Below are 452,458 nucleotides of genomic sequence, written 5' to 3' on the forward strand. Positions count from 1 at the left end.
GTCACCGGCGCATTGGCGACGATGTTGATCGGCACGGCCGAGCCGAGCGGCAGCTGTTTGGCCCACGGCCACGAGATCAGGGCAGCCCCGATCACCCCTGCATGGAGCAGGGCGGAGGCGAGCATCGCGCCGGAGAATTCAGACCTTTCCCGAGCCATCAGCGCCTCAGCGCGGCTCGCCGCCCGAAGACGGTCCGCCGGTGTCGGTTATGAGGTTGATGGTGGTGAAGCCCGAGGTCGAGAGCGCGGCCATCACCTGGGCCACGCTGGCATAGGACGAGCGGCCGTCGGCGCGGACATAGATCGGACGCGCCGTGTCGTCGCCGGCCATGGCGCGCAGGCGCGGGGCGAGGCTGGCGAAGGGCACGGCCTCCTCGCCGATGAACAGGGCGCCGTCCTGGCCGATGGAGACGGTCAGAGGCTCGTTCTGGTCCTCCATGGCGCCGGCTTCGGTCTTGGGCAGCTCGATCTCCACGCCGCTGGTCAGCAGCGGGGCCGAGACCATGAAGATGATCAGCAGCACCAGCATCACGTCGACCAGCGGGGTGACGTTGATCTCGGACAGCGCGCCGCGCGAGCGGCGGCCGCGCCGACGGCGCGAGCCGCCGGGGGCGGAGAAGGCGTCGTGGGAGGAGAGCGCCATGACCCTTAGCCCCGCTCGGCCAGGCGGCGCTGGATGGCGGTGGACAGGTCGTCGGCGAAGCCCTCAAGCCGGCCGGCGTACTTGCCGGCGTCGGTCGAGAACTTGTTGTAGGCGATGTAGGCGGGGATCGCGGCGATCAGGCCGATGGCGGTGGCGAACAGCGCCTCGGCGATCGACGGAGCAACGACCGCCAGGTTGGTCGACTTTTCCACGGCGATGGCCTGGAAGGCCTTCATGATCCCCCAGACGGTGCCGAACAGGCCGACGAACGGCGAGGCGGTGGCGACGATGGCCAGCGAGCCCAGGCCGTTCTCCACGCGGGCGCTTTCGCGGGCGATGGTGGTGTCGAGGGCGCGGTCGATGCGCTGGATCAGGAAGGCGGTCTGGCTCTCGGAGACCAGGCCGCGGGCGCGGGCGTCGCGCCATTCCTTGAGCGCGCCCTGCAGCATGCGGGGCAGGGCCTGGGTCGGACGCTCGCCGGCCTCGGCGGCGATGTCCTCCAGCGAGCGGCCCGAGGAGACCTGGTCCTCGAAATCGCTGGCCTGCTTGTTGAGCTTGGTGAGGCGGAAGGCCTTGTCGAGGATCACCGTCCAGGACCAGAGCGAGGCCAGGATCAGGCCGATCATCACGGCCTTTACGACCCAGTCGGCGCGGATGAACAGATTGATGAAGCTAAAGCTGTCGGCGGTGATCGCAGCGGGGTCCATGCGCTCGTAGGGCTCCGTAGAAATGTCAGGCGCACGACTTCAAGCCGCCCGCGGTGGCGAACTTAAGGCCATGCCTTCTGGTTAACCGACCTCTAACGCCGAAATGGTGAAGGCGGTTTTACGAATTCCTTACGCGAAGAACGGGCGCAGGGTTTCCAGCATGCCGGCGGGCGGCTTGCGCGGGCGGCCGGCCAGATCGATGCAGGCGGCCTCGACCTTGGCGGCGCAGATCAGCTCCTCGCCGCGCGTAATCCTCTGGCTGATAAAGAGCCGCGGGCCCCTGGCGGAGTCGTAGGTGGTGCGCACGGCCAGGGCGTCGTCGATGCGGGCGGCGCGCTTGAAGTCCAGTTCCATGCGCACGATGGCGAAGGCGGCCGGATCGTCCCGGTCGAGCAATTCGGCGTGATGAACGCCGGCGACCCGGAGGAAGTCGGACCGGCCGCGCTCGAAATAGCGGACGTAGTTGGCGTGATAGACCACCCCGGTGAAGTCGGTGTCCTCGTAGTAGACGCGGACCGGCAGGACATGCTCGCGGCCGTCGATGACGCCTGCAGTCGGGATCGGGGCTGTGGGGATCGGGGTCTGCATGGGCCCTAGGTTTAGGGACGCGGCGCCGTCTTGAACAGCGCCGCGCCGGGATAGGCTACTCGACCTGGCTGACGTCGCGGACCGCGCCGCGGGCGGCGTTGGTGGTCATGGCCGCGTAGGCGCGCAGGGCCGGGGAGACGACGCGCTTGCGCTCGGCGGGCTTCCAGGCGGCGGCGCCCTTGGCCTGCATCGCCGCGCGGCGCTCGGCCAGAACGGCGTCGGAGACGTCGAGCTGGATGGTCCGGCCCGGAATGTCGATGACGATGCGGTCGCCGTCCTCGACCAGGCCGATGAGCCCGCCCTCGGCGGCCTCGGGCGAGACGTGGCCGATCGACAGACCCGAGGTGCCGCCGGAGAAGCGGCCGTCGGTGATCAGGGCGCAGGCTTTGCCCAGGCCCTTCGATTTCAGGTAGCTGGTCGGGTAGAGCATCTCCTGCATGCCCGGGCCGCCCTTGGGGCCTTCGTAGCGGATGACGACCACGTCGCCGGCGACGATCTTGCCGGTCAGGATGGCGCTGACCGACTCGTCCTGGCTTTCGAAGACGCGGGCCGTGCCGGTGAACTTCAGGATCCCCTCGTCGACCCCGGCGGTCTTCACGATGCAGCCGTCCTCGGCGAGGTTGCCGGACAGAACGGCCAGGCCGCCGTCCTGGGAGAAGGCGTGCTTGGCTTCGCGGATGACGCCGCCCTGGCGGTCGAGGTCGAGTTCCTTCCAGCGGCGGTCCTGGCTGAACGCGGTCTGGGTGGGAACACCGCCGGGGGCGGCGCGGAAGAAGGTCTGCACGGCCTCGCTGTTGGTGCGGCTGATGTCCCAATGGTCCAGCGCCTCGGCCATGGACTTGGAATGGACCGTGGGCAGGTCGGTGTGCAGCAGGCCGGCGCGGTCGAGCTGGCCCAGGATGGCCATGATGCCGCCGGCGCGGTGGACGTCCTCCATGTGCACGTCGGCCTTGGCCGGCGCGACCTTGGAGAGGCAAGGCACCTTGCGCGACAGGCGGTCGATGTCGGACATGGTGAAATCGACCTGCGCCTCGTGGGCGGCGGCCAGCAGGTGGAGCACGGTGTTGGTCGAACCGCCCATGGCGATGTCGAGGCTCATGGCGTTTTCGAACGCCTTGAACGAGGCGACCGAGCGCGGCAGCACCGAGGCGTCGTCCTGCTCGTAGTAGCGGCGGGTGATGTCGACGATCAGGTGGCCCGCTTCCAGGAACAGGCGCTCGCGGTCGGCGTGGGTGGCCAGGACCGAGCCGTTGCCGGGCAGCGACAGGCCCAGCGCCTCGGTCAGGCAGTTCATGGAGTTGGCGGTGAACATCCCCGAACAGGAGCCGCAGGTCGGGCAGGCCGAGCGCTCGATGGCGGCGACTTCCTCGTCGGAGACATTGTCGTCGGCGGCGGCGACCATGGCGTCGACCAGGTCGAGGGCGACTTCCTTGCCCTTGATGATGACCTTGCCGGCTTCCATCGGCCCGCCGGAGACGAACACCGTCGGGATGTTGATGCGCAGCGAGGCCATCAGCATGCCCGGCGTGATCTTGTCGCAATTGGAGATGCAGACCATGGCGTCGGCGCAGTGGGCGTTGACCATGTATTCGACGCTGTCGGCGATCAGCTCGCGCGAGGGCAGGCTGTAGAGCATGCCGTCGTGGCCCATGGCGATGCCGTCGTCGACCGCGATGGTGTTGAACTCCTTGGCGACGCCGCCGGCGCGCTCGATCTCGCGCGCGACCAGCTGGCCGAGGTCCTTCAGGTGCACGTGGCCGGGCACGAACTGGGTGAACGAGTTGACCACGGCGATGATCGGCTTGCCGAAGTCGGAGTCCTTCATGCCGGTGGCGCGCCAGAGGCCGCGCGCGCCGGCCATGTTGCGGCCGTGGGTGGTGGTGCGTGAGCGATAGGTCGGCATCGGGTCGGTCCTGACGAGTTTGCGCGCCTCACCCGTAGCCAATCGCGTGATGTTCGTGAAATATATTACGCGAGGCGAATTAGGTCGCCTGAGATATCAGACATGGACACGCGCCAGCTTCGGCATTTCAGGGCGGTAGCCGAGACGCTGCATTTCGGCCGCGCGGCTGAGCAGCTCGGCATGACCCAGCCGCCGCTCAGCCAATCGATCATCGCCTTGGAGCGCGAGCTCGGCGCGCCGCTCTTCGTGCGCACCAAGCGGCAGGTGGCGCTGACTCCGTTCGGCGAGCAGTGGCTGGAGCATGTGAGGGCGGCGCTGGAGGGGCTGGAGGAACTGCCGGAAACGGCGCGCCAGCTGCGCGACGGCGAGACCGGGCGCCTCGAGTTGTCGTTCGTCAGCACCGCCGACTACAGCATCCTGCCGACCCTGGTGCGGCGCTATTCGGCCCTACATCCCGAGGTCGAGATAGCGCTCAGCGAGGCGACCAGCGACCTGCAGATCGCCGCCCTGCTGGAGGGTCACGGTCACGCGGGGATCGTCATCCCGCCGCCGGGCGGATTGCCGGGCCAGTTGAGCTATCGGCGGCTGCTGGTCGAGCCGCTGGTGGCCGCCGTGCCGCAGAGCTGGGTCGACGAGGGGCGGCTGGCGCACGAGGGCGGGCGGCTGGCGGCCGACGCGCTGGTCGGGGCGGCGGGCGTGATCTTTCCGCGGCGCGTGGCGCCGGCCTTCTATGACCTGGCCATCGAGACGCTGAAGTCGCTGACCGGCGGCGCCCGCATCGTGCAGGAGGCGATCCAGATGCAGACCATCATCAGCCTGGTCTCGGCGGGGATCGGCGTGGCGCTGGTCCCGGCCTCGCTGCGCCATCTGGCGCGGACGGGCGTGCGCTATATGAGCCTGCCGGGCGAGGGGCCCTATCTGGAGAGCGGCCTGGTCTGGCGCAGCGACGACGCGACCCCGACCTTGCGGCGGTTCCTGGACGTGGCGCTGCAGCCGTTGGCTTAGTCGTCGAACAGGGTCGCCTGGCCGGCGCCGGGCGGTTGCGGCGGCGGGGTCAGGCCCAGGTGGGCGTAGGCCTTGGCGCAGGCGACGCGGCCGCGCGACGTGCGCTGGATGAAGCCCTGCTGCAGCAGGAACGGCTCGATGACGTCCTCGACGGCGTCCCGGGCCTCGGCGATGGCGTAGGCGATGGTCTCCACCCCGACTGGCCCGCCGCCGTAGTTGTCGATCATCGCCTGAAGGTAGCGGCGGTCGAGGGCGTCGAGCCCGGCCTGGTCGACGTCGAGCCGCGCCAGGGCGCGGGCGGCGGCCTTGCCGTCGATCACCTCGACCCCGTCGGCGGAGGCGAAGTCGCGGACCCGGCGCAGCAGGCGGCCGGCGACGCGAGGCGTGCCGCGCGAGCGGGCGGCGATCTCGCCGGCCCCGTCGGGACTGAGCGACAGGCCCATCTTGGCGGCGGCGCCGGCGAGCACCTTGGAGAGCTCGGCGTGGGTGTAGAACTCCAGCCGCAGCGGAATGCCGAAACGGTCGCGCAGCGGCGTGGCCAACAGGCCCGCGCGGGTGGTGGCCGCGACCAGGGTGAACGGGGCCAGGTCGATGCGGATCGAGCGGGCGGACGGCCCCTCGCCGATCACCAAGTCGAGGACGTGGTCCTCCATGGCCGGATAGAGGATCTCCTCGACGTTGGCGGCGAGGCGATGGATCTCGTCGATGAAGAGGACGTCGCGCGGTTCGAGGTTGGTCAGGATCGCGGCGAGGTCGCCGGCCTTGGCCAGCACCGGGCCGGAGGTGGCGCGGAAGTTCACGCCGAGCTCGCGGGCGACGATCTGGGCCAGGGTGGTCTTGCCCAGGCCTGGCGGCCCGAACAGAAGCACGTGGTCGAGGGCCTCCTCGCGGGCCTTGGCGGCCTCGATGAAGACCTTGAGGTTGCCCTTGGCCTGCTCCTGGCCGACGAACTCGGCGAGCGTCTGCGGCCGCAGGGCCTTGTCGTGGACGACCCCGCCCTCGAAGGGCTGGGCGTCGGGCGAGACGATGCGGGTCAACGCCCCAGCTCCTGCAGGCCGGCCTTGATCAGGGCGGGGATCTCGGCGTCCTCGCCCAGGCGCAGGGCGGCCTGTTCGATCACGCGGCGGGCGTTGACCTCGGCGACGCCGAGGCCGAGCAGGGCGGCGACCGCCTCGCCGACCGCGCTGGGCGGCGGCGCGGCGGCGGGGTTCAACGCCTGGGCGTGGAAGGCGGCGACCGGGCTGTCGCTGAGCTGCTTGTCCTTGAGCTCGGTGATCAGGCGCAGGGCGAGCTTGGGGCCGACGCCGTTGGCGCGGCCGAGCGCGGCCTTGTCGTCGCGGGCGACGGCGGCGGCGAGGTCGGGCGGGGCGAGCACGTCGAGCACGGCGAGCGCGGCCTTGGGGCCGACGCCCTGGATGCTCAGCATGGTGACGAAGCAGCGGCGCTCGTCACGGCCGAGGAAGCCGTAGAGCTTCATGCCGTTCGATTCCGACCAGATGCTCTCGATGTGCAGCACGGTCTCCTCGCCCAGCGCCGGCAGGTGGCCGAGCGCGCGCGAACCGCAGCGCACGACATAGCCGACCCCGGCCACGTCGATCAGGGCTTCTTCCTCGCCGACCTCGGCGACCAGTCCGCGCAGACGGCCGATCATGCGGCGGCTCCGATGCGGCGAAGCTTGCGGTGGTGGGCGTGGGCGATGGCCACGGCCAGGGCGTCGGCGGCGTCGGCGGTGGTCTTGCCGGCGGTGGGCAACAGGCGCGCGATCATGAAGCCGACCTGGTCCTTCTCGGCCGCGCCGGTGCCGACCACGGATTTCTTGACCACGGTGGCGGCGTACTCGGCGACCGGCAGCCCGGCGCGGGCCGGGACGATCATCGCCATGGCGCGGGCGTGGCCGAGCTTGAGGGCGGAGGCGGCGTTGTTGTTCATGAAGGTCTCCTCGACCGCCGCCTCGTGCGGGGCGTGCGTCGCGACGACCTCGCTGATCGCCTCGAACAGCACCAGCAGGCGCTCGGCGAACGGCAGGCTGTCCTTGGGGGCGATCACCCCATGGGCGACGTGGGCCAGGCGCGAGCCGTCCACGGCGATCACCCCCCAGCCTGTGCGGCGCAGGCCGGGATCGAGGCCGAGAATGAGCAAGGGGGCGGGCATGGGAATCGGCGCGTTCGTCATCTGTTCCAACGAGGGATACAGGACGTCGCCAGGGTTAAGCAAACGTTGAGGCGGAGCTAGGGGAGACGCCCTAGGGGGCCCCAATCGACGGAACTGAGGGCTCGGGCGGCGGGTTGGCTTTTCCGTACAGGGAAGGACGCGCCATGGACTATCGGCTCTATGTGCTGAACTCCGCGGGCAAGTTCGCGGACGTCGAGGAATGGGAGTGCGCCTCCGATCAGGCGGCGCTCGACAAGGCGGCCCATCACCGCCACGCCTTCGGGGCTGAACTCTGGCAGGGCAAGCGCCACCTGAGCACCCTCGCCGGGCCGATCACGGCCGGGGCGGGGGACCGAGCTGCTTAGGACTGCCAGAACCGGAAGGCCTCCCAGCCGGCCTGGATCAGTTCGCGGGGCAGGCCGGCGATGTCCGTCAGCATCAGGGCGGGCGCGAAGATGATCGCCGAGGCGCCCGGCAGCAGGAAGATCAGCAGGAAGAGGCCGACCATGGCGAATCCCTCGACCTTGCGCAGCGGCGCGCGCACGGCGTCGGGCAGGAACGGGCGGATCACGCCGTAGCCGTCCAGGCCTGGGACCGGCAGCAGGTTGAGCACGAACGCCGTCGCCTGCAGGAAGGCCAGGAAGGCGAGCGCGTCGCAGAGCATGCGCGCGTTCGGGGTCGTCAGGGTGAGCGCCACGACCCAGATCAAGGCGATCAGCACGATCATCACCAGCAGGGTGCCGAGCGGGCCGGCCAGCGAGGCCAGCGAACGCCACCAGCGGCTGCGCATCAGATCCTCGCGCAGATAGACCGCACCGCCCGGAAAGCCGATGCCGCCGAGCACGACGGCCAGGATCGGAATGACGATGGAAACCCCGACGTCGACGTACTTCAGCGGATCGAGGGTCAGGTAGCCCTTGGCGCGGATGGTGTGGTCGCCGGCCTTGTGGGCGATGAAGGCGTGGCCGAACTCGTGGACCATGACCGCCAGGATCCAGCCGAGGATCACGAATACGAAGGTCGCCAGGCGGGCCGCGAACTCCGACGGCGCCACGGCCAGGAACGCCCCGGAGGCCAGCCAGGCGGCGACCAGGATGAGAGCGTTGGGGCTGATCGCGGGCCGCGCCGCGCCGGTGTCGAAGTCCTGGGTCATGGGCGGCTCACGGAGGCGATGGCGTGGTCGGCCGCCTTGGCGACGACGAGGTCGGCGCGGCTGCGGGCGTGGATGATGTGGTCGTGCAGGTTCTTCAGATTGACCTCGCGCCAGACCATGCGGGCTAGGCCGTCGGTCTGCTCGCGGTCCATGTGACGGAAGCGGGCGTAGAACGAGGCGGGGTCGTGCTCGGCCGCTTCCCAGAGCTCCAGAAAGCGCGCGACGTACCAGCGCTCAAGGTCGACCTCGTCGGCCTCGAGGTAGATCATCGCGTCGAGCAATGCGGCCGGACCGGTGTCGGGATGGCGCAGGGTCAGGCCCTCGATGACCAGCACGTCGGGCGGGGCCAGGCGGCGGGTCAGGGCCGGGTCGATGTCGTAGGTCACGTGCGAATAGGCCGGGAAGTCGGCCGGGCCGCTGCGGACGGCGGTGAGGGCCGCGCGCAGCGCGCCGTGGTCATAAGTCGCCGGGACGCCCTTCTGGCTGAGCAGGCCCTTGGCTTCCAGCACGGCGTTGGGATGCAGGAAGCCGTCGGTGCAGGCGATCTCCACCGCTGCGCCGTCAGACGCGAGATGGTCGCCCAGCGCCTGGGCGAAGGTGCTCTTGCCCACAGCCACCGAACCGGTGACGCCGACGATGAACGGGCCGGACGCCGGCCGCAGCGGACGGAGCAGGTCGGCGATGTGGGACAGGCTCACGGGCGGGCTCGCGGATACGGAGCGCGACTATAGGGGCAGGCCCGCGACCTTGGCGAGGTTGGGCTTGGGAATGGCGGACACGAAGGCGCCCTGGGCGTTGGCCTTGTCGCGGGCCAGTTCGGCCCAGGCGGCGGCGAAGCCGGTGGGGCTGGCCTTGCTGGGAGCGGCGATGGCGAAGGCGGGCTGGCGGCCGGCGAGGGCGGCGGTGAGCGCCGCCCAGAGGTCGAGGTTCTCGGCCGGGGCGTCCTCGCCCTGCGGCGGGCGGCCGGCGGCGATCAGGGCGGCGGTGCGGGCGACGACGGCGTTGTCGATCTGGATGGCCACCGCCCCCTTCGGCAGGTCCTTGAGCGCCGCCACCAGGGCGGCCAGGGCGATGCGTTCGGGCGTGGTGTAGCGCTCGCCGCCGGCATGGCCGGACGCGGCCTTGTCATGGCAGCGGACATAGGCCCAGCCGCCGCACTTGAAGGCCTCGTGATAGCTGGTCTGAATCCAGATGGCGCTGCTCATGCCGGCGCTCTAGCAGTTTGCGCGACGGCGTGCATGATCGCTCGACCAGAGAGAGCAAATCATGCCGGCCACCACCAACAACACCAGCGTCGAGAAACTGAACCAGGCCAACGAGGGCAAGCTGCCCGGGCACCTGGGACTGGTGATCACCGAGGTCAGCGACGGCAAGGTCGTCGGACGGTTGAAGGTGCGCCAGGACCTGGTGGCCCACACGGGCTACCTGCTGGCCGGGGCGGTGCTGTCGGTGGCCGATATCCTTTGCGCGTATGGCGTCTCGACCGCCTGGCCGGACGGGGCCAACGGGTTCACCACCGCCGAGGTTAAGGCCAACTTCGTCGGCACGCTGCGCGACGGCGAGGCGATCTGCACGGCCAGCCTGCTGCACGGCGGGCGCACCACCCAGGTCTGGGACGCCAAGGTCGAGGACGCGGCCACCGGCAAGCTGATGGCCGCCTTCCGCTGCACCCAGATCATCCTCTATCCGCGGGCCTAGCGATGCGTCGGTGCTGAGCGCCGTGAGCGGTGGCGAGGTCGCGCCCTAGCCCAAGGCGGCGATCGCCTTGAGGGCGAAGGCGACGTCGTCGGGCGTATTGCGGATGCTGGGCGTCAGCCGGGCGTGGGAGACGCCGTAGGGCGCGTCCGAGCCGATGATCCGCCACTGGCGCAGCCGCGAGACCACGCCGCGCGCCGACATGCCGGCGACGTCGAAGCTGACGATCCCGGCCGACATCTGCGGGCTGATCGGCGTGCGCACGCGCACATGAGGCATGGCCGCCAGGCCGGTCTTGAGCTGGCTGGCCAGGTCGTGGGTGCGCCTGGCGATGTGCTCCTTGCCGACGCCGAGGTGGAACTGGAAGGCGTCGGTCATCGCCCAGACATGCTCGAAGGCCTTGAAACCGCCTGGGGTCATTCGCGCCGCGGTGGTGGGGCCGGGATCGAAGCCGCCGATCCAGGCCGAGTAGGCGTTGGAGGCCAGGAAGCTGGGGATGATCGGGGCCAGCCTCTGGAGCGCCAGGGGCGAGAAGAACACCACGCCGGTGCCGCGCGGCCCGAACAGCCACTTGTGGCAGCCGGCGACCAGCACGTCGCAGCCAAGCTCCGGCAGGGTGGTGTTCTCGACCCCGAAGCCGTGGACGCCGTCGACGCAGAAGAGGACCTGATCGGCGGGCTGGCGGCCGGCGTTGATCGGTTTCAGGGCGTCGGCGATGGCTCGGATCGGCAGCTTCAGGCCAGTCGAGGAATGCACCCAGGTCAGGGCCAGGACGCGGGTCGCCGGCGTGATCGCGGCCACCACGCGGCGGACGATATCGACGGTGGAGGCGGTCTCGGCCCCGTCGTGCAGAGCGATCTTGCGGACCGTGAAGCCGTTGCGCTGGGCCGACAGCCGGAGCGATTCGTGAGTGACGTAGTAGTCGTGGACGCTGGTCAGCACCTCCTGCCCATAGCGCAGGGTCAGGCCGCCATAGAGCAGGCCGATCCCGGAGGTGGTGCTCTCGCACAGGGCGACATGGTCCGTCGGCACGCCGAAATAGGAGCCGGCGGCCGCCCGCGAGAGGTTCTGGCCGCGCTTGTTGTTCTGCTCCAGATAGGTGACCGGGTTGCGGTCGAGCGCCGTTCGATGGCGGGTGATCGCCTCGCGCACGGGCCGGGGGTTCGAGGCGAACAGCATCGCCGAGAGGTCGACTTCGCTCCAGTCGAGGTCCCATTGCGCGCGAAGCCGGCTCCAGTCGGGAGCGGGGCGCGAGCCCGGCGCCGGCAGCGGCTGCGACTCGGGAAGCGCCGGTTCTTCGTCGAACTCGGCCGAGGGGCCTTCGGGCGCTGGCGTGGCGGCGGCGGCGGGAGCCGGCGCCGGGGTCGGCGGCGTCTTGGGCTTTCGCATGGGCCAGGCGGCGGCCGCTTCGCCGGCCGCGGTCACGACGGGACCGGCCACGAGACCCATGGCCAGCAGGTGACGCCGATTCAGTTTCTGCGCGCCGTCGCCGAGTTTCGCCATGAAGCCCTCCAACTCACCTTGGAAGACAATGCGGAGCTTGTTGGTCGGGTTTCGGACATCGGGTGAAACCCGCGGTCGAGGCTCACTCGTGCCGGGGCGACAGCTCGAACGCCATGACGCGCGGGTCGGCGCAGAGGTCGGCGGCGATCGCCTCGCCCGGTACCGGGCCGCGCCTGCGGAAGGTGGCCGCGAACTCAACGCCGCCATGGTCCGCCAGCAGCCGGTGTGTGATCACGTCGGGCCTGAGGCCATATCGGGCAAGCCATGCGACCAACTCCGACTCGGTGGCGAAGTCGCTCGCCGAGTAACGGATGGTCAGGTCGATGTGGCGGTACTGCGGTAGGCGGATTTCAAGCAGACGGAAGCCGACCAGCACGAACAGGGTCACCAGCGTGCCGCCGATCGCCAGGCTGAAGAAGCTGATCCCGTAGAGCACGCCGAGGGCGGCGGTGGTCCAGAGCGAGGCGGCGCTGGTCAGGCCGCGGACCGAGAAGCCCTCCTTGAAGATCACGCCGCCGCAGAGGAAGCCGATCCCGGTCAGGACGCCGTGCGCCATCCGAACCGGATCGATGCGGATGATGTCGTCGGGGGTGCCGGCCATCCAGCGCACCTGATGCACCGCCGCCAGCATCAGCAGGGCCGAGGCCAGGCACAGCAGGATGTGGGTGCGTACGCCGGCGGGACGGCCGCGGTACTCGCGCTCGAAGCCGATCAGGCCGCCCGCGGCCACGGCGCCGGCGAGCGGCAGCAGATATTCGATCGCCCAGTTCATCACCCCAGAACGCGCGAATTCCGGTTAAGCTTCCCGGCGTCCGCAGGCGCGCCGCAAAGTAGCCAATTTCTTCTTATGGAAGAGGCGCATAGCCGCGCTTCGGCGCGATCGGCAGGGGGTGAGAAATCGTGCGGAAAATAGTTCTGGTTCTGACAGCGGCCGGCATGGCGCTGGGTCTGGCGGCCTGCGGGCACAATGTCGAGCAGAGGGCCGCGACCGGCGCGGCGGCCGGCCTGATCGTGGGCGGGCCGGTGGGCGCGGCCGTGGGGGCCGGCGTCGGGGTGGTGGTCAGTAAGACCACCGACCCCTAAAGGCGCAGGCGGAGAGGTTCGGCTTAGCCGAACTTCTCCATGTCCTCGTCGGAGATCTCGTAGTCGCCGTAGACGTTCTGGACGTCGTCGTCGTCGTCGAGGGCGTCGATCAGCTTCAGCAGCGTCGGGACGGCGTCGCCGGTGACGGCGACGAAGGTCTTGGGACGCCAGACGATCTTGCTGGTCTTGGCTTCGCCGAGCACGGCCTCCAAGGCGCTCGCCACTTCGGCGAAGTCCTCGAAGGCGGTGTAGACGACGTGGCTCTCTTCGTCGGACTCGACGTCCTGGGCGCCGGCCTCGATGGCCGCCTCCATGACCTTGTCTTCCGAGCCGACCTTGGCCGGGTAGGTCAGTTCGCCCAGGCGGTCGAACTGGAACGACACCGAGCCCGAGGCGCCGAGGTTGCCGCCGTTCTTCGAGAAGATCGTGCGGATGTTCGAGGCCGCGCGGTTGCGGTTGTCGGTCAGGCCTTCGACGATGATGTTGACGCCGCCGGGGCCGAAGCCTTCGTAGCGGACTTCCTCGTAGTTCTCCCCGTCGCCGCCCGCGCCCTTCTTGATGGCGCGCTCGATATTGTCCTTGGGCATGGACTCGGCGCGCGCATTGGTGACGGCGAGGCGAAGGCGGGGGTTCATCGCCGGGTCGGGCATGCCCGACTTGGCGGCGACGGTGATTTCACGTGACAGCTTGGAGAACAGCTTGGACCGCGCCGCGTCTGCGCGGCCCTTACGGTGCATGATGTTCTTGAACTTGGAATGTCCGGCCATGTGTCTCTCTAAAGGTCAGTGCGCGGCTTCTAACCTTAGAGGCGTTTGAACGCCAGCGGGGCCGGAACCTGCATCGTCCACAGGGGTTAGGCCTGCGCAGACACCGGAGCCCAGCCGATGAGCGACTACTACGACGACGTGCTTGACGAAGAACCGACCGGAACCGTTGTGCGCTGGATGGACCGTCCACCCCTGCACCTGGGGCCGGCGGCGCTGTCGGGCGCGGTGGCCGGAGCCTTCCTCCTGGGCGCGGTGGCCGCGCTGGGTCTGGTGGTGCTGAGCCGGCGGACTACGTTTGAGCCGCGACTTCGCAGTCGATTCTCTCGACTGCTCCACTAGCGAGCCGGAAAACGGCGTCCTGGGGCACGTCCTGCGCCCAGGTCTCCGCGCGCGACAGGCCCAGATAGGCGCCGCGCACCACGCGGCCCGAGCCGCCGTGGCTGACCACGATCACCTTGCGCTCGGGTTCGGGCGGCAGGCCTGCCAGCCACGCGCTGACGCGGGCCTCGACAGACTCGAAGCTCTCGCCGCCGGGCGCGGCGAACTGCCAGTCGCCGCGGCCGAAGGTCTCCGGATGCTCGGCGGCCAGTTCGTCGCGCAGGCGCCCGTCCCACTCGCCGAACGAAACCTCGATCACACGCGGGTCGGTTTCGATGGGCAGGCCCAGCGCCTGGCCGATGACGCCGGCGGTGTCCTGGGCGCGGCCCAAGGGGCTGGCGATCAGCCGCCAACCGTCAGGTTTTCCGATCAGATCCCGCAGCAACCTGCCGGCCGCGGCGGCCTGCGCGCGACCGAGCGCCGTCAGCGGGGAATCCATGTGGCCCTGCTGGCGGCGTTCGGCGTTGAAGTGCGTCTGTCCGTGACGGACGAGGTAGATCATGCGGCGACCGGAGCGCAGGCCAGGCGCTCGACGTTCCCGCCCCAGAGGCGGAAGAGCGCGTCCTGCGGCGTGTCCTGTTCCATGGTCGCCTGGCGCGAGAGGCCTTGATAGGCGCCGCGCATCAGCACGCCGGCGATGCCGTGGCTGACGGCGATCACCTTGCGCTCGGGCTCGGGCGGCAGGGTGGCGAGCCAGGGGCGGACGCGGGCGTCCACGTCCTCGAACCGCTCGCCGTCCGGGCTGCCGAAGACCCATTCGCGGCCGGCGAAGGTCTCCGGGTGTTCCTGACGCAGGTCCGCGTACATGCGGTTCTCCCACGAGCCGCAGCCGACCTCGATCAGTGCAGGGTCGATCTCCACCGGCAGGCGCAGGGTGCGCGCGACGATGGCCGCCGACTGGCGGGTGCGGCGCAGAGGGCTGGCGAGGATGCGCCAGCCCTCCACGTCGCCGATCTGCTCGGCCAGGACGTTGGCCATGGCCTGGACCTGGGCCATGCCCAGCGAGGTGAGCTGGGAGTCGGTCTGGCCCTGGAGACGGCCGTCGCGGTTGTAGTCGGTCTGGCCGTGACGCAGCAGGTAGATCATTTCTTGCGACGCACCACCGGATGCGAGGACGACAAGCCGCCGTCGACGACGATGGCCTGGCCGTTGACGTAGGAGCTTTCGTCCGAGGCCAGGAACAGGGCCGCATTGGCGATCTCGATGGGCACGCCGCCGCGGGTCATCGGGTTCAGCTGGCCGATCTTGTCCTCGTTGCCGCGGGCGCGGGCGCCGTCGAAGATCGCCTGGGTCATGCCGGTCTCGATCAGGCCCGGGCAGATGGCGTTGACGCGCACGCCGGTGCCGTAGAACTCGTTGGCCGAGGTCTGGGCGAGATTGATGACGCCCGCCTTCGACGCCGAGTACGGCGAGCCGCCGGCGCCCGAGCGGATGCCCGCGACCGAGGCGGTGCAGATGATCGAACCCTTTTCCTTGGGGATCATGACGCGCGAGGCGTGCTTCACCAGCAGGAAGGCCCCGATCAGGTTGACGCGCAGGATCTCCGCCCAGAAGGCGCCGTCCTGCTCGTCGAAGCCGGTCCAGCCGCCCGAAATGCCGGCGTTGGCCCAGGCCACGTCGAGGCCGCCGTAGTCAGCCACGGCCTTGGCCACCAGGCTCTCGACGAAGGCCTCGTCGCCGGCGTCGCCGGTCAGGGCGATGGCCTTGCCGCCGGCTTCGCTCACCAGGCGGGCGGTCTCGACGGCGCCGTCGGTCTTGTCGGCGATGACCAGGCTGGCGCCTTCGGCCGCGAACAGCAGAGAGGCGGCGCGGCCGATGCCGGAACCGGCGCCGGTGATGACGGCGGACTTGCCGGAGAGACGTCCCATGAGGTGTTCCTTACTTGCGAAATTCAGGCGCGCGCGACGGCGGCGGTGATGGCGTCGATGAAGAGGTCGTGCAGGGCGGGCGGCAGGTCGTGGCCCATGCCGGGCACGATGCGCAGCTCGGCGCCGGGGATCGCCGCGGCCGTGGCTTCGCCGCCAAACGGCTTGACCAGCGGGTCGGCGGCGCCGTGCAGGACGACGGCGGGAATGTTCAGGTTGGCGAGGCGTTGGGTGCGGTCGCCGTCGGCGCGGATGGCGCCCATCTGGCGGGCCGAGCCGGTCGGGTTGAAGGCGCGGGCGTACTCGGCCGCCGCGCGTTCGCGCAGGGCTCCGGGCGGCCAGGGATAGCCGGGACTGCCGATGGTCTCGCCGTTGCGGACCGCGAAGTCGAGGAAGGCCTCGAAGTCGGCCTGGGGGTTCGGCGGGGCGGTGTTGAGCACGGCGCCGGCCTCCGGCGTCGGATCGAGGGTGCCCGGGGCGCCGCTGGCCGACATGATCGAGGTGATCGAGAGGACGCGGCCTGGATGCTCGATGGCGACCAGTTGGGTGATCATGCCGCCCATGGAGACGCCGGCTACGTGGGCCTTGTCGACGCCGGCGGCGTCGAGCACGGCGACGGCGTCCGCGGCCATATCGGAGAGGGCGTAGCTCTCGCCCGGCTTGAACCAGGTGGAGAGACCGGCGTCACGATTGTCGAAACGGATGACGCGAAAGCCGCGGGCCGCGAGCTTGCCGCAGAAGTCGGCGGGCCAGCGGGTCATCTGCGAGCCTAGGCCGTTGATCAGCAGGATCGTCGGGGCGGCGTCCGAGCCGAAGGATTCGTACTCGAGTTCGACCAGGCCGTTTTTCGCGCGGGGCATGGGGCTCTCCGTGAGGGAACTAGAGTGTCATCCCGGACAAGCGCTCCGCGCCTTCCGGGATGACCCCTGTCTGGACTGGCTTAGGGAACCAGGACCACGCGGCCGACGGCGGCGCGGCTTTCGATGTAGGCGTGGGCGCCGGCGGCGTCCGACAGCGGGAAGACCTTGTCGATGACGACTTCCAGCTCGCCGCGAGCGGCTTCCTCCATCAGGCGCTGGATGTTGTCGTGCGCCCGGTCGGTCATGATCTCGGCGCCCAGGAAGACGCCGCGCAGCTGCCGGTTGCCGCCCATCATGGCGCCGACGTCGACGACCATCGGCTCGCGGCCGGCGGCGCCGACCATCGAGACGCGGCCGCGATAGGCCAGGGCGTTGATCGAGCCTTGAAGGGTGGGGCCGCCGACCGAGTCGACGATCACGTCCGCGCCCTTCTTGTCGGTGAGGCGCATGACCTCCTTCACCACGTCCTCGCGGGCGTAGTTGATGCCGTGGTCGAGGCCGAGCGGCTTGAGGCGTTCCAGGCGTTCGTCCGAGGACGCCGTGGCGAGCACGGTGGCGCCGGCGCGCTTGGCCAGCTGGATCGCGGCCACGCCCACGCCAGAGGCGCCGGCCTGGACCAGCACGGTTTCGCCGGCCTTGAGGTTGGCGGCGTCGAACAGGCAGTCGTCGGCGGTGCCGAAGGTGACCGGAATCGCGGCGGCCTTCTTGACGTCGAAGTCGTCGGGGATCGGCCAGCAGTTGCGGGCGGGCACGGAACGCAGCTCGGCGTGGCTGCCCCAGTTGTTCACGGTGGCGACCTTCTGGCCGACCTTGAGGTGCGTGACCTCGGCGCCCACGGCGATAATTTCGCCGGCGGCCTGGTAGCCGACCACATGCGGGTTGGTCATCAGCTTGCCGCCGAAGCGGCTGAGGACGTCGCCGCCTTCGATGGCGATGGCCTCGACCTTGATGATCACGCCCTTGGGGTGCAGCGCCGGATCGGGGAAGTCCTCGTACTTCAGGACTTCGGGACCGCCGTTCTCGTAATAGACCGCAGCCTTCATGTGTTTCCTCCAAATGACTTAAACAATTGTTTGAGGACGCTAGCCAAGACCAGGGGGCCGACGCAAGGGAAAGCGTCGCCTCCGAAGCGAGCCCGGCGCGCCACGATCCAGGCTGACACGAGCACGTGACAGGCGATGGGCGGCGCGGCGCTTGCAGAGCTCCAGGCTCTACCGTTCCTATGTGCCAGATCGGCACGTCTTCCCATGGACCGCGGCGTTAATCCTAATGACCCTGCTCGGCAGTCAGGAACTCGCGCACTCCGCTTCGCCGCCGGACCACGCGCGGCTTGTCATCGAGACCATGTACCAGGTCGCGGCCAATCCCGAGGCCTGGGAGCGGCTGATCGACGTCCTGGACGAGGATGGTCTGGGCCGCGAGCCAGGGCCTGACCTGCTGCGGGGGCTGGCGCTGAGCGAGGAAATCGCCCGGCTGGCGAGCCGCCCCGACGAGGGCCCGCCGCCGGCGGGACGGGTGGACATGGGCTGGCTGCTGCTGACCCCGCGCGGCAGGGTGCTGGCGCACAACGCCGCGGCGACCGCGGCCCTTGGCGCAGCGGTCGGCGGGCTGGAGATCGGCCAGCCGGTCGCGTTCGCCAATCCCGACAACGCCGAGGCGCTGGCCGCGGCGATGACCCGGGCGCGCGGCCAGCGCGGCCAGGTGATCGTCAAGCTGGAGCGCAGCCAGGAGGACGGCCCCAGCTTCGCCTATGTGGCGCCGGCGCGCGCGTTGCCCGGCCTGGCCGACCTGCCGGCGTTGAAGCAGGAGGGGGAGGCCTATGCCCTGGTGTTCCCGGCCGCCAGCGAGGCCGGCCGGCTGTGGGCGTCGCTGTCGGACAGTTTCGGCCTGACGCCGGCGGAGGTGCGGCTGGCGCGCAAGCTGCGGGACGGGCGTTCGCTGCAGGAGGCGTCGGACGAGCTGTCGGTGAGCGTCAACACCGTGCGCAACCAGCTGCGCGCGATCTTCGACAAGATGGGCCTGAAGCGCCAGAGCGACCTGATCCGGGCGTTGACTGAGCTGTCGGCCCTGGCCGGACTGATCGACGCCAGCGATCCGATCCGCGCCCAGGAGGAGGCTATCGCCCAGGCGCCGCCTGTGCTGGCCGTGACCTTGAGCGACGGCCGGCGGCTGGCCTATCGCGAGTATGGCGATCTGGCCGGGCGTGCGGTGCTGACCTTCCACGAGGGGTTGGGATCGAGCCTGCTGCCTCCCGGCACCGACGCGGCGGCGCGGCGGCTGGGCCTGCGGATCGTCTGCGCGGAGCGGCCCGGCTTCGGGCGATCGGACCCGCGGCCCGACTACAGCTTCGACGGGGTCGCCCGCGACATGGTCGAGCTTTGCGACCAGATCGGCCTGGCGCGGCTGCAGATCGCCGCGGTGCTGTCGGGCGCGCCCTCGGCGCTGCAGACCGCCATCGCGCTGGGCGAGCGGGTCGAGCGCGTGCACCTCTATTCCGGCCGTCCGCCACGGCTGCACGTCGATCGCGTGCGCAATCCGCTGACCCTGATCCGAAGCCGGATTGAGGCCAATCCGTGGATGGTGGAGACCTTCCTGGCGGTCCTGCGCCTGCGGTTGTCGCCGGCCATGCTGCTGCGGGTGATGCAGACCTCGAGCGGCCAGGCGCCTGGGGATGCGGCCTATGTCACCGCCCATCCTGAGATCGCGAACTATGTGGCCGCGTACATGGGCGAGGCGCTGGCGCATTCCAGCCGCGGACCGGCCGACGAACTGCGGGCGTTCCGCAGAGGCCGCAACATGAGCATCGACGGCCTGAAGGCGCGGCTGACCGTCTGGCACGGCGAGCAGGATCGGCTCGCGCCGCTGCAGCCGTTGCTGGACTTCCTGGGCGACCGCGTCGCCGAGGTGCACGTCATGCCCGGCGTCGGCCACTACCTGGCCCTGAAGCACTGGGACGACATCCTGCGCGAGTTCGCGGCCTAGCCCGAAGCCTAGTCCATTTGCGTCATGCGACTCGGGGCTCGCCCTGGCCATCTGGCGCAAAGCCGGGCTGGAGCCTTGCGGCGCGCGGTGCGTCCGCCTTGCCCGCACATCCACGAACCGACCGCGGCGAGCAGGCCGCGGGCGAGTCCGCGGGCCCGGCGTCGCAGCTCCACCCAGCGGCGCCGCCGGGTTCGAAGTTTCGCCAGGGAAATCGTCCCCTCTCCCTTGGCGAGCCACGGCGCAAAGCCGTGGACGGGAGCGAGGCGTGCGACCAGCTTCGGGGGAGGCGGGTCGGGCCCTCCAGGAGGCGGATGCGGTCTCGGCCGCGTCCGCCGTCCCCCACGCCTCAGGCGTTGCGCTTCACGAAGGCGCGGATCGCGGCGATGACGCGGTCCTGATCGTCCTGCGTCAGATAAGGGTGCATCGGCAGGCTCATCACCACCTTGGCCTTGGCGTCGGTGACCGGCAGGCCGCCGGGCGCCGGATAGACCGAATAGACGTCCTGGCGGTGGATCGGGATCGGATAGTAGACGGCGCTTGGCACGTCCTGGCTCTTCAGGTGGGCGACCAGGCCGTCGCGGTCATCGGTCTCGATCGTGTACTGCGCCCAGACGCTGACGCCGCCGTCGATGACCTTGGGCGTGGCGACGACGTCGGAGAGGCCGGCGGCGTAACGGTCGGCGACGCGGTTCCGGGCCTCGATCTCGTCGGCGAAGATGGTCAGCTTCTGCAGCAGCACCGCGGCCTGGATGGTGTCCATCCGGCTGTTCATGCCGACGCGCAGGTTCAGGTATTTGGGGTCGTGGTCGAAGGTCTTGCCTTCGAGGTCGGACTTCACCGCCTGGCCATGGACGCGCAGCGAGACCAGCAGGTCGTGCAGGCGCTCGTCCTTGCACAGCACCGCTCCGCCGTCGCCGTAGCAGCCCAGCGGCTTGGCGGGGAAGAAGCTGGTGGTCGTGACGTCGGCCCAGTGGATCGGGTGCTGGCCGTTCAGAGTGCAGCCGAAGCCCTGGGCGCTGTCCGCGATCAGTTTCAGGCCATGCTTGCGGGCGACCGCGGCGATGGCCGGATAGTCGGCCGGCTGGCCGAACAGGTCGACGGCGATGACCGCCTTGGGGGTCAGCTTGCCGTCCGCCTTCACCGCTTCGATGGCGGCGTCGAGGGCGTCGGGATCGAGGTTGTAGGTGCCCGGCAGAATGTCGACGAACACCGGCGAGGCGCCGACCAGGGGCATCACTTCGGCCGTCGCGGCGAAGGTGAAGGAGGGGCAGAACACCGCGTCGCCAGGGCCGACGCCCCAGGCCATCAGCGGCAGTTGCAGCGCCTCGGTGCCCGAGCCGCAGGAGAGCACGTAGGGGGCCTGGCCGAAGGCGCCGAGCTCCTTCTCAAACTGCGCGATCTCCGGCCCCATGATGTAGGCCCCCGAGCGCACGACCTTGAGGATCGCATCCTCGAGCGGCTGGCCCAGGCGGGCGCGTTGGGATTGCAGGTCGATGAAGGGGATCGGCATGGGCGAGATCTCGCGTAACGAAGCGGCGCGCTAAATGGCACGCGTCGGGAGTCTAGGCCAAACACGCTTGTTTTCGGAACGTTTCGCCTGAAACGAAATGGTCCCGGGGCGCCCCCCGACGCCTCCGGGACCGGGCCCCAGGCGCCCGGCGCTCGCGCCAGGGCGGGCTCGGGACCCAACTCGTCATGAATGACGGCGTCGTTTCGGTTAACGGTGGAATAACGCCAAAATGTAGATTGAGCTCAAAGGGGGACTTATTTTGCAGAAATTCTGCAATTTCCGAAGTATCGATATTATATACCGGCGTAATCTGAGTAACGGTCGTCGCTATTGGTAATGGTGGTCGCGAGCCGATACGCGGCGTGTCGATCTGGGCGGCCTGGCGACGCTCGGCTAGATCTCAAGCCCGAGTTCGCGGCGCAGGTGCGCGCGCGTGGCGGCTTCGAACGCCTCGGGCCAGGCGCCCCCGAGGCGCTGGGTCAGCGGGCGGGCGTTGGCAAGGAACAGCCGTGCGATCTCACCCTGGGCCGTCAGCAGGGCCGCACGCCCCGCGGCGGGGACGGGCAGGGCCTCGAGCGCGGCGCGCTGGTCGAGCGTCAGGAAGCCGTTCAGCCGCTTGGCGCCGCGGGCCGAGCGAGGCATGTCGTTCGCCTCCAGCATCAGTTCGACCAGCATGCCGCGCAGCAGTTCGACGCCCTGCTGGCCCACCAGCCACTCCTCGCGGCCGACGCAGACAGTCGAGAGGCCGAGCACGCGCAGGAACTCGTGGACGAGGCGGGAGATGCGGCCGGCCGCGCCGGGGTCGCGGTCGGCCGGGCGCGCCGGAGGGGCGTCGATCTCACCGGATAAGTGGACCAAGCCTGAACCGTCCTGGGTTGCGAACTCGGCCGGGGTCACGAACGCCAGGTCGAAGCGGCTCCAGGCCGGCGTGATTCCGGAGAAGATGCGCCCGTGCACGAGATGCGAAAAGACGGTGACCGGGAGGGCGATAGCGCCGTCGGCGCAGCCGCGCAGGCAGGCCGCGAGATCGTCGGGGGCGACGACGACGGTCAGGTCGATGTCGCTCCAGGCGTCGCTTTCGCCTTTGCCGAAGCTGCCCGAGAGCCAGGCCGAGCGAATGCGCGGGTCGGCGGCGAGCGCGGCTTTAAGTTGGTCGAGCAGGGCCTGCTGATCGTCGGTCATCGGAGGGCAGGCTGCAGGGGCGGATAGGCGGCGGCAAACGATTTTACCGCCGCCCGTCCGTGAGCTTTGGGCTCAGATCTGGCGCGTGCGGCCTTCCCAATAGGGGGCGCGGACCTTGTTGCGCTGGATCTTGCCGGCTTCGGAGCGCGGCAGCTGGGTCACGAAGTCGAGGCTGCGCGGGACCTTGAAGGCCGGCAGGGCCTTGCGGCCGAAGTCCAGGATTTCCTGGGCCAGTTCCTCGGAGGGTTCGAAGCCCGGGTTCAGCAGGATCACCGCCTTGACCTGCTCGCCCCACTCGTCGTGCGGCACGCCGACCGTGGCGCTGTCGGCGACGGCGTCATGCTTGATGAGCTCGTTGTCGACTTCCTGCGGGTAGATGTTCACGCCGCCGGAGATGATCGTCTCGGCGTTGCGGCCGGTGAGGAACAGGTAGTCGTCCTCGTCGAAATAGCCGACGTCGCCCATGGTGAAGAAGTCGCCGACGCGGTTGGCGTTGGTCTTCGCCTGGTCCTTGAAATAGGTGAAGCCGCCGCCGGGGGGCAGCTGATGATAGATGCCGCCGGGCACGCCGGGGGGGCACTCATTGCCTTCTTCGTCGAGGATGCGGACCTGGAGCAGGGCCGGGCGCTTGCCGACGCTGCCGGGCTTCTTGAGCCACTCCTCGGACGAGATCGTAAAGCCCGCGCCGCCTTCGGAGCCGGCGTAGTACTCCGAGAGCACCGGGCCGAACCACTCGATCATCGCCTGCTTGACCTCGGGCGGGCAGGGCGCCGCGCCGTGGACGATGTATTTCACATGGTCGATCGGGTAGCGGGCGCGGACCTCTTCGGGCAGCGCCAGCAGGCGCTGGAACATGATCGGCACGAGGTGCAGGTGGGTGACCTTCTTCTCCGAGATGGTCCGCAGGACCAGTTCGGAATCCCACTTGTCGATGAAGTAGAGCGGCGCGCCCGCGCCCATCGCGGCGCGCACGTCGAAGGCCAGCGGGGCGGCGTGATAGGCCGGGCCGGCGCAGAGCTGGATCGAATCGTCGTCATAGCCGCGCAGGCCGTACATCGCCTGTGGCGTGATGGTCGGGGCCTCGCGGAACACGCCCTTCGGGCGGCCGGTGGTGCCCGAGGTGTACATCATCTGGTTGCCGAGCACCGGATCGTCGATGTCCGAGCCGTCCAGCGGCGCGATGGCGTCGTCATAGCTCTGGAAGCCGGGGATATCGCCGCCGACGGCCAGCTTGAGGACCACGTTGGGGCACTGCTCTGCGGCGGGTGCGACGGAGGCGACGCGCGCCTCGCCGACCAGCACCTTCGCTTCGCAGTCGTTGATGATGTAGGCGATCTCGTCGGTGGTCAGGTGCCAGTTGACCGGGGTGATGCGCAGGCCCGAGCGCAGGGTCGCGGCCTGGACCTCGATGAACTCGGCGCGGTTGGAGCAGACGATGGCCAGGGAGTCGCCGGCCTTCAGGCCGTGCTGACGGAAGAGCCGGGTCAGCTTGTTGGCCGCCGCGTTCACCTGGGCGAAGGTCCGCGCGGTTCCGTCAGGATTGATCACCGCGGGCTTGTCGGGCTGGAGCTTGGCCCAGACGGCGGTGGTCATGCCGGTCGCCGCCGCTGCGTTCAGGACGTCTTCCAGGTTGGTGCGCTCTTTCAAATCTTCCATCAAATCCTCCCGACGCCGGCGGCCGGACGCGGTCCGCGCAGCGCTCTTTTCTATGATCCGCGACGGTGTTTCCCCGGCGGCCGCAAAGCGAAATATGCGATGCGGAATGGGCCGCTTCCGTTTCGGAAACCTACCATCACATGGCTCGACGCCGCCGACAACGGCGCGCGAAATCCGAACATGGATCGGATCAGTCGCGCGCGGCCACGAAGCGCCAGGCGACATAGCCTGCGGAGGCGGCGCAGGCGGTGAGGAACGTACCCCAGGCGATGTCCGCCAAGGTGATCTTCAGGGACCAGACCTTGAGCGTCGCCTGGTTGGTGAGGTCGTAGGTCGCATAGGCGACGAAGCCGAGCATCGCGCCGTTCAGCGCCGCCTTGGAGAGGCCGGCGCCCTCGCGCGCCGCCGGCAGCACGGCCAGGGCGATGATCCCGGCGATGTAGATCAGATAGAAGGCGACCGCGGCGGGCAGGTTGAAGCGGTCGGCCAGCACGGCGTCGAGGGCGGGGCGATAGAGCCGCGGCCCGATTTGGGTCAGCCAGATCGCGTCGATGATCGCGAAGGCGAGGCCGGCGGCGAGGCCGGCGGCGAGGTAGGCGGCGGCGAGGCGGATCATCGCGCGGGCGCCATCAGATAGTGGCTGACGCCCCACTCGCTGCCGCCGCGATGGCCGAACAGGCCGGCGGTCGCCAGGAAGAACAGCCGCCAGCGTCGTCCCCAGAGGATCGCGTCGTCGCCATAGGTCTGGGCCAGGATCGGCCGGATGGCCGCGCCGTTGCGGTCGTAGTTGGCCAGCCAGTCGCGGGCCGTGCGGGCGTAGTGCGCGCCGCTCCAGCGCCAGTCTGCCTCGACCTGGAAGAGATCCGGAAACTGGCCCGCCAGGTCGTGGCTGGGCATCACCCCGCCGGTGAAGAAATGCTGCGCGATCCAGTCGGCCTCGTCGTTCACATCGAACCGGTAGGGCGTGGCGCGGTGGGTGAAGACGTGCAGGAAGAGCTTGCCGTCGTCCTTCAGCCAGGTCCTGGCCCGCGAAAACAGGGCGCGCCAGTTGGCCATGTGCTCGAACATCTCGACCGAGACGATGCGGTCGAAGTCCGAATGCGGGGGTGCGAAGTCATTCATGTCGGCCGTTACGACCGTCAGATTTGTGAGGCCGCGCTCCTGGGCCCTGGCGCGGATGAAGTCGCCCTGACTGGCTGAGTTGGACACCGAGACGATGCGGGCGTTCGGCAGGGCGCGCGCCATCCAGAGCGAGAGCGATCCCCAGCCGCAGCCCAGCTCCAGGATGGCTTGGCCATCGTGCAGGTCGGCATGTGCCGCGGTCTCCGAGAGGGCGGCTTCCTCGGCTGCGGCCAGGGTGTTCACGCCCGCCGGATAGTAGGCGGATGAATATTTGAGCTGCGGTCCGAGCACCGCCTGGAAGAAGGCGGCGGGCAGTTCGTAGTGCTGGGCGTTGGCGGCCTCCACATGCTCGGCGATGGGCCGGGCGTCCATCTCCCGCGCGAACTGGGCCGCGGCCTGGGCCGGCGCGCTCTCCAGATTGCGGCGTGCGCCGCTGACCAGCAGGCCGATGGCTGCGCGGCGCACCGCGTCGGGCAGCGGCGCGCCTTCGAAGGCGTGGAGAGTGGAGGCGAGCAGGCTCATCGGCGTTTCCCTGGCGTCGGCGTCGGAGGAGATACGGCTGGGCGCGCGGTTTGGATGCGCCTTTGCATCCGCGGGCACGGCGGACCCGTAACTGCATCCACGAGTTCTAAGCACAGCGTGGAGCACCCCTTGACCTCACATCCGCCATTGAAGGTCGCCGTGATCGGCGGGGGCGTCGCAGGGCTTTCGGCGGCCTGGCTGCTTAGCCAGCACCATGAGGTCACGCTGTTCGAAGACGAGGAGCGGCTGGGCGGCCACGCCAACACCATCGCGGTGCAGGCGGGCGGGCGGCCGGTGGCCGTGGACACCGGCTTCATCGTCTACAACGAGCCGAACTATCCGAATTTCACCGCTTTGCTGGAGCACCTCGGCGTCGAGAGCCGGCCGGCGGACATGGCGCTGAGCGTGTCGTTGGACGACGGGGAGTTCGAATATTCGTCCGGCGCGCTGTTCGCGCAGGCCAGCAACCTGTTCAGCCTGCGCTATTGGGCCATGCTGAGGGACGTGACGCGGTTCTATCGGGAAGGCCCCAAGGACCTGGCGCAGCTCGAGGCGCCGCTCACCTCGCTGGAGGACTATCTGGAGCAGCGCGGTTACTGTCAGGCGTTTCGCGACGATCACCTGTTGCCGCAGGCCGCGGCGATCTGGTCGACGCCCTTGCGGACGATCCGCGAGTACCCGGCCGCCGCGCTGATCCGATTTTTCCAGAACCACGGGATGATGAGCGTGTTCGGGCGCGGGACCTGGCGCACGGTCAGCGGCGGCAGCCAGGCCTATGTCGGCAAGCTGGCGGCGGCGTTCCGCGGGACGCTGCGTCTCTCAAGCCCGGTGGCGATGGTGCGCCGCGACGCCGATGGCGTGGAGATCCGCGGCGCTGACGGGCGCGCCGAGCGGTTCGACCAGGTGGTGATCGCGACTCATGGCGATACGGCGCTGGGGCTGCTGGCCGACCCTGACGCCGAGGAGCGGCGCCTGCTCTCGGCCTTCCGCTACAGCCAGAACTTGGCGGTGCTGCATACCGACGCCAGTCTGATGCCGGTGCGGCGGGCGGCGTGGACGAGCTGGAACCACATCGGGCGGCGGGATGACCCGACGCAGGGCTGCGTCACCTACTGGATGAACCGGCTGCAGTCGCTGCGCTGCCCGCAGGACCTGTTCGTGACGCTCAATCCGACGCGGGAAATCGCACTGGAGTCGATCCTCTGGGCCGATTCCTACAGCCATCCGCAGTTTGACGCCGGGGCGATTGCCGCGCAGCGCGAACTTTGGTCGTTGCAGGGGCGGCGGCGGACCTGGTTCTGCGGATCGTACTTCGGCCACGGCTTCCACGAGGACGCTCTGCAGTCGGGCCTGGCGGTCGCCGAGGCGCTGGGCGGAGCGCAGCGGCCCTGGAGCGTCGAGGACGAGTCCGGGCGCATTCACCTGAACGAGCAGCCCCAACGGCGGGCGGGATGAGCGGCCCGGCGTCCGGTCTCTATGCGGGCGTCGTCACCCATGCGCGCCGCCGGCCGCGGCGCCATCGACTGCGCTACCGCATCTTCATGCTGCTGCTGGACCTGGAAGAGATGGACGGCCTGGCGGCGCGCTTGAAGCTGTTCGCCCTTCGCCGCCTGGCGCTGACGAGCTTCCATCCCGGCGACCACCTGAGCAAGGGCGCGGGGCCGCTGAAGGCGCAGGTCGAGGAGATGCTGTCCCGGGCGGGCCTGCCACATGGCGGACCGATCCGCCTGCTGTGCATGCCGCGAATTCTTGGCGGGGCGTTCAACCCGCTGAGCGTGTATTTCTGCCACGACGCGGACGGGGCGCTGAGCGCGGTGCTGTACGAAGTGAACAACACTTTCGGCGAGCGCCACGCTTATCTGATCGCCGCGGCCGGCGACGGCGGACTGGTCCGCCAGCAGTGCGACAAGCAGTTCTACGTCTCGCCGTTCATGGACATGGAGCTGACCTACCGGTTCAAGGTCGCGCCGCCTGGTGATTCGGTCGGGGTGGCCATCGAGGTGGACGATGCGGAAGGCACGATCCTGTCCGCCGGCTTCCATGCGCGCCGGCGCGAGTTGACCGACGCGAACCTGCTGGGCGCCTGGATCGCCCATCCGATGATGACGCTGGGCGTGATGTGGGCGATCCACTGGGAAGCCTTGTGGATATGGGCGAAGGGCGAGCGGCTGCGTCCGCGGCCATCGCCGCCGCTGCGCTTCGTGACCCTGGGCGCACCGACCGGCCACTAGAAGTCCGCGCGCAACACAACCTGGAAAATCTGCCGGTACGTCAAAACAAGTCTGGCGCGCAGTCCGCACGCGGGTCAAAATGATCCGCATACTTCAAGATGGAAACTTGCGATGAGCGAGTCACACCCCTCCCAGCGGGGTGCGCGCAGCTCTGACTCCACCGCTGCGCGCGTGGACGTCAGTAAAATGCCGCGCGTGCTGCAGAGAATTACGGCGCTGTCGCTGCGCTATCCGGGGCGAATGGCCATCGCGGTCGCCTGCTCTCTCGGGGCGGCGGTGGCCAGCCTCACCCTTCCCAAGCTGTTCGGCCAGGGGGTCGACCAGGCCGGCGCATTGCTGACCACCGGCGCTGCGCACGCGGCCGAGGCGCAGGCCGCGCTATGGACCACGGCGCTGCTCGTGATCGCGGCCACGGTGATCCGCGGCGTGCTGACCATGATGACCGGATACCAGTCGGAATACGTCAGCCAGCGGGTCGGCTACGACCTGCGCCTGAAATACTTCCAGCAGTTGCAGCGGCTGAGCTTCGGCTTCCACGACCGCATCCACTCCGGCGACCTGGTCACCCGGGGGATGCTGGATCTGGAGGGGGCGCGGGTCTTCATCCAGAGCGGCGTGATGCAGCTGGTCTCGCTGGTCCTGCTGCTCGGCTTCGCCTCGTACATGATGCTGACCACGGACCTGGTCATGGGCCTGATCGGCCTGGCCTTCGTGCCGATCGCCGGGTTCGCGCTGGGACGGATGGGTTTCCTGCTGCGGGTCACCTGGCTGCGGGTGCAGGAACTGATGGCGGTGCTGACCCTGACCATGGAGGAGAACCTCCAGGGCATCCGCGTGGTGCGGGCCTTCGCCGGCAAGCGCTTCGAGATGGGCAAGTTCGACGCCGCCTCCAAGGACGCGCTCGACTTCTCCTACAAGCGGATCACGCTGCGGTTTCGGGCCGTGGCGGTGATGACCGTGTCGTTCTACGGCTCGATGGGGCTGCTGCTCTGGTACGGCGGCCACAAGGTCGCGGGCGGCGCGATGACGGTGGGCAAGCTCACCGAGTTCCTGACCTACATGACGCTGCTGCAGACGCCGATCCGGCAGATCGCGATGATCTTCAACGCCGCCGCGCGGGCGACCTCCTCGGGGGCTCGCCTGTTCGAGGTGCTGGACCTGGAGCCGGACATCGCCGACGCGCCAGGGGCCAAGGCGCTGGCGCCCAGCGCCGGCACGCTGCGCTTCGAGAACGTCGACTTCGCCTACGATCCTGACGGCAAGCAGATCCTGCGCGGCGTCAGCTTCGAGGTGCGCGCCGGCCAGACCCTCGGCGTCGTCGGTCCGCCGGGCAGCGGCAAGTCGACCATAGCCAACCTGATCCCGCGCTTCTACGACGTGACCGGCGGGACGATCACCATCGACGGCCAGGACATCCGCGACGTGACGCTGGCGTCGCTGCGCGAGTATGTCGGGCTGGTGCAGCAGGAGTCGTTCCTGTTCGACGCTTCGATCGGCCACAACGTGGCCTATGCCGACCCCTGGGCCGACGACGAGCGGATCGAGGGCGCGGCGCGCACCGCCCAGATCCACGACCACATCGCCGGCCTGCCCGACACCTATGAGACGCGGGTGGGCGAGCGCGGCGTGGCGCTGTCGGGCGGCCAGCGCCAGCGGCTGTCCATCGCGCGCGGCGTGGTGCCAGGTCCCGGGGTGATGATCTTCGACGACTCGACCGCGGCCATCGATGCGGTGACCGAGCGGCGGGTGCGCGACGCCTTGGCCGCGGCCACTGCGACCAAGGCCACCATCATCATCGCCCACCGGCTGTCGTCGCTCATGCACGCCGACCACATCGTCGTGCTGGACGACGGCGTGGTCGCCGAGCGCGGGACCCACGCCGAACTGATCAAGGCCGGCGGCGTCTACGCCGATCTCTACGAGCTGCAGACGCGGTCGGACGCCGAGGCCGTGCTGGACGAGGACGCGGCATGACGCAGGAACAGGTCAAGAAACCTCGCGCCTCGCTCGGATCGTCCGAGGGCGAGGACATCTTCGGAACCTTCGACACGGGGGTGGCCAAGCGCTTCCTGGCGATCATGCGCCCCTATCGCCGCGCCTTCCTGGGGGCGGTCGTCGCGGTGCTGATCTCGGCCGCCTCGGTGGTGGCGATCCCGGCCCTGATCGGGCGGGCGGTCAACGCGGCGGTGGCCCGCGACGGGGCGCTGCTGGACCAGACCCTGATCGCCTTCGCCGGACTGGTGGCGATCTATTCGACGGCGTTCTTCATCGAGCAGTGGCTGTCGGCGCGGCTGGCCCAGCGGGTGATCTTCGACATCCGCCGCAAGATGTTCGACCACTTCCAGGACGTCTCGCTGTCGTTCATGGACAAGACCCACGTCGGGCGGATCATGTCGCGGCTGCAGGGCGACGTGAACGCGCTGCAGGAGTTCCTGGAGAGCTCGACCGGCGCGGTCGGCGACTTCGCCATGCTGATCGGCATCGCCGCGGTCCTGATCAGCATGGACTGGCAGCTGGGATTGCTGACCCTGACCGTGCTGCCGATCCTGATCGCGGTGCGGGCGGTGTGGCTGCCGTTCTCCAAGAGCAGCTTCCGGGAGGCGCGCGACGCCTCCTCGACCGCCAACTCAGCGCTGGCCGAGAACATCAACGGCGTGCGCACCATCCAGGAGACCCGCCGCGAGGCGGTGAACTTCGACCTCTACAAGGACAAGGCCTACGACAACTTCGAGGCCCAGGCGCGGGCGTCCTGGATGACCCAGATCATGGTGCCGACGGTCGACGTGCTGACCGGCCTGGCCATGGCCATCGTCATCGTGGTCGGCGGCAACGCGGTGCTGGGCGGGCGGCTGGAGGTGGGCGTGATGGTCGCCTTCATCTTCTATGTGCAGCGGTTCTTCGACCCGGTCCGCATGCTGTCGATGCAGTACACGATCATGCAGCGGGCGATGGCGGCGGCGCACCGCATCTTCGAGGTGCTGGACGTGAAGGTCGCCATCCAGGACGCGCCCGACGCCCAGCCGCTCAGCGACGCGCCGGCGACGGTGGAGTTCAAGAACGTCACCTTCGGCTACGATCCGGCGCGGCCGGTGCTGCACGACATCAGCCTGAAGGTGAACCCGCGCGAGGTGGTGGCCCTGGTCGGGCCGACGGGCTCGGGCAAGACGTCGATCATCGCCCTGACGCACCGGTTCTATGAGGTCGATCAGGGCCAGGTGCTGGTCGGCGGCCAGGACGTGCGCGACGTGACGCTCGACAGCCTCGGCAAGACCATCGGCATGGTGCTGCAGGAGCCGTTCCTGTTCACCGGCACCATCGAGGACAACATCCGCTACAACACGGCGGGCGCAAGCTTCGAGGACGTGGTCGCGGCGGCCAAGGCGGTGGCGGCGCACGACTTCATCATGAAGCTGCCGGACGGCTATCAGACCAAGCTGGGCCAGCGCGGGCGCAACATCTCGATGGGCCAACGGCAGCTGATCTCGTTCGCCCGCGCGCTGGTCGCCGATCCGCAGATCCTGATCCTCGACGAGGCCACGGCCAACATCGACAGCTTCACCGAGCAGGCGATCCAGAAGGCTCTGAAGGTGCTGTTCGCTGGCCGGACCTGCATCGTCATCGCCCACCGGCTGGCGACCATCCGCGACGCCGACCGGATCGTGGTGCTGCAGCAGGGCCGCATCCTGGAGCAGGGGAACCACGACGAGCTGATGGCGACCGGCGGGCTTTATTCGCACCTCTACACCTCGGCGCACGCCTCGTTCGACGACCAGGTGGTGGCGACAACGGGCGACGCGGAGTTCGCGACGCGGACCTGACCGCCAGGAACTCCTCTCCCCGCTTGAGGGGAGAGGAGCCTTTATGGGTAGGCCGCTTTGGCGGCGGGAGCAGCCTGCTGTAGGTTCGGGCGCTCAAGTTCCAGGAGTCCCCATGATCCGCACCGCCGCGCTTTCGCTCGCCCTGTCGCTGCTCGCCACGAGCGCGTTGGCCCAGGAGCCGATCGATCCGGCGCGGCTGTCGTCGATCACCAAGGTGCTGGCCTCCGACGAGTTCCAGGGCCGCTCGCCCGGGACGCCGGGCGAGGCGAAGACCATCGAGTACCTGGTGAAGGAATTCAAAGCCCTGGGCCTGGAGCCGGCCGGAGACGCCGGCGCCTACACCCAGGAAGTGCCGCTGCTGCACACCGCGCTGAAGGACGGGACGGAGAGCTTCGCGCTCGACCTGAACGGCAAGCGCCGGGTCCTGGTCCGCAACGCCGATGTCACGGCCACGACCCTGCGGCCTGTGGACAAGGTGGCCATCGAGAAGGCGCCGCTGGTCTTCGTCGGCTATGGCGTCACTGCCCCCGAGCGCGGCTGGGACGACTTCAAGGGCGTCGACCTGACCGGCAAGGTCGCGGTCTTCCTGATTAATGATCCGGATTTCGAGGCGCAGACCGGCGAGCCGGTCGCCGGCAAGTTCGGCGGTCAGGCGGCCACCTACTATGCGCGCTGGACCTACAAGTTCGAGGAAGCCGCGCGGCGCGGGGCGATCGGGGCGCTGATCATCCATGAGGCGCCGGGCGCCGGCTATGGCTGGTCGACGGTGCAGGCCTCGAACGGCGAGGGCTTTGACATTGTGCGCGCCGACCCGGCCAAGGAGAAGGTGCTGCTGCAGGGCTGGCTGAGCGGCGAGGCGGGGCGCGAGCTGCTGGCCGCCGCCGGCCAGGATTTCGACGCGCTGAAGATCAAGGCGCGGCGCGCGGACTTCCGGCCCGTGCCGCTGGCCGGGGCCAGCTTCTCCGCGAGCTACGGCCTGACGCACGACCAGATCGTCAGCCGCAACGTCATCGGCAAGATCACCGGCGCCAAGCTGCCCAATGAGAGCGTGATGTTCGCCGCGCACTGGGACGCCTATGGCGTGGGCGCGCCGGACGCCCAGGGCCGCACGGTCCGCCCCGGGGCCCTTGACGACGCCATCGGCGTGGCCGGGACCATGGAGATCGCGCGGGCCTTCAAGGCCGGTCCGGCGCCGGCCCGCACCCTGGTGTTCGCCGCCTGGACGGCCGAGGAGCGCGGGCTGCTGGGCTCTGAGTACTACGGCGTCAACCCGACCGTGCCGCTGGAAACCATGGCGGCGAACCTGACCATGGACGTGCTGCAGCCGAACGGCCTGGCCAAGGACGTGGTGCTGATCGGAGCCGGGCAGAACGCGCTGGAGGACATGCTGGCCAAGGCCGCCGCCGCCCAGGGGCGGACGGTGACGCCGGACGCCCATCCCGAACGGGCGCTGTTCTATCGCGCCGACCACTTCTCACTGGCCCGCAAGGGCGTGCCGGTGCTGCTGCTGATGGGGCTGGGCGGCGGCGCCGACCTGGTGAACGGGGGCCGTGAGGCCGGCGACCGCTGGGTGACCGAATACACGGCCAAGGCCTATCACACGACCGGGGACGCCTGGTCCGCCGATTGGGACCTGCGCGGCGCGGCCCAGGACGTGGCGCTGTTCTACGAGATCGGCAAGGAACTGGCCGCCGGCGGCGCCTGGCCCAACTGGAAGGACGGCTCGGAGTTCAAGCCGGTCCGTGACGCCAGCGCAGCCAAGCGGCGCTGAGCCCCCTCAGTCGGCGTCGTCGGCGGGTTCGTCCTTTAATAGGTCGGCGCGGCGGATGGCGGAGATCACCATCTGCAGATCACGCCGATTGCTGTGCAGGGCGCGCTGGACATCGGGGCGCCGGTAGACGTCGCCGGGAATGATCACCCGCCGGCCTCGCACGCGCTGGCAGTAGCCGAGGTCGACGAGCCGGCTGACATAGCGCCGGGCCGTCTCGCGCGGGATGTTCAGGGACGCGGAGATCGATAGCGCGCTTACCGCCCGCCGCAGGTCGTCGGGGGCAATGCCCTGGGCGTCGAACTCGCCCAGATGCCGCTCCACCGACAGGTGGCTGACGGTCGCCTGGCCGATGGCGATGAACACGACGCCGAGCATCATGTCGCCTTCGAACACCTCGCTGAGATTGGCGAGAGTCCGAAGGACGAAGCTGCCCCCCAGCCGCGCCAGGAACATGTTGTTGGCTTCCTGCACTGGAGTCAGGCGTCGGGAATCGGCCGCAGGCGGACTTCGAGCCCGCTGTTGGCGAGTTCAGTGCGGAACGGCTTGCTGAAGGCCCAGGCCTCGGTGCGGCCCAGAAGCACGCGGCGGAACGGGGCGTGGGCGAACGGCTCGGCCGGGGCTGGTTCGGCGTATTCGCGCAGCAGGGCGTCTATCCCCGCCTTCAGCCGGACGCTGTCCATGCCGGTGATGCGGCCGCGGGTGAACTCGACCAGCTCGTCGGCGGTTGCCGGTTCGCCGAGCGACCGGATGCCGGTGACCAGCGCGATAAGAATTCGGGCCTTCTCGGCGGCCGTATGCTGCGAGCGAAGGCTATGCGTGGGAAAATTGATGATTGTCATTCAAAACGCCCCGGACGGCGAATTGTAACGCCATGTAAAATCCAGATCATGCAGCGTCGGGAATACGACGTTGGCATCGCGTCTTCGGCGATAAGATCGCCGGTTATCTTGAATTCGATCATTACTCGCCTGAGAAGCTAAGCTGAACAACTAGGGTCGATACCCGCGCTGGGATAGCTAACAACTTCTGAACGGCGGTCGTCGAGTTCCCCAAATTGGGGAGGCTGGGCAGTCAAAACGACGCCAGCCGCACCCTGGGGTGCGGCTGGCCATGTGGATACATCCTGAGGGCGCGCCCTGCGTCAGCCGTCCCAGCGCTTGAAGATCACGCTGGCGTTCACGCCGCCGAAGCCGAAGCCGTTGGAGAGCGCGTAGTCGAAGCTGGCCGGGCGGGACTTCAGGGCCACGAGGTCGAGGCCGGCGGCGTCCTCGTCCGGATTCTCGAGATTGAGCGTCGGCGGGACGATCTGGTCGCGCAGGGCCAGGACGGTGAAGATCGCCTCCAGGCCGCCGGCGGCGCCCAGCAGGTGGCCCGTCGCCGACTTGGTGGAGCTGATGGCCGGGCCGTGGCCGGTTCCGAACACCGCCTTGATCGCCGCCAGTTCGCCCTTGTCTCCGACCGGGGTCGAGGTGGCGTGGGCGTTGAGGTGGCCGATGGCCGACGGCTCCAGGCCGGCCTGGGCCAGGGCCATGCGCATCGAGCGGGCCGCGCCGTCGCCGTCCTCGGGGCCGGCGGTCAGGTGATAGGCGTCGGCGCTGGTGCCGTAGCCGACCAGTTCGGCGATCGGCTTGGCGCCGCGGGCCAGGGCGTGGTCGAGCGACTCGATCACCAGGATCCCGGCGCCTTCGCCCATGATGAAGCCGTCGCGGGCGGAGTCGAACGGGCGCGAGGCCTTGGTCGGCTCGTCGTTGAAGGCCGAACCGAGCGCGCGGGCGGCGGCGAAGGCGCCCAGGCTGACCCGGTCGATCGTGGCCTCGGCCCCGCCGCAGATGGCGATGTCGGCCTCGCCGGCGCGGATCATCCGGGCGGCGTCGCCGATGGCCTGGACGCCGGCGGCGCAGGCGGTGACCGGCGCGCCGAGCGCACCCTTGTAGCCATATCGGATCGACACCCAGCCGGCCGCCAGGTTGGCGAGGAAGGAGGGGACGGTGAACGGCGAGAGGCGGCGAACGCCGCGGTCGTCGGTGATGCGTACGGCCTCGGCGATGGCGGGAAAGCCGCCGATGCCGGTGGCGATGATGGTCGCGGTGCGGTGCTTTTCCGCCTCGCTCTGCGGCGTCCAGCCGGCCTGGGCGATCGCCTCGTCGGAGGCGGCCAGGGCGAACTGGATGAACCGGTCCATCTTCTTCTGGTCCTTGCCGGGAACCGCCGCGTCGAGGTCGAAGCCGGCCTCGGCGTCGTCCGCCTTGGACTGGACGTTTCCGGCCACCTGGGCCGGGACGTCGGGCGCGAGCTCGGCGGGCAGCCGGCGCAGGCCCGACTGTCCTGCGGTCAGCCGCGACCAGGCGCTTTCGGTTCCGGTTCCCAGGGGCGAAACCACGCCCAGACCCGTGACGACAATTCTACGCATCTCACTCACCTTTCAGCTCTCTCAAGGGCCAGGGCCGCACGTTCCAAGCGCACCAGGGCCTGACGGGTTTCGTCCGCGTCGCCTTCCAGCAACTCGGCGAGGTCGGCTTGCGCCTGTCGCCACGCCGGTATGGTCGTCATGATCAGGTCCGCCCCGGCGGACGTGATCGCAAGTTGTCGTCCGCCGCGCCCGCGCCCGCCTTCGCCGGCGACCAGGCCGCGGGCTTCCAGGAGCTTGAGGTTGCGGACCAGGGCGGAGGGTTCGACCCCGACCTCCTCGGCCATCGCCGCGATGGTGCGGTGCTCGCCGCGCGCGATCACGCCCAGCAGCACGTACTGGCTGATATTCAGGCCGAAGGTCTTGAGGCGGAGGTTGAACGCCCGCGTCACCGCCCGCGCCGCCTTGCGGCTGCGGTGTCCGAAGCAGAACCAGAGCATGTCGTCGGGCGCCGGCATTATCCGGTATATACAGGATTATATCTGCGACCCCAAGGGCGCGCGGCAGGTCTGGCGCGGCTGGCCGACCTCGGAGATAACGGCTGCAAAGCCGGGCGAGCCGGTGCGAAGGGGAAGCGACGCCATGGAACTGATCCTCATCCGTCACGGACTGCCGGTGCGCCGCGACGACAGCGCCGATCCCGACCTGTCGGCGGAAGGCCACGACCAGTCGCGCAAGGTCGCCGCCTGGCTGGCGCACGAGGGCGCGGACGCGGTGTGGTCGAGCCCGATGCGCCGGGCGGTCCAGACCGCCCAGCCGTTCGCCGACCACCTGGGCCATCAGATCAGCCAGCATGAGGGCGTGGCCGAGTTCGACCGCGACTCCGGCGCCTATGTGCCGATGGAGGTGCTGAAGCGCGAGAACTACGAGGCCTGGCTGGCCCTGGCCCGCGGCGAGCACGCGATGGACATCGAGGCGTTCAGCGCCGCCGTGGTCGGCGCGCTGGAAGAGGTGATCGCCGCCCATCCCGGCCAGCGGGTGGCGGTGTTCTGCCATGGCGGCGTCATCAATGTCTGGACGGCGCACATCCTGGGCATGGCGCCGCGGCTGTTCTTCGAGCCGGGCTACACCAGCGTGCACCGCTACATGTGCGCCCGCGGCGGCCAGCGGAACGTGCTGGCCCTGAACGAGCGCGCGCACCTGCGGGAGATGGCGGGGGCTTGAGTGATTTATGAAGCGGCGCTGGATAGGTCCTTCGCACCCTTGATCGCGCTCAATGCGTTGCCTTTGCCTGGGACCTAAGTCTCGCCGCAGAGGAGCTGGGCATGCTGGACATCAAGATCGACGAGGCCGCGGGCTATATCGAGCTGACGGTCGATGGCGCAGTCGACAGCGCCGGCTATGAGGCCGCGGTCGCGGCCATCGAGGCGCTGTTGAAGACTCACGACAAGATCAATGCGGTCGAGGTGGTGCGCAGCTTCGCGGGCATGGAGCCCAGTCTGTGGTGGCGCGACCTCAACTACAGCTTCGCTCGGCTGGATTCCTTCGGACGCTGCGCGGTGGTCACCGACAATGGCTGGATGGGGCCGATGGCGCGGTTCTTCGCGGCCTTTCTGTCGGTCGAGGTGCGGACCTTCGACCTGAAGGATCTGGAGGCGGCGCGCGCCTGGGCCAAGGACGGCGTCTAGCCGGCCCGCAGGCGCGCCAGGGCGTCGGGGAAGCGGCGTGACAAGGGCGCCTCGATATCGCCGAGGCGGACGGCGTAGTCGCCGGACTTCTCGGGCCGCAGTTCGGTGACGCGGGCGGCGTTCACCAGCCACGACCTGTGGGTGCGTACGAAGCCCAGCGGCGCGAGTTCGGCCTCGAGTGCGGTCAGCGAGGAGCGCATCAACGGCTTGCGGCCGTCGGCCAGCATGAACTCGACATAGTTGCCGGCCGAGGACGCGGCGAGGATGTCGGCGGCGGGGACGCGCATCACGCGCGCGCCGTCGCGGATGTCGAAGGTGGCGGGCGTGGCGCTCGGCGGCGAGGCCTCTTGGGCCGGCGTCCCGTAGAGCCGGGCCAGGCCCCAGAAGGCGGCGACGCCGATGAAGTAGCCGATGGCGTCCTTGCGCAGCTCGTAGACGAAGCGCTGGGCGAGGTCGAATTCGAAGGGCATGTCGAGCCAGCCGAAGATCAGGCCGCGCAGGAGATAGAAGCCGACGATGTGCGCGGTCGCGAAGGCGAGCAGACCCACGATCTGGATCGCCAGCATCCGCCAGCGCGGCCGGCTGTCGGGCGGGGCGATGCGAAAGGCGGCCCAGCCGATCCACATGAAGGCGATGGCGCAGACGGCGCTGGTGTACTGCTCCACCGCCGGGCAGATCCACGGCGTCTGCGGGCGATCCTGAAGGGCGGTGAACATGTTGACCGTGTTCAGCGCCAGGATGGTGACGGCGAACAGCGGGACCGCGCGCCAGAAGACGCCGTTCAGCTCGGGGCCGGATCGCTGGCCGTTCGTCACGCGTGGGTTCCCGTCTGTTGCGCGCGGACTTTCACTGCTTCGCGAGCTCAGGCCAAGCCTTGCGAACGCCGCATCGGCGAACGCGTCTCAGTAATCGCGCGGAGATTGCGCAGCCGCGCGCCTCAGGCCAATGATGTTCGCGCCAAGCTCGGACTTGGCGGCCTTGGGAGCACTCTCACGTGACCAATATTCGCCAACGTTTCGTGCGCGCAGCCCTGATCGTGCTGGCGCCCATGCTGATCGCCGGCTGCGGGGTGAACACCATCCCCACCAAGGACGAGAAGGCCAAGGCCGCCTGGGCCGAAGTCCAGAACCAGTACCAGCGACGGGCCGATCTGATCCCCAACCTGGTGGAGACCGTGAAGGGCTATGCGACCCAGGAGCGCGAGGTGCTGACCCAGGTCACCGAAGCCCGCGCCTCGGCCACCCAGGTCAAGGTCGACGCCTCGACCATCACCGACCCGGCGCAGTTCCAGAAATTCGCCCAGGCCCAGGACCAGCTGTCGGGCGTGCTGGGCCGGCTGATGATGATCCAGGAGCGCTATCCTGACCTGAAGTCGAACCAGAACTTCCTGGCGCTGCAGAGCCAGCTGGAGGGCACCGAGAACCGCATCGCCATCGCGCGGCGCGACTACAACGCGGCGGTCCAGGACTTCAACACCGAGATCCGCACCTTCCCGGGCGCGCTCTGGGCCGGCACGGTCCATCGCTGGGCCAAGCCGATGCAGACCTTCGCGGCCAGCGCCGCGGCGCAGACCGCGCCTAGCGTGAACTTCGGCGGAACCGCGCCGGCCGCGCCGCCGGTGAACATGGCGCCGGCGACGACGGCTCCGGCGGCCCCGGTTCCGGCCCCCGCCCAATGACGATGCGCACGGGGCCGTGGGGCGCGGTGCGCCTCGCGGTCCTGGTCATGTTTGCGTGGGTCGGGGCGGCGGTCGCCGCGCCGACCTTCCCGCCCCTGACCGGGCGGGTGGTCGACAACGCCAACGTCCTCTCTCCGGAGACTGAGGCTGAGCTGACGCAGGAGTTGGCGACGCTGGAGACCCAGACCGGCCGCCAGCTGGTCGTGGCGACCCTGCCTGACCTGCAGGGCTACGAGATCGAAGACTACGGCTATCAGCTGCTGCGCACGTGGGGCATCGGCAGCAAGGAGCGCAACGACGGCGCGATCCTGATCGTCGCGCCGACCGAGCGGAAGGTGCGCATCGAGGTCGGCTATGGCCTGGAGCCGGTGCTGACCGACGCGCTTTCCAGCCTGATCATCAACCAACGGATCCTCCCGGCCTTCAAGGAGGGCCGGCTGGAGGAGGGCGTTGTCGACGGGACGCGCGCGATCATCCAGCAGCTGGCCCTGCCGGAAGACGAGGCCCGAGCTGCGGTCGCCCAGGCCGAGGAGCGTCCGCAGAGCGAAGGCGGGGTCGGGTTCGGCACGATCATCGTCATCTTCATCATCTTCTGGCTGCTGAGCGGCGTGTTCGGCGGACGCCGGCGGCGCGGCGGCCTGTGGTGGCTGCCGTTGATCCTCGGCAGCGGCGGCGGCGGCGGAGGCCGTGGCGGCTGGGGCGGCGGCGGTGGCGGCGGCTTTGGAGGCGGCGGTTTCAGCGGCGGCGGCGGGTCTGGCGGCGGCGGCGGCGCCTCGGGGAGTTGGTAGGGATGCTGAGCGAAACGGACCGCGCCCGCATCGAGGCGGCCGTCAAGGCGGCCGAAGCCGGGACGACGGGCGAGATCTACTGCGTCGTGGCGCCGGAATCCTCGGAGTATCTGGAGGTGCCGATCGCCTGGGGGGCCATCGCCGCGCTGGCCGCGCCGGCGGCCCTGCTGGCGGCGGGCATCCATGTCTCGGCGCCCGACGACTTCGGCGGCGGCTGGTCGGCGGCGCAGATGAGCTCGGCGGCGGAAGCGGCGGCGCGGGCGGCCTTGAGCGGCGCGATCCTGCTACAGGGCGCGCTGTTCGTGGTGGTCGCGATGCTGGTCGCCATCCCGGTGGTGCGCCAGTTCATGACGCCGCGCGCCCTGAAGCGCGAGCGGGTGCGCCGGCGCGCGCACGAACAGTTCCTGGCCAAGAATCTGCAGGCGACCCGCGAGCGGACCGGGGTGCTGATCTATGTCTCGGCGCGCGAGCACATGGCCGAACTGATCGCCGACGACGGCATCGCCGCCAAGGTGCAGGACGGGGCCTGGGAAGGCGCCATGCAACGGCTGATCGAGGGCTTGAAGTCCGGTCGGCCCGCCGATGGGTTCGAGGACGCTATCGGCCTGTGCGGGGCGATCCTGGCCGAGCACTTCCCGCCGCGCGAAGGCGACAATCCCAATGAGCTGTCGGACTCGGTCGTGGTGCTGGCTTAGGGGGCGTAGCGCGCTTCCAGAAGGTCGATCTCGCGCACCAGCTTGCGGGCGGATTCGTCGTTCAGGCGGCGGGCGCGGGCCAGGCGATAGATGGCGTCGCGCTCGGCGCGCAGGCCGGCCAGGCGAAGCTGGCGCTCGATCAGATCCTGCCTGCGGTTGAGTTCAAGAATCTCGGGCTCCTGCCGGCGGCTGTCGATCCGCTGGCGATAGAGCTCCATGATCCGCGCCGAGGCGTCCGTGTAGAGGTCGGCGTCGGCGCGGCCCTCGGCCATGTCGTGCTGCGCCTGCTCGATGGCGGTGATCGCGGCCTGGGCCGCCTCGACGCGGGCGTTGTCGATGTCGTTCTGGTGCGAGGGCTCGGGCGGCAGCTCCAGGTCCTTCAGCAGCCTGGGCAGGACGATGCTGGCCGCGACCAGCGACACGATGATCACCCCGGCGGCCAGGAAGATCGCGAGGTTGCGGGCCGGGAACGGCGTGCCGTCGGCCAGCGCGAAGGGCAGGGTCAGCACGCCGGCCAGGGTGATGGCGCCGCGCACCCCGGCGACCGACGTCGCGGCGATCAGCCGCCAGCTGACCGGTGGCGCCGGTTCGCCGCGGCGGATGGCGCGGGCGATGTTCCACTTCAGCGACACCCACGCCCAGACGAACCGAAGTGCGGCGAGGGCGGCGGTGATAGCCAGGACATAGACCGCCAGCCACCAGGGCTCGTGATGGCCGGTGATGCGCACGGTCTCGGCGGCGCGGGCCATGATGCTGGGCATCTGCTCGCCCAGCAGCACGAAGATGACGCCGTTGAGCGCGAACTGGATGGTGTCCCAGACCGCCGCGCGGCGCACGCGCGTGACCGCCAGGACCTGGCCGCTCTGCTCGGTGAAGCTCATCGTCACCCCGGCGGCGACGGCGGCCAGGATGCCCGAGCAATGGAAGTGCTCGGCCAGCAGGTAGGCGCCGAACGGGATCAGCAGGCTGATGAGGATCTGGACGCTGGTGTCTTCGCCAAGCTTGGCGCTGATCCAGGTCTTGAGCTTGGTGACGCTCCAGGTGACGCCCGTGCCGATGGCCAGGCCGCCAAGGGCGACCCACAGGAACGAGCCGACCGCCTCCTGCAGCGAGAAGGCCCCGGTTACCGCCGCGGCGACGGCGAAGCGCATGCAGACCAGGCCCGAGGCGTCGTTCAGCAACGACTCGCCTTCGAGGATGTGCATCAGCCGCTTGGGGATCGGGGCGCGCGAGGCGATGGCCGAGACCGCGATCGGGTCCGTCGGCGACAGGACCGCGGCGAGCGCGAAGGCGACCGCCAGCGGCATGGCCGGTATCAACCAGTGGATCAGGAAGCCGACCCCGATGACGGTGAACACCACCAGGCCCAGGGCCAGCTCCAGGATCACCGCCCCGTCGCGGAACAGGTCGTCTTTTGGAATGCGCCAGCCGTCCAGGAACAGCAGTGGGGGCAGGAACAGCAGGAAGAAGATCGACGGCTTCAGGTCGACCGTCGGGATGAAGGACAGGGCGATGATCGCGCCGAGCCCGATCTGCACGAGCGGCAAGGGCAGCCGCACCAGCCGCGCCAATGGCGCGCTGACCACGACGGCCAGCAGCAGGAAGAGGATGGTCGAAATCGAGGACAAAGGCCGCCCTAGCCCTTGAAGCTGTCCTTGGCGGCCCGGACCGCGGCGAACGCTTCATGGTCCGGGGCACCCGAGAGGCCCATGCGCCCGGCGAGTTGCGGGGCGCGCAGGAAGGGGTTGGTGGCCTTCTCCAGGCCGATGGTCGTCGGCACCGTCCACTCGCCGCGCTCGCGGGCCGCGAAGATGTCGTCGGCGCGGGCCTTCAAGGCCGGGTCGTCGTCGACCGACAGCGCGAAGCGGGCGTTGGAGGCGGTGTACTCGTGCGCGCAATAGACCTTGGTGTCGTCGGGCAAGGCGGTCAGGCGCTGGAGGCTGTCCCACATCTGCTGCGGCGTGCCTTCGAACAGGCGGCCGCAACCGAGGGCGAACAGGGTGTCGCCGACGAAGGCGGTGTGATCGGCGGCGTCGAAATAGGCGATGTGGCCCAGGGTGTGGCCGCCGCTCTCGATCACGTCGAAGCGAGTCTCGCCGAGCATCACGTCATCGCCGCCGGCGACGACGCGGTCGGGCGCCTGGCCGATGCGCTCGACTTCCTGCGGTCCGACCACGATCGCGCCGGTGGCGGCCTTGATCTCGGCGTTGCCGCCGGCGTGGTCGGGGTGCCAGTGGGTGTTGAGGATCAGGTCCAGCGTCCAGCCGAGGGTCGCCAGCTCGCGCAGGATCGCCGCTGCGTCGGGCGTGTCGATGCAGGCGGCCAGTCCGGTGGCGTCGTCGCGCACCAGGAAGCCGTAGTTGTCCGACAGGCAGGGGAATTGATGGACGGTGATCGACACGTGTCTCTCCAAGCCTTCTTGTCCGGATCCTTGCGATTTAGGGTCGGCAGCGGGCCAAGTCGAGCCTAAGTCTTGCACAGCATGCGTCGCGACGTCCTCGAACTCCGTCAGTTCTACGCCACCCGGCTGGGCCGTGCGGCGCGGGAAATGGTCTCGCGCAAGGTGCTGGAGACCTGGGGCGACGCCCGCGACCTGGACATGCTGGGCCTCGGCTACGCCACGCCGTTCCTGGGATCGTTCCCGCCGGCCGCGCGCCGGGTGGTCGCCGCCATGCCCGCCCAGCAGGGCGTCGAGCTGTGGCCGTCCGAAGGCGCGAACCTCGCCTGCCTGTCGCTTGAGGACGCCCTGCCGTTCCAGAACGCGTTCTTCGACCGGATCCTGGCGGTCCACGCCCTGGAGGAAAGTCCCGACCCGATCGCGTTGCTGCGCGAGGTCTGGCGCGTGCTCTCGCCGACCGGCCGCGTAGTGGTGGTGACCGCCGCGCGCAACGGGCTGTGGGCCAACGCCGAGCGGACCCCGTTCGGGCACGGGCGTCCCTACACCCGCAGCCAGCTGGCCGATCTGCTGCGCGAGGCGGACCTGGAGCCCACCGGCTGGACCCGCGCGCTCTATGTGCCGCCGGTCGGGTGGATGGCGGGCTGGGCCGAGGGCTTCGAGCAGGCCGGTTCGCGGCTGTGGCCGGGCTTCGCCGGCCTGGTGCTGACCGAGGCGGTCAAGGAGACCTTCGCCGTGAAGGCCAAGGCCGCCCGCGTGCGCGCGCCTGTTGTTCGACCAGGCCTTGCACCCGTTCCGGCCAATCGGGCGCCTGTTTCGCGGGCGCAGGAACCTCAGAGCTAGAGAAGCGCTTGGACACGGTGTCGCTTGGGCCTAGCTTGGGCCGTCAGCCAACGGCATCTGTTTGGGAGTAGCGCCATGAAAATGATCGTCGCGGTCATCAAGCCGAGCCGCCTGGACGCCGTTCTGGAAGCGGTCACCGAGGCCGGCGCGTCAGGCCTGACGGTCACCGAGGTGCGCGGCTACGGCCGCCAGCGGGGCAAGACCGAGGTCTATCGCGGCGCCGAGTACGAGGTGAAGCTTCTGCCCAAGGTTAAGCTCGAGATCGCGGTGCCTTCCGACATCGCCGATGCGGTGATCGAAGCGGTGGCGCGCACCGCCAACACCGGCAAGATCGGCGACGGCAAGGTGTTCGTGCTGGACCTGGAGCAGGCGCTGCGCATCCGCACGGGCGACCGCGACGCGTCAGCGATCGCCGGCTGAAGTCTAGAGGAAGCTGCCGTCGTCCGACGGGTGGTGCGGAACGCTGTAGATCGCGGTCCCGATCGACACCGGCTCGCCGTGCGGTTCGCGCGGGTCGATCTCAGGGGCCGCGCCCGCCGGGCTGTGCCGGCCGTGGCCGACCAGCAAGTAGCCGTCTTCCCTGCCGTCGCCGTCCAGGTCGACGCCGACCCGTTCGCCCGGCGTCGGCGGGCCGGTGAAGAAGTTCTGACTGTTGGCCAGGCCTTCCATCACGTCGGGCTTTTCCGTGCGCGAGATGACGGCGACGTTCTTGCCCTGGAACGAGAAGCGGTCGCCCTCGTGGGCCGCGAAGTCGAACACCACACCGTAGAGTCCGTCCGGCGCGGGCCGGGCGGCCAGCACGAAGTTGTCAGCGCCGGCGCCGCCGATGGCGATCGTGGCCGACGAGAGGTGGATCTGGTCGTCGCCGGCTCCGCCGTCGAGAATGTCGAACTGGCCCTCCGGCGCCGTGCCGCCGTCCAGGGTGTCGTCACCCTCGCCGCCATAGAGCTGGTCCGCGCCCGCGCCGCCCATCAGGCTGTCGTCGCCAGCGCCGCCCGACAGGGTGTCGTCGCCGTCGCCGCCGGTCAGCGTGTCGTCGCCCGCGCCGCCGTCGATAACCTGGCCCGCATGGTTTTCGGCCGCGATGGCGGCTGGCGCGTCGTCGAGGTCGGTCGGCTGAGTTTCCAGGGCCGAGACGACGGCCGGCGCCGCTTCGGGCGTGGTCGCAGTCGCCTGGGGCGCCTGCTCGTCGGTGGAAGGTTCGGAGGTCGCGCCGGCCGAGGGAGCATCCTCGCTCGGGCCGTGGTTCTGCGGCGCCAACATGTCCTGGCGCTGCACGTCCTCTGAGCTGGCCTGCGCCGTCCCGGCGGCCGCTATGGCGGCTGCGGCCTCGACAGGCTCGGCGTGCTGGGCGGGCGCTGGAGTCGCGGCCTCGGCGTCGTCGACTTCGTGGATGAAGGTCGCGGCGACCACCAGGGCGATGAAGGTCTGCACCTGGCGGGCGCTGAGCGAGACGACCACGTCGTCGCGGGCCTCGCGCCAGTCGCCGCCAAGCAGGCGGTCGCAGGCGGCCCACAGGGTCTCGCCCTCCTGGATCGCATCGGCCGAGGCGTCATGGATGACGAACTGGCCGTTGATCCGGGCGACATGGATCAGCACTTCTTCCTGGTCGTCCTTGATGACGCACCAGGGATCGCCCTCGTCGGTGACGCCGTAGACGACCTCGACCTTGGCGCCGTCGGCGGCGAGGCGGTCGGCCATCTCCGACAACCGCGCGCGCTCGGCGGCGGTCCATCCGCCGCCGGCGCTGGGCCGCGGCGCGAACGGGACGACGTTGTCCATTACGACGGTAGTTCCCTAGCCCCTGCCTGCCAGGCGCGCGACCGGCGCATCCTGAGCGGCGTCCCCGAACAACAGCCGGAAGAGCTCCGGCTCGTAGTAGCGCAGCAAGGTACGGGCGAATTCGGCAGGATCGAGGCCAATCGCCTGGGCCCAGGCGCCTTGCGTCTCGATCGGCACGCGGCCAAGGCCGCTCTCCACCTGCGAGACGAAGGTGTAGTAGCGCAAGCCAACGCGTTCCGCCAGTTCAGCCTGGGTCAGGCCCGCGGCTTCACGGCCAGCTTTCAGCCAGCGTCCCGCCTCTTGGCGCAGACTCTTGGTGACCGCCGCCCGCGCAGGATCGACCGCGCTTCTTGGCATCTCTCTACTCCTTCAGCTCGCGGCGAAGACGGCCGCCCGCGCATTTTGCGCATTGACCCGCCGATGTACAGTACTTACGAAACGCATTCATACGAGACGCGTAACGCCTCGTCACCGTCATAACATGGATCTGTGGCCGCAAGCCACGTCGTGAGATCCGACTGGAGTGATCATGCGCCTTCGCCACGTCCTGTTCGCCGCTGCATCGCCGTTTTGCCTCCTGGCTGGCGCGGCCCAGGCCGAGACCACCATCTCGACGACCGTCGCCACCCCCGTCGCCACGGCGACCGCCGCCAGCGGCGCGCGCGACGACATCAAGATCACCAGCGCCGGGACGGTCCAGCCGACGTCCGCCGGCGCGGCTGTCACCTTGAACAGCAACAACACGGTGACCAACGAGGGAACGATCAAGTTCCAGAACGTCAACGACGCGACGGGCATCCTGGCGCTCGGCGGCATGACGGGCGGCGTCCGGCACGCCGGCACGATCACCATCGACGAGAGCACTGAGATCAAGGACGCCGACGGCGACGGAGACATGGACGGTCCGTTCGCGACCGGCGCGCGCCGCTACGGGATCCGCGTCACCGGCCCCGGAAACTTCCACGGCGACGTGGTGCAGTCGGGCGGCTCGATCACCATCGAGGGCAACGACTCGGCCGGCATTTCGGTGGAGACGGCGATCGACGGCTCGGTCCGCACCGCCGGCGCCATCGCCGTCACCGGCGCCAATACCTACGGCGTCCACACCACGAGCACCGTTGGCGGCGACGTCGCGATCCTCTCGGCCACGTCGGTCCAGGGGCAGGGCGCGGTGGCGGTCGCCACCGACGACAACATCGGCGGCAAGCTGGTGCTGGGCAACGCCATCACCGCGACGGGCTTCCGCTACACCACCCGCGGCGCTGACGCGGCGGTGGCCAAGCTCGACGCCGACGACCTGCTGATCGGCGGCCCGGCGGTTCGGGTGCGCGGCGACGTGTTCGGCGGCGTGGTGGTGGATGCGCCCCCCGCCAACCTCGATCCGAACAACGCCGACGAGGACGGCGACGGCGTCGCCGACGCCAGCGAGACGACCGGCGCGATCACCTCGATCGGTTCGGCTCCGGCCATCCTGATCGGCTCGGAGAGCCGCGGCGTGCGCCTGGGCTTCACCGGGACCGGCGCCAACGCCTACGGCCTCAACATCAAGGGCTCGGCCCAGGCGCTCGGCATCTATGACGGTGTCTCGGCGACCGCGGTCCAACTCGGCGGCCTGGGCGGCAATGTCACCGTCGACGGCGGCGTCCGCGTCTCCGGCGCGGTCAGCGCGACCGCGGTCAAGGCCGGCGCCGTCGGGCTGCATCTGGGCTCGGGCGTCAGCACGCCGAAGATCCTGGTCGACGGCGGTTCCATCAAGGCCGCGGCGACGGTGAGCGACGCGGTCGACGTGCGCGCCGTTCGGATCGACGCGGGCGCGGGCGTTTCCTATCTCGGCAACTCCGGCGACATCAGCGCGGTGATCACCGGGACCAAGGGCTCGGCGACCGCGATCCTCGACTCCTCGGGCTCTCTTGGCCTGATCGAGAATGTGAAGACCATCCTCGCGGGCTTCTCGAGCTCGGAAACCAGCCCGACGATCACCGGCAAGGCGATCGCGCTCGACCTGCGCGCCAACACCGCCGGCGTCACCGTGCGCCAGGGCGCCAACGCCTCGACCTCGGTCACGCCAGCCATCGTCGGCGATGTCATGTTCGGCTCGGGCGCGGCGCGGCTGGAGTTGCTGGCCGGCACGCTGGACGGCGCGGTGGCGTTCGGTTCGGGCGCCGACGCCCTGGTGATCGACGGCGGCGCCAAGATGACCGGCGCTCTGACCGACGCCGGCGGCGGCCTGACGGTGAACATCGCCAAGGGCAGGCTGACCGCGACCAACGCCGACACCATCAACCTGACCTCGCTGACCCTGGGTTCGACGGGGGAGCTGGTCCTGACCGCCGATCCGGCCGCCGGCAAGGCCACCACCCTGAACGTCGCCGGCTCGGCTAATCTGGCCACGGGTTCGAAGGTCGGCCTCCGCTTCGCCTCGAAGCTGAGCGAGCCGACGACCATCACGCTGATCAAGGCAGGAGCCTTGACCGCCGGGACCCTGGACCAGAGCCTGCTGGGCTCGACGCCCTGGCTCTACAAATCCGAGCTGCGCGTCGATCAGGCCAACAACTCCCTGCTGGCCGACGTTCGCCGCCGCACCGCTTCGGAAGCGGGCCTGAACGCCGCCGAGGCCGCAGCCTACGACGCCGTGTTCGCGAACTTCGACCGCGACGCGACGGTCCGCGATGCGCTGCTGGGCAAGACTGACGAGACCGGCTTCGCGGGCCTCTACGACCAGTTCCTGCCTGACTTCACCGGCAGCCTGTTCCACACCCTGGCGGCGGCTTCGGACGCCACCAACCGTGCGATCGACGAAGGCGACGGCCAGCTGAACGGCGATGGCCTGCGCGTCTGGACCCAGGAGATCGCCTTCCTGGTGAAGCGCGACGTGGACCGGACCACCAACTATGACGCCGACGGCTTCGGCCTCGCCGGCGGCATCGAGGCTCCGTACACCGGCATCGGCACGCTGGGCCTGATGACCAGCTTCGTGAACGTCAATGTCGACGACGCCTTCGCCTCGGCGGCGGAGTCGCTGGGCGGGCAGGTGTACTCGGCCGGGGTCTACTGGCGCGACACCGCCGGCGGTCTGACCGCCAACCTCGGGCTGAACGGCGGCTATGCGACGCTGAAGAGCACGCGGGTCGTGTCCGATCCGACCGCGGGTCTCAACAAGGAGACCAAGTCGGACTGGAGCGGCCTGACCTTCGCCGCCCATGCCGGCCTGTCCTACCTGCTCGACCTTGGCCGCATCTACCTCAAGCCCCAGGCGACCGCCGACTACTTCATGCTGAAGGAGGACGGCCGGACCGAGTCCGGCGGCGGCGGCGCCATCGACCTTTCGATCGACGAGCGTTCGAGCAACCAGCTCAGTGCGTTCGCCGGCCTCACCCTCGGAGCCCGCTTCGGCGAGGAGAGCGCCTTTGTCTGGATTCCCGAGCTGACCGCCGGCTGGCGTCAGGCAACCGGCGACGGAGTGGACGTCACGACCGCCCGCTTCGTCGCCGGAGGTCCTGCCTTCAGCCTCGCCGCCCCCGACCTGTCGGGCGGTGGGCCGGTGGTGCGCCTGGCCCTGCGCGGGCAGGGCCAGTACTTCGACTTCGCCCTCGAGGGCGGCGGCGAGTACCGCGAGGACTACGAGGCCTATGACGGCCGGGTGGTGGTCCGCTTCCTGTTCTAGCGGCGTGGAGTTGTAGCCCCGATGACGCTCTTGCTTGGAGGCCTGCTGGCGGTCGCCGCCGGCCTGGTCGGCGTCGCCCGCCGCACCTACGGCCGCCCCCCACTGTGGCGGTCGTGGGCGGCCCTGGCCGGAGCGGTGGTCTGTCTTGGATCTGGCATTGCGCTCGTGATCGTCGAGCCCAGCGCCATTGTGGAGACGCCGGTCCTGTTCGTGGCCGGCTTCTGCCTCTTCGAGGGGAGCCTGGCGCTCCTCAGCCTGATGGCTGCGGCGGGACGCCCGCAGCCGAAGTGGCTCTCCTAGCGGCGCTTAGGGCGGAAGGTCCCCCCGCCGCCCGCCGCTATTCGAAGAGGCTGCCTGGGGGCGGGGTCGGTATGCCTGGAGGCGCCGGCTCCGCCTTTCGGCTCAGCAGGAAGAGCGCGTTCTCGGCGCGCCAGTTCTCGATCGGCGCCATGGGGTCGATCTGCCGGGCCGGCTTGCCCGGAACCAGCGACGCACAGGCGTCGATCCGCAGTTCAAGCGCGTCGCACAGCTCGGTGAAGTCGCGCAGGGTGCAGAGGTGGATGTTCGGCGTCGACCACCAGGGTTCGGGCAGGGACTTGGTCTCCGGCATTCGGCCCTTGGTCAACAGATCCATGCGTACGCGCCAGTGTCCGAAGTTCGGCAGCGAGACCACCGCGCGGTCGGCGATGCGCAGGAGTTCCGACAGCACGTGCTTGGGGTCGCGCACCTGCTGCAACGTCTTGGACAGCACCGCGTAGTCGAAGGCCTTGGTCGGGAAGTTGTCGAGGTCGTGGTCGGCGTCGCCCTGAACCACGGCCAGGCCTCGGGCCAGGCAGGCGGCGACGCCCTCGCGCGACAGCTCCAGGCCCTGGCCGTCGATCTCCTTCTCCGACGTCAGCAGTTCCAGCAACTCGCCTTCGCCGCAGCCGACGTCCAGCACCCGCGCATGCGGGCGCACCATCCGGAGGATTTCCTTGAAGTCGTCGCGGATGACGGTCACGCAAGGCCCCGCTTGTCGGCCGCCGAGGCCAGGAAGCCGCGCAGCGCCGAGTCCAGCACCGGTTCGTCGAGGAAGAAGGCGTCGTGGCCCTTGTCGGTCTCGATCTCGGCGAAAGAGGCGCGGCAGCCGGCGGCGTTGAGCGCGCGGACGATGTCGCGGCTTTCGGCCGTCGAGTAGAGCCAGTCCGACGAGAACGACAGCACGCAGAAGCGCACATGGCGAGCCTTGCGGAAGCACTCGGCCAGCACCCCGCCGCACCGCGCGCCGAGGTCGAAATAGTCCAGCGCCCGGGTGATGTAGAGGTACGAGTTGGCGTCGAAGCGGTCGACGAAGCTGGCGCCCTGGTGGCGCAGGTAGCTCTCGACCTGGAAGTCGGCGTCGAAGCCCCACGACAGGCCGTCGCGCTGCAGCTCGCGGCCGAACTTCCGCTGCAGGGCCGGTTCGGACAGATAGGTGATGTGCGCCGCCATGCGGGCGACGGCCAGGCCCTTCTCGGGGCGCACGCCGGCCAGCTGGTACGCCCCGGCGCGCCAGTCGGGGTCGGCCATGATCGCCTGGCGCCCGACCTCGTGGAAGGCGATGTTCTGGGCCGAGTGGCGCGCCGCCGCCGCGATGCAGATCGCCGAGAACAGCTTCTCCGGATAGTCGGCGGCCCACTGCAGGACCTGCATGCCGCCCATCGAGCCGCCGACCACGGCGAACAGGGTCTCGATGCCCAGCGCCTCGATCAGCATCGCCTGGGCGCGGACCATGTCGGCGATGGTGATGACCGGGAAGGAGAGGGCGTAGGGCTCGCCCGTCGCCGGGTTCAGCGAGGCCGGGCCCGTCGAGCCCATGCAGCCGCCGATGACGTTGGTGGCGATGATGAAATAGCGCTCGGGATCGAGCGGCAGGCCAGGCCCGATGACCCGATCCCACCAGCCGGGCTTGCCGGTCACCGGGTGGGGCGAGGCCGCGTGCTGATCGCCGGTCAGGGCGTGGCAGACGAGCACGGCGTTGGACTTGTCGGCGTTCAGGGTCCCGTAGGTCTTGTAGGCGATTTCCAGCGGGCTGAGCAGCGCGCCGGAGTCGAGGCGCAGCGGCCGGTCGGCGGGAAAGCTATGCAGGCCGCCGCCGGTTTCGACCTTCGGGATCGCAATCGCGCTCATGCGCCGCTTGGACCGCCAAGCTCTTTCTCTGTCAACAGCTTCGCGTATCGGCTTTGGCCAGCTATGACACCTCTGAAGCAGCGCTCGGGGGCGCGTCAGACAGCAAGGAGCGCGGCGGAGCGTTCATGGATCGGCTTATTCTCTTGCGCCACGGTAAGGCGGAGCGTGACTCCAAGAGCGGCGAGGACCTCGACCGCAAGCTCACCGACCGGGGGCTGCGGGAAACGGCGGCCATGGCGGCGAACCTCGCGGACCTCGGCCTCATCCCCGACATCGTGCTGGTCTCACCGGCTCAGCGCACCCGCGAGACCTGGACCTCGGCGCAGCCCGCGTTCCCGGCCAGCGCCTGGCGTATCGAACAATTGCTGTACCTGGCCGAAGAGCGCGTGGTGCGCGAACTGGCCGAAGCTGCGGGCGAGACCTCCCGGACGGTGATGGTCGTCGGACACAATCCCGGCCTGCAGGAACTGACCATCAGACTGCTGTCGGAGGGCGGCTCGCCCGCTCCGCTGATCGCCCGCGCACATGCCGCGTTCCCGACCGCCGCGGCCTCGGTGTTCCTGTTCGACGCCGCCGGACGCCCGTCCTACGACGGTCTGTTCTTCCCGAGGGGTTGAGCGTGGGGCGCATCTACAAGATCCTCTCCCGTGCGGAGTGGACCAAGGCCCAGGCGGAGGGCGTGTTCAACGGCTCGGCGGTCGATCTCGCCGACGGATTCATCCATTTCTCGACCGCGGCCCAGGCCGCCGAGACCGCGCGGCGTCATTTCGCGGGCCAGGCCGATCTCGTCGTGCTGGAGATCGAGGCCGACGACCTGGGAGCGGCCCTGGTGTGGGAGCCCTCGCGCGGCGGCGACCTCTTCCCGCACCTCTACGGCGCGCTGGCCGTGGACGCGGTGCTGACTGTGACAGAAGCGCCGCTGGCCTCCGACGGGGTTCCGCAGCTAGGGAGCCTTGCATGAGCCTGCACGACATCGCCGCCCGCGCCATGCACGTCCTCGACCCCGAGGACGCGCACCGGCTGACCATCCGCCTGTTGGCCATGGGCCTGGGCCCGCGCGCCAGCGGCGATGATCCGATCCTGGCGACGGAGGTCGCGGGCTTGAAGGTGCCGAACTGCGTGGGCTTGGCGCCTGGTTTCGACAAGAACGCCGAGGTGTTCGCGCCGATGCTCGCCTCGGGCTTCGGCTTCGTGGAGTGTGGGACGGTCACGCCGCTGGCGCAGGCCGGCAATCCGCGGCCGCGCCTGTTCCGGCTGAGCGAGGACCAGGCGGTGATCAACCGCATGGGTTTCAACAACGAGGGCCTGGAAGCCTTCGCCGCTCGGCTGACGCGCCGCGGCCCTGGCGTGGTCGGGGCCAACATCGGCGCCAACAAGGACGCCGAGGACCGTGTGGCCGACTACGTGACCGGCCTGACCCGGTTGTGGGGCCTGGCCTCGTATTTCACGATCAACATCTCCTCGCCGAATACGCCGGGTCTGCGCGCCCTGCAGACCAAGGCCGCGCTGGAGGAACTGCTCGGCCGGCTGGCCCAGGCCCGCGACTCGCTGCCGGCGTCCGGCAAGGTCCCGATGTTCCTGAAGGTCGCGCCAGACCTGGAAGACGGCGAGGTCGAGGCCATCGTCGAAACGGTGATCGCCAACGGCCTCGAAGGGATCATCGTCTCCAACACCACCATCAGCCGCCCGCAGCTGAACTCCAAGTTCGCTGGCGAGACCGGCGGTCTGTCGGGCGCGCCGCTGACCGCGCTGTCGACTCAGATGCTGGGCGCCTTCGCCCAGGCCGCGGCCGGGCGGGTGGCGCTGATCGGCGCGGGCGGCATCGCCTCAGGCCAGGACGCCTACGCCAAGATCCGCGCCGGGGCGTCCGCGGTGCAGCTCTATTCGGCCATGGTGTTCGGCGGGCCGGGCCTCGTCACCCGAATCAAGCGCGACCTGGCCGCCTACCTGCGTCGCGACGGCTTCGCGTCCGTGAAGGCGGCGGTAGGCGCAAAGTGAGGCTAATGCGCGGGCTTTCCTTTGGAATTAGCCACGCTTCGGGACGGCCCTGCGTTGCCGAACCGTTCCGGGTGCAGTAACGGGGGAGTCGTCATGGCGGACGCCCCCTCTCCTTCGGCGCCCAAAAAGCCGCCCACGCGCCGCTTTTTCTGGCCGGGCGGCCTGTCCGCACGTCTGCTGATTCTGACGATTCTGTTCGTGGCCGGCGCCAGCGCCATCGCCTTGCCGGCGGCTCTTGCGTCGTTCGAAGAGCAGTGGCTGCTGGACCGGGTGCGGGCGGCGGAACTGGCCTCGATGGCGACCGAAGTCGCCCCTGACCAGGTCCTGAGCGAGAATCTCGCCTCCCAGCTGCGCGAAGTCGCCGGCGTGCAGACGGTCGCCGTGCTCGACAACGACGGCAATCGCTTCCTCAAGGTCCCGGGGCCGCGGCTGGAAGAGCCGCCCTACCTCGTCGACTTGCGCGACCAGGCGCCGGCGTCCTGGCTGTCGGCCCCGTTCCAGACCCTGTTCGGCGGCGCCGACGGGCGGATGGTGCGCGTGATCGCCGAGCCGCGCTTCTACAAGGCCCAGTTCATCGAGGTGGTGGCGCCGGACGCCGAGCTGAAGGCCGAGCTGACCGTCTATCTCTGGCGCCTGCTGGCGATCATGGGTTTCGTCTCGTTTCTGGCAGGCGGGCTGGTTTACCTGTCGCTCAACTACTTCCTGGTCCGGCCGATGCAGCGGATCACCCGGTCGATGGAGCGCTTCGCGGCCGACCCCGAAGACGCCATGGCGCACATCGCCCCCTCCGGACGCCGCGACGAGATCGGACGCGCCGAGGTGCAGCTCGAGCGCATGCAGGAGGAGCTGCGCGCCGCGCTCAGCTCGCGGGCGCGCCTGGCCGCCCTGGGCGAGGCGGTGGCCAAGATCAATCACGACCTGCGCAACATGCTGACCAGCGCCCAGATCGCCTCGGAGCGGCTGGCGGCGCTGAAGGATCCGCAGGTGACCCAGGCCATGCCGCGCCTGGAACGGGCCTTGGACCGGGCGGTGAAACTCGCCAGCGACGTGCTGGCCTACGGCAAGACCGAGGAGGCCGCCCCCGACGCGCGCCCGATGCTGCTGTCGCAGGCGCTGGAGGGCGCCGAGGAAGAGGCGCGGCTCGCGCCTGATGGCGTGAAGCTGATTTCGCTGGTGGATCCGGCCGACCAGGTGATGGCCGATCCTGACCAGTTGCACCGGATCCTGGTGAACCTGATGCGCAACGCCCGCCAGGCGATCGAGCAACAGACCGACCGTCAGTCGCCGGGCGCGGTCCAGGTGTCGCTCTTCGACGAGGACGGCGTCAGCGTCATCCGCCTGGCCGACAACGGCCCCGGCGTGTCGGAGCGGGCCCGTGAGCGGCTGTTCCAGCCCTTCGCCGGATCGACGCGGCCGGGCGGGGCGGGGCTGGGTCTCGCAATCGCCCACGAACTCGCCCAGGGCCATGGCGGCGACCTGACCCTGGCCGAGACCGGGCCGCAGGGGTCGGTGTTCGAACTGCGCCTGCCGGGCGCACCGACCCGGGCGCCGACGCCGAAGCGCCGGCGCGCCAGGAACGTCGAAGGCTAGAAGCCCTTCGCGACGCCCTCGCGGCGTTCGTCGGCGCCGCCCTGCAGGCCCTGCGGGGTCATCATGACGCCGTGCAGGCCCGAGCCTTCGCCGCCGCTGCCCTTGAAGGCCACACCCTTGGCCGCCAGGGCGTCGACGACGCCGGGGGCATAGCGGGCCGGCTCGGAGGCGATGTTGTCCCCACGCGCGATCAGGTTGGGCAGGTTGAAGGCGTCCTGAACGCTCAGCTCCCAATCCAGGATGCCGACCAGGGCCTTGAGATTGTAGGCCAGGATCGAGTTGCCCCCCGGCGAGCCGATGGCCGCCACGAAGCGCCCTTCGCGGTCCAGCACGATGGTCGGGGCCATGGACGAGCGCGGACGCTTGCCCGGGGCCACGGCATTGGCCGCCTTGGTCCCGTCGGCGTTGGCCGGCGCCCACGAGAAGTCGGTGAGCTGGTTGTTCAGGAAGAAGCCGCCGACCATGCGGCCGGTGCCGAAGATGCTTTCCACGGTGGTGGTCATCGAGACGACGTTGCCATCAGCGTCGACCACGACGAAGTGCGAGGTGCCGCCCGGCTCCTTGGTGGCGTCGGGTGCCAGGGCGCCGGCGCCGCGCGGCGTGCCGGGACCCGGGGCCGGGCCGGCGACGTCTCCGATGAGGGTCGCGCGCTTGGCGACGTAGCTGTCTTCCAGCAGGCCCTCGAGCGGGACGGGCGTGAAGTCCGGATCGCCGAAGTAGCGGTCGCGGTCGGCGTACATCAGGCGGCTGGCCTGGGCGAACAGGAACCATGCCTGCGGGTCGGTCGGGCCGCGGTCGGCGATGTCGGTGTGCGAGAGGATGCCCAGCGCCTGCAGAAGGGCCGCGCCGCTGGACGGCGGGTTCGGTACGCAGACGACGTAGACGCGGTAGGGGCGGCAGACGGCGTCGTCGACCTTGGGCTTGTAGGACTTGAGATCCGACAGGGTGATCGTGCCGGGCAGCGGGCCTTCATGCACCTTGGCGACGATGGCCTCGGCGATCGAGCCTTCGAGCAGGGCCTTGGGACCCTCGGCGGCGATCTTGCGCACGGTCTGCGCGTAGGCGGGGTTCTTCAGGACGTCGCCGGCCTGATAGCGCTGGCCGTCGGGTTTGGTGAAATAGGCCTTGGCGTCGGGAGTCCCCGTCTGCGGGAACGGACCGGCGATCATGCCGGCCAGGCGGGGGCTGACCACGAAGCCGTCGGCGGCCAGGCGCTCGGCGTCGCTGAACAGGTCCTTCCAGGGCAGCTTTCCGTGCTGGGCCTGCGCCATGGCCAGCATGGCCACCGCGCCGGGCACGCCGGTCGCCTTGCCGCTGGTCACGGCCACTGGGTACGGCAGCGGCTTGCCCGAGGCGTCCAGGAACATCGTCTCGGTGGCGCCGGCCGGCGCGGTTTCGCGGCCGTTGTAGGCGACCACCTTCTTCGTCCTGGCGTCGTAGTAGGTCATGAAGGCGCCGCCGCCGACGCCTGAGCTCTGCGGCTCGACCAGGCTCAGCACCGCCTGCACGGCCACCGCCGCATCCACGGCCGAGCCGCCTTCGCGCAGCACCTTGACGCCGGCCTCGACCGCCAGCGGGTTGGCGGCGGACACCATCGCCTTGAAGCCGGGCGCGCTGGCGACGGGAGCCGCCGACGCGGGCGCGGAGGGCGGAGCCTCCTTTGTCGCGGTGGCGCAGGCGGCGAGGGCCAAGGCAATGGGAAGGGCGGCGAAACGCTGGAGCTGAAGCACGTAGAACCCGTCGGAGGCGGAGGGGAGGAGAGCGCCACCATAGCCATCCACGCGTGGACAACAAATGCGCGGGCGTGCTTTCGATGCCGATTATGAACCAGAACCTTCTCGCGGCGCCCGGAGCCCGCAATCTGATCACCGACGTCCCCGGTCTGAGGGTCGGCCAGGCGAGCGACCCGACCGCGCGCACCGGGGTCAGCGTCATCCTGCCCGACGATCGCGCGGTGGCTGGCTGTGACGTGCGCGGCGGTGGTCCCGGCACGCGCGAGACCGACGCGCTGGCGCCTGAAAACCTGGTCGATGCGGTGGACGCGATCGTGCTGTCGGGCGGCTCGGTCTACGGGCTGGCCGCCGCCGACGGCGTGGTCGCCTGGCTGGGGGCGCAGGGGCGCGGCTACGGGCTGGTCAGCGCCGGCGGCGTGCCCCGTTCGCCCGTCGTGCCCTCGGCGATCCTCTATGACCTCGCCAATGGGGGCGACAAGGCCTGGGGCGAGGATCCGCCCTATCGCCGGCTGGGCCGCGAGGCGGTTGTCGCCGCCGGCCTCGGCTTCGAACTCGGGACCGCCGGCGCTGGCCACGGCGCCATGGCGGGCGGACTGAAGGGCGGGACCGGCTCGGCCTCGATCGTCAGCGCCGATGGGATCACCGTCGGGGCCCTGGTCTGCGTCAACTCGTTCGGCTCGGTGGTCGCGCCTGGCGGGCGGACCTTCTGGGCGGCGCCCTACGAACTGGACGGCGAGTTCGGCGGGCTGGGCTCGGCCGGCCTGCGCGCCGGCCCGGACGAGTGGGGCCTGGCCAAGTCCGACCCCAAGGCGCGGATGAACACCACCATCGCCTGCGTCGCCACCGACATCGCCCTGACCCCGGCCCAGGCCAAGCGGGTGGCGATCATGGCGCAGGACGGGCTGGCGCGAGCGATCCGCCCGGTTCATGCGCCGTTCGACGGGGACGTGGTCTTCGCGCTCTCCACCGCGCGCCAGGCGATGCCGGCGCCGGCCGACTATACGGTGGCCCGGATCGGGGCGTTGGCGGCTGACGTGCTGGCCCGCGCGACCGCTCGCGGCGTGCATGCCGCCGCCCCCTGGAACGGCGTGCGCGGCTGGCGCGATCTGCCCGGCTGACGCCTTGGTCGGTTTCGTCGCGAGTTTGGGACCGTTCGGCGATTTGGAGAACGCTGCAGCTGCGCATACAGTTTAGAGACCCGCGTTCTTAGAGTTCTGAATGGAGACAGGCCCATGCAGTGGGTGAGAACGACGGCCCTGGTGGCCGGCGCAGGTCTTTTGGCCGGCGGCGCGGAAGCGCAGACCAAGCAACAGGTGACCGGTCCGGTCGCCACCTACTGGATGAGCGCGCAGACACAGACCGGTTTCGGCGCCATGGGCGGCGGAGGCGGCGGACCGTCCATGGGCGCCATGATGGGCGCGATGATGGGCGGGGGCGGATCGAACGTCTCCAAGACGCTGAACCTGCAACTTGGGACCTCGCGCACGCCCACCGGCGAGCCGACCGCCGAACACCTGCCGCCGGCAGCGCTGCGCGCCGGCCAGAGCCTGCCCCTGGTGACGCCCCGCCGCACGCCGGAGAAGCCGGAAGCCTATCACCTGCCTGAGAACTACAAGCCCAAGGGCAAGATGCTGATCTATTGGGGCTGCGGCGAGCACGCCAAGGCCGGGCAGCCGATCGTGATCGACTTCGCCAAGGTCGCCGCCGGCCAGATGCCTCCCGGACTGGCGGCGCTGTCGGCGCAGTTCGGCACGTCGATGAAGCCGCCCTCGCCCTCGCGAAACACGACCTATGGCGAGTGGCCGAACGAGAAGACCCGCACTTCGGTCCCTGGCGCGGGCTCCCTGGTCGGCGATCACCTGATCCGCGGCACCTATACCCCGGAGATCAAGTTCGCCCTGGCCGCGCAGCAGGACTTCCTGGGGCCGCTGAACCTCACCAAGAACCTGGTCAACGCCAGCGGCTCGGGCCAGATCGCCTGGAATGCGGTCAGCAACGCCGAGGGCTATCTGGCCACCGCCGTCGGCGCCAGCAGCGACGAAACCGTGGTCATGTGGTCTTCCAGCGAGGTGCAGGCCTCCGGCTTCGCGATGCCGGACTATCTCAACTCGGCGGATATCCAGCGGCTGGTGGCGTCCAAGGCGCTGATGGCCCCGACCACCACCACCTGCACCATCCCGGTCGAGTTCACCAAGGCCGCGCCGCAGGCGATGGTCCAGCTGGCGGCCTATGGCGGCGAAACCAACATCTCCTATCCGCCGAGGCCGTCGGATCCGAAGGTCGCCTGGAACATCGATTGGACCTTGAAGGTCCGGTACAAGTCGCTGACCGGCGGGATGCTGGGCATGGAGATGCCGGGCATGGGCGGCGATGACGATGGCGACGCACGACGCGGCGACGCGCAAGGCGGCCAGCAGGGCAAGTCTCCCTTCGGCGTGCCGGGCGTTGGCGGGGCGATTCTGAAAGGGCTTGGCGGCCGTCTGCCAGGGCTCTGAAAAGAAAATCGGCCGGGGCGAAATTTTCACCTCGCCCCGGCTTGCCAACCGGAGCCTCCCCGACTAGGTTCCGCGCCTTCGCCGAAAGGCACTGCGCGCCCGTAGCTCAGCTGGATAGAGCATCAGACTACGAATCTGAGGGTCGGACGTTCGAATCGTTCCGGGCGCGCCATTTCTTCCCCTTGAATACATTGGGGTTTCAGCCTTTTTGGTTGGTGCTGAACCGTGCGCTTTGAGCGCCGGTTTGCAGCTGGTTTGCAAATTCTGTTGCCTTGGCGTTCTCGAACTGGGCGATCGCCTGGTTCGCGAGGTGGCGAGTCGGCGACAGGTAGACCTCCAGGATCCGGGTCGCCGTCGCCAACGAGTGCTGAGTGATCGCCACGATCTGAGCGACGCTGCAGCCCGCTTCCGCGAGCATGGTCACCGCGGTGCCCCGCAGATCGTGAAAGTGGAGCGGCGAGCCCTCAAGACCAGCGAGCGTCATGGCGCTGTCCCACTGATGACCGAAATAGCGGGCTGTGAAGGGCCTTCCCTCCTTTGTGGTCAAGATGACCGCGGACTGCCGCTCAATGCCGTCCAGCATCGTGCGGAGGGCCTTCGTGCAGGGAATGGTGACCAGCGGAGCCTTCTGGCCGCCGCGTTGGTTCTTGCCGATGCGCAGGGTGAGGTTGGCGCCGTCATAGTTGCTCCAGCAGAGCTTTCGGATGTCGCCCTGCCGTAGGCCGGTGTGCAGGGCCAGGATCAGCGCGCGCTGCATCGCCAGCGGCGCTGCGCTCATGAACGCCTCGATGTCCGCCGGCAGCCAGATGATGTCCGATCTGTTCGATCGATAGAGGCGCTTGAAGCCCTTCAGGTGATTGGTGTCGATCCGCCCATTGTCCACCGCCCAACTGAGCATGGCGGAGATAACCGACAGCCTGTAGTCGGCCTCACGCGCGCCCGACGCCGTGGCCACGGCGGCTCGCCAAGCCAGCAGCGGCGCCTTCACCTTCGGATTGTTCAGCGCCGTGATCGGCAGGTCGCCGAACTCGGCCTCGGCGAAGGTCAACTTGCGCAGGTACTCCTTGCGGGTGCTATCGGCGAGCTGGGTCTTGAACTCGGGCGACATGGTGTAGTCGCGGATCAGGCTGGCGAACACGCCGGTGGAGTGGCGCTCTCGGACCAACTGCTCGGCGCGAGCATAGGACGCGACGAACTCAGCCGAGCCAGGTTCACCCTCCAGGCGCGCGCCGGTTTCGCGGTGATAGTAGTAGCGAGCGATGCGGCCGTCGCTGAGCCGCTTCTTGACAGTGTTGATACCCCTAAGCGCGACGCGCATTGCGCTTTCTCTCCCATGTACTCAATGGGTCTGCGACCTCGGCCTTAGTTAGAATGCCGCTTAGCCGGTCCATGGCCTGTTCAAGAAGAACTCGATCAATCCGTCCCCCGGGTAAGGTCGGATTTGGATAATCGCCTCGCGCTCTGGCGGTGGCGAAGGTGCCTTCGCTCAAGCCCGCGAGGGCGGCGGCCTGGGAAATGGTTAGGCCCCGGGGTGCCAAAGTGGCAGGCAGTTGTGCCCGTGTTCCTCTCATGCGGGCTTAAATTGCGCAAGCAGGAAACGATTGAGGAGACTACGTCTTCTTGAATAAGAATAGAGGATCTCTTTCCACTTCCCTTCTTTGGCGCAGGATTCGTCTGTGATGTGAAGTAAAGCTCTATGATGCGCCAGAAACTAAATCGGACGAATAGTGTGGAGCGCCAAGTATTTTGTTCTCGGACCACTTCGATTTCGATTCCGCGGGGCAGAAAATTTTCAGGCTCTTCCGAGCGGAATATACCCCCCGGTGGTCGGACATTGGGGCGAGGTCTATCCGCATCAGGTTCTAGTCGGTAGCGGTCCAGCAAGGTTGTCAGGCAAGCACTTAAGTCGTCGCCTGCGCCAATGCCCATAATGCCGCGGAGTTCGTCGGTGTGAGGATAGCCTACCGGCTGTACGATCCGGGCCTGAGGCTCAAGCATAAGCTTGGCGACCTCTTGCACCGATTGAGCGGCCTTCGTGTTCTCGCCCGGTGAAGCAACTCCAAGAAGCAGGCTTGCGGCGTCGGCGCTGGTCATGTGCGCGGCGCTGCGGCCTCTACCTCCAGTCTTAATTAAATTTCGCTCCCGAAGCGCGCGGGCAATCACTGCCACGCTAGCTTCCGAATCTCCGCCCGAGATTGAGAGCACGCGAACTAGATCTGACAGCTTAGCCATTTTCCATCTGTATTTAGCTCAGATGGGTGGCGTCAACCCATTTGCGTAAAACTCCGTTGGAGCCTAAGGCAACGATTGCGCCGCGCGTCGGGGTCCGAAGGCGAATCATCTGGCTTCAAGGTTGCGCGATCTGGCTTGTGCGTGAGATGCCGCGACGACACCAGGCTGCGCTAGCGTGCTAGATGCCCTCTCCACACTAACGCTCGAAATGGCCTGAAAGACCGGGCGCGGCGGTGTAGAGGCGACATCGTCGACCTGCGCTGGCTAGCTAGCCGCCAATCCAACTTGAAGCGGGTCCGCTCTCGAGTAACAAAGATTGCGCCCGCCGCTGAGCGTCAAGCGAGGACTCATGCGCCGTATGCAATAAGCCGCTGACTGCCGGCCGCTTCTTTGCAACGATCCAAGTTACAATCTGGAGACTATCGCCAAAGCGCGGTCGTGTTTAACGCCTGCGCGGCGCGTAGCTCGGCCCATCTGCCGTCGAGCTCAAAGTCATCGGCTGCATCGCTCAAGCGAATGCGCAAATTCCTAGTCGGAGGGGAGAGCGGGAGAGCGCTTTCGTACTGCTCGTCGTTCCTCATCCCGCCGAGCCAGCTCCACGAGCCCATAATACAAGGCGATTGGAACTAACGCGGCGCTCGACACGAGGGCGAAGTTCTTTGCAAGCTCAATCATGGTCATTGGGGTGCTTTCAGGCGATACCTCTTTGTAGGCAATCTAGCGCTTTGTGCACGGCCGCAGTCAGCGAAATGGCGACGAGAAGCGGATGGTTGCGCGGCCTGAGGCTCGTCCAGCGCCAGACGGTGGGGTGATGCGTTGCCCGAGTAAGGCAACGCTGCCTGTCATCTGCGGAGCTTAGTGCAGTGTCGGACCGATAACCGATCTGCGGCGGATGCCGTTGTGTGCCTCGTAGGGCAGGACCGGTATCGAACCCTTGGGGGGAGTACGTCCGGGTATTGTGGGACAACAGTGCGCAGCGATGTTGGCCAACACTACATATCTTGCCTCGTACCCCAAGAAAATGAGTGCGTATGCGGGCGGCAGGCCAATCGACATCGACCAAAATCACTCGTTCGCACTTAAAATCACTTATGCGCACTTAAAATCACTTGTGCGCCTTCGCCTGGCGGCGATGAACGGGCTTAAAGCCGAAGCTGGGGACGTCCGCTTCGGGCGACTAGGCCGGCGTCGCCGGCGATGGCCGCGTCGGGCTCATTGCTGCCGTTCGGAAGGTCGGCTCTAGGGCGCGCACTGGAACCTAAACCCGGTGCGCCATGAGCTGACTCTTAGCTGACCCTGAGAAGGTCTGCAGACGGAGTGGGAGTGTTCTGTGAGGCAATGCGACTAGGCGACATGCTCCGTCCCGCCGCGTGCCGCGGCTCCTAAGGGTCCGTCCTTGAAGGGCACCTTCTGGCTCCGCCGGCTGCTCGGCGGCGCATCCGCCTGGCCTGTCCCCAGGCTCCTTGCGGCCTTCTGTTCTGGGCGGTCACGCCCCTTCGCAAATCGCGCTCACTTCTGCGTTAGCTGTGCAGTGGATTGCGTTGCGCCGGTGGATCAGTAGCTTACAACCTCTGGGTTGGGGGAGTTGGTTTGGCAGAAGCATCATCGACAGCTGCGTGGGTGCGATTTCTGCGCAACTACGGGCCAATTCCAACCAATGACAATATGTACGATGAGTCGATTCAGCGCGCGCTGAGACGACTTAAAATCAAACCTATCATCCTGCCCGCGCAATTTCTTCACGATCTCCTCGCGAATTTTCGCGGACCAGACCCCATCTCGCAGATCATCACCGGCACTGCCGGAGATGGAAAGACGTACCATTGCCGTGAGGTTTGGACGGCGTTGGGCGGTGACGAGGCGACCTGGAACAAGGGGGCCAAGCTCCACACCATCTCCGTTGGCAACCGCACGCTTGTGATCGTCAAGGATCTTAGCGAACTCCGCGATGAGGAGAGCTCGGACTTGATCGCATCGGTGGCGCGGGATGTTGCCCAGCCCGGTGCGACCACGATGTATCTGCTGGCGGCCAACCATGGGCAGCTGCTTGAGAAGCTTAAGACTGCCCCGGACACTCCTGAGGTGCGGCGTCTGGCGGGCGTCATCGAGGATCTTCTGGTCACTGCCGCGACGACCGACAAAGACGTTCGGCTGAACCTCAGCGACCTCAGTCGCGCTCCGGCGGCGAAGATGACCTCCGACATCATCGACGAGATCGGCGGCCACGAGGGTTGGAAGGGGTGTGAGAGCTGCGCTGCCGAGCTTTCTTGTCCAATCCTTGAAAACAGGCGGCGCCTGATTGGAGAGGACGGTCATGGGCAATTTCGCCGACGCCTCACCGATCTGGTTGAACTGAGCGAGCGCAATGGCGGGCACTTCCCGGTGCGCCAACTCCTCTCCCTGGTTGCTAATATCCTCCTTGGGCATCCCGACGGCCGGGATGGTCTGATGTCGTGTGCGGATGTGCCCGAGATTGTGGCCGGGGGACGAGCGGATCTCGCGAGCGTGTACCGCAATGTCTTTGGCGAAAATCTTAAGGCGAGCCGAGCCGAGAAAACTGAGCCTTTCAAAAAGTTAAACCTGTTTGGCATCGGGGCCGAGACCAGCAACCGCGTCGATAACTTATTGGTCTACGGCGCCGACGATCCAGCGTACGCGGAGGCTTACGAAGCCCTTGTCCGTCGTGATCCGACCTATGGAGCGACCGCGAATTACGCACAGGGACAGAGGGCATATCTCGAAGGCGGGGAGGGGGCAGACCGACCGGCGTTCCTTCATCTTCTGAAGGCACAGCGCCAACGGCTATTCTTCACCATGCCCGACAACCTAGCTGCCACCTATGACCTCTGGGACCTGACGGTTTTCCGCTACGCTGGTCTTTATCTTGAGGTGGCTGAAAAACTGAAAGCGAAGCAGGCGCTGCCGCGGACGGCGCTCACCCAGGTCGTTCGTGGGCTCAATCGGGTCTTCACGGGCATGCTGGTGCAAAACCAGGATGAGCTCGTTCTTGCGACTTCGGGAAGCTACTCTCAGTCGAAGCGAAGCCCACTGCTCGACGAGTTAATCTCCGTGCCGCGTCAGGCGGGCGAGGAAGTTAGCCTCCTTCTCAACCCGCAAGGCGGTTTCGATGTCTCAGTGCGCCTGCTGCGCGGCGAATCTAACCCCCCTGTGCGGCTAGAGCTTTCGCCAACGCGCTTTGAGTTTCTCGGGCGTGTCGCGGAGGGCGCGCTCCCCAGCAGCTTCTCTCTCGAATGTCACGAGGACATCCTCGCCTTCAAAGCCAGGTTGCTCCGCGAAACGGAAACGCGGCGTCGGCTGGACGGGGACGACGTCGGCGGCGACGGCGAACTGGTGCTCCGGTTCATTGAGCTCAACAGCGACGGCCGGGCCACGCCGCGCCGCGTCATAGTGCGGGCGTAACGATGGAGGTTCTTGCAAGGCCGACGCATTTCGAAGAACGGTCCGGCCCCGAAATCTGGGTCGACGAGGCGATCTGGGGCCACCGACTCCATGATGAGCAGTCGCCTTGGCTCACCTTCCTAGAATTCTTGAATGTGCTGTTGGCGGAGAAGGTGGCCGGCCGGGCGCTGCGGGAAGTGGAGTTGAACAGCCTGAGCTATCGGCCGCAGACGCAACTGCGGCTCCGAAACCTCGTGTTCAACAACCCCCACATTATGACGGTCCTCGCTGAGGACCGCCCCGATGAGCTGGCCTGGTCATCCTGGCTGGAGAAGATGGCGCAGAGCGCCGGCGGACTCGAAAATCCCGACTTCGCCTATCTACGGGAGCGGTTTGAAACCTTCCGTGACTTCTCCGCGGTGATCAAATTCCTCCAGGGCTCCGCGATCGAAGGCGATAGCAACAAGCGCTGGAGTTCGAAGTTCGTCTTTCCGTTCGGCCCGAGCGGCCTCTACGAAGACGTAAATGTGAAAGCCAACGGCGGGGTGACAACCGACCGCCGCTTCTTTGCCCGGACGGGCGAGATCCTCTACCTCATGCTCTGCCGTAGCCAGCGGGTCGATCAGCTCCGCGAGCTTCTTGTCGGCCAGTTTCTTGAGAATCCCGCTCCCTACGACGGCATGGTCCAGGCCCTGCAAGGCGAGGCACAGCATGCAAAGGCGGAACGCGGCGGCGCCTTCCTGCCGGTGTCATCGCATCCGAGCTTCGACCGTCTGGCCGACGACTGGTTGGCGATCCTCTCGTTGCCGATCCCCGCGTACGACGCGATCCCTCACCTGGTCGCGGTGACGGGGCTAAACCTAATTCTGTACCAGCTTGAAAGAGCGAGCGAAGTCTTGGGTCGCGCGCGAGCTACCATGGTGTGCGAGATCGTCTCGCCAAAGAAATCCGTGGTCCGAGACCTCTCGGCCGACTCCTATCAGACCAACAACGCCCTGCCTCAGCAGGCCATGGAACGCTTCATCCGCGCCACAACGGAGACGGCTGAGTGGCATGCGGCCGTGGGTTCGGACGACGCGGGCATCGAGGTCACCGAGCTCCTGAAGCGCAAATTCGACTGGCCAGATCCAGATGACGAAGACGAACGCGCTATCCCGCCGGACCAATTGATCAACAAGCTCGTCGAGAGAGCCGCGACTCGTCACAAACAGCACGTCGGCAAGGTCCATATGACCTGGTCGCGGGCGATAGGGCTGTCGTCTCGACGCTCAAGCCGCCGCGTTCGCTACGCCCCAACGGACCGGCTGCTCAAGACCTTGGTCGTCGCTTGCGTCCCCAAGCGCATGGAGTTCAAAGACTTCCTCGCCGCGCTCGCCGAACGCTATGGGCTGATTATCGGCGACCACCAGGCGAAAGGCTTCGTGGATAATGGCGACGCCGACCAAGAGGACTTCTCGGATAACGCCCGCCGGCTCGAGGAGCGCTTGGCAAGCCTAGGGCTTCTCAAGCGCCTTTCAGACTCCTGCGCATACGTCGAAAATCCCTTCCAGCGCGGGAACGTTGCATGAAACCCGCTGATCTCATCGGAGCTGCCGGCGCGACGTCGATTCAGCAACGACTTGCAGCCTTGACGTCCGACGACGGCGTCGCGCGCTATCTGCTCGACCGCCTTACCGGCGAACAGGTCGCAGCGATCACTGAGGCCCTGCTGAAGGCACCGGGGATCAGCGCGCAGTTGAAGATCGCAATCCCTCGCGACCTCGTCGACGGACGCGGTTTGCCTGAAGACGTCGTGACGGATGACCGAACTGTCGCCATCCGCAACGCCGAATGCGACAAGCCGGCGCTCCTCCTCGCCAACACGGACGACGATCAAGGTGCGTCGCTGCAGGACGTCACCCTCATCGGGGCGAAGCAGCTCACGGAAGATGTTGCGCCCTGGGTGGAGGCCGCCAGTGCGGGTCTAGGTCTTCCCGATGGTCAGCTGGAAGCCTGGCGGGCTGCGTTGGCTGGCCTCCATGCGGCCGATGACTGGACGTTGCACCAGATCTCAAACTTCGTCGCCCTGGTGCGCGAGCGCATCGCTGACGAATCGAAGCCCGTCCAGGAAGCTTTGGGCTGGGCCCTTCCAGCGCTCCATCTGCCCCGTGACAGCGGCTACTTCATCGGCATCAAGGACAGGGACCTCGAGCAGCCCCGGCGGTGGAAGAAGCTCTTCGACAAGCTGATCTCGGACCGCAAGCCGCTGATGTCGAAGATGCGGCCGAATCGCCAGGTCATCGAGCCCGATGAGCTGCAGGCTCAGTTCGAGCAGTCGCGCGAAGATATCGTCCCCGGAGCGCATGACGCCATTGAGGAGTTCATCGGCACTCCACCGGGCTGGAGTGCAGCGGCTGAGGCCGTGGCGCAGTTTGAATGGGAGGCGGACAATGTCCTCCTCCTCTTCTCCGGGTTGAAGCTGAAGAAGACGACCCTCGCCGAAGACACAATCAACTTCTTCGAATTCGAGCTGCCAGGGCGCTTGAGCGACTCCGACGAAGACTATCTCAAGGCCTTGAAGAGCCGCTCGCTGAAAGAAACCCGGGACGACGATCGGGAATTCTTCGAAACCCACAGAGATGATCTCGCCCAGGATAAGCCCCTGCGCGCTAAGTGGGAGCGCTTCATATTCGGCCGGCCGATTGAATGCACGGACTTCCTCACCGGGCTCCTTTTGGTCGTTGAACGCCTATTTGGTCAGGTGAACGCCGCTGGCGGACCACGGACGCTCACGATCAGATCGGCGCGCCGTTCTCGCAGCCAATGGCTCGACATGAACGCGGATATCGGATTGGCTTTTGGGCTCCGGTATCGAGGCCTGCCAGCGCTCATGGGCGACGCAGTGAAGTGGGATGCGCCCTACATTTTCGAGTACGAGGCACTCCTCGAGCGCGCGAAGAAGCGAAAAAAATATCGGCGGAACGAGTCCGTTTCACGCGCGAGCTTGCAGATTAAATTCGATGTCGAGCTCGTCGTCGGTCTTGGCGCGGCCGCTGAACGCGCCGTCGTCCAGTTGGTCTGGGCCGGCCAGCCCAATGCGATCGGCGCTGAGCTTTCCAAAGACGCACGTCGTCTTCTTGAGCGTCCCCTGCGAAGAACAAGCGTTGCTCGCCTGCCGGTGAGCCGCAAGGGAGCGTTGCAGTCGGTATCGCTGACCGATGTTGGCACGCTGCAGCCAGCATTTGGCCAAGACGCAGGCTCACTGGTTCCCAGAACCAATGTCGGCGACGATGTTGCGAAGCTTTTTCCGCGCAAGCTGAAGGAGGCGAGGGCATCTAGCCGGCTCGACCAGAACGCCGCCGACGAACTCTCTAACGCTTGGCAGGCGTTCACCGAGACCTATGCGCAGGGCGTTCAGGCATGGTCTGGCACGGGCTACGCCGACGCGATCCTGCTTAAACAAGCGGAGGCATATGGCGGCATCCTTCGCGCACTGGCGACCCATGCGCCAGGCGACATAAATCGCCAGGAACTCTGGGAGCCGGTCCTTGGCCTTGGAACCGTGCAGATCACGGGAGCCGGACCATCGGCGATCGTCGCGCCATGGCATCCGATGCGCCTGGCGGCGACCGCCATCAAGATGCGGTCGGTCGCGGGTTTGGTCGATTATTTATTGTCGGACAACGACGTCAATTTCGGCGACTCGCGGCTCTTCTTCTCTGATCTCCGCGACGAGCTTAGTCACCCGCTCTACCCGGAAATCGCGGTCGGGTACGACGGGTCGGAACCTGTGCTGCTTGCGGAAACCGGCACGGTCAACGACTACTCTCTCTTCGAGCGCCCTGTGCGCGATCCGGCTGAGGCCGGGACGGACGTCGACCCTCAAGAGGCCGCGCGGCAAATCCGAGGGTTGCTTGAGCGCTACCTCGACCTTCAGCCCCACGAAGGCGCCAACCTTAGTATCATGCTTTACAACTGCGACGCCGCCGGGTTGCCGCTCGCCGCGGTCAATGTGCTCAGTACGGTCCAGGACGAAGACGAGATGCACTGCAACGTCCTCGTGAGGCATCGCGATCGCAACCGCCTGGCCCAGGTCTATTCGGAGTTGTTGGAAAAATCGGAGGGCGATCCGGACGCCATCGTGGTCAGCGAGACGTCCCGCAACTTCATGTCCAAGCTGCGCATCGGCGTGATGCTGGACGGCAGCGCCGGACCGAAAGACCCTAACGGTCGCCAGATCGACGTTGCCTTCCTGCACGATGTCGTATCACGGCAGGCGAAGGAACATTGGTTCCCCGTGCCGGCAGCCGACAAGAACCCGGCGTTGCTGGAGCACGTACCTTCACGATGGTCTTATCGGCGGGTGACAGCCGAAGATGAGTTGAAGGCGACAAGCTACCTCACCTGTCCACGTCAACCTGATGCCGGGTGGGCGTATGTGGACGCCGTTGCCGGCGTCATCCGCCGACAATCCCATGGCGATCAGGAGCACTATCTGCCCGCGCGCCAGATCTCGTTCCAGGACCACGGCTTGAAGTCGATGTTCGACGAGGTGCACTTGATGGCGGAGTGGGTGGCGACTTACGATGACCTGCTCGACAAGCGTCAACTCGCGGCGCAGGGCATCAACGTCATTCGTTACCGCCGCCAGCGGACGCACGGCCGCAATATGGTGGTGTCCTCAACTTCCGAGCTTCGGCTGCTGCACGTCCTCGTCCGCCGTAGGCTGGCCGAACTGAATTTGGGCCTGTCTGACGAACGGCTGTCGGACTTGGCTCGCCGCATGATTGGCGATGCCAACGCAATTTCCGGTGACATAGTCCTACGCGCGGCTAAGCGCGGCGTATCAGCCGGCGAACTGATCGGGCTGGTGCTCAGCCGCGCGCTCGTTGCCGAGGAGCTCGGCTCTGGCGCCGCGGTGGCTTGGTTCCTCCTCGACGACTACGCGGAGTGGCTGGGGCAGCGTGAAGAAGGGCTGGCCGACATCTTGGCGCTCAGCGTTGGCGTGGATGCCTTGGGCACCGAACATCTGCGCGCCGTCGTCACGGAAGCGAAATACGTTGACGCTTCAGGTTTGGCCGAAGCGAGCCGGAAGTCGCGCCAGCAGCTGCGCCAGACTGTGACGCGAATGGACGACGCGCTGTTCGGAGACCCTGGCCGGCTGGACCGGGACCTGTGGCTCTCTCGCATTGCCGACCTTTTGCTCGATGGCACTGCTGCTCTTGGCCACTCGACCCTTCTAGAGCGCGTCCGCGACGGAATCCGTCACGGAAGCGTGCCGATTGATCTTCGCGGTTATTCCCACATCTTCATCTCAGGCCCTGCCAGCGACGCCAGCAGCGCGGGTGAGCAGGAGCCCATCGCGGATATCTCAGGGGCGTTGCAGGAGACCTTCACCCGCGAAGGACTAAGGGCCCTGATCAAGGCCTATGAGAGTAACAGTGCGCTCAGCCCGCAGAGGGAAGCTCTCGGCGGCGAACACCCCTGGCAATCGAACACTTTCAAAAGCCCCGCGCCCCGCGTCGACTGGACCAAAGCCATCGACCTGGAGCCCAAAGCGCCTTTGCCCAAAGCGGTTGCCGTTCAGATTTATGAGGAGGATGACGACGATGGCGGTGACGAGGATGGCGAGACCGTGCAACCTCTTCCATCGCCGGGGCCCCAAAGCGGTTCTTCAGGCGCCGTTGCGACAGCCTCCCTGCCGGAAGCCGATCCTCTGGCGCTAGACTCCTCTGCGAACATTTCGCCGGCCGCGCCGCCCCCAGAGGAGCCTGCCGCCAAGGCTGCGGGCGTCGCCTCGTCAACACACTCTCTGGCCGCCCTCGTTCAAGACAGAGCTGAACGGGCTAGAGAGGACACAGCCGACGACCAGGCATGGCTCAACGCAACTGCTCAGAAGCTGCGAAGCGCGCTGCTCGGCTATTCCCTGCAGGCCAAGATCGTTGGAAGTCGTTTGACGCCCAACGCTGCTCTCGTGAGATTCCAGGGTAGCGACCGGCTGCGCGTAGAAGACATCGAGGCGAGGCAGTCAGCCTTGCTGACGACTCACGGACTGCGTCTCATATCGATTTCACCCCTGCCAGGTGAGATCGTTGTGGGGGTCGCCCGACCTCATCGGCAAACGGTCTCCATGTGGGATGTATGGTCCCGGCGCGAGTTCAATCGTAACGCCGTGGGCGTCAACACCTCCTTCGTACTGGGCCTGAAGGAACTAGACGGGGACATCCTTTACCTAAACCTGGGCGGGCCCTTCGCCGGCGGAACGCAGCACGAGCCGCACACCCTGATTGCCGGCGCGACCGGGAGCGGGAAGTCCGTCCTGATTCAGGCGTTGCTACTGGATATCGCCGCCACCAATGCTAGTCGCCTGACCCACATTCATCTCATCGATCCAAAGATGGGCGTGGACTACGCTGCCGTTGAGCGTCTGCCTCATCTGCAGGGCGGGGTCATTGTCGATCAAGTTCGCGCGGTCGAGGTGATGGAAGGTGTCGTTGCGGAAATGGAGCGTCGCTACGACCTCTTCAGGCAACGCGGCGCTCGCGACATTCGCACGTACAATGAGAAGGTCGACAAGGCCGACCAGCTGCCTTGGACCTTCTTGGTGCACGATGAGTTCGCTGAGTGGATGCTCACTGAGGACTACAAGGCGGCGGTGACGGCAAACGTATCAAGGCTCGGAGTTAAGGCGCGAGCCGCGGGCATCCATCTCATCTTTGCGGCCCAGAGGCCCGACGCCAACGTCATGCCGATGCAGCTGCGCGATAACCTGGGTAATCGACTGATCCTCAAGGTCGCGAGCGTGGGTACATCTGAGATCGCGCTTGGGGTCAAAGGCGCAGAGCAGCTCTTGGGGCTCGGCCATTTGGCAGCTCGCCTGAGCGGAGAGCCGACCGTCATTTATGCTCAGGCGCCTTTTCTGTCCGACGATGACATCGATCGCGCAGTGGATGCGATTATCGCAGGGGACACCGGGGCTGCCTGAGCGGTTGGTCTACTTATGGCAGATGACACAGCCGCCCGAGGCCTCGTCGATGCCGTACACATCGTCGATGGTCTCGGCGGAACGGGCGGATAGCGGGTTCAGCCGCCGGCTTCGCTTTAGCCGCTCGCGGCGCTTGTCGTAATCCGCCTTAATCTGATCGACCCGCGCTGGGCTTGCCAGTTCGACCAGGCTTTCGCCCTGGCTCCAGGTGAACGGGGACCCGTCCTTAAGCGCCGTCTTCTCGTAGTTCACGGCTTCGGCGTACCGGTCGGGGTGGTTCTCGGCGAGCCGCACCCACTCGATCTTCTGCTGGAAGAAACAGAAGGTGCATCCCGACCGCGAGCGCCAGCTGTAGTATTCTGGCTCTCCGACGTCCGCCTGCTGGAGAATCTCAATCACCCCGGCACGGTCAATGCCGGCCGTGCGCAGGGGCAGGTGCACCTGCATGTTCGGATGTGTCGCCTGATATCCTTCGCGGGTGGGTTCATCAGCGCGGATCGCGACGTACGAGTGGATGGTGACGCCAGCGTCTAGGTCGGCCTTTAGCCAGTGCTCCAAGGGGCGCAGCTTGAGCTGCCTTGTGCACCAGCGTGTCCGAGGCGAAGGTAGAAAGTTCCTGTATTCCGCAAGCCAAAAATCGAAATCGCGGTCAGGGTTCAGCCGCTCGATCGGGCGGCCGAGGAAGCCCTCCAGCTTGTCGAGGAACTGGTAGACCTCCGGCAACTCCTTGCCGGTGTCGGTGAAAAAATACTCGATAGGCAAATGCGGATAATGCTGCCGCATGTAGACCGCCAAGGCGGCGCTATCGCGGCCGCCCGATACACCTAGAATATGTCGCTCGGTCATGCCGCCTCCACGTCAGTGTCGGCCGCCAGGCTCGCAACAGCGCGCGCCAGCGCAGCCAGCCGCAGACGCCCACCCTCGGGCTCTTCGCCTAGTACCTTTAGGACCTGTTGCGCGAGGCCTGCGGCGGCCTCCTTTTCAACGTCCGAGAGCACGAAGCTGCGGAGTAGAGGTGGGGTGGATGGATCGAGGCCTACCACCAACGCCAAGGTCTCGGTGTACGAGCGGCGATCGCGCACCACAGCTAGGGCCTCGAGTTCGCGGAATCGCCGGCCGTAACGCGCAACCTCCGTCAGGGCGTGTGCACGGTCGCGGTCAGACCAGCTATGAGCTGGCTTGTGGAGCAGCATGCTGAGGATGCCTTCAACGTCGCCACCGGTTTCCAAGGCAGCGGCACGATCAGCGAAGGCTTCGAAGGTGTAGTCATTGGTCAAGTCCTTCAAGGTCGCCGCACGGTCGCGAAGGCCGCTGAAACTCGTCACCTCGACGCCTAACGCGCGGGCAAGCGCCGCCCGCAAGTCGGCCAAGAGCTGCGGGTAGCATCCTTCGCACTCTGTCAGGGCAGCCACGACCAGCTCGGGTGAAAGCCGATCGCCCAATGCAGCTGGAAGGTCGTCAAAGAGTAGGGCCTCTGGATCGCTCGCCTTGAGAATTGTCGACCTAATTAGTTGGGCGTCCTCGCTGACACTCTTGGTGCGGGCCGCGTAGGTTGGCAGTGCTTCGAACCGTTGGAAGAGAGCCTGGGCGACCGGAAGCGAGGCCTCCCCCGACGCGAGGCCAAGTAAGCCAGCGAGCCCATTGAGGAATGTGGTCTCACGAATGGACCGGTCAATCTTCCGCAAGCGGAAGTCGCCGGACCTCTGAAGTAGCTTGTCCACCAAGACATCATCGATGGCCGTCTGAAAGACACCATCGACATAGACTGCGACCTTGTCCCGATTGGCCATCAGGTAGGCCATGACGAGCACCGGCATAACGCCGGCCTTGAGACCAAATGGAGCGGACGCCCACTTCGCGAAGACAGCGCCCAGGCCTAAGGGCCCTTCGCTGTCCAGCACCTCCCAAGCGGGCCACAGCGACCGGCCCTGCGGGCTGTCGTCTGGATCACAGAAATCCCAACCGCCGCCTTCCAGCTCGCGATGCAAACCGAACGGACGCAAGACTGTCAGATAGAGGCCGAGCTCCGCAGGATAGCCTTGCATCCCGAGATCTTGGTGTTGGGGACGGCCGACCATCGCGTGGCAGAGCTCGCGGACGGCCGCCATGGAGTTCGACGACGGTCTATCTCGCTGCAGAAGCTCGCTCTTAAGGATGGGCGACTTCGGATATCCAGCGTCGGCCAGGGCGCTCGCGATTACCGCCAGGGGCTCACGCCAAGCTCGGCTCGGCTCCGGCGCAAGCCACCATTTTGCACTCTCCAGGCAGGCTTCGATCGTCCGGTGGAGGAGGTCGATGCACTGTGAATGCCGCGCGGCCAGCTCACGACGGGCGATCCGATCGCCCTCTAGCTGCGGGTGCGCACGGAAAACGCGCTCGACCGCCATCAACTCCGCGGCGCTTGAGCGAAGCGCGTAACCCTCCGTGGCGGCGCCGACCGCCACTACGCAGCCGTTTTTCTGCAGAAGCTTGGCTGCACCCTTGCATGTCGCTTCCACGTCGGCCTGCTCAACCGAGCCATCACCGATGGCCAGGGCAATAAGGCCACTCCCCTTGTTTGGCCGGCTCGCGAGACGCTCAGCGAGCGTCGCGGCAGTGTCCTCGGGGCTGACGACCTGCATCGCAATCTCGAACGTTCGCAGGGCGCCGGTAAGGAAATAGTGCCGCTTGGCCGTGGCAAAGCCGAAGCCAACCCTTTGCGCCAAGCCGTCTAGCTGCCCCATGTCTATTTGGGCGACCTCGCGGCTGATGGCATCCTCAAGATCGAAATCACTGCCGGCGAAGAGTGCATAACCTCCCAGTCGCGGCTGCCGAATGAGAACCGCCCAATCCAACAGATCGGATATGGCGGTAGCGCGCTCCTGGTCGTCGGCGAAGGGAACCGCCTGTGCCAGGAAGTCCTCAGCGAGCGCCAAGCCAGAGCCGTTGCGGAAAAATTCGATCACAGCGGCCGACTTCGTCAGTGCGACGTGCAGGGCGTTGCCCTTGGCCGAGGCCCGCTCTATGGCCTCGAAAGCGAGACTAAATCGCCCGCTGTCATGGCCGCTGGCCAGCGCCATGCCGAAGTTCGAAGCTAGATAGTCCCATAGCTGTGCTGGGTCGTAGGTCTGATCGCCCGCGTCGGTTGCTTGCAGGAATCGCTGGAAGCCCCATGGCTCAGCCGAGCCGAGAAAGCCGAAAACGCTGCGCTCATTCTGGGCGAACCGCGCGCGTGAGACCGGACCCAACAAGAGCGCCGTCACCGGATTCAACGGCCAGGTTGCCGTCAGGGCCTCGGCCAGGACCGAGACCTCCGTCGGCCGTCGCTTAGCGACGGCTTCGGCTACAATCTGGGCGCGGGTCGCCGCTGCGGGTGGCGTCGCTTTGCTGGTGATCGCGCGTCCCAGAAGCGCGATGGTCTCATCGGCGCCGCTTAGGAAGGCGAGATCCTGAAAGCGACCCTGGACCTTCGCCCATTCCTGGCGAGCGTCGCGCGCCGCTCTGGCGGCATATTGCTCGAAGGATTGGTGCAGAATTCCGATGACGACCAGGCGGCCTTTACTCCGCGACGCGTGCTCGGCCAAATCCTGCAGAAGATGGACGTCGCCCCCCTCGAGGGCTTCGTGCTCAAGCAGCTTGCCAAGCTCATCAAGGATTATGAGCGTCCCGCTGCTTCGCGATGCGCCAGCGCGCTTTATGGCGCTGATGAGCGCCATGTCAGAGCCCCCAGCAAGCGCCTGCTGTGCGGTTGTCCAGCGGTACGTGGCGGCAGCGGCCGTGGCGACGGCATCGCGCAGCCTGACGCGACTTCCTGTGACAGCGACAACATTCCAGCGGCCGTGATCTTCAGGAAACGCGCGCTGATAGAGGCCGGCCAGACCCGATCCCACGATTTCCTGCGCGATCTTGCGATTCTTGGACGAGCCAGCGACTAGGTTGGCCACCAAGAGGGCGGCGCTAGACTTGCCGCCGCCGTACGGGCCAGTCCAAGTGAAAGCCCCTTGCTGATGGTCAACCTGCGATTCAGCCATGGCCGCCAGCGCCTTGGCGACGCTGGCTTGAAGAACGTAGCCCACTAGAGGCGGCGTGCCGTTCAGGTCGGCGTCGATGCGTGCTGACCGCGCAAACCGCCGATCAATCTCAGTCGTCTCAGCGAGCTTAGTCATGGCGCACGTTCACCGGCGGGGTGGCGCCATAGGCTGTTTGGATCAGGTCCATCGGGACAACATCGTCCCGCCGCTGGATCTGCCGCAGGCCTGCGGTGTCAGTCCAACGCCACGCACCGTCCGTGACGTCATCTAGCCGCATCAGACGAGTGACGACGCTGTCCTCATCAAGCTTGAACACGCGTCCCGGCGAGCCTGGGGCATAACAAACCTGCTCAGCCGATAGTGCGCTGGAGCCTCCGAGCCGCTCCCAGAACTCCGCCAAGGCATAAGCGAATACACCATCGTGCAGGGTGGGCTTGGGGCCGCGCACGAACTCATACCAGCCGCCCAGCCGAGCCTCTCGAACCAGGCCGAGTTCGGCCAATAAAGGCTCAGCCGCGTCTTCGTTCAAGGCATCGCCCCGCCGGACGTAACTGCGGAGGAAAACTTCCACATCACGCTTGAGCGTCCCACGGGTGGCGCGCCAACCCCGTGCGCTGGTTAACTTGAGCAACTCTTCGACTAAACTTGCTGGGTCGAACTCGATCGCCGTCATGACATTGAAGGCATAGTAGGCCGTGGTGGTCATTTCCGGCGTACCGGCGATGTGCCAGTGACAAAGCCAGATCGTCGCGGCGCGCTCGAGGTAGGGATCGGCCCCGTTGTCTGACAGGATAAGCGAGCCCAAAGCGCTGGGCTGAATGCGACGTTCGCTCTCTTCGAAGAAGCGCGAGGCCAAAGCCCAATACCGCATGGACGCCGCCATGTTGCGGCCGACGCCAAAACGCGCGATAGCATTTTGTTCCTGGAATGTTCCAGACGGCGCGCCGCCGTCGACAGCGTCGAAAGCCTTCTTCAGCCACAGAAGGCGCAGTGGAAAGGTCTCGTGGCCCGCAAATTGCGCCTTCGAATCTGTGTTGAATGCGTCCTGCCTCATGGCGGGCAGCCTACTGGCGAACCTCTCCAGTAGCAAGCCGGGAGCGGCCCGCTGCAAGGACGATGAGATCTACTGCACGCTCGATCTCATGATATTCTAGGTAACGGTGACAGAATAAGCGAACGACGCTCCTAGCGTCGATGTCAGCTAATCCCATTGCCCGAAGTACGTGGGACGAATTTAACTGTCCCGACGTACAAGCCGAGCCTGTAGACATTGACACGAACTTGGCCACCGCCGAGCATAGTGCGTCCGCATCTACATTCTGGAGCGAGAGGGCCAAACTTCCGGGGACAACAGGGTGGCCGTGGGTGATTATCCGCGATCTGAGCTGCCGCTGACTTAGGCCCGTGTGGAGGGCCGTCGCCATAGCTCTGCCGTAGCTCTCGCTTGACGCCAAGTGGCTTTCGGCAAGTCGAGCAGCCGCACCAAAACCTGCGATCAGCGCCACAGGCTCCGTTCCAGGCCGTAGGCCAGCTTGTTGGCCGCCGCCGAAAATGAGTGGCGCGGGAAGGGGCGCGCCGGCCGAGATGTAAAGCGCCCCCACCCCCATGGGTCCATATAGCTTGTGGGCGGAGAGACTGAGGTAATCGACATCCAGGTCGGCAACGTCCACGGGGATTTTGCCGGCCGCCTGCGCGGCGTCGCAGTGGAAGAGCACGTCCGCTGCATGAGCCAGAGCGGCCGCTTCGCGAACCGGCTGAATGCCGCCGGTCTCATTATTCACCAACATCACCGAAGCGAGGAGGACAGAGCCGTCCATGAGGTTGCCGAAGGCGACCAGATCTAGTCGCCCCGCTTCATCGACAGGCGAGAGCACGACTTCGAAACCTGCTCGCTGGAGGGAGGCAGCGGACTCCAGAACCGACTTATGTTCGATTGCAGAGATAACAATCCGCCGACGGTTCGGCTGCGCGTCATGGAGAGCCCGCGCAACGCCGATGAGCGCCAGGTTGTTCGCCTCAGTAGCCCCGGAAGTGAAAACGACCTCAGACGGCGCCGCGCCGATCAGAGCGGCGACGGCGGTGCGCCCTGCAGCGACCGTGGCGGCCGCGGTCTCGCCCGCCAGGTTCGCTGACCCCGCGTTCCCTGGCGTCGACCAGGCGGCGAGCATGGCGTCACGTGCTTCGGGAGCTAGAGGCAGAGTCGCGAAGCCGTCCAAGTAGATCGGGGCGGCCGTCATAACTCATCCTCCGTGAGCGGGGCGGGCGGGTCTGCGACGACGAGGCCTCGTTGGACGGCGTCCTGGCGACGCGGAGCGTCTTCGTCCGCCTTGTCCTTCACGTGGATCAATAAGCCCGCCTTGCGGTTGGCACCTGCCAAGACGGCTTCGACGTCAGGCAGGTTCCAACCCACCACGGCCATGAGGCCGAGGCCTTCAGCCACGGAGAGGATCGGGGCCCACTTGGGGCCCACGTTGTCCAAGTTCAGGCCCTTGGCAATCTTCTGAGCAAGCTCGTTTTCAGATCGGATGTGGTCAAAGGCAGCCTTGGCTGCCGGAAGGATCGTGGCGGGATCGACTCCGCCAAGCGCCTCTTCAACGCCGTCCCAAGCGCCCTCGCTCATCACAAGCCGGATCGCAGGCTTGGCCTTGTCGTCCCGCCCGACGAAACACACCGCGCCTTCGTCCAATGCAGCGACCACAAGGCGTTGCGGCTTGGTGTCGACGCCCGCCGTGAAAACCTCAAGGTCGACGGAAAACGACGCGGGCATGGGCGCCAGCAGTCCCACGCGGCCTAACCCCGACAACAACTTCTGCTGCAATTCGAGGGCGTGCGCCTCACGCAGTCGCGCTGCGATACGCAGAAGACCGTTGTCGAAAGCCTGCTGCAGCTGGTCCCAGGAGACCGTGTCGATGTGTTTCGTCCGCCACTTGATCCAGCGCCGCTCGCCATCGATGTCGATGACGGGAGTTCGCGCGTCAGACCCGTAAGCCCAGTCTTTCAGTCCGAAGGGGCGCACGTCTCCGACCATGAATAGTATGCGGGGGGCGCCGCCACGCTGCAGGTCGCAGGTGGGCGTCATGACGACAAGAACCTGGTCTGCGGCCAAGTCGACCAGCAAGCTTTCCTTCAAGGCGGCTAGGGACTCGGGGGCACCTGGACACAGGATATCGCCGAAGGTGACCAGACCTTCGGTTGATCCAGGCAGATCGAGCCGCTCAGCGTTTTGAGTCAAGGTGCGAACGACTAGGTCCTGCAGGTCTGGCGAACCGGCCACATGGGGCGGCGGGTACGACGACGCGGAGAAGGTGTTCAGGGCTTTCGCTGCCTCAATGATCCCCCCGTCTCCCTCCAGCTCGTGGGCAAACACACGATCAAAGACGTCGACAAGATAACTGCCGGTGGGCTCCCCTTCAGTATCAAGCAGCAGCCTTTGCAGCTGGCCTAAGTCGGAAAGGCGCAAACGGCGGAAGTGGGTGAGCGTTCGGCGTGCGGCGCTGTCTAAGCCAGCCGCCAACGCATCGACGAACCCCGCTAGCTTCTGGGTGTCTTCGAGGTGCTCGGCGAGCCGCTCGATCTGACGTTCGAGCAGTGCGCCCGTATCCAGCTCGGGCTTGGCGATAATCCGAAAGCCAGAGTCCAAGAGGCCGACCTCGTCTCGAAATTCATCCCGCTTCATGGCCAGGCGGGGGCTTCGCGACATCAGGATAACCAGAGGCGCTGGCGCACCGCGGGACTCAAGCGCGTCGCGCAACAGCGTTTTTGACGCTTCAAGATCAGCATCGCCCTGGCCATGGCCTAAGAACAAATCGATCAGGATCAGATCGACGTCCTGAGCCGCGGCGGTGAACTCGCGCCCAGCCGTGACGACCTCGAGGCCCAAGACCTCCAGCTTGGCTTTCGCTACTTCGACATAGCGTACGTCAGCGGCGCGCCCGCCCTGATAGGCTTCAAAAAGCGGTCCAAGGAGGTCGGGGAATTGTGTCTTAAGCGCCCACAAGGCTGCGACGAAGAGATCGTCACCCACCAGGTCGTCAAGGCGCCGATCCTTGGCGTCAGCGTAGAGTGCCGCAATCTCGGTGCGCAGCGCATCAGTCCAGTCGTCCCCGAAGACAGTCCATTGCTCGTTGGCCTCGCCCACGTCCTGCGCGCGCGGAATTTCGTCGAATGCGTCATCAACGATCAGGACGCGACGAACGCCGCGCTCTTGTAACAGATCGGCCAGGCTCACTGCTGCGCGCCCTGCGGGAGCTCAAGGACGAAACGGTGCAATCGTCCTGTGGCGGGATCCTTGAGGTCCTCCAACTCCAGACGCCCCCCATGGTGTGCGGCCGCTTCACGGGCGATGAAAAGGCCAAGCCCGCGCCTGCGTTTGGTGTCGCGCAGTGAAAAGAACAATTTGAAGATAGTTTCGCGGTTCTCAGGCGCGACCCCTTTTCCGTTATCCTCAAAGACCAGGGTCGGCGGGTCCGACCTCACCGCTATGCGAATTTCTGGAGCGAAGCTCTCGCGCTCGCCGCGAATGTCCAGCCAGTAGACCGAGTTCGAGATCAAGTTCTCGACGATCTGGACGATCATGCCTTTCACCGCCCGAACCCTTACCGGGCGATCGGGTAGGGAAATGATCGGCTTGATTTGGTGGCGTGCAAACTGAGTCTGGTGAGCCTCGACGGCGTCCTTGACCAGCTCGTCGAGCGTGAACAGTTCCGTGCGCTGCCGGCCGGACACGCTCATCGGGTCAAGGACTCGGACGCGCTTATTCACGCTCTTCATCTCGGCGTGCAGAGTGGCGAACTGTGCGCGCAGCCGATCTGGCACGTCCTTCCCCTTAAGCCCGTCGAGAGCGCGCAAGGCGTTTTCCGTCGCGCGCGCTAGCTCGTGTGCGACGACTTCGACCATCAGCCCGACACCGGCCATCTCGACCATCTGGCGGGATTCCTGCTCGACTTGCTCGATCCGCGCGCGTGCTCGGGCAGCGAAATCTGAAAACTCGGCCAGGGTCTGCTGCAGGTCCTCGACGTCGTCGAGCGCGGCTCCCGACGACAGTCGGCGAAGGCGCGCGATTGCGGCCTTAGCGCGATCTTCCAAACTCTGCACGCGGGTCTTGGCATCGGAGAGGTCGATCTTCTGACCTTTGTACTGGCGCTCAACATCCCGCAGGAACCCGCCGAGGCGGTCCTGAACGGCGTATCGAAGTACTTTCAGCATCACCTGCTGCTCAGGCGTCACGCGCAAACCTTCTCGGTTCGTCTGATCGAGGAGGGCAGGGTTACCGACCCGCGAAATGTTCACGCGGCCGATGAACTGGGTCTTGTTGAGTGTGTACCCCGACCGGCGAAGCGCTGAACGGTCGAGGTCCAACCAGTCGTCATCATCGTCGCCGTAAGGGAATACGCGGAACTGATCTCGGAAGAGCAGGATGCCGGACCAGCGCGCTTGCTCGTCTCGGATCGCCATGGATTGGCCAGTGGTATCCGTTCGCAGCAGCCGGCGGCGATTGAACCAATGCGCTTCGAAAGTGAACGAGCCGACGCTCTCCAGCGCGTCGTCGTCGATGTCCCCGTCTTTTCCGATCACCAACCCTTCGAGGTCGGCGCGCGACAGAGTGATGACTTCCTTCTCAAGAGGATGTTCAAAGTCCAGGTCAATGGCCTCGCTGGTGATCACCAGCTGCGGCTCTCCCTCGACGACCTGATAGACCCCGCTGACGCGAGCGTGCGCGGCGTCCAACAGCGCCTTTGGCATGGCCGCGATTGCGATGCGGTTGTCGTTATTCCAGAACACGGCCACGCGGGGTCGGGCGCCTGCATCCGCGAACGGGTCGGTCAGCCTCGCGAAGTCCTTCCCCGCCATCTCCCGGACCCTGGCTTCGGTCCAGTTCTCCATCAGGTCGGCGATGATGATGGTCGTGCCTGACCAAGCGGCTGTGGGCTTCGGTCCGCCGACGGTCGGCGCGACTGGAATCTCGTCCAGCATCGCGTCGACATTGTTGAAATCCTTCCAGTTGATCGTGAGGAGGTTAAGCGCAGGATCCTCAGCGCGCGCTGTCTCGACCCTTAGATGGTCCCCAAGCCGCATTGCGGATAACCGCCCGATTCCCTTCTCGCCCAGGAAAGGGCTCCGCGATGCGCCGCCGGCGATCGCGGCCTCGACAGCTTTCTTGCGCGAACCCGTACCGATGACGAGGAAGGTCTTCGTCAGGTCTTCCGCGGACATCCCCGAGCCGGTGTCGCTGACGCGGATGGTGTTGAAGCGCCGCTGACCGCGCCGAAGAGCCGTCTTCAGTTCATCGAGGTCCGTCGCCTTATCGATGAGCGCGCGGAATCCGGCCTTTGCTACATCAGTGGCGCTCTCAAGAATTTCTTCCTCGACTGCTGCCTTGTGATCCTCAAGTTTCCCGCCCCGAGTTATCGCGCGGATCAGTGTCGACACTGAATGTTTGGGAATGACGATGTCGAACCGGACCTCGACCCCGTTCTTGGTACGGGCATCGAAGCCGTTCTTAATCAGTTCATAGAACGCGATGATATCCGAGCTGATGAGCTCGGATCCCAGTTCAAGGACAGTTCTGGCTGTGATTCTAAACAACTTAACACGCGCTCCCGACAACCTTCACGCTAGATGGGAGCGAGCGCCGCGCCAAGGGGGACGGTGTTCGCTCAAGGACCTGACGCCCCTGCGCGCAACGCCTTTTGGCACTGCGTTATGCTGCAGTGAAGGACCGCTTTTCGGCCGTGTCTCAATGTCCGCTGTTGGCGGCGCCAAGCGGCCGTTTCGACATCGACTTAGTCGACCGTCACCTTCAAGCAGCGAACAACTCCGAGAGGGCGCGATCGTCAGATGAAACTGCTCTGCTGAGGTTCTGCAGCTAGACCGGGGGCGGCGGCCAACGGGTGGTTGTTAGGAACAACCCGCGCGCCGCCTGCCGATCGACCAAAGCCGCGCTATGCTGTGACCGTAAGTGGTCCAGCCAGCGGGCCCATTCGGGGCGTTCAGGAGTGATGACAAAGCGACCGCCGTCGGTGTTCGGCGCGCCGGCGAATTCTGCAAACAGCCGCTGCCGCAGGTAGGGAAGCATCAGCTTAGGCTCGCGAGTATGTCCGCGCCCCGCTCGGTAGACTCCGGCGAATTGCACCGCCGTTTTCTGATCGTCCGCAGCGAGGCGAGCAAACAGCTTTGCAGCTAGATCCCGCTGTCGCGGACGTTCGCGCTCGGGCCAATCGCCCCAAAATGCCAAAAAAGCCGCGCTTCCGTCGGTAGCTCGCTCATCAGTGCGGCGTCGGCCGTTCGGGGGAGTGGGGGGGATTTCAGTAGTTTGTATATTTCTATTTTTAGTAAGATGCCGCTTTCCGGGATCCCGAATTTGGGGACGCGGTGACGCCACCGTTTCCCGGTTTTCGGGACGCGGTGCGTTCGGACCGGGCTTGCTCTGCGCTGCCGCGGCTTCGCAAGCTGGGCGCTCGCCCCTGAGTTCCGCTTTGAAGGCGGCCGGGTCTACGAGCGGCTCGTCGAACACATAGTATGTCAGGCGGTGAAACCGCCCGTGGCAGAGTTCTTCAACGGCGATGACGTAGGAAGACGCTTTGAGCTCTTTGATCACCGCGTAGCATTTGTTTCTGCCGCACGGCCGATCGCCCGTTCCCAGCAGCCGACGAATATCATTGATCTGGAGCTGCCAATCGTCGGGTTTTGACAGCAGATATATCAAGGCAATCCGAGCGTCAGGGCTCAGCGTTCGGTGATCGATTATGTCATTGGAAATCGCCGTGTAGCGCGCATTTCGACGGCCGCGGCGGACGAGCGGCAGCTTGTCATCCATGGCGCGAAATCAGCCAATGATAGTTTGCAGCCGTGTGCGAATGGCGAGTGAATTCAACGAGGCCGTACAGGCCGGGTTTGCGGAAAAGTCGAAACCTTCCAAAGGCTTGCGGCAGCCTACGAATCTGAGGGTCGGACGTTCGAATCGTTCCGGGCGCGCCATTTCTTCTTTAGAAGATCAGTCGGTTATGTCTGCCCGCCGCCCTAAGGGGCTGATGATGGCGCGGCCGCACGACTGTAAGAGTCAGCCAGTTCGTTGATCTGCCGGACATTTCTGGCGCAGGCAATCTGAGGCTCGTCTAGCCGGCCGAGGACTGCGCACGATTGTGAGAAGCTGCAGGGGCGTCGATCAGTGCGCCGCGCCACCCGCGTTGAGCGGATAAAGCCTGCGCCAAGAAGCTCGCGAATCTGAAGTCTGCCTATCGTAGCGGCTCAGCCGCTGCGCGCCTGATGCCGCACGTCTGCGCGGCACTCTAAAACCAGCGATTGGAGAGAGGTCTTGGCCGGAACTGGCTCGTACGCTCGGGGCGATCAACCCCGCAGCGTTCCCGATACACACGCGTATCCCTACGCGAGGTTGGTCACGCAACAGCGCGTATACAACGCACATCAAGCAGCGAAACTGGAACGCCGCCGCAGCGGCGCCGGTGCGGTCGCGCCGAAGCCCGCCTCCGGGCAACATGCCGCTGTCGTTCCGCTACCGGACCGGATGTACTGGGGTTCGGACGCCGACATCGCCGAACTCCGTCGGCAGCAAGCCGAATTCAAGAAGACTAAGCGCGCCATCAGCCGGGAGAACGCTTGGATGGCGGTTCCCGCTTTAGCGCCTGTAGCGGCTGTCATGGGCTTGGAGGGCGCAGCTTACATCGCGGGGCGTCTCGCGCCGGCCGTGGCCCAACGGGCGCCGCTCGTGCTTCAGCGGGCCGACCCTAATCTGCGGGTGGGCGACAACTAGGCGACGCGCGCCGGGCGGCGCGCACACGCAGCGCTGCGGGAGCGCGTGGCGCAGAAGCCGGCGTGGGAGCCTGAACTGACTATACCGTTGAAAGGCGGTAGGATTTTGAGGCCTGATGTGCGCACGCCGCCTCGGGTTCGACGTTCGGGAATGAACCAGAGCCATTCCAGATGGAACTCAAGCCGAACACGCCGTCGGGGCGCGCAGCCGCTGCGCGGGCCGTCAAGAAGTACGAACCCACAGGCGTGAAGACCCGCCCCATCTTCTATAATCCGAAGCCGTTCATATGACCCGCCCATCCTACACGACGGCGCTTGATCGGGCGCTGCAGCCGCTGGGGTTTGCACGCGAAGGGAGGGATTGGCGTCGGCTCCGAGGAGAAATCCAGGACTGGGTGAATCTCCAAAAGAGCTGGATAGACGGGAGCATGACCGTCAACCTGTTTGCAAAGAACCTCGAAACCGAACGGATTATGAGGTCGATCGCGTGCGACGAGGAACTGGGCGTCAGGCAGTCTGGCCAGCGGATTGGCGCATTGATCGACGGTCGGGATCGTTGGTGGAAGAATAATCCCAACGGTCCGGCCGAGGTAGCTAAAGCTGTGCAGGTCTACGGCATCCCGTGGTTCGAGCGAGTTCAATCCCTCGAGGACGAGGCTTCGAAGTGGTATGGTCGGGGCACGACGGGATCGTGGAGCAAGCCGAATCTCACGGTGCTGGCCGTAACGCTTTTTCGACTCGGGGCCCTGGAAGAAGCGCTTGCTCTCTTCGATGAATCCGTGCCGAAGACCGCAAACCCGATGTTGGTTACCGAAGGCAGATGCGTACAGCGTTGGCTTCATGGCCAACGCAGCTGAGGGGCGGCGGCCGACTGATTTTCGACGGTAGCGTGAACCGCGTACTGCTTTTGCAGAGCGGCCAGATGCTCGAGCCCCGCCCAGAGCCTTAGCGTTGCTTCGGCAGTATGTTTGACGCGCACGCGTTCACGCTGAAACGCGACGGCTGCCCCTGAGTGAGTTAGGGGGCTCTGGTACGCCGCGAGTGTTGTAACCAACTGACCTAGAAGAGAATTACGCGAGACTACGAACCTGTGGGTCGGACGTTCGCGTCGTTCCGGGCGCGCCGCCGCGGCGGGCTTTGCTTTCTCGCGCGACGCGCGTGTCTTGAATGTCCTCGCGAAAGGCATAGCTGCGGTGCGCCGAGGGGAAAGCGCCGTTGCTTGATGACTTGAGATTGCAGGTGGCCAGGGACGGGTTCGCGCGGGTGCGGGGGCCGCAGATGCGCCGTCTGATCGGCGAAGCCGCCTTGGCCGACTGGGCGACCTATGCGCAGAGCTGGGACGATCTGGCGGTCGACCAGTACATGGCCGACGGCGGACGCTATCGGCGGCGCCGCTACGCCACGCTGGAGGCCGCCTCCGGCGCCGTCAGCCGACAGGTCCACCAGCCGCACTTCCAGAGCCTCGACTACAACAGCCTGAACGGCGGCGTGGAGCGCTGGTTCGAACCGATCACCGCAGCGGTCAGCGACATGCCGCTGACCCGCCGGATCATTGATCTGTCGCTGGACGTGTTCGGCGACGTGGCCGGGCCGGCGCCTGGCTTTCCCTGGCGCACGGAGATGCACCAATTCCGAATCGAGGCGAGGGCTGGCGAGTCGGGCCGCCCAACGCCGGAGGGCGCACACCGCGACGGCGTCGACTGGGTGCTGGTCATGCTGGTCGCGCGCGAAAACGTCGCGGCCGGGGTCACCGACATCTTCGACCCGGCTGGCAGGTCCCTGGGCAGCTTTACGCTGCTGGAGCCGCTGGACGCCGTGTTCATCGACGACCGGCGGGTGTTCCACGGGGTCACGGCGATTGAGCCCGTCGACCCTGCGCGGCCAGCCTATCGCGACGTGCTGGTGACCACCTTCCGAAGCAGGCCGTCCTAGTCAGCTTGGCTCGGGCCGGCGGCTGTGCGAGACCACCGGTGAGGGGTTCGGCCGCGGTAGAGACGGCGACTTCGAACTGGGGAACGTCGCCTTGGCACGCAGCATCGCGCTCTATCATCCGTCCGCCGGCGTGCGGCCGAAGAACAATCCGTTCGGCAAGGACGTCGCCAACGTCGAGCTGTTCAAGGCGGTGCTGCGCTATGCCGACGTCGATCGCGTCGACTTCCTGACTGGTGCGCAGGTCGCTCCAGCGGACCTGGTCATGGGGCTGACCCCGGGTGAGGTCGCGCGGCCGCAGGTGACCACGACTCACCTGCTGGACATGGGGCCGGCCAAGGACGCCGGGGCCATGGTGCGCGGCGTGCCGGAACTGACCGACATGGCCTGGCTGCGCCGTCAGGTAGGCCTGGAGAACACCTACAGCCTCGTGGGCATGGTCCACACCCTGGCGCCGCCCGCCATGCGCGAAATGATCGCCAAGTCCGCGGTGGCGCCGATGCAGCCCTGGGACGCGTTGATCTGCACCTCGCCGGTCGTGCAGGCGTCGCTGACCGAGATGTTCGACGAGTGGACCGGCTATCTCGCCGATCGTTATGGCGGGACCAAGCAGATCCGTCCGCACCTGCCGCTGCTGCCGCTGGGCGTAGAGGGCTCAGCCTTCGCGGCGCTGGCCGATCGACCCGACGTGCGCGCGGCGACCCGCGAGGAGCTCGGCGTTGGGCCCGACGACATCGTGGTGATGTGGGTCGGGCGGCTGTCGTTCTTCGAGAAGGCCTTCCCGCAGCCGATGTTCCGGGCGGCCGAGGAGGCGGCGCGGGCGACGGGCGTGAAGGTGCACTTCGCGCTGGTCGGCTGGTTTCCGGACCCTGTCGGCCATCGGGCGATGTACGAGGAGGCCGTGCGGGCCTATGCGCCTTCGGTCAGCGTCCACTACCTGAACGGCAACGACAGCGATCTGGTCGGCAGGATGTGGGCGGCGGGCGACATATTCCTGTCGCTAGTGGACAACATCCAGGAAACCTTCGGGATAACGCCGCTGGAGGCGATGGCGGCTGGGATGCCGGTCGTGGCCAGCGACTGGGACGGCTATCGCTTCACGGTCCGCGACGGGATCGACGGGTTCCTGGTTCGCTCGCTGGGCGGGCCGGTAGGGGCTGGCCAGGGCATGCTCAACCGCCATCTGCACATGGGGATGACCTATCAGTCCTATGTCGGCTCGATCGCGCAGCATACGGCGATCAATGTCGGCGACGCGGCGGCGCGGATCGCCGAGCTGATCGCCTCGCCGGACCTGCGGGCCAGGATGCGCGAGGCCGGCCGCCGGCGCATCCGCGAGACCTTCGACTGGAAGGTGGTCGTCGCCGGCCTGCAGGAACTCCTGCGAGAGCTGGACGCGATCCGCATCGCGGCCGCGCCGGAGGAGCTGAAGTACCGGCGCAACCCGACCAAGACCGAGCCGTTCGGCGCGTTCGCGAGGTTCGCGACGACCGTGATGTCGCCCAACACCCGCGTCTGGGCGCGGCCGGGCGTCACCCTGGAAGACCTTGAACGCACCAGGTCGGTCCGCCTCGACGACTTCGCGGGCAACTGGCGCGCGTCTCAAGCCGACAGCGCCGCAATGCTGGCCCGGCTGATCGCCGAGGGCGAGCTGAGCATGCGCGAGCTGATCGCGCCGTTCCCGAATGCCCATCAGCAACTGCTGGGCATGTCCGTCGTCTGGATGTGCAAGCTCGGCCTGTTGGACTGGCGCTAGGCTACTCGGCGGCCGCCTTCACCCCAGCCGGCAGGCGCGAGCGGTGATAGGGGCGGTCGCCCAGCACCGTCGCCCGGTTCATGATGCGGCGATGGGGCAGGTAGTCGTTCACCGCATAGTGCTGGGTGACACGGTTGTCCCAGAAGGCGATGGCGTTCGGGCTCCAGCGCCAGCGGACCAGGAACTCCGGCTTCTGGATGTGCTCGAACAGCATGTTCAGGATCGCGTCGCTCTCTTTGCGGCGCAGGCCTTTGATCCGGTCGGTGAAGCCGTAATTGACGAACAATCCGTCCTCGCCGGTCTCCGGATGGGTGCGGATGACGGGGTGCAGGACCGGCGGGTTTTCGGCCACCGCCTTGGCGTGCTTCTCTGCGCCAGCGCCCGCCGCCACGATCCCACGTTGGGGAAAGCCGCGGGAGAAGTCGTGCACCGCGTCCAGGCCTGACAGGAACTCGCGGAAGGCCGGCGAGAGCGCCTCGTAGGCAGCCCTCATGCTGGACCAAATGGTGTCTCCGCCCGAGGGGGGCAGCAGCTTGGCGTAGAGGATCGAGGCCATCGGCGGCGTCTCGATGAAGGTGACGTCGGTGTGCCAGCTGTCGTTGTCGGTCGGGTTGTCCTTGTGGTTGTCGAGGATGAACAACTCGGGCGCCTCGGGCACTCCCGGATAGAGCGGATGGGTGTGCAGCGCCCCGAACCGCGCAGCGAAGTCGCGGTGCTGGACCGGGGTGATGTGCTGGTCCTCGAAGAACACCACCTGGTGCTTCAGGAACGCTTGGCGGATCTCGTGCAGCAGATCGTTGCTGACCGGCTGGGCGAGGTCGACGCCTTCGATCAGCGCCCCGATGGTCGGGGTCAAAGGGGTCACCTTGAACTGGGCCATGTCGAGTTCTCCGCGTGGTCGCCGCATCTAAGCGCGCGAAAGAGAACGGCGCTACTAGAGACCGAAGGCGCGGCTCGCAGAAAAGATCGCCAGTCCCACCAGCCCGCCTACAAGCGTGCCGTTCACTCGGATGTACTGCAGGTCCTTGCCGACCTGCAGTTCCAGCTTGTCGACCACGCCCTTGGTGTCCCAGCTGGCCACCACCTGGGCGACGAAGCCGCCGATCTCGTGACGGCGCGGGGCGATGACCTGACGCGCCAGGATCCGGGCCCATTCGTTGAGCCGGGCCTGGGCGGTCTCCTCGGTATGCAGCCACTCGCCGAGCGCCAGCAGCATCTGCTCGAGTCGCTCGGTCAGGCCTGCGCCGTCGCCGTCGACCAGGCGCTGTTCGATCTCGCGCCAGACGCCGGCCGCCTGTTCGCGCAGGGCGGGATCGGCCAGCAGCTTGGCCTTCAGGTCCTCGCCCTTGGCGATCAGGTCCGGATCGTGGGCCAGCCGCTCGATGAAGCTCTCGATCCAGGCCTTCAGCTCCTGGCGCCAGGGGTGCTCGGGCTCGCGCATCTCGATCAGCAGTTCGCCAAGGCCGGTGGTGACCTTCTGGGCGATCATCTTGTCGATGAACTTGGGCATCCACTTCCAGGACTTGGCCTCGACCTTGTCCTGGATGGTCTGCTCGTTGTCCTCGAGATAGGCCGCGAGCTTGTCGAGGCCCCAGTCGAAGGCGGCCTGGGACCGGCCCTCGTTCCAGAAGGCGGCCAGCAGCTTCGACGCCGTTGGCGCAGCCGGCACGGCCCGGAGCGCGGCGAGCGCGGCCGAGCCAGCGGTCTCGCGCAGCATGTCGCGCGGCAGCACCTTGAGGATGGTCGGGACCAGCCCCGAGAGCCGCTTGGCCAGCCGTCGCGCATGGCGCGGCTGGCGCAGCCATTCGCCGCCCCAGCGGGCGACTTCGATCTGCTTGAGGCGGCTGTCCAGGACGTCGACGGTCAGGAAGTTGTCGGCGATGAAGCCGCCCAAAGCCTCCCCGATCCGGTCCTTGTTGCGCGGGATGATGCCGGTGTGCGGGATCGGCAGGCCCAGCGGCCGGCGGAAGATGGCGGTGACCGCGAACCAGTCGGCGCAGGCCCCGACCATCGCCGCCTCGGCGAAGGCGCGGACATAGGCGAGCCAGGGCCAGTGGTCGTCGGCTCGGCTGGCGGCCACGAACACGACCGCCATCGCCACGAGAAGCCCGGTGGCGATGGCCTGCATGCGCTTGAGCTCACGCAGCTTGACGTCGTCACGCGACGCCGCGGTCGCAACAACCCCAGCGGCCATGCCGGTCTAGATCGCCGCGTCCGCGGGGCTGGCGTCGTCTTTGCGGGCCTCGGCCTCCTTGCGGCGAGCCATCGCGGCCGAAATGTTCTCGGCGGTCTTGCGGATGGTCTCGGTCACCTTGGCGTCGATGTCGTTGACGCTGCGGTTGAAGGCGGAATCGGGACCCAGGCTGTCGGTGATCTTGCGGCCGAGCACCGACCACTCGTCCTGAAGCTTGCGGGCGATAGCGTCGAAGTCCGCGCCGGTTCCCGCCCCGATCTTCTCGCCGAGCGCAGTGCGAGCGGCCGAGGCGATGAAGCCTGAGCGGCTCATGCCGCGGGTTTCGGCGGCCTGGTCGATGCGCTTGAGCAGCCGCTCGCCGATGGAGATGTTCACGCGCACAGGCGTGTCGTCCACCGCCACGTCGACAAGGAACGGCACGACGCCCGGCTCGGCGGCGATGGCCTCGATGCCGGCGGGTTTGGGCCAGTCTAGGCCTTCGTCGGTCAGCCGCTGCAGTTCCTTCTGCACGGCCTCGCGCGCGGCGACGACCAGGGCGGCGATGTCGGCGCCGTCGACGGTCAGGCCCGGAAGGTCGGGAAACTGAGCGGTGTAGCCGCCGGCCGGGGCGCTGCGGGTCAGGGCGACGAAAACGAGAGTGGTCATGGGGAGAATCCTCCGCGAATAAGCGAAGGATAGACGTTGTGTAGTTTTGCGCAAATTCAAGCCATCGTGTGCGTCTTGGCCGCAGGCGGCGGAATCATGCAATCAGACACCCCATGCCTAGCCCGCCCGGATTGCCTGAGTTCGACCTGCCGATGATCTTCGGCGACAGCATGGCTGGATTGGGCTTCCAGTCCGGCGTCGCGAGGCTCGCTTTCGCCGCCAATATCGCGGACGAAGCCGGCGACGAGCACAAGGTGAAGTCGGGCTATCTGATCCTGACGCCGAACTGCATGCTGGAGCTGCGCAGCCAGATCGATCAGATCCTGACCGAGCTCGAGCGCCAGGGCATCATCAGCTTCACGCCCGACCGGCTGGACGGCTAGGGCCGAACGGCGCGCTCATAGAAGCCGTCGCCCAGCCGAACCTGCCCCTGCGCGGTCAGGTGGACGCCGTCCGAAGGCTGTCGGTCAAACGGATCGGTGTCGGTCAGCGTCGTCTTGCGGTCGGCCGCGGTGATGGCGGCCTGGGCCGTGCGCACGGTCTCCCATCCAGCTCTCGCGCGCTCGGGGCGGTCGATCTGGCCGATGTGCACGACGGTTTCGCCGTCGCCCCAGCGGCTGCGCACTCGCGTGATGAAAGCAGCGAGGTTGGTCTTGTAGGCCCTGGCCTTAGCCGGCGTCTGGGCGTCGGTTTCACCCTGCATCCATAGGACCGCCAGGACCGGCGCGCGTACGCCAGCCTGCGTAAGGGCGGCCTTGGCGGCGTCGATTTCGGCCGTGGCGGCGTCCCACAGATCGCCCTGCGACTGCGGCGACCAGTCTCGCGCGGCAAGGTCGGCGGCAAGGCCGGTCTCGCCGCGGGCGTACTTGACCACGTAGAGCGGCGCGCAGGCGTGGCCCTGTCGCCAGCGGTAGGCGAATTGCGCCTCAGGTCCCCAGGTCTGCGGATTGTTCGGCGAGCCGGTGTTGGCGCCCGGCCGCATGGCGACGAAGGCCTGGTCCTGAGGGCTCCAGATCTTCACGGGCCCCGGCGGCCCGGTCAGATGCGGCGGCAGATCGGCGGCCCCAAGCGTGTAGCCCAGCGCGTTGGACTGGCCGGCCACGATCACCATGGCCGGATTGCAGTCGGCCGGGTCGGCGGCGGGAGTGTCCAAGGGCTGTCTGCTTTACTGACCGAACGCGATTACGAATTGTATAGTGGAGCCGCGCGACCTGTTCGACCAGATCCAGAGCGCTACGGGGGAGGGACTTGGCATGGCGGGCGCAAGACAGGCGAGTCCTGGACTTATCATCGCGATCTGTTTCGGCATCGCCGCGCTGGAAGGCTACGACATCCAGGCCTTCGGAGTGGCGGCGCCGCACATGGCGCCGGACCTGAAGCTTGGCCCCGCTGAGCTCGGCTGGGCGGGCAGCGCGGCGATGATCGGCCTCGTGATCGGGGCGCTATTCGGCGGGTGGGCGGCCGATCGCCATGGCCGGCGCCCGGTGCTGCTGGGCTCGGTGGCGCTGTTCGGGGTGTTTTCGCTGGCCACGGCGCTGGCGATCAATTTCGAGACGCTGACCCTGGCGCGGCTTGCCACCGGCCTCGGTTTCGGCGGGGCGATGCCCAACCTGATCGCCATCGCCACCGAGATCAGTCCCCCGCACCGCCGTGCGCTGACCACCACGAGCATGTTCTGCGGTCTGCCCGTGGGCGGCGCGCTGGTGGCGTTGGCCGCGCAGGTCGGCGAGCAGGTCGACTGGCGGATGCTGTTCATGATCGGCGGCGCGCTGCCGCTGATGCTGGTGCCGGTGGTCTACTTCCTGTTGCCGGAGACGCGCCCTGCGCGGTCGGACGCCCGTCCGCCGCCGCAGATGCTGAGCGGCCTGTTCGCCGACGGCCGGGCCTTTGCGACGATCATGATCTGGACGGTGTTCGCCCTCGACCTGCTGGTCACCTACCTGCTGCTGAACTGGCTGCCGCTGCTGGTGGTGGCCAAGGGCTTCACTGCGACGCAGGGCGCGTCGGCGGCCTTTGCAATGAACATCATGGCGGTGGTCGGCTCGCTGGTCCTGGGCTGGGGCGCGGACAAGATCGGATACCGCTGGCTGCTGATCGCGGTGTTCGGGGGCCTCGCCGCGGCGCTCTACGCGCTGGCGGCGGCGGACGGGATGCCGATAATCCTGGCGGCGTCCGGCGCGGCCGGATTCACCGTGATCGGCGGGCTCTATGTGCTCTACGCATTGGCGCCGATCTACTACCCGCCGCAGTTCAGGGCGGCCGGCGCGGGCGCGTCGGTGGCCGCCGGGCGGCTGGGATCGATCGTCGGGCCGCTGATCGCCGGCCAACTGCGCGCGGTGGGCTACGGCCCTGGCGAGGTGCTGAGCGCCCTGGCGCCGGTGGCGGTGGTGACGATGGCCGCGGTGTTCATGCTGACCACCTACGGCAAGCCCTACCGCGAGGACTGAGCCCTGCGGGCCGCGCCGGCGGCGGCGAGCGCGGCGCGCTGCACGCCGTCAGGAAGGGTGGAGAACCAGGCCTGCGGCGACAGGCGTTCGGCCACCCGGCGCTTTCCGGCCTCGGACAGCCGCTGGGCCAGGGCTGGGTCAGCGCGCAGGCGGCGGAGCGCCTCGGCCGCGGCGGCGACGTCCGGATCGGCCCAGGTCTGGCCGCGATAGATGCCCTGGGGATCGTCCACGGCGATCGGCTGCGAGGGGACGATCAGTGCGCAGGTCTCGTCCATGAAGTCGACATTGCCCGACCAGCCGGTCCCGATCACCGGCGTGCCGAGCGCCATGGCCTCGGCCATGGTCAGGCCGAATCCTTCGGCCCGGTGCAGAGAGATCAGCACGTCGGCCGACGCGATCAGGCTTTTGACCTGGGCGTAGGGCCAGACGACATCCAACACTTCGACGTTGGCCGGGGCCTGAGCGCGCAGGCGGGCCAGCAGGTCGGGGAAGGCCTGGCCGTTCTGGGTCTTGATGATCAGCCGCGCGGTCGGGTCGTCAGGGAAGGCCTGGGCGAAGGCCGCGATCATCGCCTGAGGATTCTTGCGGGCGGCCGAGGACTTGAAGTCGAACAGGGTGACGGCCGTGAACCGCGCATCGCGCGGCGCGGGGGCGATGTCGCGATAGTCCTCGATGAACAACGGGTGCGGCACCACGCGGACCGGGGCGGCGGCGCCGGACAGGGCCTGGCCGGTGAAGGCGCTGGGGACCCAGACTTCCTCCAGGAATGCGGCGTCCTTCAGCCAGGCCTTGGGCGCGCGGGGCAGTTCCCAGGCCCAGTAGCCATAGCGCGGGCCGCGGACGTTCTTGGGGCCGAGGAAGGCCAGGGCGGCCAACAGCTCAGGCGCGTTGACGTGGAAGATCCAGGGGCCCGGCGTGCGGGCGGCTTCCGAGGCGCCGATCCAGTCCAGCCTGGCCCCGGCGATGTCGACCTGCTCCACCGGCGCGCCCAGCGCCTCGAAGGCGCGCACGGCGAGCTTGGCCGAGGCGGCGATGCCGTAGGAGCCGCCGAAGTCGCCGACGACGCGGATCGGGCCGGCGGTCTGGTCGGCCGCGTGCGGCGCGCGGGCCTGATGGCGGACATAGGCCTCCAGGGCCGGGCCGAGGATCGGCTGGGCCAGGCGGCGGACCGGCTCAGGGGTCAGGGCGCGCCAGGCGCCGCGGGCGGTGGAGAGCAGGCTCATGCGCTGGCCGACTCCCAAGACACGCCCTGCGCCAGCAGCGCGACGGCGTCGGCGGGGATCAGGCCGGGCGCGGTGCGGAACACCAGCTTGCCGACCCGGGCCGGCGGATCGGCGGGCGCCCCCTGCGGCGTCCGGAAGCGGCCTGCGCCGGCGTCGAACACCAGCGCGTCGCCGCCGGCGGCGTCCGGCGTCCAGCGCTCGACGGCCAGCAGGGTGTTGATGATCCCGGCGGCCGGGGCGCGGCCCGCCTCGGCCGGCTCGCGGCGCACCGACAGCCGCGCGAGCTCGAAGACCGGATGGCTGTCGACCAGCGGCGGCAGGGCGGCGACGTCGACGCCGTACTCGGCCAGGCCCCCGCCGATCAGCCAGCGCAGGAAGGCGAAGCGGCCCTTGAAGCTGGTCAGCGGGAAGAGCCGCTGCAGGTCGCCGCGGCTCTCCCAGATCGACAGGAACAGGCGCGGGAAGGGCATGCCGCGGGCCAGGTCGCGGACCGGGGCGTTGAACCCCGAGCGCAGGGCGGTTCCCACCCATTGCGGCCAGGCGGCGCGATGGGCGAGGCCGTAGGCGGCGAAGCGGAGCTTGGCCTCCGACAGGTCGCCGGCCACCTGGCGCGCCGCGCGCAGCGGAAGCTCGGGGGCGGCGAAGGCCTCGGGCGGCGCCAGGCGCGCGGAGAACCGTCCCTCGATCGATTCCGGGCCGAGCAGCCAGGCCTTGAGGCCGGACTCGTCGGCGGCGAAGCGGTCGCGCAGGTCGCGCCGGGCGTGGGTGAGGGCGCCGACGGCCGGCGCCTCGGCAGCGCTGGTCAGCCAGCTGGTCAGTTCGGCCGAGCCGGAGAGCCAGGGACCGTCCAGTATCGGACCGAGCGGTTCGCGGATGACCTCGCCGGGGCGAACGGCGGCCCAGGCCTCGGCTGCGAGCGTCAGGCCGCCGCCGAAGTCCTCGCCGGCGCGGGCCGCGGCCAGCATCCGGCGGCGGGTCTCGCGCGGGACCAGCTCGCCCGACGGGAAGGCGCGGTGGGCGTAGGGAATGGCCGAGGCCTCGACATGGCCGTTGCGCAGCAGGGCGCCGGCGTAGTCGGCCAGCAGGGCGGCCAGATCCGAGCGCGGCGTGACCTTGACCCGGTCCTGGTGCTTGGAGAGCAGGTCAGGCCGCGCCGGGTCGAAACCAGAGAAGTGGAAGAAGGCCAGCGGCTCGCCGTCGACGGTCCAGCCGTCCTTGCCGCGGGCGACCTGGCGGCCCTCGAGGTTCCAGTAGGCTAGGTTGAGGGTCGGGGTGCGCAGGATGGCGATGTCGCTGACCAGGCCGGGCGCCAGGTCCATCCACTTCTGGTCGGTGAACAGGCCGGCGGCGAAGTCGACGCGGCAGTCGAAGCGCAGCTTCTCGGCCCACCAGTCCAGGAGGTCGAAGATCTGAGGCTCGGCCCGCATGGCGGCGAAGCCGAGGTTGTAGGAGCCCGACTGCAGGATCACGTGGTCGTTGGGACTGGCCTCGCCGCGCAGCGGGCGAGTGATGTGCGGCGTCAGCGCCAGCGGCGCGCGGGCCAGGCCTTCGCGCACGGCGTCGAGCGGTCGGTAGACCCAGATGTCGGGGTCGAAATAGGCGCCGGAGGTGACGCCCTCCTCGGCCAGCAGCGCCTTGAAGCATAGCGGCTTGACGGCGGTGTTGAGCTCCAGCGCGTCGTAGTAGGCGCACATGGCGGCGAACTCGGGCACGACGCTGGCGGCGTCGAGCGTGCGGATGCCGGGGTCCTTGAAGGCGATCGGGCCGTCGGTGGTCACCACGACGCGCCGGATGCCGGGCTCGATGGCGCCCAGGCTCTCCATCAGGCTGGCGGCCTGGGCGGCGTAATTGCGCGAAACGATCGTGAAGATGAAGTCCAAGGTCGCTCCCCGGGGCGTCAGGCGGCGGCCAGCAGTTCGTCCAGCTTCTTGACGTCCATGACCTTGGAGGCGACCCCGCTCTCGATGCGCATCACCTTGTTGCAGTAGAGGCGGATCAGTTCGAGATCGTGCGAGGCCAGCACCAGGATGCCGGCGCGCTCCATCAGCTCCAGGATCCGCTTGTGGGCGATCTTCTGGAAGTCGGCGTCGCCGACGGCGATCCATTCGTCCATCAGGATGACGTCGGCGTGGACGGCGGTGGCCACGGCGAAGGCCAGGCGCGCCTGCATGCCGGCGGAATAGGTCTTCAGCGGCATGGCCAGGAACGGGCCAAGGCCGGTGAACTCGGCGATCTCCTGCATGCGCTCCTCGATCTCCTTGGCGGAGAGGCCGGCGATGCGGCCGCGCAGGCGGATGTTGTCGAGGCCGGTGGCCGAGGGGTCGATGCCGAGGTTGAGGTCCAGCATGGCCGCGATCTGGCCGTGGACGTCGATGGTGCCCTCGTCGGGCTCATAGGCGCCGGCCAGGGCCCGCAGCAGGGTGGTCTTGCCCGAACCGTTGTGGCCGATGAGGCCCAGGCGGTCGCCCGACTTCAGCTGGAGATTGATGTTCGACAGCGCCGTGACCTCGGTCGCGCCCATGCCTGTGCGGCCGAGCTTGCCGCCGACGGTGATCGCCGCCAGGTGCTTCTTCAGCGACTTGGCGTCCACCCCGTAGACGGGGAAGCGCAGGGTCAGGTCGGTGACCCGGATGGAGATCTCGGGACCCTTCATAGGTAGTGCACAATCCGTCGGCGAGTGAGGGCGAAGGTGGTGAAGGCGCCGGCCCAGCCGACAACGGCCAGGATCACCATGAAGATGTAGGTGCGCACGTCGACCGGATTGCCGAGCAGCGGCGCGCGGACGACCTCGAGCAGGTGATAGAACGGGTTCAGCAGCAGCACCGCGTGGTCGAGCAGCCGCCCGCCGGGCAGCCAGAACACCGGGGTCATGAACATCGCGAACTGCACCACCGAGCCGACGATCTGCGGGATGTCGCGGAAGCGGGCCGAGGCGATGCCGGCGGCCAGGCTGATCCAGGAGATGTTGAGCAGCAGCAGCAGCAGGCCGAGGAGGCCCATCAGCACGTCCGTCTGGCGCCAGTGGTCGTAGTAGACCAGCACGCCGACGATGATCACCAGGTGGTGCATCAGGTTGATCACGTTGCGCATGACGGTCCGCCACACGAAGGTGAACATCGGCAGCGAGCTCTGGCTGAGGATGCCGGCGGCCTGCACGAAGGTTCCGCAGCCCTCGATGATCACATTGGCGATCATGCCCCAGACCACGATCCCCAGCGCGACGTAGGGGATGAACTCGTTGACCGGCACCTTGAACAGGTTGGCGTAAAGGAACCCGATCCCGGCCACCATCAGGCCCATGGACAGGGTGATCCAGAACGGGCCGAGGATCGATCCGCGGTAGCGTGACACGATGTCGTGCTTGGCCAGCGACCAGGCCAGACCGATCCGGTCCAACGAGGCGCGCAGGTCGGCGAACGCCATGCTGAACTCGTGCATGGGCCCGCGCCGACCGGTGCGAACCATGTGCTGTACGGATTGCATTCAGTCTCCCGACCAAGAGCGCGCCGGCGCACCCGCCGCACGTAGCCCGCGCCGGTGGGTAACAGGTCGCATTTTACGGCGCAAGCATGGCGCCGGACACGGAATCCAAAGGAAAATCCGCTCCGGCGCAGGTTGCAAGCGGCTACAGCGGGCTTTCGTCCTCAAACGGCGGAGCGCTGGTCTTCATGTGGGCGTGGTCGGCCCGGTACTGGTTGAAGTGGCGGCGGTCGGCGGGGGAGGGCTGGGCGGTCTCACGCACCAGTCCGCCGGCCTCGAGTTCCACGGCCGATCGCTTGCGGATCACGAACTCGATGCCGCACTCGCCGATCGGGGTCAGGGTCTGGTCGAAGCGCGGCAGGTCGTAGCGGAACGTCGAGTTCAGCAGGGCGACCTTCTCGACGTCCGCGGCCGCGCCGAGGTCCGACAGGATATCCAGCACGTTGATCGAACGGTCCGACCAGGACTTCGCCTTCAGCATCGTGAAGGTCCACTTGTGGTCGCGGTTGTGCGTCGAGGGGAAGAGGCCCTGCTCGTAGAGGTCCTCGTCCGGCACGGTGACGATCAGGAAGCCGCCCGGCTTGATGGCCCCGAACCAGGCCTTCAGGCCCTGGCGCGGATCGACCAGGTGCTCCAGGCAATGGCTGGAGTGGACGAAGTCGAGGCTCTCGGGCGCCAGGCCTTCCAGGTACTGGGCGTCGCCGTCCTCCCAATCCCAGACCCGGACGGACTTCAGGCCAGGGAAGAACGGCACGTACAGCGACAGCGGATCGGGCTTGCCGCCGATGTCCAGCCCCTCGCCGACGAACCAGCGACGGGTGAAGTTCGGGTCGGCCATCCGGCGGACGATGGATTTCGAAAGTTCTTTCAAGGCCTTGATCCTATCGTACGTCCCAGGATTCCGCACCGGTCGAGGTGAAGCGGGCGGCCTGGGCCACGCCGCCGAAGGTTCCGAGCAGCCGCTTGAGGCCCTCGCGCCGGGTCGGGTCGACCAGGAACATCATGAACCCGCCGCCGCCCGCGCCCGAAACCTTGCCGCCGAACACGCCGAAGCTCTTGGCCGCCTCGTAGACGGAGTCGATCATCGGCGAGGACATGTTGTGAGCGGTCTGCTTCTTCAGGCTCCAGCCGGAATCGAGCAGCGCGCCGAACCGCGGCAGGTCGCCGGCGACCAGGGCGTCGCGCATCTCGAAGGCGCTGGCCTTGATGGCGTGCAGGCTCTCGATCGACTTGGGGGCGTGACTGCGCATGTTGGCGGTCTGCTCTTCGATGATCGCGGCGGATTCACGGCTGACGCCGGTGAAATAGAGCACCAGGCTCGCTTCGAGCTCCTTCATCACCCGATCAGGTGCAGCCACGCTCTCGACCTCGACCCGCGCGGAATCGAAGAAGCGCATGAGGTTGAGACCGCCATAGGCGGCCGCATACTGGTCCTGAGCGCCGCCGGCCAGGCCCAGTTCGCGCCGCTCGATGTCGAAGGCCAGTCGGGCCACGGCATGGGCGTCCATCGACAGGCCCATGAATCTGCGCATCGCCTCCACCATCGCCACGACGAGCGCCGACGATGAGCCCAGACCCGAGCCAGGCGGACAGTCGGCGTAGGAGACCAGGGTGAGCGGCAAGGCGCGGCCCCCGGCATAGTCGGCCATGAAGCGGTTATAGACCCCCTTGAGCAGGCGGAGCGGCTCGTCCGTCGGCAGCGGCGCGGCGGCCGGCGCCTGCCAGGTCTGGTCGCGGTCGGCGGCGACCAGCCGCACCTGACCGTCGTCGCGCGCCTGCACCGTGACATGGGCGAAGAGGTCGATGGCCGCGTTCAGCACCACGCCGCCGTGCTCGTCGCAATAGGGCGAGACGTCCGTGCTGCCGCCGCCGAAGCCGAGACGAAGGGGGGCGCGAGCGCGCACCAGTTCATGACTCATGATGGGCGTTCGGGTCCCGACCTGACTGACTGCGATGTCTGGCGGGGTAGTCGCCGCGGGCCAGCTTGGCAACCGTCATCGGCGCCACAGAACCGCCCATCGACTCACCGCAATATCTTCACCGTGGCTCTGGCGGGAGCGAGGATGGCTATCTATCTGGGCTTTGGGCCGCTCAAACCTCCCCCCGGGGCGCTCGGAAGTCTCGCATGAAATCCATCCTGAACATTGCGGGTGCGGCGGCCATTGCGCTCACCCTGGCAGCCTGCGATCAGCCCGCCCCCTGGGCGCGCGCCGCGACTGCTCCCGAACCGGCCAAGGTGGCGCAGAACCTGCGGCTGCAGGCTGTGTCCTGGAACGACGAGGCGCAACGCTTCGAGATCAACGGCGCGCCGCTGAAGTCCGGCCGCCTCTGGACGTTCGATGGCTCGACCGAGGGCTTCGTCGCGACCGGCGGCGAGGTGCTGCCCGCCAGCCCGCTGGGGATGGACCTGCGCAACGCCGCCGGCGACTCGATGCTGCGCTCGCCCAAGGGCCTGGCGCTGGACGGCAGCCGCTATTCTCTGGTGCTGGTGCGCATGACGCGGACCCGCGCCGGGGCCGCGTGGGACGGCTCGATCTTCTACTCGACCGCAAATCACGGCGAGGCCGGCGATTACCAGGCCAAGCCGCGCGACGGCGCCGACCCGGCGGTCAACGAAACCGTCGTGCTGGTCTACGACATGGCCAATCTCAGGGCGGGCGGCGACGATTGGACGAGTTCGCTGATCGACCAGATTCGTCTGGATACGGACGATGAAGCTGGCGGCGGCTTCGTGGTCCACCAGATCGCGGTCACCGAAAACCCCGGCGCGACGGCCCTGGCGATGGCGCCGGTCGGGCCCACGACCATCGCCCAGCGTTAAGCCGCGGTCGCGGCCAGCTCTTCCATCCGTGAGACGTAGCGCAGGCCGATGGCCCGGGCGCTGAAGTTCGTGCGGATATGGCGGCGGGCACGTTCGCCCAGGGCGCGGGTCTCGGCCGGATCGTCGAGCAGCCGCCCGATCAGTTCCACCGCATGGTCTACCGACGGATCGGCCCAGACCTGGCCCTCGCCGAACAGATAGGCGTCCGGGGCGACAGGGATCAGCTTGCAGTCGACCAGCAGGCTGGTCTCCGGGGTCATGAAGTCGAGATTGCCCGAATAGTTGGTGGCGACCGCCGCGCGGCCCATGACCATCGCCTCGGCCGGCCCGCGTCCGAAGCCCTCGGACCGGTGCAGGGACACGAAGGCGTCGCAGCAACGGACCAGGTTCTTGATCTCGTTGTCCGACAGCTGGCGGGTGATCGCCTGGATCTGGCCGCCCATGGCCCGGATCCGCCGCTCCAGCTCCTTGCGAGCCGGATTGCCGTCGTCGCCGCCCTTGTACTTGACCACCGCATGCAGCGGCGCGTGCGGACGCTGGGCGACCAGCTTCTCGAACGCCTCCAGCATGGCGAAGGGGTTCTTGCGCTCGGCGTAGGAAGAGAAATCGAAGAAGAACAGGCAGACGAAGGCGTTCTCCGGGATGCCGAAGTGCCGGCGCCCAAGGAACGACGACATGGTCAGCTCCACTGACAGCGGCATATGGGTCACCGGCCGCTTGGTCGCCGCGGTCACCGCGTCCTGGATGAACTGCGACGGCGCCCAGACCTCGTCGAAGCGGTCGAGCACCTTGGCCCAGGGCTCGGGGTACTTCGCCAGCTCCCAGGCCGGATAGATGATGTTGTAGGCGCTCTTGAACGCCGGGCCCGACCCGAGGTGCTCCAGGACGCCCATCGCCTGCTCCACCTCGTCGGCGTTGATGCAGAAGAGGTTTGCCTCGGGGCTGAGCTTCGGAACGATGTGGCCGGCGAACTCCCGTTCGAAATCGGGGTCCTTGCCACGATCGACGCCGTAGATGTCGATGACGCCGGGCGTGGCGCCGGCGGCGCGGAAGGCGCGGAAGGCCGAGCGCACGTGCTCGGCCATGCCGATGGCCGAGAACGGGTGGCCGACGAGGACGAGATCGTCAGGGGTCATGACTTGTCCAGCAGGTCGGCGTCCGCGGCGTTCTTCACCGCTTCCAGCCAGGCGTGGCCGAAGCGCTGGTCAGGCTCGAGGTGAGCGCCTTCGCCCCACTCGTTCCAGGCGTTGATGAAGACGATGCGCTCGTCGCCGAAGTTCTGGCGGCGGGTCTCCTCGAACATCGCCTCGGTCCAGGCCTGGAAGGCGCCGGGCGTGGCGTGCTGGTAGACCCAGCCGCTGTCCTGGCGGCGGGCGGTGTTGTCCCAGGACGGCATCACGCCGCGGAAGCGGGTGTGGCCCAAGGGCTCGGCGGACAGATAGTTGCGGACCATCTGGCGATAGTCGTTCACGCGGCCCTCGAAGCGGGCGTTGAACAGCGGGCCGGGCGGGTGGATCAGCGCGCCGTTGCCGGCGGGCGGGAACTCGACCGACGCATCAAAGCCGATGCTGGCCGGGTCGGTCTTGCCGCCCGCCTTCTCGAAGCTCTCGACGAAGGCCAGGAAGATTTCGCCGATTCCTGCCTCGCGGCAGTGCTTGCGCCAGGCGTCGGCCCAGGCCTTGGCGTCCGGCAGCAAGCCGGGGCGATAGATCAGCACCAGCGGCTTGCCGTGCACGCGGATGTAGTTCGGCCGCTGCAGGAACGGCTCCATCTCGGCGATGGACGCCTCGGCGTCGCCCGGCTCGTAGGTCTGGGCCAGCAGTACGTCGCGCTCCTGCCCGTCCCAGGTGCGGGTCCAGTTCTCATTGGCCCAGCAGAGGCAGAACGGGAAGTCGTCCGCGCCGCCGTCCAGCAGCGGCCGCAACGGCGTCTCCAGGATCCGGCGGCCGCCGGTGAACCAATAGAAGTAGTGACAGAAGCCGCCGATGCCGTAGCGCTGCGCGAGGTCCGCCTGGCGGCGCATCGCGTCGGGATTGGAGAGGTCGTAGAAGCCCAGGTCGGCCGGCACGTGCGGCTGGTAGTGGCCGCGATAATTCGGCAGCGCACGGCTGACATTGGTCCACTCGGTGAAGCCTGGGCCCCACCAGCGGTCGTTTTCGGCCACCGTGTGGAACTGCGGCAGGTGGAACGCGATCGTCCGCACGCGGTTGAGGGCTTCCAGCCGGGCGCCCCAGCGTTCGACGAACTTCTGCTGATTGCGCACCGCCAGGCGGTGCTTGTAGCCGCTGTCGATCGAGTTCGCCGTCACGCTCAGGTGGTGGATGATCTGGGAGGTCGGCTCGTAGATGATCCGCAGACCGCGCTCGCGCAGGCGGAAGCAGAGGTCGGCGTCCTCGCAATAGGCCGGCGCGAAGGTCAGATCGAAGCCGCCCAGCTCGGCGAACACCTCGCGCCGGACCATCAGGCAGGCGCCCGAGGCGTAGTCGACCTCGCGCCTCACGTTCCAGCGCGGCAGCTCGGGATCCTCGAACAGTCCGATCATCTCGGACGCGCCGTCGACGCCGATCCGGGCGCCGGCCTCCTGCAGGCGACCATCCGGGAACAGCATCTTGGGCGCGCTGGCGCCGACGGCCGGCTCTTCGGCGAACGGACGCAGCAGCGCGGCCAGCCAGCCCTCGCGCACCTGGACGTCGTTGTTCAGGAAGATCAGGAACTCCCCGGTCGCTTCCTGGGCCGCGCGGTTGCAGGTGCGGATGAAGCCCAGGTTCTCGGCGTTCGAGATCAGCTTCAGGCCCGCGATCTTGCCGAGCACCTTGGCGGTGTCGTCGCTGGAGGCGTCGTCGATGACGATCACCTCGGCCTGGCCCAGGTCGCCGCCGGCCTGCAGCGCGGCCAGGCATTCCAGCGTGAAGGTCAGGTTGTTGTAGGCTGGGATGACGATCGAGACCGTGGGTGACGCAGGCGGCGCGAAGGCCAGCGCGGCGGCGGCCTTCTCGATGTCGCGCGCCTCGACCTTGATCAGGTCGAACGGCTTGACCCGCACGTCTGCGATGGCCCGCTCGCGAATGCGTTTGCGGGCGGCCCGCATGTCCCGATAGGCCTGATTGTCGTAGGCCCCGGCGTCGCGCGCGCGGCCGGCGGCGCGGAGCTGTTCGAACAGGCCCGCCTCGCCCTGCGGCCGGGCCACGGTGGCGCCGGGCTCGGGCTTGGGGGTGCGGCTGAGCGCCCAGTGCTCCAGCGCCGAGATCGGCGTCTCGGCCGCCTGGGGGTTCTCCAGCAGATAGGCGATCTCGTTGAAGTCCGCCGCCGGCGAGACCCCGTCGAACGCGCCCTCGGTCAGGTAGTGGATGATCGGATGGGCGTCGGCCGGCAGGTCAGCCTGCTGGTCGAGATAATAGGCGGTGTCGAAGTGGATGCTGGGGTCGCGCCGCTCCTCGAACCCGTAGGCCAGGAAGTGGGCCAGCGCGCTCGATCCCATCGGGGCGGCGTCGCGATAGCGGTCCATGTACCAGCCCGGATCGAACAGCGGGTGCGGGCTGCGGCCCTCGCTGGCGCCGCTGGTCGCGTAGTGCAGCAGCGGGGCGGCGTCGACCTCGGCCACGTCCGGGTTCGTGGCCAGGTACCAGGCGCCGCTGAACAGGGGGTGCGGCTCGTAGCCCTTGCGCCAACCCTCGCGCAGGTAATGGACCAGCGGGTTCTCGCCGCTGTCGGCGACTTCCTCGGCCTGGCCCACATAGAAGCGGACGTCGAACAGCGGGTGCGGGTCGTAGCCCTCGGTGACGCCCTTGTGCAGGAAGTGCTGCAGGGCGGTCAGCCCGGAGGCCGCGACCTTCACCGCGTGGCGGCCGCGATAGTCCTTCAGGTCAAAGAGCGGGTGGGGCGCGCGCCCCTCCTTGTCGCCGGCGACGAGATAGTGGGCCAGCGGCGCCCAGCGCGAACCGCGCAGATCGTCATTGCCTTCGAGATACCAGGCCTGGTCGAACAGAGCCTTGGGATTGGCGCCGCCGTCGGGGCCGGCCCGGACATAGCCGATCAGGTCGCGGACCTTGCCGCCGTCGCGGCCAAGGCCGGCGTTGAGCTTGAAGTCCCAGACGCCCGATCGCGCGATCAGGGCGGCGCGGCCTGGCCACTTGGCGCGGGCCAGCATCAGGTCGATGCGCTGCTCGGTCGGTCCCTTGTCAGCCAGGCCGACCCGGCGGGCGGCGGCCTTGCGGAAGCGATTCCAGCGGTCCTCGGCCACCACGCGGCGGGCGCGGTGCAGGTCGCGCCGCTTGGCCAGCAGGCTCTCGGCCGCTTGATCGGGAACAGGTTTTTGGGTGTCGTTGGCCAAGGTCTGAAGTCTCGGGCGCGGTGATTAGCGGCCGGCCAAGGCTGTGTCGACCACAGCCTCGATCCGCGCGCGCTCCTGCCGCAGCTCGGCGAGCTGCCGCTCGAGCGACTGGATCTGCTGGTCCTGCACCTCGCTCAGCTGGCGTTGGTAGAGAAGTTCGGCACGGGTCGAATCAAGGGTGCTGGTCACGGGCGAGACCAATACGCCCATCTGCGACTTCATTTGGGCGATCTGGGCGGCGGCCTGCTCCAGGGGCGTGCGGTCGGGCGCTTCGCCGGTCGCGGCGGCCGTGAACCAGTCGAGGACCGCCTGCGCCATCGGGCCGACCATCGGCACTTGGGACAGTTCGCCCATGCCGTCGTTATGACGCAGGTCCTTGCTCAGGAAACCGTCGATCTCCTTGGCCGCGTGCTCGGTCAGGCGCGGCAGCGGTCCGCCCAGCGCCCTCTCCATCCGAGCGACCTCAGGCCGCCAGTCGGCCAGCAGCCCGTCATAGGAGACGAAGGCGCGCGGCAGGTCGCGGCTGCCGGCCTCGGCGGCCAGCATGTACAGCACCCAGACCAGCACCGACTTCTCGGCGGGGAAGGCGTCGCGGCGAGCCAGCGATCCGGCCACGGCGAGCGGGTGGCGCACCGGGATCACCACGCGCGCGCCGACGCCGGCGGCGTCCAGGACACGGCGCCACATGGGCAGCAGCACCGAGACGCGCGGGTCCTTCAGCAGCGGGTGGATCGACTCTCCGAACTCGGCCTTGAAGAGCTCGACCGCTCGGGCCGTCCAGTCGGCCTCGGCGTCCGGCGCCAGCGGCGCATAGGGAAGGTTGAAGGGGTCGTCCCAGGCGCTGCCCGCGGCGCGCAGGCGCTGGTCGTTGAAGACCGAGATCTTCCAGGGCTCGAAGTAGCCCTTGGCGTTATGCTGGTCGCCCGGCATCACGTTGTCGGGCAGTTCGGCCCCAGCCAGCGCCAGCAGTTGCGCCGTCGCCGAGGTGCCGGAGCGGTGCATGCCGAGGACCAGATAGGCGGTCCGCTCGAAGGTCTGCTGCATGGTCGCCTTGTCTCGCTTCGGGCGTCGTCGCCGATTGTGGAAACCGGCGTAGGCGGCGCGGTTTCGAACCGGGACCACCGGCCCTAACGCTCCGCTGTATGGCCGCTTGCGCCGCGCTGCAAGGCCGACGCGGTTGATCGGCCGGCCCATCTGATGCAAACCCAGGCTTGGCGTCGCACGGAAAGATCGCACATGGCCGCCGCGGCCTCACCAGATCGCGCCCATCGTCTGCTGGTGGTGGCGATGGACTTCGACTTCTACCGTCAGGCTCATCCTGACCTGACCTATGCGGACGTCGATCCCGCCGGTCACTACGGCGCGGCCGGCTGGCGCGAGGGGCGCGACCCCGCCCCGTGGTTCTCCACCGACGCCTATCTCGAACAGAACCCCGACGTCGCCGAGAGCGGGGTCAACCCGTTCGTGCACTACCTCGTCTCGGGCTGGCGCGAGGGGCGCGAGATCGCCGCCTCGGTGCGGGCGAGCGGCTATCAGGCGATGATCGAGGGGGGGACGCGGATCAGCGCCGCCGAGCATGCCGCCGCCGCCGAGTTCTTCGATCCGAAGTTCTATCTCGCCATGAACCCCGACGTGGCCGAGGCGGGCGGCGATCCGCTCGACCACTTCCTGCGCCTTGGCTGGCGCGAGGGGCGCGATCCCAGCTACGACTTCTCGGTCGCCGACTATCTGGAGCTCAATCCCGATGTCGCGGCCAGCGGGCGCCATCCGTTCCTCCATTATGTGAAGCAAGGGCGCCATGAGCGGCGGGCGACGAAGGCCGACAACGGCTTTCGACAGCAGGTGCTGGCCAGCCTCAAGCCGTTCTCCGCGCGTCTGGCCGACTCTCGCCGCTGGGCGCGACCCATCGACATCTCGCCTGCGGGGAAGCTGGCCGCGGCGCTGCAGGCCTGCGACCGCCAGGGCCTGCACATCACCTTCAGCCAGGACGACTACAGCCGCTCGGTGGGCGGTTCGCAGCTTTGCGTCCAGCGCGAGTCGGCCGAGTTCGCGCGGCTCGGCCGCAACCATCTGCACATCCATCCCGCCAACGGCTGGCCGACGGTGCGGACCGGGGCCACCGAGACGCCGATGGGCGTGCTGCTGAACGGCGAGAGCGTCGGCGCCTTCACGCCGGCCGCCATCGCCGAGGCCGTGCGCGCGGCGACGCCCGCCGGACCAGCCAGCTTCGCGATCCACAACATGCTGGGCCACTCGAGCCGCGACGTGATCGATATCGTCCGTTCGGCGGGGCTGAACGCCGGTTACTTCTGGCTGCACGACATGGGCAGCCTGTGCGCGGGCATCCACCTGCTGCGCAACGACGTCGAGAGTTGCGGAGCGCCGCCCCAGGGCAGCGCCGCCTGCGGGGTCTGCATCTACGGGCCGGCCCGCGCCGCCCATGTGCGCGAGCATCAGCGGCTGTTCGAACGCCTGGACCTGACCCTCGCCGCGCCGTCGCAAGTGGCGCTGGACGCCTGGCGTGACGGCGGCGGGTTGCAGGCGATGGGCGAGGTGGTTCTGCCGCACGCCGCGCTGATCCCCGCGGCGGGGGAGACGCCGGGAGGCCAAGACGGCCCCTTCCGCTTCGCCTTTCCGGGCACGCCCTCGGTTCACAAGGGATGGCCGATTTTCCGTCACCTGGCGGCGCGGTTCGCAGACGATCCGCGCTATGAGTTCATCCACCTTGCCAGCAAGCCTGTCGCCGGCTCGCTGGCCCAGCACCATCCGGTGACGGTCACCGCCGCCGACCCGCTGGCCATGCGCCAGGCGATGATCGAGCTGCAGGTCGACGCGGCCATGGTCTGGTCGCTGTGCCTGGAGACCTTCTCGTTCGCCGCCTATGAGGCCACAGCCGCCGGCGCGGCGGTGGTGACCGGTCCCGACAGCGGCAACGTCGCGGCCTTTGCGCGCGAGCAGGGCCACGGCCTGGTGCTCGACGACGAGTACGTTCTGGAAGCCTTGTTCGAGAGCGGCGACATCCTGAAGCTGGCGCGCGGCGCTCGCGGCGCGAAGGTCTACGATCTCGCCTTCAGCAAGCTCACCGCAGAACTGGTGGAGGCGTCGTGAAGGTCACCTGCTTCTCCAGCTTCACCTTCGCCTACCTCGATCGGGCGCGGGTGCTGTTCGCCAGCCTGCGACGGTTCCACCCTGACTGGACCCTCGTGGCCCTGATCACCGACGAGCCGCCGCCGGGATTCAGGTTGCGGCTGAAGGACGAACCGTTCGACCAGGTCGTCTACGCCCAGGATCTGTCGATCCCGGACTTCAAGGCCTGGCTCTTCAAGCACGACGTGGTCGAGGTCTGCACTGCGGTGAAGGGGCCGTTCCTGCACCAGGCGTGCAGCTCCGGCGCCGATGCGGTGATCTATCTCGATCCCGACACCGCCTTGTTCGAGAGCCTCGATCCGTTAGTGGAGCGGCTGCAGGACAGCGACATCCTGCTGACCCCGCACCTGCTGGAACCCAACACCGAGCGGCAGGCGATCCTCGACAACGATCTCTCTGCGTCGCGGACCGGCATCTTCAACCTCGGCTTCGTCATGGTCCGGACGACCGGCGAGGGCGCACGCTTCGCCCAATGGTGGAACGATCGGCTGCTGGAGTTCTGCTACGACGACATCCCGTCTGGACTGTTCGTGGACCAGAAATGGTGTGACCACGTCCCGGCGCTGTTCGACCGGGTCGGGGTCGTGCGCGATCCCGGCTACAATGTCGCCAGCTGGAACATTAGCCAGCGGAAGGTCGCGATCGGCCGCGATGGGGCCATCACGGTCAACGGCTCGCCGCTGCGCTTTTGGCACTTCACTAAGCTGGGACCGACCGGCGACACGATGACCCGCCGCTATGCGGGCGACAATCACGCCGTCTACGAGATCTGGCGCTGGTACAAGGAGCAGGTCGACGCCGCTCGCGACGCCATGATCCCGGATCGCTACTGGGCTCACGGCCTCTACGGGGACGGCGCGCCGATCGAAAAGGCGCATCGTCTCGTCTGGCGCGACCGCGCCGACCTGCGCGCTCGGTTCCCCGATCCCTTCGATGTGACGGACGGCGGCTTCCTCGGCTGGCTGCGCGCCGAGGGCCTTGCGGCGCGGCCCGCCGCTTGACAGTCGGGCCTGTGAGCCCGACACGAAGCCGAGAATGAAGGAGGGCCGGGCCATCATGGCGGCCGACAACGGGGCCCCGGCGGCGCTCGAAGACATCCAGGCGACAGGCGCGCTGATCGACAAGGTCGAGGCGTTGGCCCGCCTCTGCTCAACCCTGCAGGGGGCGAGCCAGCGTGTATCCACCGAGAGTGGGCTGAACCGCAGCCGGCTTGGCGCGGCCCTCGCCGAGGCGCTTCTCGCCCGTCAGGCCTTGGAGGTCGAGGCGAGGGCGTTGGCCCTGGTTGGCTATCGGGCGGCGGCCCGTCCCCTCGCGCGGCCGCGTCGCTACAACCGCATAGCCCGGCGAGTGGACAACGTGTTGGATCGGCTCGGCTCGATCGGCCGGGCGCTGGTCATCGCGCGCTCGGGCCTGTGGCGGTCGTCGGATGGTCGCGTGGCCCGTCTGCGCGCCATGGCGGCCTACGCCCGGCGCGGCGGCGATCCGGCGCTTCAGCCCCCCGCGCTGTTCGATCAGGATTGGTATCTCCGCGCCCGCGCTGACCTGAGCGGCGGCCGGGCGAGCCCGCTGGCGCACTACCTGCTGCATGGCGCCGGCGAAGGCGTCGACCCGCATCCGCTGTTCGACACTGAATTCTATCGCCAGCAAAACGCCGCCCAACTGGGCGAGACCGGATTGACGCCGCTGGAGCACTTCGTCCGCGTCGGAGCAGGCGAGGGGCGCGATCCCCATCCGCTGTTCGATGTCGCCTACTATGTGCGCCAGGCGCCCGACCTGATCGCCAGCGGCGAGAACCCGATCCTGCATTATGTGCGCGAGGGCGCGACGCGGGGGCTGAGCCCGCATCCGCTGTTCGCCGCCGACTACTATGCCGATCAGGTGGCGCGGTCGGGCGAGGGCGGCGCGCCGTCGCTCATCCACTATCTGGCCGTGGGCTCGCGCGACGGGCTGAAGCCGCATCCGCTCTTTGATCCGGCCTGGTATCGCGGCCGATATCCCGACGCCGACGCGAGCGGACGCGAGCCCCTGGTCCACTTTCTCGTCGCGGGCGGTTTCGAAGGCCGCAGTCCGGGCCCTTGGTTCGACACGGCCAGGTACGTGGCGCAGCGGGTCGAGGGATTGCCGCCCGGCTGCAATCCGCTGGTGGACTATCTGCAAGGCGGCGCCTGGCGGATCAGCGAGCCCTGGCTCGGCTGTCCGGACGCCGGTTTCCTTGATCTGGCCGCGGAGTTCGCAGGCCGGCCGCTGACCCCGCTGGAACTGTGGGCGCGGCGGGGCGGAGATCAGACCCCCAGCGCCTGAAGTCGTTCCCAGATGTCGCGGTAGTAGGCCTCGACATAGTGGAAGGGGCTCAGTCCCCATCGATGGCGGCTGTCGGCAAGGTGCAGGGCGGGCGGCGCGGAGATGCGCACCGCATGCGGAACTGCGGCCGCGAAGGCCGTTTGGTGCCGAGCCAGAACGGTGTTGTAGTCGCCGATGGACGCCGGCTTGCCGGTGAAGATCTCGACATCCCCGAACGCCTGGGCCTCGCCGGTCTCGTCCAGATAGTGCGTCGCCCACTGGGCCTCGTGAAGGATCGGAACAGCGCTTGCGAGCGGCGTCATCCGCAGGAATGCGGCCATCTGGTCCAGGCCCTGCCGCCAGATGACGTCGGCCGCCGCGTGGGTGCGGGGGATGTCGCGTGAGCCCTCGAAAGCCGGCTGGCCCAGATAGCCGCTGACATCCAGTTCCCAGCTGTGGGTGACGATCGTGCCTTGGGCGGCGAGCAGGTCGAGCCGCTCGTCGATGAAGTCGAAGATAACGTGGGTCGGGCGATATTCGACCAGCGCGGCCAGCGCCGTCTTGTGTAGATCGGCGACCATCGAGCGGTGGGGAAAGGCCGCGAGTTCGGGCGGCAGGTCTTCGGAAAGACTCACATCACGCAGGGGGGCTGCGAACAGGCTAGCCAGGCTCGTGCGCGAAACATAGAGCAGGTCTTGCGGCGCCGCTTCGCCCACGATCGGCCACACATCGCGGGTAATGCAACTCCCGATTACGGCGACCCTGGGCAAACCCTACTCCTCGCGTCTCAGGCGACGGCGATTATAATTCTGACACGCATGGCGCGAATTCACGCAGCAGCGAGCGCCATTGACATCCTTAAGAGGCCCGCTCATGTGTCGCGCGTTTTTGGCGCAATCCGCCTTAGACTTCGAGCACCTATTTCGGCCATGGTCACCCCGGCCATCGGCGGCGACCATCCACGGAACGGCGCGGCGCGCATGAAGATTTTCAATCCGCTCGCGGATATGCCTGACAATCCGCTAACCCGCGCGATCAAGGAGGGCTACAAGCCGCTCGCCTACGCCGGGGGCTTCAGCTTGGTCTCGAACCTGCTGTACCTGGCGCTGCCGATCTTCACCTTCCAGATCTATGGCCGGGTGCTGTCGAGCTACAGCGTGCCGACGCTTCTGGTCCTCACCTTCATGGTGATGCTGGCCTTCCTGGTCTCCGGACTGATCGACGATTACCGCGCCAAGGTTCTGATCAACTACGGCGTCATCATGGACCAGCGGGTGTCTGGCCGGGTGTTTACGGCCCTGTTCGACTCCGTCATCCGGGGCAACCCGGCCGCCCGTTCGCAGGCCCTTCGCGATCTGGACAACTTCCGCCAGATGCTGACCGGTCCCGCCTTTGGCACGATGTTCGACCTGCCGTGGATGCCGGTGTTCATGATCGTTCTGCTGATCATCGACCCGATCATCGGGTTGGTCACGATCGGCGGCGCGATCCTGCTCTTCGTCATCACCCTGTTCCAGGATCGCGCGACGCGGCCGGCGCTCAAGGAAGCCAACGACGCCGCCCTGCGCAGCTACGCCTTCACCGATGCGGCGCTACGCAACGGCGAGGTCGTTCGGGCGATGGGCATGGTTGAGCCGCTGGGGTCGCGCTGGGCGACCTTCCGCTCCATCACCATGGAGCGCAGCGCCAGCGCCAGCGAGCGCGCCAGCGTCATCAGCAACATCAGCAAGTTCGTGCGCCAGGCGATCCAGGTGCTGATCATCGCGATCGGCGCCTACCTGGTCGTCAAGGGCAAGATCCATTCGGGCCTGTTGTTCGCCAACATGATCCTGGCGGCGCGCGCCCTGCAGCCGATCGAGCGGCTGGTGGGGTCGTGGGACGCCCTCACCAACGGCTATCGCTCCTATCAGCGCCTGAACTCCCTGTTCGCCGACTATCGTCCGACCAAGGCCACCACGACCCTGCCGAAGCCCCTGGGGCAGCTCTCCGTCGAGGGCGTGAACTTCGCCCCGCAGGGCGCCACGCGGTTCGTGCTGCAAGGCGTGAACTTCAAGATCGAGCCCGGCGAGATGCTCGGCATCATCGGCCCGTCGGGCGCCGGCAAGTCGTCGCTCGCCCGCCTGATGGTCGGCATCTGGCAGCCGAACAGCGGCAACGTCCGTCTCGACGGCGCCGATGTGTTCAGCTGGGATCGCTCTGACTTTGGCCGCCATGTCGGCTATCTGCCGCAGGACACGGAGCTGTTCTCGGGCAGTATCCGCGACAACATCGCCCGCTTCCGCGCCGATGTGGACGACGAGCAGGTCGTGCGCGCGGCCCAGGTGGCTGGCGTGCACCAGCTGATCCTGCGCTTGCCCAGCGGCTACGACACCGATCTGGGCGAGGCGGGCCATGTGCTCTCGGCCGGCCAGCGACAGCGTGTGGGCCTGGCTCGTGCGCTGCTGGGGACGCCGCGGCTGATCGTGCTCGATGAACCCAATGCGGCGCTCGACGCCGAAGGCGAGGAAGCCCTGGTCAATGCGCTCGATGCGCTGAAGGCTGGCGGCTCTACGATCGTGATCGTCTCGCACAAGCCGAGCGTGTTCCGCTCGGCGGACAAGATGCTGATGCTGCGTGACGGCCGGATGGAGATGTTCGGGCCTCGCGACCAGGTCATGTCGCGGGTCGTGCAGCCTGCAACTCCCCGCGCGATCGAGGCCGGCCGATGAAAATGGATTTCGACGCGCCGAAGCCTTACGTCACGCCGCAGTTCGACGATAAGGACCTCGTCCCGCTCGATCCGGCGCTGACCCAGCGCATGCGTCGGCCGATCCTCGCCGGTACAGCTGTGGTCGGGGTGTTCGTGGTCGGTCTGACCCTGTTCGCCTCGGTCGCCAGGATCGACAGCGCCGTGGTCGCCCCGGGCATGGTCAGGGTCGAGGACAACCGCAAGACCATCCGCCACCGCGAGGGCGGCACCGTGAAGGCGATCCTGGTCAAGGAAGGCCAGCACGTCCGCCAAAATCAGGTGCTGTTGACCTTCGACGAGGTCCAGCCCCGGGCCAGCACCGACGTGCTGCAGAATCAGCAAGACACGATGACCGCCCAGCTGGCGCGCTTCCAGGCCGAGGCCACGGATCAGAAGGCGCTGGTGATACCGCCGGAACTGACGGCCCGCGCCGCCAGCGACCCGCGGGTGGCCGGGATCATCCGCGATCAGGACTTCCTGTTCACCTCGCGGCTGCAGTTCTTCGAAACCCAGGGCGCCGTCCTGGCGCAGAAGCTCCAGCAGCTCGAGACCCAGATCGGCGGGGTGCAGGCCCAGGTCGACGCGGTGAACGAATCGGACCGCCTGACCCGCGAGGAGCTGGCGGGCTATCAGACCCTGTATGAGAAGGGCTACGCGCCCAAGACGCTGATCCTGCGCTATCAGCGCAGCCTCGCCGACCTGGCCGGACGCAAGGGCTCGCTGATTGCCGAGATCACCCGGCTGCGGGAGCAGATCGGCGAGACGCGCCTTCAGATCACGACGCTTAAGGAGCAGCGCATCACCCAGGCCGCCGAAGGCCTGCGCCAGATGCAGACGGGCCTGGCGGAGGTCACGCCCAAGCTGGCGGCCGCGCGCCAGATGCTGAACGCGGCGACGGTGCGCTCGCCGGCCGACGGCTATGTCCTCGACCTGACGCAGTTCACGATCGGCGGCATCGTCGCCCCGGGCGAGCGGCTGATGAGCGTCGTGCCGGCCAATGCGCCGCTGATCGTCACCGGGCGAATCAAGCCCCAGGATGTCGACGTCGTGAAGCCCGGCATGAAGGCCAAGGTTCGACTTTCGGCCTTTAATGCCCGCAAGACGCCGCCAGTCGACGCCACTGTGATGACCGTTTCTGCGGACCAACTGGTCGATGAGAAGACCGGCGAGGGCTACTTCCGGGTCGATCTCAAGATCCCGCCGCAGGAGCTCGTGAAGCTGCCGAAGGGCGACAAGCTAAGCCCCGGCATGCCTGCTGAAACCATGATTGTTACAGGTAATCGCTCGATCCTGTCCTACGTGGTCAGCCCGCTCACCGACACCATCCGTGACGCCCTGCGCGAGGATTGAGATGTTAACAATTGGTGTGTGGGAAACGCAGCCGCGATGGGGGTTTGCACCCGTTTTTGGTGTTGCGCATCAACCTAGGTTCCGATACGCATTCCTCGGGCTCGTTTAACCTTCGCCACGACCTTGTTGTGACGTAAGGAAAGGACCGCTGGGACCGCTCCATTGGAAAATGGTGGCCAGGCGTTTCGGGGGTCCATGTGACACAGACTGGAGAGAAGCATGGCTAACTACTTCTTTGAGACGATCACGGCGGCGCAAGCTCTTGCGTACTCCGCCGGCACAGATCAGCTCATTTTCAGCACCCCGACTGCGACCGCTTCGGCCGTGTCGGTGGTGATCAACGCGGCGACCGCGACCACGTCGGAAACCATCTCGCTGACCTTCGCCGGTCGCACCGTCGTCTTCGGCACGGGCTTCTACGGCGAAACCCCGGTTCTCCCGGACGGTTCGGTGTTCTTCCTGGGTGACGCCGCTTCGACCGTGGCTGACACGGTCGCCGGCAGCGCGCTCGGCGACGTGCTCTGGGGCGGCGACGGCACTGACAGCCTGACGGGCGCTGCTGGCAACGACTACCTGCAGGGCAATAAGGGCAACGACTCCATCGCTGGCGATGGCGGCAATGACACCCTGCTCGGCGGTCAAGGCGACGACGTCATCGGCGACACCGGCGGTTCGAACTACATCCATGGCAACATGGGTAACGACAGCATCACCGGCGGTTCCAGCGCTGACCTGATTTACGGCGGCCAAGGCGATGACACCATCGTCGCGGGCGCTGGCGCTGACGCGGTCTATGCTGACGCTGGCGTTGATAGCGTCAACGGCGGTGACGGCAACGACACCATCTACGGCCTAGCCGGCACCGACACCCTGGCGGGTGGTGCGGGCGACGACAGCATTGACGGTGGCGACGCTAACGACACCATCAACGGCGATGACGGCAACGACACTCTGTTTGGTGGTCAAGGCGTCGACAGCATTGCTGGTGGACTGGGCAACGACCTGATCAACGGCAACCAAGGCAACGACACCATCAACGGTGGCGACGGCAACAACACCATCTCGGGTGGTCAAGACAGCGACACCATCACCGTTGGGGACGGCAACCATTGGCTCCATGGCAACATGGGCGATGACAATGTCTCGGGCGGCACGGGCAACGACACCATCTACGGCGGTCAAGGCAACGACACCATCGTGGCTGGCGACGGCGCCAACCAAGTGTACGGCGACCTGGGCAACGATAACATCACTGCCGGTGCGGGCGCTGACACCATCTACGGCGGTGGCGGTGATGACACCATCAGCGGTGGCGCTGGCAATAACTGGGTCGACGCTGGCGACGGCACCGACACCATCACTGTCGGCAACGGCAACAACACCATCGCCGGCGGCGCGGGTGACGACACGATCACTGTCGGCACTGGCAAGAACACCGTTGACGGTGGCGACGGTAACGACACGATCACCGTGGGCGCTGGTGGCGGTGCTACCGCCAACAACACGCTGAACGGCGGCGCTGGAAACGACAACATCACCGGTGGTGACGCGGCTGACACCCTGTCGGGTGGCGACGGCAACGACATCCTGGTTGGCGGCGCTGGTAACGACGTCATCGGCGGCGGCACTGGCGACGACACCCTGACGGGTGGCGCTGGCAAGGACACCCTGACGGGTGGGGCTGGCAACGATACCTTCGTGTTCGGTGCTACCGACTCGAGCGCGGTCGCTGGTGAACTCGACCAGATCAACGGCTGGGAAGTGGGCGATAAGCTCGACCTGACTGTGGCCGTTACGGCGGGCACCTACACCGAGATCACCTCGGCCGACTACGCGACGGCTAAGGCGACTGCGGACGCGCTGCTGAACGGCGCCATCAACGTTGTGTCGGCTCAAGTCGGCAGCGACGTGGTGGTGTTCATCAGCACCGCCGCTGGTGGTGGTGCGGAATCGGCCATCGCTCTGGTCGGCGCCAACCTGAGCTCGATCAGCGAGACCAACTTCATCTAAGGTCTCAGACCTTAGAAGAATTGAGGGCCGTCCTTCGGGGCGGCCCTTTTTTCATGCCTGGTGTGCCTGCTCGGCATGCGCGGCCGCTACTGGCCGAATGTTGTGGGAGGCGCTCCGCGGTGTCGCACAAAAGAAATCGGGCGGCGAAGCTGGTGCTTCGCCGCCCGATCAATGCGACACAGCCATGGAGAGCAAGGCTGACATCGAACTGTAACGCACCACGACTCACGCGCAAAGAGGCCGTACGCGTTCCTCAAGGGGGCTAACGAATTTGTGAGCGGCGCCGTAGCGCGCGGTTCCGGGTCTAGTCGCCCAGGCGTACCGAGAACGTGCGGCTCACCGCCGTCTCGCTCCCCCGGCGAACCACATAGGTCGCGCGATACTCGCCCTTCGGCCACGCTGCGCCAGTTGCACGCTTGCCGACGAACGTCATGTACTGGGCCTTTGCCCGATCTAGCGGCGGCTGTCCGCCCGTTGCCACTGGCCGTCCGTCAGGCCCCACAATCGTCAGTTCCTGAACGTCGCCGCCATGCAGGTTGATTGCGCGTACATAGGCGACCAGCATCGGCGAGGCCGTGGTCGGCGCAGTGATTCCGCCAGCCTCGATCGCATCCATCGAAACAGGTGCGTCCGCGAAGCCCGCGTTGAGCACCGCCCCGGTCTTGTAGGCCATGGCATCTGCAGCCTGAGGCCTCCACATCCCCCGACCGCCTGTTCCGACGTCACAAGCGGCGGGGGCCAAAGCCGGCGCGAACGGGTCGACCATGGCGCTGTTGTGGCGGACGGTGATGTGGGCGTGCGGGTACTCGGTGTTGCCGGAGAGGCCGATGTTCGCCAGCGGCTGACCGGCGGCGACCTGTTCGCCCACCGCGATCTTCAGGCTGCCTTTGGCCAGATGGCAGTACTGGGTCTCCCAGCCGTCGCCGTGATCAACAACGACGCCGTTGCCGCACTCCGCCCCGCTCACCGCCGCCGCCCCTGTCGTCCGAACGGAGACGTCAGCCACGCCATCGCGAAGCCTCGCGACGCGCCCGGGGGCGGCCGCGAGCACCGCCACGCCCGCGCGCTGGGCCGCCATGTCGTGGATGCGGATGTCTATGCCCCCGTGGCCGTCATAGGTGTTTGTCCCGCAGCGGAAGTCCTTCGCCCCCGGGCCCGGGTCATGATCGACATAGTTCTGCACCTCGCAGGTTTGTCCGACGACGCACGCCACTGGGAACGTGAGCTGGGGGCCGGACGCGGGGGCCTCCGCCGACGTCGCGGGGTTCGGCGCCGCGGATGCTTGCACGGCGTCGGCACTGCTGGCCTTCTCGCTTGGCGAGCAGGCGGCGAGGATCCCGGCGAGGAACAATTGGGCGTGCTTCAAGGGCGTCTCCTTTCCCGCAACGTCGCCAGACGCCGGGGCCGGAATATGACCTCGCTAGAAGGAGACGCCTGTCAGCCGGGCCAACCGCGCCATGTCTTCGGCGTAGATCTCCCGCAGATGGGCTACGTCGCCGACCGACAGCGCGCCGCCGATATCCTCCCCGACATGTACATCGCGATGCTCGACAGGGCCTCGTGGCGGGGCTCCGAGAAACTGCCCGACCGTATTCAGGGCCGCGCCCGGATCGCGCCGAAGATCATTGGCTTTAAGCAGCAGAACCTGCTCGCGCGGGAAGAGGGCGAGCAGCCGCTCGATCTGCTCGCCGTAGAAACCGCGCTCGACGTACGAGAACTCCCGATGCGCGCCCCACGGCTCGGCGTCGAACAACCGTGCCCGTCCTTGCCGGATACACCACGAGAATGGCTGGGTTTCGACCCCGCGCGAGGTCTCCATTCGCCAGTGCGACCAAGCCCGCTCGACCGGATCGCGCAACATCACGATCAGCCGGACATCGCGATTGTAGGTGGCGATCCGCTCCAGGCACCGCGGCCAATAGAGATAGATCGGCGTCGCCTCACCACGGATCGCATCCCGCCGCCAGTCGAACTGCGCATGGTAGGGGGCGTAGTCCGGCGCCGCCCAATCCACGCTCTCGTCGTCGAAGAAGTGCACCTCCTTCGTCGCCGAAAGCGCATAGGCCGGATCGTCAGACAGGTAGTCGAACAACGCCGTGGTCCCCGCCTTCTGCACCCCGGCGATGATGAAGTTCACTCGCGACGCCACACCTGGCCCCCAATCCATGCCGCTAGCGGCGATCAGCCCTTGGATACGGCTTCATCGCGCAAACGACACGAGATAATAGAGGCATGATTTCGCTGTCGGGGCGGGCAGGCTATCTCCTGTTCCCGACGCATCCGCACAAAGGCCTGAAGAACTTGATCACCACCATCGACGAAGAGCGCGGCGAGGTCATCGTCAAGACCGGCGAGACCGAGGTTCGTCACAGCCTGGCGAGCGCCGAAGGCTTCGCGGCTGCGTCCAAGGCTTGGCTGCGCGCCACCTGGGACTCCAAGTACGTCTACTCCTTCGCCTGGATGGGCCGACCGATCATCCAGCTGCCTGAGGATATGATTCGCCTGCAGGAGGTGATCTACGCCCTCCAGCCCGACGTCCTGGTGGAAACCGGCGTCGCCCACGGCGGCTCGCTGATCTTCTATGCCTCGCTGTTCGAAGCGATGGGCAAGGGCCGCGTCGTCGGCATCGACATTGAGATCCGGCCGCACAACCGCGCCGCCATTGAAGCCCATCCGATGAAGAAGCGTATCGAGCTGATCGAGGGCTCCTCGACCGCTCCAGAAGTGCTCGATCAGGTCAAGGCCCAGATCAAGCCGGGCGAGAAGGTGCTGGTCGTCCTGGACTCCAACCACACCCACGCCCACGTGCTGGAAGAGCTCCGCCTCTACGGGGAACTGATCGAGGTCGGCTCCTACGTCGTGGCCACCGATGGCATCATGGCGCAGGTGAAGGGCGGCCCGCGCACCGCCGACGACTGGGACTGGAACAATCCGCAAAAGGCGGTCCACGACTTCGTCGCGCAGGACAAGCGCTTCATCGTCGAAGAGCCGGCCTTCCCGTTCAACGAAGGCGTGGTGACTGAACGCGTAACCTACTGGCCGGACGCCTTCGTGAAGCGGATCGCCTAACGATGAAGGTCGTACTTCTCGCCGGCGGTCTGGGCACGCGGATCTCCGAGGAAAGCCACCTCAAGCCCAAGCCCATGATCGAGGTGGGCGGACGGCCGATCCTTTGGCACATCATGAAGCTGTACTCGCACTACGGCTTCAACGACTTCATCGTGTGCCTGGGCTACAAGGGCTATGTGGTGAAGGAGTACTTCGCCAACTACGTCCTGCATAACGCCGACCTGACGGTCGATCTGTCCAAGGGCAGCGTCGAGTACCACGCCACCAATCACGAGCCCTGGCGCGTGACGCTGGTGGATACCGGTGCGGATACGATGACCGGCGGCCGGCTGAAGCGGGTCGCGCAGTATCTGGACCCGAACGAACCCTTCTGCCTGACCTATGGCGACGGCGTGAGCGATATCGACCTCGGCGCGCTGGTCGAGTTTCACAAGGGGCACGGCAAGCAGGCCACTGTCAGCGCCGTATCGCCGCCGGGACGCTTCGGCGCGCTGGAGATCGTCGATGGCGGCGTCAAGCGCTTCATCGAAAAGCCCCCTGGCGACAACGGCCTGATCAATGGCGGCTTCTTCGTCCTGGAACCGCAGGTGATCGAGCGAATCGCCGACGATTCGACCGTCTGGGAACTGGAGCCGCTGGAGAGCCTCGCCCGTGAGGGCCAGCTGATGGCCCGTCCGCATGACGGCTTCTGGGCAGCCATGGACACCCTGCGCGACAAGAACACGCTCGAGTCCCTGTGGGCGTCGGGCAAGGCGCCCTGGAAGCTCTGGGAATGACGCGACCGAGCCCCGCCTTCTGGTCGGGAAAGCGCGTCCTGCTGACGGGACACACCGGGTTCAAGGGTTCGTGGGCGGCGGTCTGGCTGGCGCAGATGGGCGCTCAGGTCACGGGCCTGTCGCTCGCCCCTGATCAGACGCCGGCGCTCTTCGACCAAGCTGGGGTCCGTGACCTTGTCGATTCTCATTTTGTCGACCTGCGCGACCAGGCCGCGGTCGAGGCGCTGATTGGGGCGCATGAGTTCGATCTGGTCCTGCACATGGCGGCCCAGCCGATCGTGCGTACCTCGATCGAGGATCCGGTCGCGACCTTCGCCGCCAACATCATGGGCGCCGTCCACCTGCTGCAGGCCCTGCGCGCGCAGTCGGCGCTGTCGGCCGCCCTGGTCGTCACTTCGGACAAGGTCTACGCCAACAACGAGCAGGGCAGGGCCTTCCAGGAGACCGACGCCCTTGGCGGCAAGGATCCGTACTCCGCCTCCAAGGCGGCGGCCGAGATCGTCACTCAATCCTTCGCCCGCAGCTTCTTCGAGAAGGCTGGCGTCCCGCTGGCCACGGCTCGTGGCGGCAACGTCATCGGCGGCGGCGACTTCTCCCGCGACCGACTGGTGGCCGACATTGTTCGCGCGGGCGCCAGCCAGGCCCAGACCGTCCTTCGCCATCCGGAAGCCACTCGCCCCTGGCAGCACGTTCTCGACTGTGTCGCCGGCTACCTTGTGTTCCTCGAGCGGCTGGCCGCCGACCCGGCGGCGCCGCGTGCGCTCAACTTCGGTCCGCGTCCTGGCGGTCCGGAAGTCACCGTCGGCGAACTCGCCACGCGGGCGACCGAGGCCCTGGGCGCCAAGCCGTGGCGCCACGAACCCGATCCCAATTCGCTGGAGGCCAAGTCCCTCGGCATCGACGCCAGCCTGGCCCGCCAGGTGCTCGGCTTCGAAAGCCGGCTGGACGCGCCCGCCGCCGTTGAATGGACCATGGACTGGTACCGCGCCCAGGCCGATGGCGGCGACGCCCTGGCCCTTATTCGCGACCAGATCTCGCGTTACGAAAGCCTTTGATGACTGCTCCGACCTGCCGCTTCTGCCGCGCGCCGCTGACCCAGACGTTTCTCGACCTGGGCGATCAGCCGTTGGCCAATTCCTACCTGACCAAGGCTCAACTGGAGTCTGGCAAGGAGGGGTTTTACCCGCTGCACACCCGCGTCTGCGGGACCTGTTTCCTGGTCCAGGCTGACGATCCGGTCGCGGCGGACGCCATCTTCGACGAGGGTTACGCCTACTTTTCCGCCTATTCCGAGAGCTGGGTGGCGCACGCCAAGCGCTATGCGGAAGCGATGGCAGCCCGCTTCGGACTCGGCCCGCAGTCGCTGGTCATCGAGGTCGCCTCCAACGACGGCTACCTGCTGCAGCACTTCAAGGCGATGGGCGTACCGGTGCTGGGGATCGAGCCGACCGCGAACACCGCCGAGGTGGCGATCAAGGAGCGCGGCGTTCCGACGGAAGTCACCTTCTTCAACGACGCCACCGGCCGGGACCTGAAGGCCCGCGGGATCTCCGCCGACCTGATGGCCGGCAACAACGTCCTGGCCCACGTGCCCGACATCGGCGACTTCGTCGCCGGCTTCCAGCACGTGCTGAAGCCGGAAGGCGTCCTGACCTTCGAGTTCCCGCACCTGCTGAACCTGATCGAGAAGGTCCAGTTCGACACCATCTATCACGAGCACTACTCCTACCTGTCGCTGCTGGCGGTGGAGAAGGTGCTGCACGCCAACGGCCTGCGCCCGTTCGACGTCGAGCTGCTGGCGACCCATGGCGGCTCTCTGCGGCTGTTCTGCGCCCACGAGGCCTCCGCCCATCAGGAAACCCAGGCGCTGAAGGACCTGCGGGCCCGCGAGCACGCCGCCCGTCTGGATCAGCCGGCCGGTTACGAGGGCTTCGCCGCGCGCGTGGAGGAGGTCCGTCGTGGCTTCCTCGAATTCCTCGCCAAGGCCAAGAGCGAGGGCAAGACCGTCGCCGCCTACGGGGCGGCCGCCAAGGGCAACACCTTCCTGAACTACGCCGGCGTCACGCCGGCCGACATCGTGGCGGTGTTCGACGCCAATCCTCATAAGCAGGACCGCTTCCTGCCGGGCACGCAAATTCCGATCCACGCTCCGGCGGCGATCGCGGACTTCAAGCCCGACTACGTAGTCATCCTGCCTTGGAACCTGAAGGACGAGATCATGGGCCAACTGGCCTATATCCGCGATTGGGGCGGGCAGTTCGTGACCGCCGCGCCGGACACCAAGGTCGTCGGCTGATGCAGTTCACGGCGACCGACATCGACGGCGTCGTTGTCGTCGATCTGGACCTGATGTGCGACGAACGCGGCGCGTTCGCGCGGCTGCATTGCCCGGACGAGTTCGCGGCCGCCGGCCATCCGTTCGTCCCACAGCAGACCAGCCTCTCGCGCAACGCCCGGGCGGGCACGCTGCGCGGCATGCACTACGAAGCCGCCCCCCATGAGGAAGCCAAGCTGGTCCGGGTCGTCCGCGGGCGGATCTTCGACGTCGCCGTCGACTTGCGCTCCTCCAGCCCGACCTACCGCCGTTGGACCGGGACCGAGCTCTCCGCACAGAGCGGCCGCGCCCTGCTGATCGGGAAGGGCATGGCCCACGGCTTCATCACACTGGAGGACGACACCGACGTCCTCTACCAGATCGACCGCATCTTCGAGCCGGGTCACGGCCGCGGCGTGCGCTGGAACGATCCGGCGTTTGGCATCGAGTGGCCTGCGACACCGCTCGTCATTTCGGAGCGGGATGCGGGCTATCGCGACCACGACGCCGCCTCTTAGACTGCGCGCATGCTCGACATCGACCCATCCGCCAAGATTTCGCCACTTGCCGACATCGAAGCCTCGGCCCGGGGCACGCTGATGCGCATCGGCGCGCGGACGATGGTCGACGCCTTCGTGAAGATCAAACCAGCCGGCGGCATGGGCGAGCTGGTCATCGGCGCTGACTGCGCCATCAATTCGGGCACGGTGATCTACACCGGAAACGGCGTGAAGCTGGGCGACGCAGTGTTGATCGCCGCCAACTGCACCCTTGCGCCGACCAACCACGCTTTCGGCGATCGCTCGCGCCGGATCCGTGAACAGGGATTCCTCCCGTCGAAGGGAGGAATTGTCATCGGCGATGATGTCTGGCTTGGCGCGAACGTCGTGGTGCTGGATGGCGCGGATATCGGGGCCGGATGCATCGTCGCCGCCGGGTCGGTCGTTCGCGGCGTCCTGGAGCCCTATTCGATCTACGCGGGCGTCCCGGCCAAGCGCGTCGGCGCGCGCGGCGAATGACGCGCTACACGATCATCGGCGCCCGCGGTTTCATCGGCTCGCGGCTGCTCGGCGCGCTGAACGCACGCGACGAAGACATCTACGCGCCCGAACGCGGGGATCGCGATCTGTTCAGACGCGACCTTGGCCGCGTGTTCTACTGCGCTGGCCTGACCGGCGACTTCATGGTCCGGCCCTTCGACACGGTCGAAGCTCATGTCGGCCTGCTCACTCAACTGCTTCGCGATGCGAGCTTCGAGCGGCTTATCTACCTCTCCTCGACGCGGGTCTATGACAGCCTGGGCCCCCGCGGCGGCAATGAGAGCGACACCCTGGAGTTCGACGTCGCCGCGCCGCGCAACGTCTATGATCTCTCCAAGGCGCTGGGCGAGAACCTCTGCCTCGCGCGCTCTGGCGGCCGTGCGGCGGTGGCGCGCCTGGCCAATGTCTTCGACTGGACCGACGACGCCGGCGGCTTCCTCTCGGACCTGCTCAAGCGGGCGCGGCGGGAAAAGGTGATGACGCTCGATAGCTCCCCGCAGGCCGGTCGCGACTACATCCATGCCGACGACGTCATCGCCGCCCTGCTGGCCATGGATGCGCAGGAAGCGCACGGGATCGTTAACGTGGCGCGTGGAGAGGCGATCTCCAATGGAGATGTCGCCGCCGTCTTCGCCGCCGCCGGATGGACCCTGAACCTGACCGGCCAGGGCGCCCCGCACGGACCGGTGTGCGACATCGGCCGGCTGCTGAGCCTTGGCGTCGCGCCGCGCGATGTGCGCACCGTGATCGCCGGCGCGCTCGCCGATCCGGGCTTCTTCCTGGGCTAGGCTGCGGCGGAGATCTTTCCGCTCGCCCGCGCCCGGTTGATGGCGCCTTCCAGCATCTCATAGAAGTCGGCGGCGAACTGCTTGGTCTGGCCGAGCGGGCTGGCCTTGAGCATCGCGCGCAGATCGGTGCGCAGCGCCGCGCGGCGATCGGGATCGCCAGCCAGCCGCAGCGCGATCTCGACGAACTCGTTCGGCGTGCGGGCGCACAGGTCGCCGAGGCCCGCATTGGTGAGGATCGAGTAGCTCAGCCGTTCGAACATCGCCTCGCCGACCAGGCTGATCGTGGGCACGCCCATCCATAACGCCTCGCAAGTCGTGGTGCCTCCCGTCTGCGGGAAGGTGTCCAGGGCGATGTCGATCTCATTGTAGAATGGCATGTGCGCGCCACGGATGTCCTCGAACCGCACGCGTTCCGGGCCCACGCCCTCCGCAGCGAAGAGCGCGAGAATGTTCTTGCGGAAGGTGGGCGTCCCGCCTTCGGGGCGCACGAACAGGAACTGGGCGTTTTCGACCGCTGCGGTCACCCGCGCCCAGGTCCGCACCATGTCGCGGCTGTACTTGTAGGGGTTGTTGGCGGTGCCGAAGGTCAGAAAACCCTTGCGCTGCTCAGGCGTGCCCTCGGTGATCGGACGCTCGGGAAATGCCTGCTCGCCCATGGCGATCCAGCTCTTGGGCATCAGCAGTGGTTCTTCGATCAGCAAGTCGCGGCTGGTCGGCGCGACATAGGGATCGAGGATCAGGTGGTCGATGGTCTCTAGGCCCGCTGAGTGCGGATAGCCCAGCCAGCTGGCCTGCAGCGGCGCGGGGTTGAAGGCCATGACGCCCAGCTTGTTCATGTGCGTGGATCCGCCCAGTTCGATCAGCATGTCGACCTGGTCGTTGGCGATCATCTGGGCCGCGTCGCGGTCGTTGATGTCCTTCTCCCAGCGGAACCCGTCGACCAGCTGCGTGATCCGCGTCTGGGTCTGATCGGCTTGGTCGCCCTGGTAGTAGGAGTAGCAGTAGAGCTCGAAGCGCGAGCGGTCGACGTGCTGGAACAGCGGCATGGCGAAGTACGCCACGGGATGATTGCGCAGGTCGGACGACATGAAACCGATGCGCAGCTTGCCGTTGTCGGCCCGCGGCGCGGCGCGCTCGATCGGCCAACGGTCGATGGTCTTGGCGACGGCGCGGCCCCAGACACGGTGCATTTCAAGCAGATCCAGCCGGTCTTCCTGGTTCGTGATCCGCCCTAGGTGCCCCAGAAGGGCGGTATGCTTGCCTGAACTCGCCCAGCTGTGGCCGACTTCGGAGAAGCTGCCCAGCATGTCGGCGGTGTCGTAGTCGCCGAGCCGGATCAGGATCTCCAGCGCCACCTTGAGGCCCGCCGGGTTCAGCTTGACCGTCGGGTCGACGGCTTCCTTCAGGATCTGGTAGGCGCGCTCGAGGTGCTGGGCCTCGTCGCCGTGGCGCGAGCGCGCGAGGCTTTCGGCCAGCGCGATCCGATAGTCAAAATTGTCAGGCGCAAGCTTGAGCGCGATCTCCATGTGCTCGTTGCCGCGCTTGCGGTCGTAGTCGCTGATCACGCCGCCGAGCTGGTGGTGGAGCCAGGCCTGGTCCTCGTAGCGGTCACGTAGCGAGATCAGATAGGCCTCAGCGTCGCGCAGCCGGCCGGAACGGCGCAGCGCGGTGCTTCGAGCCTCGCAGAGGCGCATGCCGTCCGGATTGGCGACGAGGGCCTGGTCGATGATCGCCACGGCTTCGGGATAGCTCTTGTGCTCGGCCGTGGTCGCCGCGAGATCGAGCCAGGCGTCGACATAGTCCGGCTTCAGCTTCACCGCCAGGTTCAGGCGCATGATCGCCTTGTCCAGCTCGCCGCCGTACCAGTAGCCGCGGCCCAGGTTCCGTTGCGCCTCTGCCGAGTTCGGCTGCAGGCGGACGATCTTCGTGAAGACCTCCACCGCCGCGGGGCCGTTGCGCATGTCGTTGTAGACGTTGCCGCGGTTGCTCAGCGCCGAGGTGTTCTTCGGATTGAGCTTCTCGGCCTGCCGAAACGCCTTGATCGCTTCGTCGAAGTTCTTGGCCCGGCGGTAGCTTACGCCGAGCACGTTCCAGAGGTCGTAGTCCTTCGGATACAGCTCGACACCGGCCTTGGCCCACCGCCCCATTGGCTCGAAGCGGCCGTGGCGGAAGAGGATGGCGGTGAAGTTGCGGTAGAGCCCGACGGGCGCCTTCGGGTCTCGCTCCAGTTCGGCCTCGATCAGGCGAACGCCCTCGTTGACGTCGCCGGCTTTCAGCGCGGCTTCGGCGGGAGCGAATCTATCAGTCGACATCAAGGCATCCTGTCGCGCCGGCCGGGGGCCGCGCGGGTAGCGGGTTTTGGCGAAGCGGTCAGGGATGACGCGCGAAGTGACCCGGCAACTTAATGACGGCGGCCCGCGGCGCCAACTATGGCGCGGTTATCCGTCGCGGAACCGCCACTTCAGCCCGAGGATGACGCCCGACAGCAGCAGGCACACGCTGTTGGCCCCGATGACCGGCCAACTGCCGGTCATCACGCCGTAGATCGTCCAGAGCGTGAATCCCGTCACCGTCACGACGTACATCCGCAGGCTGATCGACGAAGCGTCCTTCTCGCGCCAGATCTTCAGGATCTGCGGCGTGAAGCTGGCCATCGAGCAGAGCGCGGCGGCGGTTCCGACGATGTCGGGCAGGGACATGGCCATGGGCGCACAACGGGCCGCCGCGGCCAAGGTTGCGCGCATGAAGAAGGGCGCGGAGCCTGAGGCCCCGCGCCCTCTTCGCGGCGATCCCTGTGGGACGGATCAGCGGGGTTTGTAAATCTTGTCGAAGACGCCACCGTCGCCAAAGTGCAGGGCCTGGGCCTTCTTCCAGCCGCCGAAGGTGTCGTCGATGGTTACCAGCGGGATCTTCGGGAACTTCTTGGCCCACTTGGCCGCCGCCGCCGGGTCGCGCGGGCGGTAGTGGTTCTTGCCGATCAGATCCTGGGCCAGCGGGCTGTAGAGGAAGTTCAGATAGCCCTCGGCGATGGTGCGGGTCTTCTTGCGGTCGACGACCTTGTCGACCAGCGCCACCGGCGGTTCGGCCAGGATCGAGACTGACGGGTAGACGATGTCCACCTTGCCAGGGCCGAGTTCCTCAATGGCCAGGTAGGCTTCATTTTCCCATGACAGCAGCACGTCGCCGATGCCGCGCTGGACGAAGGTGGTGGTCGAGCCGCGCGCCCCGGTGTCGAGCACCGGTACATGCTTGAAGAGCTCGCCAACGAAGGCCTCGGCCTTGGCGGCGTTGCCGCCCGGCTGGCGCAGCGCCCAGGCCCAGGCCGCCAGATAGTTCCAGCGGGCCCCGCCCGAGGTCTTCGGGTTCGGCGTGATCACGTCGATGCCGGGTTTGATCAGGTCGCCCCAGTCCTTGATCTTCCAGGGGTTCCCCTTGCGGACCAGGAACACGATGGTCGAGGTGTAGGGCGTCGAGTTGTTGGGCAGGCGCGATTGCCAGTTCGCCGGCAGCAGCTTGGCCTTGGCGGCGATCTCGTCGATGTCGCTGGCCAGCGCCAGGGTGACGACGTCGGCCTGCAGGCCGTCGATCACCGAGCGGGCCTGCTTGCCTGAACCGCCGTGGCTCTGCTGGATCACCAGGTCCTGGCCGACCTTGTCCTTCCAGTACTTGGCGTAGGCGGCGTTGATGTCCTTGTAGAGCTCGCGGGTCGGGTCGTAGCTGACGTTCAGCAAGGTGACGGCCTTGCCCTGGGCGGCGGCGGGGCCGGCCATCAGGGCCGGCGCAGCAACGGCCGCTGCGCCGGCGGCGGTTCCCGCGGCGAGTACGCCGCGGCGGGACGGATCTTGTCGATTCTGGCTCATGGATCGAGGTCCTTGTTCTTCGGTCTCGTCGGCGGGCGGACGCGGCCGGCCGTAGCCGCGCCACCCGCCAGTGGGGTTAGAACGCGTACTGAGTGCGCAGCGAGTAGATGTTGAAGTCCTGGCCGACCTGGGCGCCGGCCGGCGGAGTCGCCGTTCCGGTCCCGAATGCCGTGCCGCCGGGGGACAGACGGTCCACCGAGACGTCCTGGAAGGCCGCCTGGAACCGCAAAACGCTGTTGACGTACCAGTTCAGGCCCAGGGTGAAGATCTCCTGTTCGCCGCCGCGGATCGCCGAGGCGACCGGAGCCGTGCCCGGCGCGCCCGCGAGATAGTTCAGGTCCAGTTTCGAGTAACGCAGCCCGAGCTCCCAGGCTCCCCAGGTACCCTCCTTCAGGTCGAAGGCCTTGGCCGGGCGCGGGGCGTCGAAGGTGCCGGCGGTATATCGGCGCGGCTCGCCGGTGATCGTCCAGCCGGCCTGGGCGTACCAGCCCGAGAAGTCCGGATCCGACAACGGGCCCTTACGGTCGACCTTGATGTCGAAATACTCGGTCTGGAGGTAGAGGTTCTTCCACTGGGCTCCGAACTCGCCCCCGATGGTGGTCAGTCCGTCGGCGTCGATGTTGCCGGTGTCGATCAGGCGGGCGCCGTCGACGCGGATTTCCGGGCGGTCGCGCAGGCGGATGTTGGTGGTCGCGGGCGCGCCGGCCACATCCGGTCCGCCAGCGGCGGGGTTGAACACGATCGAGGTGTTGACCCCGACGTGGATCAGGCTGTCGTCGCGCCGGAACGGCACATAGCTCAGGCGGCCGACAAAGGCGGTCTGCTCATCGAAGCTCGATGTACCGATGATGTTGCCGGTGATCGCCGCCGTGCCGGTCCAGTTGTCGCCGCCAGCCAGTAGGGCGACCCCGGTGCGGCCGTCGCCCGCGGCGATGCCGCGAACCACTTCCGCTGGCGACGCGCGCTCGACGAACAGCGAGCCGTTGGTGGAGACCGCTTCTTCAAGGCCCGACGGCGGCGAGAAGGCTCCGATCCGAAGCTTCAGACCCGCGACGGGGAAGCCGTACTGCACCCAGGCGGCGCTGATCTTGCCGGCTTCTTCAGTACCGGAGCCGCCGAAGTCGTAGAGGAAGTTGTAGTCGAAGGCGCCGAAGGCCTTGCCCTCGATGCCGATGCGCGCGCGGCGGAAGTTGGCGCCGTCCGACAGGTCGCGGGCGTGATCGTTCTCGCTGGCGTCGCCGTACGAGCCGCGGCGGAAGTCGGAGCCGAGCGGGCCAGCGGCCGCCTGGTCGTAATGGGCGGCGTCAAGTTGGAACACGCCGCGGAACGAGGCGGTGAAGTTCCCGTCGGCGGAGGCGATGGTCGGACGGCCGTTGGCCAGCGACACCTTCGTGGCGGTCGCTTCCTTACGGACGTCGGCGATGTTGTTGGCGGTCGACTGCTTGAGGTCGGCGATCTGCGACTGCAGCAGCTCCAGTTGTTCCTCGAGCGCCTTGATGCGCGTGTCGGTCGCCTCGTCGGCGGCGGCCAGGCCCGGCCAAGCGAAGGCGATCGCCGCCGCCCCGGTGATGAGTTTGGTTTTCCACGTCATGTGGTTGTTGCCCCTCGTTTTGTTGGAGTTCGTTCAAACTCGACCGCATATAGACGCGATAATTCCTATCGGAAAAATCGAGTTTGACTTCAAGCGGTCGTAGATTTCCTGACAGCGCGCATCGGCCGCAGCCTCGCGCTTGGGTCGCTGTCATCCCGGTGACATAAGGGTCGGGCTTCGTATGTCGTTGTGTTGCAGGATCGATTCGCCTTGGCGCTTTCGCCGTCGTCTTCGCGGTTAAGTCCGCCGGCCTGGCTCGGCCCGGTCGGTCCTGTCCTGACGGCCGGGGCCGCTGGTGTCGTGGCCATCCTCGGATTCGCCCTGCTGGTCGGCGCCAGTGCGCAGGCGGTGTCATGGATGCTGTTGGTGGTTTGCGGCGTCACCGGCTTGGCCGCCTGGCACGTGGCCGAGCGCGTCGGGCTGGCGGTTCCGGCCGCCAACGCCTTCGACAGGCCCGCGCACGAGGACGCCCCGCCGTATGCGAGCCTCATCGACGCATTGCCGGACCCAGTTCTGGTGATCGCCGCCCATGAGCCAGATGACCTCACAGGGCGGCGTTTCGTGCTGGTTAACGCCGCCGCCCGGGAAACTCTGCGGATACAATATGACGCAGGGATGCTGGTGACAGTCATCCGCGACCCCGACGTGCTCGAAGCGGTCGATGAGGCGCTGTTCGGTCAGACCGAGGCCCAGGCTGTGTATGAGATGGGCGGCGCCCAGGAACGCGTCATGCGGGCCATCGCCAAGCCCGTTGGACAGGCGCCCGACGGCGCGCCGCTGGCTCTGCTGGTGCTGCGCGACGAAACCGACATCCGCCGGGCTGAACGCACGCGGGCCGACTTCCTGGCCAACGCCAGCCATGAGCTGCGCACGCCGCTGGCCTCGTTGTCAGGTTTCATCGAGACCCTGCGCGGTCACGCCAAGGACGATCCCGGCGCGCGCGAGAAGTTCCTCTCGATCATGCAGGCCCAGGCCGAGCGGATGTCGCGGCTCATCGACGATCTGCTCTCGCTCAGCCGCATCGAACTGAACGAGCACATCGCCCCGCATGGCGAGGTCGACCTGATCATGGCGATCATGGACGTGATGGATTCGCTGGGACCGCTGGCCCGCGACCGCGGCGTCCGGCTTGAGCCGATCGACCTGCCAGCGCGCGGGCAGGTCCTGGTGGCCGGTGACCGCGACCAGATCATTCAGGTCATCCAGAACCTGGTCGACAACGCGATCAAGTACACGCCGTCCGGCCAGGCCGTTCGGGTCTCGCTGCGCAACCGAGTGTCGGCCGCCGCCGCCGCCGCAGTCGGCGATGCGCGCGCTTCGCGCTTCTCGCTGCTGACGCCGGATCGCGCCTCCGACCTCTATGCGGCGCTGCGCGTCTCTGACGCCGGGGTCGGCCTGGCCCGTGAGCACCTGCCGCGCCTGACCGAGCGCTTCTACCGCGTCGAGGGCCAGAAGAGCGGCGAACGCTCTGGCACCGGGCTTGGCCTCGCCATCGTCAAGCACATCGTCAACCGCCACCGCGGCGGCTTGGCGGTCGAGAGCGTCCAGGGCGAGGGCGCGACCTTCACGGCCTACTTCCCGCTGGCCAAGGCCGAGGAAGCCCCGGCCGCCTGACGGCTCAGATGCCGTTCAGCGCGGCGGCCTCGGCGGAGTCGATGTACTCGTCCAGGCGCGTGATGACGCCGTCCTTCATCCGGATCACGCAGCAGGCCGACATCTTGAATGGGCGGCCGTCGGGGAGGGTGGCCTCCAGCACGTGCTGCTGCAGGAACCCGTCGGACAGCGCCTCGCGACGCACGATCCGGTACTGGCGGTCGGGCAGTTTGCGCATGAACCAGTTCAGCACCTTGATGTTCTGGTCGACCGTCTGCTCAAGGCCGTCGTTGTTGTGCCAGATCTTCGCATCGGGCGCGTAGCAGGCGCGCACCGCCTCGACGTCGCCGCCTTCGATGGCCGAGACGAACCGTTCGGCGAACGCCAGGACTTCATTGGATTGCATGCGTGTCTCTCCCTTGCCGCGGAGGTTAGGTCTTAATATGCAAGCAATCAATCGACGGCGCGGCCCGCGTACAAAAATCCCCGGGCGCGGGCCCGGGGATCAGTTGGCGGGGAAAAGTCGGTTCTAGAACTTGAAGGTCAGCGAGGCGCCGTAGGTGCGCGTCTGGCCCGGGAAGCGGACCACGACATTGGCGTTGCTGCTCACCGCGCTCCAATAATACTCGTCGGTCAGGTTGCGGCCCCAGACCGACAGCTCCCAACGGTCGTCCAGGGCGTGCAGGCCAAGACTGGCGTTCAGCACGCCGTAGTCCTCGATCACGAACCGCGGATCGCCTTCCAGGTCGGCGTGCGACTTGGATTGATAGCGCCCGGCGATCGCCGCCTGGATGCCCAGGTTCTGCGTCAGGTCGCGGCTGTAGAGCGCCGTCAGGCCGCCCTGGAATTTGGGGCTGTAGAGGAAGGGCTTGCCGTCGAAGTCGGTCGGCTGGCCGGCGGCGTTGATGCCGACATAGTTCTTCACTTCGGTGTGCAGGAAGGTGGCCGACCCGATCAGGGTCAGCCCCGCCGTGGCGCGCCAGGTCACCTCGCCGTCGACGCCGTAGGCCTCGGACTCCGGCACGTTCGCGAGCCGCGCCAGGGCCGTATAGATCGGGTCGGCGAAGTAGACGCTGAGCTGCTTGTTCTCGTAGTCGTAATAGAAGGCGCTGACATTGGCCTGGACGCGGCGCTCGAACAGCGAGGCCTTCAGCCCCACCTCATAGGCGGTCAGCAGTTCCTGCGTCGCCGGTGCGTTCTGGGTGGAGATGTTGGCGGCATTGATCGGCGTGGCGCCGGCCTTGGCCCCGCGCGAGATCGAGCCGAACACCAGCACGCCCTCGGCCGGCGTCCAGTCCAGGGCGAGGCGCCAGGCGACGTTGTCCTCGTCCAGGGTGGAGGTCACCAGGCCGAAGCTGCGGGTCGCCGGGTCGAAGGTGTTGCACTGACCCTGGGTGATCGGCGCCACCATCCCGTAGGCGCCGAAGAACAGCGCCCGGTTCACGACGTTGACGTTGGGCAGCATGCTGCCGTTCACGTCGCGCGAGCAGCCCTGGTAGTCCTGCTTGTCCTGGGTGTAGCGGATGCCCGCCGTCACCTTGAACGCCTCGCTCAACCGGTATTCGCCGTTGGCGAACAGGCTCCAGGTGTCGGTCTCGATACGGCCGATGTCCTCATAGGTCCGGAACGACTGGTTCAGCTGCAGCGGCGTGTAGCCGCCCGAGTTGAACGGCGTCGCCAGCAGCGGCTGGCCGACTGTGCGGATCAGCGTGACGTTGGCGTTCTGGCCCAGCAGCGTGCGGTTGGAGTCGAGGATGCGGTCCCGGGCGATGTAGCCGCCGAGCAGCCAGAAGGTGTTCTCGCTGGAGCCCTCCAGGTGGATTTCCTGGCCGATCGACTCGATGTCGCCCTTGGCGTGCTGGATCAGGATCTCGTAGGGCGCGCCGCTCCAGTCGAACTTCGCGTCGCGAGTGAGCTTGTTGTAGTTGGTCAGCGAGACCAGCTGCATGTCGCCGCCCAGGTTCCAGGCGATCTTCACCTTGCCGGCGTAGAAGTCGTTGTTCTCGCGCAGCGGGCCGCCGATGCCAGCGCCGACGCCGATGTCTGCCGAGCGCACGGCCAGCGGCGCCCAGTCGGCCTGATCGGCGCTGGTCGGCGCGTTGGCGGCGATGTAGGCGGCCAGACCCGGCGCGTTGAACGGGCTGCCGGTAGTGGCGGGAGTGAAGCCGATCCCCTGGGCGGCCACGGTGTCGGACTTGTTGCGCCAGGCCGTCAGCGAGGCGTCGATCGACACCGTATCCGACGGCTGGATGGCCAGCGAGGCGCGCCCGCCGTAGCGATGGACCTCGCCCTGCCGCTCGCCGCGGCTGTTGCTGATCTGCCAGCCCTCGTCGCTGTCCTCCGTGCGGAAGGCGAGGCGGCCCTGGATGCGATCGGCGATCGGCCCGCTGACATGGCCCTCGAAGTTGTGGGTCTTGTAGTTGCCGATCTCGCCGGTGATCGCCGCCTGGAAGTCCTCGGTCGGCTTGCGGGTGACGAAGTTGATCAAGCCGGCGGTGGTGTTGCGGCCATACAGCGTGCCCTGCGGCCCCTTCAGCACCTCGACCCGGTCCAGGTCGTAGATCGGCCCGGTGTTCATCATCGGATAGGCGTAGGCGACCTCGTCGGTATAGGTGCCCACCGTCGAGGTGGCCGACATGTTGATCGTGTTGAAGCCGATGCCGCGCAGCGTGTAGGTCGGCACCCCCTGATAGCTCTGCGAGACGCTGAAGCTCGGCGCGAAGGTGCTCAAGTCCTTGACGTTGGTGACGTGGAGCTTCTCCAGCGTCTCGCCCGTCACCGCCTGGATCCCCATGCCGACGGAGTTCGCGGTCTCCTCGCGGCGCTGGGCGGTGACGACCACGGCCTCGATCTCGGTGGCGCCCTGTCCTGGGCTCTGGGCCGCGACGGGCGCGGCTGCGAACAGCGCGGTCGTGCTGACGCCCAGCGCCAACAGTCCGCGCAGGCTGAATTGTCCTGGCATTGTGTCTTCCTCCTCCGGCGCCGCGCCTCTGTCGTGCGCGTGCGGCCTATCCTGGGAAGAGGGTGCGGAGTTCCCGTCGCCGCGCCTAGCTGACGGATGTGATAGGGCGGCGTCCGACATCGTAATGAAACTGTCATCGAACTGTCGCAGGCGGACAGCATAAGGCGGGCACTTTCCAGCCCGGGCGGGCAGGGGGCGAAATCAGCCTCCATGTCCGGCTCGCGCAACGGCATGGACCTTCGATGCTCACCTGGATCGCCCTGACGGCGCTGCTGCTGTTCTCGCTGGCCACCTTCATGGCCGGCCGCCGCCGCGCGGTGGCCACGACGGCTGGCAAGCCTGCGCTTCTTCATTCTCTGCCCGGCTATTACGGCAGCTACGCCGCCCTCTGGGTCGGCGTGCCGGCCGCCCTGTTCATCCTGCTGTTCGCGATGTTCGGCGGTCGGCTTGAGGCGGGCCTGCTGCGCGTCGATCCGCCGGCCGCGGTTCAGCAACTGACCGCGCCCCAGCAGGACGTCTTCTTTGACGACGCCCGCGCCATCGCCCGCGGCGGCATGCCCAGCGAAACCGTCTACGACGGGGCGTTGAAGACCGCCCTGGACGAAAAGGCCGCCCAGTCCAACCAGATCAGCAACCTGATCCAGTATGGCTCGATCGGCCTCGGCGCGATCCTGGCCCTGGCCGGCGCCTTTATCGCCTATCCGCGCATCTCGCCGCAGTTCCGGGCCCGCAACAAGGTGGAGGGCTGGATCGCCGGTCTCTTCATCGTCTGCTCGGTGACCGCCATCCTGACCACGGCGGGGATCATCGCCTCGCTGGTCTGGGAAAGCTGGCGCTTCTTCCAGGCGGTGCCGATCCATGAGTTCCTGTTGGGAACCGAGTGGAACCCGCAGATCGCCATGCGCGCCGACCAGTTCGCCGGCGCGGGCGCCTTCGGGGCCGTGCCGCTGTTCGTCGGCACCTTCCTGATCATGCTGATCGCCATGCTGGTGGCCGCCCCGATCGGCCTCTTCTCGGCGATCTATCTCTCGGAGTACGCCAGCTCCTGGACCCGCTCGGTGGTCAAGCCGCTGCTCGAGATCCTCGCCGGCGTCCCGACCGTGGTCTACGGCTTCTTCGCCGCCCTGACGGTGGGGCCGCTGTTCCGCTCGTTCTTCAACTGGATCGGCGCCCAGCTCGCCGGCGGCAGCTTCGACGGCCTCGCCCAGTACCTGATGCAGGTGCAGAACCAGATGGCCTTGGTCGCCGGCGCGGTGATGGGGATCATGCTGATCCCCTTCGTCTCCTCGCTCAGCGACGACATCATCAACGCCGTGCCGCAGTCGCTGCGCGACGGCAGCCTGGCCATGGGCGCCACCCGCTCCGAGACGGTCAAGAAGGTCGTCCTGCCGGCGGCTCTGCCCGGGATCATGGCCGCCCTGCTGCTGGCGGTCTCCCGCGCGGTCGGCGAGACCATGATCGTGACCATGGCCGCCGGCCTCCAGGCCCGCATGACCCTCAATCCGCTGGACACCGTCACCACCGTGACCGTCCAGATCGTTACGCTCCTCACCGGCGACCAGGAGTTCGACAGCCCCAAGACGCTGTCGGCTTTCGGCCTGGGCCTCACCCTCTTCGCGGTGACCCTGATGCTGAACATCATCGCCCTGCGCATCGTCCAGAAGTACCGGGAACAGTATGACTGACGCCGCCCTCCCGACCCCCGCGACCAACCTGCGCCAGACTGTCGAGGCGCGGCTGAAGAAGCGTCATGCCCAGGAGATGCGCTTCCGGCTTTATGGCCGCATGGCCATCATCGTGGCGCTGGCCTTCCTGGCGGTCCTGCTCGGCCGGATCGTGACCCAGGGGTACTCGACCTTCATCGACTACCAGATCGCCGTGCCGGTTCACCTGGACGCCAGCAAGATCGACAAGGCCGATCCGACGGGCGCCAACTACGACCTGATGGTCGCCAACTCCGTGCTCGCCAAGCTGGGCGAGACCGACGACGAGTTCGGGAACAAGTCGGGCAAGGTCATGGAGATCATGTCCAACGACCTCGGCTTCCAGCTGCTGAAGATGGTGCGTGAGGACCCGAGCTTGATCGGCAAGACGATCACCGTCAGCGGTCCGGTCAAGTCCGACGCCGCGCTCTACTTCAAAGGCCAGATCCAGCGCGCCACGCCTGAGGACGAGCGCAAGCTCGACAACCAGCAGCTCGACTGGATGGACAAGCTGAAGGCCTCGGGCGCGGTCACCTCGGGCTTCAACACCGGCTTCCTGACCCGCTCGGACTCGACCGAGCCGGAGCAGGCCGGCGTGCTCGGCGCCATCGTCGGCTCGATGATGATGCTGCTGGTCACCGCCACTCTGGCGATCCCGATCGGGGTGCTGGCGGCGACCTATCTCGAAGAGTTCGCGCCGAAGAACCGCTGGACCGACCTGATCGAGGTCAACATCAACAACCTCGCCGCCGTGCCCTCCATCGTCTACGGCCTGCTCGGCCTGGCGGTGTTCATCAACTGGATGGCCGTGCCGCGCTCCTCGCCGCTGGTCGGCGGCCTGGTGCTGGCGCTGATGTCGCTGCCCACGGTGATCATCGCCACCCGCTCGGCGCTGAAGGCGGTCCCGCCCTCGATCCGCGAGGCCGCGCTCGGGGTCGGCGCCTCGCGCACCCAGACGGTGTTCCACCATGTCCTGCCGCTGGCCATGCCCGGCGTGATGACCGGCGCGATCCTGTCGCTGGCCCACGCCCTGGGCGAGACCGCGCCGCTGCTGATGATCGGCATGGTCTCGTTCGTGCCGGGCGTGCCGGAAGGCTTCACCGGCGCTGCGACCGTCCTGCCTGTTCAGGTGTTCATCTGGGAGAACGCGTCCGAGCGCGGCTTCCATGAGCGCACCGCCGCCGCCATCATCGTGCTGCTGGTCTTCATGATCATCATGAACCTGGCGGCCATCCTTGTTCGACGCCGCTTCGAGCGGCGGTGGTGAGGCGATGAGCTTGATCCCGAGGTTTCCCATGCCCAGCCAGCGAGATGACGCCATGGCTCACGACACCACCGCCCCCGTCCACATCGCGGTCGACCGCCAGCACGCGGCCTTGCCCGCGGCGCCGGTGAAGATCCGCGCCCGCGACGTCAACGTCTTCTACGGCGAGAAGCAGGCGCTCTTCGACGTCTCCCTCGACGTTCCGGAGAACTCCGTCACCGCCCTGATCGGCCCCTCGGGCTGCGGCAAGTCGACCTTCCTGCGCTCGATCAACCGGATGAACGACACCATTCCGGGCTGCAAGGTCACCGGCCGCATCGAGCTGGACGGCGAGGACGTCAACGACCGCTCCATCGATCCGGTGGTGCTGCGCGCCCGCGTCGGCATGGTCTTCCAAAAGCCGAACCCGTTCCCGAAGACGATCTTCGAGAACGTCGCCTACGGCCCGCGCATCCACGGCATCGCGTCGGGAAAGACCGAGCTGGAAGGCATCGTCGAATCCTCGCTCAAGCGCGCCGGCCTCTGGGCTGAGGTCGCAGATCGCCTGCATCAGCCCGGCACCGGCCTCTCCGGCGGCCAGCAGCAGCGCCTGGTGATCGCCCGCGCCATCGCCGTCTCGCCGGAAGTCATCCTGATGGACGAGCCCTGCTCGGCCCTCGACCCGATCGCCACCGCGCGTATCGAGGAACTGATCGACGAGCTGCGCAACCAGTACTGCATCGTCATCGTCACCCACTCGATGGCCCAGGCCGCGCGGGTGTCGCAGAAGACCGCCTTCTTCCACCTGGGCAAGCTGGTGGAGGCCGGTCCCACCGGCGAGATCTTCACCAACCCGCGCGACAGCCGCACCCAGGACTACATCACCGGCCGGTTCGGCTAGGGGCAGGGACATGAACGAGCACATCGTCAAATCCTACGAAGACGAGCTGAACACCCTCACCGCCGACTGCGCGCGGATGGGCGGGCTTACCGAGGCCCAGGTCGGCGACGCGCTGGACGCGGTCGTCAAGCGCGACCAGGCCCTGGCCGAGGCCGTGGTCGGCCGCGACGAGCGGCTGGACGTCCTGGAAGCCGACATCGAGCGCAAGGCGATCCGCCTGATCGCCCTGCGTCAGCCGATGGCCAACGACCTGCGCAAGACGGTGGCGGCGATGAAGATCGCCTCCAATCTCGAACGCTGCGGCGACCTGGCCAAGAACATCGCCAAGCGCACGCTGATCCTCAACGAGGCCGAGCCGATCAGCCCGCTTACCCGCTCCATCGAGCGGATGGGCCGTCTGGTGGCCGGCCGCCTGAAGGACGTTCTGGACGCCTACACCGGTTCGGACCTTGACCGCGCCCTGGCCGTCTGGTCGCGCGACGACGAGGTGGACGAGCACTACAACAGCCTGTTCCGCGAGCTGCTGACCTACATGATGGGCGATCCGCGCACGATCACCGCCTGCGCCCATCTGCTGTTCGTCGCCAAGAACCTCGAGCGTATCGGCGATCACGCCACCAACATCGCCGAGATCATCCACTACGAAATCACCGGCGAAGAGATGATCTCCGCCGAACGACCGAAGACTGATGCGCTGCGCGCCTGACGCGCGCTCGCCTCAAGGAGTCCGCTGAATTGACGCCCTTTATTCTGGTGGTCGAGGACGAAGACGCCCTCTCGACCCTGCTGCAGTACAACCTCGACAAGGAAGGCTACGACGTGGTCGTGGCCGCCGACGGCGAGGAGGCCCTGACCCTGGTGTCCGAGCGCCTGCCGGACATCATCATCCTCGACTGGATGCTGCCGAAAATCTCCGGCATCGAGGTCTGCCGCCGACTGCGCCAGCGCTCTGAGAGCCGCAACGTTCCGATCATCATGCTCACCGCCCGCGGCGAGGAGAGCGACCGGATCCGCGGCCTGGACACCGGCGCCGACGACTACATCGTCAAGCCGTTCGCCATGAGCGAGCTGTCGGCCCGCATCCGCGCGGTGCTGCGCCGGATCCGTCCGGGCCTGGCCGAGGACCGCGTGCACATCGGCGACCTGACGATCGACCGCGTCGCCCACCGGGTGAAGCGCGCCGGCAAGGAGATCCACCTCGGCCCGACCGAGTTCCGCCTGCTGGACTATCTGATGCAGCATCCGGGCCGCGTGTTCAGCCGCGAGCAGCTGCTGGACGCCGTCTGGGGCTCGGACGTCTATGTCGAGGCCCGCACCGTCGACGTCCATGTCGGCCGCCTGCGCAAGGCTCTGAACCGCGAAGAGGCCATGGCCGACCCGATCCGCACCGTGCGTTCGGCCGGCTACTCGCTGGACATGGACGCCTAGCCCATCCCGGAAGCCGCGCAGCGGCTGTCCGGGACCAACTGCCTGTAGAGGCTCCTACGCCTCTTCGCGCCGATAGATGGAGCGCTTCGGCGCGGCCAGCACCCGGCGCAACATCGGCTCGAACGCTTCCAGCGGCATCGACTCGTAGGCCGGATCGAAGCTGTTCTGGTCGTAGAGATGGCAGAACTGCGCGGTGTATTCGAAGTCCGGGTGCCCGCGGAACTGCTCGCGCATGTCGCGGTCCAGACCCAGGTGGTGGAAGAAGTAGTAGCCCTGGAAGATGCCGTGCTTGTCGAGCATCCAGTGGTTCCGCTCCGACACGTAGGGCTTCATGATCACCGCGCCGATCTCGGCGTGGTTGGCCGGGCCCAGGATGTCGCCGATGTCGTGCATCAGCGCGCAGACCACGTATTCCTCGTCGCGGCCGTCCTTGAACGCCCGCGTCGCCGTCTGCAGCGAGTGCTCGAGCCGGTCGACCGGGTAGCCGCCGTCGTCGCCCTTCAGCATGTTGAGATGGCCGATCAGCCGATCCGGGAGTTCGCGGTTGAACGGACCCGCCGCCTTTACGATGGCCATCCAGTCTTCCTGGGTGCCGTCGGTCATGGCCGTGAACTTGGCCTGGGTCTGAATTTCGCCGTCGGCCATGGCGGCCTCCCTCATATCTTGTTTCCGCCATCGTGCGGCGAAGGCGAGGGGGCGTCAAAACAAAAGGACCCGCCGGCGCGGGCCGGCGGGTCCGAATGTCGTACCGTCGTGGTCGCTTAGGCGGTGGCCAGGGCGCCCTTGCGGCGGTTGGCGCGGATCGCCACGCCGGCGCCCGTAAAGCCGATGATCATCATCGCCCAGGTCGCCGGTTCCGGAACCGCCGAGCCGAAGGTCAGGGTGCCGCTGTACGAGCCGTTGCCGCCGCTCCAGCCGGCGACTTCCAGCTTCTGCGCGCCGGCCAGGATCGGCAGGTTGAACAGCGAGCGGAACTCGATATTGCCGCTCGAGACCAGGTCGAGGTCGACGCCGTTCAGCTTCACCGAGGTGAAGTTGATGTTGGTCGACGGGGCGCCCAGGGTCAGGATCGAGCTGATGGTGGCGCCGCCGGCGCCGTTGGTCGGGAACACGAAGTCGAACACGTGCGAGAACGCGCCGCCGGCGACGGCGGTGTCGCCGAACATGCCGGTGATCGAACCGTCGGCGGCCGGGGCGGTCAGGTTGATGTATTGCGCGGCGTTGGCGGCCGGCGCGGCGGCCAACATCGAGACGGCGAGCGCGGCCCCGACAAACAGCTTCTTCATAGGGTACTCCAAGCTTACTGGGCGCCGGCCCGGAACACTACCGAGCATTGTGAAAATCCAATCGACGCTATTGGAGCGCGCACATAAGCCGCTGCGACCATTTGGCGCAACGTCGTTAGCGCGCGTTCACCATGAAAAATTGTAAAAACTTAACCATAGCGAGTGTTACGCGCGCTTGAGATGCGCCTTGTCCGCGGGATTTCGCCGTGTTCGCACCCCAGGGTGGAATGTCGCGTTGCCTATCGCAGCGGCTTGAGCGGCGCGCCTGGAGCAGATAGATGGTGAGCCTTGGTCAGCCCCGCCGCATCGGCGCCGGCAAGACCTGCGCGGGCGTAGCTCAGGGGTAGAGCGTCAGCTTCCCAAGCTGAATGTCGTGGGTTCGAATCCCATCGCCCGCTCCAATTCGATCTCTCGAATTCGGCGACGGTTCTGGATCCGGCTCACGGGTGCGGCCGAACGCGCTTGCGCCGTCAGCGCTGCGGCGGCGCTTCGCGGCCCGAGTGAACGAGGACCGCGTCCGGCAGTCGCTGTCCCCGGACCTCCATCGCCCGTACCGCTGAATTGAGATCCGCCAGTTCGGCCGGTGTGAACTGTATCGCCGCGGCGCCGGTGTTCTGCGCCATGTGCGCCATGACCGTCGTACCGGGCTTGTTCAGCGAGCGCTCGAACGCGGCCTTGGCGCCCTCGTAGCTGGCGTCCTGCACCCACAGCTTGGTGGTGATGAACAGTTGGTTGCGGTCAAGGCCATGGCTCTTGATGGCCGCGCCTACGGCTTCCTCGTTGCCATAGGACGCGGCGGTGTCGAGAAGCCGATAACCGACGTCGATTGCGGCCCGAACGCTTCGTTCGCATTCGGCGGGATCGGGCACCTGGAAGACGCCGAAACCCAGGATGGGCATCTCGACGCCATTGTTCAGCGTCACGGTCGGAGTGGTGGTGGCCATGGTTGTCTTTCCTAGCTCGGGTCAGCGATGGACAAAGCGCTGATGCGACGTGACGTATCGGTCAGTCTGAGCGTTCGGCGGCCGGACCAGCCGAGCCATCGCGCGTCGTTGTCTTTTGCAGGAGAGCGGTCATCGGGTTTGCGCTGCGCCGAGCCAGGACCTGACCTGGTTGAGCGTACGGCGCTCCTGATCGGCCTCCATGGAGAAGGGCGGTTCGATTTTGGCGCTCGGCGCCAGGTCCTTCAGGACCACGAGGCTTGAGCCCAGGCCGTAGCCGCCATGGGTGATGAAGGGGCGGACCGTCTTTCCCGCCAGATCATGAGCCCGCAGGAAGGCGCGGATCACCGGCGGCGCGGTTTCGCCCCAGATCGGAAAGCCGAGAAAGACCGTGTCGTAGGCTGCAATCTCTGGAACGGTCGAGGCGAGCGCGGGTTCACGGCCGCCGTCGCGTTCGCGGCGAGCCTGTTCGACAGTGGCCTCATAGTCCTCGGGATAGGGCTGGGCCGCGCGGATCTCGAACAGGTCCGCGCCCAGCATCCGCTGGATCGTCCCGGCGATCACCCGGGTGTTTCCTGATCGGGTGAAGTAGGCGACCAGGGTGTTCGAGGCGCCACGTTGCGTCTCCGCTCCGTCGGCGCAGGCCGTCGTTCCGGCCGCCAGCGACAGCATCGCGGGCGCGGCCAGCATGATCCGGCGGGACAGGTCGTTCTTGGCGTTCATCGCGTCGTCCGCTTTTTCGCGTCGAAAGTGCGTTGGCTCTCGACGATGAAGATAGGACGGGCGGCGATGCGCGATTAGCCGCTACAATCGGCATTCCCTAATAAGGTGGCCTAATGAATGTCGTGCGCAGCAGGCGAGGCGTTCTAGGCGAGGGACTTTGTGTCGATCGCTGCGTCTTCCTGGCCTGACGACGACCATGGCGGCGTCCAGCGCCTGAACGCAAGGGGCCCCATAGACAGGGGTTGATCGCGCCGCGCTACGGCGCAGCTCACGGTGCCCATGCGAATATCGAGTACATGAAAGACATGCCGGTCGCCGTCATCGACGGTCGAAACTTCCCGCCATCGGTCGAAGTCGACCGCATGGAAGCCGACTGTAAGGCGTGAAGGATCGTGGGCCGTCCCCTTGCCGAGAGACTTTAGAACCGCTTCCTTCCTGACCCAAAGCCGCAGGAAGTCTGCCTCCGAAAGATCGCGTTCGCCGCTTTCCTCGAGTTCGTCGGGCGACAGGACGCCGGCCATCTCCTCGCGGGTCAACACAAGCGATCCGGTCTCCAGATCCACTCCGATTTCATGATCGTGATCGACGGCGATCACCGCAAGATCGTCCGAATGCGTCAGGCTGAAATACGGCCCGTCAGGAATGCTGGGTTTGTCCCACGCGTTCTTGACGAACGACACGTCAGCGGCCGGGCAGGCTAGGTGGTTGGACAGGACGTCTCGAAGCGCGAGGTGCGCCGTCAGATAACGCCGCCGCAGATGGTCGAAGCCGAAGGACTGCGCCCTGGCGAGTTCATCGGGCGATAGACACTCTGCAAGCCCTGTTGGGACCGGCCTGGAAAGATCGACTTGGATCAAGTCCAGAGTGTTTTGGCTCCCCCACCCCGGTCGGCTGACCACATCAGCTCCTGCGTACATCGCTTCGTTTAGACGTGGTTCGGCGGCCGGGAGTCTTCACGCTTTTCTGCTCGTCCCAGGCCTGCCAGCGTACCTTATCGGGTATAAAAAACATTGTTATGTTTGGCCGGCAATGGCGTTGTCGCCTGTGCATTCACGCATGCCCATCTACTCGATGTGCAATTAGATAGACTTAATACCTCGCAGGATAACTTTGTCGGCTGAATGGCCGATTTCCGGGCGGTTCCAAATGTCGATACAAAGCGCCTACTTCGTTGGGGACGGCACACTTCTGATCCGCTGCGCGGAGGCCTTCGTGCAGGCCGGTGGGCAGGTGGCGGGCGTTGTCACGGCCGATCCCCAGATCGCCGCCTGGGCGCAGGAGCAGGACCTTGCCGTGCTCGGCGTTCCCGAACGGCCGGCGCTGGAGCAAGGCGGAGCCGACTATCTCTTCAGCGTGGCCAACCTCGCCGTCCTGAGTCCAGAGACGCTTGCCGCCGCGCGGCTGATGGCCATCAATTTCCACGACGGCCCGCTGCCTGCGCGCAGCGGCCTCAACGCGCCGGCCTGGGCGATCCTCGAAGGCGCCGATGAGCACGCTGTCACGTGGCATGAGATGGTCGAGGCGGTCGATGCGGGCCGGGTCCTGAAATCCCGCCGCTTTGCGATCGCTCCGAACGAAACCGCCTTCAGCCTCAATCTGCGCTGCTACGAGGCCGGCGAGGAGACTTTCCGCGAACTGCTGGCCGACCTGTCCGCAGGGCGGCTGGACGCCAAGCCGTTGAGCGGCGAGCGCGGCTGGTATCCGCGCGCCAAACGTCCCGCTGATTTCGGCGTTCTGGACCTGACGCGGCCCGCGGCGGAGCTTTGCCGCACCGTGCGCGCGCTGGACTTCGGAACGCGGCGCAATCCTATGGCGCTGCCTAAGCTGCTGCTCGGCGACCGGCTTCTGGCCGTGCGCGAGTTGGAGCGCCGGGTCGAGGGACGAAGCGCGCCAGGTCAGGTTCTCGCTCTCGACGAAGGCTCGATCACACTGATGGCCGGCGATGGCGCGGTTGTGCTGACCGGCCTCACCGGCATGGACGGCGCGCCCGTCGATCCCACCGAGCTTGGCGTCACGGTGGATGCGGTGCTGCCGCCACTTGTCCCGGTCGATGCTGCGACCCTGCGCAGCGTGGGCGCTTCCGAGCCGTTCTGGGAGCGCGCGCTCGAAAACGCCAACGCCCTTCTGCCGCCCTATCCGCGCGACCATGGCGCGGCGGCCGCTCAGGTCGTGCTCGACGTCGGCGAGCTTTCGCCCGACGCCCTCGGCGCGGCGTGGGCCGCCTGGCTCGCCGCCCTGACCGGCCAGTCGCGGGTCACGCTGGCGACGGCGGCGGAACCGGCATCTGCAGCCCTGGCGCGCTGGTTCCCGGTCACGGCGGACATCGATCCTCTCGGCGCCGCGCAGGCCGCGTCCGACGCCTACGCTGACGCCGTGCGACGGGCGCGGCCGCAAGCGCCGATGGCGGCCGATCTGCCCTTGCGGGTTGCCGGGCGCGCCGCCCTTGGCACGCTCGTCGCCGGGCGGCCGAGCGTCGCGGAAGCCGAGATCACGCTCTGCCCCGCCCCCGCCGCCATCAGCATCCGCGCGGGCCTCTACGCGCCCGAGGTGCTGAGCGCGATCGCCACCGACTTCAGCGTCTTCTGCAACGCATTTCTGGGCACGCCCGATGCGGTGCTGTCCACGCTGCCGCTGGGCGCCGACGCCGCGTCCGTCAGTGAGGACGGGCCGACCGAGAACCCGGACACCATCCCGGTGCTGATCGCGAGGATGGCGCAGGACATTCCCGACGCCGTCGCCATCGAGGATGGCGGCCGCAAGCTCACCTACGGCGAGCTCGAGGAGAAGGCGGCGCGTCTCGCCGGCGCCCTGGCCGCCCGCGGCGCCGGGCCGGGCTCGGTGGTCGGCCTCTACCTCGAGCGCAGCGCCGATCTGGTGGTCTCGATGCTGGCCATTCTCAAGACCGGCGCGGCCTATCTGCCGCTCGACCCGTCCTACCCGCCCGATCGCATCGCCTTCATGCTCGAAGACTCCGAGGCCGCGCTCGTGGTGGCTGATACGGACGTCGCTCCGCCGGCCTTCCTCGACCCGGCGCGCGTGGTCTCGCACAAGGCCGGGCATGACTTCGCCGGCCTCCAGGGCGCGCCGGCCGACATGGCTTATCTGATCTACACGTCCGGCTCGACCGGTCGGCCCAAGGGCGTGATGATCGAGCACCGCAACGTCACGAATTTCATTGCGGGCATGGACCGCGCAGCGCCGCTGGAACGCGGGGCGCGGCTCCTTGCCGTCACCTCGATGTCGTTCGACATCTCGGTGCTGGAGCTGCTGTGGACGCTGACGCGCGGCGCGACCATCGTGCTGCAGGCCTCGGGCGGCAAGGCCGACATGCCCGCCTTCTCGCTGTTCTATTTCGCCGCGCAGTCGGGCGCCGCGGGCGCCGACGCCTACCGCATCCTGTTCGAAGGCGCGCGCTTCGCCGATGAAAACGGCTTCGAGGCGATCTGGACGCCAGAGCGCCACTTCCACGATTTCGGCGGGCTCTATCCCAGCCCCGCGATCAGCGCCGCCGCCCTGGCGGGCATGACCAAGAACGTCAAGCTGCGCGCCGGCTCGGTGGTCGCGCCGCTGCATCACCCGGTGTCCATCGCCGAAAGCTGGGCGCTGGTCGACAACCTGTCCGGCGGGCGCGCGGGCATCGCCATCGCCTCCGGCTGGCAGCCGAACGATTTCGTCCTGCGTCCCGAAAACTTCGCCGATCGCAAGGCGATCGCGCTGGGCACGGTCGCGACGCTCCGCCGGCTATGGGCGGGGGAGGGGGTCGAGTTTCCCGGCCCCGACGGCAAGCCGGTGGCCGTGAACATCCATCCGCGGCCGGTGCAGAAGGAAATACCCGTCTGGATCACCGCGGCGGGAAACGTCGACACCTTCGCCGAGGCCGGACGCCTGGGATGCGGCGTGCTCACCCACCTGCTCGGCCAGTCGCTTGAGGAACTGCGGGACAAGATCGCCGCCTATCGTCAGGCGCGCGCGGAGGCGGGCTTCGAAGGCGCCGGCCACGTGGTGCTGATGCTGCACACGTTCGTTTCCGAGGATGAGGAGACCGTGCTGCGGACCGCGCGCCAGCCGATGAAGTCCTATCTGAACAGCGCGGTCGACCTCGTGCGCCAGGCTTCGTGGACCTTCCCGACCTTCGTCTCGCGGGCCGACGCCACCGGCCGCAGTCCGCAGCAGGTCTTCGAGACCGAGGACCTGAAGCCGGAAGAGCTGGATGCGCTGCTGGATCACGCGTTCGAGCGCTACTATCGCCGCGCAGGGCTGTTCGGAACGCCGGAAACGGCGAAGGAAATCGTTCGCGACGTGACGGCGGCGGGCGTCGACGAGATCGCCTGCCTGATCGACTTCGGCATCGAGTCCGAGACCGTTCTGGCGAACCTCAAGCATATCCGCACGCTGATGACCGAACTCGAACGGGAAGGCGGCGTCGGCCACAAGAGTTCGGTGGCCGAGGACATCGTGCAGAACGGCGTCACCTATCTGCAGTGCACGCCGTCGATGGCCGCCTATCTCCCCGCCGATGCGGCGGGCAAACGCGCCCTCCAGCAGCTCGACTGCCTGATGGTCGGCGGCGAGGCGCTGCCGCCCGATCTCGCCCGCGACCTGCGCGCCGGTCTCCAGGGCCGGCTGCTCAACATGTACGGGCCGACCGAGACGACGATCTGGTCGTCGGTCGCCGCGCTCGATGCGGTGGGCGAGCGCGTTCCGCTCGGCCAGCCGATCGCCAATACGGACCTGAGCGTGCGCGCGCCGGGCGGGCAGGTCGCGCCCCGTATGGTCGAAGGCGAGTTGTGGATTTCGGGTGCGGGCGTCGCGCGGGGCTATTGGCGGCGGCCCGAGCTCACGGCGGATCGCTTTGTCGAGCAGGACGGCCGGCGCTGGTATCGCACCGGCGACCTCGTGCGGATGCAGCCCGATGGCGCGCTGGAGTTCCTGGGTCGGATCGACAACCAGGTGAAGATCCGCGGTCACCGCATCGAGCTCGGCGAGATCGAGGCCGTGATCGCGCAGGCCGATTCGGTTCGGCAGGTGGCGGTCAAGATGGTGGAGTTCGGCGCGAACGACGCGCGACTGGTCGCCTACGTCACCGCCGGCGCATCCCGGCCGAGCGAGCGCGACCTGGCCGCGCGCCTGGCGGAAAAGCTGCCGGAGTTCATGCGGCCCTCGCAGATCGTCTTCCTTGACCGGATGCCGACGACGCCGAACGGCAAGATCGATCGACAGGGCTTGCCGCTTCCCAAGGCCGTCGCCGAGCGTGGCGAGATGGTCGCGGCGACGGGCGACACCGAAGCCGCCGTGGCGGCGATCTGGAAGGACGCCCTTGGCCTTGAGGAGATCTCCGTCACCGAAAACGTCTTCGATCTCGGCGCGCACTCGCTGCTGGTCGTGCAGATGCAACGGCGCATGAAGGAGCATTTCGCGCGCGACATCGCCATTACCGACATCTTCCGGTTCCCGACGGTTCGCGCCATCGCCGCGCATCTGTCGAGCGATGCGGGCCCGGCCAACGCCGCCGCTGACCGAGGCGCGGCGCGCGCCGCCGCGCGGCTGGCCAGAATGGGCCGCAGGTAGGAGGCGGACGTGGATCGAGACGATGCGGCCACGGCGCCTGGCGATCGGATAGCCATAGTCGGACGCGCGGGCCGGTTCCCCTCGGCGCGCAACGTCGATGAGTTCTGGGCGATGCTGCGCGACGCCCGCGTCGCCTCGCAGCGCCTCACCGACTCCGACCTCCTGGCGCGCGGCGTCAGCCGTCGCAAGCTTGCCGATCCGAACTATGTGCGCGTGGCCAACGTCCTGCCGGACATGGAGTATTTCGACGCCGGCTTCTTCGGGTTCTCGCCGCGCGAGGCGTCGATCCTCGACCCCCAGCATCGGCATTTTCTGGAGTGCGGCTGGGAGGCCCTCGAGGACGCCGGCTATGTGCCGGAGAAATTCGATGGCCGCATCGGCGTGTTCGCCGGTTCGGGCATGCAGGCCTACCTGCCGTTCAACCTGCTCAGCAACCCCGACCTGGCCGAGGAAATCGGCCTGTTCCTGTTGCGCCACACCGGCAACGACAAGGACTTCCTGACCACCCGCCTGTCGTACCTGCTGAACCTCACCGGGCCGTCCGTCGCCGTGCAGACCGCCTGCTCGACATCGCTGGTGGCCGTGCACACGGCCATGTCCTCGTTGCTGAACATGGAATGCGACATGGCCATCGCCGGCGGCGTGACCATCGAGCTGCCGCACCATGTCGGCTACACCTACACCGAAGGCGAAATCCTCTCTCCGGACGGTCTCTGTCGCGCCTTCGACGACGACAGCAAGGGCACGGTGTTCGGCTCCGGCGTGGCGCTGGTCGTGCTTCGCCGCTACGAGGACGCGGTCGCCGACGGCGACGACATCAAGGCCGTGATCCTCGCCAGCGCGGTCAACAACGACGGCTCGGGCAAGGCCAGCTATCTCGCGCCGTCGGTGGACGGGCAGGCGGAAGCCGCGGCCGAGGCGCTGGCCCTCTCGGGTCTGTCGCCTGGCGACATCTCCTATATCGAGACCCATGGAACGGGGACGCCGATCGGCGACCCGATCGAGCTCGCCGCGCTCCAGCAGGTCTATGGCGGCGTGCAGAAGGCCGGCATCGGGATCGGCTCGGTCAAAACCAATATCGGCCACCTCGACACCGCCGCAGGCGCCGCCAGCCTGATCAAGGTCGTCGAGGCGATGCGTCACCGCACGCTGCCCGCCAGCCTGAATTTCTCTAAGCCCAACAGCCGCTTCGACTTTGACGCCAGCCCGTTCCGCGTGGTCGCCCAAGGCGGCGCGTGGGAGCCTGGCGGTCCGCTGCGCGCGGCGGTCAATTCGCTCGGCGTCGGGGGCACCAACGCCCATGTGATCGTCGAGGAAGCGCCGAGGCGCGAAGTCCTGGCCGATGACGGCGCCTGGAAGCTGTTTCCCTTCAGCGCCCGCACGAAGGCCGACCTCGACCGGACCCGCGAGGGGTGGGCCGCCTGGCTCGGCGGCGAGGTTCCAGCGTTGCGCGACGTCGCCTTCACCCTGCGCGAGGGCCGCCGCGCCTTCGGCGAGCGCTTCGTCGTGGCCGCCCGCAATGCGCAGGAACTTCAGGCGGCGATCGGTGCGCGCAGCACCGCCTATCGCCAGCAGGGCAGCGCAGGGGACCCGGCTCCACGCATCGTGTTTCTCTATCCGGGCGGCGGCGCACAGTACCCCGGCGCCGGCGCGGGAATGCTGGCGTCCTTCCCGGTGTTCGCCGAGGCGGTGCGCACGTGCTTCGCCGCCCTGCCGCCGAGCGCGCCTGCCGATCTCTATGAGGTCATGTTCCGCCGCGAGCGGGGCGACGCAGAGGCCAAGGCGAAGCTCGAGCGGTCCGGCTATGCGATCCCGGCGCTGTTCATTCTCGAGTACGCCTACACCCAGCTCTGGGCGTCGTGGGGCGTGAAGCCCGACGCCATACTCGCCCACTCGGTCGGCGAGTATGCGGGCGCGGTCGCCGCCGGCGCCATGCGGCTTGAAGATGCGCTGAAGATCGTCGCCCTGCGCGGCAAGGTGATGGACGAGGCGCCTGCGGGCGCGATGACCTCCGTGCCGCTCTCGGCGGACGCGGTGCGGCCCTATCTCGGCGACACGCTGGACGTCGCCGCCATCAACACCGACGAGACGACAGTCCTCTCCGGCCAGACCGCCGATATCGAGCGGCTGGAACAAGACCTCGCGAAGGCCGGCCTGGAAGCGCGCCGCATCCACATCGAGGTCGCGGCGCACTCGCGGCAACTGGACGGTCAGCTGGAGCCGTTCCGCGCCGGGTTCGCGGGCGTGCCTTTTGAAAGGCCGGCCGTGCCGATGGCCTCGTCGATGCGAGGGGGGTGGGCCGAAGGCGAGGATCTTTGTTCCGCCGAATACTGGGTTCAGCATCTGCGCAACACCGTGCGCTTCGCCGACGCAGCCCGCACGGTGCTGGACGGCCAGCCGAGCATCGTCATCGAGGTCGGGCCAGGCCAGACGCTTGGTCCCTTGCTGGAAGCCTGCAAGGCGCAGCCCCGCGCGGTGCTCTACTCCTCGCCGCGTCCGCGCGATGACAGCGACGAAGCCGGCGTCGCGCTTGCAGCGCTTGGCGGGGTTTGGGCCAATGGCGTGGATCTCGATTGGTCGCTGGCTGTCCCGTCGGATGGCGCGCGCGTGTCGCTGCCGACCTACGCCTTCGCGAAAGAGCGGCACTGGGTCGAGCCCGGTCGCGGGCTCTCCCGCGACGACGCGGACGAGGCGCCTCAGCTCGCGCGTCGGCCGGACCTCGCGCAATGGTTCGAGGAACTTGGTTGGAGCGAACAGCCGCGCCATGGCGCAACGCCTGGCCTGGACGGCGACTGGTTGGTGTTCGCCGGCGACGACGCGCTTTCCGAAGCCGTGCTCACGCGCCTCAGCGCGAAGGGGGCGCGCGTTGTTGCGGTCCGCGCCGGCGCCGGCTTCGAGCGCGGCGAGCATGGCTTCAGTGTGCGTCCCGACGCCCAGGAAGACTTCGATGCGCTGGCCGACGCGCTGCCATCGGCGCCCGCTCGCACCCTCTACCTTTGGGGCGCGGATCCCCGGCTTGGCGGCCAGGCGTTCTCCGGCGCCTACCTTCTCGCCCGCCTGCTGCAACAGACCGAACAAGCGACGCACCTGACCTTCGTCGTCCAGGGCGCGGCGGGCGTTGCGGGCGAGCCGGCCCCCAACCCGCAGGCTGACGTCTTGCTGGGCGCGGTCCGGGTCGCCCCGCGTGAAATTTCGGGCCTGACCTCAGTTCTGGTCGATTTCGGCGAGGGCGCCGACCTGGACGCCCTTCTGGCGGAAGCAGCCGCCCCCGGCGAGGCCGACCATGTGGCTTTGCGCGCGAGCCGCTTCGTGCGCTCGCGCAACGCCGCCCCGATCGCCAAGCCGCAGGATCTGCCGCAGCGCCTGCGGAAGAACGGCGTCTATCTGATCACGGGCGGCGCTGGCGGCATCGGCCGCGAAATGGCCCGCTGGCTGGCCGAGACGGCGCAGGCGCGGCTGATCGTGCTGTCGCGCAGCACCAGCGAAGACGTCGCCCTCCGCGCCGCAATCGAGGCCCACGGCGGCGAGGTCATGTTCGTCCAGGCCGACCTCGCCGACCCCGATGCGACGGCGCAGGCGCTTCAAGCCGCGGCCGAACGCTTCGGCGCCCTGAACGGCCTCATCCATGCGGCGGGCGTTCTGGACGATGCGCCCCTGGCCCTGCAGCCGCTCGAAACGGCGCTTGCTGTCATGGAGCCGAAGCTCACCGGCGCGCGCACCCTCGATCGGCTCTATCCCGAAGGCAGCCTCGATTTCTTCGCGGTCATGTCCTCGACCTCGGTTCTGCTGGGCGGCGTGGGGCAGACGTCCTATGCGGGCGCCAATGCGGCGCTGGAGGCCATCGCAGCCAGCCGCAAGGACGGGTTCTCGATCGCCTGGGGCGCATGGCGCGACATCGGCATGGCCGCGCGCGCCTATGGCGCAGGGTCGGTCGCGGGCGGCGACGCCCTGCTCGGCGTTCGCACGGATGTCGTGGACGGCTCCGTTCTCTTCGAGACCGTCATCGACCCGGAAACCGACTGGCGCGTCGCCGAACACGTCGTGGACGGCCAGCCCGTCCTCCCCGGCGCGGCATTCATGGAGCTGGCATATGCCGCCGCGCAGGCGGTGATGGCGCAGCGTCCCTTCGCGCTCGACGCGATGCAATTCACCTCCGCCATGACCTTCGAGCGCATGCCGCGCCGGGTCGCGTTGCGGCTTATTCCCGCGCCGGAAGGCTACGAACTGGCGATCGAAAGCCGCGCCGGGGCGAGCGCCGAGCCGGTCGAGCACATGTCCGCGCGCATCGTTGCGCTGGCCTCCCCCGCGCCCCGTCCGGCGCCGGCAAGCGCTTCCGACGCGCCGGTTTCCAGCTTGAGCGGTCAGCCCGTGCAGGGCGGCCTGATGGGCTTTGGTCCGCGGTGGAACTGCGTCGGCGACATCCGCGTGGCGCAGAACCGTGTGACGGGCGAGTTCGCCCTGGCCGAAGCCTTCCGCGGCGACCTTGCCGTTCACCCGATGCATCCTGCCCTGCTCGACATGGCCGCGACGATCGGCCTGGCGATGCTTTCGTCGAACGGCCAGCTCCATGCGCCCATGTCGGCTGGCCGGATGCAGGTCTTTGCGCCGCTGGCGGACCGCATCGTCGCCCATGCCGAGCTCATCGCCAGCGAGGCAGGGCGGTTCGCGTCGTTCAGGGTCGCCATCTGCGACATGGACGGCGCCGTGCTGGTGCAGATCGAGGACTTCGCCCTGCGAGCGGTGGCGACCGGCGGGCTCGCCGGCGCACAGCCCCGCCAGAGCATCGGCAGTCAGATACTCGCCGCCGGCATCCGTCGCTTGGACGCGCCGGAGCTGTTCGCCCGCGTGTTCGACCATGCGGCCCGTCAGATCGTGGTCTCGCCGGTTTCGATCGACCTGATCCGGCTCGCCATGCTGGAAACCACGGACGTCGGCAAGCCGCAGCGCCAGGCCCGGCCCGAGCAGGAAATCGCCGATCCGGTGACGGCGCGGCTGGCCGGCATATGGCGCGATATCCTTGGTGTTTCCGGCATAGCGCCCGAGGATGACTTCTTCGCGCTGGGCGGCCATTCGCTGAATGCCGTGCGGATGATCGCGCGGGTGCGCAAGGACTTCGGCGTGTCGCTGCCGCTCGGAAAGCTGTTCGAGGCGCCGCGCCTCGAAGCCTTCGCCGCGCTGCTGGGCGCCGGCGCGGTCGCGCCCGCACAGGCGCCGACGAGCAGCGCGGCGCGACGTTCAGGACCGCATCGGATCGGCATGACCGAAGGTCAGCGCGAGATCGCCGGCAGCATGCTTGTCGATCGCTCGATGCTCATCGCCTACAACCTGTCGTTTTCCATGCACGTCGCGGGCCGGATCGAGTTTCCGGCCTTGCGCACCGCGCTGGCCGCGCTGGTCGACCGCCACGAGGTGCTGCGCGCGTCCTTCGATCTCGAAGGCGCGACGCTCACCATCGACCCGCAAGGCGGCTTCGAACTGGCCGAGAACGATCTCTCCCGCCTCGGCGCCGAGCAGGCCCAGGCGCAGCGCGACGTGCTTCTGCGCGAGGCGGCCGGCGCTCCGTTCGACCTGTCGCGCGGCCCGCTGCTGCGCGTCCTGTCGCTGCGCCTGCCGGAAGGGCGTTCGGAACTGGCGCTGATCGTGCATCACATCGTCTGTGACGGCTGGTCGGCCGGCGTGCTGATGCGCGACCTCGCTGCGCTCTACACCGCGGCGCTGCAAGGCCAGCCCGCCGCCCTGCCGCCCGCTCAGGGCGTCAGCGACCTGGCCGAGGCCGAAGCGCAATGGGCCGGCTCCGCCGAGGCCGAGACCCATCGCCGGTTCTGGCTGGATAAGTACGCCGGCTCGTTGCCGGTCATGGACCTGACCTTCGACAAGCCGCACCCGGCGACGCCGACGACCGCGGCCGCGCGCGTCGTCAGCCGGCTCGACGGCGACCTGGAGGCGGCGTTGCGCCGCGTCGCCCAGAGCGCCGACACCTCGCTGCGCAACCTGATCTTCGCCAGCTTCCGCTACTATCTGTCGCTGATGACGGGCGCGCCCGACGTGGCTGTCGGAATTCCGGTCGCCGGTCAGGTCGGGCACGGGCTGGAGAACGTCGTCGCGCACGGCGTCAGCTTCCTGCCGGTGCGCGCCGTCATCGACCGCGGCGCCTCGCTGCGCGACCTGCTGCAACAGGCGCGCCGTGACCTGCTCGAGGCGGTGGAGCATCAGAACTACAGCCACGGCGCGCTGGTGCGCGACCTGCACACGCCCCGCAGTTCGGCCCGCCATCTGCTGGCGCCGGTGGTGGTCAACATCGACGGCCTCGCCGAGCTGGAGAGCATCGCCCTGGGCGCGGCCCCGGCCCGCATCGAGGTCAACTCGACCGGGCATGAGTTCTTCGACCTGTTCTTCAATCAGTTCGACGCGCCCGGCCGCGTGGAGCTGACCTGGAACTACAAGACCGATCTCTTCGACGAGGCCACCGTCCGGACTCATGCCGGCAATCTGCTGAGGCTCCTTCAGGCCATCGCCGAAACGCCCGATGCGATGGAGCGGCCCGTCGCCGCCCTCTTGTCCCACGGCCGCGAGATCGCTCCCGCCAGCGGCGCGCATGCCGATCCTGGAGCCGCCGGGCCGCAGACGGTCACCGAAGTCTTCCACGGCGTCGCCGCCAAGTACGCCGACAAGATCGCCGTGCGCTTCGGCGATCAAACCCTGACCTATGCCGAGCTAGATCGGCGGTCTGACGCGCTGGCCGCGATGCTGGCCGCATCTGGCGTCCGCCCCGGCCATCTGGTCGGGATTTCGTCGCACCGCTCATTGTCGCTGGTGGTCGCGGTGCTGGGCGTCCTCAAGGCCGGCGCCGGCTACGTGCCTTTCGACATCAGTCTGCCGGAAGAGCGCCTGCGCTTCATGGCCCGCGACACGGGTATCGCCGTCCTGCTCGGAGCCTGCCCCCCGGCGGTGAAGGAAGGCGTGCGCGTCGTTCACTGGAAGGACTTCCCGCAGGCGCCCGCCCCAGCGCCCGCCGTCGAGATCAGCGGCGAGTCCATCGCCTATGTGATGTTCACCTCCGGCACGACCGGCGTGCCCAAGGGCGTCGTGCTGCCGCATCGGTCGATCATCCGGATGCTGCGCGACACCGACTGGCTGCAAATGTCAGACGAGACGGTCACGCTGCACTCCTCGTCCTTCGCCTTCGATACGTCGATCATCGATCTCTTCGCGTCGCTGCTGCACGGCGGAACGCTCGTGGTGCCGCCGGATGGGACGCTCTCGATCTCGCAGCTGGCCGACGCCATCCAGAGCCACGGCGTCAACACGCTGTGGCTGACATCGGGCCTGTTCCACGCCGTCGCGGACGTCCGCCCGAAGACGTTCTCCGGGGTCAGGCAGGTGGTCGTCGGCGGTGATGTCGTCTCGCCCGTCCATGTCGCACGCGTCATGGCCGCCTGTCCGAACGTCGCCGTCGTCAACGGCTACGGTCCGACCGAAAGCAACGTCACCAACGCGCACAAGGTCACGCAGGCCGATCTGTCGCGCGGCATGCCGCTGCCCATCGGCCGCGCTGTCCCCGGCACCCAGATCTACATCCTCGATGCGAACCTGCGCCCGGTTCCCGACGGCATCATCGGCGAACTCTGCATCGCCGGGCGCGGCCTGGCGCTGGGCTACTGGAACCGCCCCGAGCTGACGGCGGAGAAGTTCGTCACCGCGCCCTGGGACCCGGCGCTCAAGCTCTATCGTTCCGGCGATCTCGTGCTGAACCCCGGCGACGGCGTCCTGCGCTTCTTCGGACGCGCCGACACGCAGGTGAAGATCCGCGGCTTCCGTGTCGAGCTGACCGAGATCGAGCAGGCGCTGGACGCCCATCCGGCCATTCGCCAGTCCGTCGCGGTCGCCGCCGTGCCGCAGGGCCAGTCGGACAAGGTGCTGGCCGCCTACTTCGTGGCGCATGGCGCGGCGCCCCAACCCGCCGAACTGCGGGGCTTCCTGGCCTCGCGCCTGCCGGGCTTCGCCATTCCGACCTTCTTCGTGGCGGTGGACGAGATCCCGCTCAACGCCAACGGCAAGCCGGACCGGCGCGCTCTGCCCGCGCTGCGCAGCCAGAGCGTCGCCGCCGACGCCGATGCGACGCCGCGCGGCGGGACCGAGACCAGGCTGGCTGCCATCTGGTCATCCGTCTTGGGCGAAAAGGTCACCTCGGCCTCTGCGAACTTCTTCGCCCTGGGCGGACACTCGCTGCTGGCCGTGCGGCTGTTCGATCGCATCCGCAGCGAGTTCGGGCACGATCTGCCGATCTCGACCCTGTTCAGCAACCAGACGCTGCGCGAACTCGCGGCCTTGCTCGAAACCTCCAGCCCTGCGCCTGCCGAAACCAATCCCGACGCGGACTGGGATACGAGCACCGTCATCCATCCCGGCCCCAATCGCGACAGGCGCCCTCTGTTCATCGCTGGCGGCGTCGGCGGCAACGTCAACAACCTCATGGAGCTGGGCGCGCAGCTGGGGGTCAATCGCCCAGTGGTGGGCTTCCAGACGCGCGGGGTGCTCGGTCACCGGCCGTACGAGACCATCGAGGAGATGGCCGCCGCGAACATTCGCTACCTGCGCCTGCACCAGGCCAGGGGCCCATATCTGCTGGCGGGATATTCCGGCGGCTCGTTCACGGCGTTCGAGATGACCCGCCAGCTCGAGGCCGCTGGCGAAAAGGTCGAGCGGCTGTTCGTGCTCGACACCTATGCGCCGGGCTTCGCCAAGGAGTTCCGGCCGGTCGTCAAGCTGGGGATGGGCGAGCGGCTGCTCGACGAATTCCAGTTGCTGCGCAGCGAGGGCCTGCCGCAGTTCTCCGAGCGGCTCACCAAGGCCGTGCGCAGCAGGATCTTGCGCGGTTCGAACCTGCGGCTCTTCAAGAACTCCAGCCTGTCGCACTCCCGCTATCAAGTGATGCGGGACATCTGGATGGCGGCGGCCCGCAAGTACGAAGGCGGCAAGATCAGCGCGCCTGTCACGCTGTTCCGCACCCGGCCCAAGCGCCTGGTGGCGCGCCGGACCCTGGAGCTCGACCCCACCCTCGGTTGGGGGGCGGTCTCCAATCCCTCGACCGTCGAGACGCCGTGGGTCGAAGGCGACCACATGGGGATGCTGAAGGACCAGAACGTCCAGCTGCTGGCGAAACTGATCGAAAGCTTCATCGCGCCTCAGGGCGACGAGGGCGCGACAGACCTGGATATGAAGGCGTCCATCGCCTCGGTCAGTCCAAGCTGGGTCAAGTCGGCGTGATGGCCGCCCTCGATCTCCAGATACTCTTTCGGACCAGGGACCTCGGCAAATAGCTGGCGCGCCCGGGCGACGGGCAAGGCCTGGTCCAGCGCGCCATGCACGATGAGCTTCGGGGCGCTGATGGCGCGTATGTGGTCCACATTGTCGTACCGCTCGGCCCACATCACCTGGCAGAACGGGAAGCCCTTGTAGGCGTCCTGGTAGTAGAGGCAGGCGCGATAGGGGGCGGCTTCGAACACCACGGCCTCGAACGGACGCGCCGCCGCCAGGCGGCTGCCGACCCCCGCGCCCAGGCTGAAGCCATGCAGGACTCGGGCGGTCGCCGGCAGGCCCATCAGGTCGTCGAGCTGGTCATAGAAGGCCAGGGCGTCGCGGGCGAAGTTCATCTCGCTGGACTTGCCGCCCGTCGCGCCCGAACCGCGATACTCCATCATGGCGATCCCGAAGCCCCGATCGCGCAGGGCGCTAAGCCGCTCGAAGGATGCGTCCACGCCCGCGCCATTGCCATAGAAGCTCATGATCACGGGCTTGCCGGGCTGGGGCAGGGCCAATCGCGCTCCGATCATCTGGCCGTCGCTCGATCGAAATTGAACGGCCCTCACGCCGTCGGCGGCCGGCGGACTGCTGCGAGGAAACTGATAGATGCCGTAGGCCTGGAACGCCCAGACCCCCGCGAACATCAGTGCGGCCAGTGCAGCGGCTGCGATCAGGGCGGCGATCGCAAGGTTCGGCATCGACACGTCGGCGCTCCTGAGAACATCCAGAGAGTGTAGTCTACGCCGCCTCAGCCCTTCAGCACCAACGGCAGTCCCGCGACGACCAGCACCGCGCGGTCGGCGGCGCTCGCCATCGCCTGGTTCATCCATCCGGCTTCGTCGCGGAAGCGGCGGGCCAGGGCGTTGTCGGGCACGATCCCCTGGCCGACCTCGTTGGAGACGACATAGAGCGCGGCCGGACTGGCCTTCAGCGCCGCCGTCAGTTCGGCGGTCTTCTGGCTCAGGTCGGCGTCGGCCAGCATGTGATTGGTCAGCCAGAGCGTCAGGCAGTCGACCACCGCCACGTCGCCTGCGCCCAGCGCCCCCACGGCGCGGGCCAGCTCGAAGGGCGCCTCGATCGTCACCCAGCCGTCGCCGCGCTCGGCCCTATGCCGGGCGATCCGCTCGGCCATCTCGGCGTCATGCGCCTGCGCCGTGGCGACCATCACCCGGCGATTTCCGAAATGGTTCGAAGCCTCTCGCAGCGCATAGCTGGTCTTGCCGGAGCGCGCGCCGCCGAGGACGAAGGTCAGGCTCATTTGGATTGACGCTCCGCATGGCAAAGCCTAGGCAGGCCCCGCGACAGGTTCCCCGAGAGGGGATTAATAGGGAACTCAGGTGTGAAACCTGGGCTGCCCCCGCAACTGTAAGCGGCGAGCCCGCGCGTCATATGCCACTGGACGACAGTCTGGGAAGGCGGCGCGCAAAGGCTGTGACCCGTGAGCCAGGAGACCTGCCTGACGCGGTCGTCCTTCGTACGCTCGGTGGGAGCGCGCGAACGGGGAATTTTCCCGAGAGACGGCGTCCGTCGACCTGCGTGCAAGCGCGGGTCATGTCGTCATGCGTCAGGGGGATAACCCGATGAAGTACGTTCTATTCGCCACCACGGCCGCGCTCTGCGGCCTCGCCACCAGTGCGCTCGCCCAGACCGCCGCGCCAGTCGCCATCGCCAGCGTCGGCGAGCTGGTGGTCACCGCCAACCGCAATCCGCAGGCCGCCGACCGCGTCGGCCAGAGCGTCAGTGTGCTCGATCACGAGACTATCAAAGCCGCCCAGACGGTCGACGTCTCGACGCTGCTGTCGTCGATGCCGGGCGTGTCGTTCTCGCGCAACGGCGGGGTCGGCGGTTCGACCTCGGTCCGTATCCGCGGCGCCGAGGCCGACCAGACCGTGGTCATCATCGACGGCGTGAAGCTGAATGACCCGTCGACGACGGGCGGCGGATACAACTTCTCCAACCTGCTGGCCGGCGACATCGGCCGCATCGAGGTGCTGCGCGGCGCGCAGTCGACCCTGTGGGGCAGCCAGGCCATTGGCGGCGTCGTCAACATCATCACTCGCGAGGCGACCGAGCCGTTCGAGGCCGACCTCGCCGCCGAAGCCGGCTCGATGGGCACGACCTACTTCCGCGCCGGCGCGGGCGGCAAGACCGAGCGCCTGGCCTGGCGCCTGGCCGCCGGCCGCTATGACACCGACGGCGTCTCCTCCTACCGCCTGGGCGATGAAAAGGACGGCTACGAGAACACCGGGGTCAGCGGCCGCGCCCTGTTCACCGCGACCGAGAACCTCTCCTTCGACCTGCGCGGCGTCTACTCCAAGGGCCGCAACGGCTTCGACGGCTTCCCGCCGCCGACCTACAGCTTCGGCGACACCCCCGAGTACGGCGAGACCGAAGAGTTCGTCGGCTACGGCGCGGTGAACTTCAACCTGCTCGACGGCGCGCTGACCAACCGCGTCGCCTATGCCTACACTCGCACCAACCGCCAGAACACCAATCCGGACCAGGCGGTGACCACCACCACCTTCGACGCCCGCGGCGAGAACAAGCGCTGGGAGTACCAGGGCGTCTGGACGATCAACGACGCCTGGACCGCGACCTTCGGCGGCGAGACCGAGGACGCCTCCATGCGCACGGCCTCGCCCAGCGAGTTCGTCCCCAATCCGCCGGTGACCCGCGCCAAGGCCGGTATCGACGGGATCTACGCCCAGGTGCAGGGTGAAGTGTTCGCCGGTCTGACGCTGACCGCTGGCCTGCGCCGCGACAGCCACGACACCTTCGGCGACGCGACCCTCGGCCAGCTCGCCGCCGCCTGGTCGCTCAACGACGGGAACACCGTGCTGCGGGCCAGCTTCGGCCAGGGCTTCAAGGCGCCGACCCTCTATCAACTCTATTCGGAGTACGGGAACCTGGCGCTGGAAGCCGAGGAAGCCGACGGCTGGGACGCCGGGATCGAACAGCGTTTCGCCGATCGGTTCATGGTCCGCGCGACCTGGTTCAACCGCGAGACTGACAACCAGATCGACTATTTCTCCTGCACCTCGACCACCACCGACCCGATGTGCTTCGTGAACGGCGTGCGCCGCTTCGGCTATTACGCCAACACCGCCCAGACCAAGGCCCACGGGGTCGAGCTGGAAGGCAGCGCCGATCTTGGCCCGCTCGACGTCAGCGCCAACTACACCTGGACCGACACCGAGAACGCCTCGCCGGGCAACGTGAACCGCGGCAAGCACCTCGCCCGCAGGCCCGAGCATCAGGCCAACATCCAGGTGACCTACACCTGGGAGAATGAAGCCAGCCTGGGCGGCTCGATCCGCTATGTCGGCAAGAGCTACGACAACGCCGCCAACAGCTACACCCTGCAGAGCTACACACTGCTGGACCTGCGGGCGTCGTATCCGGTCAACGAGACCTTCGAGGTCTATGGCCGCGTCGAGAACGCCTTCGACGACGATTATGAAACCACCCGCAACTACGGCTCACCGGGACGTGGGGTCTATGCCGGTGTCCGCGCCAGCTTCTGATCCAGACGCGGGGGTTTTCCTCCGCCACGGCGGCCGGCTGGCCGCGGCGAGGGCTGCGTTTCCGGACGCGCCCGCGCCGTGGCTTGACCTGTCGACGGGGATCAATCCGCGGCCATATCGCGCGCGGCGGGCCGATCCGGCGGCCTTGCGCCGCCTGCCCGATCCGGAGGAGGTGGCGGCTCTCGAGGCCGCCGCCGCCCGCGCATTCGGCGTCGCCCCCGACCGCGTGGTCGCCGTCCCAGGCACGGAGGCGGCGCTGCGCGCCCTGCCGCGTATTCTCGGCGCCCGCTCGGCGGCGATCGTCTCGCCGACCTATGGGGGTCACGCCGAGGCCTGGCGCCTGGCCGGGGCCAAGGTGACCTGCATCGACGCAAGCCAGATCGCCGCCTCGGCGGCCGAGGCGGTGGTGCTGGTCAATCCGAACAATCCCGACGGCGCCGCGGTCGCCGCGCCCGACGTCGGCGAACGCTGGCTCATCGTCGACGAGGCCTTCGTCGAGACCGCGCCGCACCTCAGCGTCGCCGCTGCGGCCGGTCCGCGCACCATCGTCCTGCGTTCGTTCGGCAAGTTCTACGGCCTGCCGGGCGTGCGCCTGGGCTTCGCCATCGCCGAGCCGGGCCTGGCCGCGCGCATCGGCGCCCAGTTCGGCGACTGGCCGGTCGGCGCCGAGGCCATCGCCGCGGGCCTTTCCGCCTATGGCGACCACGCCTGGGCCGAGCGCACGCGAGTGCGGCTGGCGCGGGACGCGGCCCGCCTGGACGCGCTGCTGACCGCCGCCGGTTTCGAAGTGCTGGGCGGAACCTCGCTCTTCCGGCTGGCGGCGTCGGCGGACGCGCACCGACGCTTCACCGCCCTGGCGCGCCGCGGCGTGCTCACGCGGCCCTTTCCCGATCAGCCGACCTGGCTCAGGTTCGGCCTGCCGAAACCCAAGGACTGGCCGCGCCTGAAGGCGGCTCTGGAGGGCTCTAGCCGATGAGCGACGACGAAGACCGCAAGAACGAAGAGCACAAGAAGGCCATGCAGGCGCTCAAGGCCGAGCGCGACGCCATGATGGCCGAGAAGACCGACGAGGCCCCCGGTCTGCTGCTAGTCCACACCGGCGACGGCAAGGGCAAGTCCACCGCCGCCTTCGGCATGGTCGCCCGCGCCCTGGGCTGGAACCAGAAGGTCGGGATCGTCCAGTACATCAAGGGCAAGTGGATCACTGGCGAGCGCCAGTTCTACAAGCGCTTCCCCGAGAACGTCCGCTACGAGATCATGGGCCAGGGCTTCACCTGGGACACCCAGGACCGGGCCCGCGATATCGAGGCCGCGCAGGCCGCCTGGGCGACCTCTCTGGAGATGCTGCACGACCCCGAACTCGACCTCGTCATCCTCGACGAGCTGAACATCGCGCTGCGCTACGACTATCTCGACATCGCCAAGGTGGTCGCCGACCTCCAGGCCCGCCCGCGCGACAAGCACGTCGTGATCACCGGCCGAAACGCCAAGCCTGAACTGCTCGCCATCGCCGACCTGGTCACAGAGATGACCCTGGTCAAGCATCCGTTCGAGCAGGGCATCAAGGCCCAGCGGGGCATCGACTTTTGAGCTGGATGCTCACCCGGCGCTCGGCGCTCGCCGCGGGCGCCGTGGTGGGCCTCGGCGGGGCCGCGCCGGTCCGCGCGCCGCGCCGCGTGGTCTCGCTCAACCCCTGCCTGGACGTCATCCTGGTCCACGTGGCCGACCGCGCCCAGGTGGCGGCGATCAGCCACTATTCACACGAGCCGACCTCCTCCAGCATCGGCCCGCTCGGGGCGAGCTATCCTTTCACCTATGAGAGCGCCGAAGAGGTTCTGGCCCTGCGCCCCGACCTGGTGCTGACCGGCCGCCACTCCTCCCCCGCCACCCGCGCGGCGCTGGGGCGCCTGGGCATCCGCGCCGAACTGTTCGCCGTGCCCAACACCGTCGAAGAGAGCCTGACCCAAGTCCGTCAGGTCGCCCGCGCGGTTCATCGCCCCGAACGCGGCGAGGCGGTGATCGCCAAGGTCCGCGCCGCGCTGGCCGCCGCCGCCCCGCGTCCGGGAACGCCGCGCCTGTCGGCGATCACCTACCAGGCCGGCGGCTTCGCCACCGCCCCGGGGACGATGATGGACGAGATGATGCGCCGCTGCGGGCTCGACAACGCCGCCGCCCGCTATGGGCTCAAGCGCACCGGCAACATTCCGCTGGAGCTGCTGGTCGCCGATCCGCCCGACGTGCTGCTGGCCGGCGAGGCCGAGCCCGGCGCCCCGACCTGGGCAGACCGCGTCCTCACCCATCCCGCCCTCTCGCGGGTCGCGGGGCGCATGCACCGTGCGACCTTCCCCCAGCAGCTGACCTTCTGCGGAGGCCCAGTCCTGATCGAGACTGCGCGCATGCTGGCCAAGGCCCGCGAAGACGCCCTCGCCAAGCGGAGGGGTGCATGACCCGCCGCCGCACGACCCTTCTCGCCCTCGGCGTGCTGCTGGTGCTGCTGTCGCTGGTCAGCATGGCCGCGGGCCGGGTCTGGGTGCCGCTGTCCGACTGGCTGAACCCCGGCGATCCGCGCTGGTCGATCATCTTCGAGCTGCGGCTGCCGCGCACCATCCTGGCCATCGCCGTCGGCGCCGCGCTCGGCATGGCCGGCGCCGCCATGCAGGGCTACACCCGCAACCCGCTGGCCGACCCCGGCGCGCTCGGCGTCTCCTCGATGGGGGCGCTCGGCGCGGTGCTGACGCTCTATCTGGGCGCCGGCGCGGCCGACCCCTGGGTGATCACCGCGTTCGCCATGCTCGGCGCCCTGGTCGCGGTGTTCCTGCTGCTGGCCCTCTCTGGGCGCGCCTCCAGCATCGTCACCTTCGTGCTGGCCGGCGTGATCCTGCAGACCATGGCCGGCGCCGGCGTCGCCCTGGCGCTCAGCCTGGCGCCCAACCCCTGGGCGGTGAACGAGATCGTCAACTGGCTGATGGGGTCGCTGGCCGACCGCAGCATGCCCGAGGTACAGACCGCCCTGCCGCTGATCGCCGTCGGCTGCGGCCTGCTGCTGGCTATCGGCCGCAGCCTCGACGCCCTGACCCTGGGCGAGACCGGCGCCCGCTCGCTCGGCGTCAACATGGTCGCCGTGCGCTGGATGCTGGCGCTGGGCGTCGCGCTCACCGCCGGGGCCAGCGTGGCGGTCACCGGCGTCATCGGCTTCGTCGGCCTGATCGTGCCGCACCTGCTGCGGCCGCTGGTCGGCGCCCAGCCCGGCGGCCTGCTCGGGCCCAGCGCCCTGGGCGGCGCGGTGCTGGTGCTGGCCGCCGACATCGCCGTGCGCCTGACCCCTGCCGCCGGCGAGGTGAAGCTCGGCGTCGCCATGGCCGTGCTGGGCGGGCCGTTCTTCTTCGCCCTGCTGCTCTCCCTGCGCCGGAGGATCGCATGAGCCGCCTGCACGCCCAGGACGTCCGCGTCCGCCTCGGCGGCAAGCCGGTGGTGGACGGCGTCACCGCGGCCTTCGAGAGCGGCACGGTCACCGCCATCCTCGGGCCCAACGGCGCCGGCAAGTCGACGCTGCTGGCCTGCCTGGCGGGGCTGCGCAGGCCCCAGTCCGGCCGCGTCGATCTCGACCGCGACGACGTGCTGGCCATGGCCCCGCGCGCCCGCGCCCGCCGCGTCGGCGTCCTGCCCCAGACCCAGGAGGTCGCCTGGGCCGTCGAGGCGCGGATCCTGGTCGGGCTCGGCCGCACGCCCTTCATCGGCTCCAGCGGCCTCTCGATCGAGGACGCCGCCGCGATCGACCGCGCCATGGCCGCCGCCGGGGTGGTCGAACTGGGCGACCGCGACGTCACGACCTTGTCCGGCGGCGAGCGCGGCCGTGTGCTGATCGCCCGCGCCCTGGCCGGCGAGCCTGAGTGGCTGCTGGCCGACGAGCCGCTGACCGGCCTCGATCCCGGCCACCAGCTCGACGCCGGCGAGCTCTTCCGCACCCTGGCGCACGACCAGGGCAAGGGCGTCATCGTCACCCTGCACGACCTCTCGCTGGCCGCGCGCATCGCCGACCGCATCATCGTCATGGCGGCGGGCAAGGTGCTGGCCGACGGCCCGCCGGCCGAGGCCTTGTCGCCCGAAGTCATGGCGCGCGCCTACGGCGTCCGCGCCCGGGTGATCCAGGGCGAGGGCGGTCCGCTGATCGAGATCGTCGGGCGTGGCGGCTGATCCCTGGGTCGTGCTCGCCGCCGCGGCGGTGGAGGGCGCCTTCGGCTATCCGGCCCGGCTGCGCGTTCCCCACCCGGTCGTCTGGATCGGCGCCAGCCTGCGCCGGCTTGAAGCCGCGCTCAATCACGGCGGCGATCTGCGCCGGCGTCTGGCCGGCGTGCTGACCCTGCTGCTGGTCGTCGGGCTGGCTGGCGGCGCCGGCCACCTGCTCGACAGCTTCCTGCAAGGCTGGGCGCTGATCCTGACGATAGGCCTCGGCTCTCTCGGCCTCGCCGCCCGCAGCCTCTACGACCACGTCGCCGCCGTATCGAAGGCCCTGGACGCCGGCGACCTCCCCGCCGCCCGCGCCGCCGTCGCCATGATCGTCGGCCGCGACACCGCCGCGCTGGACGCCGACGGCGTCGCCTCGGCCGCCCTCGAAAGCCTGGCCGAGAGCTTCAACGACGGCGTCGTCGCCCCGCTGCTCTGGTTCCTGACCTTCGGCCTCGCCGGGCTCTTCGCCTACAAGGCCGTCAATACCGCCGACAGCATGATCGGCCACCGCGAGGAGCCCTATCGCTGCTTCGGCTGGGCCGCCGCGCGCACCGACGACCTGATGAACCTGATCCCCGCCCGCCTGGCTGGCGCGCTGATCGCCCTGGTCGCCGGCCGCGGTTGGCGTGTCATGCTGCGCGACGCCCGCAATCACGCCTCGCCCAACTCCGGCTGGCCGGAGGCGGCGATGGCCGGCGCGCTTGGTGTGCAGCTCGGGGGCCCGGCCAGCTATGACGGCGTCGCGCACGACCGCCCGACATTCGGCGAGGGCCCGCGCCCGACGCCCCTGGACCTGGGGCGGGGGCTTGGGCTCTATCTGCGCGCCTGCGCGGCGCTGGCCGCCGCGCTCGCCCTTGGAGGACTGCTGTGGCCGCGTTGATGATCCAGGGATGCGGCTCGGACGTCGGCAAGTCGGTGCTGGTCGCGGGCCTGTGCCGGGTGTTCGCCAACCAGGGCCTGCGCGTGCGGCCGTTCAAGCCGCAGAACATGTCGAACAACGCCGCGGTCACCATCGACGGCGGCGAGATCGGCCGCGCCCAGGCGCTGCAGGCCATCGCCTGCCGCACGCCCGCCACCGTCGACATGAACCCGGTGCTGCTCAAGCCCCAGAGCGACGTCGGCGCCCAGCTCGTCGTCCGCGGCCTGATGGCCGGAACCTGGCAGGCGCGCGGCTATCAGGAGCGCAAGGCCGCCCTGCTGGACGTGGTGCTGGAGAGCTTCGCAAACCTTCAGGCGCAGAGCGACCTGGTCATCGTCGAAGGCGCTGGCAGCCCGGCCGAGACCAACCTGCGGGCCGGCGACATCGCCAACATGGGCTTCGCCCGCGCCGCCCAGGTCCCGGTGGTGCTGGTCGGCGACATCGACCGCGGTCACGTCATCGCCGCCCTGGTCGGCGCCCATACGGTGCTGGAGCAGGAAGATCGCGACATGATCGCCGGCTTCCTGATCAACAAGTTCCGCGGCGATCCCAGCCTGTTCGATGGCGGCCGCGCCGAGATCGTCTCCCGCACCGGCTGGGCGGACCTGGGCATGGCGCCCTGGCTCGCCGCCGCTCGCCGCCTGCCGGCCGAGGACGCCGTGGTTCTGGACCGGGCGCGAACCGGGCCGGGCCGCAAGGTCCGGATCGTCGCACCGATGTTCTCGCGCATCGCCAATTTCGACGACTTCGATCCGCTGCGGGCCGAGCCGGACGTCGAGTTCGGCTTCGTGCCGCCCGGCTCGCCGCTGCCGGGCGACGCCGATCTCGTGATCCTGCCGGGCACCAAGGCCACAATCGCCGACCTGGCCTTCTTGCGCGCGCAGGGCTGGGACATCGACCTCGCCGCCCACGTCCGGCGCGGCGGCCGGGTCCTGGGGATCTGCGGCGGGTTCCAGATGCTGGGACGCAGCATCTCCGACCCCGACGGGGTCGAGGGGCCGCCCGGCGAGGCCACGGGCCTCGGCCTGCTCGACGTCGAGACCGTGCTGACGGGCGACAAGGTCCTGCGCTCCGCCGCTGGCCGCCTGGCCTCGGGCGCACCGTTCACCGGTTACGAGATCCACGTCGGCCGCACCACGGGCCCGGCGCTCCAGCGCCCGATGCTGATCGGCGAGGATGGGGCGGGGGAGGGCGCGCAGTCGGCCGACGGACGCATCGCCGGCGCCTACGTCCATGGCCTGTTCGACCGGGCCGAGGCGCGCGCCGCGCTGCTGGCGCCGCTGGGCGCGGCCTCCGATGGTCTCGACCAGACCGCCCGGGTGGACGCGGCCCTGGACGAGATCGCGGCCGTGCTGCAGTCGTCCTTCGACATTCCCCGTCTGGCGGCCATCGCCGGCCTGGAGCTTCGCAAATGAACCCCGTCCTTCCCCTCGACCGCAGCCAGGAGGCCGCTTTCCGCGCGATCGTCGACGGCAAGGCCAAGCCGCCCGGCGCGTTGGGCAAGGTCGAGGATCTCGCCGTCCGTCTGGCGCTCATAGCCGGCCGCCCCGACCCGCGCTTCGACAAGGCGCTGCTGCTGGTGTTCGCCGGCGATCACGGCCTCAATCAGTCCGGGGTCTCGGCCTATCCGTCGGCGGTGACCACGGCGATGGTCGCCACCCTGCTGGCCGGCAAGGCCAGCGCCAACGCCTTCGCCGGCGCGGTCGGCGCCCAGGTCATGGTCGTCGACGCCGGGGTCGACGCCGATCTCGCGCCGCATCCGGACCTGATCGACGCCAAGGTCCGCAAGGGTACGCGCAACGCCGAGCACGGCCCGGCGCTGACGCCCGACGAGGTCGAGCGCGCCCTGGCGCGCGGCGCCGCCATCGCCCGCAACGCGGTCGAGGCGGACGGCGTGCAGGTGCTTGCGGTCGGGGAGATGGGCATCGGCAACAGCGCCAGCGCCGCCCTGATCCTGCATCGCCTGGCCCCCGCGCCGCTGGCCGACTGCATCGGCCTGGGCGCCGGGCATGACGCCGAGGGCCTTGCCCGCAAGCATTCAGTGCTTGGCCGGGCGGCGGCCCGCAGCGACGTTACGGCCCCCCGCGAGGTTTTGGCCCAGTTCGGCGGGCTGGAGATCATCGCCATGGCCGGCGCCATCCTTGGCGCCGCCGCCGCTCGGACGCCGGTGCTGATCGACGGCTTCATCGCCTCCACTGCGGCCCTGGCCGCCATCCGACTCGAGCCGGCCTGCGCCGACTACTGCATCTTCACCCACCGCTCGGCCGAGAAGGGCCACGCCATCGTGCTGGCGGCGGCCGACGCCGACCCGCTGCTCGACCTCTCCATGCGCCTGGGCGAGGGGACCGGCGCGCTGCTGGCGCTGCCCATGGTCCGCGCCGCCGCCGCGATGCTGCGCGAGGTCGCCAGTCTCGACGACGTGCTGGCCGGACGCCTGTGAGCTTCGCCTGGCGTCAGCTTCAGCTGTTGCTCTGCGCGGTGCAGTTCCTGACCCGCGTGCCGACGCCCGCCTTGCCCGGCTTCGAGCTCGACTGGATTTCGCGCAGCGCCCGATACTTCCCGCTCATCGGCCTGATGGTCGGCGGCGCCTGTGCGGCGGTGTTCTGGGGCGCTTCGCAGCTCTGGAGCGGCGCGCTGCCCGCCCTGCTCGCCATCGCCGTCGGCGTCCTGCTGACCGGCGCCTTCCACGAGGACGGTCTGGCCGACACCGCCGACGGCCTGGGCGGCGGCTCAACGCCCGAGCGCCGGCTGGAGATCATGAAGGACAGCCGCATCGGGACCTATGGTGCGCTCGGCCTTGGCCTGGTGCTGGCGATCAAGATCGCGGCGCTGGCGACCCTGCCCGCCGGGCTGGGCGCCTGGACCCTCGTCGCGGCCCACGCCGGGGGGCGCGGCGCGGCGGTTCTGACCATGCGCGCGCTTGCCTATGTCCGCGACGTCGACGGCGGCAAGTGGAAGCCCGCGCCCTCTGATCTGGGCTTCTGGGAGGTGCTGACCGCCCTGACCTTCGCCGCTCTGCCGCTGGCCCTCTCGCCGTCAGGCGTGGTGTTCCAGGCGCTGGCGGGCGGCGCGCTGCTGGCCTTGATCCTGGCCCTGGCCGCTCGCCGGCTGCTCGGCGGCTACACCGGCGATGTGCTCGGCGCGATCGAGCAGGTGTTCGAGCTGGGCTTCACTCTGGGCGTCGCCGCCGCCCTGGCCTGGTCGGTCCGGCCGGTTTCCGAACCCTGAGAATCGGGTTCAAACTCCACGACCTAGGCGGGAACTATTCAGCTTTCGCCGTAAGTGTACGCCGCATATTGTTTGATTCTCCGAGATGACTGCCGCCGCGAGGGAAACTTCGTGAGCAACGGTAGATATAATTGATCTCGGAGCGAGGAGACGTGAGACGTCGAGCGAGCGAATGACGGACGACGATCACGACGAAGTCCGGGCGGAGATGCGTCACCGGGCTGCCAATACCTTCCAACTCATTTCGGCTCTGGCCCGTATGCGTGGGCAGAGAACGTCTGAACCTGAGGCCCGCCGCCAGCTGATCTGGATCGCCGAGGCGATCGGTGCGGTTGGCGCGCTTGAGCGCCACCGCTGCGAGGGCGGCATCAATTTCCAGGACTATCTGCTCGAAATGGCGCCGATCTGGCGGCGGCGTCAGGCGGCCAGTCCAACCGAAGTGGTCGTCGCTATGGAGCCGATCATCGCGCCCGACCAGGCGGCCTCGACCCTGGCCCTGATCGTCCATGAACTGGTCGCCAACGCCCTGGCCCATGCGTACCCGGAAGACGCTCCCGGCCAGGTCGAGGTGCGCCTGTCCAGGCTTCCGGGCGAGGCCCGCTACGAGCTTCTGGTGATGGATCACGGCCGCGGGTTCGATCCTGCCGCGCCCAGCGGTCGCGAGCGCTTCGGGCTGTGGTTCGTGCGCAGCCTGGCCGCCCAGGTGCGCGGCGATCTCAAGCTGGAGACCCGGGCCGGGGTGACGGCGCGGCTGGCTTTCACGCTCTAGGCGCGTGCGCCGTCCGGCGTGGGCGGCGACGGAAGCAGGCGTTCGTAGTTGCGCCGGATCACGTCGTAGCACTCGCAAGCCGCTTGGCTCAGGCCCTCGCGATCGACGATGTCGACGATGCCGCGCCGATAGCGGATCAGCCCCTTGTCCTGCAGCACCCGCGCCACGGCGGTGACGGTCGTGCGTTGCACGCCCAGCATATCGGCCAGGAATTCCTGCGTCAGGGCCACGGAGTCCGTCGAGATCCGGTCGTGGCAGGTCAGCAGCCAGCGGCAGAACCGCGCCTCGACCGAATGCAGGGCGTTGCACGCCGCCGACTGCGTGGTGTGTCCCAGCAGCGCCTCGGCGTGGCGGTCGACCATGTCCCGGATGCGCGGGCTCTTCAGCCAGGCGTCGTGCAACTGGCTCGATCCGATGCGCGAGCACCGGCAGGGCGTCTGCACGATGGCGCGCGAGAGCGAGTGCCGCGGCGCGACGGCCGAGGACAGCCCGACAGCGCCTTCTCGTCCGATGGTGGCGCTCTCGATGGCTGCGCCGTTCTCCATCAAGGTCATCATCGAGACCACGCCGTCGTGCGGAAAGTAGACCACGTCTACCCGGTCGCCGGGCTCGTACAGGAGTCGGGCGCGCTCAAGGTCCATATGGGTCAGGTGCGGCGCCATCAGACCAAAATCCTCCGGCGGCAGTGCGGCGAGTAAGCGATTTTGCACTGAACTCGGAGACCTTCGTGGGGGAGAATCAAGCGTCGCCTTAAGGCTTGGCGTTAACCTAGTCTGACGCAGCGTTGATGACTGTCGTGAACACGACACAACTTCCCGACGGCGTAGCGAAAATAAAACTACGGAGTGATCAGCCACACGAGAACTGGCGAATATCGACCGCCGTTCTCGGAAATCTCAGATTGAACCGAAGTATACCTGCGCCCGCGGCTGTACAGGGCTCAATGGAAGTGCAGGTTCGCCCGTCCGCCCAGGTGCGGCTCGTGCTTCCTGGCGTTCGCCATGGCGATTTCCCAAGCGAAGGTCACCGGGCCGGCCTGCGAGCACCAGACCTCTGCATCGCGGCAGTCCATGCTGATCAAGGTCAGCTGCGGATCGTCCTTGCCCTGCGGATACCAGGCCGCGACGACCGCGTTCCAGTACTTGGCGATGCGCGCCACATCGTGCTGCAGCGTCAGTTCGCCGGTGATGCAGGCCTGCACTTCTCTTTGCTGGAAGACGAACAGCCCGGCGCGCCGCTGGCCGATCTGGCTGGCCAGCTCGGTGTTCGCGCGCGTGAAGAACCACAGTCGCTCTCCGTCGCGTTCGACGAATGCTGTCATGGGCTGCAGGGCGGTGTCGCCGGCCAGACCCAGCATTCCAGTCTGGTGGCGTTCGATGTCTTCCCAAAGCTTCCGCTCGACGGCGGCGCGGTCGTTCATGTCGATGCTCATGACGTTTCCTCGCTGACGGACCTTCACATGAACCCCAAAGCAAAGCCGAGGTTCCGGGACGAAGCGTCGCTTTCCCTCGCGTCATGCTTCCCAGGGAGCATGTGCATGGGCCATGATGAGCTCATTCTTTCGACTGCCGATTCAAAGTTGAGATCATTTCGATGAGCGAGATCGTCGTTCCCCGCCAATTTCGGGGACCTCCCTTCACGGCCAATGGCGGCTACATCTGCGGCGTGCTCTCCAACGCGGTCGGTGGCCGCGGCGTGGCGATGCTGCGTGCCGGCGTGCCCCTCGACACTGCGGTGACGCTGCAGCCCGGCGAGGGCGATGGCGTCCTGCTGGTCAACGCCGAAGGCGCGGTGCTGGGTTCGGCCCGCCCGGCCGAGGACAGCCAGATTCCCAATCCGCCGCCTGCGCCGCCCAGCATCGAGGAGGCCAAGGCCTTCGGTGCGGCCTCGCCGTTCGCCGAGCGCTCGCTGCACCGGGGCTGCTTCTCCTGCTGCATCGAGCGGGAAGCCGGTGAGGGCCTGGGCGTCTATGTCGGTCAGATCGACGGCGCGCCGGTCGGTCACTGCGCCGGCGTCTGGACGCCGCACGCCAACTTCGCCGACGCCGACGGGACCATTCCCGACGAAGTCACCTGGGGCGCGCTCGACTGCTCCGGCTCGATGGCCTGGTGGATCAAGGCCGGCTCGCCGGTTGGTCTGCTCGGCACCATGGCCGGCGAGGTCCTGCGCAAGCCGAAGGCGGGCGAGACCTATGTCGTCGTCGCCTGGGCGCGCGAGGTCGAGGGCCGCAAGCACTTCGCCGGCGTCGCGCTGTTCGACGGCGCGGGCGAGGTGATGGCGCGTTCGGGCCAGATCTGGATCGGCCGCCCGCCGGGCGCTCCGATGCCGATGCCGCTGGGCGCGACCCAACAAGCCTAGAGACGGTTCGGCGCCGCCAGCGCGTCGATCATGTTCAATATCGTCCTCGCCGGAAATTCGGCGGGGCAGGACGGGTTCGGCCGCTGGTCGGACCCGTTTGGCTGTGTGTCTTCACGACGACGATGAAGGCGCTCAGCGAACAAAGTTCACGGAACATACGTATATTTCACCATTTGATAACCATGAGAGCGCAGCCTTCCCCCACGTCGCGATTAGAAAGATCGTCCGATGTTCAAGGTGGAGTTTCATTTTCTGGGTGAAGGTCTCTGGAGCCGCGCCGCGCCGATGACGCAATTGGCGGCGGCGCATCTGGCCAAGACCATGCAGGAACTCGGCTTCGCAGACGAAGCCAGGGTCGTACCCAGTCGCCCCCTCGATGGCCGTGAAGAAGGCCGAACGTTCGACGTCCGCGTCTAACCGCCCGGCAGGCAGGCGGAAGCGGCGTTGCAATTGTTGATTGTGCCTTGAAGGGGCCCGCCGTCGATCCTACGACGCGGTGTCTGGGGGATTTACCGTGTCGCGTGATCGAACTTTCCGCAGCCTCGAGTATCTGAAGAAGAGCGCTGCGACCTCCCGGGTCCTGAACCTCTGGCAAATATCCCTCCGTGAGGGGAGCAAGCCCGACCACCAGGAAAACCCCTTCTTCCGCAACTCGCTGCTGAACCGCAGCATGATCCTCAAACACCGCGTCCGCGGCAGCGAGGCTGACCTCTTCGACTATCCGGTTCAGACCGCGACCAAGATCCTGCTGCCGATCGCCGAGCGCGAGCTGCGCTACGGGGCGCGGTTCCTGTTCGTCGGCCAGCGCGACTTCGAGGAGGTCGCCGACGCCTCCTTCGCCGAGGATCTGCGCCGCGGATCGCGAGATAGGCTGGTGCTCGACATCATCGCCGGCCTGCCCTCGCTCGATCCGTTCCTGATGCGCGAGAGCCTGAAGACCAATGGCTTCACCCCGGCGGCCTGCTACTTCAACCTCTCCGACGGCGACGTCGAGCGGATGGCCGCCTCGGCGCGGCTGGAGCTTGAGCCGCTGGTGCGGATGTCGTTCGGCGACGGCCATGCCTTCGCGGCGAAGTCGGCGACCCTGCTCTCCAAGCTGCTCTCCGACGCCAACAGCGCCGAGCTGGAGCCCTTGCGGCGGGTGATGAACATGGACGCCCAGCAGTTCCGCGAGGGCGTCTTCTGCTGGAAGGCTTTCCTCTATTACAAATGGCAGCTGCGCGACCTGCTGCCGCGCATCCGCAAGGTCGTCGACGAGATCTCGGTGATCCGCCCGGTCGGCCCGATGGAGGCCGAGGATCGGGTCTACATCACCCGCATCAAGAAGGATCTGCGCGGCTGGATCTTCTCGGCGACCGCGGCGGTGACGGAGTCGCTGGCCGCCTACGACACCGCCTACGCCGCGATGACCCAGCACAGCAATCCGGCCTCGTTCCGCGAGTTCCTGCTGCGCGCGCCGGCGATGTTCAACAGCCTGGGCGAGCGGCTCTCAGCCATCGAGCACGTCGCCAGCTTCTGGCGGTTCCGGTTCCCGGCCGGCCAGTTGCAGCGGATCGGCGTCGACGAGCTGATCGACATCTTCATGGACTTCGAGGCCAGCCTGAACACCGTCTCGGTCGAGCCGGTCCATCTTTCATAGAAAAGGCGCCCCCGGCCGAAGCCGGGAGCGCCCGCGTCCGATCTAGACGATCGAAAGCTTAGTAGGCGGCGCCGATCGCGGAGATCACGCCCTGGCCCAGCGAACCGCCGAACAGGTTGGTGGTCGAACCCAGCGACGCGCCGGCTTGGTCGCGGTCGCGCAGGGTGCCGCCGAAGGTGTAGCGCAGGCCGATCTTGAAGGTGTCGGCCTTCAGGTCGACGTCGTCCATTTCGCCATGCTCGTAGCCGCCCGTGACGCTCCACGGGGTGCCGGCGAACTGGTACTCGGCGTCGGCGCCGACATTCCACATGTCGAGGTCGCCGCCGGTGGCGTCAGCCTTGGTGTAGCCGGCCGAGCCCTGGAGCTTGAAATTGTCGGTCACGAAGTAGCGCAGCTCGGCGCGGCCGGCCCAGAAGTCCACGTCGTCCAGGTCGTCCGATTGGCCGTAGCCGACTTGACCGTACAGGGTGGTCTGCGGGGTCACGTTGAACTGGGCTTCGGCGCCCACGGCCCACAGGGTCACGTCGTCGCTCTTGTTGACGCCCAGGAAGCCGCCGGCCAGGCCGCCGTCGAAGGTCTTGTTCAGGTGGCCGGTCACGGCCCAGGTGGTGGCGTCGCCGCCGTCGGCGTCAAAGTTCGTCACCGAACCATCGACGGCGCCGCGCAGCGACGAACCGACGTCGAAGGCCACCGCGCCCTCGCCTTGGAACACGTCGGCGTCAGTGTCGCCGAGCGCGCCGGCGTCCAGTTGGGTGCGGCCGTAGTTGACGCCGGCATGGCCGACGGTTTGAGCTTGAGCGGCGCCGGTCAGCGCGAAAAAGGCGGCCGCAGCGGCCGTCGCGATCAGTTGGGTCTTCACGTTCTTGTCCCCTTTTGGGCTTGAAACACTGAGGCCCAGCTATGCCTGTCATGCCGCCGTCACAATGGTTGAACCCCTTGTATTTCACCGGTCTGCGAAGGGTGTGACCGGTCAGTCACAGTTGGCGCCGCGCCCCCTTGAAACCAGAATCCGCCGACCTATGGCCGGCGCCGAAACGGCAAGATTTGGCCTCGAACGAGCGCTTATCGGGGGTCGCTTGGAACGCCGCTTCGCCATCGGTCGGCCAGGCCGCCGACAAAAAAGCGTACGGATCGGTCGTTTGATATCGAACGATATTCGGCATGAATTTTGCGGCTTTTGTGGATGTGCGCCGGGACCTCCGGACAATTGCGGGCTTTCGCCGACCTCAGCGCGCGCCTATCTCGCTGTCATGCATTCGGAAGTGACGCCCCAGAATCTGCGCGAGCTTGTCGGCCGCTTCTATGGCCGCGCGCGCGAGGACGACCTGATCGGGCCGGTGTTCAACGGCGCCGTCGACGATTGGGACCATCACCTCGACCACATCGCCCAGTTCTGGGCCGCCGGGCTGCTGGGCGTCGGCCGCTTCACCGGCCGCCCGATGGCCGCGCACCTGCGCCAGCCGATCACCCCGCCGATGTTCGACCGCTGGCTGGCGCTGTGGAAGGAGGCGACCGACGAGACCTATGTCCCGCCGATCGCCCAGGGACTGCAGGCGAGAGCCGCCCGCATCGCCGAGAGCTTCAAGCTCGGCCTGTTCTATCGGCCGGCTCAGGACGCGCCGGCCGGCTAGTAGACCGCCGCATAGTTGCCCAGCGCATTGCCGCTGGCGTCGCCGGCCCCGCTGCCGCCGTCGACCGGAATGATCGCGCCGTTCACATAGGCCGCCTTGTCGGTGGACAGGAAGATGGCCATGTCGGCGATCTCGTCCTTCTGGCCATAGCGGCGCATAGGGTTGCGGCTGTTGACGCGGGCCTCGGCCTCCGGCGTCGGGGCCAACCGCGCCATGCCCTCGGTGTCGGCGATCGGCCCGGGCGAGATGGCGTTGACCCGCACGCCCGCCGGTCCCCATTCCAGCGCCAGGCACTTGGTCAGCATGTTGATCCCGGCCTTCGCCGCGCAGACGTGCGCCTGGTACATCGACGCGCGCTCGGCCTGGCCCGCCGTGATCGAGATCAGCGAGGCGCCCGGGCGGTTCAGGAACTCGAACGAGGCGCGCAGCACGTTGAAGGTGCCGATCAGGTCGATGTCGACGACGGTCTTGAAGCCGTTGGCGCTCATGCCCAGGGCCGGGGCCACGAAGTTGCCGGCCGCGCCCGACAGCACGATGTCGATGGGACCCAGCTCGTCATGCGTACGCTTCAGCGCCGCCTCGACCGCCGCATAGTCGCGCACGTCGGCGGCCATGCCGATGCAGGGGCCGAACGCGGCCACTTCCTTGGCGGCGGCCTCGATCTTCTCGGCGCTGCGGCTGATGAGCGCGACCTTGGCGCCGGCGGCGGCGAACCGCTTGGCGATGCCCAGGTTGATGCCGCTCGATCCGCCGGCCACAAAGGCCACCTTGCCCGCCAGTTCCTGGCCCATGTCTCTCTCCCTTGGTTTGGCGGCGAGCTTAGCCCCGCGCGGGGCGGGCGCGAAAGACTGACCCCACGGAGGGCGTCTTCCAGCCAAGCTTGTATTTCGAAAAACCGGTCCGGCGCGCCTCACGCAAGTGCTTGACGGCGCGTCGGCGCCTTGTTCATTATCAGCGATAACTTATGAGGCCGCGGCGAGCGGCCCGCTTCTAGGGTTAAGGGAACAGATGACCGCCACCGACATGATCGCCGAGCGTCCGGCTTCCACCGCCGTCGAACACTTCGACGTCCTGATCGTCGGGGCCGGGATTTCCGGCGTCGGCGCGGCCTATCATCTGCAGACCCAGCGCCCGGGAACCAGCTTCGTGGTGCTGGAGACCAAGGACACCTTCGGCGGCACCTGGGTGACCCACAAGTATCCGGGCATCCGCTCCGACAGCGACCTCTACACGTTCGGCTATCGGTTCAAGCCGTGGGTCGGCGCACCGATCGCCACCGCCGCCGAGATCCTCAGCTACATGAACGAGGTGATCGACGAGAACGATCTCGGCCGCCACATCCGCTATGGTCACAAGATCGTCGACGCCAACTGGTCCAGCGCCGACAACCTCTGGACCGTCGACGTGCTGCGCACCGACGGGACCAAGGCGCAGTTCACCACCAACTTCCTCTTCATGTGCCAGGGCTACTACAAGCACGATCAGGGCTACACGCCGCAGTGGCCCGGCATGTCCGACTTCAAGGGCCGCATCGTCCACCCGCAGACCTGGCCCGACGACATCGACCTGAAGGGCAAGCGGGTCGTCGTCATCGGCTCGGGCGCCACCGCCGCGACCCTGGTCCCGAACATCGCCGACCAGACCGAGCACGTGACGCTGCTGCAGCGCTCGCCGACCTACTTCGTGCCGGGGCGCAACGTGGACGAACTGGCCGACACCCTGCGCCAGCTCCAGATCGACGAGACCTGGGTTCACGAGATCGTCCGCCGCAAGCGGCTGTTCGACGGCGCAGCCTTCACCAAGCGCGCGGTCGAGGAGTCCGAGGCGGTCAAGGCCGAGCTGCTGGCCGGCGTACGCATGTTCCTGGGCGAGCAGTTCGACGTCGATAAGCACTTCACCCCCCGCTACCGCCCCTGGCGCCAGCGCATCGCCTTCATCCCGGACGGCGACCTCTTCCGCGGCATCGCCTCGGGCAAGGCCTCGGTCGTCACCGACGAGATCGAGCGCTTCACCGAGAACGGCATCCTGCTGAAGTCGGGCGAGGAGCTGGCCGCCGACATCGTCATCAGCGCCACGGGCTTCGACCTCAGCGTCATGGGCGACATCCCGTTCGCGGTGGACGGCAAGCCGGTCGACTGGTCGAGCACCGTCACCTATCGCGGCATGATGTTCACCGGCGTCCCGAACCTGGCCTGGGTGTTCGGCTACTTCCGCGCCTCCTGGACGCTGCGGGCCGACCTGATGGGCGACTTCGTGGCCCGCCTGCTGGCGCACATGGAGGAGAAGGGCGCCAAGAAGGTGGTCCCGGCCCTGCGCCCGGAGGACCAGGCCAGCGAACTGCTGCCCTGGATCGATCCGGAGAACTTCAACCCCGGCTACCTGATGCGCGGGCTGCACCTGATGCCCAAGAGCATCGACAAGCCCGAGTGGCGCCACACCCAGGACTACTGGAGCGAAAAGGACGAACTGCCGAAGGTCGATCTCGACGAACCAGCCCTCGTCTACGGCTGATCCGGCTGCGGCGCCTCCCCCGAGGCGCCGCCTTTCTTTGAGAGTCCGCGGGCCCCGGTCGCTTCCACATCCTGCGACAGGGCTGGCGAAAGCGCACGCTCTGCGGCACCCACCTCGACGCGCCAAATCAGGCGGCTGGCTGACTTGGCCCTGAGCCGAAGGCCGTTGCCGGGCGCTGTCGCATCGCTTGGAGGGGACGGGGCGCCAAGCGGCGCTGTCCTCAGGGTTTTCCCCGATAGGCCCTCAGGCTCCGACGCATGATCCTGAACGTCTGTCAGGAGAAGTTCATGGACGTTTTGATCGGCTGGGTGGATGGCGCGCCGATGCTCGTTCTCGGCAGCGCTGTCCTGGTGCTCATGGCGTTGGCGGTGGCCACGGGGGTCATGATCAAGCGCCAGCATCTGCGGGATCGCCGTGGGAAGGACGACGGCGTCGGCGATGGCGAGAGCTACATGGTCTCGGGCGTTCTCGGCCTGCTGGCCTTGCTGATGGGCTTCACCTTTGCGCTCGCCGTGGATCGTTTCGAAACGCGCCGCATGCTGGTGATGCAGGAGGCCAACGCCATCGGCACCACCTACCTGCGCACCCAGTTGCTGGACGAACCGCACCGCGCCCGGATCAGCGGCCTGCTGGTCGACTATGCCGAGAACCGCGTGGCGCTCGGCAAGTCCAACGTCGCCAGGAATCCGCAGCTGCTCGTGAAGAACGACCGCCTGGTCACCGAGCTCTGGGCCGCCACCGCCTCGGCCTTCCAGACCATCAAGGGGCTGGACTTCTCCAGCGCCTATCTTGAGAGCATGAACACGCTGATCGACCTGGACGCCTCGCGAAAGGCGGCCCGTCTGGTTCGCGTGCCGACCGAGGTTTTCGTCGTCCTGGTGATCTATGTGATCGTGACCGCCGGCGTGCTTGGCTATGTGTTCGTCGGAAAGCGCGGCCGCTCGGCGGCCGCCGTCATGCTCTTCATGCTGTCGATGTCGCTGTTGCTGATCGTCGACATCGATCGTCCGACCGGAGGCGGCGTCCGCGAGGGGCAGGGGCCAATGGAGCGGCTGGTGGAGTCGTTCAAGGCCACGCCCGGCTCGGCCTACGACCGCTTCCGCATCCAGGACGCCGGGCCAGCCGCCAGCCCCTAGCTAGCGGCAGCGGGTGATGGTGTCGGTCTGGCCCTTGGACCGGATCTCGCCGCCGACCTGCACCAGCGTCTGCTCGGTGTCGGCGCAGGCCCGGCGCGTGCGGCCCTTGCTTTGGATCGTCGTCACCTCGCGGCCGATCAGCCGGGCGCTGCGACCGTCGGCGGCGATCTCTACCTTGTCGACCACGCCGCGCTCCATCGACGTCGCCCCCGCCAGGAACTTCGCCGCCTGGGCCTTCGCCTGGGCCAGGCCGCTGCGGCCATAGGGGATCATCCCGCCGTTCTTGATGTCGCGGGTCTGGTCGATGAACACCGCGTCCCTGGTGAACAGCGCAAAGTAGCCGTCCAGGTCGCGCGCGTTCCAGGCCGCCTCCTGCTTCTGGGCGAAGGCCCGCGCCTGCGCCTCCGTCAGCCGGGGCGCCGCCGCATGGGCGGGCGGCGCGATCAGCGCCGCCGCCAGCAGGAGGGGCAGCAGCCTCAGCGGTCGAGCCCCAGGGCGCGGGCCGCGTTGCCGCCCATCCACTTCTCGCGGACGGATTGCTTCAGCGGCAGTTCATCGGTCTCGGCGACCAGCTGGTGCAGCGGGACCATCTGGGTGCCCCAGCCGGTGGCGAAGATGATCTTGTCCTGCAGGTTGCGGGCTCCGTAATAGATCAGCGCCTCGTATCCCGCGCCAGGCGCCAGCAGGTGCTTCACGCGCTTGCAGGCGAAGTCGACGAAGATGTTCTTGTGGCGCGAGGCGATGGCGCAGGTCTCCGCCACCCAGGGCCAGCCGGTCAGGCCCGCGACGATACGCAGCTCAGGGAACCGAACCGCCACCTCGTCCAGATACTTCGGGTGCGCATAATCATAGGGTCGGTCCGACAGCAGGTGCAGGCCGGCCGTGATCCGCACCGGGATGTCCAGCTCGACGCACTTGGCCAGGAAGGGCCAGTACGCTGGGTCGTTGATGTAGCGCTCCTCGCGGTAGGACGAGATCTCGAAGCCCTTGCAGCCCCACTCGCGCACGCCGCGTTCCAGCGCCGCGACGCCGTCCTCGCCCTCGTCGCCCCAGATGCGGAACCAGGGGATCAGGCGGTCGGGATACTCGGCCGCGAACTTGGCGACGTCCTCGTTGCTGGCGCGGCGGCCGGCGTTGCCGATGCAGGCGTACTGGACCTGGGCGGTGTCGAGCATGCCGATCACCTGCTCGTGGCTCATCGCCCGGGTCATGTCGACGTCGCACAGCTTCAGCGCCAGCGAGGTCAGGCCCTCGGTTTCCTTGGCCGCGTTGAATTCCTCAAGGCTCATGCCGATCTGGGCGGCCCAGCCGGGCGCCATCTGCTGGGCGTAGCCTTCCTTGTCGAACCCGCGCCCGGACTTGATCAGCCGCACCGTGTCCTCGACCGCTTCCTTGGTCGGCGTGTCGCATTCGAAATCGATGATCATCATGGGGCGTGTCTCATTCCTAATGAATCAGTGGGCCTCAAGGCCCTTATGAGGCCACCCTAGCTCGACCGACCGGGCCGGGAGAAGCGCTGGAGTCGCTGCGGCCGTTGGCTCATGCTCGTCTCATGCGGCTCTATCTCTCGTCCTATCGCTTCGGATCGGCGGTCGATCGGCTGGCCGGCCTGGTTCCGGCCGGCGCGCGCGTCGCGGTGGTCTCCAACGCCCTCGACCTGGTCCCGGACGAGTCGCGCCGCGCCTATGCGCGCAACGTCCACGACCCGCTGGCCGATCTCGCCGACCTTGGCTTTTCGCCGTTCGATCTCGACCTGCGCCGCTGGTTCGGCGACGCCGCGGGCCTTGAGCGCGAGTTGCAGGACGTCGGCATGGTCTGGGCGGTCGGCGGCAACACCTTCCTGCTGCGCCGGGCGATGGCCCAGAGCGGCCTCGACGGCGTCCTCCAGCGACGGCTGGCCGAGGACAGTCTCGCCTATGGCGGCTGGAGCGCGGGGGCCTGCGTCGCCGGCTCCAGCCTGCGCGGCGTCGACCTGATGGACGCGCCGGACGAGGTCGCCGAAGGCTACGATCCCGCCCCGATCTATGACGGCCTCTGCCTCGTGGACTTCGTCATCGTCCCGCATTTCGCTTCCGACCATCCGGAGGCGGACGCGGCAAGGCTCAGCGCCGACTGGCTGGCGCTGCAGGGCATCGCCCACCGCACCCTGCGCGATGGTCAGGCGATCGTGCGGGCAGGGGATCAGATTGAGCTCGTCGGCGCCGGCTAGGGCTCCGGCTTTACGATCTTTGCGCATGCGCCCGCCGCGCCGGTGGTGACGGCGCGCCCACGGCGAAGCTAGACTTGCAGCCAACAAATCGGGGGGAGACGAACCATGGAGCGCAAGAGCCCGCTGGCCTGGCTGGTGCTGGCCGCGTCGGTGATCGCGGGGGTGAGCTATTTCGCCTCCTGGAACATGGCGCTGCCCGAAGCTGTCGGCACGGTCTGGAAGGGCGCTGGCGTGGCGCTGCTGGCGGTCTATGCCGGCCTCCAGGCCCGCAACTTCGACGGCTTGCTGCTGTGCGCGGTCATGGCGTTCGGCGCGCTCGGCGACGTGCTGCTGGAGACCCACGGCCTCAATGTCGGCGCGGTCGCGTTCCTGGTCGGCCACCTGATCGCCATCGGCCTCTATCTGCGCTACCGCCGCCGCGGGCTGACCAACGCCGACAAGCTGCTGATCGCGGTGCTCGTGCCGGCGGTGGCCGTCGCCGCCTATCTGCTGCCGACCGACCGCAGCCTGGGCGCGGGCGCGGCGCTCTACTCGCTTGGCCTGGCGATCATGGCCGCCTGCGCCTGGGCCAGCCGCTTCCCGCGCACTCTGGTCGGGCTCGGCGCCGTGATGTTCGTGGTCTCCGACCTGCTGATCTTCGGGCGCGCCGGGCCGCTGGCGAGCGCCGCCTGGGTGGGGCTGGCGATCTGGGGCCTCTACTATTTCGGCCAGTTTCTGATCTGCGTCGGCGTCATCCGCGGTCTGCGCCAGGCGCGCCGGCTCTAGCTGCGACCTTTCGGCGGCGCCCACAATCCGCCCCTTTCCAGAGGAATGCAGGACCGGTTGTATTTTGGCGGCCTTGCCGCGCGGAGGTGTGTTTGGCGGGCGACGGCGCGAAGATCACGGACGATCTCCCGTCGTGGGCCGGGGCGGAGCTTCGGCTGCGCGCCTGGGTCTCGCGCCATCGCCGCCCGGTGGTGGTGGCGCTGAGCACGATCTTCCACGGGCTGATCGTGCTGCCGATGCTGGCGAGCCAGCCCGAGCCGATGCCGCCCGAGCCGCCGCCGATGGTCGTGCAACTGGTCGAGATCCCCAAGCCGATCCCGATCCTGTCGCCGCCGGCCCCTGATCCCGAACCCTCGCCGGCCCCGGCCGCCGCCCCGGTGGAGACGCCCAAGCCCACGCCCGCCAAGCCGCCGCCCAAGCGTCGGCCCACGCCGCGGCCGCCGCCGCCCGACGTGGTCACCGTCCCCGCCAGCCGGGTCGAGACCGCCAGCGTCGGCTCGGGGGTCGAGCTCACCGACGCTCAGATCGCCGGCGCCGCCCGCGCGGGCTCAGGCTCCGGATCGGGCGACGGCGCCGGGGGCGGCGAGTGCGACATGCTGCGCTGGCTGCAGGCCAAGCTGCGCCAGGACCGCCGCGTCCAGGCGGCGATGGCCGGCGCGCATCGCGGCCGGCCGGTGATGGTCTGGAACGGCGACTGGGTCGTGCATCCCGGCCAGGAAGGCGGCGGTCTGGCCGCCGTCCGCGAGATCATGACCTGGGAGATCGCCTATGCGCCCGAGGCCTGCCGCTCCGAGCGGGTCCGCGGCCTGGTGCTGATCTCGCTGCGCGACGGGGCCGGCGCGGCCCACATCGCGGTCGGCGACGGCGACTGGACCTGGACCGACCTGATCCACGCCCGCTCGGCCGTCACCCACGGCAAGGTGCTGCGCCGCTAGCTACTGGATGATCACCCGCTCGGGCGGCGCGTCGGCTTCCAGCCGCACCGTCACCGGGTTGGGCGTCAGGTCCTGCGAGGCGCCGCTGTACATGTCGACGCCGATGCCGATCAGGCCGCCGACGATGACATTGCCCGCCACCCCGGCCGCCCCGGCGCCGGAGGTCCTGTGCGTCACCTGCACGCTCGCCGGCTTGTAGCCCGGCTTGCTGAGCGTGGCGGTGAACTCCGACCGGCGCTTCATCTTGATGGCGCAGGGCGTGGCCGTGCACTGGTGGCCGTTGGTGGTCTCGACCCTGGCGCCGGACGGATCGCTGTGGATCATCCAGGCGTCCTCGGTCCCCCGCGTCACCGTCGCGCACGCCGCCAGCGTGGATCCCGCGCAGACGACGGCGGCCAAGCGCGCTGCGCGCCTCATCAAGCGAACCATTTCCCCAACCCCTCACCCTATTGGTGTGCACACTCATGGGTGGAGTTCGCCAAGATTCCGTGAATCGGCGTTCGGCTCAGAACTCCACGCCCTGGGCCATGAGCGTCGCGAAGACGTTGTTGCCCGGCCGCACGGCGTAGCGCGCCGTCGCCCGCGGCACGTGGCCGTGCTGGCCCAGCCGGATGGCGTCGAAGAAGGCGCGGTCGGACTGCATGCCTGGCCCCTGCGACCAGCGCGCCAGGGTGCGCAGCGCGATCAGCTTGTCGATGAGCAGGCAGTTGGGATCGACAAAGCCGCCCTGCGCGGCGAACCGCCCGCGGCCCGGCCCCACCGAGTCCCAGCGGTCGATCCCCAGCTCGCGCCCGCTCGCCGCCTCGACCAGCATGCGCAGGCTGTAGGCCCAGGCCTTGCCCTGCACCGCCGCCAGCAGGCCGCTCAGGTGCTCGGGCGTCCAGCTGTTGTCGTCGTCCAGATAGGCCACGTGCCGGCTGTTGGCCATGAAGGTCAGCAGCGAGCGCAGCGACCCGCCGTCCGTCGCCTGGTGCACGCCGCCGTGCCGGATCGAGGTCGAGTAGGGCAGCTGCAGCAGGATCACCGAGACCCTGGCCGGCCGCCGCGCGATCAGCGCCAGCAGCTCGGGCGGCGCCTGCCCGGGCGCGTCCACCCCGATCAGCACCTGGATCCGGCCGTCCAGGTCCTGGCGGAAGACCGACTCCACCGCCGCCGTGATCGAGGCGCGCAGCACCGTCGGCATGACCACGGCGACGTCGCTCGGCGTCTGCGGGTCCCCGGCGTCCGGAAAACTGGTTCCGAGAGATTGGCCGACCACGCTACGTCCCTTGCACACGCCCCGGCGGGCGCGCCTCTACACCAGACGTTGCGGTCAAGCTCAAGGGGCGGCGGCAACCGAACATTGCAGCCGCGCGTTCCCTGCCTGCCAACGGGCAGAGGGGCTCGCCGATGCGCCTATTCCGATCCGCCAGCCGCTTCGCCCGGCGCCGCCCCGTGGCGCTCGGCGCCGCCGCGCTCGCCATCGCCTCGCCGGCCGCCGCCCAGGAGATCGCGGCCCCCGAGCTGTTCGGCTGGACGCTCGAAAGCGTCCGCGCCGGCGTGCGCTACGCCCCCGACTATCTCGGCTCGGACGACTACCAGCCCTGGTTCACCGGCGCGGTGGTGCTGTCCCCGCGCAACGCCGCCCCGGTCGCCTTCAGCGCCCCGGACGACGGCGTCAGCATCGGCCTGCTCGGCCAGGGGCCGCTGACCGCGGGCCTGGCCGGCCGCTGGCGCTCCTCGCGCGACGACGACAACGACCTGGCCGGCTTCGAGGAGATCGACGGCGCGGTCGAGGCCGGGGTCTTCGTCAACTGGTGGCCCGCCGACTGGCTGCGCGTGCGGGCCGAGGCGCGCCGCGGCTTCGGCGGCCACGAGAGCTGGGTGGGCGGCCTGGGCGCCGACGCCTTCGTCCGCCACGACCGCTGGGTGTTCTCCGCCGGCCCGCGCCTGGAATGGAGCGACGCGGACTTCACCCGCACCTATTTCGCCGTCACCCCGGCCGACGCGGCCCGCAGCGGCGTGCGCCCCTATGCCCCCAGCGACGACACCTGGACGCCGGGCGCCCTGGTCAGCGCCGCCTACAAGGTGAACCCCCGCTGGAGCCTCGAGGCCTCCGCCACCTACTGGCGGCTGACGGGCGAGGCCGCCGACAGCCCCATCGTCGCCGACCTGGGCTCGGAGGATCAGTTCAGCGCCAGCCTCAGCGTGCGCTACACGCTGGGGCGCTAGTCGGGGCGCGTCCAGACCCGGCCGTCAGGGCGATAGCGCTTGGGCGTCAGCCGCCCCATCCGCCCCTGCAGCTTCGCCACCAGCGCCCTGGCCTGCGTCAGTTCTCGCGAGCGGCAGGTCCCGATCACGTGCTCGATCTCCAGCTCCAGCCACATGCGCTGTTCCTCGCGCGCGGCCAGGTACATGGCCTCGAACTCCGGAAACCGCTTCAGCCAGGTATAGACCGCCTTCAGCGAGGGCGTCCCTGGGCGGGCGCAGATGGCGCTCAGGGCCTCGCCCTCCGCCAGCCGCTCGCACACCGCCTGCGCCGCCTCCAAGGTATAGGTGCTCTTGCGCCCGGCCCCCGCCGGCCGCCGCCGCCGCAGGCCCCCCGCGATCTCGGCCTCGCGCCACCCCGCCCGCGCCGCGTCCCAGGAGGCGTTCTCCAACTGATGCTTGCGGGCCAGCTTGTCGCGGCAGCCGTCGTACATCTCGGCGAAGTCCGCATGCATCCGCCGCCAGCGATAGATGGTGGCGTAGCACGGCATGTCCGGATCGGCGGCGATCTCCCTGATCGTCAGCCCGTCGCACATCCGCTGGCAGATCTCCCAGCCGATGCGCGGATCGTACTGGCTGTGCTTGTAGCCGCCGACGTGGTCGATGGCGGGCAGGGGAGGGGACGGAGCGCGGGCCATGGCGTGGAGTATGGCGCGGCGGGGCGTCGGAAGCGGACGTGGCCGACCCAGTCACCGCCTCCCAGACAGCATCGCTCGAACCCCTCGTAAAGTGGCGCTTTCCCAGAACGCGACCGATGCGTCTTCCCTTCAGGAGTTCACTCTGGTCGCTCTTCCGTCTTCGGGGCCTCCACGGGCAGACGAGGACGTCCGAGCAGGTTAGGCTGGCAATCGCTCGCTGAAATGAAGTGAATGCATGATCAGCGTTAAGCGGCAATGCGCACCAACTTTGACGGTGACTATGCCCAATGGGCATGCTTGCAGTATTACTGCGCGTGGGAGGCGAAAAATTGCTACTCGACGGCTTATTTGAGGAAGTCGGCAAGATCGCCATGTTGGCGGGTGTAATATCCGGAGTCTATAGATTCTGGACCAAGCCGACGTCTCACGAACGCAATCATGATCGGCTGGTTCGTACGCTCGCCTGGATATCGAATACGCCCTGGATAGATTACGTCCGCGCCGGAGTATCACTTATACTTAGAATAATGGTGGCGATATACGGGTCAGCAAGATCTGAAGATGGAAAAATAGGGTCATTTTTCACCGTCAAGGCGTGGAAAATGAGCGCTTGGATCGCAGCATCTTACTATTTTTTCCTATTTCCACTCGGTTTTGTGATCGGGTTGGTCGTTATACTAACCTACGAAAACGGTTTAAACATATCTGATGCAACGTTCTCGATGGCGTTGCTGGGCGTGTTGTTTGCGGTCGGGTGGGGATTCTGGCGAGCACTGATTGCCATACGACGCCCGGTGCAGCGGGCAGGGCCCCGAGATAGCTTCGCTTCTGCCATTGTCCAAGCCCCACGCGGAATGCTTCCTTTCGTGGCGATCTGTATCTTATCACTGATCACCGGTTTGGGCTTTGAGCCGCCAATCGCTCGCCTCTTTTTCGGGGGCTTGGTCGTCTGTCTAGCTTATAGCGTCATACGTGCAATTGCCGTGCATGGGCCGCTAGCTCCCGTCCAACTCGCGATCCAATTTCTAGTGTGGACCCTTTTGTTCGTGGCATTGGCGATGGGGCTCGACGTCTTGCAGCGCGCCACGCGTGCTGGCGACATCGGTTTGATTTTCAAAGTCGAGACTGCGTTTGCGGTGGTTGGCGCAATTGGCGCGCTCGCTTGTTGTGTCTACGCGCTGACGCCTAGGCCGCGTATTCGCCTCCAGTCAGCACTTGTCGCATTGTCGGCACTCAGCCTCTTCGCCACCTTCGACGCTGGATCGGCATCTGAGCTTGGCATCGCGAAGGTCGTGCTCGGGTTGGGCTTTGCCTATCTCATCCCGATGGCGATCTTCGTCTGCGGTGTTATCTTTGCCAGCGCGGTGCCAGATTGGGCCTCAGTGGGGGTCACGCGGTATGTGCTAACTCGCGCCAAACAGAGTCCATCTTTGAGCCGCATGGGCCTCTGGTTAGGGCTCAACATCGGGACGGGTCTTGCGTGCGCGCTCGGCGCGCTTTTGATCCTTGGTGCCACTTCACTGTTGGCGGAAGGTGTCGCTCGGCACATCGGTGCGTGGACGATGGGCGAGGATGGCAAAGTTTCGACGGCTTGGCTGGCGATCCTAGATGGACCTCGCCTGATGGTTTGGATGCTCTATGAGCGCATGGCTGGCGACGCTGGTGCGTCTTCGGCCGTTTCTGTGACTGCCAAGAACGCAGCGCTTGCCGCGTACGCGTTTTTTCTGGCCTCCCTGTTGTCACTGCTGCCGATCCTTCTGAGCGCAAGTGTACTGGTGACGCAGTTCTTGGCTCGTTTCCTAGCCTTTGTGGTGGGGCAGCCGGTTGAATATCTGCATTCGACCTTACTTCTTCCCGAAGATAGTACGGCGGAGCAGCGAGCACTTTCCTACGGCAAGACAGCAATCGTTTTTGGCGTAACTGGAGCCTTTGCATGTGTTGTCGTGCAGGGGGCGCTTAGCCTGCTGAGGCACTGAGGGGCAGACCCACACGCTTCCGGCGGGACGATCCGATATCTCCCCCAAACAAAAACCCCGCCGGCTCGCACCGGCGGGGTTTCGTCAGATCTCCCGCGCCTCGGCTGCCCGAGGCGCGAAGCTCTTAGTAGCCTTGGATCTTGGCGTAGCGGTCGCGATGGTACGACTGGCTGCCATAGGCCGCCTCGGCCGCACGGGCGCGCTTCATGTAGAAGCCCGCGTCGTGGGCGTCGGTCATGCCGATGCCGCCGTGCATCTGGACCATCTCGTTGGAGACGAGGTGGAAGACGTCGCCCATCTTGGCCTTGGCCAGCGAGACCAGCTCCGGCACGTCCGGCGAGCCGGCGTCGATCGCCGCCAGGGCGGCTTCGACGGCCGAGCGGGCCAGTTCCAGGTCGGTGAACATCTTGGCCGCGCGGTGCTGCAGGGCCTGGAACGAACCGATGACCTGGCCGAACTGAACGCGGACCTTCAGGTAGTCGAGGGTGGTCTCGAAGGCCTGGACGGCGGCGCCGAGCATTTCGGCGCTGACGCCGGCGCGGGCGCGGTCGAGGGTGGCTTCCAGAACGTCCCAGCCCTTGCCTTCGGCGCCCAGCAGGGCGTCGGCGGAGACTTCCACGTTGTCGAACGAGACGTTCGACGCGCCGCGGCTGTCAGCCAGCTTCAGGTTCTGCTTGGTCACGCCCTTGGCGTCGGCGGGAACCAGGAACAGGCTGATGCCGTCCTTGTCGCCCGGCTTGCCGCTGGTGCGGGCCGAGACCACGAACAGGCCGGCGGCCGGACCTTCGAGCACGAAGGTCTTCTTGCCGTTCAGCACGTAGCCGGCGCCGCCCTTCTTGGCTTCCAGCGCGACCTTCTCAGGGGCGTGGTGCGCGCCTTCGTCCACGGCGAGCGTGGCGACCAGCGAGCCGTCGGCGATCTTGGGCAGGTACTCGCCCTTCTGGGCGTCGTTGCCGCCCAGGATCAGGGCGCTGGCGGCCGCGAGGCCCGAGGCCAGCAGCGGCGAGGCGGTGAGCGTGCGGCCCATCTCCTCGAGGATCAGGCCCATCGACAGGTAGCCGAAGTTCGACCCGCCGAAGTCTTCCGGGATGATGACCCCGGCCCAGCCCATTTCAGCCTGCTCGTTCCAGGCGGCGGCGTCGTAGCCCAGCTCGACGCCCGAGTCGCGCATCTTGCGGAAGGCGGTCACCGGGCTCTTTTCCTGGACCCAGCTCTTCGCCGCGTCGCGGAGCATGCTCTGTTCTTCGTTCAGAACGGCCATGTCTTAAATCCTATTCTCGAAAATTCTGTGGTTGTTCTGATGGTTAGTTGTTTTGCGTCAGGTCGGGCAGGCCCAGGATGCGCTTGGAGATGATGTTGTTCTGCACCTCCTGCGAGCCGCCATAGATCGTGGTGGCCTTGCCGCCGAGCCACGAGCGCACGGCGCCCAGCTCTTCGCCGGTGAAGGTGTCGCCTTCCCAGCCCAGGCCCTGGTGACCCATGATTTCCAGGGTCAGTTCGGCCTTGTCCTGCATCCAGCGGGTGCCGGCGTTCTTCATGATCGAGGTCGCCGCCGACGGGCCGGAATTGCCCTTGGCTTCCATCATCGCGCGGATGGCGGTCTGCTGGAAAGCGCGGCCGTCGATCTCGTTCAGGATGATGCGGGTGCGCAGGTCGGTGTCGGCCAGGCGGCCTTGCTCGTCCACGCCCACATAGTCCTTGGCCAGCTTCGGCAGGGTGCGGCCGCCGGCGTAACCGCCGCCGCCGGCGCCCGACAGGCCCGAACGTTCGTGCTGCAGCAGGCGCTTGGCGATGGTCCAGCCGCCGTTCAGCGGGCCGACCAGGTCCTTCTTCTCGGCGCGGGCGTCGGTCAGGAAGGTTTCGCAGAAGGGCGAGTTGCCGGCGATCAGCGGGATCGGGCGAACTTCGACGCCCGGCTGATGCATGGTGAACAGCACGAAGGAGATGCCTTCATGCTTCTTGGAGGTGTCCGTACGCACCAGGCAGAAGCACCAGTCGGCGTATTGAGCGCCGCTCGTCCAGATCTTCTGGCCGTTCACCAGGTAATGGTCGCCCTTGTCTTCAGCCTTGCACTGAAGAGAGGCCAGGTCGGAACCGGCGCCCGGCTCGGAGAAACCTTGGCACCATTGCAGGTCGCCACGGCAGATCGGCGGAATGTGCTCTTTCTTCTGGGCGTCGGTGCCGTACTCAAGCAGAGTCGGGCCGAACATCATCACGCCCATGCCGCCGATCGGGTTGTAGGCGCCGGCGCGCTGGAATTCCTGCTGGATGACGCGGCCTTCCGCCGACGACAGTCCGCCGCCGCCGTATTCGGCCGGCCAGGTCGGGGTGCCCCAGCCCTTTTCGCCGACGGCCTTGCGCCAGGCTTCCTGGTCGGGGCTCGGATTGCTGCGCTCTTCGCGCATCATCGGGTTGGGCTTGCCCTTCAGGCCCGCGGGGAAGTTGGCTTCGACCCAGCCGCGCACTTCCGTCCGGAAGGCGTCGAGATCGCCGCCGCCAAAATCTGCCATTGAAATAGTCTCCTAGAAAAATCAGGTCGTTTGAAAACTCGCGGCCGTTCGCGCCATGCGAAATGACATGGCGCAAACAGCCTGGTTCGAAATCACACTAGTGGTTCTGCGTGTGGTCTGGGAGTCCCAGGATGCGCTTGGAAATGATGTTGCTCTGCACTTCGTTGGACCCGCCGTAGATCGAACCGGCCTTGCCCGACAGCCAGGTGCGGACCGCGGTGCGCTCCTCCTCGCTGAAGTCGTCGCCTTCCCAGCCCAGGCCCTGGTGGCCCATGACCTCGAGGGTCAGTTCGGCGCGGTCCTGGGTGGCCTTCATGAAGGCGTTCTTCATGATCGAGGTCGCCGCCGACGGGCCGGAATTGCCCTTGGCCTCCAGCGCCGCGCGGACCACGGTCTGGGCCACGGCGCGCTGGTCGATCTCGTTCAGGATGATGCGGGTGCGCAGATCGGGGTCGTCCAGGCGGCCCTGTTCGTCCTCGCCCACGTACTTCTTGGCCATCACGCCCAGCGAACCGTTGGAGCCGCCGGCCCCGCGGCCGCCGTTCATGCCGCTGCGCTCGTGCTGCAGCAGGCGCTTGGCCACCGTCCAGCCGCCGTTCAGCGGGCCGACCAGGTTTTCCTTCGGCACCTTCACGTCGGTGAAGAAGGTTTCGCAGAACGGGCTGTTGCCGGCGATCAGGCGGATCGGACGGACTTCGACGCCCGGCTGGTGCATCTCGAAGACAACAAACGAGATGCCTTCATGCTTGCGGGTCTGGTCGGTGCGAACAAGACAGAAGATCATGTCGGCGTATTGGCCGCCGCTGGTCCAGATCTTCGAACCATTCACGAGCCAGTAATCGCCCTTGTCTTCGGCCTTGGTCTGCAGGGCGGCCAGGTCGGAACCTGCGCCCGGCTCGCTGAAACCTTGGCACCAGCGGATCTTGCCGGTGACGATGTCGGGGATATACTTCTTCTTCTGTTCCTCGGTGCCGTATTCCAGCAGCGTCGGGCCGAACATGCCCACGCCCATGCCGCCGATCGGGTTCACCGCGCCGATCTTGGCCATTTCCTGGGCCAGGACCCGGGCTTCGGGGCCGCTGAGGCCGCCGCCGCCATAGGCCTTCGGCCAGGTCGGGGTTCCCCAGCCCTTGGCGCCCATGCGTTCTTTCCAGACCGCCTGGTCGCCGGTGGGGGCCTCAGGGCTCATCATCGCGGCGGTCTGAGCCGCCACGTCCTTGCCCAGGGACTTCGGGAAATTCGCCTCGAGCCACTCCTTGGCCTCGGCGCGGAAGGCTTCCAAATCGGGGCCGCCAAAGTCAGCCATGAAAATTCTCCCTAATAATCATTATCTTAGCGACGATTATAGTTCGCGCTCCCGTTTCCGGGCGGGGTCTATGAAATCACTTGGGGTCGGGCAGGCCTAGCACTCGTTTCGAAACGACGTTCAGATTGATCTCCGAGGTGCCGCCTTCGATCGAATTTCCCTTCGAGCGGAGCCAGGTGCGGACGGCCGCCAGCTCGGGGCCGTCGAAGCCTTCGCCGCCCCAGCCGATCCCGGCCGTGCCCAGCGCTTCGACGATCAGTTCGTTGCGGTCCATGGCGATCTTGGCGCCCATGTACTTCATGATCGAGGTCGCGGCCGAGGGACCGTTGCCGGCCTTGGCCTCGTCGGCGGCGCGGCGGACGGTCTGCTGGAAGGACTGGACCTCCATCAGGTGCTCGGTGATGCGGCGGCGCAGGTCGCTGTCGCTCAGCACGCCGCTCTCGTCGAGGCCGACATACTGCTTGGCGGCGCTCTTGACGGTCAGGGCGTTGACCGGCGCGCCGATCGAGCCGCCGCCGAGGCCGGCCGAGATGTTGTCGCGCTCGAACTGCAGCAGGCGCTTGGCCACCGTCCAGCCGCCGTTCAGCGGGCCGAACAGCTGGTTCTTGGGCACGACGACGTCGGTGAAGAAGGTCTCGCAGAACGGCGAGGTGCCGTTGATCAGCAGGATCGGGCGGACCTCGACGCCGGGCGAGGTCATGTCGATCAGCAGGAACGAGATGCCCTCATGCTTCTTCGAGGTGTCAGTCCGCACCAGGCAGAAGCACCAGTCGGCGGTGTTTGCGCCGCTCGTCCAGATTTTCGAACCGTTCACCAGGTAGTGGTCGCCCTTGTCCTCGGCGCGGGTCTGCAGCGAGGCGAGGTCGGAGCCGGAGCCCGGCTCGGAGTAGCCCTGGCACCAGCGGACGTCGCCGTTGATGATGCCCGGCAGGTGCTGGCGCTTCAGCTCCTCGGTGCCGTACTCGATCAGGGTCGGGCCGAACATCATCACGCCCATGCCGCCGATCGGGTTGCGGGCGCCGATCTTGGCCATTTCTTCCTGCAGGACGCGGGCCTGCTGGCGGGTCAGGCCGCCGGCGCCGTACTCGGCCGGCCAGGTCGGCACGCCCCAGCCCTTGGCGCCCATGGCCTTGCGCCAGGCCAGCGCGTCCGGCGTCTCGACGCCGCCGCTCGCCTTGGCGACCTGGGCGGCCGGATCGGCGGCCAGGGCCTTGGGGAAGTTCGCATCCAGCCAGGCCGCCGCCTCGCTGCGGAAGGCCTGCAGGTCGTCGCCGCCGAAGTCAGCCATGGGAAATCTCGCCTCTTGAAATCAGGTCGATCAAATCAAGGACGACGCCCGAAGAACAGGGCGTCGCCGTTCACACTTACTTGGGGTCGGGCAGTCCGAGAACCCGCTTGGACACCACGTTGAGGTTCACCTCCGACGTGCCGCCCTCGATGGAGTTGCCCTTCGAACGCAGCCAGCCGTGGGTGGCGGTGAGCTCCAGCGGGGTGAAGCCTTCGCCCTCCCAGCCCAGGGCCTGGGCGCCCATGGCCTCGACCATCAGCTCCGACCGCTCCTGGGCGAAGGTCGCCGCGGCGTACTTGATGATGGAGGTCGCGGCGCTGGGGCCGTTGGAGGCCTTCGACTCCGCCGCCACGCGGGCGATGGTCTTGTAGAAGCAGTCGAAGTCCATCTTGTTCTTGGTGATGCGGGTGCGCAGGTCCGGGTCGGCCAGCACGCCGTCGGCGTCGGCGCCGACATAGCTCTTGGCGATCTGGGCCAGGTCGCCGGCCGCGCCGCCCGCGCCGCCGCCGCCGCCGAAGCCGCCCGAGATGTTCTGGCGCTCGTACTGCAGCAGCCGCTTGGCGATCTCCCAGCCGCCGTTGACCTTGCCGACCAGCGCGTCCTTGGGCAGCTTCACGTCGCTGAAGAAGGTCTCGCAGAACGGGCTCTCGCCCGAGATCAACTGGATCGGGCGCGTCTCCACCCCCGGCGTCGTCATGTCGATCAGCACGAACGAAATGCCCTCGTGCTTCTTCGAAAAATCGGTACGGACCAGACAAAAGCACCAGTCCGCCTTGTTGGCGTACGAAGTCCACACCTTTTGGCCGTTGATCAGCCAGTGGTCGCCCTTGTCCTCGCAACGGGTTTGCAGGCCGGCGAGGTCGGAGCCGGCGCCGGGCTCGGAATAGCCCTGGCACCAGCGGATCTCGCCACGGACGATCTTGGGCAGGTACTCCTGCTTCTGTTCCTCCGAGCCGTACTCCAGCAGGACGGGGCCGAGCATCCAGACGCCGAACGACGCCAGCGGCTGGCGGTAGCGGCCGGCGCTCAGTTCCTGGTCGAGGATGCGCGCTTCCTGCGGCGAGAGGCCGCCGCCGCCGTAGGCCTTGGGCCAGGTCGGCGCGGTCCAGCCCTTTTCGGCCATGCGCCGCATCCACACGATCTGCGGATCGTTCGAACCGGCGAAGGCGCGACCGCCCCAGACCGCTTCATAGTCGGTCTCGGCCTTGGGATCGCGCAGTTCGGCAGGATAGTTGGCCTCGAGCCAGGCTTTCACCTCGCCGCGAAACGCGTCGAGATCGCCGCCGCCAAAGTCGGCCATGGAATCCTCCCGTGATCGGAAAAGCCTTACGCGCGGGCACATTAGCGCCGAGCGTCCCAAGAGCAAGCAGAACGAAACGCTTGTTTGACTGAACGGGGCGCCCCTGCCCAGCGCGCAAATCACGATATATACGGACGCCTTCGGGCGGCCATTGGAGGGCGGATGAGGTTTTGGCGCGAACTGAGACCGGCGGCCTTTGCTGCTGCACCGTCGACAGCGGCCGTTCTGGCGCTGCTGGCGGGGGTCATGCTTCTCGCCTCGGGCGCGACGCCCACCATTCCTGACCGCTTCCTGCAGATCTACGAAATCACCCCCGTGGTGCTCATCGAGGTCAGCCACTTCCTCTCGAGCATCCTGGGCCTCGCCTTGGTGCTGCTGGCTTTCGGGCTCCGTGCCCGGCTGGACGGGGCCTGGTGGGCGACGCTGTTCACCCTGCTGATCGCCAGCCCGCTCGCCTTGCTCAAGGCCTTCGCCTGGGAGGAGGCCACGGCGCTGACCCTGTTCGCCGTCGCCCTGCTGCCATTCCACGGCGCATTCCCGCGCAAGGCCCGGCTGCTGAGCATGGAGGTCACGCCCGGATGGCTGTTCTCGGCCTTCGCCGTCATGGTCGGGGCGGGGTTGCTCGGCATCTGGTCGTTCCAGCATGCCGACTACGGCGACAAGCCGTTCTGGGTCGTGATGGCCGACGCCGATGCGGCCCGCGCCATTCGCGGGTGGGTGGGCGCGGCGATCCTGTTGTTCGCCTTCGGCGTCTGGCGGCTGTTCGCATCGGCGGCGACGCCCAAGGTGGTGGGCGAGGACGATCCCGAACTGGCGCGGGTTCGCGCGATCCTGGGCAAGGCCGAGGAGGCCGAGCCTAGCTCCAATCTCGCCCTGTTGGGCGACAAGCGTTTCCTGTTCTCGCCGTCAGGCGAAAGCTTTCTGATGTTTGGAGTCCGCGGGCGTTCGTGGATCTCGCTCGGAGCCCCGGTCGGGCGTCGGGACGAGTGCATGGACCTGCTCTGGCGGTTTCGAGAGCTGGCCGACGCCCATGCCGCGCGTCCAGGCTTCTATGGCCTCGACGCCGAGGACCTGCCGGATGTGGTTGAGTTGGGGTTCGCGATCGCCAAGGTCGGCGAGAGCGCCGCAGTGGCGCTGGACACCTTCACGATCGAGGGCACCAAGCGCGGCAACCTGCGCCGGGCGTGGCGCCAGGCGGGTGACGCCGGCGCGACCTTCGAGGTCTTTCCGCCCGACCGGGTCTGGGAGATCATGCCGCAGCTGCAGGCGATCTCGGACGCCTGGCTGGTTCATCATGCCGGCGGCGACAAGAGCTTCTCGATGGGCGGCTTCTACCCTTCCTACGTCTCGGAATTCCCGGTCGGCGTCGTCCGCTTCGAAGGCAAGATCATCGCCTTCGCCACGCTCTGGATCACGGCGAACAAGACCGCCTTCTCGATGGACCTCATGCGCTACATCGAGGAAGGCCCTCGGCGCATCATGGACTACCTGTTCGTCGAGTTGATCGAGTGGGGCCGCCGGGAGGGGTATCAGGCGATCGAATTCGGTATGGCCCCGCTTTCGGGCCTGGACGATCGTCCGCTGGCGCCGGTGCTCTCGCGGGTCGGCGCGCTGATCTTCGAACGCGGGGAGGAGATCTACAATTTCCAGGGCGTGCGGGCCTACAAGGGCAAGTACGATCCGGTCTGGCGGCCGCGCTACATGGCGGCGCCGAACAAGTGGGCGATCCCGCTGCTGCTCGCCGATATGGGCCTGCTGACTTCGGGCGGGGTCTCTGGGTTGGCCAAGCGGCCCAAGAAGACCGACGAGACGCCGAGCCTGTCGACCGCGGCCTGAGGGCGGCCTAACGCCGTCCGGTCGTGACGCCGAGCAGGTTCACCGCGTGAACCATCATGAAGAGCGCGAAGGCGCTGGCCGTCACCATGATGAAGCGCCAAGGCATCAGCCGCGGTCCCTTCATCGGGTCCGACGGCTTGGAGCCGCGCCAGCCGGCGAAGGCCGCGAGGGCCAACAGGACGCCGCACAGCGTCAGGGTGACGTTCAGATCCATCTTCGAGCGCCTATAGCAGCCTGCGCACGGGCGCAAAGGTGAACCCGTAGTTAACGCTTAACGAGCCCTTAACCATGCTGAGGCTTGGTTCCGTAAGGGGACGCGTCAGCAATCCACAGGCTTTCGCGCCAGGCCCAATATCTGGTGTTAACCTTCCGTTTACACACCAGGGATCGGTGGTAGCGTCCAGAATGGGCTGGGAGAACGATTCGATATGACGTCGGGTGCGCCCTGGAGCGTCAAGGGGATCGACCCTAAGGCGAGGGAGGTCGCGAAGGACCTCGCGCGCCGGTCCGGCATGACCCTGGGCGAATGGCTGAATCGCATGATCCTCGAGGACGACGCGCCCGAGGAGATTACCTCTCAGGCCTATTTTGAAGAGCGCCAGACGCGCGCTGAGCGCGTCTATGTCGAGGCCCCGCGCGAGCCGGTATTGGCGCCAGCGGCGTTCGAAGTTGCGCCCGGCCGCTATGAGGCGCCCCAGCACCCCGGCGACGAGATGGGCCGTGTGGCCATGGCGCTCGACAGACTCAGCGGCAAGATCGATCGGCCCGAGCCGCGCCCGACGCCCGAGGCGCTCGCCGCCGGCGCCGTGCTGAACGAGGCGATGGCCCGCATCGAAGCGGCCGAACGCGAAGCCGTGGCGGTCGCCGCCCGGTTCGAAGGGGCCGTGCAGGAAGCCCGCGCTGAGAACACCCGCCTGGCCGACCGCCTGCGCCGGGTTGAGGCGGAGGCCGCCGGGCCGCGTTCGGCGGAGGCTTTGCGTTCGCTTGAGGCCGCGCTCGGCAAGGTCGCCAACCATCTCTACGAGGGCGAAGGCCGCACACGCGACACGATCCAAGCCATGGAGCAGCGGATCGACCAGATTTTCGCCTCCGGCGGCGGCGACCCCGCCGGACTGCTCGAGGAAGTGGTCAACCGCGTCGACGCGCGGCTGACCGACGCCGAGACCCGCACCTCCGAAGCGCTCGTCAATCTGGGCCAGGCTTTCGCCAATCTCGACGGTCGCCTCGGCGTCGCCGAAAAGGCGATGGGACCCGAGGTCGAGCGCCGGATCGAGGCGCTGGCTGCGACGCTTTCTCGACGCGTCGAGGATGTTCGCGGCGAGATCGCCAAGGAAGTCGAAGGCGTGTCCAGCGGTCGTTTCGACCGCATGGAGCGCCAGCTCGGCGAGATGGCCGAGACGGTCCGCAAGGTCGACCAGGGCTCTGGCGAGGCGATCGAGCGAATGGGCCGCGAGGTCCTGACCATGGCCGACACCCTGAACCGTCAGGTCCAGGCGGCCGAACATCGCAGCGCCGACGCCATCGAGCAGGTCGGGGGCGAAGTGGCCCGCATCGCCCAGGCGATGGAGCAGCGCCTCGGCCGGTCGGAAAGCACTCATGCCGAAGCCCTGGAAAAGCTGGGCGCGGAAATCGGCAAGATCACCGATCGTCTTACCGAGCGGATCGGCAGCTCCGAGCGCCGCGCCGCCCAGGCCATCGACGATGTCGGCGAGCAGGTCGCGCGCGTCAGCGAGCGCATCAGTCAGCGCCAGGAACGTTCGGCCGAAGATCTGGCTGAGCGGATTCGGCAAAGCGAAGAACGCACCGCCCGTCTGCTGGGCGAAGCGCGCGAAACGATCGACCGCGGTTTGGCCGAGTCTCACCGCCGCATGAGCGAGCAGAGCGTTGCAGCCGCAGCGCCAGCCGCGCCGCGTCTGACGCGGGAAGAGCCGGCCGGATCCACCTTCGGTCACGACCCGTTCCGCGAACTTGGCCCAGTGGCGCCGGTCGCCGCCGAGGGCCTGGCGCTCCAGGCCTTCGCCGCGCCGGAACTCCCCGCCAGCGCGTTCGCCGAGGCAGCGACGGCTGAGGAGCCTTCGGAGGAGGTCGAGGCTCCGGCCGCCGAATTCCCCCAGCCCACGAGCTCGCCTGTGTTCGACGCGGCGGACTTTGAAGCCGCCGACGGCTTCGAGCCGTTCAGCCCGCCAGCCGATGCCCCTGAGGCCGAGGTCGAAGACGACACGGTCGCCGAGTTCGAAGAGCCCGCAGCCGAAGAGCCGCAGGTGGAATTCTCTGCGGATCCATTCGAGCCGATCGCCCCTGAAACCGAGGTCGAGCTGGAGGCTGTCGTCGAGGCCCCGGCCGAGCCGGTGCGCCAGCTTTCGACCCGCGAAGTCATCGAGCAGGCTCGGGCCGCTGCGCGTGCGGCCTCCAGCCCCGCCGAGGCCAAGCGCGCCAAGATCAGCGCCAAGATCGAGAAGCTTCCCCCCAAGGACGGCGGCCGCTCGCTGTTCTCCGGCCTGGGCCTGCGCAAGCGCGCGGTCGGGTCCTCATCGCTGCAGACCGCCCTGCTGGTGGCAGGCGGCGCAGCGTTCCTGAGCCTGGGCGCGGCGAGCTATTTCGTGGCCGACGCCGAGCCGGGCGGGGCGCCGCCCAAGCGGGTCGCCGACGCGCTGGCCGTTTTCCAGAGCGACCAGGCGGGCGAGATCCAGGGCGCCGAGGCGGACACCACTCCGAACGTGGGAACCGCGCGGGCGGCCGTGGCGCTGGCGCCTCAGCCGATCACTCCGGCTCCGGCGATCTTGCCGGCGACCGAGGATCCGGCGGCCCTGGCCAGCCTCTATTCCGACGCCCTGCGGGCGCTGGAGACTTCAGAAGCCGGCGGTCTGGATAAGCTGCGCAAGGCGGCCAACCTCGGCCACTCGCCGGCCCAATTCTATCTGGCCAAGCTCTACATGGACGGCGGCGCCGGCCTGAAGAAGGATCCGGTTGAGGCGCGGCGCTGGACCGAGCGTGCGGCCGAGGGCGGCAACCGCGCCGCCATGCACAATCTGGGCATCGCCCTGGCCGAGGGGCAGGGCGGTCCGAAGAACGTGACCTTGGCCGCCCAGTGGTTCCGCAAGGCCGCTGACCTTGGCCTGGTCGACAGCCAGTTCAATCTCGGCGTCCTCTACGAACAGGGCCGCGGCGTCACGCAGAACCCGGCCGAGGCCTACAAGTGGTATCTGGTCGCCGCGCGCAGCCGCGACGAGGCGGCGCTCGACAACGCCGCGCGGGTCCGCGCAAGCCTTTCAGCCGAAGCGCGCAGCGTCGCTGAGCGCGCCGCCCGCGGGTTCCGCGCGACCTCGACAACCAGCGCGACGGCCATGGCTGGACCGACCGCCTCGGCGGCCGATGTCGCCACGGCCCAGCGTGCGCTGTCCCGGCTCGCCTACTACCAGGGGCCGACGGACGGCAGTTCGTCGCCGGCCCTGACCATGGCGATCGCGGCCTATCAGCGTCATCAGGGCATGGCTGCGACCGGTTCCCTCGATCCGACCACACTTTCACGTCTGCAGGTCTTCACGCGGTGACGCGCGCCGTTTAAGGGGCGCTCTTGGATTTCTATCTGCCCATCGCGGAAGTCTCGGTGAATGCGCCTCTGCTGATCGCGCTTGGCGCGGCGGTGGGCTTCATCTCCGGGCTGTTCGGCATCGGCGGCGGCTTTCTGATGACGCCGGTGCTGGTGTTCCTGGGCATCCCTCCCGCGGTCGCGGTGGCCAGCGAGGCCAACCACGTCGCGGCGTCCTCGACCTCCAGCGTCATCTCCTACACCCGGCGCAAGGCCGTCGACTTTCGGATGGGCGGCGTTCTGGCGGCCGGCGGCGCGGTCGGCTCGTTGCTAGGGGTCGAGGTGTTCCGCTGGCTGCGGCTGCTGGGCCAGGCCGACCTCGTCGTTTCGCTGTCCTATCTGGTCTTCCTCGGGGTGATCGGCGCCCTGATGCTCTGGGAATCGCTGGGTTCCATCCTGCGCCGGCGGCGCGGCGATGCGCCCAAGCCCCGGAAGGACCGCCGGCCGCCCTGGCTCTATGGTCTGCCGTTCAAGATGCGGTTCCCCCGCTCACGGCTCTACATCAGCGTCATCCCGCCGATCCTGCTGGGGGTATTTGTCGGCATCCTGTCGGCGATCATGGGCGTCGGCGGCGGCTTCGTCCTGGTGCCGGCCATGGTCTACATCCTGCGCATGCCGGCAGGCGTGGTCGTCGGCACCAGCCTCTTCCAGATCATCATCACCACTTCGCTGACCAGCGTGCTGCAGGCGGGGCGCAACCAGACCGTCGACGTGGTGTTGGCGACCCTGTTGCTGATCGGCGGCGTGTTGGGGGCTCAGGTCGGGGCGCGGGCTTCGTCGCGGTTCCGCGCCGAGGAACTGCGGGCGCTGCTGGCGATCATCGTGCTGGCGGTGGGCCTGCGCATGGGGCTGGGCCTGTTCTTCACGCCCTCCGAGCCCTTCGTCCTGATGACGGGGAACGGATGATGGTCGCGGCCCTGGACATGCCGCCGGCCGCCGTCTCCGCCGCGTTGACGACCACCAATGTGCGGGTGACGTCTAGCTTCCGTGGCGCCCGCATCGTGCTCTACGGCGCAGTGCTCGATCCCAGCCAGAAGCCGAGCGACGTCGTCGTCATCGTGCGCGGCCCCGATGCGCCGGTCCGCATGGCGCGCAAGACCCGCATCGCCGGGATCTGGGTGAACTCGCGGCCGGTGGTGTTCGAGGGCGCGCCTGGCTTCTACATGGCCGCCTCGACCAGGCCGCTCGATGAGATCGCCAGCTTCAGCACCCTGCGAAGGCTGGGCGCTGGCGTGGACCATCTGCGTATCAACGCGCCCATGGAGCAGCGCACAGAGACCCGCTACGGCGTCCGCGACGTCGTGGTGAGCGGGCTGGGCGCGGACTATCTCGACTGGCGGCGCGCCGTCGTGCGGCTCAAGGAGGAGAGCGGCCTCTACGCTGCGGACGCCCGCGGGGTCAGCTTTGTCGACAAGGGCCTGTTCAAGGCCGAGATCGACCTGCCGACGGGCGCGCCGATCGGCGTCTACTCCGCCGACATCTTTCTGTTCCAGGACGGCCAACCGGTGTCGAGCCGCACGCGCGGACTGACGGTCGAGAAGGCCGGCGTGGAGCGGGCGCTTTACCTTTTCGCCCATCGAAGGCCATGGTCGTACGGTCTGGCTTCGGTGGCGATCGCCCTGGCCGCGGGCTGGGCTGCTTCGGTGGCCTTCCGGAGGAACTGACCGCGTGGAAATTCACACCGACGGCCATGTCCATGCCGAGGCCTCGGCACCGGGCCCGCTATGGGTCATCGCGCTGTTCGGGCTTGCGCCGTTCCCGGCGTCGGCCCTGACCTATGTCTATGGGCCGACCGACCTGAGCGGGCCGGCCCTGACCGTGCTGCTGACCTGGTCGGCGATCGTGCTCGGGTTCCTGGGCGGCATCCGTTGGGGCTTGGAGAGCGCGCGGGCGACGCCGCGCTGGACGCGGCTGGCGACCTCGGTGATTTCGCCGACCGTGGCCTGGACGCTGATCTTCGCGCGCGGGTCGGTCGAGACCTCGTGGCTGCTCTGCGGCTTCATGGCCGCCTTCATCCTGCAGTGGCTCTACGACCATGCCGCGCCGGACGTGCCGGCCCGCTATCCGCGGCTGATGACCTCGCTGACCTTGGGCGCCTGCGTCTCGCTGGCCCTGGCGCTGGAACAGACCCTGCGGATGTAGCTAGTCGCCGGCGACCGATCGCCAGCCGACGGCGTGCACCCGTCCCGCGCCCAGCGCGCCGCACAGCGGTGGGCGCCCGAACAGCCCCGAGAACGCCTCGTCCCGGATGCTCAGCCCGCCCGCATAGGCGCCGAAGGCCGGCACGACCATCCGCAGTCCGTCGGTGACGAAGCAGCGCCGGCGCACGCTGCCGCGCGAGGCGACGACGCGAGCGCAGGGGTGCAGGTGGCCGGCGACCTCGCCGTCCTGGCGGCCGGGCGTCGGTTCGTGGCGCAGGATCAGGCCCTCGACCGCGATTTCGTCGGCGACGTCGCCGGGCAGGCGGCGGGGACCGTCGGCGTCGTGGTTGCCGACCACCCAGACGAGGCGCGTCAGGCCGCTGAGCGCGCGGAGCCCCTCGGCGTCGTCGCGGGCCAGCCGGTCTTCCGAGGAACGATCATGGAAGGTGTCGCCCAGCAGGACGACGGCGTCCGGCTGGGCCGCCACCACCTCGGCCTGCAGCCGGCGCAGGGTGTCGCGGGTGTCGTAGGGCGGCAGCATCTGGCCGCGCATGGCGTAGGAGGAGCCCTTTTCCAGGTGGAGGTCGGCGACCACCAGCATGCGCGCAGCCTCGATCCATAAGGCGCCGCTTGGCCGCAGGGTGACGGCCGCGCCGTTCAGCCTCGTGCGCAGGCCGCCGCAGGGACTGATGGCGAAGGCGTAGGGCTCGGCGACCGCGCTCACGACATGGCCTCGGCGATCAGGTCTTCCTCGGCCTCGGCCAGGATCATGTCGGCCGCGCCGCCGGGCGAACGCTCCTTGCCGATCTCCAGCAGGATCGGCACCGAGAACGGCGACAGGTGCTCCAGCGGCGAGTGGCGGATACGCCCGGAGATCCGCTCTAGCAACTGTCCCAGTCGCGCGACATCGATCAGCCCGGTGGCGGCGTCCTCGCGCGCGCAGCGCAGCAGCAGGTGGTCGGGTTGGTGGCGGCGCAGCACGTCGTAGATCAGGTCCGTCGAAAAGGTCACTTGGCGGCCGCTCTTCTCATGGCCTGGAAAGCGCCGCTCGATGAGCCCCGAGATGATCGCACACCCCTTGAAGGCGCGCTTCATCATGAAGCTCTCGGCGAGCCAGGCCTCAAGGTCGTCGCCCAGCATGTCCTGGGCGAAGAGCTCGTCGAAATCGAGGCCGTCCATAGGCTTCAGCGCCCAGATCGCCATCGCGTAATCGTTGCAGACGAAGCCCAGCGGTCCGGCGCCCATGCGCTCCAGGCGGCGGGTCAGCAGCATGGCGAGCGTGGTGTGGGCGAGGCGGCCTTCGAACGGATAGACCACCATGAAGTGGCGCTTGCCGCGGGGAAAGGTTTCCAGAAGCAGGTCGTCGGCCGGCGGGATCAGCGAGTGATCCCTTTGAATTTCCAACCATTCGCGGACGTCCGCGGGCAGCACCTTCCAGTGCTCCTGGTCGTACATCAGCTCGCGCACGCGTTTGGCCAGGAAGGTCGACAGCGCGAACTTCGAACCGCCCCAGGACGGCATCTTGGGATCCCGATTGACGGCCGGACTGACCAGCACCTCGGTTCCGGTGACGGCGACCAGCGCCCAGACCTGACCGGCGAAGACGAAGGTGTCGCCGGGATCGAGCATCTCCAGCATGCCCTCCTCGACCTCGCCGATCTTGCGGCCGGCGCGGCCGCGGCCCATGGAGATGCGGACCGCGAGCATGGCCGGCGAGACGATGGCCCCGACGTTCAGCCGGTGGCGCTGGGCGGTCTCGGCGTTGCGAACGGTCCAGCGCCCGTCGAGGGTCTTCACGATCCGGCGGAAGCGGTCATAGGTCTTCAGCGCATAGCCGCCGGTGGAGACGAAATCGACGACCTGTTCGTAGTCCTCCCACGGCAGGTCGCGGTAGGGACCGGCGCTGGTGATCTCGTCATAGAGGGCCAGCAGATCGAACGGCTCGGAACAGGCGCAGCCCATGACGTGCTGGGCCAGCACGTCGAGCGCGCCGATGCGGGTCGGCTCGCCGTCGAAGCGGTTCTCGGCGATGGCCTCGCGGGCGGCCTGGCACTCCAGCATCTCGAAGCGGTTGGCCGGCACGAACAGGGCGCGCGAGGGCTCGTCCAGACGGTGGTTGGCGCGGCCGATCCGCTGGACCATGCGGCTGGCGCCCTTCGGGCTGGCCAGCTGGATGACGAGATCGACGTCTCCCCAGTCGATGCCGAGATCGAGGGTCGAGGTGCAGACCACGGCCCGCAGCTCGCCGCGCGCCATCGCCGCCTCGACCTTGCGCCGCTGCTCGGCGGCCAGGCTGCCGTGGTGCAGCGCGATGGGAAGATTGTCCTCGTTCAGCCGCCAGAGCTCCTGGAAGGCGAACTCGGCCTGGAAGCGGGTGTTGACGAAGACCAGGGCGGTCCGGGCCTGCTTGATGGCCTCGTAGACCTCGTCCATGGCGTGCTTGGCCGTGTGACCAGCCCAGGGCACCTTGCCCTCCGAGAGCAGCATGTCGACGATCGGTTGCGCGCCGCCGGGGCCGCGCACCAGGGCGACGGACTCGTGGGTGTCGGCCTGGCGCCCATAGCCCATCCAGCGGCGGATCACGTCGGGATCGTCCACGGTCGCCGAGAGGCCCACGCGCCGCAGGTTCGGCGCGAACTGCTGCAGCCGCGCCAGGTCGAGCGCCAACAGGTCGCCGCGCTTGGAGCTGTGCAGGGTATGGATCTCGTCCAGGATGACGCACGAGAGGTTCTCGAAATATAGCCGCGCGCCTTCCCAGGCGCAGAACAGCGCCAGCTGCTCGGGGGTGGTCAGCAGGATGTCGGGCGGCTTCACCCGCTGGCGCTGACGACGCGCCTGGCCGGTGTCTCCGGTGCGGCTCTCGGCGACGATGGGCAGGCCCATCTGGAGAATCGGCGCCATGAGGTTGCGCTCGACGTCGACGGCCAGGGCCTTCAGCGGCGAGATGTAGAGCGTATGGATGCCGCGCGGGGCGTTGGCGGGCGGGCGCTGCGCCAGCTCGATCAGGCTGGGCAGGAAACCTGCCAGTGTCTTGCCGCCGCCGGTGGGCGCGATGAGCAGGGCGTCGCGTCCCTCGCGGGCCCTGGCGACCATTTCGAGCTGGTGCGCGCGCGCGCTCCAGCCGCGGTCATGGAACCAGGCGGCGAACCTTGCAGGTAACAGATCTGGCGGGCTTGCCGGGCTGTCGGCCATGGTTCGCCTATAACATGTTCCCGTTCCGTTTCATCGGTTTCTTGCGCCCCTGAGTCGGTAGTCGGCGCCCTGCGGGAGCGTAGACTGCCAGCGTCACGCATAAGCTGACGAGGAGCCGAGCATGTCTCAGTCCTATCCGGGTGAGTGCTTCTGTGGCGCAGTAAAGATCGAGGTCACCGGCCAACCGGCAGCCATGGGCTATTGCCATTGTAGATCCTGCCGATCGTGGTCCGGCGGGCCGGTGAACGCCTTCAGTCTCTGGGAGCCTTCCGCGGTCAGGGTGACGGCGGGAGAGGAGCATCTGGCGACCTTCGCCAAGACCGACATGAGCGAGCGCCAGTATTGCAGCAAGTGCGGCGGGCACTTGATGACCAATCATCCGCCGCTCAAGCTGATCGACGTTTTCGCCGCGACCTTGCCGACGCTCGAATTCACTCCCGGGGTTCACGTCAACTATGCCGAGACCGTTCTGCGGATGAAGGACGGCCTGCCTAAACTGAAGGACTTCCCGGCCGAGTTCGGCGGCTCCGGCGAGGCTATCGGCGAGTAATTGCGGCCTATCGGCAGGTTTTCAACGTTCCCTTTCCGTTTCCTGCCGAAAGCGGCTAGCAAGGCGGTGTGAACGCCCCGACAACGAGTCTGGATCTTGCGCCCGCCCTGGTGGTGTTGCCTGGGCCCCGGGCGGCGGTCGCCGACGTGCAGGGCGGTCAGACGATCCGGGCGCCGGACGCGCGCGACCTGATCCAGCGCGGCCCGGTGCTGGTGGCCCACGCCTCGATGACCGCGCGGCGGCTGGGGCTCAATGCTCCGCCGCGGATGCCCGGTCTGTTCGACGCGCTTGAACTCTACGCCTTTACGCGGCCGGCGACCTTCTGTGCGCCGTCTTCCGTGGGTCTGGCGCTGGCGCTCGGCCAGCCCGAGCCGAAGGGCGCGCAGGCGCAGGCCGAGGCGCTGCGCGCGGCTTGCGCGCAGCTTCTGCAGGAACTGGCGCTCAGCCCGCAGCCGAGCCGCGAGGAAGCGCTGGCGCAGGCCGAGACGATGATGCGCGCGGGGTGGGCCTGGGGGCCTTCGGTCGTCGCCGCCCTGCGCTCGGCCCCGGTCGGCAACCAGTTCCGCACCTCGGGCCTGGACGTCTGGACCCGCATCGCCGAGTGGGAGGACCAGGCGCCGCCGGGCGAAGCCAGCTCCAAACCTGTCGCGCCCGAGGACGCCGGCAGGCGGCTGGCCGAACTGTTGCAGCGTTCGGGCCTGGACGAGACCCGTCCGGCCCAGGCCGAGTACGCCCAGGAGGCGGCCTTCGCCTTCGCGCCGCGCGAGCGGGAGGGCGAGCCGCGGATGATGCTGGCCGAGGCCGGCACCGGCGTCGGCAAGACCCTGGGCTACCTGGCGCCCGCCTCGCTGTGGGCCGAGGCCAACGGGCCGTCGGTCTGGGTCTCGACCTACACCCGCGCCCTGCAGCGGCAGATCGAACGCGAGAGCCATTCGATCTATCCGGACCCGAAGGTCAGGGCGAAGAAGGCCGTCGTCCGCAAGGGGCGCGAGAACTATCTCTGCCTGCTCAATTTCCAGGACATGGCCAACACCGCCCAGCAGGGCGGGGCCGATCTGATCGGCATGGCGCTGACCGCGCGCTGGGCGCGGGCCACCCGCGACGGCGACATGACCGGCGGCGACTTCCCGGCCTGGCTGCCGACCCTGTTCGCGGTCCCGGCGACGGGGCAGGCGTCGGCGGCGAACCTGGTCGATCGGCGCGGCGAGTGCGTCCATGCCGGTTGCCAGCACTATCGGACCTGCTTCGTCGAGAAGGCGATCCGCGGTTCGCGCAAGGCCGACCTGGTGATCGCCAACCATGCGCTGGTCCTGACCCAGGCCGCGTTCGACGGCGCGCGTGCGGCGCGCGGCTCGAAGGGCGACGGCGAGACCACCCAGCTGAAGCGCATCGTGTTCGACGAGGGCCACCACCTGTTCGACGCCGCCGACGCCGCCTTCGCCGCGGCGCTGTCGGGTCAGGAGACCGCCGAACTGCGCCGCTGGATCCGCGGCCCGGAAGGCCGGGGCCGGCGCGGCCGCGGTCTCGAAGCGCGGCTGATGGACATGCTGGGCGACCGCGAGGATGCGCGCGAAGCGCTGACCTCGGCCCTGCATGCCGCCGCCGCCCTGCCGGGCGAAGGCTGGTCCGGGCGCATCGCCCCGCCGAACGGCGAGGTGAACCCGATCGGCCCGATCGAGGCCTTCCTGGTGGCGGTGATCGAGCAGCTGCGGGCGAGGGCCGCGCCGTCCGACGTCGGGATGGAGTGCGCGGCGCGGCCGGCCCTGGACCTGGTGCGCACGACGGCCCGCGATGCCGCTGCGGCCCTGGCCAAGATCGAGGCCCCGCTGCTGGCGCTGGCGCGCCACCTGGAAGACTTGCTGGACGAGGAAGCCAGCCAGATCGTGACCAGCGACCGGGGGCGGATCGAAGGCGCGCTGCGCGGCCTCGACCGCCGCTGCCGGATGCTGCTGCCGGCCTGGCGCTCGATGCTGCGGGCCATCGACGAGGACGCCGAGGACGATCCGGACTTCGTCGACTGGTTCGACGCCACCTTCCTCTATGGCCGGGTGGTGGACGCCGCCTGCCGCCGGCACTGGGTCGACCCGACCGAGCCGCTGACCAACGCCGTGATCGCCCCGGCGCACGGGGTGCTGGTGACCAGCGCCACCCTGACCGATCCGACCCTGGACGATCCGTTCGCCCTGGCGGAAATGCGCACCGGCGCGGCGCGGCTGCCCGACCGCCCCAAGACCCTGAAGCTGACCTCGCCGTTCGACTACGCCGCCAATGCGCGGGCCTATGTGGTCACCGACATCGGCCGCGACGACCCACGCCAGGTGGCCGCGGCGATGCGCGAGCTGTTCCTGGCGGCTGGCGGCGGCGGCCTCGGCCTGTTCACCGCCATCCGACGCCTGCGGGCCGTGCACGAGCGGATCGCCGCGCCGCTGGCCGACAAGGGGCTGGCGCTCTACGCCCAGCATGTCGACCCGCTGGAGGTCGGCGCCCTGGTCGATATCTTCCGGGCCGAGGAGGACTCGTGCCTGCTGGGCACTGACGCCGTTCGCGACGGGGTCGACGTGCCGGGCCGCTCGCTGCGGCTGCTGGCCTTCGACCGCGTGCCGTGGCCGCGTCCCGACATCCTGCACAAGGCCCGCCGCACCCGGTTCGGCGGCAAGGTCTATGACGACAACGTCGCCCGCGCCCGCATCAGCCAGGCCTTCGGCCGCCTGATTCGCCGGGCCGACGACAAGGGCGTGTTCGTGATGCTGGACGCCGCCGCCCCGACGCGGCTGTTCTCGGGCCTGCCCGAAGGCGTGCGGGTCGACCGGCTGGGCCTGGTCGATGTCATCGAGGCGGTGACGGAGTTCCTGGGGCCGCCGGCGCCGATTTCGGCGGAGTAGGTGGGGGTTCGGCTCACGCCGCTGCGTCCCGGCTTGGGGGCCTCGCCCACTTCGGAGGATGAAAGCGCTGGGCGCCGGGCGGGGTGACCCCAGAGTGTCATCCCGGAAAGCGCGTCAGCGCTTGTCCGGGACCCATTCGCGCCGACGACGGCAGATGGGGCGAGGCCGGGCCGAAGTCTGGTCCATCTGGTGTTCATGGGTCCCGGTCTTGCTGCGCAAACCGGGATGACAGCGTCGGGGCTACTGGCCGCTCACGAGCCAGCCGTCTTCGCGCAGCCGGCCGACGCGGGCGCGGGAGACGGGCGCCTCGAGGCCGCCCTTCAGGCTCAGCCGCAGGTTCCGGCCATCCTCCACGACGCCGGTGATCGCCGAGCGGGCGACCCACCAGGAGCGGTGCGTCTGCACGCCCTCAAGGTCCTTCAGGCCGTCAATCGCCTGAGACAGGGACATCAGCACCAGGGCCGATCCTTGCGTCGTATGGACCCGGACGTAGTGGTCCTCCATCTGCAGGCAAAGCACTGCGCGGCCGAGCTGCGGGGCCAAGCGCTCACGCGGATCGGCAGAGGCGGGATTCGGACCGCCGGCCGCGGCGCGCGGACGGGTCGCCCAGAGCACGCCGGCGGTGATCAGGGCGCTGATCAGCAGGCACTGAACGTACCATTCGAGCCAGTGGACCCCGGCGACGACGGGCCAGAGCCGCAAGGCCAGGGTGCGGCTGACCACCGCCGGCAGGACGGCCAGCAGGGCGACGGCCGGCGGCGTCCATAGCCAGAGGGGCGCGCCGCGCCGGGCGGCCCAGGCGGAGAGGCGCGGCAGGCTGAACCCGAAGGCCAGCCACCCGACCCATAGATTGGCGACCCAGTAGGCCATGCGCAGGGGCGCGGCGTCGTTGAGGTAGCTGCCGAACGGCCCGATGGCGCCCAGGATCAGTCCAAGCACGGTCGCCGCGCCGAAGCCCGCCGCGGCCGACCGCCAACTCGTCTGCTTTGCGCCAGCCGATTCCATGCGCCGACACTAGCAAAGGCGAGCCTGCGCCGCAGCCGTTCGCCCGGCCGCGAACCCATTCGCCCATTCACGCAGAAGCGCTGGCGGGGGGCGGCGGCTGGCGGCAACGGCTGTCACGCAACTTCAGTTCGAGAGCGCCCCGCAAATGTCCCTGCTGCCCCTGATCGCCGCCCTGGCGGCCCTGTCCTCCGCCGCGTCCGAGCCGGTCCCGTCGCCTGGGCCGCCGCCTATGACGAGGCCGGCCGATGGGACGGTCTTTTCGCGGCTGGTCGTGCCGGACGGCGATGGTCCGGCGATCGAGGCCGGGGTCTGGTCGCCGCCCGGTCCTGTCAGCGGCCTGCCGCTGGTGGTGATCTCACACGGCAACGGCGGAGACTTCCGCAGTCACGAGGATACGGCGCAGGCCCTGGCCCGCGCGGGCTTCGTGGTCGCGGCCCTGACCCATACCGGGGACAACTGGCGCGACCAGAGCCGGGCGACCGACGTGGCCGCTCGCCCGCGACAGCTGTCGGTCCTGATCGAGTACATGCTGACGGGCTGGGAAGGGCGCGCCGCCATAGATCCCGAACGGGTCGGCGCGTTCGGGTTCTCGGCCGGCGGGTTCACGGTGCTGACGGCGGCGGGGGGAGAGGCGGACCTTTCCCGCATCGCCGAGCACTGCCGCGCCCATCCGGGCTTCTACGACTGCCGCCTGATCGCCGCCCGCCCGGTGGGGCCGGAGACCCCGCGCTGGACCCATGACCCGCGCATCAAGGCCGTGGTGGTGGCCGCCCCGGCGCTGGGGTTCGCTTTCACGCGTGAGCGGCTGGCCGCGGCCAAGCAGCCGGTCCAACTCTGGCAGGCGGGAAGCGATGAGGTGCTGCCGGCGCCGTGGTACGTCGAGCCAGTCCGCGACGCCTTGCCGACGAAGCCGGAGTTTCACCGCGTCGAGGGCGCCGGCCATTTCGACTTCCTGCGGCCGTGCACGCCGCAGCTGGCGGCCGCCGCGCCGGCGATCTGCGCGCCGACGCCGGGGTTCGATCGCGCCGCCTTTCACCTTCGGTTCAATGACGAGGTGGTGCGGTTCCTGAAGGACAGGTTGTGATGCTATCTGGCCTTGAGGGAATTTGTCGCCTCGCAAGGAGCCGAGCCGATGAGCCTGGTGCTGCACTACCATCCGCTGTCGTCCTACTGCCACAAGGTGCTGATCGGGCTCTATGAGCGCGGGACGCCGTTCGAGGCGCGGGTGGTCGATCTTTCGCAGACGGCGGGCGAGTTCGCGGCGATGTGGCCGACCGCGAAGATCCCGCTACTGGTCGACGGGGGACGGGTGGCGCCGGAGACCAGCATCCAGCTCGAGTATCTGGATATGCACTATCCCGGCCCGCCGATGCTGCCTGCGGACGCGGAGGCGCGGCTGGAAGCGCGGCTGTGGGACCGGCTGTTCGACCAGTACGTGATGACGCCGATGCAGAAGATCGTCGCCGACCGGATGCGGGCGGAGGGCGAGAAGGATCCGCGTGGGGTCGAGGACGCGCGCGGGATGCTGCAGATGGCCTATGGCCTGATCGACGGGCATATGGCCGGGCGGACCTGGGCGGCGGGCGAGGCCTTCAGCCTGGCCGACTGCGCGGCGAGCCCGGCGCTGTTCTATGCCGGGATCGTCGAGCCGTGGGGCGACGAGCAGGGTGAGCTTTCGGCCTATTTCGAGCGGCTGTTGGCGCGGCCTTCGGTGAGCCGGGCGATCGACGAGGCGCGGCCGTTCTTCGAATACTTCCCGTATCGCGAGCTGATGCCGGCGCGCTTCCTGTAGGCAGGCCGGCGGCCTTAGTGCCCGGAGCTCCTGGAGAAGACGTTGATCACGAGGACGCCCAGCAGGATCAGGCCCATGCCGATCAGGGCCGGGGCGTCGAGCTTCTGCTTGAACAGCACCCAGGCGATGGCGGTGATCAGCACGATGCCGACGCCGGACCAGATCGCGTAGCCGATGCCGACCGGCACGGTCTTCATCGAGTGCGACAGGCACCAGAAGGCGAAGCCGTAGCCCGCCGCGGTGACCAGGGATGGGACCAGCCGGGTGAAGCTGTCGGAGGCCTTCAGGGCGGTGGTGGCGATCACCTCCGCGACGATGGCCAGGCCCAGCCAGACGTATCCGTTCATCCCAACTCCTCAAGCGAACTCGGCGCTTGTGCAGATCGCACAGCGGGTGGAAGCATATAGGCGGTCGGGGTCACAAGCGCCCGCTGCCTAAAGGCGGGCGCCCTCACGTTTGGGAGGGCCTGCAATGGGCAGACCAGGAACCGGCGCCGCACGCGCCATCGCCCTCGTCGGCGCGGCGGGAGCCGGTAAGACAACCCTCATGGAAGCCATGCTGTTCGCGGCCGGCGCCATTGCGCGCCAGGGCGAGGTGGGCGCGGCCAGCGTCGGCGACGCCAGCCCCGAGGCGCGATCGCGCGGCCAGTCCATCGAGTTCAACATCGCGGGCTTCGAGTTCATGGGCGACCGCTATGCGGTGATCGACTGCCCCGGATCGCCCGAGTTCGCCGGGACCGAGGACTATGTGCTGCCGGCGGTCGACCTGGCGATCATCGTCGCCGATCCGAACCCGACGCGGGCGCACCTGCTGCAGCCGATCTTCAAGGAGCTGGAGGCGCGGCGGGTTCCGCACGCGGTGTTCGTCAACAAGATCGACCAGGCGCGCGGCGGGCTGGACGAGCTGATGGCCGCCCTTGTCCCGGCCTCGGGGAACCGGCTGGTGGCGCGGCAGATCCCGCTGGTCGAGAAGGAGCACGTCACTGGATTCGTCGATCTGGCGCTGGAGCGGGCCTTCGTCTACCGGCCCGGCCAGCCGAGCCAGCAGGTCGACCTTGCCGGCGACGTCGCGGCGCTGGAGGCCGATGCGCGGTTCCACATGCTGGAGCAGTTGGCCGACTTCGACGACGAACTGATGGAGCAGCTGCTCTCGGACCTCAGCCCCAGCCAGGACGCGGTGTTCGCCGACCTGGTGGCGGACCTCGCCCAGGGGCTGATCACCCCGGTGTTCTTCGGCTCGGCGCTGAACGGGTTCGGGATCCGGCGGCTGCTGAAGGCGCTGCGGCACGAGACGCCGGACGTGATGGCGGCGGCGGCGCGGATGGGGCTGGACGGGCCCTGCGCTTATGTCTTCAAGACCTCGTACGCCGGTCAGGCCGGCAAGATCGCCTATGCCCGCGTGATGCAGGGCGAACTGGCCGACGGCCAGGAGCTGACGCTGAGCGCCGGAGACAAGGGGCGGGCCGGCGGGCTGACGAGCTTCTCATCGCCGGCCGGCCGCAAGACCGACAAGGCGCTGGAGGGCGAGGTGGTCGCCATCGGCAAGCTGGAGGCGGCGATGCCGGGCATGGTGGTGTCGATGGACGGCAAGGCGCGGGCGCCGGCCGAACCGGCGTTCCCGCCGGCGACGCTCTACTCGATGTCGATCTCGGCCAAGGACCGCAAGGACGACGTGCGGCTGTCGGCGGCGCTGACCAAGCTGGCCGAGGAGGATCCGGCGATGGTCATCGCTCAGGATCCGGCCACCCAGGAGACGATCATCTCCGGCCGCGGCGAGGCCCACCTGCAGGTGGTGCTGGAGCGGCTGAAGCGGCGGTTCGGGGTCGAGGCGGCGACCGGCCGGCCGAAGGTCTCGTACCAGGAGAGCCTGCGCAAACCCGTCACCCAGCGGGGGCGGCACAAGAAGCAGACCGGCGGCCATGGGCAGTTCGGCGACGTGGTGCTGGAGATCCGGCCGCGGGCGCGGGGCGAGGGCTTTTCGTTCACCCAGAAGATCACCGGCGGGGTGGTGCCCAAGCAGTGGATCCCCTCGGTCGAGCAGGGCGTGCGCGACGCCATGGAGCGGGGCGCTTTCGGGTTTCCGGTGACCGACGTCGAGGTGGTGCTGGTCGACGGTTCGTACCACAGCGTCGACTCCTCCGAGATGAGCTTCCGGGCCGCCGGACGGCTGGCGATGAGCGAGGGCCTGCGGGCGGCCGCGCCCTATCTGCTGGAGCCGGTCGAGAAGCTGACCATCCACGCGCCGCAGGCCTCGACCTCGAAGATCACCCAGGCGGTGTCGGCGCGGCGCGGGCAGATCCTGGGCTTCCAGCCGCGCGAGGGCTGGAGCGGTTGGGACGAGATCGAGGTCTGCCTACCCAGGGCCGAGCGACAGGATCTGATCATGGAGCTGCGCGGCCTGACCCAGGGGCTGGGCGAGTTCACCGCGCAGTTCGACCACATGGCCGAGCTGCCCGGCAAGCTGGCCGAGCAGGTGACGAAGGGCGAGCAGCACGTGGCCTAGTGCTTGCCGCGGTCGCGGCCGAAGTTGGGTTCGGCGCTTTCCTGGCCGGCGGCGATGATGCCGCGGCGGATTTCGCGGGTGCGGCTGAAGAGGTCGTAGAGCTTGTCGGCCTCGCCCCAGCGGATGGCGCGTGACAGCGCCTGGAGGTCCTCGGTGAAGCGGCCGAGGATCTCCAGCACCGCGTCCTTGTTGGCGACGAAGACGTCGCGCCACATGGTCGGGTCGGACGCGGCGATGCGGGTGAAGTCGCGGAAGCCGCCGGCCGAGTACTTCATCACCTCGGCCTGGGTGACCTCTTCCATGTCGGCCGCGGTGCCGACGATGTTGTAGGCGATCAGGTGGGGCAGGTGGCTGGTGACGGCCAGGACCAGGTCGTGATGGCCGGCGTCCATCTGTTCGACATTGGCGCCCAGAGCGCGCCAGAACTCGGCCAGGCGGCCGGTGGCCTCGACATAGGCCTCATCGTCGCGCGGCTGCGGCGTCAGGATCACCCAGCGGTTCTGGAACAGCTCGGCGAGGCCGGCGTCGGGGCCGGAGTGCTCGGTGCCGGCGATCGGGTGGCCGGGAATGACGAAGACGTTGTCCGGCAGGGCCTTGGACAGGGCGTCGGCGACCGAGCCCTTGACCGAGCCGACGTCGGTGACAGTGGCGCCGGGCTTCAGCGCGGCGGCGGCGGCCTGGGCGGCCTGACCCATGGCGAGGACCGGGACGGCCAGGACCACGAGGTCGGCGTCCTTCACCGCTTGGGCGATGTCGCCGGTGACCTCGTCGGCGTAACCGAGTTCGAGAATGCGGGCGCGGTGAGCCTCGCTGGCGTCGGCGACGAAGACGTGGCCGACGGCGCCGGCCTCGCGGGCGGCGCGGATGACGGACGAGCCGATCAGCCCGCAGCCGATCAACGCCATGCGCGGATAGATCACGCTCATGCGGCGGGTCCCTTCATGAATTCGGCCAGAGCCTCGACCACGGCGCGGTTGTGCGCTTCCAGGCCGATGGTGATGCGCAGGTGGTTGGGCAGGCCGTAGCCGGCCACGTAGCGGACGATCAGGCCGCGGGCGCTGAGGAAGGCGTCGGCCTCCTTGGCGGTCTTGCCCGGCGTGGTGGGGAAGCCGACCAGCACGAAGTTGGCGGCCGAGGGCAGGGGCTCGAGGCCCAGGCCGCCGAGCTGTTGGGCCAGCCACGGCCGCCACTGATTCACGAGGGCCAGCGAGCGGCGCTGGAAGTCGTCGTCGCCGAGCGCGGCGACAGCGGCGAGCTGGGCCGGGATGTTGACGTTGAACGGCAGGCGGATGCGGTCGACGGCGGCGGCCATCTCCGGCGGCATGTAGGCCCAGCCGACGCGCAGCGCGGCAAGGCCGTGCAGCTTGGAGAAGGTGCGGGTGACGACGACGTTCTCGAATTCGCGGACCATCGACATGCCGTCTTCGTAGGCCGGGTCATCGCAGAACTCGGCATAGGCGCCGTCGAGGCAGAGGACGACGCTGGGCGGCAGGCCGGCGTGCAGGCGGCGGATCTCCTCGCCCGAGTTCCAGGCGCCGGTCGGGTTGGCCGGGTTGGCGACGAAGACGATGCGGGTGCGCTTGTCGACCAGCTTGAGCAACTCGTCGACGTCGATGCGGTAGCCGGGCTCGGGGGCCATGCGGACTTCCGCCTGGCAGGCCCGCGCGCCGATGGCGTAGGCGCCGAAGCCGAACTCGCCCTGGACGATGTTGTCGCCCGGCTCGAGGAAGGTCTGGTTGAGCAGCTGGAAGATCTCGTCCGAGCCGCAGCCGAACAGCAGGCGATCGGGCTCCAGGCCATAGGTCGCCTCCAGCGCTGCGCGCAGGATGGTCGAGCGCCCGTCCGGGTACATCTGCAGCTGGTCGAAGGCGGTGGAGAAGGCCTCGCGCGCGGCGGGGCTGGAGCCGAGGATGTTCTCGTTGGCCGACAGTTTCAGCGGATGCTCGACCCCGTCGACCTGCGACTTGCCCGGCACATAGGGGGCGATGTCGAGGATGCCCGGCTTGGGCGTCGGGCGCGAGGCGGAGGCGCGGTCGAGAACGGTGTCGGACATGGGTGCGGCGGCGGGGGCTCGGCGGCGATGGGAGGGAGCGCCGTCTTACACGTCGATCGGCGCCGGCGCAGCCCCGATGACTCCGGTCAGGCGGCCCGGCGCGCGGGCGAGGCGTTCGTCGCCCGCCTGGTAGAAGCCCATGAGGGCGAACAGCTTGAGGCCGCCGGCCTCGGCGATCAGGTCGCCGGCGACGCCGTCGCGGCCGAGCGCGTCCTCGATGGCCTGGGCCGTGCCGCCCGCGTCGGTCACCCAGTAGGTCAGGTCGGCGCCGGTCGGTTCGACCTCGACCTCGGCGACGGCGAGCGCGGTGTTCGGGCCCCAGGCTGCGAGGCAGGGCAGGGCGGCGAACACCTTGAGCTTGGGCTCGGCCAGCAGGCGGCCCCACCACGGCGTGTCCGACGAGAGGGCGAGCACGGCGACGCCGCCGAGGGTCTTGGCGCCGGCGATGGCGTCCTCGGGCTTGGCGACCTGCCGCAGGGACGGGGCGGCGCCGAAGCGCAGGCGCGCGCCTTCGACCGCACGGCCAGGGTCACGGCCGCCGAAGACCGAGATGTGGAACGGGCCCTGACGCGACAGGCTGTCGCCGATCAGTTCGCGCCAGATGCGGACGACCAGGCTGGGACGGGCGGCGTTGCGCGGCTTGTCGAGCAAGGTGCGCAGGAGCTGGGCCTCGCGGCCGGGGCGCAGGGCGAACTTGTAGGCGTCGCCCGCGGCGGCCTTGGCGGCGGCGACCTGCACGGCCAGACCCGCACGCTCGTCCACCAGGGCCAGCAACTGGGCGTCGATCGCATCGATGCGCGCGCGGACGGCCTCGAGGGTGGGCGGAGCGGACTTGGGATCGGCCTTGGCCATACTTTCCCCCGAAAACGAAGGTTCGGCGCATAGGTCATCGCAGACGATGGCGCAATAGGCCCCTTCGCCGCAAAAAAGTTGCACGGGAAACCGGTTGTCCAGGCTGGCGGCTTGAGTGCGCTGAAGGCTCGTTTCAGAGTGACGCGGGGCAAGGCGCGGGCGGCGCCGAAACGGGGGTATGTGATGGGCGTCGATCGTCGGACTTTCCTGAGCGGTGTGGCTGGAACGGGGCTGGCGGCGACGCTTGGCGCGAGCGCCGCGGCCCAGACGGATGGACTGACCAAGATCACCGGCGCGGCGGTCCCGATCTCTCGCGAGGAGCGTCTGGCGCGCGTGGCCAAGGCGCAGCGGCTGATGAAGGCGCAAGGCCTGTCGGCGTTGATCGTCGAGCCGGGCGCGTCGCTGACCTATTTCACCGGCGTGCGCTGGTGGCGCAGCGAACGGGTCACTGCGGCGATCATTCCGGTCGAGGGCGACCTGCTGATCGTCACGCCGCACTTCGAGGAGCCTTCGGTGCGCGAGACCCTGTCGGTTCCCGGCGAGGTGCGGGTCTGGCAGGAGGACGAGGACCCGGCCCTGGTCGTCGCCGACTGGCTGAAGGCCAGGAAGCTGGCGGGCGGCAAGATCGGCGTCGAGGAGACGGTCCGCTTCTTCGTCCATGATGGCCTGGCGCGGCGACTGCCCGATGCGAAATTCGTCTCAGGCGCCGACGTCGTGCGCGGATGCCGGATGATCAAGTCGCCGGCCGAACTGGCGCTGATGCAGCTGGCGGCCGACGTCACCCTCGCGGCCTACCGCTACACCCACGGAAAGGTCCAGCGCGGGATGACCCACGCCGACGTCGGGGCGATCATGAACAAGGCGACCCGCGCGCTGGGCGGTTCGCCGGAGTTCGAGATGGTCCTGGTCGGCGCGGACGCGGCCCTGCCGCACGGTTCGGAGAAGCCGCAGGTCGTTCGCGAGGGCGAGGTGGTGCTGATGGACTGCGGTTGCACGGTGGAGGGCTATCAGTCGGACATCTCGCGCACCTTCGTATTTGGAGAGCCGACCGCCGCGCAGCGCAAGGTGTGGAACGAGGTGGCGCGCGGCCAGCAGATCGCCTTCGAGACCGCCCAGGTGGGCGTGGCCGCCGGCGCCGTCGACGACGCGGTGCGGCGCTACTACGAGAGCCTGGGCTATGGGCCGGACTACGGCCTGCCGGGCCTGTCGCACCGGACCGGGCACGGGATCGGCCTGGACGGTCATGAGCCGATCAACTTCGTCCGCGGCGAGGCGACGAAGCTGGCGCCGGGCATGTGCCTGTCGAACGAGCCGGGGCTCTACCTGCCCGGCCAGTTCGGGGTGCGGCTGGAGGACTGCCTCTATATGACCGAGCAGGGACCGCGCTGGTTCTCCAAACCGCCGACCGCGATCGACCGGCCGATGGGCTGACATCCTGCTGACAGGTTTTGGCGCCGGGAGCGGCGATGATGCGTTTCGTCATCGCGGGTCTGGAGTATCGCCATGGGCAAACACATCGCCTTCATCGTCATCGACAATTTCGCCGACTGGGAGCACGCGCAGCTGAGCGCCGCTGCCCGCACCTATTTCGACGGGGCGACGTCGTTCCACACGCCGGGCGGGCGGCCGGTCACCTCGATGGGCGGCATGACCATCAATCCCGGATCGGCCATCGAGGACCTGACCCCAGACGCCTACGACGCCCTGGTCGTGGTCGGATCGGACGGATGGACCGGCGACGACGCGCCGGACATCGCCCCCGTGCTGCGGGCCGCAGACGAGGCCGGCAAGGTGGTGGGGGCGATCTGCGCCGGAACGGTGGCGGCGGCCCGCGCGGGCCTGCTGGACAGCCGGCGGCACACCTCCAACGCGCTTGATTTCATGCGCCACTACAGCCCCGGCTATCGCGCCTGGGACCTTTATGTCGACACGCCGGCGGCGGTGCGCGACGGGACGCTGGTGACGGCGGCCGGCTCGGCGCCGGTCACCTTCACGATCGAGGTGCTAGGCGCGCTGCATCCCGAGCGGGCCGACAGTCTGGCGCAGTTCCGGGCGATGTGCGCGGCCGAGCTGACGGGGTGATCTGGCGGCGAGCGCCGCACCGTTGTCATCCCGGTTTGCGTAGCAAGACCGGGACCCATGAACACCGGGTTCGGCAGGCAAACCCGCCGTCCCAATCCGCATGCTCAGCGCGAATGGGTCCCGGACAAGCCCTTTGGGCTTTCCGGGATGACACGTTTTGGAGCGGCGGACGGGCCTAGTAGACCTTCGGCGCGGGGCCGATGGCGACCGGGCCGAGGGTGGTCTGGCCAGCCTGGAAGGTGACGTTGGCGCGGGCGACGTCGTCATTGCCCTGGCGGGCGGCGGTGACCGCGGACGCGGCGATGGCGGCCTCGGGGCGGATCACGCCGGTCTCGGCCATGGCGCCCAGCGCCTTGGGCGCCTCGCGCAGGGTCACGTCGAGCGAACCGTTGAGCCGGCCGTCATAGCCAACGCTGAGCACGCCCGATTGAGCGCCGATCACCGCCTCGCCCGCGGTGATCCCGGCCTGGCGCACGGTCATGCGGCCGCCGGCCGTGGTCCAAGCCTGCACGGCCTGCGGCCAGTTGGCGCCCTGGAAGGCGCTGACCTTGGAGAGGATCGAATCCCAGGAGATCGAGATCGGCTTGTCGCCGGCGATCCGGGCGAACAGGCCCGAGAGCCGGGCGACCCCGGCGTCGACCTTGAAGAACACCGCGGCCTGGTCGTCGGGACCGGGACGCAGGTGGAACTCGACCTTGTCGGCCGCTGACAGCGCAAACGGCTGGGCGCCCGGCGTCGGCGCGAAGGCCAGCTTGGTCCCTTCGAACGAGAAGTTCGGCAGCGGCTTGTCCAGACCCGACAGGCTGGCGTGGATGACGTCGCCCTTGACGCTGACCGGGCCGCCGACCGGCCGGGTGAAGGTCAGGCCTTGGGGCGTGGCCAGCACCCAGGTCGACAGGCCGTGCATGAAGGCCTGGCCCTCCAGCTTCGGCGCGGCGAGCGCCCAGCCGGACGGTTCGCGAATGCGGGCGTCGTCGAGCTGGATGTTCAGTCGGAACGGGTAGCCGTAGATGCGCTGGTTGCTCCAGGCGACGTCGTAGCCGGCCTTGCGCAGCTGGGCGGCGCCGGCGTCCAGGCGCTTGCCGGCCTCGCCGCGCGCATAGACCCAAAGGCCGCTCCAGGCGATCGCGGCCACCCCGGCGATGATGAACGGGATGTAGAGCCCTGCGCGGCGGGGTTTGCGATGATGCGCCGGATCGGGCACACGGGAGGCAGGCGGGGTGGATTTTTCGCGGCGGGCCATGTCGGTTGAGCGTTGGGTCTTCGGTTACGGGTCGCTGATGTGGCGTCCGGGGTTCGAGTTCGTCGAGCGCCAGGCGGCCACCCTACACGGGCGGCGGCGCGCCTTCTGCATCTATTCAGTGCATCATCGCGGCACCTATCAGCGTCCGGGGCTGGTGCTGGGCCTGGCGCCGGGCGGTGCGGTGCGCGGGGCGGCCTATCGCGTGGCCGAGGAGCATTGGCCAGAAACCTACGCCTATCTGCGCGAGCGCGAGCAGCCCACCGAGACCTATGTCGAGGCCAGGGCCAACATCCGGCTGGCGAACGGCCACCGGGTCGAGACGCTGGTCTTCCTGTCCGACGTGCACCATCCGCAATGGGCCGGCGCGCTGTCGCTGGAAAAGCAGGCGGAATTGATCGCCGGAGCGCACGGCCTGTCGGGCCGCAACGTCGACTACCTGCGCGACCTGGTGGTCCATCTCTGCGAGATGGGCGTGCATGACCCGGTCATGGAGAAGCTGCTGGGCATGGTCGAGGCGCGCGAGCTGGCGGCGCGGTGAGGCTCGGGGCTACAGTCCCAGCAAGGCGTTGGAGGCGGTCTCGGTGCGCTCCTGCAGGGTGCGCATGAACTCGGCGCGCTTCAGGCCAGGCTGGATCGGCTCAAGATATTCGAAGACGATGGTGCCCGGCTTGCGGGTGAAACCGTGCTTGGGCCAGTGGACGCCGGCGTTGGTGGCGATCGGGTGCACCGGGACGTCGATCTCGCGGTAGAGGGCGGCGATGCCGGGCTTGTAGTCGGGGGCCGCGCCGGGGGCGGTGCGGGTGCCTTCCGGGGCGATGATCACCTGGCGGTGTTCGGCGAAGCGTTCCTGGCTGTCCTTGACCAGCTTGCGCAGGGCGGTCGCGTGGCCCGAGCGGTCGACGACGATCATCTTGGCCTTCATCGCGTACCAGCTGAAGAACGGGATCCACATCAGCTCCTTCTTCATGACGAAGCAGGCGTCGGGCATGAAGGCGAACTGGGCGAAGACGTCGAACATGCACTGGTGCTTGGGCGCCAGAAGCGCCGCGCCGGTGGGCATGTGCTCGCGGCCGCGGACCTCGACCTTGATGTCGCAGACCACGCGCAGCAGGAAGATGATGCCCTTGGCCCAGCCGCGCATCATCTCGGTGCACCAGCTGCGCGGGGCGGGCAGGACGATGATCGCGCAGCCGACCGCGACGAGGACGGACCACAGATAGAACAGGGCGGCGAACGCCAGGGAGCGGAGGGTCGTCAAGCCGTTCAGCCTTTCTTCGGCGCCGCCGCTTCACTGCGGGGGCCCAGGCCCAGAACCGCTTCGCGGCCCAGGATCGCCAGATACTTGCAATACTCGGTCACCATCAGGCGCGCAGCCCCTGAGGTGCGCCACCAGCGCCCGGCGTTCATGACCGAGGTGGCGACGGGATAGGGGGTCAGCCGCTTGTCGGGCATGGCGCCGCGCAGTTCGAGCATGGCGCGGGGCATGTGGTAGTCGGCGGTGACCACGATCAGGCTGTCGAAGCGCATGGCCCGCGACCACTCCTGGGTCTCGCGGGCGTTGCCCAGGGTGTTGGCGGCGTCGAAGCCGAGGTCGACGCAGCAATCGTAGAGGCGGCGCGCGGCGCGGCTGACCACGCGGATATCCTCACGCGAGGCCTCGCGGCTGACGCCCGAGACCAGCATGCGGCGGGCCTTGCCGTCGGCGAGCAGCTCCATCGCCGCGCCGATGCGCTCGTTCGAGCCGGCGCCGGTAAGGGCGACGACGCCGTCGGCGGCGGCCGGACGGGGCGCCGGGGTCGAGCGCTCGACGCGCTCGGCGAAGGCCAGCAGGCCGGCGGTCCAGATGGCGGCCAGGACGAGGAGGGCGGTCAGACCTTTCACGCCAGCTCCCGGATCATGGACTGGGCGGTGAAGCGCGCGGCGACAGCGGCCACGGCGGCGGCGGCCAGCGGCGCAGGCAGGACGGACAAGAGATCGATCCAGGCGATCGGCAGCACCGGCGACAAACCTTGGCCTCCCCCAGCCAAGCGCAAGAGAGCGCCCATGATCGCTGCGCCGCCGGCTCCGAACAAGCCCGCGGTGGCGGCCATGCGCGCGAAGCGGACCTGGAACAGGCCGGCGATGAAGCGGTCCTCGGCCCCGGAGAGGTGCAGGACCTCGACCACCTCGCGGCGCGCGGCGAGGCCGGCGCGGGTGGCGAAGGCGACGACCGCGGCGGCGGCGACAGCGATGAGGCCGAAGACGGCCAGTCCGGCCCAGCGGGCGGTGCGGGCCGAGCGCTGGATGTCGGCCATCCAGACGGAGTGGTCGTCGACCACGGCGTCGAGGCCCTGGGCCCTGAGCGCCTGGTCGAGCGTGGCGGCGCTGGCGGGCGCCTCGCGGGTCAGCTGCACGGCGACGAGACGCGGCACCGGCAGGTCGGAGAGGTCGGCGTCGCCCAGCCAGGGAGCGATCAGGGCCTCGGCCTTCTCGCGTTCCATGGCGCGGGCCTCGGCGACGCCGCTGACCCCGGCCAGGGTCTCGGCGGCGCGGGCGGCGGCCCCGTCGGGGGTCTCGTTGGCCTTGGGCCGCACGATGATCGTCGCCTGGCCCTCGAGCTGGTCGGTCCAGTCGCGCGCGGCGCGGTCGGCGGCGAGCAGCGCCAGCAGGGTCAGGCAGGCCAGGAAGCACAGCACCGCCACCACGAAGGTCAGGGAGCCGTCGCGGGAGTCCGATTCCGGCAGGAACGGGGCGGGCCGCCAGCGGGCGACGTCGAAGTCGCTCATCGACGCTCCCTCGGCGTGGTGAGGCGGCCGTTCTCCAGGTGCAGGACCGGCATGCCGGACCGGGCCACCAGGTCCTGGTCGTGCGTGGCGAAGAGCACGGTCGCGCCCAGGCGGTTGAGCTCGACGAAGAGCTTCAGGATGCGCAGCGCCATGTCGGGGTCGACGTTGCCGGTCGGCTCGTCGGCGAGCAGGATCTCAGGGCGGTTGACCACGGCGCGAGCGATGGCGAGGCGCTGCTTCTCGCCGCCGGCCAGGGTGGCGGGCATGGCGTGCATGCGGTCCTTGAGCCCGACCCAGGCCAGGAGCTCGGCCACGTCGTCGCGATAGGTGTCGGGCTTGCGGCCCTCGATGCGCAGGGGCAGGGCGGTGTTGTCGAACACCGACAGGTGCTCCAGCAGCTTGAACTCCTGATAGACGACCCCGATGCGGCGGCGGAGGAAAGGCTGGTTCTCGCGCGCGACGGTCGAGACGTCCTGCCCGAATACGTGCATGAGTCCTTTAGAGGGCTTAGCGGCCAGGAACAGGAGTTTGAGCAGCGAGGTCTTGCCCGCCCCCGAAGCGCCGGTCACGAAGTGGAATGACCCGGGCTCCAGGGAGAAGGTAAGGTCCTTCAAAGTCTCGGGGGCACGACCATAGCGCATCGAAACATCATCGAAGCGGACAACGGCGTGATCGGCGTCGGTGGCGCCTGTGGCGTTCGGGTTTCTGGACATGGGGGCCGAAATCGGCGACCTCGGTTGAGGTTGCTGGAGCGTCCGATTCGGCTGTCATGATACTGACCTGTCCAGACTGCGCCACCAGCTATTTCGTGGACGATTCGAAGATCCCCGCGGATGGCCGGTTGGTGAAGTGCGCCAGTTGCGGCGCGCGCTGGACTGCGACCGCAGAAATCTCGCTCGAGCTGGAGAATTCCGAGGAAGAAGGCGCGATCGCCCGCGAGCGCGCGCCCGAACCCGAAGCGCCTCCGCGCCCGCTGACCGGCGACGAACTTCCCAAGGCGTTCCGGGCCAAGGCCGACACTGAGCGGCGGGTCCGAGAGGCGGCGGCGACCGGCGTCATCTGGGCCGGCATGGCAGCGGCGCTGGTGCTGATGATCGCGCTGGCCATCATCTTCCGGGTCGATGTGGTGCGCTTGTGGCCGCGGACGGCCAGCGCCTATGCCGGGGTCGGGCTGCCGGTGAACAGCCTGGGCCTGGTGATCGAAGGCGTGCGGTTCGAGCCCTCGCTGCAGGAAGGCCATGCGGCGCTGTCGGTCTCGGGGATGATCCGCAACATCGAGAACGAGCCGGTGGTGACCCCGCCGCTGCGCATCAGCCTGCTGGACGCCCAGGGCAAGGCCGTGGCGACGAAGATCGCGCGGCCGGCCGATGCGCGCATCCCGCCCGGCGAAACCCGTCACTTCGCCATCGCCCTGCTCGATCCGCCCGCGAGCGCCAAGGAGCTGGAAGTGGCCTTCGCGCCGCGTGAACCGGTGAACCTGAGCGTCAAGCAGGGGGATCCCGCCCCGGCCCCCGAACACGCGCCAGGCCCGGCCCTTCGCCCCGCCGCCGCGCCGCCGCCGGCGCCTGCGCCGATCGAAGCCCAGCCGCTGCCGCCGGGCAGCCCCGACGCCCTGCCCAGCCATGACTGACGCATACCCCGAACCCACTGTCTTGCTGACCGAGCAGGAGGTCGCCGGCCGCGTCGAGGCGCTGGCCCGCCAGATCGCACCGGTCATCGACGACGAAACCGTGGCCGTCTGCCTGCTGACCGGCGGGCTATGGTTCGCCTCGGACCTGACGCGGGCGCTGGCGCGCGCGGGACGCAATGTGAGGTTCGACGCCCTGTGGCTGGCCTCCTACGGCGACGAGCGCGCGAGCCTAGGACGCTGCGAGGTGCGCGCAGACCTCCAGCGCCCGCTGTCGGGGCGCACGGCGCTGGTGATCGACGACGTCATCGACACCGGCCTGTCGTTGTCGGAGGCGCACCGGCTGGTGCGCGACGCCGGCGCCAGCCGCGTGCTGACCGCGGTCTTCGCCAGCAAGCCGTGGCCGACGCCGCGGGCGATCACGCCGGACTTCGTGGCCTGGGAAGCGCCAGCGCGGTTCCTGGTCGGCTACGGGATGGATGCGGCCGGCGCGCTGCGCGGCCTGCCCTATATCGGCGCGCTGGATTAGGCGGCGGTCGCGCCGAGCACCGCCAGGCGGTCGCCTTGGGCGCACCAGGCGGCAACCGTGTACATCAGCTCTGCCGGCTGGATCGGCTTGGGATGCACGTCGTCGAAGCCGAGCGCGATCAGCCGCTCGCACTCGTCGGACATGGCGTCGGCGGTGAGGGCCAGAACCGGGATCTGACGGAGCCCGGCCTCGCCGAGGCGAATGCGGCGCAGGGCCTCGATCCCGTCCATGCGGGGCATGTGGACGTCCATCAGCACGATGTCGAAATGGTTCGCCCGCAGCAGGTCGAGCCCGTCGATCCCGTCATCGGCGAGACTGACCATTGCGCCGGCCGCCTCGAGGATGGCGCGGGCGACGGCCTGGTTGACCTTGTTGTCGTCGACGACCAGCACCTGGCGGCCTTCGAGGCTGACGGCATCGGGCGCGCCCTGGGCCGCGGCGGGCGCCGCGCCGGCCGGCAGCGGCAGGGCGACGCGGAACGTCGATCCTGAGCCTGGCTCGCTCTCCACGCCGATCGAGCCGCCCATCATCTCAGCCAACTGGCGGCAGATGGAAAGGCCGAGCCCGGTGCCGCCGTACCGGCGGGTGGTGGAGACCTCGGCCTGAGAGAAGGCCTGGAAGAGCTTCTCCTGCTGGTCGCGGCGCATGCCGACGCCCGTGTCGGTGACGATGATCTCGATGCCCTGCGGGGCGAGCGCGGCGATGCGGACGGCGACAGAGCCCTGATCGGTGAACTTCAGCGCGTTGGAGATCAGGTTCAGCAGGATCTGGCGCACGCGCAAAGGATCGCCCATCAGCCAGGTCGGCGCGTCCGCGTCGATGTCCAACGAGAGCTCAAGGCCCTTCTGGCGGGCGGCCTCGCCCCAAAGCAAGAAGGTTTGGCGGCCCAGCTTCTCGACGTCGAAGCCGACGCTCTCGAGGTTCAACTTGCCCGCCTCGATCTTCGAGAGATCGAGGATGTCGTTCAGGATCGCCATCAGGCTGTCGCCCGACTGGATGATCATGTCGAGATAGTCGGTCTGCTGGCGCCCAAGCTTGGTGCCGGCAAGGGCGTGCGCCATGCCCAGCACCCCATTCATCGGGGTGCGCAGCTCGTGGCTCATCATGGCCAGGAAGGCCGACTTGGCGCGGCTGGCTTCCTGCGCCTCAGCCTGGGCTTTTTCCAGCGCCAGGGCGTTGGCGCGTATGGTTCGGGCGACATTGACGACACAGGCGGCGAGCGCGACGAGCGAGAACACTACGATCGCCAGGTCCAAACCCCTGAACCCCCCGAACAGGAGCGGCGGCAGGCCGATCGCCAGCAGCGGGAACGGGGCCAGGAAGACGAAGGACGCGCGGCTGACCGAGGTATACTTCAGCGAGGCGACCAGCAGGCCGAACGGCATCAGCAGCGCGGCGAACTGGAGGGCCGGGCCGCCCCGGGTCCAGCAGATGACGGCCATGGCCGACCACGACGCGCCATAGAGCATGATCGGAGCCAGGCGCTCGATGCGCGACACGGCCTGGCCCCAGCGTTGAAAGCGGGCGCGGGCGACGATCAGCCAGATCTCCAGAACGAAACTGGCCGCGGCCCAGCAGAGCAGCGCGACGGGGCCGAGCGTTGCGAACAGCAGCAGGCCGGCCATCGCCGACATGATGACGCGGTGCTTCCAGCTCTGCTTGGTCATGTCCAGGGTTACGCCCGGACGGCCGTCGTCGACGATCTCTTTCCAATGCACTTGCAGAGCCTGCCGCTGTTACCCGGCGACCATAAGGCTAAGCTCGTGTGGTAAGGATTAACCCCGCCCTCGAGGCGGGGAGATCCTCATATTCGTCAGGCCTTGGCTGCCGCCGAGCCCAAGTGTCGCGCCTATTGCCAGGGGGCGGGCGCTTCCCTGGCCAGCATCTCGTCGTAGGTCGGACGCGGCCGCACGACGGCGTAGGCGCCGCCCTTGACCAGGACCTCGGGGACCAGCAGGCGGCTGTTGTACTCGCTGGACATCACGGCCCCGTAGGCGCCGGCGCTGAGGAAGGCGATCAGGTCGCCGGCCTGCAGAGGCGGCAGGGCGCGCTCGCGGGTGAAGGTGTCGCCGGTCTCGCAGATCGGGCCGACCACGTCGTAGACGACGGGCTCGCCCGCACGCGGATGGACGGGGACGATCTCGTGATAGGCGTCGTACATCGCCGGGCGGATCAGATCGTTCATCGCCGCGTCGAGGACGACGAACTTCTTGCCTTCCGGCCGCTCGTGGATGTGCTGGACCTGGGCCAGCAGGACGCCGGCGTTGGCGGCGATCATGCGGCCGGGCTCGAAGGCATAGCCGACGTCCAGGCCCTTCATCGTCTTGGCGATCATCCGCGCATAGTCGGCGGGCGAGGGCGGTTCAGGCTGGTTGAAGTAGGGCACACCCAGACCGCCGCCGAGATCGAGGCGCTGGACCGACAGGCCCTCGCCACGCAGGCGCTCGACCAGGCCGCGCATCTTTTCGAAGGCCTTGGCCATCGGTTCCAGGTCGGTGATCTGGCTGCCGATGTGGCAGGTCACGCCGACCGGGTTGAGACCCGCATCGTTCGAGGCGTTGGCGTAGAGACGCTCGGCCTCGGAGAACGAGACGCCGAACTTGTTGTCGGACTTGCCGGTCGAGATCTTGGCGTGGCCGCCGGCCGAGACGTCGGGATTGACGCGGATGGCGATGGTGGCGCGGGTCCCCAGCGACTGGGCGACCTGGCTGGCCAGGCGCATTTCCGGCTCGGACTCGACGTTGATCTCGGCGACGCCGGCCTTGAGCGCGAAGGCGATCTCGCCCTCGGTCTTGCCGACGCCGGAGAAGACGATCTTCTCGGCCGGGATGCCGGCGGCCAGGGCGCGGCGCACCTCGCCCTCGGACACGGTGTCGGCGCCGGCCCCGAGCTTGGCCAGGGTGCGCAGCACGGCCAGGTTCGAGTTGGCCTTGACCGCGAAGGCGATCAGCGGGTCGCCGCCGTCGTCGCCCTTGATGCCCTCGGCCACCAGCGCGTCGCGCAGCACGGTGTAGTGCCGCTCGAAGGTGGCGCTGGAATAGACATAGACCGGGGTCCCGACCGCCGTAGCGATGTCGGCCAGGGACACGCCCTCACAGAAGAGCTCGCCGCCCTTCAGCTCAAAATGATTCATCGGGGGTTCGCGTACGGGTCGGGCAGGGCGCCTTGGGGGGCGCTGGCGGTCGGGTTCTGGGCCGAGTCGATCGGCAGGGTGCGCGGCGGCGCCGGGCGGTCGTCGCGCGTGCGCGGGTCGATGGTGCGCACCTGGCGGGTCGGGTCGGCGCCGGCGTCGGCGCCCGAGCCCTTGCCGACCATCGGGCCGGGACGCTCAAGGTCGCCCATCTGGCCGCAGCCGGCGAGGGCGACCGCGCCGATCATGGCGATCGCGGCGAGGGGATGAAGGTTCATCAGAGCTTCTCCTTCCAACGCGCGATCTGGGCGCGGACCTGCTCCGGCGAGGTTCCGCCGTAGCTCTTGCGGCTGGCGGCCGACGCTTGCGGCGTCAGCACGTCAAAGACGGCCGCGGTGATCCGCGGCTCGATGGATTGCAGTTCGGCGAGCGGCAGGCCGGGCAGATCGACGCCCAGGCCCTCGGCCTTCTTCACCGCAGCCCCGGTCACATGGTGGGCGTCGCGGAACGGCATGTCGAGGGTCCGCACCAGCCAGTCGGCGAGATCCGTGGCGGTGGAGAAGCCGGCGCCGGCGGCGGCGGCCATGCGTTCGGCGTTCGGCTCCAGGTCGGCGACCATGCCGGCCATGGCGGCCAGCGACAGCTCCAGGGCGTCGAAGGCCTCGAAGGTCGGGACCTTGTCCTCCTGCATGTCCTTCGAATAGGTCAGCGGCAGGCCCTTCATGACCACGGTCAGCTGGGTCAGCGAGCCGAGGATGCGGCCGACCTTGGCGCGGATTAGCTCGGCGGCGTCCGGGTTCTTCTTCTGCGGCATGATCGACGAGCCGGTGGTGAAGGCGTCGGTCAGCTTCACGAAGCCGAACTGCGGCGTCATCCAGATCACGATCTCTTCGGCCAGGCGCGACAGGTGCACGGCGCAGAGGGTGGCGGCCGACAGGCTCTCCAGCGCGAAGTCGCGGTCCGAGACGCTGTCCAGCGAGTTGGCGGTCGGCGCGGCGAAGCCCAGGGCCTGGGCTGTCGCGTGGCGGTCGATCGGGAACGGCGAGCCGGCCAGGGCCGCGGCGCCCAGCGGGCACTCGTTCATCCGCGCGCGGGCGTCGGCGAAGCGCGAGGCGTCGCGGCCGAACATCTCGACATAGGCCAGCAGGTGGTGGCCGAAGGTCACCGGCTGGGCCGGCTGCAGGTGGGTGAAGCCCGGCATCAGGGTGGCGGCGTGCGGCTCGGCCTTGGCCACCAGCGCGCGCTGGAGGGCCTGGATCTGGGCGACCGTCCGGTCGCAGGCGTCGCGGACCCAGAGCCGGAAGTCGAGCGCGACCTGGTCGTTGCGCGAGCGGGCGGTGTGCAGCCGGCCGGCGGCCGGGCCGATCAACTCGCGCAGCCGCGCCTCGACATTCATGTGAATGTCCTCGTACTCGTCGCGGAACGGGAAGGTCCCGGCGGCGATCTCGGCCTCGATGGCCTGCAGGCCGCCCTGGATCGCAGCCTCGTCCTCGCTTGTAATCACGCCCTGCTTGAGCAACATCGCCGCGTGAGCGCGGGACCCGGCCAGGTCCTGGGCCGCAAGCCGCTTGTCGAAGCTGATGGAGACGTTGATCGCCTGCATCAGATCGGCCGGCTTGGACGAGAACCGTCCGCCCCACATGGCCTGGCCCCCGTCTTGGGGCGCCTGCGCCGGGGTTCCGGCGCCAGTCGAGGAAGAGTGCGTCATATGACCGAGAAGTCTGCTGAGAAAGCCGCGGGGGAATCCAAGGCTTTTCCGTTGAAATGGGTGCTGCGGGGCGTCGCCGTCGCCGGCGTCGCCGCGGTTGTCTACATCATCGTCCAGGCTTCCATAAACCCCCAGCGGGAAACCGAGTTGAAGTCGTTCGCCAAGGGCGAGATGGCGAAGTTCGTGGTTCCGCTCGAAGCGGCCCCCGCGCCAGCCACCAGCTTCCTGGACGCCGATGGCGGAACCAAGCGCATCGCCGACTTCAAGGGGCAGGTGACGGTGGTGAACCTCTGGGCCACCTGGTGCGGCCCCTGCGTGATCGAAATGCCGACCCTGGCCAAGCTGGCCGCCAGTTATGAGGGTAAGCCCGTCCAGGTGGTGACGATCAGCGTCGACCGGCCGCAGGACGCCGACAAGGCCCGCATGTTCATCGCCAAGCACGCGCCGCTTGTCTTCTATCACGATCCCAACATGGCCATGCCGTTCGCGTTCAAGCCGCCAGCGGCGGGCATGCCGACGACGGTGATCTACGGCGCCGACGGCGTCGAGCGCGGCCGTCTGGCGGGAGATGCCGATTGGTCGGGCAAGGACGCCAAAGCCCTGATCGATAAAGTCCTGGCGGAAAATTGAACCGGGTTCGTTGTTGACCGGCTAGCCTGGCCGTGTGCAAAAATTTCGCCTGCAATCCGGACTTGGGCCTGCAGTCGCCCCGCCTTAGCGGACCGAACCAGCCTTCCCAGACTTGAGATTGTTTCGGGGCGCGTCGCTTGCGCGTCCCGTTTGGACGCTAGTCAGGGAGACGAAAGCGTTATGGCCACCGGGACGGTCAAGTGGTTCAACACCACCAAGGGTTACGGCTTCATCCAGCCGGACAACGGCAGCAAGGACGTCTTCGTCCACATCTCCGCGGTCGAACGTGCGGGCCTTCGCGGCCTTAACGAGGGACAGAAGGTGGAGTTCGTGGAGCGGGAAGAGCGCGGCAAGATCGCCGCCGTCGACCTCAAGCCGATCTAGGCGCCAAGCCCAAACTGCAACGCGACGACGAGCGCCGGTCCAGTCAGGCCGGCGCTCGTTTCGTTCAGGCCACTTCCTTCTGGCGCGTCCGCTGGCCAGCGTCCGGGTCGGTCATGACGCGGAGCAGGTTGACCAGGGAGGACCTGGCTTCCTGCGGCAGCCGCTCGAATGCGCTCAACAACTCAAGCGCGCCGGGGGTGCGCATCCGGCTCAGCAGGTCGACGTCGCCGTCGCCGGCCGGGGTGTCCAGGACGTCCATCAGGTCCACAACCCGGCATCGCAGCGCCCGCGCAATCTGGACGAGCCGGGAGAACGAGATCCGGTTGGCGCCGTTCTCGTACTTCTGGATCTGCTGGAAGCTAACGCCGCACTGTTCGGCAAGCGCTTCTTGCGACATGCCGATTGTCCTTCGCCGGATCCTGACCGCCGCGCCGAGCGCCACGTCCATAGGGTCGGGGGTCTTGTTGGAAGGTTCAGCAGACATTGTGGTCTCCTCACCCAAATCGTCCGCCAGCGGAATGGAGGTTCCGAGGTTCGTTTTGGATTCAAGGAAGTTAAGGCCCATATTTATGCTTTGAAAAGAGTACTGAGCCGCTGCAGAGGCGATGATTGCCGAGCATGCTCAGCGAACGTGTTTCCTGGAAACCGAGTACTCGCAGGCCGAAAGCTTCCGCTCGCTAATAAATCGGGGGGTGCAACGGCCTGGACGCGCGAAATATGGTGTCTATTCGCCTTAAGATCGCTGTTCACCTGATCGGCGCCGGTTGTAGCGAGGACTTCAAAAAGGGGTGAGCGCGTTCAGGCGCGGTCGGCCCACGTTCGCGCTCTGGATGTGTTCGGCGACGCTTTGCAGCGGGGCTGTGGACGGCCGGCCACACTTGGCGAGCGCCGCCGAAAACCTCGACAGGTTGCAGGCCGCGGAAACTACAGAATATTCAGACAGCCGGAGCTGGCGGCGTGTTGGAAATCTACCGCCGAGCGATTTGGCGACGCGGGCGACAGCACCATGCCGGCCGTCCCGCAGTCCCCTGGGTGAGGCGGCGGTCATTTACTGGCCGGCCGAAATGACCATACTCAAGGGATGCTCAAGGCGTGGTCGAAATGAAAATAACGCCGGTATGTTGTGCTGGCGCTTTGCTCTTGGCAGGCTGCGTCTCCAACAAGATCGATGTCGTCGAAAGCGGCGCGCGGCCTGATCTGCGCGCGCGCGGGGTGACGGTCGCGCAGGCGGACAAGGCCGCGACCGTGCCCGCGCCGCCGGTGGCCGCGAAGCTGCAGGCCGCGGGGCTGCTCATGCGCGATGCGCCGGGCGACGGCTATCTGGTCGAGCTCAGCTACAGCGAGCGGCCCTCGAAGGTCGGCGCCTATGCCGGTCCGGAGCCGGCGGCCGGCGCCGCGCCCGAGGCCTGGGTGGCGCCGCCGGAGAAGCCGCGCTGGTGGGCGCCTCGGCGCGGCCAGCTGTGCACGCTTACGGCGCGGGTGATCAATCCGGCGTCCGGCGGCGAGGCCTATCGGGTGCGCGCGAGCGTGAAGGGCCGGCAGCCGGACTGCGGCGAGGCGGCCGAGGGGCTGAGCACGGCGGTGGCCGGGCGGTTGGCGCCGGCGCTCTAGCCGCGCGCCAGCGGCAGCCGGACCGCGAAAGCGGCGCCCTGGCCGGGCGTGCTCACGCAGTCGATGCTTCCGCTGTGGCGCTGGACGACGGCGTGCACGAACGAGAGACCCAGCCCCACACCGTCGATCCGCTCGCCGCCCTTGGGGCGCACGCGCTGGAAGCGCTTGAACAGGTTGGCGACCTGGGCCGGGGTCATGCCTTCGCCCTGATCGGTGATCGTGCAGATCGCCTGGTCCGCCTCGATGCGTACGGTGCAGTCCACGCGGCCGCCGTCGGGCGAGTACTTGATGGCGTTGTCGACGAGATTGATCAGGGCCCGGGTGAGCAGGGAGCGGTCGGCCTCGACCAGCACCTCGCCGTCCGCCTCGGCCGCGATGACCGTGATCTGGCGGGCGGAGGACTGCGGCCAGAGATCGTCGACGGCGTCGAGCAGGGCGTCGCCCAGGTCGAGAACCTCGAGCGTGTAGGTGTCCGCCTCGGCCCGGGCGAGGTTCACGAAATTGTCGGCCAGCGACAGGGTGCGACGCGCATAGCCGGCGATGCGGTCGGACAGCGGGGCGGCGACGGCCTGGGCCTCCGAACTGCCGAGCAGGGTGAGGATCGACACCTGCGGCGAGCGCATGTCGTGGGTGAGCAGTTCGAGGATGTGCTCGCGCTGGCGGCCGGCGTCCTTCAGGGCGGTGATGTCGGTGAAGCGCACGATCCAGCCGACCACCGCGCCGCCGGCCTCGCCGAGCGTCGTGCGCCGGATCGCAAAGCAGCGACCGTCCGGGATCGCCAGTTCGACATCGGCGGCCTCGGCGGCGATCTCCAGGGCGTCGGCCTCAGGCGCGAGCGCGGCGATCAGGTCGGCGACCGGACGGTTGGCGGGATCCAGGCCCGCGCCGCCGAACAGGGCCTCGGCCTCGCGATTGGCGATCAGCACCTGGCCGTCGAGGGCGGTGACGAGGGTGGCGTCGGGCAAACCCTGCAGCGCGTCCAGCACCTGGTGGCGCAGGTCGCGGGCGCGGTCGATGGCGGCGTGCATCAGCGCCACCTGGCGGTCGATGACGTCGGTGGGCGGCCCGCCGCGGCGCTGGGCCAGGGCCGAGAGGAGGTCGGGCTCCTGGGAAAAGGCCCTCAGTTCCTGCAGCATGTAGGCGCTGGTGGCCTCCAGGCGCCGCCAGCTCCACAGCGGATAGACCAGCAACAGACCCGCCAAGGCGGCGGTCGGCGGCGCCCACATCCGGGCGTGGAGCAGCAGGAGCGCGCTGGCGCCGACGGTGGCGACGACGAGCGCCGCCCCCAGCAGCAGGTTGGCGCGCGGGCGGAACAGCAGGAAGCCGGCCAGGGCCAGGGCCAGGGGCGTCAGCGAGAACAGCAGCAGCGGGCCGGGCCCCGCAGGGCTGATGGCGCGCCCGGTCAGCAGGGTGTCGAGCAGGTTCGCCTGCAACTCGATCCCCGACATGATCTCGGTGTGGTTGGAGAGCGGCGTGGCGTAGCGGTCGCCAAGGCCGTCAGCGGTGGCTCCGACCAGGACCAGCTTGTCCTTCAGAAAGGCGGCCGGGGTCGCGCCGTTGACGACGTCGACGAAGGACACCGTGCGGAAGTGTCCGGGCGGGCCGGCGAAGGAGATCAGCAGAGGCTCCTCCCGCGCCAGCAGGTCGCGTGCGGGGCCGGGCGCGGCGCCTGCGCCGGCGGGCGGGGGACGGCGCCCGGCCGCCGCCTGCATGAAGCTCATCAGGTGGGGCCAGGCGTGCGAACCGTCCCGCTCGATCATGAAGGTGCGGCGGATCACGCCGTCGCTGTCGAAGGCGACGTTGACCTGGCCCAGGCCGGCGACGCGGGCGGCCAGGGGCGGGATCGGGGCCAACACCTCGAAGGGGGCGCCGTCCGGGCCGGGGACGTCGAAGGTCAGGGGCAGATAGACCGGCGGGCCGGCGGCGAGCGCGCGGCCGAGGGCCTCGTCGGCGCCGGGCGTCGCCTCGGGTTCAACCAGCAGCACGTCGTAGGCGACCGCACGTGGCGCGTATCGGGCCAGGGCCTCCAGCAGCGCCTGGTGCTGCGCGCGCGGCCAGGGCCAGCGGCCGAGTTCGGCCACGCTGCGGTTGTCGATGGCGACGATGACGATGTCGTCGTGCGGCGCGCGCACGCCCCACTCCGACACGGTGTCGAAGATGACATTGTCGGCGCGTTCGGTCGCGCGGCTCAGGGCCAGGATCGTCACCAGGGCCGAGACCGCCAGGGCCACCAGAGCCCATTCGGCGATGACCCGCCGGCGGGCGGACCACAGCGAGGGTTTGGCGATGGCGGCCTTGTCGCTCAACGCCCGATTTCGAACCGCTCGAGGGGCGTCCATTTCTCGTAGTAGCCCCCGCCTGCGAAGGTTCGCGACATGACGCGCCAATTGTACACGCCCGGGGGCAGGTCGGTGATGGTCAGTTCCTGCATCGTCAGGCCGGCCTCGTCGACGACCGGCGCCTCGGCGCCGTCGCGCAGGAGTTGGAGGCGGTAGGTGCGCTCGCCGGCGCCGCCGACCTGCCAGCGGAACTTGTAGCGCCGCAGGCCGCCGTCGCGGCTGGCGACCGGCGCAGAGGTGGTGAGCGTGTTGAGGCGTCGCTCGAAGGCGTAGGTGGCCGGCAGGCCGAGGAGGCCGTTGTCGTCCATGGCCGCCAGGCGCAGGAAGTAGACGCCGTCCGGCAATTCACCGAGCGCCAAGTCTGGGGTGTCCGATGCGGTCTCGTCCAGGACCTCGACGAAGCCGGCGTCGGCGGCCAGGCGCACGTGATAGCCGCGGGCCGCGGCGGGGCCGCTGATCTGGAACCGCACGGCCTGTTCATCCTGGACCCGGCCAAGATTGGCGACGTTCGGCGCGGCCGCGAGGCTGATCGGGGCGGAGACGCCGGCGGCGGTGGTGACCGCGCCGTAGGCGGCGGCGACGTCTTCGCCCTGGCGATCGGCGCTGACGGCGACCAGGCCTTCGATGACCTCGGTGCTGGCCCGTTCGGCCTGGGTGTCATAGGCGACGCGGAACTCGGTGCCGCGGACGGCGGACACCGACATCGGCGTGCGGACGGTGTAGCTGTCACGGGGGTTGCGCAGCGGCGTGACGGCGGATTCCAGCCGTCCGCTCTGAACCTCCAGGTCGCGGCGGACGACGCCGGTCATTTCCACCATCGTCATCTTGCCGAGGCGGACACGGCTCTGGGACGGCAACGAGAGATGGGTACCGTCGGGAAGATCCAGGCGCAGGAAGGCGTTGGGGCCGGTTGCGACGACCGCGCCCTCGTTCAGCATCATGCCGGTGGAGACCGGCAGCGTGCGCCCTCCGGCGGTCACCGTGACCGCGCCGCGGAAGCCGGCGACGCGGGCCTCGATCGGGGTGATCTTCAGGAGCCGCGCGGGGACCTTGAGCTGCGAGCCGGCCTGCAGCCGCTTGGGATCAGCGACCCGGTTCAGGCGTTGGACCGTGCGATAGTCGCCCCCGGCGAAGTAGCGACGGCCCAGCTCGTAGAGCGTGTCGCCGGGCTGAACGACGTAGCGTTCGACCGGCTCGGCCGACATCGCCGGCGCGGCGGCGAGCGCCTGCAGCGCCAGACCCGCGATCGCCGCCCGCTTCCAGCTCATTCAGCGGCCTCTTCCGGCAGGTCCTCGGTCAGCCGTTCCAGGCGATAGCCGTAGCTGTAGACCGGCGCGAGCCGATAGCCGTTCTGCGGGCGCAGCTCGAGCTTGGTGCGCACGCGCGAGATGTGCATGTCCAGCGTACGGGTGGGCAGGTCGGGGTTGCGGCCCCAGATCGCCTCGAGGATGTGGCCGCGCGAGAGCGCGCGATGGACGTTGCGGAACAGCAGCAGGGCCAGGCCGAATTCCTTGGCGGTCAGGGCCACGGGCTCGCCGTTGCGGGTCACCTGCTCGGCCGGCAGGTTGAAGCGGTATTCGCCGTGGGTCTCCACGCCGCCGGTGGTGCGGTCCGGGTAGCTGCGGCGGAGCAGGGCGTTCACGCGGGCGAGCAGGACGCCCGATTGCACCGGCTTGACCACATAGTCGTCCGCGCCGCCGTTCAGGCCGGCGACGACGTCCGCCTCGGCCGAGCGGCTGGTGAGCAGCAGGATCGGCGGGCAGGGCGCGAGGTTCTTGTGCGCCCAGGCGACGACGTCCAGCCCGCTCATATCAGGCAGGTTCCAGTCGAGCACAAGCAGGTCGAAGGTTTCCCGGCGAAGGGCCGCAATCAGCGGAGTCGCCATGTGGAAGCATTGACAGTTGTGCCCCCCGCTCACCAGCAGGCGAGCGATCGCCTCTCTCTGGGCGTCGTCGTCTTCCAACGCCGCAATTCTCATACGCATTGCTCGATCAGTACCGCAGACCGTCATCGACGCCGCAAAGCGGCCGGCGCCAACTAGAGAATTACAGCCATGGTCCGGCTTGGGTGGGTAAACAAGTGTAAACGTGCCGGAAGTTTACACCGTTGGGACGGGCTTCTGGACTACCGAGGAGCAGCGCGGCTTCGTCTGGCGAGCGGCCTGACATCGACGCGCGGCGTGTTGTCTACCCTTGGTGCCCCTATGAGTATCGCCGTTTACGTCACCGGCATTTTCTTCGTCTGGCTCCTGATGGTCGTGTCTCTGGGGCTCGCCCTGAGGCGCTGTCTCGCCGCCCGCGCCGAAGCGGGGCGCTGAGCGATGGCGTATCTGGATGTCCCCTATCCTGGCCTGTCCCAGCAGGACCAGCTGACCTACTGGCTCCTGCGGCTGAGCGAGTCGCTGCATCGGCTGAACCAGGGCCTGCTGTGGATCGGCGCATCGCCTGGCGAGCTTGCCCAGCTGACCTCGGCGCCGGAATTCGCCGGGAGTCCGCTGGCGATGGACGTGGCCCACGCCTCGCGCGCCATGCGCCGCTTCGCCGAGCTGATGTTCGTGGCCGGTCCGGAGAGCCCGGCCGACGGCCGCTCGATCTGGGAAGACCTGATGCTGGCCCTGCGGGTGCTGCTGGCCGCCTGCGCCGAAGAGAGCGGGCTATGGGCGGTCGGCGAAGAGGCCGAGACGCTCAACCCGGTGCTGACCCGCGAGCTGCGGGCCACCGTCTATGCGGTCGAGCGCCTCTGCTGCCACTTCGAGCGGGTGCACTAGCCGGCGAGCGTCACCGGCGGCAGGTGGTAGACGCCTTCCAGCATCTCGGCCTTAGGCAGGTAGGCGCGCATGAAGAGCGCGAACGGGCCGTCGGGCGCGGGCAGCCAGTTGTTCTCGCGCCCTTCGCCCGGGTGTTCGTGACCGATCCAGATATCGAGGGAGCCGTCCTCGTTGTAGGCCAGCCCCGGCGTGCGATCGCCGATGGCGTAGCGATCGAGCGGGTTGTCGGTGAAGAAGAACTGGCCGTCTTCGGTGGCCTCGTAGAGGCTGAGCGACCAGAAGCTGTTCACCGCGGGCAGACGGTCGGCGGGGAAGTGCAGGCGCCAGGCCTTGGCGCCGTCGTACAGGCCGCGGCTTTCGCCCTTTCCGCGCATGTACATGGCTTCGACCGGCGGCAGGGCCGCAAGGCCCGCCAGCGCGACCGCGGCGCGGTAGCCGTAGCTCTGTCCGAAGTCGCCGAGGTCGGAGCGGGGATAGGACCAGCCGTCGACCCAGTTCATGCCGCCGATGCCGGAGGTGCGGATCATGGCGCGCGCCTGGGCGATGCCGGCCTCGATGGCCGTGGCCTCATCGGCGCTGAACCGCGACGCGTCGAAGTCACCGCCGCCGAGGCCCAGCGGCGCGATGCGGCGCAGGAGCGCCAGGTCGGTGACCGACGGCGGATTGGCGACCATCAGGGCGTCGAGGCTGGCGAAATACTCGTTCCAGGGCGCGCTGCGGCGGGCGTAGGTCTGGGCCTGCGGGGCGTCCGGCCCCTGGATCGATATCCCGGCCTGCACGGCGCGGGCGGCCTCGAGGTCGAACGGGCCATCGACGAGGATGCGGGCCAGCGCCCAGACGTGATTGGTGGGCGAGCGCAGGGTGTTAGGACCTTCCGCCGGCTCGTTCGGGCCGATGAGGCGGAACGACATGGCGTCGGGACCGGTGGTGCGCGTGCCCAGGATGGCGAAGTTGTTGGTGTAGGCGTCCATCAGCGCCAGTGACAGGTAGCGCTCGCCTGAGGCCGGCAGGTTGATGGTCACCGGGCCGGCGCTGAGGTCGAGCTGGCCGCTGGTATAGAGCGTGTCGTTGTTCGGCGTGGTGACGGCGCGCATCCTGTGGTTGGCCAGATTGCGCATGTGGTCGAAGGTGTTCATCGCGCCGCCGAAGCCGGCCCGATTGGCGCGGGTGGTGGCGATCTCGATCAGGGGCAGGCCGAAGATCCAGGCCTCCGCGGCCGCATCGCGCAGGCGATCGAGCTCGGTGGCCGACGAGAAAGCTTGCGTGCCCGACATCTGAATTGGTCCCCAGCCGCGTGATTTCGGACCCGGGCCCTGCGGCTGGGCGACGGGGCGGGCAACCTGCCTGCGACAGGGCGGGCTGGCAATCAGGGGAAGCGCGTAGCTAGACTTTACGCATCCAGAACGAGGCGCCGTAGAGGTTGAGCCCATCGAGGGGGCCGCCCCGGAAGAGACCGGCCGCGTGTTCGGCCATCCGCGTGTCCTGGCCTGCGTACCAGGACGGGAACAGGATCTCGAAGGCGCCGCTGCCGAACAGCAGCGCGGCGCCCAGCAGGTATTGTTCGTTCCATAGCCGCTCGACGTGGCCGCCGATGTAGTCGTCGGGGAGATAGATGTCGTGGATCTGGACGAGCACGCCGGGCTTCAGCCGCGGCAGAATGTCGAGGAAGAAGGCGGTGACGTCCGAGCCCTGGAAGGCGCGGTGCGAGGAGTCCAGGAAGAAGATGTCGCCGGCCGTGAGCACGTCGAACATCGCAGGGTCGCAGTTCTCCAGCGGCTTGCGCAGGACTTGGTCGCAGAGCGCGTCGATCTCGTTGCGCGGCTGCGGGTCGATGGAGATGAGCTTGGTGCGTAGCCCGTAACGCTCGACGGCCCGGCGCGCGAACTTGGTCGAGACGCCGGACCCGACCTCGACGAAGCGGCTGGGATTGGTCTGCCGCAGCATGCTGGTCAGGATCATGCCGTCCAGCGGCGGGAACCAGCCGTTCAGCCAGAAGGGCTCTGAAGAGTCGTAGTGGCCGCTCCAGGCGATGTCGCTGAAGTCGGCCTGGATCTCGGCGATGGCGGCGAACTGGGCGGCGTAGGTCTCGCGGCCGCTCTCGATCAGGGTGAGCAGTCGCGAGTGCGAAGGGCGGCCGGCGCCGTAGCGGACGGTGGCGCGGTAGGGGTAGTCGGCGAGCTTGAACTCGTGGACGGCCCGCTCGGTGGCGAAGGCGATGTCGGAGGGCGGCGGGGTCGGCGGGCCATGCAGGGCGCGGCCGTAGGCCCGGGCCGCTTCCTCCTCGTCGCCCATGCGATGGAGGGCGGCGGCCAGATCGCCCCAGGCCTTGGGCGTGGTTTCCGGCGCAGCGGTCGCCTGGCGCAGCATTTCGATCCCCTCGTCGCGCTTGCCAAGCTTGAACAGCGTGACGCCCAGGAACCGCTGGGCGTGAGGGTGGTCGGGCGTGTCGGCCAGCATCTGCCGGAAGATCAGTTCGGCGTGATGCAGGAAGTGCTCGCGAAGCCGCAGGATCCCGAGTTGCAGCAACTGCTCCAACCGTTGGGGCGCGGGCTCCGCCATGTCAGCCTGGCCTCCGCCGATGCCGGCCGGCGTCAGTCATCATCGTCTCGCTGTCCCAGGGCGCGGATCTGAGCCTCGATCGTGGCGCCCCACACATGCCAGCGCAGGCGATTCTCGAAGGCGGCGCGGGCCGCGCGGGTCATGGCCAGATAGCGCTGCTCGTCGGCCCAGCCCTCGCGGATGCCGGCGACATAGGTCTCGACGTCGGCGTCGGCGTCGAAGAGCAGGCCGTTCTCGCCGTTCTTGATGATGGCGCTCACGCCGCCGGTGTCGCGGGCGATCGAGGGCAACCCAAAGGCGCAGGCCTCGCAATAGACCAGGCCGAAGGCTTCCTGCTGGCTGGGCATGAACAGGAACGACGATTCACGGAACAGGCTCTCGAGGAGGGCGGCCTGGGCCGGATCGGTCTTGCTGAGGTGGCCGTGGTGGACGACGCCCTCGACGCCGAAGCTCTCGGCCGGTTTGCAGCCGACGATGTGGAGTTCGGCGTCGCCGAGGTGGCGGCGCAGTTCCTTGAAGACCTTGAGCACCAGGGGGCCGCCCTTGCGCGGCCAGTCGTAACCGACGAACAGCAGTTTCAGCTTGTCGCCCTGGGAGGTCCGCTCGCAGGGCGCCGGCTCGAGGTCGAAGTTCGCGCCCAGGGGCGCCACTTCGAACCGGTCGTTGGGAACGTTGTAATATTCCGCGGCCGAGCGGGCGGCCCAGTCCGAGGTCAGCAGGATCGGCTGGTTGCGGTTGATCAGCTGGCGCTGAAGCGCGTTGCCGATCCGCCGGCTGCGTCCGTTCAGGGGGCGGTACTTGGGATAGTAGTCGACCAGCGGTCCGAACAGGGCGTCGGCGACATGGACGACCGGCCATTTCGGATCGATGTAGGCGACCTTGTGCGCCGCGCCGATCGAGATGACGGCGTCGGCGTCGGCCTCGGTCAGGCGCTTGTCGAGCCAATGGGCGAAGGCCCGCGTGACGACCGGTTCGCGCGAAACCAGCACGCCGACCGCGGCGAGGCTGGAGGCGTAACGCAGGCTTTCGTCCACCCGGGGCGTGTCGATGACGGTCAAATCATTGAAGCGCCGGCTCAATTCGCGCAGCGCATAGTAGGGTATGCCGCTCCACGACGCGCGGTTGAACGGGCTCCCCAATGAGACAAAGGCTATACGCACATTGGCTCCTGATCACCGGCCGTTTGGCTTGAGGCCATGGGCGACCACAGATATTCGAATAGTGTAGTTCGAAATATGCACTTTTTCACCGCGAAGTAAGCCGATGTCTGACCTGATCTCTGTCGTCGTTCCCGCCTACAACGCCGTCGCGACGCTCGACGAAACCATGAGGTCGGCGCTGAGGCAGACCCATGCGAACCTGGAGGTGGTCGTCGTCGACGACGGCTCCAAGGACGCGACGCTGGCGATGGCGCAGTCCTATGCGGCGCAGGACGCCCGGGTGCGGGTCATTTCCAAGCCCAACGGCGGGGTGGCGGCGGCGCGCAACACGGGCATCGACGCCGCGCGAGGCGACTACATCGCGCTGCTGGACGCCGACGATCTCTGGCACCCCGACAAGCTGCGCCAGCAGCTCGAGCGTTTCCGCACCGGGCCGGCGAGCCTGGGCCTGGTCTACAACTGGTACCGCCGCATCGACACCAGCGGCCGGGTGGTCGACCCCTCGGCCACGCCGATCGTTGAGGGCTGGGTGCTGTACCGCCACCTGGACTGGAACTTCGTCTCCAACGGCAGCACGCCGCTGATCCGGCGCAGCGCGCTGGGCGACCTGCGGTTCGATCCGGGGCTGAACGCCGCCGGCAACCAGGGCTGCGAGGACTATCTGATCCAGCTGCAGATCGCGCTCAATCACCAGTTCGCCTGCGTGCCCGCCTACCTGACCGGTTACCGCCGCACCGAAGGGGCGATGACGTTGGACGCCGGGCGGATGATCCGCTCGCACATCCACATGTACCAGGTGCTGTGGCCCGAGCTCGACAAGCCGGCGCGCGAGCTGGCGCGGCGCCGGATGGCGACGTTCTTCGCAGAGTACGCCCGCAACCGCGTCCGCCGCGGCCAGGTGAAGGACGCCCTGGACGCCGTCGGACAGGCGTTCGCGCACGACGCCGTGGGCGCGCCGCTCAAGCTGGCTGAGCAGGCGCGTCTGGCGTTCATCTACCTCAGTCGGCGAAGCGGCGCGCCGGAGCGCGCCGTCGACCCGCGCCACTTCGACGCGTATTCCGAGACCGAGGTTGATACCGCGTGGGATGCGAGGCGCAGGCTTCAAAGGTTCAAGAACCTGGCTGCGCTCGATGCGGCATACAATCCGCGCATGGTGGAGCGTCCGGCTAGTTAGGACCCATCAGCAGGGGCGCCGGCGCAAGCGCTGGGGCGGTCTTTTGCTGTCCGATTTGCAGCTTGAACCAGTCGAGCGTGCGGCGGATCCCGTCTTCATAGGGGATGTCCGCCGACCAACCCGGCAGGATCTCGTTCATGCGCGTCAGGTCGGGACGGCGGTTGGTCGGGTCCTGCGGCACGGGCGGCAGGAACTCGATCGACGAGCCGGGAACCAGCTTGGTGATGAACTCGGCGACTTCCAGCACGGAGATCTCGCGGTCGTTGCCGACGTTGAGCGGGCCGCCATAGCTGACCTGGTCGCGCCAGAAGAAGCGTTCCAGGGCGTCGATGATGTCGTCGACATAGCCCCAGCTGCGCGACTGCAGGCCATCGCCGTAGACGGTGAGCTTGCCGGTCGTCAGGGCCTGGCCCAGGAAGTTCGACACCGCGCGGCCGTCGTCGATCCGCGTGCGCGGGCCGTAGACGTTGAACAGGCGCACGATGCGGATGTCCATGCCGTACACGCGCCGGCATTCGAACAGCAGGGATTCCGTGCAGCGCTTGCTCTCGTCGTAGGACGAGCGCGGACCGGTGCAGTCCACCGAGCCGCGGTAGCTTTCCGGCTGCGGCGAGATCAGCGGGTCGCCGTAGACCTCAGAGGTCGAGGCGAAGCAGAAGCGACCGCCCTTGGCGAGCAGGTTGCGCAGGTTCATCGCGCCGCCGAGGTTCGCCTGGATGACGCCCACCGGATCGCGCATGTACCACGGCGGCGACGCCGGGGACGCGAGGTGGATGATCTCGTCGAAGCGCTCGGACGTCGAGAAGCTCTCGGCCGGGCTGACTTCGAGGTGCAGGCGCGGATCCGTGATGTGCTTCAGGTTGTCCCGCGTGCCGGTCCAGAGATTGTCGACGACAAGAATTCGATCGACATCGGACCTCAGCAGGAGGCGATCAATAAGGTGCGAGCCGAGGAAGCCACATCCACCGGCAACGAGTACTGACTTTCCCACATTCACCCCCAGTTGTGAACGGTAGCGCTAGCTTCACCAAAAGCGGGAGTGTTTCGACGCTCTAGCTTTTCTAGAGGTCGACTTCCCATCATTGGGGCGCGCTAAAGAACGATTTAATCCGAGACTTATAGGTTACACACTAGTCGATTTACGTTTCGATACATCAAGAAAAAACGTCATTCCCCGATTCGGAGAATCACGCCGTCCAGCACGTCAAGCGCCGACGGGAAAAGCTGAAATTACTGTCGAGCTTCAGCGTCCGGCGCGCTGCGCCTTGCCGATTGCCTGTCATGTTCTTCGCTCCCCGCCGTGGTTAGCTGGACCTTGGTAAGTCGAACGTCCCACTCGTAAGTCGGAGTAGAGCGCGACTGTCTTAATATTCGATGATGTTAACGAGATGTTTCGTCCCGTTTTGACGCGTTAGTCTCCGGTATCGTGCAATCTATAGGCCAATTCTGCTGAAGAAGGGTGTCCCCGCTGCCCGGTTAAGGTAAAAGGCATCCATATCGCGTGGTTTCGACGTCGAAATAGACCGTGCGACGGGTGTGGCTCCATTGCCGCAGGCGAACGGAATGTTGACTGTCGTAGAGCTTGCCAGACTCCCCGGCTCATCGGTTCGTGCAGCACGTTCCGTGCAGGAAGCGTGTCCCAAGTCGATGAAGCAGACACCGATGTGCCAATCTGAGCCGCCATGCAGCTGGCCGGCGGCAGTCGGGAGCCTCAGCCTCAGTGCGGCGAGCGAGGGGGATTGTGCGGGGCGATGAGTTCCACCGTTGCAGTGATCATTCCGACCTATAACAGCGCCCATTATCTGGCCGCTGCGATCGAGAGCGCGCTGGGCCAGACCTCGCCGCCTCATGAAATCATCGTCGTCGACGACGGTTCGCGAGACGACCCGGCCGCGGTGACGGCGGCCTATCCCTCGGTGAAGCTGCTGCGGCAGGCCAACCAGGGGGTGTCGGCGGCGCGCAACACTGGGGTTGCGGCGGCGACCAGCGACTATCTGGTGTTCCTCGACGCCGACGACCAGCTGCTGCCCGAGACCCTGGCCAAGAACCTTGAGCAGTTCGCCGAGCACCCCGACTGCGGCATGGTCTACGGGTCGTACTATTATGTGGACGCGCAGACCCGGAAGATCACCGACTACACTTTCATGCCGCCGGGCGAGGATCCATTTGCGACCCTGCTGCGCGGCAACTGCATCGGGATGGTGGCGGCGGTCATGTTCCGCCGAGACGTCTACCAGGCGGTGGGCGGCTTCGACGCCAGCCAGCGGGCCTCCGAGGACTACGATCTCTATCTGCGGATCGCGCGGCGCTATGGCGTGGTCGGGCGGCCGGACGTGATGACCGAGTACTGGCAGCACGGCGGCAACGCCTCGCGCGACAACGCCTTCATGCTGCGCTGGGTGCTCGACGTGCTGCGGCGCTACCGCGACGACGCGCAGGCGCGGCCGGAGTGGCGCGCCGCCATCCGCCAGGGCGAGGCGAACTGGGTGCGATTCTATGCCGACACCTGGGTGGCCAACCTGCGGACCGGCGGCGTGGCGCAGCTTGGGCCGCTGATGAAACAGGCGCTGGGCATCACAAGGATTGCGCCGACGGCGCTGGCGCGCAGCGCCGTCCGTGCGGCCAAGTGGGAAGCGCGGCTGAAGGTGCGGCGCGTGCGAAGAGCCTTGCGGGACCGTTCGGCGCAGCCTCCGGGGAGGGCGTCGTGAGCGCAGGCAACATCCCGACTGTTTCAATCATCACGCCCTACCTGAACGGCGAGGCGTATCTGGCCGAGGCGATCGCTTCGGTTCAGGCCCAGACGTTCGCGGACTGGGAGTTGCTGCTGGTCGACGACGGATCCGTCGATGGCGGGCCGCAGATCGCGGCGCAGGCGGCGGCTTGCGATCCCCGCATCAAGCCGATCGCGCCAGATCCCGGGCGCAAGGGGGCGGCCGCGGCCCGCAACCGGGCGCTCGAGGTCGCCCAGGGGAAGTATGTCGTCTTCCTGGACGCCGACGACCTGTTCGAACCAATCAAACTCGCCGCTGAAGTCGCGCTGCTGGAGCGCATGCCGCAGGTCGGCTGGGTCTATGGCCCGACCACGCTGTGGTGGCCGAGCGAGAACCGAACCTGGACGCAGGACATGCGCCGGCAGGCGGGGCGTACCTATCAGCCGCCGGCCTTGATCGGGCCGGTGCTGCTGGAGCAGCTGGGCGAGGTGTCATGCATCTGCGCCGTGATGATCCGGCGCGAGGCGATCGAGGCGGTCGGGGGCTTTGAAGAGGGTTTCAAGATCTACGAGGATCAGTGCCTCTGGGTGAAGCTGATGCTGCGCTATCCGGTCCACGTCATCGGACAGGTGCACTCCCGATATCGCCAGCATGCCGACTCAGCCTGCGGTGTCGCAAGCGAGACCGGCGAATTCGACAAGTCGGGCGGCCCGCACGCATCGCGTCGGGCGTTCCTGGATTGGGCGGCCGACTACACGCGGACGGCTGGAAAGATGACGCCGCGACTGGAAGGCGCCTTCCGGCGCGCGTTCCGTCCCTATGAGGATCCGGCTTGGGCGATGCAGTCGACCGACCGCTTCACCCTGGCGACCCGGCGGGTGCGCGAGACTGCTGTCCGCATGCGTCGCGCGTTGAGGCGCACGCTGCGCAAGCTGGTGAGCGGCGGGCGTCAGGGCCTCTTGGGGCCGGCCAGATAGTAGCCGAGGCCTGAGAGATAGCCGCGGACTTCGCGCTCGAGGTAGAGGTCGCGCGGCTGCGAGCGCCGTAGCGCGCGCCGGCCGTACCGGAGCGGCAGGCCAAGGAACGCCCGCTTCAGGTTGCCGACGCGCCCAGTGCGCTCGAACTGCACAAGCAGGGCGGCGGAATGTCCGCGCATGTAGTGGAAGAGCTGGCCGGCCAGTCCGTCTTCGGTGTTGCGGTGATAGTGGAACGCCACGGACGTCGGCTCGTAGCGGCAGACATAGCCGCCGGCCAGCAGGCGATACCAGAACTCGGAGTCGCCGGAGCAGCCGGCCCGGCCGACGTCCAGCCGCTCATCGAAGCCGCCGACCGCCGCAAAGACTGTGCGTCGGAACGCCATGCTGGCGCCGGCGCCGATCTCCCAGGCGGGGTAGGCGTTGCGCAGGGCCATGAAGGCCTTCGGCGTGAAATCCTTGCGCTCGTAGCCGCGGCCGAAGCTCCAGTAGGTCTCGAAGTGCAGCTGCGCGGGCGTGGCCAGTTCCGCCGGCAGGACCAGGCCGGTGACCGCACCGACCTCGGGCGCGTCGAAGGCGGCGGCCATGTTTTCCAGCCACGAGGGATGCAGCAGGACGTCGTCGTCGGTGTAGGCGACGATGTCGCCGTGGGCGGCGGCCGCGCCGGTGTTGCGCGCATAGTCCAGGCCCGGACGATCCTCGCGCACGTAGATGACGCCGGCCTCCAGCGCGACGGCCTTTGTCTCGCCGGTGGCGGAGGCGTTGTCGACGACGATCACCTCCAGGGGAGCGAGCGTCTGGCTGGGCAGGGACGACAGACAACGGCGCAGTTCGCCTGGCCGGTCGCGCGTGCAGATGACGACGCTGACGGTTCCAGGGGCGCCCTGCAGCTTGCGAGCGGCGCCCTGGGCGGGCTTCGGCGCGGTGCGGCTGACGCCGTCGCTGCCGGTCAGGACATGGCCGACGGGCAGGCCTTCGGCCCAGAAGACGGTCATCCGTGCGCTAGCGTCCGGCGTCTCGCCCAGGCGGCGATGGCTGACGCCCGGCGTGTCTACGCCAGGACCGACGTCCACATCGGGCGCGCGTTCCATCATCGCGAGATCAGGCCACCGCGGCCGGCAGCGCCTGGGCCTGCCAGTCGAACCGGGGGCGAAGGACGCCTTCCCACTTGCCGAACCAGCCGTAGCGGTCGCGGCCGCTGTCGAGCAGTTCGAAGACCAGCACGTCGGGGAGGCTGAGCACCTCCTGATCGTTCTGACGCAGCACGAGGTGCACGTGGTACTCGTTGGAGTTCAGCAGGTCGCCCGGGATGTGACAGACGACCCGGTTGCGGCCCGGATGGTGCTGGCGCCACAGCGTTTCGGGCGGGCAGGTGTCGAACACCATCACGCCATCGCCGTTGACCAGCTGGATCTCGAAGCGGAGCGGCTCCTGCGGGGCCCCCGACCAGTCATACTCGAAGGCGACCATGAACGGCATGGTGCAGTCGAGCAGATCGGAGTCGGGCGAGTCCGTGGGGATGATCTGGGCCGAGACCAGTCGCGCAGGACCGCCTGTCGGGCCGGTTCCGCTCTCCCAGCGGCGCACGCGGGCCGGCCCTTCGCCGCCGGCGTGCAGATAGCTCGCCACCACGTCGTTGGTGCGGCCGTCGGCTACGACCTGGCCGCGGCGCAGCAGGATGGAGCGCGGGCACAGCGTCTGGATCGCCGCGATATTGTGGCTGACGAACAGCACCGTGCGGCCGCCATGGGCCAGCTCGCCCATCCGGGCCAGGCACTTCTGCTGGAAGGCGACGTCGCCCACCGCCAGCACTTCGTCGATGAGCAGGATGTCGGTTTCCAGATGGGCGGCCACGGCGAAGGCGAGGCGGGTGTACATGCCGCTGGAGTAGCGCTTGACGGGCGTGTCGATGAACTCGGCGACCTCGGCGAACTCGACGATCTCGTCGAAGCGCCGAGCGATCTGCTGGCGGGACATTCCGAGGATCGCGCCGTTCAGAAAGATGTTGTCGCGGCCCGACAGTTCCGGGTGGAAGCCGGTGCCGACTTCCAGCAGCGAGCCGACATGGCCGCGGAAGCGGACCTCGCCGCCCGTGGGCTCGGTGATCTGGGAGAGGATCTTGAGCAGCGTGCTCTTGCCCGCGCCGTTGTGACCAAGCACGCCGACGATCTCGCCGCGCGCGACGTCGAACGAGACGCCGTTCAGCGCCCAGAAGTCCTCCGGGCGCGGGGCGCGTTCACCGCGCAGAGCCTGGGGAATACGCTTGGCGGTCTGGGTGATGGTCTGGCGAAGGTTGACCCGTCCCGCCCCGCCCAGGCGGTAGCGCTTGGTCAGGTTGTCGACCCGGATCGCCCAAGGACGCTCGTTCTTCATATGATGTCCGCGAAGCTGTTTTCGATCCGCCGGAAGACAGCCAGGCCGACGACGAGCATGACCAGGGCGCTCGCGGTCGATATGGCGACGAGCTCCAGCGGGAAGGGACCGGTGTTGAGCAGCGCCCAGCGATAACCCTCGACCACGCCGGCCATGGGGTTGAGGCCGAGCAGCGCACGCCATTCCGCCGGCGCCATGCTGGCCGGATAGGCGACAGGGGTGGCGAACAGCCAGAGCTGGATCAGCAGGGGCATCATCTGGCGCACGTCGCGGAAGCGGACGTTGATCGCGGCCAGGCCCGAGCCGATGCCGATGGTGGCGATGACCGCCAGCAGGGTGAAGGGAATGACCGCCAGCGCCTGCCAGGTCGGCCACACGCCGTAGAAAGCCAGCACCAGCAGGAGGAAGGCGAAGGCCACCGCCAGATCCGCCAGGCCGCGGATCGTCGACGACATCGGCAGGATGAGGCGCGGGAAGTAGACCTTCTCGACCAGCTGGGTGTTGTTGATCAGGCTGGTGACCGTGGCGGTCAGCGACTGGCTGAAATAGGTCCAGATGACCAGCGCCGTGAGGCTGAACAGCGGATAGGGCACGCCGTCGGAGGGCAGCTTGGCCAGTTTCCCGAACACGAACGTGAAGACGATCATGGTCGCCAGCGGCTGCAGGATCGCCCAGGCGCCGCCCAGCAGGGTTTGCTGATAGCGGACCTTGAGGTCGCGCCAGGCCAGGAAGGTCATCAGGTCGCGATAGAGATACAGTTCGCCAAGGTTCAGCGAGCGCCACCCCTTGGTCGGACGAATGACCGTTTCCCGCAACAGGTGCGGCGGCTCGGCATCAGGGCCTGGAACGATGGCGCTATCGGCCATGTCTGCTTAGCTCCTTACCGCCTGCGGTCGTCGTGGACGGCAGCATAGCGTGGCGGCGCGCCGCCGTGATGATTTCCATGACCCCGAAGACCGGCGTTCGCCGATCCCCGCATTGTTAATGCGGCAATGGTCTAGACTGCGTTAAGGCCGTGCGAGAGCCGATCCGCCGTCCAGTCGCCGACCTGCAGGCGCGGAAGGCGCAGCCGGTCATAGCTGGCGCGCACCACGTCGTGGTCGGTCGTCACCGCGGCGTCGAAGCCGATTTCGCGCACCACCTCGACGGAGGTGTCGCTGTAGTCCCCGAACGGGTAGGCGAAGGTGGTCGGGACGCTGCCGATCAATTCGGCGCAGGCCTTGCGGCTGGCGATGATCTCATTCCACTGGTCTTCGCGGCTCAGCTCGCTCAGGGGCGGATGGTTGACCGTGTGCGCGCCGATGCTGATCACGCCGCGCGCCGCCAGGGCCTGGACCTCGGCCTTGGTCATGATGCGATGCGTCCGGCGGGTGAGCGGCTCGACCCCATGCTCGCGGGCGAGCTCAGCCAGCAGGTCCGGGCGCGCCTCTGGCGGCTGCGGCCGCAGGACCTTCCAGAGGGCGAGATAGGCGGCCTCGCGCTCGGCGCTGACCTGCCGCTCGATGGTCGGCGGTCCCAGGTCGAAGCTGTAGCTCTGGCCGGCGATGTTGGCGGTCATGCGGGTGACCGGCGCGGTGGTGACGATGCGTTCCAGCTCGTCCCACCAGTACTCGCGCTCGTTGGAGACCGTGCCGGTGGTGAGGAACAGGGTCGCCGGCAGGCCGTGCGCGGCCAGGATGGGTTCGGCGTTCTCGGTGTTGCAGGCGTAGCCGTCGTCCATCGTCAGCGCGACGGCGTTGCGCGGCAGCCGGTTCTTGCGATGCAGGTCGGCGAACTCGACAAGGGGCAGCACCGTGCGCCGGCGCTTCAGCCAGGCGAGCTGCTCATCGAAGTGTTGCGGCGTGACGATCAGTTCCCACGGATCGTAATCCGGCTCGCTGAAGCGGTGGTACATCAGGATGGTCGGTCCCGCGGGAATCCCGAGCGTATGACGCGTACGCCGCGCCGCGCGCAGGCTGGCGCGGTCGGCCTTGCGTTTCCACTTCCCTGCGAACTGCTTGATCCTGGACATTCTGCAACCCCGAGGCGTCGGCCCCAATCCCTGCAGATTATAGGCTTCGTGGCTTAAATGAGAATGAAGTTCGCTCGGTCGGGCGACGAATAGAAAAAGGCCCGGAGCGGGAGCTCCGGGCCTTCCTTAGTCATAGTCCGATGAACAGTGACGCTTAGGCGAACTGGTTCATCGTGTTGTGGGCGCCGCCGGCCTTCAGCGCGGCTTCACCGGCGAAGTATTCCTTGTGATCGTCACCGATGTCCGAGCCGGACATGTTCTGGTGCTTCACGCAGGCGATGCCTTGGCGGATTTCCTGGCGCTGGACGCCCTTCACGTAGCCCAGCATGCCTTGCGAACCGAAGTACTCCTTGGCCAGGTTGTCGGTCGACAGGGCCGCGGTGTGGTAGGTCGGCAGGGTGATCAGGTGGTGGAAGATGCCGGCCCGCTTGGCGCCGTCCGCCTGGAAGGTGCGGATGCGTTCGTCGGCCTCGGCCGCCAGTTCGGTGGCGTCGTAGTCCACGCTCATCAGGCCGTTGCGGTCGTAGGACGAGACGTCCTTACCGGCGGTCTTCCACGCGTCGTACACTTGCTGACGGAAGTTCAGGGTCCAGTTGAAGGACGGCGAGTTGTTGTAGACCAGCTTGGCGTTGGGGATCACTTCGCGAACGCGATCCATCATGCCGGCGATCTGCTCGACGTGCGGCTTTTCGGTTTCGATCCACAGCAGGTCGGCGCCGTTCTGCAGCGAGGTGATCGAGTCCAGGACGCAGCGGTCTTCGCCGGTGCCTTCGCGGAACTGGAACAGGTTCGACGGCAGACGCTTCGGGCGCAGCAGCTTGCCTTCGCGGTTGATGATCACGTCGCCGTTCTTCAGGTCGGCGGGGGCGATCTCTTCGCAGTCCAGGAAGCTGTTGTACTGGTCGCCCAGGTCGCCCGGGGTGTGGCTGACGGCGATCTGCTTGGTCAGGCCGGCGCCCAGCGAGTCGGTGCGGGTGACGATAATGCCGTTTTCGACGCCCAGCTCGAGGAAGGCGTAGCGGCAGGCGCGCACCTTGGCGAGGAAGTCGTCATGCGGAACCGTGACCTTACCGTCCTGGTGGCCGCACTGCTTTTCGTCCGACACCTGGTTTTCGATCTGAAGGGCGCAGGCGCCGGCTTCGATCATCTTCTTGGCCAGCAGGTAGGTCGCCTCGGCGTTGCCGAAGCCGGCGTCGATGTCGGCGATGACCGGAACGACGTGCGTCTGATAGTTGTCGACCGCTTCCAGCAGGGCCTTTTCCTTGGCCTTGTCGCCGGCTTCACGGGCGGCGTCGATGTCGCGGAACAGGCCGCCCAGCTCGCGGGCGTCGGCTTGGCGCAGGAAGGTGTACAGCTCTTCGATCAGGGCCGGCACGGAGGTCTTCTCGTGCATCGACTGGTCCGGCAGCGGGCCGAATTCCGAGCGCAGGGCGGCGACCATCCAGCCCGACAGGTACAGGTAGCGGCGGTCGGTGTTGCCGAAGTGCTTCTTGATCGAGATCAGCTTCTGTTGGCCGATGAAGCCGTGCCAGCAGCCCAGCGACTGGGTGTACTGCGACGAGTCCGCGTCGTAGGCGGCCATGTCCTTGCGCATGATGTCGGCGGTGTAGCGGGCGATTTCCAGGCCGGTCTTGAAACGGTTCTGGAGGCGCATGCGAGCCACGGACTCGGCGTTGATGCCGCTCCAGGGACCCTTCTTGCTCTCAATGAGCTGGCTCATCTGAATGATATGGTCTTGATAGGACATGTGCCTCTTCCGCTCAGCCCGGGGAACTCGACCCGGTGTTAGGCGGTCACCTAAGGCGCGGCCGGGGCGCTGTGGAGTCACTCCGAGGTGCGGATGTAAGACTTTACCGGCGATCTCTGTAATGGTGTAATGACTCGACAAAGTTCGGAGTCAAGACATGCCGGCTGAACGCCGCCTCTATGTGGGGCCAAGCCTGCGCCGCCTTCGACGCGACCATGGCCTGACCCAGGCGGACATGGCCGCCGATCTTGAGGTCTCGCCGTCGTACATCGCGCTGCTGGAGCGCAACCACCGGCCGCTGAGCGCCGAGATGCTGCTGCGACTGTCGCAGACCTACAAGATGGACATGGCCGCGCTGGCGGGGGACGGCGGGTCGGACGACGCCGCGCGGCTGCAGGCGGTGCTTAAGGACCCGATGTTCGGCGACATCGATCTGCCGACGCTGGAGTCGACCGACGTCACGACCAACTTTCCGGGCATCACCGAGGCGCTGCTGCGGCTCTACACCGCCTATCAGGAGGAGCAGCTGGCGCTCGCCGACCGCACCGCCGACGGCAAGACCGGCGAGGGCGTGCAGGGGCCAGATCCGGCCGACCCGGTGGCGGAGTCCCGGCGGTTCCTGGCGGCTCGGCGCAATTCCTTCCCGGTGCTGGACGATGCGGCCGAACGGCTGGCCCAGGCGATCGGCGCCCATGACAGCATGGCGGCCTATCTGAAGGCGCGGCACAACCTGCGGGTCCGGCGGCTGCCGTCGAACTTCATGGTCGGATCGATCCGGCGGCTGGACTGGCACCGCAAGGAGTTGCTGCTCGACGACTCCCTCGACACCGCCAGCCAGGTGTTCCAGCTGGCGCTGCAGCTGGCCTATCTGGAGATGCGCGAGGTGATCGATCTGGTCGCCAGCGAGGGCACCTTCGCCAGCGAGAGCGGCGAGCGGCTGACGCGCCGGGCGCTGGCCAGCTATGCGGCGGCGGCGATCCTGATGCCCTACACCGCATTCGCCAAGGCTGTGGAGGCCCGGCGCTACGACATCGAGGCGCTGGGCCGGCAGTTCGGCGCGAGCTTCGAGCAGACCGCGCACCGGCTGACGACGCTGCAGAAGCCCGGGCACGAGCGGGTGCCGTTCTTCTTCATCCGCGTCGATCCGGCCGGGAATGTTTCCAAGCGGCTGGACGGGGCCGGGTTTCCCTTCGCCCGCCACGGCGGCGGCTGTCCGCTGTGGTCGGTGCACCAGGCCTTCAAGACGCCCCGCGAGATCGTCACCCAATGGTTGGAGCTGCCGGACGGCGAGCGGTTCTTCTCGATCTCGCGGACGGTCACCGCCGGCGGCGGTGCGTTCGGAACGCCGAGGGTCGAGCGGGCGATCGCGCTGGGCTGCTCGGCCGAGCATGCGCACCGGCTGATCTACACCCAGGACCGGCCAGGCCCGGAAAGCGCCACGCCGATCGGGGTGACCTGCCGACTCTGCCACCGGACCGAATGCACGGCGCGCTCGGCGCCGCCTATCGGACGGCAGATTCTCGCCGACGACATCCGGCGAACCAACGCCCCGTTCGGATTTTCCGACAGCTGAGGCAAAATCTGCCTTCGGCGCGCCGAAGTGTCAGCCCGTGCGCACAAAACGCTTCAAACCGGCGCGCTTCCGTGCAGTAAAGCGCCGGAATGGTCCACTTCGCTGCAGTGCGGCGAAGCGCAAGGACGCTTTTGTTGGGGACTCGGTCGCGCATGAACATCAGCAAATCCCTCACGGTCGACGACACGCTGCACGCCTTCGTGGAAGGCGAGTTGCTGCCGGGCACGGGCGTAGCGTCCGACGCCTTCTGGGCTGCGCTGGAACAGGTGCTGGCCGACTTCACGCCGCGCAACGCCGAGCTGCTGAAGCGTCGCGACGACCTGCAGGCGCAGATCGACAATTGGTGGCGCGAGCGCCGCGGCAAGCCGCTGGACGTGGCCGAAGAGACCGCGTTCCTGCGCGAGATCGGCTACCTTCTGCCCGAGCCGCCGGCCTTCCAGATCGACACCCAGAACGTCGATCCGGAAATCGCCTCCATCGCCGGCCCGCAGTTGGTGGTGCCGGTGTCCAACGGCCGCTACGCCCTGAACGCCGCCAATGCGCGCTGGGGCAGCCTCTATGATGCGCTCTACGGCACCGACGCCATCGAGCCGCCGACAGGGACCAAGGGCTATGACCCGGTGCGCGGCGGCAAGGTGATCGCCTTCGCCCGCGGCCTGCTGGACCGCGCCGCGCCGCTGAGCGCCGGCTCGCACGCCGATGCGACTCTGTACGCCGTGAACGGTAAGGACCTGGTGGTGACGCTGAAGGACGGCGCCAGCGTCGGCCTGGCCGATCCCGCCCAGTTCGCCGGCTGGCGCGGCGAGGCCGGCGCCCCGGAGGCGGTGCTGCTGAAGCACAACGGCCTGCACCTGGAGATCCAGGTCGACCGCAGCTCCAACATCGGCAAGGACGATCCCGCCGGTGTCGCCGACGTGCTGGTGGAAGCGGCGCTGACCGCGATCCAGGACTGCGAGGACTCGGTCGCCGCCGTCGACGCCGAGGACAAGACCAACGTCTACCGCAACTGGCTGGGCCTGATGCGCGGCGACCTGGCCGCCAGCTTCGCCAAGGGCGGCAAGACCGAGACCCGCCGACTGGACGAGGACCGCCGCTACAGCGCCGCCGCCGGGGGCGAGCTGACCCTGCGCGGCCGCAGCCTCATGCTGGTGCGCAATGTCGGCCACCACATGCTGACCGACGTGGTCACCTTCGACGGCCAGCCGGTGTTCGAGACCGTGGTCGACGCCCTGATCACCGTCGCGGCGGCCCTGCACGACGTCAACGGCGCGCGCCGCAACAGCCCGGCCGGCTCGGTCTATGTCGTGAAGCCGAAGATGCACGGGCCGGACGAGGTGGCGCTGGCCGTTCGCCTGTTCGATCTGGTCGAGGACGCCCTGGGCCTGGCCCGCAACACCGTGAAGCTCGGGATCATGGACGAGGAGCGTCGCACCAGCGCCAACCTCTCGGCCTGCATCCACGCCGCGCGCGACCGGATCGTGTTCATCAACACCGGCTTCCTGGACCGCACAGGCGACGAGATCCATACGGCCATGGAGGCCGGCCCCATGGTCCGCAAGGACACCATGAAGGCCGAGCCGTGGCTGGCGTCCTACGAGAAGCGCAACGTCGAGATCGCCCTGGCCGCCGGTTTCCCCGGCCGTGCGCAGATCGGCAAGGGCATGTGGGCCGCTCCGGACCAGATGCAGGCGATGCTCACCGCCAAGGTCGGCCACCCGAAGGCTGGCGCCAACACCGCCTGGGTGCCGTCCCCGACCGCCGCGGTGCTGCACGCGCTGCACTACCACGAGGTCGACGTGCCGGCGCTGCAGTCCACCATGGTGCAAGCGGCCCAGAAGACCGGAACCGACGACCTGCTGACCCCGCCGCTGGCCAAGTCGAACTGGAACGCCGCCGACATCCAGCAGGAGCTGGACAACAACGCCCAGGGCATCCTGGGCTACGTCGTGCGCTGGATCGACCAGGGCGTCGGCTGCTCGAAGGTGCCGGACATCCACGACGTCGGGCTGATGGAAGACCGCGCCACGCTGCGCATCTCCAGCCAGCACATCGCCAACTGGCTGCACCACGGGGTCTGCACCGAGGAACAGGTCCGCGAGACCTTCAGTCGGATGGCCAAGGTGGTGGACGGCCAGAACGCCGATGACGCCGCCTATCAGGCGATGGCCGCCGACCCGGCCGCCAGCATCGCCTACCAGGCCGCGCTGGAGCTGGTGTTCGACGGCCGCGTGCAGCCGAACGGCTACACCGAGCACATCCTGACCCGCCGCCGCCGCGAGCGTAAGGCGCAGCTGGCCGGCGCCTGAGGTCTGCCGGTCGGGTGAGGGCTTGCGCCTTCATCCGACCGCCTCGCCCCGCTAGGCGCGGAAGACGATCCAGCGGGCGGTGGCGAAGTTGTAGATGAGCACGATACCGGTCGCGAAACACTGCGCCAGGATGTAGTGCAGGCCGAGGCTGACCAGGCCGCTCAGGATCAGCCCGTTGAGGGCCAAGCCGATGGTTCCGAAAACGAAGAACACGACCAGTCCCCGCACGAACGGCGGACGGGTCTCGAAGTTGCGGCTGCGATTGACGATGTAGCTGAACACCGCGCCCGCCGCGAAGCCGGCGCTGGTCGAGGCCAGCAAGGGCGCCTTCAACAGTTCGACGAGAGCGACCAGAATCCCATAGTGGATCAAGGTCGCGACGCCGCCGACGGCGGCGAACCGCAGGAATTGACGGCTGATCTCGTGTGTCGCGAGGAAATGCAGCAGCGAAGCTGTCGGTCGATCGGTGCGTGCAGACACGTCACGGTCCTGCATAATTTTCCTCGTCCGTGGTTAGAGTGTCTTCACGCAAGTATCTTACCGAAGTTATCTGATGATATGGCGCGTGAGGTCGCTGGTATGGACTTTGCTCGTAAACGCCCGATCAACATCTGGTGCACGGGACTGAGATGACTGCGCAAGAAAAGCTGCGGGCGGCCGAACAAACAAAGCCGTTGGTCGTTGACCTGGACGGCACGCTGATCCGCTCTGATCTGCTGATCGAGACCGCGTTCACGGAGCTGGGCGCGCGTCCGCAGACGGTCTTCGAGCTGTTGGGCGCCTTGCTGAAAGGCAAGGCGGCCCTGAAGCATCGCCTGGCCGACGCCAGCAAGTTCGACGCCTCGATGCTGCCCTATGACGACGCGGTCCTGGCCTGCATCAAGCAGGCGAAGGCCGAAGGCCGCCTGGTCTATCTCGCCTCCGCCAGCAACGAGGCCCTGGTCGGCGCCGTCGCCGAGGAACTGGGTCTGTTCGACGGCTGGTTCGGCTCGAGCGAGGACCGCAACCTTTCGGGCAAGGCCAAGGCCGACAAGCTGGTCACCGCCTTCGGCGAGCAGGGCTTCGACTACATCGGCAACGACAAGGCCGACCTGGAGGTCTGGAGCCGCGCGGACAAGGCGATCTGCATCCGGACGTCGCCGGCGGTGCTGGCGGCGCTCGCCAAGCGCGACCGGCCGATCCAGCAGCTCGAGAGCGACAAGCCGACCCTGAAGACCTGGATCAAGCTCATCCGGGTCCACCAATGGGCGAAGAACAGTCTCGTCTTCGTGCCGCTGCTGACCTCGCTCAGCTTCAACCTGGAGATGGTCGGGCTTTCGATCCTGGCGGCCATCGCATACTCGCTGTGCGCCTCCAGCATCTACGTGCTCAACGATCTGGTGGACCTGCCGGCGGATCGCGGCCACCCGACCAAGCGCAATCGGCCGCTCGCCAACGGGTCTATCCCGCTGATGCAGGCGATGCTGGTCATGCCGGTCCTGCTCGCGGCGGGGCTTGGGATCGCCGCGATGATCTCGCTGCCGTTCCTGGGCGTGGTCGTGGCCTATCTGGCGATGACGACGGCCTATTCGTTCTTCCTGAAGCGCAAGCTGATGCTCGACGCGGTGACGCTGGCGCTGCTCTACACCATGCGGGTGATCGGCGGGGCGGTGGCGATCTCGGTCGATGTCTCGTTCTGGCTGCTTGCCTTCTCACTCTTCATCTTCACGTCGCTCGCCCTGCTGAAGCGCTACATCGAGCTGACGACCCGACTGGATAACGGCCTCGCCGACCCGTCGAACCGCAACTACAAGATCGCCGACGCCGACGTGGTGATGGCGATTTCGGCGGCCGCGGGCCTGAACGCCACCACGGTTCTGACGCTCTATCTGCACTCAGCGCACCTGCCGTCCGAGTACCAACGGCCCGAGGCGTTGTGGGCGCTGTTCCCGTTGCTGCTCTATTGGATCGGCCGCGCGCTGGTGCTCGCACACCGCCGCTTCATCGACGACGACCCGATCGTCTTCGCGATCCGTGACCGCGTGAGCCGCTACACTGTCGTCGCCATGGTGGTTGTCGTCGCCGTCGCCCGCTTCGCCCCGGCCGCCTGACCCGGACTATGGACCACAGTTTCGATCTGCGCTCGTTGGGCGCCAGCGTACAAGTTCTACAGATCGTCGCGATCCTGATCGCGGCCGGGATCATCGTCGCCGCGTCGCGCCGGATCTCCGGGCTTCCCCTCATCGCGCTGAGCGCGGTCCTCACCGCCCCGCTGGCCGTGGGCGTTTTCCTGATCTCGGACCCGGTCAAGGCGTTCGAGGATTTTCTGGACGCCTACTGGCGCGCTGGCCGGCTGGTGCTCGACGGACCTCAGCAACTGCGTCCGATGTTCGAGTGGGGGGTGGACGGCTTCGTCAACCTGCCGATCGTCGCCTTCCTGTTCGCGCCGCTGGGCGTTTTGCAGCCGAAGCTGGCGGCGGGGGTCTTCTTCGTCGTCGGCGTGCTGGCGCTGATTGCGACCTGGATCGTTCTGGTGCGCGCCTTTCGCCTGTCGAGCCGCGACGCCGGCCTGGCGTTGCTGGCGATCGGCTCATTCGGGCCGCTGCACTACAGCCTGAAGGAGGGGAACACCTCCCATCTGCTGATCCTGCCCCTGGTCGTAGGGATTGCTCTGCTGCGCGCGCGCCGCGACCTGCTGGCCGGGATGCTCTTCGGCGCGGCGGCGGTCATCAAGCTGCCGCTTCTGCTGATCGGGATCTACTTCCTGCTGCGTGGGCGCTTCTATGTCGTGGCAGGCGGACTAGCCGTCGTTGTCGCCGCGGTGGCGGCGTCGCTGGCCGTGTTCGGTTGGGACATGCACGTCCTCTGGTATGAGAACTGTATCAGGCCCTTCACAGACAGCCCGATGGCCGCCTTCAATGTGCAGTCCGTCGAGGCGACGTTCTCCAAGCTGACGCTGGGCGTCGAGGGGCTCCATGACTGGACGGTGCAACGACTGAGCTGGCCCGCAGCGATCTCGGCCCAGCTGATCAATCTCGCGCTGATGGCTGCGGTCGCGATCGTCATCTGGCGCGGACGCCACAATAACAGCCCTCTCATGATCGAGGGCGAGCTCATGGCGATCATCGTGCTGGCCTGCCTGCGCAGTCCGCTGTCCTGGAGCCACTACTATGTCTGGCTGGTCCTGCCGGGCGTCTTCATGCTGGCGCGGGCGAGCGATGGTCAGATCCGCGGCCGGGGACTGTTCGTACTGGCGGCGGGGTGGCTGCTCGCCGCGCCTGCCGTCTTCATGTACGACGTCCGCGATTGGGGCTACGTCGCGGTGTTGGGCAACCTGCACCTGCTTGCCGGCGCGATGATCCTGTTGGCGCTCCTGGTCAAGTGGCGGGCGCGAGCGCCCCGGACGGCCTGAACGAGACGCCGTCGCTGCGCAGACAGTGCAGCAGGACCAGCATGATCAACCCGCCGAACAGGATGGGCGACTGCAGGAAGTTGAACGGCGTCGCCGCCAGCTGATTGACCAGCGCTATGTTCTGGCTGACCAGCACGTACGCCACCGCCAAAGCGGCCAGCGCGGGCGGGCTGTTGGCCGCGCGCAGCAGCAGTACGGCGAAGATCGCGAAGGTGATCCCGTAGTGGTGCTCCCAGGCGATCGGCGAGGCGATGGTCGCGCTGAGCGCCATGGCGCAGAAGTCCAGCATTCGGCCTTCGTCTTCGCTCGCCTTGCGGCGGTGGAACAGCGCCAGGCCCAGGATCAGCGCGGAGGTCAGGCTGGTGCCGATCTTCACGAACGGCGTCGGCGGCGGGAAATGGTCTCCGCGCCATTCGAGGTTGTTGTAGGCGACGGGGTCGCTGAGGCTCATCAGCCGGTTCAGAAGGCCGTTGAACGATTGGTTGGGGTAGAAGGCCTCCCCGCGGTCGGCTAGCACGCCCAGCACGCGGATGTAGTGCAGGAAGTCGTCAAACCCGAACACCCAGAAGGAGGCGAGCAGGCCAGCGGCCCCGGCGAAGCCTAGCGTCAGGGCGAAGCGCCACTCGCCGCGGAACGCGGCCCAGAGCAGGAACAGGCTGAACTGTGGCTTCAGCAGGCTGGCCGCCGCGATCAGCAGGGCCGGCGCGATGCGCAGGCCTCTCGACCAGCCCAGCAGCGCGAGGGCGAACAGGCCGTCGATCCAGAGCTGAACCTGGCCCAGGTGGAGGCCGTAGGTCATCGGCCAGAACAGCATGCCGAGCAGGGCGACCAGGCCGAGGCGGGCGGCGAATTCAACCCAGCGACGAGGACCCGTGGCTTCACCGCCGCCGGCCGCGAGCAGGCGCTCAGCGCACAGGAAGCTCAGCAGCAGGAAGCCGATCGAGACCAGGTCGAAGTACAGGAACGGACGGCCGCCGGGCGGCTGCATCGGTCCCATCATGATGAACACCGCGGTCGGCGGGTACTGGTACTTGATCCCCTTGTCGAAGGTCTCGGCGTAGATGTCCCGCCCCGGGGATTTGTCCCAGGAATCGAAGGCGTTCCAAAGCGGCCCCCAGCTGTCGTCGTTGAAGTCGAACGATAGGACGACATGCGCCATCTGCAGGACGGTGCGGGCGTCGTGAGGCGGAGCGACCTCAAGCAGCAGGGCCACGGCCAAAGTCATGACGACGGCGACGCAGAGCGCGGCCAGGATCCACATGCGGGAACCAGGCGGAGACAGCTTTAGCAAGGTTTAGCTCCTGCCGGTCGCGGCGGGTGAACAGACGCCCCCTAGATCGATCACTGAATATCGCTGGTTTGTAAAGATCACCCTTCCGACGGCCGGATCGCGCGCCAAGTCCTCGCGGGTCTCGATCAGGTAGTCGGCGCCGTGAGCGCAGGCATAGGCGGTCTTTTCGGCCGAGGTCTTCAGTGCGGCGACCTCGTCCATGCGCGCGCGCCACTCCGCGTGGTAGTCGGGCCGCCACATCACCGCCGCGCCCCGCTTCCAGTCGACCCATAGGCGTCGCTGGCTGAGCAGCTGCAGTTCGGACAGCTCGATCGCCGGCAGTGGTCGGGCCGAGGGGATCGAGAGGATCAGCGCCTCGCGCGGCGTGTGGCTTCGCAGCCAATCGGCGAGGTTGCGCTGGACAGCCAGGGTCTCAAGCCAGGGATCCTGCTGGGCCTGACGCCGCTGCACAGCCGCTTGGCCGACCAGCAGCAGGCCGGCAAGCGCCAGTACGAAGGCTGGTCTGAGCGAAGGCGCGCCGAAGCCGAACATGCTTCGCAGCCTGGCCGGCGCCCGGTCCCAGAGGCCGCAGACGAGCAGCGCGCTGAGGGCGAGAACCACCAACTTGCCGCCGATGATCAGGCAGGCGGCGCCTGCCAGAGCCGTTAGCCGGCGCAGGACCGGCGCCGGGCCAAGGATCTCGCGGGCGAAGACGCAGGCGCTCGCCACCAGAGCGATCAGCTGCAGGAAGCCGTCGGCGCGCAGCAGGTGCAGGTTCAGCAGGGTGTGCGAGCTGCTGAGCCACGGCAGCACGACCCCGAACCCGAACACCAGCAGATAGCCGACAAATGTCGCGGCGAGCAGGCGGCGCGGCTCGCCCAGTTGCGCCAGCGCGACCGCACCCATGAGGATCGTCGCCGCGAGGATCAGGATGTCGCGACGAGACGAGGCGTCGATGAAGAAGTGATAGGGCCAGTAGCTGCGCAGGAAGCCCGCATAGTCGAAGGCCGGCTCGGCCATGGTGGTGTTCTGCAAGATCCAGAACAGCACCGGCGCGGCGAGCACGAGCGCCAGGAGGAGTCCGATGGCCCAGCTGCGGGCGAAAGCCGCGAGCCCGATCCTGGGGTTGCTCAGGCGGGCATGGGCGAGCGTCGCCAGCAGCAGGGCGACGCCGTTCCAGATGGCGACGAAGGCGTTGGTTGCGAAGACCAGGCCGTTCAGGCCGATCGCCCAGGCCATGCGGCCGCGCGCCAGCAGCGTGAGGCTCGCGAACAGCAGGGGCCAGGCCAGGCTGGTGTGGCTGAGGCTGGTCAGCAGCAGGTCCTGTCCGCCGACGCCGGTGTAGTCATAGGCGAGAGCTGAACCGGTGAAGATCGCCACCGCCAGCGTCCTGTGCAGCGGCCGCAGTCCGAACGCCGCCAGCATCGAGAGCAGCGACCAGAAGGTCAGGAAGCGGACGATCGCGTGGAGCGCGGCGAAGACGTCCGGCTCGGCCGCCCGCTCGCCGAACAGCGCGACCAGGAACCAGACCCCGGACGTGTAGGCCGTCAGGCTTTGATAGAAGGCGTCATCCCGAAACTGCGGCCAATCATAAGCGCGCTGGATGATCGGGATGTGGAAGACGTTGTTGTCCGCGCCGTAGAGAAACGGATGGCCGACAAGGCTGACGAAGGTGAAGAAAAGCGCCAGCAACACCGCGCGCGCGGGGCCGTCGGATCTTGCTGCTGTCTGCCCCCACATACCAGGTTCTCTAGACGCCCTTGGCGGTTCGCCGCAACCTCGCGCGGTCGAACAGGCGCCTTTCTGGCTGATCCGCCTCGCGTGGGGGCGAGAGGGAAAGAGCTGCGAGCGCGATGCTCACAGCGAACGACGAGAAGACGGCAAGCAGGCCCCGCGGGCGCGCCGCGGGGCCTGAATGGCTTTAGCCCGAGACGGAGTCCTTCAGCGCCTTGGCGGCCGAGAAGGCGACCTTCTTGCTGGCGGCGATCTCGATCGCAGCGCCGGTGGCCGGGTTGCGGCCGGTGCGGGCCGGCTTGTCCTGCACCTTGAACTTGCCGAAGCCGGGAAGGTTGACCTCTTGGCCCAGCACCAGGGCTTCACGCACCGCGGCGAGCAGAGTGTCGATGGCTTCTTTGGCCTGGGTCTTGGTGAGGGCGCCGTCGGCGGCGATCCGTTCGGCGAGGTCGGTGGTGTTCATCTGCGAGTGGCTCCAAATGGAATCAGAGTGCGAAAGGTCGGCGGCGAAGGACTTGATGTCCATGGGGATTGATCCGTGTCGGAATTTCGGCTGTCCAGCGTTTCCTGTGCGCTTCCGGTCGGTGGATCGACCCGCAAGGACCCGCCCGTGAACTCACGGACCTAGAAGCGGGCGCTCAGCGTCACGCCGCTGCGGCGGCCTGGGCCGCGGGCGCTGGCGGAAAATCCGTAGCTCTCTCCGATGAAACCGGCGTCGACGATGTAGCCCGTATCGAGGGCGTTGCGCAGGAAGCCGGTCAGGGTCCAGCCGCTCGGGTGCGTAAAGGACACGGTCAGGTCGAGCAGGCCATAGGCGCCCTGGCGCTCGTCCTGGACGACGTCCGGCGCGAGGCCCCTTGAGAGGCCCGGCACGTCGTTGTCGTCGGAAAAGAAAATCTCGGACTGCCAGGTAAAGGACGGCCGGAACGCCAGGGTCCCGCCGGCGACGCCGCGAGACAGGTCCAACCGGATCGAGGCCTTGTGGTCAGGGGCGAGGCGAAAGTGATTGCCCTTCATCGCCCCCGCCGCCAGCCGCGCGCGATTGTAGCCGTAGGTCGCCACCGCCACGGCGCCCGGCGCCAGGTCGAGGCGCGCCTCCAGTTCGCCGCCGGCCGCGCGCGCCTCGCCGGCGTTGACCGTGCGCAGCAGCCCGCCCTCGAACCGGGTGGTCTGGAAGTCCTCGTAGGCATAGGCGTAGAGCGCGCTGTCCAGGCGCAGCCGGCCGCCGGCGAGCTCGGCCTTCGCGCCCATTTCGAGGGAGTCGACCGTCTCGGCGGGCGCGCGCCCGAACCGGGCGGGGCCATAGGGAGCGCTTGGCGCGCCGGCTACCAGCACGGTCGGCCGGCGACCGCGCGCATAGGAAGCGTAGAGGCTGATCTCCGGCGTCGGGCTGTGGCGCGCCACCAGCCGCCAGCTCCAGCCGGAGTCCTCAAGGTCTTCGGAAACTCTCGTCCCGCCCTGGGCCGTGGGGTGAAAGATCAGCCCATAGGGCGGCGCGCCGCCGGGGGCGTCCCCGGCCAGTTGCGCGAGCAAGCGGCGGCGCGGCTCGCCGGTCGCCGTCAGGGCGGCCAGCAGCGTGCCGAGCGTCGAGGCGCCTTCCGGATTTGAGGGGGCGACGCCGCTGGTCTTGTCGTCGCGGCTGAACCTCAGACCGGCCGAAAGCTCCCAGGCAGGCGCGGGGCGGAAGCTGACGTCGGCGAAGATGTCGAAGGAGCGCGTGCGGCTGAAATTCTGATTGATCTCAAGATAGCCTGGCTTGAGGCGGCCAGCGATTGCGGCGGCCTGAGCGGGGTCGATCGCGGCGCCGCGGCCGGCGGCCAGCGCCTGCACTTGTCCGGCGACGAAGGCCGGGGAAGTCAGGGCCGCGAGCGACGGCGCGGGATCGGTCAGGCCGCCAGCGATCCGCGCGAGCAGCAGGCGCTCATCGACGACGATCGGCACTCGCTGGGTGCCGTGCTCGGCGAAGGCGTTGAACCCCACGAAGGCGCGCCAGCGCCGCCCGGCGTCGTACTCGATCCGCGCCTCAAGATTGGTTTCGGTTCCGCGGGTCTGTTCCAGCAGACGCACCACAGGCAGCGACATGCCGTCCGCGTCCTGTCGTTCGTCGGCCGCGAACCGCCGGCTGGACAGGAGGCCCGCGAGCCGCCAGCCGTCGCCCAGGTCCAGCCGTGTGAGGGCCGTGGCCGAGGCCAACTCGCGGTCCAGACCGAGCCGATGCTCGACCCCGTGCTGGTCGGGCGCCGAAAGGGCCGCGCCGGTGCGACGCCCAAGGTCGCCGATCGGAGCGCCGGTCTGGGGATCGGTCGGCGTGTAGGTCAGCGACTTCATGCCCGCGCCGGTCGGCTGATTGCGCTCGTAGTTCAGGAGAACGTCGGCGTTGATGCGGTCTCCAGGCTCCAGGTGCAGCGAGATTCTGGCCGCATCGGTGGCGATCGACTGCTGGGCCGTCCCGCCCAGAAGGTTGGCGACCATGCCGTCCCGCCGACGGCTCACGCCGGCGATGCGCAGGGCGGCGATGTCACCCAATGGAACGTTCAGCGCCGCGTCGAACGACGCCAGGTCGTGGTCGCCAGCGGTGAGCGCGGCGTGGCCGCTGGCCACACCCAGACGGGCCTTGCGCTGGATGACGTTGATCGCGCCGGTCATGGCGCTGCGGCCGTACAGCGTCGATTGCGGGCCCTTGGCCACCTCGATGCGCTCGACGTCGAAGAGCTCGAAGTAGGCGCCGCGCTCCTTTGAGGCCGGCGCGCCGTCCTGGAACACCGACAGACGCGGCTCGCGAGTGGCGTCGCCCGAGGCCTGGGTGATCCCCCGCATCGAAAAGCCGGCGGTGGCGGGGGAGGCGGCCGCCACGCTGAGGCCGGGCGCCAGCCGCGACACCTCGTCCATGCCCGACAGGCCGAGGGCTTCCAGCTCCCGACCAGAGATGCGCGTCAGGGCGATGGGCGTCTGGATCGCCAGGCCTTCCCGCCGCTCGGCGGTGACGACCAGTTCGGCCACCGGCAGCGGCTCGGCCTCCGGCCTTGGTTCGGGACGCTGGATCCCAGGCGCATCGGCGGCTGGCTGGATCATCATTACCCCGCGCGGCCCGACGACGGCCGTCAGCCCCGATCCGGCCAGCAATCGCGACAGCGCCTGGTTCTGATCGAATGCGCCGCGGACTTCCGGCGCCCGTTTGCCGGTCAGCAGTCGGGGACTTGCGATCACCTGGGCGCCGCTGGCCAGGCTGTAGGCCGCGAGCCCTGCGGAAAGCGGTCCGGCCGGGATGGCGTAGTGACGAACCTCGGCCGCCATGGCCGTCCCGCTCCAACCGGCGAGGAGGGCCGCAACGGCGCCAGCGCAGGCGATGTGGGACCAGCTCGACATCGCCAGGCCTCAGGTCATGAGGCCGGACGCGGTCGCAATTCCACCGCGCCGTCGGGCGCAGTCGTCGCCTGCACCGGCAGGTAGGCCTCCACGGCGCGGACGAAGGCGGGCTGATCACCGGCGTCGAACGCCCCGCTGACCCGAAGGTCGCGCAGTTCAGGGGCCACGCGGATCGGGCGGCTCGCGTACCGGCCGACGCGCTCGGCCGCTTCGCTCAGGCTCGCGTCGTCGAAGATCAGCTTGCCCGTGCGCCAGGCGAGGGCCGCGCTCGGATCGGCCCGGGCGACCTGGGCTTGGCCGTTGCGCGCGGCGTACTGATCGCCGGGGGACAGGCGCGCGAGGAGCTTGTCGTCAGCGGCGCTGCGAACCTCTACCGCGCCTTCGACCAGGGTCACCACCGACGCATCGGGCCCCTGATCGAGGTTGAACGCCGTGCCGGTGGCGACCACCACCTGCCGTCCCAGGCGGACGGCGAACGGCCGGGCCCGGTCGTGGGCGACGTCGAAGCTGGCCTGTCCCCGGACGAGCTCCAGCTCCCGGGACTTGCGGCCGAGCCGGACCTCCAATTGCGTGCGCGCGTCGAGCGTCACCTGCGAGCCGTCGTCGAGCGTGATCCTGCGCATGGCTGGACCTGTCTCGAAGGTCTCCAGTTTCGCCGGTGCGGCCTGGTAGGCGACGGCGCCGATCACCACCGCCAGACTTGCCGCCAGCGCGCCGGCCACGAGGCCTCGGCGCCAGGGCCGCGTACGTTCGGCCGTACGTCGCCTCAGCGCCGCCAATTCGGGATCGTCCTGGTGCGCGTCCAGAAAGTCCATCGAAGCGCAGACGCGCTCGTAGGCTTCCCGATGCTCGGGCGCGGAGGCAAGCCAGCCCTGGAAGGCGGTTTCGTGGTCCGGCGTCCAGCCGGCTTCCGCTCTGGCGAGCCAGGCGGCGGCGGCCGTTTCGTTCGGGGCGTCGCCCGGGATGCAAGATACGAAATGCGTCATGGGCCGAACCGCCGGGCGAGATGGGCGACGGCGCGAACCAGGTTCTTCTCCACCGCGCTGACGGAGATCCCCATTCGCGAGGCGATCTCCGCGTGCTTGAGTTTATCGAGCCGCGCCAGAACGAAGATGTCCCGTGTCCGCGGCGGCAGTTCCTCCAGAGCCCTGAGCACCGCCCTCAGACGCTGGCGGTCCATCAGGACACGCTCGGCCGAGACGGTTTCGGCTGCGATGTTGAGCGGTTCGGAGGGGGCGTCCTGGTTCGTGTCGACGTCGAGGCTGACATGCCGGTCTGTGCGCTTGGCGATCCGCAGCCGCATTCGGTCGCGCAGCAGATTGGCGGCGACCGTGAACACGAAGGCGTCCGGCGCCTGCACTTGCGCCGACGGCGCGCCCTTCAGGATCCGGACGAACACCTCCTGGGTCAGGTCCTCGGCCTCGGCGCGGTCGTCGGTGTGGCGCAGGAAGAAGGCCATGAGCGGCCGGCGATAGGCGCTGGAGAGCTCGCCCGACCGCAAGGCGCCGTCGGGGCGATGGGGCTCGGAACTGGAGAGTGACGCCACGCAAACCGCCCCTGACTCGGCCTGCGCAGGCTCACGGCCGAGCGCAGGTGCGTGCGGCTCATTTCATGGATTTGTGACGGTTTTTGCCTCGCCGAAACTTTCAAAAATTCCGGTGAGGATCGGCGAGGAGCCTTCGTCCTTCCCCTCTGACGCGCCCTCACAGCGAGGGCGTTCCAGTTAAGGGGGACCGTCTTCATGATCTCGAACAAAGCCGCGCGGCTGGCCGCCGCCTCGGCCATCGCCCTGCTGTGGGCCCAGGGCGCCCATGCCCAATCGGAGCCCGACCAGGTCGAGGAAGTGGTGGTCACCGGCTCGCGGATCGCCCGCAAGGACTACACCGCCGAAAGCCCGATCGTGACGGTGACCGCCGACAACCTGCAGCGCTCAGGCCCGACCTCCATTGAAACGACTCTGAACCAGTTGCCCCAGTTCGCGGCCAATGCCGGCGGCACCTCGACAAGCCAGGCGCGCGCGGGCCGCGCCTACGCCAACCTCCGCGGCCTGGGGCCGTCACGCACGCTGGTGCTGCAGGACGGTCGTCGCATGCAGCCCTCTGACCCACTCGGCGCCATCGATCTCAACACCATCTCCGCCTCGCTGGTCGAGAACGTCGAGGTGATCACTGGCGGGGCGTCGGCGGTCTACGGCTCCGACGCCATCGCCGGCGTCGTGAATTTCAAGCTGAAGAACAACTTCCAAGGCCTCGCTCTCGACGCCCAGTACGGGCAGACCGAGCGTGAAGACGGCGAGGTGCTTGACCTCAGCGTGATCATGGGCGGCAATTTTGCGGACGGCCGCGGCAACGCGGTGCTATCGGCCTCGTACATGGATCGCCAGCGGGTCAACCGCGGCAGCCGCGACTTCTTCAAGGACGGCGGCATCACCCCGGTCCTGCCCAGCGGTCTGCTCTATGCCGACGCGGCCAACCTGCCGTCGCAGGCGGCGCTCAACGCGGTCTTCGCGCGCTACGGCGTCACCGCCAACGTGCCCCGCAACGCCACCTTCAGCCGGAACGCCGACGGCACCCTGTTCACGATCCTGCCGCCGATGAACTATCGTTTCGGCGACGACGGCCCCTACGTGATCACCAGCAACGGACAGGTCTCCGTGTCGCTGGGCGAGGCCGCTCCGCTGCAGCAGCCGCTTGAGCGCGAAACCTTGTACGGGCGCGTGACCTACGAGGTGACGGACAGCATCCGCACCTACGGCCAGTTCAACTACGCTCACTACACCGCCAACCAGACGGGCTATGGGCGCAATCAGGCGATCACCCGCGACGTCTATCTGCCGGTGACCAATCCCTTCCTGTCCGCCGACGTTCGCGCCATCGCCGCCAGCCGGCCCAATCCGACCGCGCCGATCCTCTTCTACTTCAACACCGGCCGCTATGCGCCTGACGTGGCCGAGAGCACCTACAACGTCACCCAGGTTCTTGGCGGCCTGAGCGGCGACCTTGAGATCATCGACGGCGGCTGGGACGCCTACGCCTCGTTCGGACGCACCGAGCAGAACACGCGTCTGGCCGGCTACATCGACCGCGCGGCGTTCCTGTCGCTGGTCAACGCCGCTGACGGTGGGCGCAGCATCTGCACCGGCGGGCTGGACCCGCTCGCGCTGGCGGCGCCTTCGGCCTCGTGCCTCAACTACCTGCTGCGCGAGATGCACGAGACGACGCAGTTCGAGCAGACCAACCTGGAAGCCACCGTCCAGGGCCGCGTCCTGACGCTGCCGGCGGGCGACCTTCGGTTCGCCGCAGGCCTGAACTATCGCAAGAACAGCTACGACTTCTCGCCCGACGCACAGCGGATCAGCGGCTCGGTGCTGGCCACCAGCCTCAGCAACCCGACCCACGGCGAAACCTCGACCAAGGAAGCCTTCGTCGAGTTGCTGATCCCGGTCGTGCGCGACCTGCCGCTGGCCAAGGAGGTCAATCTCGATCTCGCCTATCGCTTCTCCGACTACGACACGGTCGGCGGGGTCCACACCTACAAGCTCGGCGGCGAGTGGGCGCTGACCGACGCCCTGCGCCTGCGGGGCGGTTACCAGCGCGCCATCCGTGCGCCCTCGGTCGGCGAACTCTTCCAGCCGGCAGAGCAGAGCGGCACCACGGTCGGCCGCATCTCCGCCGGCCGCGGCGATCCCTGCGACATCGGCAGCTCCTACCGCACCGGCCCGAACGCCGCCCAGGTCCGCGCCCTCTGCATTGCCACCGGCGTGCCCCTGAGCGTCGTCGACAATCACCGCTTCGCCGCGACCAACGTCCAGTCCGACGTCGCCGGCAACCTCGACCTCAAGGAAGAGACCTCCGACACCTACACGCTCGGCATGGTCTGGCGGCCGCAGTTCGACCACCCGCTGCTGCAGCGGTTCTCGGCATCGGTGGACTACTATGCGATCGAGATCACCGACGCGATCGGCCTGGTCACCGGCGACGTCATCACTCAGCGCTGCTTCAACGGCCAGGGCGAATCCAACCCGACCTATGACCCGCAGAACTTCTACTGCCAGCTGATCAGCCGTGGTTCGTCCGGCGGGTTCGCCACCATCAAGACGCCGCTGCTGAACCTGGCCGGCTACCGCACCTCGGGCGTCGATTTCCAGGGCGACTGGTCGGTGGCGCTGGCCGATCTCGGCCTAGGCGAGCGGCTCGGCGACCTCAGCCTCAACGTGCTGGTCTCCTATACCGGCGAGTACGCCATCCAGACGCTGCAGGGCGCCGACTTCGTCGAATACGCCGGCACCATCGGCAACGCACAGATCAGCGCCGACGCCATCTCCCATCCGGAGTGGCGCGCGACGACCAGCCTCGATTGGCGAGTGGGTCCGGCCAGCCTGAACCTGCGCTGGCGCTGGATCGATAAGATGGAGAACTCGACGAATGTCGGCGCGGCCGTGGCCACCGCGCCCGGCGTGAAGGCCATCCACTATCTCGACCTCGGCGGCCGCTATCGCGTCAACGAGCAGGTCGAGGTCCGCGGCGGCGTGCTCAATCTCGCCGATCGCCAGCCGCCGGCCTGGACCGGGGAGGGGGCCACCGACGCGGCGCTCTACGACGTCCTCGGGCGACGCTTCTACGTCGGCGTGAACCTCAGCTTCTGAACCTTGTGAAAGCAGTGACCGAAATGAAAACCGCACTTCTGCGCGGGCTCCTCGCCAGCGCCGCCGTCCTGGGATTTGCGACCTCCGCCGCGGCGGCGGTCCCGACCTCGGCGGACATCGTCAAGGCCGCCGACGGCCGAATCCCGCAGTTCATGTCCTGCCTGCGCGAACAGGAGGTCGCGCTGGTCGGCGCCCACCGGGGCGGCCCGCTGGCCGAGCATCCCGAGAACTCGACCGTGACCTTCGACTTCACTACGTCGCTGGCCCCCGTGTTCATCGAGACCGACGTCCAGCAGACCTTTGACGGCGTGCTGTTCATGAACCACGACGGGGTGCTCGATCGGAACACCACTGGCCATGGGGTGATCGCCGAACAGCCTTGGGCGCGCATCGCCAAGCTCAAGCAGCGCGATCCGACCGGACAGCCTGTCGATCAGAGTCCGCAGACGCTGGCCGAGGTGCTGGCCTTCGCCAAGGATCGGGTGCTGCTGCTGCTCGACGTCAAGCCGCAGACCGACGCCAGCCTGCTCATGGCCGAGGTCGACAAGGCCGGCGCGGCCGGCCGGGTCATGTTCCTGGCCTACACGATCCCGCAGGCCCAGGCGCTGCGCCGCGCCAAGCCGGACGCCGTGCTCGCCCTGCCGGTGTTCGACCGCGAGCAATTGGCCAAGGCCAAGGCCGCTGGCCTGGTCGACGGCAAGTTGCTGGCCATGGTGCGGCCTGGACAGGTCGACGCGACCTTCATTCCCGAGCTCGAAGCTCTTGGAGCGACGGTGATGTCGGGAACCTACGCCAGCGCACAGTCGCCGGATGCGCTCTACCGCACCCGCGCGGACGCGGCGCTCTATCAGTCCTTCGCCCAGCAGGGGCCGCGCCTGATCGTCTCCAACCGGCCGTTGGCCGCAGCTGAAGCGATGCTGGCCGATCCCACCTACGCCCGCCGCCTGCAAGCCTGCGGCGTCGCGCGCTAACGCCGCCTTGAGATTGACGACGGATCGAGCCTCCCCGACTTGGTCCGCGTCACAGCTTCCTGGCGAGGCGTCCCCTTGGGCGGCTCGTCAGGAAGCGTCGGTTCGACGCGCAGGGTAGGGCTGGCGTTCTCCTTCTCCAGCGGGTAGCAGCCGCCCCATGATCCGCCTCGACAACGTCTCCAAGCAGAACGGCCACCAAATCCTGTTCATCGAAGCCTCGATGGGCGTCCAGAAAGGCGAAAAGGTCGGGCTTGTCGGCCCGAACGGCGCGGGCAAGACGACGCTGTTCCGCATGATGACTGGCCAGGAGCTCCCCGACGACGGACTGGTCACGATCGATCCCGGCATGCGGATCGGCTATTTCAGCCAGGACGTCGGTGAGATGGCGGGCCAGAGCGCGGTCGCCGCGGTTATGGACGGCGTCGGCCCCGTCAGCGCCCTGGCCGCCGAAATGGCCACGCTCGAGGCGGCCATGGTCGATCCGGACCAGGCGGACGCCCTGGACGCCGTCATGGAACGCTACGGCGAGGTGCTGGAGCGCTTCCAGGAACTGGACGGCTACGCGCTGGAAGCACGGGCGCGCGAGGTGCTGGCGGGCCTGAGCTTCAGCCAGGAACGCATGGACGGCGATGTCGGACTGCTGTCGGGCGGCTGGAAGATGCGCGTCGCGCTGGCCCGCATCCTGCTCATGCGGCCCGACGCCATGCTGCTGGACGAACCCAGCAACCACCTCGACCTGGAAAGCCTGATCTGGCTCGAGGCCTTCCTCAAGACCTATGACGGCGCGCTGCTCATGACCTCGCACGACCGCGCCTTCATGAACCGCATCATCGGCAAGGTGGTCGAGATCGACGGCGGCGACCTCGTCACCTATTCGGGCGATCTCGACTTCTACGACCAGCAGCGCGCGCTCGGCGAACAGCAACGCCAGGCGCAGTACGAGCGCCAGCAGGCCATGCTGGCCAAGGAAATCAAGTTCATCGAGAAGTTCAAGGCGCGGGCCTCGCACGCCGCCCAGGTCCAGAGCCGGGTCAAGAAGCTCGACAAGATCGAACGCGTCGAGGCGCCGCGCCGTCGCCAGTCGGTCCAGTTCGAGTTCAGGAGTCCGCCGCGGTCGGGCGAAGACGTGGTCAGCCTGCGCAACATCCATAAGGGCTACGGCGACCAGCTGATCTATGAGGGCCTCGATTTCCTGGTGCGCCGCAAGGAGCGTTGGTGCGTGCTTGGCGCCAACGGCGCCGGCAAGTCGACGCTGTTGAAACTGGTGGCCGGCGCCACCGCGCCCGACCAGGGCGCCGTCAACATCGGGGCCAGCGTCAAGATGGGCTATTTCGCCCAGCACTCCATGGATCTGCTGGACGGCGAAGAGACGATCTTCGAGTCTCTGGACAGTTCCTTCCCGCAGGCGGGCCAGGGCGCGCTGCGCACCCTGGCGGGGTGCTTCGGCTTCTCCGGCGACGATGTCGAAAAGCCTTGCCGCGTACTGTCCGGCGGCGAGAAGGCGCGTCTGGTCATGGCCAAGATGTTGTTCGATCCGCCGAACCTGCTGGTGCTCGACGAGCCGACCAACCACCTCGACATGGCGACCAAGGAGATGCTGGTCGCGGCCCTGGCGGACTTCGAAGGCACCATGCTGTTTGTCTCGCACGACCGCCATTTCCTGGCGGCCCTGTCGAACCGCGTGCTGGAACTGACACCCGACGGCGTTCATCAGTACGGCGGCGGCTACTCAGAATATGTCGCCCGCACCGGCCAGGAAGCCCCGGGGCTGCACCCCGGAGGGTAGCGGTTTTTCGCTGGCGGCCCGGGAGGGACTCGAACCCCCGACCTTCGCTTTAGGAAAGCGCTGCTCTATCCTGCTGAGCTACCGGGCCGACCGGTGGGGGTGATAGCGCAAGGCTGTTCCGGTGGGAATGGCTGCGATAGAGGGGCGTATGGGGTTCTTCAAAGTGTTTCGCCTGCTCTACGTGCAGGTCCTCGTGGCGATCGCGCTCGGCATCGCCGTGGGGGCTATCTGGCCGGACTTCGGCGTTTCGCTGAAACCGCTGGGCGACGGCTTCATCAAGCTGATCAAGATGGCGGTCGCGCCGGTGATCTTCTGCACCATCGTCTCGGGCATCGCCCGGATGAGCGACATCAAGGCCTTCGGGCGCCTGGGCGCCAAGACGCTGATCTATTTCGAGGTCGTCTCGACCCTGGCGCTGGTCATCGGCCTGGTGGTCGGCAACCTGGTCAAGCCGGGCCGCGGCTTCAACATCGACCCCAACACGCTCGATCCCAGCATCGCGGCCGGCTACGTCGAGAAGGCCGAGCACGGCGACAGCCTGCCTGACTATATCCTCAGCCTGATCCCGGACGCCTTCTTCGGCGCCTTCGCCGACGGGGCGCTGCTGCAGGTGCTGGTCATCGCCATCCTGACCGGCTTTGCCTGCTCGCGGCTCGGCGAGTTCGGCGACAAGGTCGCCGGCGTGCTCGAGGACGTCTCGAAGGTGTTCTTCTCGATCATCCAGGTGATCGTGAAGCTGGCCCCGATCGGCGCCTTCGGGGCGATGGGCTTCACCATCGGCAAGTACGGCCTGGCCGCCCTGCTGAAGCTGGGCGCGCTGGTGGCGACCTTCTATGCGACCTCGCTGCTGTTCGTGCTGATCGTGCTGGGGCTGATCGCCCTGGTCGCGGGCTTCTCGATCTTCAAGTTCCTCCGCTACATCCGCGAGGAGCTGCTGATCGTGCTGGGCACCTCATCGTCGGAGTCGGTGCTGCCGCAGATGATGGAGAAGATGCAGCGCCTGGGCGCGGGCAAGACCACGACCGGCCTGGTGATCCCGACCGGCTATTCGTTCAATCTGGACGGCACCAACATCTACATGACCCTGGCGACCCTGTTCCTGGCCCAGGCGACCAACATCGATCTGACGCTGACCCAGGAACTGACGCTGCTCGGCGTGGCGATGCTGACCTCGAAGGGCGCCAGCGGCGTGACGGGGGCGGGGTTCATCACCCTGGCCGCCACCTTGGCGGTGGCGCCGCAGATCCCGATCGCCTCGCTGGCCATCCTGGTCGGGGTCGACAGGTTCATGAGCGAGTGCCGCGCCCTGACCAACCTGGTCGGCAACGGCGTGGCGACCATCGTCATCGCCCGCTGGGAGGGGGACCTCGACCGCGAGAAGCTGGCGCTGGAACTGGAGCGCGGCCCCAACCATGCCGTGGCCGAACCGCTCACGGCGGCGCGCGCCGAGGCGGACTGATCTCGGAGAATTTTCCCGAGCGGCAACCCGGGATTGACTTGCGCCAGGTGGCGCCGATGAGGCAGGATTCAACCTAGGGCTAGTGTGCCGGGCGCCAAGGGAGCACGCCATGTTGGAGGCGGCCGCTCGAGAGGGGATGTCGGATCAAGGTCCGAGAGACCTTACTTTCGCGCTTGTGGAGATCATCGAGGCGCTGTCGGCGGCTCGTACCGTCGAGGACGTCGCCGCCATCGTCAGGACCCGAGCGCGGGTCTTGTCCGGGGCCGACGGGGTGACCTTCGTGATGCGCGACGGCGACGAGTGCGCATATCTGGACGAGGACGCTGTCGCCCCGCTCTGGAAGGGCCTGCGCTTTCCGATGAGCGCATGCATCTCCGGATGGGCGATGCTGAACGGCCGGACGGCGGTCGTCCCAGACATCTACGCCGACCCGCGCATCCCGCACGACGCCTACCGGCCGACCTTCGTCCGCAGCCTGGTGATGACGCCGGTGCGCCCGCAGGACCCGCTGGCCGCCATCGGCGCCTATTGGGCCGAGCAACGGCAGCCGACCGCGGAGGAAGTGACCGCTTTGGAGGTGATCGCCCGCGCTACGGCCACGGCTTTGGCCAACGTCCAGGCCTACGCCACGCTCTCGGAGAACCTGGAGAGGCGCAAGCTGCTGATCAGCGAGCTTGACCATCGCTGCAAGAACACCCTGGCGGCGGTGCAGTCGATCGCCGACCAGACGCTGCGGCGGGCGTCGTCGCCGGCGCACTTCGTCGAAGCTTTCAACGGCCGGATCGGTGCGCTGGCGCGGGCCCATGAGCTGCTCACCCAGGGAGATTGGGGACACGCCGGGCTTGCCGACGTCGTCGGCCAGGCGCTGACCCCGTTCTGCGGCGTCGGCGGACTGCGGATCGCGGTCTCTGGGCCGGAGATCGGACTGGCGCCGGAGACGGCCGTGGCCATGCACATGACCGTGCATGAGCTGGCGGTGAACGCGATGAAGTACGGCGCGCTCAGCGTCGAGGGCGGGCGGCTGGACGTCACCTGGGATATCGACCGCCGAGAGGAGCCCGGCGCGCTGGAGTTGCGCTGGATCGAGCGCGGCGGACCTGTGGTCGCACCGCCCGACCGGCGAGGGTTCGGCTCGCGCCTGATCGAGCAAGGCATGGCGCGGGAGCTGGGCGGGGAGGCGCAGATCGTGTTCGACCCGGAAGGCGTCCAGGTCTTGCTGCGGGCGCCGCTGTCGGCGCGTCTGGCGCTGGCATGACCGGTCCGCGCGTCGTGCTCGTCGAGGACGAGCCCCTGGTGGCGATGATGATGGAGGACCTGCTGGCCGACTTGGGGTGCGAGGTCGCCGCCTCCTTCGGCTCGCTGGCCCCGGCCATGGCCTGGCTGGATCGCCAGGACCCGTTGCCGGACGGTGCGGTGCTGGACGTCAATCTGGGCGGCGGCGAGACGGTGTTCCCCCTGGCCGAGGCGTTGCGCGCGCGAGGGGTGCCGTTCGTCTTCGCGACAGGCTATGGAGTCCTGCCGAGCGACGGCTATCCGGACACGCCATTGATCCGGAAGCCGGTCGATCAGGACCAGCTCTTGCCGGTGGTGCGGGCCTTCGCCGCCATCGCCTGAGCTGGAGTAACGACGTGTGTGGGCCCGCGGGCTCGGCGGGAAACAGGATGCAAGACCGCGCACCATCCCGTGGCGTTTCCGGCGTGATTTCGCGCCGGCTCGTGCTTGCCGGCCTGGGCGGTCTTGCAGCGGCGCCGGTCCATGCGCGCGTCGTTCCCGGATTCACCGAGGTCAGCTGGCTGGACTATGAAGCGCGTCTTGGCGCCCGTGCGAGCGACGCCGGCGGCGGGGCTTTCCACGCCGCGACCGAGCGCGAACTGCTGGCCCTGACCAACGCTGTCCGCGTGCGGTCCGGGGCGCCTGCCTTGGGCTGGAGCGCCGAGCTTTCCCGGGTGGCGCGCAGCCACGCGGCCGATCTGGCGGGGCGCGGCTATGTCGAGCATCTGTCGCCCGAGGGCTTCGATCCGACCCACCGCGTCGGGCTGCTGGCGCGGCGGATGATCGGCTCGGCCAGCGAAAACATCGCCTATCGCCGGGCCAGCGACGAGACCACCGCGGCCGAGCTGATGGGGATCTGGCGCAAGAGCGAGTCGCACTGGTCGAATCTGATGCGGCCGCGCCATGCGCAGGTCGGGTTCGGGGTCGTGTCGCGGGGGCAGAAGACTTACGCGGTCGGCCTCTATGCGCGGCCCGACGGCGCGCTGGGCGCGCCGCTGCCGTTCCGGCTGGCGCAGGATGCGGACCTCTCCAGCGCCCTGCGGCAAGTCTCGCCGCACTTCGACAGCTTCGCCTTGACCGACCCCACGGACGAGGCGGCTGCGCGCGCGCGGATCGAGGGCGCCGACCCGTTGCCGCCCGGCGTCTATCAGCTGCGTCCGCGCCGGCGGGTGGACAGGAGCCGCTACCAGATCCTCTGGGGCCCGATCTTCGCCCGCGTCTAGTCCAGCAACGCCTTCAGTTCGGCGCGGATCTGCGGCCAGGCGTCCGACGTAGGGTCGATCAGTTCGAAATGCCCCGCGCCTTGGAAGTCGATCACCTTAACGGTGTCGCCGGCCGCCGTCGCGGCCGCGCCATAGGCGGCGCCGAACGCGCTGGGGACGATGTGGTCGAGGGCGCCTGAGATCACCACCTGCGGCGCGCCCAACGGCAGCAGAGCGGGCGGCGAGGTGTCGCCGTAGACGGCGACGCCGCTGCGCGCGTCGGCGCCGACCAGGGCGTCGATGACACCGGGGCCGCCGCACTCGTCAGGGCCTTCGGCGTGGTAGGCGGCCAGGTCGATGATCCCGGCCAGGGGAACGGCGCCGCGGGCGGGCAGCGGATCGGCGGCGTAGAGGGGACTGGCGGGCGGCAGGCGGCGGCGCGCCAGCGCCCAGGTCGCCAGGTGGCCGCCGGCCGAGTGGCCGCTGAAGACGACCCGCGCGATATCCAGGCCGTGCGGCGCAGCCAGATCGCGGACGTGGTCGATCGCCTGGGCGACATCCAGGAAGGTGCCGGGATAGCCGCCGCCCTGATGGCCGATGCGCCGGTACTCGATGTTCCAGACGGCGAGACCTTGATCGCGCAGGTCCGCGCAGGCGTAGTCCATGAGCTCGAGGCCAGGCAGGTCGGCCCGCCAGCAGCCGCCGTGGATCATCACCACGAGCGGGTGGGGTCCATTGCCACCCGCCGGCAGCCAGAGCTCGCCGAACTGCAGCGGATCCTCGCCGTAGCTCAGGCGCAGGTCCGCCGGCGCGCGCGGCCGGGCGAGCAGGTCGAGATAGCTGATGGGCGCACGCATGGACTGCCTCGGATACGAAAACGCCCGACCTTTCGGCCGGGCGTTTCGAACTTGCAATGGGCTGGAGGCGTTAGGCCGCCACCGCCTTCACCAGGCTCTTGTTGAGGATGGTGATGGCCGCGTCGCGGTCGATGCGCTCGATGGCGGCGACTTCACGGGCCATGCGGTCCAGCGCCGATTCATAGAGCTGGCGCTCAGAATAGGATTGCTCCGGCTGGTTCTCGGCGCGGTGCAGGTCGCGGACCACTTCGGCGATCGAGATCAGGTCGCCCGAATTGATCTTGGCTTCGTATTCCTGGGCGCGACGCGACCACATGGTGCGCTTCACGCGGGCGCGGCCCTTCAGGGTGGTCAGCGCCTGGCTGACGACATTGCCCTCGGCCAGCGAACGCAGGCCCGCGGTGCGGGCCTTCGCGGTCGGAACGCGAAGGGTCATCTTCTCGTGGTCAAAGGTGATCACGTAGACTTCGAGCGAATAGCCGGCGACTTCCTGGGTTTCGATCCCCTGTACCTGGCCCACGCCATGAGCCGGATAGACGACGTGATCGCCGACCGAGAATTCCAGACCGCTCTTGCTCATTCGCTCAAGTCCTTTCGACTCGTCCGCACCCGTTAAGAGGGATTAACCGCTACCCAGAAAGGCAAAGGACACCATCCGCAAAACTGCGCGGTGTCTTACCCCTGTTGGAACGGAATAGACCTCTAGGACACCCTTCGCCTTGTTACGGCGTACACTGGCCGGGGACGGCTCTTCTGCAGAAATTGATGGGGCGTGCGTGATCGCAACCCTCTCATCAGCGCGGAAGGTATCATAAAAATCAGCCGAAAGAAAGGCTTGCCCCCGGGGCGGCCCTTAGGAGCCGCGGCCGGGCTTTTCGCTGAAGTACTTCTCAAACTTGCCGGTCTCGCGCTCGAACTCCTCGCGGTCGGCGGGCGGTTCGCCCTTCACCGTGATGTTCGGCCAGACCTTGGCGTAGTCGGTGTTGATCTTCAGCCACTTGGAATCCGAGTCGTCCTCGGTGTCGGGCTTGATCGCGTCCACCGGGCACTCCGGTTCGCAGACGCCGCAGTCGATGCATTCGTCCGGATTGATGACGAGGAAGTTCTCGCCTTCATAGAAGCAGTCGACCGGACACACCTCCACGCAGTCCATGAACTTACATTTGATGCAAGGATCCATGACGATGTAGGTCATCGCGGGGTACAACTCCGGCCGGTCTAATCGGGCGGCGGTTTTTCCGGCTCCGGGCGCCCAAAGTCAATGGCCGTGACCCGCAAGTTATCTGGAAGGGGTATTAGCCTCGCCAGACGGCTGCAGACTAATCACCGTTTCCGTCGCCGCCTCGACCGCTGCGCGCGAGTAGCTCAGCGGCACGTACTGCCCCTTCGCCCAGATCGGAAACAGGTCGCGGAAGTGCGGGCTGGCTGGGTCGCCGGACTGGCCGGGCGTGTTGATCGCCATGCTGTTGTCCCAGGCGCCGACGTCCAGGACCATGCGGAACGAGGCTCCGGCCGTGACGCGGTAGTCGTTCGGCCGCCACGTGGCCGCCAGCGGCGACAGGGCGGTCCCGGCCATCGGCGTGGTCCCGCTCGACCAGGCCTCGCGCTCGGCGGCGGGGACCTTCGGCGTCAGGGCATGGTCGAACCGCGCCTGGTGCAGCTTGCCCCAGGCCCAGGCTTGCGGATCGGGGCCGAGCTTGCCGGCCACCTCGCCAAAGGCGGCCAGCAGGCTTTCGGAGAGGATGGCGTCGCGGGCGGCGACTGGATCCGCGCCGAGGCTGGTGTCAGGCGCCTCCAGCAGCGCCATCACCGCGGCGATGTCGCCGTTGCCCATGGCCGCACGGGCCGCCTGCGGCACGGCGCGGGCCACAGCGGCCTTGCCCAGATGCTTGGTGATCCAGACCTCGTAGAGCGCCGCGCCTGCGCTGTCGGCGCTGGTCTTCTGGTCCCAGTCGCGCAGTAGGGCGATGGCGGAGGCCAGCTTGGCGTCATCGGTTTTCACCCCCGCGAGCAGGGCGTTCATCCGCCGCGAGGTGACGTCGGTCGGATCGGTCTGCAAGGCCATGGCGTCGGCCAGGGTCAGCTTGTCCTTGGCGGCCAGCACTTCCTCGATCCGTCGCATGCGCGCGGCGTTGGACCATTCGAAGCCGACCTTGCGCTCGGCGTAGGGATAGTCGGCCGGCAGGTTCAACTGGTTGGCCGAGGCGAACCAGCCCGAGGCCGGATTGTGGGTGCTGGGCAATTCGTCGAGCTTCAGGAAGCCGGTCCACTCGTAGCGGCCGTCGCCAGGGATCGGCATCAGGCCGTCCCAGTTCGGGCGCTTGGGAACTTTGCCGGCTGCGACCCAGCCGATGTCGCCCTTGGTGTCGGCGAAGACCTGGTTCTCGGACGGCGCGCCCCAGTCGGAGAGCGCGTTCCGGAAGCTCGGCCAGTCCTTGGCGGTCATGTAGCCCATGGAGCCGAAATAGGCCGATGTGCCCGGCTCGGCCCAGACGCTGCGGACGGCGAAAGCCCTCGCCTTGGCCGGGTCGGCGTAGACCACCGGGCCGTGGCGGGTGAAGTGCAGGTCGACCTTGCGCGGGGCCTCGCCCTTCACGGCGATGGTCTCGGTGACCGTGGTCATGTCGGTCCAGCCGCCGGCGTAACGATAGCGGCCAGGCGCCTTGGGGTCGGTCTCGTAGACGTAGAGGTCCTCCTGGTCGGCTGGGAAGATCGTCAGGCCGAAGGCGACCGTGCCGTTGTGGCCGATGGAGACGCCGGGCAGGGCCGGTTCGCCCGCGCCGATCACCGAGAAGCCGGGGGCCTCCATGTGCACGATGTAGCGCAGCGACGGGGTGCTGTGCTCGCGGTGGGGGTCGTTGGCCAGGATCGGACGGCCGGAGGCGGTGCGGCTGCCGGACACGGTCCAGTTGTTCGAGCCGATCGCTTCGGGCGGGATCTCCAGCATGGCGAGCTTGGCCTGCGAGCCGGTGAAGCGCACGCCGCGGGTGGCCAGTTCGTAGTCGCCGAGCACGGCTTCGGTGATGTCGCAGGGGTCGAGGCCCGCGGGGACCTTGGTCTCCCACTTCGGCTCGATGTGCTTGTAGAGACGGGCGGCCTCAATCCCGGCGGCGCAGGCGATCCTGGCGCGGCCGACCTCGTTGGGGACGTTGCGGGTCAGGCCGTGGCTGCGGATGCGGACGACGTCGTCGGCGCTCCAGCGGTCAGGCGTCGTGCCGGCGATCTGGAACTCCCGCGGCAACGGCCGCTTGCCGGCGGCGATCTCGTCGACAAAGGCGTTGAGGCCGGCGACGAAGGCTTCGGTGTTGTCCTTGGCCCCGGCGCCATAGGCGTTCCATTCGCGGGCCATGTCGCCGCGATAGAGGAACAGGCGCGCGGCGCGGTCCTGGGCGACGTAGTCAGGGCCGAAGTCCTTGGCCAGCAGGCCGAGGCCCCGCTTGCGCCAGAGGTCGACCTGCCAGAGCCGGTCGCGGGCTACGTTGTAGCCCTGCAGGAAGAAGGCGTCGCGCGTGTCGGCCGCGTAGATGTGGGCGATGCCCCAGCGGTCGATGCGGATCTCGGCGGGCTTGGCGAGGCCGGCGACGCTCAAGGTCTCCTGCCTGGGCGCGGCGATCGCGGCGGTGGAGCACAGCAGGGCGGCGAGGACGGCGGCGGACACGAGGCGTTGCATAAGGCCACGCTAGGCTGCGCAGTCCCGCGCGGCAATCGCCCCTTAGGGCTTCGACGCCGCGATCAGTTCGGCGCGTTCATCGCTCGATAGCGGCCGCCACTTGCCTTCCGGTAGATCGCCGAGGTTCAGCGTCCCGACGCGGACCCGGACCAGATCGACCACGCGCAGTTCCACCAATTCGGCCATCCGGCGGATCTGGCGGTTGCGGCCTTCCTTCAGGACGATGTTCAGCTTCTGCTCGGTCAGTTGGGTGACCTTGGCCGGGCGCAGCTTGCGGCCGTCCAGTTCCAGGCCGTGGCGGAGCAGGGCGATCTTCTGGGGCGTGATCACCCCGGTCAGGAGCACGTTGTACTCCTTGTCGATGTCGGACTCCGGCCCGATCAGGGCCTTCGCCAGCACGCCATCCTCCGACAGCACCAGCAGGCCGCGCGATTCACGGTCCAGGCGGCCCAGGGGCGCGAGGTTATTGGCGGCGGTTGGAATGGTCGCTTCGCCGCGCCACAGCGCCTCGCGGGTCAGCAGGGTGACGGCCTCGATCTGGTCGTCCTGCGGCAGGGACGAGACGATGCCCATCGGCTTGTGCAGCACGATCGACAGGCTGGAGTTCAGCTGCTGCTCGGCGCTGTCGTTCAGGACCAGGGTCTGGCCGGTCAGGATCTTGCGCCCGGCGTCGTCCACCCGCTCGCCGTCGATATAGACCAGGCCCTGGGCGATCAGGCCCTCGGCCTCGCGTCGCGAGCATACGCCGCTTTGCGCCAGCCATTTGTTGACGCGCTGGGGTTCGGGGTCGTCGTAACGTCGGGTCCAGGCCATGCGTCCATGTAGGGCGCGGGCTAGCCGGCGTCCATCGGAGCGTAGAGCGCACGGGCTTCTTCGGACGGTCCGCGACGTTCGCCCAAGCCCGCGACCTGCACGGCGATGAGCCGTCCGCCCAGGGCGAAGACCAGGCGGTCGCCGACCTTCACCGGGCGCGCGCACTTGTCGATGCGGGTCTCGGCGCCGCCGCGGGTCAGGCGCACCTTGCCTTCGTCGAGGAACTTGGCGGCCAGCGAGCGGGTCTTGAAGAACCGCGCGCGCCACAGCCACACGTCGGCGCGGCAGGCGTCTTCGCTCACGACGCCTGGCTCCGCGCCGCCTTTGGCTTTCGCCGCCGTCGCGGGCGCCTCGCGGGCGGCGGCTGATCCTTCAGGGCGGCCAGGGCGGCGAACGGCGAGTTCACAGGTGGCGCGGCCCGCACCTCTGGGCGCGGCTTCTCGCCACGGCGGCGCCAGACCAGCGGCTCGCCGTCCTTGGGCTTGGCGGTAGGCGCAAAGCCCAGGGCGCGCATGATTTCGCGGGCCTCGGTCTCGTTCCAGCCGAGTTCCTCGCGGGCCTGATCGGACAGCAACCCGGCCTTGGGCGCGGCGCGCAGCAGGCCGTCCAGGCGCTCCAGGGTCTCGACGGGCACGGCGTAGCGACCGACGGCGCGCAGCCCGAAGGCGGCGAGGGTCTGGGGCGTCGGCATCGGGCCGTCTAGGCGGCCTGCGCTCGGTCGGCGGTCGGCCGGGACGAAGCCCTGGGCGAAGGCGAGCGACGCGGGCTTGAGCAGCGCCGGCAGGTAGAGGCTGAAGGCGCCCAGGCGCACGCCCAGCGACTTCAGCATCCGGCGCTCGACTTGGCTCAGCGCCTTGGCCTCGGCGCGCACCAGGTCGCGGTCCAAGATGCCGCCGGCCTCGATCAGCCGGTAGGCGACGCCGCGCGCCAGGCCCTTGATCTTGCCGCTGGAGACGGCTCCGTCCAGCTTGCGCAGCGGCGCCAGACGGCGGGCGGCCTCGGCGGCGAGGAAGGCTTCAAGCCGACGCGCCGCGCGCTCGCGGGCCTGGGTTGGGCCAAGCTCGCCATAGAGCCGTACGCGCGGCGCGAAGGCCGTGCCGCCGGCGAAGGCGGCGGCGGCTTCGCCCCGCCAGTAGACGACGCCTTCAGGGCTGAAGGAGAACGCCTCGTCCGCCTCGGCGGACAGTTTGCCCAGCCGCTTGGCGATCTCGGGCGCCACGGCGGCCGTGGCCGCGGCGCGCAGGGCCTTTTCCTCGATCACCGAGGAGCCGTGGGCGGGCTCGAAGGCCACGCCGCTCAGCTTGCCGACGTACTGCCCCTCGATCGTCACGGCCCCGTCGGCGGCGACCCCGGCCAGCACATCGCCGCGCACGTGCAGCGCGCGCATCAGGACGCTGGTGCGGCGGTCGACGAACCGCGCCATCAGCTTCTCGTGCAGGGTGTCGGAGAGCCGGTCCTCGAGCAGGCGGGTCTTGCCCTGCCAGCCGCCGGGATCGGCCAGCCAGTCGGGGCGGTTGGCGACGTAGGCCAGGGTGCGCACGCTGGCGAGCCGGGCGGCCAGGGTGTCGATCTCGCCGTCGGTGCGGTCCAGGTGTTTGTACTGGCCGGCGATCCAGTCCTCCGGAACCTTGCGGTTGCGGCTGGTCAGCCAGCCGAAGAACTCGCGGACCAGCCGGATGTGTTCCTCGCCCGAGGTCTTGCGGAAGTCCGGCGTCTGGCAGACGTCCCAGAGCTTGGTCAGGGCCGAGCGGTCGCGCAGGGTGCGGTCGATGACCTCCGGCTCGTCGGCCAAGGCGCGCAGGGTCTTTTCGTCCAGGGCCTCGGCCGACAGCTTAAGGCCGGGTTGGGCCGGGGGCGCAGCGAGGGAGTGCGACAGCGCCTTGAGAGAACTGAAGTCGAGGGCGGCGTTGCGCCACTCGGCGGCGGTCACGGCCTCGAAATGGTGTTCCTGCACCGCCTCGATCAGGTCGGCGTCCATGTCTTCGCACTCGCCGGTGACGCCAAAGGTCCCATCGCGGGTGAAGCGTCCCGCGCGGCCGGCGATCTGGCCGACCTCGGGCGGGTGCAGGAAGCGGGTGCGCTTGCCGTCGAACTTGCGCAGCCCCGCAAAGGCCACGTGGTCGACGTCCATGTTCAGGCCCATGCCGATGGCGTCGGTGGCGACCAGGAAGTCGACCTCGCCGGACTGGTAGAGCGCGACCTGGGCGTTGCGGGTGCGGGGGCTCAGAGATCCCATCACCACGGCGGCCCCGCCGCGCTGGCGGCGGATCAGCTCGGCGATGGCGTAGACCTGGTCCGCCGAGAAGGCGACGACCGCCGAGCGCCGCGGCAGGCGGGTCAGTTTCTTGGGGCCGGAATAGGTCAGGCGCGAGAACCGCTCGCGAGTGACGATCTCGGCCTCGGGCAACAGCCGCCGGATCAGCGGCGCCATGGTGCCGGCGCCCATGAACATGGTCTCGAACCGGCCGCGGGCGTGCAGCAGGCGATGGGTGAAGATGTGGCCGCGCTCGGGGTCGGCGCAGAGCTGGATCTCGTCGACGGCCAGGAACTCGACCTGGCGGCTGAGCGGCATCGCCTCGACGGTGCAGACGAAGTACTGCGCGCGGGCCGGGACGATCTTCTCTTCGCCGGTGATCAGCGCCACGCAGGACGGACCGCGCAGCTTGACGATCCGGTCGTAGATCTCGCGCGCCAGCAGGCGCAGCGGCAGGCCGATCATGCCGCTGGCATGGCCCAGCATCCGCTCGACGGCCAGGTGGGTCTTGCCAGTATTGGTCGGGCCGAGCACCGCCACCAACTTGGGCGGGCCGAAATCCGACAGACGCGCGCTCATGAGCTGAAGGTGGGGCGGGAATCACCGCGCGGCAAGCGGGGCTTGGCAGGACGGGCGAACCCTCCCCAGATCGTCATCGCCGGGCGTGTCCCGCCGACCCATGAACACCGACCCTCTGAAGGTCAGTCGGCGAGCCCGTGTCCATGGGTGGCCGGCACGTGGGCGGGCCATGACGATGGAGGGACAGTCCTACTTCGCCGAGGCGATGTAGTTGTCGATGACCTGGTCGAGGACCGTCAGCGGGGTGCCGCCCGAAAGCAGGCCCGCGTCGTGGAACTTGCGGATGTCGAACTTGCGGCCCAGCGCCTTCTTGGCCCGGGCGCGCGCGTCCATCCAGGTGATCTTGCCGACCATGTAGCTGCACGCCTGGCCCGGCCAGACGCAGTAGCGCTCGACCTCGGTGATGGCGCTGGCCTCGGCGTCGCCGATGTTGTCGACGAAGTACTTCACCGCCTGTTCGCGGCTCCAGCGCTTGTGGTGCATGCCGCTGTCGACCACCAGGCGCACGGCGCGGAACATGGCGTCGTGGATCATGCCGATGTGGCCGAGCACGTCGTTGTCGTACATGCCCATCTCGACCGCCAGCTGCTCGGCGTAGAGCGCCCAGCCTTCGCTGTAGCCCGAGAAGCCGATGACCTTGCGGATCAGCGGCAGGTCGCCGGCCTCGTTGTTGAGCGCCAGCTGAAGATGGTGGCCCGGAAGACCCTCGTGATAGGTCAGGGTCGGCAGGGTCCAGGCGGGCACCTCGGCGGTGTCGCGCAGGTTGATCCAGTAGATGCCGGGACGCGTGCCATCGAGGCTGGGCGAGAAGTAGTAGCCGCCCGGGGCGCCGGCCTCGGTGGCCGGGGGCACGCGGCGGATTTCCAGCGGCGCCTTGGGCAGCTGGCCGAACCACTGCGGCAGCTTGCCCTGGATGACCTTCACCTGCTCATTGAGCTTGGCCAGCAGCTCTTCCTTGCCGGCGTCGGTGTTCGGATAGACCTGCTTGGGATCCTGCGCCATGGCGCGGTAGCGCTCGCCGACGCTGCCCTTGGTGTAGCCGGCCTTCTTCATCAGGGCGTCGGCCTCGGCGCCCAGGCTGGCGACCAGGTCGAGGCCGGTCTGGTGCACCTCGTCCGGGGTGATGTTCGAGGTCGTGTAATTGCGCAGGCCCAGGCGGTAGTACTCATCGCCGTCCGGCAGACGCCAGCAGCCGGCGTCGTGCACGGCCTTCGGACGCAGGCCTTCCAGCAGGGCCAGTTGGCGGGCGAGGGCGGGGCGCACCTTCTCGCCGTAGAGGCCCTGGGCCTGGCCGGCCCAGTCGCCCTCGATGTTCTTCTCCTTGGTCCGGCGCACGAGGCTGGCGACCAGCGGGGCCTTTTCCGGCTCGTAGGCCAGGAACGCCTTGAGCTGGGTGATCGCCTTGTCGAGCACGAAGTCCGGCGGCGTGACGCCCAGAGCCACGTCGTGGCGGACCACGTCGGCTTCCTGGTCGAGCAGGCGGCCGAAGGCTTCCATCCGCGCGACATAGGCGTCGGCGTCGTCCTTGGCCTCGATCCGGTGCTGGGTGTCGAGGAAGTCCGGCATCTGTTGGTAGGCGCCGGTCAGCTGCGAGATCACATACGGCGAATTCACCCCCTGGCCGCCGTACTGGAAGCGGCGGTTGGCTTCGTCCTGAACGGACAACACGAACTCGACGGTGTCGTAGTTGACCGCGTCCATGCCCTTGAGCTGCTTGCGGTCGAGGCTGTGCAGATCCTTCAGGTCACGGGTGGTGTTGGCCTTGTTCTCGGCGAGCGCGGTCAGCGAGAAGTCGGACAGTTCGGACTTGGTCCAGGCCAGGTCGCCCTTGTCGATGCCGAGCGCGGTCGGCAGCTCCGGCGAGCGCCGGAAGGTCTGGGCCATCGCCTTGTCGAAGAAGGCGTACATCTTGGCCGCTTCGCCGGTCGGCGCGGCGGCGAGGGCGAGTTTCGGCGCGGCGGCGGCCGCGCCAAACGCGGCGGCGCTCGCCAGGAGTTGGCGACGATTGTGCATGGGATCCCCCGTAACTGTAACTTTGCAAAAGCAGTTACACCGCCGCAGGCGGAGGCTCCCGTTAAATCGCGCTAATCTGGCGCCGCGCTCAATCCAGGGTTCGGCGATAGCGCGCCATGGCCAGGGCCGTGACAACGCAGACGAAGGCGGTCAGGGCCAGCAGTTCGCGCCACATGTCCTCGACGCCCTGGCCTTTCAGCAGTGCGCCGCGCACCACCCGCAGGAAGTGGGTGACGGGCACCACCTCGCCGAGCGCCTGGGCCCAGGCGGGCATGCCGCGGAACGGGAACATGAAGCCGGACAGCAGGATCGAGGGCAGGATGTAGAACATGCTCATCTGCATGGCCTGCAACTGGGTCCGTGCGATCGTGGACATCAGGAAGCCCAGCGCCAGCGAGCCGACGATGAACAGGGCCACGCCCAGCGACAGGCCAAGCCAGCCGCCCATCATCGGCACGTCGAACAGGAACCGGGCCAGCAACAGGATGATCGCGGTCTGCACCAGCCCGACGAAGACGTAGGGCGCGAGCTTGCCGGCCATCACCTCGATCGGCTCGACGGGCGTGGCCAGCAGGCTTTCCATCGTCCCGCGCTCGGCCTCGCGGGTCACCGACAGCGCGGTCATCATCACCAGGGTCATCGAGAGGATGATGCCCAGCAGGCCCGGGACGATGTTGTAGGCGGTGATGGCTTCGGGATTGTAGCGGCGGTGGACGATCACCTCGAACGGCGGGACTGCCTGGCCGCGCGAGGCGAGCGCGCCTTTCAGGTCGTTGACCAGCGCCTGCTGAGGCAAGGCGGCCAGTGCGGCGACCGCCGCGCCCGTCGCGGAGGGGTCGGTGGCGTCGACATCGACCAGGATCTGGGCCTGATCGCCGCGGGCGACGCGTCGCGTGAAGTCGCCGGGAATGGTGATGGCGAACTGCACCTCGCCCCGCCGGACCATCTCGTCCAGTTCGGCCGGAGTCCGAGCCTGTGCGACCAGGTCGAAGTAGGCGCTGTTCTTCAGGGCCGCGGTGATCGAGCGGGCGAAGACGCTGTCTTCCTGCACCATCAGGGCGGTCGGCAGGTGGCGCGGCTCGGAATTGATCGCGTAGCCGAACAGCAGCAGCTGGACGACCGGAATGGCCAGCATCATCGCGTAGGTCAGCCGATCGCGAGTTAGCTGCTTGAACTCCTTGATCATCACCGCGAGCACGCGGGTCGCCGAAAAGCCGTTCATTTGAAGTTGTCCTCCGACGTCTCCATCAGGCGGATGAAGACGTCTTCGAGGCTGGGCTCGACCTGCGTCCACTTGAACGGCGCGCGGCGGTAGGGGGCGAGCGCGGTCTCCAGGGCGGCGCGGTCGGTCCCGGAGACGTGCAGCGACTGGCCGAACGGCGCGGCCATGGCGACCCCGGGCAGTTGGCCGATCTCCACCGACAGGCGGTCGATGCCGGGCCCCTCGCCGTTGAAGGTCACCAGATGGGTGTTCTCGATCACCTGCTGCGCCGTGCCGCGGGCGATCAGCCGGCCATAGCTGATGTAGGCGATCTCATGACAGCGCTCGGCCTCGTCCATGTAATGGGTGGAGACCAGCACGGTCAGGCCCTCGGCCGAGAGGGCGTGGATCTCGTCCCAGAAGGTGCGGCGCGCCTTCGGATCGACGCCGGCGGTGGGCTCGTCGAGCAATAGCAGCTTGGGTTCGTGCAGGGTGGCGGTGGCCAGGGCCAGACGCTGCTTCCAGCCGCCCGACAGCGAGCCGGCCAGTTGTCCGCGCCGCTCGATCAGGCCAAGCCGCTCCAGCGCCTGGTCGACCCGCTGCTTGCGACGGTCGAGGCTGTGGATGCGAGCGGAGAACTGCAGGTTCTCCTCGATGGTCAGGTCCTCGTAGAGTGAGAACTTCTGGGTCATGTAGCCGGCGCGGCGCTTGATCAGGTTGGCCTGGGTGATGATGTCGAGGCCAAGCGCCGTGCCCTCGCCGCTGTCGGGGGTCAGCAGGCCGCAGAGCATCCGCAGAGTGGTGGTCTTGCCCGAGCCGTTGGGACCGAGGAAGCCGCAGATCTTGCCTTCTTCCACCTGCAGCGAGACGTCCTGGACGACGTGCTTGTCGCCGAAGCTCTTGTTCAGCCCGCGGACGTCGATCGCCAGGGTCACTTGGCGCGCTCCAGCGGCTGGACGTCGACTGGCTGGCCGGGATTGAGCCGGGCCGAGGGAGCCGCCTCGACCAGGAACACCATGCGGTCGCGGACTTCGCGGCTGTAGATCACCGGCGGCGTGAACTCGGGGCGGGGGCTGATGAAGGTGACCTTGGCGGTGAGGCCCGCCTGGCAGCCGTCGCAGGCGAACTTGACTCGCGAGCCGACCCGGTAGGCCGAGATGTCGGCCTGGGGCACGAAGAAGCGGACCTTGATGAGCTCGTCCGGCAGCAGGGCCAGGATCGGCTGATTGGCGGCGACCCACTCGCCGGTCTGGAAGAAGACGTCCTCGATGCGGGCTGCGCCGGGCGCGACGGGGGCGATGTCGGAGAGCCGTGCGTCGGCGGCGGTGAGCGCAGCCCCGGCCTGGGCGACGCGGCTGTCGGCGGCGCGGATCTGGTCCTCGCGCGCGCCCAGGGCGGCGGCCTGGCGCTGCTTGCGGGCGGCGGCGACCTGGGCGGAGGCGGCGTCGCGGGTCGCCTGGGCGTCGTCCAGCCGCGCCTTGGCGTAGTAGCCCTTGTCGACCAGCGGGCGGACGCGGCGCAGGGTGGCCTCGGCGTCGCGCAGGGTGGCCTCGGCCGCGGAGACATTGGCGTCGAAGACGGCCAGTTCCACCGGACGCTGGCCCTTGCGAGCGTCGGAGGCCTGGGCCTGGGCGGCCGAGACCTCGGCGCTGGCCTGGTCGCGCGCGCCCTGCAATTGCGAGGGATCGACCACGAACAACTTCTGGCCGGCGGCGACCTGGTCGCCGCGCTGGACCAGCATCTGGTCGACGCGGCCGGCGACCGGCGAGGCCATGTACAGCGGCTCGCCCTCGACATAGCCCGACAGCGCCGGTGTGCGGTGGAGGCGCGGGAAGGCCCAGAGGACCGCGACCAGCACGGCCGCCAGCAGCAGAAGGCCTATGACGAGAAGGCGTTGCCTCATACGGCGGCTCCTGCATCGACGAGCATGCCGCGGAGCCACAGTTCCACGTGCTGCTGGGCCAGGGCCCTGATGTCGAGCGGCTCGGCGCCGACCGGCACGAAGGTCTCGCGCCAGATAACGCCCAGCAGCATCGGCGAGATCAATGAGATCGCGCAGTGGCGCGGATCGCCGGGGCGCAACTCGCCGCGGGCCTGAGCCTGGGCGATCGCGCCGGTCATCGCGCCGAGCGCCGGAGTGACGAGGTTGTCGTGCCAGGCTCGGGCCAGTTCGGGGAAGTTCCGCGACTCGCCGATCACCATCTTGATGATCCCGCCGACCGGCGAGGCCGAGGCCACGCCGGCGACCACGGACGCGACGCTGCGCAGGAGATCCGGAAAGGCGACTCCGGGGGCGGCGAGGGCGGCCTGGATCAGGGCGAGGTTGGGGGCGACGCCCTGCTCGATTACCGCCCGGAAGATGTCCTCCTTGGTGGAGAAGTAGAGGTAGATCGCGCCCTTCGAGACCCCGGCCCGGGCGGCGATGTCGTCGAGCCTGGCGGCGGCGAAGCCCTTTTCCGCAAAGACTTCCATCGCCGCGGCGACGATCTCATCGGGGCGGTCGGCCTTGCGGCGCTTGAACTTGGGCTGCGGGGGCATGGGCGCACACTTTGATAACTGACCGGTCAGTTATTATTCTCAAAGACGCCATTTTCAAGCGCGGGGCGGATCGCTCTGGGCAATGGTGTGTTTAACCGTCCGCGCCGACGGTTCCGGGGGTGCGGCGCCCTGTCGCAGGTCGGGCGCGAACCACGCCCAAGGCACGTCTTTGCGTGAGATTTCGCCGCGAAAGCGCTTCTCCGGGAACACCCTATGAGGGTTAGACCCTAGCCGAATGGCCAGGGTGCGACGGAACGTCGCCGCAACCACTTGGCAACCATGCGTGGGCATGGCCGTTACCGACGCCGAAGTCTGCCCGTTCAATGCGGGGAAACCCTTGGCTCATCAGGGGTGTTCGAAAGCGTCCAGACTTAAGACAGAGGCGACGGGAGAGGTCGTAAGAAGATGATCGGTACAAAAACTCGTGGGGTGGTCCTGAGCGTGATCGCCATGGGGACCCTGGGTCTCGGCGGCTGCGCCACCAAGAAGTTCGTCAATGAGCAAGTGGCCGTCGTCGACGGCAAGGTCGCGGCTCATGAAACCCGCCTGGGTGAACTCGACAACACCTCGCGTGAAGCGCTGGAACGCGCCACCGCCGCCGGCAAGCTGGCCGAGGGCAAGTTCATGTATTCGGTGGTGATGTCGGACGACGCGCTGAAGTTCCCGCTGGGCAAGGCGACGCTGTCGCCGGAAGCCGAGTCGCGTCTCAGCGCCTTCGCCGAGCGCCTGAAGGGCGAGAACAAGAACGTCTACGTCGAGGTGCAAGGCCACACCGACGCGACGGGTTCGGAAGAGGGCAACCTGCGCCTGGCCGCCGCCCGCGCCGAAACGGTCCGCCGCTACCTCAACAAGCAAGGCGTGGCTCTGAACCGGATCGCCACCATCGCCTATGGCGAAGACGAGCCGGTCGCGCCGAACGACACGCGTGAAGGCCGCATGGCCAACCGCCGCGTCGTGCTGGTGGTCCTGTCCTAAGGACGGACGACCTCTAGAATCGGAAGCTCCGCGCGTGCGCGTGCGGAGCTTCCGGCTTTCGTTCAGCGAACGATGTTTTGGAGTTAACGGGGCGTAGGCGCCGGCAGGAACGCGGGCGAAACGAATGGTGACCGAATCAGCGACTCCGCCCGATTCAGTCTTTGTTCCCTACAAGCTATTGTATCTCCACGTCATTGGACCACAATCCAATTTGAGGTCCGCGGCCCGCCGGAGTCACTTTTCTGGCGCTGCAGGTCAGCCAATTGGCGGCTCCGCCTTGACGCCGCCGGGGGCCTTCGACTATATCGCCCGCTCCTTGGCGCGGGTTCGCCCGCTGCCCATCCCTTTTCTCGCGTAGGTCATATAGCCATGTCGCGTCGTTGCGAACTTACCGGTGTCGGTCCCATGGTCGGCCACAACGTCAGCCACTCGAACATCAAGACGAAGCGCCGCTTCCTGCCCGCGCTGTCGCCGGCCACGCTCCAGTCGGACGCGCTGGGCCAGTCGTTCCGTCTGCGCGTCAGCAACGCTGCGCTGCGCACCCTGGACTTCAAGGGCGGCCTCGACGTCTTCCTCACCGGCGCCCGCGACGAGCAGCTCTCGACCCGCGCCCTGAAGATCAAGCGTCAGCTGAAGGCCAAGCTGGCCAGCCAGGCCGCCGCCTAAGTTTCCAGAGCTCTCTCCAGAGTTCAAAAGGCCGCCCTCCGGGGCGGCCTTTTTCGTTTCGGCGCGGCGATCGGCGAACCTGCCGGTTGAGCGGCCAATGCGGGGAAACGACGCGGCGAACCTGCCGGTCGGCCGATCTGGCCTGCCGATAGGGCGCCAAGCGGCAGGTTTCGCCGCCGAGCTCCCAGAAAGGCGCCGTTAGCCTCAAGGGCGGCTGGGTTTCCAGTCGAAGGCCAGCAGCAGGGTGCGCTGGATGCTTTGGAAGTTGTCGTCCGACAGCAGGTAGAATCGCACCGAGCCGTCCTTGGCCGGAACCGCGGCGATGGCTTCGAAATTGTCGATGCTCTGCGGGCGGGCGAGCTCCATGCGGGCGACTTCGCCGGAGCCGTCGTGGATGGTCAGGGCGATGCGGTTGCCGCGCACCGGGTCCCAGGCCCGCAGCAGCCAGGCGGTGCGGCCCTGCGGCAGGCGGGTGACCGCCACCAGCCCGAACTCCGCAGGCTTGGCGATGGTCGGGCCCGGCGTGCAGGCGCCCGAGAGGCGGCAGGTCCAGGTCTGGCCGCTTTCCTCGCCGCCGGCGACATAGGCGTCGGGGCCGATCTCAGGCGCCGGGCCAAGGGCCTCCATGCCGCCGTTGGGCGGGAACTGCGCGTCGGGAGCCGGCGCTTCGCGCGGCGGGCCGCCGTCGGCCGGGTAGAGCCAGATGCGGTGGCGCTGCTCGAAGCTGATCAGCATGTCGCCGTTGGCCAGCAGGGCCATGCCTTCGGAATCGGACTCCAGCTTGCCCTGCAGCGGCTTGCCGTCGAGGCCGGTCAGGGCGCTGACCCTGCCATCGGTCAGGCCGACCAGGCGGCCGGCCTTGTCGAGCATCAGGCGCGCCTTGATCAGGTCGCCCTCGTCGCTGACGGCGGTCAGGTTCACGCCATCGCGGACGGCCATGTCGGAGAGGCCGTGGAAACGAGCCGTGTCGGGCGAGGAGAGCACCAGGCCGCCGGCGTAGTGGAAGTCGCCGACGCGATCCTGGTCCGGGTCGGCCGGGTTCAGCGGGACCGGCGCGGCGGTGATGGTGATTGCCGGGCCGGCGGCGACCGGGGCGGCGGGCAGGGCCGATGATTGCTGAGCGCAGGCGGCGAGGGCGAGCGCGGCAAGCGCGGTCAGCGTGGAACGTCGCATGGTCACTATCCCCCTCGGTCGCGGCGTGCGCGCAGTGAGGGGGGAAGTCCGGCGCGGGTCAAGCGCGTAGCGACGCATTGCGGCGGAGGCCGTGGGCCCCCTCACCCCAACCCTCTCCCCCAAAAGGGGGCGAGGGAGTGACGCCCGGTTCTAGGCCACGGCTCTCCGGACTTCCTTGAAGGTCGAGCGGCGGGCGGAGCCGCCCTGCGGGCCCTGGGTGCTGGGCGGCGGCTGCAGGAGATTGGCGGTCTTGCGGGTGACCTTGCGGACCTCCTCGTCGAACAGTTCAGCCAGCTGATCGACGATGACGCCGGCCAGTTGCTCCACATCGACGATGGTGACGGCCCGGCGATAGTAGCGGGTGACGTCGTGGCCGATGCCGATGGCGATCAGTTGCACCGGGCTCTTGGTCTCGATCTCGGTGATCACGTCGCGCAGGTGACGCTCGAGGTAGTGGCCCGAGTTCACCGACAGCGTCGAGTCGTCGACCGGGGCGCCGTCGGAAATCACCATCAGGATGCGGCGCGCCTCGGGGCGGCCGATCAGCCGCTGGTGCGCCCACATCAGCGCCTCGCCGTCGATGTTTTCCTTGAGCAGGCCCTCGCGCATCATCAGGCCGAGGTTGCGGCGCGCGCGCCGCCAGGGGGAGTCGGCGGCCTTGTAGATGATGTGGCGCAGGTCGTTCAGCCGGCCCGGCTGCGGCGGCTTGCCGGCCTTCAGCCAGTCCTCGCGGGACGAGCCGCCCTTCCACGCACGGGTGGTGAAGCCGAGGATCTCGGTCTTGACGCCGCAGCGCTCCAGCGTGCGGGCCAGGATGTCGGCGCAGACGGCGGCGACCATGATCGGACGGCCGCGCATCGAGCCGGAATTATCGATCAGGATGGTGACGACCGTGTCGCGGAACTCGGTGTCTTCCTCTTCCTTGAAGGCGAGGGAGGCGGTCGGATCGGTGATCACCCGGGTCAATCGCGCGGTGTCGAGGATGCCCTCTTCGAGATCGAAGCTCCAGGAGCGGTTCTGCTGGGCCATCAGCTTGCGCTGCAGCTTGTTGGCCAGGCGCGAGACGACGCTGGAGAGGCTGGCCAGCTGCTGGTCGAGATAGGCGCGCAGGCGCGTCAGCTCCTCGGCGTCGCAGAGCTCCTCGGCGGCCACGACCTCGTCGTGGGCGTTGGTGAACACCTTGTAGGTGGCGACCTTGGCGTCGCCCTTCAGGTCGGGGCGGGCCGGCTGCTCGCCTTCGCCCATCTCCGGCGGCTCGTCGGTGTCCTCGGCGTTCGGATCATCCTCCGCCTGCATCATCTGGCTGTCGGCGTCCTCGCTCTCGCGATGGGACGCCTCGTTCTCGTCCATGGCGGTCTGCTGGGGCGACTGGCCTTCGCCTTCGCCCTCGTCGCCGTCTTCCTGGCTCTCGGCCTCGCCGTCCTCGCTGTCGCCGTCCTCGTCGTCGGCCTGGTCGGGGGCGTCGGTGAGGTCGTCGCCCATCGACAGGTCGCGCAGGATGGTCCGGGCGATCTTGGCGAACGCCTTCTGGTCGCCGGCCGCTTCGACCAGGCGGTCGAGATCGGCGCCGGCCTTGCTCTCGACCTCGGCGCGGAACAGGTCGACCAGCGGCTTGGCCATCGAGGGCGGCGGCTCGCCGGTCATCCGCTCGCGCGCCAGCAGCGCGACGACGTCGGCCATCGGCGGGTTGGCCAGGGCTTCGAGCTGGTTCAGCGGCTTCTTGGCCCAGGCATATTCGTGAACCGCGCGCAGATTGTCCTTCACGCCGCCGAGGGCGTTGGCGCCGACCGCCTCGATGCGGGCCTGCTCCAGCGCGTCATAGACCGGCGCGCCGAGCGCCGAGGCCGGACGGCCCTTGGCGTGGGCGGCGATGTCGTGGTGGGCGATGCGCAGCGCCATCTGGTCGGCCAGGCCGCGGATGCGGGCGGCGTCGGCCGGGGTCAGGTCGCGCGGCGGGTGCGGCAGCACGGCGCGATTGCCCGACAGCTGCGGGCCCTCGCCCGAATAGACGATTTCCAGGTCCGGCTTTTCAGCCAGGGAGCGCGCGGCATGGGCCAGGGCGCGCTTGAAGGGCTCGACGGGGCTTTCCGGGTTCTTGGCCATGCCAACCATTTAGAACGACGGTCCGCGTCGCCCAAGCGCGAATGCGCGTCAAAGCTCAGTTGCGCCCGCAGCGGGGACAGACGCCGGCCAGATGAGGATCACCAGCCGAGCCAGGTCTGGATCAGCGCGCCGGCCCAGGCGGCGGCCGTGACCAGCACCAGGCCCGGGACCACGCGCCAGACGAAGGCGCGCTGGCCGCCGGACATGGCGAAGATGGTCTTGGAGAGGGTGTTGGTGGTCAGGCCGACCAGGATGGGCAGCACGGCGGCGCGCGGGTCGATACTGCCGGCGGCGGCCAGCGAGGCCATCGAGATCGCCGCCGCGTGGGCGTCGACCAGGCCGGCGGCGGCCGCGCCGACCGCCGCGCCGGCCCCGCCGAACCGGGCGGTGAGCGCCGCCGAGATGACCAGGATGACCGCCAGGGTCGCGGCGAAGATCAGGGCGGTCGGCAGGCTGAAGGCCTCGCCGGCGTCGGCGTCTTCCTCGGCCGGAGGCTGGCGCAGCGCCTGCAGGGTGAATACGGCGCCGTAGGCCGCCGCCGCCAGCCCGGCGCAGACCAGCGGCGCAGCCATGGCGCGGAGCGTCGGCGTATTGAGGGCGGCGAGGAGGACGGCCAGCTGCACGATCGTCGCCACGGTCGAGAGCACCGCGCCAGCCACGGCGCCGGCCAGCAGGTTCGGGGTCTTGGCCGCGCGCGCCGACATGGCGCCGATGGCGGCGGTGCTGGACACGAAGCCGGCGGCCAGGCCGGCGAGCGGCAGGCCGAAGCGGACGCCGAGGGTGCGGATGGCGACGTGGCCGGCGGCGCCGATGCCGAGCAGCAGGACGACCACCAGCCAGATCGAGCGGGGATTGAGGGCCTGGTAGGGGCCCATCGGCCGATCGGGCAGCAGCGGCAGCACGACGAGGGTGGCGCCGGCCAGCATCAGGCCGCTGCGGACCTCGTCCCCGGTCAGCACCGATCCCACGAAGTGATGCAGGGGCGTTCGCGCGGCCAGCAGGATCGCGACCACGACCCCGACCCCTGCGGCGATCATCGGCTGGGGGACGGCGAGCGCGCCGACCAGCACCGCCAGCACGAGGGCCGCCTCGGTGGTGAGGCCGGGATCGTCCTCGCCCTGGGCGCGCCAGTAGGCGAGCGCGGCGAAGGCCGCCGTGGCGGCGGTGACGACCGACAGCAGAACGACGCCGCCGACCAGCAGGCTGACCGCGCCGGCCAAGGTGGCGACCGTGAAGGTGCGGATGCCCGCCGCCGACGGCGAGGGGCGTTCCTGCTTGCGGCGCTCGCGCTCGGCGCCGATCAGCAACCCGACGCCCAGGGCCACGGCGAGGTTCAAGATCGGTTCGGTGGGAATGGGACACGCCTCCAGACCGCCCGCCGTCCAGGCCGGCGGAAAGCCAGACTACAGCTAGGGGCGCCGGCGCGCGGTGAAAATTCGCCGGGCGCGCGTCCAGATGTCGGTTCCCTGTGTTCTGGTTCGTCCTAGGTTCGATCGGGCCTGCGGGGCTCAAGCGAAGGAGAACGACAATGCGCGTGATGGTTCTGGTGAAGGCGACGAGCGACAGCGAAGCGGGGCTGATGCCGTCCAGCGAGCTGCTGGAGGCGATGGGCCGCTACAACGAAGAGCTGGTCAATGCGGGGATCATGAAGGGCGGCGACGGGCTGCAGCCGTCGTCCAAGGGCAAGCGGGTGGCGTTCGACGGCGACAAGCGGGCGGTGATCGACGGCCCGTTCGCCGAGACCAAGGAAGTCGTGGCCGGCTACTGGCTGTGGGAGGTCAAGGACATGGACGAGGCCGTGGCCTGGGTGAAGCGCTGTCCGAACCCGATGCCCGGTCCGAGCGAGATCGAAATCCGCCCGTTCTACGAGATGGAGGACTTCGGCGAGGCGCTGACGCCGGCCGCGGCCGAGATCCACGACCGGGTGCGCGACAAGCTGGAGTCGAACTAGGGGCGGCGGAACGGCTAAGCCTGGGCGGCGTTGGTCCTTGCAGATTTGGCAAGGAGACACCGATGCTCAAGTGGGCTCTGATATTCGCGGTGGTGGCGTTGATCGCCGGCGCCCTGGGATTTGGCGGCATCGCCGGCGCGGCGGCCGGCATCGCCAAGATCCTGTTCTTCATCTTCCTGGTCGGCTTCGTGCTGTTCCTGGTGCTCGGCGTCATGGCCGGGCGGAAAATCTCGGGCGGATAGCCTGACGGTCTCCTCTCCCCCCGCGCGGGGGGAGAGGAGCAAGGCCGCCTACTTCTTGGCCAGATAGGCCTGGGACTGGCTGCCGACGAGGTCGACGAGGTTCCCCATGGCGAGGTTCACGTCGATCAGGTGCAGGCCCCAGTCCTTGAGGACGATCGGGCCGACCTTCACGTCGCCGGCGATCTCGTCCGTACGCGGATCATTTGGATCGGCGTTGATCCCCACCGACAGATAATCGAACCCATCCTTGGACACGCATTCGCCGGTCAGCAGGCCGGGCGCCGAGACGAACGGCGTGGCGACCTTCGCGCCGTCCTTGGTCCAGGCCGGCGGCGCGGCCGATTCCGCGGCGATCATCGCGCCCGACGACAGGTAGGCGTGCAGTTCGGCCTTGCCGCCGCCGAGTGCGGCGGGATTGACGCAGGCCGCCTGCATGGCGGGGTTCGGCTCACGCGGGACGCCGAAGCGGCTGCCCTTCGGCGGGGGCGAGGTTTCGCGGAAGCTGACATAGGCGACGGCGCAGCCGATCTGGGTCGGCGACTTGCAGAGCGGGATCGACTTGAAGGTCCCGAGGTCCTGGCCCTTCTGCACCGGCAGGTTGGTTCCGAGCAGCAGCGCCGAGATCAGCCTGGCCTGGGCCGGCTTGCCGTCGATCTCCTTGGCGATCAGTTCGGTCAGCAGGCCCGCGCCCTGGGAGTGGCCGATCAGCACGACGCCGCGGCCCTTGTTCTCGTGGGTCAGGTAGTAGTTCCAGGCGTCGGCGACGTCGTCGTAGTTGGTGGTCGGGATCGGGCCGGCCGGCGGCTTGGCGCCCGGGGCCATGCGCGCGCGCAGGGTGGTCAGGGTCACCTGCCGGTACATCGGCGCGTAGATCCTGCACTTGGAGCCGAAGCGGGCGAGCTGCTGCTCGACCACGCGGCGCTCCTCGGCGTTGGGCGTCATGTCGGAGAACACGCCCGGATCGTTGGAGACGGTCGGGTAGACGTAGAAGCAGTCGACCTGGGCGTTGGCGTCGGGCTTCCAGGTCTCCTGGGTCATCGAACCGTCGGCCTTGATGACCGTGGCGGTGTTGTCGATCGCGCAGGCATCGGCGCGGCCGGGCCAGCAGAGCCAGGCGTCGGGCTTGGAATAGTCGTTAGGCGTCGCGGCGGCGGGCGCCTGGGCGAACGCCGGCGAGGCGCTGAAAAGCAGGCCGGCGGCGACGGCCGCGAGCGTTATCCTGGACATGTTTCCCCACTTGAAAATCGGTTCTTCGCAATGGGGCGGGAGGATGCGCAGAACGCCGGTCGGCGTCCAGGTGCATCTCAGGTGTCATCCCGGAAGGCGCGTAGCGGCTGTCCGGGACCCATTCGCGCTTGGTCAGCAGGACGAGAGGAGCGCCCGCACCTGCCTGATCCATCTGGTGTTCATAGGTCCCGGTCTTGCTGCGCAAACCGGGATGACACGTGGTGGGAGTCAGGCGGCGAGCTGATCCTTGGCCAGGGTGGTGTCGAGCACCTTGTCGATGGCGTCCAGCAGGCGGGTGATCTCGATCGGCTTGGGCACGAAGCCGTTCATGCCGACGGCCAGGTATTCGGCGACCTGGTGGTTCATGACATTGGCCGACAGGGCCAGGATCGGGGTCGCCGCCAGCTCGCGCTCGGCCTCCAGCTGGCGGATCGCGGCGGTGGCCTCGACGCCGTTCATCACCGGCATCTGCACGTCCATCAGGATCAGGCCGTAGTCGCCCTCGAAGAACGCCTCGACCGCCTGGGCGCCGTCGCCGACGATGGTCAGGTCGATGGCGAAGGGCTCGAGCATGGCGCGCAGGATCAGCTGGTTGGTCAGGTTGTCCTCGGCCGCCAGGATCTTGGCGCGGGCGCCGGGCTTGGCGATCCGGGACTGGGCCGCGGGCAGCGGCAGGGCGGGCGGCAGCATCGGCGCGCGCCACACCAGCGGCAGCAGCGCGGTGAACACCGAGCCGTGGCCCTCGACGCTCTCGACGGTCAGCTCGCCGCCCATCATCGCGGCCAGCTCGTGGCTGATCGCCAGGCCAAGGCCGGTGCCGCCGTAGCGGCGGGTGGTCGAGGCGTCGACCTGGATGAACTTCTCGAACAGGTCGCCCATCTTGTCGGCGGCGATGCCGATGCCGGTGTCGCGGACGGTGAAGCGCACGCCCTCCGTCTGGCGGGCGACGCGGACGGCGACCTCGCCGGCGGCGGTGAACTTGACGGCGTTGGAGGCGAGGTTGGCGAGCACCTGGCGCAGGCGCACGCCGTCGCCGAACCAGACGCCGGCGGCGGCCTCGTCGATCTCGATGCGGAAGCCGACGTCCTTCTGGCCGGCGAGCTGGGCGAAGGGCGCGCAGGCGGCGTGGACCGCGTGGGCGAGGTCGAACTCGTGGTTGTCGATCTCCAGGCGTCCGGCCTCGATCTTGGAGATGTCGAGGATGTCGCCGAGCAGGGTCAGCAGGGTCTGGCCGGACTCGCGGACCACGTCGAGGCGATCGCGCTGGGCGGGGCTGAGCTCGTCGCGCGCCATGATCTGGGTCATGCCGAGGATGCCGTTCAGCGGCGTACGGATCTCGTGGCTCATATTGGCGACGAACTGGGACTTGGCGACGCTGGCGGCGGCGGCCTCGTCGCGGGCGCGGACCAGCTCGTCCATGGTCAGGGCCAGGGCCTGGTCGTTGCGGTCGATCTCGCCGAACACCCGGCGCACGCAGGCGGCCAGGGCCAGGGTGCAGCCCAGCAGGGCGAGGAGGCCGAGCGCGAACACCGGCGCGACCTGGCGCAGCATGGCGTCGCTCGGATGGCTGCTGGTCCAGGCGAGGGCGGCGATGGGGCGGCCATTGGGACCGTGCAGGGTGACGCTGGCGGGCGTGGCGCCGTTCCAGGGCAGCAGCCGCACGTCGGCGACGCGCATGTCGCGGGCCACGTCCTGGAGCAGGGCGGTGTCGACCCGCCGGGCCGAGATCAGCAGCCGCTCGGCGCCGCCGCGCGCGTGGACGGCCGGGGTCTCGGGCACGATGTTGGTGACCGCGACCATGTAGAGCTCGGCGCCGACGCTGATGACGCCGGTGCGGGTGATCGAGCCGCTCATGCCGCGGTTGCGGGCCGCGCCGCGCAGGCGCTCCAGCTCGCGGACCTTGGCGACCAAGGGGGCGGTCTCGTGGAGGAAGGCGGCGGCCTGGCGCTCGCCCGCCCGCCCGCCGTCGCGCCAGGCGTAGATCGGGCGGTCGGCCTCGTCGAGGACGAGCGATGCGGCGTGGCGCATGTAGGTTTCGAAGTAGCTGCCGACGTAGAGGTCGGCCCACTCGGCGTCGAAGTCGCGGCCGAGCTTGAGGTAGGCGTCGTCCCAGATCGAGGCCGAGATCAGCTGGCCGACCAGCTCGTGCTCGCGCTCACGCAGGTAGTTGGAGACCAGGGCGCGTTCCTCGTCCACGTGGGCGCGGTCGACGACCTTGGCTGTGTAGAGCAGGAGGCCCAGGCCGCCGGCGGCGACGATGAGCAGGACGGCCGTCGCGAACGCCACGATGCGGCTGATGGCTCGGCGGTTGCGGGCTAAACTGGATCTCATCACGCGACACCCTGACAGACGACAGGTATCGCGAGCGTCGCGCTATCAAATGATGAACGCTGAAGCTGAGGCGGGCGTCTGCGACAACCCGCCTCAGGAGTTCAGACGTCAGGCCACGCGGACGCGGGCGGTGCTTTCCGGCAGGTCCTGGCCGAAGGCGCGCTGGAAGAACTCGGCCACGGTGCCGCGCTCGAGCTCGTCGCACTTGTTCAGGAAGGTCAGGCGGAAGGCGAAGGCCAGGTCGCCGCCGAAGATCTCGGCGTTCTGGGCCCAGGTGATCACGGTCCGCGGGCTCATGACGGTCGAGATGTCGCCGTTCATGAAGGCGTTGCGGGTCATGTCGGCGACGCGGACCATCGCAGCGATGGTGCGCTTGCCCTCGGCGCTGTCGTAATGCGGCGCCTTGGCCAGCACGATCTCGGCTTCGACGTCGTGCGCCAGGTAGTTCAGCGTGGTGACGATCGACCAGCGGTCCATCTGACCTTGGTTGATCTGCTGGGTGCCGTGATAGAGGCCCGTCGTGTCGCCCAGACCGATGGTGTTGGTCGTGGAGAACAGCCGGAAGAACGGGTTCGGACGGATGACGCGGTTCTGGTCGAGCAGGGTCAGCTTGCCCTGCGCTTCCAGGATGCGCTGGATGACGAACATCACGTCGGGGCGGCCGGCGTCGTACTCGTCGAACACCAGGGCCACGGGGCGCTGGATCGACCAGGGCAGGATGCCTTCGCGGAACTCGGTGACCTGCTTGCCGTCCTTCAGGACGATGGCGTCCTTGCCGACGAGGTCGATACGCGAGACGTGGCTGTCGAGGTTGACCCGGATCAGCGGCCAGTTGAGGCGCGCGGCGACCTGCTCGATGTGCGTCGACTTGCCGGTCCCGTGATAGCCCTGGACCATCACGCGGCGGTCATAGGCGAACCCGGCGCAGATGGCCTTGGTCGTTTCGGGGTCGAACTTGTAAGCCGGATCGATGTCCGGAACGTGAGCGTCTCGCTCGCTGAAGGCCGGAACGGTCATGTCCACGTCGACGCCGAAAGTGTCGCGGACCGACACTTTCTTGTCCGGGACCAGGGCGATCAGCTTGTCTTCTTGCGTATTGGCGAAAGAGGTCATGGCGCGGTTCGATTACAAGGTTACGGGGCCGATGCAAACGGGTGTTTGCGCATGACGCAACGTCTGCCTGGGAAGGGCGACTTGTTTAGCCGAATTCGCCCGCGCGGGGCAGACCGGTTGGGCAAGTTCGAGCAGGCCAGCCATGCTGGCGCGCAATGTCAAATCTTCGGCGCGTGAGATCAAGCATCAAGGGGTAGGCTGCTGGTCAAAGAGGAGGAAACGACCATGCTCGCCGACGCCATCAAGGTCACCGCGCAGCCGACCGGATTCGGGGCGCTGGTGACGGGGCTCGATCTCTCCGCGCCGCTGGGCGCCGAGACGCTGGGGCAGGTCAAGGACGCCTGGGCCGAGCACGCGGTGCTGGCCTTTCCCGACCAGCCGCTGAGCCTGGAGGCGCTGGAGGCCTTCACCCTGCAGATCGGTCCGTTCGGGGTCGATCCGTTCATCAAGCCGATGGCCGGGCATCCGAACGTCCTGGAGCTGCGCCGCGAGCCGGACGAGAAGGCCAAGAACTTCGGGGCCGGCTGGCACTCGGACTGGAGCTTCCAAAAGGAGCCGCCGGCCGCGACGCTGCTGCGCTCGGAGGTCACTCCGCCGGTCGGCGGCGACACCCTGTTCGCCGACTGCGCGCGGGCCTACGACGCGCTCTCGGACGGGATGAAGGCGCTGCTGGCGCCGCTGAAGGCGGTGCATTCGGCCACCCGCGCCTATGGGACGCAAGGGGTCTTCGCCAAGGAGACCGAGGCGCGGACGATGGAGATCGTGGTCTCGGCCGAGGCCGACAAGACCCTGACCCATCCGCTGGTCCGCACCCATCCGGTGACCGGCCGCAAGGCGCTGTTCGTCAGCCCGACCTACACCGTCGGCATCGAGGGCCTGACCTTCCAGGAGAGCCACGCGATCCTGGGCTTCCTCTATGCGCACATGACCCAGGAGCAGTTCATCTACCGCCACAAGTGGAAGCAGGGGATGCTGCTGATGTGGGACAACCGCTGCACCGTGCACTTCGCCGAGGGCGGCTATGACGGCCACCTGCGGGTCATGCACCGCACGACCGTGGCGGGGGACGCGCCGGTTTAGGGCTGTTCCCGCTAGCGTTGCGCCGGGATAAGAAGACGGATGGCGAAATCCGCTGCATTCCCCCGGAGCCTCGAACTCGCCGAACGAAATTGGGCCGGCGGAACCGGCCAAGTCGTCTTTTCAGTGTCGATCTTCGATCACTTCCTTGCTGAAGACGAGAGCTTAGAGTGCGACCTGTTCACCATCGACCAGGCGCGTGAGGGTGGTCATCTGGCGGAGTACCTCGCCGGCGAAGCGCGCTTTCTGGAGCTCTATCGGAAGTTGGCGATGCGAGGGGTCAGCCGCGTCCTAGCCAGCGGACGCTTGGCGCCGTTGGATCCAGACAGCCGCAGGTTCGGCGAAATCCTAGTTTCCAGCTTGCGGGAGCGCAGGTTCATGGACGTCTACTTCGATGGCTACGACCTTAGGGTCGTTGGTGGTTGGGATCGCACCGACATCTGGTTCTGCCGAGACGATGCGCGCCTAGCCGAGCTTCGGACCGCCATTGCGCACGCTGGCCTGTTCGAGTTGGCGTGATGAAACTCGGCCCCGCGCTGGTGATGACGCCAGACCTGGACGCGGCGCTGGCGTTCTATCGCGACGTGCTGGGCCTGGCGCTCAGCGCGCAGTTTGAGAACCAGCTGGTGTTCGATCTCGGCGGGCGATCGCTGCACGTGTTCGGTTGCGCGCGTCCGGCGCCAGAGGCCGAGCATGGCGCGGACGGCGGCTCGGTGCTGAGCTTCGAGGTCGAGGCGATCGAGCCAGCGATGGCGGAGCTGACGGCGAAGGGGGTCGAGTTCCTGCACGCGCAGCCGGCCTGGAACGCGCAGGTCGGCTTGGCCTATGCGGCGTTCCGGGCGCCGGGCGGGATCGTACACGAGCTGCTCGAGCGGCGGGGCATTCCACCGAGGCAAGCGCGGGTTCTTGCCGATTGAGGGCTGCAGCCTCTGGCCTCTTCATGACGCGGATAGAGGAGGACACCATGCGCATGATGGCCGCACTGGGCGTCGCCCTTCTTATGGCCCTGGAGATCAACCCTGTGAGCGCGGCCGAACAGGTCCCGGTGACCGCTATCGACGTCCTTCTCGTGCCGGACGCGACCATGGCGGATCGCGCCCAGGCCGCTAACGCCCGATTGCTCAAGGTCTACCCAGCAAGCTTCACGCTGGACGAAGCGCACCAGCCGCACATCACGCTCATCCAGCGGTTCGTCCGCACCGACGAGTTGGCGGAGGTCTATGCGGCGGTCGGGCGTGCGTTGGCTGCGGCCGGAATCTCCAACCTGAAGCTGGAAGCCATCAAGAATTACTATACGCCGGGCAGCGAGACCGGCGTCGCCGGCATCCTCGTCAGGCGCACCCCTGAACTGCTGAAGTTGCAGCAGGACATGATCGCGGCGGTGGCCCCGTTCACGGTCGAGACCGGGCCGATCAGCGCCTTCACCGCCCCCCACGACGCCGCCGCCAATGATGCCATGCTGATCGGCTACGTCGCTACCTTCGTCCCCAAGCAGACGGGCGAGAATTTCAACCCGCATGTCAGCACCGGCGTTGCGCCGAAGACTTATCTGGACGGAATGACAGCCGAGCCGTTCGAGCCCTTCATCTTCTCGCCCTCTGGAGCGGGAATCTACCAGCTTGGCCCGTTCGGCACGGCGGCGAAGAGGCTCAAAAGCTGGGAACCGTAAGACGCGCGAGAGCCGGTGGAACGGTGCGGTGCGCTAGGGGCGCCCGAAGGCCACCTGAGCGCCGCCACCGATTAGGCCCCCTCCCGTCCCGCCAGCCGCGCCGCCAGGGTGCGGGTGCGGCGCAGGACGGTCCAGGCGGCGCCGGCGACGATGATCAGCAGGCCGAGGATGACGCTCTGGCCGTCCCAGCCCCAGAGCGGCTCGAAGGCGGCGATGGCGCAGGTGGCGGTGAGGGCGGCCATGCGGTGCGGCTTGGCCATCGGGCCGGAGAAGTCGGCGGGCAGGCCCAGGCCGCGGCCCAGTTCGCGGACATAGGCGGTCAGCACCGCCAGCACCGCGGCGGCCCAGCCCAGCGGCGCGCCGAGGGTGAAGCCGGCGAGGCTTGCGAAATAGCCGGCGCCGACCAGGAACAGGGCGTCGGCGATGCGGTCGGGCAGCTCGTTCCAGATCGGGCCGGAGGGGCCGCCCTTGCCGTGCTCGACCGCGACCATGCCGTCGAGCAGGTTGCAGAGCAGGCGCAGCTGGATGCAGACGCCGGCCCCGATCAGCAGCGCGCCGCGATTGAACGGGGTCTGGTCGCCGCCGGCGTAGAGAAACAGCAGCAGGCCGATCAGGGCGAAGATGATGCTGCCGGCCGAGATCATGTCCGGGCTGGCGCCGGCCTTGGCCAGGCCCGAGGCCAGGCCCTGGGCCCAGCCGGTTCCCCGCGACTTCAGCGGGCGACGGTTCTCGGGGGTCTCGGTCATTGGGGAACCTTGGGGGGAGCCTTGGCTTGGCCGCGGGCCAGCGTGGCCGCGTAGACGATGGCGTAGAAGGTCGAGACCGACCACGGCACGGCGATGGTGCGGACGATCTCGGGTGTGCCGATCAGCTTGTGCACCGCGACCAGCAGGGCCAGCACGGCGCCGGCGGTGATCGCAGGCGGGACGACATAGGCCAGGGGGCCGGGGAAGCGGGGGCTCATCGCCTCCAGCGCGCGCTTGAGCACCAGGGTGATCAGGCCCGACAGCACGCCTTGCGACAGGGCGGGCAGCCAGGCGGCGGCCAGGCCGTGGCCGCTGTTGGCGAACAGCGCCCAGCCGCCCATGGCCAGGAACGCGAAGCCGACATGGGCGAAGGTGGAGCCGGCGAAAGTCCGAAGGGCGTTCTGCATTGGGATGGAAACTGCGCCGCCATCCGCTGTACGGTCAAGCTGCGCCGAGGACGGATGCTCGGCGGACGGGAGATGCTTGCGCATGGATGCGGTCACGGCCTTTTTCGCCCAGCAGTCGCCGGTGGTGCTGTGGGGCCTTGGCGGGGTGCTGGCGGTGCTGACCCTGGCGGTGGGGATCACGGCGCTGCTGCCGGTGATCAAGCCGGGCGGCGACTTCACCAACCTGCGTCAGCGGATCGCCTCGTGGTGGGTGATGATCGCGCTGCTGGCCGGGGCGCTGCTGCTGGGCTGGCAGGCGTTCACGGCGCTGATGATCGTGATCTCGTTCATCGCCCTGCGCGAGTTCCTGTCGCTGGCGCCGGTGCGGCGCGAGGACCGGCTGATCGTGCTGGCGGCGTTCGTGGCGATGGGGATCAACTACCTCTTCATCATCCTCGACGACTACGGCCTCTACCGGGTGTTCATCCCGACCTACGTGTTCCTGATCATCCCGTTCCTGATGGCCTGCATCGGCCAGACGCGGGCGTTCCTGGCGACCACGGCGACGTTCCACTGGGCCATCGTCACCTGCGTCTACAACCTCGGCTACATCGCCTTCCTGATGCGCACGCCGGCCGCCGAGGCGCAGCCGGCCGGGGCGGCGGGGCTGGTGTTCTTCCTGCTGGTGGTCACCGAGGCCAACGACGTGGCGCAGTACGTCTGGGGCAAACTGTTCGGCAAGCGGAAGATCGTGCCCAAGGTCAGCCCGAACAAGACCTGGGAGGGCTTCATCGGCGGCTGGGTCACGACCAGCGCGCTGATCTGGTTCCTGGGCCCCGTGTTCACGCCGCTGAGCGGGATCGGGCTGGCGACCCTGGCCCTGTTCCTGCCGCTGGCGGGCTTCGCCGGCGACGTGACCATGAGCGCGATCAAGCGCGACATCGGGGTCAAGGACACCAGCGCGCTGATCCCCGGCCACGGCGGCCTGCTGGACCGGGCCGACAGCCTGACCTTCACCGCGCCGCTCTACTTCCACATCCTCGCCTACTTCGCCCTGGGTCACTTCTGATGCGTTGGCTTCGCCGTTTCGTCCTGGTGCTGATCGCCCGCCCGATCGCACGGGTGTTCACCGGCGCCGACATCATCGGGCGCGAGAAGCTGCCGCTTAAAGGACCGGCGATCCTGGCCGCGAACCACGCCAGCCACGTCGACACCATCCTGATGCTGACGCTCTATCCGTCGAAGGGGTTGGACAAGGTGCGGCCGGCGGCGGCGGCCGACTACTTCCTGCGCGGCGGGCTGATCAGCTGGCTGTCGAACACCATCATCGGGATCGTGCCGGTGGCGCGCGACAAGGCCGGGACCGGCGCCGACGTGCTGGCGCCGGTGCGCGAGGCGCTGAAGGCCGGGGACATCGTGCTGATCTTTCCGGAAGGCACGCGCGGCGACGGCGAGGAGATGGCGCAGCTGAAGAGCGGGGTGGCGCGGCTGGCCGCCGACGTGCCGGAGGCGCCGGTCTATCCGATCTGGCTGCAGGGCGCGGGCCGGGTGCTGCCCAAGGGCGAGGCCGTGCCGGTGCCGATGAACTGCACGGTGCTGGTCGGCGACCCGCTGCACTGGCAGGGCGACCGCAAGGCGTTCCTGGAGGAGCTGCGCGTGCGGCTGGAGGACCTGAAGGCCAAGGCCCCGCCGCAGCGGTGGGCGTGAGGCGCTAGCCCCCAAGTGTCATCCCGGTTTGCGAAGCAAGACCGGGACCCATTGTCGCCGCGGTGGTCCAGCTCGAGCGCGCTTGCGCGATCAGGAGTTCATGGATCCCGGTCTTCGGCTGCGCCGAAACCGGGATGACACTTCGCTAGAACCCCTCGACGTCGAGCGCCGCGGCGATGTCCGAGCCGGCGGCGAGGTTCAGCCAGAGGCTGACGCGGGGCATCTCCTGCTCGAAGAAGAACCGGCAGGCGGCGACCTTGCCGGCGGTGAAGGCGTCAGCGGGGAGGGCCTTGGCGGCGAGGGCCTGGTCGAGCCAGAGCCAGCCGACGACGGCGTGGCCGAAGGCGCGCAGGGCGCTGGTGGCGCCGGCCAGCGCCTCTTGCGACAGCGGCGTGGTGATTGAGCTGGCGTAGGCGGCGATCTGGTCCCAGGCGGTGAGCAGGGCGTCGGCGCAGGGGGCGAGATCGGCGTGGGCTTGTGCGCCGGCGGCGGTCGCGGCGATGCAGGCGCGCAGCTCGGCGAGCGCCTGCGGATCGCGGGCCAGCTTGCGGCCGACAAGGTCGACGCCCTGGACGCCGGTGGTGCCCTCGTGGATCGGGTTCAGGCGGTTGTCGCGGTAGATCTGCTCGACGTCGAAGTCGCGGGTGTAGCCGTAGCCGCCGTGGATCTGGATGGCGAGGTCGTTGGCGGCCAGGCCCATCTCCGAGGGCCAGGTCTTGGCGGCGGGGGTCAGCAGGTCGAGCAGGCGCCGCGCGGTCTCGGCGTCCTGGCCGGTCTGCTCCTCGTCCAGCAGGCGGGCGCAATATAGGCTGAGCGCGATGGCGCCTTCGGCATAGGCCTTCTGGGCCAGCAGCATGTTCCGGACGTCGGGATGGCCGATGATCGGGGCGGGCGCATTGGCGCCGGCCGGGCGGCCCTGCAGACGCTCCTGGGCGTAGGCCAGCGACTGGCGGTAGCCGCGATAGCCGAGCATGGCGGCGCCGAGGCCGACATTGATCCGCGCCTCGTTCATCATCTGGAACATCTGCGCCAGGCCCTGGCCGACTTCGCCGACCAGGTAGCCGACCGCACCGGCCCGGCCGCCCGGCGTGTGGGCGCCGTCGCCGAAGGCGAGCACGGTGTTGGGGATGCCGCGATAGCCCATCTTGTGATTGAGACCGGTGACGACGACGTCGTTGCGCTCGCCGTCGGCCAGGACCTTGGGGGCGATGAACAGCGAGATGCCCTTTACGCCCGGCAGCGGCTTGCCGTCCGGTCCCGGCGTCTTGGCCAGCACCAGGTGGACGATGTTGGCGGTAATGTCGTGGTCGGCGCCGGAGATCCACATCTTGCCGCCGCGCAGGCGGTAGCGGGCGCCCAGCGCGTCCTGCCCGTCCGGCGTCGCCAGGGTGGTGATGTCGGCGAGGGAAGAGCCGGCCTGCGGCTCCGACAGGCACATGGTGCCGAGCGCCTGGCCGGCGATCTGCGGCCGGGCGAAGGCGGCGGTCTGGGCGGCCGTGCCGAAGGTCGCGATCAGCCGGGCGTTGGCCATGGTCAGCATCGGGAAGGCCGAGGCCGAGATGTTGGCGGCCATGAAGCAGGCCATGGACGCGGTCGCCGCGACGATCGGCAGTTGCAGGCCGTCCAGTTCGGCGTCGAACGCGCCGGCCATCAGACCGGCGGAGGCGTGCGCGCGCACGGCCTGGGCGATCTCCGGGATCACGTGGACGCCGGCCTCGTCCAGCCACGGCTCGCGCGTGTCGGCGGGCTTGTAGGCGGGGGTGAAGACCTCATCCGCCAGGGTCTCGCTGAGGTCGAGGACGGCGGCGAGGGTCTCGCGCGAATGGTCGGCGAAGCGCGGGCGGCCCAGCAGGTCCTCGACCTTCAGCCAGTCGAACAGCAGGAAGTCGAGATCGCGCCGGTTCAGGTGATAGCTGCTCATGAGAACGTCCTCGGGGCTTGTCGGCGGGTGCTAGCAGAGGATCTATAACTTGCAAATTGGAACTTATTGGCGCGAGGCGGGCTGAGGGTGATTAATTATCTCGGCTAATAGGTTCTAGCGCATCTTGACCTCTAATCGCTGGACGCGGCCGGTCCTATCCTGAGCGCCCAAGAACAGGAGCGCTTGATGGGACACTGGTTTCCATGCCTGGCGGCGTTGGCCGGCGGCTTCGCGTGCATCATAGCGACGCCCGCGGCGGCGCAGGAGCCAGGCCAGCAGCCCACCCGCGCGCAGCAGCTGATGGGCGACATCGCGCCGAAGCTGGCGGAACTGACGGACGAGGTGCTGCTGGGCGACGTCTGGGAGCGGCCGCAACTTTCCAAGCGCGACCGAAGTTTAGTGACGGTGTCGGCCCTGGTGGCGCTCAATCGCCCCGATCAGCTCCGCTCCCACATCGGGCTCGCGCGCCAGAACGGCGTGACCGAGGAGGAGATCGTCGAGGCCATCACCCAGCTGGCCTTCTACGCGGGCTGGCCCAACGCGATCACGGCGGTGGGCGTCGCGAGAGAGGTCTTCAAGTCCGACGCCGGTGCGGCGCGCAGGGAGAACGGCAAATGAGAACCGTCGCGGCGTCAGTCGCCTGCCTCGCCCTCGGCGCATCGGCCGCCGGCGCCGAGGCTGGGCCCATCACCATCGATCGCTCGAAGCCCCAGCCGACGCAGGCGGCCCAACCGAATTTCTCAGGTCCGGTGAGCGTGAGCTCGCGGTTTCAGCGCGAGGGGCCGGCGCGGGTCGGCGGCGGCGTCGTCGGGTTCGAGCCGGGCGCACGCACGGCCTGGCACACCCATCCGCTGGGCCAGACCCTGTTCGTCACCGCCGGTGTCGGACACGTCCAGAAGTGGGGCGGCCCGGTCGAGCAGATCCGCCCCGGCGACGTGGTGTGGATCCCGCCGGGCGTGAAGCACTGGCACGGCGCCACGCGTTGGTCGGGCATGACCCATATCGCCGTCTCCGAAGCGCTCGACGGCACATCGGTGGTGTGGATGGAGCCCGTCTCGGAGGCGGAAAGCGACTCGCCGCCCCACCCCAGCAACGGTTGAGGAGACCGGAACATGGATGCAGCGCACAAGCTGGAGATCTCAAGGCGCGGCGTGCTGATCGTCGGGGCCGCGGCCTCGGCGGTCGCTGCTCCGTCGGTGAGCGAGGCCCAGGCGGCGGGCGCGGACGCGCCGGTGCTCGCCAAGGTCGCCTTCGAGGTGAACGGAACCCGGCGCGAGCTGGAGCTGGACACCCGCACCACGCTGCTCGATGCGCTGCGAGAGAACCTGAACCTGACGGGCTCGAAGAAGGGCTGCGACCACGGCCAGTGCGGCGCCTGCACGGTCATCGTCGACGGCCGACGGATCAACAGCTGCCTGACCTTGGCGGTGATGCACGAGGGCGGGCGGATCACGACGATCGAAGGGCTGGGCCAGCCCGGCGCGTTGCATCCGATGCAGGCCGCGTTCGTGAAGCACGACGGATTTCAATGCGGCTACTGCACGCCGGGCCAGATCTGTTCGGCCGTGGCGGTGCTGGACGAGATCAAGGCCGGCGTCCCCAGCCATGCGGGCGCCGACGTGACCGCCGCGCCGCAGGTCACGAGCGACGAACTGCGCGAGCGCATGAGCGGAAACATCTGCCGCTGCGGCGCCTACTCCAACATCATCGAGGCGATCACCGAGGTCGCTGGGGGAAACGCATGAGAGCCTTCAGCTACGAGCGGGCGCGCGATCCGCAGGCGGCCGTCGCCGCCATGGCCCGGACGCCGGACGCCAAGTTCATCGCCGGGGGTACGAACCTTCTCGACCTGATGAAGCTGGAGATCGAGCGGCCCGGGCGGCTGATCGACGTCAACGGTCTGGGCTTCGACAAGATCGAGGCGACGGCGGATGGCGGGCTGCGGATCGGGGCGCTGGTGCGCAACACGGACCTGGCGGCGGACGAGCGCGTGCGGCGGGACTATGGCGTGCTCTCGCGGGCGCTGGTCGCCGGCGCATCCGGGCAGCTTCGCAACAAGGCGACGACGGCTGGGAACCTGCTGCAGCGGACGCGCTGCCCTTACTTCTACGATCCAGGCCAGCCCTGCAACAAGCGCCAGCCGGGCAGCGGCTGCGGCGCGCTGCAGGGATTCAGCCGGCAACTGGCGGTGATCGGCGGCAGCGAGGCCTGCATCGCCACCCATCCGAGCGACATGGCCGTGGCGATGCGGGTCCTGGACGCGAGCGTCGAGACCCTCAATCCGGAGGGCAAGGCCCGGCGCATTCCGATCGCGGAATTCCACCGACTGCCCGGCGACAAGCCGCAGATCGACACGACCCTGGGACGCGGCGAACTGATCACGGCGGTGACCCTGCCGAGGCCCATTGGCGGCGTGCAGGTGTACCGGAAGGTCCGAGACCGGGCGTCCTACGCCTTCGCGCTGGTTTCGGTCGCCGCCGTGGTCCAGCGCGACGGGTCGGGGCGCGTCGCCTTTGGCGGCGTCGCCCACAAGCCCTGGCGGGTCGAGGCGGCCGAGCCGGCGATGGCGAGCGGCGCCAAGGCGGTGGTCGACCGGGCGTTCGCCGGGGCCAAGCCGAGACACGACAACGCATTCAAGCTGCTGCTGGCGGAACGCACCCTGGCGGCCGCGATGGCCGAGGCGAGGGCCTGACCCATGAAGTTCGACCAACCGGCCACGACCAATCCGATCGATCAATTGAAGGTGGTCGGGAAACCGACCGACCGCATCGAAGGCCCGCTGAAGGTGAGCGGCGCAGCCCCCTACGCCTATGAGCGCCGCGACGTTGCGCCGAGCCCAGCCTATGGCTGTGTGATCGGCGCGACGATCGGCAAGGGCAAGATCCAGTCGATGGATCTTGGCCCGGCCCGGCGCGCGCCGGGCGTGATCACCATCGTCACCGCCCAGAACGCCGGCCCGGTCGGCAAGGGCGCCTTCAACACCGCCAAGCTGATCGGCGGGCCGGACATCGACCACTATCACCAGGCGATCGCGGTGGTGGTGGCCGAGACCTTCGAGCAGGCCAGGGCGGCGGCGCAGCTGGTGCGCGTGAACTATGTCCGCACCGCGGGCGAGTTCGACCTCTCCAAGGCGAAGGACGGCGCCAAGGCGCCCAAGCAGCTGACCGGCGGCCCGCCGGACTCGGCTCTGGGCGATTTCGACGGCGCGTTCGCCGCCGCTGCGGTCAAGGTGGACTCCACCTATACGACCCCCGATCACGCCCATGCGATGATGGAGCCCCACGCCACGATCGCGGCCTGGAAGGGCGACGAGCTGACGCTATGGACCTCCAACCAGATGATCGACTGGGGGCGCGGAGAGATAGCCAAGATCCTCGGCATGCCGAAGACGAAGGTCCGGCTGATCTCGCCGTTCATCGGCGGCGGCTTCGGCGGCAAGCTGTTCATCCGCGCCGACGCGGTGCTGGCGGCCCTGGGCGCGCGGGCGGCCGGCCGGCCGGTGAAGATAGCCCTGCAGCGGCCGTTGATGATCAACAACACCACCCACCGACCCGCCACGATCCAGCGGGTTCGGCTGGGCGCCACGCGCGATGGGAAGATCACCGCGATTGGTCATGAGAGCTGGTCGGGCGATCTGCCCGGGGGCAAGCCCGACGGCGCGGTCCATCAGACGCGGATGCTGTATGCCGCAGACAACCGGATGACGGCGACGCGACTGGCGGTGCTGGACCTGCCCGAGGCCAACGCCATGCGCGCGCCCGGCGAGGCCACCGGCCACATGGCTCTGGAGGTCGCCATCGACGAACTGGCCGAGGGTCTGGGCATGGACCCGGTGGAGCTGCGGATCCGCAACGACACCCAGGTCGTCCCCGACGCCGCCGGCGCGCCGCCGAAGCCGTTCTCGCAGCGCCAGCTCGTCGAATGCCTGCGCACCGGCGCCGAGCGTTTCGGCTGGGCCCGTCGCAACCCGCAGCCCGGCCAGGCGCGTGACGGCCGCTGGCTGGTCGGGATGGGCGTGGCCGCCGCCTACCGGGGCGCTCCGACCATGAAATCGGCCGCGCGCGTGCGGCTGAACGGCCGCGGCCTGGTGATCGTCGAGACCGACATGACCGACATCGGCACCGGGACCTACACGATCATCGCCCAGACGGCGGCCGAGATGATGGGCGTGCCGCTGGCGTCGGTCCGGGTCAGCCTGGGCGACTCCGACTATCCGGTTTCAGCCGGTTCGGGCGGCCAGTGGGGGGCCGCGAGCTCGACGGCAGGCGTCTTCGCCGCCTGCATGAAACTGCGGCAGGCGGTGGCCGAGAAGCTGGGCTTCGATCCTGACAAGGCGGTTTTCGCCGATGGACGCGTCAGTGCGGGCCGGAAGGCTGCGCCGCTGGCCGACGCCGCGCGGGACGGGGAGCTGGTCGGCGAGGACGCCATCGAGTTCGGCGACCTGTCGAAGCGGTATCAACACGCCACCTTCGGCGCCCACTTCGTCGAGGTGGGGATCGATCCCTACACCGCAGAGGTGCGGGTCCGTCGCATGCTGGCTGTCTGCGCCGCGGGCCGGATCCTCAATCCCAAGGCGGCCCGTAACCAGGTGATCGGCGCGATGACCATGGGCGTCGGCTCGGCGCTGATGGAAGAACTGGTCGTCGACAAGGGCCAGGGCTTCTTCGTCAACCACGACCTGGCCAGCTACGAGGTGCCGGTCCATGCCGACATTCCCCACCAGGAGGTGATCTTCCTGGACGAGACCGATCCGACGACCTCGCCCATGAAGGCCAAGGGGGTTGGCGAACTGGGCATCTGCGGGGTGAGCGCCGCGGTCGCCAACGCGATCTACAACGCCGCCGGGGTGCGGGTTCGAGAGTACCCGATCACCCTGGACAAGCTGTTGGCGGGAATGCCGGCGGTGGCCTGAGATAGGCGGCGCATATTGTGGATTAGTCGCTAGGATAGGTGAGAACCTATATCTGGAGCTAATCAATGCGCCGCGAGGATCTCGGCGGGCTCGCCGCCTTCGTCGCCGTCGCCGAGGAGCGCAGCTTCACGCGCGCGGCGGCGCGGATGGGGACGTCGCAATCGGCCTTGAGCCAGACGGTCAAACGGCTGGAAGCCCGCCTCGGGGTGCGGCTGTTGACGCGCACGACGCGCAGCGTGGCGGTCACCGAGGCCGGCGAGCAACTGCTGGCGTCGTTGCGGTTCGCGTTCGATGAGATCGAGACCCAGATCCTGGCGCTCAGTGAGCTGCGCGAGAGGCCCGCAGGCACGATCCGGATCACCGCCGGCCAGCATGCCGCCGACACGGTGCTGTTCCCGGTGATCGAGCAACTGCTGCCGGTCTATCCCGACGTGAATGTCGAGCTTTCCATCGACACCGGACTTCGGGACATCGTCGCCGACCGCTTCGACGCTGGCGTTCGCCTGGGCGAGCAGGTCGAGAAGGACATGATCGCCGTGCGCATCGGCCCTGACCTGCGCATGGCTCTTGTCGCTGCGCCGTCCTATTTCGCGCAGACGCCCGCGCCCGGTACGCCGCACGACCTGACCGGCCATAACTGCATCAACCTGCGATTCCCGACGCTCGGCGGCCTCTACACCTGGGAGTTCGAGAAGGATGGGCGCGAGCTGAACGTGCGCGTCGACGGCCAGCTGATCTTCAACGAGATGCGGCTGATCGTGCGGGCGGCGTGCGCCGGGCTGGGCCTGGCCTACATCCTGGAGGACCACGTCAGGGAGCATCTGGCCGAAGGGCGGCTGGTGCGCGCGCTTGAGGACTGGTGCCCGCCGTTCGCCGGCTATCACCTCTACTATCCAAGCCGGCGCCAGCACACGCCGGCGTTCGCGCTGTTGGTCGACGCGTTGCGAGCTCGCGGCTGACAAGTCGACTGCTGACACGTTCCTGACGGGTGGGGACGCAAGCTGGCGTCCTGACATGGAGGCGAGGATGATCCGGGGAAGCTGCAACTGCGGAGCGATCAGGTTCGAGCTGGCCGCGCCGCCGACGATGATGGGCACTTGCCACTGCTCGCGTTGCCGCAAGGCGGGCGCGGGCACGTTCGTGATCGTGGCGCGCGACAGCCTGCGCTGGATCGCCGGGCGCGAGGAGGTGGCGAGCTATGCGCCCGAGCCGCCGTTTAAGTACGCCCGCTGCTTTTGCCGCCGCTGCGGAACAGGCCTGGGGGAGATCGGCTCGGAGGCCGACAGCTTCCCGATCGCGGCGCATTGCCTGGACGACGACCCGCAGGTCCGCAACCGCTTCCACGAATGGGTGTCGGCCAAGCCCGCCTGGTACGAGATCTGCGACAGCGCCAAGCAGTTTCCTGAGAACCCGGGGTAGGGCGCTTCAGCTCATGCTCGCAAGGGTGTTCAGATAGCCGCCGAGACGGGGTTCGACGGTGCGTGCCAGTTCGTTGAGGAGCAACAGCAGCAGGATCCAGCCCGCCGTCCAGACCAGGGCGCGCTTGAAGAACGAGGCGGCGAGGATGATCGTCAGGGTCATGGCGCCCGGCATCCAGGTCAGCATCAGCAGGCGATAGAGCGTCGTCTGGGGGATCAATCCCTGCTTGGCGATGAGGGGAACCAGGAACGCCGCGATCGAGATGAAGGACAGCAGGAGAAGCACCCCCACAGCCGGGATCGCGATGCAGAAGAAGATCATGAAGGCGGCCACGCAGAGCGCGCAGAAGATGTACTCGAACCGATGCTTGGGCACGTCGGACATCATGTCTTCCATCGCCGCCTTGCCCTTTGCGTTGCCCCAGAACGAGCCGAGCATGTCGAAGAAGGATATCCCGCGCGTGGTCAGCAGCTGGCCGTTGATGGCGGCGAGGCCAAGGCCGAGGATGGTCAGGGCGTCGCGTGTCAGGTCGGGCAAGTGAAAGGGCAGCCAGCCGTAGAGAGCGTCCTGGATGTCGCGGAAGATGGCGACCAGAAGCCTCATGCTCGCCGAGAGCGTGATCAGGCCCTGGGCGGAGCCGATGATATTGAAGGTCGCGACGACGCCCAGGACGAAGGTGATCCGGGTCACCAGGGCGGCGACCGGATGGGTGGCGCCCGTTGCGGCGTGGGTGTCCACCTGATCCTTGGCAGTATCTTCGGACACGTCGCGCCCCTTTTTTGAGGTTCCGACTAGCTTAACTACAGCAACCGGTTGTGCGTCCAGCGGTGGAACAAGAGCGTTCGACTTCAGCCCGCCCAGGCTCCGGCGAGGATCTCGGCGATCAGGTCGGGCTGCTGCAGATGGACGAGGCGGCCGGCGTCGGCGAGGGTCACGACCCGGCATCCTGGCCAGGCGTCCTGCAGCGGCGGCAGCGAGTCCGCCGGACTGTAGAGCGGATCCTGGAGGCCGCAGACGATGGTGATGGCGCGGCCGTCGTCCAGCCTGTCCACCGTCTCGGCCGGTTCGGTCCTGGCCACGGCGATGAAGCCAGCCCCGCCTTGCATGGCGCTGAGCTGGGAGGAGCGGACGTAGGCGGCGCGGACCTCGGGATCGGCCAGGGTGGCGCGGTCCACGGCGCTGGCCTGAAGCGACTTCAGAGCGAGGCGCTCGACGATGGCGGCCGAGGCGTTTCGGCTGAGATAGCGGGCGAGGCCGTCGATCAGCCATGGGGTCGCGTAGACCAGCCCCTTGACCTGGCCGGCCAGACCGCCGCGTCGGCGGTCGGCGCTGGCCGGCGGTTCGGGATTGAGGACGACCGCGCCGCGCACCCTGTTCGCATGGCGGGCGAGCAGCCGGGAGACCACCAGCCCGGCGTTGCGGGCCAGGACGGAGGCGGTGGGCAGATCCAGGGCGTCCATCACATCGACCAGATCCTGGGCCGACTGGACGAGGTAGTCGCCCTCGACCATGTCGGTCAGACCAAAGCCGGGGCGGTCCAAGGCGATCGGCCGCAACCCATTGCCCTGCAACGCGCGCACGAAGGATTGCGGATTGTGGCGTCCCGTCGTGGCGGTGTGGAGGATCAGCACTGGCGCGGCGCCGGGAGGGCCGTGGTCGGCGATGGCGATGCGGCCCCGCCGCCCCTGGCGCGCGATCAGCTTCAGCGGCTCGCCGACATCATGGGCGAAGCTGATCTCGGTGGCGCAGACCATGGCGTTGAGCAGGCGCAGTTCGCCGACCAGTCCGGCCAGGGCGGCGGCGCTGGCGACGGCGCAACTGCCGAAGACCGTCTTGAGCTCGGCCTTGACCAGATGCTGGGAGATCCGCAGCCGCCGGCCGACGTCGGACCTCTCCAGGCCCTCGGCGACCAGGATGGCTGTGCGCGCCTGCCTGGGCGTCAGGCCGAACAGCTCGATCAGCCAGTGGTCGACGTCGCCGTGGGGCATCGTCTCGCCGGCGTGAACGGCGACGCAGAGGGCGACGAACTCCCCCTGCCTGCGGACGCCGGCCTTGCGCATCGCCGACTTGAGCGACTTGCGCGCGGTCTCATAGGCGACGCCGGCGGTCTGTGCGGCGAGCCGAAGGTCGCCGGTGCGAACCAGGCCGCCGGTCACGCGCGCCTCGAGCCCGGTCAGGCCCAGGCGCTGGGTGAAGGCCGTACTGCGGGCGCCGAGCAGTCCGGCCGGCGCGCAGGCGACGACCACGTGGCTGACGGCGCCGGTCTCGATACGGCGGCGCACCGAGGCGGCGAGGGGCCAGCCGCGGGCCTGGTCGGCCGGCGCGGCGGCGACAGGGAAGACCCGGCCATCGGCGTCGGCCGCCAGGCAGATCCGCGCCCCGCCCGCCGGCCGGGGCGTCAAGGCGCCTCCAGGTCCGGCGAGCTTCCAGGCCTCGAAGCGTTCGTCCACCAGGTCGAGCGTCCCGTCGCGGCCGCAGGTCGCCGAGGCGAAGGTCTGGGGATCGATCACGATCGGTCCGCCGAGCGCCTTGGCGGGCGGGTCGCCCGGGCGGCTCTCGACCGTGCTGAGCAGATCGGCCGGAAGATCGTGCTCGGCTGCCGGGCGTGCGGTGAGCGGGTTCAAGAATCCAGGCGCCTTCGATGTGTGGCGCCCATGTCGCCAAGTCTTACCGCCCAACCGTCGCACAACACCGATCGCCGAGCCAAGCGGCGCGATCGCCCCCAAATGGGGAGGGGCGCCACGGAGGGTTGCGCCTAGTCGTCATGGTGCGGCTTTCGATCGGCCGCGCTTCAGGGGGACGGCTGGCATGGTTCAACTCAATCGGCGCAGGATTTCGCTCGGGCTGATCGCCTCGGGGCTGGCGCCTCCGGCCGCCGCGCGGGCGCAGGGCGTCAAGTCGCAGCAGGCCGCCGCGATGGCGGGGGTCAACAACGTCGCCATGGGCAGCTTCACCATCGCGTTCCTCACCGACCGGACCGACACCGCCCGCGCCGGCGGCGGGTTGATGGGCGGCGGGTTCGGCGGACGATCCACGGCCCGCAGCGCCCTGGAGGGCGTCAGCGACGCCGATTTCCAGCGCGTCACGGACGCGGCCTACGAGGACTTCCTGGGCCAGCTGCGCAAAGCCGGCTACGCGCCTGGCGACCGAGCGGCGGTGGTGGAGGCGTTCGGACGCAGCAACGCCGCGCCGCTGGAGAACGGGCTGGAGCGCGACGTCATTCTGGCCAGAGACTCTCGGGCCAAGGCGAAGGTGTTCTCGCCAAGCGCGATCGGAGGCGTCTGGCTGCCGAGAGAGGTGCTCGGCCAGATCAGCGCGCCGGGCTTCGCCGGCAACCGCAGCGCCATCGGCATCAGCATGGGCGGCGCCAGCTATGCGCGTTCGAGCGGGCAGGCGGTGGTCAACGCCTTCTACATCGTCGACTTCGCCAATGCCGAGACCTATGGCGGCTGGTTCCGGAACAGCTCGGCGGTCTCGGTCAAGGCGGGCCTGGCGATCGTCCCGGAAGTGTCGAAGGTGTTCGCCTATGCGCCCAGCGGCCGCATCGCGATGGCGACGCTGTCGGAGCCTGTGGCGGTGGGCGGCGATTTCGGCACCTTCGACGACAGCACCACCGGCGGCCACAAGGCCGCGGAGTTCGCGGCGAACGCCATCGGCGTGCTTGGCGGGGTCGGGACCAACTCCACGCGCCGTTACACGATGCGGGCGGAGCCGGAACGCTGGTCCGCCGGGGCTGTCGAACTGTCCAGTTCGGCGAGCAAGGTCCTGATCCAGGGCATGGGCGGCCGCTGATCGCGGCGTCGGGCGGGAGGCGAACCTCCTGCCCGGCGCTTAGGCCATCTTGGCTTTCTTGAGCAGCTGATAGGCCTTGATGACGCGCTGGAGCTTGTTCTCGGCCGAGCGGTCGCCGCCGTTGGAGTCCGGGTGGGTGCGCTTGACCAGCTCGATATAGCGGGCGCGGATGGTCGGGCCGTCGGCGTCCTCGTCGAGGTCTAGGTCGGCCAGGGCGTTGCGCTCGAGCTTGCCGAGTCGGCGGGCCGGCTCGGCCTTGGCCTGCGGCCGCGAACTGGCGCCGAACAGGCTGAACGGGTCGGTGTAGCCCTCGCCCTTGCCGAAGTTGTGGGCCGCGGAGGCCGCTTCGCGGGAAAACTTGCTGGCCTTGAACTGCCAGGTCGGACGGTCGCCGGACGCGCTCTGGGCTTGGCGCTCACGGATCTCGCCTTCGCTCATGCCGGCGAAGAAGTTCCACTGCTTGTTATATTCGGCCGCGTGCGGCTGGCAGAACCAGTAGTGCTCGTTGAGCATCTCGCGGGATTTCGGCGCGCGCGCGGTCGCCACCGCCCGGCAGCCCGGATGGTCGCAAGCCCGTTCACCGGGCTTCAGCGCAAAGACGTCGTCGTTGCGTTTCGCCTCCTCCTCCGAAGCGGGGGGGCGTACGCGGATATCGACGAACTTAGGCTTGTATTGAAACGCGCCGGCCATGGCCCAAGTATGAAGCTCCCAAAGTCCCTTTCAAGAATTGAACATCGAGCCAATGGGCGCCATATTTGAGGCTATCCAACACAAACTCACCGCGACGTTTTCGCCCACCCGTCTGGAGATCGAAGACGACTCCGACCGGCACGCGGGCCATTCGGGCGCGAAGCCGGGCGGCGAGAGTCATTTCAACGTCCTGATCGAGTCCCCGGCCTTCGCCGGAGCGTCCAAGGTGGTGCGCCAGCGGCTGGTCTACAAGGCTTTGGCCGAGGAGCTGGCGGGTCCGGTTCATGCCTTGTCGCTAAAGGCGTTCGCGCCCGGCGAAAACAGCTAGAAAGCACGCAAGGACCGGAACGAGCGTTTGTACGTTCGTATCCGGGCCAGCATAATAACGAAGTATGTGAGCGCTCACATCAGGGGAGGTGGCGATGCGGACAACGATCACGGTCAATGGGACGGCGCAGACGCTGGACGTCGATCCGCGGACCACGCTGCTTGACGCCCTGCGCGAGCATCTGGGTTTGACCGGCTCGAAGAAGGGCTGCGACCACGGCCAGTGCGGCGCCTGCACCGTGCTGGTGAACGGCGTGCGAATCAACTCCTGCCTTTCGATCCTGGCGATGCACGACGGCGACCAGGTGACGACGATCGAGGGGCTGGGTCAGCCGGGCGCGCTGCATCCGGTGCAGCAGGCCTTCCTGGAGCGCGACGCCCTGCAGTGCGGCTACTGCACGCCGGGGCAGATCTGTTCGACAGTCGGGATGCTGCAGGAAGCGGCGGACGGCTGGGCGAGCCGGGAGACCGCCGACCTGACGGCCGGGATCTCGCTGACTGACGCCGAGATCCGCGAGCGCATGAGCGGGAACATCTGCCGCTGCTCGGCCTATCCGCAGATCCTGGCGGCGATCCGCGACCTGGCCGGAGAACCGGCATGAGGCCCTTCACCTACGAGCGGGCGACCGACGCCCAGGCGGCGGTGAAGGCCGTGGCCGAGAATCCCGGCGCGCGGTTCCTGGCCGGCGGCACCAACCTGCTGGACCTGATGAAGCTGGAGATCGAGGCGCCGACCCATCTGGTCGACGTCGGGCGGCTGCCGTTCGCCGGCATCGAGGAGACCGACGAGGGCGGTTTGCGGATCGGCGGGGCGATGACCAACGCCAGGCTGGCGGCGCACCCGAAGGTGCGCGAGCGCTATCCGGTGCTGACGCGCGCGATCCTGGCGGGCGCCTCAGGGCAGTTGCGCAACAAGGCGACCACGGCGGGCAATCTGCTGCAGCGGACCCGCTGCGACTACTTCTACGACACCACCAAGCCCTGCAATAAGCGCCAGCCCGGCTCGGGCTGCAGCGCGCTGGGCGGACCGACCGGCTATGGGGCGATCTTCGGGGCCAGCGAGGCCTGCATCGCCACCCATACCTCGGACATGGCGGTGGCGATGACGGCGCTGGACGCCAGCGTCGAGACCATGACCCCCGACGGCGGCGTGCGGACCATCAAGGTCGAGGCCCTGCACCTGTTGCCGGAGGCGACGCCGCAGGTGGAGACCCAACTGGCCGCGGGCGAACTGATCACCGCGGTGGTGCTGCCGCCGCCGCCCCTGGGCGGGCAGGCCTACGCCAAGGTGCGCGACCGGGCTTCGTACGCGCACGGCCTGGCCATGGTGGCCGTGGCCGGCGGACGCGTGGCGTTCGGTGCGGTGGCGCACAAGCCCTGGCGCGCGGCGCAGGCCGAGGCGGCCCTGGCCGCCGGCGCAAGCCCGGCCGAGGCCGCAGCCGCAGAAATGGCGGGCGCCGACGCCGACGACCGCCGGACCCACAAGATCGCCCTGGTCCGCCGCCTGGCGGCCGCGACCATCGAAGACGCCGGGAGCGCCCGATGACCTCTGTTGCCGACTGGGCCGAGCCCAATCCCGTCACCGAGAACCGCAGCGGCGTGATCGGCAAGGGCGTCGACCGCTACGAGGGGGCGCTGAAGGTCAGCGGAACCGCGCCCTACGCCTATGACACCGTGGCGCCGTCGCCGCCGGCGATCGGCGTGCTGGTGACCGCCTCGATCCCGCGCGGGCGGGTGACGTCGGTGGATGTCGCCGCCGCCGAGGCCGCGCCCGGCGTGCAACTGGTCTGGAGCCACCTCAATGCGCCCAAGCAGGCGCCGCGGGGCGCGCGGGCCAATCCGCGCAGCCAGAGGGCCTCGAACCCGGCCCTGGCCAGCGACCGGGTCGAGTATTTCGGACAGACCATCGCCTTCGTGGTCGCCGACACCTTCGAGAACGCACGGGCGGCCGCCGACCTGGTGAAGGTCGAGTATGCGCCCGAGCCTGCGGTGGTCGACTTCCTGGCCAGCTTCGACCAGGCGACGCTGCCGCCGGACGAGGAGGACGTGCATATCGGCGACTTCCCGGGCGCCTATGGCGCCGCGCCGGTGACCATCGACGAGACCTATTTCAGTCCGCTGCAGAACCACGTGCAGATGGAGCCCTGCGCCACCGTCGCGTGGTGGGAGGGCGACAAGGTCACGGTGCACACCTCGATCCAGATGGTGAAGGGCGGGCAGCACGCCCTGGCCGAGACGCTGGCGATCCCCTCGACCGACGTCCACCTGCTGACCCGTTACATCGGCGGCGGGTTCGGCGGGAAGGGTCAGCCCTATGACGACCTGATCCTGTCGGCGCTGGCCGCGCGGGCGCTGGGGCGGCCGGTCAAGGTCGCCTACACCCGCCAGCAGATGTTCCACGGCACCATCCACCGTCCGGCGGTGAGCATGCGCGTGCGGCTGGGCGCCGAGCCGAACGGCCGGCTGACGGCGTTCGCGGTCGAGGCGGTCACGCACTGCGCACGGGCGGCGACCTTCACCGAGCACGCGGCCAACTTCTCGCGCAATCTCTATGCGGCGCCCAACCGGCTGACCGGGCACCGCCTGGTGCGGATGGACCTGCCGCACGCAGGTCCCATGCGCGCCCCCGGCGAGGCGCCGGGCATGCTGAGCCTGGAATGCGCGATGGACGAGCTGGCCGAGAAGCTGGGCCTGGACCCCATCGAGCTGCGCATCCGCAACGAGCCCGACATCGATCCGGAGACCGGCAAGCCGTTCTCGATCCGCCAACTGGTGCGCTGCATGACCGAGGGCGCGCAACGGTTCGGCTGGGAGCGGCGCAATCCGGTCCCGGGCCAGGTCCGCGACGGGCGCTGGATGGTCGGCATGGGCATGGCCGCGGCGATCCGCGGCAACTTCCTGCTGCCGGCCAAGGCGGGGGTGCGGATCGACGCCGACGGGACCATCACCCTGCGCCAGGGCATGACCGACATCGGCACCGGCACCTATACGATCCTGGCCCAGATCACGGCCGAGACGATGGGCGTGCCGCTAAGCCAGGTGAAGGTGGAGATCGGCGATTCCGACTTCCCGCCGGCGCCGGGCTCGGGCGGGCAGTTCGGGGCGGCGACGGCCGGATCGGCCGCGTTCGAGGCCGGGATGAACCTGCGTCGGGCGCTGACCGAGCTGGCGGTGGGCGATCCGAACTCGCCGCTCTATGGCGGGCCGGCCGAGTACGTGACCTTCGAGAACGGCGTCATCGCCATCGAGAACCGCAGCGAGACGCTGGCCGCGCTGGTGGCCCGCGCCGCGCCCGACGGCGTCTATGTCGAGGGTTCGATCGCCCCGGCGGCCGACGCGCGCGACTATTCCCAGCACACCTACGGCGCCCACTTCGCCGAGGTGGGGGTGAACATGGTGACCGGCGAGGTCCGTATGCGGAAGATGTTCGGCGTATTCGCGGCCGGGCGGATCCTCAACGCCAAGACCGCCAAGAGCCAGATCACCGGCGGGATGATCTGGGGCGTCGGCACGGCGCTGACCGAGTCCAACGCCGTCGATCCGCGCTTCGGCTCGTTCGTCGCCCAGGACATGGCCGAGTACCTGGCCCCGGTGCACGCCGACATCGTCGACCTGGACGCGATGTTCCTGGATGAGGCCGACGACAAGGCCAACCCGATGGGCATCAAGGGCGTCGGCGAGCTGGGCATCGCCGGAGCCGGGGCTGCGATCGCCAACGCCATCTACAACGCCACCGGCGTGCGGCTGCGCGACTATCCGATGACCCCGGACAAGGTGCTGGCCGGGCTGATGGCGAAGGGGCTGTAGAGGACTGAAAGTGTCATCCCGGAAGTCGCGGAGCGGCTGTCCGGGATCCCTTCGCGCGGGTAGCAGCCGAGTTTGGCGGGGCCGCGCTACAGCTTGCGAAATCTGGTGTTCATGGGTCCCGGTCTTGCTGCGCTAACCGGGATGACAGCTGTTGGTTCTAACCGACCCGCGGCAGCAGTTCGCCGAGGATGCGGGCGAGGTCGCCTTCGCGGAAGGGCTTTTGCAGGACCGGCGAGCCCTTGTCGGCGTCGCGCAGGCCAGCGTCGCCATAGCCGGTGGCGAAGGCGAAGGGGGCGCCGCGCTCACGGAGCAGATCGGCGAGCGGGAAGATCGGCTGGCCGCCGAGATTGACGTCGAGCACCGCGCAGTCGAGCTCGACGCTGTTGGCGAGCTCGATGGCCTCGTCCAGGCGCGAAGCGGGGCCGACGACCTTGCAGCCGAGGTCCTCGAGCATGTCCTCGATGAGCATCGAGACCATCATCTCGTCTTCCACCACCAGCACCCGCAGGCCGGCCAGCGCGTTCAGTCCGGTCATTCCGTGGGCTCCAAGACCTGTAGGGGGAGTTCCATGCGACAGGACAATCCCGTCGGATGATAGTCCAGTCGAACGCGGCCAGCGAGTTCTCCCGCCAGGCCGCGTTCCAGCAGCCGGCTGCCGAAGCCGCGGCGGTCGGGTTTGACCACCTCGGGGCCGCCGGACTCGGTCCATTCGATCACCAGGCGCCGGTCGGGCTGCTGGTCCTGCAGGCCCAGCCGCAGCGCGACGTGGCCGTTGGGCGTGGAGAGTGCGCCGTATTTGAGTGCGTTGGTCGCCAACTCGTGGATCGCCATGCCCAGCGCCACCGCCGCCTTGGGGCGCAGGCGCACGTCCTGATCGCCGTGCACCGTGAAACGGGCCCCGCCGCCCTCGCGCCCGCCGCCGTGCGGTCGCAGCTCGGCCGCCAGGATGTCGAGCAGGCTGGCGCCTTCCCAGTTCTGGGCGGTGAGCAGGTTATGGGTCTGTGACAGGGCCATCAGCCGGGCTTCGAACGCCTTGTGGTAGGTCTCGATATCCTTGGCGTTCAGCAGGCTCTGGCGGGCGATGGATTGTACTGAGGCCAGGGTGTTTTTGACCCTATGATTAAGCTCGTTCAGCAGCAGGCGCTGGCGCTCCTCGGCCAGGCTGCGTTCCCTGACCTCGGCGCGGGCCGACTGGTGCAGGCGCACATTGTCGATGGCGACTGCGGCCTGGGCGCCGATGCCGGCCATCAGATGCTCCAGCCGCTCGGAGAAGCGCCCGGCCTCGGGGTGGCCGAACAGCAGGGCGCCCAGCACCTCGCCGGACCGGGAGATCACCGGCACCCCCAGATAGCTGCGCACCGGCAGGTGGCCGCGGGGCATGCCGTGGAAGGGGGCGCTGCGCCCATAGCGGGGGTCGGCGGTGATGTCGTCCGAACGCAGGATGCCTTCGCCGTTGAAGGTCGGGGCGAAGATCGCCGTCTTGCGCACCATCGGGAAGTGGTCGAAGGCCGACCGCGGCGCGCCTGACAGGCTGTAGAGGGTCAGCGTGTCGCCGTTGTCGTCGAAGGCCGTGTAGAAGAACGCGCCGAACGCGGCGCCCGTCAGTTCGACCCCGCCGTCGACGACGGTCTGCACCACCTGCTCCAGATCGCCGCCGGCGCCGATGGAGGCGGCGATGCGATTGAGGGCGTCCGCGCGGACGGTTTCTTCGGCCAGCGCGGCGCGGGCGGCCGCAAGGCTCGCCTCAAGCGCCGCTATCTCGGCGGTAGTGGTGTTCGTCATGCTCACGACTGCACGGCGCCCCAACGGTGCGGAGGTCTGACGCAAACCAAGGTTGTTTTACCAGCTTGGTCAAGAGGCTACGCCCATGGGGCTAGTCTTCTTCGCGTTCCTTCGGCGGCGAGATCTTCAGAACGGTGATCTGGTTGCGCTCGCGGCGGACGACCTGGAAGCGGTGGCCGTAGAAGGTCCAGGTCTGGCCGACCTTGGGAATGGTCTGGGCTTCGTGGATGACCAGGCCGGCGACGGTGACGGCGTCATCGTCGGGCAGATCCCAATCGAGCGCGCGGTTGAGGTCGCGGATGGCGACCCAGCCGTCGACGACGACGGAGCCGTCGGTCTGGCGGCGCACGCCTTCGAGGGCGCTGTCGTGCTCGTCCTCGATCTCGCCGACGATCTCCTCGAGGATGTCTTCCAGGGTGATCAGGCCTTGCAGCGCCCCATATTCGTCGACCACCAGGGCGAAGTGGCTCTGGCGTTTCAGGAACGCGCTCAGCTGGCTGTTGAGGGACGTGGTCTCGGGAATGAACCAGGGCTCTCGGGCCAGGGCCGGGATGTCGATCGCCTCCAGCTTGCCGCCGCTGGCCGCCATCGCCGCCAGCACGTCCTTGGCGTGGAGCACGCCGACGATGTTCTCCGGATCGTCGCGGTAGAGCGGCACGCGGCTGTGCCCAGTCTCCAGAAGCTCGGCGAGCAGGTCCTTGGGACCCAGGGCGGCGTCGATCATCGAGATCGAGCGGCGATGGACCATGACCTGGGTGACGTCCATTTCCGACAGGTCCAGCACGCCGCCCAGCATGTGGCGGTCGCTGGAGGCCACCAGGCCCTCGGAGTGATGGTACTCGACCGCGCCGCGGATCTCTTCGTGGGCGGCCAGGACGTCGGTCTCCATCGACAGCTTGATGCCGAACGGGCGCAGGGTCAGGCGCACGATCCACTGGGCGGCGTTGGCCAGCGGCCCGAAGATCCGCACCACCCAGTAGGTCGGGATCGACAGGGCGCGGGCGACGTCGTCGGCGCGGGCGATGGCCAGGGTCTTGGGCAGGATCTCGCTGAAGATGACGATCAGGACGGTCATCAGCGCGGTGGCGATCAGGGCGCCGACCGGACCGGGGAAGGCCGTCGACAGCGCCACCGTCGTCAGGGCCGAGGCCCCGATGTTGATGACGTTGTTCGAGAGCAGGATGGCCCCGATCATCTTCTCCTGATCGGTCATCATGCGGTTGATGCGCTTGGCGGCGCGATCGCCTTCGCGCTCAAGCTGATGCATCCGCGCGCGGCTGGCGGCGGTCATCGAGGTTTCGGCGGCGGAGATCAGGCCAGAGAGCGAGAGCAGGACGACCAGCGCGGGCGCCAGGCCCGCGAGGATGGCGATGATCGTCACGGCAGCGCACCGTCGGCGACCAGGAAGTCGCGGACGGCCTGCCCGTCGACGTTCTTGGCCACGAAGGCGTCGCCCAGGGCGCGGGCGAGAATGAAGGTCAGCTTGCCGCCCTCGGCCTTCTTGTCCTGGGCCATGTGGCGCACGAGCTTGCGCGCGTCGAACGCGCCTGAGCCGACCTGGTCGAGGCGGGTCGGCAGGCCGGCGGCGGCGATGGCGGCCTCGGCGCGCTGGGCGTCCTGGCTGGCGCAGAGCCCCTGGGCGGCGGAGAAGCGGAAGGCGATGGCGCTGCCGGCGGCGACGGCCTCGCCATGCAGCAGGGCCTCGCCGTAACCGGTCTCGGCCTCCAGCGCGTGGCCGAAGGTGTGGCCAAGATTGAGCAGGGCGCGGCGGCCGGCTTCCTTCTCGTCCTCGGCGACGATCTCGGCCTTCATCTCGACCGAGCGTGCGACGGCGTAGGCCAGGGCGTTGGGATCGCGGGCGAGCACGGCGGCGGCGTTGGCCTCCAGCCACTCGAAGAACGCAAAGTCGCCGAGCAGGCCGTACTTGATGACCTCGGCGTAGCCGGCGCGCATCTCGCGGTCGGGCAGGGTGGCGAGCAGGTCGAGGTCGGCCAGCACCAGGCGCGGCTGGTGGAAGGCGCCGATCAGGTTCTTGCCGCGCGGAGTGTCGATGGCGGTCTTGCCGCCGACGGACGAGTCGACCTGGGCCAGCAGGGTGGTGGGGATCTGAACGAAGTCGATGCCGCGCTTGTAGATGGCGGCCGCAAAGCCCGCGAGGTCGCCGACCACGCCGCCGCCGAAGGCCACGATCAGGTCGCCGCGGTCCAGTTCAAGCGCCAGCAGGCGGTCGCTGACCTCGGCCAGGACCTCCCAGCTCTTGGAGGGCTCGCCGGCCGGGACGACGATCGCCTGGGACGAGATGCCGGCCGCCGCGAGCGCCTTGGTCAGCCGCTCGCCATGCAGGGCCCAGACCGTCTCGTCGCTGACGATCGCCGTGCGGCCCTGCTTCAGGAACGGAGCCAGGTGCACGCCGGCCTGGTCCAGCAGATCCCCTCCGACCACGACGTCGTAGGCCCGATCGCCGAGGCCAACGCGGACGGTGCGGCTCATTTGGCTTGTTCCTCGAGGTAGCTGGTCAGGGCCCGGATCACCTGTTCGACGGCGACGTGGTGGGCGGTGTCGCCGGTTTCGACGGTGACGTCGGCCTCGGCGTAGACGGGGTAACGCTTTTCGGCGAGCTCGGTCAGGACTTGGAGCGGGTCCTTGCCAGAGAGCAGCGGGCGGCTGTCCTTGCGCCCGACGCGCCGCACCAGCACCTCCAGGTCGGCCTTCAGCCAGACCGAGATCGAGCGCTCCTTGATGAGCTTGCGGGTCTCGTCGTTCATGAAGGCGCCGCCGCCGGTGGCGAGGACGTGGGGCGGATCTTCCAGCAACCGGGTGATCACGCGGCGCTCGCCTTCGCGGAAGGCCGGTTCGCCCATCTCGGCGAAGATATCGGGAATAGACCGGCCGGCGGCGGCCTCGATCTCGACATCAGCGTCCTTGAACGGGAGTTCAAGTGCGTTGGCGAGGCGGCGGCCGACGCTTGATTTGCCAACCCCCATCAGGCCCACAAGGGTGATGGTGCGGGCGCGCAGCGGTGTGTAACGGTCCATGAACGGGGAGGGTCTTACACGAGCATGTGCCTCGACGCCAAGTTGACCGTACTGCAAAGCTGGCACCGATGAGCCGTAAGCTTACCGTCCTGACGCTAGGCGCTTTCCTGATCGGCGCCGTTCCCGCCCTTGCGCAGCCGGCCGTGGAAGTGACGCCGCTGGCGGCGCCCGACTACTTCGCCAACGCCGGGCGAGACACGGGCCTGCCGCCCGATCTGTGGCGCGGGGCCTCGGTGGAGACAGCGCGCACCGTATTGCCGCTGCTGGCGGCCAAGCCTTTGTCCCCGGCCGCGGGCGCCCTGGCCCGGCGGGTGCTGGCCACCGGCGCGGACGGTCCGCAGGGCGCGGGCCAGGATCGCGACCTGGCCGGCGCGCGGATCGCCGCCCTGATCGCCCAGGGGGCGGTGAAGGACGCCGGGGTGATCCTGTCGCGGACCTCTGGACTGGAGCAGAGCCCGGCCCTGGCCCAGGCCGGCGCGGAGGCGGCGCTGCTGGCGGGCGAAGATGAGCGCGCCTGCGCGATCGCCGCGCGGCTGCCGACTGGACGCGAAGAGATTTACTGGCTGCGGCTGCGGGCCTATTGCCAGGCGCGCGAGGGCCAGGCCGCAGCGGCCCAACTGACCTTCGACCTGGCGCAGGGCGTGGCGCGCGACGCGACCTACGGCCGGCTGATGGGGGTCAAGCTGGCGGGCGCCGGAAGCCCTGGCGCGGCCTCGCTGCGGAACGGCCTGGACTATGCGCTGTCGCGGAGCCTTGGCCTCGATCTGGCGGCCGCGACGCCGGCGCCGGCGGTGGCCGCCGCGCTGGCGAGCGCCGAGCCCGGCGTCGCCGTCTGGAACATCGAAAACGGGCCGGGTCCGCTGAAGGCGGCGATGGCGGCGGTGGCCGCCGGCGACCTGGCCGGCGCGCAGGCGCTGCGGGCCGGACTGACCGCAGATGCGACGCCGGTCAACGACCTGGCGCTGCTGGACGCGTTGATCGCGGCGGCGAGCGGCAAGCCCGACGGCCCGACCCTGGACCGGCTGGTCGAACGCGGCGCGGTTTCGGACGCCAAGGCGCGCGGCAAGATGCAGAACGCGGCGATCCTGCTGGCGGCGCTGGGCGCGCCGATGGGACCGCAGGCGCGGGGCGAGTTCGCGAAGTTCGCGGCGGCCGAACCTGGCAAGGCGACGGTGGCGCGGGGCCTGGCTCTGGACCTGGCCGGCGAAGCCAGGCTGATGGGCGAGACCGCTTTGCTGGCGCTCTGGATCAGCGCCGACGCCGGTGCGGCCGGCCCGCCGATCGGTGACCGGGCGCGGATCGTGCGGGCGCTGCGGCTCGCCGGGCTGGAGCCGGACGCGCGCGCCTTCGCGGTCGAAGGACTGCTGGCGCAGAGATGAGCGGCGCCGGCTGGATCGAGGCTTTCCTGGAGATGATGGCGGGAGAACGCGCCAGCGCCAGGAACACCCTGACCGCCTATGGCAAGGACCTGGCCGACGCGCAGGCGTTCCTGAAAGGTCGCGGCGTCGATCTCAGCACCGCCGGGGCGACGCAGGTCGAGGCCTATTTCGCGGCCCTGAGCGATCGGGGCCTGTCGCCGGCGACGGCGGCGCGGCGGCGCTCGGCGGTGCGGCAGTTCTACCGTTTCGTGCTGGGCGAGGGCTGGCGGGCGGATGATCCCTCGCGGCGGGTGGACGCGCCCAAGAAGGGGCGGCCGCTGCCCAAGGTGCTGAGCCGGGCCGAGATGGACGCGATCATCGCCGCGGCCGGGGGGCGTGACGGGGCGCAGGGTCTGCGGCTGGCCTGCATGGTCGAGCTGGCCTACGCCTCGGGTTTGCGGATCTCCGAGCTGACCGCGCTGCCGCTGTCGGTGCTGGCGCGCGACCCTGCCTATCTGATCGTCAAGGGCAAGGGCGGCAAGGAGCGGCTGGCGCCGCTGAACGACGCCGCCCGTGCGGCGGTGAAGGCCTATCTGGAGGTCCGCAAAGGCTTCCTGCCCAAGGGCGACGCGGCGAATCCCTGGCTGTTTCCGTCACGCAGCAAGGCCGGGCGCCTGACCCCGCGGCGGTTCGCGCAATTGCTGGACGAGGCGGCGGCCGACGCCGGGATCGATCCTGCCCGCGTCAGCCCGCACGTGCTGCGCCATGCGTTCGCGACCCACCTGCTGGAGGGTGGGGCCGACCTGCGCGTGGTGCAGAAGCTGCTGGGCCACGCCGACATCGCCACGACGCAGATCTACACCCACGTCGCGGGCGATCGCCTTCGCGAGGTGGTGGAGACCAAGCACCCCCTGGCGAAGAAGTAGGCGGCGCTCTCAGAGTTCGCCGCGCCTCACCCCGTGATCCGGTACCTGCCCGTGCCGTCGGGACAGACGCGGACATAGCGCTGCTCGCTGCCCGAGACCTGGGCCGGGGCCAGGCGGCACTGCATGCGGTCGTAGTCGCCATAGGCGTACTGGCCCGACTGCCGGCCGCGGTCGAAGTCGCTCTCGCGGTACGGGATGGTCTGGTCGTAGCTGTAATAGTAGCCGCGCTCGTCGCACTTGGCCGAGGCGCGGCCGACGCCGAGGCCGATACCGCCGCCGACCAGGGCGCCCAGCACCGCGCCTTCGGTCCGCACGCCGCTGCCGGCGACATTGGAGCCGAGCGCGCTGCCGAGCAGGGCGCCGATGACGGCGCCGCCGATCGAGCGGTTGGTCTTGCTGTTGGTGCAGGACGGATCGTTGCTGATGTAGCTGGTGGAGGTCGAGGCGTCCTGGGCGTAAGTGTCGGCGCTCCACACCGGCGGCGGGCCATAGGCGCGCTGATAGGCGCCGGTTCCCCAACGACGGTCGTAGTCGGTGCGCGCGCGGTCATAGGCGGCCAGCCGCTGTTCGTAGTCGAACCGGCTCTGGCTGGAGCCTGGCGCACCGGTCGCGGGCTGATAGCTGGGCTCCGACCAGGTTGGGGCCGGGCCGTAGTTGCGGGCGTACGAGCCATAGCCGTACTGGCGGTCGTACTGCTCGCGCGAGCGTTCCCAGCGGGCGCGAGCGGCCTCGTAGTCCTGGCGGGACTGTTCGTAGGCGGCGCGGTCGGCCTGATAGCGGTTCTGGTCATACTGGTATTGCGGCGTCGGTCGCGGGTCGGAGTACGGGTTCGGCGCGGGGGACGGATACTGGCTCTCGTACTGGCCTTGGTACTGACCCTGGTACTGGCCCTGATAAGGGCCCTGATACTGGGCGAGGGCGGGCGTGGCGGCGGCCGCGATGACGGCGGCGGCGGCGATGACGGCTTTGGTGGCTTGCATGGGCGACTCCTGGACCGCAACAAAACGTGAGCGGGCCGCAGCAGTTGCAGTCGGCGCCGGGCGGCGGCTTGACGTGCGGGGCGCTATGGCTGTTCCTCGGGGTTGTGAGGCGCGCGCTTCGGGCCTAGTTTCCGCCGCTTCCGCAAACGGAAAGGGAAGATTCCTCGTATGGCCGCGCACTATCTCGAGTTCGAGCGTCCGATCGCCGACCTCGAAGCGAAGATCGAGGAATTGTCCAAGCTGTCGGAGACGACCGGCTCTGGAACCCTGGACGCCGAGATCGAGGCGCTGCGCGCCCGCGCCCAGGAAGTTCGCCGCCAAGCCTATTCCAAGCTGGACGCCTGGCAGAAGACCCAGGTCGCCCGCCATCCCGACCGCCCGCACTTCATCGACTATGTGAGCGGCCTGATCGACGAGTTCGTCGAGCTGCGCGGCGACCGCAAGTTCGCCGACGACCAGGCGCTGATCGGCGGCCTGGGCCGGTTCCGCGGCCAGCCGGTGGTGGTGATCGGCCACGAGAAGGGCCGCGACACCGTCAGCCGCGTGAAACACAATTTCGGCTATGCGCGCCCCGAGGGCTACCGCAAGGCCATCCGCCTGATGGAGCTGGCCGAGCGCTTCAATCTGCCGGTCATCAGCTTCGTCGACACCCCGGCCGCCTATCCGGGCGTGGGCTCGGAAGAACGCGGCGTGGCCGAGGCCATCGCCCGCTCGACCGAAAAGAGCCTGATGCTGGAAGTGCCGATGATCGCCATCGTCACCGGCGAGGGCGGCTCGGGCGGGGCGCTGGGCATCGCCTGCGGCAACCGGGTGCTGATCCTGGAGCACGCGATCTATTCGGTGATCCCGCCGGAAGGCGCCAACTCGATCCTGTGGCGCGGCGCGCGCACGGCCGAGGAAGCGGCCAAGGCGATGAAGATCACCGCCCAGGACCTGATCGGCATGAAGATTGTCGACCGGATCATTCCGGAGCCGCCGGGCGGCGCTCACTCTGACAAGGAGGCGATGGTCGCCGCGGTCGGCGACGTGATCGCCGACGAGCTGGCGCAGATCGCCGACATGACCACCGAGCAGCTCAAGAAGCAGCGCGCCGACCGCTTCTACGCCATCGGCCGCAGCGGCCTGCAGTAAGCTCCAGCGCTAAACGGCTTGCCTGACGCTCCGGCGCCGGGTTCATTGTCTTCCAAACAACCGTTTGGGAGGGCGCGATGGCCTTGAAGACCCGTTTCACCGAGCTCGTGGGTGTCGAGCACCCCGTCGTCCAGGGCGGCATGCAGTGGGTCGGCCGCGCCGAGCTGGTCGCCGCCGTGGCCAACGCCGGGGGCCTGGGCTTCATCACCGCCCTGACCCAGCCGACGCCGGACAAGCTGCGCGAAGAGATCGAGCGCTGCCGCTCGCTCACCGACAAGCCGTTCGGGGTGAACCTGACCATCCTGCCGGCGATCAACCCGCCGCCCTATGCCGAATATCGCCAGGCGATCATCGACAGCGGCATCAAGATCGTCGAGACGGCGGGCAACAAGCCGGCCGAGCACGTCGAGGAATTCAAGAAGCACGGGATCATCGTGATCCATAAGTGCACCAGCGTCCGCCACGGCCTGTCGGCCGAGCGCATGGGCGTCGACGCCATCTCCATCGACGGCTTCGAGTGCGCTGGCCACCCGGGCGAGGACGACGTCCCCGGCCTGATCCTGATCCCGGCCGCGGCCGACAAGATCAAGATCCCGATGATCGCCTCGGGCGGTTTCGGCGACGGTCGCGGCCTGGTCGCGGCCCTGGCGCTGGGCGCCGAGGGCGTCAACATGGGCACGCGCTTCATGTGCACCAAGGAAAGCCCGATCCATCAGGCCATCAAGGAGCAGATCGTCGCCAACGACGAGCGCGCCACCGACCTGATCTTCCGCACCATGCACAACACCAGCCGCGTCGCCCGCAACGCCGTCAGCCAGCAGGTGGTGGCGCTGGAGAAGCAGGGCGCCAAGTTCGAGGACGTGCGCGAACTGGTCGCCGGCACTCGCGGCCGCAGCGTCTACGAAGTGGGCGACAACGACGCCGGCATCTGGTCGGCCGGCCAGATCCAGGGTCTGATCCACGACATCCCATCCTGCGAGGAGCTGGTCAGCCGCATCGTCCGCGAGGCCGAGGAGATCATCCACGGCCGCCTGGCCCGCTTTGCGCCGAACAAGCAGGCGGTCCCGGCCTAACCGCCGAACTGATCGCCGAAAAAGAAGAACCCGCCGGAGCGCGAGCCCCGGCGGGTTTTCTATTGGCTATGCCTGTCGGCCGCCCGCCCGTGGGGTGGGCGGGCGGCCTCCCAGGCTTAGTAGCGCAGGGTCGCGCCCATGTAGAAGAAGCGACCGCGGTTATCGAAGTTCGACGAGCCCGTGCCGACGCCCTGGAAGGTTTCCGGCAGGTAGGGAGGGTTCTCGTCGGTCACGTTCAGGATGCCGGCGCGCATCGAGACCTGATCGTTCAAGGTGTAGGTCACCTTGATGTCGTGGTTGTAGTAGTCGCCCGTGTAGTACGGGGCGAGCTGGGTGTCGGTGAAGGCCGTCGTCGAGGCCATCGAGCCGATGTAGTGCGTGGTCCAGCTGACGCCCACGTCCTCGTAGGTCCACTGGATCGTGCCCTGGGCCTTCCACTCCGGCGTCGCGTTGGTGATGGTGTTCGCGAACTGGGTGTAGGCTTGGCCCGGCAGGCCCTGCTGGGCCCAGCGGTACATCCAGGTGCCGTCCAGACGCATGGCCAGCTGGCCCCACGGCTTGTTGATGGCGTCCTGGAGATCGAAGCCGTACTGGATCGAGGCGTCGTAGCCTTCGACCTTCACCTTGGCGACGTTCTGGTTGGTGAGGATGACCTCGACCACGCCGCCGGGGACCGCGCCGCCGTTCGTGCCGGTCGGGTCACGAATGATGAGCGAGCAGAACGGGTTCGAGGCGTAGGCGTCCGTCGACTGGTAGCAGAGGTCCTGCAGCAGGGTGTTGATCGGGATCGTGCCGACCTGGTCCTCGATGTTGTACTTGAAGAAGTCGAGGGACATCTGCAGGCGCGGGATCCAGCGGGGCTGGATGACCACGCCGACATTGTAGGTGTTCGCCGTTTCCGGGCCGAGGTCCGGGTTGCCGCCTTGCAGCAGCGGCAGCGACGGGCGGCCGGTGCCGAAGTTCGAGACGAAGGTCGCCGGGTTGTAGTTGGCGATGGCGGCCGAGCAGGTCGCCAGGCGCAGGGCCTTGTTTGTGGCGCTGGCGACAGCGTAGCTGTCCTTGTCGCAGGGGTCGATGGCCGCGGTGGTGAAGTTGCGGCTCTGCGGCGAGTACAGCTCGACGATGTTCGGCGCGCGCACGGCGGTGCCTTGCGAGGCGCGGAAGCGGACGTCGTCCACAGGGGCCCAGTCCAGGCGGACCTGGTACTGGTCGGTCTGGCCGATCGAGGAGTAGTCGGCGACGCGGCCGGCGACTTCGAAGGTCAGTTCCTTGGCGAACGGCAGGTCCTTCAGGATCGGAACGCGCAGTTCGGCGAAGGCTTCCTTGGTGTCGTACTCGCCCTGGCGGGTGCCGATGGCGTTGAAGAACAGCGCGCCGGAGGCGCCGAGGGCGTCCTGGGCGAAGAAGCTCTCTTCCTTGCGGTATTCGGCGCCGATGTTGACGCCGACATGGCCGGCCGGCAGCTCGAACAGGTTCGTGCCGATGTTACCGGCGACGACGGTCTGCTTCACTTCCTGGTCGGTGACCGAGCTGGCGTTGGTCCAGGCGACGGCGGCCTGGTTCGGGCCGTTGATCAGATCCCACGGCACGCAGCCCGCGGCGCGAGCGGCGACGTCGCGGCAGACGACCTGGCCGTTGACCAGCACCGCGTCGGTGGCTTGCTGCACGCGCGCCACGCGCGGGACGTTGTACGAGGTCGTCGTGCCCGTGGTCTTGCCGTACTGGGCGTACCAGTCCCAGTTGAACGTGCGGCCGACGGCCTCGAAGTCGCCTTCCATGCCGCCGAGGAGGCGGAGCGTTTCGCGCTCGGTCTTCACGTCACGGCCGCCGAACTCGGTCCAGAACTTGCCGACCTGGGCGGTAGAGCCCTGGGTCAGGGTCTTGCCGGCCGCGAGCCATTCGGCGCGCAGGGCCGCAGCGGTCGAGCCAGAGCCGTTCAGGTAGGCGTTGTCGCCCTTCAGGGTGACCGGCATGGTGCCGCCGCCCTGGGCGTTGGAGAACGGCGGCTGGAAGAAGCCGAAGCCGTCGACCTTGGAATAGGTGACGTCCGCGAAGACCTTGATGTCGTCGGTGATGCGATAGTCGGCATAGCCGCGGATGGTGCCGCGTTGCGACTTGGCCTGCAGGGCGTTCAACGAGGCCGAGTAGAACAGGGCGTCGTCCTGGCAGGTCGGCTGGACGGCCGGGGTCGAGCAGGGGGCGCTGAGGCGGACGACCTGGGACGGATTGCGGTAGTCCAGGGTGACCGCGCGGGCCACTCCCACCGCGCCGGGCGTCAGCTGGAAGGTGGCGGTCGGGGTGGTGTTGGTCTTGCTGGCCGGGATCACCGTCTGCGGGTTGGCCAGGTTGTTGCGGCGGATGCCGGGATAGCCCCAGTCGCGGTCGACCTGGAAGATCGGCTCTTCGCGCGAGACTTCACCGCCGACCAGGATGTTGAGGCGGTCGTCCAGCAGCTTCGTGCCGTACATGCCCGAGATCCGGAAGGTCTCGCCGTCGCCTTCCTGCGAGGTCCCGACCTGGCCCTCGATCTGGAAGCCGTCGAACTCCTTCTTCATGATCAGGTTGACGACGCCGGCGATGGCTTCCGAGCCGTAGACCGCCGAGGCGCCGCCCGCGACGGTGTCGATGCGCTCGACCATCATGGCCGGCAGCAGGTTCAGGTCGACGGCGGGCGAGGACGCGTCCGAGAACACGATCCGGCGGCCGTCCTGCAGCACCAGGGTGCGCGTCGGGCCAAGGCCGCGGATGTCGGCGCGGGCCTGACCGGCGAGGAACAGCGTCGAGGACGTGTTCTGGCCGTTGCTGGCGGCGCTGATCATCGGGATGTCGAGCAGCATGTCGCCGATCGACAGATTGCCGGAGGCGGCGATCTGCTCGGACGTCAGCACCGACACCGGAACCGGCGAGTTGAAGGTGTCGCGACGGATGCGCGAACCGGTGACGACGATCTCGTCAACGGCGACTTCCTGGGCGGAAGCGATAGCAGGCACGGCGAAACTGGTCGCCGCAACAGAGCCGAGCAATACGGCTCGAAGCGCGTTCTTCATTGGAACTTTCATCTGGCCCCCCGGCCTGAGTGAGGAAGAGGGCTCCGGATGGGTCGCCGGAGCCACGGTTTCTCAGCCGTACCGCGACGTCAGGTTGTTACGCTCGCTTGTGCGATTGTGACTCTTGAACGTCGCTCGGACGGCGAGCCGGGACGCTTCCATGCGTTCGTTACGCCTGCAACGAAAAAGTCACAGTTTCGCAACGGTGAAGTCACGTGTGTAACAGAAGGGTCATGTGTGCGGCGTATGCGTCACACTTGTGACGGCGGGCCAGGCGCAGTCCGTCAGCCGGGCAGGCTTCGCCCGGCTGAGTTTCGGCTCAGGCGATGGCCCTGAGCGCCGCGCCGAGCTCGTCGACGCTTTGCGGTGTGACCGCCCAGGAGCACATGAAGCGCACCGAGCCGTCCAGGAAACGATAGGCGAACCAGCCGGCGGCATGGAGGCGGCCAAGCGTCGCATCATCCATCTCGACGAACACCGCATTGGCTTCGACCGGGTGGGCCAGCGGAAAGGGCGACAGCGCCGCCAGCCTCCGGGCCATGGCGTTGGCGTGCTCGGCACGGGTGACGAAGGCGCCGCTCTCGAGCATGCCGATGAAGGGCGCGGCGTAGAACCGGCCCTTGGACGGCAACTGGCCTGACTGCTTAAGCCGGGCGTCGAAGCGCCGGGCCAGGGCGCGGTCGAAGATCACCACCGCCTCGGTGGCGGTCATGCCGGCCTTCGTCCCGCCGACCACGAGGATGTCGATCCCGAGCGAGCCGATCGCCTTGAGGTCGAAGCCGGCCGCTGCGGCGTTGGCGAGCCGCGCGCCGTCGAGGTGGACGCCGAGCCCCTTGGCCTTGGCCGGGGCGATCAGGGCGGCCATGTGCTCAAGCGAATAGACCGTGCCGTATTCGGTGGCGTTGGTTAGCGAGAGCGCGGCGGGCGACTGGCGGTGGGCCACGTCGGGCTGGCCGAGCGGCGCGGCGAGCGAGGCCGGATCGATTCGGCCCGAGGCGCCCGGCAGACCGACGAGGCCAAGTCCCTGGCCGAAGAACCCCGGGGCGCCGGTCTCGTCGGTGCAGACATGAGCGTGCTCGTGCGCCAGCACGGCCTCGAAGGGCCGGCAGAGCGTGGCCAGGGCGATGGCGTTGGCCGCGGTGCCGGAGGCGACGAAGCGGACCTCGGCGTCGGCGTCCAGCAGGGCGCGCACGGCGTCGGCGGCGCGGGCGCTGATCTGGTCGCTTCCGTAGCCGGAGGTGAAGCCGCTGTTGGCGGCGACGATCGCCTCGATGGCTTCAGGCGCGGCGGGGGCGGTGTTGTCGGAGGCGAAATCGTAGCGGGCCATGTCTCAGTCCTAGCCCGCGCCCCGGCGGAGGCGAAACCGCGTTTTTCGCTTTCTTCATAGAACCCCGGCAAGTTCGCCGTGGGGAGTATCGAATGGGCGATTCCAGGGCGGCAGACCTTACGTCCCGATTGGCGAGCGTGGCCCGGCTGACACCGCATTCGGTGGTGCTGTGCGACCCGGCCGGCCGGATCGACTGGGTCAATGACGGCTTCACGGCGATGACCGGCTACAGCTTCGACGAGGTGAAGGGGCTCACGCTGGCCGAGGTTCTGCGCTGCCCGGACGCCGATCCCGAGACCTGGGCGATGATGGACACGGCGGCGGCGGCCGGCGAAGGCTTCCGCGCCGAGGTCGTCGACCAGACCAAGGATGGGCGGCGGATCCACGTCGACGTCGATATGCGGCCGAGCTTTGCAGCCGACGGCGCCCTGGACGGCTTCATCGTGATCACGGCCGACGTCTCGGCCGCGCACGCCACCCGCGAGCGGCTCACGGCGGCGTCGCTGGCGCTGACCTCGGCCGGACGGCTGGCCAGGCTAGGCGGCTGGGAGGTCGATCTGCTCGAAGGCGTCGTCCGCTGGAGTTCCGAACTGACGGAGCTTTTCGGCCGTCCGACGCAAGTCGAGAACCACATGGAATCCATGGCGGTCTACGCCGAGGAAGAGCGAGAGTGGGTCCTGGAGCATGTGCGCGAGGCGATCTCGACCGGGGTGTCGATCGACTTCGAGGCCCAGGCGATCCGCGCCGACGGGGAACGGATCTGGCTGCGGGTCATGGGCGAGCCGCGCATGGTCGATGGGCGGTGCGTGGCGCTGCACGGCGCGAGCCAGGACGTCACCGCTCAGCGCGAGGCGACGGCGGAGCTGCGTGAGTCCGAGCGCTTCGGTCACGGGGTGATCGACGGCCTGGCCGCCTATCTGTCGGTGGTCGACGAGAAAGGGACGATCATCGCCGCGAACTCGGCGTTCAAGAAGCTGGGCGCGGAACTGGTGGGCGGCGCCTATCCGATGGGGCGCAACCTGTTCCGGGTGTTCGAGAGTTTGCCGAACGGACGCGGCAAATACCTGGTCCGCGGCGTGAAGTCGGTGATCGCCGGCGAGGTCGAGAGTTTCAACCGGGCCTATCAGGCGCGGGACGGCGAGTGGTTCCGTCTGACCGCCGCGCGGTTCCAGGGCGAGGGGCCGGTGCGCTGCGTGGTCATCACCCAGTCGATCGAGGACCTGAAGCGCTCGGAGCGGCGGCTGAAGGTGCTGAACAAGTCGCTGAAGCGGGCCCGCGACCAGGCCAATGCGGCGAACGTCGCCAAGTCGGCCTTCCTGGCGACCATGAGCCATGAGATCCGCACTCCGCTGAATGGCGTGCTGGGCATGGCGCAGGCGATGGATCGCGACGAGCTTGCGCCGGTCCAGCGCGAGCGGCTGGGCGTGGTGCGGCAGGCCGGCGAGACGCTGCTGGCGCTGCTGAACGACCTGCTGGACCTGTCGCGCATCGAAGCTGGGCGCATGGAGCTGGAAGACAGCGTCGTCGACATCTTCACGCTGATGCAGGGGGTGGAGTCGACGTTCGGGCCGCTGGCGGCCGAGAAGGGACTGACCCTGGAGCTGGAGGTCGAGCCGGCGCTGAAGGGGACGTGGACGGGTGATCCCACCCGCCTGAGGCAGGTGCTTCACAACCTAGTCTCCAATGCAGTGAAGTTTACCGCGCAGGGCAAGGTCTGCGTGCGGGCCTTGCGGCGCGCCGGCAAGCTGATCGTCGAGGTCTCGGACACCGGACCGGGGATCGCGCGCGAACGGCAGGGCGCGCTGTTCCAGAAGTTCGTGCAGGAGGACGCCTCGACCACGCGGCGCTACGGCGGCTCGGGGCTGGGGTTGGCGATCTGCCTGGAGCTGACGCAGCTGATGGGCGGCAAGATCTCGGTGGCCTCGCAGCCGGGGGAGGGCGCGACCTTCACCGTGGCCCTGCCGCTGGCGCGCGCCAAGGCGCAGCTGGCGCCGGCGCCGGAAGCGGCCGCCCAGGTTCCGTCCGGCGACCTGCGGGTGTTGGCCGCGGAAGACAATCTGGTGAACCAGATGGTGCTGCGCACCTTGCTGGGGCAGCTCGGCGTCCAGGTGCGGTGCGTCGACGACGGTCAGGCGGCCATCGAGGCGGCGGCCGAGGGTGGCTGGGACGTCATCCTGATGGACGTGCAGATGCCGGTCATGGACGGCCCTACGGCGGCGCGACGCATTCGCGCCCGCGAAGAGGCCGAGGGGCTGCCCCGCACGCCGATCATCGCGCTTACCGCCAACGCTATGGCCCACCACGAGGCCGAGTACCTGGCGGCGGGCATGGACGTCCTGGTGCCCAAGCCGCTGGAGGTGGAGCGGCTGATCGGCGCGATCTCCGCGGTGGTCGGGGAATAGCGCCGATCAACGGGCGGCGGAGTTCTCAGCCGTGCTCCCGTCCCCAGGCCTGCACGTCGGCGACGAAGAGGTCGGGCTCCTCCATGGCGGCGAAGTGGCCGCCGCGGGGCTGGTCGCTCCAGCGCACGATGTTGTAGGCGCGCTCGGCCCAGGCGCGGGGCGGAGCGGTGTAGAGCGGCTCGCCGGGGAAGTTGGCGAAGGCCGTCGGGGTTTCGCAACGCTGGCCTTCGGCCAGGGCCAAGCCGCCCTCTTCGAGGAAGCCGCGATAGTACCAGGCGCCGGTCGTGAAGCTTCCGGTCATCACGTAGAGCATGATGTTGGTCAGCAGCGCGTCCTTGGGGTGGACCTGATCGAAGGGCTTGTCGCGCAGGTCCGACCAGTCGTGGAACCGTTCGGCGATCCAGGCGGCCTGGCCGACCGGGTTGCCCGCGCCCATCCAGGCCAAGGACTGGGGCTTGGAGGCCTGGAGCCGGAAATAGGCGCCCATCAGCTCCATCATCTGGCCCTGACGGGTCAGCCAGGCGACCTCGGCCTCGTCCTTGGGACCGCCGAACGGACGCAGGGCCATCATGTTCAGGTGGATCGCGCGGACGTAGGCGCCGTGCTCGTGTCCGAGCCAGGAGGTGACCATCGCGCCCCAGTCGCCGCCCTGGGCGAGATAGGTCGAATAGCCGAGCACCTGCGTCATCAGGGTGTTGAACAGCCGCGCGGTGGTGCGCTGGCCGATCGGGCGGACCGGCTTTGACGAGAAGCCGAAGCCGGGCAGGGACGGGATCACCAGGTCGAAGGCGTCCTTTGGGTCGCCGCCGAAGCGGCTGGGGAAGGCGAGCTTCTCGATCGAGCCCCAGAACTCGTAGTGCGAGCCCGGCCAGCCGTGGGTGAGCAGCAGCGGCCGCTTGCCGCCGGCCTCGCCGACCACGTGCAGGAAGTGGATGTCGTAGTCCTCGACCTTGGCGGTGAACTGGGGGAAGCGGTTGAGGTCTGCCACCGCCGCGCGCCAGTCGTAGGCGCCGGTCCAGTGGGCGCAGAGGTCCTTGAGGTAGGCGCCGTCGCAGCCATAGGCCCAGCCGTCCGGAACCTCAGGGGCGGGCGGCCAAGGATAGGCGCGGACCTGGTCCAGCACCGCCTGCACGGCCTCGTCGCTCCAGGCGACTTCGAACGGTTGAACCATGTTACCCCTCCCAATCTTGTTGGGCGGAAAGATGCTCGCCTTACCCCAAGGGGCGTCAAGGGGGTGCGAGCTACGCTTCCGGCCGCAGGCCCTTGGCCAGGGCGTGGCCGAGCTGGCGGTTGAGGGTGCGGGCCATGCCCTTGGGCAGCTTGCCGGCCAGTTCGAGCGTCACCGCGCCGTGGGTGGCGGCCCAGAACATGCGGCCGATCTCCTCGGGGTCGCCTTCCATGACGCCGGCCTCGACCAGGCCCTTGATGTAGGCCGACTGCATGGCGTTGGCGCGGGCGGCGGCGGCGACCAGCTCGGGATAGTCCTTCTCGTGCGGCTGGTTGAGGTCGAACATCAGCTTGTAGGTCTGCGGGTGTTCGAAGGCGAAGTTCAGATAGGCCTCGCCGACAGCCGAGCTCTTGGCCTTGGCGCTGCCCTGGGTGGTCGAGAGCGCGGTCTCCAGCGCCTCGGCGAAGCGGTTGAAGCCGTTGGTGCGCACCGCCGCCAGGATGTCTTCCTTGTCGGTGAAGTAGCGGTACGGGGTCATCGGGCTGACCCCCAGTTCGGCGGCCAACTGGCGCATGGTCACCGCGTCCGGTCCCTTCTCGGCGAACAGCTTCTCCGCCGCGTCGCACAGGCGTTCGCGGAAGTCGGCGACATCGGACTCGGAGAGGACGCGGGGCATTGGTAAACTCGACCCAAAGAAAGTGCTTGTCCTGGGTTAGCTCTTACGTAATAAATTTACAACGTAAAAAGGCGAGGAAGCGATGTCGGACTGGGATGTGCTCGTCGCGAAGGACGATCTGCGCAAGATCGAGGTGCGAAACGCCCCACCACGGGCGCCCTTGGCGGACGGCGAGGTCCGGCTGGAGGTCGAGCGTTTCTCGCTGACCGCCAACAACATCACCTACGGCCTGATCGGCGAGGCCTTCGGCTACTGGAAGTTCTTCCCGGCGGGCGAGGGGCTGGGCCGCATTCCGGTCTGGGGCTTTGCCACGGTGGTGGAATCCAACGCCGCCGACGCGCCGGTCGGCCTGCGGGTGTTCGGCTATCTGCCGATGTCGAGCAGCTTCACGGCGCGGCTGGCGCGCAAGGGCGGCGGCTTCATCGACACCTCGGCGCACCGCGCCGAACTGCCGCCGACGTACAACGCTTACGCCGAGGCGCCGGAAGACGCCTCGGACGACCACCGGGCGCTGCTGCGGCCGCTGTTCATGACCTCGTGGCTGCTGGACGATTTCCTGTCCGAGGACGCGGCGATCAAGACCCTGGTGCTGTCCAGCGCGTCGAGCAAGACGGCGATGGGCCTGGCCTGGTTCGCGCGGCGGCGCGGCGTGCCCGTGGTGGGGCTGACCTCGCCGGGCAATGCAGGGACCCTGGCGGGCCTTGGCCTCTATGATCGCATCGTGCCGTACGGCGAGGCCGGATCACTGAAGGTCGAAGGGCCGGCTGTGTATGTCGATTTCGCCGGCGACGCGCAGGTGAACCAGACGGTGCATGAGGCGCTGGGCGGTGAGCTGGCGCGCAGCATCATCGTCGGCGGCACGCACTGGAGCGGCGATCGCGCGCCGCGCGCCCTGGCCGGGCCGCAGCCGGTGCTGTTCTTCGCCCCCGACCAGATCCGCAAGCGCGCGGCCGAGTGGGGGCAGCAGGAGCTGGACCAGCGGTTCGTCGCGGCGCTGCACGAGTTCGTGGCCGACGCGCGCTGGCTGAAGCTCAAGCAATCGACGGGCCCGGAGGGCCTTCTGGCCGCCTATCGCGAGGTGCTGGAAGGCCGGGCCCGGCCCGACGAAGGACATATCATTCGACCGGCGTGAAGCCGGCCTAAGAGGAGGAAGACCATGGACGGCGATGTTCGCATCAACCCCTACCTGTCCGGTAACTTCGCGCCGATCCGCAGCGAGGACGACTTCGAGCTGACGGTGACCGGGGAGATCCCCAAGGGCCTGCGCGGCACCCTCTATCGCACCGGCCCCAACCCGCAGTTCGAGCCGCGGGGCGAGTACCACTGGTTCTCGGGCGACGGCATGATCCACGCCTTCCACGTCGAGGACGGCAAGGTCAGCTATCGCAACCGCTATGTGCGCACGCCCAAATGGGAGGCTGAGAACCAGGCCGGCCGGGCGCTGTGGGGCGCGTTCGGCAATCCGGCGACCACCGATCCGAGCGTCTTGGGCAAGGACAGCGGCGGGGTGGCCAACACCAACATCGTCTTCCACGCCGGCAAGCTGCTGGCCCTGGAAGAAGGGCATATGCCCTTCGAGATGCAGCCGCGGAGCCTGGAGTCGAAAAGCCCGGTCGAGCAGTACAAGGGACGTGTCACCGCGCACCCGAAGATCGACCCGAAGACCGGCGAGATGGTCTGGTTCGGCTATGGGATCGGGCCGATGCCGTTCGGCACGGGGATCAGCTATGGCGTCACCGACGCCAGCGGCAAGGTCGTGCGGCGCGACGACTTCGAGGCGCCCTATTCCTCGATGATCCACGACTTCCTGGTCACCGAGAACCACGTGCTGTTCCCGGTGCTGCCGCTGACCGGCAGCATGCAGAGGGCGATGAGCGGCCTGCCCGCCTACGCCTGGGAGCCGGACAAGGGCAGCCACGTGGCGGTGATGCGCCGTGACGCCGACGTCTCGACGATCCGCTGGTTCAACGCCCCGCCGTCCTATGTCTTCCACCCGATGAACGCCTGGGAAGAGGACGGCAAGATCATCGCCGACGTGTTCCGCTATGACAGCGCCCCGCTGTTTCCGAATGCGGACGGCTCGCCCGGCGCCAAGGCGGCCGCGCGGCTGGTGCGCTGGACCTTCGACCTGACGGGGAACTCCGACGCCATCAAGGAAGAGGCGATCGACGACCTGGACGGCGAGTTCCCGCGGTTCGACGAGCGCCACGCGGGCCTGGCCTATCGCCACGGCTGGTACGCGGCCGATCCGGGCAACGCCAAGACCATCAAGCAGACCGCCATCGCCCACCTGGACCTCAAGACCGGCAAGCGTCAGGTCTACGAGCTGAGCGGCGGCGACATGACGTCGGAGCCGGTGTTCACGCCGCGCTCGGACAGCGCCGACGAGGGCGACGGCTGGGTGACCGCGGTGGTCTGGCGGGCGGCCGAGAACCGCAGCGACTTCGTGGTGTTCGACGCCCAGGACATCGCCAAGGGCCCGATCGGGACCGCGCAACTGCCGCGCCGCGTGCCGTTCGGATTCCACGGCAACTGGGTGGCGGAGTAGCGAACCCACCCATCCGGTGTTCATGAGTCCCGGTCTTCGGCTGCGCCGAAACCGGGATGGCACCAGGGAGCGCGCCCTTCTTTTCCGCTCGGACCTCGCCTAGACCTGTCGCCCTCAACGAGGAGCGGGAGGCGTCATGCGGGCGATCTGGTACGACCGGACGGGACCGGCGCGAGAGGTGCTGCAACTGGGCGACCGCCCGACGCCGCAGCCGGGGCTAGGCCAGGCGCTGATCCGGGTGCGAGCCTCCGGGGTCAATCCCTCCGACGCGGGCATGCGCGCGGGACCTGCGCCGATGGCCTATCGGCGCATCACCCCCAACAGCGACGGCGCCGGCGTGGTCGAGGCGGTCGGGCCGGGCGTCGCACAGGCCTGGGTCGGCAAGCGGGTCTGGTTCTACAACGGCCAGCGCAACGGCCGCGCCTTCGGCTCTGCGGCCGATTACATCGAGCTGGACGTCGATCTGCTGAGCGAACTGCCGGACGCGGTGTCGTTCGCTGAAGGCGCGACCCTGGGCATCCCCTGCATGACCGCCCATCGCAGCCTGTTCCTGGCCGGGCCGGTGCAGGGCCGCACGGTGCTGGTCACCGGCGGCGCTGGCGCGGTGGGGCACTACGCCGTGCAACTCGCCGCCTGGGCGGGGGCGACGGTGATCGCCACGGTGAGCTCGGAGGAGAAGGCGGAGCGGGCGCGCCAGGGCGGGGCGCACCAGGTCATCGACTATCGCCGCGAGGACGTCGCTGCGCGGGTGCGCGAGCTGACGGGCGGCGAGGGCGTGCACCACGTGGTCGAGGTGGACTTCGGCGGCAATCTGGCCTCGACCCTGGCCAGCGTGCGGCTGAACGGCTCGATCGCCTATTACGCAACCAAGGGCTCGCGCGAGCCGGTCTTTGCGGCCGGCGCGGCCATGGGCCTCAATCTGCAGATCAACAGCGTCTACCTGCCGGTCTCGCCGCACGAGGCGCGGCGCCGCGCGCAGGCCGACATCACCCGCTGGATCGGGACCGGCGAGCGGATGCTGTCGGTGGCGGGGCGCTTCCCGCTGGAGGACTGCGCCGGGGCGCACGAACTGGTCGAGAGCGGCGGCAAGGTCGGCACGGTGGTGGTCGAGCCGTGACCGCGCCGGAAGACGCCATCCGCGCGCGGCGCAAGCTGACCAACAAGCTGATCGCCGCCCACGACGCGGCGCGGCTGAAGCCGTTCTTCGCGCCTGACGCCAACCTGATCTCGGGCGAGGGCGGGCTCCTGATGGGCGCGCCGGCGATCCTCGCCGCCTTCGAGGCGCAGTTCGCCGATCCGAGCTTCGTGACCTATCTGCGGACCACGGAAAGCGTGACTTTGGCGGCGGATGGGAACCGGGCCGCGGAGACCGGGACCTGGCTGGCGACCTGGAAAGATCAGACCGCGACCGGGCCTTATCTCGCGGCCTGGAAGAAGGTGGTCGGCCAGTGGGTGATCGAGAGCGAGACGTTCGTGACGGTGGGCTGACGCGGCGCGGCGATTGAACAGCGCGCCGCCCACGGCTATGAAGGGGCATGGTCAGCGCTTTTGCAGCCCTTCGCACGCGACTTACCGGCGGCCGCCGGATCTAGACGGCTGTCCCGGCGGCGGCACGCCAGCCTCATCGACATTCCTGACTGCCCGCCTCCCAGAGAGAGCTGCAAACCATGCTGCGCGACCCTTCCGTAAAGTACCGCCCGTTCCCCCAGGTCCAGCTGACCGACCGCCAGTGGCCGTCGAAGACCATCACCAAGGCGCCGCGCTGGCTGTCGACCGATCTGCGCGACGGCAACCAGGCCCTCGCCGACCCGATGAACGCCGAGAAGAAGCAGCGCTTCTTCGACCTGCTGGTCGGCATCGGGGCCAAGGAGATCGAGGTCGGCTTCCCTTCGGCCGGCGCCACCGAGTTCGACTTCATCCGCAGCCTGATCGAGCAGGGCCGCGTGCCCGATGACGTGATGATCCAGGTGCTGACCCAGTCGCGTCGCGACCTGATCGAGCGCAGCTTCGAGAGCCTGGAAGGTGCACGAGCGGCGACGGTCCATCTCTACAACGCCGTCTCGCCGGTCTGGCGCGAGGTGGTGTTCGGCCTGGACCGGGCGGGCGTGAAGGCGCTGGCCGTCGAGGGCGTCAGCATCATGCGCGAGCAGGCCGAGCGGCGGCCGGGCACGGACTGGCGCTATGAGTACAGCCCCGAGACCTTCTCGACCGCCGAGCTGGAGTTCAGCCTGGAGGTCTGCGAGGCGGTTCTGGACGTACTGCAGCCGACGCCCGAGAAGCCGGTGATCCTGAACCTGCCGGCGACGGTCGAGGCGTCGAGCCCGAACATCTACGCCGACCAGATCGAGTGGATGTGCCGCCACATCTCGCGGCGCGACAGCGTCGTGATCTCGCTGCATCCGCACAACGACCGCGGCACCGGGGTGGCGGCGGCCGAGCTGGGGCTGATGGCCGGCGCCGACCGCATCGAGGGCTGCCTGTTCGGCAACGGCGAGCGCACCGGCAATGTCGACCTGGTGACCCTGGCGCTCAATCTCTACACCCAGGGCGTCGATCCGGGGCTGGACTTCTCGGACATGGAAACGGTCGTGAAGACCGTCGAGTACTGCAACCAGCTGCCGGTCCACCCGCGCCATCCCTATGCCGGCGAGCTGGTGTTCACGGCGTTCTCGGGCAGCCACCAGGACGCGATCAAGAAAGGCTTCGACGCCCAGGCCAAGCGCAATGACCAGCTGTGGGCGATGCCGTATCTGCCGATCGATCCGGCCGACCTGGGCGGCAGCTACGAGGCGGTGATCCGGGTCAATTCGCAGTCCGGCAAGGGCGGCGTCGCCTGGGTGCTGCAGCAGGACAAGGGCTTGCGGTTGCCCAAGCCGATGCAGGCGCACTTCAGCCGCGCGGTGCAGCAGCTGGCCGACGAGACCAGCCGCGAGCTGGCGACGGCGGATATCTGGGAGGCGTTCCAGCAGGCCTATCACCTGACGCCGGGCCAGCGCTTCGAGTTGGTCAGCTTCGAGGAGTCCGGCGTATCGCGCGTCGATCACCAGCGGGTCTTCGTCGGCCAGTTGCGGCTGGACGGGCGCGAGATGACCATCCGCGGGCGCGGCAACGGGCTGATCTCGGGCCTGCTGGCGGCGCTCGCGGGCGACTGCGGGGTGAGGCTCGATGTCGCCGACTTCCAGGAGCACGCGATCGGGGCGGGCAGCGACGCCATGGCGGCGGCCTATGTCCAGTGCCGGACGCCGGACGGCCGCACGGTCTTCGGCGTAGGCATGGACGCCGACGTGGCGACCGCCTCGGTGCGCGCGGTGCTCAGCGCGGCGAACGGGGTGTGACGACAATTGCTCCCCCACTGGGGGAGCTGTCAGCGAAGCTGACTGAGGGGGACTTCGGACTCAGCAGGCCCCCTCCGTCTCGCGGCGGCGTCGCGATCCACCTCCCCCAGTGGGGGAGGAACTAAGGCTTGCCGCTCATCCGGGTGAAGGCCGGGGCCCAGCGCATCGACCGGGCCGGTGACCGACTCCAAGCACGGCCGTGGGCCCCGGCCTTCGCCAGGATGAGCGTCAGCGGGTGAGGAAGAACTCCACGGGGGTGGAGACCTCGATCCGTTCGCCGCGCACGGTGTGCGGGGCGCCGGGGAAGGGGTTGGAGCGGTCCAGCATGGCCATGGCCTCGGCGTCGAGGCTGGCGTAGCCGGATGAGCGGGTGACGTCGCCGCCCAGCAGCCGGCCCTGGCGGTCGACCGAGAAGTGGACATGGACCACGCCCTCCTCCCGGCGCATGCGGGCGCGCTTGGGATAGGTCTTGTGGGCTTCCAGCCAGGCGCGCAGGCGCGAGGCGTAGTCGGGGCTGGCCCCGTTCCGGGCGTCGATGTCGAGGCCCTCGCGCGTTCCCAGGCGCTGGGGCTGTGCGGCCTGGGCCGGCGGTCCGGCGGCGGCGACCTGGACCTGCGCGGGCGAAGGCGCGGGCGCCTGGGCAGGCGCAGCCGACGGCGCCGCCGTGGCGACTTCCCGGACTTGGGACGGTGTCGGCTGGGCGGCGGAAGTCGTCGGCGCAGGCTCCCGAGGAGGGGAGGAAGGAGCCTGCGCCGACGCAGGGACCGGGGCGTTATTCGCGCCGCCCCGGACCTGAACCAGTTCCGCCAGGATCACGGTCTCGTCCCACACCGCAGGCGCCTCGGCCCCCGAGCGCATGACCAGGGCGATGAGCCCAAGGTTCAGCACCGCGGAGAACGCGAAGGCGACCGTTCGCGTGGGCGTGACCGCGATCATCAGAAGGTGCGCGCCAGGGTCAGCTTGAAGGTCCGGCCTTCGGCGTCGAGGGACGCCAGGTGGCGGCGGAACTGCTTGTCCAGCACGTTGTCGACCGCGGCGCGGACCTCCAGGCCCTCGAACGGACCCTGGTCCGGCGTCCAGGTCAGGAATAGGCCGTGCACGCCGTAGCCGCCTGTGCGGCGGCCGCCGGGCCCGATGTCGTCCTGGTCGGCGGCGAACTCACCGCGCCAGCCGGCGCTCAGGTTCTGGTCGGTGAAGCGCCAGCCGACGGTCATGTCGAGTTCGTCGGCGGGGATGGTGTTGAGCGGCAGGCCGGTCAGGCGGTTCTCGCCCTCGATCCGCGAGAGGCCGGCGCGGGCGAAGAGATTGCGCGAGGCGTATTCGGCCTCGATCTCGACGCCCTCGAACCGCGATTCGCCGACATTGACGAAGTAGGCCGAGTTGGCGGTGCCCCGGGTGATCAGATTGGACACGTCGTTGCGGAAGGCGGTGACCTTGGCGCGGACGGCGTCGCCCTGGTTCAGGACGTCGTCGAACGAGAGGGTGAAGCCGCCCTCGAAGTTGTCCGACTCCTCCGGCTTCAGGTTGAGGCTGAAGTTGGAGGCCGTGGCGCTGGTGCGGCTGTAGATCTCGTCCAGCACCGGCATGCGCACGGTGCGGGCGACCGAGCCGAACACCGCGAAGTTGTCGGTGAAGGAGTAGAGCACGGCCAGCTTCGGCGAGGCGGCGCTGTCTTCGACCTGCGTGCGGTTGGTGACGCCGGCGCCGGGCTTCAGCTTGGTCCAGTCGACGCGGACGCCCGGAATGATGGTCAGCTTGTCGGTCCAGATCAGCTCGGCCTGGGCGAACAGGCCGTACTTGTCCATGTCGCCTTCCGGGTGGGTCGCGGCGCCGGGCGTCGTGGTCCCGGCCGCGTTCATGCGCGGATTGCGCCGCTCCTGCTTGTAGGCCTGGGCGCCGAGGAACAGGAAGCCGGTCCAGTCGTCGCCCCAGTCGAAGCGCGAGGTGTTCTGCACGCGGCCCTGCCAGGTCTCGTACGAGAACTCGGAATAGACTACGCCGGGCAGGAAGGTGGTCTCGCGCTGCTCGACCTTGGAGTTGGCGTAGGAGAGCTGGGCTTCGAGGTCGAACAGCTTGGAGCCGCCGAAGTCGTTCTCGTAGCCGAGGGTGGCGGTGATGTCGTCGACCTTGCGGCGGACAGGGGTCGTGCCGAAGGCCTCGGCCTGGTCGTACATCTGGGTGCTGTCGGACAGCCAGTTCTGGTAGGTCGCCCAGACGCTGTGGTCCTTGTCGCCGCCGACATAGTAACGGCCCTTCAGCAGGTAGGAGCTGGAGGAGACGCCCGAGGGGACGACGGTCGTGCCGTCGCCGCTCTTGTAGTTGTCGGCCTCGCGGCGGGTGTACATCGCCAGCAGGTCGAGGTTCTCGGCCGGTTGGCCCGCGACGATGGCCGAGCCGGAGACGCCTTCGGCGTTGCTTTCGAAGCCGGCGCGCAGGCGCACGGCGAAGCGGTCGTCGCCGGTCAGGAAGTCGGAGGCGTCCTTGGTGGTGAAGTTGACCACGCCGGCCAGGGCGCCGGCCCCGTAGAGGGTGGACGAGGCTGGTCCGCGCAGGACCTCGACGCGCTTGTACATGTCCGGCTCGCTGAACAGCGCGCCCATCCGGTACTGCTCGTAGAACTTCGTCACCCCGTCGATCTGGGTGAGGATGCGGCTGTCGGAGTCGGCGATGCCGGTGCCCATGCCGCGGATGTTGAAGCCTTGGCCGAGGGCCGAGACGCCGCCGACGACGCTGACGCCGGGAATGGCCTCCAGCAGGTCGCCCATGGTGGTCGCCTGGGCGTTGTCGATGTCGTCCTGGTCGAGGGCGGTCACCGCCTGGGGCGTGTCGATGGCGACCTTTTCGGCGCCGGCGGAGACGACGATGCGGCCGAGCGACAGCTGCGAGGCCGCGCCTTCCGGCGCCTGCTGGGCGTTCGCCGCTCCGGCCAGCAGCAGGACCGAAGCCCCCGCCAGAAGTCCAATCCGTCTACGCCCCATGCCGCGCCCCATTTCCAAGATATATGCAAGTGCGAGTCAATCGCATATGACTCGTGCGACGCCCCCCGTGGGCGCTCAATGAGGCCGCTAATGCAGCATCCGAAAGTCAATTGCAAGTGACTCGCAAGTGCATTAGTCGGCGAAGAACGAACTGATGAAGGGGACCCCATGGGGCGTATCGGATTTGCGGCGTTGGCAGGCGCCGGTTTGCTGGCGGCAGCGCCGGGCATGGCGCAGGCGCACATGCCTTACATGCTGCCCAACCTGTTCGACCTGACCGACCGTGATCATGTCACCGTCCAGGCGAGCTTCACCGAAGAGCCGTTCCAGGCCGAGGTGGTGATGAAGTCGGACGCCTGGCACGTGCGCGGCCCGGGCGGCGCCGTGACCCCGATCTCCGGCGTCACCTATCTGCGTGACCTGGCGGTGTTCGAGGCCCCGATCGCGGCCAAGGGCACCTATCGCGTGTCGTCAGGCGAGCGCTTCGGCCGCAAGGGCAAGATGTACCGCGACGCCAAGGGCCAGTGGATCATCAGCGAGGGCAAGGACAAGCCGGCCGACGCGCCGCTGGTCGAGGTCCAGAGCATGACCCTGGCCGAGGTCTACGTGACCCGCGGCGGCCCGACGCCCGACGCGCTGGCGCCGACCGGCAAGAGCCTGGAGCTGCGGCCGATCACCCATCCCAGCGAGATCTTCGCGGCCCAGCCGGCCAGCTTCGAGCTGCTGTTCGAGGGCAGGCCGGTCAGCGGCGCCCACGTCGAGGTGTTCCGCAGCGCCGGCGTCTATGACGGCAAGAAGCAGGTGGGCGGCCAGATCACCACCGACGCCGCCGGCAAGTTCGCGATCACGCCCCCCGACGCGGGCACGTACCTGGCGCTGATCCGTTACCGCACCGAAGCCCCGGCCGGCGCCGAGACGCCCTACCGCAGCTATTCCTACACCCTGACCTTCGAAGCGACCGAATAGGACCGACCATGACCAGCTTTCGTCTTCCCCTTGCCGTGACCGCCGCGCTGCTGGCGCTGGGCGCCGCCTCGGCGCAGGCCGCGCCGCACGAGCACTCGGCCTTCATCACCGACTACGACCAGGACAAGGACGGCAAGGTGACCGCCGCCGAGTTCAAGACCGTCCGCGACCAGCGCTTCGCCGCCATGGACGCCGACAAGGACGGCGTCCTCACCGAGGCCGAGTACGTCGGCGAGTACGAGGGCCGCCTGACCGCTCAGCTCGCCGCCTCCAGCGAGAGCGCCGAGCGCAAGGAAGAACAGCGCGTGCGGCAGATGCGTCAGGCGCATGTGCGCTTCGGCGTTCTCGACTCCAACAAGGACGGCAAGATGACGCCGGCCGAGTTCGAGGCCTCCGGCGTCCGCGCCTTCGCCGAGCAGGACGGCGACGGCGACGGCGTGGTCACCGGCGGTGAGAAGAAGAAGGGCGGCTAGGGCGCTTAGCGCGTTCTAGGCCCGAGGGCTGGGGCGGCGCGTACGGGCGCGTCGCCTCAGCCCAACGCCTCCCACATGGCCATGGCCAGGCTGAAGGCGCGCATGTCGCCCGTGGTGGTGCCGGCCATCTTGTTCATCGCGTAGGCGAAGGTGGTGTGGGCGTCCATGTCGATGATCACCAGCGAGCCGCCATAGCCGCCCCAATAGATGGTGTTGGGGTTGGGCATCGGGACCGCGCCGCCGGCCAGGCCAAAGCCCATGCCGAAGCGCGCGGGGATGCCGAGGATGAGGTCGGTGCCCTCGATCTGCAGCTCCAGGGCCTTGCGGCAGCCGGCTTCCGACAGGATGCGCTTGCCCTTGGCGACGCCGCCGTTGGCGAGCACGGCCTGGATCTCGGCGACCGAGCGCGCATTGCCGGTGCCGCCCGCGGCCGGGATCTCCGCGCCGCGCCAGGCGCGGGTGCGGGTCTCAGAGACCTCAAGCGGCGGGTTGTCCGACATGTTGGCCTGCAACTCGCTCTGCGCGCCGGCGCCCAGACCAGCTTCCGTAGGCGGCGGCGGGATCAGCTCGGCGACACGGGCGTCCTCAGAGGCCGGCAGGCCGATGTGGAAGTCGGCCCCCAGCGGCTGGGCGATCTCCTCGCGGAACACCGTGCCCAGGGTCTTGCCGGTGATGCGGCGGACGACCTCGCCGACCAGGTAGCCCTGGGTCAGGCCGTGATAGCCGGGCGCCGTGCCGGGCTCCCAGAACGGGGCCTGGGCGGCGAGCAGCGACGTGGCCTTGTCCCAGTCGTAGAGATCTTCCTTGGCGAGCGGCTCCTTCCAGCCCGAGAGGCCGGCCGAGTGGCTCATCAGGTGGCTGACCTTGACCGCTTCCTTGCCGTTCGCGGCGAACTGCGGCCAGTAGCGGGCGACCGGCGCGTCGAAGTCCAGCTCTCCGCGGTCGGCGAGCAGCAGGGCGGTCAAGGCGGTCATCGTCTTGGTCGTGGAGTAGACGTTGACGATGGTGTCGCGCTCCCAGGCGCGGGTGCGGGCTTCATCGACAAAGCCGCCCCAGAGGTCGACGACCGTCTCGCCCTCGACCGTGGCGCAGAATGAGGCGCCGATGTCCGCGCCGCTGGAGAGATTGGCTTCGAACGCCTCGCGGGCGCCGGCGTACTTGTCGTGCACAAGACCCTGAACTGAACCGTCGGCCATTGGCTGGCTCCTCTCTGTTCAGGGGCACCCTAGCAGCAGGTTGCGATCAGCCGAAGAGCTTGCCGAGGAGACCTTTGCGCGGCGTCGGCGCAGGCGGCGGGTAGGGCGCCGCGTCGCCCGCCAGGTCGGGCAGGCCGGCTTTGCGCGAGACAAGCACCTCGATGTACTCGGCCTGGATGCCGCGGCTGAGGTCCTCGATCGTCCAGATGGTGGTCGAGAGGCCGCTGACGGCGTCCCAATAGGCGGCGATGTCGTAGCCCCAGTCGATCGTGACCAGGGAGCCGTTCGGGTCCATCGGATTGCCGTGATAGACCGGCTCGAGCAGGTGCTCGATCTCGCCGTCGGCGCGGCGACCGGCGCGGCGCACCGAGGGTTTCTCCTTGTTGACGATCGGCACGGTGCAAACGTGCAGGCCGCCCGGCTTCAGGGTGCGGGCGATCTCGCGCAGCGCCAAGTCGGGCGAGAAGACGTGCTCCATGACGTCCTGGGTGACGACAAGATCGAAGCTCTCGTCGTCGAAGGTCTGGCGCTCCAGGTTCTCCGACCGCCAGCCGCCGGTAGGGTGCAGCGTGCCCCACGGGATCGACGGATCGTATTGGCTGGAGACGTAGGCCGGGGCCTGGTCCGCGAGCCGCCGGCTGGCGGCGAGGCCGGGCGAGCTCTCGTGGATCACGAGCTCACGCCAGCGCGGCCGCAGCTGCGTCAGCACCGAGAACATCGCCCGCTCGCGCGGCTGGGCGTTGCACGACTGGCAGAGGAAGTGATCCCGCAGCCATTCGTCCCTGGACCGGAAGGTGGTCTGCTGTTCGCAGACCGGACAGAAGCCGTCGACCTCGAGAAGGAAGCCGGCCATCCGTCGCCCCCCTAGATCAACGCGCCGTGGCAGTGCTTGAATTTCTTGCCCGAGCCGCAGGGACAGCCCTGGTTGCGGCCGGTGTTCTCCCAGCCGTCCGGCAGCGAGGTGATCGGCAGGGCCTGGCGCTGCTCGGCCGAGAGGCCGTCGGGCAGCGCGCCCATCTGGGCGACGTTCTCGCCGGTCAGGGGGTCCATATGGACCTCGGTCAGGCCGGTCAGCGGGGCGATCGGCTCGGGCTCGGCGTACTGGAACTCGACGGTCATCAGCCAGCGGGTGACGTTCTGGCGAAGGTCGACCAGCAGCTTCTCGAACAGCGAGAAGGCCTCGGTCTTGTACTCGTTCAGCGGATCGCGCTGGCCGTAGCCGCGCAGGCCGATGACGTTGCGCAGGTGGTCGAGGTGCATCAGGTGCTCGCGCCACTGAAGATCGATCATCTGCAGCAGGAAGCTCTTTTCCAGGCCCCGCATCTGGTCGGGGCTGATCGCCTGCTCGCGCTCGGCCGCGCGGGCGTCGGCGGCGGCGTGCAGACGCTCAAGGATCTCTTCGTTGGCGATGCCTTCCTCGGCGGCCCAGGCAGCCAGCGGCAGGTCAAGGCCAAGCAGTTCCTGGACCCGCTCGTTCAGGCCCTGGATGTCCCACTGCTCGGCGTAGGCCTTGGGCGGCAGGTGACGCTCGACCAGGTCCTCGATGGTGTCGCGGCGCATCTCGGTGATGATTTCCGAGAGATCGGTCGCGGTCATGAACTCGGCGCGCTGTTCGAAGACGGCCTTGCGCTGGTCGTTCACGACGTCGTCGTACTTGAGCAGGTTCTTGCGGATTTCGTAGTTGCGCTGCTCGACGCGCTTCTGGGCTTTCTCGATGGCGGCGTTCAGCCACTTGTGGGTGATCGCCTCGCCTTCCTGGACGCCGAAGGTGCGCATGATCGCGTCGAGGCGTTCTCCGGCGAAGATGCGCAGCAGGTCGTCTTCGCAGGACAGGAAGAACTTCGAGTGGCCGGGGTCGCCCTGACGGCCGGTCCGGCCGCGGAGCTGATTGTCGATCCGGCGGCTTTCGTGGCGCTCGGTGCCGAGCACGTAGAGGCCTCCGGCGGCCAGGGCCTGTTCCTTCAGCGCCTTGGTGTCGGTCTCGATGCGCGTGCGCTCTTCGGCGGCGGCTTCGGGCGTGACCTCGATGCCCAGGCCTTTTTGCTCCTCGCGCCATTTCAGCACGCGGATGTCGATGTTGCCGCCGAGCTGGATGTCGGTGCCGCGGCCGGCCATGTTGGTGGCGATGGTCACCGCGCCGGGAATGCCGGCGTCGGCCACGATCATGGCTTCCTGTTCGTGGTAGCGGGCGTTCAGGACGTTGTGCGGCACACCGGTCTGCGTCTTGCCGTTGTGCTCGAACTTGTGGGCCTTCAGCAGTTCGGAGAGCTGCTCGGACTTTTCGATCGAGACCGTGCCGACCAGGATCGGCTGGCCGCGGACGTAGCAGTCCTCGATCTGCTTGATGATCGAGCCGTTCTTCTCGCGTTCGGTGCGATAGACCTCGTCGTCCTCGTCGATCCGCGCGACCGGACGGTTGGTCGGGATCTCGGAGACGTCCATCTTGTAGATGTCGCCGAACTCCTGGGCCTCGGTCGCGGCGGTGCCGGTCATGCCCGAGAGCTTGGTGTAGAGGCGGAAGTAGTTCTGGATGGTGACCGAGGCCAGGGTCTGGTTCTCGGGCTGGATGTTGGCGCCTTCCTTGGCCTCGATGGCCTGGTGCAGACCCTCGGACAGGCGGCGGCCCTGCATCATGCGGCCGGTGAACTCATCGATCAGGATCACTTCGCCGGCGCGGACGATGTAGTCCTTTTCTCGGGTGTAGAGGATGTTGGCCCGCAGGGCCTGGTTGACGTGGTGGACGATGGAGACGTTGGCGGCGTCGTAGAGGCCCGCGGTGTCGGCCTCGAGATGGCCGCCGGCGGCCAGCATCTCTTCGACCTTTTCCGAACCTTCCTCGGTGAGGATGACCTGACGCTGCTTCTCGTCGTGGTCGTAGGTCGTGGGATCCTGGATCAGCTCCTTCATGACCAGGTCGATGGTCTTGTAGAGCTCGCTGCGGTCCTCGGTCGGGCCGGAGATGATCAGCGGGGTGCGGGCTTCGTCGATCAGGATGGAGTCGACCTCGTCGACGATCACGAAGTTATGGCCGCGTTGGACCATTTCGCCCGCGTCGTAGACTAGGTTGTCGCGCAGGTAGTCGAAGCCGAACTCGTTGTTCGTGCCGTAGGTGATGTCGGCGTTGTAGGCGGCCTGGCGCTGGCCCTGGCTGAGGCCGTGGACGATGACGCCAGTCGACAGGCCGAGGAACGCATAGACCTGCGCCATCCAGTCGCCGTGCAACTGGGCCAGGTAGTCGTTGACGGTGATGACGTGGACGCCCTTGCCGGCGAGCGCGTTCAGGTAGGTCGGCGCGGTGGCGACCAGGGTCTTGCCTTCACCGGTCCGCATTTCGGCGATGCCGCCGCCGTGGAGGACCATGCCGCCCACCAGCTGGACGTCGAAGTGGCGCTGGCCGAGGACGCGGCGGGAGGCTTCGCGCACGACGGCGAAGGCCTCTTCCAGCAGCTGGTCGAGGGTTTCCCCCTTGGCGAGACGGTCCTTGAATTCCTGGGTCTTGGCGCTGAGTTCGGCGTCGGTCAGCGCCTGCATCTTCGGCTCGAGCGCGTTGATCTTGACGACCCGCGCATTCATGCCTTTGACCTTGCGGTCGTTCGAGGAGCCGAAGAAGCGTTGGAAGATGCTCAAGGAAATCGTTCCGGATTTGCGGGAGGGCCTGGCGGCGGCGCCTCTAAGCCTGCTCGCCTGCCCGGAAATTCCGCTCTTTTCAGGGCGCGCGAGACTTAAGCAGCGGTCATGCCAGTGTCAACGCGGCGAGGTCGCATGCGCCGCTAACGTCTGCGTGCGCCAAACGAAAAAGGCCCTCCCGCGAGGGAGGGCCTGATCCTTAGGCAAAGTCGAAATCAGTAAATTTCGATCAGGCCGGCCGCGCCCATGCCGCCGCCGATGCACATGGTGACGACGCCCCACTTGGCGCCGCGACGCTTGCCTTCCTGCAGGATGTGGCCGGTCAGACGCGCGCCGGTCATGCCGTAGGGGTGGCCGATGGCGATGGAGCCGCCGTTCACGTTGTACTTTTCCGGGTCGATGCCGAGCTTGTCGCGCGAATAGAGGCACTGCGAGGCGAAGGCTTCGTTCAGTTCCCACAGATCGATGTCGTCGATCTTCAGGCCATGACGTTCCAGCAGGCGCGGCACGGCGAAGACCGGGCCGATGCCCATTTCGTCCGGCGCGCAGCCGGCGACGGCCCAACCGCGGAAGGCGCCGAGCGGCTCAAGGCCGGCCTTGGAGGCGGCCTTGGCTTCCATCAGCACCACGGCGGCGGCGCCGTCGGACAGCTGCGAGGCGTTGCCGGCGGTGATGAACTTGCCTTCGCCGCGGACCGGCTGGAGCTTGGCCAGGCCTTCGATGGTGGTGTCCGGACGGTTGCACTCGTCGCGATCGACCACGTAGTCGACGATGCTCTCTTCCTTGGTTTCCTTGTTCACGACCTTCATCTTGGTCGCCATCGGGACGATTTCGTCCTTGAACTTGCCGGCTTGCTGCGCGGCGGCCATGCGGCGCTGCGATTCCAGGCTGTACTCGTCCTGGGATTCACGGCTGACCTTGTAGCGGTCGGCCACGATGTCGGCGGTGTCGATCATCGGCATGAAGAGGGCCGGGTACTGGGCGCTGAGGTTGCGGTCAAAGTTGTCGCCGCCGCCGCCGCCGCCCGGGAAGGACAGGGATTCGACGCCCGCGCCGATGGCGACTTCAGCGCCGTCGTTGCGGATGTAGTTGGCGGCCGTGGCGATGGTCTGCAGGCCCGACGAGCAGAAGCGGTTCACGGTCACGCCCGAGGTCGTGATCGGCAGGCCGGCCAGCAGGCCGGCTTGACGGCCCAGGTTGCCCGCGCCGTGCGCGACGTTGCCGAGGATCACGTCTTCGACGGCGGCCTTGTCGACGCCCGAGCGCTCGACCGCATGCTTGATCGCATGGGCGGCCATGGTGACGGTCGGGGTCATGTTGAACCCACCGCGTTGGGACTTGGCCAGGCCAGTCCGAGCGTAGGAGACGATTACGGCTTCACGCGTCATGAAATGATTCCTCCGAAAAAATTGAGACCGCGCCGGCTGTTATCCGGTCCGGGCGGCGTTAGATCGGGCGCGACCTTTGCATCCCCGCGCCGAGTTGGCTAGGGACGGGCAAGCGCCTGCGGGCGGTTTTCGCATACGAGGTACGTCGACAATGACGAACTCCGCCTTCCGTCGCGTTCCAAACGCGTTGGCGCGGGCCGCGGTCCTGCTGGCCGCGGCCACGCTGCTGGTCGCCTGTGGTGATCGCGGCGGGACCGAGGGCGCCCCTGCGCCCGGCGACACCGCGGTGGCCAAGGTCGACGGCAAGACCGTCTGGGTCTCGGACGTCAAGCGCGAGGCGGTGGCCCAGGGCCTGATCGGCGAGGGCGAGCCGCTGGACGTGTCGTCCGACCTGTTCCGCCGCGTGCTGGACGAGGTGGTCGACCAGAAGCTGCTGGCCGCCGAGGCGCTGAACCGCAAGCTCGACAAGGATCCGGTCGCGCAGAAGCGGCTGGCCGCGGCGCGCGAGCGCATCCTGGGCGACATGCTGGTGGAAAGCGTCGTGTCGGACGCCGTCAACGACAACGCGATCCGCGGCCTCTACCAGGAACAGCTGAAGCTGGCGAAGCAGTCGGAGGAGATCCGCGCCCGTCAGATCGTGCTGGCCAGCGAAGCCGAGGCCCAGGCGGTGCAGAAGCTGCTGGCCGCCGGCGCGTCGTTCGACGCCCTGGCGATGGAACGCTCCACCGATGTCGCCACGCGCTTCAACGGCGGCGACCTCGGCTACTTCACGGTCGACGTCATGCCGGAAGCCTACGCGGCCAACCTGAAGACCTCGAAGGTCGGCGACATCGTCGGCCCCTTCGCGATCGAGGGCGGCTGGGCGATCCTGAAAATCGAGGACCGGCGGCTGGAACAGCCGATCACCTTTGACGCAGCGCGGCCGCAGATCGTGCGTTTCCTGACCTATGATCAGGTTCGCGACTTGCTGGAGAAGCTCCGAAGCCGGGCGAAGGTCCAGACCCTGATCGGCGCGCAACAGGACGTGCCGGGTCAGCCCAAGGAACCCGCCGACGCCCCGAAAGCCGCTCCTGCTCCGCAAGCTCCCGCGACGAAGGCCCCGCCGGCCGCGTCCGCCGCCCCAGCCAAGGCCGCCCAGCCATGACCAAGATTCCCGCCGCGCCGAAGAAGGCCGCGAAGTCCACCGCCGAGAAGGCGCTCGAAGTCGCCGCCAAGCCCGTCGAGGCGCTGGCCGGCGCGCTCGACCCGCTGACCACCGCCATCAAGCGCGCCACCAAGAAGAGCGAGCCGGCCGCCAAGGCCGAGGAGCCCAAGCCAGCCAAGGGCGCGCTGCCGGTCTCGCCGCTGGCGGTTGCGTTCCCCGACATGCCGCCGATCCCGGGCGTGCAGCTGGCGACCGGCCGGGCCGGTTTCTACAAGCACGATCGCGAGGACCTGCTGGTCATGCGCTTCGCCAAGGGCACGGCGGGAGCCGGGGTGTTCACCCGCCACGGCATCGGCTCGGCGCCGGTCGACTGGTGCAAGAAGCACCTGGAGATGACCAAGGGGGCCGATGTGCGCGCGCTGGTCGTCAACGCCGGTTGCGCCAACTCCTTCACCGGAAAGCCGGGCGCCGACGCCGTGCGGCGGGTGGCTTCGGCGGTGGCCAAGCGGTTCGACTGCCGCCAGCGCGATGTGATGGTCGCCTCCACCGGCGTGATCGGCGTGCTGCTGGACGACGCCAAGATCACCCACCGGCTCCCAGACGTCGAAGCCAAGCTGACCGACGACGGCTGGGCCGGCGCAGCGCGGGCGATCATGACCACCGACACCTTCCCGAAAGGCGCCTACGCTGAGGCGGTGATCGATGGGGAAAAGGTGCGTATCGGCGGCATCGCCAAGGGCTCGGGGATGATCGCGCCGGACATGGCGACGATGCTGGCCTTCGTGGCCACCGACGCCAAGATCTCGTCCACGGCGCTGCAGACCCTGGCCAGCCTGTACACCCGCAACAGCTTCAATGCGGTTACGGTGGACGGCGATCGCTCGACCAACGACACCTTGCTGCTGTTCGCCACCGGCCAGTCGGGCGCGCCGAACATCACCCGCGCCGGCGACCGGCGCCTGGCCGACTTCCGCGAGAAGCTGGAGGCGGTGCTGATGGATCTGGCGCTGCAGCTGGTCCGCGATGGCGAGGGCGCCAGCAAGTTCGTGAAGGTGACGGTGAGCGGAGCGGCCAGTTCGGCCAGCGCCCGCAAGATCGCTCGGACGATCTGCGAGAGCCCGCTGGTCAAGACCGCCTTCGCCGGCGAGGACGCCAACTGGGGCCGGATCGTCATGGCCGTGGGCCGTGCGGACGAGCCGATCGACCGCGACCGTGTGAAGGTGCAGTTCGGGCCGCTGGTCGCCGCGCAGGACGGTCTCATCTCGCCGACCTACGACGAGGCCAAGATGAGCGCCTACATGAAGAACCAGGAGCTGGAGGTGTCGGTGGATGTCGGCGTCGGCCGCGCCTCGGCGACCATGTGGACCTGCGATCTGACCAAGCAGTACGTCGCGATCAACGGGGACTATCGATCCTAGCCGCTAGAACGAGTGTCATCCCGGTCAGCGCGCGGCTGAAACCGGGATGGCGTGGATGGGTTGCTCCCCCAGAGAGGGAGCAACTCCTCGACGTTTGTTAGTCCAGCGGGGTCCAGCGCTTGGCCGCGCCGCCTTGGACGGCTTGGGCCTTGTCGCGCTTGGGGCCCTTGAACTGCGACTGGTCGATCGGCTTGGTCGACGCGCGATCGCCCTGGACGCGGGCGCCGTGCGGGTGGCGGTCGCCGCCGCCGGCGGCCTTGGCCGGACGGTTGCGCTGCTTGCGCAGGCCGGGGGGAAGCTCGCTGCGGCCTTGCGGCTTGCGTCCGCCGCCACCGCTGCTGCGGTCCGCGTTCTTGCGGCCGGCTTCGGCGCGTTCGGCCGCCACTTCCGGCATCGCCTGGGTCATGACGTGCAGGCCGCGGTCGTTGCGACGGTCGAAGGCGGGAATCGTCTGACGCGTGACCTTCTGGATGTCCTTCAGCAGGTTGCGCTCGTCGTCGGCGCAGAACGCCACGGCCGAGCCTTCGGCGCCGGCGCGTGCGGTCCGCCCGATGCGGTGGACATAGGCTTCCGGCACGTTGGGCAGTTCGTACTGGATGACGTGGCTGACCGCGTCGATGTCGATGCCGCGGGCGGCGATGTCGGTGGCCACCAGGGCGCGGACTTCACCGGCCTTGAAGGCGGCTAGAGCGCGTTCGCGCTGGCCCTGGCTCTTGTCGCCGTGGATGGCGGCGGCTTCGACGCCGGCCGCTTCAAGCGACTTGGCCACGCGGTCGGCGCCGCGCTTGGTGCGGGTGAAGACGATCACGCGCTTGAAGTCGCGCTCGGCGAACATCTCGCACAGCAGGGCGCGCTTGCGGGCGGTCTCGACGAAGATGACCTGCTGCTTGATGCGCTCGACCGTGGTGGCCTGCGGGGTCACCGAGACCTTGGTCGGGTTGGGGCGCAGCAGCTCGCTGGCCAGCTTCTCGATCTCGCTCGGCATGGTGGCCGAGAAGAACAGGTTCTGACGCACGCGCGGCAGGTGCTTCTGGATCTGCCGGATCGGAACGATGAAGCCCATGTCGAGCATCTGGTCGGCCTCGTCGAGGACGAACATCTCCACGCCCTGGAGCGTGATGGTCTTCTCTTGCAGGTGGTCGAGCAGGCGGCCGGGCGTGGCGACCAGGACATCGACGCCCGGAGCCATGGCGCGCATCTGGCCGCCGTACTTCACGCCGCCGAAGATCACGGTGACGCTGAGGTTCATGTGCTTGCCGTAGGCCTTGAAGCTTTCGGCGATCTGGGTCGCCAGCTCGCGGGTCGGCGAGAGCACCAGCACGCGGCAGCCGCGACGCGGCGCAGGCTTCTTGTCGGCGGCCAGGCGATGGATGATCGGAAGCGCGAAGGCGGCGGTCTTGCCGGTGCCCGTCTGGGCGATGCCGAGCAGATCCTTGCCGGCCAGCACGCCGGGGATGGCCTGGGCCTGGATCGGGGTCGGCTTCTCATAGCCCTCGTCGTTGAGGGCCTTGAGCAGCATCTTGTCGAGGCCGAGGTCGGTAAATTTGGTCAAACGAGTGTCTTTCACGGATGCGCCGAGTGCGGCCGCTCGCATGCAGCGAGGGTCGCGAAGACGCGGGTCATTTGTGGAAAGCCCCCGCGTGGCGGGGCGATCTATGCGATCTCTTCAGGGCGCTCGACAGCTGGGTCCGTAGGTGCGGAACCATCACGCGGCTGGAGCGCCGATAGCGCCACGAATGTTGCGGCGCAGCAGGGATATGACTGGCGGCGCGTGGAAAGTCAAGTTTGGCAAGGGATTTGGGGCTGGCGATGATCGAACTGCCGGATGATCTGCCGCTGACGGAGCGTAGCGTGGTGCGGGTGGTGGTGCGCGATTCCGAGGGGCGGATCCTGTTGTTCCTCACCCGCGACGTCACCGAGCCGGAGCAGGGGGAGTGGTGGGAGCTGCCCGGCGGAGGGATCGATCCGGGCGAGACCCATCTCGACGCGGCGATCCGCGAGCTGCGGGAAGAGACCGGAATCGTGGCGCTGCCTGATCAGGTGGGACCGCCGCGCTGGCGGCGCACGGCGACCTTCCGATACCGGCAGGCCCGGCGGCTGCAGCATGAGGTGGTGGTCGAGGTCGCCCTGGACGAAGCCGGGCCCGCGATCGATGAGGCCGGCCGCCTGGACTACGAGAAGGAGGACTACACAGACTTCCGTTGGTGGCCGCCGGCCGAGATCAAATCGCATGCGGGCCGATTCTATCCCGGGCGGCTGCCGACGCTGCTGGCGGCGTTCCTGGCCGGCGAGGAAATCGACGAGCCATTCGAAGTCTGGTCCTGAACACCGCTTGCCTTTCCGCGCGCATCCCGCAAGGAAGCGGGCATGTCCGAACCCAAGCGCATGGTCCTCGTCGCCGCCGCGGCGCTCATCGATTCCGATGGTCGGGTGCTGATCTGCCAACGGCCGCCAGGCAAGCAGTTGGCGGGGCTCTGGGAGTTTCCGGGCGGCAAGGTCGAACCGGGCGAGACGCCTGAGCAATGCCTGATCCGCGAGCTGGACGAGGAGCTGGGAATTCAGGTCTCGCACGCCTGCCTGGCGCCCTTCGTGTTCGCCAGTCACACCTATGAGGACTTCCATCTGCTCATGCCGCTGTACCTGGTGCGGCGCTGGGACGGCGTCGTCACCGCCAAGGAGCACTCCGGCCTCGCCTGGGTGACGCCGATGAAGTTGGCCGACTATCCCATGCCGCCTGCCGATGCGCCGCTGGTGGCGTGGCTTCGCGATCTGATTTGACGGGCGGGCGGGCACGAAAAAGGCCCGCGGTGAGCTCGGATCACCGCGGGCCTCTCGGGGCCGAAGCTAGCTAGCCTCCGACCGGGTCCAAGACGGGTTGCGAACTGGACGCTCTCAGGTTGAACCCGAGTCCATGCTCAACGCCAGCGCCATGTCGCCCACGGAGTTGGGGCGAAATGTCGCACCAATCGGGCCGATCCAGCAGGCTGGGGCGCGGGTGCGATAAGGCTTGTTCCGGTTGCGGGCGCATTCAGTAAGACTAACTTATCTGCATGCCGACCCTGAGACAGCTGCGATACCTGACCGCCCTGGCCGACGAGCGGCACTTCGGGCGGGCGGCGGCGGCCTGCCACGTCACCCAGCCAGCGCTTTCCATGCAGATCCGCGACCTGGAGGCCGAGCTGGACCTGGTGCTGGTCGAGCGCGGGCGCAGCGGGGCGGTGCTGACCGAGGAGGGGGCGGCCCTGGCCGAGCGGGCGCGGGCCCTGACGGCGGGTGTGAAGGATCTTGAGGACTTCGCGCGCGAGAGGCGCGGCGCCCGCTCGCGGCGGCTGTCGTTGGGAATGATCCCTTCGGTCGCGCCCTACCTGCTGCCCAGGGTCCTGCCGATGCTGCAGGCGGCGATCCCGGAGCTGGACCTGAAGGTCCGGGAGACTCAGACGGCGCAACTGATGACCGAACTGGCGGCTGGCGAGCTGGACGCGGTGATCGCGGCGCTGCCGCTGGCGACCGAAGGAATCGAGGCGGTCCCGCTGTTCGACGACCCGTTCCTGCTGGCCAGTCCGGCCGACGCGCCGATGGCGGCGAGCGACCCGCGCAGCCTGCCGGCGGACAGGCTGCTGTTGCTCGAGGAGGGCCATTGCCTGCGCGACCACGCGCTGGGCGTCTGCGAGATCAGCGACCTGTCGACCTTCGGCGCCACCAGCCTGACGACGTTGCTGCAACTGGTGGCGCATGGGCAAGGGGTGACCCTGCTGCCGCAGATGGCGGCGGCCGACATCAGCGACCCCCGGATTTCGCTGGCTCGCTTCCCCGAGCCGCAGCCTCGCAGGACGATCGCGATGGCCTGGCGCGGCGCCTCGGCCCGCAAGCGTCAGCTGAAGGACATCGCCGCCCGGATCGGAGCTGCCCATGACGGCTGAGACGTGGCTGGCGCAGTTCATGGCTCGGGAGCGGCTGCCGCAGAGCTATGGGCGGGTCGTTCAGGATGTCGCCTTGCCGCTGGCCGATCAGATCGTCGCCGCAAGCAAGCCAGGCGGCATCGTGGTTGGGATCTGCGGCGCGCAGGCCAGCGGCAAGTCGACCTTGACCGCGGTGCTGGCGCGGCTGGTGGAGGACAGGGGCCTGAAGACGGCCTTGTTCTCGCTGGACGATCTCTACCTGACGCGGGCCGAGCGACAGGCGCTGGCGGAAGGCGTCCATCCGTTGCTGGCGGTGCGCGGGGTTCCGGGCACCCATGACGTGGCCCTGGGCGTTCGGTTGCTGGCGGACCTGCGCCGGCCCGGGGCTCACGAACTGCCGGTGTTCGAGAAGGCGCGCGACGATCGGCGCGCCGAGGGCGCGGTTTTCGATGGGCCGGCGGACGTGGTGCTGTTCGAAGGCTGGTGCGTGGGCGCGCGGCCGCAGCCGCCGGGAGAGCTGGCGGCCCCGATCAATGCGCTGGAGGCGCAGGACGACCCCGACGGGATCTGGCGGACTTACGTCAATACGGCCCTGGCCGGGCCGTATCAGGCGATGTTCGGTGCGCTGAACATGCTGGTGCTGCTGCAGGCGCCGAGTTTCGAGGTGGTGCTGGCCTGGCGGATCGAGCAGGAGCGCAAACTGCGCGAGCGGCTGGCGCGCGAGGGCGCGGATACGTCACGCACCATGAGCGATGCGCAGGTCGGGGCCTTCATCGCCCACTACGAGCGGCTCACGCGGTGGATCCTCGAAGAAATGCCGGGCCGGGCCGATGTCGTGGTCGGGTTGGACGCGGAGCGGCGGCCGAGCCTGCGGTCATGAAAAAGGCCGCCCCGGCGAACCGGAGCGGCCTTTCAAGCGGCTTAGCCTAAAGGCTTAGGCGGCCGGTTCGGCGTTGAGCACCGTGGTCAGGCGCGCGCGCAGGGCGGCGTCCTTCTGCACGGCGGCCGACATGTCGTTGTACTTTTGCGGCGAGAGGCCGCTGGCCTGCACGGCCGCGCCCATCTTGCCGATCATTTCCTTCTGGACCTCGGCCTTGGTCGGGCCATCGGCGCCGGCCATCTTCGGGGTGTATTCGCCGTTGATCTTCTGGATCTCGGTCATCGCCGAGCCAAAGGCCTTGAGGTCGGCGTCGGAGAAACCGCCCGCCGCGGGGGCTTCGGCGGCGGGGGCGGCGGCCGGAGCCGTCTCAGCAGTCTGGGCCTGGACGGAAGTGGCGGCGACAGCGGCGCTGAGCAGGCCGGCGGCCAGGATAGCAATACGCATAAAGGGGGGTTCCTGTAGTCGTTTTGGGGTCGAGCCAAGGCCGACATAAAACGCGCAGATGGCCAAAAAGCGACCCGGCTTGGCCGTTTAATCTCTCGAGCGCGCGCCGGCGCCCGCGTTTGACGCATATTTTCCAAGGGTTGCTGGCGAAGAAATCTACATCGACAGGTAATATTTTTCGCGTATAGATTGCGGCTGCTCCTGCATGCAGCCGGGGCCGCTGGGGGGCGTCATGAGACTTTGGGGTGTAATCGCAGCCGCCTGTCTGCTTTTGGGCGCGTGCACGACGACCAACACGAAGCTGGCTGCGAATCCGACGAAGCCGCCCGCTGGCGCCCGCATCATTCTCGTTGAACCTGACATCGAGCTCGCTGTCCTGACCGCATCGGGTGTGCAGGAGCCGCGGGCCGACTGGACCGAGCAGGGCCGCGGCAATGTCGCCGCAGAGGTCGAGCGCCAGATGAAGGCGCGCGCGCATACCTATCGGATGATCGATCCCAACGAAGCCATGGGCGGGCGCACCGGCCAGCTGCTGCGTCTGCACGAGGCGGTCGGCCAGTCGATCATGATGTTCAACTACGGCTATGTCAGCCTGCCGACCAAGGCCGCGTCCTTCGATTGGACCCTGGGCGAGGGGGCGCAGGCGTTGGGAACGGCTTACGAGGCCGACTACGCTCTCTTCGTGCACGGCCGCGGCAACTACGCCAGCGGCGCGCGGGTGGCGACGGCCGTGGGGCTGGCGATCCTGGGCGTTGGCGTGCCGGTGGGCGGACAGCAGTGCTTCGCCTCGCTGGTCGATCTGAAGACCGGACGCGTCGTCTGGTTCAACGTCGCCAACACCGGTCCCAACGACGACATGCGCAAGCCTGATGGCGCGGCGCAGCTCGTCCAGGCGGTGCTCAAGGACGCGCCGCTCTAGGCCATGGCCGGACGCGCGGTTTCAGCACTGGCCCTGGCGGCGGCGTTGGCCTCTGCCCCGGCGGTGGCGCAGGAGCGGGCGGCGGGCCTGCGTCCTGACGTGACATCAGCCGAAGCCGGCTTCTGGTCGGTGATGGATGACGCCGAGGCCGAGGCCAAGACGCGCGCCGATCTCAACACCGACCCGGCACTCAACGCCTATGTGCGGGGGGTCATGTGCAAGGTGGCCGCGGCGCACTGTCCCGATCTGCGCGTCTATGTGATGGACCGGCCGTTCATGAACGCCAGCATGGCGCCGAACGGATATTCGGAAGTCTGGTCCGGCCTGCTGCTGCGCGCGACCGACGAGGCCGAGCTTGCCTATGTGCTGGGCCACGAGGTCAGTCACTTCACCGAAAATCACACCATCGAGGCGCACAGGGCCAAGAAGGTTCGGGCCAATGTGGCGCTGGCCGCGACCGTTGTCGTCGCCGTTGCAGGCGCCGCCTCGGCCGCCAGCGCCGGCACCGCCAGCGAGGCGCAGTCCATCATGGACGCGACCGGCAACACCATCGACCTGATCTACTATGCGCAGATCGCCTCCTACTTCCGCTTCAGCCGCGAGCAGGAGGCGGAAGCCGATCTGCTGGGACAGCGAAAGCTGGCCGCCGCGGGCTATGATCCGGCGGCCGCCCCCGAGAGCTGGCGGGGACTGATCACCGAGACCGAGGGCTCTGACTTCAAGCGGGTGCGCGACTCCGGGACGCGGAACAGCGTCTTCTCCAGCCACCCGCTCAGCAGCGACCGGATTGCGGCGCTGGATGGCCAGGCGAAGACCCTGACGGCCGGCGGAGACAGGGGGCGCGAGCGGCATCGCGCCGCGATCCGGCCCCACCTGGGCGTCTGGCTGCGCGACGACCTGCGCAAGCGTGACTTCGGGCAGACCCTGGTGGTGATCGACCGGTTGGCCGTCAGCGGCGAAGACCTGGGCGTGCTGAACTACTATCGCGGCGAGGCCTATCGCATGCGGCGGGGGGACGGTGATCTGCCGCGGGCCCGCGAAGCCTATCTGGTCGCCGCCGTGCATGCCGACGCGCCGCCCGCCACCTGGCGCGAGCTGGGCGACATCCGACGTCGGGACGGCGACTTGGCCGGAGCCAGGACGGCCTACGAATCCTATCTGGCCAAGGCGCCGCAGGCCGAGGACGCCTGGCTGGTGCAGGACAGCCTCTCCAGCCTTCAACAGGGACAATGACCATGCGGACGATCTTCCGGGCGCTTGCGCCGCTGGCCGCCTGCCTTGCGCTCGCCGCCTGCGCCACCGTCACCTCGGCGCCAGCCGGCGCGATGAAGGTGGGCGCGGCCTACGAGGTGGCGCTGGGCCGCGATTGGTCGGACATCAGCAAGATCATGAACGGGCGCACTGACAAGGTGCGACTGCTGTCGATCGACGGGCCGCTGCTGAACCGGCTCTATCTGAGCGACGGTCTGGAGCCGGGCGAGTATCTGATCAAGCCGGCGGCGAAGGAAACGCCGACGCCGGTGATCCGCAGGGACATGAGCGCGAGCGAGCGGCTGGAGTTCGTCACCGACAGCGTCGTGGCCCTGGAGTACCAGCGTGTCCAACTCGTCCGCCCGCGCCCGGCCAAGCTGGGCCAAGGCAGTGGCGTGCGCTTCGACCTGACGGCCCAGACCAAGTCCGGCCTCGACGTGAAGGGAACGGGCGTGATCAGCGAGCAGGGCGGCAAGACCTATGTCCTGCTCTATCTGGCGCCGGCCGAACACTACTTCGACGCCAACCTCGCTGAAGTTGAGGCGATCATCGGCTCGGCGAAGCTCGGCTAGTCCTCTTCCCGCGGCAGGGGGTTTTCGACGACCCCGAGGGCGTCGGCCAGCCGCATCTTGGCCGATCCCGGCTTGAGCGGCTTCTGCTGGCTGGGATCGGGCGCCCAGCCGGTCAGGGTCAGGATCTCGAAAGTCGCGGGGATGCGGCCGTCCGGCTCGGCGAAACGCTCGACATAGATCTCGAAGGCGCGGGCCAGGACCTGGCGCGTGAGCGGCTTGGGGTGGCGTTCGGCCAGCACGCTGGTCTCGCCCATGGCCCGCAAGTCGGCGAGCAGCTTCAGCGGATGGGCGTAGCGGACGGTCAGACGGTCGACGTCGGCCACCGGCAGGGCGAACCCCGAGCGCTGCAACAGACCCGCCGCATCGTAGGGATCGGCGAAGGGCGAGACGCGAGGTCCGGCGCCGCCGGTGAGCTCGGCCTCCGCGGCCAGCAGCGACTGGCGCAGCTCCGTCAGGGTGGCGCCGCCCAGCAGCGAGCCGATGAACAGGCCGTCGGGCTTCAGCGCGCGGCGGATCTGAATCAGGGCGCCGACCACATCGTTTGCCCAGTGCAGGGCGAGGGTCGAGACGATCAGGTCGAGGCTGCCGGGGGCGAAGGGCAGGCGTTCTTCGTCGGCGACCAGGCGCAGGCTGTCGCGGCCGGCCAGCATGCGCGACGAGAGGTCGGCCTCGACCAGAAGGCCGACGCGGGCGGCGGCGTCGCTCTCGGCCAGGAACCTGGCGAAATGGCCGTTGCGCGCGCCCAGATCGACGGCGCGCGGGAAGTCGCGCATGATCGCTTCCAGGCGAACGACCGCGTCCTCGGCGGCGCGGGCCTTCAGGAAGTCGGCGGCGGCGTAGCCGGGGGCTGCGCGGTCCAGACGGGCGCGGAGCAGGTCGCGGTCGAAGATGCGGGGCGGGGCGGACATGGGCTTTCTAGATGGCGATGCGGACGCCCGGTGGAAGCCCGGGCCGCGCGCGAAGGCGGCGGTTCGTACCGCGCTGGACCTGCTTTTCCCACCCCAATCGCTCGACGGCGGCGCCCTGGCGATGAGCGAAGGCCTGAGCGCGGAGGCCTGGAGCCGCATCCCGTTCATCGACGGACCGCTGTGCGACGGTTGCGGGACGCCGTTCGAGTACGACCTGGGCGCGGGGGTGCGCTGCGCCGATTGTTCGGCCAAGCCGCGGGCGTTCGCCCGGGCGCGCGCGGCGTGCCTCTATGACGAGACCTCGCGCGGGCCGATCCTGCAGCTCAAGCACGCCGATCGCACGGACCTAGCGCCGCTGTTCGCGCGCTGGATCAGCCGTTCGGCGCGCGACCTGCTGGAGGAGGCCGACGCCATCGTGCCCGTGCCGCTGCACCGCTCGCGGCTGCTGGGCCGGCGCTACAATCAGGCGGCCGAGATCTGTCGCCCGCTCAGCCGGTTGTCGGGCGTCGGCTATCTGCCGGACAGCCTGGCGCGGGTGCGCGCGACCCAGACTCAGGGCGGCAAGTCCGGCGCCGGGCGACGCCGCAACGTCGCGGCGGCCTTCGCCGTGCCGCCTGCAAGATCCAGGTTGGTCGCCGGCAAGACGATCCTGCTGATCGATGACGTCATGACCACTGGCGCCACTTTGGAAGGCTGCGCCCGCGCTTTGCTCGCCGCAGGAGCGCTGCGCGTGAATGCCGCAGTGGTGGCGAGGGTTAAAGAAACCACAAGTCGATCCATATAGAACCGAACCCCGTCGCAACCCGTTTCAGTTGAGCCATGGCCGAGATCACCATCTATACGAAGCCCTACTGCCCCTACTGCATCCGCGCGGTGTCGCTGCTGGAGAAGAAGGGCGTCGAGTTCACCGAGATCGAGGCGTCGTTCGATCCGGAGAAGCGCCAGGAGATGATCCAGCGCGCCAACGGCCGGGCGACCTTCCCGCAGATCTTCATCGGCGAGCGCCATATCGGCGGCTGCGACGACATGATGGCGCTGGAATACGACGGCAAGCTGGACGCCTTGCTGGCCGCCTGAGGCTTGATCTTTCCGCTCACTCCCGCGAAAGCGGAAGCCTAAGCTGAGCATGGCTTGGATCCCCGCCTGCGCGGGGTGAGCGGAGTATCTGATGACCCTGCGCGTCGGACTGATCCAGACGAGAACGCCCGCCACTCACGCCGCGGCGCTGGCCCACGTGACGCCATTGGTCCGGCAGGCGGCGAGTGAGGGCGCGAGCTTCATCGCCACGCCCGAGGGGACGAACATCCTGCAGCGCGACAAGGCCGCGCTGCTGCCGCAGCTGACCCTGCTGGAAGACGATCCCGTAGTGCGGGGGCTGCAGGCCCTGGCCGCCGAGCTCTCCGTCACCATCCTGATCGGTTCGGCGCTGGTGAAGCGGCAGGACGGCAAGGCGGCCAACCGTGCGGCGCTGATCACGCCGCAGGGCGAGATCGTCGCGACCTACGACAAGCTGCACATGTTCGACGTGAACCTGCCGACCGGCGAGACGGCGCGCGAGAGCGAGACGTATGAGCCGGGCGCAGAGGCGGTGGCCGCGCGGGCCGGCGAGCTGAAGCTGGGCCTGACCATCTGCTACGACGTGCGTTTCCCGGCGCTGTACCGCGCCCTGGCGCTGGCCGGGGCGGAGGTGATCGTGACGCCGGCCGCCTTCACCCGGCCGACCGGCGAGGCGCACTGGGAGACGCTGCTGCGCGCCCGGGCGATCGAGACCGGGTCGTTCGTGCTGGCGCCCGCCCAGGGCGGGCTTCATGAGGACGGTCGCGGCACCTGGGGGCGGACCCTGGCCATCGGCCCCTGGGGCGAGGTGCTGGGCAAGCTGGATCACGACGAGCCGGGCGTGCTGATCGCCGATCTCGACCTCGCCGCCGTGGCCAAGGCGCGTGCGGCGATTCCGGCCCTGCCCAATGCGCGGAGCTTCAGCGCACCTATATCTCTCCTATGATCCGTTATGCGCTCAGCTGCGAGAACGCCCACGAGTTCGAGGGCTGGTTCGGGTCGTCGGGCGACTTCGACGATCAGTCCGCGCGCGGGCTGATCTCCTGCCCCGTCTGCGAGACCAAGGCGGTTGAAAAGCAGATCATGGCTCCGTCCGTGGCGGGCACGAAGAAGAGCGCCGCCGCCGACCTGTCGCCGCAGATGCGTTCGATGGTGATGGAGGCGATGGGCAAGGTCCGCGCCCACGTCGAGGAGAACTTCGACTATGTCGGCGACGCCTTCGCCGGAGAGGCGCGGGCCATCCACGAGGGGCGCTCCGAAGATCGCGGCATCTATGGCGAAGCGACGCCGTCCGAGATCAAGGCGCTGAAGGAAGACGGGGTCCAGATCGCCCCCCTGCCGCCGGCGCCGCCCAAGAAGTCGGACGTGAACTAAGCCTGCCGCCGGCGGGCGGCGGGGCCATTGCGGCGGCGCTTGGCTGCCCATAGGCTCGCTCCCAGTTCATGGGGAGCGTCAATGATCCGTACCTTCACCGCCGCCGCCTTGGCGGTCGTCGCCTTTACTTCGCCTGCGATGGCGCAGAGCCCGCGTCCTGACCAGCTGGCGTTCCGCGACCTCTACAAAGAGCTGATCGAGATCAACACCACCCTGTCGGTGGGCAGCTGCACCGCGGCGTCTGAGGCGATGGCCGCGCGGCTGAAGGCCGCCGGGTTCGCCGACGAGGACCTGAAGATCATCGTCTCGCCCGATCGCCCCAAGGACGGCAATCTGGTGGCGACCCTGAAGGGGACCGACGCCAAGGCCAAGCCGATCCTGCTGCTGGCGCACATCGACGTGGTCGAGGCCAACCGCGCCGACTGGGAGCGCGATCCCTTCAAGCTGGTCGAGGAAGACGGCTTCTTCTACGCGCGCGGCGCTGCCGACGACAAAGCCCAGGCGGCAGTCTGGGTCGATACCCTGGTCCGCTACAAGACCGAAGGCTTCAAGCCGCGCCGGACCCTGCGCATGGCGCTGACCTGCGGCGAGGAGACGCCCGACACTTTCAACGGCGTCCAGTATCTGATCAAGAACCACCGCGACCTGATGGACGCCGCCTTCGTGCTGAACGAGGGCGCGGGCGGACGGCTGGACAGCAAGGGCGAGCGGGTGTCGCTGGGCATCCAGGCCGGGGAAAAGGTCTACCAGGACTATACGTTGGAGGTCACCAATCCGGGCGGCCACTCGTCGGCCCCGGTGCGCGACAACGCCATCTATCACCTGTCGCAGGCCCTGGCGCGGCTGGGCGAGTACGACTTCCCGGTGAAGCTGAATGACGCAGTACGCGGCAACTTCGTGCAGATGGCGAAGATCGAGGGCGGGCCCATGGGCGAGGCCATGGCCGCCGTCGCCAAGGACCCGTCCAATGCTGCGGCGGTCGCCACCGTCGCGCGCGACGCGGGCCGCAACTCGATGATGCGGACCACCTGTGTGGCGACCATGGTCAACGCCGGTCACGCGCCGAACGCCCTGCCGCAGCGGGCGCGGGCCAACGTCAATTGCCGGATCCTGCCGGGCGAGAGCGTCGAGGCGACGCGCGAGGCGCTGGTCAAGGTGCTGGCGGATCCCGCGATCAAGGTGACGACAGTCGGCGAGCCGAGCCCGGTCACCCCGCCGCCGGTGCTGACCAAGCAGATCATGGGGCCGGTCGAGACCGTCTCAGCCAAGCTGTGGCCGGGCGTGCCGGTGGTTCCGGTGATGGCGACGGGCGCGACGGACGGCCGTTTCCTCAACGCGGTCGGCGTGCCGACCTACGGCCTGACCGGCTTCTTCAGCGAGTCGGCCGGCAACGGCGCGCATGGCCTGAACGAGAAGATGCGGGTGCGCTCGCTCTACGAGGGCCGCGACTTCCTCTACGAGGTGGTGAAGATCTACGCGAACCAGAAGTGACCCAGATGTCATCCCGGTCTTGCTTCGCAAACCGGGATGACACTTCGTGCGTCGTCCGCTCAGAACGTCTTGCGCAGGCCCAACGACATCACATAGCCGGCGCCCTCGACGTCGCCGCGCAGGCGGGTCGTCGTAGCCGCGGCGGTGCCGCCGTAGAACACCGTGTCGTGGTGGATCTCCGACTCGTCGAAGGCGATGTAGGCCAGGGCCGCGTCCAGCTTCATGCCCCAGGGGACGTTGGCCGTCGCGCCGACGCCATAGAGCCAGCGGTCGCCGTCCGGCACGCGGGCGGTGCGGTCGCCGTCCGGGGTCGGGGTCGGGTCAAATTGCACGCCGGCGCGCAGGGTCAGGTCGGGGTTCACGGCATAGTCCAGTCCGACGCCGCCTGAGGTCACGTCCTCGTAGCCCTGATACAGGGTCTCGCCGCCGCCATTGGCGAAGCTGACCTCGATGGCCTCGAACTCGCTCCATCCGATGCGCTGGACCTGGGCGTTGAGGGTCAGCTTGTCGGTCGCCTGCCAGCGCGCGCCGAGCGTGGCGATCCAGGGGGTGCTGAAGTTGGCTGCGCCCTCGACCTCGCGATTGACCGGGGCGAGCGGGCCGACGAGGCCGGCGACGAGCACGCGGCCGTCGAGGTCGTGCTCCATCTTCGAGCGATAACTTGCGCCGACGGTCACAGCCGACCCGAGCTTGGCCTGGGCGCCGAGCGTCCAGCCGAAGTCCCAGCCGTCGCCGCTGAGCTGCGAGACGCCGTCGGCCAGCAACGGCGAGAGGTTCGGATAGGCGGTCTGCAGCTTGGCGTCGGCGTACTGGGCGTTGAGGCCGAGACCGACATCGAGCCAGTCAGTGACCTCCATCGCCCCGGTCAACTGGAAGTCGGCGGTGGTCAGGCGCGAGGTCAGGGCGTCGTAGCGGGCCCAGGAGTTGCGGCGGTACTCGGTCGTGAAGTTGAACGGAGCGGCCACCGACAGGCCGACCGCGAACCGGTCGCCGACCGGCATGGAAATGGCGAAGTTCGGCGCGACGCCGCTCTGGATGGGATTGAAGGCGCGGGGCTCGCCGCGCACCGGCAGGGTGGTCCCGCCCGGATAGGTGATGGTCGATCCGTCGTCCGACACCTTGGCGTCCACGAACACCGCATGCAGGCCGACATAGGCCTCGGGAGCCTTGGTCCCGTCTTCACCGGGGCCGGCGATCGCGGCCGGATTCCACCATAGCGAGGCCGCGCCTTTGTCGGCGACCTCTCCTGAATAGGCCCGGCCGGCGCCCTTCACCGACTGTTCCTGCAGGTAGTAGCCTGCGGCCTGGGCCTGGGTGGACAGGAGGGCGGCGGCGGCCGTGGTCGCCGCCAGAATCGTCAGCCGGGTCATGGAGATACTCGTCTTTCGGGGAGGAAAGGTCCGCGCGCGGATCGGTTGCCGCACAAACACGGCAGGTCCGCCTTGAGTTGCAGGGCGACCATCAAGCGCTTGCCAAGGCGTGGCGTCCGGGCCACAAATAATTAAATTGGCATGGAGTCTGTCATATGTCTGGATCGCATGACGCGGCGAAGGTTGGGCGCACCCTGGCGGACTCGGTCCCCCATTGGCCGCCACAAGTGAAGCCGCCTGCGGGCTCGCCGAACATCCTGGTCGTGCTGTTCGACGATGTCGGGTTCTCGGACTTCGGGTGCTACGGCTCGCCGATCAGGACGCCGACCATCGACAGGCTGGCGGCGGACGGCCTGCGCTACACCGGCTTCCACACCACGGCGATGTGCTCGACCACACGCGCGGCGCTGCTGACGGGCCGCAATCACCACTCGGTCGGCATGGGCTGCCTGGCCAATTTCGATTCAGGCTTTCCCGGCTATCGCGGCAAGATCGCCAAGGAGGCGGGCGTCCTGCCCGAGATCCTGCGCGGCCAGGGCTATGGGACCTATATGGTCGGCAAGTGGCATGCGACGCCGGTCAACCAGACGGGAGCCGCCGGTCCCTATGACGGCTGGCCGCTGGGCCGCGGCTTCAACCGCTTCTACGGCTTCATGGACGCCGAGACGGACCAGTTCTCGCCGGAGCTGGTGCGGGACAATACGCCGGTGGATCCGCCGGGCGGCTATGGCGACGGCTACCACCTGACCGAGGACCTGGTGGACGAGAGCATCCGGTTCGTCGCCGACCACATCGCTGACGCGCCCGATCAGCCCTGGCTGCTCTGGCTGGCCTTGGGCGCCTGTCATGCGCCGCACCAGGCGCCGATGGACATCATCCGAAGCTACGACGAGGTGTTCGCGGACGGCTGGGACGTCGAGCGTGAACGGCGGCTGGAGCGCCAGAAGGCGATGGGCGTCGTGCCGGCCGACACCGAGCTGCCGCCGCGCAACGACGGGGTGAAGGCCTGGGCGGACCATTCGCCGGACGAGCAGCGGGTGTTCACGCGGTTGCAGAGCGCCTTCGCCGGCATGCTGGACCACGCCGACCGGCAGCTGGCCCGGCTTGTGGCGTTTCTGGAAGAGGCCGGGGTGAAGGACGACACCCTGATCCTGGTGCTGTCGGACAACGGCGCAAGCCAGGAGGGCGGGCCGCTCGGCTTCGTCAACGCCATGGGCCCGTACAACATGAAGTTCGAACCGATGGCCGAGAAGCTGGCCCGGATCGAGGACATTGGCGGTCCCGACAGCCACTCGAACTTCCCGCACGGTTGGGCGCAAGCATCGAACACGCCGCTGCGCCGCTACAAGCAGAACACGCACGGCGGGGGCATCCGCGACCCGCTGGTGATCAGCTGGAAGAACGGTATCGCCGCGCGCGGCGAGACCCGGGGCCAGTTCGCCCATGCCTGCGACCTGACGCCGACGTTGCTGGAATTGCTGGGCATGTCCTCGCCCGAAACCATCGCGGGGGTGGCGCAGATGCCGATGGAGGGCGAGAGCTTCGCCGCCTCGCTGGTCGATGCGAGCGCGCCGGCCAAGGCCTCGCCGCAGTACTTCGAGATGTTCGGGCACCGCGGGCTTTGGAAGGGCGGATGGAAGGCCGTGGCCTTCCATCCGCCGGGCGCGCCCTTCGAGAAGGACGTCTGGGAGCTCTACCATCTGGACGCCGACTTCTCGGAAACCAGGGACCTGGCGGCGGCCGAGCCTGAGCGGCTGAAGGCGCTGGTGGACGAGTGGTGGGCGCAGGCCGAGCGCTGCAACGTCCTGCCGCTGGATGACCGGTTCGGTCCGCGGTTCGCCGAGAACGCCCTGCGCCACCAGGGCGCGCGCAAGCAGTTCGTTTTCCACAAGGGCATGGGCCACGTGCCCGGCGACTGCGCGCCGGACGTGCGCTCGCGTTCGTACTTCATCGAGGCTGACGTGAACCTGGCCGACGGCGACGAGGGCGTGCTGATCGCGCATGGCGACGCCACCAGCGGCTACTCGCTGTTCGTCCGCGACGGACGGCTCCATCACACCCTGAACGTCGGCGGGTTGCGCGCCACGGTCAGTTCCGAGGTGGCGGTTCCGGCCGGGCGCCGCAGGTTGGGCGTGCAGTGCCTGCAGGGCGACGGTCGTCGCTTTATCCTCAGCATCGACGGCCAGCCGGCCGGCGAGATGGCGACCCACCTGGGGTTCATGACCCTGATCTCTTGGTCGGGGCTGGACATCGGCCGCGACCGCGGAAGCGCCGTGGGCGACTACGCAGAGCCGTTCAAGTTCACCGGCGCGCTGCGGACGGTGACGGTGACCATGGACGCCGACCAGGCGCTGGACGGCGACGCCGTCGGCGCAGCGGAGCTGGCGCGCCAGTAGATTGCAGTCTCCAACTTCGGGTTGCGGACTGGGGCCGGCTCGGCCACAGTTTCCGTGATCCGGGGGGAGGAACTACATCGTGCTTATCAGAGTAATGGCGCTCGCCGCTGCGTGGCTGGCGTCGGCGTCCGTGGCCATGGGCGCGCCGCTTGAGGCCTATGGCAAGCTGCCCAGCATCGAGGCGGCCGCCATGTCGCCGGACGGCGAGCGGTTCGCCGTCATCACGACGACAGGCGAGGCGCGCCAGATCGTCGTCAAGGAGATCGCCACCGGCAAGGCGAACGTTATCAACGCCGGCGCCGCAAAGGTCCGCGATCTCGATTGGGCCAGCCCCCAGCATCTGCTGATCACCGCCAGCGTCACCGCCACGATCGCCAACGTGATCGCGCCGCGCCAGGAGTACACGACCGTCGTGCTGTACGACGTCGTGGCCAACCGGCAGACGCGGTTGATGCACGACGCCAAGAGCAGTCTCAACATCGTGCTCGGCACGCCGTTTCGGCGGATGGTGGACGGCAAGCCGGCGGTCTTCGTGCAGGGCGTCAGGTTCGACAGCACCGGTCGCGGACGGGTGGCCCTCTACCGCATCGACCTCAAGAGCGGCTCCTCCAAGGTGATCCACGAGGGTTTCCCGAACACCGAGCAGTGGTTGGTCGGCGGCGACGGCCAACCGGCGGCCGCCTCTGTGTTCGACCACACGACCGGGACCTGGACGCTCAAGGTCAAGGTCGCCGGCGGCTGGAAGGACGCCATGCGCTCGGAAGGCTACCTGGACCGGCCGAGCCTGGCAGGACTGGGCCGGGACGGACGTTCGATCCTGCTGTTCGACGAGGTGGATGACGAGCGGGTGCTGCGGGAACTCAACGCCGACGGCACGTTCAGCGAGGCTATCGCGACCAAGGGTGGCGATCAGCTGCTGTTCGATCCGGGAGGGCATCACCTGATCGGCTCGCGGTCCCTGGTGGGGGACGAGTTCCGCTACGACTTCCTGGGGCCTGCCGATCAGAAGGTCTGGCGCTCAATCGAGGCGGCGTATCGCGGCCAGCACGTGCAGTTGCTCTCGTGGTCGAACAACCGCGAGCGGATTCTGATCCGGGTGGATTCCCCGACCGAGGGGCCAGGGATCGCCTACGTGGACTGGAAGACCAAGCGCTCGGACTGGGTCGGCGCGATCTACCGCGACCTGACCGAGCGGGACCTCGCGCAGGTCAAACCGGTGAAGTTCAAGGCCGCCGACGGGCTGGAGCTCAGCGGCTACCTCACCCTGCCGCATGGCCGGGATGCCAGGAAACTGCCGCTGGTGGTCCTTGCGCACGGCGGACCGGCGGCGCGCGACAGGCCGACGTTCGACTGGTGGTCGCAGGCGCTGGCGTCACGCGGCTATGCGGTGCTGCAGGTCAACTTCCGCGGCTCGGCCGGGTTCGGCGCGAAGTTCCTGGAGGCCGGCTATGGCCAATGGGGGCGCAAGATGCAGACCGACCTGTCGGACGGGGTCCGGCATCTGGCCGGCCAGGGGATTGTCGATCCGGCGCGGGTCTGCATCGTCGGGGCGAGCTACGGAGGCTATGCGGCGCTGGCCGGGGCCACTCTGGACCGCGGCGTCTATCGCTGCGCGGCCTCGGTCGCCGGGGTCTCGGATCTGCAGCGCATGGTGGCCTGGTCGAAGACCAACAAAGGACGCACGGCCCAGAAATACTGGATCCGCTTCATGGGCGCCGACGACCCCAACGACCCGGTGCTGAGGGAGCTGTCGCCCGCGGCGAAGGCGGACGGCGTCACGACGCCGATCCTTCTGGTGCATGGCCGTGACGACACCGTGGTGCCGATGGAACAGAGCGCGATCATGGAGCGCGCGCTGAAGAAGGCCGGCAATCCTGCCGAAATGGTGGTCATGAGCGGCGAGGATCACTGGCTCTCTCGGGGCGAGACCCGATTGCGAATGCTCAATGCCGTGGCGATCTTCCTGGAGAAGAACAACCCGCCGAGCTGATTTCGGGGCCATCCCTGTTGTGTGGCGAATTCGCCACACTACATCCCGTCGAGGCGAGGCCGTGCTTGATGAAGGCGGCCGCGCCAATCCGCCTATCGAGGGGAACGCATGAACATTGATCTCTACTCCGACCGCGCCAAGCAGGCGATCCAGTCGGCCCAGAGCCTGGCGCTGGCGCGCCGCCACCAACAGCTCGCGCCCGAGCACCTTCTGAAGGTGCTGCTTGAAGAAAAGGACGGCCTCAGCGGCGCACTGATCCAGAGCGCCGGCGGACGTCCCGACGCGGCCGACAAGGCCGCCGACGACCTGCTGGCCAAGCGGCCGAAGGTCGAGGGCGGCTCTGGCCAGCTCTACATGGCGCCTGAGACCGCGCGCATCTTCGCCGAGGCCGAAGCCGGGGCGAAGGCCGGCGGCGACGCCTTCGTCACCACCGAGCGGCTGCTGATCGCCATCGCCAAGGAAGGCGGGGATGCGGCCAAGGCCCTGAAGGATGCTGGCGTGAGCGCTGCGGCGCTGGAGGAAGCCGCCAAGGCGATGCGCAAGGGCAAGACCGCCGACAGCGCGTCGGCTGAGGAAGGCTATGACGCGCTCAAGCGCTATGCCCGCGACCTGACCCAGGCCGCGCGCGACGGCAAGCTCGACCCAGTGATCGGGCGCGACGAGGAAATCCGTCGCACGATCCAGGTGCTGAGCCGCCGCACCAAGAACAATCCCGTCCTGATCGGCGAGCCCGGAGTCGGCAAGACCGCGATCGTCGAGGGCCTGGCCCTGCGCATCGTCAACGGCGACGTCCCGGAGAGCCTGAAGGACAAGCAACTGCACGCCCTGGACATGGGCTCGCTGATCGCCGGGGCGAAGTACCGCGGCGAGTTCGAGGAGCGGCTGAAGGCGGTCCTCGGCGAGGTTACCGCGGCCGAAGGCTCGATCATCCTGTTCATCGACGAGATGCACACCCTGGTCGGCGCCGGGAAGACCGACGGGGCGATGGACGCCTCCAACCTGCTGAAGCCCGCCCTGGCGCGCGGCGAGCTGCACTGCGTCGGCGCGACCACGCTCGATGAGTACCGCAAGCACGTCGAGAAGGACGCTGCCCTGGCTCGCCGGTTCCAGCCGGTGTTCGTCAGCGAACCGACCGTCGAGGACACGGTCTCGATCCTGCGCGGCCTGAAGGAGAAGTACGAGGTTCACCACGGGGTGCGCATCTCCGACAGCGCCATCGTGGCCGCCGCGACCCTGTCGAACCGCTACATCACCGACCGCTTCCTGCCCGACAAGGCCATCGACCTGATCGACGAGGCGGGCAGCCGCGTGCGGATGGCTGTGGACTCCAAGCCAGAGGAACTGGACGAGATCGACCGCCGCATCGTGCAGTTGAAGATCGAGCGCGAGGCCCTGGCCAAGGAGCCTGACGCCGCCTCCAAGGCGCGGCTGGAAAAGCTGGAAGACGAGCTCGACGACCTGGAAGGCCAGTCCGCGGAAATGACCGCCCGCTGGAAGTCCGAGAAGGACAAGGTCTCGTCGGCCGCGCAGGCCCGCGAGGCCCTGGACCGGCTGCGCGCCGAGTTGGTCGCGGCCCAGCGCCGCGGCGACCTGCAGCGCGCCTCTGAGATCGCCTATGGCGAGATCCCGGCGCTTGAGCGTCGTCTGGCTGAGGAGGAGAAGGCCGCGGCCGAGAACCCGATCAGCCCCGAGGTCGTGGACGCCGAGCAGATCGCCGCCGTGGTCAGCCGCTGGACCGGCATCCCGGTCGACAAGATGCTGGAAGGCGAGCGCGAAAAGTTGCTGCAGATGGAGGATGCCCTGCGCGGCCGCGTGGTCGGGCAGGAAGAGGCGCTGGTCGCGGTGTCCGACGCCGTCCGCCGGGCGCGCGCCGGGCTGCAGGACCCCAACCGGCCGATCGGCTCGTTCCTCTTCCTGGGTCCGACTGGCGTCGGCAAGACCGAGCTGACCAAGGCCCTGGCCGAGTTCATGTTCGACGACGAGAGCGCGATCACCCGTCTCGACATGTCGGAGTACATGGAGAAGCACTCGGTCAGCCGCATGATCGGCGCGCCTCCCGGCTACGTCGGCTACGACGAGGGCGGGGCGCTGACCGAGGCCGTTCGGCGCCGGCCCTATCAGGTCGTGCTGTTCGACGAAGTCGAGAAGGCGCACCCGGACGTGTTCAACGTGCTGCTGCAGGTGCTGGACGACGGTCGCCTGACCGATGGCCAGGGCCGCACGGTCGACTTCCGGAACACCATCCTGATCATGACCTCGAACCTGGGCTCCGAGTTCCTGGCCAACCAGGCCGAGGGCGAGGACGTCGAGGACGCGCGGCCGATGGTGATGGACGTCGTACGCCGGCACTTCCGGCCCGAGTTCCTGAACCGGATCGACGAGATCATCCTCTTCAAGCGGCTGGGCCGCGGGGAGATGGACAACATCGTCGGCATCCAGCTGCAGCGGGTCGAAAAGCTGCTGGCCGATCGGCGCATGTCGATCGTGCTGGACTCGGCGGCCATGCACTGGCTGGCCGAGAAGGGCTATGACCCGGTCTATGGCGCGAGGCCTCTGAAGCGGGTGATCCAGAAGGAGCTGGTCGATCCGATCGCCCGCAAGCTGTTGGCGGGCGAACTGGACGACGGTTCGGTCATCCAGGTCGGGGCGAGCGCCGACGGCCTGGAGATCGGAAGAGCCAAGGTCCACTAAAGGAAACGCCCCGGAGATCGCTCTCCGGGGCGTTTTGCTTTTCAGTGAAGCGGCGGACCCTAGAGTTCGACCTTCACTGCGCGGCCGCCGCGGATCTCGACGCGGCGCATGACGGCGATGTCGGGCGCTGAGCCGCTGACCGGCTTGGCCACAGTGATCACGTACCAGGCGCCGTTGGCGAGGCCCGAGAAGCTGAAGGCGCTGTTCGCGTCGCACACCGTGCGCTTGACGAAGGCCGAGTAGTCGCCGCTGGGCGCCGAAGGCGTGCGGGCGCGGACCTCGTCGGCCGGCAGCGCGGCGCGTTCGGCCGAGGTGTAGAGGATGCTCATCCGCCGGCGCGTCCACGGCGTCTCCGGCGTCAGCACGACGCCCGCGCCGGTGCAGGTGTAGCGGGTCTGGCCAGACTTGAAGGTCAGGCGGCCATCGACGCGTCCAGAGCCCGGAACGGCCGACCAGGAAAAGTCCTCCGCGCGGAAGACTCCCGCCGTGGCGGGGCCGCCCGAACCAGGCGGCGGAGGCGGCGGCGGACCCAGGGTCGGCGCGCAGGCGGCGACGAGCAGGAGGGCGGCGGAAGCGGAGAGCAGGCGGATGCGTGACATGTCGGGCGCACATTACGCATTCGGATGGCCGCCCGCCAAGACCTTAGCCCTAGTCGTCGCCACGGACCCGGCCACGCATGGCCTTCACCCCGCCGCGCCGGACCTTGGTCTCGACCCGGCGCTTCTTCGAGGCGAGGGTGGGTTTGGTCTTCTTGCGTGGCGGCGGCGGTGGTTCGGCGGCCTTGCGGATCAGCTCCAGCAGGCGGTCCTGCGCGTCGGCGCGGTTGCGTTCCTGCGTGCGGAAACTCATCGCCGTCAGCACCAGGACGCCGTCCTGGGTAAGCTTGCGCCCAGCCAGCCGCATCAGCCGAACCGCCACATCATTGGGCAGCGAGGGCGAACCGCGCACGTCAAAGCGCAGCTCCACGGCGGTGGACACCTTGTTGACGTTCTGGCCGCCAGGACCGGCCGCGCGGATGAACCGCTCGGTGATCTCGTCCTCGGAGATGCTGATGGTGGGGGTGACTTCGATCACCGGCTTTCCCGATACCTGAGTTCAGTCTAACTATGCCGTATGCGCGCTTTCGCGATCCTTATGCACGTGACTTTCTGCGCCGCCCAGGCCGGGCCGGCGGGAGATGTCGTGCGCTAGGACAGCAACGCCGCATCGAACGTCGAAGCCCCGCCGGAAACGCCGGGGCTTTTTTCATGGCCCCGCTCCGGCTCGAAGGAGAGGAAAGGCCAATGAGCCAAGAGATCGTGGTCCGCGCCCAGGAACCACAGGACATGAGCGACATCACCGAACTGCTCAACCAGCCACGGGTGGTCTGGGGGACGCTGCAGACGCCGTTCACCTCAGTCGCCGCGCGGGTCAAGCGTTCCGAGGCGGCGCCGCCAGGCTGGACGCCGATCGTCGCGGTGGTCGCCGGCAAGGTGATCGGCCAGGCCGGGCTGAACCGGCTGGACGGGCGAAGGGGCCATGTCGGGGTGGTTGGGATGTCCGTGCACGACGACTTCGCCGGTCGCGGTGTTGGGACGGCGCTGCTGGCGGCGTTGACGGAACTGGCCGATCGCTGGTTGGGGCTGCGGCGGATCGAGCTGACGGTGTGGACCGACAACGCTCCGGCCATCGCGCTTTATGAGCGTTTCGGTTTCGAGCGCGAGGGCCTGCACCGCGCTTTCGCGTTCCGGGACGGGGAGTATGTCGACGCCCTCGCCATGGCGAGGCTGCGGACCTAGTCGGCGCGGCAGGCTGGGCAGCGGCCGCGGGCTTCCAGCGTGATGGTCGCGACCTCGTAGCCGGCCGCCTCCGCCGCCTTGAGCTGGGCGGTGAAGTCCGGCTCGAACTCCTCGGCCGCGCCGCAGCAGTCGCAGATTAGGAAGGCGGCGCGGTGCTCCGTGCCGTCGATCCGGCAGGGCACATAGGCGTTGAGGCTCTCGATCCGGTGGGCGAAGCCCAGCCGCTCCAGGAACTCGAGCGCGCGGTAGACAGTCGGCGGTTTGGCCGGCTCGCCGTGTTCGCCGAAGGCGGCGATCAGGTCGTAGGCCTTCTGCGGGCCGTCGGCGCCGAGCAGCAGCTCCAGGACCCGCCGCCGCGGCGCGGTCAGGCGTTCCTGAGTCGCGGCGCAACGCGTTTCCGCCGCACCCAGCGCATGCGTCAGGGCGTGGCCCTTGATGCCCGGATGTGCGCCGTCCGCGTGATGACACTCAGTTCCCATACGCCTTGGCTACCTGCCTCTTGGATGTGCCGCAAGCAAAGCCGCTTGACGGTCGGTTATGTTATCTCATAACGGTGAACGTTATTTCGTAACATGGTGGCCCGGTTTCAAGTCCGTCGCCCGTGAGTATGCCTGAGGCCTCCGTATGACCAAGACCTACCTGTTCGCCGCCGCGGGCCTCGCCGCACTGGTCGCCGGATCAGCTCACGCCGAAGCGCCCAAGGAGGTGACTGAGTTCGTGGTCACCGCCGCGCCCTATGTCGTTTCGATGGATTCGGTGACGACCAGCGTCGAGGTGATGAAGCGCGACGACCTGGACGCTGCGCCGTCGGCGGGGCTGGGCGACGTGCTGGCGGGGCTGCCGGGCGTGCGTTCAACCTTCTTCGGGCCCGGCGCCAGCCGTCCGGTGATCCGCGGCCTGGCCGGTCCGCGTGTGCTGGTGCTGAGCAACGGCGTTGGAATGATCGATGCCTCGGCGCTGTCGCCGGACCACCAAGTCGCCAATGACCCGCAGGAGGCCGAGCGGATCGAAGTGCTGCGTGGGCCCTCGGCCCTGGCCTATGGCGGCTCGGCCATCGGCGGCATCGTCAACATCATCGACGACCGCATTTCCAGCACCAAGGTCGACGGACTGCACGGCCGAATGTTGGTGTCCGGCACGACCGTGGATGAAGGCTCGTCGGTTTCCGCGTCTGTGAAGGCGGGCGTGGGCGACTGGGTGTTCAGCCTGGACGGCCTGCATCGCGAGAGCTCGGACTACGACATTCCATCGCCGGCGGAGTCGCGCCGCTTCATGGCTGCCGAGGGTGAGGAGTACCTGGGCAAGGAGCCCTCGACCGTCGCCAACACCGCTGTCGAGCTGAACGCCTATGGCGGCGGCGTGTCCTATGTCGGCGACAAGGGCTTCCTGGGCGTCGCTGTGAAGCGCACCGACACCACCTACGGCGTGCCTGGCCACGCGCATGAGGCTCATGAGGATCATGATCACGACCACGATCATGAGCATGAGGACGAAGAGGGCGGCGTTCAGATCGACCTCAAGCAGACGCGCTACGACCTGCGTGGCGGTCTCAACCTGGATATGGGGCTGTTCGATCAGCTGAAGGTCTCGGCCGGCTATGCCGACTACGAGCACGCCGAACTGGAAGGCGGCCAAATCGGCACGCAGTTCCTCTCGGAAGGCTGGGAGGCGCGTGCCGAGCTGGTGCAGAAGGCGCGCGGCGGTTGGCAGGGCGCTCTCGGCCTGCAGGCCTTGTCGCGCACCTTGGACGCCAATGGCGACGAAGCCTATGTGCCGTCGACCGAGACGCACGAGCTGGGCGTCTTCACCCTGCAGCGACTGGACAACGACACCTGGGGCGTCGAGGGCGGCTTGCGCCTGGATCGCCGGGAGTTAGAGACGGACGCGCTTTCCCGCGATTTCACCAATGTTTCGGCCAGCGTCGGCGGCTTCGTGCGCCCGACGGAGGGCTGGTTCCTGGGCCTGTCGGCGTCACGCACGGCGCGGGCTCCGACCGAGGCCGAGCTGTTCGCCAACGGCGCCCATGCCGCGACCCGCGGCTTCGAGGTCGGGAATCCAGACCTGGATTCGGAGGTCTCCTACTCGCTCGACGCCACGGCGCACTACGGCTCGGGGCCGTGGGAGATGGACCTGCACGCCTTCGCCGTGAAGTACGACGGCTTCATAGACCTGCGCGCCAACGGCCAGATCGACGAAGAGAGCGGCTTTGCGATCTTCGACTACATCCAGACCGACGCGACCTTCTATGGCGCGGAGGCGGAGGTCTCGTATCGCCTCTGGCAGGATGGCGAGCGCAGTTTCACGCTGGAAGGCGCGGCCGACTATGTGCACGGAGACACCGACCTTGGCCCCCCGGCGCGCATTCCGCCGTGGTCGGTCACCGGCCGAGCGGCGTTCGACGGCGGCTGGTGGACCGGCAAGCTGGAACTGCGCCAGGTGGGCGAGCAGGACCGCGTCGCCGAGTTCGAACTGCCGACCGACGGCTATCGGGTGCTGAACGCCTATCTGTCGGCGACGCCGTTCGCCGACAAGAAGCTGAAGCTGTTCCTTGAGGGCCGGAACCTCAACGACGCCGAAGCGCGCGAGCACGCCTCGTTCCTCAAGGACCTAGCGCCGCTGCCGGGCCGCAGCTTCCGGCTGGGCGTCGGCTACAAGTTCTAAAGCGGCAAAGAAAAACCCCTCCCGAACGGGAGGGGTTGATCGTTTCAGCGCCTGGCTGTGAAAGCCTTAGGCTTCCTCGGTCTCGTTGGACGAAGCTTCTCCGCCTTCGAAGCTGCGCGGAGCGCGGCGACGGCGGGCCTTGGGCTTTTCTTCGCCCTCGGCGGCGGCCGGAACCTCGGCCTTGGGGGCGCGGGGCGCGCGCGGAGCCTTCAGGAAGGCCGGCGCATGGCTTTCGCCGCCGTCCTCATCGCGCAGAACCGGCGAGGCCTGCTGCTCGGTGGCGACCAGCGGGGCGGCCTTCGGCTCAACCACCGCCAGCGGGTCACGCTCGGGACGGTTTGGGCGTTCGGCGCGATCCTCGCGGTCGCGGCGGCCTTCGAAACGCTCGCCGCGCGGACGGTCGTCGCGGTCACGGCGATCCTCGCGCTCGGCGCGGGGGCGATCATCGCGAGGGCGATCGTCGCGCGGACGTTCATCACGTGGGCGCTCGTCACGAGGCCTTTCGTCCCGCGGTCGGTCGTCCCGCGGTCGGTCGTCACGGGGCCGGTCGTCACGGGGACGATCGTCGCGATAGCGGTCATTGCGGTCGCGGTTGCGGCCCTCGAAGCGGTCGTTCCGCGGGCGGTCATCCCGATCGCGCGGACGGTCGTCGCGTTGACGGTCCTGGCGGTCGTCACGGTCGCGCCAGCGCTCGCCGCGCGCCTGCTGGCCTTCGCCTTCGCCGCCTTCGTTGTTTTCAGCAGACTCGCTGGCTGCTGCTTCAGCTTCTGCCGCCGCCTGGGCGCCGCTCTCGTCCTCGAAGTCGATGTCGAGGCCGCCGGAATAGGTATCGCGGCCGAGAATCTCGGCGGCGGGCTTGGTCGGCTGCATGGCGCGCACGGTGCGGAAGTAGTGCTCGGCGTGCTGCAGGTAATTCTCGGCCAACACGCGGTCGCCGGACGCGGACGCGTCCCGGGCGAGCTGTTGGTACTTTTCGAAAACGTGCTGGGCGTTGCCGCGCACCTTCACGCCGTCCGGGCCATTGGAGTCGAAGGCCCGGTTCGCGTTTTGCTGCTGCGGCTTGCCGCCGCCGCCACCGCGATTGCGGCCGCGTTGGCGCTTCATACCCTTAAAATCTCTCATTCGCTGTGTCCGCCGCCGCCTCGGTCTTCGCCGGTGTGCGCGCGGTCTATCCTCTCGCCTTGATCGGGCCGTTCGCCCGTAAGTCCGTGTTGAAGACGTAAGTGTTCTCCGTCGTCCGCCCTGACCTTGAGGCGCGAGACACGCTAAGCCTGCGCGCCTTCCGGAGCGGGTGTACGTCCTGACTTCTCAGGGCGTCTAACCTCTAGCACCGGCGAATTGGGTGGAGACGAGATAAAGACTTAGCGATTCACTTGCGGGTTTCCAAGGGGTTTTTCACGCCCACAACGACGCGGTCGTTTGTCGACAAATCCTTGATCGTCCAGACTTCACTGCCGCCGGCCGCGTTGAACAGCGCCTCGACCTGATCCTTCTGATCATAGCCGATCTCGACGGCGAAGAGGCCGCCCGGCTTGAGCACGCGCATGATCTCGGGCGCCAGATGACGATAGGCGTCCAGGCCGTCGTTCCCGCCGTCCAGCGCGACCCGGGGGTCGAAGTGCTTCACCTCAGGCTCAAGCGTCTCAATGACGTCGCTGGCGATGTATGGGGGGTTGGAGACGATGACGTCGAAGCTCTCGTCCGCGAGGCCGGCCGTCCAGTCGCCACGGGCGAAGGCGACGCGGGAGGCCAGGCCAAGGTTTGAGGCGTTCTCGCGGGCGACGGCCAGGGCGTCGTCGGAAATGTCGGTGGCCAGGCCCTTGGCGGCGGGACGCTCGGCCAGGATCGAAAGGATGATCGCCCCGGAACCGACGCCCAGGTCGAGAATGTTGAAAGGCATCTGCTCAGGGAACTGCTTGAGCACGTAGTCGACGATGACCTCGGTTTCCGGGCGCGGGGTCAGGACGTTGGCGTTGACCGCCAGCATGACCTTCCAGAAGCCCTTGCGGCCCAGAATGTGGCTGACCGGCTCACGGCGTTCACGGCGCGAGACATAGTCCTCCAGGCGTTGCTCCTGCTCGGGCGTCAGCGCGCGGTGCGGATCGGCGACGATGTCGGCGCGGGTGGCGTCGGCCGCAGCCTCGACCAGGAGCCGCGCGTCGATCACCGGTCCGACCAGACCGACCGCTTCCAGCCGCGATTTGGCCGACTGCCAGGCTTGCAGGAGGGAGAGGGTCATGCGGTGGGCTCCAGGGACGGCATGGTGGCGGCGTCGCCGACCGTGATCCGTCCAGAATCGGTAACGTGGACATAGATGCCCAGGTTCATGTGCCCATAGTTGTCGAACAGCGCCTTGACCACATCGATGTCACGCTCGGCGGTGTCGGGATTCACGTGCGTCGCCGCGCAGCGGACGATTGGCTTGAACACCTTGGCGCGGGCGAAACCGACCATCAGGTGGCGGCCCTCCCACTCATTCTCGACCCAGGCGGGCCAGCCCTCGACATAGAGGTTGCCGCGGAAGCGCAGGGGATCGAGCGGGCGGCCGATCCTGGCCTCCAGATCGCGGACGCTGGCCATGTTGATGATCGAAACGTGGCCGAGCGGGTGGTCCATGAACCGGTATCCCGGGGCGTCGAGAACCTTGAGCTCGCCCCGCACTTCGTCGCCCAGCAGGGCTGTCAGCCAGGCCTCGAACGCCGAACGGCCGGCAGGGTCGGTCAGCGAGCCCTGGAAGTCGGGCTGGCCGGTGGCGGAGGCGTGCAGGACGCCGGTCGCCTCGTCGTAGCGGGTGCGGGCCTTGGCGACTTCGGCGATGGCCATCAGCACCGTGAACTTCTGCTTGGGCACATAGGCCGGCGCGGCGCGATCGAAGCCCGAAGGGCCGTTCTCAACCGCGTAGAGGCGATCGCAAGGGAACGGTCCCCCGGCGGTCAGGTCTGCGTGGTCGAGACGCTCGGGCGTGAAGCCCTTCACGGGATGGCGATAGAGCGCAGCGATGTGACCGGTCATGGATCCTCGACCCCCCTGGTGGTGGCGCGCCGCGGCGGCGACGGGCCTGCGGGCGAACGAAGTCTTGGCATAGTCGTTCGCAAGCCGGTAGCTGCCTGCCGCACGGAACACTGGCAAGGTCGGGGTGTTCCAGCCTGTCTGGCGCGGTGGAGAAAGGGTGCGGATGTCCGATCAGAAGGAACGTTCGGCGTGGGACCGCGCCGTCGGGGTCTTCTGGCGCGCCGCGCCCTGGGTCGGCTTCATCGCGATGACCGAGATGTGGCGTCGGAGCCACCAACGGGTGCGCGGCGGCTTGAGCGTCGACGTCATCGCCACGCCGCAGGCCTTCCATGACGCAGAGCCGCGCCGCGGCCGCATCGCCCATGGGCCGCATGCCATCCCGCCGTTGGGCTGGAAGGACATCGCCTGGCGCACCTATCAGGAGATCGGCCGGGACCGGCTGCCCTCCGTGGCGGGCGGGGTCACGTTCTACATGTTGCTGGCGCTGTTTCCCGCCATGGGCGTGTTCGTCTCGCTCTATGGCCTGATCGCCGACGTCGCCGCGGTGCAGCAGCAGTTGGCGAGCATGGCGGCCGTGTTTCCCGCCGAGGTGATCAACATCGTCGGCGAGCAGATGATCCGGCTGGCGGACCGGCCTTCAGCTACGCTGTCGGTGGCGTTCCTGGTCAGTCTTCTGCTGTCGGTATGGTCCGCCAACGCCGGGATGAAGGCGCTCTTCGACGGGCTGAACGTGGCCTATGACGAGCAGGAGAAGCGCAACTTCTTCACCCGGACCCTGCTGACCTACGGCTTCACCGTCGGGGCGCTGCTGTTCCTGGTGGTGATGACCGCGGTGCTGGTCGCCGCGCCGATCGCCTTCGAATATCTGGGGCTGGAGGAATTGGCGCTGATCTGGATCCCGCTTCGCTGGCTGATTCTGCTGGCTATAGCGGCGGGCGCGTTCGGCGTGATCTATCGCTACGCGCCCTGCCGGGCGCGGGCCCGGTGGTCATGGGTGAGCGTCGGAGCCGTTCTCGCGGCGGTGTTCTGGCTGGTCGGATCGCTGGGCTTTTCCTGGTACCTGAACAATATCGCGCACTACGACGTCACCTACGGCTCGCTGGGCGCGGTCGTGGCGTTCATGACCTGGATCTGGTTCTCGGTGATGGTCGTGCTGGTCGGGGCCGAGATCAACGCCGAGATCGAGCACCAGACGGCCCTGGACACCACCATCGGTCCGGCGAAGCCGATGGGCGAGCGCGGCGCGGCCATGGCCGACAGCGTCGGCCTGGCCTTCCACCTGAACATTTCGCAGATCAAGGAACGGGCGGTCAGCGACAGCCTGCGTCAGGCCGACAAGGTCCGCCGGGCGCTGCGCCGCTAGTTGAACTCGTCTTCCAGTGCGGCCAGGCGCGCGGCCTGATCTTCAGCGATCAGCGGCTTGATCACGTCGTCCAGCGCCTCGCCCTCCATCACCTTGGCCAGGTTGTAGAGGGTCAGGTTGATCCGGTGGTCGGTGACGCGACCTTGCGGGAAGTTATAGGTGCGGATGCGCTCGGAGCGATCGCCGGAGCCCACCTGGTTCTTGCGGGCGTCTGCGCGGGCCGTGTCGAGCGCCTCTCGCTGCTGATCGTAGAGCCTGGCCTGCAGCACCTTCAGGGCGCGGGCGCGGTTCTGGTGCTGCGACTTCTCGGACGAGGTGACCACGATGCCGGTCGGCAAGTGGGTGATCCGCACGGCCGAGTCGGTCTTGTTGACGTGCTGCCCGCCGGCGCCGGACGAGCGATAGGTGTCGATGCGCAGGTCGGCGTCGCGGATCTCGATCTCGACGTCCTCGACCTCGGGCAGCACCGCGACGGTGGCGGCAGAGGTGTGGATGCGGCCGCCGGCCTCGGTCTCCGGCACGCGCTGGACACGGTGAACGCCGCTTTCGAACTTCAGGCGGCCGAACACGCCGTCGCCGGTGATCGAAGCGATGATTTCCTTGTAGCCCCCGACTTCGCCTTCCGAGACGCTGTCGATCTCGACGCGCCAGCCTTGGGTCTGGGCGTAGCGCTGGTACATGCGGAAGAGGTCGCCGGCGAACAGCGCGGCCTCGTCGCCGCCGGTGCCGGCCCGCACTTCCAGGATGGCCGAGGCGTTCTCGTCCTTGTCCTTGGGGGCCAGCAGCAGCGCCACCTCATGCTCCAGGCCGGGTAGGCGCTCGTTCAGTGCGGCCAGTTCGTCCTGCGCCAGGGCGGCCATGTCGGCGTCGCCGGCCTTGGCCATTTCCTCGAGCTCGGGAAGCTCCTCGCGCGCCCGGGCCACGGCCAGGACCGCGTCCGCGACCGGCTTCAGCTCGGCATGCTCCTTGGACAGCCGGACGATCTCGGCGCCGTCCGTGGCCGCGCCCATGCGCGCCTCGATCTCGCGGAAGCGGTCGAGGACCTGATCCAATCTGGCCTGAGGGAGACGCACGGGCTTCCAGTCGCTGGTGAAATGAAGGGACGCCTCTTAACGCCCTCGCGGCGAGCCTCCAACGAAAAAGGCCCTCTCCGCGAGGAGAGGGCCTTTCCGTTCGCCGAAGCGAAAACTCTTTAGACGCGCACGCCGGTAAGCGGAGCCGAGCCGAAGGCGCCCAGCTTCACGTTGCCGCTCATGGAGTCGCCCGCCACCGTGGCGGAGAACTCGAGGGTCATCGGCATCGGTTGGGTGATGGCCGTCGACCAGGTCAGGGTGTCGCCCGAAACCTTGCCTTCGATGGCTTGCTCACCCATGCGGCCCTTGGTCTGGCCGGTGAAGGTGTCACCGCTCGTGGTGATCGAGGCTTCGACCTCTTGAGCGCCCATCGGCGAGTTGATGGTGATCTTCCAGTTGCCGTCCGCGGACATGGTGTCCCTCCCTGGGTTTAGGCGGGGCACCTAATCAAGGCTGAGAGGCGAGCGCAAGAGGTGACGCGGGCGTCATCTTTGACAATGTTCAATTTGAAATCGTCTTCAGGCGCGCAGGGGCGATGGCGCGGTTTCCTCGATGAGGTCGAAGCCGACGCCCTTGAGGGCGCGGCCCAGGCCCTGAATTCGGTCGTAGAACTCCACCGCGGCGTCCATCATTTCCGGCGAGGTGAACACAGCCGCCGGTGCGACCAGTCCGCCTTGCACCCGCTCGACGATGCCCAATGCCAGGAACGCATCGACGTAGTGGTCCACGATCTCGGCGGGCGCGCCGATCGCCAGCCGCAGCGCGGCGTCGGTCATCGGAAGGCTGCCCTTGTCGGGGCCGATGCGGTGCAGCCCGGCATAGCGCTCGTCGCCCAGCAGGTTCTCGCCGTTGGCGCTCCAGATCGTGGTGAAGACCAGAAGGGCGAACATGTCGCCGCCGTGGAGCTGTGCAAAGGAGCGCAGCGCCTTGAGGATCTCGAACGTTCCTGTCCGCAGGACGGCGCGGCGGTTGTCGGCGCCAGGACTGATGGCGTCCATGATCGATCCCGTTCTTCGGATATTGTGTTCGTCGAACGTCCTATGCGTAACCTGGACCGTGCCGGTCAACTGCCGTGGTTAATCTCCGAAGGAGAATCCCGCGCCGCGCATCGATCTGACCATCGTCATGACATGGCTGTAGAGTTCGTTGGATCCGTCGAGCATCTCGGGCTGGGCGAACACCGCCGTCGGCACCACCAGCCCGCCGGGGCGTTCCTCGACGTAGCCGCTGGCCAGCAACCGATCGACATAGGTCTGCAGGATCTCGTCCGGCATGGGCGCGACGCGGCGCAGATCGTCCATCGTGACGGGCTTGCGCTGGGTGTCTGGGGGGATCGATTTCAGCTCGCCGAAGCGGGCGTCGCCGATCAGATGATTTGTGTTCAGCACCCAGATGGCGGTGAAGACCAGATACTCGATGACGTCGTTGCCGTGGACCCTCGCCATGGACGAGCTGATCCGCATCATCTCGTACGCGACGATCCGGACGACAGCGCGGCGATTGTCGCTCGCAGCGGGGCTAGTCGAAGTCACAACACACACCTCGGGTACTTACCGAGGCGATGCTAAGCTCATGTTCGCAAACAAGAAGTGAAGCGTCTTACTCTGCCGCCTGAAGGGCGGCCTGTTCGGCCTTGGCGAGTTCGGCCGCCTTGGCCTCGACCAGCTCGACGATGTGGTCGACCATCCGGTCGTTGTCCATCTTGTGGTCGGGCTTTCCGGCCAGATAGACCATGCCCGCGCCCTTGCCGCCGCCGGTGAAGCCGACGTCGGTCATCAGCGCCTCGCCCGGGCCGTTGACCACGCAGCCGATGATCGAAAGGCTCATCGGCGTGGCGATGTGGGCTAGGCGCTGTTCCAGCGCTTCGACGGTCTGGATGACGTTGAAGCCCTGCCGCGCGCAGGACGGGCAGGCGATGATGTTCACGCCGCGGTGGCGCAGCCCCAGCGACTTCAGGATGTCGAAACCGACCTTGATCTCTTCGACCGGATCGGCGGCCAGGCTGACGCGAATGGTGTCGCCGATCCCAGCCCAGAGCAGCGCGCCCATTCCGATCGCGGACTTCACGGTGCCGGTGCGCAGGGCGCCGGCCTCGGTGATCCCCACGTGCAGGGGACAGTCGATGGCCTCGGCCAACTGCTGATAGGCCGCGACGGTCATGAAGGGGTCGGACGCCTTCACGCTGATCTTGAACTCGTGGAAGTCGTTGTCCTGCAGGATGCGGGCGTGATCGAGGGCGCTTTCGACCATCGCGGCGGGGCAGGGCTCGCCGTATTTTTCCAGCAGATGCGGTTCGAGCGAGCCGGCGTTGACGCCGATGCGCATCGAGCAGCCATGGTCGCGAGCCGCCTGGATCACTTCCTTGACGCGGGCGGGCGATCCGATGTTGCCGGGATTGATCCGCAGGCAGGCGGCGCCGGCCTGGGCCGCCTCAATGCCGCGCTTGTAGTGAAAGTGGATGTCGGCGACGAGCGGGACCTTGGCCTCGCGGGCGATGGTCTTGAAGGCAGTGGTCGAGTCTACGTCGGGGCAGGAGACGCGGACGATGTCGGCCCCCGCCTCTTCCAGTTGCCGGATCTGGTCGATCGTCGCCGCAGCGTCGGCCGTCAGCGTGTTGGTCATCGACTGGACCGTGATCGGCGCGTCGCCCCCCACCTCGACGTTTCCGACGCGGATCTTGCGCGAGACGCGGCGATCGATGGCGCGCCAGGGACGGACGTGGGTGTGGTCTTGCACGGACATGATCTCGAAAATAAGGGCTTCTGCGCCAAAACGCGAGACCGCCGCACGCCGCAGTTCGGATGCTGCGCGCGGGGCCGCCGGCACGGTCTATTCAGGTGATGTCTTCGCCGCGCTTCACGCCGCCTGCGACCAACTCGGTCCAGACCTGTTCGGCGCTTTCGGCGAACTTGAAGAGGTCGAGATCGGTCGCCTTGATCATGCCCTCGGCGATCATGGTGTCGAAGTTGATGACCGAGCGCCAATAGGCCTCGTCGAACAGAACCACCGGAATTCTCGGCGCCTTGTCGGTCTGGCGCAGGGTCAGGATCTCGAACAGTTCGTCGAGCGTGCCAAACCCGCCCGGGAACACCACCAGGGCATTGGCGCGCATGGCCAGGTGCATCTTGCGCATGGCGAAGTAGTGGAAGCGGAACGTCAGGTCTGGGGTCGAATAGACGTTGGGCTCCTGCTCGAAGGGCAGGGTGATGTTGAAGCCGACCGAAGGCGCCCCGGCATCGTGCGCGCCTCGGTTCGCCGCTTCCATGACGCCCGGCCCGCCGCCCGTGGCGATGACGTTGTCGCGCGGCTCGCCGTTGATCAGCAGGGCGCCGCCCCGCTCCGAGGCGATCTTGCCGAATTCGCGGGCCGCCGCGTACCAGCCGGCATGGCGGCCAGGACCGTCCGGCGCGATACGGGCGCTGCCGAACACGACGATGGTCGAACGCACGCCCCAGGCGCGCAACGCCTCCTCGGCCTTGGCGTACTCCAGCAGGAAGCGCACGCCGCGCATGGAATCGCCGAGCAGGAAGTCCTCATCCATGGCCGCCAACCGATAGGACGGCGAGGCCATCTGCGCTGCATTGGTGGGATGAGTTTCGCTGTCCGTGACGCTCGCGACCATGCCTTGTCCTCCGTACTCAACTGGGAGGGCAACTTCGCCGAGACGGCTTGCGGAGGCTAGCCCGTAAGCTTCTCGGCGGCGATCGTGGCGGCCGGCAGCAGGCCTTTGCTCTGGCCCCCGATGAAGACCTGGAAGGCGGCCGGATCGGTGACTTCCAGCGTCAGGCCCTTCACGTTCGGCACGCGGTAGGCCTGACCCGCCGAAAGCTGGCGGGCGAAGTGGGCCGCGCCCCCGGCGCCGCGCACGATCAGCGAAGCGCCCTTGCGGGCCTGGACGATGACCACCGAAGCGCCTGGCTCTGCGCCGTAGACCGTCCCGCGCGCGACAAAGGTCGGGGGCAGGGGCTCGGTGGCCGTGGGGGGCTCTGTCGACTTCGGCGCGGCGGCGGCGGCCTTGTTGGCGGCGACCACGGCGTCCGAGGAGCCGCCAGCGGCCGTCGCCGCGGCCAGGCCGGGCGTTTCATATGGAGTGGGGGTCGTCGACTCGACCGGCGCCGGAAGCGGCGCGCCCAGGGCGACCGGACCGGCGGGTGCGCCGAGCTTGGCTTTCGCGATGGCGGCGGCCGGCGCGGTGTGGGGCGGGGGCGCATCGGCGGTCATGGCCCGCTGGGCGATGTTCCAGAGCACGATGGCGGCCAGAACCAGCATCCCGCCGCCGACCACAAGCGTCACGCGAGGGTCTTTCGTTTCGGTCACGCCGATCGGCGCGCGCAGGGCGGTGTCGGCGACCGGCTCATCGCGGCGGAAACGCTCGACCGCGGCGTCGCCATCCAAGCCGAGGGCCGCGGCATAGGCGCGGATGTAGCCGATCGTGAACGGCCGCGAGGGCAGTTCGTCCAGCCGCATTTCTTCAATGGCGGCAAGGTAGCTGCGGCGGATTCGAGTTGAGTCGGCGAGTTCCTGCAGGTTCAGGCCGCGAAGCTCACGCGCCGCCTTCAGGGCAGCGCCAATATCGGGTCCGACTTCGAGGGTAGGCGTCAGGCCGCCGCCCCGGCTGGTCTCGCGATCGCCACCGGTACGCAGATCCAAACTTGTAAGCCCGCCAGTATCGAGCGGCATGGCTACTTGGCGCCTCTTGCTAGAGCTACGATCTAAAGGCGAACTCGCGCCCTGCCGGGATTACAGTAAAGGTCTTAATATTGGGTTGTGAGTATCATTCTAGGCATTGGAATTCAATGCGCTAACCAGATGCCGGGGTGCGGCGCAGCGTCCCGCCTGGCGCGATATTCAGATCGCCAAATACAATTTTCGGGCGAGAGTCTCGATCTCGTTCCGGATCGATCCGGCGGAGGTCCGGATCAGTGCGGTGACGCCGCGGCGGGCGGCCTCGCGGTCGCAGGACAGGACCATCTGCTTGACGGGGCCGATGCCGGCAGGCGGCATCGAAAGACGATCAAACCCAAGCGCCACAAGGGCGAACGCTTCCAGCGGGCGGCCGGCCATCTCGCCGCAGACCGAGACCGGCGTACCGGTTTCCTCGCAGGCTTTCTGGATCATTTCCAGCGCGCGCAGCGCTGGCGGCGAGAGGAAGTCGTAACGGTCGGACACCCGCGGGTTCCCGCGGTCGGCGGCGAACAAGTATTGCATCAGGTCATTGGTGCCGACGCTGACGAAGTCAGTCATCGGCAGCAGCGCATCCAGGTGCCAGACCAAGGCCGGGGCCTCGATCATCGCGCCGACGTCGAGGCGCGAGGGGGCGGGACGGCCACGGCGCTGGGCCCAGGCGACCTCATGATCGACCAGGGCGCGCGCGGCGCGGAACTCGTCGACGCTGGCCACCAGCGGGAACATGATGCGCAGCGCGCGGCCGCGGGCCGCCGCGATCAGCGCGCGCAGTTGAAGGCGCAACAGCGCCGGGCGGTCGAGGCCCATGCGGATCGCACGCCAGCCCAGGGCTGGGTTCTCTTCGCGCTCGGCTTCGAGATACGGCAGCACCTTGTCGCCGCCGAGATCGAGGGTCCGGAAGGTGACGGGCCGGTCGCCGGCGGCGTCCATGACGCGGCCGTAGAGCGCCGTCTGCGCATTGAAGCGCGGCATCTCCTCGGCGACCATGAACTGGAACTCGGTGCGGAAGAGACCGATGCCTTCGGCGCCGGTCTCGCCAAGAATGTCGAGGTCGACGTCGAGCCCGGCGTTCATCAACAGCGTGACCTTGGCCCCGTCGCGGGTGAAGGCCGGGGTGTCGCGCAGCTTGGCGAACTCGGCGCGTCGTTGCTTGCGCACTTCCAGGCGGGCTTGCAGCGCCTTCACCACGTCGGCGCGGGGGCGCAGATAGGCTTCGCCGGTCTCGGCGTCGACGATGACGGGATCGCCCTCGGAGACCTTGTCGCGCAGTCCGGGCAAGCGGCCCACGCAGGGGATGTCCAGCGCCCGGGCGACGATGGCGGCGTGACTGGCGGAGGAGCCCTCCTCCAGCAGCAAGCCCGCCAGCTTGGTGCGGTCGTACTCGAGCAGGTCGGCGGGGCCGAGGTTTCGGGCGATCAGGATCGCGTTTTCGGGCAGGTCCCTGGCGGTATGGCCCTCGCCGGCAAGGTGGCGCAGCAGCCGGTCGGCGAGATCCTCGAAATCGTGCAGCCGCTCGCGCAGGTAGGGGTCGCGGGCCTGGCCCAGGCGGGCGCGGTGTTCGGAGCGCACGCGCTCCACCGCCGCCTCGGCGGTCAGGCCATTGCGGACGGCGTCCTCGAGGCTGCGGTTCCAGCCCCGATCGTGGGCGAACATCTTATAGGTTTCGAGCACCTCGAACGAGGCGTCGACCAGGCCGTGTTCGCCGGTCAGCATATCGTCGATCTGGGCCTGCAGACCCAGGATCGCCGTCTTCAGGCGCGCCTCTTCGGCGACCACGTCTTCGGCCAGCAGCTGCGAGGGCGCGACAGGCGGCTCATGCAGCACCGCGACGCCGAGCGCGAGACCGTCGGCGAACTTCGAGCCGATCAGCCGCTCGGGCCGGTGGGGCGCGATCTCGACGCCCTTGAGCTCGCCCTCCAGCTCGCTGCCGGCGACCATCTCGGCCAGCACCATGGCGACGATCTGCAGGTCCTCGACCTCGTCGTCGGTATAGACACGCTCGGTGCGGTTCTGGACGACCAGCACGCCGATGGCGCGGCCGCCACGCAGCAGCGGCACGCCGAGGAAGGCATGGAACGGGTCTTCGCCGGTCTCTGGGCGATAGGAGAAGGCCGGATGGTTGGGCGCGTCCGAGAGGTTCAGCGGCCGGCCCAAACGCATGATCTCGCCGACAAGGCCTTCGCCCGGCTTCATGCGAGTGACGTGGACGGCGCCGGGGTCCAGGCCCTCGGTGGCGAACAGTTCCATGTCGCCGCTGGCGCGGCGCATGTAGAGGGAGCAAACCTCGGCGACCATCGAGCCGGCGATGATCCGCACCACAATGTCCAGGCGCGACTGGGCGGGCCCGCCAGACGCGAGCGCTTCGCGGATCTGCCGAAGCAGACTGCGTTGTCCTCGAATCGCGACACCCGGCATGGCCATTAGGTGAGTTTCTCTCCCTTTTCCCTAATCGCGTCCTAGCAGCTTTGGACGTCGGAACGGAGACGAAAAGGCGGCTGCGCGACTTTGTGAGCGTGGCTGTACGTCGGGCGCGGATCAGAAGGGCGGGCGCCGCGCGGTTTGCGTGGTTGCGATTAAATCGGCGCCCAAGAATTGGGCGCCGAAGCGTGTGATTGCCTGATCGGTCCGGCCGCGCACATAGTCCAGGTAACGATGTTCGGGGGGCGGCGATGGGCAAGGCGTGGCTGGGGCTGTTCGGCGGCCTGGCGGTGATCCTGGTGGGCGCACTGCTGGCCTGGCAGGTGCAGACGATGCATGGCGTCACCGTGCGCGACGTGCGGTTCGCCGGGGACCGCGGGACGACGATTTCGGCTCTTGTCTACATGCCGGCCTCCGCCACGGCCGCCAAGCCGGCGCCCGGCGTGCTGCTGAGCCACGGCTACATCAACACCCGTGAAATGCAGTCGGCGTTCGCCATCGAACTGTCGCGGCGCGGCTTCGTGGTGGTGGCGATGGACCAGCCCGGCCACGGCTATTCCGACGCCATCGTCGGCGCCAACGACTTCGGCGGCCCGGCGACGCTTCGCTATCTCAAGAGCCTGCCGCAGGTGGACAAGTCGAATATCGGCCTGGCTGGGCACAGCCTGGGCGGCGGCCCGGTGGTGGGCGCGGCGGCGTCCGACCCCACGGGATACCGGTCGGCGGTGCTGACCGGCTCGACGCCGGCCATCGGCGCGGTGTTCGGCTCCACGGCCAAGGCCGAGCTGCGCAATCTGGCTCTGGTGTTCGGCGGATACGACGAGTTCGCCGAGCTGATGTGGCAGGTCCCGCGGGGGTTCGATGCGCCAACTTCGAAGGCGATGCAGGCGCTGTTCGGGACCACCGCCGCCATCGAGCCTGGCCGGGTGTACGGCGACATCGCGGCAGGCACGGCGCGCGTGCTGCATGTGCCGCCGGTCACCCATCCGTGGGAGCATTTCTCGTCCGGGGGCGTGGCGCCGACGATCGATTGGTTCCAGCGCACGCTCGACGGCGAGGGTCGGCCATTGCCGCCGGCGAACCAGATCTGGATCTGGAAGGAGGTCGGGACGCTGATCGCCTTCGCTGGCATGGCGGCCGTGGTGCTGGCGACATTCGAAATCCTGCTCAGCGTCCGATGGCTGCATCGCCTGGAAAAGCGGCCCTTGGTCATGGAGGGGGCGCCTGCACGAAGGGACCGCCGCTGGTGGCTGGCCTTTGGCCTGACCGCGGCCCTGCCGGCGATCACGTTCTTCCCGTTCATGAAGCTTGGGATGCTGTTCTTCCCGATGCGCGTTTTCCCGCAGTGGATCACAAACCAGCTGCTGGTCTGGGCGTTGCTGGGCGCGGCGCTGACCCTGCTGGTCGGGCTGGTGCTGAAGGCTCCCAAGCCTGCCGTGCGCGCTGACTGGCCTAGGTCGATCGTCATTGCCTTGCTGAGCGTCGGCGCCGGTTACCTGTCGCTTCACGTCGTCGACCGGTTTCTCCATGTCGACTACCGCTTCTGGGTGGTGGGGCTGAAGCCGCTGGATCTCGCCCACCTGGGGTTCGCGCTGGCGTATCTGCCGCTCTGGACGGTGTTCTTCGTGGTTGCGCTGCGGGCGTTGCACGCTCGTCTGCCGGTGGCGGGCGAGCCGCGCCGGACCCACTATGCGGCTGGAATGCTGGCGATGTGTTCCGGCTTCGCGGCGCTGCTGGGGGTGCAGTATGGGGCGCTGTTCGCCACCGGACGGCTGGCGATGGCCGAGCCGTTGAACACCATCATCGCCATCCAGTTCGTCCCGCTGCTGGCGCTGGTCGGGCTGATCGCGGTGTTCACCTGGCGGCGCACCGCCAGCTACTTGCCCGGAGCGCTGATCTGCGCGCTGCTGGTGACCTGGTACGTGACCGCCGGAACGGCGACCCATTGGTCGCCGGCCTTCCAACTGCCGACGCCGGGCTAGGGGCGGGCGACGCGCTTGGCCATCAGCAGGTCGGGTTTGCCATAGCCGTTGGCGTCGGGCACGACGCCGACCGGCTCGTAGCCGAGCTTGCGATAGAAGAAGAACGGGTGGCCGTCGGTCGGCGCGATGGTCGCCAGCTTGGCAAGAGCGTCCGGGAAGATGTCGGCGCCGAACAGGCTGGTGCCGCCGAACTCGTCGTCGGTGCCGAGATAGATGGTGAGCTTGCCCATGGCCGCCACGCGCGCCTCCAGCGCGGCGGTGAGCGCCGCGCCGACGCCCTTGCGGTGGTGGACGGGATCCACGGCCAGGGGGTGCAGTTCGGCCGCATGGCTGTAGGTGTCGATGCCGCCGATCAGGCCGAGCACGGTGTCGCCGTCGAGCGCCGCGATGGCGAAGCGTTCGGGAACGGTGAGGAAGGTCTCGACCTCGGCCTCGGCCTCGCCCTCCTCGTCGTAGGCGGGGAAGTGGGCGAAGGCCTCGCGCAGGATCCGCGCGCACTCGGCGCGCTGAACGGCGGTCAGGTGTTCGAAGGCGACGATGTCCATGGTGTGACAAGGTACGCGCAGCGCCGGGCGCCCGCCAGGATGTGGTCGGAGCGTTCGACCTGGGCCGGGGCCAGCATGGCGCGGAACAGGGCCAGCTCAGAGCGGCAGAAACCCTGGCAGGCCGCCGCCGCCGCGCAGATCGGGCAGTGGTTCTCGATCAGCAGGTAGGCGCCTTCGGGCGTGCGGCTCCATTCGGCCATGTAGCCCTCGGCGGCGCGGACGGCCGCCAGACGTTCCAGCCGCTGTTCCAGCGTGTCGGCGTCGCCCAGAGCCTTGCGGTAGCCCAGCTCGGTCGCCTGCTCGCGTCGCCGCACCAGGCGATCGAGGCCTTCCTCGCCGAACTCGCCGCGCACCGCTTCCAGCAGTTCCACGGTCAGCTGCGCGTGGGTGTTGGGGAACCGCTCGTCGCCCTTGGCGCTCAGCGACCACGAACGACGTGGACGTCCGACGCCCATACGTTCGGTGACATGATCAACCCATCCTTCGGCGTGGAGCTTTTCCATTTGCAGGCGCGCGGCCTGGCGGGTGACACCCATCGCTTCGGCGATCGCCTTGGTCTGGGCGGGCCCCTTGCTCTTCAGCAGCAGGAGGATCTGGTCGGATGTGCTGTGCATTTGACAAATAGATGATTGCAAAACCCAGGCGCCGGGTCTAGTGCTAAATATGTAAAGTTGGAGATTGTCAAATGGCGTCGGCGGTGCGGGCGGACGGAAGCTGGGCCGATGTCGTGGGCGAGGGCCGGCTGCCGCGATTCATCCTGATCTGCCTGGGCGTGTGGATCAGCGCCGCCGACTCGATGGTCACCGCCACGATCATGCCCAGCGTCGGCGCCGATCTCGGCGGCTACGCCTATTTCGGCTGGGCCACGGCGGGTTTCCTGCTGGGGTCGGTTCTGGCCGGGGCGAGCTCGGGCCTGCTCGGTCTTCGGTTCGGATTGCGCCGCGCCACCGCCGCCGCAGCGGTGCTCTATGCCGTGGGCTGCGCGCTGAGCGCCGGCGGCCCGGACATCGCCAGCTTTCTGATTGGCCGGGTCTTGCAGGGAATGGGCGGCGGCTGGGTGGTGGGCTTCTGTTCGGTGGCCATCGGACTGATGTTCCCCGACCGCCTGCTGCCGCGGGTCTACGCCACGATCACCGCCATCTGGGGCGTGGCCAGTCTGCTGGGGCCGCTGATCGGCGGCGTCTTCGCCGATCTCGGGGCCTGGCGCTGGGTGTTCTGGCTGTTCGCGATCCAGGGCGTCGGCGTGGCGTGGGCCGCTTTCATCATGCTGCCCAGCGACCGCGGGGACGATGGGGCCAAGGTCGCCTGGCCGCAGCTTGGCCTCATCGCCGCCGGCGTCGCCTCAATCGGGCTGGCGGACATGGCGCGCGACTTCGTCACCTCAGGTCTGCTGACCGCGCTCGGCTGCGGACTGCTGGTCTTCATGGTCTGGTTCGACGGCCGTGCACGCGCGCGTCTGCTGCCCAAAGGCGCGAGCGATCTCGGCACCATTCCCGGGGCCGGCTTTGCGGCGATGTTCCTGCTGACCGTCGCCTCGATGGGCTTTGCGATCTACGGCCCCGCCATCCTGCAGCAGCTGGCCGGCCTCTCGGCGCTGGAAGCCGGCTACGTCATCGCCGGCGAGGCGGCGGCGTGGACGGTGATGGGCCTGATGGTCGCGCATCTGACCGGCGCCTGGCCGCTGCGGATGATCCGCCTTGGCGCGGTCGTGGCGACGCTGGGCGTGCTGATCGCAGCCTTCACGATGCCGTCGGCCTCGCTGGTCGGCGTGATCGCGGCGGGGCTCTTCCTGGGAGGCGGCTTTGGCCTCTCCTGGGCCTTCATGAGCCAGCGGATCCTCGCCTCGTTGCCGGAGGGCGAGGAGCGCGCGATCGGCGCGGCGGCCATGACCACGGTGCGGCTGACCGGCTCGGCGGTCGGGGCGGCCGCGGCCGGCGCGGTCGCCAACCTGGTCGGGTTCTCCACGGGCCTTACGGACGCAACCGCTCAGGCGGCGGGACTGTGGGTGTTCGTCTCGGTGCTGCCGTTAGCGGTGCTCGGCGTCTGGTGCGCGTTCAAGCTGACGTGGGCGAAGGCGGGCTGAGCGCGCCCAGCATGATCCGCGAGAGGGCGGTTATCGCCTCCGCGCGGCTAATCCGCCCGGCGGCGGCGGCCTGAGAGAGCGTGTCGGCCGCGCCGATCACGCCCAGCAGCAGCGCCCGTCCTGCGCGTCCGGGCAGCGGGACGAACTTGCTGAGCGCCTTGAGGTACTGGTCGACATAGCCTTCGCGCAGGGCCTGCCGGAAGTCGTCCATCTCTTCGCTGGCGGAGAGGGCGGCGGCGATGGCGCCGAACTCCGGCCCCGCCTGCAGGACGCAGTCGACATAGGCGGCGCTGAGGATGGCGACGACGTCGTCCAGCGTGTTGGCGTGGGTCGCGAGCGCCGCCTCCGCCGCCTGGGACTGGCGCTCGTCGAAATGCCGGTAGAGCGCGATCAGCAGGCCCGCTCGCGTCCCGAAGTGCTCGTAGGCGATCGGCTTCGTCACCCCGGCCTGATCGGCGAGATGGGCCAAGGTCAGGGCGTCGGTGCCCTGGCTGCGGACGATGGTCGCCGCCGTTTCCAAAAGCTGCGTCCGCCGCTGTTCGCGGGGCATCCGCTTGCCCGACACGCTAGATCCTCCGCTTGACAGCGAGCTTACGTTTCGTAACTTACGAATTGTAACTTACAGATCGTAATATAGCGACATCACTAGCGGAGGCGCACGTGACGGCCAACCCCATTCAGCTCGCCCCGGTGAGCGCGGCCCAGATCGAGGCGTTCGCGCCGCTGATCCCAGGTCTGATCCGCGCCACCGGGCCGGTCAGCTACGACTATCAGTTCGGTGCTGACGGGCTGCTGGACCGGGTGGTCGCGGCCTCCTGGCGCGAGCCGGAGACGCTGTTCTCCGCGGCGTGCACGACGGCGGCCTTCGACGGCGACGAGTTGCTGGGCGTGGAGATGGGGTTCGCCGGGCCGAACTTCTACGCCTTCAAGAACAACCTGGCGGCGCTGGCCCCGAAGTTGATGGCTGGCGGTCAGGCCACTTACGAGGAGTTCGCTGGGCTGGGGGCGAGAGCCGAGCAGGCGAGCTACCTCAACGCCCACATCCCCGAGGACGTCTATTACCTGCACGCGCTGTCGACCCCGGAGAAGCATCGGGGCAAGGGTGTCGGGCGGGACCTGCTGAAAGCCGCGATCGGGCGCGCCACGGCGGCGGGTTATCGCGAGTTGCAACTGGACGTGTTGGCGGATAACCCGGCGGTCGGCTTCTACCAGGCGATGGGGCTGCGCATCCTGGCGGAGTTGCGCTCGCCCGAGTTGTCGCGCGACCATGGATTTCCCAGCGAGTATCGCATGGCGGTGACGCTATGAGGGTCGTTATCGCGGGGGGCTACGGCCTGGTTGGCGGCATGGTCGCCCGCCACCTGAGGGCGGCCGGTCATCAGGTGGATCTGTTGCTGGCGGGACGCAATCCCGAGCATGGCGAAGGATTGGCGGCTGAGTTGGGGGCGCGGACGGCTCGGCTCGACGTCGCCGATGCGGCCGGCTCGCTCGCGGCGCTGGGGTCCGTGGATCTGGTCATCGCCACCTTGCAGGACCCGGGCGACAACCTGCTGACCACCGCGTTGCGGGCCGGCGCCGCTCACATCGGGATCGTCCGGACCGCCGACAGCATGGCCTCCAGCGCCATCGCCGCGGTGAACCTGGCGCAGCGGCCGGCGCTGATGCTGGGGCACTGGCAGGCCGGGGTGCTGACCTTGGCCGCACTGGCCGCCGCCAAGAGCTTCGCGCGCGTGGACCGCATCGAGATGGCGGCCCTCTACGACTATGCCGATCCGATCGGGCCGATGACGGCGACCGACTCCGGCGGTTTCGTGGGCCGCGCCTTGGTCCGCGAGGCTGGCGGCTGGGCGCATCTCGACGCCGCGGTCAGCGGTCGCCGGGTCGAACGGGGAGACCTGCCGGGCTTTGACGCCATGCCGATGGGGGTGCTCGACACGCCGGGCCTGGCGACCATGACCGGCGCGGCCGACGTGCGTTTCGATCTGGGCACGGGGACGTCGATCGGGACCGCCGGCGGCGGGGCGGCCTCGCACGACCTCTACATCGACATCACCGGAACCACGGAGAGCGGCGAGACCGTGATGCAGCGGACCTTGATGAGCGACCCCAAGGGGCAGGCGCATCTGACCGCGCTGGGCGTGCTGATCGGGGCCGAGCGGGTGTTGGGGCTGGATGGCCACGCGCCGCCGGCGGCGGGCTTCAGGCTGCCGGAAACGACCATCGACGTCGACCGGGCCGTGGAGCGTCTGCGCGCCTTCGGCGTGCGGATCGAGGCGGTATGACAGCGTCTACGCCCTGTCGGACGCAGACGCCGCCTTTGATCGTTCCGCCGCCCGCGGCAGGCAGGGGCGGGTGCTCTTGAAGATCTAGAGCTGGTCCAGGCCGAAGCCGGCATGCAGAGCGCGCACGGCCAGTTCGGTGTAGGCCGCGTCGATCAGCACGCTGATCTTGATCTCGCTGGTCGAGATGACCTGGATGTTCACGCCCTTGTCGGCCAGCGCCTTGAACATGGTCTTGGCGACGCCGGTGTGGCTGCGCATGCCCACGCCGATGACCGAGACCTTGGCCACGTCCTCGTTCACCTGGACGTCGTCGAAGCCGATCTGCGGCTGGTGGGCGCGGACGATCTCGACCGCGCGTTGGGCGTCGCGCTTACCGACCGTGAATTCCATGTTCGCGGTGTCGGCAGTGCGGGCGTGGCTCTGCACGATCATGTCGACATTGACGTTGGCGTCGGCCAGGGCGCCGAAGATCTCGGACGAGACGCCCGGATGATCGGGCAGGCCGAACAGGCTGATCTTGGCTTCGTCACGGCTATAGGCGACGCCGCTCACGATGCGCTTTTCCATGATCTCTTCCTCGTCGCACACGATGGTGCCTTGGCCGGGCGCTTCGCCGGGCTCAACAAAACTGGACAACACCCGCACCGGCACGTTCTGGGCCATGGCGAGCTCGACGGAACGGGTCTGCAGGACCTTGGCGCCCAGCGAGGCCATCTCCAGCATCTCCTCGTAGGAGATCTTGCTGAGCTTCCTGGCCTTGCTCTCGATGCGCGGGTCGGTCGTGTAGACGCCGTCGACGTCGGTGTAGATGTCGCAGCGGATCGCCTTCACCGCCGCGGCGATGGCGACCGCGCTGGTGTCCGAACCGCCGCGGCCGAGGGTGGCGATGCGGCCGCTGCGGGTCACGCCCTGGAAGCCGGCGATCACGGCGACTTCGCCGGCGTCGAGCGCGGCGGCCAGCTTCTCGGGCGGAATGTCGTCGATGCGGGCGCGGCCGTGCGCGTCGTCGGCGATGATCGGAATCTGCCAGCCCAGCCACGACTTGGCGGGCAGGCCCATGTTGCGAAGGGTCATGGCCAGCAGGCCGGCGGTGACCTGTTCGCCCGAGGCGACGACGGTGTCGTATTCGTCGTCGGACGGGGTCAGGCCCTGCGCCGCGGCGCCGGCGCCGTCGGTCCAGGCGACCAGCTCGTTGGTCTTGCCGGACATGGCCGACACGACGACGGCGACCTTGTGTCCGGCGGCGACTTCAGCCGCCACAAGGCGGCCGACGCGCCGGATACGCTCGAGGTCGGCGACGGACGTGCCGCCGAATTTCATCACTAGCCGAGACAGCGCAGGAGCTCCGCTTGAGAGGGAAGGCTGCGCCTAATAGCGGGGCCGGCGTCCAGGGGCAATGTCTGCCTTCGCAAGCGCGAAAACGACGCGCCCGGCGCAAGATGGCGCCCATTCCGGGCCGTTGCGGGCGATAGGGGCTGGCGCCGGGCGCCTCGCAGTAGGAAAAGAGTTCATGTCATCCGCGTCCGCTTCCTCGATCGACCCGAAAGAGGTCGAACAGTTCTCGCGCATCGCCGCCGAATGGTGGGATCCGAAAGGCAAGTTCGCCCCGCTGCACAAGTTCAATCCCGTGCGGCTGTCGTTCATTCGCGACCAGGTTCAGGAACGGTTCGGGCGCGATCCGAAAGCCATTCGGCCGTTCGAAGGCCTGCGGCTGCTGGACATCGGCTGCGGCGGCGGACTGCTGTGCGAACCGATGACCCGGTTGGGTTTCCAGGTCACAGGCGTCGATGCGTCCGAGCGCAATATCGGCACCGCCAGCGCCCACGCGGCCGAGCAGGGGCTGGCGATCGACTACCGCGCCACCACGGCCGAGGACCTGCTGGCCTCGGGCGAGCCGGCCTTCGACGTGGTGCTGAACATGGAGGTGATCGAGCACGTCGCCGATCCTGGCGAGTACCTGCGCAACTGCGCGCGGCTGCTGGCGCCGGGCGGGCTGATGATCGTCGCCACCCTGAACCGGACCCTGAAGGCCCTGGCCCTGGCCAAGATCGGGGCGGAGTACGTGCTGCGCTGGGTGCCGGCCGGGACCCACGATTGGAACAAGTTCCTCAAGCCGGAAGAGCTGCGCGACTTCCTGGCGGGGGAGCCCGTGGAGTTCCACGGACCTTTCGGCGTGGCCTATGATCCACTGTCGGGCCGATGGTCGCGCTCCACAGACTGCGACATCAACTACATGGTGACCGTGACGCGGGACGCAGCGTAAAGAGGCGGCCCACGAGGAAGTACCCATGCCTTCGATTAGGGTGCTCGGTCACGCCTACCGCGCCTGGCGCCGAAACAGGACGTGGGCGAAGCACGAGCCCGAGACGCCGTACCTTGCCGATCTGCTGAGCGGTTCGCCGGTGTGCCTGCACGTGGGGGCCAGCGACGGACGGCACTCGTATGTGATGACCCAGGTCGCGCCTGCGGCGCAGATCCACGCCTTCGAGCCCTCGGCCTTCACGTTCGAAGTGCTGAAGATCTGCCTGGCCTGGCACCGGATCGCCGCGCATGTGACGCCGGTCCACGCGGCCGTCGCCGACGTGCCGGGCGAACTGCTGCTGGTGACGCCGATCAAGACCTCGGGCCGCATGGCCAGGGGCTATGCCTATGTCGCCGCCGAGCGGCCGAAGAGCCCCGTGCGCCCGGACTTCGAGGACATGGGCGCGGAAGTCGAAACGACCACCGTCACCACCATCGACCGTTACTGCGCCGCGCACGGGCTGGGCCGCGTGGACTTCATCCGCATGGACATCGAGGGCGCCGAACTGAGGGCGCTGAAGGGCGCCGAGCAGATCATCGACCGCGACCGGCCGCACGTGCTGATCGAAATCCATCCGATGATGCTCGAGACCCACTTCGGAGGCACGGCCGGCGCGGTGCTGGAGGTCTTCCTCTCGCGCGGCTACCGCATGTTCGCCCTGAACGGCGACCGCCTGGAAGAGTGCGCCGACGTCGAGGTGGAAGCGCCCTGGAAGGACTATTTCTTCGTCCATCCCGAGCGCGCGGCGGATCTGCCGGACGGGGTCTTCAAGGCGCGAATGGCGGCCTGATCGTCCGGTTTCGGGCGCGAACTTCCACAAACCCCTACCGTCGACGGCTAGCCCCGCGTCGGGCGGGGGCCTAGGCTCTCCTGAACAACGATAAGGGAGGAGCCGCGTATGCTGGCCCTGATGATGGATCGGGCTCTGAGCCTGCCTTCGATCCTCGAATACGCCGCGACCTATCATGGCGACCGCGAGGTGGTGACGCGCACGGTCGAGGGGCCCATCCACCGCTACACCTACGCCGACGCGCTGGCGCGGGCCAAGCGCATGGCGAACGCGCTGATCGAGCTGGGCGTGAAGCCCGGCGACCGGGTCGCGACCCTGGCCTGGAGCACTCACCGGCACTTCGAGCTCTACTACGCGGTGTCGGGGATCGGGGCGATCCTGCACACCATCAATCCGCGGCTGCATCCGGACCAGATCGCCTGGGTCGCCAACCATGCCGAGGATTCGATCCTGCTGTTCGACATCAGCTTCGGCGACCTGGTCGGCGACCTGGCGGCCAAGATGCCGACGGTGAAGACCTTCGTGGCGATGACGGACCGGGCGCACCTGCCGCCGCCGTCGCCGGCCGGCACGCTGGTCTACGAGGAACTGATCGCGGCGCACCCCCCGCAGTTCGACTGGCCCGAGCTGGACGAGCGGATGGCTTCGGGGCTCTGCTACACGTCGGGGACGACCGGCAATCCGAAGGGCGTGCTCTACGGCCACCGCTCGACCGTGCTGCACGCCATGGCGCTGGTGGCGCCGGACGCCTTCGACCTTTCGGCGCGCGACACGGTGCTGCCCTGCGCCCAGATGTACCACGCCAACGCCTGGTGCACGCCGTACGCCGCGCCGCTGGTCGGCGCCAAGCTGGTGCTGCCCGGACGGCTGCTGGACGGCCCCTCGATCTGCGAGCTGGCGGTGAGCGAGCAGGCGAGCTTCCTGCTGGGGGTACCGACGATCTGGGTGGGCGTGCTCGACCACCTGGACCAGACCGGCCAGAAACTGACCAGCGTGCGCAACGTGGCGATCGGCGGGTCGGCGCCGACCGCCTCCTTGATGCGGCGGGTGGAGAACCAGCTCGGCGCGACGGTCCGCCAGATCTGGGGCATGACCGAGACCAGCCCGATGGGCGTGATCAACACCCCGCTGGCTCGGCACGCCGGCGAGGACGAGGACGCGGCCTACGCCCGCAAGCTCAAGCAGGGACGCGGCCTGTGGGGCGTGGAGATGCGGATCATGGGCGACGATGGGACGGTGCAGCCCCGCGACGGGGTCAGCGTCGGCGCGCTGCAGGTGCGCGGCCCGTGGGTGTCGTCGGCCTACTTCAAGAACGAGGGCGCGCAGGTGTTCCTGGACGACGGCTGGTTCGACACCGGCGACATCGCCACCCTCGACGAGGAGGGCTACCTGCGCCTGACCGACCGCGCCAAGGACGTGATCAAGTCGGGCGGGGAGTGGATCTCGACCCTGGACCTGGAGGACGCGGTGTCCTCGCATCCGGCCGTGGCCCTGGCCGCGGCGATCGGCGTGCCGCATCCGAAGTGGGACGAGCGGCCGCTGCTGCTGGTGGTCCTGCGCCCCGGGCAAAGCGCCGATCCCGAGGAGCTCAAGGCGCATGTGGCCGCGCGGGTGGCCAAGTGGTGGACGCCAGACGAGGTGAGGATCGTCGCCGAACTGCCGATCGGGCCGACCGGGAAGGTGCTGAAACGCGAGCTTCGCGACCGGATCGCCACGGTCGCCTAGATAGATCGCGCATCAGGGAAACTGCTGCACCGCTTCAGCGTTAGTCACCCAGGTATCCGAGTTGGGAGCTGAACCTTGCATAAGAGACCCAAGGGCGTCTTGTCCGTGGGATGGGCGTGCATCACCTGCGCCGCGACCGGTCGCACCGAGCATGCGCCGACCTCCGACGACTATCCCGACAGCGTGGTGCGCCGCTTCCGGTTCGAGGCGGGCGGCGGCTTCGGCTGGAAGATTTCGGCCCTGACCACGCCGCGTGAGCGGCCGGCGCCGTGGAAGATCGTCGTCGTGACCGGCGCGCCCTCCTGGGCGGAATACTGGGCGCCGGTGCTGGCCGCGCTGCCGCAAGACCGTGAAATGGTGGTCGTCGATCGGCCCGGCTACGCCGGCTCCGAGCCGGTGGAGTACGTCGGCGACATCCAGGTGCAGGCCCGGGCTCTCGCGCCGCTGCTGCAGGCCAAGCCTGGCCAGCGGGTGCTGCTGGTCGGCCAGTCCTACGGCGCGGCGATCGCCTCGATCATGGCCGAGCAGAACCCTCGCCGCGTGTCGGGCCTGGTGCTGCTGTCGGGCTACTTCGGGGAGTCCGGGCCGACCGCTCGCTGGCTCGTGCAGTGGGGCTCGAAGGTCCTGAAGTTCATTCCGCGCGACCTGCGTCATGCGGTGCTGGAGGTGTCGGGCCAGCCGGGGCAACTGGGCCATCTGCACGCGGCCCTAGAGCGGCTGCGCATCCCGGTTCACGTGATCCACGGGGACAAGGACGACTTCGCGCCGATCGAGATCGCCGAGCGGCTGGCGGTGCAGGCGCCCACGCGGCGCCCGGTCAGGTTCGAGCGTGTCCCCGGCGGCAACCACTTCATCAGCGACGGGCCGGTGGAGCCTTTGCTGGCGTCGCTGGAGGCCTGTATTCCGGTCCGCACGCCGTTCAAGCTGCGGCTTCCGAAGCTGCCGCACTTCGCCTGGCCGAAGCTGCGCATCGGCGGACGCACGGCGCAGGCCTGATCACGATTGGCTCGCTGAACGGAACTTCGCGACAGCGAGGTGGTTGTGGTGGCCGCTGGGAGGCATCCCGGAGGACCCCTCAATGAACGCCAAGTTGCTGCCAGCCCTCGCCGCTGTATCGCTCGCTGCGCTCGCCACCTCGGCCAGCGCCCAGCCCATGACCTATGACCAGGGGATCGCGGCGCCGCCGATCGACACCCCGGCCAATCGTCCTGCCCGTGACTACGAGGCGCCGCCTGTCGCCGAGACCGGCCGCGCCGCCGACACCGCGGCCCAGGCTTCCGATCTTCGCGCCGGTTCGCCGATCAAGGACGGGGCGGGCGCCGAGGTCGGCCGCGTCGTGAAGGTCGACGGCGGGATGGTGACGCTGTCGTCGCAAGGCAAGACGACCATGGTGCCGCTCTCGAGCCTCAGCCACTCCGGCTCGGACATCGTGTCGTCATCGAGCCGCGCGGACGTCTGGGCGCCGAAGTAACCCAACCCCAAGCGACCACTCCAGCGCCCGGTCAGGCGACCAAGGCCAAAAACGTCCTTGGCCACAGCCATCTGAACAGCGATAAGGTTGGCGTGACGAGAGCTGCGGCCAGACCGTAGCTTCGATAATGCGCCCGATCGGGCGTCGCTTGGGGAGATTGCCGTAGATGAAAGCCGCAGTGCTGCGCGAAGTGGGCAAGCCGCTTCAGATCGAAGACGTCCTGATCAACAAGCCGGGTCCGCACGAAGTGCTGATCCGCACCAAGGCCGCCGGCCTTTGCCACTCCGACCTGCACTTCATGCAAGGCTCCTATCCGACCGCGCTGCCGGCCGTGCTGGGCCATGAGAGCGCCGGCATCGTCGAGCAGGTGGGTTCGGAAGTGCGCACCGTGAAGGTGGGCGACCACGTCATCACCTGTCTGTCGGCCTATTGCGGCCACTGCGAATTCTGCCTGACCGGCCACCTGTCGCTGTGCGTGTCGCCCGACACCAAGCGCGACGCCGACGAAGAGCCGCGTCTGAAGGCCACCACCGGCCCGATGCAGCAGTACCTGAACCTGTCGTCCTTCGCCGAGCAGATGCTGATCCACGAGCATGCCTGCGTCGCGATCCGCAAGGACATGCCGTTGGACCGCGCCGCCCTGATCGGCTGCTCGGTCATGACCGGCGTGGGCGCGGCGATCCATACGTCGAGCGTGCGTCCTGGCGAGACCGTTGCGGTCATCGGCTGCGGCGGCGTCGGCCTGGCGGCGATCAACGGTGCGGCGATCGCCGGCGCCGGCCGGATCATCGCCATCGACATGGTCGCCTCGAAGGGCAACCTGGCCCATCAGTTCGGCGCGACCGACTTCATCGACGCCTCCAAGACCGACGCGGTCAAGGAAGTGCTCGAGATGACCAAGGGCGGCGTGCACCACTCGTTCGAAGCCATCGGCCTGTCGAAGACCGCCGAGCAGGCGTTCGGCATGCTGCGCCGCGGCGGCACCGCCAACGTCATCGGCATGATCCCGATCGGCCAGTCGATCACCCTGCCGGGCTTCGCCTTCCTGGGCGAAAAGAAGCTGCAGGGCTCGATGATGGGTTCCAACCGCTTCCCGGTCGACATGCCGCGCCTGGTGGACATGTACATGAACGGCAAGCTGAAGCTGGACGAGATGATCTCGCAGCGCATCAAGCTGGAGCAGGTCAATGAAGGCTTCGACGAGATGAAGAAGGGCGAACTGGCCCGCTCGGTCATCGTCTTCGACTGATAGATCAAAGCCGTCGCAAGACGCCGGAAGCCCTCCCCTCGGGGAGGGCTTTTTCGTAGGCGGGCGCTATTTCACGAAGTAGCCGAGCAGGGCCGGGCGGAGGTACTCCTCCATCACGCCGGTGGTCACGGCGGGACGCCGGCGCGGCTCGATCGGCAGGCAGGCGTTGAACGTCACCATCATCGCATGGGCGGCCAGAAGCGGATCGACCGGTCGGATCGAGCCGTCGGCGACGCCGTCCGAGATGATCCCGGCGAAGGAATGGGCGGTCTGCTGGAAGCGGATCAGCATCTGGCGGCGCATCGCATGCGGCACGGCGGCCATGGCGTGGTGGCGCAGCAGACGGCCGCCGGCGCTTTCGGCCTGCAGCATGCCGAGCGAGGTCACGGCGAGCCATAGCCGCGTCCAGTTCGCGCCGGCCTTGCCGGCCTCGCGCTTGGCCTTGTCGATGAGGTCGAAGGTGGCGCCGAAGCAGGCGACCGCCAGTTCATCCTTGTCGGCGTTGTGGTGGTAGAACGAGCCCTTGGTGACCTTGAGCTCCGCCGAGATCTTGTCGACCGAAGCCCCGTGATAGCCCTCGCGGTTGATCAGCATGGTGGCGGCGACCAGGAAACGGTCGCGGGTCACCTCGTCGTTCTCGGCGCTGGGCGCGCCGAGCGGCAGCAGCGGGCCGTCCGGCCAGGGCTGGCCGGCGGCGGGCAGGCCGCCGATCATGATGTCGCTGAGCCGCGCGGCGACGCGCGGATAGTCCTGCGGCTCGTAGGACGGCAGCCAGGTGTCGGCCCAGGTCAGCTGGTTGACGACCAGGCGCGCGAGGCCCTGGCGGCGCGGGGCGCTGACCCACGGCGTGTCGTCGGATTTCAGCAGGCGGCCGATACGCACATAGAGCGCCTCGAAGCTCTGGATGACCGGCTGCTTCTGCTCGCCCTCGACGAGGTAGACTTCGCTGAACGGGGCGAGGGCGGCCTCTTCGCCGACGGCGATGCGGCGGCGGGTCTCGAAATAGGCGGCGACGAAGGCGCTGAGCCGCTCGGCGGGCGTGGCGTGGGTCTCGGCCTCGTCCAGCATCCGCGCGAAGCGGGCGATGGTGTCGTGCAGCACCGCGGCGGCAAGGTCTTCCTTGCGCTTGAAGTAGTAGGTCAGGCTGACCGGATGCAGATCCATCCGCTTGGCCACCGCGGCCAGGGTGAAGCCGTTCATGCCGTGGTCGGCGAAGACCTTGGTGGCGGCCGCCATGATGGCGTCGCGCTTGGCGGCGTATCGCGCCCGGGGCTTGGATTGGACTGCGGTCAAGACGAGTCTCCGCGCGGTTCGATCTGCCACATTAGTGCGCGGAAAGGCAGGTTGGAAGCCGCGTGGCGGCTTCCCCTAGGGCAGCTAACGCCGAAGCTTGGCGACGCCGTCGGTGTCCGCGACGGCCAGACGAGCGGGCGCTTCGTCGGCGCCTTGCGCGCGGACCAGGTTGTCGATGCGGGTCTTCTGGGCGCGGAAGGCGGCCAGTTCGGCGCCGGCCAGGACCGTGCCTTGCGGCACCTTGGCGCCGATCGGGTTCACGCGCTTGCCGTGCTGCCAGATCTCGTAGTGCAGGTGCGGGCCGGTGGATGCGCCGGTCGAGCCGACATAGGCCACGACCTGGCCCTGGCTGATGCGTGCGCCGGGCTTGATGCCCTTGCCGTAGCGCGACAGGTGCGCGTAGCCGGTCTCGAAGCCGCCGGAGTGGCGGATGCGGACCCAGTTGCCATAGCCGCCCCAACGGCGGGCCTCGACGACCACGCCGTCGCCGGCGGCGAGAACCGGGGTGCCCGAGCCGGCGCCGAAGTCGATGCCCTGGTGCATGCGGTTGTAGCCGAGGATCGGGTGGCGGCGCATGCCGAAGCGGCTGGTCATCCGGGCGTTGTCGACCGGGGTGCGCAGCAGGAAGCCTTTGATGTTCTTGCCGCTCTCGTCGAAGTACTGAACGTCGCCGTTCTGGCGCTCGAAGCGGTAGAACTGCACGCCCTTGATCTGGGCGTATTCGAGGGCGCCGGTCTCGATGGTGCGGCCGCTCTCGGTGACCTTGCGGTCGAAGACCATGGTGAACTCGTCGCCCGCCTTCAGGTCGCGGTCGAAGTCGACCTTGTGCGAGAAGAGCTTGACCATGCTGGCGACGATCGTGGGGTTGGCCCCCATGCGAGAGGCGCTCTCGTAGAGCGAGCCGGTGATCTCGCCGCGCGCGACCATCTCTTCGTCGCGGATCTTCTCTTCCATTTCGCGCAGGCGCAGGGCGCCGTCGAAGGTGCGCGAGAGGGTGATCGATTGGGCGGGGCCGGTGCGTAGCGACAGACCGACGAGGCGGGCCGGACCGCGCTCGCCGCGCGGCAGGGCGACGGCGGCGTCAAAGGCCATGCCGGCCTTGATGTGCACGGTGTCCATGGCCTCGGCCAGGGTCTCGACGGCGCGGCGGGCTTCGTCGCGGGGCACGCCGGCGCGCTCGACGGCGGATTCCAGCGTCTCGCCGGGCAGCACCTTGACCGGCACGCTGGTCGGGCGTCCGAAGCCGGGTTGGGCCTCGGATTGCGTGAAGGCGGCGTGCTGTAGGGCGGTGATGGCGGCCGGGTCCAGCGGCGCCTTGGGCGGCGCGACCGCCTGGTCGGCGGAGAGCTTCCAGCCCAGCGCCAGCGCGGCGACGCCGGCGACGCCGATGGCCAGGCGTGGAGTCAGCCGAAAGGTCGGACGTCGCGGATCGAACTCTTGCATCGTGCCCCCGTACTCGCGATGCCGCTTGGCCTACCGGCCTTGCGAGAAACTGCGTCGTAGCTGGTGAACGGCTTAACCGTTCTCTACCGATATGGTTAATCGCCGGTAACCAATCCGGCGATTTGGCTCAAGGCTACGGTTAGAGCAGACCCAGGACCAGTTCGGCAGGACGGCACAGCGCCGCACCCTTCGACGTCGAGACGATAGGTCGATTCACCAGGATCGGATCGAGGATCATGGCGGCGATGATGGCCTCGTCGGAGGTGGCCGGATCGGTGAGGCCGAGCTCGACCGCCTTGGTGCCGCGCTCGCGCAGGATCTCGCGGGCCGAGACGCCCATCTTGGCGGTCAGGTCGACCAGCTGATCCTTGGTCCACCCTTGCTTCAGGTACTCGACCACCTTGGGCTCGAAGCCCTTTTCGCGCAGCAGGGCCAGGGTGTTGCGCGAGGTCCCGCAGGCGGGGTTGTGGTAGATGACGATCTCTTCCTGAGCGGTCATGGGGCGATCCTTCCGGCCTGGCGAGCGAAGCAGTCAGGGCAATAGCGCGATCGCGCGGGCGCGCGCCAGACCTGCTACGGTCTTGTGAAAAGCAGCGCTTGTCCTTGACGGACGGCGGGTGCGGCTCGATCTAGGTCCGATCTGGGCCATTCCACTTCGGAGAACTGCAGACAATGAAGAAGCTTCTCGCGGCCGCGAGCATGGCGATGCTGATCGCCACCCCGGCCTTCGCCCAGATGCCCGGCGCACCGGACGCCTCGCGCATCGCCGCGGCGACCTACAAGGTCGATGGCCATCACACCCAGGTGGTCTGGTCGCTGAACCACATGGGCTTCTCGATCCTCTACGGGATGTTCGGCGAGATGATCGGCAGCCTGACCCTGGACCCGGCCAATCCGTCGGCCGCCAAGGTGGTCATCGACATCCCGATGTCCGGCTCGACCACGACCTCGCCGGCCTTCACCAAGCACCTCGCCAGCAAGGACCTGTTCGAAGTCGAGAAGTTCCCGACCGCGAAGTTCGTCTCGACCTCGGTGGTCGTCGACGGCCAGACCGCCAAGATCACCGGCGACCTGACCCTGAAGGGCGTGACCAAGCCGGTCGTGCTGGACGCCAAGCTGACCGGCGCCGGGACCAATCCGATGAGCAAGGCGGCGACCGTCGGCTTCGAAGCCACCGCCAAGATCAAGCGCAGCGAATTCGGCCTGGGCTACGCCCTGCCGGTGGTCGGCGACGACGTCGATCTGAAGATCACCGCCGCCTTCGAGAAATAAGGCGCTACCAGGTGAACCTTCGGGCGCCGCCGACGACGGTCGCGCCCGAGGTTCCGAAGGCCATCAGGTCGGCGGGGCGAGCGGGCAAGGGCTTCGCTTCCGCCGGCCATTGGTCGAACGTCGCTGAATAGCCGACCTCGATCGCTCCCGGGCTGGGGGCGCGGAAGGTCAGGGTGAGCCCGTCAGTCTGGGCCTCCCACCCGATCCGGACGGAGCCGCCCGCGGGCGGCTTGATCGGATGGCCGTTGATGGCCGCTCCCTCCAGTTTGGCGGTGGTGTCGAGGCGTAGCGCCAGCGTGCGCGCGCCCGGCGCGGCCACATGCAGCCGGTAGCCGCCGTCCGGCTGGCGCGTGAACTCGACGCCGCCCGGCGGGATCGCGACCGGGTCGGCCTTGGCCGCCCAGACCGCGCTGCGGCGCAGGCCTGGCAGCTTCGTCTTCTCCACCGTCCCGCCATCGACGCGGAGGACGCCGCGCGTCCAGTCGGGCAGGCCTGGCGCGTCGCTGAACCGATGGGCGCGGCCGTTCTCTCGGTCGAGGTGGTAGGCGATGTGGGTGACCTGCGGGTGGCGTTCGGTCCATGGCGGATCCAGGCGGACCACGCCGACGGCGACGACGCCCAGCAGCATGACCGCCAGCGCGGCCATGCGGGCGCCCTTCTGGTCCTCGGCCGGCTGGGCCAGGGGCCAGAGCGTCCAGGCGGCGAGCCAGGTGATCACGGCCAGCAGTTCGGGCTGGTCCAGGCCCTGGAAGATCCCGTGCCCGAACGCCAGCAGCCAGGAGAGGCCCAGGATCCCGGCGATGGTCAGCACGGCCAGGACCGGCAGATTGCGTTTCGCGCCCAGGCCGGTGAGGGCGGCCGACAGGGTCGCCAGGGCCAGCGGCCAGGCGGCGAGGAAGGCGGTCGTCGGCGCGGCGACTTGCAGGGCGATGGCGATCAGCAGGCCGCTGGCCAGCACCCCGGCCCAGGCCCCGGCGACGCCAGTCGGGCGACCGAAGCAGAGCAGGGCGAGGACGGCGGCGACGACACCCAGCACTAGGCCCGCGACATCGACGTGTCCGAACGCCGAGCATGCGGCGCCGACGATGAGGGCGAGCACGGCTGCGGCCATGCGGGTGCGGCCGCGTCCGGCGGCGGCGGCGGCCAGCAGCAGCGCGCCGACGCCGAGAAGGGCGAGAGCGACCTCCCAGCGGCCGGCCTGGGCCAGCAGGACGTGCTGCTCCAGGAAGCCGAACTCGGCCCCCGTGGCGAAGCGTGCAAGGCGGAACACCGCGGCGGCGAAGGTCAGGACGAAGAGCCCGGCGCCCATGCCCTTAAGCGTGTCCAGCAGGCTCAGGGCCTGGGCGCGGCGGGCGCGCAGCATGGCCAGGGTCAGCAGCAGCGCCGAAGCCGCCACCGCGATCCAGCCGAAGGCGGCCGGGTAGGCGAGGAGGTGACCGCCGAAGGTGTTGGCGTAGACGAGGTTAGGCCCCTTGGCCGGAAGCGTGGCGGCGTAGGCGGCGGCGTCCGTGGCGGCCAGGACCTGCTCGCCGATATGCTGCAGGGAGCCCTTGTCCAGGTTAGCCGACGTCGAGGTGGCGGCGTGGTAGTCGAACTGGCTGCCGATGAAGGCGAAGTTCAGCCCAGGCACGCCCTTGGCCTTGGACACCGAGAAGTCGGTGTCGTTGGGCATGTGCTCGTAAAGGAAGACTGTCAGCGACGAGGCGAGCGGCGCAGGCGCGCTCTTGCGGAAGAGCTCGATCGTGCCGGCGTTGTCGGCGCCGGTCTGGAACATCTGGGCGCGGCCGCCGCCGCCGCGCGCTTCCATGTTGAGCAGGAAGCTGACGCGGGGCGCCAGCGGATGCTGGTCGAAGAAAGCCTGGGCACCGAGCAGGCCGCTCTCTTCGCCATCGGTGATCAGCAGGATGACGTCCCGGGCCGGCTGGCCCTTGGCCTTGAGCGCGCGGGCGATCTCGAGGGCGGCGGCGGTTCCGGCCGCATCGTCGGCGGCGCCTGGCGACCCGGGGACGCTGTCGTAGTGCGCCATTACGGCCACGGCGGGGAGGGTGCGATCGAGGCCGGGCAGCACGCCGATGACGTTCTCGACCGTTCCGCCGGCGATCCATTGGCCGTCCTGGCGCAGGACCTGGGTGCGCTGGACCTGCGGCTGCAGGCCTAGCGCCGACATCCGGGCGACGAGATGGTCGCGCACGGCGGCGTTGGCCGCGCTGCCGATCGGGTGGGGGACCTTGGCGATGATCTCGACGTCGGCCATCGCACGGGCCGCGGAGAAGGCGTTGGCGGGCGCGTTGGTCGCCGCGGGGGGCGGGGTGCGCTCCTGCGCCCAGGCGATCAGGAACGCGACCGCCAGGCACACGATCAGTGCGATAGATCTTCCCAACGCCGCCTCCCCGCGAACTGTTGCGTGCGAGCCTAGCCTGGAACCGGCGCAAAACGAAAACGCCCGCCGGATGGAGCGGCGGGCGTTCTGTCGTCTAGTGGAGCGTGGGGCCCGGTCAGGCCGCCACGGCGCTCTCATGCGGGTCGCGCAGCACGTAGCCGCGGCCCCAGACGGTTTCGATGTGGTGCTTGCCGTCGGCGGCCGCGGCCAGCTTCTTGCGCAGCTTGCAGATGAAGACGTCGATGATCTTCAGTTCCGGCTCGTCCATCCCGCCGTAGAGGTGGTTCAGGAACATTTCCTTGGTGAGCGTGGTGCCCTTGCGGAGCGAGAGCAGCTCCAGCATCTGGTATTCCTTGCCGGTCAGGTGGACGCGGCTGTTGTTCACTTCGACGGTCTTGGCGTCGAGGTTCACCGTGATGTCGCCGGTCTTGATGACCGATTGGGCGTGGCCCTTGGAGCGACGGACCACCGCGTGGATGCGGGCGACCAGTTCGTCCTTGTGGAACGGCTTGGTCATGTAGTCGTCGCCGCCGGCGCCGAAGGTCTTAACCTTCGTGTCGATCTCGGCCGTGCCGGACAGGATCATGATCGGCGTGTTGATCTTCGCCACCCGCAGGGTGCGCAGAACGTCCATGCCGCTCATGTCGGGCAGATTCAGGTCGAGCAGGATAAGATCGTAGTCGTAGATCTTGCCCAGATCGACGCCCTCTTCCCCGAGGTCCGTCGTATAGACGTTGAACCCCTCGGACTTGAGCATCAGCTCGATGCTTTGCGCCGTGGCGCTGTCGTCTTCAATCAACAGAACGCGCATCAGTTCCTCCTCGAACGGTAGCGCTAAAACTTACGATTTCGGGCAATCCGCCCCGATCCTCGCTGTTAACTTGCCAGCGAGTTAATTTATGACCGGTTAATGGTGAAGCACCTTCGGCAGAATCGTTAACTCGGTTCGGGAATCGCCGACAAGCGCCGGCCTCCGGAGGCGAGTCTCACGGCCGTTGAATCTTTCGTGATTGGACTTGCGGGGCGAACGCCGGATGCGCGGCGGCCGCCATCTTAACCGCGAGGGGCGAACGGAACGGTCACGGCGCCGGCTCGTTTGGACCTGGAACCCCGAGGCGTCCCTAAAGTCCAAGGAATATCATGGCCGTAAAACTGAAGCCGCTCGCCGAACAGGTCATCGTCATCACTGGAGCATCGTCGGGCATCGGCCTGGCGACCGCGCGCAAGGCCGCGAAGGCCGGCGCGGCGGTGGTGCTGGCGTCCCGCAACGGAGACGCCCTGCGGGCCATCTGTGAAGACATCAACGCCCAGGGCGGACGCGCGCATGCGGTGGTCGCCGACGTCGGCGAACCTGAGGACGTGGAAAAGATCGCCCGGGCGGCGGTGGCGCGGTTCGAGCGCTTCGACACCTGGATCAACGACGCCGGCGTCGGCCTTTATGGCGAGCTCACCGAGACCTCGCAGGCCGATCACGAGCGGCTCTTCCGCACGAACTACTTCGGCGTGGTCAACGGATCGCTGGAGGCGGTGAAGCACTTCCGGACGAACGGACGGCCGGGCGCGGTGATCAATGTCGGTTCGGCCCTGTCGGATGTTGCGGCGCCGCTGATGGGCGCCTACTCGGCCTCCAAGCACGCCGTGAAAGGCTTCACCGATGCCTTGCGGCTGGAAGTCCTGCGCGACAAGGCGCCGGTCTCGGTCACGCTGATCAAGCCGTCGAGCGTTTCGACCCCGTTCGCCGACCACGCCCGAAATTTGATGGACGAGGCCGCCTCCGTCCCGCCGCCGCGCTATGCGCCGGACGTGGTCGCCGACGCCATCCTGCATGCTGCGGTCCATCCGGTGCGCGACATCGCGGTCGGCTCGGGCGCCCGTCCGATGGCCGTCGGCTCGGCCGCTGCGCCGATCCTGGTCGACAAGGTGCTGGCGTGGGCGATGCCCCCGATGAGCCGCCGGCGCGGCGACAAGCCGTCTCGTGACAGCCTGCATCAGCCCGGCATCGACGGCCTGACCGAGAGCGAGCACCTGAAGGGCCGCCGCTTCAGCGTCTACACCGAGGCCCAGAAGCGGCCGGGCCTCACCATCGGCCTGGGCGCCCTGGCCGTGGTCGGGATCGCAGCTTTCCTGGGCCGTGAGACCTTGTCGCGCAATGCCCGGCCTATGCTCGCCAAGGCCGCTCGCCCGATCCTGCTGAGGGCCGCGATGCGGCGTCCCGCGGCCGCCGCCAAGCTGGTCGCGCGTCATCCGGGCAGGGCGGCGCGATTGGCCGCCGCGCTTCGCTGACGACCGCCCGAATCTTCATCGGGGGTTAACGGCGCCGGGCGGATTCTGCCGGCGGTCGAATCTGACCGCTGGGGTCTCTATTGCGTAGCCTTGTCGCTGCTGTGGAGCGGATTGATCCGCTCACCGTCTCCGGTCGCGTCGCGGCTGTGAACGGCCTCCTGATCGAGGCTCGCGGCGGGTTGACGCGCCTGGCGGTCGGCGCGCGCGCCGAGATCGAGCGCCGGGCCGACAAACCGCTGGCCGCTGAAGTGGTCGGCTTCCGCGAGACCCGCGCGCTGCTGATGCCGTTCGGCCCGGTCGAGGGCGTGGCGCCGGGCGCGGAGATCCGCATCGAACCTCAGGGCTCCGCCGTGCGGCCGACGACGGCCTGGCTGGGCCGGATCATCGACGCCTTCGGCGAGCCTATCGACGGCCTCGGGCCGCTGCCGCAGGGCATGGCGGCATACCCGCTGCGCGCCGCGCCGCCGGCCGCCCATGCGCGCGGCCGGGTGGGCGAGCGCCTGGACCTGGGCGTGCGCTCGATGAACGTCTTCACCACCTGCTGCCGCGGACAGCGCCTGGGCGTGTTCGCCGGCTCCGGCGTCGGCAAGTCCGTGCTGCTGTCGATGCTGGCCAAGCAGTCCGACTGCGACGCGGTGGTCGTCGGCCTGATCGGCGAGCGGGGCCGCGAGGTCCGCGAGTTCATCGAGGAGACCCTGGGCGAAGAGGGGCTGAAGCGCGCCATCGTCGTGGTCGCCACCTCCGATGAGCCGGCGCTGAAGCGCCGGCAGGCCGCCTACATGACCCTGGCCATCGCCGAGTTCCTGCGCGACCAGGACCTTGAAGTCCTCTGCATGATGGACAGCGTCACCCGCTTCGCCATGGCCCAGCGCGAGATCGGGCTGGCCGCCGGCGAACCGCCGACCACCAAGGGCTATACGCCGACCGTCTTCACCGAACTGCCCAAGCTGCTCGAGCGGGCGGGACCCGGGCCGATCCGGCCCGACGGCACGACGGCGGGACCGATCACCGGCATCTTCACGGTGCTGGTCGATGGCGACGACCACAACGAACCGATCGCCGACGCCGTGCGCGGCATCCTTGACGGGCACATCGTCATGGAGCGCAGCATCGCCGAGCGCGGACGTTTCCCGGCGATCAACGTGCTGAAGTCGATCAGCCGGACCATGCCCGGCTGCCATCTGCCGCACGAGCGCGAGATCGTGAAGGCTGCGCGGCAGTCGCTGTCGGCCTATGCGAACATGGAAGAACTCATCCGCATTGGCGCCTATCGCGCCGGGGCGGACCCGCAGGTCGACCGGGCCATCGCCCTCAATCCCGCGCTCGAGGCGTTCCTCGGCCAGGACAAGGACGAGGCCACGAGCCTGGACGACAGTTTCAACATCCTCGCCCACATCCTGAACGGTGAAGCCGCATGAGCTGGGCGCAGTCCCTGATCAAACTCTCGACCTATGAGGTCGAGATCCTGCAGAAGCGGCTTGGCGAGATCGCCGACCGTCGGATGCAGATGGAAATGAAGCTGGCGTTCCTGGAGGCCGAAGGCGAGGCCGAGGCGGCCCGGGCGCGGCAGGACGCCGAAGCCGGCTGGTATCAGGTCGGGTTCTGGGAAGGCCTTCGCACCCGCAAGGCGATGGTGCAGGTCGACATCGACCGCATCGCCGTCGAGGAGGCCGGCGCCCGCGACGCCCTGGCCTTGGCCTTCGAAGAGCAGAAGAAGTACGAGCAGGTGGCCGAAGGCATCCGCCTGGCCCAGGTCAAGGAAGCTGCGCGGCTGGAAACGGCGGCGCTCGACGAACTCGGCCTGCGGCGAGCGGCCGGCGGCCGGTGACGCCGGACGTCTCGCGCCGTGCCATGATCGGCTCGGCGCTGGCGCTGGCCGCGTGCGGCCAGAAGCCTGAGGCGCGGGCCGCGACCCTGGAGCTGCCGGCGCTGAAGTCCGTGGCTCCGTTCCCGGTCGGAACCTGTGTTCAGGCGCTTCAGCTCGACGACCCCAATCTCGCGCCGCTGATCGCGAGCCAGGTCTCCCAACTCACCGCCGAGTGGGAGATGAAGATGGAGTACATCGTCCGCGACGACGGCTCTCTGCGCTTCGAGGCGCCCGACAAGATCGCCGCCTTCGCCCGCGCCCATGGCATGCGGTTCTTCGGCCATACCCTGGTCTGGTACGCGCAGGAGCCGGAGGCCTTCAAGCAGTTGGACACCGGTCGGATCGCGTTCGACGCGGCCTATCGCAACTACATCACGGCGGTGGTCGGACGCTATCGCGGCCAGGCGACGGGCTGGGACGTGGTCAACGAGGCGGTGGCCGAGGATGGCGAGGGCTGGCGCAACTGCCTGTGGTCAGAGCGCCTGGGGCCGCTGGAGCACATGGTGTTGGCCTTTCAGTATGCGCGTGAGGCCGATCCCGACGCGGTGCTGTTCCTCAACGACTACAACCTAGAGAACATCCCGAAGAAGCGGACGACCTTCCTCAAGCTGGCCGAGGCCCTGCTGAAGGCGGGCGCGCCGCTGGGCGGCGTAGGCACCCAGACCCATGTCGCCGCCGATCTGGCGCCCGGCGCGCTGGCCGATGCGATCAAGGATCTCGCCAGCCTCGGTCTGCCGGTGCATCTCTCGGAGCTGGATGTCTCGTTGAGCCGCGCCGGGGGACTGTTGCGGGACAAGGCCAAGCTGGAAGCCGGACAGGCGCGGGTCTACGCCGAGGCGGCCGAGGCGTTCTCCAGCCTGCCGGCTCAGCAGCGCTTCGCCTTCACGCACTGGGGGCTTCGCGACGCCGACTCCTGGCTCAAACGCGAGGATGCACGCGATCGGCCGCTGCTGTTCGACGACGAAGGCCGACCCAAGGCGGCGGCCGTCGCCTGGATCAACGGACTGCGCTAGTTCAGCGGGCCGGGCGCGGGCTGACGCGGCGCGGCGCGCGGAGTCTGCTCGGCGGCGTCGGCCGCCTGGCGCAGGGCGTGAAGGTCGTCGCTCAGGCGGAAGAGGGCGACATAGAGTTCGCAGAACGAGCGCCAAAGCAGGATCAAGCCGCCGACGACAAGCAGGCCGGCCACGAGCACCGGGATCGCCAGAATCACGCCGATCCAGCTTTCCTCGCGCAGGGCCACGCCGACTGCGGCGCCGACCGTACCGAACGCGATCAGCGCGATGACCCCCAGGCCCGCCCAATAGATGAGATGAATCACCTGGTTGGTCATCAGGCGCTCGAAGGTCAGCAGATCCCAGAAGATCGAGCTGCCCGGGCCGCGCCGGGTCGGGGAAGCAGGTCGCCGCATTCGATTTCCAACGCTTCGCGGCCCAATCGACCGCGCCAGGGGCAAATCGCTATCAGCCGGGGCGCGCGCCTGCAACGCCCGTCGAGCCGCATGCCCTGGCTGGGGCGGTCTGGTGAGCTGGATTTGATCGCCGCCTGGACCATTCGGCGCGGCTCGGATGACGACATTCGCCGAATGCGTGTTAGCCTTTGGTCATGGGCACGACGACACAAGCCGCCGATTGGAGACTTGAGCCGATCTCGGGAGCCGACCGCGACGTGGTCGAGGTCATCGGCCTGCCGCCTGAGCAGGAAGCGTTCGCCGGCAGTCTGGACGAGGTCTTCGGACGATTGAACGAGAGCGACGCCGTGGGCCTGGAGCAGGGTTTTGCGGTGGTCGAGCCCGGCGGCGAGGTCGTTGGGTTCTTCGTTCTGCGCGAGGGATTGCGCCGGCCTCCATGGGCACCACCGGGCACGGTGAGCCTGCATAATTTCCGAGTTCGGCCGGGCTTTCAGGGCAAGGGCGTCGGACGGCGCTGCATCAGCCTGCTCGAGGACTGGTTCGTGCGCGAGCGACCGGTGCAGCCGCAGCTGATGCTGGCGGTCAACGCCCGCAATGTCGCCGCCATCGAGGCCTATCGGAAGATCGGTTTCATGGACACCGGCGGCCGTCACGAAGAGGGCTTTGGGCCGCAGCTGATCTTCGCCAAGCCGCTGGGCTGAGCCCTAGATCTGACCGACCGTCTTGAGACGCGCCTTCGGATGGATCTCGTTCTGGCTGAGGACCGGGGTCTGGCCGCGGAAGCGTTCGATGATCGAGCGGACGTAGGGCCGGACTTGCGGGCTGGTCAGCAGCACGGCGCTGTCGCCGGCCAGGGCGGCGCGCTCGAAGCTGTCGCGGACGGCGCGGATGAAGTCCTGCAGGCGCGACGGAGCCAGGGCCAGCTGCTTTTCCTCGCCTGAGCCGATCAGCGCATCGGCGAAGGCGTTCTCCCACTCGCCCGACATGGTGATGATCGGCAGGGCGCCGTCGTCGCCGCGATAGGCGAAGGAGAGCTGGCGGGCCAGGCGGCCGCGGACCTGTTCGACCAGCAGGGTGATCGAGGAGGTGTGCGGCGCGGCTTCGCCGATGCCTTCCAGGATGGCGGGCAGGTCGCGGATCGAGACACGCTCGCGCAGCAGAGCCTGCAGCACGCGCTGGATGGTGGTCGCCGAGACGACGCTGGGGACCAGGTCGTCGACCAGCTTCTTCTGCTCGGTCGGCAGCTCCTTCAGGAGCTTCTGGACCTCGGCGTAGGAGAGCAGGTCGGGCATGTTCTCCTTGAGGATCTCGGTCAGGTGCGTGGTCAGCACGGTGGCCGGATCGACGATGGTGTAGCCGCGGAACGTCGCCTCCTCGCGCAGGGAGTCGTCGATCCAGGTGGCGGGCAGGCCGAAGGCCGGTTCGCGCATGTGTTCGCCGGGCAGGTCGACCTGCCCGCCGGAGGGATCCATGGCCATCAGCGAGCCGAGCCGGACCTCGCCGCCGCCGCCTTCCATCTCCTTGATGCGGATCATGTAGCCCTGCGAGGGCAGGCGCATGTTGTCGAGGATGCGCACGGCCGGCATCACGAAGCCGAAGTCCTGGGCCAGGGTGCGGCGCAGGGCCTTGATCTGGTCGGTCAGGCGGCGGCCTTCGAGGTCGTTGATCAGCGGCAGAAGGCCGTAGCCCAGCTCGATCTTGATCTCGTCGATGGCCAGGGCCTGGCTGATCGGCTCTTCCTGGTCCTGGGCGGCGGACGTGGCGGCGGGAACGATCTCGACCGGGGGCGGCGCTGCGGCCTGCTGGGCGCGGCGCCAGGACAGGAAGCCCGCGCCCGCGGCGAGGGCGGCGAACGGGATGATCGGCATGCCCGGGATCAGGGCGAGCACGCCGGCCGAGGCCGAGACCATGCCCAGGCTGATCGGGTTCATGGCCAACTGGGCGACCAGCGCCTTGTCGGCCGAGCCGTCGACGCCGGCCTTCGACACCAGGAAGCCGGCGGCGATGGAGATGATCAGGGCGGGGATCTGGCTGACCAGGCCATCGCCGATGGTCATGATCGTGTAGGACGACGCGGCCTGGCCGATCGGAACCTTGTGCTGGACGACGCCGATCAGGATGCCGCCGATGATGTTGATGGCGACGATGATCAGGCCGGCGACGGCGTCGCCGCGCACGAACTTGCTGGCGCCGTCCATGGCCCCGAAGAAGGTCGATTCCTGCTCCAGCTCCTTGCGGCGGACCTTGGCCTCGTTCTCCTCGATGAGGCCGGCGGACAGGTCGGCGTCGATCGCCATCTGCTTGCCGGGCATCGAGTCCAGCGTGAAGCGGGCGGCGACTTCGGCGATCCGGCCCGAACCCTTGGTGATGACGACGAAGTTCACGATCACCAGGATGATGAAGACGATCACCCCGATGACGAAGTTGCCGCCCATCATCAGCTTGCCGAAGCCCTCGATGATCTTGCCGGCCCCGTGAGCGCCTTCGTGGCCGTGACCGAGGATCAGGCGCGTCGAGGCGATGTTCAGCCCCAGGCGGAACAGGGTGGTGACCAGCAGAACGGTCGGGAAGGCGGTGAATTCCAACGGCTTCTTGATCAGAAGCGAGGTCATCAGGATCAGCACCGACGAGGTGATCGAGATGGCCAGCAGCAGATCCAGCACGAACGGCGGGATCGGCAGGATCAGCAGGATGACGATGCCGATGACGCCGAGCGCCAGGGCGACCTCGCCCTTCAACAGCCAGCCCAGCATTTCGCGGGGCGAGGGGCGGGCCGAGGAGGAAAGCGAAGCGTCGGTCATGGGTTACTCGTTCAGGCCGCGCTGGCGCCCATCTGCGGGGCGGGCACCGGGACGCCGGCCTCGGTGTATTCCTTCAGCTTGTTGCGCAGGGTGCGGATCGAGATGCCGAGGATGTTGGCGGCATGCGTCCGGTTGCCCAGGCAGTGCGACAGGGTGTCGATGATCAGCCGCTGCTCCATGTCGGCCACGGTCTGGCCGACGAAGGTGCGGGTCACGGCCTCGGCGGCGTCGGCCGCGGTCTGGGCGGCGCGGGCGGCGGGATCGGGGGCGGCTAGCGGCTGGCCGTCGGGCAGGCGGATGGCGCCTTCCTCGATCTCCGGGCCGGAGGCCAGCAGCACCGCGCGGTGCATGGCGTTCTCGAGCTCGCGGACGTTGCCCGGCCAACGGTGGGCGGCCAGGCGGCGCTTGGCCTCGGCAGAGAGCGGCCGCTCGGGCATGCCGTTGGCCTTGGCGTACTTGCGGATGAAGAACTCGGCCAGCGCGACGACGTCGCCCGGGCGCTCGCGCAGCGGCGGCAGGCGCAGGTTCACGACGTTGAGGCGATAGAGCAGGTCCTCGCGGAACGTGCCGTCCTTCACGGCCTGGGCCAGGTCGCGGTTGGAGGTGGCGAGGATGCGGATGTCGACCTTCACCGGCTTGGCGCCGCCGACCCTGTCGATCTCGCGCTCCTGGATGGCGCGCAGCAGCTTGGCCTGCAGGCGGGCGTCCATCTCGGAGATTTCGTCGAGCAGCAGCGTGCCGCCGTTGGCTTCCTCGAACTTGCCGATGCGGCGGGCGACGGCGCCCGTGAAGGCGCCTTTCTCGTGGCCGAACAGCTCGCTTTCCAGCAGGTTCTCGGGGATCGCGGCGCAGTTGACCGAGATGAAGGGACGGCTGGCGCGGCGCGACTTCTGGTGCACGTAGCGGGCGATGACTTCCTTACCCGAGCCGCTTTCGCCGGTAATCAGGATGGAGGCCTCGGACGGCGCGACCTGGTCGGCCAGGCCGATCACCGACTGCATGCCCGCATCGCGGACGATCATCGGCTTTTCGTCGTCGGAGACGGCGGCCAGGACGGCGGCGATCATCTCGGCGTCCGGCGGCAGCGGGATGAATTCCTTGGCGCCCGCGCGGATCGCGTCGCCGGCCTTCTGGGCGTCGGGATCGACGCCGCAGGCGACCACCGGCACGCGGATGCGCTCGCCTTCGTTGGCTTCGATCAACGCGGCGATGTCGAGGTCGTAGTCAACCAGCAGCAGGTCCGCGCCCTGTCCGGCGCGTAGGGCGTGGGTGGCCGCCTCGATGGTCTCAACGTGGCTGACCTTGGCGCCCGCCGTCATCGCCATCTTCACGGCGTTGGAGAGCTGTCCGTTCAGTTTTCCGACGACCAAAAGCCGCATAGCACTATCTCCTACTGACCCTCAGAGCCTCAGCCCTGCGTGTCGCCGTCCTTGATGATTTCGGTCATGGTCACGCCCAGGCGGTCATCGACGATGACGACCTCTCCGCGGGCGACCAGCCGGTTGTTCACGTAGATGTCGATCGCCTCGCCGACCTTGCGGTCCAGGTCGAGGACGCTGCCCGACTGCAGCTGCAGCAGTTGGGACACCGACATGGTGGCGCGGCCGAGCACGGCCGAGATCGAGACCGGGACGTCGAAGACCGGGGCCAGATCGCTGGCGGTCTTGTCCTCCATGTCCATGCCCATGTCGGCCATGGGCATGTCGGTCGGGCCGAATTCGTCGAGCTTGAGGTCGTTGTCGGACATGGCGGTCAGCTTTCGCTTCCGGGGATAAGGGGTTCGGCGTGCAGCCCTTCGGCGGCGAGCGCCGCTTCCAGGGCCGCAGCCACACGTGCGGCCGCCGCGGCCGGATCGAACGCGGCCGAGCCGTCGCCGAAGTCGAGCGTGAATGCGGACGGTCCGACGCCGGGCGCGGGACGAACCTGGATGGCGCCGCCATAGCCGATCGCCTGGGCGGTCTCCTCGAGCGCCGCCTGCGTTCCCTCGGCCAGATCGGCGCCGACCGACACGACGAGACGCGGGGCGGCTTCGATCTCGCGCGCCAGGCTCTCCAGGGCCGCCTGGATCGGAGCCTGCGGGAACTTGGCGAGGGCGGCGTCGGCGATCGCGCGGGCGCAGGCCAGGGCGAGTTCGGCCGAACCCACGCGGTGTTCGTGCGCGACCCCGGCCAGCTTGGGCAGGGCCTGACCGACGCTGCCGGCGATCTGCGAGAGGGCTTGGGCCTGGAGGGCGGCCATCGAGGCCAGGGCCTGGCGCTCACCCTCGGCGAAGGCCTGGGCGCGGAGCACCTCCACCTCGTCGGCGGGGAACAGGCGCTTGGGCCGCTGGGCGGCGTAGGCGACGTCGCCGGCGTTGTCGAACACCGTGTCGAAACCGAACTTCTGATGGGGCGTGCTGGTCATCAGTAGATCAGCTCATCGTCGCCGCCGGCGCCGGCCAGCATGATCTCGCCCTTGGCGGCCAGGTCCTTGGCGACCTGGACCATGGCCATCTGGGCCTGATCGACGTCGCGCAGACGCACCGGCCCCATGCCTTCCATGTCTTCGCGCATGATCTTGGCGGCGCGCTCGGACATGTTGGAGAAGAACATCTCGCGCAGGCTGTCGGACGCGCCCTTGAGCGCCAGGCCGATCTGGTCCTTCTCGACGTTGCGCAGCAGGGTCTGCACCCCGCCCGGATCGAGCTTGGAGAGGTCCTCGAACACGAACATCAGGGCGCGGATGCGCTCGGCGCTTTCGCGATTGCGCTCTTCCAGGGCGGCGATGAAGCGCGCCTCGGTCTGTCGATCGAAGGCGTTGAAGATGTCCGCCATCATCTCGTGGCTGTCGCGCTTGGAGGTCCGCGCCAGGTTCGACATGAATTCGGTGCGCAGGGTCTGCTCGATCTTGTCGAGGATCTCGCGCTGCACCGGCTCCATGCGCAGCATGCGGGTGACGCATTCCAGGGCGAAGTCTTCCGGCAGCGCGGCGAGCACGCGGGCGGCATGGTCGGACTTCACCTTCGACAGCACGACGGCGACGGTCTGCGGGTACTCGTTCTTCAGATAGTTGGCGAGCACCGCCTCGTTCACGTTGCCCAGCTTGTCCCACATGGTCCGGCCGGCGGGACCGCGGATCTCCTCCATGAGGGAGTCGACCTTGTCGGGCGGCAGGAAGGCCTGCAGCAGGCGCTGGGTCTGTTCGAACGAACCCATGATCGCGCCGGCGCCGGACATGCCGGAGATGAAGTCGACCAGCAGCTGCTCGACGGCGCTGGACGAGACGGTGCCGAGGCCGGCCATCGCCTGGGAGATCTCCTTGATCTCCTCTTCGTCCAGGTGCTCCCAGATCGTCTTGTGCTCTTCGCCGAGCGCGAGCAGCACCACGGCCGCGCGTTCGGGCCCGCTCAGCTTGGTCGCGTCGTTGATGGTCTTCAGGCGCCCGCTCATGTGGTTTCATGCAGCCAGGTGCGCAGCAGCGAGACCGACTCCTCCGGATGGGTCTCGACGAACTCGGACACGCGCTTGACGGAGGAGGCCTTCACCTGGCCCTCGATGCGGGCGATGTCGATGCGCTGGTCCAGCTCGTTGCCGGGGCCGGGCAAGGCCAGGGGCTGGCCGGTGGCCGGGTCGACCTGGATCTGCATCGGCTGGCCGTCGGCGGTGGTCACCAGCCGGGTCACGGAAGGCCCGCCGGCGGTGGTCAGCGCGGGCAGGCCGCCCGACGACGGCTTCAGCAGCGGGCGGACCACGAAGAAGATCAGCAGCACCGCGACGAGGCCGAGGATGCCCAGCTCGACGGCGCGCATGATGTCGTTCTTGTCGAAGCCCATCAGCGGGTTGGCGGTCTCGACGCCGCCTTCGGCGTCGGCGGTCGGGAAGCGGACGTTGACGACGGTCACCTGGTCGCCCCGGTCGGCGTTGAAGCCGACGGCGGTGCGGACCAGCTGTTCGATGCGCTGCATCTCCTCGGCGGTGCGGGGGGTGTAGGCGCCCGGCTTGCCTTCGGCGCCCGGCGCGGTCGCGCCATCGACGGCGACGGCGACCGAGAGGCGCTTCATCTCGCCGGGTTCCTGGACCTCGGTGCGGACGGTCTTGGAGATTTCGTAGTTGGTGGTCGATTCCGTGCGGCCGCTGGCGGACTGGTTCATCGCCTCGCCGTTGGCGCCGACTCCGCCGGGGATGTTGGCGCTGGCCGACACCGCGCCGTTGGCGTCGGGCTGGCTTTCCTGCGCGTTTTCCTCGTTGGTCGTCTCGGAGCGGACCACCTGACCGTCAGGGTCGAAAGTCTCCTGCTGGACGGTGACGCGGGCGAGGTTGAGGTCGGCGGTGACGTTGACGCGCGCCTTGCCGGGGCCGACGACGCCCTCGACCAGCTTGGTGACGGTCTTGGCGATGCGCTGTTCGACTTCGCTGCGGCGGCCGTCGGCGGCCTGGGTGCCGAAACCGTCTTCGCCGGCCGACAGCGTCTTGGCGTGCTGGTCGACGACGGTGACGCGGCCGGGCTTCAGGTTCGGAACGGCGCTGGAGACCAGGTTCTGGATGGCCTGGACCTGGTCGGAGGAGGGCGCGCGGCCGCCGACCCCGATGGTCACGCCGGCGGAGGGCTGTTCGGCTTCTTCCTCGAACAGCTGGCGCTTGGGCAGTACCAGGTGAACGCGGGCCGAGGTGACGCCGTCCAGGCTCTGGATCGTGCGCGCCAGCTCGCCTTCCAGGGCGCGCTGGCGGTTGAGCTGCTGGACGAAGTCGGTCTGGCCGAGCGCGCTGGCCTCGTCGAAGATCTCGTAACCGACCGAGCCGGAGGTGGGCAGGCCCTTGCTGGACAGCAGCAGGCGGGTCGAGGCGACCTTGTCGCGCGGCACCATGATGGTCGAGCCGTCGCCCTTGACCTCGTATTTCACCCCGGCCTGGTCGAGGGCCGTGGTGATGGAGCCGGCTTCCTTCAGGTCGAGGTTCGAATAGAGCAGGGCCTTGGGCTCGCCCAGGTTCATCGTGAGCGCGATCAGCGCGGCGGCGACGCCGACCCCGATCCCCAGGATGGCCGCCAGTCGTCCTATTCCGAACCTCTGCAGGGCGGCGACGAAGTTGTTCAACGCGGGCGTCCTTCCCGGGGTACGCGGGACGGACGCTCACTCGCCCGCCGCTAGGCAGGATTTACCCAGTGCTTGGTAAACGACGCGTTTACATTTGGGGCGTTAACGCCTCAATTCGTGGAAGAATCTTGTTCTCTATGGTTGAGAAAAATCAACCACTCCAAGGGGTAAGCGCGCCCCAGAGGCCAAGCATCACTGTGAAGGCGCCATAGAGCAGGGCGGTAAACGTAAACGCCGCCTTGCGCAGCGCCGTCCACGAATCAACCCGCCGACCGCCGCGCCAGATCGCCGGCATCAGGATCAGCCCGCCCAGAGTGAGGGCTGCGGCGACCAGCACGCAGGCCGAGGCGATGGTCAGCGCTGCGCCCGGCCATCCGTACATGACGTTGGCGATGTCGGCCGCGCGGGCGGCCCAGACGCCGAACAGGGCCAGGGCGGTCAGCCAAAGCACCGCCTGGGTGGTCTGCAGAAGGCTGGCCTGACGCTGGATGCCGGTTTCGCGGAAGTCGCGGCGATTGCGCAGGAACAGCCCGCCGATGGTCGCCAGGGCGGCCAGGCCGACGAGACCCGCGCCCATGGCGAGCACGCCCGGCCGCTTCCAGAAGCCGGTGCGCTCGAAGGTCTGGTCGCCGAAGGTGGACTGGAAGCTGTGGGCGCGGCCGCCGTCGATGGCGAAGGCGAGGTGGTCGGAGCCGGTGGTGGAGATGAACCGGCCCTCGGACAGGTCGCCCTGCGGGACGTAGGTGCGGGTCTTGCCGTTGCTGGCGACGACCAGGTAGCCGTCGGGCGTGACGCTGACGGACGCCCCGCCGATCAACAGCCCGACCATGCCCTCCAGCCCGCGATAGGCGCGGCGCGTGCCGACGTAGTAGCCGGAGAAGTCGCGGCCGCGTTCGGCCAACGCCCGCGAGCCCTTGCGCGGGAAGGTCTCGGGCGCGACGTAGAACTGCTGCACGACGTCGCCCGCCAGGCCCATGGCGAGGTCGCCGCCGGTCTCGGTGTTGGTGCTGATGAAGACGCCGAGGTTGAGGTCGGGGACGACCACCATGTTCGACAGGAACGACAGCGTGCCGCCGGCATGGCCAAAGCCCGTGCGACCGCCCGGCAGCGCGTACTCGACGAAGCCGTGGCGCCAGCCGTTGACGCCCTGCGACGTCTTGCGGATCGGGGTGCGGAAGGCCTGGGCGGCGACGGGGCCGTAGATCACCGCGCCGTCCAGCGTGCCGCCGTTCAGCAGCAGTTGCATGTAGCGGGCCATGTCGGCGGCGGTCGAGGACGCCGAACCGGCCGGCGCGATCTGGCTGATGAACTCGAACGGACGGGCGACGAAGCCCGACGGCGTCCAACGGTAGCCTTCCGAGATGTTGTCGCCGAGGCGCTGCGGGATCGGCCCCGGAATACCGGTCCTGGGCGGATGCGGTTCGCGGAAGCTGGTGCTGTTCATGCCGGCCGGGAGGAAGATGGTCTCCTCGATCAGTCGCTCGAACGGCTTGCCGGCCACGTACGAAACCGCCTGTCCGGCGAGGGCCGCGCCGTAGTTGGAATAGGCCGAGGCCGAGCCGGGCGCGCGCACGCGGCGTGGACGCTCCTGGCGCAGATAGTCGGCCATCGGCCGGACTCGGTCGAAGTTGCGCTCGAAGAGGTGGCCGAGGGCTCGGTCCTCGAAGCCCGGCGAGTGGTCCATCAGATTGATCACGCGCACGGGCGTGCGGAAGCCCTGGTCGCGCACCTGCAGGCGCTCGGGGAGATAGAGGTTGATCGGCGCGTCCTGGCGGATGCGGCCGGCCTCGATCTCCTTCATCAGGGCGATCCAGGTGAAGGTCTTGGAGATGGACCCGACGCGGAACAGGGTCTGGTCGGCGTCGACCTTCCGGGCCGGCGAGAGGCCGGCGAGGCCATAGCCCTTCTTGAGCACGACCTGGCCGTTCTGGACGACCGAGACCGTGACGCCGGCGATGTGGTCGCGGGCCATGGCGCCGCGGACGACGCCGTCGACATAGGCTTCCAGCTCAGCCGGCGGGATGATCTCGCCGGGCGTCAGCCGCGCGCCGGAGGGGGCAAGGGGCAGGGCCGGCGCCGAGGTCAGGGGGGCGCTGGGCGAGGCCGTCGTCACGGTCGTGGCGGCGGCGGCTCCAGCGACAGGCGCGGCCGCGGCGGCTGCAGGGCGAGCGGCCGGGCGCGGCCGCTGTTGGCGCTGCAGGGCGGTGTAGGGAATCGGGCCGCGCGGATTGACAGCCGGCGCCGCCGCCGCCGGCGTCGGCGCGGCCGCTGGGGGCGGCGTCTGGGCGGCGTCCTGGGCTGTCGCCGCGGTGGCCGCGCAGGCGAAAGCAGCGGCGAAGACGGCCTTGAAGATCAAACGCATGGACGATTACCCGCTGGCCCCTGTTGCCCCACGAGTCCTCTTGTAGGGCGCCGCGCGCGCGGGGCGCTAGAGAGGTTGCGGCCTGCGACGATCAGGCCGTGGATCACTGTTCAGTCACCGCCCGGCGGGCCGGTCGGAAAGGTGTAGAGCGGCAGCATCGGGCGCAGCTCGCCGCCGATCCAGATCTGGGGTTCGGAGGGCGGCTTCATGCCCTCGGCCACCTCGCGCACGGCCACGCAGGTCTTCACCGCGCTGGCGAGGGCGGCGAAGTCGCGGGCCGCGGGGCTCGACTTCAGAACGCAGTCGTCGAAGAACGGATAGACGTTGTCCTCGCCGCATCCGAACGAGGTGCGGTCGGGGCGCGCGGCGGTCAGGATCATCCGGTTCGGATGGGCCAGCGGGCGCACGAAGATCCCGGAAAAGCAGGCTGACATGATCACGACTGTCGGCCGGTTTTGACAGGTGGCGTCCAGGATCCTGCCGAGCAGGCCCGGCGTCAGGATCTGTCGGTCGACGACCACCCCCTGGGGCGCGCCGTGCGAGGTCAAATAGAGCAGGCAGCCGGACTTGGTCTTGGTCGAGAGCTCGTTGAGCGAGCGGTAGATCGCCAGGGTGTCCGACTTGAGCGGCTTGTCCTTGTAGCGGTCGGGCCGGACCGAGAACTGCACGATGTTCTCGCCGGCGAAGCCGAGCCGCTGCAACTCCTTGGAGACGTCGCGGCGGGCGTTGTCGAAGGCTTCGGTCGGGCCGCCGTTGCTGCCGTGGAAGTCGCCGGCGATGACCACCGCCGCCCAGTCGCTGAACGGGCCCGCCTGAGCTGACGCAACGGAAGGCAGGGCCGCGGCAAAGGCCCAAATGAAAAACGCGCCGACGATGCCAGCGCGTTTCAACATCTCAGCTCTTGTAGCGCTGGAAGGGCGTTGGCACCGCCGTTCCCGTCGCTTTCGCCAGGAGCCGGCCATCGGAGTCGTAGAGCTCGCCCTCCGTGAAGGCGATGGTGCGGCCCCACTTGGCCACCTTGCCGATCCCCTTGAGCTTTCCGGGCATGGCGGGCCGGAAGAAGGTGGTCTTCATCTCGGCGGTCGGCGCGACGTGGGTCATGCCCGAGGCGACCATGCAGGCCACCGACATGCATTCGTCGAGCATGGCGCAGAGATAGCCGCCCTGGATCTGCTTCATCGGGTTCAGCAGCAGTTCGGGCTTGGCCTCGAACTCGACCTCGACCGACTTGTCGGCCTGGCTGACCGCGACGATCCGGAAGCCGAGGGTCTGGGAGCCGGTGGGCTGGTTCTTCGAGCGCTGGAAGCGCGCCAGGATGGCTTCGTCCGTCAGGACTTCGGGCTCGGCGGCGACGTCGGTCATCTGGGCGCGGTCACTTCTTCCGGAAGGTGTCGAGCGAGACGACGTTGGGCGCGTTGGGATCGGCCGGTTCGGTCGGCTCGGGCGGCGGTTCGGCCGTCGGCAGGGTGGCGGCGACCGCTGGAGCTTCGAACTGCAGCAGGAACTGGACGCTGGGATCGTAGAAGCGCGTCACCGCCGCATAGGGCACCGACATGCGCTTGGGCTGGCCGCCGAATTTCAGGGTGACCGAGAAGAAGGTCTCGCCCGGCGCCAGGTCCCAGTATTGGTGCTGCAGGACGATGGTCATCTCGTCCGGGTATTTCGACAGCAGATCGTTAGGGCCCGAGACGCCCGGCGCCTCGGTCTTGAACGTGATGTAGAAGTGGTGCGCGCCCGGCAGGCCTTCCGGCGCCGCAGCTCGCTTCAACGCGGCCTTCACCACGCCGCGCAGAGCCTCTTGGGCCATGGCTTCGTAGTGCATTTGATCTGGGGCCGGCGGGTCTTGGGCCATCGAAACTCCGAGGGTACTGAAACAGGTGCGGAGGGTAGCGTTTCGGCGTCGGCGCGCAAGGCGGCTCTCGCCGCAGGCGGCGTTGAATCGCAGGATAGGCGAGGTGAAGGTGGAGGGGTTCTGTTGCAAGGCCCCCTCCGGGCCCCGCCTAGCGCTGCTAAGACGCTAGGAGTTTAGGTCGAAATCTATCGAACCGCTTACGCGGCCAGACGGACTTCTTCAGCGAAGTTATCGTTCGCATTTAGTTTAAAGCCCGAAACGGTGGGCCAAGCCGAGAGAAAGCAACACCTTTAGACGTCTGTCGATGCTGATCGGCCCCATGCTTTCCGGCGATAACGACCGGGGAAGATTGGTGGAGCCGCCGGGAATCGCACCCGGGTCCAGTCCGCTTATTATGTGCGCGTTTATCTCCATAGTCGGGGCAAGCCCCGACGCGCTCAATATAGGGCGCGCGCGCCGGCTTTTGAAGAACTTCCGACGACGGAATGGTGGATGAGCGTTTTAGCCAGCGGCCGGGCAGGCCTCAGGAGCGCCTGACGGCGCGGGCCGTCAGCGGACGACCAGCACCGGGACGGAGCTGCGCGAAAGCACTTCGGACGTCTGGCTGCCGAGGATCAGGCGACCGAGGCCGCGGCGGCCGTGCGAGGCCATGACGATCACGTCGCAGCCCTGCGACTTGGCGTTCTCGATGATCGCCTCGGCCGGCTGCGAGTTCGGCACGTGCAGCGTGGTCGCCACGACGCCGAGGCCCTCGGCCTGGGTCTTCGCGGCGGCGAGGACGCGGTCGGCGTATTCCTTCTGGATTTCGTCGTAGTTGCCCATTTCGGTCGGGATCCAGCCGCCGGCGGCGCTGGCGTAGACCGGGAACGACTCGGTGACGGTGATCACGGTCGCCTTCGCGCCCAGCGCCTTGGCGAGAGCCAGACCTTGATCGACGCCCTTCTTGGCGACTTCGGAACCATCAGTGGAGATGAGGACGTGCTTGTACATGTTGTCTCCATTCGTCGAGCCAGGGCGCCGTCAGGTACGACGCCGCAAAGTATTCACATCTGAACGCCGCAATTCCAATTCCGCTAAACTACATAGGTTGCGCGGAGCGGCGCCATAACAGCAGCCTGGGCCTCAACTCTAAGTGACTATTCCGCCGTTCGCAGAGTGGCGCTATCTCAAGCTTCAACCTTGGGTTAGCCTCGATGCAAACGGGAGGCTCTAATGCAGAAGTTCGTCGCTGAATTCATCGGTACGCTTACGCTTGTGCTCTTCGGATGCGGTGCGGCGGTGCTCGGGGGAGAGCACGTCGGCCAATTGGGCATCGCGCTCGCCTTCGGCTTCGCCATCGTCGCCATGGCCTACGGGATCGGCTCGATCTCCGGCTGCCACGTCAACCCGGCGGTCAGCCTGGCGGTCTTCGTCGCCGGGCGCATGAGCGCCCGCGAGCTCATTCTCTACTGGATCGCACAGTTCCTCGGCGCGTTGGTCGGCGCGGGCATACTGGCGGCCATCGCCGGCACGGCCGGCGGACTGGGGCAGAACGGCTGGGGCCCGGGCTACAACGGCGAGTTCAGCCTGCAGGCGGCGCTGATCTTCGAAGTCGTGATGACCGCCCTGTTCGTGATCGTCATCCTTGGCTCGACCTCGACGGCGGCTCCGGCCGGGTTCGCAGGCCTGGCTATCGGCATCACGCTCGCCGTCATCCACATCGTCGGCATCCAGGTGACTGGGGTTTCGGTCAATCCGGCGCGCAGCTTCGGCCCGGCGGTGCTGGTCGGGGGTCAGGCGCTGTCGCAGCTGTGGCTGTTCTTCGTCGCCCCGGCGATCGGCGCGATGATCGGCGGCGTGCTCTACCGCGTCAACGTTCTGCGCTAGGCGCCGGCGGGGCCTCCTCCTGCTCCTGCGGGGGAGGCTCCTGGAAGCTGGGCGGGTGGGCGCGCGAGGTGGGCGCGACCTTCAGCCGCCCGCCCGCCGCGACCAGATCGCGGTAGGCCGACCGCGCGGCCGAGTAATCGGCCCCGCCCGGATAGATCACGTCGATGCGCGGCTCGTGGCCCAGCGCCAGGCCCAGCACAGTCTCCAGCACGTCGGCCGCCTGGCCGATCTCGGCCGTGTCGCAGGCGCGGCGAACCGAGCGTGTCTGGCCAGGCACGGCGAGGGTGAGATCGTATGAGGTGCCGTCGACGCACAGGGAGTCGGCCGCGCCGGCGCCGTCGTCCACGCGAACCTCGCGCGGGGCCTCCCACAGGGGATCCTTGGCCAGGGCGGTCAGCCGCGCCGCGGCGCCCTCCGGCGCCTCGGCGTCGAACCCCACCCGCCGGGCGATGCCGGGCTCGCAGCAGCCGAGCCCGGCGCGGGCCTGGATGAAGGCCTTGCCGTCGCGGCGGACGGTGGCGCGCATCAGGGTCTGGCGCACCGACGTGGCCGGACGCACGGCGACCTCGATGATCACCTCGCCCGGGCGCAGCACCTGGCTTTGCAGGGGCGGCAGACCCCACAGGCGATAGAGCAGGGGATCGTAGCCGTTTGAGACCTGCGGCAGGGGCGCGTTGCGGCCAGGCCGGCGGCCGCCGAGCGGATCGGCGGCCTCGTCCGGCGTGGGACGCTTGTCGTCCCACCAGGACTTCGGATCGGGATCAGGCCAGGGCCAGTCGAGGACGTACGGCGCCGGCGGGGGCTGCGGCGGCGTCTGGGCGGCGGCCGGCGCGGAGAGGAAGGCGAGGCAGAATATGGTCGCAGCGATGCGGACCATCTGATCCCCTCTTCCTACATGGCGTCGGCGCCCCTGGTGATGGAAAGCACGCCGGTCCGCGAGAGTTCCACCAGCCCCAGCGGCCGCATCAGTTCGACGAACTTGTCGATCTTGGTCGAGGCGCCGGTCAGCTCGAAGATGAAGCTGTCGATGGTGGTGTCGAGCACCTTGGCCCGGAAGATGTCGGCGATGCGAAGGGCCTCGACGCGGTCGGGACCGGTTCCCTTGACCTTGACCAGGGCCAGTTCGCGCTCCAGGCCGTTCGGGTCGCGCGTGACGTCCTGGACGTGGCGGGTGGCGACCATCTTCTCGAGCTGGGCTTCGATCTGCTCCAGCACGTGCGGCGCGCCACGGGTGACGATGGTCACGCGGCTGGTGTGGGCCCGGCGGTCGGTCTCGGCCACGGTCAGGCTCTCGATGTTGTAGCCCCGGGCTGCGAACAGCCCGACCAGCCGGTGGAGCACGCCGGGCTCGTTCTCGACCAGGATGGCGAAGGTGGCCAGGTTCTCGGCCTCCTCGGCGTGGCTGAGATCGTAGACGGAGGCGGGCTGGGCGTCGGACATGCGTGGCTCTCTAAACGTCGGTCGCTGACGAGGTGTCACAAGCAGGCGCAAGGGGCAAGCCGCGACTGCCCGGCGCATTGGAACAAATCATAAACAATTCACTTGCGGAGAACGGCGTTTGGTGGACCGAATGCCGCGCCGGGCCCTGCGCCCGGGCTGTCCCGAAACCCCCTGGAGCTGACAGTCATGAGCACGCAAGACATCGCCAACGACCTGGTCGCCCTCTGCAAGGCCGGCAAGTTCGACGAGGCGGGAGAGAAGTACTGGGCCGACGACGTGCTGAGCGTCGAGGCCATGCCCGGCGACATGGCCGAAATGCGCGGCAAGGACGCCCTGCGCGGCAAGGGCGAATGGTGGAGCAACGCCCACGAGGTGCATTCCTCGGAGGTCGAGGGACCCTATGTGAACGGCGACCAGTTCGTGGTGCGGTTCAAGATGGACCTGACCCAGAAGGAGACTGGCGACCGGATCCAGATGGACGAGGTCGGCGTCTATACGGTCAAGAACGGCAAGATCGCCGAGGAACGGTTCTTCTACGGCTGAGGCGGGCGGCGCCGAGTGATCGCTCGGCGCCGACGCTTTTCCTAGACGAGCCGCTTGCCGGCGTCGTCGATGATCGAGCCGAGGTCGCGGGCTTCCTCGGCCATGATCATCTCGTTGTGGGCCTTGCCGGACGGGATCATCGGGAAGCAGTTCTCTTCCTTGGTGACCCGGCAGTCGAACAGCACAGGCTTGGGGCTGGCGATCATCTCGCGGATCTTGTCGTCCAGTTCGTCCGGATGCTCGGCGCGGATGCCGACGCCGCCGAACGCCTCGGCCATCTTCACGAAGTCCGGCAGGCTGGACGAATAGGAGTGGCTGTAGCGCTCGCCATGCAGCAGTTGCTGCCACTGGCGGACCATGCCCATCCATTCGTTGTTCAGGATGAAGATCTTGATCGGCAGGTCGTACTGAATGGCCGTCGACATCTCCTGCATGGTCATCTGCACCGAGGCGTCGCCAGCGATGTCGATGACCAGGGCGTCCGGATGGGCCATCTGCACGCCGACCGCGGCCGGCAGGCCGTAGCCCATGGTGCCCAGGCCGCCGGAGGTCATCCAGCGGTTCGGATGATCGAAGTGATAGTACTGCGCCGCCCACATCTGGTGCTGGCCGACCTCGGTGGTGATGTAGGTCTCGCGGTCCTTGGTCAGTTCGTACAGGCGCTCGATGGCGTACTGCGGCTTGATCAGCTTGGCGTCGGGCCGGTAGCGGAACGACTGGCGGGCGCGCCAGGCCTCGATCTGACGCCACCAGTCATCCATCGCCGCCTTGTCGGTGGAGAGGTTGCGCGACTTCCAGGCGGCGATCATGTCCTCCAGCACGCTGGCGGCGTCGCCGACGATGCCGATGTCGGCGCGGACGTTCTTGCTGATCGACGAGGCGTCGATGTCGATGTGGATCTTCTTCGAGCCCGGGGCGAAGGCGTCCAGACGGCCGGTGACCCGGTCGTCGAAGCGCGCGCCGATCGCGACCATGACGTCGCAGTCGTGCATGGCGTTGTTGCTCTCGAAGCTGCCGTGCATGCCGACCATGCCCAGCCAGGCGGGGTCCGACGCCGGGAAGGCGCCCAGGCCCATCAGGGTCGAGGTGACCGGCGCGCCGGTCAGCTGGGCCAGTTCACGCAGCAGCTCGGCGGCGCGGGGTCCGGCGTTGATGACGCCGCCGCCGGTATAGAGGATCGGACGGCGGGCGCCGGCGAGCAGCGCCACGGCGTCGGCGATCTTGTTCTGGTCGCCCTTGGTGCGCGGGTTGTAGTTGTGCGCGTGGGTGACCTCGGTCGGGCCCTGGTAGACGCCCTTGGAGAACTGGACGTCCTTGGGGATGTCGATGACGACGGGGCCGGGGCGGCCCGACGTGGCGATGTGGAACGCCTCGTGGATGATCCGCGGCAGGTCGGCGACGTCCTTGACCAGATAGTTGTGCTTGGTGATCGGCCGCGTGATGCCGATCGTGTCGCACTCCTGGAAGGCGTCGGTGCCGATCAGGTGGGTGGCGACCTGGCCGGTGAAGACGACCATCGGGATCGAGTCCATCAGCGCGTCGACGATGCCGGTGATGGCGTTGGTCGCGCCGGGGCCGGAGGTGACCAGAACGACGCCCGGCTTGCCGGTCGAGCGGGCATAGCCTTCGGCGGCGTGGGTCGCGCCCTGCTCGTGGCGGACCAGGACGTGCTGCAGGCGCGTCTCCTCGAAGAGCGCGTCGTAGATCGGCAGCACCGCACCGCCCGGATAGCCGAAGAGCACCTCGACGCCTTGGTCGATGAGGGCGCGGACCACGATCTCGGCGCCGGTCAGGGTCTCAATCGTCGTATCGGCAGCAATCGTCTGGTGGGCGGTCATTTGTGTAGAGCCTTGATTTTCGGCAATAAAAAAGGCCCTCAAGGGGCCTGGGCGAGCGACCTTCAGCGGTCTGACACGTGGTCAGTCCGCGAGAGGTCGCACAGGGAGTACAAGAAGCTCACGCACGAGCGTTCTCCAAATGAAGTCGCCGAGGTCATGACATGCCCCGTTCAGCCCGTCAAGGCGGGCTGTTGCGCAAGAAACTGCCTCCATTGGTCCTCATGGGCGATAGCGTCGAGGCGCGGCCAGTCGGCCATCTGGCCACGCAGCCAGGTGGCCTGGCGCTTGGCGTATCGGCGGGTTTCGCGCTGCGCATTCCCCAAACCTGCCGAGAGGCTGACTTCGCCCGAAAGCGTGGCGGCCAGTTCGCGGAAGCCGACCGCCTTCATGGCCGGAAGGTTGGGATCGAGGCCGCGGGCGGCGAGGGCGGAGACCTCGTCCAGGGCGCCTTCGCGGACCATGAGCTCCAGGCGCCGGTCGCAACGATGGAACAGCGCCTCGCGCGGCGGATCGAGGGCCACGCCGGTCCAGGCGCCCGGCGCGATGGCCGGGTCGGTGCGCGCCTGCCAGTCGCTGAGCGAGGTCCCGGTGGCGGCGAACACCTCCCACGCTCGCGTCAGGCGCTGGCGGTCGGCGGGGGAGATGCGCGCCTCGGCGGCGGGGTCGGCGGCGGCCAGGCGCTGGCGGAAGGCCGCCTCGCCCATGGCCTCGAACTCGGCCGTCGCCTGGGCGCGGACGTGCGGCGGGGTGCTTGGGACCTCGGCGAGGCCATGGGTGAGGGCGCGGAAATAGAGGCCGGTGCCGCCGACGATGACGGTCGGGCGTCCGCGGGCTGCGATCTCGTCGATCAAGGCCACGGCCGCACGCAGCCAGCGGCCGACGGACCAGCCCTCGGCGGCGTCGACGACGCCGAACAGATGGTGGGGGGCCTGGGCTTCTTCCTCGGGCGAGGGCCGGGCGGTCAGCAGGCGCAGGTCGCCGTAGAGCTGCAGCGCGTCGGCGTTGACGATCTCGGCCCCGATTTCACGGGCCAGGCGCAGGGCCAGGGCGGACTTGCCGCTTGCGGTCGGCCCGGCGATCAGCCAGATGCGGGGCTCCATGCAGATCGCCCTTACCCTTGTCGGTCCCGATTCAGACGCCGCCGCGAAGGCGCTCGCCACACTGGCCCCAGCGCTCGCAGGCGTGCACGCCCGCGTCAAGGAGCCCCGCACCCTGGGCCCCGGCGCGCTCGACCTGCTGGTGGAGGGCGCCGATGTGGCCAGCGTCCGCGCCACGGCCGAGACGGCCCTGGTCGGCAGCGGGGTCGACGTCTGCGCCCAGCCCTGGGAGGGCCGCCGGAAGCGGCTGCTGCTGGCGGACATGGATTCGACCATCATCAACGTCGAGTGCATCGACGAACTGGCCGACTTCGCGGGCGTGAAGGCGCAGGTCTCGGAGATCACCGAGCGGGCCATGCGCGGCGAGCTGGATTTCGAAGGCGCCCTGCGCGAGCGGGTCGGGATGCTGAAGGGCCTGCCGCTGGGCGACCTGCAACGGGCCTATGACGAGCGCGTGCGGCTGAACGCCGGTGCGCGGATCCTGGTGCGGACGATGTCGGCCAATGGCGGGCGCGCGGTGCTGGTCTCGGGCGGCTTCACCTTCTTCACCTCGCGAGTGGCGCAGGCGGCGGGCTTCGCCGCCAACCGCGCCAACACCCTGAACGAGGACGGCGGCGCGCTGACCGGCACGGTCGGCGAGCCGATCCTGGGCCGCGAAGCCAAGCTGGCGGCGCTGAAGGAAGAGGCCGCCGGCATGGGGATCGACCTGGCCGAGACCCTGGCGGTCGGCGACGGCGCCAACGACCTGGCGATGATCGAGGCGGCGGGCCTGGGCGTGGCCTACCGGGCCAAGCCGATCGTCTCGGCCCAGGCCGACGCCAAGGTGGACAGCGCCGACCTCACCGCGCTGCTCTACTTCCAGGGCTATCGCGCCGAAGAGTTCGTAACGGACTGAAGCCGGGTTTGAATTCCGCTCCTGGGCGCGGCGGAGTAGAAGCCGAGGCCATGAGCTTGCCCCGCCTTCCCGTGGCCGTCGTGTTCGACATGGACGGCCTGCTTTGCGACACCGAGGTCGTCTATCGCGACGCCATGACGGCGACCTGCGCCGAGCACGGCTATGAGATGTCGTTGCCGCTGTTCCAGAGCATGGTCGGCCTGCCCGGCCCCGCCAGCGACCAGAAGGTGGTCGACCACTTCGGCGCCGACTTCCCGCTCGACCTCTTCCGCACGCGGGTGATGGAGCATGTGGACGCGGCCTGCGAGGTCGGGATCGCGCTGAAGGCGGGCGTGGTCGAACTGCTCGACCACCTTGACGAACTGGCCCTGCCGCGGGCGATCGCCACCTCGTCGAGCCATCGGGCGGTGCAGGCGCATCTGGGGCGCAGCGGCATCATCCCGCGCTTCGACGCCATCCTGGCGCGTGGCGACTATGAGCGCGGCAAGCCCAATCCCGACCCGTTCCTGGCCGCCGCCGCCCGCCTGGGCGTGGCGCCGGAGCTATGCCTGGCGCTGGAGGACAGCCACAACGGCGTTCGCGCCGCCTCCTCGGCCGGGATGATGACGATCATGGTCCCCGACCTGCTCGAGGCCACCGACGAGATGCACGGCCTGTGCGTCCGCGTCGCGGGCGACCTGCACGAGGTTCGCGAGCTGATGGCCGCCGTGCGGGCGCTGGCCTAGCGCGGCGGGGCCAGGGCCGCCGCGGGCGGCGGGGCGGCCTTCACGCGCTCCACAACATCCCTGACCACGTTGGACGGGATCGCGAAGGCGAGGCCCGCGCCGGGCTCGCCGCGCGACTCGCGCGCGCTCGCCATGCCGATCACCTGGCCAGACGCGTTGAGCAGCGGGCCGCCGGACCCGCCGGCGGTGAGCGCCGCGTCGGTTTGCAGGTAGGCCTTCACGGGGCCTCGCAGCGAAGCGCCGGCGAAGGGATCGTCTTCGTTGAAGGTCGTGCCGATCTGGCGGTTGACCGCCGAGATGATGCCGGAGGTCGCGGTGCCGACCAAGCCATAGGGCGCGCCCATCAGCACGACCGGTTGGCCGGCCTTCACCTGGTTGCTGTCGCCGAAGGAGAGGGCGGTGAGCTGGCGGCCGGGGGTGGCGCGGAACACGGCCACGTCGCTGCTCTCGTCGGCGCCGACCAGCTCGGCGCGGGCGACCGTGCCGTCGGCGAACACCAGATTGACCACCGGAATGCCGCCGGTGACATGGGCGGCGGTGACCACGAGCCCGTCGGCGGAGACCACGAAGCCCGAGCCCATCTGCATCGGCGCGCCGTCGTTGCGGCCGTCCGAGCCGGAGACGGTGAGCATGACGGTGGCGGCCTGGGCGCGTTCGACCGCGCTGACGAAGTTCGTGGTCCCACGGGCCGGCGCGCTCTCCTGGCCGCGGTGGGAGAGACCCCAGCCGATCAGCAGCAGCATGATGAAAATGACCACGCCGGCGGCGGCGTAGAGAAGCTGTTGGGTGCGCAAGGGTAGGCTCCGGAGATCGTAACTCACGCCGGAAAGCGACCAAGGCCCAGCTTGGTTCCCTTTCGGGGGCGCTACAGTTGGCCGCAGTCTGGCCGTCAGCCGGCGTTTCGCGTCTGGGGTGAATCCCGGCGCCATGTGAGAGCGAGGCTGTCGCGAGACAACAATTTTGCGATGCACCAGGATGCGCTCGCGGGGGCGAAGCCGAAGCGGTTAGCTCGCGCTGAGCAGCACCACACCAGATTGAGTTGGACGCACGCCAGGGTGGAGGTCTAGCTTGACCATGAGTCGTAGGAGACCTCATGGAAATGCGCCGTACGTTTGCCTTGGCCGCCGCAATTGCTGTTTTGGGATCTGGAGCGGCCAAGGCCGCGACAGTGATTGATGTCGACAATCTGATCGACCACTGGGGGCCTCGCGTGTCGCAGGGCATGGGCGCCATGTCCTACGTGTCTCCGGATGGGTCAATGACCACCGGCGCGCTGCAGACTTGGACTGTCGGACGGAGCGGTGTGCTCGATCAAATCGACATCTTCGGCGCCGCCACGTCGCTTCGGACGAACGACAACATAGCGATCGATTGGGACCAGCATGACTTCCTGGTCACGCTCACCATTCTAGCGGGCGGGACGGCGCTGAACCCTGGAACGATCGAACTTGGGTCGGTGACCAAGAGCGCCTTGGAGATCGGCGCGCAGCGGCGCGTGACAAACTTCGACCTGAGTTCGCTCGGCATCGCCGTGGAGCAAGGCGACGTATTGACCTTCAAGATGGCGGTCGAAACGTGCGGCGGGTACGCCATTTGCCACAGCGGGTGGACGAGCTACATCGCCGCGACGCAGCCCGATGAAACCAGCAGTCACTATGCGGGCGGATCGGCGTTCAGCATTCAAAACTCTCGCATCTATAGCGAAGGTTATGCCTACGATCTGAATTTCCGCACCTGGGTGTCAGCCGTACCGGAGCCTTCGACCTGGGCGATGATGATCGCTGGCTTTGGTCTAACGGGTTCGGCGCTCCGCCGACGCAAACGGCGCGTACCGTCCAATCTGCAAGCTTTTTCATGACAGTCGAGGTTCAGCGGACGACCGCCCGTGGATCGGCCACGAAGTAATCCTGGAACGCGCTGAACGGAGCCTGCACGCCAAGCGCCTGCAGCGGGAACGCCCGCCAGGGCGCATCCAGCTCCACCTTTGCAAGGCCGTTCAAGATCTGGTCCCTGACCTGCGCCTTCACGTCGCCGCGGTAGGTCAGCAGTTGGCCCCAGGTCGACGTGCCGTCGAGGCGCACGTGGGGCGGAGCCGTGGGGGATGCGACATAGGCCGGGGGGAACAGGCGGCGATAGGCGTCGAGATTGTACAGCCAGGAGGCGCCCCGAATGGCCTTTGCGTCTGGGTGATGAAGGCCGATGTGGGCGCACATCTGGGCCAGTTCCGCTTGGCGCCGATCCATCTTGCCGGGCGCCAAGGGGCTGACGTCGTCGGCGTCGCGGCTGGAGAAGTGGATGCGGACGACGCCGTCAGTGTCTGGCGGGTCGAACCTGAAGCAGCCGAACCTGAGCGCAGCGTCGGCGGCAGGCGTAGCGTCCGCGTAGCAGCTGACGGTCCAGTCGAGATGCTCCTGCAGCGTCCGGAGCGTTGTCAATCGCGTCACGAAGCGGAGCCACTCGGGTCTGGGATTGGCGAGGTCCACGCTCCCAAGTCCGAAGCGGCGATGCAGGTTGGTGTATCTGAGAACGGCTTTTGGAAGCGGTGACCCGGAAAGCGCCGCCAGCCGCTCGGCGAACTGGAGCTGGACGGCGAAGTAGGGGCGCAGGCGTTCGGCTTCTTCGCGACGTTCCGGCTCCATGCGCGCTCCAGCGGCCCCCTACAGGTCGATCCAGTAGTGCACCGAGGTCTCGCCGGGCAGCCAGATATGCGGGATCGCGGCCGTGCGGACGCCGCCGTTCTTCTCGATGACGCGGATGGAGGCTGCGTTGGTGGCGCTGACGGTCAGCAGCACGCGTGTCAGCGGCAGGTGGGCGCGGATATGGTCGAGGCCCTGGGCCAGGATCGCGCTGGCGTGGCCACGGCCACGGGCCGAGGGCCGCACCGCGTAGCCGACATGGCCGCCGACCTTCTCGAGGTTCTCGTTCAGGTGATGGCGGATGTGCAGCGAGCCGAGGAACGCGTCGCCCTCCACGTACCAGAGCACCGTGTAGGGGACGGCCGGGCCCTGGCTGCCGTCGGGCAGGGTGACGGTGGTCGGCGGGGCGAGCTGGCTGGCGACGAAGGCGGCGGGATCGCCGGCCACCTGCGCGATGCTGTCGGGCGTTTCCGGGCGCAGGGTGTCGCGGGCGTAGCCCTCGCGCATCGCCGCCACGAAGGACGGCATATGCGCGAGGTCTGGCCGGACGAGCGCGGGCATGACGACCCTAGCGGGCGTTGGGACCGCGTTCGAAGTACTTGAAGAAGGCGCTGTCGGGAGAGAGCACCATCGTCGTGTCGCCCTGGCCGAGCGAGGCCTCGTAAGCCTGCATCGAGCGGTAGAACGAGGCGAACGCCGGGTCCTTGCCGAAGCCCTGGGCGAAGAGGCGCGTACGCACGGCGTCGCCTTCGCCTCGGGTGGTCTCGGCCTGCTCGCGGGCGGTGGCCAGGGTGATGGCCACTTCCTTGTCGGCGCCGGCGATGATCTCGCGCTTTTC

Annotated in this window: 398 protein-coding genes, 3 tRNA genes, 1 other RNA gene and 1 riboswitch (2 of these 403 running past the window's edge); of the genes, 189 read left to right on the top strand and 213 right to left on the bottom strand. The window is 68.3% G+C overall.

Translation table 11 applies throughout. From position 1 onward, the window contains the following. From ASC79_RS14990 to ilvD, 5 genes are all read right to left on the bottom strand, one after another. On the bottom strand, positions 1–158 hold the start of the coding sequence (locus tag ASC79_RS14990) for a hypothetical protein (protein WP_056022887.1). 649 nt of this gene lie to the left of the window's left edge; the window shows 158 of its 807 coding nt (coding positions 1–158); the start codon lies at positions 156–158; its stop codon lies beyond the left edge, outside the window. 7 nt (positions 159–165) lie between these two features. Next, positions 166–642 (bottom strand): ExbD/TolR family protein, encoded by a 477-nt coding sequence (locus ASC79_RS14995; RefSeq protein WP_056022885.1) that lies wholly within the window; start codon positions 640–642, stop codon positions 166–168. A 5-nt stretch (positions 643–647) separates the two neighbouring features. Next, complete coding sequence (tolQ, locus tag ASC79_RS15000) at positions 648–1,349, bottom strand: protein TolQ (RefSeq protein WP_056022883.1); 702 nt, start codon at positions 1,347–1,349, stop codon at positions 648–650. Between the two features lie 129 nt (positions 1,350–1,478). After that, entirely contained in the window at positions 1,479–1,937 is a 459-nt protein-coding gene (gene ybgC, locus ASC79_RS15005; protein ID WP_056022880.1) for a tol-pal system-associated acyl-CoA thioesterase, read from the bottom strand. A gap of 55 nt (positions 1,938–1,992) precedes the next feature. Continuing rightward, positions 1,993–3,840 carry a dihydroxy-acid dehydratase gene (gene ilvD, locus ASC79_RS15010; RefSeq protein WP_056022877.1) on the bottom strand — a complete coding sequence of 616 codons (1,848 nt, stop codon included), beginning with the start codon at positions 3,838–3,840 and terminating at the stop codon, positions 1,993–1,995. 102 nt (positions 3,841–3,942) lie between these two features. Between ilvD and ASC79_RS15015 the strand changes: the two genes are divergently transcribed. Then, on the top strand, positions 3,943–4,845 hold the full coding sequence (locus ASC79_RS15015) for a LysR family transcriptional regulator (protein ID WP_200937207.1): 903 nt from the start codon (positions 3,943–3,945) through the stop codon (positions 4,843–4,845). On the opposite strand, the gene ruvB is transcribed toward ASC79_RS15015, so the two are convergent. The 3 genes from ruvB to ruvC are packed head-to-tail and all read right to left on the bottom strand — an operon-like array spanning position 4,842 to position 7,017. Then, positions 4,842–5,873, bottom strand: coding sequence for a Holliday junction branch migration DNA helicase RuvB (gene ruvB / locus ASC79_RS15020; RefSeq protein ID WP_369817320.1), 1,032 nt, complete (start codon positions 5,871–5,873; stop codon positions 4,842–4,844). The genes ASC79_RS15015 and ruvB overlap by 4 nt on opposite strands. Before the next feature lie 5 nt (positions 5,874–5,878). Further along, a complete protein-coding gene (gene ruvA / locus ASC79_RS15025) occupies positions 5,879–6,496 on the bottom strand; it encodes a Holliday junction branch migration protein RuvA (RefSeq protein ID WP_056022865.1) in 618 nt (205 codons plus the stop codon). Then, positions 6,493–7,017 (bottom strand): crossover junction endodeoxyribonuclease RuvC, encoded by a 525-nt coding sequence (gene ruvC, locus ASC79_RS15030; RefSeq protein WP_056022862.1) that lies wholly within the window; start codon positions 7,015–7,017, stop codon positions 6,493–6,495. The genes ruvA and ruvC overlap by 4 nt, the downstream gene beginning before the upstream one ends. Positions 7,018–7,160: 143 nt before the next feature. Here ruvC and ASC79_RS15035 point away from each other — a divergent pair, with 143 nt between their 5' ends. After that, on the top strand, positions 7,161–7,361 hold the full coding sequence (locus ASC79_RS15035; RefSeq protein WP_056022860.1) for a hypothetical protein: 201 nt from the start codon (positions 7,161–7,163) through the stop codon (positions 7,359–7,361). Here the strand turns inward: ASC79_RS15035 and ASC79_RS15040 are convergent. The 3 genes from ASC79_RS15040 to ASC79_RS15050 are packed head-to-tail and all read right to left on the bottom strand — an operon-like array spanning position 7,358 to position 9,354. Beyond that, the gene (locus ASC79_RS15040) at positions 7,358–8,149 is read right to left on the bottom strand and encodes a site-2 protease family protein (RefSeq protein WP_056022858.1); all 792 of its coding nucleotides are present in this window, start codon (positions 8,147–8,149) and stop codon (positions 7,358–7,360) included. The two genes, ASC79_RS15035 and ASC79_RS15040, sit on opposite strands and share 4 nt — an antisense overlap. Beyond that, positions 8,146–8,847 (bottom strand): type I pantothenate kinase, encoded by a 702-nt coding sequence (locus tag ASC79_RS15045; protein ID WP_056022855.1) that lies wholly within the window; start codon positions 8,845–8,847, stop codon positions 8,146–8,148. Before ASC79_RS15045 ends, ASC79_RS15040 begins: the two co-directional genes overlap by 4 nt. 27 nt (positions 8,848–8,874) lie before the next feature. Beyond that, positions 8,875–9,354: a hypothetical protein gene (locus ASC79_RS15050; protein ID WP_056022853.1), complete on the bottom strand. Its 480-nt coding sequence runs from the start codon at positions 9,352–9,354 to the stop codon at positions 8,875–8,877. A gap of 61 nt (positions 9,355–9,415) precedes the next feature. Here ASC79_RS15050 and ASC79_RS15055 point away from each other — a divergent pair, with 61 nt between their 5' ends. Then, positions 9,416–9,847 (top strand): PaaI family thioesterase, encoded by a 432-nt coding sequence (locus ASC79_RS15055; RefSeq protein ID WP_056022850.1) that lies wholly within the window; start codon positions 9,416–9,418, stop codon positions 9,845–9,847. Positions 9,848–9,892: 45 nt separating this feature from the next. Here the strand turns inward: ASC79_RS15055 and ASC79_RS15060 are convergent, their stop codons facing one another. Next, the gene (locus ASC79_RS15060) at positions 9,893–11,347 is read right to left on the bottom strand and encodes an aminotransferase class V-fold PLP-dependent enzyme (RefSeq protein WP_056022847.1); all 1,455 of its coding nucleotides are present in this window, start codon (positions 11,345–11,347) and stop codon (positions 9,893–9,895) included. Between the two features lie 82 nt (positions 11,348–11,429). Continuing rightward, positions 11,430–12,119: an MgtC/SapB family protein gene (locus ASC79_RS15065; RefSeq protein WP_056022842.1), complete on the bottom strand. Its 690-nt coding sequence runs from the start codon at positions 12,117–12,119 to the stop codon at positions 11,430–11,432. Positions 12,120–12,247: 128 nt separating this feature from the next. On the opposite strand from ASC79_RS15065, the gene ASC79_RS21140 reads away from it, so the two are divergent. After that, positions 12,248–12,430 carry a hypothetical protein gene (locus ASC79_RS21140; RefSeq protein ID WP_156378400.1) on the top strand — a complete coding sequence of 61 codons (183 nt, stop codon included), beginning with the start codon at positions 12,248–12,250 and terminating at the stop codon, positions 12,428–12,430. A gap of 23 nt (positions 12,431–12,453) precedes the next feature. Here the strand turns inward: ASC79_RS21140 and ASC79_RS15070 are convergent, their stop codons facing one another. After that, a complete protein-coding gene (locus tag ASC79_RS15070; RefSeq protein WP_056022839.1) occupies positions 12,454–13,197 on the bottom strand; it encodes a YebC/PmpR family DNA-binding transcriptional regulator in 744 nt (247 codons plus the stop codon). A gap of 117 nt (positions 13,198–13,314) precedes the next feature. Between ASC79_RS15070 and ASC79_RS21145 the strand changes: the two genes are divergently transcribed. Beyond that, the gene (locus ASC79_RS21145) at positions 13,315–13,536 is read left to right on the top strand and encodes a hypothetical protein (protein WP_156378399.1); all 222 of its coding nucleotides are present in this window, start codon (positions 13,315–13,317) and stop codon (positions 13,534–13,536) included. Here ASC79_RS21145 and ASC79_RS15075 read toward each other — a convergent pair. The 5 genes from ASC79_RS15075 to ASC79_RS15095 all read right to left on the bottom strand — a co-directional run bounded on the left by ASC79_RS15075 (position 13,487) and on the right by ASC79_RS15095 (position 17,343). Then, positions 13,487–14,077, bottom strand: a complete 591-nt coding sequence (locus ASC79_RS15075) for a histidine phosphatase family protein (protein ID WP_056022836.1) — start codon at positions 14,075–14,077, stop codon at positions 13,487–13,489. The two genes, ASC79_RS21145 and ASC79_RS15075, sit on opposite strands and share 50 nt — an antisense overlap. Then, entirely contained in the window at positions 14,074–14,661 is a 588-nt protein-coding gene (locus ASC79_RS15080) for a histidine phosphatase family protein (RefSeq protein WP_056022833.1), read from the bottom strand. Before ASC79_RS15080 ends, ASC79_RS15075 begins: the two co-directional genes overlap by 4 nt. Continuing rightward, positions 14,658–15,443 carry an SDR family NAD(P)-dependent oxidoreductase gene (locus ASC79_RS15085; RefSeq protein ID WP_056022830.1) on the bottom strand — a complete coding sequence of 262 codons (786 nt, stop codon included), beginning with the start codon at positions 15,441–15,443 and terminating at the stop codon, positions 14,658–14,660. Before ASC79_RS15085 ends, ASC79_RS15080 begins: the two co-directional genes overlap by 4 nt. A gap of 23 nt (positions 15,444–15,466) precedes the next feature. Next, a complete protein-coding gene (locus ASC79_RS15090; protein ID WP_056022827.1) occupies positions 15,467–16,300 on the bottom strand; it encodes an alpha/beta fold hydrolase in 834 nt (277 codons plus the stop codon). 80 nt (positions 16,301–16,380) lie between these two features. Then, a complete protein-coding gene (locus ASC79_RS15095) occupies positions 16,381–17,343 on the bottom strand; it encodes a zinc-binding alcohol dehydrogenase family protein (protein ID WP_056022824.1) in 963 nt (320 codons plus the stop codon). A gap of 226 nt (positions 17,344–17,569) precedes the next feature. Here ASC79_RS15095 and ASC79_RS15100 point away from each other — a divergent pair, with 226 nt between their 5' ends. Beyond that, positions 17,570–19,282, top strand: a complete 1,713-nt coding sequence (locus tag ASC79_RS15100) for an alpha/beta fold hydrolase (RefSeq protein WP_056022822.1) — start codon at positions 17,570–17,572, stop codon at positions 19,280–19,282. A gap of 346 nt (positions 19,283–19,628) precedes the next feature. On the opposite strand, the gene ASC79_RS15105 is transcribed toward ASC79_RS15100, so the two are convergent. The 5 genes from ASC79_RS15105 to ASC79_RS15125 form a co-directional block, all read right to left on the bottom strand. Beyond that, complete coding sequence (locus ASC79_RS15105; protein WP_056022819.1) at positions 19,629–20,792, bottom strand: DegT/DnrJ/EryC1/StrS aminotransferase family protein; 1,164 nt, start codon at positions 20,790–20,792, stop codon at positions 19,629–19,631. Positions 20,793–21,185: 393 nt separating this feature from the next. Next, positions 21,186–21,974 carry a nucleotidyltransferase domain-containing protein gene (locus ASC79_RS15110; RefSeq protein ID WP_056022816.1) on the bottom strand — a complete coding sequence of 263 codons (789 nt, stop codon included), beginning with the start codon at positions 21,972–21,974 and terminating at the stop codon, positions 21,186–21,188. Between the two features lie 72 nt (positions 21,975–22,046). Further along, positions 22,047–23,630 carry an AMP-binding protein gene (locus tag ASC79_RS15115; protein ID WP_056022813.1) on the bottom strand — a complete coding sequence of 528 codons (1,584 nt, stop codon included), beginning with the start codon at positions 23,628–23,630 and terminating at the stop codon, positions 22,047–22,049. 190 nt (positions 23,631–23,820) lie between these two features. Then, on the bottom strand, positions 23,821–24,246 hold the full coding sequence (locus tag ASC79_RS15120; protein ID WP_056022810.1) for a DUF2177 family protein: 426 nt from the start codon (positions 24,244–24,246) through the stop codon (positions 23,821–23,823). Further along, entirely contained in the window at positions 24,243–25,274 is a 1,032-nt protein-coding gene (locus tag ASC79_RS15125; protein WP_056022807.1) for a cyclopropane-fatty-acyl-phospholipid synthase family protein, read from the bottom strand. The genes ASC79_RS15120 and ASC79_RS15125 overlap by 4 nt, the downstream gene beginning before the upstream one ends. Before the next feature lie 129 nt (positions 25,275–25,403). On the opposite strand from ASC79_RS15125, the gene ASC79_RS15130 reads away from it, so the two are divergent. The 5 genes from ASC79_RS15130 (at position 25,404) to ASC79_RS15150 (ending at position 33,094) form a co-directional block, all read left to right on the top strand. Further along, positions 25,404–26,729, top strand: a complete 1,326-nt coding sequence (locus tag ASC79_RS15130) for an NAD(P)/FAD-dependent oxidoreductase (RefSeq protein WP_056022804.1) — start codon at positions 25,404–25,406, stop codon at positions 26,727–26,729. Next, on the top strand, positions 26,726–27,505 hold the full coding sequence (locus tag ASC79_RS15135) for a DUF1365 domain-containing protein (RefSeq protein WP_056022800.1): 780 nt from the start codon (positions 26,726–26,728) through the stop codon (positions 27,503–27,505). Before ASC79_RS15130 ends, ASC79_RS15135 begins: the two co-directional genes overlap by 4 nt. 195 nt (positions 27,506–27,700) lie before the next feature. Beyond that, complete coding sequence (locus ASC79_RS15140; protein ID WP_200937208.1) at positions 27,701–29,479, top strand: ABC transporter ATP-binding protein; 1,779 nt, start codon at positions 27,701–27,703, stop codon at positions 29,477–29,479. After that, the gene (locus ASC79_RS15145) at positions 29,476–31,323 is read left to right on the top strand and encodes an ABC transporter ATP-binding protein (RefSeq protein ID WP_056022797.1); all 1,848 of its coding nucleotides are present in this window, start codon (positions 29,476–29,478) and stop codon (positions 31,321–31,323) included. Before ASC79_RS15140 ends, ASC79_RS15145 begins: the two co-directional genes overlap by 4 nt. Before the next feature lie 112 nt (positions 31,324–31,435). Next, positions 31,436–33,094 (top strand): M28 family metallopeptidase, encoded by a 1,659-nt coding sequence (locus tag ASC79_RS15150; RefSeq protein WP_056022794.1) that lies wholly within the window; start codon positions 31,436–31,438, stop codon positions 33,092–33,094. A 6-nt stretch (positions 33,095–33,100) separates the two neighbouring features. Here the strand turns inward: ASC79_RS15150 and ASC79_RS15155 are convergent, their stop codons facing one another. The 4 genes from ASC79_RS15155 to ASC79_RS15170 all read right to left on the bottom strand — a co-directional run bounded on the left by ASC79_RS15155 (position 33,101) and on the right by ASC79_RS15170 (position 35,959). Next, positions 33,101–33,547 (bottom strand): hypothetical protein, encoded by a 447-nt coding sequence (locus tag ASC79_RS15155; RefSeq protein WP_156378398.1) that lies wholly within the window; start codon positions 33,545–33,547, stop codon positions 33,101–33,103. Between the two features lie 23 nt (positions 33,548–33,570). Next, positions 33,571–33,933: a hypothetical protein gene (locus ASC79_RS15160; RefSeq protein ID WP_056022788.1), complete on the bottom strand. Its 363-nt coding sequence runs from the start codon at positions 33,931–33,933 to the stop codon at positions 33,571–33,573. A gap of 302 nt (positions 33,934–34,235) precedes the next feature. Continuing rightward, positions 34,236–35,504, bottom strand: a complete 1,269-nt coding sequence (gene fabF, locus ASC79_RS15165; RefSeq protein WP_056022786.1) for a beta-ketoacyl-ACP synthase II — start codon at positions 35,502–35,504, stop codon at positions 34,236–34,238. A 5-nt stretch (positions 35,505–35,509) separates the two neighbouring features. Beyond that, entirely contained in the window at positions 35,510–35,959 is a 450-nt protein-coding gene (locus ASC79_RS15170; RefSeq protein WP_056022783.1) for a MarR family winged helix-turn-helix transcriptional regulator, read from the bottom strand. Positions 35,960–36,083: 124 nt separating this feature from the next. On the opposite strand from ASC79_RS15170, the gene ASC79_RS15175 reads away from it, so the two are divergent. After that, a complete protein-coding gene (locus tag ASC79_RS15175) occupies positions 36,084–36,665 on the top strand; it encodes a histidine phosphatase family protein (RefSeq protein ID WP_056022780.1) in 582 nt (193 codons plus the stop codon). Positions 36,666–36,766: 101 nt separating this feature from the next. Continuing rightward, on the top strand, positions 36,767–37,129 hold the full coding sequence (locus ASC79_RS15180; RefSeq protein WP_056022777.1) for an STAS/SEC14 domain-containing protein: 363 nt from the start codon (positions 36,767–36,769) through the stop codon (positions 37,127–37,129). Here the strand turns inward: ASC79_RS15180 and ASC79_RS15185 are convergent. Continuing rightward, positions 37,126–37,944, bottom strand: coding sequence for a LytTR family DNA-binding domain-containing protein (locus tag ASC79_RS15185; RefSeq protein WP_056022772.1), 819 nt, complete (start codon positions 37,942–37,944; stop codon positions 37,126–37,128). The genes ASC79_RS15180 and ASC79_RS15185 overlap by 4 nt on opposite strands. Positions 37,945–38,177: 233 nt before the next feature. Here ASC79_RS15185 and ASC79_RS15190 point away from each other — a divergent pair, with 233 nt between their 5' ends. Genes ASC79_RS15190 through ASC79_RS15200 form a run of 3 tightly spaced genes read left to right on the top strand, consistent with a single transcriptional unit; the run spans position 38,178 to position 40,290 of the window. Beyond that, positions 38,178–38,807: a LemA family protein gene (locus ASC79_RS15190; protein ID WP_082532221.1), complete on the top strand. Its 630-nt coding sequence runs from the start codon at positions 38,178–38,180 to the stop codon at positions 38,805–38,807. After that, entirely contained in the window at positions 38,804–39,595 is a 792-nt protein-coding gene (locus ASC79_RS15195; protein WP_056022766.1) for a YgcG family protein, read from the top strand. The genes ASC79_RS15190 and ASC79_RS15195 overlap by 4 nt, the downstream gene beginning before the upstream one ends. A 2-nt stretch (positions 39,596–39,597) precedes the next feature. Then, positions 39,598–40,290 (top strand): TPM domain-containing protein, encoded by a 693-nt coding sequence (locus ASC79_RS15200; RefSeq protein WP_056022763.1) that lies wholly within the window; start codon positions 39,598–39,600, stop codon positions 40,288–40,290. Here the strand turns inward: ASC79_RS15200 and ASC79_RS15205 are convergent. Next, on the bottom strand, positions 40,287–41,918 hold the full coding sequence (locus ASC79_RS15205) for a Na+/H+ antiporter (RefSeq protein WP_056022758.1): 1,632 nt from the start codon (positions 41,916–41,918) through the stop codon (positions 40,287–40,289). The genes ASC79_RS15200 and ASC79_RS15205 overlap by 4 nt on opposite strands. An 8-nt stretch (positions 41,919–41,926) precedes the next feature. Further along, the gene (gloB, locus tag ASC79_RS15210; protein ID WP_056022755.1) at positions 41,927–42,691 is read right to left on the bottom strand and encodes a hydroxyacylglutathione hydrolase; all 765 of its coding nucleotides are present in this window, start codon (positions 42,689–42,691) and stop codon (positions 41,927–41,929) included. Between the two features lie 81 nt (positions 42,692–42,772). Between gloB and ASC79_RS15215 the strand changes: the two genes are divergently transcribed. Both ASC79_RS15215 and ASC79_RS15220 read left to right on the top strand, forming a co-directional pair. Then, positions 42,773–43,528 carry a class I SAM-dependent methyltransferase gene (locus ASC79_RS15215; RefSeq protein WP_056022752.1) on the top strand — a complete coding sequence of 252 codons (756 nt, stop codon included), beginning with the start codon at positions 42,773–42,775 and terminating at the stop codon, positions 43,526–43,528. 75 nt (positions 43,529–43,603) lie between these two features. Further along, entirely contained in the window at positions 43,604–43,948 is a 345-nt protein-coding gene (locus ASC79_RS15220) for a P-II family nitrogen regulator (RefSeq protein WP_056022749.1), read from the top strand. A 3-nt stretch (positions 43,949–43,951) separates the two neighbouring features. Here ASC79_RS15220 and ASC79_RS21705 read toward each other — a convergent pair whose 3' ends face one another. Together ASC79_RS21705 and ASC79_RS15230 are read right to left on the bottom strand one after the other, a co-directional pair. After that, positions 43,952–45,310 (bottom strand): hypothetical protein, encoded by a 1,359-nt coding sequence (locus ASC79_RS21705; RefSeq protein ID WP_056022746.1) that lies wholly within the window; start codon positions 45,308–45,310, stop codon positions 43,952–43,954. A gap of 15 nt (positions 45,311–45,325) precedes the next feature. Continuing rightward, positions 45,326–45,667: a helix-turn-helix domain-containing protein gene (locus ASC79_RS15230; RefSeq protein ID WP_056022743.1), complete on the bottom strand. Its 342-nt coding sequence runs from the start codon at positions 45,665–45,667 to the stop codon at positions 45,326–45,328. Between the two features lie 172 nt (positions 45,668–45,839). Here ASC79_RS15230 and ASC79_RS15235 point away from each other — a divergent pair, with 172 nt between their 5' ends. Together ASC79_RS15235 and ASC79_RS15240 are read left to right on the top strand one after the other, a co-directional pair. After that, positions 45,840–48,974, top strand: a complete 3,135-nt coding sequence (locus ASC79_RS15235; RefSeq protein ID WP_056826678.1) for an autotransporter domain-containing protein — start codon at positions 45,840–45,842, stop codon at positions 48,972–48,974. A 21-nt stretch (positions 48,975–48,995) separates the two neighbouring features. Continuing rightward, positions 48,996–49,274, top strand: coding sequence for a hypothetical protein (locus ASC79_RS15240; RefSeq protein WP_056022739.1), 279 nt, complete (start codon positions 48,996–48,998; stop codon positions 49,272–49,274). Between the two features lie 37 nt (positions 49,275–49,311). Here ASC79_RS15240 and metW read toward each other — a convergent pair whose 3' ends face one another. Together metW and ASC79_RS15250 are read right to left on the bottom strand one after the other, a co-directional pair. Further along, a complete protein-coding gene (gene metW, locus ASC79_RS15245) occupies positions 49,312–49,974 on the bottom strand; it encodes a methionine biosynthesis protein MetW (RefSeq protein WP_082532153.1) in 663 nt (220 codons plus the stop codon). Then, positions 49,971–51,122, bottom strand: a complete 1,152-nt coding sequence (locus ASC79_RS15250) for a homoserine O-acetyltransferase (RefSeq protein WP_056022736.1) — start codon at positions 51,120–51,122, stop codon at positions 49,971–49,973. The genes metW and ASC79_RS15250 overlap by 4 nt, the downstream gene beginning before the upstream one ends. 125 nt (positions 51,123–51,247) lie before the next feature. Between ASC79_RS15250 and ASC79_RS15255 the strand changes: the two genes are divergently transcribed. From ASC79_RS15255 to ASC79_RS15270, 4 genes are all read left to right on the top strand, one after another. Then, positions 51,248–51,739 carry a histidine phosphatase family protein gene (locus ASC79_RS15255; RefSeq protein ID WP_056022733.1) on the top strand — a complete coding sequence of 164 codons (492 nt, stop codon included), beginning with the start codon at positions 51,248–51,250 and terminating at the stop codon, positions 51,737–51,739. A gap of 2 nt (positions 51,740–51,741) precedes the next feature. Next, positions 51,742–52,083 carry a DUF952 domain-containing protein gene (locus ASC79_RS15260; RefSeq protein ID WP_056022731.1) on the top strand — a complete coding sequence of 114 codons (342 nt, stop codon included), beginning with the start codon at positions 51,742–51,744 and terminating at the stop codon, positions 52,081–52,083. Further along, entirely contained in the window at positions 52,080–53,120 is a 1,041-nt protein-coding gene (locus ASC79_RS15265) for a quinone-dependent dihydroorotate dehydrogenase (RefSeq protein WP_056022728.1), read from the top strand. The genes ASC79_RS15260 and ASC79_RS15265 overlap by 4 nt, the downstream gene beginning before the upstream one ends. A gap of 93 nt (positions 53,121–53,213) precedes the next feature. After that, entirely contained in the window at positions 53,214–54,710 is a 1,497-nt protein-coding gene (locus ASC79_RS15270) for a sensor histidine kinase (RefSeq protein WP_056022726.1), read from the top strand. Here ASC79_RS15270 and ggt read toward each other — a convergent pair. Continuing rightward, positions 54,707–56,440: a gamma-glutamyltransferase gene (gene ggt, locus ASC79_RS15275; RefSeq protein WP_056023675.1), complete on the bottom strand. Its 1,734-nt coding sequence runs from the start codon at positions 56,438–56,440 to the stop codon at positions 54,707–54,709. The genes ASC79_RS15270 and ggt overlap by 4 nt on opposite strands. A 92-nt stretch (positions 56,441–56,532) precedes the next feature. On the opposite strand from ggt, the gene ASC79_RS15280 reads away from it, so the two are divergent. The 3 genes from ASC79_RS15280 to ASC79_RS15290 all read left to right on the top strand — a co-directional run bounded on the left by ASC79_RS15280 (position 56,533) and on the right by ASC79_RS15290 (position 59,110). Continuing rightward, positions 56,533–57,561, top strand: coding sequence for a P1 family peptidase (locus tag ASC79_RS15280; protein ID WP_056023672.1), 1,029 nt, complete (start codon positions 56,533–56,535; stop codon positions 57,559–57,561). 114 nt (positions 57,562–57,675) lie between these two features. Further along, on the top strand, positions 57,676–58,938 hold the full coding sequence (locus tag ASC79_RS15285) for a hypothetical protein (RefSeq protein WP_056022722.1): 1,263 nt from the start codon (positions 57,676–57,678) through the stop codon (positions 58,936–58,938). 95 nt (positions 58,939–59,033) lie between these two features. Beyond that, positions 59,034–59,110, top strand: a tRNA-Arg gene (locus tag ASC79_RS15290). A 27-nt stretch (positions 59,111–59,137) separates the two neighbouring features. On the opposite strand, the gene ASC79_RS15295 is transcribed toward ASC79_RS15290, so the two are convergent. After that, a complete protein-coding gene (locus ASC79_RS15295; protein ID WP_056022718.1) occupies positions 59,138–60,256 on the bottom strand; it encodes a tyrosine-type recombinase/integrase in 1,119 nt (372 codons plus the stop codon). Positions 60,257–62,760: 2,504 nt separating this feature from the next. On the opposite strand from ASC79_RS15295, the gene ASC79_RS15305 reads away from it, so the two are divergent. Genes ASC79_RS15305 through ASC79_RS15315 form a run of 3 tightly spaced genes read left to right on the top strand, consistent with a single transcriptional unit; the run spans position 62,761 to position 71,533 of the window. Beyond that, the gene (locus tag ASC79_RS15305; RefSeq protein ID WP_200937209.1) at positions 62,761–64,590 is read left to right on the top strand and encodes a hypothetical protein; all 1,830 of its coding nucleotides are present in this window, start codon (positions 62,761–62,763) and stop codon (positions 64,588–64,590) included. Positions 64,591–64,592: 2 nt separating this feature from the next. Continuing rightward, positions 64,593–66,137 carry a hypothetical protein gene (locus tag ASC79_RS15310; RefSeq protein WP_056022709.1) on the top strand — a complete coding sequence of 515 codons (1,545 nt, stop codon included), beginning with the start codon at positions 64,593–64,595 and terminating at the stop codon, positions 66,135–66,137. Then, the gene (locus ASC79_RS15315; protein ID WP_056022706.1) at positions 66,134–71,533 is read left to right on the top strand and encodes an FtsK/SpoIIIE domain-containing protein; all 5,400 of its coding nucleotides are present in this window, start codon (positions 66,134–66,136) and stop codon (positions 71,531–71,533) included. The genes ASC79_RS15310 and ASC79_RS15315 overlap by 4 nt, the downstream gene beginning before the upstream one ends. 9 nt (positions 71,534–71,542) lie before the next feature. Here ASC79_RS15315 and ASC79_RS15320 read toward each other — a convergent pair whose 3' ends face one another. The 7 genes from ASC79_RS15320 to ASC79_RS21155 all read right to left on the bottom strand — a co-directional run bounded on the left by ASC79_RS15320 (position 71,543) and on the right by ASC79_RS21155 (position 83,359). Continuing rightward, positions 71,543–72,379: a phosphoadenosine phosphosulfate reductase family protein gene (locus ASC79_RS15320; RefSeq protein ID WP_056022704.1), complete on the bottom strand. Its 837-nt coding sequence runs from the start codon at positions 72,377–72,379 to the stop codon at positions 71,543–71,545. Then, the gene (locus ASC79_RS15325) at positions 72,376–75,678 is read right to left on the bottom strand and encodes a hypothetical protein (protein ID WP_056022697.1); all 3,303 of its coding nucleotides are present in this window, start codon (positions 75,676–75,678) and stop codon (positions 72,376–72,378) included. Before ASC79_RS15325 ends, ASC79_RS15320 begins: the two co-directional genes overlap by 4 nt. After that, positions 75,671–76,597 (bottom strand): DUF4007 family protein, encoded by a 927-nt coding sequence (locus ASC79_RS15330; RefSeq protein ID WP_056022694.1) that lies wholly within the window; start codon positions 76,595–76,597, stop codon positions 75,671–75,673. The genes ASC79_RS15325 and ASC79_RS15330 overlap by 8 nt, the downstream gene beginning before the upstream one ends. A gap of 10 nt (positions 76,598–76,607) precedes the next feature. Next, positions 76,608–77,780: a cysteine desulfurase family protein gene (locus ASC79_RS15335; protein WP_056022691.1), complete on the bottom strand. Its 1,173-nt coding sequence runs from the start codon at positions 77,778–77,780 to the stop codon at positions 76,608–76,610. Next, positions 77,777–79,771 (bottom strand): hypothetical protein, encoded by a 1,995-nt coding sequence (locus tag ASC79_RS15340; protein WP_056022689.1) that lies wholly within the window; start codon positions 79,769–79,771, stop codon positions 77,777–77,779. The genes ASC79_RS15335 and ASC79_RS15340 overlap by 4 nt, the downstream gene beginning before the upstream one ends. Beyond that, positions 79,768–82,128, bottom strand: coding sequence for an ATP-binding protein (locus ASC79_RS15345; RefSeq protein ID WP_056022686.1), 2,361 nt, complete (start codon positions 82,126–82,128; stop codon positions 79,768–79,770). The genes ASC79_RS15340 and ASC79_RS15345 overlap by 4 nt, the downstream gene beginning before the upstream one ends. Positions 82,129–82,408: 280 nt before the next feature. Next, positions 82,409–83,359 carry a hypothetical protein gene (locus ASC79_RS21155; protein ID WP_156378396.1) on the bottom strand — a complete coding sequence of 317 codons (951 nt, stop codon included), beginning with the start codon at positions 83,357–83,359 and terminating at the stop codon, positions 82,409–82,411. A gap of 498 nt (positions 83,360–83,857) precedes the next feature. On the opposite strand from ASC79_RS21155, the gene ASC79_RS21160 reads away from it, so the two are divergent. From ASC79_RS21160 to ASC79_RS21545, 4 genes are all read left to right on the top strand, one after another. Then, positions 83,858–84,313, top strand: a complete 456-nt coding sequence (locus ASC79_RS21160; protein WP_156378395.1) for a hypothetical protein — start codon at positions 83,858–83,860, stop codon at positions 84,311–84,313. A gap of 286 nt (positions 84,314–84,599) precedes the next feature. After that, on the top strand, positions 84,600–85,169 hold the full coding sequence (locus ASC79_RS15355; protein ID WP_056022681.1) for a DUF4304 domain-containing protein: 570 nt from the start codon (positions 84,600–84,602) through the stop codon (positions 85,167–85,169). Positions 85,170–85,590: 421 nt separating this feature from the next. Next, on the top strand, positions 85,591–86,244 hold the full coding sequence (locus ASC79_RS15360) for a 2OG-Fe dioxygenase family protein (protein ID WP_082532222.1): 654 nt from the start codon (positions 85,591–85,593) through the stop codon (positions 86,242–86,244). A 91-nt stretch (positions 86,245–86,335) separates the two neighbouring features. After that, complete coding sequence (locus tag ASC79_RS21545) at positions 86,336–87,997, top strand: glycosyltransferase family 4 protein (RefSeq protein WP_056022676.1); 1,662 nt, start codon at positions 86,336–86,338, stop codon at positions 87,995–87,997. Position 87,998: 1 nt separating this feature from the next. On the opposite strand, the gene tauD is transcribed toward ASC79_RS21545, so the two are convergent. From tauD to ASC79_RS15380, 3 genes are read right to left on the bottom strand one after another with little or no spacing between them, the layout of a single operon-like run. After that, positions 87,999–88,877, bottom strand: coding sequence for a taurine dioxygenase (gene tauD, locus ASC79_RS15370; RefSeq protein ID WP_056022672.1), 879 nt, complete (start codon positions 88,875–88,877; stop codon positions 87,999–88,001). Positions 88,878–88,931: 54 nt separating this feature from the next. Continuing rightward, positions 88,932–90,191, bottom strand: a complete 1,260-nt coding sequence (locus tag ASC79_RS15375; protein WP_056022669.1) for a DUF445 domain-containing protein — start codon at positions 90,189–90,191, stop codon at positions 88,932–88,934. A gap of 6 nt (positions 90,192–90,197) precedes the next feature. Next, positions 90,198–90,836, bottom strand: coding sequence for a type II toxin-antitoxin system HicB family antitoxin (locus ASC79_RS15380; RefSeq protein WP_056022666.1), 639 nt, complete (start codon positions 90,834–90,836; stop codon positions 90,198–90,200). Between the two features lie 113 nt (positions 90,837–90,949). Here ASC79_RS15380 and ASC79_RS15385 point away from each other — a divergent pair, with 113 nt between their 5' ends. Continuing rightward, positions 90,950–91,219, top strand: coding sequence for a hypothetical protein (locus ASC79_RS15385; RefSeq protein WP_156378394.1), 270 nt, complete (start codon positions 90,950–90,952; stop codon positions 91,217–91,219). Here ASC79_RS15385 and ASC79_RS15390 read toward each other — a convergent pair. Continuing rightward, positions 91,216–91,989, bottom strand: coding sequence for a sialate O-acetylesterase (locus tag ASC79_RS15390; RefSeq protein ID WP_056022655.1), 774 nt, complete (start codon positions 91,987–91,989; stop codon positions 91,216–91,218). The two genes, ASC79_RS15385 and ASC79_RS15390, sit on opposite strands and share 4 nt — an antisense overlap. Before the next feature lie 100 nt (positions 91,990–92,089). Between ASC79_RS15390 and ASC79_RS15395 the strand changes: the two genes are divergently transcribed. Continuing rightward, positions 92,090–93,283: an MFS transporter gene (locus tag ASC79_RS15395; protein WP_156378393.1), complete on the top strand. Its 1,194-nt coding sequence runs from the start codon at positions 92,090–92,092 to the stop codon at positions 93,281–93,283. On the opposite strand, the gene ASC79_RS15400 is transcribed toward ASC79_RS15395, so the two are convergent. The 6 genes from ASC79_RS15400 to ASC79_RS15425 form a co-directional block, all read right to left on the bottom strand. Then, a complete protein-coding gene (locus ASC79_RS15400; protein ID WP_056022649.1) occupies positions 93,268–94,506 on the bottom strand; it encodes a glycosyltransferase family 4 protein in 1,239 nt (412 codons plus the stop codon). The two genes, ASC79_RS15395 and ASC79_RS15400, sit on opposite strands and share 16 nt — an antisense overlap. Beyond that, complete coding sequence (locus ASC79_RS15405; protein ID WP_056022646.1) at positions 94,503–96,386, bottom strand: hypothetical protein; 1,884 nt, start codon at positions 96,384–96,386, stop codon at positions 94,503–94,505. Before ASC79_RS15405 ends, ASC79_RS15400 begins: the two co-directional genes overlap by 4 nt. Before the next feature lie 17 nt (positions 96,387–96,403). Further along, positions 96,404–97,159 (bottom strand): ABC transporter ATP-binding protein, encoded by a 756-nt coding sequence (locus tag ASC79_RS15410; RefSeq protein ID WP_056022643.1) that lies wholly within the window; start codon positions 97,157–97,159, stop codon positions 96,404–96,406. Continuing rightward, positions 97,156–97,989 carry an ABC transporter permease gene (locus ASC79_RS15415; protein WP_082532155.1) on the bottom strand — a complete coding sequence of 278 codons (834 nt, stop codon included), beginning with the start codon at positions 97,987–97,989 and terminating at the stop codon, positions 97,156–97,158. The genes ASC79_RS15410 and ASC79_RS15415 overlap by 4 nt, the downstream gene beginning before the upstream one ends. Positions 97,990–98,131: 142 nt before the next feature. Continuing rightward, positions 98,132–98,857, bottom strand: a complete 726-nt coding sequence (locus tag ASC79_RS15420) for a bifunctional 2-polyprenyl-6-hydroxyphenol methylase/3-demethylubiquinol 3-O-methyltransferase UbiG (protein WP_056022636.1) — start codon at positions 98,855–98,857, stop codon at positions 98,132–98,134. Positions 98,858–98,867: 10 nt separating this feature from the next. Beyond that, positions 98,868–99,905, bottom strand: a complete 1,038-nt coding sequence (locus tag ASC79_RS15425) for a hypothetical protein (protein WP_056022633.1) — start codon at positions 99,903–99,905, stop codon at positions 98,868–98,870. 206 nt (positions 99,906–100,111) lie between these two features. On the opposite strand from ASC79_RS15425, the gene ASC79_RS15430 reads away from it, so the two are divergent. Continuing rightward, on the top strand, positions 100,112–100,807 hold the full coding sequence (locus ASC79_RS15430) for a hypothetical protein (RefSeq protein ID WP_056022630.1): 696 nt from the start codon (positions 100,112–100,114) through the stop codon (positions 100,805–100,807). On the opposite strand, the gene ASC79_RS15435 is transcribed toward ASC79_RS15430, so the two are convergent. Genes ASC79_RS15435 through ASC79_RS15445 form a run of 3 tightly spaced genes read right to left on the bottom strand, consistent with a single transcriptional unit; the run spans position 100,804 to position 106,181 of the window. After that, on the bottom strand, positions 100,804–101,943 hold the full coding sequence (locus ASC79_RS15435; protein ID WP_056022627.1) for a glycosyltransferase family 4 protein: 1,140 nt from the start codon (positions 101,941–101,943) through the stop codon (positions 100,804–100,806). The two genes, ASC79_RS15430 and ASC79_RS15435, sit on opposite strands and share 4 nt — an antisense overlap. Continuing rightward, positions 101,940–105,137, bottom strand: coding sequence for a glycoside hydrolase family 99-like domain-containing protein (locus tag ASC79_RS15440; RefSeq protein WP_056022624.1), 3,198 nt, complete (start codon positions 105,135–105,137; stop codon positions 101,940–101,942). Before ASC79_RS15440 ends, ASC79_RS15435 begins: the two co-directional genes overlap by 4 nt. A 24-nt stretch (positions 105,138–105,161) precedes the next feature. Beyond that, positions 105,162–106,181 (bottom strand): hypothetical protein, encoded by a 1,020-nt coding sequence (locus ASC79_RS15445; RefSeq protein ID WP_056022621.1) that lies wholly within the window; start codon positions 106,179–106,181, stop codon positions 105,162–105,164. A gap of 192 nt (positions 106,182–106,373) precedes the next feature. Between ASC79_RS15445 and ASC79_RS15450 the strand changes: the two genes are divergently transcribed. From ASC79_RS15450 to ASC79_RS15460, 3 genes are read left to right on the top strand one after another with little or no spacing between them, the layout of a single operon-like run. Then, the gene (locus tag ASC79_RS15450) at positions 106,374–108,245 is read left to right on the top strand and encodes a hypothetical protein (RefSeq protein WP_056022619.1); all 1,872 of its coding nucleotides are present in this window, start codon (positions 106,374–106,376) and stop codon (positions 108,243–108,245) included. Further along, on the top strand, positions 108,242–109,285 hold the full coding sequence (locus ASC79_RS15455; RefSeq protein ID WP_056022616.1) for a putative nucleotide-diphospho-sugar transferase: 1,044 nt from the start codon (positions 108,242–108,244) through the stop codon (positions 109,283–109,285). Before ASC79_RS15450 ends, ASC79_RS15455 begins: the two co-directional genes overlap by 4 nt. Positions 109,286–109,319: 34 nt before the next feature. Further along, positions 109,320–110,585, top strand: coding sequence for a hypothetical protein (locus tag ASC79_RS15460; RefSeq protein WP_056022608.1), 1,266 nt, complete (start codon positions 109,320–109,322; stop codon positions 110,583–110,585). Here the strand turns inward: ASC79_RS15460 and ASC79_RS15465 are convergent. Next, entirely contained in the window at positions 110,567–111,334 is a 768-nt protein-coding gene (locus ASC79_RS15465; RefSeq protein ID WP_255352750.1) for a DUF6270 domain-containing protein, read from the bottom strand. The genes ASC79_RS15460 and ASC79_RS15465 overlap by 19 nt on opposite strands. A gap of 159 nt (positions 111,335–111,493) precedes the next feature. Between ASC79_RS15465 and ASC79_RS15470 the strand changes: the two genes are divergently transcribed. From ASC79_RS15470 to ASC79_RS21710, 3 genes are all read left to right on the top strand, one after another. Then, positions 111,494–113,272, top strand: coding sequence for a type I secretion system permease/ATPase (locus tag ASC79_RS15470; RefSeq protein ID WP_235528769.1), 1,779 nt, complete (start codon positions 111,494–111,496; stop codon positions 113,270–113,272). After that, a complete protein-coding gene (locus ASC79_RS15475) occupies positions 113,269–114,642 on the top strand; it encodes an HlyD family type I secretion periplasmic adaptor subunit (protein WP_235528768.1) in 1,374 nt (457 codons plus the stop codon). The genes ASC79_RS15470 and ASC79_RS15475 overlap by 4 nt, the downstream gene beginning before the upstream one ends. A 219-nt stretch (positions 114,643–114,861) precedes the next feature. Further along, positions 114,862–116,652 carry a calcium-binding protein gene (locus ASC79_RS21710; protein ID WP_056022602.1) on the top strand — a complete coding sequence of 597 codons (1,791 nt, stop codon included), beginning with the start codon at positions 114,862–114,864 and terminating at the stop codon, positions 116,650–116,652. 304 nt (positions 116,653–116,956) lie between these two features. Here ASC79_RS21710 and ASC79_RS15485 read toward each other — a convergent pair whose 3' ends face one another. Together ASC79_RS15485 and ASC79_RS15490 are read right to left on the bottom strand one after the other, a co-directional pair. Then, complete coding sequence (locus ASC79_RS15485; RefSeq protein WP_056022599.1) at positions 116,957–118,018, bottom strand: M23 family metallopeptidase; 1,062 nt, start codon at positions 118,016–118,018, stop codon at positions 116,957–116,959. A gap of 54 nt (positions 118,019–118,072) precedes the next feature. Beyond that, positions 118,073–118,789: a sulfotransferase domain-containing protein gene (locus ASC79_RS15490; protein ID WP_200937210.1), complete on the bottom strand. Its 717-nt coding sequence runs from the start codon at positions 118,787–118,789 to the stop codon at positions 118,073–118,075. 95 nt (positions 118,790–118,884) lie between these two features. Here ASC79_RS15490 and ASC79_RS15495 point away from each other — a divergent pair, with 95 nt between their 5' ends. Genes ASC79_RS15495 through ASC79_RS15525 form a run of 7 tightly spaced genes read left to right on the top strand, consistent with a single transcriptional unit; the run spans position 118,885 to position 124,639 of the window. Next, positions 118,885–119,721 carry a cephalosporin hydroxylase family protein gene (locus tag ASC79_RS15495; RefSeq protein ID WP_082532156.1) on the top strand — a complete coding sequence of 279 codons (837 nt, stop codon included), beginning with the start codon at positions 118,885–118,887 and terminating at the stop codon, positions 119,719–119,721. Between the two features lie 2 nt (positions 119,722–119,723). Then, entirely contained in the window at positions 119,724–120,497 is a 774-nt protein-coding gene (gene rfbF, locus ASC79_RS15500; protein WP_056022594.1) for a glucose-1-phosphate cytidylyltransferase, read from the top strand. Continuing rightward, positions 120,494–121,552, top strand: coding sequence for a CDP-glucose 4,6-dehydratase (gene rfbG / locus ASC79_RS15505; RefSeq protein ID WP_056022591.1), 1,059 nt, complete (start codon positions 120,494–120,496; stop codon positions 121,550–121,552). Before rfbF ends, rfbG begins: the two co-directional genes overlap by 4 nt. Beyond that, positions 121,552–122,793 carry a class I SAM-dependent methyltransferase gene (locus ASC79_RS15510; RefSeq protein WP_056022588.1) on the top strand — a complete coding sequence of 414 codons (1,242 nt, stop codon included), beginning with the start codon at positions 121,552–121,554 and terminating at the stop codon, positions 122,791–122,793. The genes rfbG and ASC79_RS15510 overlap by 1 nt, the downstream gene beginning before the upstream one ends. Continuing rightward, a complete protein-coding gene (locus ASC79_RS15515) occupies positions 122,793–123,329 on the top strand; it encodes a dTDP-4-dehydrorhamnose 3,5-epimerase family protein (protein WP_056022585.1) in 537 nt (178 codons plus the stop codon). Before ASC79_RS15510 ends, ASC79_RS15515 begins: the two co-directional genes overlap by 1 nt. Before the next feature lie 9 nt (positions 123,330–123,338). Beyond that, a complete protein-coding gene (locus tag ASC79_RS15520; protein WP_056022582.1) occupies positions 123,339–123,830 on the top strand; it encodes a DapH/DapD/GlmU-related protein in 492 nt (163 codons plus the stop codon). Further along, entirely contained in the window at positions 123,827–124,639 is an 813-nt protein-coding gene (locus ASC79_RS15525) for an NAD(P)-dependent oxidoreductase (protein WP_056022580.1), read from the top strand. The genes ASC79_RS15520 and ASC79_RS15525 overlap by 4 nt, the downstream gene beginning before the upstream one ends. On the opposite strand, the gene ASC79_RS15530 is transcribed toward ASC79_RS15525, so the two are convergent. The 4 genes from ASC79_RS15530 to ASC79_RS15545 form a co-directional block, all read right to left on the bottom strand. Beyond that, positions 124,636–126,951 carry a glycosyltransferase family 41 protein gene (locus ASC79_RS15530; RefSeq protein WP_056022577.1) on the bottom strand — a complete coding sequence of 772 codons (2,316 nt, stop codon included), beginning with the start codon at positions 126,949–126,951 and terminating at the stop codon, positions 124,636–124,638. The genes ASC79_RS15525 and ASC79_RS15530 overlap by 4 nt on opposite strands. 126 nt (positions 126,952–127,077) lie before the next feature. Beyond that, positions 127,078–127,344 (bottom strand): SemiSWEET family sugar transporter, encoded by a 267-nt coding sequence (locus ASC79_RS15535; RefSeq protein ID WP_056022574.1) that lies wholly within the window; start codon positions 127,342–127,344, stop codon positions 127,078–127,080. Positions 127,345–127,443: 99 nt separating this feature from the next. Beyond that, complete coding sequence (locus tag ASC79_RS15540; RefSeq protein ID WP_056022571.1) at positions 127,444–128,499, bottom strand: sulfate ABC transporter substrate-binding protein; 1,056 nt, start codon at positions 128,497–128,499, stop codon at positions 127,444–127,446. 76 nt (positions 128,500–128,575) lie between these two features. Then, the gene (locus ASC79_RS15545) at positions 128,576–130,090 is read right to left on the bottom strand and encodes an OprO/OprP family phosphate-selective porin (protein WP_056022568.1); all 1,515 of its coding nucleotides are present in this window, start codon (positions 130,088–130,090) and stop codon (positions 128,576–128,578) included. A 210-nt stretch (positions 130,091–130,300) separates the two neighbouring features. Between ASC79_RS15545 and ASC79_RS15550 the strand changes: the two genes are divergently transcribed. Next, positions 130,301–131,704 carry an ATP-binding protein gene (locus ASC79_RS15550; protein WP_056023661.1) on the top strand — a complete coding sequence of 468 codons (1,404 nt, stop codon included), beginning with the start codon at positions 130,301–130,303 and terminating at the stop codon, positions 131,702–131,704. A 4-nt stretch (positions 131,705–131,708) separates the two neighbouring features. On the opposite strand, the gene ASC79_RS15555 is transcribed toward ASC79_RS15550, so the two are convergent. Beyond that, positions 131,709–132,089 (bottom strand): nuclear transport factor 2 family protein, encoded by a 381-nt coding sequence (locus tag ASC79_RS15555; protein ID WP_056022565.1) that lies wholly within the window; start codon positions 132,087–132,089, stop codon positions 131,709–131,711. A gap of 123 nt (positions 132,090–132,212) precedes the next feature. After that, positions 132,213–134,645: a TonB-dependent receptor gene (locus tag ASC79_RS15560; protein WP_056022562.1), complete on the bottom strand. Its 2,433-nt coding sequence runs from the start codon at positions 134,643–134,645 to the stop codon at positions 132,213–132,215. Between the two features lie 242 nt (positions 134,646–134,887). On the opposite strand from ASC79_RS15560, the gene pstC reads away from it, so the two are divergent. From pstC to phoB, 5 genes are read left to right on the top strand one after another with little or no spacing between them, the layout of a single operon-like run. After that, positions 134,888–136,330, top strand: a complete 1,443-nt coding sequence (pstC, locus tag ASC79_RS15565; protein ID WP_056022560.1) for a phosphate ABC transporter permease subunit PstC — start codon at positions 134,888–134,890, stop codon at positions 136,328–136,330. Continuing rightward, positions 136,323–137,615 carry a phosphate ABC transporter permease PstA gene (pstA, locus tag ASC79_RS15570; protein WP_056022554.1) on the top strand — a complete coding sequence of 431 codons (1,293 nt, stop codon included), beginning with the start codon at positions 136,323–136,325 and terminating at the stop codon, positions 137,613–137,615. Before pstC ends, pstA begins: the two co-directional genes overlap by 8 nt. 52 nt (positions 137,616–137,667) lie before the next feature. Then, positions 137,668–138,492 (top strand): phosphate ABC transporter ATP-binding protein PstB, encoded by an 825-nt coding sequence (pstB, locus tag ASC79_RS15575; protein WP_156378422.1) that lies wholly within the window; start codon positions 137,668–137,670, stop codon positions 138,490–138,492. 10 nt (positions 138,493–138,502) lie between these two features. After that, complete coding sequence (gene phoU, locus ASC79_RS15580; RefSeq protein WP_056022542.1) at positions 138,503–139,198, top strand: phosphate signaling complex protein PhoU; 696 nt, start codon at positions 138,503–138,505, stop codon at positions 139,196–139,198. Positions 139,199–139,227: 29 nt separating this feature from the next. Next, positions 139,228–139,920 carry a phosphate regulon transcriptional regulator PhoB gene (gene phoB, locus ASC79_RS15585; protein WP_056022538.1) on the top strand — a complete coding sequence of 231 codons (693 nt, stop codon included), beginning with the start codon at positions 139,228–139,230 and terminating at the stop codon, positions 139,918–139,920. Between the two features lie 54 nt (positions 139,921–139,974). Here phoB and ASC79_RS15590 read toward each other — a convergent pair whose 3' ends face one another. Next, complete coding sequence (locus tag ASC79_RS15590; RefSeq protein ID WP_056023658.1) at positions 139,975–140,565, bottom strand: HD domain-containing protein; 591 nt, start codon at positions 140,563–140,565, stop codon at positions 139,975–139,977. Positions 140,566–140,681: 116 nt separating this feature from the next. Beyond that, positions 140,682–141,206: an FxDxF family PEP-CTERM protein gene (locus ASC79_RS15595; RefSeq protein ID WP_056022536.1), complete on the bottom strand. Its 525-nt coding sequence runs from the start codon at positions 141,204–141,206 to the stop codon at positions 140,682–140,684. A gap of 326 nt (positions 141,207–141,532) precedes the next feature. Between ASC79_RS15595 and ASC79_RS15600 the strand changes: the two genes are divergently transcribed. Then, positions 141,533–141,607, top strand: a tRNA-Gly gene (locus tag ASC79_RS15600). Between the two features lie 69 nt (positions 141,608–141,676). On the opposite strand, the gene ASC79_RS21370 is transcribed toward ASC79_RS15600, so the two are convergent. From ASC79_RS21370 to ASC79_RS15615, 3 genes are all read right to left on the bottom strand, one after another. Beyond that, complete coding sequence (locus ASC79_RS21370; RefSeq protein WP_200937211.1) at positions 141,677–142,150, bottom strand: aldo/keto reductase; 474 nt, start codon at positions 142,148–142,150, stop codon at positions 141,677–141,679. A 129-nt stretch (positions 142,151–142,279) separates the two neighbouring features. Continuing rightward, on the bottom strand, positions 142,280–142,870 hold the full coding sequence (locus ASC79_RS15610; protein WP_056022533.1) for a flavodoxin: 591 nt from the start codon (positions 142,868–142,870) through the stop codon (positions 142,280–142,282). A gap of 143 nt (positions 142,871–143,013) precedes the next feature. Continuing rightward, entirely contained in the window at positions 143,014–143,727 is a 714-nt protein-coding gene (locus ASC79_RS15615) for a 4'-phosphopantetheinyl transferase superfamily protein (RefSeq protein WP_162244298.1), read from the bottom strand. Positions 143,728–144,016: 289 nt separating this feature from the next. On the opposite strand from ASC79_RS15615, the gene ASC79_RS15620 reads away from it, so the two are divergent. Beyond that, on the top strand, positions 144,017–148,438 hold the full coding sequence (locus ASC79_RS15620; protein ID WP_056022529.1) for a MupA/Atu3671 family FMN-dependent luciferase-like monooxygenase: 4,422 nt from the start codon (positions 144,017–144,019) through the stop codon (positions 148,436–148,438). Between the two features lie 9 nt (positions 148,439–148,447). Then, positions 148,448–157,705: a hybrid non-ribosomal peptide synthetase/type I polyketide synthase gene (locus tag ASC79_RS15625; protein ID WP_056022527.1), complete on the top strand. Its 9,258-nt coding sequence runs from the start codon at positions 148,448–148,450 to the stop codon at positions 157,703–157,705. Here the strand turns inward: ASC79_RS15625 and ASC79_RS15630 are convergent. Both ASC79_RS15630 and cobU read right to left on the bottom strand, forming a co-directional pair. After that, positions 157,624–158,445, bottom strand: a complete 822-nt coding sequence (locus ASC79_RS15630; RefSeq protein ID WP_056022521.1) for an alpha/beta hydrolase — start codon at positions 158,443–158,445, stop codon at positions 157,624–157,626. The two genes, ASC79_RS15625 and ASC79_RS15630, sit on opposite strands and share 82 nt — an antisense overlap. A gap of 44 nt (positions 158,446–158,489) precedes the next feature. Then, positions 158,490–158,999, bottom strand: a complete 510-nt coding sequence (cobU, locus tag ASC79_RS15635; protein WP_056022518.1) for a bifunctional adenosylcobinamide kinase/adenosylcobinamide-phosphate guanylyltransferase — start codon at positions 158,997–158,999, stop codon at positions 158,490–158,492. A gap of 28 nt (positions 159,000–159,027) precedes the next feature. Further along, a riboswitch (cobalamin riboswitch) is annotated at positions 159,028–159,216 on the top strand. Between the two features lie 105 nt (positions 159,217–159,321). Between cobU and ASC79_RS15640 the strand changes: the two genes are divergently transcribed. The 11 genes from ASC79_RS15640 (at position 159,322) to ASC79_RS15690 (ending at position 170,408) form a co-directional block, all read left to right on the top strand. Continuing rightward, complete coding sequence (locus ASC79_RS15640) at positions 159,322–161,265, top strand: TonB-dependent siderophore receptor (protein WP_056022515.1); 1,944 nt, start codon at positions 159,322–159,324, stop codon at positions 161,263–161,265. Next, positions 161,246–162,241, top strand: coding sequence for a threonine-phosphate decarboxylase CobD (gene cobD / locus ASC79_RS15645; protein ID WP_235528766.1), 996 nt, complete (start codon positions 161,246–161,248; stop codon positions 162,239–162,241). The genes ASC79_RS15640 and cobD overlap by 20 nt, the downstream gene beginning before the upstream one ends. Then, positions 162,238–162,855, top strand: a complete 618-nt coding sequence (cobO, locus tag ASC79_RS15650; protein WP_056022509.1) for a cob(I)yrinic acid a,c-diamide adenosyltransferase — start codon at positions 162,238–162,240, stop codon at positions 162,853–162,855. The genes cobD and cobO overlap by 4 nt, the downstream gene beginning before the upstream one ends. Before the next feature lie 5 nt (positions 162,856–162,860). Beyond that, entirely contained in the window at positions 162,861–163,712 is an 852-nt protein-coding gene (locus ASC79_RS15655; protein ID WP_056022506.1) for an ABC transporter substrate-binding protein, read from the top strand. After that, positions 163,709–164,686 (top strand): iron ABC transporter permease, encoded by a 978-nt coding sequence (locus tag ASC79_RS15660; RefSeq protein WP_056022503.1) that lies wholly within the window; start codon positions 163,709–163,711, stop codon positions 164,684–164,686. The genes ASC79_RS15655 and ASC79_RS15660 overlap by 4 nt, the downstream gene beginning before the upstream one ends. Further along, positions 164,683–165,459, top strand: coding sequence for an ABC transporter ATP-binding protein (locus ASC79_RS15665; protein ID WP_056022500.1), 777 nt, complete (start codon positions 164,683–164,685; stop codon positions 165,457–165,459). Before ASC79_RS15660 ends, ASC79_RS15665 begins: the two co-directional genes overlap by 4 nt. Then, a complete protein-coding gene (gene cbiB, locus ASC79_RS15670) occupies positions 165,449–166,372 on the top strand; it encodes an adenosylcobinamide-phosphate synthase CbiB (RefSeq protein ID WP_056022498.1) in 924 nt (307 codons plus the stop codon). Before ASC79_RS15665 ends, cbiB begins: the two co-directional genes overlap by 11 nt. Then, positions 166,360–167,826: a cobyric acid synthase gene (locus ASC79_RS15675; RefSeq protein WP_056022495.1), complete on the top strand. Its 1,467-nt coding sequence runs from the start codon at positions 166,360–166,362 to the stop codon at positions 167,824–167,826. The genes cbiB and ASC79_RS15675 overlap by 13 nt, the downstream gene beginning before the upstream one ends. Continuing rightward, the gene (gene cobT, locus ASC79_RS15680; RefSeq protein ID WP_056022492.1) at positions 167,823–168,851 is read left to right on the top strand and encodes a nicotinate-nucleotide--dimethylbenzimidazole phosphoribosyltransferase; all 1,029 of its coding nucleotides are present in this window, start codon (positions 167,823–167,825) and stop codon (positions 168,849–168,851) included. Before ASC79_RS15675 ends, cobT (ASC79_RS15680) begins: the two co-directional genes overlap by 4 nt. Further along, positions 168,848–169,639: an adenosylcobinamide-GDP ribazoletransferase gene (gene cobS / locus ASC79_RS15685; protein ID WP_056022489.1), complete on the top strand. Its 792-nt coding sequence runs from the start codon at positions 168,848–168,850 to the stop codon at positions 169,637–169,639. Before cobT (ASC79_RS15680) ends, cobS (ASC79_RS15685) begins: the two co-directional genes overlap by 4 nt. A gap of 172 nt (positions 169,640–169,811) precedes the next feature. Next, positions 169,812–170,408 carry a sensor histidine kinase gene (locus ASC79_RS15690; RefSeq protein ID WP_056022486.1) on the top strand — a complete coding sequence of 199 codons (597 nt, stop codon included), beginning with the start codon at positions 169,812–169,814 and terminating at the stop codon, positions 170,406–170,408. Here ASC79_RS15690 and ASC79_RS15695 read toward each other — a convergent pair. Both ASC79_RS15695 and ASC79_RS15700 read right to left on the bottom strand, forming a co-directional pair. Beyond that, positions 170,405–171,070, bottom strand: coding sequence for a Crp/Fnr family transcriptional regulator (locus ASC79_RS15695; protein WP_082532159.1), 666 nt, complete (start codon positions 171,068–171,070; stop codon positions 170,405–170,407). The two genes, ASC79_RS15690 and ASC79_RS15695, sit on opposite strands and share 4 nt — an antisense overlap. A gap of 278 nt (positions 171,071–171,348) precedes the next feature. Then, a complete protein-coding gene (locus ASC79_RS15700) occupies positions 171,349–171,840 on the bottom strand; it encodes a pyridoxamine 5'-phosphate oxidase family protein (protein ID WP_056022481.1) in 492 nt (163 codons plus the stop codon). A 161-nt stretch (positions 171,841–172,001) separates the two neighbouring features. Here ASC79_RS15700 and ASC79_RS15705 point away from each other — a divergent pair, with 161 nt between their 5' ends. The 3 genes from ASC79_RS15705 (at position 172,002) to ASC79_RS15715 (ending at position 174,405) form a co-directional block, all read left to right on the top strand. After that, complete coding sequence (locus ASC79_RS15705; RefSeq protein WP_056022479.1) at positions 172,002–172,766, top strand: hypothetical protein; 765 nt, start codon at positions 172,002–172,004, stop codon at positions 172,764–172,766. A gap of 228 nt (positions 172,767–172,994) precedes the next feature. Next, entirely contained in the window at positions 172,995–173,183 is a 189-nt protein-coding gene (locus ASC79_RS15710) for a hypothetical protein (protein WP_056022476.1), read from the top strand. Positions 173,184–173,280: 97 nt separating this feature from the next. Then, positions 173,281–174,405 carry a hypothetical protein gene (locus ASC79_RS15715; RefSeq protein ID WP_056022473.1) on the top strand — a complete coding sequence of 375 codons (1,125 nt, stop codon included), beginning with the start codon at positions 173,281–173,283 and terminating at the stop codon, positions 174,403–174,405. A 58-nt stretch (positions 174,406–174,463) separates the two neighbouring features. On the opposite strand, the gene ASC79_RS15720 is transcribed toward ASC79_RS15715, so the two are convergent. After that, entirely contained in the window at positions 174,464–175,264 is an 801-nt protein-coding gene (locus ASC79_RS15720) for an outer membrane protein (protein ID WP_056022470.1), read from the bottom strand. 391 nt (positions 175,265–175,655) lie between these two features. Here ASC79_RS15720 and ASC79_RS15725 point away from each other — a divergent pair, with 391 nt between their 5' ends. Further along, positions 175,656–176,036: a group III truncated hemoglobin gene (locus ASC79_RS15725; RefSeq protein WP_056022467.1), complete on the top strand. Its 381-nt coding sequence runs from the start codon at positions 175,656–175,658 to the stop codon at positions 176,034–176,036. On the opposite strand, the gene ASC79_RS15730 is transcribed toward ASC79_RS15725, so the two are convergent. Beyond that, positions 176,033–176,827, bottom strand: a complete 795-nt coding sequence (locus ASC79_RS15730; protein ID WP_056022465.1) for an SDR family oxidoreductase — start codon at positions 176,825–176,827, stop codon at positions 176,033–176,035. The genes ASC79_RS15725 and ASC79_RS15730 overlap by 4 nt on opposite strands. Before the next feature lie 217 nt (positions 176,828–177,044). Here ASC79_RS15730 and ASC79_RS15735 point away from each other — a divergent pair, with 217 nt between their 5' ends. After that, positions 177,045–178,547 carry an NAD(P)/FAD-dependent oxidoreductase gene (locus ASC79_RS15735; RefSeq protein WP_056022461.1) on the top strand — a complete coding sequence of 501 codons (1,503 nt, stop codon included), beginning with the start codon at positions 177,045–177,047 and terminating at the stop codon, positions 178,545–178,547. A gap of 287 nt (positions 178,548–178,834) precedes the next feature. Next, positions 178,835–179,683: a hypothetical protein gene (locus ASC79_RS15740; protein WP_162244299.1), complete on the top strand. Its 849-nt coding sequence runs from the start codon at positions 178,835–178,837 to the stop codon at positions 179,681–179,683. On the opposite strand, the gene ASC79_RS15745 is transcribed toward ASC79_RS15740, so the two are convergent. Together ASC79_RS15745 and ASC79_RS15750 are read right to left on the bottom strand one after the other, a co-directional pair. Continuing rightward, positions 179,684–180,205 carry a DUF4440 domain-containing protein gene (locus ASC79_RS15745; protein WP_056022456.1) on the bottom strand — a complete coding sequence of 174 codons (522 nt, stop codon included), beginning with the start codon at positions 180,203–180,205 and terminating at the stop codon, positions 179,684–179,686. It abuts the gene before it with no gap. Next, on the bottom strand, positions 180,160–181,113 hold the full coding sequence (locus ASC79_RS15750; protein ID WP_056022454.1) for an amidohydrolase family protein: 954 nt from the start codon (positions 181,111–181,113) through the stop codon (positions 180,160–180,162). The genes ASC79_RS15745 and ASC79_RS15750 overlap by 46 nt, the downstream gene beginning before the upstream one ends. A 122-nt stretch (positions 181,114–181,235) precedes the next feature. On the opposite strand from ASC79_RS15750, the gene ASC79_RS15755 reads away from it, so the two are divergent. The 3 genes from ASC79_RS15755 to ASC79_RS15765 all read left to right on the top strand — a co-directional run bounded on the left by ASC79_RS15755 (position 181,236) and on the right by ASC79_RS15765 (position 183,592). Next, positions 181,236–181,892 carry a Type 1 glutamine amidotransferase-like domain-containing protein gene (locus ASC79_RS15755; protein ID WP_056022451.1) on the top strand — a complete coding sequence of 219 codons (657 nt, stop codon included), beginning with the start codon at positions 181,236–181,238 and terminating at the stop codon, positions 181,890–181,892. Between the two features lie 105 nt (positions 181,893–181,997). Further along, positions 181,998–182,657 carry a lysoplasmalogenase family protein gene (locus tag ASC79_RS15760; protein ID WP_056022448.1) on the top strand — a complete coding sequence of 220 codons (660 nt, stop codon included), beginning with the start codon at positions 181,998–182,000 and terminating at the stop codon, positions 182,655–182,657. 92 nt (positions 182,658–182,749) lie between these two features. After that, on the top strand, positions 182,750–183,592 hold the full coding sequence (locus ASC79_RS15765) for a hypothetical protein (RefSeq protein ID WP_056022446.1): 843 nt from the start codon (positions 182,750–182,752) through the stop codon (positions 183,590–183,592). Here ASC79_RS15765 and ASC79_RS15770 read toward each other — a convergent pair whose 3' ends face one another. Both ASC79_RS15770 and ASC79_RS15775 read right to left on the bottom strand, forming a co-directional pair. Continuing rightward, the gene (locus ASC79_RS15770) at positions 183,593–183,991 is read right to left on the bottom strand and encodes a PEGA domain-containing protein (protein WP_235528765.1); all 399 of its coding nucleotides are present in this window, start codon (positions 183,989–183,991) and stop codon (positions 183,593–183,595) included. A gap of 106 nt (positions 183,992–184,097) precedes the next feature. Further along, positions 184,098–184,850, bottom strand: a complete 753-nt coding sequence (locus tag ASC79_RS15775) for a hypothetical protein (protein WP_056106297.1) — start codon at positions 184,848–184,850, stop codon at positions 184,098–184,100. 131 nt (positions 184,851–184,981) lie between these two features. Here ASC79_RS15775 and ASC79_RS15780 point away from each other — a divergent pair, with 131 nt between their 5' ends. Continuing rightward, on the top strand, positions 184,982–185,803 hold the full coding sequence (locus tag ASC79_RS15780) for a MipA/OmpV family protein (RefSeq protein WP_056106300.1): 822 nt from the start codon (positions 184,982–184,984) through the stop codon (positions 185,801–185,803). On the opposite strand, the gene ASC79_RS15785 is transcribed toward ASC79_RS15780, so the two are convergent. Then, on the bottom strand, positions 185,800–186,477 hold the full coding sequence (locus ASC79_RS15785) for a hypothetical protein (RefSeq protein WP_056022437.1): 678 nt from the start codon (positions 186,475–186,477) through the stop codon (positions 185,800–185,802). The genes ASC79_RS15780 and ASC79_RS15785 overlap by 4 nt on opposite strands. A 287-nt stretch (positions 186,478–186,764) precedes the next feature. Between ASC79_RS15785 and ASC79_RS15790 the strand changes: the two genes are divergently transcribed. Next, a complete protein-coding gene (locus ASC79_RS15790) occupies positions 186,765–188,453 on the top strand; it encodes a hypothetical protein (protein WP_156378387.1) in 1,689 nt (562 codons plus the stop codon). Positions 188,454–188,577: 124 nt separating this feature from the next. Here the strand turns inward: ASC79_RS15790 and ASC79_RS15795 are convergent, their stop codons facing one another. The 5 genes from ASC79_RS15795 to ASC79_RS15815 form a co-directional block, all read right to left on the bottom strand. Next, a complete protein-coding gene (locus tag ASC79_RS15795; protein ID WP_056022431.1) occupies positions 188,578–189,714 on the bottom strand; it encodes an acyl-CoA dehydrogenase family protein in 1,137 nt (378 codons plus the stop codon). Between the two features lie 43 nt (positions 189,715–189,757). Next, a complete protein-coding gene (locus ASC79_RS15800; protein ID WP_056022428.1) occupies positions 189,758–190,963 on the bottom strand; it encodes an acyl-CoA dehydrogenase family protein in 1,206 nt (401 codons plus the stop codon). 97 nt (positions 190,964–191,060) lie between these two features. Further along, positions 191,061–192,269 (bottom strand): acyl-CoA dehydrogenase family protein, encoded by a 1,209-nt coding sequence (locus ASC79_RS15805; RefSeq protein ID WP_056022425.1) that lies wholly within the window; start codon positions 192,267–192,269, stop codon positions 191,061–191,063. Positions 192,270–192,345: 76 nt separating this feature from the next. Next, positions 192,346–193,557 carry an acyl-CoA dehydrogenase family protein gene (locus tag ASC79_RS15810; RefSeq protein WP_056022423.1) on the bottom strand — a complete coding sequence of 404 codons (1,212 nt, stop codon included), beginning with the start codon at positions 193,555–193,557 and terminating at the stop codon, positions 192,346–192,348. Between the two features lie 76 nt (positions 193,558–193,633). Continuing rightward, positions 193,634–194,857, bottom strand: a complete 1,224-nt coding sequence (locus tag ASC79_RS15815; protein ID WP_056022420.1) for an acyl-CoA dehydrogenase family protein — start codon at positions 194,855–194,857, stop codon at positions 193,634–193,636. 162 nt (positions 194,858–195,019) lie between these two features. On the opposite strand from ASC79_RS15815, the gene ASC79_RS15820 reads away from it, so the two are divergent. Then, a complete protein-coding gene (locus tag ASC79_RS15820; protein ID WP_056022418.1) occupies positions 195,020–196,693 on the top strand; it encodes a bifunctional lysylphosphatidylglycerol flippase/synthetase MprF in 1,674 nt (557 codons plus the stop codon). 7 nt (positions 196,694–196,700) lie between these two features. On the opposite strand, the gene ASC79_RS15825 is transcribed toward ASC79_RS15820, so the two are convergent. Continuing rightward, positions 196,701–196,907 carry a hypothetical protein gene (locus ASC79_RS15825; RefSeq protein ID WP_056022415.1) on the bottom strand — a complete coding sequence of 69 codons (207 nt, stop codon included), beginning with the start codon at positions 196,905–196,907 and terminating at the stop codon, positions 196,701–196,703. 214 nt (positions 196,908–197,121) lie between these two features. Here ASC79_RS15825 and ASC79_RS15830 point away from each other — a divergent pair, with 214 nt between their 5' ends. The 4 genes from ASC79_RS15830 to ASC79_RS15845 are packed head-to-tail and all read left to right on the top strand — an operon-like array spanning position 197,122 to position 202,424. After that, positions 197,122–200,244, top strand: coding sequence for an SEL1-like repeat protein (locus ASC79_RS15830; protein ID WP_056022412.1), 3,123 nt, complete (start codon positions 197,122–197,124; stop codon positions 200,242–200,244). A 23-nt stretch (positions 200,245–200,267) separates the two neighbouring features. Then, positions 200,268–201,188 (top strand): sulfite exporter TauE/SafE family protein, encoded by a 921-nt coding sequence (locus ASC79_RS15835; RefSeq protein ID WP_056022409.1) that lies wholly within the window; start codon positions 200,268–200,270, stop codon positions 201,186–201,188. Beyond that, positions 201,188–201,946 carry a TIGR02186 family protein gene (locus ASC79_RS15840; RefSeq protein WP_056023651.1) on the top strand — a complete coding sequence of 253 codons (759 nt, stop codon included), beginning with the start codon at positions 201,188–201,190 and terminating at the stop codon, positions 201,944–201,946. The genes ASC79_RS15835 and ASC79_RS15840 overlap by 1 nt, the downstream gene beginning before the upstream one ends. Positions 201,947–201,950: 4 nt before the next feature. Beyond that, entirely contained in the window at positions 201,951–202,424 is a 474-nt protein-coding gene (locus ASC79_RS15845) for a DUF3429 domain-containing protein (RefSeq protein ID WP_056022406.1), read from the top strand. Here ASC79_RS15845 and pdeM read toward each other — a convergent pair whose 3' ends face one another. Then, on the bottom strand, positions 202,425–203,147 hold the full coding sequence (pdeM, locus tag ASC79_RS15850) for a ligase-associated DNA damage response endonuclease PdeM (RefSeq protein ID WP_156378386.1): 723 nt from the start codon (positions 203,145–203,147) through the stop codon (positions 202,425–202,427). Then, complete coding sequence (locus ASC79_RS15855; RefSeq protein ID WP_056022399.1) at positions 203,144–205,615, bottom strand: ligase-associated DNA damage response DEXH box helicase; 2,472 nt, start codon at positions 205,613–205,615, stop codon at positions 203,144–203,146. The genes pdeM and ASC79_RS15855 overlap by 4 nt, the downstream gene beginning before the upstream one ends. 121 nt (positions 205,616–205,736) lie before the next feature. On the opposite strand from ASC79_RS15855, the gene ASC79_RS15860 reads away from it, so the two are divergent. Together ASC79_RS15860 and ASC79_RS15865 are read left to right on the top strand one after the other, a co-directional pair. Continuing rightward, positions 205,737–206,165, top strand: coding sequence for a GFA family protein (locus ASC79_RS15860; RefSeq protein WP_056022396.1), 429 nt, complete (start codon positions 205,737–205,739; stop codon positions 206,163–206,165). A gap of 68 nt (positions 206,166–206,233) precedes the next feature. Further along, entirely contained in the window at positions 206,234–209,047 is a 2,814-nt protein-coding gene (locus tag ASC79_RS15865; RefSeq protein ID WP_056022393.1) for an ATP-dependent DNA helicase, read from the top strand. Between the two features lie 240 nt (positions 209,048–209,287). Here ASC79_RS15865 and ASC79_RS15870 read toward each other — a convergent pair whose 3' ends face one another. Beyond that, positions 209,288–210,052 (bottom strand): LytTR family DNA-binding domain-containing protein, encoded by a 765-nt coding sequence (locus tag ASC79_RS15870; RefSeq protein WP_056022390.1) that lies wholly within the window; start codon positions 210,050–210,052, stop codon positions 209,288–209,290. Positions 210,053–210,197: 145 nt separating this feature from the next. Between ASC79_RS15870 and ASC79_RS15875 the strand changes: the two genes are divergently transcribed. Both ASC79_RS15875 and ASC79_RS15880 read left to right on the top strand, forming a co-directional pair. Next, positions 210,198–211,136, top strand: coding sequence for a prolyl oligopeptidase family serine peptidase (locus ASC79_RS15875; protein ID WP_056022387.1), 939 nt, complete (start codon positions 210,198–210,200; stop codon positions 211,134–211,136). Positions 211,137–211,184: 48 nt separating this feature from the next. Then, complete coding sequence (locus ASC79_RS15880) at positions 211,185–211,844, top strand: glutathione S-transferase family protein (protein ID WP_056022384.1); 660 nt, start codon at positions 211,185–211,187, stop codon at positions 211,842–211,844. A 14-nt stretch (positions 211,845–211,858) separates the two neighbouring features. Here ASC79_RS15880 and ASC79_RS15885 read toward each other — a convergent pair whose 3' ends face one another. Next, the gene (locus ASC79_RS15885) at positions 211,859–212,191 is read right to left on the bottom strand and encodes an SMR family transporter (RefSeq protein ID WP_056022381.1); all 333 of its coding nucleotides are present in this window, start codon (positions 212,189–212,191) and stop codon (positions 211,859–211,861) included. 124 nt (positions 212,192–212,315) lie between these two features. Here ASC79_RS15885 and ASC79_RS15890 point away from each other — a divergent pair, with 124 nt between their 5' ends. After that, on the top strand, positions 212,316–214,346 hold the full coding sequence (locus ASC79_RS15890) for an elongation factor G (protein WP_056022378.1): 2,031 nt from the start codon (positions 212,316–212,318) through the stop codon (positions 214,344–214,346). Here ASC79_RS15890 and ASC79_RS15895 read toward each other — a convergent pair. Genes ASC79_RS15895 through ASC79_RS15905 form a run of 3 tightly spaced genes read right to left on the bottom strand, consistent with a single transcriptional unit; the run spans position 214,343 to position 217,251 of the window. Then, positions 214,343–215,272, bottom strand: a complete 930-nt coding sequence (locus ASC79_RS15895) for a prephenate/arogenate dehydrogenase family protein (RefSeq protein ID WP_056022375.1) — start codon at positions 215,270–215,272, stop codon at positions 214,343–214,345. The two genes, ASC79_RS15890 and ASC79_RS15895, sit on opposite strands and share 4 nt — an antisense overlap. Continuing rightward, positions 215,269–216,399, bottom strand: coding sequence for a histidinol-phosphate transaminase (gene hisC / locus ASC79_RS15900; RefSeq protein WP_056022372.1), 1,131 nt, complete (start codon positions 216,397–216,399; stop codon positions 215,269–215,271). The genes ASC79_RS15895 and hisC overlap by 4 nt, the downstream gene beginning before the upstream one ends. Positions 216,400–216,444: 45 nt before the next feature. After that, positions 216,445–217,251 carry a chorismate mutase gene (locus ASC79_RS15905; RefSeq protein ID WP_056022369.1) on the bottom strand — a complete coding sequence of 269 codons (807 nt, stop codon included), beginning with the start codon at positions 217,249–217,251 and terminating at the stop codon, positions 216,445–216,447. Positions 217,252–217,434: 183 nt separating this feature from the next. Here ASC79_RS15905 and ASC79_RS15910 point away from each other — a divergent pair, with 183 nt between their 5' ends. Together ASC79_RS15910 and ASC79_RS15915 are read left to right on the top strand one after the other, a co-directional pair. Continuing rightward, on the top strand, positions 217,435–218,682 hold the full coding sequence (locus ASC79_RS15910) for a Xaa-Pro peptidase family protein (RefSeq protein WP_056022366.1): 1,248 nt from the start codon (positions 217,435–217,437) through the stop codon (positions 218,680–218,682). Positions 218,683–218,754: 72 nt separating this feature from the next. Next, positions 218,755–219,333 carry a DJ-1/PfpI family protein gene (locus tag ASC79_RS15915; protein WP_056022364.1) on the top strand — a complete coding sequence of 193 codons (579 nt, stop codon included), beginning with the start codon at positions 218,755–218,757 and terminating at the stop codon, positions 219,331–219,333. A 175-nt stretch (positions 219,334–219,508) separates the two neighbouring features. On the opposite strand, the gene ASC79_RS15920 is transcribed toward ASC79_RS15915, so the two are convergent. Next, positions 219,509–220,576, bottom strand: a complete 1,068-nt coding sequence (locus ASC79_RS15920) for a DUF2125 domain-containing protein (RefSeq protein WP_056022361.1) — start codon at positions 220,574–220,576, stop codon at positions 219,509–219,511. Between ASC79_RS15920 and ASC79_RS15925 the strand changes: the two genes are divergently transcribed. Beyond that, positions 220,575–221,114, top strand: a complete 540-nt coding sequence (locus ASC79_RS15925) for a gamma-glutamylcyclotransferase (protein ID WP_056022358.1) — start codon at positions 220,575–220,577, stop codon at positions 221,112–221,114. The two genes, ASC79_RS15920 and ASC79_RS15925, sit on opposite strands and share 2 nt — an antisense overlap. A gap of 9 nt (positions 221,115–221,123) precedes the next feature. On the opposite strand, the gene ASC79_RS15930 is transcribed toward ASC79_RS15925, so the two are convergent. Genes ASC79_RS15930 through ftsE form a run of 4 tightly spaced genes read right to left on the bottom strand, consistent with a single transcriptional unit; the run spans position 221,124 to position 224,054 of the window. Beyond that, on the bottom strand, positions 221,124–221,834 hold the full coding sequence (locus ASC79_RS15930) for a 1-acyl-sn-glycerol-3-phosphate acyltransferase (protein ID WP_056022355.1): 711 nt from the start codon (positions 221,832–221,834) through the stop codon (positions 221,124–221,126). Between the two features lie 5 nt (positions 221,835–221,839). Then, the gene (locus ASC79_RS15935; RefSeq protein WP_056022352.1) at positions 221,840–222,457 is read right to left on the bottom strand and encodes a YdcF family protein; all 618 of its coding nucleotides are present in this window, start codon (positions 222,455–222,457) and stop codon (positions 221,840–221,842) included. Beyond that, complete coding sequence (locus tag ASC79_RS15940; RefSeq protein WP_056022350.1) at positions 222,454–223,341, bottom strand: ABC transporter permease; 888 nt, start codon at positions 223,339–223,341, stop codon at positions 222,454–222,456. Before ASC79_RS15940 ends, ASC79_RS15935 begins: the two co-directional genes overlap by 4 nt. Beyond that, positions 223,338–224,054 carry a cell division ATP-binding protein FtsE gene (gene ftsE / locus ASC79_RS15945; protein WP_056022347.1) on the bottom strand — a complete coding sequence of 239 codons (717 nt, stop codon included), beginning with the start codon at positions 224,052–224,054 and terminating at the stop codon, positions 223,338–223,340. The genes ASC79_RS15940 and ftsE overlap by 4 nt, the downstream gene beginning before the upstream one ends. 56 nt (positions 224,055–224,110) lie before the next feature. On the opposite strand from ftsE, the gene ASC79_RS15950 reads away from it, so the two are divergent. Beyond that, positions 224,111–224,971 (top strand): DUF3426 domain-containing protein, encoded by an 861-nt coding sequence (locus tag ASC79_RS15950; RefSeq protein ID WP_056022344.1) that lies wholly within the window; start codon positions 224,111–224,113, stop codon positions 224,969–224,971. Beyond that, positions 224,964–225,497 (top strand): phosphoribosyltransferase, encoded by a 534-nt coding sequence (locus tag ASC79_RS15955; protein WP_056022341.1) that lies wholly within the window; start codon positions 224,964–224,966, stop codon positions 225,495–225,497. The genes ASC79_RS15950 and ASC79_RS15955 overlap by 8 nt, the downstream gene beginning before the upstream one ends. On the opposite strand, the gene ASC79_RS15960 is transcribed toward ASC79_RS15955, so the two are convergent. From ASC79_RS15960 to argH, 4 genes are all read right to left on the bottom strand, one after another. Further along, complete coding sequence (locus ASC79_RS15960) at positions 225,494–227,215, bottom strand: ATP-binding protein (protein WP_162244300.1); 1,722 nt, start codon at positions 227,213–227,215, stop codon at positions 225,494–225,496. The genes ASC79_RS15955 and ASC79_RS15960 overlap by 4 nt on opposite strands. Before the next feature lie 131 nt (positions 227,216–227,346). Next, complete coding sequence (lysA, locus tag ASC79_RS15965; protein ID WP_056022338.1) at positions 227,347–228,630, bottom strand: diaminopimelate decarboxylase; 1,284 nt, start codon at positions 228,628–228,630, stop codon at positions 227,347–227,349. Further along, the gene (locus tag ASC79_RS15970) at positions 228,627–228,905 is read right to left on the bottom strand and encodes a lipoprotein (protein ID WP_056022335.1); all 279 of its coding nucleotides are present in this window, start codon (positions 228,903–228,905) and stop codon (positions 228,627–228,629) included. Before ASC79_RS15970 ends, lysA begins: the two co-directional genes overlap by 4 nt. Beyond that, positions 228,905–230,335, bottom strand: coding sequence for an argininosuccinate lyase (gene argH, locus ASC79_RS15975; RefSeq protein WP_156378385.1), 1,431 nt, complete (start codon positions 230,333–230,335; stop codon positions 228,905–228,907). Before argH ends, ASC79_RS15970 begins: the two co-directional genes overlap by 1 nt. Between argH and ASC79_RS15980 the strand changes: the two genes are divergently transcribed. Both ASC79_RS15980 and ASC79_RS15985 read left to right on the top strand, forming a co-directional pair. Next, positions 230,336–230,965: a TlpA disulfide reductase family protein gene (locus ASC79_RS15980; protein WP_056022329.1), complete on the top strand. Its 630-nt coding sequence runs from the start codon at positions 230,336–230,338 to the stop codon at positions 230,963–230,965. A gap of 180 nt (positions 230,966–231,145) precedes the next feature. Next, on the top strand, positions 231,146–231,349 hold the full coding sequence (locus tag ASC79_RS15985; RefSeq protein ID WP_056022327.1) for a cold-shock protein: 204 nt from the start codon (positions 231,146–231,148) through the stop codon (positions 231,347–231,349). Between the two features lie 64 nt (positions 231,350–231,413). On the opposite strand, the gene ASC79_RS15990 is transcribed toward ASC79_RS15985, so the two are convergent. Continuing rightward, the gene (locus ASC79_RS15990) at positions 231,414–231,914 is read right to left on the bottom strand and encodes a helix-turn-helix domain-containing protein (protein WP_056022324.1); all 501 of its coding nucleotides are present in this window, start codon (positions 231,912–231,914) and stop codon (positions 231,414–231,416) included. 575 nt (positions 231,915–232,489) lie between these two features. On the opposite strand from ASC79_RS15990, the gene ASC79_RS15995 reads away from it, so the two are divergent. After that, positions 232,490–232,960 carry a hypothetical protein gene (locus tag ASC79_RS15995; RefSeq protein WP_056022321.1) on the top strand — a complete coding sequence of 157 codons (471 nt, stop codon included), beginning with the start codon at positions 232,490–232,492 and terminating at the stop codon, positions 232,958–232,960. Here the strand turns inward: ASC79_RS15995 and ASC79_RS16000 are convergent. From ASC79_RS16000 to ASC79_RS16010, 3 genes are read right to left on the bottom strand one after another with little or no spacing between them, the layout of a single operon-like run. After that, entirely contained in the window at positions 232,957–235,266 is a 2,310-nt protein-coding gene (locus ASC79_RS16000; protein ID WP_056022318.1) for a CHASE2 domain-containing protein, read from the bottom strand. The genes ASC79_RS15995 and ASC79_RS16000 overlap by 4 nt on opposite strands. Further along, a complete protein-coding gene (locus ASC79_RS16005; protein WP_056022315.1) occupies positions 235,263–236,567 on the bottom strand; it encodes a FecR domain-containing protein in 1,305 nt (434 codons plus the stop codon). Before ASC79_RS16005 ends, ASC79_RS16000 begins: the two co-directional genes overlap by 4 nt. Then, positions 236,564–237,283: a response regulator transcription factor gene (locus ASC79_RS16010; RefSeq protein WP_235528763.1), complete on the bottom strand. Its 720-nt coding sequence runs from the start codon at positions 237,281–237,283 to the stop codon at positions 236,564–236,566. Before ASC79_RS16010 ends, ASC79_RS16005 begins: the two co-directional genes overlap by 4 nt. Positions 237,284–237,619: 336 nt before the next feature. Here ASC79_RS16010 and ASC79_RS16015 point away from each other — a divergent pair, with 336 nt between their 5' ends. Beyond that, complete coding sequence (locus ASC79_RS16015; protein ID WP_056022308.1) at positions 237,620–238,066, top strand: hypothetical protein; 447 nt, start codon at positions 237,620–237,622, stop codon at positions 238,064–238,066. On the opposite strand, the gene ASC79_RS16020 is transcribed toward ASC79_RS16015, so the two are convergent. The 3 genes from ASC79_RS16020 to ASC79_RS16030 all read right to left on the bottom strand — a co-directional run bounded on the left by ASC79_RS16020 (position 238,063) and on the right by ASC79_RS16030 (position 241,785). Next, entirely contained in the window at positions 238,063–239,340 is a 1,278-nt protein-coding gene (locus ASC79_RS16020; RefSeq protein ID WP_056022306.1) for a DUF1254 domain-containing protein, read from the bottom strand. The genes ASC79_RS16015 and ASC79_RS16020 overlap by 4 nt on opposite strands. Positions 239,341–239,449: 109 nt before the next feature. After that, complete coding sequence (locus ASC79_RS16025) at positions 239,450–240,625, bottom strand: class I SAM-dependent methyltransferase (protein WP_082532162.1); 1,176 nt, start codon at positions 240,623–240,625, stop codon at positions 239,450–239,452. A 32-nt stretch (positions 240,626–240,657) separates the two neighbouring features. Further along, positions 240,658–241,785 carry a glycosyltransferase family 4 protein gene (locus ASC79_RS16030; RefSeq protein WP_082532163.1) on the bottom strand — a complete coding sequence of 376 codons (1,128 nt, stop codon included), beginning with the start codon at positions 241,783–241,785 and terminating at the stop codon, positions 240,658–240,660. A gap of 103 nt (positions 241,786–241,888) precedes the next feature. Between ASC79_RS16030 and ASC79_RS16035 the strand changes: the two genes are divergently transcribed. After that, entirely contained in the window at positions 241,889–242,959 is a 1,071-nt protein-coding gene (locus ASC79_RS16035; protein ID WP_056022297.1) for a glycosyltransferase family 2 protein, read from the top strand. Here ASC79_RS16035 and ASC79_RS16040 read toward each other — a convergent pair. After that, complete coding sequence (locus ASC79_RS16040; RefSeq protein WP_056023642.1) at positions 242,952–243,950, bottom strand: NAD-dependent epimerase/dehydratase family protein; 999 nt, start codon at positions 243,948–243,950, stop codon at positions 242,952–242,954. The two genes, ASC79_RS16035 and ASC79_RS16040, sit on opposite strands and share 8 nt — an antisense overlap. A 760-nt stretch (positions 243,951–244,710) precedes the next feature. Between ASC79_RS16040 and ASC79_RS16045 the strand changes: the two genes are divergently transcribed. Together ASC79_RS16045 and ASC79_RS16050 are read left to right on the top strand one after the other, a co-directional pair. Next, complete coding sequence (locus ASC79_RS16045; RefSeq protein ID WP_162244301.1) at positions 244,711–245,667, top strand: glycosyltransferase; 957 nt, start codon at positions 244,711–244,713, stop codon at positions 245,665–245,667. After that, positions 245,664–246,647 (top strand): glycosyltransferase, encoded by a 984-nt coding sequence (locus ASC79_RS16050; protein ID WP_056022291.1) that lies wholly within the window; start codon positions 245,664–245,666, stop codon positions 246,645–246,647. The genes ASC79_RS16045 and ASC79_RS16050 overlap by 4 nt, the downstream gene beginning before the upstream one ends. Here ASC79_RS16050 and ASC79_RS16055 read toward each other — a convergent pair. From ASC79_RS16055 to ASC79_RS16075, 5 genes are all read right to left on the bottom strand, one after another. After that, a complete protein-coding gene (locus ASC79_RS16055) occupies positions 246,620–247,738 on the bottom strand; it encodes a glycosyltransferase family 2 protein (protein WP_200941615.1) in 1,119 nt (372 codons plus the stop codon). The genes ASC79_RS16050 and ASC79_RS16055 overlap by 28 nt on opposite strands. Positions 247,739–247,745: 7 nt before the next feature. Then, complete coding sequence (locus ASC79_RS16060; protein ID WP_056022288.1) at positions 247,746–249,017, bottom strand: ABC transporter ATP-binding protein; 1,272 nt, start codon at positions 249,015–249,017, stop codon at positions 247,746–247,748. Continuing rightward, positions 249,014–249,883 (bottom strand): ABC transporter permease, encoded by an 870-nt coding sequence (locus tag ASC79_RS16065; protein ID WP_056022285.1) that lies wholly within the window; start codon positions 249,881–249,883, stop codon positions 249,014–249,016. The genes ASC79_RS16060 and ASC79_RS16065 overlap by 4 nt, the downstream gene beginning before the upstream one ends. 131 nt (positions 249,884–250,014) lie before the next feature. After that, a complete protein-coding gene (locus tag ASC79_RS16070; RefSeq protein ID WP_056022282.1) occupies positions 250,015–251,028 on the bottom strand; it encodes a polysaccharide deacetylase family protein in 1,014 nt (337 codons plus the stop codon). 154 nt (positions 251,029–251,182) lie between these two features. Further along, positions 251,183–252,775, bottom strand: coding sequence for an isocitrate lyase (locus tag ASC79_RS16075; protein ID WP_056022279.1), 1,593 nt, complete (start codon positions 252,773–252,775; stop codon positions 251,183–251,185). Between the two features lie 157 nt (positions 252,776–252,932). On the opposite strand from ASC79_RS16075, the gene ASC79_RS16080 reads away from it, so the two are divergent. Together ASC79_RS16080 and ASC79_RS16085 are read left to right on the top strand one after the other, a co-directional pair. After that, on the top strand, positions 252,933–254,348 hold the full coding sequence (locus ASC79_RS16080) for a short-chain fatty acyl-CoA regulator family protein (protein ID WP_056022276.1): 1,416 nt from the start codon (positions 252,933–252,935) through the stop codon (positions 254,346–254,348). A 152-nt stretch (positions 254,349–254,500) separates the two neighbouring features. Continuing rightward, the gene (locus tag ASC79_RS16085) at positions 254,501–256,654 is read left to right on the top strand and encodes a malate synthase G (RefSeq protein ID WP_056022273.1); all 2,154 of its coding nucleotides are present in this window, start codon (positions 254,501–254,503) and stop codon (positions 256,652–256,654) included. A gap of 51 nt (positions 256,655–256,705) precedes the next feature. On the opposite strand, the gene ASC79_RS16090 is transcribed toward ASC79_RS16085, so the two are convergent. Beyond that, positions 256,706–257,149 carry a GtrA family protein gene (locus ASC79_RS16090; RefSeq protein ID WP_082532166.1) on the bottom strand — a complete coding sequence of 148 codons (444 nt, stop codon included), beginning with the start codon at positions 257,147–257,149 and terminating at the stop codon, positions 256,706–256,708. Between the two features lie 134 nt (positions 257,150–257,283). Here ASC79_RS16090 and ASC79_RS16095 point away from each other — a divergent pair, with 134 nt between their 5' ends. Then, complete coding sequence (locus tag ASC79_RS16095) at positions 257,284–258,744, top strand: UbiA family prenyltransferase (protein WP_056022270.1); 1,461 nt, start codon at positions 257,284–257,286, stop codon at positions 258,742–258,744. An 8-nt stretch (positions 258,745–258,752) separates the two neighbouring features. Further along, on the top strand, positions 258,753–260,045 hold the full coding sequence (locus ASC79_RS16100) for a glycosyltransferase family 87 protein (RefSeq protein ID WP_056022267.1): 1,293 nt from the start codon (positions 258,753–258,755) through the stop codon (positions 260,043–260,045). Here ASC79_RS16100 and ASC79_RS16105 read toward each other — a convergent pair. The 6 genes from ASC79_RS16105 to ASC79_RS16130 all read right to left on the bottom strand — a co-directional run bounded on the left by ASC79_RS16105 (position 260,011) and on the right by ASC79_RS16130 (position 267,961). Next, entirely contained in the window at positions 260,011–261,336 is a 1,326-nt protein-coding gene (locus tag ASC79_RS16105) for a glycosyltransferase family 87 protein (RefSeq protein ID WP_156378383.1), read from the bottom strand. The two genes, ASC79_RS16100 and ASC79_RS16105, sit on opposite strands and share 35 nt — an antisense overlap. Before the next feature lie 3 nt (positions 261,337–261,339). Continuing rightward, positions 261,340–263,055, bottom strand: a complete 1,716-nt coding sequence (locus ASC79_RS16110; RefSeq protein WP_156378382.1) for a DUF6798 domain-containing protein — start codon at positions 263,053–263,055, stop codon at positions 261,340–261,342. A gap of 181 nt (positions 263,056–263,236) precedes the next feature. Next, positions 263,237–263,512, bottom strand: a complete 276-nt coding sequence (locus ASC79_RS16115; RefSeq protein ID WP_056023634.1) for an HU family DNA-binding protein — start codon at positions 263,510–263,512, stop codon at positions 263,237–263,239. Between the two features lie 161 nt (positions 263,513–263,673). Continuing rightward, the gene (locus ASC79_RS16120) at positions 263,674–266,415 is read right to left on the bottom strand and encodes a TonB-dependent receptor domain-containing protein (protein WP_082532167.1); all 2,742 of its coding nucleotides are present in this window, start codon (positions 266,413–266,415) and stop codon (positions 263,674–263,676) included. 14 nt (positions 266,416–266,429) lie between these two features. Further along, positions 266,430–267,401, bottom strand: a complete 972-nt coding sequence (locus ASC79_RS16125) for a FecR family protein (protein ID WP_056022255.1) — start codon at positions 267,399–267,401, stop codon at positions 266,430–266,432. Next, positions 267,398–267,961, bottom strand: a complete 564-nt coding sequence (locus ASC79_RS16130) for an RNA polymerase sigma factor (RefSeq protein WP_156378381.1) — start codon at positions 267,959–267,961, stop codon at positions 267,398–267,400. The genes ASC79_RS16125 and ASC79_RS16130 overlap by 4 nt, the downstream gene beginning before the upstream one ends. Positions 267,962–268,156: 195 nt before the next feature. Between ASC79_RS16130 and ASC79_RS16135 the strand changes: the two genes are divergently transcribed. The 3 genes from ASC79_RS16135 (at position 268,157) to ASC79_RS16145 (ending at position 273,817) form a co-directional block, all read left to right on the top strand. Beyond that, a complete protein-coding gene (locus tag ASC79_RS16135; RefSeq protein ID WP_056022251.1) occupies positions 268,157–271,060 on the top strand; it encodes a TonB-dependent receptor domain-containing protein in 2,904 nt (967 codons plus the stop codon). Positions 271,061–271,083: 23 nt separating this feature from the next. After that, on the top strand, positions 271,084–272,031 hold the full coding sequence (locus ASC79_RS16140; RefSeq protein WP_056022248.1) for a glycerophosphodiester phosphodiesterase family protein: 948 nt from the start codon (positions 271,084–271,086) through the stop codon (positions 272,029–272,031). Between the two features lie 157 nt (positions 272,032–272,188). Then, entirely contained in the window at positions 272,189–273,817 is a 1,629-nt protein-coding gene (locus ASC79_RS16145; RefSeq protein ID WP_056022245.1) for an ABC-F family ATP-binding cassette domain-containing protein, read from the top strand. Positions 273,818–273,828: 11 nt separating this feature from the next. Here ASC79_RS16145 and ASC79_RS16150 read toward each other — a convergent pair. Continuing rightward, positions 273,829–273,905 (bottom strand) — tRNA-Arg (locus tag ASC79_RS16150). Positions 273,906–273,965: 60 nt separating this feature from the next. On the opposite strand from ASC79_RS16150, the gene dctA reads away from it, so the two are divergent. The 4 genes from dctA (at position 273,966) to ASC79_RS16170 (ending at position 277,771) form a co-directional block, all read left to right on the top strand. Next, the gene (gene dctA / locus ASC79_RS16155; RefSeq protein WP_056022244.1) at positions 273,966–275,276 is read left to right on the top strand and encodes a C4-dicarboxylate transporter DctA; all 1,311 of its coding nucleotides are present in this window, start codon (positions 273,966–273,968) and stop codon (positions 275,274–275,276) included. 136 nt (positions 275,277–275,412) lie between these two features. Further along, positions 275,413–276,531, top strand: coding sequence for a sensor histidine kinase (locus tag ASC79_RS16160; protein WP_156378380.1), 1,119 nt, complete (start codon positions 275,413–275,415; stop codon positions 276,529–276,531). Then, positions 276,528–276,890: a response regulator gene (locus ASC79_RS16165; RefSeq protein ID WP_056022232.1), complete on the top strand. Its 363-nt coding sequence runs from the start codon at positions 276,528–276,530 to the stop codon at positions 276,888–276,890. The genes ASC79_RS16160 and ASC79_RS16165 overlap by 4 nt, the downstream gene beginning before the upstream one ends. A 47-nt stretch (positions 276,891–276,937) precedes the next feature. Beyond that, entirely contained in the window at positions 276,938–277,771 is an 834-nt protein-coding gene (locus tag ASC79_RS16170; protein ID WP_082532168.1) for a CAP domain-containing protein, read from the top strand. On the opposite strand, the gene ASC79_RS16175 is transcribed toward ASC79_RS16170, so the two are convergent. From ASC79_RS16175 to ASC79_RS16230, 12 genes are all read right to left on the bottom strand, one after another. Next, a complete protein-coding gene (locus ASC79_RS16175; RefSeq protein ID WP_056022227.1) occupies positions 277,768–278,607 on the bottom strand; it encodes an alpha/beta hydrolase in 840 nt (279 codons plus the stop codon). The two genes, ASC79_RS16170 and ASC79_RS16175, sit on opposite strands and share 4 nt — an antisense overlap. Positions 278,608–278,677: 70 nt before the next feature. After that, the gene (locus ASC79_RS16180) at positions 278,678–279,187 is read right to left on the bottom strand and encodes a CarD family transcriptional regulator (protein ID WP_056022218.1); all 510 of its coding nucleotides are present in this window, start codon (positions 279,185–279,187) and stop codon (positions 278,678–278,680) included. 273 nt (positions 279,188–279,460) lie between these two features. Then, on the bottom strand, positions 279,461–279,802 hold the full coding sequence (gene fdxA, locus ASC79_RS16185; RefSeq protein WP_056023631.1) for a ferredoxin FdxA: 342 nt from the start codon (positions 279,800–279,802) through the stop codon (positions 279,461–279,463). 84 nt (positions 279,803–279,886) lie between these two features. Beyond that, entirely contained in the window at positions 279,887–282,277 is a 2,391-nt protein-coding gene (locus tag ASC79_RS16190; RefSeq protein ID WP_056022215.1) for a penicillin acylase family protein, read from the bottom strand. Between the two features lie 42 nt (positions 282,278–282,319). Further along, positions 282,320–283,090 carry a pseudouridine synthase gene (locus ASC79_RS16195; RefSeq protein WP_056022213.1) on the bottom strand — a complete coding sequence of 257 codons (771 nt, stop codon included), beginning with the start codon at positions 283,088–283,090 and terminating at the stop codon, positions 282,320–282,322. A 20-nt stretch (positions 283,091–283,110) separates the two neighbouring features. Further along, the gene (locus tag ASC79_RS16200; protein WP_056022211.1) at positions 283,111–283,392 is read right to left on the bottom strand and encodes an RNA-binding S4 domain-containing protein; all 282 of its coding nucleotides are present in this window, start codon (positions 283,390–283,392) and stop codon (positions 283,111–283,113) included. Continuing rightward, on the bottom strand, positions 283,389–285,923 hold the full coding sequence (locus ASC79_RS16205) for a helicase-related protein (RefSeq protein ID WP_056022208.1): 2,535 nt from the start codon (positions 285,921–285,923) through the stop codon (positions 283,389–283,391). The genes ASC79_RS16200 and ASC79_RS16205 overlap by 4 nt, the downstream gene beginning before the upstream one ends. 189 nt (positions 285,924–286,112) lie before the next feature. Beyond that, on the bottom strand, positions 286,113–287,936 hold the full coding sequence (locus tag ASC79_RS16210; protein ID WP_056022205.1) for a DUF885 family protein: 1,824 nt from the start codon (positions 287,934–287,936) through the stop codon (positions 286,113–286,115). 88 nt (positions 287,937–288,024) lie between these two features. Then, entirely contained in the window at positions 288,025–289,158 is a 1,134-nt protein-coding gene (locus ASC79_RS16215) for an ABC transporter permease (RefSeq protein ID WP_056022202.1), read from the bottom strand. Beyond that, positions 289,155–290,072 (bottom strand): ABC transporter ATP-binding protein, encoded by a 918-nt coding sequence (locus ASC79_RS21375; protein ID WP_056022199.1) that lies wholly within the window; start codon positions 290,070–290,072, stop codon positions 289,155–289,157. Before ASC79_RS21375 ends, ASC79_RS16215 begins: the two co-directional genes overlap by 4 nt. After that, positions 290,069–291,040, bottom strand: coding sequence for an HlyD family secretion protein (locus ASC79_RS21380; RefSeq protein WP_056022196.1), 972 nt, complete (start codon positions 291,038–291,040; stop codon positions 290,069–290,071). The genes ASC79_RS21375 and ASC79_RS21380 overlap by 4 nt, the downstream gene beginning before the upstream one ends. Then, complete coding sequence (locus tag ASC79_RS16230; RefSeq protein ID WP_056022193.1) at positions 291,037–291,675, bottom strand: TetR/AcrR family transcriptional regulator; 639 nt, start codon at positions 291,673–291,675, stop codon at positions 291,037–291,039. The genes ASC79_RS21380 and ASC79_RS16230 overlap by 4 nt, the downstream gene beginning before the upstream one ends. A gap of 405 nt (positions 291,676–292,080) precedes the next feature. Between ASC79_RS16230 and ASC79_RS16235 the strand changes: the two genes are divergently transcribed. Together ASC79_RS16235 and rpmB are read left to right on the top strand one after the other, a co-directional pair. Next, complete coding sequence (locus tag ASC79_RS16235; RefSeq protein ID WP_056022190.1) at positions 292,081–292,650, top strand: OmpA family protein; 570 nt, start codon at positions 292,081–292,083, stop codon at positions 292,648–292,650. Between the two features lie 369 nt (positions 292,651–293,019). After that, positions 293,020–293,316 carry a 50S ribosomal protein L28 gene (gene rpmB / locus ASC79_RS16240; protein WP_056022187.1) on the top strand — a complete coding sequence of 99 codons (297 nt, stop codon included), beginning with the start codon at positions 293,020–293,022 and terminating at the stop codon, positions 293,314–293,316. Positions 293,317–293,520: 204 nt separating this feature from the next. Here rpmB and ASC79_RS16245 read toward each other — a convergent pair whose 3' ends face one another. The 3 genes from ASC79_RS16245 to ASC79_RS16255 form a co-directional block, all read right to left on the bottom strand. Next, on the bottom strand, positions 293,521–294,489 hold the full coding sequence (locus tag ASC79_RS16245) for an esterase-like activity of phytase family protein (protein ID WP_056022184.1): 969 nt from the start codon (positions 294,487–294,489) through the stop codon (positions 293,521–293,523). 150 nt (positions 294,490–294,639) lie between these two features. Further along, positions 294,640–296,592, bottom strand: a complete 1,953-nt coding sequence (cobT, locus tag ASC79_RS16250) for a cobaltochelatase subunit CobT (protein WP_056022181.1) — start codon at positions 296,590–296,592, stop codon at positions 294,640–294,642. A 98-nt stretch (positions 296,593–296,690) separates the two neighbouring features. After that, the gene (locus ASC79_RS16255) at positions 296,691–297,929 is read right to left on the bottom strand and encodes a DUF4010 domain-containing protein (RefSeq protein ID WP_200937213.1); all 1,239 of its coding nucleotides are present in this window, start codon (positions 297,927–297,929) and stop codon (positions 296,691–296,693) included. A gap of 191 nt (positions 297,930–298,120) precedes the next feature. Here ASC79_RS16255 and ASC79_RS16260 point away from each other — a divergent pair, with 191 nt between their 5' ends. Both ASC79_RS16260 and ASC79_RS16265 read left to right on the top strand, forming a co-directional pair. Beyond that, a complete protein-coding gene (locus tag ASC79_RS16260) occupies positions 298,121–298,543 on the top strand; it encodes a YciI family protein (protein ID WP_056022175.1) in 423 nt (140 codons plus the stop codon). Positions 298,544–298,605: 62 nt separating this feature from the next. Next, positions 298,606–298,785 carry a DUF1328 domain-containing protein gene (locus tag ASC79_RS16265; protein ID WP_056022172.1) on the top strand — a complete coding sequence of 60 codons (180 nt, stop codon included), beginning with the start codon at positions 298,606–298,608 and terminating at the stop codon, positions 298,783–298,785. A gap of 48 nt (positions 298,786–298,833) precedes the next feature. Here ASC79_RS16265 and ASC79_RS16270 read toward each other — a convergent pair whose 3' ends face one another. From ASC79_RS16270 to cobS (ASC79_RS16280), 3 genes are all read right to left on the bottom strand, one after another. Then, on the bottom strand, positions 298,834–300,012 hold the full coding sequence (locus ASC79_RS16270) for a DUF3089 domain-containing protein (RefSeq protein ID WP_056022169.1): 1,179 nt from the start codon (positions 300,010–300,012) through the stop codon (positions 298,834–298,836). Between the two features lie 228 nt (positions 300,013–300,240). Then, the gene (locus tag ASC79_RS16275; RefSeq protein WP_082532169.1) at positions 300,241–302,343 is read right to left on the bottom strand and encodes an ATP-binding protein; all 2,103 of its coding nucleotides are present in this window, start codon (positions 302,341–302,343) and stop codon (positions 300,241–300,243) included. A gap of 108 nt (positions 302,344–302,451) precedes the next feature. Then, positions 302,452–303,456 carry a cobaltochelatase subunit CobS gene (gene cobS / locus ASC79_RS16280; RefSeq protein WP_056022164.1) on the bottom strand — a complete coding sequence of 335 codons (1,005 nt, stop codon included), beginning with the start codon at positions 303,454–303,456 and terminating at the stop codon, positions 302,452–302,454. A gap of 225 nt (positions 303,457–303,681) precedes the next feature. On the opposite strand from cobS (ASC79_RS16280), the gene ASC79_RS16285 reads away from it, so the two are divergent. From ASC79_RS16285 to ASC79_RS16300, 4 genes are read left to right on the top strand one after another with little or no spacing between them, the layout of a single operon-like run. Continuing rightward, positions 303,682–304,536, top strand: coding sequence for a TauD/TfdA family dioxygenase (locus tag ASC79_RS16285; RefSeq protein ID WP_056022161.1), 855 nt, complete (start codon positions 303,682–303,684; stop codon positions 304,534–304,536). Between the two features lie 39 nt (positions 304,537–304,575). Beyond that, on the top strand, positions 304,576–305,052 hold the full coding sequence (locus ASC79_RS16290) for a hypothetical protein (protein WP_056022158.1): 477 nt from the start codon (positions 304,576–304,578) through the stop codon (positions 305,050–305,052). Further along, on the top strand, positions 305,052–305,450 hold the full coding sequence (locus tag ASC79_RS16295) for a VOC family protein (protein ID WP_056022155.1): 399 nt from the start codon (positions 305,052–305,054) through the stop codon (positions 305,448–305,450). The genes ASC79_RS16290 and ASC79_RS16295 overlap by 1 nt, the downstream gene beginning before the upstream one ends. A gap of 47 nt (positions 305,451–305,497) precedes the next feature. Beyond that, the gene (locus tag ASC79_RS16300; RefSeq protein ID WP_056022152.1) at positions 305,498–306,202 is read left to right on the top strand and encodes a hypothetical protein; all 705 of its coding nucleotides are present in this window, start codon (positions 305,498–305,500) and stop codon (positions 306,200–306,202) included. 71 nt (positions 306,203–306,273) lie between these two features. On the opposite strand, the gene ASC79_RS16305 is transcribed toward ASC79_RS16300, so the two are convergent. Then, entirely contained in the window at positions 306,274–306,948 is a 675-nt protein-coding gene (locus tag ASC79_RS16305) for a CDP-alcohol phosphatidyltransferase family protein (protein WP_056022149.1), read from the bottom strand. Then, complete coding sequence (locus ASC79_RS16310) at positions 306,945–307,439, bottom strand: hypothetical protein (RefSeq protein WP_200937214.1); 495 nt, start codon at positions 307,437–307,439, stop codon at positions 306,945–306,947. The genes ASC79_RS16305 and ASC79_RS16310 overlap by 4 nt, the downstream gene beginning before the upstream one ends. Here ASC79_RS16310 and ASC79_RS16315 point away from each other — a divergent pair. Both ASC79_RS16315 and ASC79_RS16320 read left to right on the top strand, forming a co-directional pair. Further along, the gene (locus tag ASC79_RS16315) at positions 307,438–308,403 is read left to right on the top strand and encodes a phosphatidate cytidylyltransferase (RefSeq protein WP_056022143.1); all 966 of its coding nucleotides are present in this window, start codon (positions 307,438–307,440) and stop codon (positions 308,401–308,403) included. The genes ASC79_RS16310 and ASC79_RS16315 overlap by 2 nt on opposite strands. Continuing rightward, a complete protein-coding gene (locus ASC79_RS16320; RefSeq protein ID WP_056022140.1) occupies positions 308,403–309,041 on the top strand; it encodes a 1-acyl-sn-glycerol-3-phosphate acyltransferase in 639 nt (212 codons plus the stop codon). Before ASC79_RS16315 ends, ASC79_RS16320 begins: the two co-directional genes overlap by 1 nt. A gap of 145 nt (positions 309,042–309,186) precedes the next feature. On the opposite strand, the gene ASC79_RS16325 is transcribed toward ASC79_RS16320, so the two are convergent. Further along, positions 309,187–310,962, bottom strand: coding sequence for an acyl-CoA dehydrogenase (locus tag ASC79_RS16325; protein ID WP_056022137.1), 1,776 nt, complete (start codon positions 310,960–310,962; stop codon positions 309,187–309,189). A gap of 186 nt (positions 310,963–311,148) precedes the next feature. Between ASC79_RS16325 and ASC79_RS16330 the strand changes: the two genes are divergently transcribed. The 7 genes from ASC79_RS16330 to ASC79_RS16360 all read left to right on the top strand — a co-directional run bounded on the left by ASC79_RS16330 (position 311,149) and on the right by ASC79_RS16360 (position 317,293). After that, positions 311,149–311,580 carry a carboxymuconolactone decarboxylase family protein gene (locus ASC79_RS16330; RefSeq protein WP_082532172.1) on the top strand — a complete coding sequence of 144 codons (432 nt, stop codon included), beginning with the start codon at positions 311,149–311,151 and terminating at the stop codon, positions 311,578–311,580. After that, positions 311,577–312,062, top strand: coding sequence for a cupin domain-containing protein (locus tag ASC79_RS16335; protein ID WP_056022134.1), 486 nt, complete (start codon positions 311,577–311,579; stop codon positions 312,060–312,062). Before ASC79_RS16330 ends, ASC79_RS16335 begins: the two co-directional genes overlap by 4 nt. A 12-nt stretch (positions 312,063–312,074) precedes the next feature. Further along, positions 312,075–312,707, top strand: coding sequence for an aldehyde dehydrogenase iron-sulfur subunit PaoA (paoA, locus tag ASC79_RS16340; RefSeq protein WP_056022132.1), 633 nt, complete (start codon positions 312,075–312,077; stop codon positions 312,705–312,707). Next, positions 312,704–313,654 carry a xanthine dehydrogenase family protein subunit M gene (locus ASC79_RS16345; RefSeq protein ID WP_056022129.1) on the top strand — a complete coding sequence of 317 codons (951 nt, stop codon included), beginning with the start codon at positions 312,704–312,706 and terminating at the stop codon, positions 313,652–313,654. Before paoA ends, ASC79_RS16345 begins: the two co-directional genes overlap by 4 nt. A 3-nt stretch (positions 313,655–313,657) precedes the next feature. Next, positions 313,658–315,874: an aldehyde oxidoreductase molybdenum-binding subunit PaoC gene (paoC, locus tag ASC79_RS16350; RefSeq protein WP_056022126.1), complete on the top strand. Its 2,217-nt coding sequence runs from the start codon at positions 313,658–313,660 to the stop codon at positions 315,872–315,874. A gap of 65 nt (positions 315,875–315,939) precedes the next feature. Further along, on the top strand, positions 315,940–316,833 hold the full coding sequence (locus ASC79_RS16355; protein WP_056022123.1) for a LysR family transcriptional regulator: 894 nt from the start codon (positions 315,940–315,942) through the stop codon (positions 316,831–316,833). Between the two features lie 67 nt (positions 316,834–316,900). After that, positions 316,901–317,293 (top strand): GFA family protein, encoded by a 393-nt coding sequence (locus ASC79_RS16360; RefSeq protein WP_056022120.1) that lies wholly within the window; start codon positions 316,901–316,903, stop codon positions 317,291–317,293. Positions 317,294–317,299: 6 nt separating this feature from the next. Here the strand turns inward: ASC79_RS16360 and ASC79_RS16365 are convergent, their stop codons facing one another. Both ASC79_RS16365 and ASC79_RS16370 read right to left on the bottom strand, forming a co-directional pair. Beyond that, positions 317,300–318,058, bottom strand: coding sequence for a hypothetical protein (locus ASC79_RS16365; protein WP_056022118.1), 759 nt, complete (start codon positions 318,056–318,058; stop codon positions 317,300–317,302). 83 nt (positions 318,059–318,141) lie between these two features. After that, the gene (locus ASC79_RS16370) at positions 318,142–319,917 is read right to left on the bottom strand and encodes an alpha/beta fold hydrolase (RefSeq protein WP_056022112.1); all 1,776 of its coding nucleotides are present in this window, start codon (positions 319,915–319,917) and stop codon (positions 318,142–318,144) included. Positions 319,918–320,101: 184 nt separating this feature from the next. On the opposite strand from ASC79_RS16370, the gene ASC79_RS16375 reads away from it, so the two are divergent. Beyond that, positions 320,102–321,085: a hypothetical protein gene (locus ASC79_RS16375; RefSeq protein ID WP_056022109.1), complete on the top strand. Its 984-nt coding sequence runs from the start codon at positions 320,102–320,104 to the stop codon at positions 321,083–321,085. 39 nt (positions 321,086–321,124) lie between these two features. On the opposite strand, the gene ASC79_RS16380 is transcribed toward ASC79_RS16375, so the two are convergent. Then, on the bottom strand, positions 321,125–321,775 hold the full coding sequence (locus ASC79_RS16380; protein ID WP_056022106.1) for a DnaJ domain-containing protein: 651 nt from the start codon (positions 321,773–321,775) through the stop codon (positions 321,125–321,127). A 52-nt stretch (positions 321,776–321,827) separates the two neighbouring features. Here ASC79_RS16380 and ASC79_RS16385 point away from each other — a divergent pair, with 52 nt between their 5' ends. The 4 genes from ASC79_RS16385 to ASC79_RS16400 all read left to right on the top strand — a co-directional run bounded on the left by ASC79_RS16385 (position 321,828) and on the right by ASC79_RS16400 (position 325,909). Further along, on the top strand, positions 321,828–322,103 hold the full coding sequence (locus tag ASC79_RS16385; RefSeq protein ID WP_056022102.1) for a BolA family transcriptional regulator: 276 nt from the start codon (positions 321,828–321,830) through the stop codon (positions 322,101–322,103). Positions 322,104–322,197: 94 nt separating this feature from the next. Next, a complete protein-coding gene (locus tag ASC79_RS16390; protein WP_082532173.1) occupies positions 322,198–322,704 on the top strand; it encodes a 2Fe-2S iron-sulfur cluster-binding protein in 507 nt (168 codons plus the stop codon). Then, positions 322,701–323,648 carry a xanthine dehydrogenase family protein subunit M gene (locus tag ASC79_RS16395; protein ID WP_056022096.1) on the top strand — a complete coding sequence of 316 codons (948 nt, stop codon included), beginning with the start codon at positions 322,701–322,703 and terminating at the stop codon, positions 323,646–323,648. The genes ASC79_RS16390 and ASC79_RS16395 overlap by 4 nt, the downstream gene beginning before the upstream one ends. After that, positions 323,645–325,909, top strand: a complete 2,265-nt coding sequence (locus ASC79_RS16400; protein WP_056022093.1) for a xanthine dehydrogenase family protein molybdopterin-binding subunit — start codon at positions 323,645–323,647, stop codon at positions 325,907–325,909. Before ASC79_RS16395 ends, ASC79_RS16400 begins: the two co-directional genes overlap by 4 nt. A 157-nt stretch (positions 325,910–326,066) precedes the next feature. On the opposite strand, the gene ASC79_RS16405 is transcribed toward ASC79_RS16400, so the two are convergent. The 5 genes from ASC79_RS16405 to ASC79_RS16425 all read right to left on the bottom strand — a co-directional run bounded on the left by ASC79_RS16405 (position 326,067) and on the right by ASC79_RS16425 (position 330,726). Beyond that, the gene (locus ASC79_RS16405; RefSeq protein ID WP_200937230.1) at positions 326,067–326,435 is read right to left on the bottom strand and encodes a response regulator; all 369 of its coding nucleotides are present in this window, start codon (positions 326,433–326,435) and stop codon (positions 326,067–326,069) included. Between the two features lie 5 nt (positions 326,436–326,440). Then, positions 326,441–327,691 (bottom strand): sensor histidine kinase, encoded by a 1,251-nt coding sequence (locus tag ASC79_RS16410; RefSeq protein WP_056022087.1) that lies wholly within the window; start codon positions 327,689–327,691, stop codon positions 326,441–326,443. Between the two features lie 91 nt (positions 327,692–327,782). After that, on the bottom strand, positions 327,783–329,066 hold the full coding sequence (locus ASC79_RS16415; RefSeq protein WP_056023625.1) for an HlyC/CorC family transporter: 1,284 nt from the start codon (positions 329,064–329,066) through the stop codon (positions 327,783–327,785). A 2-nt stretch (positions 329,067–329,068) separates the two neighbouring features. Continuing rightward, the gene (gene aroB, locus ASC79_RS16420) at positions 329,069–330,181 is read right to left on the bottom strand and encodes a 3-dehydroquinate synthase (protein WP_056022084.1); all 1,113 of its coding nucleotides are present in this window, start codon (positions 330,179–330,181) and stop codon (positions 329,069–329,071) included. Further along, complete coding sequence (locus tag ASC79_RS16425; protein ID WP_056022081.1) at positions 330,178–330,726, bottom strand: shikimate kinase; 549 nt, start codon at positions 330,724–330,726, stop codon at positions 330,178–330,180. The genes aroB and ASC79_RS16425 overlap by 4 nt, the downstream gene beginning before the upstream one ends. 68 nt (positions 330,727–330,794) lie before the next feature. Between ASC79_RS16425 and ASC79_RS21715 the strand changes: the two genes are divergently transcribed. Both ASC79_RS21715 and ASC79_RS16435 read left to right on the top strand, forming a co-directional pair. Next, positions 330,795–332,105 (top strand): hypothetical protein, encoded by a 1,311-nt coding sequence (locus ASC79_RS21715; protein WP_056022079.1) that lies wholly within the window; start codon positions 330,795–330,797, stop codon positions 332,103–332,105. After that, complete coding sequence (locus ASC79_RS16435) at positions 332,102–333,010, top strand: site-specific tyrosine recombinase XerD (RefSeq protein WP_056022076.1); 909 nt, start codon at positions 332,102–332,104, stop codon at positions 333,008–333,010. Before ASC79_RS21715 ends, ASC79_RS16435 begins: the two co-directional genes overlap by 4 nt. A gap of 26 nt (positions 333,011–333,036) precedes the next feature. Here the strand turns inward: ASC79_RS16435 and ASC79_RS16440 are convergent, their stop codons facing one another. Continuing rightward, complete coding sequence (locus ASC79_RS16440; RefSeq protein ID WP_056022073.1) at positions 333,037–333,990, bottom strand: hypothetical protein; 954 nt, start codon at positions 333,988–333,990, stop codon at positions 333,037–333,039. Positions 333,991–334,158: 168 nt separating this feature from the next. On the opposite strand from ASC79_RS16440, the gene ASC79_RS16445 reads away from it, so the two are divergent. Together ASC79_RS16445 and ASC79_RS16450 are read left to right on the top strand one after the other, a co-directional pair. Next, positions 334,159–335,121, top strand: coding sequence for an acetyl-CoA carboxylase carboxyltransferase subunit alpha (locus ASC79_RS16445; RefSeq protein WP_056022070.1), 963 nt, complete (start codon positions 334,159–334,161; stop codon positions 335,119–335,121). Positions 335,122–335,198: 77 nt separating this feature from the next. Beyond that, positions 335,199–336,194, top strand: coding sequence for a nitronate monooxygenase family protein (locus ASC79_RS16450; protein ID WP_056022067.1), 996 nt, complete (start codon positions 335,199–335,201; stop codon positions 336,192–336,194). A gap of 116 nt (positions 336,195–336,310) precedes the next feature. Here the strand turns inward: ASC79_RS16450 and ASC79_RS16455 are convergent, their stop codons facing one another. Together ASC79_RS16455 and ASC79_RS16460 are read right to left on the bottom strand one after the other, a co-directional pair. Beyond that, a complete protein-coding gene (locus ASC79_RS16455; RefSeq protein ID WP_056022064.1) occupies positions 336,311–339,241 on the bottom strand; it encodes a TonB-dependent siderophore receptor in 2,931 nt (976 codons plus the stop codon). A 319-nt stretch (positions 339,242–339,560) separates the two neighbouring features. Then, positions 339,561–340,568 (bottom strand): low specificity L-threonine aldolase, encoded by a 1,008-nt coding sequence (locus tag ASC79_RS16460; RefSeq protein ID WP_056022061.1) that lies wholly within the window; start codon positions 340,566–340,568, stop codon positions 339,561–339,563. A 92-nt stretch (positions 340,569–340,660) separates the two neighbouring features. Between ASC79_RS16460 and ASC79_RS16465 the strand changes: the two genes are divergently transcribed. Beyond that, a complete protein-coding gene (locus ASC79_RS16465) occupies positions 340,661–342,970 on the top strand; it encodes an ATP-binding protein (RefSeq protein WP_082532175.1) in 2,310 nt (769 codons plus the stop codon). Positions 342,971–342,995: 25 nt separating this feature from the next. Here ASC79_RS16465 and ASC79_RS16470 read toward each other — a convergent pair whose 3' ends face one another. Continuing rightward, positions 342,996–344,141 carry an epoxide hydrolase family protein gene (locus ASC79_RS16470; RefSeq protein WP_056022055.1) on the bottom strand — a complete coding sequence of 382 codons (1,146 nt, stop codon included), beginning with the start codon at positions 344,139–344,141 and terminating at the stop codon, positions 342,996–342,998. A gap of 70 nt (positions 344,142–344,211) precedes the next feature. Next, positions 344,212–344,814 (bottom strand): TetR/AcrR family transcriptional regulator, encoded by a 603-nt coding sequence (locus ASC79_RS16475; protein WP_056022052.1) that lies wholly within the window; start codon positions 344,812–344,814, stop codon positions 344,212–344,214. A gap of 82 nt (positions 344,815–344,896) precedes the next feature. Here ASC79_RS16475 and ASC79_RS16480 point away from each other — a divergent pair, with 82 nt between their 5' ends. From ASC79_RS16480 to leuA, 5 genes are all read left to right on the top strand, one after another. Beyond that, the gene (locus ASC79_RS16480; protein ID WP_056022046.1) at positions 344,897–345,946 is read left to right on the top strand and encodes a DUF2855 family protein; all 1,050 of its coding nucleotides are present in this window, start codon (positions 344,897–344,899) and stop codon (positions 345,944–345,946) included. Between the two features lie 24 nt (positions 345,947–345,970). Continuing rightward, positions 345,971–347,362, top strand: coding sequence for a carotenoid oxygenase family protein (locus ASC79_RS16485; protein ID WP_056022043.1), 1,392 nt, complete (start codon positions 345,971–345,973; stop codon positions 347,360–347,362). Positions 347,363–347,498: 136 nt separating this feature from the next. Next, positions 347,499–348,479 carry an NADPH:quinone reductase gene (locus ASC79_RS16490; RefSeq protein ID WP_056022040.1) on the top strand — a complete coding sequence of 327 codons (981 nt, stop codon included), beginning with the start codon at positions 347,499–347,501 and terminating at the stop codon, positions 348,477–348,479. Continuing rightward, a complete protein-coding gene (locus tag ASC79_RS16495; RefSeq protein ID WP_056022037.1) occupies positions 348,476–348,850 on the top strand; it encodes a DUF4440 domain-containing protein in 375 nt (124 codons plus the stop codon). Before ASC79_RS16490 ends, ASC79_RS16495 begins: the two co-directional genes overlap by 4 nt. A gap of 179 nt (positions 348,851–349,029) precedes the next feature. Continuing rightward, positions 349,030–350,697 carry a 2-isopropylmalate synthase gene (gene leuA, locus ASC79_RS16500; RefSeq protein ID WP_056022034.1) on the top strand — a complete coding sequence of 556 codons (1,668 nt, stop codon included), beginning with the start codon at positions 349,030–349,032 and terminating at the stop codon, positions 350,695–350,697. A gap of 228 nt (positions 350,698–350,925) precedes the next feature. Here leuA and ASC79_RS16505 read toward each other — a convergent pair whose 3' ends face one another. Further along, on the bottom strand, positions 350,926–351,633 hold the full coding sequence (locus ASC79_RS16505; RefSeq protein WP_056022031.1) for an energy transducer TonB: 708 nt from the start codon (positions 351,631–351,633) through the stop codon (positions 350,926–350,928). Next, positions 351,633–353,675 (bottom strand): TonB-dependent receptor domain-containing protein, encoded by a 2,043-nt coding sequence (locus ASC79_RS16510; RefSeq protein ID WP_056022028.1) that lies wholly within the window; start codon positions 353,673–353,675, stop codon positions 351,633–351,635. Before ASC79_RS16510 ends, ASC79_RS16505 begins: the two co-directional genes overlap by 1 nt. Before the next feature lie 168 nt (positions 353,676–353,843). On the opposite strand from ASC79_RS16510, the gene ASC79_RS16515 reads away from it, so the two are divergent. Further along, positions 353,844–354,641, top strand: coding sequence for a DUF4198 domain-containing protein (locus ASC79_RS16515; RefSeq protein WP_056022025.1), 798 nt, complete (start codon positions 353,844–353,846; stop codon positions 354,639–354,641). An 8-nt stretch (positions 354,642–354,649) separates the two neighbouring features. Next, positions 354,650–355,114 carry a hypothetical protein gene (locus ASC79_RS16520; RefSeq protein ID WP_056022023.1) on the top strand — a complete coding sequence of 155 codons (465 nt, stop codon included), beginning with the start codon at positions 354,650–354,652 and terminating at the stop codon, positions 355,112–355,114. Positions 355,115–355,170: 56 nt separating this feature from the next. Here ASC79_RS16520 and ASC79_RS16525 read toward each other — a convergent pair whose 3' ends face one another. From ASC79_RS16525 to ASC79_RS16540, 4 genes are all read right to left on the bottom strand, one after another. Beyond that, positions 355,171–356,310, bottom strand: coding sequence for a serine hydrolase domain-containing protein (locus tag ASC79_RS16525; protein WP_056022020.1), 1,140 nt, complete (start codon positions 356,308–356,310; stop codon positions 355,171–355,173). Between the two features lie 46 nt (positions 356,311–356,356). After that, positions 356,357–357,163, bottom strand: a complete 807-nt coding sequence (locus ASC79_RS16530; protein ID WP_082532176.1) for a class I SAM-dependent methyltransferase — start codon at positions 357,161–357,163, stop codon at positions 356,357–356,359. An 11-nt stretch (positions 357,164–357,174) separates the two neighbouring features. Beyond that, positions 357,175–359,937: a preprotein translocase subunit SecA gene (gene secA / locus ASC79_RS16535; protein ID WP_082532177.1), complete on the bottom strand. Its 2,763-nt coding sequence runs from the start codon at positions 359,935–359,937 to the stop codon at positions 357,175–357,177. Between the two features lie 215 nt (positions 359,938–360,152). Beyond that, entirely contained in the window at positions 360,153–361,325 is a 1,173-nt protein-coding gene (locus ASC79_RS16540; protein WP_056022017.1) for an acetyl-CoA C-acyltransferase, read from the bottom strand. A 151-nt stretch (positions 361,326–361,476) separates the two neighbouring features. On the opposite strand from ASC79_RS16540, the gene ASC79_RS16545 reads away from it, so the two are divergent. Together ASC79_RS16545 and argJ are read left to right on the top strand one after the other, a co-directional pair. Next, complete coding sequence (locus tag ASC79_RS16545) at positions 361,477–362,469, top strand: peptidylprolyl isomerase (RefSeq protein ID WP_056022016.1); 993 nt, start codon at positions 361,477–361,479, stop codon at positions 362,467–362,469. After that, complete coding sequence (gene argJ / locus ASC79_RS16550; protein ID WP_056022013.1) at positions 362,466–363,887, top strand: bifunctional glutamate N-acetyltransferase/amino-acid acetyltransferase ArgJ; 1,422 nt, start codon at positions 362,466–362,468, stop codon at positions 363,885–363,887. The genes ASC79_RS16545 and argJ overlap by 4 nt, the downstream gene beginning before the upstream one ends. Positions 363,888–363,984: 97 nt before the next feature. Here the strand turns inward: argJ and ASC79_RS16555 are convergent, their stop codons facing one another. After that, a complete protein-coding gene (locus tag ASC79_RS16555; RefSeq protein WP_056022010.1) occupies positions 363,985–365,439 on the bottom strand; it encodes a DEAD/DEAH box helicase in 1,455 nt (484 codons plus the stop codon). 233 nt (positions 365,440–365,672) lie between these two features. Between ASC79_RS16555 and ASC79_RS16560 the strand changes: the two genes are divergently transcribed. The 4 genes from ASC79_RS16560 to ASC79_RS16575 all read left to right on the top strand — a co-directional run bounded on the left by ASC79_RS16560 (position 365,673) and on the right by ASC79_RS16575 (position 368,666). Beyond that, entirely contained in the window at positions 365,673–366,212 is a 540-nt protein-coding gene (locus ASC79_RS16560) for an NUDIX hydrolase (RefSeq protein WP_200937215.1), read from the top strand. A gap of 42 nt (positions 366,213–366,254) precedes the next feature. Beyond that, positions 366,255–366,665, top strand: coding sequence for an 8-oxo-dGTP diphosphatase MutT (mutT, locus tag ASC79_RS16565; protein WP_056022007.1), 411 nt, complete (start codon positions 366,255–366,257; stop codon positions 366,663–366,665). Positions 366,666–366,937: 272 nt separating this feature from the next. Beyond that, positions 366,938–367,807 carry a hydrogen peroxide-inducible genes activator gene (locus ASC79_RS16570; RefSeq protein WP_056022004.1) on the top strand — a complete coding sequence of 290 codons (870 nt, stop codon included), beginning with the start codon at positions 366,938–366,940 and terminating at the stop codon, positions 367,805–367,807. Then, positions 367,797–368,666, top strand: a complete 870-nt coding sequence (locus ASC79_RS16575; protein ID WP_056022001.1) for a hypothetical protein — start codon at positions 367,797–367,799, stop codon at positions 368,664–368,666. The genes ASC79_RS16570 and ASC79_RS16575 overlap by 11 nt, the downstream gene beginning before the upstream one ends. 54 nt (positions 368,667–368,720) lie before the next feature. Here the strand turns inward: ASC79_RS16575 and ASC79_RS16580 are convergent, their stop codons facing one another. Then, on the bottom strand, positions 368,721–369,110 hold the full coding sequence (locus ASC79_RS16580) for a DUF4168 domain-containing protein (RefSeq protein WP_056021998.1): 390 nt from the start codon (positions 369,108–369,110) through the stop codon (positions 368,721–368,723). Positions 369,111–369,342: 232 nt separating this feature from the next. Between ASC79_RS16580 and ASC79_RS16585 the strand changes: the two genes are divergently transcribed. From ASC79_RS16585 to ASC79_RS16595, 3 genes are read left to right on the top strand one after another with little or no spacing between them, the layout of a single operon-like run. After that, positions 369,343–370,029 carry a hypothetical protein gene (locus tag ASC79_RS16585; RefSeq protein ID WP_156378378.1) on the top strand — a complete coding sequence of 229 codons (687 nt, stop codon included), beginning with the start codon at positions 369,343–369,345 and terminating at the stop codon, positions 370,027–370,029. A 3-nt stretch (positions 370,030–370,032) separates the two neighbouring features. Next, on the top strand, positions 370,033–371,262 hold the full coding sequence (locus ASC79_RS16590) for a M48 family metallopeptidase (protein ID WP_056021993.1): 1,230 nt from the start codon (positions 370,033–370,035) through the stop codon (positions 371,260–371,262). A 2-nt stretch (positions 371,263–371,264) separates the two neighbouring features. Then, positions 371,265–371,852: a hypothetical protein gene (locus tag ASC79_RS16595; protein ID WP_056021990.1), complete on the top strand. Its 588-nt coding sequence runs from the start codon at positions 371,265–371,267 to the stop codon at positions 371,850–371,852. On the opposite strand, the gene ASC79_RS16600 is transcribed toward ASC79_RS16595, so the two are convergent. Continuing rightward, positions 371,849–372,760, bottom strand: a complete 912-nt coding sequence (locus ASC79_RS16600; RefSeq protein WP_056021987.1) for a methyltransferase domain-containing protein — start codon at positions 372,758–372,760, stop codon at positions 371,849–371,851. The two genes, ASC79_RS16595 and ASC79_RS16600, sit on opposite strands and share 4 nt — an antisense overlap. Between ASC79_RS16600 and ASC79_RS16605 the strand changes: the two genes are divergently transcribed. The 5 genes from ASC79_RS16605 (at position 372,759) to ASC79_RS16625 (ending at position 376,681) form a co-directional block, all read left to right on the top strand. After that, entirely contained in the window at positions 372,759–373,544 is a 786-nt protein-coding gene (locus ASC79_RS16605) for a ComF family protein (RefSeq protein ID WP_082532226.1), read from the top strand. The genes ASC79_RS16600 and ASC79_RS16605 overlap by 2 nt on opposite strands. Positions 373,545–373,579: 35 nt before the next feature. Continuing rightward, a complete protein-coding gene (grxC, locus tag ASC79_RS16610; RefSeq protein ID WP_056021984.1) occupies positions 373,580–373,837 on the top strand; it encodes a glutaredoxin 3 in 258 nt (85 codons plus the stop codon). A 91-nt stretch (positions 373,838–373,928) separates the two neighbouring features. Beyond that, the gene (locus ASC79_RS16615; protein ID WP_056021981.1) at positions 373,929–374,762 is read left to right on the top strand and encodes a carbon-nitrogen hydrolase family protein; all 834 of its coding nucleotides are present in this window, start codon (positions 373,929–373,931) and stop codon (positions 374,760–374,762) included. Further along, positions 374,759–375,190 (top strand): DUF1178 family protein, encoded by a 432-nt coding sequence (locus ASC79_RS16620; RefSeq protein ID WP_056021979.1) that lies wholly within the window; start codon positions 374,759–374,761, stop codon positions 375,188–375,190. The genes ASC79_RS16615 and ASC79_RS16620 overlap by 4 nt, the downstream gene beginning before the upstream one ends. Positions 375,191–375,271: 81 nt before the next feature. Further along, entirely contained in the window at positions 375,272–376,681 is a 1,410-nt protein-coding gene (locus tag ASC79_RS16625; protein WP_056021969.1) for a M20/M25/M40 family metallo-hydrolase, read from the top strand. Between the two features lie 59 nt (positions 376,682–376,740). On the opposite strand, the gene ASC79_RS16630 is transcribed toward ASC79_RS16625, so the two are convergent. Then, the gene (locus tag ASC79_RS16630; RefSeq protein ID WP_056023614.1) at positions 376,741–378,057 is read right to left on the bottom strand and encodes an OmpP1/FadL family transporter; all 1,317 of its coding nucleotides are present in this window, start codon (positions 378,055–378,057) and stop codon (positions 376,741–376,743) included. 149 nt (positions 378,058–378,206) lie between these two features. Between ASC79_RS16630 and ASC79_RS16635 the strand changes: the two genes are divergently transcribed. The 3 genes from ASC79_RS16635 to clpB all read left to right on the top strand — a co-directional run bounded on the left by ASC79_RS16635 (position 378,207) and on the right by clpB (position 385,128). Further along, positions 378,207–380,447, top strand: coding sequence for an arylsulfatase (locus ASC79_RS16635; protein WP_056021966.1), 2,241 nt, complete (start codon positions 378,207–378,209; stop codon positions 380,445–380,447). 79 nt (positions 380,448–380,526) lie between these two features. Beyond that, a complete protein-coding gene (locus tag ASC79_RS16640) occupies positions 380,527–382,437 on the top strand; it encodes a S9 family peptidase (RefSeq protein WP_082532178.1) in 1,911 nt (636 codons plus the stop codon). Between the two features lie 108 nt (positions 382,438–382,545). Then, positions 382,546–385,128 (top strand): ATP-dependent chaperone ClpB, encoded by a 2,583-nt coding sequence (gene clpB / locus ASC79_RS16645; RefSeq protein WP_056021960.1) that lies wholly within the window; start codon positions 382,546–382,548, stop codon positions 385,126–385,128. A gap of 59 nt (positions 385,129–385,187) precedes the next feature. Here the strand turns inward: clpB and ASC79_RS16650 are convergent, their stop codons facing one another. Both ASC79_RS16650 and arfB read right to left on the bottom strand, forming a co-directional pair. Then, positions 385,188–385,727 (bottom strand): hypothetical protein, encoded by a 540-nt coding sequence (locus ASC79_RS16650; protein WP_056021958.1) that lies wholly within the window; start codon positions 385,725–385,727, stop codon positions 385,188–385,190. A gap of 49 nt (positions 385,728–385,776) precedes the next feature. Further along, positions 385,777–386,202 (bottom strand): alternative ribosome rescue aminoacyl-tRNA hydrolase ArfB, encoded by a 426-nt coding sequence (gene arfB, locus ASC79_RS16655; RefSeq protein ID WP_056021955.1) that lies wholly within the window; start codon positions 386,200–386,202, stop codon positions 385,777–385,779. Positions 386,203–386,411: 209 nt separating this feature from the next. Here arfB and ASC79_RS16660 point away from each other — a divergent pair, with 209 nt between their 5' ends. Continuing rightward, entirely contained in the window at positions 386,412–386,906 is a 495-nt protein-coding gene (locus tag ASC79_RS16660; protein WP_200937216.1) for a GNAT family N-acetyltransferase, read from the top strand. Here the strand turns inward: ASC79_RS16660 and ASC79_RS16665 are convergent. Next, complete coding sequence (locus ASC79_RS16665; protein WP_056021940.1) at positions 386,903–387,385, bottom strand: Fur family transcriptional regulator; 483 nt, start codon at positions 387,383–387,385, stop codon at positions 386,903–386,905. The two genes, ASC79_RS16660 and ASC79_RS16665, sit on opposite strands and share 4 nt — an antisense overlap. A 145-nt stretch (positions 387,386–387,530) precedes the next feature. On the opposite strand from ASC79_RS16665, the gene ASC79_RS16670 reads away from it, so the two are divergent. Then, the gene (locus ASC79_RS16670) at positions 387,531–389,567 is read left to right on the top strand and encodes a TonB-dependent receptor (RefSeq protein WP_056021938.1); all 2,037 of its coding nucleotides are present in this window, start codon (positions 387,531–387,533) and stop codon (positions 389,565–389,567) included. Between the two features lie 66 nt (positions 389,568–389,633). On the opposite strand, the gene ASC79_RS16675 is transcribed toward ASC79_RS16670, so the two are convergent. The 3 genes from ASC79_RS16675 to ASC79_RS16685 all read right to left on the bottom strand — a co-directional run bounded on the left by ASC79_RS16675 (position 389,634) and on the right by ASC79_RS16685 (position 392,579). Next, the gene (locus ASC79_RS16675) at positions 389,634–390,689 is read right to left on the bottom strand and encodes a DUF4167 domain-containing protein (protein WP_056021935.1); all 1,056 of its coding nucleotides are present in this window, start codon (positions 390,687–390,689) and stop codon (positions 389,634–389,636) included. A 247-nt stretch (positions 390,690–390,936) separates the two neighbouring features. After that, complete coding sequence (gene prmC, locus ASC79_RS16680) at positions 390,937–391,806, bottom strand: peptide chain release factor N(5)-glutamine methyltransferase (RefSeq protein WP_056021932.1); 870 nt, start codon at positions 391,804–391,806, stop codon at positions 390,937–390,939. After that, positions 391,803–392,579: an MOSC domain-containing protein gene (locus ASC79_RS16685; RefSeq protein WP_056021929.1), complete on the bottom strand. Its 777-nt coding sequence runs from the start codon at positions 392,577–392,579 to the stop codon at positions 391,803–391,805. The genes prmC and ASC79_RS16685 overlap by 4 nt, the downstream gene beginning before the upstream one ends. Positions 392,580–392,742: 163 nt before the next feature. Between ASC79_RS16685 and ASC79_RS16690 the strand changes: the two genes are divergently transcribed. Continuing rightward, a complete protein-coding gene (locus ASC79_RS16690) occupies positions 392,743–393,942 on the top strand; it encodes a YihY/virulence factor BrkB family protein (RefSeq protein ID WP_056021926.1) in 1,200 nt (399 codons plus the stop codon). Here the strand turns inward: ASC79_RS16690 and prfA are convergent. From prfA to ptsP, 8 genes are all read right to left on the bottom strand, one after another. Continuing rightward, on the bottom strand, positions 393,939–395,015 hold the full coding sequence (prfA, locus tag ASC79_RS16695; protein WP_082532179.1) for a peptide chain release factor 1: 1,077 nt from the start codon (positions 395,013–395,015) through the stop codon (positions 393,939–393,941). The genes ASC79_RS16690 and prfA overlap by 4 nt on opposite strands. 119 nt (positions 395,016–395,134) lie before the next feature. Further along, a complete protein-coding gene (locus ASC79_RS16700; RefSeq protein ID WP_056021923.1) occupies positions 395,135–395,428 on the bottom strand; it encodes a hypothetical protein in 294 nt (97 codons plus the stop codon). A gap of 105 nt (positions 395,429–395,533) precedes the next feature. Beyond that, positions 395,534–396,013: a hypothetical protein gene (locus tag ASC79_RS16705; RefSeq protein ID WP_056021921.1), complete on the bottom strand. Its 480-nt coding sequence runs from the start codon at positions 396,011–396,013 to the stop codon at positions 395,534–395,536. A gap of 78 nt (positions 396,014–396,091) precedes the next feature. Then, complete coding sequence (locus tag ASC79_RS16710) at positions 396,092–396,460, bottom strand: hypothetical protein (RefSeq protein ID WP_056106309.1); 369 nt, start codon at positions 396,458–396,460, stop codon at positions 396,092–396,094. A gap of 154 nt (positions 396,461–396,614) precedes the next feature. Continuing rightward, complete coding sequence (ispG, locus tag ASC79_RS16715; protein ID WP_056021911.1) at positions 396,615–397,757, bottom strand: flavodoxin-dependent (E)-4-hydroxy-3-methylbut-2-enyl-diphosphate synthase; 1,143 nt, start codon at positions 397,755–397,757, stop codon at positions 396,615–396,617. Positions 397,758–397,848: 91 nt separating this feature from the next. Beyond that, complete coding sequence (locus ASC79_RS16720; RefSeq protein ID WP_056021908.1) at positions 397,849–398,637, bottom strand: TIGR00730 family Rossman fold protein; 789 nt, start codon at positions 398,635–398,637, stop codon at positions 397,849–397,851. A gap of 56 nt (positions 398,638–398,693) precedes the next feature. Beyond that, positions 398,694–399,695, bottom strand: coding sequence for a RodZ family helix-turn-helix domain-containing protein (locus tag ASC79_RS16725; RefSeq protein WP_056021905.1), 1,002 nt, complete (start codon positions 399,693–399,695; stop codon positions 398,694–398,696). Positions 399,696–399,863: 168 nt separating this feature from the next. Continuing rightward, entirely contained in the window at positions 399,864–402,122 is a 2,259-nt protein-coding gene (gene ptsP, locus ASC79_RS16730; RefSeq protein ID WP_056021902.1) for a phosphoenolpyruvate--protein phosphotransferase, read from the bottom strand. Positions 402,123–402,370: 248 nt separating this feature from the next. Between ptsP and ASC79_RS16735 the strand changes: the two genes are divergently transcribed. Then, positions 402,371–404,101: an alpha/beta hydrolase gene (locus tag ASC79_RS16735; protein ID WP_056021899.1), complete on the top strand. Its 1,731-nt coding sequence runs from the start codon at positions 402,371–402,373 to the stop codon at positions 404,099–404,101. Here ASC79_RS16735 and ASC79_RS16740 read toward each other — a convergent pair. Next, positions 404,098–404,646, bottom strand: coding sequence for an N-acetyltransferase (locus ASC79_RS16740; RefSeq protein WP_056021897.1), 549 nt, complete (start codon positions 404,644–404,646; stop codon positions 404,098–404,100). The genes ASC79_RS16735 and ASC79_RS16740 overlap by 4 nt on opposite strands. Continuing rightward, positions 404,619–405,260 (bottom strand): metalloregulator ArsR/SmtB family transcription factor, encoded by a 642-nt coding sequence (locus tag ASC79_RS16745; RefSeq protein ID WP_056021895.1) that lies wholly within the window; start codon positions 405,258–405,260, stop codon positions 404,619–404,621. The genes ASC79_RS16740 and ASC79_RS16745 overlap by 28 nt, the downstream gene beginning before the upstream one ends. A gap of 71 nt (positions 405,261–405,331) precedes the next feature. On the opposite strand from ASC79_RS16745, the gene ASC79_RS16750 reads away from it, so the two are divergent. Further along, complete coding sequence (locus ASC79_RS16750; RefSeq protein WP_056021892.1) at positions 405,332–406,729, top strand: MFS transporter; 1,398 nt, start codon at positions 405,332–405,334, stop codon at positions 406,727–406,729. Here the strand turns inward: ASC79_RS16750 and ASC79_RS16755 are convergent. Continuing rightward, positions 406,701–407,294, bottom strand: coding sequence for a TetR/AcrR family transcriptional regulator (locus ASC79_RS16755; protein ID WP_200937217.1), 594 nt, complete (start codon positions 407,292–407,294; stop codon positions 406,701–406,703). The two genes, ASC79_RS16750 and ASC79_RS16755, sit on opposite strands and share 29 nt — an antisense overlap. Before the next feature lie 95 nt (positions 407,295–407,389). Between ASC79_RS16755 and ASC79_RS16760 the strand changes: the two genes are divergently transcribed. After that, positions 407,390–408,037, top strand: a complete 648-nt coding sequence (locus ASC79_RS16760) for an N-acetyltransferase (RefSeq protein WP_056021886.1) — start codon at positions 407,390–407,392, stop codon at positions 408,035–408,037. Beyond that, the gene (locus tag ASC79_RS16765; RefSeq protein WP_056021884.1) at positions 408,034–409,011 is read left to right on the top strand and encodes a hypothetical protein; all 978 of its coding nucleotides are present in this window, start codon (positions 408,034–408,036) and stop codon (positions 409,009–409,011) included. Before ASC79_RS16760 ends, ASC79_RS16765 begins: the two co-directional genes overlap by 4 nt. 84 nt (positions 409,012–409,095) lie before the next feature. On the opposite strand, the gene ASC79_RS16770 is transcribed toward ASC79_RS16765, so the two are convergent. Next, entirely contained in the window at positions 409,096–410,346 is a 1,251-nt protein-coding gene (locus tag ASC79_RS16770; protein ID WP_056021881.1) for an aspartate kinase, read from the bottom strand. Positions 410,347–410,521: 175 nt separating this feature from the next. Here ASC79_RS16770 and ubiG point away from each other — a divergent pair, with 175 nt between their 5' ends. The 6 genes from ubiG to ASC79_RS16800 all read left to right on the top strand — a co-directional run bounded on the left by ubiG (position 410,522) and on the right by ASC79_RS16800 (position 416,548). Next, complete coding sequence (ubiG, locus tag ASC79_RS16775; protein WP_056021878.1) at positions 410,522–411,274, top strand: bifunctional 2-polyprenyl-6-hydroxyphenol methylase/3-demethylubiquinol 3-O-methyltransferase UbiG; 753 nt, start codon at positions 410,522–410,524, stop codon at positions 411,272–411,274. Between the two features lie 25 nt (positions 411,275–411,299). Beyond that, a complete protein-coding gene (locus ASC79_RS16780) occupies positions 411,300–412,103 on the top strand; it encodes an FkbM family methyltransferase (protein ID WP_056106313.1) in 804 nt (267 codons plus the stop codon). Between the two features lie 108 nt (positions 412,104–412,211). Beyond that, a complete protein-coding gene (locus ASC79_RS16785) occupies positions 412,212–413,828 on the top strand; it encodes a long-chain fatty acid--CoA ligase (RefSeq protein WP_056021872.1) in 1,617 nt (538 codons plus the stop codon). Between the two features lie 75 nt (positions 413,829–413,903). Continuing rightward, on the top strand, positions 413,904–414,824 hold the full coding sequence (locus ASC79_RS16790) for an alpha/beta fold hydrolase (protein WP_156378375.1): 921 nt from the start codon (positions 413,904–413,906) through the stop codon (positions 414,822–414,824). Between the two features lie 82 nt (positions 414,825–414,906). After that, on the top strand, positions 414,907–415,299 hold the full coding sequence (locus ASC79_RS16795; protein WP_056021866.1) for a hypothetical protein: 393 nt from the start codon (positions 414,907–414,909) through the stop codon (positions 415,297–415,299). Positions 415,300–415,465: 166 nt separating this feature from the next. Next, positions 415,466–416,548, top strand: coding sequence for a Zn-dependent alcohol dehydrogenase (locus ASC79_RS16800; protein WP_056021863.1), 1,083 nt, complete (start codon positions 415,466–415,468; stop codon positions 416,546–416,548). A gap of 66 nt (positions 416,549–416,614) precedes the next feature. Here ASC79_RS16800 and ASC79_RS16805 read toward each other — a convergent pair whose 3' ends face one another. From ASC79_RS16805 to arsC, 3 genes are all read right to left on the bottom strand, one after another. Further along, positions 416,615–417,841, bottom strand: coding sequence for a TetR/AcrR family transcriptional regulator (locus ASC79_RS16805; protein ID WP_056021860.1), 1,227 nt, complete (start codon positions 417,839–417,841; stop codon positions 416,615–416,617). 84 nt (positions 417,842–417,925) lie between these two features. After that, a complete protein-coding gene (locus ASC79_RS16810; protein WP_056021857.1) occupies positions 417,926–419,284 on the bottom strand; it encodes a M23 family metallopeptidase in 1,359 nt (452 codons plus the stop codon). 139 nt (positions 419,285–419,423) lie between these two features. Next, on the bottom strand, positions 419,424–419,783 hold the full coding sequence (gene arsC / locus ASC79_RS16815) for an arsenate reductase (glutaredoxin) (protein WP_056021855.1): 360 nt from the start codon (positions 419,781–419,783) through the stop codon (positions 419,424–419,426). Positions 419,784–419,956: 173 nt separating this feature from the next. Here arsC and ASC79_RS16820 point away from each other — a divergent pair, with 173 nt between their 5' ends. Then, positions 419,957–420,556, top strand: coding sequence for a YceI family protein (locus tag ASC79_RS16820; protein ID WP_056021852.1), 600 nt, complete (start codon positions 419,957–419,959; stop codon positions 420,554–420,556). Positions 420,557–420,560: 4 nt separating this feature from the next. Here ASC79_RS16820 and ASC79_RS16825 read toward each other — a convergent pair whose 3' ends face one another. Together ASC79_RS16825 and ctrA are read right to left on the bottom strand one after the other, a co-directional pair. After that, a complete protein-coding gene (locus tag ASC79_RS16825) occupies positions 420,561–422,936 on the bottom strand; it encodes a M20/M25/M40 family metallo-hydrolase (RefSeq protein WP_156378374.1) in 2,376 nt (791 codons plus the stop codon). Positions 422,937–423,051: 115 nt separating this feature from the next. Beyond that, entirely contained in the window at positions 423,052–423,747 is a 696-nt protein-coding gene (gene ctrA / locus ASC79_RS16830; protein WP_056021847.1) for a response regulator transcription factor CtrA, read from the bottom strand. 329 nt (positions 423,748–424,076) lie between these two features. On the opposite strand from ctrA, the gene ASC79_RS16835 reads away from it, so the two are divergent. The 4 genes from ASC79_RS16835 (at position 424,077) to ASC79_RS16850 (ending at position 428,099) form a co-directional block, all read left to right on the top strand. Then, positions 424,077–425,219, top strand: coding sequence for an SDR family oxidoreductase (locus ASC79_RS16835; RefSeq protein WP_082532181.1), 1,143 nt, complete (start codon positions 424,077–424,079; stop codon positions 425,217–425,219). Positions 425,220–425,299: 80 nt separating this feature from the next. Further along, positions 425,300–426,637: a flagellar protein export ATPase FliI gene (gene fliI, locus ASC79_RS16840; RefSeq protein ID WP_056021844.1), complete on the top strand. Its 1,338-nt coding sequence runs from the start codon at positions 425,300–425,302 to the stop codon at positions 426,635–426,637. Continuing rightward, positions 426,634–427,047 (top strand): hypothetical protein, encoded by a 414-nt coding sequence (locus ASC79_RS16845; RefSeq protein WP_056021841.1) that lies wholly within the window; start codon positions 426,634–426,636, stop codon positions 427,045–427,047. The genes fliI and ASC79_RS16845 overlap by 4 nt, the downstream gene beginning before the upstream one ends. 23 nt (positions 427,048–427,070) lie before the next feature. Next, a complete protein-coding gene (locus ASC79_RS16850) occupies positions 427,071–428,099 on the top strand; it encodes an endo-1,4-beta-xylanase (protein ID WP_056021838.1) in 1,029 nt (342 codons plus the stop codon). Here the strand turns inward: ASC79_RS16850 and ASC79_RS16855 are convergent. Further along, entirely contained in the window at positions 428,096–428,494 is a 399-nt protein-coding gene (locus ASC79_RS16855) for a DUF4282 domain-containing protein (RefSeq protein WP_056021835.1), read from the bottom strand. The genes ASC79_RS16850 and ASC79_RS16855 overlap by 4 nt on opposite strands. 194 nt (positions 428,495–428,688) lie before the next feature. Between ASC79_RS16855 and ASC79_RS16860 the strand changes: the two genes are divergently transcribed. Beyond that, positions 428,689–429,195, top strand: coding sequence for an N-acetyltransferase (locus ASC79_RS16860; RefSeq protein WP_082532182.1), 507 nt, complete (start codon positions 428,689–428,691; stop codon positions 429,193–429,195). A 3-nt stretch (positions 429,196–429,198) separates the two neighbouring features. Here ASC79_RS16860 and flhA read toward each other — a convergent pair whose 3' ends face one another. The 12 genes from flhA to ASC79_RS16915 form a co-directional block, all read right to left on the bottom strand. Then, positions 429,199–431,295 (bottom strand): flagellar biosynthesis protein FlhA, encoded by a 2,097-nt coding sequence (gene flhA, locus ASC79_RS16865; RefSeq protein ID WP_056021829.1) that lies wholly within the window; start codon positions 431,293–431,295, stop codon positions 429,199–429,201. Positions 431,296–431,306: 11 nt separating this feature from the next. Then, complete coding sequence (locus ASC79_RS16870; RefSeq protein ID WP_056021826.1) at positions 431,307–432,674, bottom strand: sigma-54-dependent Fis family transcriptional regulator; 1,368 nt, start codon at positions 432,672–432,674, stop codon at positions 431,307–431,309. Between the two features lie 29 nt (positions 432,675–432,703). Next, positions 432,704–433,042 carry a flagellar motor switch protein FliN gene (fliN, locus tag ASC79_RS16875; protein ID WP_056021824.1) on the bottom strand — a complete coding sequence of 113 codons (339 nt, stop codon included), beginning with the start codon at positions 433,040–433,042 and terminating at the stop codon, positions 432,704–432,706. 5 nt (positions 433,043–433,047) lie between these two features. After that, positions 433,048–433,698, bottom strand: coding sequence for a flagellar assembly protein FliH (locus ASC79_RS16880; protein WP_056021821.1), 651 nt, complete (start codon positions 433,696–433,698; stop codon positions 433,048–433,050). Continuing rightward, positions 433,698–434,723, bottom strand: coding sequence for a flagellar motor switch protein FliG (gene fliG, locus ASC79_RS16885; RefSeq protein ID WP_056021818.1), 1,026 nt, complete (start codon positions 434,721–434,723; stop codon positions 433,698–433,700). The genes ASC79_RS16880 and fliG overlap by 1 nt, the downstream gene beginning before the upstream one ends. Continuing rightward, on the bottom strand, positions 434,720–436,366 hold the full coding sequence (fliF, locus tag ASC79_RS16890; RefSeq protein WP_056021815.1) for a flagellar basal-body MS-ring/collar protein FliF: 1,647 nt from the start codon (positions 436,364–436,366) through the stop codon (positions 434,720–434,722). The genes fliG and fliF overlap by 4 nt, the downstream gene beginning before the upstream one ends. Before the next feature lie 151 nt (positions 436,367–436,517). After that, entirely contained in the window at positions 436,518–438,728 is a 2,211-nt protein-coding gene (locus tag ASC79_RS16895) for a serine hydrolase (protein ID WP_056021812.1), read from the bottom strand. 110 nt (positions 438,729–438,838) lie between these two features. Then, on the bottom strand, positions 438,839–439,621 hold the full coding sequence (locus tag ASC79_RS16900; RefSeq protein WP_156378373.1) for a C13 family peptidase: 783 nt from the start codon (positions 439,619–439,621) through the stop codon (positions 438,839–438,841). A gap of 1 nt (position 439,622) precedes the next feature. Then, the gene (locus tag ASC79_RS16905) at positions 439,623–440,090 is read right to left on the bottom strand and encodes a PaaI family thioesterase (RefSeq protein ID WP_056021809.1); all 468 of its coding nucleotides are present in this window, start codon (positions 440,088–440,090) and stop codon (positions 439,623–439,625) included. Positions 440,091–440,100: 10 nt separating this feature from the next. Then, positions 440,101–440,580, bottom strand: coding sequence for an SspB family protein (locus ASC79_RS16910; protein WP_056021806.1), 480 nt, complete (start codon positions 440,578–440,580; stop codon positions 440,101–440,103). Positions 440,581–440,688: 108 nt separating this feature from the next. Next, positions 440,689–441,052, bottom strand: a transfer-messenger RNA (tmRNA) gene (ssrA, locus tag ASC79_RS20840). A gap of 77 nt (positions 441,053–441,129) precedes the next feature. Beyond that, the gene (locus ASC79_RS16915; RefSeq protein ID WP_056021803.1) at positions 441,130–441,570 is read right to left on the bottom strand and encodes a universal stress protein; all 441 of its coding nucleotides are present in this window, start codon (positions 441,568–441,570) and stop codon (positions 441,130–441,132) included. A 222-nt stretch (positions 441,571–441,792) separates the two neighbouring features. On the opposite strand from ASC79_RS16915, the gene ASC79_RS16920 reads away from it, so the two are divergent. Then, on the top strand, positions 441,793–442,446 hold the full coding sequence (locus ASC79_RS16920) for an aquaporin (RefSeq protein ID WP_056021797.1): 654 nt from the start codon (positions 441,793–441,795) through the stop codon (positions 442,444–442,446). On the opposite strand, the gene ASC79_RS16925 is transcribed toward ASC79_RS16920, so the two are convergent. Together ASC79_RS16925 and ilvN are read right to left on the bottom strand one after the other, a co-directional pair. After that, the gene (locus ASC79_RS16925) at positions 442,430–443,323 is read right to left on the bottom strand and encodes a hypothetical protein (protein WP_156378372.1); all 894 of its coding nucleotides are present in this window, start codon (positions 443,321–443,323) and stop codon (positions 442,430–442,432) included. The genes ASC79_RS16920 and ASC79_RS16925 overlap by 17 nt on opposite strands. A 14-nt stretch (positions 443,324–443,337) precedes the next feature. Next, entirely contained in the window at positions 443,338–443,886 is a 549-nt protein-coding gene (gene ilvN, locus ASC79_RS16930; protein ID WP_056021794.1) for an acetolactate synthase small subunit, read from the bottom strand. Between the two features lie 186 nt (positions 443,887–444,072). Here ilvN and ASC79_RS16935 point away from each other — a divergent pair, with 186 nt between their 5' ends. Further along, a complete protein-coding gene (locus ASC79_RS16935; protein ID WP_056021791.1) occupies positions 444,073–444,429 on the top strand; it encodes a nuclear transport factor 2 family protein in 357 nt (118 codons plus the stop codon). Between the two features lie 41 nt (positions 444,430–444,470). Here ASC79_RS16935 and ASC79_RS16940 read toward each other — a convergent pair whose 3' ends face one another. Both ASC79_RS16940 and miaA read right to left on the bottom strand, forming a co-directional pair. After that, positions 444,471–446,267, bottom strand: coding sequence for an acetolactate synthase 3 large subunit (locus ASC79_RS16940; protein ID WP_056021788.1), 1,797 nt, complete (start codon positions 446,265–446,267; stop codon positions 444,471–444,473). Between the two features lie 170 nt (positions 446,268–446,437). Then, a complete protein-coding gene (gene miaA / locus ASC79_RS16945) occupies positions 446,438–447,367 on the bottom strand; it encodes a tRNA (adenosine(37)-N6)-dimethylallyltransferase MiaA (protein ID WP_056021785.1) in 930 nt (309 codons plus the stop codon). Here miaA and serB point away from each other — a divergent pair. Both serB and ASC79_RS16955 read left to right on the top strand, forming a co-directional pair. Beyond that, positions 447,366–448,259: a phosphoserine phosphatase SerB gene (gene serB, locus ASC79_RS16950; protein ID WP_056023605.1), complete on the top strand. Its 894-nt coding sequence runs from the start codon at positions 447,366–447,368 to the stop codon at positions 448,257–448,259. The two genes, miaA and serB, sit on opposite strands and share 2 nt — an antisense overlap. A 50-nt stretch (positions 448,260–448,309) precedes the next feature. Then, positions 448,310–448,984: an HAD family phosphatase gene (locus ASC79_RS16955; protein ID WP_056021782.1), complete on the top strand. Its 675-nt coding sequence runs from the start codon at positions 448,310–448,312 to the stop codon at positions 448,982–448,984. On the opposite strand, the gene ASC79_RS16960 is transcribed toward ASC79_RS16955, so the two are convergent. Continuing rightward, positions 448,981–449,778, bottom strand: coding sequence for a S1C family serine protease (locus tag ASC79_RS16960; RefSeq protein WP_056021779.1), 798 nt, complete (start codon positions 449,776–449,778; stop codon positions 448,981–448,983). The two genes, ASC79_RS16955 and ASC79_RS16960, sit on opposite strands and share 4 nt — an antisense overlap. 299 nt (positions 449,779–450,077) lie before the next feature. On the opposite strand from ASC79_RS16960, the gene ASC79_RS16965 reads away from it, so the two are divergent. Further along, positions 450,078–450,842: a PEPxxWA-CTERM sorting domain-containing protein gene (locus tag ASC79_RS16965; protein ID WP_056021776.1), complete on the top strand. Its 765-nt coding sequence runs from the start codon at positions 450,078–450,080 to the stop codon at positions 450,840–450,842. 10 nt (positions 450,843–450,852) lie between these two features. Here ASC79_RS16965 and ASC79_RS16970 read toward each other — a convergent pair whose 3' ends face one another. The 3 genes in view from ASC79_RS16970 to hflC are tightly spaced (at most 18 nt apart) and all read right to left on the bottom strand, a layout consistent with a single transcriptional unit that may run on beyond the window. Continuing rightward, positions 450,853–451,623 carry a hypothetical protein gene (locus tag ASC79_RS16970; RefSeq protein WP_056021773.1) on the bottom strand — a complete coding sequence of 257 codons (771 nt, stop codon included), beginning with the start codon at positions 451,621–451,623 and terminating at the stop codon, positions 450,853–450,855. A gap of 18 nt (positions 451,624–451,641) precedes the next feature. Then, a complete protein-coding gene (locus ASC79_RS16975; protein ID WP_082532184.1) occupies positions 451,642–452,181 on the bottom strand; it encodes a GNAT family N-acetyltransferase in 540 nt (179 codons plus the stop codon). A 7-nt stretch (positions 452,182–452,188) separates the two neighbouring features. Further along, a protein-coding gene (gene hflC, locus ASC79_RS16980) for a protease modulator HflC (RefSeq protein WP_056021764.1) crosses the window boundary here: on the bottom strand, positions 452,189–452,458 show its final stretch. It continues 621 nt past the right edge of the window; the window shows 270 of its 891 coding nt (coding positions 622–891); the start codon falls outside the window, past its right edge — the gene reads right to left on this strand; it ends in the stop codon at positions 452,189–452,191.

Source organism: Phenylobacterium sp. Root1290, from assembly GCF_001425305.1.
In the GTDB taxonomy this organism is placed as follows: Bacteria; Pseudomonadota; Alphaproteobacteria; order Caulobacterales; family Caulobacteraceae; genus Phenylobacterium.

What these genes read in the sequence shown, in the direction of transcription:
- ASC79_RS14995 (WP_056022885.1), bottom strand. Translation starts at nt 642, where the DNA reads ATGGCGCTCTCCTCCCACGACGCCTTCTCCGCCCCCGGCGGCTCGCGC.
- tolQ (WP_056022883.1), bottom strand. Translation starts at nt 1,349, where the DNA reads ATGGACCCCGCTGCGATCACCGCCGACAGCTTTAGCTTCATCAATCTG.
- ybgC (WP_056022880.1), bottom strand. Translation starts at nt 1,937, where the DNA reads ATGCAGACCCCGATCCCCACAGCCCCGATCCCGACTGCAGGCGTCATC.
- ilvD (WP_056022877.1), bottom strand. Translation starts at nt 3,840, where the DNA reads ATGCCGACCTATCGCTCACGCACCACCACCCACGGCCGCAACATGGCC.
- ASC79_RS15015 (WP_200937207.1), top strand. Translation starts at nt 3,943, where the DNA reads ATGGACACGCGCCAGCTTCGGCATTTCAGGGCGGTAGCCGAGACGCTG.
- ruvA (WP_056022865.1), bottom strand. Translation starts at nt 6,496, where the DNA reads ATGATCGGCCGTCTGCGCGGACTGGTCGCCGAGGTCGGCGAGGAAGAA.
- ruvC (WP_056022862.1), bottom strand. Translation starts at nt 7,017, where the DNA reads ATGACGAACGCGCCGATTCCCATGCCCGCCCCCTTGCTCATTCTCGGC.
- ASC79_RS15035 (WP_056022860.1), top strand. Translation starts at nt 7,161, where the DNA reads ATGGACTATCGGCTCTATGTGCTGAACTCCGCGGGCAAGTTCGCGGAC.
- ASC79_RS15040 (WP_056022858.1), bottom strand. Translation starts at nt 8,149, where the DNA reads ATGACCCAGGACTTCGACACCGGCGCGGCGCGGCCCGCGATCAGCCCC.
- ASC79_RS15050 (WP_056022853.1), bottom strand. Translation starts at nt 9,354, where the DNA reads ATGAGCAGCGCCATCTGGATTCAGACCAGCTATCACGAGGCCTTCAAG.
- ASC79_RS15055 (WP_056022850.1), top strand. Translation starts at nt 9,416, where the DNA reads ATGCCGGCCACCACCAACAACACCAGCGTCGAGAAACTGAACCAGGCC.
- ASC79_RS15060 (WP_056022847.1), bottom strand. Translation starts at nt 11,347, where the DNA reads ATGGCGAAACTCGGCGACGGCGCGCAGAAACTGAATCGGCGTCACCTG.
- ASC79_RS15065 (WP_056022842.1), bottom strand. Translation starts at nt 12,119, where the DNA reads ATGAACTGGGCGATCGAATATCTGCTGCCGCTCGCCGGCGCCGTGGCC.
- ASC79_RS15070 (WP_056022839.1), bottom strand. Translation starts at nt 13,197, where the DNA reads ATGGCCGGACATTCCAAGTTCAAGAACATCATGCACCGTAAGGGCCGC.
- ASC79_RS21145 (WP_156378399.1), top strand. Translation starts at nt 13,315, where the DNA reads ATGAGCGACTACTACGACGACGTGCTTGACGAAGAACCGACCGGAACC.
- ASC79_RS15075 (WP_056022836.1), bottom strand. Translation starts at nt 14,077, where the DNA reads ATGATCTACCTCGTCCGTCACGGACAGACGCACTTCAACGCCGAACGC.
- ASC79_RS15080 (WP_056022833.1), bottom strand. Translation starts at nt 14,661, where the DNA reads ATGATCTACCTGCTGCGTCACGGCCAGACCGACTACAACCGCGACGGC.
- ASC79_RS15085 (WP_056022830.1), bottom strand. Translation starts at nt 15,443, where the DNA reads ATGGGACGTCTCTCCGGCAAGTCCGCCGTCATCACCGGCGCCGGTTCC.
- ASC79_RS15090 (WP_056022827.1), bottom strand. Translation starts at nt 16,300, where the DNA reads ATGCCCCGCGCGAAAAACGGCCTGGTCGAACTCGAGTACGAATCCTTC.
- ASC79_RS15095 (WP_056022824.1), bottom strand. Translation starts at nt 17,343, where the DNA reads ATGAAGGCTGCGGTCTATTACGAGAACGGCGGTCCCGAAGTCCTGAAG.
- ASC79_RS15100 (WP_056022822.1), top strand. Translation starts at nt 17,570, where the DNA reads ATGACCCTGCTCGGCAGTCAGGAACTCGCGCACTCCGCTTCGCCGCCG.
- ASC79_RS15105 (WP_056022819.1), bottom strand. Translation starts at nt 20,792, where the DNA reads ATGCCGATCCCCTTCATCGACCTGCAATCCCAACGCGCCCGCCTGGGC.
- ASC79_RS15110 (WP_056022816.1), bottom strand. Translation starts at nt 21,974, where the DNA reads ATGACCGACGATCAGCAGGCCCTGCTCGACCAACTTAAAGCCGCGCTC.
- ASC79_RS15115 (WP_056022813.1), bottom strand. Translation starts at nt 23,630, where the DNA reads ATGGAAGATTTGAAAGAGCGCACCAACCTGGAAGACGTCCTGAACGCA.
- ASC79_RS15120 (WP_056022810.1), bottom strand. Translation starts at nt 24,246, where the DNA reads ATGATCCGCCTCGCCGCCGCCTACCTCGCCGCCGGCCTCGCCGCCGGC.
- ASC79_RS15125 (WP_056022807.1), bottom strand. Translation starts at nt 25,274, where the DNA reads ATGAGCCTGCTCGCCTCCACTCTCCACGCCTTCGAAGGCGCGCCGCTG.
- ASC79_RS15135 (WP_056022800.1), top strand. Translation starts at nt 26,726, where the DNA reads ATGAGCGGCCCGGCGTCCGGTCTCTATGCGGGCGTCGTCACCCATGCG.
- ASC79_RS15145 (WP_056022797.1), top strand. Translation starts at nt 29,476, where the DNA reads ATGACGCAGGAACAGGTCAAGAAACCTCGCGCCTCGCTCGGATCGTCC.
- ASC79_RS15150 (WP_056022794.1), top strand. Translation starts at nt 31,436, where the DNA reads ATGATCCGCACCGCCGCGCTTTCGCTCGCCCTGTCGCTGCTCGCCACG.
- ASC79_RS15155 (WP_156378398.1), bottom strand. Translation starts at nt 33,547, where the DNA reads ATGTTCCTGGCGCGGCTGGGGGGCAGCTTCGTCCTTCGGACTCTCGCC.
- ASC79_RS15160 (WP_056022788.1), bottom strand. Translation starts at nt 33,933, where the DNA reads ATGACAATCATCAATTTTCCCACGCATAGCCTTCGCTCGCAGCATACG.
- fabF (WP_056022786.1), bottom strand. Translation starts at nt 35,504, where the DNA reads ATGCGTAGAATTGTCGTCACGGGTCTGGGCGTGGTTTCGCCCCTGGGA.
- ASC79_RS15170 (WP_056022783.1), bottom strand. Translation starts at nt 35,959, where the DNA reads ATGCCGGCGCCCGACGACATGCTCTGGTTCTGCTTCGGACACCGCAGC.
- ASC79_RS15175 (WP_056022780.1), top strand. Translation starts at nt 36,084, where the DNA reads ATGGAACTGATCCTCATCCGTCACGGACTGCCGGTGCGCCGCGACGAC.
- ASC79_RS15180 (WP_056022777.1), top strand. Translation starts at nt 36,767, where the DNA reads ATGCTGGACATCAAGATCGACGAGGCCGCGGGCTATATCGAGCTGACG.
- ASC79_RS15190 (WP_082532221.1), top strand. Translation starts at nt 38,178, where the DNA reads ATGCTGATCGCCGGCTGCGGGGTGAACACCATCCCCACCAAGGACGAG.
- ASC79_RS15195 (WP_056022766.1), top strand. Translation starts at nt 38,804, where the DNA reads ATGACGATGCGCACGGGGCCGTGGGGCGCGGTGCGCCTCGCGGTCCTG.
- ASC79_RS15200 (WP_056022763.1), top strand. Translation starts at nt 39,598, where the DNA reads ATGCTGAGCGAAACGGACCGCGCCCGCATCGAGGCGGCCGTCAAGGCG.
- ASC79_RS15215 (WP_056022752.1), top strand. Translation starts at nt 42,773, where the DNA reads ATGCGTCGCGACGTCCTCGAACTCCGTCAGTTCTACGCCACCCGGCTG.
- ASC79_RS15220 (WP_056022749.1), top strand. Translation starts at nt 43,604, where the DNA reads ATGAAAATGATCGTCGCGGTCATCAAGCCGAGCCGCCTGGACGCCGTT.
- ASC79_RS21705 (WP_056022746.1), bottom strand. Translation starts at nt 45,310, where the DNA reads ATGGACAACGTCGTCCCGTTCGCGCCGCGGCCCAGCGCCGGCGGCGGA.
- ASC79_RS15230 (WP_056022743.1), bottom strand. Translation starts at nt 45,667, where the DNA reads ATGCCAAGAAGCGCGGTCGATCCTGCGCGGGCGGCGGTCACCAAGAGT.
- ASC79_RS15235 (WP_056826678.1), top strand. Translation starts at nt 45,840, where the DNA reads ATGCGCCTTCGCCACGTCCTGTTCGCCGCTGCATCGCCGTTTTGCCTC.
- ASC79_RS15240 (WP_056022739.1), top strand. Translation starts at nt 48,996, where the DNA reads ATGACGCTCTTGCTTGGAGGCCTGCTGGCGGTCGCCGCCGGCCTGGTC.
- ASC79_RS15250 (WP_056022736.1), bottom strand. Translation starts at nt 51,122, where the DNA reads ATGAGCGCGATTGCGATCCCGAAGGTCGAAACCGGCGGCGGCCTGCAT.
- ASC79_RS15255 (WP_056022733.1), top strand. Translation starts at nt 51,248, where the DNA reads ATGGATCGGCTTATTCTCTTGCGCCACGGTAAGGCGGAGCGTGACTCC.
- ASC79_RS15265 (WP_056022728.1), top strand. Translation starts at nt 52,080, where the DNA reads ATGAGCCTGCACGACATCGCCGCCCGCGCCATGCACGTCCTCGACCCC.
- ASC79_RS15270 (WP_056022726.1), top strand. Translation starts at nt 53,214, where the DNA reads ATGGCGGACGCCCCCTCTCCTTCGGCGCCCAAAAAGCCGCCCACGCGC.
- ASC79_RS15280 (WP_056023672.1), top strand. Translation starts at nt 56,533, where the DNA reads ATGAACCAGAACCTTCTCGCGGCGCCCGGAGCCCGCAATCTGATCACC.
- ASC79_RS15285 (WP_056022722.1), top strand. Translation starts at nt 57,676, where the DNA reads ATGCAGTGGGTGAGAACGACGGCCCTGGTGGCCGGCGCAGGTCTTTTG.
- ASC79_RS15295 (WP_056022718.1), bottom strand. Translation starts at nt 60,256, where the DNA reads ATGCGCGTCGCGCTTAGGGGTATCAACACTGTCAAGAAGCGGCTCAGC.
- ASC79_RS15310 (WP_056022709.1), top strand. Translation starts at nt 64,593, where the DNA reads ATGGAGGTTCTTGCAAGGCCGACGCATTTCGAAGAACGGTCCGGCCCC.
- ASC79_RS15315 (WP_056022706.1), top strand. Translation starts at nt 66,134, where the DNA reads ATGAAACCCGCTGATCTCATCGGAGCTGCCGGCGCGACGTCGATTCAG.
- ASC79_RS15320 (WP_056022704.1), bottom strand. Translation starts at nt 72,379, where the DNA reads ATGACCGAGCGACATATTCTAGGTGTATCGGGCGGCCGCGATAGCGCC.
- ASC79_RS15325 (WP_056022697.1), bottom strand. Translation starts at nt 75,678, where the DNA reads ATGACTAAGCTCGCTGAGACGACTGAGATTGATCGGCGGTTTGCGCGG.
- ASC79_RS15330 (WP_056022694.1), bottom strand. Translation starts at nt 76,597, where the DNA reads ATGAGGCAGGACGCATTCAACACAGATTCGAAGGCGCAATTTGCGGGC.
- ASC79_RS15335 (WP_056022691.1), bottom strand. Translation starts at nt 77,780, where the DNA reads ATGACGGCCGCCCCGATCTACTTGGACGGCTTCGCGACTCTGCCTCTA.
- ASC79_RS21155 (WP_156378396.1), bottom strand. Translation starts at nt 83,359, where the DNA reads ATGGATGACAAGCTGCCGCTCGTCCGCCGCGGCCGTCGAAATGCGCGC.
- ASC79_RS15355 (WP_056022681.1), top strand. Translation starts at nt 84,600, where the DNA reads ATGACCCGCCCATCCTACACGACGGCGCTTGATCGGGCGCTGCAGCCG.
- ASC79_RS15360 (WP_082532222.1), top strand. Translation starts at nt 85,591, where the DNA reads ATGCGCCGTCTGATCGGCGAAGCCGCCTTGGCCGACTGGGCGACCTAT.
- tauD (WP_056022672.1), bottom strand. Translation starts at nt 88,877, where the DNA reads ATGGCCCAGTTCAAGGTGACCCCTTTGACCCCGACCATCGGGGCGCTG.
- ASC79_RS15375 (WP_056022669.1), bottom strand. Translation starts at nt 90,191, where the DNA reads ATGGCCGCTGGGGTTGTTGCGACCGCGGCGTCGCGTGACGACGTCAAG.
- ASC79_RS15380 (WP_056022666.1), bottom strand. Translation starts at nt 90,836, where the DNA reads ATGACCACTCTCGTTTTCGTCGCCCTGACCCGCAGCGCCCCGGCCGGC.
- ASC79_RS15385 (WP_156378394.1), top strand. Translation starts at nt 90,950, where the DNA reads ATGCCTAGCCCGCCCGGATTGCCTGAGTTCGACCTGCCGATGATCTTC.
- ASC79_RS15395 (WP_156378393.1), top strand. Translation starts at nt 92,090, where the DNA reads ATGGCGGGCGCAAGACAGGCGAGTCCTGGACTTATCATCGCGATCTGT.
- ASC79_RS15400 (WP_056022649.1), bottom strand. Translation starts at nt 94,506, where the DNA reads ATGAGCCTGCTCTCCACCGCCCGCGGCGCCTGGCGCGCCCTGACCCCT.
- ASC79_RS15410 (WP_056022643.1), bottom strand. Translation starts at nt 97,159, where the DNA reads ATGAAGGGTCCCGAGATCTCCATCCGGGTCACCGACCTGACCCTGCGC.
- ASC79_RS15415 (WP_082532155.1), bottom strand. Translation starts at nt 97,989, where the DNA reads ATGCAATCCGTACAGCACATGGTTCGCACCGGTCGGCGCGGGCCCATG.
- ASC79_RS15425 (WP_056022633.1), bottom strand. Translation starts at nt 99,905, where the DNA reads ATGAGTCATGAACTGGTGCGCGCTCGCGCCCCCCTTCGTCTCGGCTTC.
- ASC79_RS15430 (WP_056022630.1), top strand. Translation starts at nt 100,112, where the DNA reads ATGAAATCCATCCTGAACATTGCGGGTGCGGCGGCCATTGCGCTCACC.
- ASC79_RS15435 (WP_056022627.1), bottom strand. Translation starts at nt 101,943, where the DNA reads ATGACCCCTGACGATCTCGTCCTCGTCGGCCACCCGTTCTCGGCCATC.
- ASC79_RS15445 (WP_056022621.1), bottom strand. Translation starts at nt 106,181, where the DNA reads ATGCAGCAGACCTTCGAGCGGACCGCCTATCTGGTCCTCGGCATGCAC.
- ASC79_RS15450 (WP_056022619.1), top strand. Translation starts at nt 106,374, where the DNA reads ATGGCCGCCGCGGCCTCACCAGATCGCGCCCATCGTCTGCTGGTGGTG.
- ASC79_RS15460 (WP_056022608.1), top strand. Translation starts at nt 109,320, where the DNA reads ATGAAGGAGGGCCGGGCCATCATGGCGGCCGACAACGGGGCCCCGGCG.
- ASC79_RS15470 (WP_235528769.1), top strand. Translation starts at nt 111,494, where the DNA reads ATGGTCACCCCGGCCATCGGCGGCGACCATCCACGGAACGGCGCGGCG.
- ASC79_RS15475 (WP_235528768.1), top strand. Translation starts at nt 113,269, where the DNA reads ATGAAAATGGATTTCGACGCGCCGAAGCCTTACGTCACGCCGCAGTTC.
- ASC79_RS21710 (WP_056022602.1), top strand. Translation starts at nt 114,862, where the DNA reads ATGGCTAACTACTTCTTTGAGACGATCACGGCGGCGCAAGCTCTTGCG.
- ASC79_RS15495 (WP_082532156.1), top strand. Translation starts at nt 118,885, where the DNA reads ATGATTTCGCTGTCGGGGCGGGCAGGCTATCTCCTGTTCCCGACGCAT.
- rfbF (WP_056022594.1), top strand. Translation starts at nt 119,724, where the DNA reads ATGAAGGTCGTACTTCTCGCCGGCGGTCTGGGCACGCGGATCTCCGAG.
- rfbG (WP_056022591.1), top strand. Translation starts at nt 120,494, where the DNA reads ATGACGCGACCGAGCCCCGCCTTCTGGTCGGGAAAGCGCGTCCTGCTG.
- ASC79_RS15510 (WP_056022588.1), top strand. Translation starts at nt 121,552, where the DNA reads ATGACTGCTCCGACCTGCCGCTTCTGCCGCGCGCCGCTGACCCAGACG.
- ASC79_RS15515 (WP_056022585.1), top strand. Translation starts at nt 122,793, where the DNA reads ATGCAGTTCACGGCGACCGACATCGACGGCGTCGTTGTCGTCGATCTG.
- ASC79_RS15520 (WP_056022582.1), top strand. Translation starts at nt 123,339, where the DNA reads ATGCTCGACATCGACCCATCCGCCAAGATTTCGCCACTTGCCGACATC.
- ASC79_RS15525 (WP_056022580.1), top strand. Translation starts at nt 123,827, where the DNA reads ATGACGCGCTACACGATCATCGGCGCCCGCGGTTTCATCGGCTCGCGG.
- ASC79_RS15530 (WP_056022577.1), bottom strand. Translation starts at nt 126,951, where the DNA reads ATGTCGACTGATAGATTCGCTCCCGCCGAAGCCGCGCTGAAAGCCGGC.
- ASC79_RS15535 (WP_056022574.1), bottom strand. Translation starts at nt 127,344, where the DNA reads ATGGCCATGTCCCTGCCCGACATCGTCGGAACCGCCGCCGCGCTCTGC.
- ASC79_RS15540 (WP_056022571.1), bottom strand. Translation starts at nt 128,499, where the DNA reads ATGAGCCAGAATCGACAAGATCCGTCCCGCCGCGGCGTACTCGCCGCG.
- ASC79_RS15545 (WP_056022568.1), bottom strand. Translation starts at nt 130,090, where the DNA reads ATGACGTGGAAAACCAAACTCATCACCGGGGCGGCGGCGATCGCCTTC.
- ASC79_RS15555 (WP_056022565.1), bottom strand. Translation starts at nt 132,089, where the DNA reads ATGCAATCCAATGAAGTCCTGGCGTTCGCCGAACGGTTCGTCTCGGCC.
- ASC79_RS15560 (WP_056022562.1), bottom strand. Translation starts at nt 134,645, where the DNA reads ATGCCAGGACAATTCAGCCTGCGCGGACTGTTGGCGCTGGGCGTCAGC.
- pstC (WP_056022560.1), top strand. Translation starts at nt 134,888, where the DNA reads ATGCTCACCTGGATCGCCCTGACGGCGCTGCTGCTGTTCTCGCTGGCC.
- pstA (WP_056022554.1), top strand. Translation starts at nt 136,323, where the DNA reads ATGACTGACGCCGCCCTCCCGACCCCCGCGACCAACCTGCGCCAGACT.
- pstB (WP_156378422.1), top strand. Translation starts at nt 137,668, where the DNA reads ATGGCTCACGACACCACCGCCCCCGTCCACATCGCGGTCGACCGCCAG.
- phoU (WP_056022542.1), top strand. Translation starts at nt 138,503, where the DNA reads ATGAACGAGCACATCGTCAAATCCTACGAAGACGAGCTGAACACCCTC.
- ASC79_RS15590 (WP_056023658.1), bottom strand. Translation starts at nt 140,565, where the DNA reads ATGGCCGACGGCGAAATTCAGACCCAGGCCAAGTTCACGGCCATGACC.
- ASC79_RS15595 (WP_056022536.1), bottom strand. Translation starts at nt 141,206, where the DNA reads ATGAAGAAGCTGTTTGTCGGGGCCGCGCTCGCCGTCTCGATGTTGGCC.
- ASC79_RS21370 (WP_200937211.1), bottom strand. Translation starts at nt 142,150, where the DNA reads ATGGCCACCACCACTCCGACCGTGACGCTGAACAATGGCGTCGAGATG.
- ASC79_RS15610 (WP_056022533.1), bottom strand. Translation starts at nt 142,870, where the DNA reads ATGAACGCCAAGAACGACCTGTCCCGCCGGATCATGCTGGCCGCGCCC.
- ASC79_RS15620 (WP_056022529.1), top strand. Translation starts at nt 144,017, where the DNA reads ATGTCGATACAAAGCGCCTACTTCGTTGGGGACGGCACACTTCTGATC.
- cobU (WP_056022518.1), bottom strand. Translation starts at nt 158,999, where the DNA reads ATGAGCCTGACCTTCGTCCTCGGCGGCGCGCGCTCCGGCAAGACCAGC.
- ASC79_RS15640 (WP_056022515.1), top strand. Translation starts at nt 159,322, where the DNA reads ATGAAGTACGTTCTATTCGCCACCACGGCCGCGCTCTGCGGCCTCGCC.
- cobO (WP_056022509.1), top strand. Translation starts at nt 162,238, where the DNA reads ATGAGCGACGACGAAGACCGCAAGAACGAAGAGCACAAGAAGGCCATG.
- ASC79_RS15655 (WP_056022506.1), top strand. Translation starts at nt 162,861, where the DNA reads ATGCTCACCCGGCGCTCGGCGCTCGCCGCGGGCGCCGTGGTGGGCCTC.
- ASC79_RS15660 (WP_056022503.1), top strand. Translation starts at nt 163,709, where the DNA reads ATGACCCGCCGCCGCACGACCCTTCTCGCCCTCGGCGTGCTGCTGGTG.
- ASC79_RS15665 (WP_056022500.1), top strand. Translation starts at nt 164,683, where the DNA reads ATGAGCCGCCTGCACGCCCAGGACGTCCGCGTCCGCCTCGGCGGCAAG.
- cobT (WP_056022492.1), top strand. Translation starts at nt 167,823, where the DNA reads ATGAACCCCGTCCTTCCCCTCGACCGCAGCCAGGAGGCCGCTTTCCGC.
- ASC79_RS15690 (WP_056022486.1), top strand. Translation starts at nt 169,812, where the DNA reads ATGACGGACGACGATCACGACGAAGTCCGGGCGGAGATGCGTCACCGG.
- ASC79_RS15695 (WP_082532159.1), bottom strand. Translation starts at nt 171,070, where the DNA reads ATGGCGCCGCACCTGACCCATATGGACCTTGAGCGCGCCCGACTCCTG.
- ASC79_RS15700 (WP_056022481.1), bottom strand. Translation starts at nt 171,840, where the DNA reads ATGAGCATCGACATGAACGACCGCGCCGCCGTCGAGCGGAAGCTTTGG.
- ASC79_RS15705 (WP_056022479.1), top strand. Translation starts at nt 172,002, where the DNA reads ATGAGCGAGATCGTCGTTCCCCGCCAATTTCGGGGACCTCCCTTCACG.
- ASC79_RS15710 (WP_056022476.1), top strand. Translation starts at nt 172,995, where the DNA reads ATGTTCAAGGTGGAGTTTCATTTTCTGGGTGAAGGTCTCTGGAGCCGC.
- ASC79_RS15725 (WP_056022467.1), top strand. Translation starts at nt 175,656, where the DNA reads ATGCATTCGGAAGTGACGCCCCAGAATCTGCGCGAGCTTGTCGGCCGC.
- ASC79_RS15730 (WP_056022465.1), bottom strand. Translation starts at nt 176,827, where the DNA reads ATGGGCCAGGAACTGGCGGGCAAGGTGGCCTTTGTGGCCGGCGGATCG.
- ASC79_RS15735 (WP_056022461.1), top strand. Translation starts at nt 177,045, where the DNA reads ATGACCGCCACCGACATGATCGCCGAGCGTCCGGCTTCCACCGCCGTC.
- ASC79_RS15740 (WP_162244299.1), top strand. Translation starts at nt 178,835, where the DNA reads ATGGACGTTTTGATCGGCTGGGTGGATGGCGCGCCGATGCTCGTTCTC.
- ASC79_RS15750 (WP_056022454.1), bottom strand. Translation starts at nt 181,113, where the DNA reads ATGATGATCATCGATTTCGAATGCGACACGCCGACCAAGGAAGCGGTC.
- ASC79_RS15755 (WP_056022451.1), top strand. Translation starts at nt 181,236, where the DNA reads ATGCGGCTCTATCTCTCGTCCTATCGCTTCGGATCGGCGGTCGATCGG.
- ASC79_RS15760 (WP_056022448.1), top strand. Translation starts at nt 181,998, where the DNA reads ATGGAGCGCAAGAGCCCGCTGGCCTGGCTGGTGCTGGCCGCGTCGGTG.
- ASC79_RS15780 (WP_056106300.1), top strand. Translation starts at nt 184,982, where the DNA reads ATGCGCCTATTCCGATCCGCCAGCCGCTTCGCCCGGCGCCGCCCCGTG.
- ASC79_RS15785 (WP_056022437.1), bottom strand. Translation starts at nt 186,477, where the DNA reads ATGGCCCGCGCTCCGTCCCCTCCCCTGCCCGCCATCGACCACGTCGGC.
- ASC79_RS15790 (WP_156378387.1), top strand. Translation starts at nt 186,765, where the DNA reads ATGGGCATGCTTGCAGTATTACTGCGCGTGGGAGGCGAAAAATTGCTA.
- ASC79_RS15795 (WP_056022431.1), bottom strand. Translation starts at nt 189,714, where the DNA reads ATGGCCGTTCTGAACGAAGAACAGAGCATGCTCCGCGACGCGGCGAAG.
- ASC79_RS15800 (WP_056022428.1), bottom strand. Translation starts at nt 190,963, where the DNA reads ATGGCAGATTTTGGCGGCGGCGATCTCGACGCCTTCCGGACGGAAGTG.
- ASC79_RS15805 (WP_056022425.1), bottom strand. Translation starts at nt 192,269, where the DNA reads ATGGCTGACTTTGGCGGCCCCGATTTGGAAGCCTTCCGCGCCGAGGCC.
- ASC79_RS15810 (WP_056022423.1), bottom strand. Translation starts at nt 193,557, where the DNA reads ATGGCTGACTTCGGCGGCGACGACCTGCAGGCCTTCCGCAGCGAGGCG.
- ASC79_RS15815 (WP_056022420.1), bottom strand. Translation starts at nt 194,857, where the DNA reads ATGGCCGACTTTGGCGGCGGCGATCTCGACGCGTTTCGCGGCGAGGTG.
- ASC79_RS15820 (WP_056022418.1), top strand. Translation starts at nt 195,020, where the DNA reads ATGAGGTTTTGGCGCGAACTGAGACCGGCGGCCTTTGCTGCTGCACCG.
- ASC79_RS15825 (WP_056022415.1), bottom strand. Translation starts at nt 196,907, where the DNA reads ATGGATCTGAACGTCACCCTGACGCTGTGCGGCGTCCTGTTGGCCCTC.
- ASC79_RS15830 (WP_056022412.1), top strand. Translation starts at nt 197,122, where the DNA reads ATGACGTCGGGTGCGCCCTGGAGCGTCAAGGGGATCGACCCTAAGGCG.
- ASC79_RS15840 (WP_056023651.1), top strand. Translation starts at nt 201,188, where the DNA reads ATGGTCGCGGCCCTGGACATGCCGCCGGCCGCCGTCTCCGCCGCGTTG.
- ASC79_RS15855 (WP_056022399.1), bottom strand. Translation starts at nt 205,615, where the DNA reads ATGGCCGACAGCCCGGCAAGCCCGCCAGATCTGTTACCTGCAAGGTTC.
- ASC79_RS15860 (WP_056022396.1), top strand. Translation starts at nt 205,737, where the DNA reads ATGTCTCAGTCCTATCCGGGTGAGTGCTTCTGTGGCGCAGTAAAGATC.
- ASC79_RS15870 (WP_056022390.1), bottom strand. Translation starts at nt 210,052, where the DNA reads ATGGAATCGGCTGGCGCAAAGCAGACGAGTTGGCGGTCGGCCGCGGCG.
- ASC79_RS15875 (WP_056022387.1), top strand. Translation starts at nt 210,198, where the DNA reads ATGTCCCTGCTGCCCCTGATCGCCGCCCTGGCGGCCCTGTCCTCCGCC.
- ASC79_RS15880 (WP_056022384.1), top strand. Translation starts at nt 211,185, where the DNA reads ATGAGCCTGGTGCTGCACTACCATCCGCTGTCGTCCTACTGCCACAAG.
- ASC79_RS15885 (WP_056022381.1), bottom strand. Translation starts at nt 212,191, where the DNA reads ATGAACGGATACGTCTGGCTGGGCCTGGCCATCGTCGCGGAGGTGATC.
- ASC79_RS15890 (WP_056022378.1), top strand. Translation starts at nt 212,316, where the DNA reads ATGGGCAGACCAGGAACCGGCGCCGCACGCGCCATCGCCCTCGTCGGC.
- ASC79_RS15895 (WP_056022375.1), bottom strand. Translation starts at nt 215,272, where the DNA reads ATGAGCGTGATCTATCCGCGCATGGCGTTGATCGGCTGCGGGCTGATC.
- hisC (WP_056022372.1), bottom strand. Translation starts at nt 216,399, where the DNA reads ATGTCCGACACCGTTCTCGACCGCGCCTCCGCCTCGCGCCCGACGCCC.
- ASC79_RS15905 (WP_056022369.1), bottom strand. Translation starts at nt 217,251, where the DNA reads ATGGCCAAGGCCGATCCCAAGTCCGCTCCGCCCACCCTCGAGGCCGTC.
- ASC79_RS15910 (WP_056022366.1), top strand. Translation starts at nt 217,435, where the DNA reads ATGGGCGTCGATCGTCGGACTTTCCTGAGCGGTGTGGCTGGAACGGGG.
- ASC79_RS15915 (WP_056022364.1), top strand. Translation starts at nt 218,755, where the DNA reads ATGGGCAAACACATCGCCTTCATCGTCATCGACAATTTCGCCGACTGG.
- ASC79_RS15925 (WP_056022358.1), top strand. Translation starts at nt 220,575, where the DNA reads ATGTCGGTTGAGCGTTGGGTCTTCGGTTACGGGTCGCTGATGTGGCGT.
- ASC79_RS15920 (WP_056022361.1), bottom strand. Translation starts at nt 220,576, where the DNA reads ATGGCCCGCCGCGAAAAATCCACCCCGCCTGCCTCCCGTGTGCCCGAT.
- ASC79_RS15940 (WP_056022350.1), bottom strand. Translation starts at nt 223,341, where the DNA reads ATGAGCGACTTCGACGTCGCCCGCTGGCGGCCCGCCCCGTTCCTGCCG.
- ftsE (WP_056022347.1), bottom strand. Translation starts at nt 224,054, where the DNA reads ATGTCCAGAAACCCGAACGCCACAGGCGCCACCGACGCCGATCACGCC.
- ASC79_RS15950 (WP_056022344.1), top strand. Translation starts at nt 224,111, where the DNA reads ATGATACTGACCTGTCCAGACTGCGCCACCAGCTATTTCGTGGACGAT.
- ASC79_RS15955 (WP_056022341.1), top strand. Translation starts at nt 224,964, where the DNA reads ATGACTGACGCATACCCCGAACCCACTGTCTTGCTGACCGAGCAGGAG.
- lysA (WP_056022338.1), bottom strand. Translation starts at nt 228,630, where the DNA reads ATGAATCATTTTGAGCTGAAGGGCGGCGAGCTCTTCTGTGAGGGCGTG.
- ASC79_RS15970 (WP_056022335.1), bottom strand. Translation starts at nt 228,905, where the DNA reads ATGAACCTTCATCCCCTCGCCGCGATCGCCATGATCGGCGCGGTCGCC.
- argH (WP_156378385.1), bottom strand. Translation starts at nt 230,335, where the DNA reads ATGACGCACTCTTCCTCGACTGGCGCCGGAACCCCGGCGCAGGCGCCC.
- ASC79_RS15980 (WP_056022329.1), top strand. Translation starts at nt 230,336, where the DNA reads ATGACCGAGAAGTCTGCTGAGAAAGCCGCGGGGGAATCCAAGGCTTTT.
- ASC79_RS15985 (WP_056022327.1), top strand. Translation starts at nt 231,146, where the DNA reads ATGGCCACCGGGACGGTCAAGTGGTTCAACACCACCAAGGGTTACGGC.
- ASC79_RS15990 (WP_056022324.1), bottom strand. Translation starts at nt 231,914, where the DNA reads ATGGGCCTTAACTTCCTTGAATCCAAAACGAACCTCGGAACCTCCATT.
- ASC79_RS16005 (WP_056022315.1), bottom strand. Translation starts at nt 236,567, where the DNA reads ATGAGCTGGAAGCGGGCGGCGATCGCGGGTCTGGCGCTGCAGGCGCTC.
- ASC79_RS16010 (WP_235528763.1), bottom strand. Translation starts at nt 237,283, where the DNA reads ATGCGTATGAGAATTGCGGCGTTGGAAGACGACGACGCCCAGAGAGAG.
- ASC79_RS16015 (WP_056022308.1), top strand. Translation starts at nt 237,620, where the DNA reads ATGGCGTATCTGGATGTCCCCTATCCTGGCCTGTCCCAGCAGGACCAG.
- ASC79_RS16020 (WP_056022306.1), bottom strand. Translation starts at nt 239,340, where the DNA reads ATGTCGGGCACGCAAGCTTTCTCGTCGGCCACCGAGCTCGATCGCCTG.
- ASC79_RS16025 (WP_082532162.1), bottom strand. Translation starts at nt 240,625, where the DNA reads ATGGCGGAGCCCGCGCCCCAACGGTTGGAGCAGTTGCTGCAACTCGGG.
- ASC79_RS16035 (WP_056022297.1), top strand. Translation starts at nt 241,889, where the DNA reads ATGTCTGACCTGATCTCTGTCGTCGTTCCCGCCTACAACGCCGTCGCG.
- ASC79_RS16045 (WP_162244301.1), top strand. Translation starts at nt 244,711, where the DNA reads ATGAGTTCCACCGTTGCAGTGATCATTCCGACCTATAACAGCGCCCAT.
- ASC79_RS16055 (WP_200941615.1), bottom strand. Translation starts at nt 247,738, where the DNA reads ATGATGGAACGCGCGCCCGATGTGGACGTCGGTCCTGGCGTAGACACG.
- ASC79_RS16060 (WP_056022288.1), bottom strand. Translation starts at nt 249,017, where the DNA reads ATGAAGAACGAGCGTCCTTGGGCGATCCGGGTCGACAACCTGACCAAG.
- ASC79_RS16065 (WP_056022285.1), bottom strand. Translation starts at nt 249,883, where the DNA reads ATGGCCGATAGCGCCATCGTTCCAGGCCCTGATGCCGAGCCGCCGCAC.
- ASC79_RS16070 (WP_056022282.1), bottom strand. Translation starts at nt 251,028, where the DNA reads ATGTCCAGGATCAAGCAGTTCGCAGGGAAGTGGAAACGCAAGGCCGAC.
- ASC79_RS16075 (WP_056022279.1), bottom strand. Translation starts at nt 252,775, where the DNA reads ATGTCCTATCAAGACCATATCATTCAGATGAGCCAGCTCATTGAGAGC.
- ASC79_RS16080 (WP_056022276.1), top strand. Translation starts at nt 252,933, where the DNA reads ATGCCGGCTGAACGCCGCCTCTATGTGGGGCCAAGCCTGCGCCGCCTT.
- ASC79_RS16085 (WP_056022273.1), top strand. Translation starts at nt 254,501, where the DNA reads ATGAACATCAGCAAATCCCTCACGGTCGACGACACGCTGCACGCCTTC.
- ASC79_RS16090 (WP_082532166.1), bottom strand. Translation starts at nt 257,149, where the DNA reads ATGCAGGACCGTGACGTGTCTGCACGCACCGATCGACCGACAGCTTCG.
- ASC79_RS16095 (WP_056022270.1), top strand. Translation starts at nt 257,284, where the DNA reads ATGACTGCGCAAGAAAAGCTGCGGGCGGCCGAACAAACAAAGCCGTTG.
- ASC79_RS16100 (WP_056022267.1), top strand. Translation starts at nt 258,753, where the DNA reads ATGGACCACAGTTTCGATCTGCGCTCGTTGGGCGCCAGCGTACAAGTT.
- ASC79_RS16110 (WP_156378382.1), bottom strand. Translation starts at nt 263,055, where the DNA reads ATGTGGGGGCAGACAGCAGCAAGATCCGACGGCCCCGCGCGCGCGGTG.
- ASC79_RS16115 (WP_056023634.1), bottom strand. Translation starts at nt 263,512, where the DNA reads ATGAACACCACCGACCTCGCCGAACGGATCGCCGCCGACGGCGCCCTC.
- ASC79_RS16120 (WP_082532167.1), bottom strand. Translation starts at nt 266,415, where the DNA reads ATGTCGAGCTGGTCCCACATCGCCTGCGCTGGCGCCGTTGCGGCCCTC.
- ASC79_RS16125 (WP_056022255.1), bottom strand. Translation starts at nt 267,401, where the DNA reads ATGACGCATTTCGTATCTTGCATCCCGGGCGACGCCCCGAACGAAACG.
- ASC79_RS16135 (WP_056022251.1), top strand. Translation starts at nt 268,157, where the DNA reads ATGATCTCGAACAAAGCCGCGCGGCTGGCCGCCGCCTCGGCCATCGCC.
- ASC79_RS16140 (WP_056022248.1), top strand. Translation starts at nt 271,084, where the DNA reads ATGAAAACCGCACTTCTGCGCGGGCTCCTCGCCAGCGCCGCCGTCCTG.
- ASC79_RS16145 (WP_056022245.1), top strand. Translation starts at nt 272,189, where the DNA reads ATGATCCGCCTCGACAACGTCTCCAAGCAGAACGGCCACCAAATCCTG.
- dctA (WP_056022244.1), top strand. Translation starts at nt 273,966, where the DNA reads ATGGGGTTCTTCAAAGTGTTTCGCCTGCTCTACGTGCAGGTCCTCGTG.
- ASC79_RS16160 (WP_156378380.1), top strand. Translation starts at nt 275,413, where the DNA reads ATGTCGGATCAAGGTCCGAGAGACCTTACTTTCGCGCTTGTGGAGATC.
- ASC79_RS16165 (WP_056022232.1), top strand. Translation starts at nt 276,528, where the DNA reads ATGACCGGTCCGCGCGTCGTGCTCGTCGAGGACGAGCCCCTGGTGGCG.
- ASC79_RS16170 (WP_082532168.1), top strand. Translation starts at nt 276,938, where the DNA reads ATGCAAGACCGCGCACCATCCCGTGGCGTTTCCGGCGTGATTTCGCGC.
- ASC79_RS16175 (WP_056022227.1), bottom strand. Translation starts at nt 278,607, where the DNA reads ATGCGTGCGCCCATCAGCTATCTCGACCTGCTCGCCCGGCCGCGCGCG.
- ASC79_RS16180 (WP_056022218.1), bottom strand. Translation starts at nt 279,187, where the DNA reads ATGAGCAAGAGCGGTCTGGAATTCTCGGTCGGCGATCACGTCGTCTAT.
- fdxA (WP_056023631.1), bottom strand. Translation starts at nt 279,802, where the DNA reads ATGACCTACATCGTCATGGATCCTTGCATCAAATGTAAGTTCATGGAC.
- ASC79_RS16190 (WP_056022215.1), bottom strand. Translation starts at nt 282,277, where the DNA reads ATGCAACGCCTCGTGTCCGCCGCCGTCCTCGCCGCCCTGCTGTGCTCC.
- ASC79_RS16195 (WP_056022213.1), bottom strand. Translation starts at nt 283,090, where the DNA reads ATGGCCTGGACCCGACGTTACGACGACCCCGAACCCCAGCGCGTCAAC.
- ASC79_RS16205 (WP_056022208.1), bottom strand. Translation starts at nt 285,923, where the DNA reads ATGAGCGCGCGTCTGTCGGATTTCGGCCCGCCCAAGTTGGTGGCGGTG.
- ASC79_RS16210 (WP_056022205.1), bottom strand. Translation starts at nt 287,936, where the DNA reads ATGCACAATCGTCGCCAACTCCTGGCGAGCGCCGCCGCGTTTGGCGCG.
- ASC79_RS16215 (WP_056022202.1), bottom strand. Translation starts at nt 289,158, where the DNA reads ATGAACGGCTTTTCGGCGACCCGCGTGCTCGCGGTGATGATCAAGGAG.
- ASC79_RS21380 (WP_056022196.1), bottom strand. Translation starts at nt 291,040, where the DNA reads ATGAGGCAACGCCTTCTCGTCATAGGCCTTCTGCTGCTGGCGGCCGTG.
- ASC79_RS16230 (WP_056022193.1), bottom strand. Translation starts at nt 291,675, where the DNA reads ATGCCCCCGCAGCCCAAGTTCAAGCGCCGCAAGGCCGACCGCCCCGAT.
- ASC79_RS16235 (WP_056022190.1), top strand. Translation starts at nt 292,081, where the DNA reads ATGATCGGTACAAAAACTCGTGGGGTGGTCCTGAGCGTGATCGCCATG.
- rpmB (WP_056022187.1), top strand. Translation starts at nt 293,020, where the DNA reads ATGTCGCGTCGTTGCGAACTTACCGGTGTCGGTCCCATGGTCGGCCAC.
- ASC79_RS16245 (WP_056022184.1), bottom strand. Translation starts at nt 294,489, where the DNA reads ATGCGACGTTCCACGCTGACCGCGCTTGCCGCGCTCGCCCTCGCCGCC.
- cobT (WP_056022181.1), bottom strand. Translation starts at nt 296,592, where the DNA reads ATGGCCAAGAACCCGGAAAGCCCCGTCGAGCCCTTCAAGCGCGCCCTG.
- ASC79_RS16260 (WP_056022175.1), top strand. Translation starts at nt 298,121, where the DNA reads ATGCGCGTGATGGTTCTGGTGAAGGCGACGAGCGACAGCGAAGCGGGG.
- ASC79_RS16265 (WP_056022172.1), top strand. Translation starts at nt 298,606, where the DNA reads ATGCTCAAGTGGGCTCTGATATTCGCGGTGGTGGCGTTGATCGCCGGC.
- ASC79_RS16270 (WP_056022169.1), bottom strand. Translation starts at nt 300,012, where the DNA reads ATGTCCAGGATAACGCTCGCGGCCGTCGCCGCCGGCCTGCTTTTCAGC.
- ASC79_RS16275 (WP_082532169.1), bottom strand. Translation starts at nt 302,343, where the DNA reads ATGAGATCCAGTTTAGCCCGCAACCGCCGAGCCATCAGCCGCATCGTG.
- cobS (WP_056022164.1), bottom strand. Translation starts at nt 303,456, where the DNA reads ATGACCTCTTTCGCCAATACGCAAGAAGACAAGCTGATCGCCCTGGTC.
- ASC79_RS16285 (WP_056022161.1), top strand. Translation starts at nt 303,682, where the DNA reads ATGCTCGCCGACGCCATCAAGGTCACCGCGCAGCCGACCGGATTCGGG.
- ASC79_RS16290 (WP_056022158.1), top strand. Translation starts at nt 304,576, where the DNA reads ATGGCGAAATCCGCTGCATTCCCCCGGAGCCTCGAACTCGCCGAACGA.
- ASC79_RS16295 (WP_056022155.1), top strand. Translation starts at nt 305,052, where the DNA reads ATGAAACTCGGCCCCGCGCTGGTGATGACGCCAGACCTGGACGCGGCG.
- ASC79_RS16300 (WP_056022152.1), top strand. Translation starts at nt 305,498, where the DNA reads ATGCGCATGATGGCCGCACTGGGCGTCGCCCTTCTTATGGCCCTGGAG.
- ASC79_RS16305 (WP_056022149.1), bottom strand. Translation starts at nt 306,948, where the DNA reads ATGACCGAGACCCCCGAGAACCGTCGCCCGCTGAAGTCGCGGGGAACC.
- ASC79_RS16315 (WP_056022143.1), top strand. Translation starts at nt 307,438, where the DNA reads ATGGATGCGGTCACGGCCTTTTTCGCCCAGCAGTCGCCGGTGGTGCTG.
- ASC79_RS16310 (WP_200937214.1), bottom strand. Translation starts at nt 307,439, where the DNA reads ATGCGCAAGCATCTCCCGTCCGCCGAGCATCCGTCCTCGGCGCAGCTT.
- ASC79_RS16320 (WP_056022140.1), top strand. Translation starts at nt 308,403, where the DNA reads ATGCGTTGGCTTCGCCGTTTCGTCCTGGTGCTGATCGCCCGCCCGATC.
- ASC79_RS16325 (WP_056022137.1), bottom strand. Translation starts at nt 310,962, where the DNA reads ATGAGCAGCTATCACCTGAACCGGCGCGATCTCGACTTCCTGCTGTTC.
- ASC79_RS16330 (WP_082532172.1), top strand. Translation starts at nt 311,149, where the DNA reads ATGGGACACTGGTTTCCATGCCTGGCGGCGTTGGCCGGCGGCTTCGCG.
- ASC79_RS16335 (WP_056022134.1), top strand. Translation starts at nt 311,577, where the DNA reads ATGAGAACCGTCGCGGCGTCAGTCGCCTGCCTCGCCCTCGGCGCATCG.
- paoA (WP_056022132.1), top strand. Translation starts at nt 312,075, where the DNA reads ATGGATGCAGCGCACAAGCTGGAGATCTCAAGGCGCGGCGTGCTGATC.
- ASC79_RS16345 (WP_056022129.1), top strand. Translation starts at nt 312,704, where the DNA reads ATGAGAGCCTTCAGCTACGAGCGGGCGCGCGATCCGCAGGCGGCCGTC.
- paoC (WP_056022126.1), top strand. Translation starts at nt 313,658, where the DNA reads ATGAAGTTCGACCAACCGGCCACGACCAATCCGATCGATCAATTGAAG.
- ASC79_RS16355 (WP_056022123.1), top strand. Translation starts at nt 315,940, where the DNA reads ATGCGCCGCGAGGATCTCGGCGGGCTCGCCGCCTTCGTCGCCGTCGCC.
- ASC79_RS16360 (WP_056022120.1), top strand. Translation starts at nt 316,901, where the DNA reads ATGATCCGGGGAAGCTGCAACTGCGGAGCGATCAGGTTCGAGCTGGCC.
- ASC79_RS16375 (WP_056022109.1), top strand. Translation starts at nt 320,102, where the DNA reads ATGGTTCAACTCAATCGGCGCAGGATTTCGCTCGGGCTGATCGCCTCG.
- ASC79_RS16380 (WP_056022106.1), bottom strand. Translation starts at nt 321,775, where the DNA reads ATGGCCGGCGCGTTTCAATACAAGCCTAAGTTCGTCGATATCCGCGTA.
- ASC79_RS16385 (WP_056022102.1), top strand. Translation starts at nt 321,828, where the DNA reads ATGGGCGCCATATTTGAGGCTATCCAACACAAACTCACCGCGACGTTT.
- ASC79_RS16390 (WP_082532173.1), top strand. Translation starts at nt 322,198, where the DNA reads ATGCGGACAACGATCACGGTCAATGGGACGGCGCAGACGCTGGACGTC.
- ASC79_RS16395 (WP_056022096.1), top strand. Translation starts at nt 322,701, where the DNA reads ATGAGGCCCTTCACCTACGAGCGGGCGACCGACGCCCAGGCGGCGGTG.
- ASC79_RS16400 (WP_056022093.1), top strand. Translation starts at nt 323,645, where the DNA reads ATGACCTCTGTTGCCGACTGGGCCGAGCCCAATCCCGTCACCGAGAAC.
- ASC79_RS16410 (WP_056022087.1), bottom strand. Translation starts at nt 327,691, where the DNA reads ATGACGAACACCACTACCGCCGAGATAGCGGCGCTTGAGGCGAGCCTT.
- aroB (WP_056022084.1), bottom strand. Translation starts at nt 330,181, where the DNA reads ATGAGCCGCACCGTCCGCGTTGGCCTCGGCGATCGGGCCTACGACGTC.
- ASC79_RS16425 (WP_056022081.1), bottom strand. Translation starts at nt 330,726, where the DNA reads ATGGACCGTTACACACCGCTGCGCGCCCGCACCATCACCCTTGTGGGC.
- ASC79_RS21715 (WP_056022079.1), top strand. Translation starts at nt 330,795, where the DNA reads ATGAGCCGTAAGCTTACCGTCCTGACGCTAGGCGCTTTCCTGATCGGC.
- ASC79_RS16435 (WP_056022076.1), top strand. Translation starts at nt 332,102, where the DNA reads ATGAGCGGCGCCGGCTGGATCGAGGCTTTCCTGGAGATGATGGCGGGA.
- ASC79_RS16440 (WP_056022073.1), bottom strand. Translation starts at nt 333,990, where the DNA reads ATGCAAGCCACCAAAGCCGTCATCGCCGCCGCCGCCGTCATCGCGGCC.
- ASC79_RS16445 (WP_056022070.1), top strand. Translation starts at nt 334,159, where the DNA reads ATGGCCGCGCACTATCTCGAGTTCGAGCGTCCGATCGCCGACCTCGAA.
- ASC79_RS16450 (WP_056022067.1), top strand. Translation starts at nt 335,199, where the DNA reads ATGGCCTTGAAGACCCGTTTCACCGAGCTCGTGGGTGTCGAGCACCCC.
- ASC79_RS16455 (WP_056022064.1), bottom strand. Translation starts at nt 339,241, where the DNA reads ATGAAGAACGCGCTTCGAGCCGTATTGCTCGGCTCTGTTGCGGCGACC.
- ASC79_RS16460 (WP_056022061.1), bottom strand. Translation starts at nt 340,568, where the DNA reads ATGGCCCGCTACGATTTCGCCTCCGACAACACCGCCCCCGCCGCGCCT.
- ASC79_RS16465 (WP_082532175.1), top strand. Translation starts at nt 340,661, where the DNA reads ATGGGCGATTCCAGGGCGGCAGACCTTACGTCCCGATTGGCGAGCGTG.
- ASC79_RS16470 (WP_056022055.1), bottom strand. Translation starts at nt 344,141, where the DNA reads ATGGTTCAACCGTTCGAAGTCGCCTGGAGCGACGAGGCCGTGCAGGCG.
- ASC79_RS16475 (WP_056022052.1), bottom strand. Translation starts at nt 344,814, where the DNA reads ATGCCCCGCGTCCTCTCCGAGTCCGATGTCGCCGACTTCCGCGAACGC.
- ASC79_RS16480 (WP_056022046.1), top strand. Translation starts at nt 344,897, where the DNA reads ATGTCGGACTGGGATGTGCTCGTCGCGAAGGACGATCTGCGCAAGATC.
- ASC79_RS16485 (WP_056022043.1), top strand. Translation starts at nt 345,971, where the DNA reads ATGGACGGCGATGTTCGCATCAACCCCTACCTGTCCGGTAACTTCGCG.
- ASC79_RS16490 (WP_056022040.1), top strand. Translation starts at nt 347,499, where the DNA reads ATGCGGGCGATCTGGTACGACCGGACGGGACCGGCGCGAGAGGTGCTG.
- leuA (WP_056022034.1), top strand. Translation starts at nt 349,030, where the DNA reads ATGCTGCGCGACCCTTCCGTAAAGTACCGCCCGTTCCCCCAGGTCCAG.
- ASC79_RS16505 (WP_056022031.1), bottom strand. Translation starts at nt 351,633, where the DNA reads ATGATCGCGGTCACGCCCACGCGAACGGTCGCCTTCGCGTTCTCCGCG.
- ASC79_RS16510 (WP_056022028.1), bottom strand. Translation starts at nt 353,675, where the DNA reads ATGGGGCGTAGACGGATTGGACTTCTGGCGGGGGCTTCGGTCCTGCTG.
- ASC79_RS16515 (WP_056022025.1), top strand. Translation starts at nt 353,844, where the DNA reads ATGGGGCGTATCGGATTTGCGGCGTTGGCAGGCGCCGGTTTGCTGGCG.
- ASC79_RS16520 (WP_056022023.1), top strand. Translation starts at nt 354,650, where the DNA reads ATGACCAGCTTTCGTCTTCCCCTTGCCGTGACCGCCGCGCTGCTGGCG.
- ASC79_RS16525 (WP_056022020.1), bottom strand. Translation starts at nt 356,310, where the DNA reads ATGGCCGACGGTTCAGTTCAGGGTCTTGTGCACGACAAGTACGCCGGC.
- ASC79_RS16530 (WP_082532176.1), bottom strand. Translation starts at nt 357,163, where the DNA reads ATGGCCGGCTTCCTTCTCGAGGTCGACGGCTTCTGTCCGGTCTGCGAA.
- ASC79_RS16540 (WP_056022017.1), bottom strand. Translation starts at nt 361,325, where the DNA reads ATGACGCGTGAAGCCGTAATCGTCTCCTACGCTCGGACTGGCCTGGCC.
- ASC79_RS16545 (WP_056022016.1), top strand. Translation starts at nt 361,477, where the DNA reads ATGACGAACTCCGCCTTCCGTCGCGTTCCAAACGCGTTGGCGCGGGCC.
- argJ (WP_056022013.1), top strand. Translation starts at nt 362,466, where the DNA reads ATGACCAAGATTCCCGCCGCGCCGAAGAAGGCCGCGAAGTCCACCGCC.
- mutT (WP_056022007.1), top strand. Translation starts at nt 366,255, where the DNA reads ATGTCCGAACCCAAGCGCATGGTCCTCGTCGCCGCCGCGGCGCTCATC.
- ASC79_RS16570 (WP_056022004.1), top strand. Translation starts at nt 366,938, where the DNA reads ATGCCGACCCTGAGACAGCTGCGATACCTGACCGCCCTGGCCGACGAG.
- ASC79_RS16575 (WP_056022001.1), top strand. Translation starts at nt 367,797, where the DNA reads ATGACGGCTGAGACGTGGCTGGCGCAGTTCATGGCTCGGGAGCGGCTG.
- ASC79_RS16580 (WP_056021998.1), bottom strand. Translation starts at nt 369,110, where the DNA reads ATGCGTATTGCTATCCTGGCCGCCGGCCTGCTCAGCGCCGCTGTCGCC.
- ASC79_RS16585 (WP_156378378.1), top strand. Translation starts at nt 369,343, where the DNA reads ATGAGACTTTGGGGTGTAATCGCAGCCGCCTGTCTGCTTTTGGGCGCG.
- ASC79_RS16590 (WP_056021993.1), top strand. Translation starts at nt 370,033, where the DNA reads ATGGCCGGACGCGCGGTTTCAGCACTGGCCCTGGCGGCGGCGTTGGCC.
- ASC79_RS16595 (WP_056021990.1), top strand. Translation starts at nt 371,265, where the DNA reads ATGCGGACGATCTTCCGGGCGCTTGCGCCGCTGGCCGCCTGCCTTGCG.
- ASC79_RS16605 (WP_082532226.1), top strand. Translation starts at nt 372,759, where the DNA reads ATGGGCTTTCTAGATGGCGATGCGGACGCCCGGTGGAAGCCCGGGCCG.
- ASC79_RS16600 (WP_056021987.1), bottom strand. Translation starts at nt 372,760, where the DNA reads ATGTCCGCCCCGCCCCGCATCTTCGACCGCGACCTGCTCCGCGCCCGT.
- grxC (WP_056021984.1), top strand. Translation starts at nt 373,580, where the DNA reads ATGGCCGAGATCACCATCTATACGAAGCCCTACTGCCCCTACTGCATC.
- ASC79_RS16615 (WP_056021981.1), top strand. Translation starts at nt 373,929, where the DNA reads ATGACCCTGCGCGTCGGACTGATCCAGACGAGAACGCCCGCCACTCAC.
- ASC79_RS16620 (WP_056021979.1), top strand. Translation starts at nt 374,759, where the DNA reads ATGATCCGTTATGCGCTCAGCTGCGAGAACGCCCACGAGTTCGAGGGC.
- ASC79_RS16625 (WP_056021969.1), top strand. Translation starts at nt 375,272, where the DNA reads ATGATCCGTACCTTCACCGCCGCCGCCTTGGCGGTCGTCGCCTTTACT.
- ASC79_RS16635 (WP_056021966.1), top strand. Translation starts at nt 378,207, where the DNA reads ATGTCTGGATCGCATGACGCGGCGAAGGTTGGGCGCACCCTGGCGGAC.
- clpB (WP_056021960.1), top strand. Translation starts at nt 382,546, where the DNA reads ATGAACATTGATCTCTACTCCGACCGCGCCAAGCAGGCGATCCAGTCG.
- ASC79_RS16650 (WP_056021958.1), bottom strand. Translation starts at nt 385,727, where the DNA reads ATGTCACGCATCCGCCTGCTCTCCGCTTCCGCCGCCCTCCTGCTCGTC.
- ASC79_RS16660 (WP_200937216.1), top strand. Translation starts at nt 386,412, where the DNA reads ATGAGCCAAGAGATCGTGGTCCGCGCCCAGGAACCACAGGACATGAGC.
- ASC79_RS16665 (WP_056021940.1), bottom strand. Translation starts at nt 387,385, where the DNA reads ATGGGAACTGAGTGTCATCACGCGGACGGCGCACATCCGGGCATCAAG.
- ASC79_RS16670 (WP_056021938.1), top strand. Translation starts at nt 387,531, where the DNA reads ATGACCAAGACCTACCTGTTCGCCGCCGCGGGCCTCGCCGCACTGGTC.
- ASC79_RS16675 (WP_056021935.1), bottom strand. Translation starts at nt 390,689, where the DNA reads ATGAGAGATTTTAAGGGTATGAAGCGCCAACGCGGCCGCAATCGCGGT.
- prmC (WP_056021932.1), bottom strand. Translation starts at nt 391,806, where the DNA reads ATGACCCTCTCCCTCCTGCAAGCCTGGCAGTCGGCCAAATCGCGGCTG.
- ASC79_RS16685 (WP_056021929.1), bottom strand. Translation starts at nt 392,579, where the DNA reads ATGACCGGTCACATCGCTGCGCTCTATCGCCATCCCGTGAAGGGCTTC.
- ASC79_RS16690 (WP_056021926.1), top strand. Translation starts at nt 392,743, where the DNA reads ATGTCCGATCAGAAGGAACGTTCGGCGTGGGACCGCGCCGTCGGGGTC.
- ASC79_RS16700 (WP_056021923.1), bottom strand. Translation starts at nt 395,428, where the DNA reads ATGTCCGCGGACGGCAACTGGAAGATCACCATCAACTCGCCGATGGGC.
- ASC79_RS16705 (WP_056021921.1), bottom strand. Translation starts at nt 396,013, where the DNA reads ATGGACGCCATCAGTCCTGGCGCCGACAACCGCCGCGCCGTCCTGCGG.
- ASC79_RS16710 (WP_056106309.1), bottom strand. Translation starts at nt 396,460, where the DNA reads ATGGCGAGGGTCCACGGCAACGACGTCATCGAGTATCTGGTCTTCACC.
- ispG (WP_056021911.1), bottom strand. Translation starts at nt 397,757, where the DNA reads ATGTCCGTGCAAGACCACACCCACGTCCGTCCCTGGCGCGCCATCGAT.
- ASC79_RS16720 (WP_056021908.1), bottom strand. Translation starts at nt 398,637, where the DNA reads ATGGTCGCGAGCGTCACGGACAGCGAAACTCATCCCACCAATGCAGCG.
- ASC79_RS16725 (WP_056021905.1), bottom strand. Translation starts at nt 399,695, where the DNA reads ATGCCGCTCGATACTGGCGGGCTTACAAGTTTGGATCTGCGTACCGGT.
- ptsP (WP_056021902.1), bottom strand. Translation starts at nt 402,122, where the DNA reads ATGGCCATGCCGGGTGTCGCGATTCGAGGACAACGCAGTCTGCTTCGG.
- ASC79_RS16735 (WP_056021899.1), top strand. Translation starts at nt 402,371, where the DNA reads ATGGGCAAGGCGTGGCTGGGGCTGTTCGGCGGCCTGGCGGTGATCCTG.
- ASC79_RS16740 (WP_056021897.1), bottom strand. Translation starts at nt 404,646, where the DNA reads ATGGACATCGTCGCCTTCGAACACCTGACCGCCGTTCAGCGCGCCGAG.
- ASC79_RS16745 (WP_056021895.1), bottom strand. Translation starts at nt 405,260, where the DNA reads ATGCACAGCACATCCGACCAGATCCTCCTGCTGCTGAAGAGCAAGGGG.
- ASC79_RS16750 (WP_056021892.1), top strand. Translation starts at nt 405,332, where the DNA reads ATGGCGTCGGCGGTGCGGGCGGACGGAAGCTGGGCCGATGTCGTGGGC.
- ASC79_RS16765 (WP_056021884.1), top strand. Translation starts at nt 408,034, where the DNA reads ATGAGGGTCGTTATCGCGGGGGGCTACGGCCTGGTTGGCGGCATGGTC.
- ubiG (WP_056021878.1), top strand. Translation starts at nt 410,522, where the DNA reads ATGTCATCCGCGTCCGCTTCCTCGATCGACCCGAAAGAGGTCGAACAG.
- ASC79_RS16780 (WP_056106313.1), top strand. Translation starts at nt 411,300, where the DNA reads ATGCCTTCGATTAGGGTGCTCGGTCACGCCTACCGCGCCTGGCGCCGA.
- ASC79_RS16785 (WP_056021872.1), top strand. Translation starts at nt 412,212, where the DNA reads ATGCTGGCCCTGATGATGGATCGGGCTCTGAGCCTGCCTTCGATCCTC.
- ASC79_RS16795 (WP_056021866.1), top strand. Translation starts at nt 414,907, where the DNA reads ATGAACGCCAAGTTGCTGCCAGCCCTCGCCGCTGTATCGCTCGCTGCG.
- ASC79_RS16800 (WP_056021863.1), top strand. Translation starts at nt 415,466, where the DNA reads ATGAAAGCCGCAGTGCTGCGCGAAGTGGGCAAGCCGCTTCAGATCGAA.
- ASC79_RS16810 (WP_056021857.1), bottom strand. Translation starts at nt 419,284, where the DNA reads ATGCAAGAGTTCGATCCGCGACGTCCGACCTTTCGGCTGACTCCACGC.
- arsC (WP_056021855.1), bottom strand. Translation starts at nt 419,783, where the DNA reads ATGACCGCTCAGGAAGAGATCGTCATCTACCACAACCCCGCCTGCGGG.
- ASC79_RS16820 (WP_056021852.1), top strand. Translation starts at nt 419,957, where the DNA reads ATGAAGAAGCTTCTCGCGGCCGCGAGCATGGCGATGCTGATCGCCACC.
- ctrA (WP_056021847.1), bottom strand. Translation starts at nt 423,747, where the DNA reads ATGCGCGTTCTGTTGATTGAAGACGACAGCGCCACGGCGCAAAGCATC.
- ASC79_RS16835 (WP_082532181.1), top strand. Translation starts at nt 424,077, where the DNA reads ATGGCCGTAAAACTGAAGCCGCTCGCCGAACAGGTCATCGTCATCACT.
- ASC79_RS16845 (WP_056021841.1), top strand. Translation starts at nt 426,634, where the DNA reads ATGAGCTGGGCGCAGTCCCTGATCAAACTCTCGACCTATGAGGTCGAG.
- ASC79_RS16850 (WP_056021838.1), top strand. Translation starts at nt 427,071, where the DNA reads ATGATCGGCTCGGCGCTGGCGCTGGCCGCGTGCGGCCAGAAGCCTGAG.
- ASC79_RS16855 (WP_056021835.1), bottom strand. Translation starts at nt 428,494, where the DNA reads ATGCGGCGACCTGCTTCCCCGACCCGGCGCGGCCCGGGCAGCTCGATC.
- ASC79_RS16860 (WP_082532182.1), top strand. Translation starts at nt 428,689, where the DNA reads ATGGGCACGACGACACAAGCCGCCGATTGGAGACTTGAGCCGATCTCG.
- flhA (WP_056021829.1), bottom strand. Translation starts at nt 431,295, where the DNA reads ATGACCGACGCTTCGCTTTCCTCCTCGGCCCGCCCCTCGCCCCGCGAA.
- ASC79_RS16870 (WP_056021826.1), bottom strand. Translation starts at nt 432,674, where the DNA reads ATGCGGCTTTTGGTCGTCGGAAAACTGAACGGACAGCTCTCCAACGCC.
- fliN (WP_056021824.1), bottom strand. Translation starts at nt 433,042, where the DNA reads ATGTCCGACAACGACCTCAAGCTCGACGAATTCGGCCCGACCGACATG.
- ASC79_RS16880 (WP_056021821.1), bottom strand. Translation starts at nt 433,698, where the DNA reads ATGACCAGCACGCCCCATCAGAAGTTCGGTTTCGACACGGTGTTCGAC.
- fliG (WP_056021818.1), bottom strand. Translation starts at nt 434,723, where the DNA reads ATGAGCGGGCGCCTGAAGACCATCAACGACGCGACCAAGCTGAGCGGG.
- ASC79_RS16895 (WP_056021812.1), bottom strand. Translation starts at nt 438,728, where the DNA reads ATGCGTTTGATCTTCAAGGCCGTCTTCGCCGCTGCTTTCGCCTGCGCG.
- ASC79_RS16900 (WP_156378373.1), bottom strand. Translation starts at nt 439,621, where the DNA reads ATGTTGAAACGCGCTGGCATCGTCGGCGCGTTTTTCATTTGGGCCTTT.
- ASC79_RS16905 (WP_056021809.1), bottom strand. Translation starts at nt 440,090, where the DNA reads ATGACCGACGTCGCCGCCGAGCCCGAAGTCCTGACGGACGAAGCCATC.
- ASC79_RS16910 (WP_056021806.1), bottom strand. Translation starts at nt 440,580, where the DNA reads ATGGCCCAAGACCCGCCGGCCCCAGATCAAATGCACTACGAAGCCATG.
- ASC79_RS16915 (WP_056021803.1), bottom strand. Translation starts at nt 441,570, where the DNA reads ATGTACAAGCACGTCCTCATCTCCACTGATGGTTCCGAAGTCGCCAAG.
- ASC79_RS16920 (WP_056021797.1), top strand. Translation starts at nt 441,793, where the DNA reads ATGCAGAAGTTCGTCGCTGAATTCATCGGTACGCTTACGCTTGTGCTC.
- ASC79_RS16925 (WP_156378372.1), bottom strand. Translation starts at nt 443,323, where the DNA reads ATGGTCCGCATCGCTGCGACCATATTCTGCCTCGCCTTCCTCTCCGCG.
- ilvN (WP_056021794.1), bottom strand. Translation starts at nt 443,886, where the DNA reads ATGTCCGACGCCCAGCCCGCCTCCGTCTACGATCTCAGCCACGCCGAG.
- ASC79_RS16935 (WP_056021791.1), top strand. Translation starts at nt 444,073, where the DNA reads ATGAGCACGCAAGACATCGCCAACGACCTGGTCGCCCTCTGCAAGGCC.
- ASC79_RS16940 (WP_056021788.1), bottom strand. Translation starts at nt 446,267, where the DNA reads ATGACCGCCCACCAGACGATTGCTGCCGATACGACGATTGAGACCCTG.
- serB (WP_056023605.1), top strand. Translation starts at nt 447,366, where the DNA reads ATGCAGATCGCCCTTACCCTTGTCGGTCCCGATTCAGACGCCGCCGCG.
- miaA (WP_056021785.1), bottom strand. Translation starts at nt 447,367, where the DNA reads ATGGAGCCCCGCATCTGGCTGATCGCCGGGCCGACCGCAAGCGGCAAG.
- ASC79_RS16955 (WP_056021782.1), top strand. Translation starts at nt 448,310, where the DNA reads ATGAGCTTGCCCCGCCTTCCCGTGGCCGTCGTGTTCGACATGGACGGC.
- ASC79_RS16965 (WP_056021776.1), top strand. Translation starts at nt 450,078, where the DNA reads ATGGAAATGCGCCGTACGTTTGCCTTGGCCGCCGCAATTGCTGTTTTG.
- ASC79_RS16970 (WP_056021773.1), bottom strand. Translation starts at nt 451,623, where the DNA reads ATGGAGCCGGAACGTCGCGAAGAAGCCGAACGCCTGCGCCCCTACTTC.
- ASC79_RS16975 (WP_082532184.1), bottom strand. Translation starts at nt 452,181, where the DNA reads ATGCCCGCGCTCGTCCGGCCAGACCTCGCGCATATGCCGTCCTTCGTG.